The 382,576-nt window shown below is 33.2% G+C and carries 376 protein-coding genes, 2 tRNA genes, 22 pseudogenes, 1 riboswitch and 1 other annotated feature (1 of these 402 running past the window's edge); of the genes and pseudogenes, 200 read left to right on the top strand and 200 right to left on the bottom strand.

Features of this window, described 5'->3' with window-relative positions; genetic code table 11:
* The 3 genes from B8869_RS07655 to rplJ form a co-directional block, all read right to left on the bottom strand.
* Positions 1 to 554, bottom strand: a 554-nt coding sequence (locus tag B8869_RS07655; RefSeq protein ID WP_234989791.1) for a transposase family protein, incomplete at its 3' end; no start/stop codon positions are given.
* Positions 555 to 704: 150 nt separating this feature from the next.
* Positions 705 to 1,085 carry a 50S ribosomal protein L7/L12 gene (gene rplL / locus B8869_RS07650; protein ID WP_084231029.1) on the bottom strand — a complete coding sequence of 127 codons (381 nt, stop codon included), beginning with the start codon at positions 1,083 to 1,085 and terminating at the stop codon, positions 705 to 707.
* 36 nt (positions 1,086 to 1,121) lie between these two features.
* Complete coding sequence (gene rplJ / locus B8869_RS07645; protein WP_084231028.1) at positions 1,122 to 1,658, bottom strand: 50S ribosomal protein L10; 537 nt, start codon at positions 1,656 to 1,658, stop codon at positions 1,122 to 1,124.
* A gap of 8 nt (positions 1,659 to 1,666) precedes the next feature.
* Positions 1,667 to 1,791: a sequence feature (ribosomal protein L10 leader region), on the bottom strand.
* 178 nt (positions 1,792 to 1,969) lie between these two features.
* On the opposite strand from rplJ, the gene B8869_RS07640 reads away from it, so the two are divergent.
* From B8869_RS07640 to B8869_RS07630, 3 genes are read left to right on the top strand one after another with little or no spacing between them, the layout of a single operon-like run.
* Complete coding sequence (locus B8869_RS07640) at positions 1,970 to 2,671, top strand: ABC transporter ATP-binding protein (RefSeq protein ID WP_084231027.1); 702 nt, start codon at positions 1,970 to 1,972, stop codon at positions 2,669 to 2,671.
* 13 nt (positions 2,672 to 2,684) lie between these two features.
* Positions 2,685 to 4,778: a COG1361 S-layer family protein gene (locus tag B8869_RS07635; RefSeq protein WP_084231026.1), complete on the top strand. Its 2,094-nt coding sequence runs from the start codon at positions 2,685 to 2,687 to the stop codon at positions 4,776 to 4,778.
* Positions 4,778 to 6,118, top strand: a complete 1,341-nt coding sequence (locus tag B8869_RS07630) for an ABC transporter permease (protein WP_084231025.1) — start codon at positions 4,778 to 4,780, stop codon at positions 6,116 to 6,118. The genes B8869_RS07635 and B8869_RS07630 overlap by 1 nt, the downstream gene beginning before the upstream one ends.
* A 47-nt stretch (positions 6,119 to 6,165) precedes the next feature.
* Here B8869_RS07630 and B8869_RS07625 read toward each other — a convergent pair whose 3' ends face one another.
* The 16 genes from B8869_RS07625 to B8869_RS07550 form a co-directional block, all read right to left on the bottom strand.
* Entirely contained in the window at positions 6,166 to 6,816 is a 651-nt protein-coding gene (locus B8869_RS07625) for an MgtC/SapB family protein (RefSeq protein ID WP_084231024.1), read from the bottom strand.
* An 8-nt stretch (positions 6,817 to 6,824) separates the two neighbouring features.
* Entirely contained in the window at positions 6,825 to 7,184 is a 360-nt protein-coding gene (locus B8869_RS07620; RefSeq protein WP_084231023.1) for a DUF1667 domain-containing protein, read from the bottom strand.
* On the bottom strand, positions 7,181 to 8,428 hold the full coding sequence (locus tag B8869_RS07615; protein WP_084231022.1) for an NAD(P)/FAD-dependent oxidoreductase: 1,248 nt from the start codon (positions 8,426 to 8,428) through the stop codon (positions 7,181 to 7,183). The genes B8869_RS07620 and B8869_RS07615 overlap by 4 nt, the downstream gene beginning before the upstream one ends.
* Entirely contained in the window at positions 8,425 to 9,858 is a 1,434-nt protein-coding gene (locus B8869_RS07610) for an NAD(P)/FAD-dependent oxidoreductase (RefSeq protein WP_084231021.1), read from the bottom strand. Before B8869_RS07610 ends, B8869_RS07615 begins: the two co-directional genes overlap by 4 nt.
* 90 nt (positions 9,859 to 9,948) lie before the next feature.
* A complete protein-coding gene (locus B8869_RS07605) occupies positions 9,949 to 11,310 on the bottom strand; it encodes an alanine/glycine:cation symporter family protein (protein WP_084231020.1) in 1,362 nt (453 codons plus the stop codon).
* A 139-nt stretch (positions 11,311 to 11,449) separates the two neighbouring features.
* Positions 11,450 to 12,172 (bottom strand): glycerophosphodiester phosphodiesterase, encoded by a 723-nt coding sequence (locus B8869_RS07600; RefSeq protein ID WP_084231019.1) that lies wholly within the window; start codon positions 12,170 to 12,172, stop codon positions 11,450 to 11,452.
* A gap of 113 nt (positions 12,173 to 12,285) precedes the next feature.
* Entirely contained in the window at positions 12,286 to 12,855 is a 570-nt protein-coding gene (locus B8869_RS07595; RefSeq protein WP_084231018.1) for a glycerol-3-phosphate responsive antiterminator, read from the bottom strand.
* 67 nt (positions 12,856 to 12,922) lie between these two features.
* Entirely contained in the window at positions 12,923 to 13,621 is a 699-nt protein-coding gene (gene rplA / locus B8869_RS07590) for a 50S ribosomal protein L1 (RefSeq protein WP_084231017.1), read from the bottom strand.
* Positions 13,622 to 13,660: 39 nt separating this feature from the next.
* On the bottom strand, positions 13,661 to 14,086 hold the full coding sequence (gene rplK / locus B8869_RS07585; protein WP_084231016.1) for a 50S ribosomal protein L11: 426 nt from the start codon (positions 14,084 to 14,086) through the stop codon (positions 13,661 to 13,663).
* Positions 14,087 to 14,143: 57 nt separating this feature from the next.
* The gene (gene nusG / locus B8869_RS07580; RefSeq protein WP_084231079.1) at positions 14,144 to 14,692 is read right to left on the bottom strand and encodes a transcription termination/antitermination protein NusG; all 549 of its coding nucleotides are present in this window, start codon (positions 14,690 to 14,692) and stop codon (positions 14,144 to 14,146) included.
* A 35-nt stretch (positions 14,693 to 14,727) separates the two neighbouring features.
* Positions 14,728 to 14,946 carry a preprotein translocase subunit SecE gene (gene secE, locus B8869_RS07575; RefSeq protein ID WP_004820425.1) on the bottom strand — a complete coding sequence of 73 codons (219 nt, stop codon included), beginning with the start codon at positions 14,944 to 14,946 and terminating at the stop codon, positions 14,728 to 14,730.
* Between the two features lie 18 nt (positions 14,947 to 14,964).
* The gene (gene rpmG, locus B8869_RS07570) at positions 14,965 to 15,114 is read right to left on the bottom strand and encodes a 50S ribosomal protein L33 (protein WP_004820424.1); all 150 of its coding nucleotides are present in this window, start codon (positions 15,112 to 15,114) and stop codon (positions 14,965 to 14,967) included.
* A 172-nt stretch (positions 15,115 to 15,286) separates the two neighbouring features.
* Positions 15,287 to 16,141 (bottom strand): MerR family transcriptional regulator, encoded by an 855-nt coding sequence (locus B8869_RS07565; protein WP_084231015.1) that lies wholly within the window; start codon positions 16,139 to 16,141, stop codon positions 15,287 to 15,289.
* A gap of 65 nt (positions 16,142 to 16,206) precedes the next feature.
* A complete protein-coding gene (locus tag B8869_RS07560) occupies positions 16,207 to 16,560 on the bottom strand; it encodes a DUF6054 family protein (RefSeq protein ID WP_084231014.1) in 354 nt (117 codons plus the stop codon).
* Positions 16,561 to 16,578: 18 nt separating this feature from the next.
* The gene (gene mprF, locus B8869_RS07555) at positions 16,579 to 19,077 is read right to left on the bottom strand and encodes a bifunctional lysylphosphatidylglycerol flippase/synthetase MprF (RefSeq protein WP_084231013.1); all 2,499 of its coding nucleotides are present in this window, start codon (positions 19,075 to 19,077) and stop codon (positions 16,579 to 16,581) included.
* 111 nt (positions 19,078 to 19,188) lie between these two features.
* Complete coding sequence (locus B8869_RS07550) at positions 19,189 to 20,394, bottom strand: MFS transporter (RefSeq protein WP_084231012.1); 1,206 nt, start codon at positions 20,392 to 20,394, stop codon at positions 19,189 to 19,191.
* A gap of 200 nt (positions 20,395 to 20,594) precedes the next feature.
* Positions 20,595 to 20,692, top strand: a riboswitch (TPP riboswitch).
* Between the two features lie 42 nt (positions 20,693 to 20,734).
* Between B8869_RS07550 and thiM the strand changes: the two genes are divergently transcribed.
* From thiM to thiW, 3 genes are read left to right on the top strand one after another with little or no spacing between them, the layout of a single operon-like run.
* Entirely contained in the window at positions 20,735 to 21,532 is a 798-nt protein-coding gene (thiM, locus tag B8869_RS07545) for a hydroxyethylthiazole kinase (RefSeq protein ID WP_084231011.1), read from the top strand.
* Entirely contained in the window at positions 21,519 to 22,166 is a 648-nt protein-coding gene (thiE, locus tag B8869_RS07540) for a thiamine phosphate synthase (protein WP_084231010.1), read from the top strand. The genes thiM and thiE overlap by 14 nt, the downstream gene beginning before the upstream one ends.
* Positions 22,156 to 22,662 carry an energy coupling factor transporter S component ThiW gene (gene thiW, locus B8869_RS07535; protein WP_084231009.1) on the top strand — a complete coding sequence of 169 codons (507 nt, stop codon included), beginning with the start codon at positions 22,156 to 22,158 and terminating at the stop codon, positions 22,660 to 22,662. Before thiE ends, thiW begins: the two co-directional genes overlap by 11 nt.
* A 66-nt stretch (positions 22,663 to 22,728) precedes the next feature.
* Here the strand turns inward: thiW and B8869_RS07530 are convergent, their stop codons facing one another.
* The 3 genes and pseudogenes from B8869_RS07530 to B8869_RS07520 all read right to left on the bottom strand — a co-directional run bounded on the left by B8869_RS07530 (position 22,729) and on the right by B8869_RS07520 (position 26,957).
* Positions 22,729 to 23,877, bottom strand: a complete 1,149-nt coding sequence (locus B8869_RS07530; protein WP_084231008.1) for an iron-containing alcohol dehydrogenase — start codon at positions 23,875 to 23,877, stop codon at positions 22,729 to 22,731.
* Positions 23,878 to 24,143: 266 nt separating this feature from the next.
* Positions 24,144 to 25,132 (bottom strand): annotated as a pseudogene (locus B8869_RS07525) (IS30 family transposase).
* Positions 25,133 to 25,319: 187 nt separating this feature from the next.
* Positions 25,320 to 26,957 carry a tryptophanase gene (locus B8869_RS07520; RefSeq protein WP_084231007.1) on the bottom strand — a complete coding sequence of 546 codons (1,638 nt, stop codon included), beginning with the start codon at positions 26,955 to 26,957 and terminating at the stop codon, positions 25,320 to 25,322.
* Between the two features lie 573 nt (positions 26,958 to 27,530).
* Between B8869_RS07520 and B8869_RS07515 the strand changes: the two genes are divergently transcribed.
* Both B8869_RS07515 and B8869_RS07510 read left to right on the top strand, forming a co-directional pair.
* Positions 27,531 to 30,404: an insulinase family protein gene (locus tag B8869_RS07515; protein ID WP_084231006.1), complete on the top strand. Its 2,874-nt coding sequence runs from the start codon at positions 27,531 to 27,533 to the stop codon at positions 30,402 to 30,404.
* 105 nt (positions 30,405 to 30,509) lie between these two features.
* On the top strand, positions 30,510 to 31,670 hold the full coding sequence (locus B8869_RS07510; RefSeq protein ID WP_084231005.1) for a CapA family protein: 1,161 nt from the start codon (positions 30,510 to 30,512) through the stop codon (positions 31,668 to 31,670).
* A 66-nt stretch (positions 31,671 to 31,736) separates the two neighbouring features.
* On the opposite strand, the gene B8869_RS07505 is transcribed toward B8869_RS07510, so the two are convergent.
* From B8869_RS07505 to thiD, 8 genes are all read right to left on the bottom strand, one after another.
* Positions 31,737 to 32,957 carry an FprA family A-type flavoprotein gene (locus tag B8869_RS07505; protein WP_084231004.1) on the bottom strand — a complete coding sequence of 407 codons (1,221 nt, stop codon included), beginning with the start codon at positions 32,955 to 32,957 and terminating at the stop codon, positions 31,737 to 31,739.
* Between the two features lie 7 nt (positions 32,958 to 32,964).
* Positions 32,965 to 33,717: an exodeoxyribonuclease III gene (locus tag B8869_RS07500; RefSeq protein ID WP_084231003.1), complete on the bottom strand. Its 753-nt coding sequence runs from the start codon at positions 33,715 to 33,717 to the stop codon at positions 32,965 to 32,967.
* 9 nt (positions 33,718 to 33,726) lie between these two features.
* Positions 33,727 to 34,548 carry a tRNA 2-thiocytidine biosynthesis TtcA family protein gene (locus B8869_RS07495; protein ID WP_084231002.1) on the bottom strand — a complete coding sequence of 274 codons (822 nt, stop codon included), beginning with the start codon at positions 34,546 to 34,548 and terminating at the stop codon, positions 33,727 to 33,729.
* 475 nt (positions 34,549 to 35,023) lie between these two features.
* Complete coding sequence (yaaA, locus tag B8869_RS07490; RefSeq protein ID WP_084231001.1) at positions 35,024 to 35,743, bottom strand: peroxide stress protein YaaA; 720 nt, start codon at positions 35,741 to 35,743, stop codon at positions 35,024 to 35,026.
* Positions 35,743 to 36,195, bottom strand: coding sequence for a peroxiredoxin (locus B8869_RS07485; protein WP_084231000.1), 453 nt, complete (start codon positions 36,193 to 36,195; stop codon positions 35,743 to 35,745). The genes yaaA and B8869_RS07485 overlap by 1 nt, the downstream gene beginning before the upstream one ends.
* Before the next feature lie 98 nt (positions 36,196 to 36,293).
* A complete protein-coding gene (locus tag B8869_RS07480; protein ID WP_084230999.1) occupies positions 36,294 to 37,847 on the bottom strand; it encodes an ABC-F family ATP-binding cassette domain-containing protein in 1,554 nt (517 codons plus the stop codon).
* 252 nt (positions 37,848 to 38,099) lie between these two features.
* Positions 38,100 to 38,510: a hypothetical protein gene (locus B8869_RS07475; protein WP_084230998.1), complete on the bottom strand. Its 411-nt coding sequence runs from the start codon at positions 38,508 to 38,510 to the stop codon at positions 38,100 to 38,102.
* A gap of 132 nt (positions 38,511 to 38,642) precedes the next feature.
* The gene (thiD, locus tag B8869_RS07470; protein WP_084230997.1) at positions 38,643 to 39,434 is read right to left on the bottom strand and encodes a bifunctional hydroxymethylpyrimidine kinase/phosphomethylpyrimidine kinase; all 792 of its coding nucleotides are present in this window, start codon (positions 39,432 to 39,434) and stop codon (positions 38,643 to 38,645) included.
* Between the two features lie 187 nt (positions 39,435 to 39,621).
* Between thiD and B8869_RS07465 the strand changes: the two genes are divergently transcribed.
* Positions 39,622 to 40,059 (top strand): MaoC/PaaZ C-terminal domain-containing protein, encoded by a 438-nt coding sequence (locus B8869_RS07465; RefSeq protein ID WP_084230996.1) that lies wholly within the window; start codon positions 39,622 to 39,624, stop codon positions 40,057 to 40,059.
* A 63-nt stretch (positions 40,060 to 40,122) separates the two neighbouring features.
* Positions 40,123 to 40,602 carry an ECF transporter S component gene (locus B8869_RS07460; RefSeq protein WP_084230995.1) on the top strand — a complete coding sequence of 160 codons (480 nt, stop codon included), beginning with the start codon at positions 40,123 to 40,125 and terminating at the stop codon, positions 40,600 to 40,602.
* Between the two features lie 118 nt (positions 40,603 to 40,720).
* Here the strand turns inward: B8869_RS07460 and hisS are convergent, their stop codons facing one another.
* A complete protein-coding gene (gene hisS / locus B8869_RS07455; RefSeq protein ID WP_084230994.1) occupies positions 40,721 to 42,028 on the bottom strand; it encodes a histidine--tRNA ligase in 1,308 nt (435 codons plus the stop codon).
* Positions 42,029 to 42,037: 9 nt separating this feature from the next.
* A complete protein-coding gene (gene hutG, locus B8869_RS07450) occupies positions 42,038 to 43,036 on the bottom strand; it encodes a formimidoylglutamase (RefSeq protein WP_084230993.1) in 999 nt (332 codons plus the stop codon).
* A 311-nt stretch (positions 43,037 to 43,347) separates the two neighbouring features.
* On the opposite strand from hutG, the pseudogene B8869_RS07445 reads away from it, so the two are divergent.
* Positions 43,348 to 44,382: pseudogene (locus B8869_RS07445) on the top strand (IS30 family transposase).
* Positions 44,383 to 44,624: 242 nt separating this feature from the next.
* The gene (locus B8869_RS07440) at positions 44,625 to 44,993 is read left to right on the top strand and encodes a DUF5633 domain-containing protein (RefSeq protein WP_084230992.1); all 369 of its coding nucleotides are present in this window, start codon (positions 44,625 to 44,627) and stop codon (positions 44,991 to 44,993) included.
* 267 nt (positions 44,994 to 45,260) lie between these two features.
* On the opposite strand, the gene B8869_RS07435 is transcribed toward B8869_RS07440, so the two are convergent.
* Both B8869_RS07435 and B8869_RS07430 read right to left on the bottom strand, forming a co-directional pair.
* Positions 45,261 to 45,614, bottom strand: a complete 354-nt coding sequence (locus B8869_RS07435; protein ID WP_144017955.1) for a hypothetical protein — start codon at positions 45,612 to 45,614, stop codon at positions 45,261 to 45,263.
* Between the two features lie 248 nt (positions 45,615 to 45,862).
* The gene (locus tag B8869_RS07430) at positions 45,863 to 46,180 is read right to left on the bottom strand and encodes a hypothetical protein (protein WP_234989790.1); all 318 of its coding nucleotides are present in this window, start codon (positions 46,178 to 46,180) and stop codon (positions 45,863 to 45,865) included.
* A 156-nt stretch (positions 46,181 to 46,336) separates the two neighbouring features.
* Here B8869_RS07430 and B8869_RS12645 point away from each other — a divergent pair.
* Positions 46,337 to 47,367: pseudogene (locus B8869_RS12645) on the top strand (IS30 family transposase).
* 500 nt (positions 47,368 to 47,867) lie between these two features.
* Here the strand turns inward: B8869_RS12645 and B8869_RS07415 are convergent.
* From B8869_RS07415 to B8869_RS07370, 10 genes and pseudogenes are all read right to left on the bottom strand, one after another.
* Positions 47,868 to 48,855 (bottom strand): annotated as a pseudogene (locus tag B8869_RS07415) (IS30 family transposase).
* Between the two features lie 201 nt (positions 48,856 to 49,056).
* Positions 49,057 to 49,749, bottom strand: a complete 693-nt coding sequence (locus B8869_RS07410) for a V-type ATP synthase subunit D (RefSeq protein ID WP_084230988.1) — start codon at positions 49,747 to 49,749, stop codon at positions 49,057 to 49,059.
* 7 nt (positions 49,750 to 49,756) lie between these two features.
* Positions 49,757 to 51,289: a V-type ATP synthase subunit B gene (locus tag B8869_RS07405; RefSeq protein ID WP_084230987.1), complete on the bottom strand. Its 1,533-nt coding sequence runs from the start codon at positions 51,287 to 51,289 to the stop codon at positions 49,757 to 49,759.
* Entirely contained in the window at positions 51,282 to 53,063 is a 1,782-nt protein-coding gene (locus B8869_RS07400) for a V-type ATP synthase subunit A (RefSeq protein WP_084230986.1), read from the bottom strand. The genes B8869_RS07405 and B8869_RS07400 overlap by 8 nt, the downstream gene beginning before the upstream one ends.
* Positions 53,064 to 53,073: 10 nt before the next feature.
* Positions 53,074 to 53,382: a V-type ATP synthase subunit F gene (locus B8869_RS07395; protein ID WP_084231078.1), complete on the bottom strand. Its 309-nt coding sequence runs from the start codon at positions 53,380 to 53,382 to the stop codon at positions 53,074 to 53,076.
* Entirely contained in the window at positions 53,375 to 54,364 is a 990-nt protein-coding gene (locus tag B8869_RS07390) for a V-type ATP synthase subunit C (protein ID WP_084230985.1), read from the bottom strand. Before B8869_RS07390 ends, B8869_RS07395 begins: the two co-directional genes overlap by 8 nt.
* A 9-nt stretch (positions 54,365 to 54,373) precedes the next feature.
* On the bottom strand, positions 54,374 to 54,943 hold the full coding sequence (locus B8869_RS07385) for a V-type ATP synthase subunit E (protein ID WP_084230984.1): 570 nt from the start codon (positions 54,941 to 54,943) through the stop codon (positions 54,374 to 54,376).
* Positions 54,944 to 54,953: 10 nt separating this feature from the next.
* Positions 54,954 to 55,421: a V-type ATP synthase subunit K gene (locus B8869_RS07380; protein ID WP_084230983.1), complete on the bottom strand. Its 468-nt coding sequence runs from the start codon at positions 55,419 to 55,421 to the stop codon at positions 54,954 to 54,956.
* A 2-nt stretch (positions 55,422 to 55,423) separates the two neighbouring features.
* Positions 55,424 to 57,376, bottom strand: a complete 1,953-nt coding sequence (locus tag B8869_RS07375) for a V-type ATP synthase subunit I (RefSeq protein ID WP_084230982.1) — start codon at positions 57,374 to 57,376, stop codon at positions 55,424 to 55,426.
* Positions 57,363 to 57,683, bottom strand: coding sequence for a V-type ATPase subunit subunit G family protein (locus B8869_RS07370; RefSeq protein WP_084230981.1), 321 nt, complete (start codon positions 57,681 to 57,683; stop codon positions 57,363 to 57,365). The genes B8869_RS07375 and B8869_RS07370 overlap by 14 nt, the downstream gene beginning before the upstream one ends.
* Positions 57,684 to 58,019: 336 nt before the next feature.
* On the opposite strand from B8869_RS07370, the gene B8869_RS07365 reads away from it, so the two are divergent.
* Entirely contained in the window at positions 58,020 to 59,216 is a 1,197-nt protein-coding gene (locus tag B8869_RS07365; protein ID WP_234989787.1) for an ISL3 family transposase, read from the top strand.
* Positions 59,217 to 59,449: 233 nt separating this feature from the next.
* On the opposite strand, the pseudogene B8869_RS07360 reads toward B8869_RS07365, so the two are convergent.
* The 9 genes and pseudogenes from B8869_RS07360 to argF form a co-directional block, all read right to left on the bottom strand.
* Positions 59,450 to 60,437: pseudogene (locus tag B8869_RS07360) on the bottom strand (IS30 family transposase).
* Between the two features lie 182 nt (positions 60,438 to 60,619).
* Entirely contained in the window at positions 60,620 to 61,552 is a 933-nt protein-coding gene (arcC, locus tag B8869_RS07355) for a carbamate kinase (protein ID WP_084230979.1), read from the bottom strand.
* 17 nt (positions 61,553 to 61,569) lie between these two features.
* Positions 61,570 to 62,664 carry a putative NPN-dependent ornithine cyclodeaminase gene (locus tag B8869_RS07350; RefSeq protein ID WP_084230978.1) on the bottom strand — a complete coding sequence of 365 codons (1,095 nt, stop codon included), beginning with the start codon at positions 62,662 to 62,664 and terminating at the stop codon, positions 61,570 to 61,572.
* 1 nt (position 62,665) lies between these two features.
* Positions 62,666 to 63,838 carry an ornithine cyclodeaminase family domain gene (locus B8869_RS07345; protein ID WP_084230977.1) on the bottom strand — a complete coding sequence of 391 codons (1,173 nt, stop codon included), beginning with the start codon at positions 63,836 to 63,838 and terminating at the stop codon, positions 62,666 to 62,668.
* A gap of 9 nt (positions 63,839 to 63,847) precedes the next feature.
* On the bottom strand, positions 63,848 to 66,370 hold the full coding sequence (locus B8869_RS07340) for an ATP-dependent Clp protease ATP-binding subunit (RefSeq protein ID WP_084230976.1): 2,523 nt from the start codon (positions 66,368 to 66,370) through the stop codon (positions 63,848 to 63,850).
* Positions 66,370 to 67,515, bottom strand: coding sequence for a CD0519/CD1768 family membrane protein (locus B8869_RS07335; RefSeq protein WP_412458520.1), 1,146 nt, complete (start codon positions 67,513 to 67,515; stop codon positions 66,370 to 66,372). Before B8869_RS07335 ends, B8869_RS07340 begins: the two co-directional genes overlap by 1 nt.
* 14 nt (positions 67,516 to 67,529) lie before the next feature.
* Positions 67,530 to 68,516, bottom strand: coding sequence for an IS30 family transposase (locus B8869_RS07330; protein WP_084229742.1), 987 nt, complete (start codon positions 68,514 to 68,516; stop codon positions 67,530 to 67,532).
* 161 nt (positions 68,517 to 68,677) lie between these two features.
* Positions 68,678 to 70,045 carry an alanine/glycine:cation symporter family protein gene (locus tag B8869_RS07325; protein WP_084230974.1) on the bottom strand — a complete coding sequence of 456 codons (1,368 nt, stop codon included), beginning with the start codon at positions 70,043 to 70,045 and terminating at the stop codon, positions 68,678 to 68,680.
* Between the two features lie 100 nt (positions 70,046 to 70,145).
* Positions 70,146 to 71,138 carry an ornithine carbamoyltransferase gene (argF, locus tag B8869_RS07320; RefSeq protein ID WP_084230973.1) on the bottom strand — a complete coding sequence of 331 codons (993 nt, stop codon included), beginning with the start codon at positions 71,136 to 71,138 and terminating at the stop codon, positions 70,146 to 70,148.
* Between the two features lie 278 nt (positions 71,139 to 71,416).
* Between argF and B8869_RS07315 the strand changes: the two genes are divergently transcribed.
* Positions 71,417 to 72,637, top strand: coding sequence for an AraC family transcriptional regulator (locus B8869_RS07315; protein WP_084230972.1), 1,221 nt, complete (start codon positions 71,417 to 71,419; stop codon positions 72,635 to 72,637).
* 18 nt (positions 72,638 to 72,655) lie between these two features.
* Here the strand turns inward: B8869_RS07315 and B8869_RS07310 are convergent, their stop codons facing one another.
* The 13 genes from B8869_RS07310 to B8869_RS07250 all read right to left on the bottom strand — a co-directional run bounded on the left by B8869_RS07310 (position 72,656) and on the right by B8869_RS07250 (position 83,487).
* Positions 72,656 to 73,267 carry an ABC transporter ATP-binding protein gene (locus B8869_RS07310; protein WP_084230971.1) on the bottom strand — a complete coding sequence of 204 codons (612 nt, stop codon included), beginning with the start codon at positions 73,265 to 73,267 and terminating at the stop codon, positions 72,656 to 72,658.
* The gene (locus B8869_RS07305; protein ID WP_084230970.1) at positions 73,264 to 74,046 is read right to left on the bottom strand and encodes an ATP-binding cassette domain-containing protein; all 783 of its coding nucleotides are present in this window, start codon (positions 74,044 to 74,046) and stop codon (positions 73,264 to 73,266) included. The genes B8869_RS07310 and B8869_RS07305 overlap by 4 nt, the downstream gene beginning before the upstream one ends.
* A 4-nt stretch (positions 74,047 to 74,050) precedes the next feature.
* Positions 74,051 to 74,914, bottom strand: a complete 864-nt coding sequence (locus B8869_RS07300; RefSeq protein ID WP_234989786.1) for an ABC transporter permease — start codon at positions 74,912 to 74,914, stop codon at positions 74,051 to 74,053.
* Positions 74,904 to 75,878: an ABC transporter permease gene (locus B8869_RS07295; RefSeq protein ID WP_234989785.1), complete on the bottom strand. Its 975-nt coding sequence runs from the start codon at positions 75,876 to 75,878 to the stop codon at positions 74,904 to 74,906. Before B8869_RS07295 ends, B8869_RS07300 begins: the two co-directional genes overlap by 11 nt.
* Before the next feature lie 7 nt (positions 75,879 to 75,885).
* Positions 75,886 to 77,502 (bottom strand): ABC transporter substrate-binding protein, encoded by a 1,617-nt coding sequence (locus tag B8869_RS07290; protein ID WP_084230969.1) that lies wholly within the window; start codon positions 77,500 to 77,502, stop codon positions 75,886 to 75,888.
* 18 nt (positions 77,503 to 77,520) lie between these two features.
* Positions 77,521 to 78,111 carry a class I SAM-dependent methyltransferase gene (locus B8869_RS07285; protein WP_084230968.1) on the bottom strand — a complete coding sequence of 197 codons (591 nt, stop codon included), beginning with the start codon at positions 78,109 to 78,111 and terminating at the stop codon, positions 77,521 to 77,523.
* Positions 78,108 to 78,629 carry an ECF transporter S component gene (locus B8869_RS07280; protein ID WP_084230967.1) on the bottom strand — a complete coding sequence of 174 codons (522 nt, stop codon included), beginning with the start codon at positions 78,627 to 78,629 and terminating at the stop codon, positions 78,108 to 78,110. The genes B8869_RS07285 and B8869_RS07280 overlap by 4 nt, the downstream gene beginning before the upstream one ends.
* A gap of 17 nt (positions 78,630 to 78,646) precedes the next feature.
* Positions 78,647 to 79,909, bottom strand: a complete 1,263-nt coding sequence (gene larC / locus B8869_RS07275; RefSeq protein WP_084230966.1) for a nickel pincer cofactor biosynthesis protein LarC — start codon at positions 79,907 to 79,909, stop codon at positions 78,647 to 78,649.
* The gene (gene larB / locus B8869_RS07270; RefSeq protein ID WP_084230965.1) at positions 79,906 to 80,661 is read right to left on the bottom strand and encodes a nickel pincer cofactor biosynthesis protein LarB; all 756 of its coding nucleotides are present in this window, start codon (positions 80,659 to 80,661) and stop codon (positions 79,906 to 79,908) included. Before larB ends, larC begins: the two co-directional genes overlap by 4 nt.
* A complete protein-coding gene (larE, locus tag B8869_RS07265; protein ID WP_084230964.1) occupies positions 80,654 to 81,403 on the bottom strand; it encodes an ATP-dependent sacrificial sulfur transferase LarE in 750 nt (249 codons plus the stop codon). The genes larB and larE overlap by 8 nt, the downstream gene beginning before the upstream one ends.
* 143 nt (positions 81,404 to 81,546) lie before the next feature.
* Positions 81,547 to 81,951, bottom strand: coding sequence for a DUF3842 family protein (locus tag B8869_RS07260; protein ID WP_084230963.1), 405 nt, complete (start codon positions 81,949 to 81,951; stop codon positions 81,547 to 81,549).
* Between the two features lie 172 nt (positions 81,952 to 82,123).
* Positions 82,124 to 83,236 (bottom strand): LCP family protein, encoded by a 1,113-nt coding sequence (locus tag B8869_RS07255; RefSeq protein ID WP_234989783.1) that lies wholly within the window; start codon positions 83,234 to 83,236, stop codon positions 82,124 to 82,126.
* A gap of 8 nt (positions 83,237 to 83,244) precedes the next feature.
* Positions 83,245 to 83,487 (bottom strand): pro-sigmaK processing inhibitor BofA family protein, encoded by a 243-nt coding sequence (locus B8869_RS07250; protein ID WP_084230962.1) that lies wholly within the window; start codon positions 83,485 to 83,487, stop codon positions 83,245 to 83,247.
* Between the two features lie 63 nt (positions 83,488 to 83,550).
* On the opposite strand from B8869_RS07250, the gene B8869_RS07245 reads away from it, so the two are divergent.
* Both B8869_RS07245 and B8869_RS07240 read left to right on the top strand, forming a co-directional pair.
* Positions 83,551 to 83,991, top strand: coding sequence for a DUF188 domain-containing protein (locus B8869_RS07245; protein WP_084230961.1), 441 nt, complete (start codon positions 83,551 to 83,553; stop codon positions 83,989 to 83,991).
* A 10-nt stretch (positions 83,992 to 84,001) separates the two neighbouring features.
* Entirely contained in the window at positions 84,002 to 84,262 is a 261-nt protein-coding gene (locus B8869_RS07240) for a glutaredoxin domain-containing protein (RefSeq protein WP_084230960.1), read from the top strand.
* Positions 84,263 to 84,306: 44 nt separating this feature from the next.
* Here the strand turns inward: B8869_RS07240 and B8869_RS07235 are convergent, their stop codons facing one another.
* The 3 genes from B8869_RS07235 to B8869_RS07225 all read right to left on the bottom strand — a co-directional run bounded on the left by B8869_RS07235 (position 84,307) and on the right by B8869_RS07225 (position 86,852).
* On the bottom strand, positions 84,307 to 84,945 hold the full coding sequence (locus tag B8869_RS07235; protein ID WP_084230959.1) for a cytidylate kinase-like family protein: 639 nt from the start codon (positions 84,943 to 84,945) through the stop codon (positions 84,307 to 84,309).
* A gap of 94 nt (positions 84,946 to 85,039) precedes the next feature.
* Positions 85,040 to 85,966, bottom strand: coding sequence for a magnesium transporter CorA family protein (locus tag B8869_RS07230; protein ID WP_084230958.1), 927 nt, complete (start codon positions 85,964 to 85,966; stop codon positions 85,040 to 85,042).
* Positions 85,956 to 86,852 carry a DMT family transporter gene (locus B8869_RS07225; RefSeq protein WP_084230957.1) on the bottom strand — a complete coding sequence of 299 codons (897 nt, stop codon included), beginning with the start codon at positions 86,850 to 86,852 and terminating at the stop codon, positions 85,956 to 85,958. The genes B8869_RS07230 and B8869_RS07225 overlap by 11 nt, the downstream gene beginning before the upstream one ends.
* Positions 86,853 to 87,100: 248 nt before the next feature.
* Here B8869_RS07225 and B8869_RS07220 point away from each other — a divergent pair, with 248 nt between their 5' ends.
* Positions 87,101 to 88,087 (top strand): IS30 family transposase, encoded by a 987-nt coding sequence (locus B8869_RS07220; protein ID WP_084229742.1) that lies wholly within the window; start codon positions 87,101 to 87,103, stop codon positions 88,085 to 88,087.
* 71 nt (positions 88,088 to 88,158) lie between these two features.
* On the opposite strand, the gene B8869_RS07215 is transcribed toward B8869_RS07220, so the two are convergent.
* The 7 genes from B8869_RS07215 to B8869_RS07185 form a co-directional block, all read right to left on the bottom strand.
* The gene (locus tag B8869_RS07215; RefSeq protein ID WP_084230956.1) at positions 88,159 to 90,159 is read right to left on the bottom strand and encodes a sodium-translocating pyrophosphatase; all 2,001 of its coding nucleotides are present in this window, start codon (positions 90,157 to 90,159) and stop codon (positions 88,159 to 88,161) included.
* A gap of 15 nt (positions 90,160 to 90,174) precedes the next feature.
* Positions 90,175 to 90,399, bottom strand: coding sequence for a preprotein translocase subunit SecG (gene secG, locus B8869_RS07210; RefSeq protein WP_084230955.1), 225 nt, complete (start codon positions 90,397 to 90,399; stop codon positions 90,175 to 90,177).
* Between the two features lie 95 nt (positions 90,400 to 90,494).
* Positions 90,495 to 91,352 carry an undecaprenyl-diphosphate phosphatase gene (locus tag B8869_RS07205; protein WP_084230954.1) on the bottom strand — a complete coding sequence of 286 codons (858 nt, stop codon included), beginning with the start codon at positions 91,350 to 91,352 and terminating at the stop codon, positions 90,495 to 90,497.
* Between the two features lie 8 nt (positions 91,353 to 91,360).
* Positions 91,361 to 92,695, bottom strand: a complete 1,335-nt coding sequence (dnaB, locus tag B8869_RS07200) for a replicative DNA helicase (RefSeq protein WP_084230953.1) — start codon at positions 92,693 to 92,695, stop codon at positions 91,361 to 91,363.
* The gene (gene rplI, locus B8869_RS07195) at positions 92,695 to 93,141 is read right to left on the bottom strand and encodes a 50S ribosomal protein L9 (RefSeq protein ID WP_084230952.1); all 447 of its coding nucleotides are present in this window, start codon (positions 93,139 to 93,141) and stop codon (positions 92,695 to 92,697) included. Before rplI ends, dnaB begins: the two co-directional genes overlap by 1 nt.
* Positions 93,138 to 95,141 carry a DHH family phosphoesterase gene (locus B8869_RS07190; protein WP_084230951.1) on the bottom strand — a complete coding sequence of 668 codons (2,004 nt, stop codon included), beginning with the start codon at positions 95,139 to 95,141 and terminating at the stop codon, positions 93,138 to 93,140. Before B8869_RS07190 ends, rplI begins: the two co-directional genes overlap by 4 nt.
* A gap of 11 nt (positions 95,142 to 95,152) precedes the next feature.
* On the bottom strand, positions 95,153 to 96,043 hold the full coding sequence (locus tag B8869_RS07185) for a DUF2232 domain-containing protein (protein ID WP_084230950.1): 891 nt from the start codon (positions 96,041 to 96,043) through the stop codon (positions 95,153 to 95,155).
* A gap of 115 nt (positions 96,044 to 96,158) precedes the next feature.
* On the opposite strand from B8869_RS07185, the gene B8869_RS07180 reads away from it, so the two are divergent.
* A complete protein-coding gene (locus B8869_RS07180; RefSeq protein ID WP_084230949.1) occupies positions 96,159 to 96,911 on the top strand; it encodes an IclR family transcriptional regulator in 753 nt (250 codons plus the stop codon).
* Positions 96,904 to 97,347 (top strand): GAF domain-containing protein, encoded by a 444-nt coding sequence (locus B8869_RS07175; protein WP_084230948.1) that lies wholly within the window; start codon positions 96,904 to 96,906, stop codon positions 97,345 to 97,347. The genes B8869_RS07180 and B8869_RS07175 overlap by 8 nt, the downstream gene beginning before the upstream one ends.
* Positions 97,348 to 97,383: 36 nt before the next feature.
* On the opposite strand, the gene B8869_RS07170 is transcribed toward B8869_RS07175, so the two are convergent.
* The 4 genes from B8869_RS07170 to B8869_RS07155 are packed head-to-tail and all read right to left on the bottom strand — an operon-like array spanning position 97,384 to position 101,063.
* Positions 97,384 to 98,322: a 5-oxoprolinase subunit C family protein gene (locus B8869_RS07170; RefSeq protein ID WP_084230947.1), complete on the bottom strand. Its 939-nt coding sequence runs from the start codon at positions 98,320 to 98,322 to the stop codon at positions 97,384 to 97,386.
* Positions 98,315 to 99,058 carry a 5-oxoprolinase subunit PxpB gene (gene pxpB / locus B8869_RS07165; protein WP_084230946.1) on the bottom strand — a complete coding sequence of 248 codons (744 nt, stop codon included), beginning with the start codon at positions 99,056 to 99,058 and terminating at the stop codon, positions 98,315 to 98,317. Before pxpB ends, B8869_RS07170 begins: the two co-directional genes overlap by 8 nt.
* Positions 99,059 to 99,084: 26 nt before the next feature.
* Complete coding sequence (locus B8869_RS07160; protein ID WP_084230945.1) at positions 99,085 to 100,281, bottom strand: NRAMP family divalent metal transporter; 1,197 nt, start codon at positions 100,279 to 100,281, stop codon at positions 99,085 to 99,087.
* Positions 100,282 to 100,289: 8 nt separating this feature from the next.
* A complete protein-coding gene (locus tag B8869_RS07155) occupies positions 100,290 to 101,063 on the bottom strand; it encodes a LamB/YcsF family protein (RefSeq protein ID WP_084230944.1) in 774 nt (257 codons plus the stop codon).
* Between the two features lie 276 nt (positions 101,064 to 101,339).
* On the opposite strand from B8869_RS07155, the gene B8869_RS07150 reads away from it, so the two are divergent.
* The 4 genes and pseudogenes from B8869_RS07150 (at position 101,340) to B8869_RS07135 (ending at position 103,768) form a co-directional block, all read left to right on the top strand.
* Positions 101,340 to 101,816, top strand: coding sequence for a nucleoside 2-deoxyribosyltransferase (locus B8869_RS07150; protein ID WP_084230943.1), 477 nt, complete (start codon positions 101,340 to 101,342; stop codon positions 101,814 to 101,816).
* Positions 101,817 to 101,822: 6 nt separating this feature from the next.
* Positions 101,823 to 102,583 (top strand): annotated as a pseudogene (locus B8869_RS07145) (ACT domain-containing protein); the annotation flags it as partial.
* Between the two features lie 2 nt (positions 102,584 to 102,585).
* Positions 102,586 to 103,563: pseudogene (locus B8869_RS07140) on the top strand (aspartate-semialdehyde dehydrogenase).
* Position 103,564: 1 nt separating this feature from the next.
* The gene (locus B8869_RS07135; protein ID WP_084230942.1) at positions 103,565 to 103,768 is read left to right on the top strand and encodes a hypothetical protein; all 204 of its coding nucleotides are present in this window, start codon (positions 103,565 to 103,567) and stop codon (positions 103,766 to 103,768) included.
* 68 nt (positions 103,769 to 103,836) lie between these two features.
* Here B8869_RS07135 and B8869_RS07130 read toward each other — a convergent pair.
* Positions 103,837 to 104,822: pseudogene (locus tag B8869_RS07130) on the bottom strand (IS30 family transposase).
* 196 nt (positions 104,823 to 105,018) lie between these two features.
* Between B8869_RS07130 and B8869_RS07125 the strand changes: the two are divergent.
* The 7 genes and pseudogenes from B8869_RS07125 (at position 105,019) to thrB (ending at position 109,617) form a co-directional block, all read left to right on the top strand.
* Positions 105,019 to 105,999, top strand: a pseudogene (locus tag B8869_RS07125) (ISL3 family transposase).
* A 23-nt stretch (positions 106,000 to 106,022) separates the two neighbouring features.
* A pseudogene (locus B8869_RS12495) lies at positions 106,023 to 106,199 on the top strand (transposase); the annotation flags it as partial.
* Positions 106,200 to 106,470: 271 nt separating this feature from the next.
* Positions 106,471 to 107,364, top strand: a complete 894-nt coding sequence (locus B8869_RS07110) for a homoserine dehydrogenase (protein ID WP_234989781.1) — start codon at positions 106,471 to 106,473, stop codon at positions 107,362 to 107,364.
* A gap of 115 nt (positions 107,365 to 107,479) precedes the next feature.
* A complete protein-coding gene (locus B8869_RS12085) occupies positions 107,480 to 107,656 on the top strand; it encodes a hypothetical protein (RefSeq protein WP_234989780.1) in 177 nt (58 codons plus the stop codon).
* A 48-nt stretch (positions 107,657 to 107,704) separates the two neighbouring features.
* On the top strand, positions 107,705 to 108,139 hold the full coding sequence (locus B8869_RS12080; protein WP_234989779.1) for a PALP domain-containing protein: 435 nt from the start codon (positions 107,705 to 107,707) through the stop codon (positions 108,137 to 108,139).
* Between the two features lie 234 nt (positions 108,140 to 108,373).
* The gene (locus B8869_RS12075) at positions 108,374 to 108,709 is read left to right on the top strand and encodes a hypothetical protein (protein ID WP_234989778.1); all 336 of its coding nucleotides are present in this window, start codon (positions 108,374 to 108,376) and stop codon (positions 108,707 to 108,709) included.
* Positions 108,706 to 109,617, top strand: a complete 912-nt coding sequence (gene thrB, locus B8869_RS12070; protein WP_234989777.1) for a homoserine kinase — start codon at positions 108,706 to 108,708, stop codon at positions 109,615 to 109,617. Before B8869_RS12075 ends, thrB begins: the two co-directional genes overlap by 4 nt.
* Positions 109,618 to 109,899: 282 nt before the next feature.
* On the opposite strand, the gene B8869_RS07100 is transcribed toward thrB, so the two are convergent.
* The 16 genes from B8869_RS07100 to B8869_RS07025 form a co-directional block, all read right to left on the bottom strand.
* Positions 109,900 to 111,312: an aldehyde dehydrogenase family protein gene (locus tag B8869_RS07100; protein ID WP_084230939.1), complete on the bottom strand. Its 1,413-nt coding sequence runs from the start codon at positions 111,310 to 111,312 to the stop codon at positions 109,900 to 109,902.
* Positions 111,293 to 112,129 carry an ethanolamine utilization protein EutJ gene (gene eutJ, locus B8869_RS07095; protein ID WP_084230938.1) on the bottom strand — a complete coding sequence of 279 codons (837 nt, stop codon included), beginning with the start codon at positions 112,127 to 112,129 and terminating at the stop codon, positions 111,293 to 111,295. Before eutJ ends, B8869_RS07100 begins: the two co-directional genes overlap by 20 nt.
* A gap of 4 nt (positions 112,130 to 112,133) precedes the next feature.
* A complete protein-coding gene (gene pduL / locus B8869_RS07090; protein ID WP_144017954.1) occupies positions 112,134 to 112,781 on the bottom strand; it encodes a phosphate propanoyltransferase in 648 nt (215 codons plus the stop codon).
* 14 nt (positions 112,782 to 112,795) lie between these two features.
* Positions 112,796 to 113,659 (bottom strand): hypothetical protein, encoded by an 864-nt coding sequence (locus B8869_RS07085; protein ID WP_084230937.1) that lies wholly within the window; start codon positions 113,657 to 113,659, stop codon positions 112,796 to 112,798.
* 7 nt (positions 113,660 to 113,666) lie between these two features.
* Positions 113,667 to 114,806, bottom strand: coding sequence for a methionine adenosyltransferase (metK, locus tag B8869_RS07080; protein ID WP_084230936.1), 1,140 nt, complete (start codon positions 114,804 to 114,806; stop codon positions 113,667 to 113,669).
* A gap of 4 nt (positions 114,807 to 114,810) precedes the next feature.
* Positions 114,811 to 115,812 carry an AraC family transcriptional regulator gene (locus B8869_RS07075; RefSeq protein ID WP_084230935.1) on the bottom strand — a complete coding sequence of 334 codons (1,002 nt, stop codon included), beginning with the start codon at positions 115,810 to 115,812 and terminating at the stop codon, positions 114,811 to 114,813.
* Between the two features lie 9 nt (positions 115,813 to 115,821).
* Positions 115,822 to 117,108: a PocR ligand-binding domain-containing protein gene (locus B8869_RS07070; protein ID WP_084230934.1), complete on the bottom strand. Its 1,287-nt coding sequence runs from the start codon at positions 117,106 to 117,108 to the stop codon at positions 115,822 to 115,824.
* 44 nt (positions 117,109 to 117,152) lie between these two features.
* Positions 117,153 to 118,262 carry a 1-propanol dehydrogenase PduQ gene (locus B8869_RS07065; protein ID WP_084230933.1) on the bottom strand — a complete coding sequence of 370 codons (1,110 nt, stop codon included), beginning with the start codon at positions 118,260 to 118,262 and terminating at the stop codon, positions 117,153 to 117,155.
* Between the two features lie 7 nt (positions 118,263 to 118,269).
* Entirely contained in the window at positions 118,270 to 119,586 is a 1,317-nt protein-coding gene (locus tag B8869_RS07060; RefSeq protein WP_084230932.1) for an aldehyde dehydrogenase, read from the bottom strand.
* 8 nt (positions 119,587 to 119,594) lie between these two features.
* The gene (locus B8869_RS07055) at positions 119,595 to 119,858 is read right to left on the bottom strand and encodes a EutN/CcmL family microcompartment protein (protein WP_084230931.1); all 264 of its coding nucleotides are present in this window, start codon (positions 119,856 to 119,858) and stop codon (positions 119,595 to 119,597) included.
* 7 nt (positions 119,859 to 119,865) lie between these two features.
* Positions 119,866 to 120,399 (bottom strand): BMC domain-containing protein, encoded by a 534-nt coding sequence (locus tag B8869_RS07050; RefSeq protein WP_084230930.1) that lies wholly within the window; start codon positions 120,397 to 120,399, stop codon positions 119,866 to 119,868.
* A complete protein-coding gene (locus tag B8869_RS07045; protein WP_084230929.1) occupies positions 120,392 to 120,916 on the bottom strand; it encodes a hypothetical protein in 525 nt (174 codons plus the stop codon). The genes B8869_RS07050 and B8869_RS07045 overlap by 8 nt, the downstream gene beginning before the upstream one ends.
* An 85-nt stretch (positions 120,917 to 121,001) precedes the next feature.
* Complete coding sequence (pduA, locus tag B8869_RS07040; protein WP_005957821.1) at positions 121,002 to 121,283, bottom strand: propanediol utilization microcompartment protein PduA; 282 nt, start codon at positions 121,281 to 121,283, stop codon at positions 121,002 to 121,004.
* 24 nt (positions 121,284 to 121,307) lie between these two features.
* Positions 121,308 to 122,093, bottom strand: a complete 786-nt coding sequence (gene pduB, locus B8869_RS07035) for a propanediol utilization microcompartment protein PduB (protein ID WP_084230928.1) — start codon at positions 122,091 to 122,093, stop codon at positions 121,308 to 121,310.
* A gap of 10 nt (positions 122,094 to 122,103) precedes the next feature.
* Positions 122,104 to 123,021 carry a glycyl-radical enzyme activating protein gene (locus B8869_RS07030; RefSeq protein WP_084230927.1) on the bottom strand — a complete coding sequence of 306 codons (918 nt, stop codon included), beginning with the start codon at positions 123,019 to 123,021 and terminating at the stop codon, positions 122,104 to 122,106.
* Between the two features lie 13 nt (positions 123,022 to 123,034).
* Positions 123,035 to 125,608, bottom strand: coding sequence for a glycyl radical protein (locus B8869_RS07025; RefSeq protein ID WP_084230926.1), 2,574 nt, complete (start codon positions 125,606 to 125,608; stop codon positions 123,035 to 123,037).
* Positions 125,609 to 125,898: 290 nt separating this feature from the next.
* Here B8869_RS07025 and B8869_RS07020 point away from each other — a divergent pair, with 290 nt between their 5' ends.
* The 4 genes and pseudogenes from B8869_RS07020 to B8869_RS07005 all read left to right on the top strand — a co-directional run bounded on the left by B8869_RS07020 (position 125,899) and on the right by B8869_RS07005 (position 129,520).
* Positions 125,899 to 126,429, top strand: a complete 531-nt coding sequence (locus B8869_RS07020; protein ID WP_084230925.1) for a BMC domain-containing protein — start codon at positions 125,899 to 125,901, stop codon at positions 126,427 to 126,429.
* A complete protein-coding gene (locus B8869_RS07015) occupies positions 126,420 to 128,138 on the top strand; it encodes a DUF4037 domain-containing protein (protein ID WP_084230924.1) in 1,719 nt (572 codons plus the stop codon). The genes B8869_RS07020 and B8869_RS07015 overlap by 10 nt, the downstream gene beginning before the upstream one ends.
* Positions 128,139 to 128,145: 7 nt before the next feature.
* Positions 128,146 to 128,736, top strand: a complete 591-nt coding sequence (locus B8869_RS07010; protein WP_084230923.1) for a DUF4125 family protein — start codon at positions 128,146 to 128,148, stop codon at positions 128,734 to 128,736.
* A 277-nt stretch (positions 128,737 to 129,013) separates the two neighbouring features.
* Positions 129,014 to 129,520: pseudogene (locus tag B8869_RS07005) on the top strand (ECF transporter S component).
* A 114-nt stretch (positions 129,521 to 129,634) separates the two neighbouring features.
* Here the strand turns inward: B8869_RS07005 and B8869_RS12230 are convergent.
* From B8869_RS12230 to B8869_RS06985, 3 genes are all read right to left on the bottom strand, one after another.
* Positions 129,635 to 129,853 (bottom strand): transposase, encoded by a 219-nt coding sequence (locus B8869_RS12230; protein ID WP_268802069.1) that lies wholly within the window; start codon positions 129,851 to 129,853, stop codon positions 129,635 to 129,637.
* Positions 129,854 to 129,996: 143 nt separating this feature from the next.
* Positions 129,997 to 131,262, bottom strand: a complete 1,266-nt coding sequence (locus tag B8869_RS06990; protein WP_084230920.1) for a M18 family aminopeptidase — start codon at positions 131,260 to 131,262, stop codon at positions 129,997 to 129,999.
* Positions 131,255 to 131,791: a DUF3783 domain-containing protein gene (locus B8869_RS06985; RefSeq protein ID WP_084230919.1), complete on the bottom strand. Its 537-nt coding sequence runs from the start codon at positions 131,789 to 131,791 to the stop codon at positions 131,255 to 131,257. The genes B8869_RS06990 and B8869_RS06985 overlap by 8 nt, the downstream gene beginning before the upstream one ends.
* Before the next feature lie 52 nt (positions 131,792 to 131,843).
* Between B8869_RS06985 and B8869_RS06980 the strand changes: the two genes are divergently transcribed.
* On the top strand, positions 131,844 to 132,746 hold the full coding sequence (locus B8869_RS06980; RefSeq protein WP_084230918.1) for a DMT family transporter: 903 nt from the start codon (positions 131,844 to 131,846) through the stop codon (positions 132,744 to 132,746).
* 153 nt (positions 132,747 to 132,899) lie between these two features.
* Positions 132,900 to 133,526, top strand: coding sequence for a hypothetical protein (locus tag B8869_RS06975; protein WP_084230917.1), 627 nt, complete (start codon positions 132,900 to 132,902; stop codon positions 133,524 to 133,526).
* A gap of 48 nt (positions 133,527 to 133,574) precedes the next feature.
* Here the strand turns inward: B8869_RS06975 and B8869_RS06970 are convergent, their stop codons facing one another.
* The 9 genes from B8869_RS06970 to B8869_RS06930 form a co-directional block, all read right to left on the bottom strand.
* A complete protein-coding gene (locus tag B8869_RS06970) occupies positions 133,575 to 133,802 on the bottom strand; it encodes a M20/M25/M40 family metallo-hydrolase (protein ID WP_327083040.1) in 228 nt (75 codons plus the stop codon).
* A gap of 174 nt (positions 133,803 to 133,976) precedes the next feature.
* On the bottom strand, positions 133,977 to 134,942 hold the full coding sequence (folP, locus tag B8869_RS06965) for a dihydropteroate synthase (RefSeq protein WP_084230916.1): 966 nt from the start codon (positions 134,940 to 134,942) through the stop codon (positions 133,977 to 133,979).
* A gap of 106 nt (positions 134,943 to 135,048) precedes the next feature.
* Positions 135,049 to 135,882 carry a hypothetical protein gene (locus B8869_RS06960; RefSeq protein WP_084230915.1) on the bottom strand — a complete coding sequence of 278 codons (834 nt, stop codon included), beginning with the start codon at positions 135,880 to 135,882 and terminating at the stop codon, positions 135,049 to 135,051.
* A 51-nt stretch (positions 135,883 to 135,933) separates the two neighbouring features.
* Positions 135,934 to 136,944, bottom strand: coding sequence for a 3D domain-containing protein (locus tag B8869_RS06955; RefSeq protein ID WP_084230914.1), 1,011 nt, complete (start codon positions 136,942 to 136,944; stop codon positions 135,934 to 135,936).
* Positions 136,945 to 137,123: 179 nt separating this feature from the next.
* A complete protein-coding gene (locus B8869_RS06950) occupies positions 137,124 to 137,747 on the bottom strand; it encodes an NUDIX hydrolase (RefSeq protein ID WP_084230913.1) in 624 nt (207 codons plus the stop codon).
* A complete protein-coding gene (locus tag B8869_RS06945; protein ID WP_084230912.1) occupies positions 137,744 to 138,865 on the bottom strand; it encodes a patatin-like phospholipase family protein in 1,122 nt (373 codons plus the stop codon). Before B8869_RS06945 ends, B8869_RS06950 begins: the two co-directional genes overlap by 4 nt.
* 26 nt (positions 138,866 to 138,891) lie before the next feature.
* Positions 138,892 to 139,344, bottom strand: a complete 453-nt coding sequence (mscL, locus tag B8869_RS06940) for a large conductance mechanosensitive channel protein MscL (RefSeq protein WP_084230911.1) — start codon at positions 139,342 to 139,344, stop codon at positions 138,892 to 138,894.
* Positions 139,344 to 139,775 (bottom strand): deoxycytidylate deaminase, encoded by a 432-nt coding sequence (locus tag B8869_RS06935; protein ID WP_084230910.1) that lies wholly within the window; start codon positions 139,773 to 139,775, stop codon positions 139,344 to 139,346. The genes mscL and B8869_RS06935 overlap by 1 nt, the downstream gene beginning before the upstream one ends.
* The gene (locus tag B8869_RS06930; RefSeq protein ID WP_084230909.1) at positions 139,772 to 140,380 is read right to left on the bottom strand and encodes a ribonuclease H1 domain-containing protein; all 609 of its coding nucleotides are present in this window, start codon (positions 140,378 to 140,380) and stop codon (positions 139,772 to 139,774) included. Before B8869_RS06930 ends, B8869_RS06935 begins: the two co-directional genes overlap by 4 nt.
* A gap of 100 nt (positions 140,381 to 140,480) precedes the next feature.
* Between B8869_RS06930 and B8869_RS06925 the strand changes: the two genes are divergently transcribed.
* Complete coding sequence (locus tag B8869_RS06925) at positions 140,481 to 141,374, top strand: fructose bisphosphate aldolase (RefSeq protein ID WP_084230908.1); 894 nt, start codon at positions 140,481 to 140,483, stop codon at positions 141,372 to 141,374.
* Between the two features lie 34 nt (positions 141,375 to 141,408).
* Here B8869_RS06925 and B8869_RS06920 read toward each other — a convergent pair whose 3' ends face one another.
* Positions 141,409 to 142,386 carry an aromatic acid exporter family protein gene (locus B8869_RS06920; protein WP_084230907.1) on the bottom strand — a complete coding sequence of 326 codons (978 nt, stop codon included), beginning with the start codon at positions 142,384 to 142,386 and terminating at the stop codon, positions 141,409 to 141,411.
* Between the two features lie 122 nt (positions 142,387 to 142,508).
* On the opposite strand from B8869_RS06920, the gene B8869_RS06915 reads away from it, so the two are divergent.
* Positions 142,509 to 143,651: an MFS transporter gene (locus B8869_RS06915; RefSeq protein ID WP_084230906.1), complete on the top strand. Its 1,143-nt coding sequence runs from the start codon at positions 142,509 to 142,511 to the stop codon at positions 143,649 to 143,651.
* Between the two features lie 59 nt (positions 143,652 to 143,710).
* Here the strand turns inward: B8869_RS06915 and B8869_RS06910 are convergent, their stop codons facing one another.
* Entirely contained in the window at positions 143,711 to 144,352 is a 642-nt protein-coding gene (locus B8869_RS06910) for a DUF542 domain-containing protein (RefSeq protein WP_200805970.1), read from the bottom strand.
* A gap of 77 nt (positions 144,353 to 144,429) precedes the next feature.
* Complete coding sequence (locus B8869_RS06905; RefSeq protein WP_084230904.1) at positions 144,430 to 145,110, bottom strand: Crp/Fnr family transcriptional regulator; 681 nt, start codon at positions 145,108 to 145,110, stop codon at positions 144,430 to 144,432.
* Between the two features lie 168 nt (positions 145,111 to 145,278).
* Here B8869_RS06905 and B8869_RS06900 point away from each other — a divergent pair, with 168 nt between their 5' ends.
* From B8869_RS06900 to B8869_RS06890, 3 genes are read left to right on the top strand one after another with little or no spacing between them, the layout of a single operon-like run.
* On the top strand, positions 145,279 to 145,647 hold the full coding sequence (locus B8869_RS06900; protein WP_084230903.1) for a GntR family transcriptional regulator: 369 nt from the start codon (positions 145,279 to 145,281) through the stop codon (positions 145,645 to 145,647).
* Positions 145,647 to 146,516: an ATP-binding cassette domain-containing protein gene (locus B8869_RS06895; RefSeq protein WP_084230902.1), complete on the top strand. Its 870-nt coding sequence runs from the start codon at positions 145,647 to 145,649 to the stop codon at positions 146,514 to 146,516. Before B8869_RS06900 ends, B8869_RS06895 begins: the two co-directional genes overlap by 1 nt.
* A gap of 3 nt (positions 146,517 to 146,519) precedes the next feature.
* Positions 146,520 to 147,233, top strand: coding sequence for a hypothetical protein (locus B8869_RS06890; protein ID WP_084230901.1), 714 nt, complete (start codon positions 146,520 to 146,522; stop codon positions 147,231 to 147,233).
* A 248-nt stretch (positions 147,234 to 147,481) separates the two neighbouring features.
* Here the strand turns inward: B8869_RS06890 and B8869_RS06885 are convergent, their stop codons facing one another.
* Positions 147,482 to 147,808 carry a phage holin family protein gene (locus B8869_RS06885; protein WP_084230900.1) on the bottom strand — a complete coding sequence of 109 codons (327 nt, stop codon included), beginning with the start codon at positions 147,806 to 147,808 and terminating at the stop codon, positions 147,482 to 147,484.
* Between the two features lie 148 nt (positions 147,809 to 147,956).
* Here B8869_RS06885 and B8869_RS06880 point away from each other — a divergent pair, with 148 nt between their 5' ends.
* The gene (locus tag B8869_RS06880) at positions 147,957 to 148,307 is read left to right on the top strand and encodes a transposase (protein ID WP_234989776.1); all 351 of its coding nucleotides are present in this window, start codon (positions 147,957 to 147,959) and stop codon (positions 148,305 to 148,307) included.
* A 241-nt stretch (positions 148,308 to 148,548) separates the two neighbouring features.
* Here B8869_RS06880 and rbr read toward each other — a convergent pair whose 3' ends face one another.
* From rbr to yfcC, 7 genes are all read right to left on the bottom strand, one after another.
* On the bottom strand, positions 148,549 to 149,136 hold the full coding sequence (gene rbr / locus B8869_RS06875; RefSeq protein ID WP_084230899.1) for a rubrerythrin: 588 nt from the start codon (positions 149,134 to 149,136) through the stop codon (positions 148,549 to 148,551).
* Positions 149,137 to 149,253: 117 nt separating this feature from the next.
* Entirely contained in the window at positions 149,254 to 150,579 is a 1,326-nt protein-coding gene (locus B8869_RS06870; protein WP_084230898.1) for an MATE family efflux transporter, read from the bottom strand.
* A 148-nt stretch (positions 150,580 to 150,727) separates the two neighbouring features.
* Positions 150,728 to 150,988 carry a DUF2700 domain-containing protein gene (locus B8869_RS06865; RefSeq protein WP_084230897.1) on the bottom strand — a complete coding sequence of 87 codons (261 nt, stop codon included), beginning with the start codon at positions 150,986 to 150,988 and terminating at the stop codon, positions 150,728 to 150,730.
* Positions 150,989 to 151,409: 421 nt separating this feature from the next.
* Positions 151,410 to 151,706: a hypothetical protein gene (locus B8869_RS06860; protein WP_084230896.1), complete on the bottom strand. Its 297-nt coding sequence runs from the start codon at positions 151,704 to 151,706 to the stop codon at positions 151,410 to 151,412.
* 15 nt (positions 151,707 to 151,721) lie between these two features.
* Positions 151,722 to 152,174 (bottom strand): S41 family peptidase, encoded by a 453-nt coding sequence (locus B8869_RS11775; RefSeq protein ID WP_200805969.1) that lies wholly within the window; start codon positions 152,172 to 152,174, stop codon positions 151,722 to 151,724.
* Between the two features lie 6 nt (positions 152,175 to 152,180).
* The gene (locus tag B8869_RS11770; protein ID WP_200805968.1) at positions 152,181 to 152,516 is read right to left on the bottom strand and encodes a S41 family peptidase; all 336 of its coding nucleotides are present in this window, start codon (positions 152,514 to 152,516) and stop codon (positions 152,181 to 152,183) included.
* Positions 152,517 to 152,524: 8 nt separating this feature from the next.
* Positions 152,525 to 154,240, bottom strand: a complete 1,716-nt coding sequence (yfcC, locus tag B8869_RS06850) for a putative basic amino acid antiporter YfcC (protein ID WP_084230895.1) — start codon at positions 154,238 to 154,240, stop codon at positions 152,525 to 152,527.
* 415 nt (positions 154,241 to 154,655) lie between these two features.
* Here yfcC and B8869_RS06845 point away from each other — a divergent pair, with 415 nt between their 5' ends.
* Complete coding sequence (locus tag B8869_RS06845) at positions 154,656 to 155,570, top strand: DUF1002 domain-containing protein (RefSeq protein ID WP_084230894.1); 915 nt, start codon at positions 154,656 to 154,658, stop codon at positions 155,568 to 155,570.
* A 53-nt stretch (positions 155,571 to 155,623) separates the two neighbouring features.
* On the opposite strand, the gene B8869_RS06840 is transcribed toward B8869_RS06845, so the two are convergent.
* The 20 genes and pseudogenes from B8869_RS06840 to B8869_RS06745 form a co-directional block, all read right to left on the bottom strand.
* Positions 155,624 to 155,986, bottom strand: coding sequence for a hypothetical protein (locus B8869_RS06840; RefSeq protein WP_084230893.1), 363 nt, complete (start codon positions 155,984 to 155,986; stop codon positions 155,624 to 155,626).
* Positions 155,986 to 156,435 (bottom strand): hypothetical protein, encoded by a 450-nt coding sequence (locus tag B8869_RS06835; RefSeq protein ID WP_234989775.1) that lies wholly within the window; start codon positions 156,433 to 156,435, stop codon positions 155,986 to 155,988. The genes B8869_RS06840 and B8869_RS06835 overlap by 1 nt, the downstream gene beginning before the upstream one ends.
* A gap of 462 nt (positions 156,436 to 156,897) precedes the next feature.
* A complete protein-coding gene (locus tag B8869_RS06830) occupies positions 156,898 to 157,884 on the bottom strand; it encodes an IS30 family transposase (RefSeq protein WP_084229742.1) in 987 nt (328 codons plus the stop codon).
* Between the two features lie 103 nt (positions 157,885 to 157,987).
* Positions 157,988 to 158,359 (bottom strand): hypothetical protein, encoded by a 372-nt coding sequence (locus B8869_RS06825; RefSeq protein ID WP_084230891.1) that lies wholly within the window; start codon positions 158,357 to 158,359, stop codon positions 157,988 to 157,990.
* A 183-nt stretch (positions 158,360 to 158,542) separates the two neighbouring features.
* On the bottom strand, positions 158,543 to 158,965 hold the full coding sequence (locus B8869_RS06820; protein ID WP_084230890.1) for a hypothetical protein: 423 nt from the start codon (positions 158,963 to 158,965) through the stop codon (positions 158,543 to 158,545).
* Positions 158,966 to 158,976: 11 nt separating this feature from the next.
* Positions 158,977 to 159,843, bottom strand: a pseudogene (locus B8869_RS06815) (PhzF family phenazine biosynthesis protein).
* An 11-nt stretch (positions 159,844 to 159,854) separates the two neighbouring features.
* Positions 159,855 to 160,700, bottom strand: coding sequence for a ParB/RepB/Spo0J family partition protein (locus B8869_RS06810; RefSeq protein WP_084230889.1), 846 nt, complete (start codon positions 160,698 to 160,700; stop codon positions 159,855 to 159,857).
* Positions 160,701 to 160,705: 5 nt separating this feature from the next.
* Positions 160,706 to 161,458, bottom strand: a complete 753-nt coding sequence (locus tag B8869_RS06805; RefSeq protein WP_084230888.1) for a ParA family protein — start codon at positions 161,456 to 161,458, stop codon at positions 160,706 to 160,708.
* A 433-nt stretch (positions 161,459 to 161,891) separates the two neighbouring features.
* On the bottom strand, positions 161,892 to 162,581 hold the full coding sequence (gene rsmG, locus B8869_RS06800; RefSeq protein ID WP_084230887.1) for a 16S rRNA (guanine(527)-N(7))-methyltransferase RsmG: 690 nt from the start codon (positions 162,579 to 162,581) through the stop codon (positions 161,892 to 161,894).
* Entirely contained in the window at positions 162,559 to 164,469 is a 1,911-nt protein-coding gene (mnmG, locus tag B8869_RS06795) for a tRNA uridine-5-carboxymethylaminomethyl(34) synthesis enzyme MnmG (RefSeq protein ID WP_200805967.1), read from the bottom strand. Before mnmG ends, rsmG begins: the two co-directional genes overlap by 23 nt.
* A gap of 5 nt (positions 164,470 to 164,474) precedes the next feature.
* The gene (gene mnmE / locus B8869_RS06790) at positions 164,475 to 165,851 is read right to left on the bottom strand and encodes a tRNA uridine-5-carboxymethylaminomethyl(34) synthesis GTPase MnmE (RefSeq protein WP_084230885.1); all 1,377 of its coding nucleotides are present in this window, start codon (positions 165,849 to 165,851) and stop codon (positions 164,475 to 164,477) included.
* Between the two features lie 166 nt (positions 165,852 to 166,017).
* Positions 166,018 to 166,512: a hypothetical protein gene (locus tag B8869_RS06785; RefSeq protein WP_144017952.1), complete on the bottom strand. Its 495-nt coding sequence runs from the start codon at positions 166,510 to 166,512 to the stop codon at positions 166,018 to 166,020.
* A gap of 4 nt (positions 166,513 to 166,516) precedes the next feature.
* Positions 166,517 to 167,059 (bottom strand): hypothetical protein, encoded by a 543-nt coding sequence (locus tag B8869_RS06780; protein ID WP_084230883.1) that lies wholly within the window; start codon positions 167,057 to 167,059, stop codon positions 166,517 to 166,519.
* A gap of 8 nt (positions 167,060 to 167,067) precedes the next feature.
* Positions 167,068 to 167,931 (bottom strand): thioredoxin domain-containing protein, encoded by an 864-nt coding sequence (locus B8869_RS06775; protein ID WP_084230882.1) that lies wholly within the window; start codon positions 167,929 to 167,931, stop codon positions 167,068 to 167,070.
* Between the two features lie 494 nt (positions 167,932 to 168,425).
* Positions 168,426 to 169,190: a DUF6612 family protein gene (locus tag B8869_RS06770; protein ID WP_084230881.1), complete on the bottom strand. Its 765-nt coding sequence runs from the start codon at positions 169,188 to 169,190 to the stop codon at positions 168,426 to 168,428.
* 321 nt (positions 169,191 to 169,511) lie between these two features.
* Positions 169,512 to 170,594, bottom strand: a complete 1,083-nt coding sequence (locus tag B8869_RS06765) for a hypothetical protein (RefSeq protein WP_084230880.1) — start codon at positions 170,592 to 170,594, stop codon at positions 169,512 to 169,514.
* Positions 170,595 to 171,570: 976 nt separating this feature from the next.
* Entirely contained in the window at positions 171,571 to 172,557 is a 987-nt protein-coding gene (locus tag B8869_RS06760; RefSeq protein WP_084230879.1) for an IS30 family transposase, read from the bottom strand.
* Positions 172,558 to 172,644: 87 nt separating this feature from the next.
* The gene (locus B8869_RS06755) at positions 172,645 to 173,280 is read right to left on the bottom strand and encodes a hypothetical protein (RefSeq protein ID WP_084230878.1); all 636 of its coding nucleotides are present in this window, start codon (positions 173,278 to 173,280) and stop codon (positions 172,645 to 172,647) included.
* Between the two features lie 547 nt (positions 173,281 to 173,827).
* The gene (locus B8869_RS06750; RefSeq protein WP_084230877.1) at positions 173,828 to 174,940 is read right to left on the bottom strand and encodes a toxic anion resistance protein; all 1,113 of its coding nucleotides are present in this window, start codon (positions 174,938 to 174,940) and stop codon (positions 173,828 to 173,830) included.
* A gap of 8 nt (positions 174,941 to 174,948) precedes the next feature.
* The gene (locus B8869_RS06745; RefSeq protein ID WP_084230876.1) at positions 174,949 to 175,974 is read right to left on the bottom strand and encodes a 5-bromo-4-chloroindolyl phosphate hydrolysis family protein; all 1,026 of its coding nucleotides are present in this window, start codon (positions 175,972 to 175,974) and stop codon (positions 174,949 to 174,951) included.
* Between the two features lie 147 nt (positions 175,975 to 176,121).
* Between B8869_RS06745 and B8869_RS06740 the strand changes: the two genes are divergently transcribed.
* The 12 genes and pseudogenes from B8869_RS06740 to B8869_RS06700 all read left to right on the top strand — a co-directional run bounded on the left by B8869_RS06740 (position 176,122) and on the right by B8869_RS06700 (position 187,339).
* On the top strand, positions 176,122 to 176,757 hold the full coding sequence (locus tag B8869_RS06740) for a GntR family transcriptional regulator (RefSeq protein WP_159445250.1): 636 nt from the start codon (positions 176,122 to 176,124) through the stop codon (positions 176,755 to 176,757).
* Positions 176,758 to 176,906: 149 nt separating this feature from the next.
* Positions 176,907 to 177,371, top strand: a complete 465-nt coding sequence (locus tag B8869_RS06735; RefSeq protein WP_084230874.1) for a (2Fe-2S)-binding protein — start codon at positions 176,907 to 176,909, stop codon at positions 177,369 to 177,371.
* Positions 177,368 to 178,213 (top strand): FAD binding domain-containing protein, encoded by an 846-nt coding sequence (locus B8869_RS06730; protein WP_084230873.1) that lies wholly within the window; start codon positions 177,368 to 177,370, stop codon positions 178,211 to 178,213. The genes B8869_RS06735 and B8869_RS06730 overlap by 4 nt, the downstream gene beginning before the upstream one ends.
* Positions 178,203 to 180,458 (top strand): xanthine dehydrogenase family protein molybdopterin-binding subunit, encoded by a 2,256-nt coding sequence (locus B8869_RS06725; protein ID WP_084230872.1) that lies wholly within the window; start codon positions 178,203 to 178,205, stop codon positions 180,456 to 180,458. The genes B8869_RS06730 and B8869_RS06725 overlap by 11 nt, the downstream gene beginning before the upstream one ends.
* Before the next feature lie 3 nt (positions 180,459 to 180,461).
* Positions 180,462 to 181,961: an HAL/PAL/TAL family ammonia-lyase gene (locus B8869_RS06720; RefSeq protein WP_084230871.1), complete on the top strand. Its 1,500-nt coding sequence runs from the start codon at positions 180,462 to 180,464 to the stop codon at positions 181,959 to 181,961.
* 18 nt (positions 181,962 to 181,979) lie between these two features.
* The gene (locus tag B8869_RS06715) at positions 181,980 to 183,512 is read left to right on the top strand and encodes a BCCT family transporter (RefSeq protein ID WP_084230870.1); all 1,533 of its coding nucleotides are present in this window, start codon (positions 181,980 to 181,982) and stop codon (positions 183,510 to 183,512) included.
* A gap of 1,338 nt (positions 183,513 to 184,850) precedes the next feature.
* Positions 184,851 to 184,934 (top strand): annotated as a pseudogene (locus tag B8869_RS12490) (helix-turn-helix domain-containing protein); the annotation flags it as partial.
* Positions 184,935 to 185,054: 120 nt separating this feature from the next.
* Positions 185,055 to 185,354, top strand: a complete 300-nt coding sequence (locus tag B8869_RS12060) for a hypothetical protein (RefSeq protein ID WP_234989774.1) — start codon at positions 185,055 to 185,057, stop codon at positions 185,352 to 185,354.
* Positions 185,355 to 185,357: 3 nt separating this feature from the next.
* On the top strand, positions 185,358 to 185,723 hold the full coding sequence (locus B8869_RS11760) for an IS30 family transposase (RefSeq protein ID WP_200805986.1): 366 nt from the start codon (positions 185,358 to 185,360) through the stop codon (positions 185,721 to 185,723).
* A complete protein-coding gene (locus B8869_RS12225; protein WP_268802060.1) occupies positions 185,716 to 185,841 on the top strand; it encodes a hypothetical protein in 126 nt (41 codons plus the stop codon). Before B8869_RS11760 ends, B8869_RS12225 begins: the two co-directional genes overlap by 8 nt.
* A gap of 141 nt (positions 185,842 to 185,982) precedes the next feature.
* Positions 185,983 to 186,684 carry a hypothetical protein gene (locus B8869_RS06705; RefSeq protein WP_084230869.1) on the top strand — a complete coding sequence of 234 codons (702 nt, stop codon included), beginning with the start codon at positions 185,983 to 185,985 and terminating at the stop codon, positions 186,682 to 186,684.
* A 157-nt stretch (positions 186,685 to 186,841) separates the two neighbouring features.
* The gene (locus B8869_RS06700) at positions 186,842 to 187,339 is read left to right on the top strand and encodes a SprT-like domain-containing protein (RefSeq protein WP_084230868.1); all 498 of its coding nucleotides are present in this window, start codon (positions 186,842 to 186,844) and stop codon (positions 187,337 to 187,339) included.
* 88 nt (positions 187,340 to 187,427) lie between these two features.
* Here the strand turns inward: B8869_RS06700 and jag are convergent, their stop codons facing one another.
* The 9 genes from jag to modA all read right to left on the bottom strand — a co-directional run bounded on the left by jag (position 187,428) and on the right by modA (position 193,177).
* Positions 187,428 to 188,216 (bottom strand): RNA-binding cell elongation regulator Jag/EloR, encoded by a 789-nt coding sequence (jag, locus tag B8869_RS06695; protein ID WP_084230867.1) that lies wholly within the window; start codon positions 188,214 to 188,216, stop codon positions 187,428 to 187,430.
* Positions 188,213 to 188,938 (bottom strand): YidC/Oxa1 family membrane protein insertase, encoded by a 726-nt coding sequence (locus B8869_RS06690; RefSeq protein WP_084230866.1) that lies wholly within the window; start codon positions 188,936 to 188,938, stop codon positions 188,213 to 188,215. Before B8869_RS06690 ends, jag begins: the two co-directional genes overlap by 4 nt.
* A 9-nt stretch (positions 188,939 to 188,947) precedes the next feature.
* The gene (yidD, locus tag B8869_RS06685; RefSeq protein WP_084230865.1) at positions 188,948 to 189,163 is read right to left on the bottom strand and encodes a membrane protein insertion efficiency factor YidD; all 216 of its coding nucleotides are present in this window, start codon (positions 189,161 to 189,163) and stop codon (positions 188,948 to 188,950) included.
* On the bottom strand, positions 189,135 to 189,536 hold the full coding sequence (rnpA, locus tag B8869_RS06680; protein ID WP_084230864.1) for a ribonuclease P protein component: 402 nt from the start codon (positions 189,534 to 189,536) through the stop codon (positions 189,135 to 189,137). The genes yidD and rnpA overlap by 29 nt, the downstream gene beginning before the upstream one ends.
* Positions 189,496 to 189,630 (bottom strand): 50S ribosomal protein L34, encoded by a 135-nt coding sequence (gene rpmH / locus B8869_RS06675; protein WP_040552137.1) that lies wholly within the window; start codon positions 189,628 to 189,630, stop codon positions 189,496 to 189,498. Before rpmH ends, rnpA begins: the two co-directional genes overlap by 41 nt.
* 540 nt (positions 189,631 to 190,170) lie before the next feature.
* Complete coding sequence (locus B8869_RS06670) at positions 190,171 to 190,902, bottom strand: Rossmann-like domain-containing protein (RefSeq protein WP_084230863.1); 732 nt, start codon at positions 190,900 to 190,902, stop codon at positions 190,171 to 190,173.
* On the bottom strand, positions 190,889 to 191,578 hold the full coding sequence (locus B8869_RS06665) for an ATP-binding cassette domain-containing protein (protein WP_234989773.1): 690 nt from the start codon (positions 191,576 to 191,578) through the stop codon (positions 190,889 to 190,891). The genes B8869_RS06670 and B8869_RS06665 overlap by 14 nt, the downstream gene beginning before the upstream one ends.
* Positions 191,571 to 192,362, bottom strand: coding sequence for an ABC transporter permease (locus tag B8869_RS06660; protein ID WP_084230861.1), 792 nt, complete (start codon positions 192,360 to 192,362; stop codon positions 191,571 to 191,573). Before B8869_RS06660 ends, B8869_RS06665 begins: the two co-directional genes overlap by 8 nt.
* Entirely contained in the window at positions 192,362 to 193,177 is an 816-nt protein-coding gene (modA, locus tag B8869_RS06655; protein ID WP_084230860.1) for a molybdate ABC transporter substrate-binding protein, read from the bottom strand. Before modA ends, B8869_RS06660 begins: the two co-directional genes overlap by 1 nt.
* A 399-nt stretch (positions 193,178 to 193,576) precedes the next feature.
* Between modA and dnaA the strand changes: the two genes are divergently transcribed.
* From dnaA to B8869_RS06600, 11 genes are all read left to right on the top strand, one after another.
* On the top strand, positions 193,577 to 194,911 hold the full coding sequence (dnaA, locus tag B8869_RS06650; RefSeq protein ID WP_084230859.1) for a chromosomal replication initiator protein DnaA: 1,335 nt from the start codon (positions 193,577 to 193,579) through the stop codon (positions 194,909 to 194,911).
* Positions 194,912 to 195,069: 158 nt separating this feature from the next.
* On the top strand, positions 195,070 to 196,158 hold the full coding sequence (gene dnaN / locus B8869_RS06645; protein WP_084230858.1) for a DNA polymerase III subunit beta: 1,089 nt from the start codon (positions 195,070 to 195,072) through the stop codon (positions 196,156 to 196,158).
* 7 nt (positions 196,159 to 196,165) lie between these two features.
* On the top strand, positions 196,166 to 196,366 hold the full coding sequence (locus B8869_RS06640) for an RNA-binding S4 domain-containing protein (RefSeq protein ID WP_084230857.1): 201 nt from the start codon (positions 196,166 to 196,168) through the stop codon (positions 196,364 to 196,366).
* Positions 196,363 to 197,421 (top strand): DNA replication/repair protein RecF, encoded by a 1,059-nt coding sequence (gene recF / locus B8869_RS06635; protein ID WP_084230856.1) that lies wholly within the window; start codon positions 196,363 to 196,365, stop codon positions 197,419 to 197,421. Before B8869_RS06640 ends, recF begins: the two co-directional genes overlap by 4 nt.
* A gap of 22 nt (positions 197,422 to 197,443) precedes the next feature.
* Positions 197,444 to 199,366, top strand: coding sequence for a DNA topoisomerase (ATP-hydrolyzing) subunit B (gene gyrB, locus B8869_RS06630; protein ID WP_084230855.1), 1,923 nt, complete (start codon positions 197,444 to 197,446; stop codon positions 199,364 to 199,366).
* A gap of 12 nt (positions 199,367 to 199,378) precedes the next feature.
* Positions 199,379 to 201,796: a DNA gyrase subunit A gene (gene gyrA, locus B8869_RS06625; RefSeq protein WP_084230854.1), complete on the top strand. Its 2,418-nt coding sequence runs from the start codon at positions 199,379 to 199,381 to the stop codon at positions 201,794 to 201,796.
* A 3-nt stretch (positions 201,797 to 201,799) separates the two neighbouring features.
* Positions 201,800 to 202,108: an STAS domain-containing protein gene (locus B8869_RS06620; RefSeq protein WP_084230853.1), complete on the top strand. Its 309-nt coding sequence runs from the start codon at positions 201,800 to 201,802 to the stop codon at positions 202,106 to 202,108.
* The gene (locus B8869_RS06615) at positions 202,109 to 202,462 is read left to right on the top strand and encodes an ATP-binding protein (protein ID WP_084230852.1); all 354 of its coding nucleotides are present in this window, start codon (positions 202,109 to 202,111) and stop codon (positions 202,460 to 202,462) included.
* Between the two features lie 2 nt (positions 202,463 to 202,464).
* A complete protein-coding gene (locus tag B8869_RS06610) occupies positions 202,465 to 203,253 on the top strand; it encodes a SigB/SigF/SigG family RNA polymerase sigma factor (protein ID WP_084230851.1) in 789 nt (262 codons plus the stop codon).
* Positions 203,254 to 203,265: 12 nt separating this feature from the next.
* Positions 203,266 to 203,907 carry a transporter associated domain-containing protein gene (locus B8869_RS06605; RefSeq protein WP_084230850.1) on the top strand — a complete coding sequence of 214 codons (642 nt, stop codon included), beginning with the start codon at positions 203,266 to 203,268 and terminating at the stop codon, positions 203,905 to 203,907.
* 207 nt (positions 203,908 to 204,114) lie between these two features.
* Positions 204,115 to 204,771, top strand: a complete 657-nt coding sequence (locus B8869_RS06600) for a coiled-coil domain-containing protein (protein WP_084230849.1) — start codon at positions 204,115 to 204,117, stop codon at positions 204,769 to 204,771.
* Between the two features lie 149 nt (positions 204,772 to 204,920).
* Here the strand turns inward: B8869_RS06600 and B8869_RS06595 are convergent, their stop codons facing one another.
* Positions 204,921 to 205,598: a YoaK family protein gene (locus tag B8869_RS06595; protein WP_084230848.1), complete on the bottom strand. Its 678-nt coding sequence runs from the start codon at positions 205,596 to 205,598 to the stop codon at positions 204,921 to 204,923.
* 118 nt (positions 205,599 to 205,716) lie between these two features.
* On the opposite strand from B8869_RS06595, the gene B8869_RS06590 reads away from it, so the two are divergent.
* The 7 genes from B8869_RS06590 (at position 205,717) to B8869_RS06560 (ending at position 211,199) form a co-directional block, all read left to right on the top strand.
* A complete protein-coding gene (locus B8869_RS06590; RefSeq protein ID WP_084230847.1) occupies positions 205,717 to 206,184 on the top strand; it encodes a sigma-70 family RNA polymerase sigma factor in 468 nt (155 codons plus the stop codon).
* A 5-nt stretch (positions 206,185 to 206,189) separates the two neighbouring features.
* Positions 206,190 to 207,209: a DUF4179 domain-containing protein gene (locus tag B8869_RS06585; RefSeq protein ID WP_084230846.1), complete on the top strand. Its 1,020-nt coding sequence runs from the start codon at positions 206,190 to 206,192 to the stop codon at positions 207,207 to 207,209.
* Between the two features lie 148 nt (positions 207,210 to 207,357).
* Positions 207,358 to 208,344 carry an IS30 family transposase gene (locus tag B8869_RS06580; RefSeq protein WP_084229742.1) on the top strand — a complete coding sequence of 329 codons (987 nt, stop codon included), beginning with the start codon at positions 207,358 to 207,360 and terminating at the stop codon, positions 208,342 to 208,344.
* 166 nt (positions 208,345 to 208,510) lie between these two features.
* On the top strand, positions 208,511 to 210,205 hold the full coding sequence (ade, locus tag B8869_RS06575) for an adenine deaminase (protein ID WP_084230845.1): 1,695 nt from the start codon (positions 208,511 to 208,513) through the stop codon (positions 210,203 to 210,205).
* A 162-nt stretch (positions 210,206 to 210,367) separates the two neighbouring features.
* Positions 210,368 to 210,658 (top strand): DUF6442 family protein, encoded by a 291-nt coding sequence (locus B8869_RS06570; protein WP_084230844.1) that lies wholly within the window; start codon positions 210,368 to 210,370, stop codon positions 210,656 to 210,658.
* 11 nt (positions 210,659 to 210,669) lie between these two features.
* Positions 210,670 to 210,993, top strand: coding sequence for a DUF6442 family protein (locus B8869_RS06565; RefSeq protein ID WP_084230843.1), 324 nt, complete (start codon positions 210,670 to 210,672; stop codon positions 210,991 to 210,993).
* Positions 210,993 to 211,199: a helix-turn-helix transcriptional regulator gene (locus B8869_RS06560; protein WP_084230842.1), complete on the top strand. Its 207-nt coding sequence runs from the start codon at positions 210,993 to 210,995 to the stop codon at positions 211,197 to 211,199. Before B8869_RS06565 ends, B8869_RS06560 begins: the two co-directional genes overlap by 1 nt.
* Before the next feature lie 46 nt (positions 211,200 to 211,245).
* On the opposite strand, the gene B8869_RS06555 is transcribed toward B8869_RS06560, so the two are convergent.
* The 3 genes from B8869_RS06555 to B8869_RS06545 are packed head-to-tail and all read right to left on the bottom strand — an operon-like array spanning position 211,246 to position 213,225.
* A complete protein-coding gene (locus B8869_RS06555) occupies positions 211,246 to 212,088 on the bottom strand; it encodes a DUF975 family protein (protein WP_084230841.1) in 843 nt (280 codons plus the stop codon).
* A 34-nt stretch (positions 212,089 to 212,122) separates the two neighbouring features.
* Positions 212,123 to 212,674 (bottom strand): chromate transporter, encoded by a 552-nt coding sequence (locus tag B8869_RS06550; RefSeq protein WP_084230840.1) that lies wholly within the window; start codon positions 212,672 to 212,674, stop codon positions 212,123 to 212,125.
* Complete coding sequence (locus B8869_RS06545) at positions 212,671 to 213,225, bottom strand: chromate transporter (protein ID WP_200805966.1); 555 nt, start codon at positions 213,223 to 213,225, stop codon at positions 212,671 to 212,673. Before B8869_RS06545 ends, B8869_RS06550 begins: the two co-directional genes overlap by 4 nt.
* 95 nt (positions 213,226 to 213,320) lie before the next feature.
* Between B8869_RS06545 and proC the strand changes: the two genes are divergently transcribed.
* The 5 genes from proC to B8869_RS06520 are packed head-to-tail and all read left to right on the top strand — an operon-like array spanning position 213,321 to position 217,179.
* Positions 213,321 to 214,100: a pyrroline-5-carboxylate reductase gene (gene proC, locus B8869_RS06540; RefSeq protein WP_084230838.1), complete on the top strand. Its 780-nt coding sequence runs from the start codon at positions 213,321 to 213,323 to the stop codon at positions 214,098 to 214,100.
* Between the two features lie 3 nt (positions 214,101 to 214,103).
* Positions 214,104 to 214,682, top strand: coding sequence for a DJ-1 family glyoxalase III (locus tag B8869_RS06535; RefSeq protein ID WP_084230837.1), 579 nt, complete (start codon positions 214,104 to 214,106; stop codon positions 214,680 to 214,682).
* Positions 214,675 to 215,646, top strand: coding sequence for a P1 family peptidase (locus B8869_RS06530; RefSeq protein WP_234989772.1), 972 nt, complete (start codon positions 214,675 to 214,677; stop codon positions 215,644 to 215,646). Before B8869_RS06535 ends, B8869_RS06530 begins: the two co-directional genes overlap by 8 nt.
* Before the next feature lie 34 nt (positions 215,647 to 215,680).
* Complete coding sequence (locus B8869_RS06525) at positions 215,681 to 216,436, top strand: ECF transporter S component (protein WP_084230836.1); 756 nt, start codon at positions 215,681 to 215,683, stop codon at positions 216,434 to 216,436.
* A gap of 2 nt (positions 216,437 to 216,438) precedes the next feature.
* Positions 216,439 to 217,179: a type III pantothenate kinase gene (locus tag B8869_RS06520; protein ID WP_084230835.1), complete on the top strand. Its 741-nt coding sequence runs from the start codon at positions 216,439 to 216,441 to the stop codon at positions 217,177 to 217,179.
* A 67-nt stretch (positions 217,180 to 217,246) separates the two neighbouring features.
* Here the strand turns inward: B8869_RS06520 and B8869_RS06515 are convergent, their stop codons facing one another.
* From B8869_RS06515 to B8869_RS06505, 3 genes are all read right to left on the bottom strand, one after another.
* Entirely contained in the window at positions 217,247 to 218,233 is a 987-nt protein-coding gene (locus tag B8869_RS06515; protein ID WP_084229742.1) for an IS30 family transposase, read from the bottom strand.
* An 87-nt stretch (positions 218,234 to 218,320) separates the two neighbouring features.
* The gene (locus tag B8869_RS06510; protein ID WP_084230834.1) at positions 218,321 to 218,680 is read right to left on the bottom strand and encodes a hypothetical protein; all 360 of its coding nucleotides are present in this window, start codon (positions 218,678 to 218,680) and stop codon (positions 218,321 to 218,323) included.
* A complete protein-coding gene (locus B8869_RS06505) occupies positions 218,673 to 219,944 on the bottom strand; it encodes a DUF1576 domain-containing protein (RefSeq protein ID WP_084230833.1) in 1,272 nt (423 codons plus the stop codon). The genes B8869_RS06510 and B8869_RS06505 overlap by 8 nt, the downstream gene beginning before the upstream one ends.
* Positions 219,945 to 220,065: 121 nt before the next feature.
* Between B8869_RS06505 and B8869_RS06500 the strand changes: the two genes are divergently transcribed.
* The 16 genes from B8869_RS06500 (at position 220,066) to B8869_RS06425 (ending at position 233,969) form a co-directional block, all read left to right on the top strand.
* A tRNA-Thr gene (locus tag B8869_RS06500) sits at positions 220,066 to 220,141 on the top strand.
* A 186-nt stretch (positions 220,142 to 220,327) separates the two neighbouring features.
* Positions 220,328 to 221,698 carry an MATE family efflux transporter gene (locus tag B8869_RS06495; RefSeq protein ID WP_084230832.1) on the top strand — a complete coding sequence of 457 codons (1,371 nt, stop codon included), beginning with the start codon at positions 220,328 to 220,330 and terminating at the stop codon, positions 221,696 to 221,698.
* Entirely contained in the window at positions 221,685 to 222,962 is a 1,278-nt protein-coding gene (locus B8869_RS06490; protein WP_084230831.1) for a ClC family H(+)/Cl(-) exchange transporter, read from the top strand. Before B8869_RS06495 ends, B8869_RS06490 begins: the two co-directional genes overlap by 14 nt.
* Entirely contained in the window at positions 222,959 to 223,561 is a 603-nt protein-coding gene (locus tag B8869_RS06485; protein WP_084230830.1) for a GNAT family N-acetyltransferase, read from the top strand. The genes B8869_RS06490 and B8869_RS06485 overlap by 4 nt, the downstream gene beginning before the upstream one ends.
* Positions 223,537 to 224,538 carry a DnaD domain protein gene (locus B8869_RS06480; protein ID WP_084230829.1) on the top strand — a complete coding sequence of 334 codons (1,002 nt, stop codon included), beginning with the start codon at positions 223,537 to 223,539 and terminating at the stop codon, positions 224,536 to 224,538. Before B8869_RS06485 ends, B8869_RS06480 begins: the two co-directional genes overlap by 25 nt.
* Before the next feature lie 5 nt (positions 224,539 to 224,543).
* Positions 224,544 to 225,506 carry an ATP-binding protein gene (locus B8869_RS06475; protein ID WP_084230828.1) on the top strand — a complete coding sequence of 321 codons (963 nt, stop codon included), beginning with the start codon at positions 224,544 to 224,546 and terminating at the stop codon, positions 225,504 to 225,506.
* 16 nt (positions 225,507 to 225,522) lie between these two features.
* On the top strand, positions 225,523 to 226,722 hold the full coding sequence (locus B8869_RS06470; RefSeq protein WP_084230827.1) for a pyridoxal phosphate-dependent aminotransferase: 1,200 nt from the start codon (positions 225,523 to 225,525) through the stop codon (positions 226,720 to 226,722).
* Entirely contained in the window at positions 226,715 to 227,002 is a 288-nt protein-coding gene (locus B8869_RS06465; protein ID WP_084230826.1) for a hypothetical protein, read from the top strand. Before B8869_RS06470 ends, B8869_RS06465 begins: the two co-directional genes overlap by 8 nt.
* A gap of 106 nt (positions 227,003 to 227,108) precedes the next feature.
* Positions 227,109 to 227,774, top strand: coding sequence for a response regulator transcription factor (locus tag B8869_RS06460; RefSeq protein ID WP_084230825.1), 666 nt, complete (start codon positions 227,109 to 227,111; stop codon positions 227,772 to 227,774).
* Positions 227,764 to 228,699 (top strand): sensor histidine kinase, encoded by a 936-nt coding sequence (locus tag B8869_RS06455; protein WP_084230824.1) that lies wholly within the window; start codon positions 227,764 to 227,766, stop codon positions 228,697 to 228,699. The genes B8869_RS06460 and B8869_RS06455 overlap by 11 nt, the downstream gene beginning before the upstream one ends.
* A gap of 43 nt (positions 228,700 to 228,742) precedes the next feature.
* Positions 228,743 to 229,669, top strand: coding sequence for a DMT family transporter (locus B8869_RS06450; protein WP_084230823.1), 927 nt, complete (start codon positions 228,743 to 228,745; stop codon positions 229,667 to 229,669).
* 100 nt (positions 229,670 to 229,769) lie between these two features.
* Positions 229,770 to 230,525, top strand: a complete 756-nt coding sequence (locus tag B8869_RS06445; protein WP_084230822.1) for an ABC transporter ATP-binding protein — start codon at positions 229,770 to 229,772, stop codon at positions 230,523 to 230,525.
* On the top strand, positions 230,522 to 232,420 hold the full coding sequence (locus B8869_RS06440) for an ABC transporter permease (protein WP_084230821.1): 1,899 nt from the start codon (positions 230,522 to 230,524) through the stop codon (positions 232,418 to 232,420). The genes B8869_RS06445 and B8869_RS06440 overlap by 4 nt, the downstream gene beginning before the upstream one ends.
* A gap of 118 nt (positions 232,421 to 232,538) precedes the next feature.
* Entirely contained in the window at positions 232,539 to 232,649 is a 111-nt protein-coding gene (locus tag B8869_RS06435) for a helix-turn-helix transcriptional regulator (RefSeq protein WP_084230820.1), read from the top strand.
* Between the two features lie 98 nt (positions 232,650 to 232,747).
* Positions 232,748 to 233,041, top strand: a complete 294-nt coding sequence (locus tag B8869_RS06430) for a hypothetical protein (protein WP_234989771.1) — start codon at positions 232,748 to 232,750, stop codon at positions 233,039 to 233,041.
* An 88-nt stretch (positions 233,042 to 233,129) separates the two neighbouring features.
* A complete protein-coding gene (locus B8869_RS06425; RefSeq protein ID WP_084230819.1) occupies positions 233,130 to 233,969 on the top strand; it encodes an LD-carboxypeptidase in 840 nt (279 codons plus the stop codon).
* A 308-nt stretch (positions 233,970 to 234,277) separates the two neighbouring features.
* Here B8869_RS06425 and B8869_RS06415 read toward each other — a convergent pair whose 3' ends face one another.
* The 6 genes from B8869_RS06415 to B8869_RS06390 are packed head-to-tail and all read right to left on the bottom strand — an operon-like array spanning position 234,278 to position 239,401.
* Positions 234,278 to 235,201, bottom strand: coding sequence for a heterodisulfide reductase-related iron-sulfur binding cluster (locus tag B8869_RS06415; RefSeq protein WP_084230818.1), 924 nt, complete (start codon positions 235,199 to 235,201; stop codon positions 234,278 to 234,280).
* Positions 235,202 to 235,204: 3 nt separating this feature from the next.
* Positions 235,205 to 235,852, bottom strand: a complete 648-nt coding sequence (locus B8869_RS06410) for a TIGR04283 family arsenosugar biosynthesis glycosyltransferase (RefSeq protein ID WP_234989770.1) — start codon at positions 235,850 to 235,852, stop codon at positions 235,205 to 235,207.
* Positions 235,824 to 236,498, bottom strand: coding sequence for a TVP38/TMEM64 family protein (locus tag B8869_RS06405; protein WP_144017950.1), 675 nt, complete (start codon positions 236,496 to 236,498; stop codon positions 235,824 to 235,826). The genes B8869_RS06410 and B8869_RS06405 overlap by 29 nt, the downstream gene beginning before the upstream one ends.
* Positions 236,473 to 237,162 carry a TVP38/TMEM64 family protein gene (locus B8869_RS06400; protein WP_200805965.1) on the bottom strand — a complete coding sequence of 230 codons (690 nt, stop codon included), beginning with the start codon at positions 237,160 to 237,162 and terminating at the stop codon, positions 236,473 to 236,475. Before B8869_RS06400 ends, B8869_RS06405 begins: the two co-directional genes overlap by 26 nt.
* Positions 237,149 to 238,624, bottom strand: coding sequence for a TIGR04282 family arsenosugar biosynthesis glycosyltransferase (locus B8869_RS06395; RefSeq protein WP_084230814.1), 1,476 nt, complete (start codon positions 238,622 to 238,624; stop codon positions 237,149 to 237,151). Before B8869_RS06395 ends, B8869_RS06400 begins: the two co-directional genes overlap by 14 nt.
* Positions 238,625 to 238,669: 45 nt before the next feature.
* On the bottom strand, positions 238,670 to 239,401 hold the full coding sequence (locus B8869_RS06390; RefSeq protein WP_200805964.1) for a rhodanese-like domain-containing protein: 732 nt from the start codon (positions 239,399 to 239,401) through the stop codon (positions 238,670 to 238,672).
* A 220-nt stretch (positions 239,402 to 239,621) separates the two neighbouring features.
* On the opposite strand from B8869_RS06390, the gene B8869_RS06385 reads away from it, so the two are divergent.
* From B8869_RS06385 to B8869_RS06365, 5 genes are all read left to right on the top strand, one after another.
* The gene (locus B8869_RS06385) at positions 239,622 to 240,074 is read left to right on the top strand and encodes a TraX family protein (protein WP_327083039.1); all 453 of its coding nucleotides are present in this window, start codon (positions 239,622 to 239,624) and stop codon (positions 240,072 to 240,074) included.
* Positions 240,075 to 240,294: 220 nt separating this feature from the next.
* Positions 240,295 to 240,507 (top strand): helix-turn-helix domain-containing protein, encoded by a 213-nt coding sequence (locus B8869_RS06380; RefSeq protein ID WP_084230811.1) that lies wholly within the window; start codon positions 240,295 to 240,297, stop codon positions 240,505 to 240,507.
* A gap of 113 nt (positions 240,508 to 240,620) precedes the next feature.
* Positions 240,621 to 243,374 carry a type I restriction endonuclease subunit R gene (locus B8869_RS06375; RefSeq protein ID WP_084230810.1) on the top strand — a complete coding sequence of 918 codons (2,754 nt, stop codon included), beginning with the start codon at positions 240,621 to 240,623 and terminating at the stop codon, positions 243,372 to 243,374.
* A 4-nt stretch (positions 243,375 to 243,378) separates the two neighbouring features.
* Positions 243,379 to 244,803, top strand: a complete 1,425-nt coding sequence (locus B8869_RS06370) for a type I restriction-modification system subunit M (protein ID WP_084230809.1) — start codon at positions 243,379 to 243,381, stop codon at positions 244,801 to 244,803.
* Positions 244,800 to 246,377, top strand: coding sequence for a restriction endonuclease subunit S (locus B8869_RS06365; protein ID WP_084230808.1), 1,578 nt, complete (start codon positions 244,800 to 244,802; stop codon positions 246,375 to 246,377). The genes B8869_RS06370 and B8869_RS06365 overlap by 4 nt, the downstream gene beginning before the upstream one ends.
* 36 nt (positions 246,378 to 246,413) lie before the next feature.
* Here the strand turns inward: B8869_RS06365 and B8869_RS06360 are convergent, their stop codons facing one another.
* Positions 246,414 to 247,223 carry a tyrosine-type recombinase/integrase gene (locus B8869_RS06360; RefSeq protein ID WP_084230807.1) on the bottom strand — a complete coding sequence of 270 codons (810 nt, stop codon included), beginning with the start codon at positions 247,221 to 247,223 and terminating at the stop codon, positions 246,414 to 246,416.
* A gap of 87 nt (positions 247,224 to 247,310) precedes the next feature.
* Between B8869_RS06360 and B8869_RS12485 the strand changes: the two genes are divergently transcribed.
* Positions 247,311 to 247,820 (top strand): restriction endonuclease subunit S, encoded by a 510-nt coding sequence (locus B8869_RS12485; protein WP_200805985.1) that lies wholly within the window; start codon positions 247,311 to 247,313, stop codon positions 247,818 to 247,820.
* On the opposite strand, the gene B8869_RS06350 is transcribed toward B8869_RS12485, so the two are convergent.
* The 4 genes from B8869_RS06350 to B8869_RS06340 all read right to left on the bottom strand — a co-directional run bounded on the left by B8869_RS06350 (position 247,813) and on the right by B8869_RS06340 (position 251,428).
* Complete coding sequence (locus B8869_RS06350) at positions 247,813 to 249,102, bottom strand: restriction endonuclease subunit S (RefSeq protein ID WP_084230805.1); 1,290 nt, start codon at positions 249,100 to 249,102, stop codon at positions 247,813 to 247,815. The two genes, B8869_RS12485 and B8869_RS06350, sit on opposite strands and share 8 nt — an antisense overlap.
* A gap of 222 nt (positions 249,103 to 249,324) precedes the next feature.
* Entirely contained in the window at positions 249,325 to 249,498 is a 174-nt protein-coding gene (locus B8869_RS11485) for a hypothetical protein (RefSeq protein ID WP_234989769.1), read from the bottom strand.
* The gene (locus B8869_RS06345; RefSeq protein ID WP_234989768.1) at positions 249,495 to 249,974 is read right to left on the bottom strand and encodes a TnpV protein; all 480 of its coding nucleotides are present in this window, start codon (positions 249,972 to 249,974) and stop codon (positions 249,495 to 249,497) included. The genes B8869_RS11485 and B8869_RS06345 overlap by 4 nt, the downstream gene beginning before the upstream one ends.
* A 275-nt stretch (positions 249,975 to 250,249) precedes the next feature.
* A complete protein-coding gene (locus tag B8869_RS06340) occupies positions 250,250 to 251,428 on the bottom strand; it encodes a carboxylate--amine ligase (RefSeq protein WP_084230804.1) in 1,179 nt (392 codons plus the stop codon).
* A 108-nt stretch (positions 251,429 to 251,536) separates the two neighbouring features.
* Between B8869_RS06340 and tpx the strand changes: the two genes are divergently transcribed.
* The 11 genes from tpx (at position 251,537) to purH (ending at position 260,932) form a co-directional block, all read left to right on the top strand.
* Positions 251,537 to 252,040 carry a thiol peroxidase gene (gene tpx / locus B8869_RS06335; RefSeq protein WP_084230803.1) on the top strand — a complete coding sequence of 168 codons (504 nt, stop codon included), beginning with the start codon at positions 251,537 to 251,539 and terminating at the stop codon, positions 252,038 to 252,040.
* Positions 252,040 to 252,516 (top strand): 23S rRNA (pseudouridine(1915)-N(3))-methyltransferase RlmH, encoded by a 477-nt coding sequence (gene rlmH / locus B8869_RS06330; protein WP_084230802.1) that lies wholly within the window; start codon positions 252,040 to 252,042, stop codon positions 252,514 to 252,516. The genes tpx and rlmH overlap by 1 nt, the downstream gene beginning before the upstream one ends.
* Positions 252,517 to 252,532: 16 nt before the next feature.
* Positions 252,533 to 253,714, top strand: a complete 1,182-nt coding sequence (locus B8869_RS06325; protein WP_084230801.1) for a M20 metallopeptidase family protein — start codon at positions 252,533 to 252,535, stop codon at positions 253,712 to 253,714.
* Positions 253,715 to 253,728: 14 nt separating this feature from the next.
* The gene (locus tag B8869_RS06320) at positions 253,729 to 254,193 is read left to right on the top strand and encodes a ribonuclease domain-containing protein (RefSeq protein WP_200805963.1); all 465 of its coding nucleotides are present in this window, start codon (positions 253,729 to 253,731) and stop codon (positions 254,191 to 254,193) included.
* A gap of 11 nt (positions 254,194 to 254,204) precedes the next feature.
* Entirely contained in the window at positions 254,205 to 254,468 is a 264-nt protein-coding gene (locus tag B8869_RS06315; protein WP_084230800.1) for a barstar family protein, read from the top strand.
* 171 nt (positions 254,469 to 254,639) lie between these two features.
* A complete protein-coding gene (gene guaB, locus B8869_RS06310) occupies positions 254,640 to 256,091 on the top strand; it encodes an IMP dehydrogenase (protein WP_084230799.1) in 1,452 nt (483 codons plus the stop codon).
* Positions 256,092 to 256,245: 154 nt separating this feature from the next.
* A complete protein-coding gene (gene purE, locus B8869_RS06305; protein WP_084230798.1) occupies positions 256,246 to 256,695 on the top strand; it encodes a 5-(carboxyamino)imidazole ribonucleotide mutase in 450 nt (149 codons plus the stop codon).
* Positions 256,695 to 257,702 carry a phosphoribosylformylglycinamidine cyclo-ligase gene (gene purM / locus B8869_RS06300; protein WP_084230797.1) on the top strand — a complete coding sequence of 336 codons (1,008 nt, stop codon included), beginning with the start codon at positions 256,695 to 256,697 and terminating at the stop codon, positions 257,700 to 257,702. The genes purE and purM overlap by 1 nt, the downstream gene beginning before the upstream one ends.
* Positions 257,686 to 258,240 carry a phosphoribosylglycinamide formyltransferase gene (gene purN, locus B8869_RS06295; RefSeq protein WP_084230796.1) on the top strand — a complete coding sequence of 185 codons (555 nt, stop codon included), beginning with the start codon at positions 257,686 to 257,688 and terminating at the stop codon, positions 258,238 to 258,240. Before purM ends, purN begins: the two co-directional genes overlap by 17 nt.
* Positions 258,237 to 259,466 carry a phosphoribosylamine--glycine ligase gene (gene purD / locus B8869_RS06290; RefSeq protein WP_084230795.1) on the top strand — a complete coding sequence of 410 codons (1,230 nt, stop codon included), beginning with the start codon at positions 258,237 to 258,239 and terminating at the stop codon, positions 259,464 to 259,466. The genes purN and purD overlap by 4 nt, the downstream gene beginning before the upstream one ends.
* Entirely contained in the window at positions 259,463 to 260,932 is a 1,470-nt protein-coding gene (gene purH / locus B8869_RS06285; RefSeq protein WP_084230794.1) for a bifunctional phosphoribosylaminoimidazolecarboxamide formyltransferase/IMP cyclohydrolase, read from the top strand. Before purD ends, purH begins: the two co-directional genes overlap by 4 nt.
* Before the next feature lie 45 nt (positions 260,933 to 260,977).
* On the opposite strand, the gene B8869_RS06280 is transcribed toward purH, so the two are convergent.
* Positions 260,978 to 262,105, bottom strand: a complete 1,128-nt coding sequence (locus tag B8869_RS06280; RefSeq protein ID WP_084230793.1) for a pyridoxal-phosphate-dependent aminotransferase family protein — start codon at positions 262,103 to 262,105, stop codon at positions 260,978 to 260,980.
* Between the two features lie 149 nt (positions 262,106 to 262,254).
* Here B8869_RS06280 and B8869_RS06275 point away from each other — a divergent pair, with 149 nt between their 5' ends.
* A complete protein-coding gene (locus tag B8869_RS06275; protein WP_084230792.1) occupies positions 262,255 to 262,569 on the top strand; it encodes a YqfO family protein in 315 nt (104 codons plus the stop codon).
* A gap of 74 nt (positions 262,570 to 262,643) precedes the next feature.
* Here the strand turns inward: B8869_RS06275 and B8869_RS06270 are convergent, their stop codons facing one another.
* Positions 262,644 to 264,233, bottom strand: a complete 1,590-nt coding sequence (locus B8869_RS06270) for an SH3 domain-containing protein (protein ID WP_084230791.1) — start codon at positions 264,231 to 264,233, stop codon at positions 262,644 to 262,646.
* 109 nt (positions 264,234 to 264,342) lie between these two features.
* On the opposite strand from B8869_RS06270, the gene B8869_RS06265 reads away from it, so the two are divergent.
* From B8869_RS06265 to tnpA, 3 genes and pseudogenes are all read left to right on the top strand, one after another.
* Positions 264,343 to 265,203 carry an alpha/beta fold hydrolase gene (locus B8869_RS06265; RefSeq protein WP_084230790.1) on the top strand — a complete coding sequence of 287 codons (861 nt, stop codon included), beginning with the start codon at positions 264,343 to 264,345 and terminating at the stop codon, positions 265,201 to 265,203.
* 26 nt (positions 265,204 to 265,229) lie between these two features.
* Positions 265,230 to 266,642: a phospholipase D-like domain-containing protein gene (locus tag B8869_RS06260; RefSeq protein ID WP_084230789.1), complete on the top strand. Its 1,413-nt coding sequence runs from the start codon at positions 265,230 to 265,232 to the stop codon at positions 266,640 to 266,642.
* A 671-nt stretch (positions 266,643 to 267,313) separates the two neighbouring features.
* Positions 267,314 to 267,752: pseudogene (gene tnpA, locus B8869_RS06255) on the top strand (IS200/IS605 family transposase).
* A gap of 155 nt (positions 267,753 to 267,907) precedes the next feature.
* On the opposite strand, the gene B8869_RS06250 reads toward tnpA, so the two are convergent.
* The 4 genes from B8869_RS06250 to B8869_RS11755 all read right to left on the bottom strand — a co-directional run bounded on the left by B8869_RS06250 (position 267,908) and on the right by B8869_RS11755 (position 270,320).
* Complete coding sequence (locus tag B8869_RS06250; protein ID WP_084230788.1) at positions 267,908 to 268,711, bottom strand: CPBP family intramembrane glutamic endopeptidase; 804 nt, start codon at positions 268,709 to 268,711, stop codon at positions 267,908 to 267,910.
* Positions 268,712 to 269,290, bottom strand: a complete 579-nt coding sequence (locus tag B8869_RS06245) for a TlpA family protein disulfide reductase (protein ID WP_084230787.1) — start codon at positions 269,288 to 269,290, stop codon at positions 268,712 to 268,714. It abuts the gene before it with no gap.
* A gap of 15 nt (positions 269,291 to 269,305) precedes the next feature.
* A complete protein-coding gene (locus B8869_RS06240; protein ID WP_084231069.1) occupies positions 269,306 to 270,142 on the bottom strand; it encodes a 4Fe-4S binding protein in 837 nt (278 codons plus the stop codon).
* Positions 270,143 to 270,203: 61 nt separating this feature from the next.
* Complete coding sequence (locus tag B8869_RS11755) at positions 270,204 to 270,320, bottom strand: CD1871A family CXXC motif-containing protein (RefSeq protein WP_412458531.1); 117 nt, start codon at positions 270,318 to 270,320, stop codon at positions 270,204 to 270,206.
* A gap of 176 nt (positions 270,321 to 270,496) precedes the next feature.
* Here B8869_RS11755 and B8869_RS06235 point away from each other — a divergent pair, with 176 nt between their 5' ends.
* Complete coding sequence (locus B8869_RS06235; protein ID WP_327083033.1) at positions 270,497 to 271,213, top strand: response regulator transcription factor; 717 nt, start codon at positions 270,497 to 270,499, stop codon at positions 271,211 to 271,213.
* Entirely contained in the window at positions 271,200 to 272,375 is a 1,176-nt protein-coding gene (locus tag B8869_RS06230) for a sensor histidine kinase (RefSeq protein WP_084230786.1), read from the top strand. Before B8869_RS06235 ends, B8869_RS06230 begins: the two co-directional genes overlap by 14 nt.
* A 78-nt stretch (positions 272,376 to 272,453) precedes the next feature.
* Here B8869_RS06230 and B8869_RS06225 read toward each other — a convergent pair whose 3' ends face one another.
* Positions 272,454 to 273,533 carry a pyridoxal phosphate-dependent aminotransferase gene (locus B8869_RS06225; RefSeq protein WP_084230785.1) on the bottom strand — a complete coding sequence of 360 codons (1,080 nt, stop codon included), beginning with the start codon at positions 273,531 to 273,533 and terminating at the stop codon, positions 272,454 to 272,456.
* Between the two features lie 57 nt (positions 273,534 to 273,590).
* On the opposite strand from B8869_RS06225, the gene B8869_RS06220 reads away from it, so the two are divergent.
* The 4 genes from B8869_RS06220 (at position 273,591) to B8869_RS06205 (ending at position 277,594) form a co-directional block, all read left to right on the top strand.
* Positions 273,591 to 274,595, top strand: coding sequence for a threonine aldolase family protein (locus tag B8869_RS06220; protein WP_084230784.1), 1,005 nt, complete (start codon positions 273,591 to 273,593; stop codon positions 274,593 to 274,595).
* Positions 274,596 to 274,720: 125 nt separating this feature from the next.
* Positions 274,721 to 275,836, top strand: coding sequence for an ABC transporter substrate-binding protein (locus tag B8869_RS06215; RefSeq protein WP_200805961.1), 1,116 nt, complete (start codon positions 274,721 to 274,723; stop codon positions 275,834 to 275,836).
* Positions 275,836 to 276,837: a FecCD family ABC transporter permease gene (locus B8869_RS06210; RefSeq protein ID WP_084230783.1), complete on the top strand. Its 1,002-nt coding sequence runs from the start codon at positions 275,836 to 275,838 to the stop codon at positions 276,835 to 276,837. The genes B8869_RS06215 and B8869_RS06210 overlap by 1 nt, the downstream gene beginning before the upstream one ends.
* Positions 276,827 to 277,594, top strand: a complete 768-nt coding sequence (locus tag B8869_RS06205) for an ABC transporter ATP-binding protein (protein ID WP_159445247.1) — start codon at positions 276,827 to 276,829, stop codon at positions 277,592 to 277,594. The genes B8869_RS06210 and B8869_RS06205 overlap by 11 nt, the downstream gene beginning before the upstream one ends.
* 54 nt (positions 277,595 to 277,648) lie before the next feature.
* On the opposite strand, the gene B8869_RS06200 is transcribed toward B8869_RS06205, so the two are convergent.
* Positions 277,649 to 279,310 (bottom strand): heavy metal translocating P-type ATPase, encoded by a 1,662-nt coding sequence (locus tag B8869_RS06200; protein WP_084230781.1) that lies wholly within the window; start codon positions 279,308 to 279,310, stop codon positions 277,649 to 277,651.
* A 148-nt stretch (positions 279,311 to 279,458) separates the two neighbouring features.
* On the opposite strand from B8869_RS06200, the pseudogene B8869_RS06195 reads away from it, so the two are divergent.
* Positions 279,459 to 280,446: pseudogene (locus B8869_RS06195) on the top strand (IS30 family transposase).
* Here B8869_RS06195 and B8869_RS06190 read toward each other — a convergent pair.
* The 6 genes from B8869_RS06190 to B8869_RS06165 all read right to left on the bottom strand — a co-directional run bounded on the left by B8869_RS06190 (position 280,438) and on the right by B8869_RS06165 (position 285,408).
* On the bottom strand, positions 280,438 to 280,854 hold the full coding sequence (locus B8869_RS06190; RefSeq protein WP_084230780.1) for a hypothetical protein: 417 nt from the start codon (positions 280,852 to 280,854) through the stop codon (positions 280,438 to 280,440). The pseudogene B8869_RS06195 and the gene B8869_RS06190 overlap by 9 nt on opposite strands.
* Positions 280,855 to 280,862: 8 nt before the next feature.
* Entirely contained in the window at positions 280,863 to 281,108 is a 246-nt protein-coding gene (locus B8869_RS06185; RefSeq protein WP_084230779.1) for a hypothetical protein, read from the bottom strand.
* 305 nt (positions 281,109 to 281,413) lie between these two features.
* On the bottom strand, positions 281,414 to 282,862 hold the full coding sequence (locus tag B8869_RS06180; RefSeq protein ID WP_084230778.1) for a sodium:solute symporter family protein: 1,449 nt from the start codon (positions 282,860 to 282,862) through the stop codon (positions 281,414 to 281,416).
* 142 nt (positions 282,863 to 283,004) lie between these two features.
* A complete protein-coding gene (locus tag B8869_RS06175; protein WP_084230777.1) occupies positions 283,005 to 283,877 on the bottom strand; it encodes an alpha/beta fold hydrolase in 873 nt (290 codons plus the stop codon).
* Positions 283,874 to 284,617, bottom strand: a complete 744-nt coding sequence (gene surE / locus B8869_RS06170) for a 5'/3'-nucleotidase SurE (protein ID WP_084230776.1) — start codon at positions 284,615 to 284,617, stop codon at positions 283,874 to 283,876. Before surE ends, B8869_RS06175 begins: the two co-directional genes overlap by 4 nt.
* An 8-nt stretch (positions 284,618 to 284,625) precedes the next feature.
* Positions 284,626 to 285,408 (bottom strand): MBL fold metallo-hydrolase, encoded by a 783-nt coding sequence (locus B8869_RS06165; protein ID WP_084230775.1) that lies wholly within the window; start codon positions 285,406 to 285,408, stop codon positions 284,626 to 284,628.
* A gap of 167 nt (positions 285,409 to 285,575) precedes the next feature.
* Here B8869_RS06165 and B8869_RS06160 point away from each other — a divergent pair, with 167 nt between their 5' ends.
* The 3 genes and pseudogenes from B8869_RS06160 to B8869_RS06150 all read left to right on the top strand — a co-directional run bounded on the left by B8869_RS06160 (position 285,576) and on the right by B8869_RS06150 (position 287,689).
* Entirely contained in the window at positions 285,576 to 285,923 is a 348-nt protein-coding gene (locus B8869_RS06160; protein ID WP_144017948.1) for a CidA/LrgA family protein, read from the top strand.
* Complete coding sequence (locus B8869_RS06155; RefSeq protein ID WP_084230773.1) at positions 285,920 to 286,600, top strand: LrgB family protein; 681 nt, start codon at positions 285,920 to 285,922, stop codon at positions 286,598 to 286,600. The genes B8869_RS06160 and B8869_RS06155 overlap by 4 nt, the downstream gene beginning before the upstream one ends.
* A gap of 101 nt (positions 286,601 to 286,701) precedes the next feature.
* A pseudogene (locus B8869_RS06150) lies at positions 286,702 to 287,689 on the top strand (IS30 family transposase).
* A 59-nt stretch (positions 287,690 to 287,748) separates the two neighbouring features.
* Here B8869_RS06150 and B8869_RS06145 read toward each other — a convergent pair.
* From B8869_RS06145 to B8869_RS06130, 4 genes are all read right to left on the bottom strand, one after another.
* Entirely contained in the window at positions 287,749 to 288,399 is a 651-nt protein-coding gene (locus tag B8869_RS06145; protein ID WP_084230772.1) for a DUF1361 domain-containing protein, read from the bottom strand.
* Positions 288,400 to 288,407: 8 nt separating this feature from the next.
* Entirely contained in the window at positions 288,408 to 288,875 is a 468-nt protein-coding gene (gene lepB, locus B8869_RS06140) for a signal peptidase I (RefSeq protein WP_084230771.1), read from the bottom strand.
* Between the two features lie 170 nt (positions 288,876 to 289,045).
* A complete protein-coding gene (locus B8869_RS06135; protein ID WP_084230770.1) occupies positions 289,046 to 290,935 on the bottom strand; it encodes an ABC transporter ATP-binding protein in 1,890 nt (629 codons plus the stop codon).
* The gene (locus B8869_RS06130) at positions 290,928 to 292,658 is read right to left on the bottom strand and encodes an ABC transporter ATP-binding protein (protein WP_084230769.1); all 1,731 of its coding nucleotides are present in this window, start codon (positions 292,656 to 292,658) and stop codon (positions 290,928 to 290,930) included. The genes B8869_RS06135 and B8869_RS06130 overlap by 8 nt, the downstream gene beginning before the upstream one ends.
* A gap of 105 nt (positions 292,659 to 292,763) precedes the next feature.
* On the opposite strand from B8869_RS06130, the gene B8869_RS06125 reads away from it, so the two are divergent.
* On the top strand, positions 292,764 to 292,988 hold the full coding sequence (locus tag B8869_RS06125) for a CDIF630_02480 family spore surface protein (RefSeq protein ID WP_084230768.1): 225 nt from the start codon (positions 292,764 to 292,766) through the stop codon (positions 292,986 to 292,988).
* Positions 292,989 to 293,489 carry a phosphatase PAP2 family protein gene (locus tag B8869_RS06120; RefSeq protein ID WP_084230767.1) on the top strand — a complete coding sequence of 167 codons (501 nt, stop codon included), beginning with the start codon at positions 292,989 to 292,991 and terminating at the stop codon, positions 293,487 to 293,489. It abuts the gene before it with no gap.
* 46 nt (positions 293,490 to 293,535) lie between these two features.
* On the opposite strand, the gene B8869_RS06115 is transcribed toward B8869_RS06120, so the two are convergent.
* The 6 genes from B8869_RS06115 to sdaAB form a co-directional block, all read right to left on the bottom strand.
* On the bottom strand, positions 293,536 to 293,979 hold the full coding sequence (locus B8869_RS06115) for a nucleoside deaminase (protein WP_084230766.1): 444 nt from the start codon (positions 293,977 to 293,979) through the stop codon (positions 293,536 to 293,538).
* 563 nt (positions 293,980 to 294,542) lie between these two features.
* A complete protein-coding gene (locus B8869_RS06110; protein ID WP_084230765.1) occupies positions 294,543 to 295,454 on the bottom strand; it encodes a hypothetical protein in 912 nt (303 codons plus the stop codon).
* Positions 295,455 to 295,524: 70 nt separating this feature from the next.
* Positions 295,525 to 296,757, bottom strand: coding sequence for a sodium/glutamate symporter (gene gltS, locus B8869_RS06105; RefSeq protein WP_084230764.1), 1,233 nt, complete (start codon positions 296,755 to 296,757; stop codon positions 295,525 to 295,527).
* A 61-nt stretch (positions 296,758 to 296,818) separates the two neighbouring features.
* Positions 296,819 to 298,039: a dicarboxylate/amino acid:cation symporter gene (locus B8869_RS06100; protein WP_084230763.1), complete on the bottom strand. Its 1,221-nt coding sequence runs from the start codon at positions 298,037 to 298,039 to the stop codon at positions 296,819 to 296,821.
* Positions 298,040 to 298,041: 2 nt separating this feature from the next.
* Entirely contained in the window at positions 298,042 to 298,920 is an 879-nt protein-coding gene (gene sdaAA, locus B8869_RS06095; protein ID WP_084230762.1) for an L-serine ammonia-lyase, iron-sulfur-dependent, subunit alpha, read from the bottom strand.
* Positions 298,921 to 299,589, bottom strand: a complete 669-nt coding sequence (gene sdaAB / locus B8869_RS06090; protein WP_084230761.1) for an L-serine ammonia-lyase, iron-sulfur-dependent subunit beta — start codon at positions 299,587 to 299,589, stop codon at positions 298,921 to 298,923.
* Positions 299,590 to 299,871: 282 nt separating this feature from the next.
* On the opposite strand from sdaAB, the gene B8869_RS06085 reads away from it, so the two are divergent.
* The 3 genes from B8869_RS06085 (at position 299,872) to B8869_RS06075 (ending at position 303,260) form a co-directional block, all read left to right on the top strand.
* Entirely contained in the window at positions 299,872 to 301,416 is a 1,545-nt protein-coding gene (locus B8869_RS06085; RefSeq protein WP_084230760.1) for an AbgT family transporter, read from the top strand.
* Between the two features lie 141 nt (positions 301,417 to 301,557).
* Positions 301,558 to 302,808 (top strand): dihydroorotase, encoded by a 1,251-nt coding sequence (locus B8869_RS06080; protein WP_084230759.1) that lies wholly within the window; start codon positions 301,558 to 301,560, stop codon positions 302,806 to 302,808.
* A gap of 8 nt (positions 302,809 to 302,816) precedes the next feature.
* Positions 302,817 to 303,260, top strand: a complete 444-nt coding sequence (locus B8869_RS06075; protein WP_084230758.1) for a GNAT family N-acetyltransferase — start codon at positions 302,817 to 302,819, stop codon at positions 303,258 to 303,260.
* Positions 303,261 to 303,525: 265 nt separating this feature from the next.
* Here B8869_RS06075 and B8869_RS06070 read toward each other — a convergent pair.
* Positions 303,526 to 303,602: transfer RNA gene (locus B8869_RS06070), tRNA-Arg, on the bottom strand.
* Between the two features lie 128 nt (positions 303,603 to 303,730).
* Here B8869_RS06070 and rpoN point away from each other — a divergent pair.
* Positions 303,731 to 305,020: an RNA polymerase factor sigma-54 gene (gene rpoN / locus B8869_RS06065; RefSeq protein WP_084230757.1), complete on the top strand. Its 1,290-nt coding sequence runs from the start codon at positions 303,731 to 303,733 to the stop codon at positions 305,018 to 305,020.
* On the top strand, positions 305,004 to 305,561 hold the full coding sequence (locus B8869_RS06060; protein WP_234989767.1) for a glycoside hydrolase family 73 protein: 558 nt from the start codon (positions 305,004 to 305,006) through the stop codon (positions 305,559 to 305,561). The genes rpoN and B8869_RS06060 overlap by 17 nt, the downstream gene beginning before the upstream one ends.
* Here B8869_RS06060 and B8869_RS06055 read toward each other — a convergent pair.
* Positions 305,558 to 306,022, bottom strand: a complete 465-nt coding sequence (locus B8869_RS06055) for a hypothetical protein (protein ID WP_084230756.1) — start codon at positions 306,020 to 306,022, stop codon at positions 305,558 to 305,560. The genes B8869_RS06060 and B8869_RS06055 overlap by 4 nt on opposite strands.
* 81 nt (positions 306,023 to 306,103) lie before the next feature.
* Entirely contained in the window at positions 306,104 to 306,418 is a 315-nt protein-coding gene (locus tag B8869_RS06050) for a hypothetical protein (protein ID WP_084230755.1), read from the bottom strand.
* A 241-nt stretch (positions 306,419 to 306,659) separates the two neighbouring features.
* On the opposite strand from B8869_RS06050, the gene B8869_RS06045 reads away from it, so the two are divergent.
* Both B8869_RS06045 and B8869_RS06040 read left to right on the top strand, forming a co-directional pair.
* Positions 306,660 to 308,006, top strand: coding sequence for a Na+/H+ antiporter NhaC family protein (locus B8869_RS06045; RefSeq protein ID WP_084230754.1), 1,347 nt, complete (start codon positions 306,660 to 306,662; stop codon positions 308,004 to 308,006).
* Between the two features lie 15 nt (positions 308,007 to 308,021).
* Positions 308,022 to 308,666 (top strand): aspartate/glutamate racemase family protein, encoded by a 645-nt coding sequence (locus B8869_RS06040; RefSeq protein ID WP_084230753.1) that lies wholly within the window; start codon positions 308,022 to 308,024, stop codon positions 308,664 to 308,666.
* A 34-nt stretch (positions 308,667 to 308,700) separates the two neighbouring features.
* Here B8869_RS06040 and B8869_RS06035 read toward each other — a convergent pair whose 3' ends face one another.
* Together B8869_RS06035 and B8869_RS06030 are read right to left on the bottom strand one after the other, a co-directional pair.
* Positions 308,701 to 309,090: a hypothetical protein gene (locus B8869_RS06035; RefSeq protein ID WP_084230752.1), complete on the bottom strand. Its 390-nt coding sequence runs from the start codon at positions 309,088 to 309,090 to the stop codon at positions 308,701 to 308,703.
* 30 nt (positions 309,091 to 309,120) lie between these two features.
* Complete coding sequence (locus tag B8869_RS06030) at positions 309,121 to 309,954, bottom strand: polysaccharide deacetylase family protein (protein WP_084230751.1); 834 nt, start codon at positions 309,952 to 309,954, stop codon at positions 309,121 to 309,123.
* Positions 309,955 to 310,047: 93 nt separating this feature from the next.
* On the opposite strand from B8869_RS06030, the gene rlmD reads away from it, so the two are divergent.
* The 44 genes and pseudogenes from rlmD to B8869_RS05815 all read left to right on the top strand — a co-directional run bounded on the left by rlmD (position 310,048) and on the right by B8869_RS05815 (position 353,503).
* Positions 310,048 to 311,376 (top strand): 23S rRNA (uracil(1939)-C(5))-methyltransferase RlmD, encoded by a 1,329-nt coding sequence (gene rlmD / locus B8869_RS06025; RefSeq protein WP_084230750.1) that lies wholly within the window; start codon positions 310,048 to 310,050, stop codon positions 311,374 to 311,376.
* Positions 311,373 to 311,534 carry a hypothetical protein gene (locus B8869_RS11480; protein ID WP_001843395.1) on the top strand — a complete coding sequence of 54 codons (162 nt, stop codon included), beginning with the start codon at positions 311,373 to 311,375 and terminating at the stop codon, positions 311,532 to 311,534. Before rlmD ends, B8869_RS11480 begins: the two co-directional genes overlap by 4 nt.
* On the top strand, positions 311,535 to 311,819 hold the full coding sequence (locus B8869_RS06020; RefSeq protein WP_004830069.1) for a CD1845 family protein: 285 nt from the start codon (positions 311,535 to 311,537) through the stop codon (positions 311,817 to 311,819). It abuts the gene before it with no gap.
* Positions 311,820 to 311,908: 89 nt separating this feature from the next.
* Positions 311,909 to 312,679 (top strand): replication initiator protein A, encoded by a 771-nt coding sequence (locus tag B8869_RS06015; protein ID WP_084230749.1) that lies wholly within the window; start codon positions 311,909 to 311,911, stop codon positions 312,677 to 312,679.
* Positions 312,676 to 313,527, top strand: coding sequence for an ATP-binding protein (locus B8869_RS06010; RefSeq protein ID WP_084230748.1), 852 nt, complete (start codon positions 312,676 to 312,678; stop codon positions 313,525 to 313,527). Before B8869_RS06015 ends, B8869_RS06010 begins: the two co-directional genes overlap by 4 nt.
* The gene (locus B8869_RS06005; RefSeq protein WP_047199663.1) at positions 313,524 to 314,009 is read left to right on the top strand and encodes a PcfB family protein; all 486 of its coding nucleotides are present in this window, start codon (positions 313,524 to 313,526) and stop codon (positions 314,007 to 314,009) included. Before B8869_RS06010 ends, B8869_RS06005 begins: the two co-directional genes overlap by 4 nt.
* A pseudogene (locus tag B8869_RS06000) lies at positions 314,006 to 314,563 on the top strand (type IV secretory system conjugative DNA transfer family protein); the annotation flags it as partial. The gene B8869_RS06005 and the pseudogene B8869_RS06000, both read left to right, overlap by 4 nt.
* 54 nt (positions 314,564 to 314,617) lie before the next feature.
* Positions 314,618 to 316,276, top strand: coding sequence for a recombinase family protein (locus tag B8869_RS05995; protein ID WP_084230746.1), 1,659 nt, complete (start codon positions 314,618 to 314,620; stop codon positions 316,274 to 316,276).
* Positions 316,277 to 316,775: 499 nt separating this feature from the next.
* A complete protein-coding gene (locus B8869_RS05990) occupies positions 316,776 to 318,128 on the top strand; it encodes an MATE family efflux transporter (RefSeq protein ID WP_084230745.1) in 1,353 nt (450 codons plus the stop codon).
* A 288-nt stretch (positions 318,129 to 318,416) separates the two neighbouring features.
* Complete coding sequence (locus B8869_RS05985; protein WP_084230744.1) at positions 318,417 to 318,797, top strand: sigma-70 RNA polymerase sigma factor region 4 domain-containing protein; 381 nt, start codon at positions 318,417 to 318,419, stop codon at positions 318,795 to 318,797.
* 116 nt (positions 318,798 to 318,913) lie between these two features.
* Complete coding sequence (locus B8869_RS05980; protein WP_084230743.1) at positions 318,914 to 319,309, top strand: hypothetical protein; 396 nt, start codon at positions 318,914 to 318,916, stop codon at positions 319,307 to 319,309.
* A gap of 379 nt (positions 319,310 to 319,688) precedes the next feature.
* A complete protein-coding gene (gene mobQ, locus B8869_RS05975; protein ID WP_084230742.1) occupies positions 319,689 to 321,329 on the top strand; it encodes a MobQ family relaxase in 1,641 nt (546 codons plus the stop codon).
* 120 nt (positions 321,330 to 321,449) lie between these two features.
* Complete coding sequence (locus B8869_RS05970; RefSeq protein WP_084230741.1) at positions 321,450 to 321,935, top strand: GNAT family N-acetyltransferase; 486 nt, start codon at positions 321,450 to 321,452, stop codon at positions 321,933 to 321,935.
* Positions 321,936 to 322,041: 106 nt separating this feature from the next.
* Positions 322,042 to 322,206 carry a transposon-encoded TnpW family protein gene (locus B8869_RS05965; RefSeq protein WP_026460218.1) on the top strand — a complete coding sequence of 55 codons (165 nt, stop codon included), beginning with the start codon at positions 322,042 to 322,044 and terminating at the stop codon, positions 322,204 to 322,206.
* 41 nt (positions 322,207 to 322,247) lie between these two features.
* Positions 322,248 to 322,742: pseudogene (locus B8869_RS05960) on the top strand (type IV secretory system conjugative DNA transfer family protein); the annotation flags it as partial.
* A gap of 38 nt (positions 322,743 to 322,780) precedes the next feature.
* Positions 322,781 to 324,619 carry a recombinase family protein gene (locus tag B8869_RS05955; protein ID WP_084230739.1) on the top strand — a complete coding sequence of 613 codons (1,839 nt, stop codon included), beginning with the start codon at positions 322,781 to 322,783 and terminating at the stop codon, positions 324,617 to 324,619.
* A 106-nt stretch (positions 324,620 to 324,725) separates the two neighbouring features.
* Positions 324,726 to 325,151, top strand: coding sequence for a hypothetical protein (locus B8869_RS05950; RefSeq protein WP_084230738.1), 426 nt, complete (start codon positions 324,726 to 324,728; stop codon positions 325,149 to 325,151).
* An 11-nt stretch (positions 325,152 to 325,162) separates the two neighbouring features.
* Complete coding sequence (locus B8869_RS05945) at positions 325,163 to 325,672, top strand: DDE-type integrase/transposase/recombinase (RefSeq protein ID WP_200805960.1); 510 nt, start codon at positions 325,163 to 325,165, stop codon at positions 325,670 to 325,672.
* A gap of 100 nt (positions 325,673 to 325,772) precedes the next feature.
* On the top strand, positions 325,773 to 326,345 hold the full coding sequence (locus B8869_RS05940; protein WP_000079884.1) for a TetR/AcrR family transcriptional regulator: 573 nt from the start codon (positions 325,773 to 325,775) through the stop codon (positions 326,343 to 326,345).
* Positions 326,346 to 326,395: 50 nt separating this feature from the next.
* Entirely contained in the window at positions 326,396 to 326,914 is a 519-nt protein-coding gene (locus B8869_RS05935; protein WP_084230736.1) for a ClbS/DfsB family four-helix bundle protein, read from the top strand.
* A gap of 140 nt (positions 326,915 to 327,054) precedes the next feature.
* Positions 327,055 to 328,794 (top strand): ABC transporter ATP-binding protein, encoded by a 1,740-nt coding sequence (locus tag B8869_RS05930; protein ID WP_084230735.1) that lies wholly within the window; start codon positions 327,055 to 327,057, stop codon positions 328,792 to 328,794.
* A complete protein-coding gene (locus B8869_RS05925; RefSeq protein WP_084230734.1) occupies positions 328,787 to 330,496 on the top strand; it encodes an ABC transporter ATP-binding protein in 1,710 nt (569 codons plus the stop codon). Before B8869_RS05930 ends, B8869_RS05925 begins: the two co-directional genes overlap by 8 nt.
* Before the next feature lie 2 nt (positions 330,497 to 330,498).
* On the top strand, positions 330,499 to 332,016 hold the full coding sequence (locus B8869_RS05920) for an ABC transporter ATP-binding protein (protein ID WP_084230733.1): 1,518 nt from the start codon (positions 330,499 to 330,501) through the stop codon (positions 332,014 to 332,016).
* On the top strand, positions 332,006 to 332,710 hold the full coding sequence (locus B8869_RS05915) for an energy-coupling factor transporter transmembrane component T (RefSeq protein WP_000567178.1): 705 nt from the start codon (positions 332,006 to 332,008) through the stop codon (positions 332,708 to 332,710). The genes B8869_RS05920 and B8869_RS05915 overlap by 11 nt, the downstream gene beginning before the upstream one ends.
* Before the next feature lie 10 nt (positions 332,711 to 332,720).
* Positions 332,721 to 333,305: an MptD family putative ECF transporter S component gene (locus B8869_RS05910; RefSeq protein ID WP_000791750.1), complete on the top strand. Its 585-nt coding sequence runs from the start codon at positions 332,721 to 332,723 to the stop codon at positions 333,303 to 333,305.
* Between the two features lie 265 nt (positions 333,306 to 333,570).
* Positions 333,571 to 333,987, top strand: coding sequence for a sigma-70 RNA polymerase sigma factor region 4 domain-containing protein (locus B8869_RS05905; protein WP_084230732.1), 417 nt, complete (start codon positions 333,571 to 333,573; stop codon positions 333,985 to 333,987).
* A gap of 84 nt (positions 333,988 to 334,071) precedes the next feature.
* Positions 334,072 to 334,401 (top strand): DUF3847 domain-containing protein, encoded by a 330-nt coding sequence (locus tag B8869_RS05900; RefSeq protein ID WP_000712033.1) that lies wholly within the window; start codon positions 334,072 to 334,074, stop codon positions 334,399 to 334,401.
* 244 nt (positions 334,402 to 334,645) lie between these two features.
* Positions 334,646 to 336,280, top strand: a complete 1,635-nt coding sequence (gene mobQ / locus B8869_RS05895; protein WP_084230731.1) for a MobQ family relaxase — start codon at positions 334,646 to 334,648, stop codon at positions 336,278 to 336,280.
* A 269-nt stretch (positions 336,281 to 336,549) separates the two neighbouring features.
* On the top strand, positions 336,550 to 337,575 hold the full coding sequence (locus B8869_RS05890) for a PDDEXK nuclease domain-containing protein (protein ID WP_084230730.1): 1,026 nt from the start codon (positions 336,550 to 336,552) through the stop codon (positions 337,573 to 337,575).
* A 118-nt stretch (positions 337,576 to 337,693) separates the two neighbouring features.
* Entirely contained in the window at positions 337,694 to 338,449 is a 756-nt protein-coding gene (locus B8869_RS05885) for a phage replisome organizer N-terminal domain-containing protein (protein WP_084230729.1), read from the top strand.
* A gap of 120 nt (positions 338,450 to 338,569) precedes the next feature.
* Entirely contained in the window at positions 338,570 to 339,424 is an 855-nt protein-coding gene (locus B8869_RS05880; protein ID WP_084230728.1) for an ATP-binding protein, read from the top strand.
* 62 nt (positions 339,425 to 339,486) lie between these two features.
* Complete coding sequence (locus B8869_RS05875; protein WP_084230727.1) at positions 339,487 to 339,723, top strand: hypothetical protein; 237 nt, start codon at positions 339,487 to 339,489, stop codon at positions 339,721 to 339,723.
* 3 nt (positions 339,724 to 339,726) lie between these two features.
* Positions 339,727 to 341,373, top strand: a complete 1,647-nt coding sequence (locus B8869_RS05870; RefSeq protein ID WP_084230726.1) for a recombinase family protein — start codon at positions 339,727 to 339,729, stop codon at positions 341,371 to 341,373.
* Positions 341,374 to 341,460 carry a Maff2 family mobile element protein gene (locus tag B8869_RS05865; RefSeq protein ID WP_084230725.1) on the top strand — a complete coding sequence of 29 codons (87 nt, stop codon included), beginning with the start codon at positions 341,374 to 341,376 and terminating at the stop codon, positions 341,458 to 341,460. It begins immediately after the preceding gene.
* A gap of 19 nt (positions 341,461 to 341,479) precedes the next feature.
* A complete protein-coding gene (locus B8869_RS05860) occupies positions 341,480 to 342,343 on the top strand; it encodes a VirB6/TrbL-like conjugal transfer protein, CD1112 family (protein ID WP_084230724.1) in 864 nt (287 codons plus the stop codon).
* Between the two features lie 17 nt (positions 342,344 to 342,360).
* Positions 342,361 to 342,624: a hypothetical protein gene (locus tag B8869_RS05855; RefSeq protein WP_000595841.1), complete on the top strand. Its 264-nt coding sequence runs from the start codon at positions 342,361 to 342,363 to the stop codon at positions 342,622 to 342,624.
* 3 nt (positions 342,625 to 342,627) lie between these two features.
* Positions 342,628 to 343,017, top strand: coding sequence for a PrgI family protein (locus tag B8869_RS05850; protein WP_084230723.1), 390 nt, complete (start codon positions 342,628 to 342,630; stop codon positions 343,015 to 343,017).
* On the top strand, positions 342,929 to 345,358 hold the full coding sequence (locus B8869_RS05845) for a VirB4-like conjugal transfer ATPase, CD1110 family (protein ID WP_062404933.1): 2,430 nt from the start codon (positions 342,929 to 342,931) through the stop codon (positions 345,356 to 345,358). Before B8869_RS05850 ends, B8869_RS05845 begins: the two co-directional genes overlap by 89 nt.
* A 4-nt stretch (positions 345,359 to 345,362) precedes the next feature.
* Positions 345,363 to 347,495: a CHAP domain-containing protein gene (locus B8869_RS05840; RefSeq protein WP_084230722.1), complete on the top strand. Its 2,133-nt coding sequence runs from the start codon at positions 345,363 to 345,365 to the stop codon at positions 347,493 to 347,495.
* 12 nt (positions 347,496 to 347,507) lie between these two features.
* Positions 347,508 to 347,744, top strand: a complete 237-nt coding sequence (locus B8869_RS05835; protein ID WP_000711923.1) for a hypothetical protein — start codon at positions 347,508 to 347,510, stop codon at positions 347,742 to 347,744.
* The gene (locus B8869_RS05830; RefSeq protein ID WP_084230721.1) at positions 347,722 to 349,917 is read left to right on the top strand and encodes a CD1107 family mobile element protein; all 2,196 of its coding nucleotides are present in this window, start codon (positions 347,722 to 347,724) and stop codon (positions 349,915 to 349,917) included. Before B8869_RS05835 ends, B8869_RS05830 begins: the two co-directional genes overlap by 23 nt.
* Positions 349,918 to 350,014: 97 nt before the next feature.
* Entirely contained in the window at positions 350,015 to 351,721 is a 1,707-nt protein-coding gene (locus B8869_RS05825; protein ID WP_084230720.1) for a DNA topoisomerase 3, read from the top strand.
* An 83-nt stretch (positions 351,722 to 351,804) separates the two neighbouring features.
* A complete protein-coding gene (locus tag B8869_RS05820; protein ID WP_074435059.1) occupies positions 351,805 to 351,984 on the top strand; it encodes an AbrB/MazE/SpoVT family DNA-binding domain-containing protein in 180 nt (59 codons plus the stop codon).
* Complete coding sequence (locus B8869_RS05815) at positions 351,974 to 353,503, top strand: AlbA family DNA-binding domain-containing protein (RefSeq protein ID WP_234989766.1); 1,530 nt, start codon at positions 351,974 to 351,976, stop codon at positions 353,501 to 353,503. Before B8869_RS05820 ends, B8869_RS05815 begins: the two co-directional genes overlap by 11 nt.
* Positions 353,504 to 353,595: 92 nt before the next feature.
* Here the strand turns inward: B8869_RS05815 and B8869_RS05810 are convergent, their stop codons facing one another.
* Positions 353,596 to 354,582: an IS30 family transposase gene (locus B8869_RS05810; protein WP_084229742.1), complete on the bottom strand. Its 987-nt coding sequence runs from the start codon at positions 354,580 to 354,582 to the stop codon at positions 353,596 to 353,598.
* Between the two features lie 127 nt (positions 354,583 to 354,709).
* On the opposite strand from B8869_RS05810, the pseudogene B8869_RS05805 reads away from it, so the two are divergent.
* From B8869_RS05805 to B8869_RS05795, 3 genes and pseudogenes are all read left to right on the top strand, one after another.
* Positions 354,710 to 361,281 (top strand): annotated as a pseudogene (locus tag B8869_RS05805) (Eco57I restriction-modification methylase domain-containing protein); the annotation flags it as partial.
* A 68-nt stretch (positions 361,282 to 361,349) separates the two neighbouring features.
* Complete coding sequence (locus B8869_RS05800; protein ID WP_084230719.1) at positions 361,350 to 363,470, top strand: recombinase family protein; 2,121 nt, start codon at positions 361,350 to 361,352, stop codon at positions 363,468 to 363,470.
* On the top strand, positions 363,395 to 363,766 hold the full coding sequence (locus B8869_RS05795) for a TnpV protein (RefSeq protein WP_084230718.1): 372 nt from the start codon (positions 363,395 to 363,397) through the stop codon (positions 363,764 to 363,766). Before B8869_RS05800 ends, B8869_RS05795 begins: the two co-directional genes overlap by 76 nt.
* Before the next feature lie 132 nt (positions 363,767 to 363,898).
* Here the strand turns inward: B8869_RS05795 and B8869_RS05790 are convergent, their stop codons facing one another.
* Positions 363,899 to 364,717, bottom strand: coding sequence for a MerR family transcriptional regulator (locus B8869_RS05790; protein ID WP_084230717.1), 819 nt, complete (start codon positions 364,715 to 364,717; stop codon positions 363,899 to 363,901).
* Positions 364,718 to 364,800: 83 nt separating this feature from the next.
* Here B8869_RS05790 and B8869_RS11750 point away from each other — a divergent pair, with 83 nt between their 5' ends.
* Together B8869_RS11750 and B8869_RS12480 are read left to right on the top strand one after the other, a co-directional pair.
* Positions 364,801 to 365,244: a YitT family protein gene (locus tag B8869_RS11750; protein WP_200805959.1), complete on the top strand. Its 444-nt coding sequence runs from the start codon at positions 364,801 to 364,803 to the stop codon at positions 365,242 to 365,244.
* The gene (locus B8869_RS12480) at positions 365,210 to 365,443 is read left to right on the top strand and encodes a YitT family protein (protein WP_200805958.1); all 234 of its coding nucleotides are present in this window, start codon (positions 365,210 to 365,212) and stop codon (positions 365,441 to 365,443) included. The genes B8869_RS11750 and B8869_RS12480 overlap by 35 nt, the downstream gene beginning before the upstream one ends.
* Positions 365,444 to 365,667: 224 nt before the next feature.
* Here the strand turns inward: B8869_RS12480 and B8869_RS05780 are convergent, their stop codons facing one another.
* On the bottom strand, positions 365,668 to 366,654 hold the full coding sequence (locus tag B8869_RS05780; protein ID WP_084229742.1) for an IS30 family transposase: 987 nt from the start codon (positions 366,652 to 366,654) through the stop codon (positions 365,668 to 365,670).
* Between the two features lie 333 nt (positions 366,655 to 366,987).
* On the opposite strand from B8869_RS05780, the gene B8869_RS05775 reads away from it, so the two are divergent.
* From B8869_RS05775 to B8869_RS05755, 4 genes and pseudogenes are all read left to right on the top strand, one after another.
* Positions 366,988 to 368,133, top strand: a complete 1,146-nt coding sequence (locus B8869_RS05775) for an AAA family ATPase (protein WP_084230716.1) — start codon at positions 366,988 to 366,990, stop codon at positions 368,131 to 368,133.
* 173 nt (positions 368,134 to 368,306) lie between these two features.
* On the top strand, positions 368,307 to 369,572 hold the full coding sequence (locus B8869_RS05770; protein ID WP_084230715.1) for a plasmid recombination protein: 1,266 nt from the start codon (positions 368,307 to 368,309) through the stop codon (positions 369,570 to 369,572).
* Between the two features lie 308 nt (positions 369,573 to 369,880).
* A pseudogene (locus tag B8869_RS05760) lies at positions 369,881 to 370,573 on the top strand (hypothetical protein); the annotation flags it as partial.
* Positions 370,574 to 370,731: 158 nt separating this feature from the next.
* The gene (locus tag B8869_RS05755) at positions 370,732 to 370,941 is read left to right on the top strand and encodes a helix-turn-helix domain-containing protein (RefSeq protein WP_084230713.1); all 210 of its coding nucleotides are present in this window, start codon (positions 370,732 to 370,734) and stop codon (positions 370,939 to 370,941) included.
* A 37-nt stretch (positions 370,942 to 370,978) separates the two neighbouring features.
* Here B8869_RS05755 and B8869_RS05750 read toward each other — a convergent pair whose 3' ends face one another.
* A complete protein-coding gene (locus B8869_RS05750; RefSeq protein ID WP_084230712.1) occupies positions 370,979 to 371,788 on the bottom strand; it encodes a helix-turn-helix domain-containing protein in 810 nt (269 codons plus the stop codon).
* 394 nt (positions 371,789 to 372,182) lie between these two features.
* Here B8869_RS05750 and B8869_RS05745 point away from each other — a divergent pair, with 394 nt between their 5' ends.
* The 12 genes and pseudogenes from B8869_RS05745 to B8869_RS05695 form a co-directional block, all read left to right on the top strand.
* Positions 372,183 to 373,814, top strand: coding sequence for an ABC transporter substrate-binding protein (locus tag B8869_RS05745; protein WP_084230711.1), 1,632 nt, complete (start codon positions 372,183 to 372,185; stop codon positions 373,812 to 373,814).
* A complete protein-coding gene (locus tag B8869_RS05740; protein WP_200805956.1) occupies positions 373,799 to 374,863 on the top strand; it encodes an ABC transporter permease in 1,065 nt (354 codons plus the stop codon). The genes B8869_RS05745 and B8869_RS05740 overlap by 16 nt, the downstream gene beginning before the upstream one ends.
* Positions 374,864 to 374,865: 2 nt before the next feature.
* Positions 374,866 to 375,687 carry an ABC transporter permease gene (locus tag B8869_RS05735; RefSeq protein ID WP_084230710.1) on the top strand — a complete coding sequence of 274 codons (822 nt, stop codon included), beginning with the start codon at positions 374,866 to 374,868 and terminating at the stop codon, positions 375,685 to 375,687.
* Between the two features lie 12 nt (positions 375,688 to 375,699).
* On the top strand, positions 375,700 to 376,164 hold the full coding sequence (locus tag B8869_RS12475) for an ATP-binding cassette domain-containing protein (protein WP_200805955.1): 465 nt from the start codon (positions 375,700 to 375,702) through the stop codon (positions 376,162 to 376,164).
* The gene (locus tag B8869_RS12470; protein WP_200805954.1) at positions 376,158 to 376,493 is read left to right on the top strand and encodes a hypothetical protein; all 336 of its coding nucleotides are present in this window, start codon (positions 376,158 to 376,160) and stop codon (positions 376,491 to 376,493) included. The genes B8869_RS12475 and B8869_RS12470 overlap by 7 nt, the downstream gene beginning before the upstream one ends.
* Complete coding sequence (locus B8869_RS05725; RefSeq protein WP_084230709.1) at positions 376,494 to 377,117, top strand: ABC transporter ATP-binding protein; 624 nt, start codon at positions 376,494 to 376,496, stop codon at positions 377,115 to 377,117.
* A gap of 95 nt (positions 377,118 to 377,212) precedes the next feature.
* Positions 377,213 to 377,632: a hypothetical protein gene (locus B8869_RS05720; RefSeq protein WP_084230708.1), complete on the top strand. Its 420-nt coding sequence runs from the start codon at positions 377,213 to 377,215 to the stop codon at positions 377,630 to 377,632.
* 391 nt (positions 377,633 to 378,023) lie between these two features.
* Positions 378,024 to 379,743 (top strand): annotated as a pseudogene (mobQ, locus tag B8869_RS05715) (MobQ family relaxase).
* A 105-nt stretch (positions 379,744 to 379,848) separates the two neighbouring features.
* A complete protein-coding gene (locus B8869_RS05710; RefSeq protein WP_084230707.1) occupies positions 379,849 to 380,865 on the top strand; it encodes an ORF6N domain-containing protein in 1,017 nt (338 codons plus the stop codon).
* An 86-nt stretch (positions 380,866 to 380,951) separates the two neighbouring features.
* Positions 380,952 to 381,711: pseudogene (locus tag B8869_RS05705) on the top strand (phage replisome organizer N-terminal domain-containing protein).
* Positions 381,712 to 381,866: 155 nt separating this feature from the next.
* Positions 381,867 to 382,028 carry a hypothetical protein gene (locus B8869_RS05700; protein ID WP_019213949.1) on the top strand — a complete coding sequence of 54 codons (162 nt, stop codon included), beginning with the start codon at positions 381,867 to 381,869 and terminating at the stop codon, positions 382,026 to 382,028.
* Positions 382,029 to 382,100: 72 nt separating this feature from the next.
* Positions 382,101 to 382,576, top strand: partial view of a recombinase family protein gene (locus tag B8869_RS05695; RefSeq protein ID WP_234989762.1) — the 5' portion only. 1,150 nt of this gene lie beyond the right edge of the window; the window shows 476 of its 1,626 coding nt (coding positions 1-476); it begins with the start codon at positions 382,101 to 382,103; its stop codon lies beyond the right edge, outside the window.

The following is a 382,576-nucleotide window of genomic DNA, read 5'->3' as shown; positions in this document are numbered from 1 at the left end:
GTATTCTTATCTCTCGATGGTAAGATATCTATGATAGAGTGTTTAGATCCATCAAGAAGAGAAGTCTGATACCTGTTATTACCACTATCACCTTTAAATTCGTCTATACATAATACTTCTGATAGCCTATCTCTAGAAGCACTTAAACAATTTAAAATTCTTAATACTGTGTTTGAAGAAACATTATACCTATTAGCAATAGAAGATATAGAATACACCTCATCAAACTCAGAAACAATAGCAAAAACAAGTCTATTGGTCATAGTATGACCTTTGGCAATAAAATCAAGATTCCTCTCAAAACGAGAACCACAAGACTTACAATCATATCTAGTTTTCTTTAAGAAAATCAAAGATTTCTTACCTCGGATGTGAGTATCCCTAATCTTTTGAATTCTATGATCATGAACCCAAATCTTTTTAGAACCACAATGAGGACAAATAGACATCTTAGAAACAGAAGCGTGAACATTAACAAAATTATTACTCTCATCAACACTATCAAAAACTACATCTTTAAAACCAAACAAATTCATGATATTATTATTTTGCACTTATATGCACCTCCAAGCTTTGTTGTTGGTTACTTAAAGTTTAGGACTAAAAGCGTATAAGTGCAATTTTTTTGCATAAAAATATCTGTTAGGGATTTACTCCCCAACAGATATTATAGAGCCTTTATTTTAAATTAAAATTTAATTTAATTAAGCAAGTTCTACAGTTGCTCCTGCTTCTTCTAATTTAGCTTTTAATTCTTCAGCTTCTTCTTTGCTTGCGCCTTCTTTAACTGCTTTTGGAGCTCCGTCAACGATAGCTTTAGCGTCTTTTAGTCCAAGTCCTGTAGCATCTTTAACTACTTTGATAACTTTAACTTTTTCTGCACCTGCATCTTTGATAACTACATCAAATTCAGTTTTTTCTTCAGCTGCTGGAGCTGCTGCTCCTGCTACTGGAGCTGCTGCAACTGCCATAGGAGCTGCTGCTGATACTCCGAATTCTTCTTCTAATGCTTTAACTACTTCTGAAAGTTCTAATACTGTTAAACCTTTGATTTCTTCAATAAGTGATTGTACTTTATCTGACATTATAATATCCTCCTGTTTGTGCTATGCACTAAAATTTTATGCTGTTTCTTGTTCTTTCTTTTCTGCTATGGCTTTTAGTACCACTGCAAGTCCTCTAATATTTCCGTTAAGTACATTAACAAGACCTTGAATTGGGCTGTTCATGCTGCCAAGTAATTTAGCAACAAGTACTTCTTTAGATGGTAATTTAGCAAGACCTTCTACTTCTTCTTTAGAAATTAATTTTCCGTCTACAACACCGGATTTAATTTCTAATGCGTCATGTTCTTTAGCGAATTCAGCTGTTACTTTTGCTGCTGAAACCGGATCTTCTAGTGAAAATGCTATCGCGCTTGGTCCTACTAAGTATTCTGAAATTTCAGTTTGTCCAAGTTCTTCGAAAGCACGTCTCATCATAGTATTTTTGTAAACTTTGTATTCTACGTTTGCTTCTCTGTATTTACTTCTAAGTTCAGTAACTTCTTCTACAGTAAGACCTCTATAGTTAACAAGTACAATACTTTGTGCACTTTCAATCTTTGCTTTGATTTCATCTACTAATTGGACTTTTCCATTTAGCTTTTCTTCTTTCACTATTTCACCTCCAAATATAAAAAATCCCATCGCAGACTGATGAGATTAAGAAATTCGTATTTAAAACGATCTTACCTCGGTAGGCTTTTTAAGATTGCTCCCCTACTGTCTGCGGTTAATTAACATATGTATTTTATACTCTCTTATATCTTTTGTCAACACTATTCCATAATTATTTAAAAATAAATTCTGTAAATATATCTATTATCACTAACACTTTTTTGTTAACTAACCTTTGCCTTTTCTTAGTAAAACTAAAATTTACTATCAGTTAGCAAGTTTGTTATACTATATCTCATAAGGAGGTAAATATGGATTCTTTTATAGAAACTAAAAATCTCACAAAGATATATAAGATGGGAGACTCCTCTGTATATGCACTAAATGATGTCAATTTGAAAATTAACAAAGGTCAAATCGTATGTCTGCTAGGCACATCCGGTAGTGGAAAGTCTACTCTACTAAACATACTTGCAGGGTTGGATAAACCAACTTCAGGAGAAGTCCTCATTGGTGGAATTAATATTGTCAATTTAAACGAAGATCAAATCACAAAATTTAGGCAGTTGAATGTTGGATTCGTTTTTCAATCATACAATCTAATACCCACTTTGGATGCATCAGAAAATGTGAGTTTAGGTCTTACCTTTAAAGGCGTTTCAAAATCAAAAAGAAATGAATTTGCAAAGGATATACTAACTAAAGTTGGTTTGGGAGATCGTTTAAGGCATAAGCCAAATGAAATGAGCGGTGGTCAACAACAAAGAGTATCCATTGCCAGGGCATTTGTGGATAGTCCCCCTATTGTTTTTGCAGATGAGCCGACCGGTAACTTAGATAGTAAGACATCTGATGATATAATGCAGCTCATGTGCTCTATATCCAGAAAACATAATCAAACTTTGATTATTGTAACTCATGATGTTGAAACATCAGTTTATGCAGACGTGATAATACACATGAAAGATGGAAAAATTATAAACGTCGAAGACAATGAATCAATAATCTCTTAACTCGGAGGAAATAATGGAAAGATTTACTATTTATTTATTAGCACTTTTAATATTATTTAACTCAAATTTTGTAAGTGCAAGTACACCAGTAACACATGGCTTAAAACTAAATGTATCAGCTCCACAAACTATAAATTTAAACGATGGAGAAGCTGCAGCTGTAACTATAACAGTAAACAACAATTCTAGCGAAGAAAATATACGTGGAATTTCTGTTCAAGCCTTTATTGAAAATCCTGAAAAGGTATACATAGACGGCGATGGCTATGCAATAAACAACGGCGAAATAAACACAAATAGTTTTATAAATGGGACATTCTATTTGAGAACTGAAAGAGATTTCAAAACTAAATCTGTTCCTATAAAACTAAAACTAAGATACTACGTAAATGATACATTCACAGAGCAAGAAGAAACTATCTACGTTAGAGTAGTTGCTCCAGAAAAACCTGTCAATCCATCTCTTGAGGTATCTAAGAGTGCTCTTTGGACCGGTTCAGTACAACCCGGCAAGCCATTTGAAGTACCTTTTACAATTAAAAATACTGGAGATGCCACAGCTAAGAACATAAAAATTTCTCTTGAAGGCTTAGAGAGCGGAAAGCTAACTCTTGCAAAAGGACTTTCTACTATAGATATAACTTCACTTGAACCGGGTAATTCAACACCTATATACTTCGATTTAAAATCTGATAGTTCTACTCCAGCGGGAAGTTATATGCTGACTCTAAAATATTCTTTTGTTGGAGATGACTCTACAAAAGCTCCAAAAGAAGGTTCTTATAGTTTTTCAGTTGATGTTTTAAAAGCTCCTAAGAGTTCTACAAACTTGGAGTTTCAAAACTTAATTTTCCCTACAAAAGTGCTTAGCAGAAATCAAACTACTACAATAGGTTTTGACATAGCAAATACAGGAAAGAACATCGCTAAAAACATTACTGTAACTGCAGTATCACAAGATCAAAATGGTTTAGCTTCAAAATCTGTTTCTAAGGTCTTAACTAAATCCATTGCTCCAGGTAAATCAAATCACTACTCATTTGATTTCATTACCACACCGTCTGCAGAAACTAAAAACTATCCAGTAGATTTAAAGGTGACTTATAGCGATGGAGCTGATGGAACGCTTGAGACAACTCAAGTTGTGGGTGTGTTTATAAAAGCGCCTAAGCCAGTCGATCCAAATGCAAAAGATACTTCTCCTGTACCAAAATTGATATTAGAAGAATACTCATTTGACCCTGAAATAATAGAAGCCGGTACACCTTTTAAAATGCATTTAAAATTATTCAATACAAATGCAAAAAAATCAGTTAGAAATATAAAAATACTTTTGACATCTGATGCTCAAGAGTCCGTTTCTAACAACTCCGGCAATTCTCAATCAGGAAATAGCGGTTCATCTTCCACTCCAAGTACAGCATCTGTCTTTACACCTGTCGGAAGTTCCAATACATTCTACGTACCAGAAATAAAACCTGGTAAGAGAGTTGAGAAAGAAATAGTGTTTACAACAGTTCCAGATACAGCGGCTAAGACTTACACTGTGGTTGCAACTTTTGAGTATGAAGATTCTAAAGCTGAAAAATATCAAGCCACTGAACAAATCGGTATACCAGTTGTTCAAAAAGCCAAACTTGATATAGGTGATATAGTTCCTCAAGGCGAATTCATTGTAGGACAAGAAAACCCAGTGTCTGTGGACTACTTCAACACTGGAAAGGCTTCTCTTTATAATGTGTTGGTTAAAATAAACGGAAAGAATTTAAAATTTGATATTCCATCTAGTTACAAGGGCAATTTTTCTCCTGGTAGTTCAGAACAATTTACAGTTTCTGTAACTCCGGAAAAAGCCGGAAAAGGCAAATTTGAAATAGAATTTTCATACGAAGACTCTACCGGTAAAAAGGAAACTCTAAAACGTGACTACACCTTCGACGCACAAGATTTCTCAATGCCGGAGACAACAGATGATATCCCACAAGGCAGTTCATTCAACCCTCTTATGCTAATTATTCCACTTGTCATATTGGGCGCAGGAGCTGGTGGATTTGTCTTCTATAAAAAACATAAACAAAAGAAAAATGATGAGGATTTGAAATTGTAATGAGTATAAATGATTTAATTTCAATGGCTCTTAAAAATCTAAAGTCCAGAAAGCTGAGAACTTTTTTAACAGTGCTTGGAGTTATAATAGGTACGACTTCCATTATAGTCATGTTATCAATTGGTTTTGGATTTCAAAAAATAAATACGGCAATGTACTCTTCAATGGGTAACTTGACTATTTTAGATTTGCAAAAAGACTTCAGCGCAATGGACGGTGAGTCCACAATAAAAACCAAAGAAAAGAAATTAAATGATGCAGCCGTTACAGAAGCTTCACGTGTCGACCACGTAACTTCTGTAATGCCAATCTACAAGGCATCAGCCACTTTTAAAAGCGGTAGATATGTGAACGAATGGGCAAGCATTATAGCTATACCACCTAAAGTTATGGAAGACTTCGATTTCAAAATACAAGATGGAAGACTACTTGGCACCGGAGATACAAAACACATAGTATTTAGCGGTGGTATTTCCAAAAATTTTAATGACCCTAAGAGAATGAATATAGATGCCTCAACTAAAGTAGATCCTATGAAAAGTAAAATTGAAATTTCTAAAGTCAATATTGAGGGCGCAGAAATGTCCGGAAACTTTTCAGAAGGTGATGAAAATAAGCCTGTATATTCAGAAAAAGTTTCTGTAGTTGGTGTGCTCGTAGAAAACGAAAATGATTGGCAAAACTACAACACAGTATATATGCCAATAGACTACTTGAAAAAATTAGTAAAAGATTCTGCTCAATTTTCAAATACAGCACCACCTAAGCTAAATGAATACTCACTTATTAAAGTTAAAGTAGATGACATTAAAAATGTTAAATATGTACAAGAAACTTTGAAATCCATGGGCTACAATGCTTCAAATATATTTGCAGAAATTTTGGAAAACCAAAATAAAAATATTTTGATTATACAGGCAGTGTTTGGCGCAATATCCGCAATTTCATTTTTAGTAGCTGCAATTGGAATCACCAATACGATGATTATGTCAATTTATGAGAGAACTCGAGAAATAGGTGTAATGAAAGTTATCGGAGCTTCAATATCGGATATAAAAAAATTGTTTCTTATAGAGGCCGGATTCATAGGGCTTCTCGGAGGAATAATCGGAGTTATCCTCTCACTTATTTTATCAACCGTGTTCAATATTATAGCAAAAGGATTTCTACTATCTAAATTCTCTTCAATTGGAGACTTCGATCCTAAGATATCCTATATACCATTTTGGTTGATCTTGGTGGCTTTGTTCTTCTCTTGCTTAATCGGAATTTTAGCCGGATACTTCCCTGCAAAACGTGCTATGAAGTTATCCGCATTAGATGCAATAAGAAGTGAATAGTAAAAAAATCAATCCATTGTCTACTCAACGGATTGATTTTTTTATTTTTATAGAATATAAAATTTCTCGACCATTTCATTGTCAGTTAACATTTCAGATAATTTCGATATTTCTTCTTCATCATCCGATAAAAATCTTACATTTATTGTCAGCGTATTTTCACCATTGGTCTGTTTTACATTACTATACTTTATTTTTTTATATCCTATATTCTGTCTTATTTTTTCTATTATCATCAAGTCAGTAGCTTTTATTACAAGTGTGTGAGTTGAAGCTGCTGAAAAGAATACACCACCAACATACAACATACTCTGTACTATAGCCATAATTACGCAAACTACTATACCTACAAAATAAAGTCCTGCCCCGAAGCTCATACCTATAATGGCCATAGTCCATATTCCAGCAGAAGTTGTAAGACCACTTATTGTATCGTCTTTTACAAAAATTACACCCGTCCCTAAAAACCCTACTCCAGATATAATTTGAGCCGCCACTCTTGCAGCGTCATAGTTCGGAGTGTCTGCAAAGCCATATTTTGAAATTATCATTCCCAAACATGCTCCTAACGAAACTATTATATGAGTTCTTATTCCGGCAAATTTGTTTCTATTTTCACGCTCATGTCCTATTATAAAACCACATACTACAGATAGTGCCACTCTTAGTAATAATTCTAATTCAAAAGTAAAATCCATAATCTCAGCTAAACTTTTGCAACATCAGAAGTCGCCACAATGTCAACTCCTGTTCCAAAAATATCTTCTATTATCACATCACCTATATTAATAGGAGCCTCTATACTAACTTTTTTTATTTCATCTAATATTTCAAAAATCATATTTTTATCTACAGGCTCAGTTGTCTTTACAGATGCACATCTGTATTTCCCCTTTTCAACATTTATTATTGATGTAATCATTCTTTTTGGAGCTGTTACTTCAGCTTTAGCATACACCTCCCCTCTCTTACAATTATTTCCACTTACAAATATCTCGTCACCATCAACTTCTACTTCCAATTCACAACCAATTGGGCAAGTTATACAAATCATATTCTTTTTCATTGTTCCTCCACAGAAAAACTTAGTTCTTTCCCATTCACAATATCATCTCGTTTTAAATTTAATTTTTCCATTTCAGCCGGCAACATTAAATTTTTCTTTCTTCTAAATATTTCTCTTCCATCTAATCTGGCAACTAAGTATTTATTTTTAAATATCTCTTTTACTCTGAATCTAACTGTATAATCTTCTATATCTGTCACATCTATTTCCAGAGGAACTGTATAACTAATTCCATTTAGTGCACTTAGCTTGACTTTAGCTGCTATATTATCTCTTTCTCGCTTCACATACCTCGCCGCACTGCTGCCAGCTTGTTTTGCTTCTTCTGAAACATAGTCCACTAAATCATGTACATGTAAAACATTCCCGCATGCAAAAACGCCTTCTACATTAGTCATAAAATTACTCTTTACTTCCGGACCTTTAGTTCGCAAATCTAGAGAAACTCCTATCCCCTTAGACAATTCATTTTCAGGTATCAAGCCACATGATAAAAGAACTGTATCACACTCTATATATTCTTCTGTGCCCTTTATCGGTGTTAAATTCTCATCCACTTTGGCTATATCCACTCCCGTAACTCTGTCTTTGCCATGTATCTTTATAATGGTTTTAGACAGTTCAATTGGTATTGAATAGTCATTTAAACACTGAACTATATTTCTCTTCAAGCCATTTGAATGGGGCATTATCTCCAAAACTTTTTTTACATTTGCCCCTTCATACTTCATTCTCCTTGCCATTATCAAACCTATATCTCCGGAGCCAAGTATTACAACTTCTTTTCCCGGCATGATTCCATCGATATTTATAAGTTTTTGAGCTGTTCCGGCAGTGTATACTCCCGCCGGTCTTTCTCCCGCTATGTTAAGGGCGCCTCTCGGTCTTTCTCTACAGCCCATTGCCAATATAATAGATTTCGCTTTAATATATTCAATTTTTTTAGAGTTTATTACTTTTAAAATCTTTTCAGGAGTTATATCTATAACGGTGGTATTCAAATCGTACTGTATGTTAGTTTCTTTTATTTTTTCATAAAATCTATAAGCGTACTCCGGACCTGTCAACTCTTCTTTAAATGTATGTAATCCAAAGCCATTGTGTATACATTGATTTAAAATGCCACCAAGTCTATCATCTCTCTCTATTACAAGAATGTCTTCTATCCCCTCTTCATAAGCACCTAAAGCCGCTGCCATTCCCGCAGGGCCGCCACCTACTACAACTACACTATACTCTTTCATATATCTCCTCTTTTTCCAACTATCAAATTGGAGTTCTTACCACTTTTTAAAACTTCTGTTTCATCAATTTTTAATTCTCTTGCCAAAATCTCTATAATCTTAGGAGTACAAAATCCCCCTTGGCATCTTCCCGCAGTTGCTCTCAATCTGCGTTTTATACCATCTATTGTCTTCGCTCCAAGAATTCTATTAATACTGTCTACAATTTCTCCCTCTGTTACCTTTTCACATCTACAAACCATATTCCCATAACGTTCGTCCTGTTCTATAAGTTTTTGATGTTCTTCAAAGGATAAGTCTCTTGTGTATACAATAGGTTTTCTCTTCGCTATAAAATCTTCATTCTTTTCAAAATTATATTTTTCAGCTATCATCCGAGATACTTTCTCCCCTACAGCAGGAGCTGATGTAAGCCCCGGTGATTCCATGCCTGCAACATCATAAAATCCCTCTTTGCCATCGACTTCTCCAATTATAAATTCATGATTGTCTGTGGCAGCTCTCAAACCTGTAAAAGAAGTTATAACTGAGCCAAATGGAATATTCTCTATAAACTTTTGAGTATCTTTTCTAATATAATTTAATTCATCTGAGGTAGTTTGATTATTCTCTTTATCGTCTATAAAAGTCGAAGTCGGACCCAATAATACATTGCCATCTATAGTTGGAGTTGCCAAAATGCCCTTCCCCTTTTCAGTTGGCAATTGAAACATCACATGATTAACAATTCCGTTTGCTTCTTTGTCTAATAAAAAGTATTCTCCCTTTCTTGGACGAATTTCAATTTTATTATCACTTACCATATTGTGTATATCATCTGCAAATACCCCAGCTGCATTTACTACAGCCACGGATTGTATGGTTTCAACGTCAGTTACTATCTCGTAGCCACCATCTATACTTTTTATATTCTCCACTCTTTGGTTAAATCTAAATTCCACTCCATTTTGTGCAGCATTTTCAGCCATCGCGATATTTAATAAAAACGGATCAACTATTCCCGCCTCACTACAATACAAAGCAGCAAATGCTTCTTTAGAAATATTTGGTTCAAGTTCTCTCAACTTATCACGATTTATTATTTCTAATCCACAAACTCCATTCTTTAATCCACGCTCTTTTAATTTTACAAGCTTATCCATGTCTTCTTCTCTAAATGCTACAACCAATGAGCCTATCTTTTTAAAAGGAAATCCTAATTCTTTTGATAACTTCTCCATCATTTTATTTCCTTTAACATTTAGCTCTGCCATTAATGAATTTTCATTAGCATCATAGCCTCCATGGACAATTCCTGAATTGGCTTTTGATGTACCTACACATACATCACCGCCTTTTTCTAACACTAAAAAATTTCCTTTATACGCTGATAGTTCTCTAGCTATCGCCGTTCCAGAAACTCCCGCTCCTATAATTACTACATCATACATAAACTTTCTCCCTATTAAAAAAGAGCACGACAAATACATGTCATGCTCTTCTCAAAACTCATCGCACTACTTTTCAAAATCAATTGAATTTTATTTTCTATTTTCATTATCTAACTTGTTAAAATAATCTAATGTTTGTTCTCTAACCTTAGGCCATAAGATTAATAATGCAATCATATTCGGAATAATTACAAGTCCCATTGCAATATCTTGAACTGTCCAAACTAAGTTTATTTTACCAAGTGAACCCACCATACACAATAGTGGGAATATATATTTTACTACATCTGTAACTCCAGGGCCATATGCATAAGTAAATGATTTAGCTGCGTTAAACCATTGTCCCATAAGAGTTGTAAAACAGAAGATTAAAAGAGCTAATATAGCAACTAAAGATAGAGGTCCGTATACTGTTCCTATAGCAATAATAGCCATACTTGAAGCTTCAATTGACCCATCAATTGCAATACCTGATACTCCAACAGTTAAAGCTGTCATTGTACAAATTATTATTGTATCTAAGAAAACTTCTGTTACACCAGTTATTCCTTCTTCTACTGGATGATCTACAATTGCAGTACCGTGAGCGAAAGGTGCTGTACCTTCACCGGCTTCATTAGAGTACATACCTCTGGCAATACCATATTGCATTGCTCTTGCTATTACAAATCCACCTGTTCCTCCTGCTACAGCTTTGAATGAAAAAGCTTGTTCAAATATTTGTGCAAACACAGCTGGAACAGCTTTAATATTTAAAATAATTACTATAGTACAAAGAATACAATAAAGTATACTCATAATTGGCACTAATTTAGTAGCTACATTTGCAACTCTTTTTAATCCACCTAATGTGATAGCAAGTAATAATAAAACTAAAATTGCTCCTGTTATCTTTGTATCAACATTAAAGTTAGTCTTTAATATAGTTGCAATAGTATTTGATTGTACTAAATTTGCTCCCATCATTTTTATTGTCATTAGAATAGCAATTACTACTCCTAACCAAGGTGCTTTCAAACCATCTCTAATATAGTACATAGGTCCTGATAAAATTCTACCATCTTTATCTCTACCTCTGTATAATTGTGAAAGTACAATTTCTCCATATTTAAGCGCCATACCGAAGAATGCAGCAAGCCACATCCAGAAAATCGCTCCAAATCCACCTGAAACTATAGCTGTTGCAACCCCTACTACGTTACCTCCACCTATATTTCCTGCTAACGTTACCATCATGGCCTTGAATGTTGAAAGTGAACCTTCCTCTTTTTCTACATTTCTTTCTTTAAATGAGTTGATTAAAGTTTTATTCATTATGTATTTAAATCTTTTAATTTGAATAAAACCATTTGTGAAAGTATATAGTACACCTAATCCCAAAAGTACAAATACTAACCATCTTCCCCACAAGACTTTGTTAAAAGCCTCTAAAAATTGTTCTAAGTTTTCCATTTACTCCTCCTAACACAACAAAAAAAGAGTAGACGAAATCAATTAAAATAATTGAAAACTTCTACTCATCTCTCACTGTTTCACTATTTTCTACAATGGTAACATATTTTTTTGCTATTAGCAAATGTTATCCTAAATTTTATTTAATTAACTTTTTCTTTATTTCATCTATCTCATCCGGATAGTCTGTTATAATTGCATCTACTCCCATTTTAATTACATCTTCAAAATCCCATCTTTCAGAACCAAACCATACATTTACACAAAGTCCATTTTCGTGAATTCCTCTAATTAAATCCTCACTCATACCATATCCTGATGGATGGTAGTGCTTAACTTCAAGTGAATTCAAATAGTTCCACGGTTCGTGCATCCAACTATCTGTAAGCAATCCATATTGTAAATTTGGATTTATTTTCTTCATTCTCAATATTGAAAAATGGTTAAAAGAAGATATTATAACTTTGTCTTCTAATTCATATTTTTTTAATAAGTCATTTACTTTATCTTCTATCCCTAGATAGCTATATACGCCTGTTTTCAACTCGATATTTGTAACTATGTCTATATCTTTTACGTATTCTAGGTATTCTTCTAATAAAGGTATTTCTTCCTTATCTAACTCAAATCCTTTTGCCGCATTGAATTGTCTAAGTTCTTGATATGTATAATCCTGTACTCTTCCCTTACCATCTGTAGTCCTATCTATTCTCTCATCGTGAATTATTACTACTTCTCCATCTTTTGTCAAATGGACATCAAATTCAACTCCATCAGCTCCGGCTTCAAAAGCTTTTTTGAAAGCTATCATTGTATTTTCCGGATACTTTGACCTAAATCCTCTGTGCGCTATATTTAACATAACTTCCCCCTTAAAAAAATAAAAAGAGCCCTCAGTCTTATACCGAAAGCTCTTCTCTACACTCCATAATTTCAGCTAATATAAATATACACACTGATTGGTGTGTTGTCAAATTATAAGTTCCATACATCTGGGTTTGTTGAAGATATACACATTGCCCCTGCATTCAGTGCATCTATAATTTCGTGTTTATCTGATATAAGTCCACCCGCTATTATAGGTGTTTTTATTTTTTCATTAATCTTCTGTATAACTGGAGTTATAAGCCCTGGTAATATTTCAACCATATCAGGAGTACATTTCATAATGTTGGTCTCCAAGTTTTCAAGAGACATTGAATCAATAATAAAAATTCTAAATATAGTAAATAAGTTCAGTTCCTTCGCTCTTTTTATATTATTTATTCTAGTTGAAATTATTCCATCTGCACCTGTATACTTTTTAATAAACTCAACCGAAATCTCTCTAGCAGCTAGACCATCTATTAAATCCACGTGCACTATTGCATATTTATTATTCTGCTTAATCTTTTTTACGTAGTCTCCAATATTTACAATATTTCCAAATAGCAAAAATATTATTTTAGAATCGCCTTCTATTGCCATATCTAATTCTTCTTCATTTTTTACAGCCATTATTATTGGACTTTCTGATATATAGTCGAAAATCAATTCTTTATTCACTTGGGTTTGCCCCCTTATTATAAATATATTTAAAAAAAGAAGCGGAACCCCGCTTCTTAAGATGTTTTTATTCAGCTAATTTTTGTCCGTTTACTTTGATTCCAGGACCCATTGTAGTTGCAAGAGTTACAGATTTTAAATATCTTCCCTTTGCAGCAGCTGGTTTAGCTTTGATTATAGCTTGCATAATAGAGTTGAAGTTGTCAGTAAGTTTTTCTGTTCCGAAAGAAACTTTACCAATAGCAACGTTGATTATAGCAGCTTTGTCAACTCTATATTCTACCTTACCAGCTTTAGTTTCTTCTACAGCTTTTTGAACGTCAAATGTAACTGTTCCAGATTTAGGGTTTGGCATAAGACCCTTAGGTCCTAAAACTCTACCAATCTTACCAACTACACCCATCATGTCAGGTGTTGCTATCATTACATCGAATTCAAACCAGTTTTCTTGTTGAATTTTTTCAACAAGTTCTTCTCCACCTGCATAATCTGCTCCAGCAGCTTCTGCTTCTTTGATTTTGTCTCCCTTTGCAAGTACAAGAACTCTAACGCTCTTACCTGTTCCGTGAGGAAGTACTGTAGTACCTCTAACTTGTTGATCTGCGTGTCTAGGGTCTACACCAAGTCTTACTGCAAGTTCAACAGTTGAGTCAAATTTTGTAGTAGCAGTCTTTGTTACAAGTTCCATAGCATCAGCTACATCATAAAGTTTAGTTCTATCTACAAGTTTAGCACTTTCTAAATATTTTTTACCTCTTTTTGGCATTAATTCCCTCCTTGTGGTATTAACGGAATACTCCTCCCACTAATCTATTACTTCTACACCCATACTTCTTGCTGTACCAGCGATCATGCTCATAGCTGATTCAACATTTGCAGCGTTCAAGTCAGGTAATTTAGTTTCAGCTATTTCTCTGATTTGAGCTTTAGTGATCTTACCAACTTTTTTCTTATTTGGTTCTCCACTTCCTGAGTTTAAATTAATTGTTTTCTTAATTAAAACTGCAGCTGGTGGAGTCTTAGTTACGAATGTAAAAGATCTGTCTTGATATACTGTTAAAACTACCGGAATTATAAGTCCAGCTTGATCTGCAGTCTTTGCGTTAAATTCTTTTGTAAACTGCATAATGTTTACACCGTGAGGTCCTAATGCAGTACCTACTGGTGGTGCCGGTGTTGCCTTTCCGGCAGGAATTTGTAATTTTACAAGTGCGATTACTTTCTTTGCCATTTTATTTCCTCCTTGTGGTTAATGGGGATTACCCTCCCACTGCGTAGAATAACAATTCTACTTCTTAATAATTTGATTGAAATCTAGTTCTACTAAAGTATCTCGTCCAAACATTGATATAGAAACTTTAACTTTACCTTTTTCATAATTTAAAGAGTCTATCTTGCCCATGAAATCATTGAAAGGTCCGCTAATTACTTTAACTTCCTCTCCAACTTCATAATTTCCGAATAACTCTTTATCTTCAGCTACTCCAAGAACTCGTACTTCTTCATCAAGAAGAGGTACTGGTTTAGATCCCGGACCTACAAATCCAGTTACTCCTCTTGTGTTTCTTACAAGGTACCAAGATTCATCATTCATAATCATCTTAACTAAGACGTATGAAGGAAACATCTTTCTCTCTTTAACTTTTCTTTGTCCATCTTTACTTTCTACATATTCTTCAAGAGGAACTTGAATGTCTAAGATATAGTCCTGCATATTTCTATTTTGGACCATTGCTTCCATGTTATCTTTTACCTTGTTTTCGTGTCCTGAGTAAGTGTGGATTACATACCACTTTGCCTTATCTTCTTTTTGATATGATTGCTCTTCCTCGTTTATTTTGGGCTCGCGTATTTCTTGATCCAAAATATCACCTATCCTATGATTAGGTTTAATAAGAACATAACAATCTTATCGTATATTGTAAGAAGAATAGAAAAAGCTATAACTGCTGTTATTACAATCATAGATAAGTTAACTATTTCTTTTTTTGTAGGCCAAACAACTTTTTTGAATTCTGATTTCACGCCTCTGAAATATTTTCCTAGGCTCTTATCTTCTACTTTTTGAACAGACTCCTTGCTAGTTGCCATTTCGTCCTCCTATTAAAGTTACTTAGTTTCCTTATGAGTTGTATGCTCTTTACAGAACTTACAGTACTTCTTTAGTTCCAACCTTTCAGTGGTATTCTTCTTGTTCTTATAAGTGACATAATTTCTTTGTTTGCATTGTGTACACTCTAAAACCACTCTATCAGCCATAAAAACACCTCCTATAAAAAAGGGCCTCTGCGAGAGCCCTTGCTGGTCAATGACCTTCGTGTTAAATTTACCAATGTATATTATCACAAAGTTGTTACTTTGTAAAGATTATTACACGATTTTTTGCTATTTTCAGATGAATATATCTCTCTTTCACCTTTAAATTTATAGTTTAATTTTTAGCATTATTTTTCAAATCTATATACTTTTCATTAGCTATAAGTAAATTTTTATAATATTCATTATAACTTGGACTAATCTTTCTGAGTAGGTCAACAGGCACTGTATAATAGTTGTTGTCTTGCATATATCTTTTTAATTTATCATCAATTGATTTTAAATAGCTATTTTTATATTCTTCATTTGCTTTATACGCTTCATACTCATCGATTTTATTTTGATTATCCGCCAACCAATTTTCCACATTATTTATAGCTTCTACTTTATTTCGATTGACTTCGTCTAACATATCTACTGTTATTTCACTTGATACTTTCTCGATATACTCAATCTCTTCTTTAGATAAATCAAGTGTTGGCAAGCTATCCATAAATGAGATATATTCTTCAAAATATTTTGTATTTTCTTCATTTAAAGGCTCTTCTAAAAACGGTTTGTATGCACTAAAAAACACCTGACCTAAATAACCTGGAAATGCTCTCTCAAGTCTGTCGTAAACTGAATCATTGAGTTCTAATACAGATATCGCTTCTTCTATTTCTTCAATTCCAACTCCACTCGCCAATTTATTTAAGAGTTCGTTTTTCTTATTTTGATTTGTCAGTTTTATTTCTTTTTCTCTAACTAATGAACCAATTGAATGACCACTATCCAGACTTTTTATTTCAGAAATGCTAAGTCCCAATTTTCTATAGACAGATATCTTTTGCAGCTTCTCTACATCACTCTCTGAATACTCTCTATATCCATTTTCAGTCTTACTTGGGTTTATCAAACCCTTTTTCTCGTAATATTCTATAGCCTTTCTGGTAAGTCCTGTTATCTTTTCAACTTCATTTCTAAGCATACTACCACCCCTTAACAAGAGAATAGCATTGTCCCCAGAGGACAGGTCAACCTCGACTTAAAATTTTAGTTTTCTTCTACAAAATTAAATCCATACCTCGCAAATATGTCTGCTGATTTTAAGGCAAAGTTTGAGTTAGCTCCCCAACTAATATTAAAAACTCCTTCTCCGCCAGCAGATCCTATTATATCCACCTCTTGTATATCTTTTCGTTCAGTAAACAATATGGTTAAATTCGCATAGCTACTGGTTCTAAAGTAAAATTTTTCAAAAGTCGCCATTGTGACAGTTGAGTCATCAAAATTTTTTACAATTTTATATAGCTTTTCCGCTCCTAGCTCTTCTTCTAACACTGCACAAATTTCTTCGAAGTCAGCTCTGCTGCTCTTGTTAGTCATAGATACCAATTTTGAACTCATATTTCCTCCTGATAAACATCAATCTCTTGGCACGTGACAAAGTTTAAATAAGTCAATCAACACTTTTGTTATCACTTTATTATCCTTATATGCCAAGTACACATTTGACCAATTAGGTCTGAATTTTTCTTTGTATGAACGAAGTCCTTTAAAACTATATATTTTATTTCCAAATTTATACGCCAAATTTAGTAGCTTTTCATATCCATCAGAATATGGTTTCTCTCCCAAATTAGAAAGTGGTGAAATGCCTATGTCAAAATACTCATACCCTTCTTCTTTGGCCCAAATCATTATGCTTACAAACAAAATATCCATAATTCCATTTATGCTGTCTCTTTTGTGTCGCATTAAATCTATGGAAATTCCACCAGTGTTTAAAACTTCAATAAGGTTTGAAAAGGCGACTATCTCTCCATTTTTGTCTCTTATTACAAAAACCTTGCCTCTATTCAAATACTCTTCGTCATAAACTCCAATTGAAAATCCCATTTCTTTTCGCCCGTTTAGCCACTCATCTGACACTTGCTTTAAACTTTGCAAGGTCTCATTTGAAAACGGCGGTTCTAAAACCTCAAATGTACATTCTTCCGTTGCCATCTTATTTAATGTACTTCTATTATTTCTTCCCTTCTTACCCTCTGTTGTAAGTTCGCCGAGATCAATCTTTGCCTCTTCGCCCAACTTTAAAAGTCTAAATCCGTTGGCAATATATGACTCTAGATATTTATTGCTCACTTCATAAAAGCTCACTAGCATATCAATTGACGTTCCCCAAGCCACAAACTCATCTATGGCATGAACAAAATATTCCGAATCTCCAAGTGGGTCACCAAGTGCAAATAAATTATTACCATAAGGGGTGTAAATTATTGCCACATTCTTTTCTTGATTAAAGAATAGATATTTATCTCCTGAATATAAAATTTGTGAATACAATGTATTTGGATATTTCTTTTTTAAATCTTCATACAATTCTATCTGTTCTTCGGTCAACTCAAACATATTGCTATTGTCTCTGCTGATATAGATTACAATTAGAGAACTAATTGTAGTAATAAATAGAAAACATAGTAGCCAATACCAATTTCCCACAATAAAGCTTGCAGAGTACTTACCTGTTGAAGTGAAGAAGTTGATTTTGTGGAATATATTGTAGATCACTCCGTACACTACCATTCCAAAAATTGTTATAAATAGAGCATTCTTTAAATTTTCCACTTTGAATTTTATAAATTTATTTTCAAATGCTTTCTTGTTTAGCGCGAGAGACAGCGCTATCAACAATAGTACTGTGGACATCAACACACTATATCCCTCGATAAAATAATATATTCCCGTTGTTGTCATAATAGTGATGACTATATAGTATCCCTTTTTTATTCCGGTGAATATAGTCTTTGAAATAACAACTAATACCAAACCTATATAAAGTGAAATTATTGGCACATTTCTCTCTATCAAAACACCCGCAAAACTATATCTTAGAAACTCTAACCAAACTGGCAGATGTGCACTTAGCATCATTAAAATCCCTGAAATTAAAGTCAACGTTCCAAGTAAATTACGAGTCATCTTTAGATATAGCGCATAGTTTTTATTTTCTGTTTTGAATTTATATTCCGTCAATCCAAATAATACTATTCCTATCAACCAAGGCACTATATAATATCCCAACCTGAAAATTATTAACACAGGAAAGAACACATCCGTACTGACGCCATACAATCTTCCAAGCATTAAAACAGTTCCTTCAAAAGAACCAAATCCACCAGGTATCATTGAGATTATCCCCGCCATTGTTGAAACGGAATATATAAGCGCCAAGTCAACTATAGACAAATCACGTCCTAAAAGTTTAAACAGTATTGCAAAATAAAGTGCAGCAAAAATCCATTCTACAGCTGATATTAGAATAAGCGGTGATTTAGTTTTAAAATCTAAAAATTCAAAGCTTACAAGTTCTCGTTTAAAAAAGCGCTGCAACTTATCTATAAAGAGATATATCATTAAAAACAAAATATCTACCAAAATAAAAAGTGCTTTGTAATTGGTTCCTATCCCTTTAAAGTTTATTATAGAAAGCAAACTCAACACAAACAGTCCCGAAGCCGAATATATTATTACCGCTATAGAAACTTTGTCAGCTTTCTTAGAATCTTGCCCCTCTTGTGCATACAGTGATTTTCTGATAGAGAATCCAGCCATCCCTGCCATGCCAACTGTATAATTAAAAGACTGACATATCCAGCCTATATTTATGATATTTTTCAAACTCAATTTCATATCCAACTTTCGAGCCATAAAAATATCATATCCAATACTAAAACTAAACGAGAACACGCCCAATAAAATCATTATCACTAAATTGTCTACACCAATATTGTCTATTATATTTTTAATATCTGACCTTTGAATGTGACCAACTTCATTTTTCAATGTGATTATAGAAAAAATAAATATGGTGAGTATTAGTAAATTTTTTAAATTCTTTTTTATCTTATCATTAACAAACATCTTTCACCCTCCACTATATATTATATTATCTTTTTCTATAAATATTCTTAGTTTTAGGTTTAGTTTTTATAACAATTTGTCTAAGAAATGGCATTTATAATTCATCTTACCTTAAAAATCTTCTTTCCTAACAAATATACAAAGCCCATAGAAAACTATCGCCAATATTTGAACTGCTATCGAAACCACTACCAAGTAAGTTATATTTACATCGTAGAGGTACCCCAGTATCCAACTTTCCAAAAACCAAGCCACTCCAAATCCCGTTTCAAAAATCCCAAAACCCATACTCCTTGAAGATTTTGGAATTATCTTGCTGACCTCTGCTTTCATAATGCTTTCTTGAGCACCCATTCCAATCCCCCACAGAACAACACCTGTGATTATCATAGGCTTACTTGCTGTCAAAAATATAAATGCAGAGAAAAACGCACTCAAAAAAGTAGACGCTATAAGAGCCTTGAGACCAACCTTGTCAAATAGCCACCCAAAAAACAGAGCCACTATTGCATCCACTGCCATTGCCAGCGCATATAACAAACTCAAATTTGAAATATCAAACACGTTTACCCTTGCAACATGAAACGTTATAATTGTGAAGTCTGCAAATCCAAATGCAAATAGGCAAATTGCAACCATATATAATACAAATGACTTTTGAAAACTAAACTCCTTATGCTCCTCAACTTCCTTTTCAAATATTTCTGGATTATGGTATTTTAATTTTGCCAAGAGAACCAAACTTATAGTTATAACAGCCGGAGTTCCCAAAACTATAAAACACAATCTATAAGTTGACATCAAATCATCTGTTCCCTTTATAATATTTATTAAAAATAAAATCACAGGCCCTATAAAAGCGCCCAATTGATCTAAAAATTCTTGATATGCAAATCCCTTTCCAACTCCAATTTCACTTGCTGCAAAACTTACCAAAGTATTCTTAGCCGGTTTTTTAATTGCCTTTCCTATTCGTTCAAGCGCTATTAATACACAAGCTATTATCCATCCTTGCTCGGGAACAAATGCAAGAGCTGGTATAGCTAAAACTTGCAACGAATACCCAACTATGATTATCGTCCAATACTTTTTCGTCTTATCAGCAATAAAGCCCGAAACTATCCTAAGAGAATAACCTAATAGCTCTCCTATCCCAGATACAAAACCTATAGTGGTTGCAGACGCACCTGTTAAATTTAAAAATTCTCCCAATATACTTCTTGCACCTTCGTGTGTCATGTCCGAAAACAAACTGACTATTCCCATTAAGAAGATAAATGCCATTGCACTTGAAACAACTTTTTTATTACCTTTCATATACAACCCTCTTTTTGATATAAGTTTAAGTCCATCTTACCACTTATTTGTAAAAAGTCTGTAAATCCAACTACTTTATTATAAATATCGTAAAACAATTGAATTTCATTATTCCTGTTGAACAAAATTTCCCTTCTAATTATTTTTGTTTCACTCATTACTATTTTCATATTTCAATTTATAAAAATCTATGGTAGTATGGTGACATGCAGGGGGACTCTTTGAGTTGAGAAGGTTAAAACCTGACCCTTAGAACCTGTCGGTTAACACCGTGGAAGGAAGCATCTATCTATTTTTGTGCTTACTCCCACTGGGAGTATTTTTTATTTTAGGAGAATTTATGGAAAATATATTTAAAACAGAACTTAAAACCATAAGAGAAAATAGACCTCTAATTGAATGTCTGACTAATAATGTAACTATAAATGACGTGGCAAATGCCATACTTGCCATTGGCGCATCACCTATAATGGCACAATCAGTTTTAGAACTTGAAGATATTATTAAAAACTCAGGTGCTCTCTATGTCAATATAGGCGGAATATCAGAAGATTCTTTAAATGAAATAAGATTTGCTGCAAAAATGGCTGATAAATACAAAAAACCTATAGTGTTTGATGCCGTTGGAGCGGGAAGTTCAAAAATAAGAAATGAATTCACAGATGAATTTATTAAAAATAACTTGGCTATAATCCATGGCAACTATTCAGAAATATCTTACATAGTAAATAAATCGCTTAACTCAAAAGGCGTTGATGCCTCTATTGACGAATCTGTTTCCATGTCAGAGATTGCATTAAAAGCTAGTCAAATTACAAATTCTGTTATAGTAGCAACCGGAAAAGTAGACTATGTTACAGATGGCAAAGTCTGTTACTCAATTGAAAATGGTGTTGAAGAAATGCAATTAGTGACAGGATGCGGTTGTATGTTGACGGGTCTACTTGCTTCAGGCGCGGCAGTTACTGAAAATTATTTGGACTCCGCTCTCACAATCACAACTCTTATGTCAATTGCCGGAGAACTTGCAAAGAAAGGTATGAGAGGTTTAGGCGATTTTCACATAAACTTAATCAATCATCTTTCAACAATCAACTATATCGACTTAAAGGACGGTGCTAAAATTGAAAAATGTTGACTACTCAATCTATCTTGTCACAGATAGAAATTTAATTAATGGACACAGCTTATTAGATGCCGTTGAAGAATCTCTACTCGGTGGTGTAAGACTTGTTCAACTTCGTGAGAAAGATACCTCAACAAGAGATTTTTTAAATTTGGCTATTGATTTAAAAGCTCTTTGTCACAAATACAATGCCAAACTGTTAATCAACGACAGAGTTGATATAGCCCTTGCTATCGATGCAGATGGAGTACATCTCGGTCAAACAGATATGCCAGCTGATATAGCAAGAAAGCTACTTGGAGAAGATAAAATCATAGGAGTTAGCACTCAGACAATAGCTATGGCTAAAGAAGCAGAATTAATGGGCGCCGACTACATAGGAGTTGGAGCAGTGTTCTCTACCAACACTAAAAAGGTTACTCACGATATGAATACTCAAATTTTAAAATCAATTTCTGAGTCTGTAAATATACCCGTAGTAGCAATTGGCGGAATAAATAGAAGTACTATTGAATTTTTAAATGAAATTAATGTGGATGGCTATGCAATTGTAACTGGGATTCTAATGGCAGAGGATAAAAAATCAGAAACCGAATTTTTATTACAAAAATATAGAGAAAATACGAGGTCTTTTAATGAAATCTAAATCAGTAAAGAAAATGATATTAGCCGCGTTGTTTGCTTCAATCAACATAGCAATTTCAAGTGTTGCTTTTATAACCAACTTTGTTCCTTTTCAACACACTACAAATGTTATTGGTGCTGTATTTTTAGGACCAACCTACAATTTAGCACAGGCATTTATAAGTGCAACTATAAGAGTTTTTATCCTTGGCAGACCTTTCACTGCTTACACCGGAGCTGTGTTTGGAGCTGTTCTCTCTGCAGTAGTTTATAAAAAAACAAAGTCTCTTTTAGGAGCTGCTCTTGGAGAAGTTTTTGGCACTGGTGTTATAGGCGCTCTAATATCTTACTATCCAATGAAATACTTATTCATCTATCCAAGTATAAACTTGGAGCATGAACCATTTTGGTTCTTTATGCCAATGTGGATTCCGGCAACTATAACTGGAAGTATAGTCGTGTTAATAATATTAAAGATACTTTTGAGTTCAAAAGTTTTTAAAAATCTTCTCTCTTAAATGAAAATATAATATCTTCAATCAAAAAAGATAGTGCCGATTAAAGCACTATCTTCTTTTTTTATTTTAGAAATCTATTTTTTCTCCGTAGTATGCAGCTGTATAAATTTTCTTTATATCTTCTGGGCTTGTCTTTCTTGGATTTGTCAAAGTACAAGCATCTGCAAATGCATTAGCTGACATCTCATCTAATACTTCAAGGAATTTAGCTTCTTCAATAACAGTATTCTTTCCGTCTTTAATATTTAAAGTAAGTCCTACTGCTTCGTTAAGTTTTCTAACTTCTTCAGCTATATCATCTATTCTCAAAACATCTTCAAGCATAGAATATCTGTCGCTTTCTTTTCTGTTGTAATCGATTATATAAGGTAACATAATTGCATTGGCTTCTCCATGTGTTAAGTGGAAGATTCCGCCAATTTTATGTGCCATACTGTGTACTATTCCCAAAGAGCAATTTGAGAATGCCATACCTGCAAGAGTTGATGCGTCATGCATCTTAGTTCTTGCTTCCATGTCATCACCATTTTTAACTGCTCTTTCAAGATATCCTAAAACTAACTCAACCGCTCTTATTGCCAAAGGAGTTGTGTAATCATCAGCTGCAGTTGATGCTATAGCTTCTATAGCATGTGTCATAACGTCCATACCTGTTTGAGCTGTGATAAGTGGTGGCATTTTTTGTGGAAGTCTTGGATCTATAATTGCCATGTCTGGTACAAAGTCAGGATGTACTAATGGATATTTAATTTGTTTTACTGGGTCAGTTATTACTGAAAAAGCTGTAATTTCAGAAGCTGTTCCAGAAGTTGATGGAATACATACCATTCTTGCTTTTTGTTTTAGTGGTGGGTTGTCAAAAGAAACTAATTTTTCGAAATCATAGTTAGGGTGTTCATAGAATACCCACATAGCTTTTGCAGCATCCATTGCTGAACCACCGCCAATGGCAACTATCCAATCAGGTCCGAATTCTTCCATTTTCTTTCCGCCAGCTAAACATTCTTCTACTGTAGGATCAGGATTAACTCCATCTATAAGTTGAGTTTCAAAGCCAGCATCTTCTAATATCTTAGTAACTTCATCTAAAAATCCAAATCGTTTCATTGAACTTCCGCCAGTTACTAAAGTAGCTTTCTTACCTTTCAAAGTAGCTAATACTTCTAATGCATTTTCTCCGTGTACAATTTTATTAGGTACGCTAAACATTGCCATAATATTCCTCCTCATATATAAAACGTTTTCTAATATGTTAAAAGTTTAACATATTCCCCAACTATTTTAAAGTACTTTTTAATATATTTTTTTAGCTATGTCCATTGAGTAAACTATATATTATAAATTAAATTTACATTTATATAAAAAGGCCACTACATTTGCGTAGTGACCTTTTATTTTTATCTGGCTCTATAATATCTGTTGGGGAGTAAATCCCTAACAGATATTTTTATGCAGACGAATTGTCAAATCAAATGCAACACCTATGGTAAGAGACCAAAAAGTTCTTCTTTAGGTGTTTTATATTTTATACATTTTCTAGGTCTATTATTCATTAAACTTAAGTTATAATTTAATTCATCAATATTCACTTCTGATAAATCCATACCCTTAGGATAAAACTCCCTCAAAAGTCCGTTACTATTTTCATTTGTACCTTTTTGCCATGCACAATAGGGATCACAAAAATAAGTTTTGCATCCTAATTCTTTTTCTATTTTCTCAAATTCTGAAAATTCTTTACCTCTATCAAAGGTTATTGTTTTTACTAATTCTTTTGGATAATCTTTTAATGCATTTATTATTGCTGGTGTTACGCTTTCCGACTTTCTATTTTCAACTAGGATTGCTATATAATATCTAGATTTTCTTTCTGCTAAAGTTACGAAACAACATCTACTTTTCCTTTTATGATCTAATCTGCCTGATTCCACTGTATCTGCTTCCCAGTGGCCTAATTCTTGCCTTCTGTATATCTCTTTAGGTCTTTTCTTAATTGTTCTACCTTTATCATTGAATTTTCCTCTTTTTTCTGCTGGCCTTTTAAATTTAGCTTTTCTTCTCAAATTTTTCATACTAGTTTTTGGTCAGCTTTTTGGTCGTGTATCATTCTATATATCGTTGATGTAGATGGTAATTCATGAATCTCATTTGTGTTTCTATTTGATATTTGTTCAGGGGACCAATGTTCGTTAATCTTTACAGTTAAATAATCAATAACATCTTTAGAAAATTTACTTTTTCTATGGCAGTCTTTTCTTCTATCAATATATTTATCATTTGCCTTTATCGGAAAGTACTTAGTGTAACTTCCCCTACTAACTTTTATCTTAGATGAATTTCTTTTAATTTCTCTAGATATTGTACTAGGTGACCTTTTAAGTGCGTGTGCAATTTTCCTTATACTCATTCCTAAATTTAAAAATTGGTAAATACAAGATCTTTCTTCTATGGTAAGATGGTTATAGCTCATAGTTAATCACTCCTTTTAATATGTTTTGTTTGGTCACTTACATATTAACACAGCTGATTAGCTATGAGTTTATTTATGTTGCACTTGTTATGATAAATTATCTATTAAAATCTCATCCTCTGCATTACAGAAAAGATGAGATTTGAGGTTGGTTTTATTTGACAATTCGTCTTAATTAAAATTTATTCTATTTCTCTTCGTTTGGATATGGTTCCAAGAATGCGTGGAAATGACGCATTGGAAGAGTGTGACCTTTAGTTATTCTCATGTTTGGAATAGATTCACGGTCTTCATAAAGAGCCTTCACAGCAGCTATTACATAATCTAAGTGTTCTTTTGAGTAAACACTTCTATTGATTGCAAATCTTACTACGTTTGCAACTTCAGCTTGTTGTTCAGGAGTCTTTAGGTCATATTCCATAGAATAGTCTCCAAGTTCAGCAACTCTGATTCCGTAACGACGGATAAGTTCCAAACTGAAACCTTCTCCGGCAAATGTATCATGTCCTCTCTTGCCATCGAAGAATTCGTCCATGTTGATGTATACACCATGTCCACCTGCAGGAATTACAACACCTTTTACTCCAGCGTTGAAGAAACCTTCTGCAAGATAGTTACATTGGTCGATACGTTCTTCAAGATAGTTAACGTTTAGACATTCATATAAACCTGCTGCAAGAGCCATGATGTCACGTCCTGACATTCCACCGTAAGAGTCATTACCATAAGAAGAAATTTGTTTAACTTTTAGCAATATACCTACGTCTGTCTTAACTGTTCCGTCTTCGTTGAAATCTGAGAATTTCTTCCAGAAGTATCCTTTATCACGGAAAGCTAAGATACCACCCATGTTAGAGTGTCCGTCCTTCTTAAGTGAAGCTGTGAAACCATCACAATAAGAGAACATTTCTTTAGCTATTTCAGCAATTGATTTGTCTTCATAGCCATCTTCATTCATCTTGATGAAGTAGCAGTTTTCTGCCCATCTTGCAGCATCAAGCATAAATGGAATTTCATATTTATGAGCAAGTTCAGAAGTTTCTCTGATACTCTTCATAGAAACAGCTTGTCCACAGATAGTATTGTTTGTAATTGTAGTGTAAATCATTGGAATGTTTTCAATACCAACTGCATCTATAAGTTGTTGAAGTTTTTCAATGTCCATATCACCTTTGAAAGGATTCTTTTCATAACGTCCGTTTTCTGGAACTTCATATAATAATTCTTTGTTGTATAGGTTACGAGGAACTGAACCCATTTGTTTGATGTTTCCTTCAGTTGTATCGAAGTGTCCATTTGAAGGAATTGTGAATACTTTTCCTGGTTCACGTTGAGCTAATATCTTACGAACTATTTCAAATAAGATAGATTCTGCTGCACGGCCTTGTGGCATAAGGAATGCATTTGGACGTTCAAGTTGAGCTGCCCCACCGTTGAAAAGTCCACCTTCATATTCACATAAGTACATTTCGTCCATCATTTTTTCTATGTCTTGGCAGTCTGTTCTAACCAAGTCTATAATTTTCTTTTGATCGTCGCCACGTTCAAAACAGTCACGCATTGCATCTAAAAGTACATAGTAACCTTTGTTTCTTCCGTAAGATTCATCGCCTAAGAACAATGATGACCATTGTTGATCTGTCATGGCTGTTGTACCAGAGTCAGATAACATATCTACAGTTAGCATACCTGCTGGGAATGCAAATTCATTGTAGTGAGTTTCTTTCAAAGCTCTTTCACGTTGTTCAATAGTAACATTTGGGATATTACGCTTTACGTAAGAAAAAGAGCGTGGTGTTGGTACATTTAGTGGATATTCTTTCATTTTTATACTGACCTCCTAAAATTTTGACTTTCGTCTTTCTCAGAGGATACCCCGGTTGTCGAAATAATCGATTAGCGGACAGTATACTACTCTAACTAACTTTTGAATATCTAAAGCAAAACTACATTTTGCAAACGATACCTATTCGTTTGCATGTCCAATATATCGCTTAATTTAAACGATTTATCTATTTGGTTATTCTACTTTATAAACCGATTTTATCATCTAGTTTACTAACTTGTCAATAAATTAAAAATTTATCAAAGTTTGCCTTGTTGTGAAAATTTATGTATACAAATTGCCATTTTATTGACTTCTAGGCTTTCGGCTTTACAATAATTTAATTAATTCTCAATTTATTTTTTACTGTTTATTCATATAGATTAATTTTCATATTATACCACTATAGACAACAGACAAAATATTTTTGAGACTATACTTGCTTTTAATTTAACTTTGATTTTTAAATTTATTATATCTAAAGATATCTTATTTTTAATAATATTTCAATTCTCTAAACTCTTTGCCAACACACTCTTTTAATGGGTATAATATAGAAATTAGGAGGAATATATGTACAAACTTTTAAAAGAAGAAATGATCGATGAAGTGTCTTCTAAGGCACTATATTTTATACACGAAAAAACTAAAGCCCAAGTGCTTGTACTATCTAATGATGATGAAAATAAAGCTTTTGGAATTGGTTTTAAAACAATCCCCGAAGACTCAACTGGTGTAGCTCACATTGCAGAACACTCTGTGCTATCCGGTTCAAGAAAATATAGAACAAAAGAACCTTTTATGGATCTTATCAAGTCAAGTCAGCAAACTTTCTTAAATGCCATGACTTATCCAGATAAGACCATATACCCTGTCAGCTCAAGAAATGAAAAAGACTTCTACAACTTGATGGATGTGTACTTAGATGCGGTTTTCTATCCAAGAATGTATGAAGTTAAAGAAATTTTTGAACAAGAGGGTTGGCACTATGAAATGGAAAAAGACTCTCCGCTTTCAATCAACGGAGTTGTTTACAATGAAATGAAAGGTGTCTACTCAGATCCTCAATCCATTGTGTCCGACACGCTAACTTTCAACCTACATCCAAATTCAACTTATGGTGTTGACTCAGGTGGAGCTCCAAAAGAAATTCCAAACTTAACTTATGAAAACTTTTTAAATTTCCACAAGAAATTCTACCACCCATCAAATTCATATATATATCTCTACGGAAATATGGACTATGAAGAAGTTTTGAAGTTTATAGAGGATAACTATTTGAATTCTTTTGAGTTCTCAAATGTAGACTCAGAAATAAAATTAAACCAACCACTCGAAAAAACAGTTTTTGTAAAAGAAACTTATGCAGCCACTCAAGCGGAAGTTGAAAAGAAAAATGACTATGTTGGATTCGGCTGGTGCGTTGGAAAGAGTTTGAACCCTCAAGATTTATTTATGAGAAACTTCTTATCTGAATTGTTGGTAAATTCAGATTCAGCACCTATAAAACAAGATGTGTTGAGCTCTGGTTTCGCTGAAGATGTTTGGGCTGAAAATTCAACCTCACTCACTCTTGACCTATCAATCGTGGCTAAGAACACAGGCGGAAAAAGTGCAGAAGAATTTAGAGACTTCCTATACAACTCACTTGAAAATATAGTTTCAAATGGTATAGACAAAGACTTGCTACTTGCCACATTTAACAAATTTGAATTTGCATATCGTGAAGGTGGCGGAATTCAAAAGGCAATTATCTACTATATAAGATCTCTAAACACTTGGCTTTATGGAGAAAACCCTATTGATGGATTAAAAGCTCTTTCTGTAATAGAGAACTTGAGAAATAAAATAGATACAGATTTCTTTGAAGAATATATCAAAAAACATTTATTGGAAAATAAATACTCTGTCGGTGTTCAAGTTGTGGCAGATGCAGACAAAAATGAGATAGAAACAAATGAGTTAAAAGATAAACTTGAAACTATCAAGTCTTCTATGTCCGATGAAGAAGTGGATGAAATTATATCTAATCACAAAAATTTAGTTGAATACCAACTAAGAGAAGATACGGAAGAAGATAAAAACACAATACCATCTCTTGAAATTTCAGATATAAAAGAAGGCATTGAGCATCTTGAAAGCGAAAAATTTGAAGAAGAATATGGAACTCTTCTGTTCAATCCTCAACCTACAAACGGAATCTCATATTTGACAATTTCCTTCCCTGCTGAACACATAAGCATAGAAGATTTGCCAACTATGAACCTTCTTAGCGAGCTATTTGGAAAAGTTTCAACAGATAAGTACCACTATTCTAATCTAGATACTGAAATCTATAAAATCATGGGTGGTTTTGGAACAGGTCTTGCAACTTATAAAGACTATACTAAAGAAAATGAATTCAAATCCAGATTTGAAGCTTCAATAAAGACACTTGATTTAAACTTCGAAAAATCAATTGACCTTGCAAAAGAAATTCTGCTAAATTCAAAATTTGATGATAAGAAGAGAATTAAAGAATTAGTCCTACTTCAAAAATCATATATAGAAGCGGCAATTCTTCAAAGCGGCCATTCAATAGCAGCCGAAGTAGTTAAGAGTTATTTTTCAAAACTCTCTGCCTACAACCAAATTTCAGGCGGATTCAACTACTACTTCTACCTTGCTGATTTAGTAGACAACTTCGATTCTGAATGGGATAACTTAAGTGCCAAACTTAAAGAACTATCCATTAAACTTATTAACGCTTCAGACGTTGTGGTAAATCTAACTTCCGATGACAGCGCTAAAAAATCAAAAGTTGCTGAATTCTTAAACGTGCTACCTAAAGAAGAATATAGCCCCGTGGAATTTGAGTTCACTCCTTGTGCAAAGAACCAAGGCTTTACAACTTCCGCAAATGTAAATTATGTTTCTAAAGGATACAATCTAAAAGAGTTTGGCGTAAACTACTCCGGAATAATGCCAGTGCTTGGAAATATACTTTCAGCAGATTTCCTACACAACCAAATTCGTGCAAAAGGTGGAGCTTACGGAGCTGGAGTTAGATTCTCTATGTCAGATGATATAGTTACCTATTCATATAGAGACCCTAACTTAGAAAAAACTGTGGAAGTTTACGACAAGATGTCTGAATATATAGACTCACTTAACTTATCAGAAGAAGACCTTAAAAACTATATCATAGGAACTATGAATGCATTCGACCCACTACTTGGTGCAGCTGAAAAAGGAAGCGCAAACTTCAGTAGATTTATGACTAATCTAACAGAAGAAATGGTGGCTGAGTTCAAAGAGCAAGCTCTAAACACTAAACTATCCGATATAAAAGCTCTTAGCAGTGCAATCAAACAAGCAATGGATAAAAATTACGTTGCAGCCATAGGTTCAAAAGAGATGATAGAGGCAAGCGACCTATTCAAAGAAAAAATTGAACTTAAAAGATAAAATCTGACTAAGAACAAATTAGATAAAAGACAAGTCCAAATGGATTTGTCTTTTTTATTTAAATTATTGAGTTAAACTATATGCTATAATTGACTTGGTGATATTATGAAAAAAATTATTATAACTATTTTTGCAATAGTGTTTTTAAGTCTTGGAGTTCTCTTTCTGTATAACTACAAGCCGGAAAATTTGAACCTCAATACACAGACTACTAAAACCACTTCAGCTAAAAATGAAAGTCCCATTTACCGAACAAAAATATTTGCCACCGGCGACATAATGTACCACATGCCACTCTATAAAAATAACTATGATTCATCAACTAATACATATTCGTTTAATACGTACTACCAAAAGGTTGAAGAATATCTAAAAGGTGCTGACTTAGTATTAGGTAATTTTGAAAGCACAGTCAACCCAAACAGACCTGTTTCAGGACACCCAATGTTTAATACTCCGCCGGAGGCTCTAAGTTATCTAAAATCCGTTGGCTTTGACGCACTTGCCACTTCAAATAACCATTGTGTAGACACCGGCTATGATGGAGTTAAAACCACTCTCGACGAGATGGATAGAGTTGGTCTAAAGCACTTTGGAACACGCCGAGAAGGTGATAAACCACTCATAATTACATCTAACGGAATAGCAGTAGGGTTGCTTTCCTATTCTGAAATGTTTAATGGCTTAGAAGGTCTTGTGCCCTCTGACAAAAGATATGAACTCTCGCCACTGCAAGAAGATTTAATTTTGGGAGATATTCAAAATTTAAAGAGCCTTGGCGCAGATTATATAGTGGCCTATCCTCACTGGGGCGTTGAATATGCCAAAGAGCCATCCGAAACACAAAAGCACTTTGAAAAATTCTTGCTCGACAACGGAGTCGATACAGTGCTCGGCTCTCACCCACACGTTTTACAAAGGGCTGAATTTAAAGATGGTAAATTTACAATCTTCTCCATGGGAAACTCCATCTCAAACCAAAGACAACAATGGATTGGACACCAGGGAGTTGAGTCCGGTGTGTTCGTGGAATTGAATTTAGTAAAACAAAATAACGTAACTAAACTCGAAAGCTTTGTACTCCACCCAACTTATGTCAATAGATATCACGACGATAAAGGTAAAATCCAATCCGAAGTTATTCTGTATTCAGATATCTTAGAAGGTGGTAAGTATAGAGAATTGCTAAATAAGTCGACACAGAATTTTGTAGACTCAAGCTATGATTGGGTTTCAGAAAGACTTGGCATATTGCGAAGTGAATAAAGTCTAAAAATTAAATTTAAACGCTAAAAAACAGTTGAGATATTTCCCAACTGTTTCCTTTTTATATTAATCTTCTTTTTTATTTCTATCGTCTAAGATTCTCTTAGCCATTTCTTTTCCAAGGTCTTTTAACTCTTGGATTTGTTCGTCAGTTGCAGCACCTTTTATTTCAGGTTTGATTTCTAAAACATCACATTTCATTTCTTCTGCAAATTGGTCGAATCTCTTCATTGCTCCACCGCTCCATGAGAATGAACCAAAGAATCCCCAAACATTGTTCTTCATCTTTTGATGTTTCAATTCTTCTAATAAGAATGACATTGGAGGGAAGATGTTGTTGTTATAAGAGCAAGAACCTAAGATTACTCCCTTGTACTTCCATGTATCAGCTAAAAGATAAGATAAACTTGTCTTTGAAATATCTCTAATTCTAACGTCGCTTATTCCACCTTCAACCACACCTTTAGCAACAGCTTCTGCCATTCTTTCAGTGTTTCCATACATACTTCCGTATATAATCACAACACCATCAGTAACTTCTTGTTTAGAAAGTCTTGTGTATAAATCCAAAATCTTTGAAGGATCTTTTCTCCAAACAACTCCGTGCACAGGACAGATTGTCTTTATATCAAGAGTTTCCAATTTGTTAAGAGCTCTTAGAGCTTGTCCGGAGTATTTACCAACAATATTTATAAAGTATCTTGTTGTTTCAGATAAGTAATAATCGTCAAATTTTACTTCATCATCAAAAATAGCTCCGTTTAATGTACCAAATCCACCAAATATGTCTTGTGAAAATAAAGTCTTTGTAGCTTCTTCATAGCAAACCATAGACTCTGGCCAGTGAACCATTGGAGTCATATAGAAAGTAAGCTCTCTATCTCCAAGTTTTAAAACTTCTCCATCTTTTACTTCAATTATGTTTTCTGTAATTCCATAATAGCTTTCAAGTAGAGGAACAGTCTTTTTATTGCAGATTATCTTTACGTGTGGATATATTGAAAGAAGTTCTACAATGCCGCTTGAATGGTCAGGTTCAACGTGGTTGATTACAAGATAGTCAAGATCCTTGTCGCCAAGAATTTCATATAATTTTTCTAAAAATCCTTGAACCGTAGTATCCTTTACAACATCCATACAAATGCTAACTTCTCCTGTAAGTAAGTATGCATTATATGCTACTCCATCAGGTAGAGGCCACATTCCTTCAAAAAGCTGTGTTATTCTGTCATTAACACCAATGTAATATAAATTCTCTTGTATTTTTTCAGTTAATAAATTATTCATTCTTACCTCACTTTAAAATAAGTTCTACAGGACAATGGTCAGAACCCATCATACCTTGATGTATCTTGGCATCTTCAAGTCTATCTACAAATCTTTCAGAAACTACAAAATAGTCTATTCTCCAACCTATGTTCCTCTCACGAGCATTGTTGAAGTTACTCCACCAACTATATTCTTCCGCCTTATCCGGATAGAAATGTCTGAAAGTATCCACATAACCATTCTCTAAAAGTTCAGTGAACTTAGCTCTCTCTTCATCACTGAATCCTGCTGACTTATGGTTTGTATCTGGATTAGCTAAGTCGATTTCATTGTGCGCAACATTTAAGTCCCCACATAGAATAACCGGCTTAGACTTGTCTAACTCATTTAGATATTCTCTAAATGCATCTTCCCAAACTACTCTATAGTCTAAACGCTCTAACTTTCTCTTTGAGTTTGGAGTATAACAAGTTATAAAATAATAATCTTCAAATTCAAGAGTTATAACACGTCCTTCTGTGTCATGCTCTTCAATTCCTATGCCATAATTTACAGATAGTGGTTTTAACTTTGTAAAAACTGCCGTTCCCGAATACCCTTTTCTCTGTGCATAATTATAATATAATTCATATCCATCAAGTTCAAGTTCCAATTGTCCTTCTGAAAGCTTTATCTCTTGAAGTCCAATTATATCTGGATTCATCTGCGCAAGTTTCTCAACAAACCCCTTTTTTATCGCTGCTCTTAAGCCATTTACATTCCACGATATAAATTTCAATCTTCACCTCTAATATTCTTCCATAAAAGATATTTTCTTTCCGTCTTTATCTTTATATCCAATAATAGCTCCTAATTCAACATTTTCAGCCGATCTCAATATACTGATAGCCGCATTAGGATTTTTCTCTTCCACCTTTTGAATCAAGCTCTTAATATAACCTCTCATAGAGCCTTCTTCCTTTTTCTCCGCTACTTCACAAGCACAATCCAAAGCTCTTAGTCCAGTCGAATTCATAAACCTTTGAACAGACTCTTCTCTTACATAGTACATAGGCCTAATCAATTCTAAACCCTCAAAATTTTGAGAATGAAGCTTTGGCATCATAGTCTTATAATTCCCCGCAAAGAGTATATTTAACATTATAGTCTCTATGACATCATCAAAATGATGCCCCAAGGCCAACTTATTGCACCCAAGCTCTTGTGCCTTCGCATATAGATTTCCCCTACGCATCCTCGCACACATATAACAAGGATATCCATCAGACAGTCTTTGAGAAACCTCAAACACGTCCGAATCGTGCACCTTTACAGGAATACCCAACTTCTCACAATTATATTCAAGCATTTCCCTATTCACTTGATTATATCCTGGGTCCATTGCTATAAATTCTAAATCGAAATGCATCTTCCCATGTCTTTTTAGCTCTTGAAAGCATTTAGCCAAAGTTAGAGAGTCTTTTCCGCCTGAAATTGCAACGGCTATCTTATCTCCCTCTTGAATCATATCAAACTCATTAATTCCTTTGACAAAAGGCACCCATATATATTTCCTATAACTCTTTATTAAACTTCTTTCAATTTCTTTTATAGTCTTTATATTATTCAAATATCTCTCCCCTTAATACCTTATTATTATAACATGCTTTAAGTACATATTGGGTATATGTATATAGCTGATTATATGAAAAATAATACAAATGGGCCAGATTTTTCAGAAGCTTTGGCTCAATATTTCTAATATTTTTAGGAGTTATATGGAGCTACTTTTCAATTTCAAATAGACATAGTTTAATTCAAAGTGGAGTTGATCCATTTATTGTGATGGCAATACATATCTGCGGTTTCATATTAGTAGCCATCGGGATTTTTCTTTTAGTTTACAAATTAAAAATCAACATGAAAAAAGAGTTAATGTAACTTAACTCTTTTTTGAATTTTCTATTTAAGATTATATTATCAATCTTATATGCAAAAGACTGTCTTAAAATCCTTATAATTTCAATATTAATTATCAAAGGTATTTCTTGAATAATTTACTTTGATAATATTTATCTAACTTAACTCTTTTTAAAAGTTCTTAACTATCTATAAAAATTATATTCCGTTTCAGTAGAAGTCTCTGGATTAAAAATATATCCATTTCTATCAAAATTTTTTATCTCTTCTACAGTTTGAACTTTATTTTCTGCTAAATATCTGACCATTTCCCCTCTTGCCATTTTAGAATAGGTTGCTTTTTGCACTGGTTTGCCTGATACAATTTCATAGAAACTGCAAGTCACCATTTCTCCATTTTGAATATAGGGCTCAACGACCTTTGTATATTCTTTTGATGCTAAGTTTACAATTGGAGCCTTTAGCTCTTTATATATTGTATCTGCCCAGTATTCATACAAGTTTTTCTTATCTGCTATTGATATTTCTGCTTGCATTTCAAGTCTGTATGGAACTACTCCATCTAAAGGTTTTAATACTCCATAGAATCCTGACAATATTCTCAAATGGTCTGTTAGATAGTCTATCTCTTCTTTTTCCAGCGTCTCTGGAGCAATATTTTTAAATACTATTCCATCATACGCAAACAGCGCAGGAGTAGGTCTTTGTTCAAACATATTTTTTATTCTCTGATAGTTTTGTTCCGCCAACTTATCATTACATTTCCAAATATCTTTTAATTCTGTATATGATTTGTTTTGAAGCTCTTTTAAAATCTCTGTTGTCTTATCTATCAGTTTAGACTTACTCATTTCTTGGCCATCTACATATTTCATCTTCTTTGTTGGAGAGAGAATTATGTGCATTATATTTCCTCTAACATATTTTTAGGGTCGGCTTTAGCTTTTACTTTGCCATTTGCAAATATTATTGTTCCTTCTTCGTCTATCACATAAGTTGTTCTAACTATTCCTAAGGCTGTTTTTCCGAATATTGTCTTTTCTTTCCAAACATCATAGTCTTTAATTGTCTTTAGTTCTGGATCTGAAAGGATTGTTATTTTTAAATCTTTTTTGGTTTCAAAATTCTTATGTGATTTTACACTGTCTTTGCTAACTCCAAGAACAACTGCATTTTTATCTTCATATTCTGCTTTTAATTCTGAAAATCCAACTGCTTGCATTGAACAGCCCGGTGTATTATCTTTTGGATAAAAATATAGTATAACTTTTTTCCCTCTATAATCTTCTAATCTGTGTACTTTCCCATTTTGGTCTTCTAATTCAAATTCTGGTGCTTTTGCTCCGATTTCTAACATATTTATTCCTCCGATATTAACTTTATATTTTTATATTACCCATTTTTTAATTTATTACATAAAGAAGAGCAAATCACTTAGGATTTACTCTCTATATTTTATTCAGCTTCTTTAAAATCTTCCATGTTCCATATTTCTGTGGCAATGGATTCATAGAAATCTCTCTCATGGCTTATTAAAAATACTGCGCCATCAAATTCTTTAATTGCTCTTTTTAATTCGTCTTTTGCTTCTGGGTCTAAATGGTTTGTAGGCTCGTCAAGCATAAGCACATTTGCCGGTCTGTTAAGTATCTTACAAAGTCTTACTTTAGCTTGCTCCCCACCGCTCAAAACTTTAACTAATGATTCTATTTGTTCTGTCATAAGTCCACATTTAGCAAGTGCTGCTCTAACTTCAGCTTGATTCCAACTTGGATATTCCTCCCAAACTTCATCAATGGCTGTCTTTTTATCTTCATAAAACTCCTCTTGTTTGAAGTAGCCAACTTGGATGCTCTGTCCTTGATGAATATTTCCTGAAAGAGCCTTTACTTCTCCAAGAACTGTCTTAATCAATGTACTCTTTCCTGTACCGTTTGGCCCTACAAGAGCAATTCTGTCTCCTCTCTCCATTCTCAAGTTGAGTGGTTTCGTAAGAGGTTTATCATAGCCTATGACTAAATCCTTGGTTTCAAAAATCAACTTGGACATTTGTGATGTGGATAAGAATCTAAATTCCGGCTTTGGTTTTTCCTTCGCAAGTTCTATGATATCCATTTTATCCAATTTCTTTTGTCTTGACATAGCCATGTTTCTAGTGGCAATTCTCGCCTTATTTCTGGCAACAAAGTCTTCAAGCTCTTGAATTTCTTGTTGTTGTTTTTTATATGCTGCTTCTATTTGCTTTTTCTTTAGCTCTCTTAATCTCTCAAATTCTGAATAGTCTCCAACGTATCTGTTCAATTCCTTGTTTTCAACATGGTAAATTATATTTATTACAGAATTTAAAAAGTCTATGTCGTGTGATATCAATATGAATGCATTGTCGTAGTTTACAAGATAGTTTCTAAGCCAGTCGATGTGATTTTCATCAAGATAGTTTGTAGGCTCGTCAAGCATAAGTATATCTGGCTTTTCAAGTAACAACTTTGCAAGTAGTATCTTAGATCTCTGACCACCTGATAGGTCTTTAAAATTCTTTTCAAGTCCTATGTCGTGTAATTCAAATGCATTTGCAATTTCTTCTACTTTGGAATCTATCATGTAGAAATCGTGTTGCTCGAGTAGAGTTTGTAGAGTTCCCACTTCTTCCATCAACTCGTTTAACTCTTCTTCTCCAACTTCGCCCATCTTCATATATGCGTCATTTATCTCTTGTTCCCAATCGTATAGATGGGCAAATGCGCTCTTTAAAACATCTCTAACTGTGTAGCCTCCAACGAAAGTTGCGTGTTGGTCTAAATATCCAACTCTAACTCTCTTGGCCCAAGTTATTTCTCCCTCTTCTGGAATCAATTTTCCAGTTATGATATTCATAAATGAGCTCTTTCCCTCTCCGTTAGGCCCTACAAGACCAACGTGCTCACCTTGCAACAATCTGAAATTTACATCATTTAATATTTCTCTTCCGCCATACTGATGACTTAAATTTTTTACCGTTAAAATACTCATCTCTCACCTAACTTTTTAGCATATTACATTAATTTTGAAATGCCAATACTTTGGCCTTCAAATGGATAACTCATCCTATAACTTTCAAATTCTTTTTTTATTTTCTCCACTTTTTCATAGTCTCGTTCATACAGTGCAAAGGCATATTCTATATGAAATCTATTTATAAGCGCCTTTAAAACTCTTTTCCTAAATTTCTTAAATTCCTTGGTGTTATATTTTTCTATAGCTTCTTCATTTCTGTTTAGAAGTTTAAAAAAACAGAACTTCTCCTATTAAGACTTGTCTTTGCAATTCAGAAGATAACACAGGTTTTGAAACAGATTCTTCTGCTATCTCTTCCGCCTTTTTAAAATCCCCACGCTCTGAATAATAATCTACCATAAAAGCGCTAAATTCTAAATACTTCATGCTATCAGAATCGAATAAAACTTTTAATTCTTTCTCTGACCATATATTTCCGCTCACACCTTTTAAATACCTTTCACTCGCAACCAAACTCGCATGTATTAACACTCTATGAGATTTATTTTCATAGCTATCTAAAGCATTTCGTCCGTCATTATTTATAGAAGTGCTCACCGGCACACCATTTGTCACTGCCGCCACAATCCCTATTATCATCATGTGGTATGCAAATACTTTTATTACTCCTGTCGCCATAAATAGTACAATCAACCAAAAAAGTGTTATCCACTATAGTATTCTTTTCTGTATCTGTTAAAGCTTCCCAAAAATAAAATTTTGATTTTAATATATTCTCTATATCCATAAGCCCTCGCCATTTTAAAGTTTTTATTCAGCTATAAAGTATCCATGGTCTAAAGGTCCGCTCCCACTTCCCAAGTCCAACTTTCTCATCAATAGGTTATTTAAATATAATTTCGCCAAATATATAGAGTCTGCAAGCGAATGTCCCTTTGCCAAGTTAGAGGCTATGGCTGATGAAAGAGTACATCCAGTTCCGTGTGTGTTTTGGTTAGCTATCTTTTTGCCTCTAAACCAAGTTTCTTCCCCATCGTACAGCAAATCGTCGCAACTGTCGTCTAAATGCCCACCTTTTAAAAGCACAGCCACATTTGATTCTTCATAGATTAATTTTGCAGCTTCAACCATGTCTTCTATGCTATTTATTTCTTTTCCGGACAGAACTTCTGCTTCTTGAAAGTTCGGTGTTATCAAATCTGCAAGTGGAAATAATTTTTCTTTTAAAGCTTTGACTGCCTCAGTCTGAATTAAACTCGAGCCACTTGTCGCCACCATCACAGGATCAACTACAATATTTTTGGCAGAATATTTTTTCAAATTCTTAGCTATCACTTCTATCAACTCCGAACTTGAAACCATACCTATCTTGACTGCATCTGGAAATATATCTTCAAACACACTCTCTAATTGGCTGTCCAAAAATTCCGGACTTACTTCCATAATATTGCTAACTCCCGTTGTGTTTTGAGCTGTCAGCGCCGTTATACAACTCATTGCATAGACTCCATTTGTAAGCATTGTCTTTATATCTGCTTGAATGCCAGCTCCTCCGCTTGAATCACTTCCAGCTATTGTAAGTACTTTTTTTCTAATTAACATCTCTTCTCCTTAAATCTAAATTTTTATTCATTCGTATAAATCTTAATATGTTTTAGTTTTTAGAATTAAATTTAAATTATAAAATACCTCTATTTATAAATTATATACTACATACCCCTGTAAGTAACTTATTCTCCTAAAAAGTTATTTTAAATTCTTCAAGGGTATCTTTTATTAGAGGTGAATTATGTATTTAGAAGATTATTATGTGGGACAAAAGTTTGATGTAGCTCCTGTTAAGATTACTGAAGAACACATTATTAGACATGCCAAAGAATATGATCCACGTCCTTTTCATATAGATAAAGAAGCCGCAAGCAAAACTCGTTTTAGAAAATTATTTGCTTCCGGACTTATGACCTTAAATGTATGTTGGGGAGAATGGGTTAAAACCAAGACTGACGAACCCGGAGTGATAGCAGGAATAGGCATGGACAAAATCAGATGGTTAAGTCCGGTGTTTGTGGATGATGAACTCCACTCAACTATCACAGTTTCAGAAATCACGCCTTCACAAAAGCCACATGGTGTAGTCAAGTTTGACATGGTATCTATGAATCAAAATGATGATGTCGTGCTAACTCTCACCGCAATTGTGCTTATTGCTAAAAATCCGCTTTTATAGAATCTATTGTAAAAATAGTATCTCCTCCATATAATTATATTAGAACAATATGGAGGTTTTTTTATGAACATTAAGTTATTAACTCGTACAGCTCTTTTCATGGCAATCGTAACCGTGACAACCATGGTTATAAACATTCCCATTCCAGCTACAAAGGGATATGTAAATGCGTCTGAAATAGCTGTATTCTTAGCGGCTGCACTTTTACCTTTCGCATACAATACGGCTGCTGCGGGAATTGGATGTGCTCTTGCTGATATCTTACTTGGATACAGTCTTTATGCACCTGCAACTTTAATCATCAAAGCTATAGAAGCTCTTATAGCATTTAAACTTTTAAAGGGCTTTAAGCTAAATCCCTTCTTGGCTTTTGGAATAGCTTGTCTATTTATGCCAGTTGGATATTTTGTATACGAGTTCGGAATTTTGAGATATACTTCTGAAGCTGCTATAGCCGCCCTAATTCCAAATTTATTACAAGGACTTTTCGGCGCCATTGGAGCTGGAATTGTATATCCTTTCTTAAAAAAATTAGCTGACTAATTTTCGCAATTTTAAATTACTTATTAAATTTATTTTAGGAGGCCTATTTAGGTCTCTTTTATCTTTTGATTTTAAATTTGCATATAAAAAATCCGACGATTTTTCGCCGGACTCTCTTCTATTTTAATCTTGCTATTATCTGTTCTACTGTCAAACTTTCTTGTTCTTGCTTAACCATATCTTTTATAGCATATTCGCCAGTCTTAACTTCATTCTCTCCAACTACTATAGTGTATGGAATGTTTAAAGAGTCTGCATATTTAAATTTCTTACCTAACTTAGCTTTTTCTGTGTAAACAGTAGTAGCTATTCCTGCTTCTTGTAATTTTGCTGCAAGTTTTATACTATCCATTTCATAGTCGTCCATAGGTATAACCATTACATCAGTTAGACTTTCCTTCTTAGCTCCGATTATTTTAGCTTGGTTAAGTTGGTAGAAAAGTCTTGATAGACCTATTGATAGTCCAACTCCTGGAAGTTTTCTATCTGTGTAGTAGCTTGCAAGGTTTTCATATCTTCCGCCTGAGCAAACTGAACCTATTTCAGGATAGTCTACAAGTTCTGTTTCATACACTGTGCCAGTGTAGTAATCAAGTCCCCTCGCTATTTTTAAGTCAACTTTATAGTTGCTCTCTGGAACTCCATATCCACCAATGCATTCTATAACTGTCTTTAGCTCTGCAACTCCCTCTTTGAAAGTTTCATTTTCAATTTCAAAGCTTTCCAATTTAGCTATGACTTCAGCATTTGTTCCATCAATAGTTATAAAATCTAAAATCTTATCCGCATTTTCAGAAGAAACTCCTATCTCTAAAAGTTCTTCTTTAACTTTTGCAACTCCTATTTTATCCAATTTATCTACAGTTCTAAGCACAGAAACTGTATCTTCTATCTCCAATGCTCTGTAAAAACCATTTAATATTTTTCTGTTATTTATCTTTATAACAAATTTATCAAATCCAAGGTCTTTGAATGTGTGATAAATTACAACAGGGAACTCTGCATCGTTTAAAATGCTAAGTTTTTCATTTCCTATTGTGTCAATATCGCATTGGTAAAATTCTCTAAATCTTCCCTTTTGAGCTTTTTCTCCACGATACACCTTTCCTATTTGGTATCTTTTAAATGGAAAAGATAGATCGCTAAAGTGCTCTACTGTATATCTTGCCAAAGGCACTGTAAGATCAAATCTAAGAGACATATCTGTATCTCCCTTTTGGAATCTATAGATTTGTTTCTCTGTCTCTCCGCCACCCTTTGCAAGAAGTACTTCACTCTTTTCAATTACCGGAGTATCCAATGGCAAGAATCCATACTTCTCATAGTTTCTCTTTATAGTGTCCAACATCTCATTAAAAAGTATTTGTTCTCTCGGCAACAATTCCATAAACCCTGGAAGTGTTGAAGGCTTTACTATATCTGTCATTTCTTCCCCCTAGTTAAAATTTATTTCAACCATCTCGCTCACTACGCTGTATATCAACACTGCTGCAAGACTGGCTGTAGCATTGTCTTTGTCATATCTTGGTGATACTTCAGCTATATCAAAGCTCACCACTTTACCTGTTTGTAAAATATGCTTAAGTATTATAATTACCACTTCCGGATCCAATCCCAAAGGTTGTGGAGCACTTACACCTGGTGCGTAGGAACTTGAAAATACATCAGAACAAATTGTCACATATATAGAATCCATCTTCCTTGTGAATTTATCTATGCTGTCAAACAATTTATAAATTTGTCCGTTCACTATATCTTTAGCTAAAATGTATTCTACACCTGCATCCTTTGCAAAATTAAACAAACTCACTGTGTTGGAATGCTTTTGTATTCCTATTGGCAAATAATTAAAATCCAAACCTTTCTCTTTGTTCATGTCGTGAATTTGTCTAAACATAGTCCCAGATGATGGGCCGTTTTCTTCATAAGGTCTGCAATCAAAATGTGCGTCAAAGTTTATTATCCCCAACTTATTTGACTTTGCATACTTATCAAAAAGTCCTTGGTAGTGTCCAAATGCTGTTTCATGACCTCCACCTAAAAGAATAGGTTTTAAATTCAAATCCAACATTCTGTCCACTGCTTTAGCCAAACATTTTTGACCTTCGTCTAAACTAATACCTTGAACATATACATTTCCACAATCGAAAATTTTCACTTCTTTCGGAAAATCACATGGCAATTTAGAAAGTTCTTTTCTAATGCTCTTAGGTCCGTTGGCAGCTCCAACTCTTCCCTTGTTATATTCTATTCCCCAATCACATTCGAAACCTAAGATGCCAATTCCAAATTCACCCTCAAAAGGCTCTAAACTCTCATCGTTTAAATCTATTATCTCAACCCATTGATGCCATCTAAATGAGTCATAATCGTCTACTGAATCTATCCTTCCAGTCCAGTTGTATGGAAGTTCTTTGCTGTAATTCTCTATCATATAACCACTCCCTTAGTATTTTGATTTTATCACTAAATTAAAATATTGTCAGCTTTTTGCAACGATTTAATACTCTAATCATTTAAAAATTAAATCCATGCACTTTCACATGGATTTAGAAATCATTTTTCTGCTAAATATCTAAATGCTTTTTGTACTTTTCTGGAATAGCACTTAGGTATTCTTCTCTTGTAGTTCTCTTTCTGTCTGGATCTCTGAAGAAATGCTGAATTGTAAAATGAAGTGCAACAAAAAGACATAACTATCTGATATACTTAAGTCGACGAAAATAAAGCATAAGAGCGATAGTTATGTCTAAAGAAAATAGTACCACAAAATCATCTTATAATCATCTTTCAACTATTGAAAGGGGAAAAATCGAGGTACTTCATAAACAAGGAAAATCTAAATCAGAAATTGAACGAGAACTTGGTAGAAATCGTTCTACGATTAGTCGTGAATTAAAACGTGGAACTGTTACACAAATGAAAATCAAAAACGAAAAGGTTATTTATTATAAGGAATATTTCGCTGAAACAAGTCAAGAACATTATAAAAATAAACGAAAGAAATCGTATTTTCTAAAGCTAAAAAAGACTTCTAAACGATTTTTAACAAATTTTACAAAAGAAATGAAGGAAGAAGTTCGTATTCATAGTGTTGAATCATTTGTAAAAAGATATGAGAAAGAATGCGAAGATGAAGTGATTCTAAGCACTAAAACTCTTTATAACTATATTCATCAAGATTTTTTAGAAGTGAAACCAATAGATTTACCACGTGCTACTAGAATGAAACCAAGAACGAAAAAACGCCCATCAACTCATAAACGTCTAGCTGGTAAATCCATTGATGAACGTCCTAAAATTATTTAAAATCGAACAGAATTTGGTCATTGGGAAGTTGATTTGATGATTGGAAAGAAGTTTATTAACGAAACAGTTTTGCTTACGCTTGTTGAAAGAGTAAGTAGATTTGCGATTGCTAGAAAGTTACCGTTTAAGTCTGCAAGTCTTGTGAATCATGAAATTAATAAAGTCGTTAAAGAATTTCCAAATTTGGACTTTAAAACCATTACAGCTGATAATGGTGCAGAATTTTCTAAATTAGGAGAATTAAACTGCATAGAAGATGTGTTTTATGCACATCCTTATTCTTCTCACGAGAGAGGGACAAATGAGCATTTTAACGGGCTTATGCGAGAGTTTTTACCAAAAGGGCAATCGTTCAATTCGTTGACTGACGAAGAACTCCAACGATATGTAACTGCTATTAATAACCGTCCAAGAAAACTATTAGGCTTCTTAAGTGCAAATGAGCTGTTGGAACAATTACTGGCTGGGTAATGGGATTTTATGGAAAGTCAATTAAAAGAAAAAACGCGCCAAAAATTTGGTGCGAACCCCCTAGGGGGTTATTAGTATATTTGTTTGTTTTGAATCATAATACATTGTAAGTATAAAGTTAAATGAGGTGTATAGGATAAGTTAGCGTTTGTTGCACTTGACTTGACAATTCACGATTTTCTAATTATTATAATAATGTCATCAAGAGGTGATTATAAATTTAATCATAAATAGGAGAAAATATGAAGAATAATTTCAAGAAAAAAGCAGCAGTTTTAGCCTTATCAGGTGTACTATTTTTAGGTGGATCCTCATTTGGAAATGTATATGCCTATAATAATCTTAGACCAGAACACATCAAAAATGCTCAAACTCAAGAAAAAGCAGATGAAGAAAGAGTAAAAAATTTAAATAGAAAACAAGAAAATAACAAACCTGCACCAGAGAGATTAAAACCAGAATTAACAGCAGGGTACAATACAAAAATCTCTGCAATATTTGCAGCTTTAAATCATATCAGCGACTTTAACAAAGGATACGAAATAGTTAAGGGTAATGATGGACTATTCTACATTAGACTTTTAACAGAAGAAGTTGCTAAAATCAGATAATCATTAAAATAAAAAAATTCGATACCTTTTCTCTGAGATATTTGATAAGGGTATCGAATTTTTTATTATTTTATTGTAAATATTAGCCTTATAAATCAGCTAAGTCTATTATTATTTCTTATTTACTGATCAAACTTATTTTAAAAGTGGCTCTATGATATCTGTTAGAGATTTACTCCCCAACAGATATTATAGAGCCTTTAATTTTATACTTTAGTATTCTTTCATAACTAAAATCCGCCGAATTTCTCCGACGGACTTTAATTATTAAATATTAAACTTTACTTCTCTTATCAACCCAGTATCTTCATCCTTAAATGTCAATACTCCATCTAAAACACTAACTGTTTTAACATCTATATTCCCCTTTATACTTGCAACTATGCTTTGATTTTTATCAAAGACTATTAAATTGTCACCTTTATCAAAAGTTGCAAATACATAATTATTTACTTTTCTCAAACCTGTTAGAGAACCTTCTCTATTTAATTTCTTTCTATTTTGATTGAATAAGGCTCCATTTTCTATGGAAGTTTTATAGTAAATATTTCCATTAAGTGCTGTCATTAATATAGGGTCCCATTTATTAACATCAAACCTTAATATTTCTTTCTCTTCCATATCTATTAAATTTAAGCAATTAACAGTTTTTTGAGTCTCATAATCCACTGTAAAATATAAATTATTATTGTCTAAAACTAAATTGCTTCCATTTTTATTTACATCTTTTACTTCAATATCTTTACCGTTATCAACCTTAGAAATTATTATATTTGAATTCTTTCTATTTCTTCCTACTAAGTAGTTTATTCCTCCTATTTCTTTTGAAAAATAGTATTCTCTAAAATTAGTGTTGTATTCACTTATATTTAAAGTATCTCTTTTATAATTATTTTTTTAGAACTTATTCTCAAGCCTAAATCTTTATCAAAACTATACTCCCAATTAAATTCATCATTACAAAATCTCCATGTCAACGGAAAATATGTCACATCTCTATATACTAACAAAGGAAATTTTTCATTTTTATTATCTATATCCTTTCCATTGACAACTACATTGAAATCTGCTTGCTTAGCTACATCATAATTTTTATTTCTTCTTCCAATATATCTATAATAATCTCCTTTAGGCGCATCACTTTCTATTTTTAAAGTTCTTGTATCTTTATCCCAAAAAGTATTCACTCCTAAAAATCTTGAATTTTTATATGTCATTGGAAAGTAAGTTATATTTTTATAGATAATTTATCATAACAAGTGCAACATAAATAAACTCATAGCTAATCAGCTGTGTTAATATGTAAGTGACCAAACAAAACATATTAAAAGGAGTGATTAACTATGAGCTATAACCATCTTACCATAGAAGAAAGATCTTGTATTTACCAATTTTTAAATTTAGGAATGAGTATAAGGAAAATTGCACAAGCACTTAAAAGGTCACCTAGTACAATATCTAGAGAAATTAAAAGAAATTCATCTAAGATAAAAGTTAGTAGGGGAAGTTACACTAAGTACTTTCCGATAAAGGCAAATGATAAATATATTGATAGAAGAAAAGACTGCCATAAGAAAAAGTAAATTTTCTAAAGATGTTATTGATTATTTAACTGTAAAGATTAACGAACATTGGTCCCCTGAACAAATATCAAATAGAAACACAAATGAGATTCATGAATTACCATCTACATCAACGATATATAGAATGATACACGCCAAAAAAGCTGCCAAAAACTAGTATGAAAAATTTGAGAAGAAAAAGCTAAATTTAAAAGGCCAGCAGAAAAAAGAGGAAAATTCAATGATAAAGGTAGAACAATTAAGAAAAGACCTAAAGAGATATACAGAAGGCAAGAATTAGGCCACTGGGAAGCAGATACAGTGGAATCAGGCAGATTAGATCATAAAAGGAAAGTAGATGTTGTTTCGTAACTTTAGCAGAAAGAAAATCTAGATATTATATAGCAATCCTAGTTGAAAATAGAAAGTCGGAAAGCGTAACACCAGCAATAATAAATGCAATTAAAAGATTATCCAAAAAGAATTAAGTAAAAACAATAACCTTTGATAGAGGTAAAGAATTTTCAGAATTTGAAGAAAATAAGAAAAAGAATTAGGATGCAAAACTTATTTTTTGTGATCCCTATTGTGCATGGCAAAAAGGTACAAATGAAAATAGTAACGGACTTTTGAGGGAGTTTTATCCTAAGGGTATGGATTTATCAGAAGTGAATATTGATGAATTAAATTATAACTTAAGTTTAATGAATAATAGACCTAGAAAATGTATAAAATATAAAACACCTAAAGAAGAACTTTTTTGGTCTCTTACCATAGGTGTTGCATTTGATTTGACAATTCGTCATTCTTAAAACAACATTAGAAATATATTATAAAGCCTTAATTTCACTCAATTTAATTAGATGCTGAAAAAAATTAATAAAATATTGATGGTATATATTTTATTTACTATACTAAAATGAATAAGAGAAAACGATAGTATAGAGTATAAAATTTAAAAAATTTTAATGTTATTTAGTTAAAATAAGTGTGAATTAATTATTAAATAAAATTATAAGAAAAATTTGGATTTTATATAAAGCGAGAAATGAAGAAAATATAACTATAAGATTTAACTAATCAAAATAAGATATGATTTGATAAAGGAGAGAGAAAGTGAATAACAAAACTAAGTTTATAATATTGTGTTGCATATTGATGGTGACTAAACGGGTTCAGGCTATGGAAACACAAAAAGTAAATATTCAAATTCCAAATTTCAAGGTAAGTATTAATGATATTGAGATGGAAAAGAGAGAAAATAAATATCCTATTATTTTATATAGACGAATTGTCAAATCAAATGCAACACCTATGGTAAGAGACCAAAAAGTTCTTCTTTAGGTGTTTTATATTTTATACATTTTCTAGGTCTATTATTCATTAAACTTAAGTTATAATTTAATTCATCAATATTCACTTCTGATAAATCCATACCCTTAGGATAAAACTCCCTCAAAAGTCCGTTACTATTTTCATTTGTACCTTTTTGCCATGCACAATAGGGATCACAAAAATAAGTTTTGCATCCTAATTCTTTTTCTATTTTCTCAAATTCTGAAAATTCTTTACCTCTATCAAAGGTTATTGTTTTTACTAATTCTTTTGGATAATCTTTTTAATGCATTTATTATTGCTGGTGTTACGCTTTCCGACTTTCTATTTTCAACTAGGATTGCTATATAATATCTAGATTTTCTTTCTGCTAAAGTTACGAAACAACATCTACTTTTCCTTTTATGATCTAATCTGCCTGATTCCACTGTATCTGCTTCCCAGTGGCCTAATTCTTGCCTTCTGTATATCTCTTTAGGTCTTTTCTTAATTGTTCTACCTTTATCATTGAATTTTCCTCTTTTTCTGCTGGCCTTTTAAATTTAGCTTTTCTTCTCAAATTTTTCATACTAGTTTTTGGCAGCTTTTTGGCGTGTATCATTCTATATATCGTTGATGTAGATGGTAATTCATGAATCTCATTTGTGTTTCTATTTGATATTTGTTCAGGGGACCAATGTTCGTTAATCTTTACAGTTAAATAATCAATAACATCTTTAGAAAATTTACTTTTTCTATGGCAGTCTTTTTCTTCTATCAATATATTTATCATTTGCCTTTATCGGGAAGTACTTAGTGTAACTTCCCCTACTAACTTTTATCTTAGATGAATTTCTTTTAATTTCTCTAGATATTGTACTAGGTGACCTTTTAAGTGCTTGTGCAATTTTCCTTATACTCATTCCTAAATTTAAAAATTGGTAAATACAAGATCTTTCTTCTATGGTAAGATGGTTATAGCTCATAGTTAATCACTCCTTTTAATATGTTTTGTTTGGTCACTTACATATTAACACAGCTGATTAGCTATGAGTTTATTTATGTTGCACTTGTTATGATAAATTATCGAATAAAAAAGAGAATGTAATTTTTCTAACTTAAACTACTTATCATTGAAGCAAAAATATCTGTTGAGTATTTCTACTAACAGATATTTTAAAATTTATTTAATTTGCCAAATCAAAGCTATGGAAATCAGATTCTTTCTTTGGTTGCTTACTCTCTTCTTTTGAAATTATATCTTTTACTTTCATCAGGCGAGTGATGCTCGCTCTTTCATTTTCATCCAATTTACTTCTTATATAAGAAACTGTTTCGGATAAATCTGGGATGGTCTTGTACTCAAGTGCATTTACTCTACGTCTTGTCTTTTCTATTTCATCTGCCATCAATTGAGCTGACTTTTCCATTTGTGCAAGTTCAAGTAATCTTTCAAGCACTCTGTTTAAGCCGTCTATTGCTTCATCCAAATCCGATGTGGTTTGAGCATATCCGTATGGATAGATTGAACCCGCCTCTGTGAGTTTTTTGGTTTCAAATTTCATATTAGGAATAAACACACTCATTACATTTTCAATTTCTATATCTAATTCTATAGCTTGCGTCGGAAAAGAAACTGCCGCCTCTAACATCTTTGGATCAGTTGAAGATGATGCCAATAAAAAGTTAGCAAAGGCTCTGTGCAATTCTTCTTCGACTTCTTCTCTTAATTTTTTATTTTCTCTTATTAAGTCAATGAATCTTCTCATAAGTTCGTCTTGCTTATCTTTTAAGAGTTTGTGACCTCTCTTAGATGTGGTAAGCCTACCCTTTAGATTAGTCATATTCATTCTGGTAGGACTTACATTTAATCTTGCCATGCTATCCCTACTTTCTGTCTTGACTTACTGGATCATGTCCCTTTATATCATTTAAAGTAGCTTGTGCAGCTGCTTTTGATTGGTCAGCTCTAATCTTATCTATCTCTTCAATAGATTTGTTTACCACTCTCTTGTGTTCTTCTTTATTTTCAGAAGTTGCATTAGAATCTGTCTTTCCAAGATATTTATCAATGTATTTATCATCAATTCTCTTAAGTTCCGTTCTTGGAATTATCTTTAGTAAATCCCAACCGGTATTTAGAGTGTCTTCAATACTTCTATTTGAATAGTATCCTTGGCTGACATATTCTTTTTCAAACGCATCTGCAAATTTAGCAAAAGCTTTATCAGCTTCTGAAAGAGCAGATTCACCCAAAATTACAGAAAGTTCTTTTGCTTCTTTTCCAGATGTGTAAGCTGCGTAGATTTGGTTCATTGTACCTGAATGGTCTTCACGAGTTTTACCTGCTCCAATACCCTTGTCTTTCAAACGTGAAAGTGAAGGTATTACATTTATTGGAGGTTCAATTCCCTTTTTATACAATTCTTTTGAAAGAATTATCTGTCCTTCAGTAATATACCCTGTAAGGTCTGGGATTGGATGTGTTATATCGTCTTCCGGCATTGTCAAAATAGGAATTTGTGTGATTGAACCATTTCTTCCCTTTATCTTTCCAGCTCTTTCATATATTCCCGCAAGGTCTGTATATAGATATCCCGGATAACCTCTACGTCCTGGAACTTCCTTACGAGCCGCTGAAACCTCACGAAGAGCCTCTGCATAGTTAGTCATGTCTGTCATGATTACCAAGACATGCATTCCAAGTTCAAATGCCAAATACTCTGCACAAGTAAGTGCCATCTTTGGAGTTGCAAGTCTTTCTATTGCAGGGTCATCTGCCAAGTTCATAAACAATACAGCTCTATCTATCGCTCCGGTTTCTTTGAAGTCATCTATAAAGAATTGAGCTTCTTCAAAAGTGATTCCCATCGCAGTAAATACTACCGCAAATTTATCGTCTTTACCAAGTACCTTAGCTTGTCTAGCTATTTGAGCGGCAACATTGTTGTGAGGCAACCCGGCACCTGAGAATATAGGTAACTTTTGACCACGAACCAAAGTGTTAAGACCATCTATAGCTGATATCCCGGTTTGAATAAACTCTGATGGATAGTCACGAGATACTGGATTTATAGCAGTACCGTTTATATCTATCTTTGCTTCTGGTATTATCTTCGGACCATCATCTATAGGATTTCCAAGTCCATCAAATACACGACCAATCATGTCCGGACTAACTCCAAGTTCAAGAGGGTGTCCCAAAAATCTAACTTTAGTATCTTGTAAGTTTATACCTGTTGAACCTTCGAAGATTTGAACCATGGCCTTGTCTCTTTCGATTTCTATTACACGACCACGACGTCTCTCTCCAGTTTGTAGTTCAATATCTACAAGCTCTTCGTATTGAACTCCACTAACTCCCTCAACAACCATTAGAGGGCCTACTACCTCTGTAACAGACTTATATTCTTTAAGCATTTACAGTACCCCCTTTTTCTGCATTAGGAGAAAGTGATCTAATTTCACTTTCAATATCTTCTATGATTGTATCTAAAGAAGATATTTCTTCTTCTGGAACGTACTTCATTCTTGTTATACGTTCTCTTACTGCCATCTTTTCTATTTCTGACAAGTATACTCCATCTTCTATTCCTTCAAGTCCCTTGTCATAGAATGCCAAGATTACTCTCATCATCTTGTTTTGCTTTTCAAGTGAGCAGAATGTATCTACTTCATGGAAAGCATTTTGTTGTAAATAATCTTCACGAAGAGATTTTGCAACTTCAAGCTTTAATTGGTCTTGTTCTGATAGTGAATCACGACCTACTAAACGCACAATTTCTTGAAGTGATGACTCTTCTTGTAGTAAAGCCATTGCTCTTTTTCTATTTCTTGAAAATTCTGAATCTATTTCAGAATCAAAATACTTGTCCATCTTTGTTTGGTATAGAGAATAAGACTCTATCCAGTTGATTGCTGGGAAGTGACGTCTATATGATAGGTCATAGTCTAACTTCCAGAATATTTTTACTATTCTAAGTGTGGATTGAGTTACTGGCTCTGAAATATCTCCCCCTGGAGGAGAAACTGCTCCTATTACTGAAAGTGCTCCTTCTCTGTCGTCTGAACCCAAACAAGTTACACGACCAGCTCTTTCATAGAACTCAGCTACACGAGAAGCTAAGTATGCTGGATAACCTTCATCACCAGGCATTTCTTCCAAACGACCACTCATTTCACGAAGAGCTTCCGCCCAACGAGATGTTGAGTCCGCCATCATTGCAACAGAATAACCCATGTCTCTATAGTATTCTGAGATAGTTATACCTGTATAGATTGAGGCTTCACGCGCCGCTACCGGCATGTTTGAAGTGTTTGCTATAAGCACTGTACGTTTCATTATTGATTGCCCAGTCTTTTCATCGATTAGCTCTGGGAACTCCATAAGAACGTCTGTCATCTCGTTACCACGTTCTCCACAACCTACATAAACAACCACTTGAGCATCTGCCCATTTAGCAAGTTGATGTTGTACAACTGTCTTTCCTGAACCGAACGGCCCCGGTATAGCTGCTGTACCACCCTTAGTTATTGGGAAAAATGTATCTATTACTCTTTGTCCTGTTATAAGAGGAGTGTTAGGGTCTATTTTACCTTTTGTCTTTCTTCCCCTTCTAACTGGCCACTTTTGAATCATATTAAATTCTTTTTCGCCGTTTTCAGTTTCAAGTACATATACTGTATCGTCTACGTGAAAACTGCCACTTTTTATGTCTTTTATTTTTCCGGATACACCTATAGGCACCATTATCTTATGGTTTATTACTTCTGTTTCTTGAACAGTACCTACTATATCACCTTCAACTACTTCATCTCCAACTTTAGCAACCGGAACAAACTCCCATAGCTTTTCTCTATTTAAGTTTTTAACTTCTGCACCCTTTGTCAAGAAGTCTCCCGCTACATCTTGAAGTGATTGTAGTGGTCTTTGAATACCATCAAACATTTGCTCGATAAGTCCCGGTCCAAGTTCAACAGATAGTGGAGCTCCTGTTGTTACTACATCGTCTCCAGGCCCAATACCTGTAGTTTCTTCGTAAACCTGTATTGAGGCTTCGTCGCCTCTCATTTCGATGATTTCACCTATTAATCTATCTTTAGAAACTTCCACCACATCATAAACAGCGGCTTCTTCCATGCCACTCGCAACAACTAGCGGACCGGAAACTTTTATTACTTTTCCTGTTTTCAAAATTTCCTCCTTACAATATGTTACTTCCAACAGCTTTTTCTACGTTTTTATCAATATTCTTCATTCCTATTCCCAAAGAACCTTTGTTAGAAGGAATTAAAACTATTGCCGGAACCGTAACACTATTATATCTATCAATGGTCTCTTCAATTTGCTCCGCAAGTTGCTCTGTGATAAATATGAGTCCATAATTATCTTTTGCAAGACCATCTACTATTCTTCTCGTCTGTTCTGCATCGTAGCTGATTTTTACATCAACTCCCAACGCTTTGAATGCTAATACAGAATCTTTATCTCCTACAACTGCTATCTTATACATATATTTCACGCAGCCTTTCACGTATAGAACTTGGAGCTGTTGAATTCAATTTTGAAATTAAAACCATTCTTATATTTTTAATCTCTGTCTCTCTGGCATATAAGTAAGCGAATAAAACTTCTGGCCCATAAGTAACTTTCTTTACATCCTTTACCAATTCCATAAAGTAGTTATCTCTCTGTCTTTCAAACTCAGACATAGTTCCAGTTTTCTTATATTCTTCAATACCTAATTTCAAATATTTATAGAACTCTGTTCTTCTAAATACCGAAGCATTTTCATCAACTTCTAATCCGAATATACTTTCCAATTCGGAAATTTCTATACTTCCACCTTCAATTAAAACTTTTTTCAAAAAATCAATAGTTCTCTCTTGTCTCTTACATCTTAGAACAGTTGATATATTTGAGAAATCTATTAGATTTCTAACATATTTTTCAAAAAGTTCCACTTTAGATTTTTTCGCTATCTCTCTTAGCTTTTCGAAATATTTTTTATCGATAAGTATATCTGCATCTTGTGGATTCTTTTCTTTTTCATATTCTTCTTTAGCTTCTCTAACTAAATCCGAATATTTTACATCTGCTCCTGTGTCCAAGCTCTTTTTAAGTTCATCTTTTGGAAAATTTCCAAGTTCATAGTATAGATAACTTAAATCTTCACCCAAAATATATTCTTTCAACGTAACTTTTACATTGTGGTAATAATATTTAAGAGCCAATAAATCTACAACAGAATCCTCTCTTGTCATAATGTACATATCTTTATAGAATTCCACTAACATCTTGTCGAGAGCTTCTTCATAGTTTTGAGCTTTTACAAGCTTTGAGACTTCTTCTTTATATTTCGTTTCTTGTAGTGCTCTTATAGCATCTTCTATATCAGCACTTTCTATCAATCTTTCAAAATCAGACTTATTTAAAAGTGATTTTTCAAAAATTCTGGTAGTGACGGACGGCTGAACAAATTCGTTTCTATCCATACCTACCTCCTATTTGTTTAAATTTTCATCTGAAAATAATTGTTTGTAAATTAAATTTTCTATATCACTTCTGTTATTTTCTATAACTCCTGCAAAATCATTGTTATACAAAATGTTGCCATCTTGAACTGCAAATCCCGAATTTACACTTTCTTCACTTACTTTAATCCCTTTGAAATTTTCAAAAATATATTCTCTATATTTAGACATTACTTTTAACTCGGCATTTTCACTTAGTTTAACTTCGCCTACTTCTTTTTCTATATAATCTAAATAATCTTTATCAGACATATTATTTAATTTATCTACGGCTAATTCTATAACTTCTTCAAGTACGCCTTGTTTTCTCTTCAAAATTTCATCTCTTGCTTCTAATTCAGCTCTTCCTGTTGCTTTTTCAATTAAATTTTCAACTTCTAAATCTGTTTTTTTTAGAAGCAACTCAGCTTTCTCTTGAGATTCTATTTCAGCTTTTTTTACTATTTCTTCGGCTTTTTGTTTTGCAGCGTCAATGATACTTTGCTGTTCTCTCTTAGAATCAGCTTCTATTTTTTCAAGTAAAGTTTCTATATTTGACACTACATCCTCCTTAAATTGAGTTCATGTGAAGGAATGAGATTGCCAATGCTAAAATTGCATACATCTCAACCATTACTGCAAGTACTATCGCCTTAGTCATGTGTTCTTCTTTTTTAGCTAATATATTTATTCCACTTACAACAACCTTACCTTGGCTGATTGCTGAGAAAAGTCCAACAAGACCTATAGGTATAGCTGCTAAGAAAAGTGAAAATCCTGTTTGTAAATCCATCTCTGGTTTTAATCTAAATAACATAAGCATACCAATTACGAAACCATATAGACCTTGTGTACCTGGTAGTAGTTGTAGTACAAGAGCTTTACCAAACTTTTCAGGTTCTTCTATAATTACTCCCGCTGCAGCTTCACCGGCTATTCCTACACCCTTAGCTGAACCTATACCTGCTAATGCAACAGAAATCGCTACACCTAAACCTCCAAGTATCATTCCACCATAGTTTACAAAAAATTCTGCCATTTTTAATCCTCCTCAATTATAAAATAATCTGACTGCGCTACCATTTCCTTGAATGGAATTCCGCCGCCTTCATAAAATTTATTAAACATTTCTACAAAAGTAAGTCTTGCAGAATGAACATACGATGATAAGAACGATAGGAACATATTAAATATTTGGAATGCAACAAATATCAAGATTCCAAACACCATCCCTATAATTCCTTGAGCCATAAGCATTCTGACTATTATATTTACAGCTATTGCTATAAATGAGCCCGCCAATGCGAGTGCCATAAGTCTAAAATAACTTACGAAGTCTCCAAGATAAGAAGTTATACCATAAAGAGCATATACTCCCCATCCTATCTTTCCTCCTATAGACTCTTGATCACGACCTCCAGTTAGCAATATGCCAACCATGCCTATGCCCATAACTATCGGAGCAACTGTTGCTACAATACTTCCTAAATCAATTACTTTTGAACCTATGAACAGCATTGCACCTATTAATGCCATATACCAAAATCCAACATCAAATAATGCATCAGCTGCTTTATGGTCTCTTAAATTCATATAGGCTCTAATTCCCATTGCAAAGAATATATGGAATATACCAAACATCATGCACATAGATATCATTTTCATATAGTCTTCTGATGGGTTAAGATATGCTTTTATCTGTATCAAATCTCCAAAGAAAGAGCCGAATATAAATCCCCAGAATGCAGATGAGATACCCATATACATTACGAATTTTACTAATCTGGCCTTTACTTTGTCCGGCTTTAATATCTTTAAAATCAACAAACTAATCAATGTAACTAAAATTCCATATCCCATATCTCCTACCATTATTCCTGAGAAAACAAAATAAAATGGTGCGAATAAAGGAGTAGGGTCTATCTCCTGATACTTTGGAATAGAATACATTTCCGTTATCGACTCAAAAGGTTCTACCAATTTATTATTCTTTAGTTTTATTGGTACATTAATATCTTCTTGCTCTGCTGGAGATATTTCTAAATAATATTCTGTCCCCAGTACATCTTCCAAAAGACTTTCAAAATCTTTTACCTTATCAGTAGGAACATAACCTGTTATCAAGTCCACTTTTTTAGACTTCGCAAAGTTTTGTACTGATATTTGTCTAAGATTTTCATTTCTCAGATATTCATAGTAGTATTTGAGCTCATCTAAAACATCTTTTTCTGAGCTTATATCTAAGTCTATTTGGTTAATTCTATCTTTAAGTTCTTTTAACTTATTATTTTGATCTGTAATTTCATCACTTACTACTTTGTCAGTCTTAATTCTAATATTAGTAAATCCATTTGCTCTTAAAATATTTGATAGTTCAATTTCTTCGTTTAAGTCCACTGTCACTATTAAATATTTCATTCCATTCATAGTCTTATATTCTTCTACAGAATACAGTTTCAAATCTGATTCTTCCAAAGCTGTATTGAACTGAACTTCATTTCTTAAAGGTATGCTTCCCGGTATAACTTTAACGCGGTTTAGTTTTCTAAGTTCACTTAAACACACTTTCAATTCTGAAAATGGTTCTAACTCTTTTATAGTTTCATTTACTGTTGTTATTTTTTGGTTTAATTCGTTTTTTTCTAAATAAAGATGGTTTGTTTTTTCATAAAGAGTATTAAAGTTGAACTTTTCAGCTTTTTCTTTTAAATCATTTAACGAGACTTTTACTTTTTGTCCCTTAAACCCATCCACAGCTGACGCAGATGGCATATATGTTTCTAATAAATCAATTGTCCATTTAACTTTACTAATTTCACTTTCAATTTTTGAAACGGACTCTGGAACTTCGACTTTCTTTAAGTAATCTTGATCTTCTGTCAGCTTTAAATCACTCAAATGTACATCTTTGAATTTTTGTAAAGACTTCAACAACTCACTTTGATGAGTGGCAAATGTATACAGATCAAACTTATGCATCTTAACTATTGCCATGTTTCACGACCTTATCTACAATCATATCCGCCAATTGATTTAGCTTTTGTTTGTCAATTTGCGAAATTTTATTAGCTTTTTCCTTACCCTTTTCAAGAATCTGCGTCCTTAACGACTCAGCTTTTTGCGAAGCTTCTTGAATTTTTTGACTCCTCAAATTTTCACTTTTTTCTGATATTTCTTGTTTCAAATTTTCGGCTTTAGCTTTAGCTTCTTTCAATATCTTTTCAGATTCTTTTTTTGCATCAATCAATTGCTCGTCAGCCAATTTTTCTTTCTCAACAATGCGTTCAATTGCACTAGCCATTCTTCCACCTCCTATATCAGTTTTATAATTATCTATCTTAAAAATTATATCACTTTAATTATGATAAGTATATATTTTTACAAATAGTTTTTCTTGATAAATTTATCTTACTTTAATATCGTAGCGCATTACTTAATATATTTACCCTTTTAACATTTGACATTAACAAGTCATAGGTTATCAAATTTATATATTATTATTGTTATAATATAAGGCTCTATAATATCTGTTGGGGAGTAAATCTCTAACAGATATTTTTATGCAAAAAAATTGCACTTATACGCTTTTAGTCCTAAACTTTAAGTAACCAACAACAAAGCTTGGAGGTGCATATAAGTGCAAAATAATAATATCATGAATTTGTTTGGTTTTAAAGATGTAGTTTTTGATAGTGTTGATGAGAGTAATAATTTTGTTAATGTTCACGCTTCTGTTTCTAAGATGTCTATTTGTCCTCATTGTGGTTCTAAAAAGATTTGGGTTCATGATCATAGAATTCAAAAGATTAGGGATACTCACATCCGAGGTAAGAAATCTTTGATTTTCTTAAAGAAAACTAGATATGATTGTAAGTCTTGTGGTTCTCGTTTTGAGAGGAATCTTGATTTTATTGCCAAAGGTCATACTATGACCAATAGACTTGTTTTTGCTATTGTTTCTGAGTTTGATGAGATTTATTCTATATCTTCTATTGCTAATAGGTATAATGTTTCTTCAAACACAGTATTAAGAATTTTAAATTGTTTAAGTGCTTCTAGAGATAGGCTATCAGAAGTATTATGTATAGACGAATTTAAAGGTGATAGTGGTAATAACAGGTATCAGACTTCTCTTCTTGATGGATCTAAACACTCTATCATAGATATCTTACCATCAAGAGATAAGAATACATTGTATGGGTACTTTGAAAAGATACCAAACAAAGAAAGAAACGAAGTAAAATTTTTTGTAAGTGATATGTCTAAAACATTTAAATCAGTTAAGAAATCATTCTTTAAAAACGCAATACATATCATAGATAGGTACCACTTCATAAGACAAGTATCCTGGGCATTAGAAAATGTTAGAAAGAGAATACAAAAGGATGTATCATCAAAGCTTAGGAAATATTTTAAAAGAAGTAAGAGTTTAATTACAAAACCTGCCTCTAAGCTAACTTCAGAACAAGCTAATGAAGTATCACTTATGATTGAACTGAACAAGGAATTAAAAGAAGCATACAAGTTAAAAGAATTGTTCTACTGTGTGCCCTGTGGGTACCAGTATGTACTTAGTCAGCCAAACAAAACTAGAGCTAAAAAAGCTTTAAGAGAATGGATAAAAAGAGCAGATGAATCAAAATTAAAAGAATTTAAATCTTGTATCACTTCTTTTAATAACTGGTTTGAAGAAATATGTAATTCATTTGATTACTCTTGGTCAAATGGACCTCTTGAAGGAACTCATACAAAGATAAAAACATTAAAAAGAAATTGTTTTGGTATGAGAAATTTTGACTTGTTTAGAAAAAGAATTATGTTTTCATGTAAGTAGAGATTAGGAAAACGGGAAAATTTGCAAAACCCCTAGGGGTTTTATTTGCTATGCTTATTTTTAGTTGTTTTTTGCTATTTTAGTTTTGATATCTTTATTAGCGTCTATGTGCCCATTTTTACATAAAGAAAGAAACTCGAGTTAACGAGCCTCCCCAATATTTGACATAGAGCCTAATATAAGGATAAAGTTAATTTTTATGTAAAGACGAATTGTCAAATCAAATGCAACACCTATGGTAAGAGACCAAAAAGTTCTTCTTTAGGTGTTTTATATTTTATACATTTTCTAGGTCTATTATTCATTAAACTTAAGTTATAATTTAATTCATCAATATTCACTTCTGATAAATCCATACCCTTAGGATAAAACTCCCTCAAAAGTCCGTTACTATTTTCATTTGTACCTTTTTGCCATGCACAATAGGGATCACAAAAATAAGTTTTGCATCCTAATTCTTTTTCTTATTTTCTCAAATTCTGAAAATTCTTTACCTCTATCAAAGGTTATTGTTTTTACTAATTCTTTTGGATAATCTTTTAATGCATTTATTATTGCTGGTGTTACGCTTTCCGACTTTCTATTTTCAACTAGGATTGCTATATAATATCTAGATTTTCTTTCTGCTAAAGTTACGAAACAACATCTACTTTTCCTTTTATGATCTAATCTGCCTGATTCCACTGTATCTGCTTCCCAGTGGCCTAATTCTTGCCTTCTGTATATCTCTTTAGGTCTTTTCTTAATTGTTCTACCTTTATCATTGAATTTTCCTCTTTTTTCTGCTGGCCTTTTAAATTTAGCTTTTCTTCTCAAATTTTTCATACTAGTTTTTGGCAGCTTTTTGGCGTGTATCATTCTATATATCGTTGATGTAGATGGTAATTCATGAATCTCATTTGTGTTTCTATTTGATATTTGTTCAGGGGACCAATGTTCGTTAATCTTTACAGTTAAATAATCAATAACATCTTTAGAAAATTTACTTTTTCTATGGCAGTCTTTTCTTCTATCAATATATTTATCATTTGCCTTTATCGGAAAGTACTTAGTGTAACTTCCCCTACTAACTTTTATCTTAGATGAATTTCTTTTAATTTCTCTAGATATTGTACTAGGTGACCTTTTAAGTGCTTGTGCAATTTTCCTTATACTCATTCCTAAATTTAAAAATTGGTAAATACAAGATCTTTCTTCTATGGTAAGATGGTTATAGCTCATAGTTAATCACTCCTTTTAATATGTTTTGTTTGGTCACTTACATATTAACACAGCTGATTAGCTATGAGTTTATTTATGTTGCACTTGTTATGATAAATTATCTAAATAAAAAACCCAGGACTGCTCCCGGGCTTTATATATGTTCTAGAATTTATATATTTTTGCCATATAAATTTAGAATGTTAGCTTTGTTTAATCCACGTTCCTGTCTTTCCTTCTAATCCTTCAAGTGCTTTTTCAAGAGAAGTGATTATAGCTGTTCTATTCTCTTTAGATTTTACAAAGCCCAACGCAGCTTCAACTTTAGGTTTCATTGAACCTTCGGCAAATTCTTTTTGTTCTATATATTTTTCTGCTTGCTCAACAGTCATTTCGCCAAGCCATTCTTCTTCTGGTGTACCAAATTTAATCGCAACTTTTTCTACAGCTGTCAAGATTATCAAAGTGTCTGCATCAACAAGTTCAGCCAATTTGGCAGTTGTAAAATCTTTGTCTATAACCGCTGGAACGCCAACGTATACTCCAGCTTCATCTACTACTGGGATTCCGCCGCCGCCTGCAGCTACTACTATTGTTGAGTTGTTATAAAGAAGTTCCACTGAATTTTTTTCAACTATATCTATTGGCTTTGGTGATGGAACAACTCTACGGTATCCACGTCCTGCATCTTCTTTAAATACAAGTCCTGTTTCCATTAGTTTTTCAGCTTCTTCTTTTGAATAGAATGAACCTATTGGTTTAGTAGGATTTTCAAATGCAGGGTCATCTTTGTCTACTAAAACTTGAGTTACAAGAGAAACTACATCAACTTTCATATTTCTCTTATTTAATTCATTTTCAATTGAGTTTTGAAGATGATATCCTATATATCCTTGGCTCATAGCTCCACATTCTGGGAAAGGCATGCTTGGAGTGTTAGCTTCTGATTTTGAAGCTGTTTCCATAGCTAAGTTTATCATCCCAACTTGTGGTCCATTTCCGTGTGAAATTATTACTTTATTTCCTTGTTCAACTAAGTCTACTATTGACTTAGCAGTACCTTTTACGGCATCCTTTTGTTCTTGTGGTGAATTTCCTAAAGCATTACCACCTAATGCTAAAACTATCTTTTTTATAGTAATCCCTCCTAACTTTAACCGTTAAGTGCTCTATCTACATTTCGTATAAAGTCTTGTACGTTAGTTACCATTGAAACAGCCGTTACTGTTCCTCTGTCTGATAACTTGTTAACTGCGAATTCTTGTATATCTATTGTGTACATATAAACAGGTCTTACTTCTCCATCGAATACATTGTATGATGGTGTCATGTTTCCTGTTGCTATAGTAAACAATATTGCTGACATCATTATGATTGTTGAAGTCTTTCTTGCGTGTGATCTCATAGTGTTTTGTGCTTCGTATACGTTATTAATAGTTTCAGGTAATCCTAATCTATCACGAATAGTTCCCGCTATAACAAATGGCACATCCATTTCCACACATGCTTTTATGAAACCGTCTTTTACAAGTCCTGACTCTACAAGAGCTTTTGTAGAACCATATTTTCTTGCTAAGTTTAATGTTTCAAATAAGTTTCTAGTTGTGTTTTGTTCTTTTTCAAAGTGTTCTTGACCCCAAGAAGTGTTGAACAATCCTTTTTCAAGGTCAAATGCTGCTGTTTCTGTTCCGCAGAAAATTGCTTGAACGAATCCATTTCTTATAAGTCTTGCTAATGCATTTCTTGAATCTGTATCAAGAGAAAGTGCTGAACCTACTATTAGAGTTACGTATCCATTGTGTTCTTTTTCATATTTTAAAACTTCATATAGAGTATCGTAATCTATAGAGAATGCTGTTTCTCTTGAACGTCCTGAACGGAAGGCAAAAGTGTCTGTGTTTTCATCTGCTGCCAAGAAACCTTGTGTCCAAACGTAAATACCTTCAGATGCATCTTCAGTACGTCCTATTACTACTTTATCGCCTTTTTTCAAGTTACGGAATTCTACTATGTTTACACTTTCTTCACCTGGTGTGTCGATTGCAACGCATACAGTATCCATTCTTGATTGAGCTGCTAATACCCATTTTCCATTTATCTTGAAGTATTCAGGATAAACTGAAAGAGCATGGTAATTTCTTGGACTTATCCCATCAACTTGCACTTCTTCCAAGGTTACATTTGGAGCTTGCTTTAAAAATTCTTGTTCAAAATCTGGATGATGATATTTTGGCATTTCAAATTTCATTTCAAATCTCCTCCTTGCTTTCGCTCTTGTCTTGTCCAACTTCTACATATTCAGTTTCTGGAATTTTCATTTCATCCGCAAAAACTTTGTTAGCTGGAGTTATAAGAGCTTTTTCACAATTGACTACAAAGTCTTGTACATTAGTAACCATAGGAACGAATGCCATAAGTTCTCTAGCTGCTCCCACTTTATTTACAACATTTTCTGTAACGTCAATTGAATACATAAATACCGGTGTTATCTTTCCATTCTTTCTAATTGTATATCCTGATGCCATGTTTGCAACTGAAAGGCTGTGTAACATAGTTGCTATACAGATGATTAAAGTTGATTTATCAAGCGCTTTTTTAGTTTCAGTAAGAGCTGCTTCTGTATCTCCAATAACTTCTGGAAGTGGTCCGTCATCTCTTATTGATCCGCTTAATACGAATGGAATGTCCATATCTGATAGAGTTTTGATGATCCCATCTTTTACATTTCCACCAGCGATAAATTTCTTAATTGAACCTGTTGTTCTAACTTCGTTTAATAAGTCTAAATGGTTATAGTGTCCCATTGGAACATTTTCTTGAGTGTATATGTTTTGTCCTAGGGCTGTTTGTAAGAAACCACCTTCTAAGTCATGTGTACACATTGCGTTTCCACCAAGTAGACAATTGATGTATCCATTTTCCGCTAATTGGTTAAGTGCTTTTCTTGTATCGTAGTCAAATACAACACTTGGTCCTAAAACCCATGTTATATATCCATCTTCACTGTCTCTTTCATGTTGCATAAGTTCAAATAACTTTTCATAGTCTCTTGAGAATGAAGTTTCTACAGCTTTTCCTGGAGTTGAATAGATTGATTTAGGGAAACCATCTCTATAAACTAAAACTCCTGTGTCAAGCTCTCCTGTCAATGAAAGTACTACTTGTTCTCCTTCTTTAAGAGATCTAATTTCTCTTACAAAGATTTTTCCATCTTCAAACACTGCTACACAATTTAGTGAATTGTGATCTGGGAATAACCATTTTCCATCATACTTATAAAAAGTAGGGATGTGTGTTGTAAGGTAAAAATCATCTGGTGCCACTCCATCTCTTTCAACAGTACCAAGTTTTATGTTAGGTGCATTTTGATACTTTTCTTCTGAAAAATCTGGTGAAATAAATTCAGGTATTTGAAATCCCATATTTGCCTCCTATTTTTCTTCACTAGCTACAGACAAACGCATTTCATTATTTTCTATTGTCAGAATAATTCTCATGACTTCATCTGTTTCATATTCTAATTTCTTCTTGCATATTAAGAAATATATTTCATGTTCAATATATTTTTTAATTTCTCTTGCGCCCATATTCTCGCTGAGCACGTAGTTGTTTAAATTCTCTAAAAACTTTTCTGTAAAAATCAGTTCTATCTGATTATCTCTTAAATTCTTTTTAAGATTGTCTAAGTTATATTCTATAAGTTTACTAATTGTTTCCTTATCAAGTGGCTTTAGATAAAATACATAGTCTACATAATTTTCAATTGGAGTTTCAAGTTTTACCTTAAACTCTGATGTGGAATCATCTATAGTACTTGTCAAAACTATTATTGTGTTTTCAAAACTGATTAATCTACCCTTGTTGTCCTTTACTTTTCCGTCTTGAATAATCTGCATAATCAAGCTTTGAACTTCTCTATGAGCATTCTCTATATTCTTAAACACAATTACACTGTATGGCTTAGTTCTAAGAGCCTCGGTGAGTGCTCCTCCAAGTTCATATCCAACATATCCCGGAGGTGCTCCTATAAGTTTTGTTATAGATGCTTTTTCACTAAACTCACTCATATCAAATCTTATTAAACTATTTTCGCCATCAAATAAATTTTTAGATATTACTTCTGCTATATAACTCTTTCCAGAACCTGGTAGACCACATATCAAGAAACTACCAACAGGTTTATTTCTCGGTGCCAATCCACTTTCTGAAATCATATAGGTGTTTACTATCTTGTCTATAATTTCATTTCCGCCCACAAATTCTTCTTTCATGGTAGCTCTTATTTCATCAAGTTTACCAAGTTTATTTAGTTGTAGTTTGACTTTTGGCATTCCTGAAATCTTTGAAATTATCTCTTTGACTTCATTCACCGTTACTTTTGTGTGTATTGGATAATACTGCTCTGTTTCTGTAAGAGTTCTTAGCCTATCTTCAATTTTCTTTTTAACAACTATAAGTTCATCTAATTTTTCAAACTTATGTTGTTCTTTAGATGCTTCTATCTGTAAATTTATTTCTTCAATTTCTTTTTCATTTAATAAGATGTCTTCTTGTCTTTTCTTTTCTAAATTATATAGCTCTGTCTTTTGACTTAGTAAGCTCTCAAGCTCTTTAATTTCTCTTTCTTTTTCGCTTAACCTGTCTTTTGAAAGACTGTCCTTTTCATCTTTTAGAGCAATTTTTTCCATTTCCAACTTGACTATATTTCTGTGTAAATTGTCAAGTTCTTCAGGCTTTTGGTCTCTTGCCATTCTAACTAAAGCACAAGCTTCGTCGATTACATCAAGTGCCACGTCCGGCAATTTCTTTTCAGGTAAAAATCTCTTTGAAAGTTTTACCGCATCAATTAAAGCCCTGTCTGTTATCTTTACCATATGGTGATTTTCATATTTTTTCTTTAAACCACGCAGTATTGCAATAGAATTTTCAACAGATGGTTCTTCGACTAAAATCTTCTGAAATCTTCTATCTAATGCTCCATCCACTTCAATATATTTTCTATATTCTTCAATAGTAGTAGCTCCTATGGTGAGGATTTCTCCCCTTGCAAGCATCGGCTTTAGGATATTTGCAGTGTCCATCGTACCCGAAGTGCTTCCGCTACCTATGATATTGTGAATTTCGTCTATAAATAGAATTATCTTTCCTTCTGAGTCCTTAATTATCTCTAAAAGTTTTTTAAGTCGCTCTTCAAAGTCTCCTCTATATTTGGCTCCGGCTATTAACGCTGTCATGTCCAGAGAAAATATAATTCTCTCTTTTAAATTGTCAGGGACATCTCCCCTTACAATTCTTTGGACTATACCTTCGACAATTGCAGTTTTTCCGACTCCAGCTTCACCAATTAAAACAGGATTGTTTTTTATTCTTCTCGTTAGAACTCTAATTGCGCTTCGAGTCTCTTCTTCTCGACCTATTACAGGGTCTAATTTCCCCTCTAATACTTCTTTGGTTAGGTTTCGTCCATATTTTTCAAGATTTAAAATAGTCTCTTGCGATACGCCACTTAAAAAAGCTTCATTAAATTTTTTTGAAACGTATTTCATGAAACTTTCATAATCTACTTTAAATAACATTGCAAGCTTTGCACTTGCAATGTCATTTTCTCTTAACAGAGCTAAAAGTAGATGTTCTGTGGTTATCATCTCTTCGTATAAATTTCTGGAGATTTCTTCAGATATTAACAAAACTCTTTGATAAGATCTACTCACATATAAGTTAGAAACTCCTTTTAAGCTCTTTAGTTTACCAATTGCACTTTCTACATCTTCTTTTAAGTTTTGTAAAATTACTCCATTTTCTTTAAAGTAATCTTTTACTATTTTGCTAGGACTCAAAAGAATAGAGTAGAAAATATGTAAATCGGTAACTTCATAATTATTACTTCTTATGGCAACTTGATTTGCCGTATTAATTATATTAACAGCCGCTTGTGAGTATTTTGAAATATCCATTAGAATAATAGCCCCCAAATTAGATGTGATGCTACTCCGGCACATATTCCGCCCACTGTGTGAGATAGAATTGCATTTCCTGTCATCTCTTTTGTTCCAAGAGCATCCATCATAGCAATATGTGTTGAAAGATATCCACTCCAGCACATACAAATTGAAGTAAATACTGCTATATCGTTTCCGCCAATGATTTTTTTGCTTGCCATATCTGCAACCATTCCAATTGCAGCTCCACTACTTCCAAGTGCTGTAATAGGTATGGCAATTGCTTTAGGTGTACTAAATCCAAATAGTGGAGTTAATATAAAACTAAGTTTTTCGCCTATTATAGGTAAGATTCCGATACCTTGGTTTGCACTTCCGTCATATATTCCATTTGCTCCTGCTCCGTTAGTGAGCAAAATTACTATTGTACAAATCAAACATACGCCTGGGATAATTGCTATTCCCATATCAACACCTATCTTACCACCGTCTAAAAGTGATTGTATAAATCTTGAACCTACAGAGCCCTCTCTTATGCTTCTCTTTCCGCTAGGTAGATTTCCAACATTTTTACACTCAACCATTTCTTCTGTTCCGTAGTACTTCTTTGTCTTACGAATCATGAGTCTTACTGAAACAATACTTCCTACAATTGCCCCTAAAAGACCTACCAAAGCTCCCTTTATAGCTCCATCAATAGGTAGTGCCATCATTGATGTAACAGTTATAAGACCCATACCAAATGAAGTACCTAAGTTTGTTAGGGCCGGCATTTGATATTTTTTGAAATATTTTCTAAAGTTATCATCATGTGCAAGGGTTAAGATTGCTGGATTATCTGACATAAAACAATTTAGCATACCAATTGAACTCGCCCCTGGTAAGTCGTAAATTGGTTTCATGATAACTGATACTGCCTTGTTTATTAAGGCAATAACTCCAAATTCAGAGAATATTGATGAAATCCCCCCTGCTAAAACTGCAACTGCCATAAGATAAAAACATACGTTGATCAACAAGTCAAATGCTGTGTTCATCATTGTCTTTATCATATTGGTACCGCCCATAATTTGTCCCATATATACGAACAGTCCAAAAAATATTATTAAAAATATAGGAGCTTCTAATCCAATTTCTTTTTTAAATAGACGAATTGTCAAATCAAATGCAACACCTATGGTAAGAGACCAAAAAGTTCTTCTTTAGGTGTTTTATATTTTATACATTTTCTAGGTCTATTATTCATTAAACTTAAGTTATAATTTAATTCATCAATATTCACTTCTGATAAATCCATACCCTTAGGATAAAACTCCCTCAAAAGTCCGTTACTATTTTCATTTGTACCTTTTTGCCATGCACAATAGGGATCACAAAAATAAGTTTTGCATCCTAATTCTTTTTCTATTTTCTCAAATTCTGAAAATTCTTTACCTCTATCAAAGGTTATTGTTTTTACTAATTCTTTTGGATAATCTTTTAATGCATTTATTATTGCTGGTGTTACGCTTTCCGACTTTCTATTTTCAACTAGGATTGCTATATAATATCTAGATTTTCTTTCTGCTAAAGTTACGAAACAACATCTACTTTTCCTTTTATGATCTAATCTGCCTGATTCCACTGTATCTGCTTCCCAGTGGCCTAATTCTTGCCTTCTGTATATCTCTTTAGGTCTTTTCTTAATTGTTCTACCTTTATCATTGAATTTTCCTCTTTTTTCTGCTGGCCTTTTAAATTTAGCTTTTCTTCTCAAATTTTTCATACTAGTTTTTGGCAGCTTTTTGGCGTGTATCATTCTATATATCGTTGATGTAGATGGTAATTCATGAATCTCATTTGTGTTTCTATTTGATATTTGTTCAGGGGACCAATGTTCGTTAATCTTTACAGTTAAATAATCAATAACATCTTTAGAAAATTTACTTTTTCTATGGCAGTCTTTTCTTCTATCAATATATTTATCATTTGCCTTTATCGGAAAGTACTTAGTGTAACTTCCCCTACTAACTTTTATCTTAGATGAATTTCTTTTAATTTCTCTAGATATTGTACTAGGTGACCTTTTAAGTGCTTGTGCAATTTTCCTTATACTCATTCCTAAATTTAAAAATTGGTAAATACAAGATCTTTCTTCTATGGTAAGATGGTTATAGCTCATAGTTAATCACTCCTTTTAATATGTTTTGTTTGGTCACTTACATATTAACACAGCTGATTAGCTATGAGTTTATTTATGTTGCACTTGTTATGATAAATTATCAATAACTTATCATTCTTTAATTCTTCCATATATCGTCCTCTGTTATAAAAGATTTTTGATTATTTTTTAGCTCCTGGATAGTATTTAGGATCTTTGAAGAATTCATCTACAAGCTCTTTAAGTTCTCCACTCAACATTATCATACCAACCATGTTAGTAAATACTACAAGACCTAGAGTTGCATCTAAGAATACTCCGGCGTTATCAAATGATACGAAACCACCAAGTATAACCATACCACAAGCTATAAAACGTACTACTTTACCAATTGTTGTTCCAAATAAGTATTCACCTTGTTTTTCAGCATAGAATACTATAACAATGATTGTAGAAAGTACAAATAAGAATAAACTGATTGCAACAACTGCTGTTCCAACTTGTCCGAAAGCTGCGTTAAATGCTCTTTCAACTCCTATGTCTTTCATGTCAGGGTTTTGATAAAGTCCTGTTACAAGAACTACAAGTGCAGAAATTGTACATACTATCATTGTATCCGCTATTACTTCGAATATACCCCACATACCTTGTCTACAAGGGTGGTCAGTAACTGCTGTTGCGTGTGCATAAGGTGCTGAACCCATACCAGCTTCGTTTGAATAACATCCTCTCGCTGCACCAGCTCTGATAAGTTGAGCGATACCTGCTCCTGCTGCTCCACCTACAACTGCTTTAGGGTTGAATGCTCCGTAAATGATCATTCCAAAAGCTCCAGGAAGTTTGTCTATATGCATAATTATAACGATAAGACCTGCTATTATATATGTTGCTGCCATTATAGGAACCATTTTTTCAGTTACTTGAGCAATTCTCTTTATTCCGCCGTAAGCAACTAATATTACTAACACAGCGATAACTACAGCTGAAACTACACGAGATAGTCCAAGTTGTTCAAGTGGAGCTGCTGCTGAAATCGTTTGTAGTGTTATAGATGGTAATATCTCTATCATAAAGAAGAAAGATACTAAGAATCCCATTATCTTACCAAGAGTTCCGCCTATACCTTTTTTAAATGTATATGCTGGTCCACCAACGTATTCTCCGTCAACATTCTTTTCTCTGTATTTAATACCTAAGATGATTTCTCCGAATTTAGTTGCTTGTCCAATCAAACCTGCAATCCACATCCAGAATATCACTCCTGGTCCTGCAGTAAATATAATAGATGGAGCAACTACTATGTTTGCAGCACCTATTGATGATGCAAGAGCAGCTGTTGCCGCTTGGAAAGGACTGACTGAACCCTCTCCTCCAACGTTAGAAGAGAACATTTTTCCGAAAGTTTGTTTTAATATAAATGGTAAGTATCTAATTTGAACAAAACCAGTTCTTACACAAACTATAAGACCGCCACCTAATAGTACTATTAATATTGGCCATCCCCAAAAAGCATTAGTTACATCAGATATTAGTTTTATTAAGTTTTCCATAATAAACTCCTTTAATTTATCTTGACTTTAAGGGAAACCTCATCAGTTCCCCTTAAAATTTTATCAATAGCTTTTCTTTAACTAACTTTAAATCTTTTAACTAGCAAAGAGTTGCGTATATTACAGCTTTAATAGTATGCATTCTGTTTTCAGCTTGGTCGAATACTAGAGATTGTTTTGATTCGAATACTTCATCAGTAACTTCCATTTCTTCTAAGCCGAATTTTTCAAAGATTTCTTTACCAACTTTTGTCTTTGTATCGTGGAAAGATGGTAGGCAGTGTAAGAAAATGGCTTCTTCGTTAGCATTTTCCATAGCTGCTTTGTTGATTTGATAATCTTTTAGAAGAGATATTCTCTTTTCCCAGATTTCTGCTGGTTCGCCCATAGATACCCAGATGTCAGTGTAAAGAACGTCTGCATTAGCTGTTCCTTGTTTAACATCAGAAGTTAAAGTTACTGTACAGTGGTTTTCTTTAGCGATTTCTTTTGCCATTTCTACAAGGTTAGCTTCTGGGAATAATTCTTCAGGAGCACAAGCTACGAAATTAACACCTAGTTTTGCACAAACTATCATAAGAGAGTTAGCAACGTTGTTTCTAGCATCTCCCATGTATACGAATTTTAATCCTTTTAGGTATCCAAAATGTTCTTCAATTGTAAGCATGTCAGCTAACATTTGAGTTGGATGCCATTCATCAGTTAAACCATTCCATACAGGAACTCCTGCATATCTTCCTAATTCTTCAACAGTTTCTTGTGAGAATCCACGGTATTCAATACCATCGTACATTCTTCCAAGAACTCTTGCTGTATCAGCGATAGATTCTTTGTGTCCCATTTGAGAACCAGCTGGATCAAGGTAAGTAACGCCCATTCCTAAATCATTACCAGCAACTTCGAATGAACATCTTGTTCTAGTTGAAGTTTTTTCAAATAATAAAACTATGTTCTTTCCTTCAAGATATTTGTGAGGTTGTCCCGCTCTCTTCATTGATTTGAAGTTTTTAGCAAGTTCGATTAAATAACGAACCTCTTCTGAACTGAAATCAATTAACTTTAAAAAATTTTTACCTCTAAGATTTTGTGCCATATTATCACTCCTTTATGTATTTTGGCTTCTTCTACCTAAGACTAATTTATCACATTTGAAAACATTTCCACAGACAAAATAAGATAAATTTTCTGTAAATAATTTCAATTATTACGTATCAATGTGAAATCAGTCATTACAATAGTATTTAATTCGCTACAAATTTTATATTTGCACTGTATCGGAATAAACACTATAATAATTTTATCACATTTTATTAGGTTTAACATTACATAGTAAATACTCATTTAACGCTTATATTTTTACGGAGAGAAGTTATGAAAAAAATCAAGATACAAGATAACTATCAGGGAAGTATAGACGATAACTATATTTTTAGTTTTGATATACAAAGCGACTCGGTTCCTACGGAGCCTTTGCTACACAAGCACAGTCGGTTTATTTACATCCTCGAGGGAAGAGGTAAAATTAAAATTCAAAACAAAATCATAGATTTACTCCCTGGAGTTATTATCTCAATAGCCCCTTGGCAAATTTCGGAAATAGTAGAAGTTTCGCAAGAACTCATATACTACTTATTAGTTTACAATTTCAATCTTATAAATATTTATGTAAAAAAAGAATTTAATATCGATAGCGAAAACATTAACATAATAAACTCACTTTATATGTCAAATGCTGTTAGTCCATCCGCCAAAGACTCATTAAAAATCAAAGCAGTTTTTGAAGACATTAAAGATGAGTTCGGAATATGCTCTATAAATCTTCTATCAGAATCCAAGCAATATTCTACCCTGTATGGAATTTCTAAATTTGCAGAACTTTTAGTTTTGTATCTTAGAAACATCGATGAAGATTTCCAAAAAAATAATAATGATTTAAACCCAGACATGATTTTTATGTATATGTTTTTAAATTGTTGTAACAATTTGAATTTAGAGCTTATATCAAAAGCCTTCTTTATGAGCGAAAGTTCAATCTCCAAATATATAAAAGATTTAACCGGCGTAGGCTTTTATGACTTGCTAAACGAGATGAGACTTTTCAAAGCAAAATTTTTACTCGCTCATACCAACTTAACTGTAAAAGATATAGCCTATATTTTAAATTACTCTGATCCGGGTCAGCTTTCAAAAATTTTCCAAGAGAGATACCACCTCGGAACTAAGGACTTTAAAAAACTACAATGCCCTGAATCACTTGTAAATATAAGACTTGACTACAGAGGCTTAAAAATAATTGAATATATGTATGAAAATTATGACGAAGAACTCGATATAGTTTCTGTCTCAAATCAATTTAAGATACCACCTAAAAATATAAACCATATCTTAATATACTATATTGAAAAGAATTTCTATAATTTCTTAAATCAAATTAGAATTCACAAAGCTTGTGATTTGCTCACAGAAACTGATTTGTCCATAACTGATATTTCTGCAATGGTTGGATACAATTCAACTAAGACTTTCTCGAGAAATTTCACAAAAATTCTAAATCTCACTCCGTCTGAATTCAGATCTTCATATACAAAATAAAGGTAAGTCCACTTAGACTTACCTTTTATTTATCTCTCTTAAATCAATTATTCTATCTGAAATTTTTTCAATTAGGGCCTCATTGTGTGTTATGAAAAGCATGCCCATTTTTCTTTTTCTAATGTAGCTAATCAGCTCACTCAAAAGCTTAACTTGTGTTATTGTATCAAGCATTGTAGTTATTTCATCTGCTATCAAATACTTGGTATTCTCATGCATAATTCTCGCAATGCAAATCCTTTGAAGCTCTCCACCGGATAATTCCGCTGGGAAATTTTTAAGCCAAAAATCTTCTATTCCAAAACTCTTTATAACTTCGTCGCTGACCTGCCAACCTTCGTTCAAAATTTTTCCAACTTTCCAATTTGGATTCACACTCTTTTCAGGGTGTTGATGGATCATTTGAACTTTGCAAAAGCCTTTTAACTTTTCTATTTCCACGCCATCAACTAAGACAATTCCCGAATCAGCTTTTAAATAGCCACTCATAATTTGACCTAAAGTGCTCTTTCCATATCCTGACGGAGCAACCAATCCCAAAATTTCATTCTCATTTAAATTTAAATTCAAGTCTTTTATAATGGGAGTTTCTTTTTCATAAGAAAAGCATACATCTCTTAACTCTATCAAAACTTACCTCCCATATCTTCAACCTTAAACTCATTTTCCGGCAAAGCCTTTAATAACATCTTTATATAGTCATTTTTTAAATTAGCACCATTATTTTCAAATGCAGCTCTATCTTCGACACTTATAATAGTTCCATCTAAAAACACTGCTATCTTGTCGGCGAACTCCAAAGCCATTTTCAAATCGTGAGTTATTACAACAGCAGACTTTCCCTTTTCTTTTAATGAATTAAAAAAGTTTACAGTTTCTTCCACTCCCAAATCATCCATGCCGGGAGTTGGCTCATCAGCAATTATCAAATCCGCCTTACTCATCATGCATTCGCTTACCAAGATACGCCTTGCCATTCCACCTGACAGCTCAAAAGGATATTTTTCAAGCACACTCTCTTCAAGTCCAAATTGTTTTAAAATTTCTTTATACTTTGACTTTTCAGCATCTACAAACCTAAGTTGTTGTTTTATTTTTAAAAGAGGATTGAGTGAATTTATGGTCTGTGGAATCAGCCACATCTTTTCACCTCTCAAATCCTCAATAGATTTTTTATCCAACAACTTCTCTCTGTAATAAACCTCTCCATCTACCACAGAATTATATGGCAATAAATCTAAAATTGCATGCGCGAGTAAACTCTTCCCCGAGCCACTTGCTCCAACAATCGCAACCACTTCATTTTCTCCAACGCTTAGGTTTAAATCATGTACTATATTTAATTTTTTTACCTTCAAACCTTTTTCATACTGTAAAAATGAAATGCTTAAATTCTTTATCTCTAACATAAAATCACCTGTGATATGCGTATGGGCAAATTAAATTCTTCAAACTTTCTCCAAAGAAATTTATACACACTACAATTGCCACCAAAGCTATTCCTGGGAATATTGCCAAATGCCAATGGCCGTATATCAAATACTTCATCGACTCAGCCAAAATTATCCCTATAGCAGGAGTGGATGGATTGAATCCAAATCCCAAGAAAGTTATCCCCGCTTCGTGTAAAATTGCATGTGGAAAAAGTAAAATAGTCCCTACTAATATTTGTGGCATTACCTTTGGTATTACATGGTTAAAAGCTATATAAAAATTACTCTTTCCCATGGCTTTTGAAATCTTTATATAGTTTTCTTGCTTAATCTCTAAAATCTCAGCTCTTATAACCCTTGTAAGAGAAGTCCAATGGGTGAGGGCAATGCCGACAATAATTCCCTTGAACCCTCTGCCAAATGCCACAGACACCACAATTAAAAACACCATGTGTGGTATGGAGAGCGATACATCTATCAACCAGTTCACAAATGTATCCATCTTGCCACCAAATACTGTCAACAACACTGAGAAGATAAGAGAAATAAAAACACTGGCAACACTCGCCACCACTCCAACAAGAATGGAAGTGCAAAGTCCCTTTACAGTTCTAATATACATATCTCGCCCCACTGCATCTGTTCCAAAAATATGCTCTGCACTCGGCCCTAAAAACTTTTCTGCAAAATTTACCTTTAAATCCGTTTCAGTTATCATGTATCCACGCACAAAAATATACGTTATAAATAATATTGCCACACAAATTATAATCAGTGCTTTTTCTCTTTCAGAAGGCTTGCAGTGAAATTTTTTGTTTTTTACATTATAAATATTATTTTCCACTTTTCCTCCTAAGTCTTGGGTCTATAAATAAATACAATACATCACATATTCTATTTCCCGCATAAACAAAAACACTCGAAAACACTACCAATCCAAGTAGTAGTGGCATGTCTCCTCTAAGTCCTGCTTCAACTGTCAGATTTCCAAGTCCCGGATAGTTAAATACATTTTCTACTAACACTGTCCCTGAAAAAAGTTCGCTGAAATATGCAAATTGTAGCGTCAAACCTGGCAACAACATATTTTTCAATGCATATTTAGAGACTATTTCCTTTTTCTTTAACCCCTTAGCTCTTGCATAGAGTACGTAATCGGAGTTTAAAATATCTTCTACCTTGGTTCTCGTCTGCAAAATCAAATTGGACACTCCAACTACCACAAGGCTCATACAAGGTAAAATCATGTGTTTTAATTTTTGCAAAAAGCTTACATCTTCAGCTCTCACTCCTATTGGCGCACCCATAGAAGCCGGAAACCAATTTAGTTTTAAAGAGAAGATTACTATCAACATCAACCCTATCCAAAAAGCTGGTGTCGCCGCAAAGATTAGAGCATATAGTTTAATTAACTTATCTTTCAAACTTCCAATATTAGCTCCTGCTATTATTCCAAGTGTTATTCCAACTACCCCTTGTAAAACCCAAGCACAACTCATTAATAATAAAGATGCTGAAAAACCTCTTTTTATTATTTCCAAAACAGGACGATTGTATATGTTAGAAACTCCTAAATTACCTTTTAAAAGAAGTTTTAACCATATAAAATATCTTCCAAGTAAAGATTTATCAAGCCCCCATTTTAATATAAGGGCTTGTTTTTCTGCTGGAGTTAAGCCTATCGCCCTGCTTCTTGCAAATGAAGCAATAGGGTCAATAGGTGAAAAGTCAATTAATACAAAAGAAATAAAGGAAATGAATAGAATTAATGTAAAAAATAATAAAATTCTTCTTATAATCTTTTGCATTTTAGTTCTACTTCCAAGTCCAATTTGCTATTGTGTCAAGCATTGGCCATCCGCCACCGTGAGGTTGAATTTTTTGTCTTCCTATTTCAAGATTGTCACGAACTAAATAAAGATGATTTTCGTTTACAAGCCAAATCCAAGGGCAATCACCTTTCCAAGAAAGTCCTGTCTCTCCATCCCATTGTGCAAGCTTAAAGTTTTCGTATAGACCTTCTATACTGTCGCTTGAAAGTCCCTTTTCAAAATACTCATCAACTTTTTCATTGCCGTAGTAGTTTGCATTGTAGTATTCAAATCCTTTGAACTTACTTGAATAGTTATAATACATTTCTAAAGGATCGTATCCACCCCATCCAAATAAAACTGCATTGCTAAACATCTTTGGAGTTACAAAATCCCAATCTCCATATACAAGATTTACTTCAATACCTATTTGTTTTGCTTTATCAGCAAAATATAGTGCAATATTTTCTCTGTCTTTGTATGAATATAACAAGTCGAATTTTGCTTTCAATCCATCTTTTTCACGGATTCCATCAGCTCCAACTACCCAACCTGCATCATCTAATAATTTATTTGCTCCTTCTATATCCCCATCTGCTAGATCCTTAGTTTCAGCATTATACCAAGGCATTTCATCTGCTACAGAGTTTGCTTTTGTTCCCTCTCCATTTAAAACACTATTGATTAATTCTTCTCTATCCATAGCAATGTTAAGAGCTTTTCTGATTTCAATATTTGCTGTTACATCATTACCTATAGGGCTTCCCGGAGCCATTGTAGTATCATCTGTTACCTTTCCTTCGTTTTTAACTACTGGTAGAGAGATGCCTCTGTTGTCTATAGTCTTAATACTTTCTACATGGAAACCATCAACCTTTATATCCTTTGCTGTGTAAGGAATTCTCACAATATCACATTCTCCGGCTTTAGCAGTAGCTAAAACAGAATCATCATCTTTAAAGAATAAGAAAGTAATCTTTTTGAAAGGAACTTTATCTCCATAGTAGTATTCATTTGGTTCAACTATAAGTTGTTGTCCAACTTTCCATTCAACCAATTTAAAAGGTCCTGTACCAATTGGATTCTTACCATAGTCTTCACTATATGCGTGTTGTGGAACCATTGAAAGAGAACACATAGATGACATAAATGAAATGTCAGGTTCGTTTAATACTATTTGAACAGTATAGTCATCTACTTTTTTAGCCTCTACAAGTCTTGTCAAGTTTACACCAGGAGTAGATTCTTCTTTAGCTAAATTATATGTAAACACAACATCATCAGCAGTGAAAGCTTCTCCATCTGACCACTTAACATCATCTCTTAAAGTTATTTCATAAACTTTTTTATCGTCAGATAATTTATATTCTTTAGCAAGATCTGGCACTATATTTAAATCAATATCTCTTTTAAATAATGCAGTTTGGAAAATTGCTGTTCCATAGTGTCCTGATCCGTGTATTGGATCCCAACCTTGCTCCGGTTCACTGCCAAATCCAAGTACCAATTCATCTTTATTTTGAACTGGTTGCTCAGCAACATCATTTTTCTTTTCAGAACAGCCAACCACTACAAACATCATTAACGTGATTAACAAAATATTTCTAAATAATTTTTTCATAAGACCTCCTAATAATTTCTACTTCTTTTTAGCTATAACTACAAACATTTCATCAGTGTCTACTCTTTCTATCACCTCATATCCACTATCTATAAAATAACCCTCCAATATTTCTAATGTCGGTAAAACATCATTCTCTACCACATCAGAAGCATTCTTATGTAGATTATTTATTGCCTCTCTACTCTGTGAATGGCAAATAATTATCTTACCACCCACCTTTAAATACTCTTTCAACTTATCTATTGCATATCTCTTGTCTTGAAAATGCGGAAACATCGAGTAGCACACAGCATGGTCGTAATAATCTTTTTTTAAATCAAAACTAAGTGCATCTCCATTTACAAACTCTAAATTGCTTGCTTGAAGTTTTCTCTTTGCAACTTCTATCATCTTTTCAGAAATATCTATCGCAAGTATCTCTCCGCTCTCTTTTACCTTTTCAAGTAAGAACGGAACCAAAACTCCAGTGCCCGTTCCCACATCAAGAACTTTGTCGCCTGTTTCTATCTTTAAGAAACTCAAAATCTTTCTAATTTTTTCAGTGTCATGTTTGCAAAACACATCCCACTCTTGAGCAAGTGAGTTGAAATATTCTACCTGATTCATCTTGCAACAATTTTTTGTTTTTTAAGCATATAGACAATTGCCGGAATGAAAATCAATTGAATGATAATTCCAGGAATACCCTTTGCTATAGCCCCTGTGATAAACACTGTTGGCGCAGGTAATTTAGCCATAAAGAATGTCGCTAGTACCCAAACTACAATTCCAGCAGCAATTCTGCCCGCCACCATAGCACTTATTAAAGCCACAAATATATTTACTTTCATCTTTCTATACATGTAGCTTACAACTACTCCGTAAGTTAAAAGTTCAAATACCATAAAAGGTAGTACTGGGAACATAGGTGGCATGCCTGTAATCACAGAGCTAAGAATTGGAGTTAAAATACCTACCAAAGCTGCATAAGGCACACTTAAGAAAAATCCCGCTAATAAAACAGGAATATGCATAGGTAAAAATACCGGCCCTGCACCAATTGCATGGAATACCATGGGTAAAACAACTCCCAATGCAATAAATAAAGCTGATAAAACTAATTCTTTAGTAGCACTATTCTTCATACAATCTCCTCCTTAAATTATTTTTCTTTAATTTGCTCTTTCACTCCGAAAATACTCAAGTTATTTTCTTTTGCTACTCTTGATAAATCGTCGTATTCAAATTTCTCTCTGCTAACTCCATAGCCAAAAGATTTTTTACATCTTATTTTTCCAAGAGGAGTTTCAATTTCTTCGATTTCCCGATTTAAAATATATCTCTTTGTGGCACTCTCTCTGATGCCAATTGTAGTTGTATGCTTAAATATAAGCTCTATTAAGCTCTCTTTCTCCTTCTCTTTACACATCACTCGAATTAAAGTGCCAGGTCTAGACTTTTTCATTCCAACCGGAATAGTATAGACTTCATTTGCTCCACCATCGAAAAATCTATCCATTGCAAAACTTATTTCTTCAGCGCTCATATCGTCTACATTGCAAGACAGTTCATAAACTGTTTCTTCAACATCTTTAGTCTCACCCAAAAAAGATCTCACGCAGTTTATCCTTTCAAAATCTTTCTTCCCCATTCCATAACCTATCTTATTAATCTTTAATTGAGGCATATCTTCAAAGGCAGATGAAAAGTGTTTTAATAGAGCAGCTCCTGTTGGTGTGCAAAGCTCTCCCTTTATTTCTGAACCATACATTGGAATATCTTTTAAAATATAAGCTGTAGCTGGTGCTGGCACGGGTAAAACCCCATGCGCACAATGCACATGTCCACTACCCACATTTATAGGAGAGGCAACTATCTTTTCAACTCCCAATTCATCAATCAAAAAGCAAACAGCTGTTATATCTGCAATTGCATCCATGGTTCCAACTTCATGGAAGTGAATTTCAGAAACGTCCACATTGTGTGCCACACTTTCAGCCTCTGCTATATATCCATAGACTTCCATTACATCTCTCTTAACTTTTTCAGAAATCTTTATGTTGTTTACTATTTCTTCAATATCTCTCATGCTTCTATGCACGTGTGAATGTCCATGAGAATGTTCATGATGGTGCTCATGCTCATGGTGGTCATGTTCATGGTGCTCATGCTCATGGTGCTCATGGTGGTCATACTCATGACTATGGAAATGTTCGCCCTCTTCTTCACCATTTATCTTCACACTCATGTGAGTTCCCTTTATTCCGCACTTAATTGAGTCTTGTCTTTCAAAAACCACACCTTCAATTCCAAGACCATTTAATTTTTCTACCTGTTCTTCAGCATTAGGAAACAACTCCAACAACGCAGCCGTCAACATATCTCCAGCCGCACCCATTGAACAGTCTAAATATAAAGTTTTCATTTTTTAACCTCCATATGATTTATCATGCTCGCTGTATACCCAGCTCCAAATCCATTGTCTATATTCACAACACTAACTCCGCTCGCACAAGAATTAAGCATGGACAAAAGAGCCGCCACTCCGTTAAATGCCGCTCCATAACCTATGCTTGTAGGCACGGCAACCACAGGACAATCTGTAAGTCCACCTATCACACTTGCAAGTGCTCCCTCCATTCCCGCAATGGTTATAATTACACTTGCGCTCATTATTTCATCAAGATGTCCCAAAATTCTGTGTAGCCCCGCAACTCCAACGTCATATAGTCTAACTACATCATTGCCCAAGAATTCACAAGTTAGAGCCGCTTCTTCTGCCACAGGAATATCGCTTGTGCCTCCTGTCGCCACCACAATTTTTCCTATTCCATCAGGAGTTTTTAAATCTCCATAAATCCCTATCTTTGCATCTTCATAATATTTTATATTATGAACTTCTTTTATCTTCTCTGCCGATTCCTTAGAAAGCCTTGTGATTAAAATAGAATCTTGTCCATTTTCAAGCATGACTGATATGATTCCTATCATTTGCTCTGCTGTCTTACTCGCTCCGTAGATAACCTCTCCAACACCTTGCCTTACTTTTCTGTGGAAATCTATCTTTGCATAGTCTATATCTTTAAACGGCTCTGATTTTAGCTCAAGCATTGCATTCTCTACCGAAAGCTCTCCATTTTTTACAGCTTCTAAAATATTTTTTATCTCGCTATTCATCTCTCACCTCTAAGTCTAAAGTTACACTTTCATAATATTTCTTTAATTCAGTCATTATTTCATTTCTATTTACTATTACTTTTTCAAAATCCTCTGCTCGAACTTGAAGTTTTGCTGTATTTTCAATTTTTCTAACTCTAAAATCTTTAAATCCCAAACTCATTAAGAAATCTTCCGCTCTTTCAGTGGCTATCAAATCTTCTTTTTTTATCTCGGTATTAGTCTTTATTCGAGTTGCCAAACATGAATAAGATGGTTTATCCCAAGTTGGAAGTCCTTCTTCTCTTGAAAGTTTTCTTATATCTGACTTAGTAAGTCCACATTCACTAAGTGGAGAAATTACCTTTAATTCCTCCTTCGCTTTCATCCCAGGTCTATCTTCGTACTCGTCGGAGGCATTTGTGCCGTCTAAAAGAACTTCAAATCCGTCATTCTTTGCCGCTTTTAGAATAGTGCCGAAAATTTTTTGTTTACAAAAATAGCATCTATCTTTTAAATTATTTTTTACATTTGTGTCCTCCAATACATCAACTTCAATTACTTTTAAATCTGCGCCTAAGTCTTTTGCAAATCTAATTGCATCTTCAAATTCAAAAGTTGGTTGGAAATCTGACTTAACATAGTACGCTCTCGCCTGTACTTTGTACTTTAAAGCCTGCTGTAATAAAAATACCGAGTCAACTCCACCCGAAAATGCAATCGCCACTTTCCTATGCTCTTCAAAAAATTCCTTTAAATTCATCAACTTACTCCCATATATAAAAAAGTATGCACTTCTCTACAGAGATTGCATACTTTCATAGTATTATTAAAAAAACATTTGAATCTTTATCCGATTAGTTCTCTAATCATTTTTTACTTCCTGTAAAAAATCCGATTCAAAACTTATAAAATTTTTTCCACTTCACTTACTGCAAGTTCTATTAACTTTTTAATAGAATAGTCATTGATTCCCACAATAACGTTATCATCATGTAGAAATGGAATTAAAACTCTCTTCGCTCTACTCAAGCTCACTGCTTCTGCCATTCTCGCTGTTATCTCTCCGTAAAGGGAGTTTGTTAGCAGAATTCCTATTGGTCCAACTATAATGTCAGCTTTTGCACAGTTCACAACCACTGCATTTTCACCTGTCGCCCCAAAATCAGCTCCGGCTTTTAACATACTTGTAGTGGCAATGCTATTTGTTCCAACGGCTATTATTTCTAAATCTTCATGATTTTTTTTAAGAGCCTGTACCACTTGTTTGCCAAGGCCTCCGCCTTGAGCGTCAATTACTAATACCTTCACAACTACCTCTTTATAAAAATTTATTTACTCTAATTATATCATGCATTTTCAGTAAATTTTTGCTGATTGTCAAATTAGTATTAGATACTTTAAATTTTTCAATAATTGTCCTTTATAACCTCTCCTACATTGGCAATAAAATAAGCCCAGAAATCTCTGAGCTTATACTTAATTATTTTTTAGTTTTTATTTCTCTTTTATCTTTGTCGTTTTTATTTTCTTTAGAATTTTTGTCTGTCTTTTCTAAATTTCTTTCTTTATTAGAGTTTCTTGAGTTATTTTCATTCTCGATGTCTTCTTCATCTTCTTCAGGCTCTACTACTCCACCTCTCAAAACAACTTCTTTAGCATAGTTTTCATCTACTTTATAAACTGAAACTTTATCTCTTCCTATTTTTACTCCATTTACATTTGTACCTTCAAGGGTTGCTGTGCTTATATCCTCTCTGTCTACACCAAGTCCAAACCTTGCAAGAGTGACCATTTGTCCATAAGTTAAATCAGTTTCCACAAATTCATCTACTATATCAAGTAGCTCAGGTATCTTTAGTATCATACTTGGAGACTTTAGCTTATCGAAAAGCATCATCAAAAATCCTTGTTGAGCCCCTATTCTGTCTATATCTTGACCTTCATACGCCTTTCTTATTCTCAGATAATCAACGGCTTTTTTACCATCTAAGTGGTTTATACCTCTCTTCATACTTATTTCAAGAGGCGGAACTACCCAATCATCCTTATATGTATAGTCCGGTCTATCCCACTCTACATCCATACCGCCTACAGCATCCACTATTTGCGTAACAGCCTTATAGTCTATCAACGCATAATGATCTATCTTCACGTCCAACAAATCTTCAACTGTTGCTGCAACCAAATTCAATCCACCCTTTGGATATACAATATCACTAAATGCTGCATTTATTTTATTTTTATCATAGCCATGAATTCTAATGTATGAATCTCTTGGAACCGATAATAGTTGAACTCTATTATTTGCCGGATCTATAGAAAACAACATTATGGTATCACTTCTCATACCATTCTTTTCTTCTGAAAGCTGTTTTGTGGCAGTCTTATCAACGCCCAATACCAATACTCTCAAAACTTCATTGTCATTAAAAACTTCTGTGCCCTTAGTATCTAAGATAGAATCTTCTTTCTTACCAATTAAGCTATCTTTGCCCTTATTCTCATAGTCAGGTTTTATTCTGTATAGAAACATTACCATTCCAGCCAATGAACACAGCATCAAAACCGCTACTATTCTATAAAAATATTTCACTCTTCACCTCAAACAAACAATTTTAATATTATTAACGCTATCACAAAAGGAACTCCCAATAGTCCAGTCAAAAATGCAGTTATAGGTTTTATTATTATGTAAATTCCAAAAGGTCCTAAAAAAATGTTTGCAAAATATAGAATCAACGCTCCTATAATTGTATTTATTATAACCTTTACAACTGCTTTGATTGATTTGAACAACATAGTTGCTATTAAAAGTGCAACTATCGCTCCAATAATATACATCATACTTTCACTTCCTAATTTTTTATTATATCATGTAATCACACTATTTAAAACAAGAGGTGACTTATGAAAATTTATCTTGATGCTGATGGTTCACCCATAACCTCACAACTAATAAATATTGCCAAAGAATACCAAATTGAACTTATAATTGTCAAAAACTATCTGACAAATATTCAGAGCGACTACGCTACAATTGTGAGCGTAGATATCTCTTCAGACTCCGCAGACCTCTACATAGCAAACCATGTTTCTCATGGAGACTTAGCTATCACGGCAGATAGAGCTCTATCTGCTCTCATATTAGCAAAAGGCTGCAACGTTATAAACTTCTACGGAACTCATATAACTGACGACAATATTTTATTTCACTTAGACACTCGCCACACAAATAGAAACCTGCGTAAAAAGGGTATCTATTCAAAAAATACTTCTCGCAAGTCTTCAGATAATCAAATTTTTATTGACTCAGTCAAAAATTTCTTAGAAGCTTGCCTGAATAACTAAAGGAGATTTTATGATAACTTTATTTGTATCCAGTTTATGTCCTGATTGCCCACCTGCAATAGAGGCTTTTAACCACGCTAAAATCGATTTTCAAATAATAGATATAACTGAATCTATGGCAAATTTAAAAATCTTTTTAAAATACAGAGATTCCATTCCGTTCTTTGACTCTATAAAGGAAAAAGGACAAGTTGGAGTTCCTACAATTATGATTGGCAACGGCGAAAGATTTTATTCTTTTTCAGACGATTTAGATTTAAAAAATCTTTAACTTAAACTAAAAGGAGATTGTTCACTTAGCAATCTCCTTTATTATTAATATTTCTTCAATTCTGAAGCCCTTAAAATTATGTTCGCTATATCACTATTTGAAAATTTTGATACATCTATAGTTATATCGTATTCCGAAGCATAGCTCCATTGCCCTGGAGTATATTTTTGATAGTGATTTCTTCTTCGAGCATCTATCTTTTTAAGTTCATTCTTAGCCTTTTCTTCGTCATAGCTATATCTATCTTTTATTTTTTCCAACCTATAATCCTCAGGTGCTGTCAAAAATACATTGAACACTTTTTCAAAGCTCAGTACATAATTTGCACACTTACCCATCATCACACATGCGCCCTTCTTAGCCAAGTCTCTTATTGTCTTTGAATTTGCCAAGAATTGAGCGTCGTTGCTTGTTATGTCCTCTTGCGAATATGAATAGTTTTCTCTATACAAATCATAAACCGTCCCTTGTAAAAAGGTATCATCTTTCTTCACGTTGGACAGATCCACTCTACTCTCCAAAGTCTTTAGCTCAATTATATCTTCGTCATACACTTCTATATTTAGTTTTTTTGCAAGTATGGATGCTATTTCAAAAGCACCTGTTCCATGTTCTCTGTCTATTGTATAAATTACATCTGTTGATGCATTAGAATTACTAAATAATTTATTTAAAAAGTTCATTTATTCACTTCCTTATTAAATATATTATCTCATACAAAAAAGAAATTTTCGTTAAAAATACGATTATGATTTCTAAGATTAGGTTAAGTAATTTCTATAGATAGCCCCTTCTCTTTAACATCTTCACAATATACCAAGATATTACCGTACTCAGTAGTATTAAAATCCAAAATGCCGATGGATGATTTTCTATTGGTAACTTAACATTCATTCCCCAAAGCCCACCTATTATAGTTGGCACTGTCATAACTATGGTTATAGAAGTCAAAGTCTGCATGACTATATTCAATCTGTGTGAAATCAAATTTGAATAAAGATCAGATAGGTTCTCCATTATAGTTGTAGATTCCTCTATCATAACTCTGGCTTGTTTATTTTCGACTTGTAGGTCATGTAATAATTCATTAGCCATATCATTTTTTAATTTTGAATAAGATTCAAACATCTTTTCAATTACAGGTCCATTCTCTCTAGTTGCCATACTAAATTTTATTAACGACTTCTGTATGTCAATCATATCCGAAAACGCCTTGCCATCACTGTTGGATAAAACAGTATTTTCAATTTTATCTATACTATCGTTTAATTTTCTAACACTTCTCACAAATGAAGAACATATTGTCCACGCTATCTCTGCGGATAGTGTTTCACTATCCTGTCCTAAGTTCTTCTTCTCATAAGCCTCTTTGACTTCATGTACCAAAATTGAATCCCCTGATGAGACTGTAATCAAAATACCATCCACCATTATCATAGAAAGAGGTTTTGTGCTGTATTTACAATTGTTCACTTGCACCGGATAACTAAGCAAATATAGATTTGCCTTTTCATCTTCTCCCACTTCCACTCTCGGAACTTCTTCATCATCAAGTACAGAATATACATAGTCCTTAGGAAGACCATATCTATTTATTACTTCGTCTATCTCTTCTTTTGAGGGATTTACAAGCTCTATCCAAAAGAAATCCCCGTTATCTGTATGTTTGAATTTAGAATCTTCAATACAATATTTATTCTTCATTTTTTTCCGTTCCTAACTGAGCTGCCACAATCGCTATAAACATCAACAAACAACCTATCAACTCTCTTTTGCTCAATACTTCGCCTAAAATTAAATATCCGCCTAGAGCTGCAAAAATTGACTCCACTGAACTTATCAGAGATGACAGAGCAGCATCTATATGACGTAGCGCTATTATTTGTAGAGTAAACGCCACCGCACTGGACATAATTGATGCATATAAAATTGACCAAATTGCCATCCTTATAGCTTCAAATGTAACTTGTTCAAATGCAACTGCAAACACCATACTCAAAATCCCGCACACTATAAACTGATATGCATTTAATCTTAACCCATCAGTAATTGGAGAATAGTGAGCTATTACCAATATATGAATTGAGAAAAATATAGTTGATATAAATACTATCAAGTCTCCTCTATCTATAGTCAAATTTTCTTTAACTGATAATAAATAGACACCGTAAATAGCAAGTATAATACATGCCATCAATTTCTTAGTTAACTTATAACCCTTAAACATCATGAATATAGGCACTACTATTATATAAAGTGTAGTTATGAAACCAGCTTTTCCAACTGTGGTTTGACTAATGCCTATCTGTTGTATATTCATTGCAAAAAATAAAACTATACCTGTAACAAGACCCCCTCTTCGAGTTGCCGCCTCATCAACAATGAGCCCCTCTTCTTCAAGAACTCTCTTTTTTAAGAATGAATTCATACTCATAGCTAATGTAACCGCTCCACCAATTAAACATCTAATTGTAGAGAAAGTCATTGTACCTATATGCTCCATTCCCTTGCTCTGAGCCACAAATGTAAGTCCCCAAATCGCAGCTGCAAGAAGCAAATATATGGATGCTTTTAATTTATTCTTTGCCATATCATTTTCTCCTAACTAATAACTTATAAGAACAGTGTAACAGACAAATTTTAAACTTTAAAGGCTCTTTGAAAATTTACAATTCAATTTAATAATATTTTAATACTAATTTTTAAATATCTATTTCCAAAATTAATTTTAGGCATGATAATTTATCATAACAAGTGCAACATAAATAAACTCATAGCTAATCAGCTGTGTTAATATGTAAGTGACCAAACAAAACATATTAAAAGGAGTGATTAACTATGAGCTATAACCATCTTACCATAGAAGAAAGATCTTGTATTTACCAATTTTTAAATTTAGGAATGAGTATAAGGAAAATTGCACAAGCACTTAAAAGGTCACCTAGTACAATATCTAGAGAAATTAAAAGAAATTCATCTAAGATAAAAGTTAGTAGGGGAAGTTACACTAAGTACTTTCCGATAAAGGCAAATGATAAATATATTGATAGAAGAAAAGACTGCCATAGAAAAAGTAAATTTTCTAAAGATGTTATTGATTATTTAACTGTAAAGATTAACGAACATTGGTCCCCTGAACAAATATCAAATAGAAACACAAATGAGATTCATGAATTACCATCTACATCAACGATATATAGAATGATACACGCCAAAAAGCTGCCAAAAACTAGTATGAAAAATTTGAGAAGAAAAGCTAAATTTAAAAGGCCAGCAGAAAAAAGAGGAAAATTCAATGATAAAGGTAGAACAATTAAGAAAAGACCTAAAGAGATATACAGAAGGCAAGAATTAGGCCACTGGGAAGCAGATACAGTGGAATCAGGCAGATTAGATCATAAAAGGAAAAGTAGATGTTGTTTCGTAACTTTAGCAGAAAGAAAATCTAGATATTATATAGCAATCCTAGTTGAAAATAGAAAGTCGGAAAGCGTAACACCAGCAATAATAAATGCATTAAAAGATTATCCAAAAGAATTAGTAAAAACAATAACCTTTGATAGAGGTAAAGAATTTTCAGAATTTGAGAAAATAGAAAAAGAATTAGGATGCAAAACTTATTTTTGTGATCCCTATTGTGCATGGCAAAAAGGTACAAATGAAAATAGTAACGGACTTTTGAGGGAGTTTTATCCTAAGGGTATGGATTTATCAGAAGTGAATATTGATGAATTAAATTATAACTTAAGTTTAATGAATAATAGACCTAGAAAATGTATAAAATATAAAACACCTAAAGAAGAACTTTTTGGTCTCTTACCATAGGTGTTGCATTTGATTTGACAATTCGTCGCATAAAAAAACGCAAGTGAATTTTTCACCTGCGTTTAAATATCTTAGAATAATTTTCCACCAAATGCTACGAATAGTGGTGCAAATACTAATGATACTACTGTTATAAGTTTTACAAGAATGTTTAGTGATGGTCCTGAAGTATCTTTGAATGGGTCACCTACAGTATCTCCAGTTACAGCTGCTTTGTGAGCTTCTGAACCTTTTCCACCGTGTGCTCCACCTTCAATGTATTTCTTAGCGTTATCCCAAGCTCCACCTGAGTTAGACATAAAGATTGCCATTAATACACCAGTGATAAGAGCTCCGGCTTGTAGACCACCTAGAGCTTCTGCTCCTAGTAATAAACCAACTACTACTGGTACTACTACTGCGATTACTCCTGGAACAACCATTTCTTTAAGAGCTGCTCCTGTAGAAATATCTACACACTTAGCGTATTCAGGAGTTGCTTTACATTCCATGATTCCTGGAATTTCTCTAAATTGACGTCTTACTTCGTCAATCATTGAAGAAGCTGCGTTACCTACTGCTGACATTGTTAAAGCAGAGAATGCAAATGGAAGCATACCACCTATGAATGTACCAGCGATTACTTCTGGTTTAGATACGTCAATTCCTTCAAGTCCTGTTGCGTTTATATATGAAACAAATAATGCTAGGGCTGTAAGAGCTGCTGAACCGATAGCAAATCCCTTACCTATAGCTGCTGTTGTGTTACCTACTGCATCTAGTGAGTCAGTAATTTGTCTAACTTCTTCTGGAAGTTCACACATTTCTGCGATACCACCAGCGTTGTCAGCTATTGGACCGTAAGCATCAACTGCAATTGTCATACCTGTAGTTGAAAGCATACCTACCGCTGCAAGAGCGATACCAAATAGACCGTGTACTGATGATTCATTTCCACCAGCTCCGATGAATGCAACCATTATTCCTATAGCAATTACTATGATCGGTCCAACTGTTGACATCATACCAACTGAAAGTCCAGAAATAATGTTTGTTGATGAACCTGTTTCAGATTCAGCTGCAATTCTTTGTACTGGTGCATATTCGTCTGCTGTATAGTATTCAGTGATTTTAGATATTATAAGTCCAACACAGATACCTGCTATTACAGGAACGAATGGTTTAAAGTTTCCAAATATCATATTTGATAATACAGCTGCTGCAACTATACTTGCTGCTGCTGCAATGTACTCTCCAACATTAAGTGCCTTTTGAGGATCCTTGTCACCTTTTACAAAGAACACTGCTATGATTGAAGCTATGATACCTACTGCTGCGATTAATAATGCATATGTTATACCATTTTCTTGGTATGCTACAACACCAAGAGTGATAGCTGATAAAAGAGCTCCTACGTATGATTCGAATAAGTCAGCTCCCATACCTGCAACGTCCCCTACGTTATCTCCTACGTTATCAGCGATAACAGCTGGGTTTCTTGGGTCATCTTCAGGAATTCCTGCTTCAACTTTACCTACAAGGTCAGCTCCAACATCGGCAGCTTTAGTGTAGATACCACCACCAACTCTTGCAAAAAGAGCGATTGAAGAAGCTCCTAGTGAGAATCCTGTTACTATTGTTGTATCTTTAGTTAGCATGTAAGCTACTGTGATTCCTATGATTCCTAGACCTACAACGCACATTCCCATAACGGCTCCGCCTGAAAATGCAATGTCAAGTGCTTTTGAAAGACCTGATACATTAGCTGCGTTTGCAGTTCTAACGTTAGCACGTGTTGCAACTCTCATACCTACATAACCAGCTATTACTGAACAAATAGCTCCGGCTATGAAACATAAAGCTGTTGCCACACTGTGAAGTCCTACAGCTAAAATAGCTGCTAAAACTACTACAAATACTACAAGTGCTTTGTATTCTCTTGTCAAGAATGCCATTGCACCGTCTTGGATGTATGAAGAAATTTCCTTCATTCTTTCATTTCCCGGATCTTGCTTTGATACAAATGATGCTTTGTAGAAAGCAAAAAGTAAAGCTAATACTCCGGCTACGATAGCTAAAATATAAACGTTCATTCTTAAGTTTACCCCCTATATAGCTGCAAGCGCTATTACAGAAATTAAAAATACCACAGATGATACTGTTATTATACGATTTTCAATTTCTTTCTTACTTGTTCCTCTATGTTCTCCCCATAGATTAGATTGTTCTCCCTGTAATGTGCCAAGTCCAGCTTGTGCACTCTCAGTAACTACGACAGTGCCAATTAAAACGAGCGATGAAATGGCAATAATTACTGTTAAAAATACTTCCACTATAAAACCTCCTATTTTTTTGTACATAATGCATTAATTCTACCATAATAAATTTTCAAAATCAATTGAAACCGTTAATTTCAAGCCTTTTTATACTAAAATACTTTCAAAATTAAAATGACTAATAATCCAAGCACTATTCTATAAATTCCAAATACTTTAAAATCATGCTTTTGAATATAACTCATAAATTTTGTAATTACAGCATAAGCTACTATAAAAGAAATAACGAATCCAACTAATATATAAACCCATTCGATAATGCTAAAAGATGTACCCATCTTTAAAATCTTTAGAGCTGTTGCCCCAAGCATTGTTGGTATAGCTAAAAAGAATGAAAACTCTGCTGCTGTGGTTCTGTTGCAACCAAGTGTCATCCCGCCTATTATAGTAGCCGCACTTCTAGATGTCCCTGGAATCATTGCTAAGCATTGGAACACACCTATTTTAAATGCATCTTTAACGCTTAATTCATCAATGTCTTCATATTTAAAGTTAGATTTTTTCTTATCTTCCATAAATATGATTATTATTCCGTAAACTATAAGTGTAATTGCAACCACTATTGGATTAAATAAGTACTTATCTATTATATCGTCAAATAAAAATCCTAAAACCGCTGCCGGTAAAAATCCTATTATAACCTTGGCTATTAATCTCATAGTCTTTTTATCTCTAAGCTGCCATCTATCAGATATTGACAATTTTGTTTCATTCTCTATAAGTTGTGGAGATAGTTTTTTATTTGATAGGGGATTTAATTTATCCCAATACAATAAAACTACCGCAAGTATTGCACCTAACTGAATTATTACAGAAAATGCATTTTCAAAACTTTGAGAATGTAACTTTAAAACTTCACTCACTAATATCAAGTGACCTGTTGATGAAATTGGAAGGAACTCTGTAATACCTTCGACAATCCCAAGTATTATTATCTTAATTAATTCCATCTTTCCTCCTATGCCCCATATTCTTTATTTAAGAATTTAGTAAATTCTTTTCTGAATATCAATTCAACTGTACCCGTTGGACCGTTTCTATGTTTTGCTATTATTACCTCACCGATGTTAGGTTTTTCTGATTCTTCCTTAGTGTAGTATTCGTCTCTAAATAAGAACATTACTACATCGGCGTCTTGCTCTATGGCACCGGACTCTCTAAGGTCCGAAAGAATCGGTCGGTGGTCAGCTCTCATTTCAGGAGAACGAGACAATTGTGACAAAGCAAGGACTGGAACTTCAAGTTCTTTTGCTATCGCTTTTAAATTTCTTGAGATGGCTGAGATTTCTTGTGTTCTGGATTCTACTTTTTCACTCATCTGCATAAGTTGTAAGTAGTCGATTACCACTAAGTCCAATCCCTTTTCCATCTTCTGTCTTCTACATTTAGCCTTCAATTCAAGAGGAGAGATACCTGCTGTGTCATCTATTTCAATATCTAACTCCGATATTATAGGCATAGCGTTTACAACTCTCTCCCAGTCATCTGCTGTCAGATTGCCGGATATTATTTTTTGTAAATCCACATGTGCTATTGAGGCTATGATTCTATCTACCAGCTGAGTTTTACTCATTTCCAAAGAAAACATAGCTACTTTTGCCTTTGCCCTTAGAGCTGCATTTGTCGCTATGTTAACCATTAAAGCTGTCTTACCCATTGACGGTCTAGCAGCTAAGAGCACTAAATCCGATTTTTGTAATCCACTAAGTTGTCTATCTAAATCCTCAAAACCTGTAGTAACACCTGTCAACGCATTAGGATTTTGAGCTCTCTTTTCCATGGCTGCGAAAGATTCGAGCAATGTTTCTTTTATAGGCGAAAGCCCTATTCTATGAGATGCCTGAGTTATGTTAAATATACTCGACTCAGCTTTTTCTATAATCATATCCAAGTCTGCATCTTGTGCATAGGCACTGGACATAGTCTGGTCAGATGCAGCTATCAATTTTCTAAGAGTTGATTTTTCTTTAATGATTTCACAGTGGTACTTAGTGTTTGAAACAAGTCCCGCAGCCGAACTCAAGCTAACAATATAGCTCAAGCCCCCTACTTCTTCAAGACTATCTCTCTTTTTCAGTTCATCCACTATGGTCATTACATCCGCAGGAACATTTCTATTATATATAGAAGTTATTGCACTGTATATTTCTCCATGAATCTCCGAATAGAAATCTTCCGCTTTTAAAATTTCAACCGCTGATGTTATGGCATCTTTTGAAAGCATCATAGCTCCTAAAACCGACTGCTCGGTCTCAGTCACATGAGGAGGAACTTTGAGATTTAGTTCTTCCATTATTCTGCCTCAACTATTACCTTCAAGTTTGCAACTATTCCAGGATATAATCTAACAGGAACAGTCTTTGTTGCCTCCATCTTAATATTTTCGCTTAATTCAATTTTCTTCTTATCTAACTTTATCTTCATTTGAGATTCAAGAGCTTCTTTTATATTTTGAGAAGTAATGGCGCCAAATAATCTTCCGCCTTCTCCTGCTTTAGCTTTTATTACTACTTTTCCAGCTTCAATTTTCTTTTTAAGTTCAGTGAACTCTGCTCTGTTCTTCTTTTCTTCTTCAGCTTTTCTCTCGTTGTCTTCTTCCCATTTCTTTAGGTTTTCTTCATTAGCTTCGATAGCTACTTTTCTTGGTAACAAAAAGTTTCTTGCATAGCCGTCCTTTGCCTCAACAAGAGAACCGGCCTTTCCTAAATTTTTATCGTCTTTTAATAAAATTACTTTCATATATTTTCTCCCTTTTTCTGTTCGTCAATATATTCTTCAACAGCTTGCACTAAGATATTTTCTGCTTCGTCTAAAGACTCCACTTGTAATCTTGCACCAGCCATATTTAAATGACCTCCGCCACCTAACTTTTCAAGTATCAACTGTACTGAGAAGTCTCCAACAGATCTACCCGAGATGTGAACTTCATCATCTACAAGAGTTATTACAAAACTTGCCTTTACTCCATTTATATCCAACATTTCATCTGCTGCCTGCGCAGCTATTAAAATTGAATTGGCAGCCTTCTTATCCAATCTCGAAATTGCCACTTCATCACATATTACTTTAGTTGCATGTACAACTTGAGCTCTATTTTGAAGTGTATCTAAATCATCTTGGAAAAGATTTTTAACCTTAATCATATCCGCTCCAGCACGTTTTAAAATGGAAGCAGCTTCAAAAGTTCTAACTCCAGTTTGGAAGCTAAAGTTCTTTGTATCTACTACTATACCACTCATAAGTGCATCCGCTTCAAAGTGAGTTAAGTTTAATTCATCATTCATGTACGTCAACATTTCTGTTACAAGCTCACTTGTTGAAGAAGCATAAGGTTCAACATAAGTTAGAACAGGATTTTTTACAAATTCCTTTCCTCTTCTGTGGTGATCTATTACAACTATTTGAGTTGTTAAATCAAGCAACTCCGGACTTTCAGTAAAGTTCGGTTTATGATTATCTACCAATATTACTAAAGATCTCGGTGATATGCTGTTTTTAGCACTCTCTGCAGAAATTATCTTTTCATAGATCTCAGGTTCTTCTTCTTTCATTCTATCTAATAGATTTGAAATTGAAGGATTGCTCTTATTTAAAACAATATTCCCCTTTACATTTCTATTTATTACAGCTCTTAGTATCCCTATTGCAGAGCCTATAGCGTCCATGTCTGCGTTTTTATGTCCCATTATATAGACATCTTCCGCACCATCTATAAGTTGTTTTAATGCAACTCCTAACACTCTTGCCTTTACCTTGTTTCTTTTTTCAACAGCCTTAGATTTTCCTCCAAAGAACTCATAGTTGTCTTCAACTTTTATTACAGCTTGGTCTCCGCCACGTCCAAGAGCCAAATCTAAACAAGTATCCGCTTCATCAACCGACTCCTTGAAAGTAAGACCGAAAGATGAAACTCCTATTGAAAGAGTCATTGGAATTGAATTTCCCATATTGAGCTCTCTCAAATCATCTAATAAGTCAAATCTCTTTTCCTTAATACTCTTAAGCGCTCCGAAAGTCATTACCACAAGGTACATATCGTCGTCGTATTTTCTAACTAAGGCATCATAACTTTGAAAATATCCTCTAATTAAATAGTCTATCTCTGCTATGAGTTGAGGACGGTTAATTGCTGGCGCTGTATCCATTGCCTCATCATAGTTATCAACCTCTATCTTGGCAACTATCGGATACTCTTCAACATATTTATCTTTTAAAACATCATAATTTGTTCTATCTACAAAATATATCAAGATTAATTTATTTCTATCAGAGCCTGTCTTCTTTATATCTACAACATTTGTATAGACTCTATATGATTTAGGCCCTAACTTTGCAAGTATATCTTCATGCTTAGTATCTTCCAACAAACTATCTACATCTATTTCTGGAATCAATTCAGAGACATTCATCTCCATGATTTCCACATCTTCGAATATATTTAAAAAGATAGTGTTATACCATATTACATTTGCTTTTTCATCTGTTATTACCATTGGAAACGGCATTGAAAAAATTGCATGTTTTGTTATTGAGTCAAAATCTTTGCTTATAGTTTCAACCATTTCAATAGATTTTTGATTGTAATCTTCTATGGTTCTGCTTCCTGAATATATTAAATATACCAGTATCAAAAGTCCTAAAATCCCAAGCCAAGGCTTAAAATATAAGAGGCCTATACTCAATACGGCAACAGCCACTATAAATTCTTTAAAATCTTTTAAATCAAATTTATAATCCATTATTTTTCACCTCACGCCAATTTTCTAAAATTAAATATATTATCTAATACACCCATTGCTATAAATACAAATTGCGCTCCGGGAACTAAAAACCCCAGAAAAGCAATTAAAAACTTTATAAATCCTGATGCTTTAATCTTATTTAGCATGAACATTATAACACTTAATCCCAAGAAAAAGAGTATTGATGAGAATAATAGCATTAAGTTTTCTATTACTAAATTAGGTGATTCAAAGATTTGATCCCCAAAACTATAAACTGCAGCAATTGAAAATACTCCTGCGAATAAAACTCCCTTAGGTAGACTAAAATAGATAAATGGTTGATAGTTTACTTTTAACCCCTGAGTTGATATTAGTTTTTTAACTGACATGTGATATGTCATATAGCTCAACAAAAGCGATATTATGACCAACATCGCTGGCATTAATTGTAAAAATCTGTTATATATAATAGTCCATTCAGCTACAGATAACTTTTCAATATTTACATTGTTTTGTACCTGTATAAATTTTTCTATAACCTCTTTTGATTTCAACATATCCGAACTTATTCCATAAGAATATGCTGTTACGAATATGGAAATAAAAAACATAGCCGCTGCCATAAACACAGTGGAGTGTTGGTCATAGTTTTTACTTAACATCCAATGAAACACAAGTATCATAGGACCGAATAGAGTAAAAACTACTATTCCATAATCTAAAGAGACTATAGATAATAGCACACTTGCTGCGAAGAACATCAAGAAAGACTTTAAAACCCCTTCTGAAATAGCTTCAAAAACAAATATTGCCGGCAAGAATAAAAATGCTGGTGGAAAAATAGTCCCCACTATGGCAATAAATACTGCTCGTGTAACTAATATCATTTTATTTAATGTTGTTGTTATTTCAATCATCTCCTTATCTTTACTATTTTATCATAGTCAATAAAGATAAAATAGAATTTTTGTTAATATGCTATTTATACCTATATTATGGTATAATTTCACTAACGTTAGGAAAGGAGTTAATATGATTCAAAGTTTAATTAAAGCAGCAAATATACTTGAATATATGAAACAAGATAGCCGTGAATTTACTATTGCAGAAATTTCAGAAGCCATATCAATTCCGCCAAGTACTACTCACAGAATCTTATCCACGCTAATAGCTTGTGAGTTTGTTACAAAAGACAACAATACCTACTTATATAAACTTGGTCCTGGACTTATATCCATAGGCTTAGCCGCTTCTGGAAACATAAGTCTTCAAAGTGAGGCCGATGTTATTTTAAGACAACTTTCAGATAAGACCAATGAAGATTCTTTCATGGTTGTACGTTCTGAAAATACCGGAGTTGTCATAGGAAAGGCTGAGGGTTCTGAAACTTTAAAAATTGTCGAAAATTTTGGAAGGCAAATACCTCTACATAAAGGTGCTATAAGAAAAGTTGTGCTCGCATATCAATCAGAAGATTTTATTGATGCATACTTAAAGCTGAATTTAGAACCTTACTCTACAGGTCCTGTTGATAAAGAGGAATTAAAAGCAGAGCTTGAACAAATCAGAAATAATTCTCTTGCAATATCAGAAGGAGAATACATAAGAGATACTATAGGGCTTGGAGCACCTGTCTTTAACCATACTGGCGACTTCGTAGCTTCTATAGGTATAGTTACACCTGAATACAGATCCAAAGATAAAGTGGATGATATGATTAAATATGTAAAAGGAGCTGCCTTTGAACTATCTAAGTGCTTAGGCTATAAAGAAAAAAATGACTGATTATAGCGAATTATTATTTAAAATAAAATCTTTATGTTTCCAAACTGAAAATAAAATTTCTATACTTGCCAATGTTTCAGCGGTTCTATTTGAAATGGAAGATGTTTCTTGGGCTGGATTTTATATGTTAGAAGGCGACAAACTTTTGCTTGGGCCGTTCCAAGGTAGAGTTGCTTGTATTGAAATTGAAATTGGCAGTGGAGTTTGTGGTTCTTCGTTTAAAGAACAAAAGACTTTAATAGTGCCCGATGTTCATGCTTTCGATGGTCACATAGCTTGTGACTCAAGAAGCAATTCTGAAATAGTAGTGCCTATAATGAAAGACGGTTCACCCATTGGTGTAATAGATATAGACTCTACTTCATTTGATAGATTTTCAGAAGTTGAAAAAGATTTTTTGGAGAATGTCTCCATTTTAATTGCAGACAAATTTTAAAAGCAAGTCTAATTACAGACTTGCTTTTTCATGTTATTATACTAAATTTCTAATTTCTTCTATTTTTTCACGATATTTTCTATATATCTCTTGTGCTTCCTCAATAGAAACTTGTTGGAAGAGTATCTTACCATCCGGTGCCATTTGTGATAATTTGCAAATATCAGGAGTTACCACCGTTGCAATCTTTGTGTAGCCTCCAGTTGTTTGACGGTCTGCCATAAGTACAATTGGCTTTCCATCTGCTGGCACTTGCACTGAACCCTTCACAGTTCCATCAGATATGATGTCTGCACCCTTTTTAAATTCAAGTGGACTTCCATCAAGTCTAATTCCCATTCTGTCTGCGTTTTTAGTGATTGTATATCCGCCAGATTTAAAGAATTTTTTAATTCCCTTTTCAGTAAAGTAATCATCTTGTGGCCCTAAGACAGCTCTTAAAACTGCAAATTGACTCATAACCGGTCTATATTTCTCCGGAATAACTTTTTTGACAAATTCTCTCTTATTCAAAATTTCGAATTCATCTTTTGGTTTAAGTGCCCTACCTTGATAGCCACCAATTTTGCTCTTTATTAAAGTTGACTTACTTCCGTTCAGTTCATCTACTCCAATTTCTCCGGCAAAAGCTAAATAAGCTCTCATACCTGACTTCAATTTTCCAAAACTAAGTGTGCTACCAGCTTTCAACTCGTGAGTTTCATACATTGCCACTTCCACACCATCTATCTTTGGAGTCACATCAGCTCCTGTCACTGCGAAAGTTATATCCTCATCAGTTTTTAAAGTTGGCCCCAAGTAAGTTATTTCAAGTACTGCTTCTGTGCTCTTGTTTCCAACCAAGATGTTTGAGAGTTCATAGCTGTACTCGTCCATTACTCCGGCTTGTCCTATTCCAAACTTTTGATAACCTATTCTTCCAAAGTCTTGTACTGTAGTGAGTATTCCGCCCATTACTACTTCAATTTTAGCCATTCAACTCACCTACCTCTACACGTCTTATATTTACTTTGTAAACTCCATCTTCAACTTCTTTTTTTATTCTTTGGTATTCAGATTCATCTATGCTTATATATCTTATATAGTCTCCCGCTTGAATAAATACTGGTGGCTCTTCTTCAGGATTATATAGCTTAAGTGGAGTTCTTCCTATCAACTGCCATCCACCAGGCGATTCTGAAGGATACATCCCTGTTTGACTTCCTGCTATCCCAACAGAGCCGGCTTCAATTTTAAGCCTTGGCGATTTAAGTCTTGGAGTTGCAATTCGCTCATCCATTCCGCCCAAGTAAGTAAATCCTGGGGCAAACCCCAACATATATACTAAGTAGTCTGTTCCAGTGTGAATTTTTACAACTTCTTCTGCAGATAGTCCTGCATTTGATTTTACAAAATCCATATCCGGTCCATACTCTCCGCCGTATAGAGTTGGAATTTCTATAAGGTTCACTTTAGTCTCTTCCTCTGAAGAATTTGTATTTTCATATTGTCTTAATTTTTCTACCAAGTCTTTATAAGTCAATTTCATTGGATCATACACTATGGTTATTGACCTATAAGTTGGTGTCATCTCAACTATTCCATCTATGTTGCCGTCTATGGCATTCATTGTGCTTCTAATTCTTGCATTTATATCTTTTGCTATCTCATCGCCAAATTCCATTATTATGGCTCTATCTCCTGAGATAAGATATTTCACTTCACTATACATAGCCCCTCCTTAACTTCTTCCAATTATTAGAAGAAAGTTGATAATTTGCTAACCATTGTTGTAACTCCCAAATAGAATGAAAGCACTGTTACTACCCATCCTAAATAGAAAAGTACTGTAGGGTGTTGGTAATTTCCAACTATAGATTTCTTCTTACTTGCAATAAGCATAACTGCAAGAGTTATCGGTAAGATTAGACCGTTTAAAGCTCCAACTAATACAAGTAGAGTTTGTGGTTGTCCTATTCCTACATAAGCCAAAGTTGAAACAACTATGAATCCAATTGTAAATAAGTTTGCTTTTTCTTCAACAACTTTAAATAGTGTCTTTAAGAAAGATACTGAAGTAAATGCACAACCTACTATAGAAGTGATTGCTGCTGCAGTGAATACTAAACCAAAGATTTTGTATCCCACTTCCCCACTTGCTATTCTAAAAGCTGACGCTGCAATATTATCAGGGTCAAGTTGTCCACCTGATGTGATTACACCAAGAACTGCTAAGAATAGTAAAATTCTAACTATAAGTGCAACTCCTATTCCCATAGTAGCTGACTTTGTTACTTGTGGTAAATTTTCTTCACCAGTTATGCCCGCATCTATAAGTCTGTGTCCACCAGAAAAAACTATATATCCTCCAACAGTTCCACCTAAAAGTGTCAATACGGCTGGGACAGTTTTTTCTAAGTCAGTTGGTGCAACTGCTCTTACGGCTGCTTCTCCAACAGGAGGAGCTGTAGTCACGCATACATAACCGATTAAAAGAATCATACCTGCACCCAAAACTTGAGTTAACTTGTCCATTGCATTTCCAGCTGATTTAGATGTAAATATTACTATTCCAAGTAAAGCAGCTAATATAGCGCCTATTTTGGTATCAAATCCAAATATAACGTTTAATCCAAGTCCAGCTCCCCCAACATTACCAATGTTGAATGCAAATCCACCAAGAGCAACTAAGAATGCTATAAAGTATCCTAGTCCAGGCAACACTTTATTTGCTATATCTTGTCCTCTTAGTTTTGAAACAGCTATTACTCTCCACACATTCAATTGTGCTACATAACTCATTATTATTGATGCTAATATTACGAATGCAAAGTCAGCACGTAAGTCATTTGTAAACTTTGCAGTTTGTGTCATAAATCCAGGTCCTATTGCAGAAGTCGCCATCAAAAACGCTGCTCCTAAAAGGACTGACCAATTCGTTTTTTTCTTTTCCATAATTTACCTCACTTGATAAAATCTTCTATAGGTTTAATTTCTATTCCAGCTTCTATTAAACCGGCTCTTATTTTTTGTACAAATTCCATTGCCTTAGGATTATCTCCATGCACACAGATTGAATCAGCTTTAATATCTATATCTTGTCCGTCTACAGCAGTTACTTTGCCCTCTTTAATCATTCTTATTACTCTTGGAAGTGCTTCGTCTATGTCCTTTACAAATGCACCTGGTTTAGAACGGTTTACCAATGTTCCATCTGGATTATATCCTCTGTCGGCAAAAACCTCTTCGCTTACTCTAAGTCCTCTCTTCTTCGCCTCTTTTGCTATGTAACTTCCGCTTAGTACCATTAATATTATGTCTTTATCAAGAGCTTCTATTCCATCGATTACTCCGGCTGCAAGTTCAGGATCCACACAAGCTTTGTTATAAAATCCTCCGTGCAACTTCATATGTTGTAGGTTTATTCCATTTGCCTTTGTGAATGCCATAAGGGCTCCTGTTTGATACAACATGTAGTTTTTAGCTTCTTCTCTTGTTATAGTCATAGCTCTTCTTCCAAATCCTAAAAGGTCTGGATAGCCTGGATGAGCTCCAACATTCACCCCATGTTCAATTGCAAGCTTAACAGTCTTGTCCATAATCATAGGATCTCCAGCATGCCATCCGCAAGCTAAGTTGATACTGCTAACACACTTGATAATTTCTTCATCCATTCCAAGCTTGTAGCTTCCGTAACCTTCTCCTATATCGCTGTTTAAATCAACATAAAATTTCATACTTCTACACCCCTCGCCAAATATTAAGAATAAAATCACATCTTCAGAATACGTTTTCATATTTTATTCTTTACATTATTTTAATATCTTTACATCTGCATTGCAATACTATGTGTAAAAAATATTTCCAAACTTTACTTTGATAAACTTCCTATTTAACAATACTAATTTCTAAATTACTTTTATTATTTTTTCAATCCTATTTGAATTTAAAAGGCATGTTATAATATATTCCATAAGAAAATTTTAACTTTTAGTTTTGTGATAGGAGCTTGTATGAGAAAATTGTACTTTGCCTCTCCACTGTTCAGTGAAATGGAGAGAAATTTTAATAAAATGTTAGTAGATAAGATAAGAGAAAGTTTTACAGACTTAGAAGTCTATCTTCCACAAGAAGCTGCAAATATAAATGATAAAGAAGCTTATGCTGATTCAAAAATGATTGCAACTTTTGATTCAAACGAAGTTTTGAGTAGTGACATAGTATTTGCTGTATTAGATGGAGCTATAATAGATCCCGGAGTTGCGTCAGAAATCGGTATAGCATATCATGCCGGCATCCCAGTAGTTGGTCTCTATTCAGATTCAAGACAAAAAGGCGCTACAAACACTAAAAAAATTGAAGCTTTGCAAGAAATTGCCGAATCTCAATTCAGTTATATAAATCTATTTACAGTTGGACTTGTCAAACTAAACGGCGAAGTAATAGATAATTCAGAAAATGTGATTCCAACTCTAAAAAAATATTTATAAAACAAACGTGGTGGGTCTGATGTGACTGGTTCTGTCATCGCCTCTGCCCTTGATGCTGAGATGTATGAAAACTTTACTGATGTGTCTGGCTTCTTAGTTGCAGACCCAAAAATCGTCAAGGACTCCTGCCCTATTGGGACAATTACTTATAAAGAGTTGAGGGAGCTTTCCTACATGGGCGCCAAGGTCCTTCACGAAGAGGCAATCTTCCCCCTTAGGGACAAGAACATTCCAATCAATATAAAAAATACTAACGCACCACATGAAGAAGGGACTTTGATTCTTTCTCAATGTGACATAAAAAATAAAAATATTTTAACTGGTATCTCGGGCAAAAAAGATTTCACTGTTATAAATCTTGAAAAGGTAAATATGAATAGTGAGAAGGACTTTTTCGGAAAACTCACTACAGTTTTCGAGTCCAATGACATTTCCATTGAACATATGCCTTCAAGCATCGACTCAGTTTCTGTTCTTATGGCAGATTCTTATATAACACCTAAGCTCAACAAGGTTCTTGAAGAGCTTAAAACGTGGATAATATTTCTTGGGAAAGGGACATCTCCCTCATCGCCGTTGTTGGACGTGGCATGATTAATGAAAAGGGTGTGTCTTCTAGGACTTTCACTGCCCTTGCCAAATAAGGAATTAATATTAAGATGATTAGCCAGTGTTCCAGCAAAATCAATATTATTATTGGTGTTGAAACTCAGGATTTTGAAAAAGCAATTCGCGCAATTTATAGAGAATCTTATAAGGAGGACTAAAGATGAAGGTTAATGTAGCAGTTGTTGGTGCAACTGGACTTGTTGGAAGCATGATGCTAAAGGTTTTAAGTGAAGAAAATTTCCCAATAGACAATTTATACTTGTTTAGCTCCAAGAAATCAGCTGGCAAAAAAAATTGAATATTGTGGCAAGGAATACACTGTTGAGGAGTTAAAGGAAGATTCCTTTGAAGGAAGAAACATTAAGATTGCCCTCTTCTCTGCTGGCGGTGCTGTTAGTGAAAAGTTTGCTCCTATAGCTGCTAAGGCTGGAGTAACTGTTATTGACAACTCTTCTGCCTTTAGGATGGACCCAGAGGTTCCCCTAGTTGTTCCAGAAATCAATCCTGAAGATATTAAAATGAATAAGGGAATTATTGCAAACCCAATTGTTCAACTATCCAATCTGTACTTCCACTTAAACCAATTCATGACAAGTACAAGATTAAGAGGGTAATTTATTCTACTTACCAATCTGTTTCTGGATCAGGTCTTAATGGTATTTCTGACTTGGAAAAGGGCACTCAACTTACCTACAAGTATCCAATCAAGAACAACTGCATTCCACAAATTGATGTCTTCTTAGACAATGGCTATTCCAAGGAAGAAATGAAGATGATTAATGAAACTAAAAAAATTCTTCACGACGACTATATCCTTGTTACTGCCACAACAGTTCGTGTACCAGTTAAGTTCTCCCACTCAATTTCCATTAATGTTGAAGTGGAAAAGCCTTTTGAAATGGAAGATGTGAAGAAAATCATCAGCGACTACCCTGCCATGGTCCTTCAAGATGATCTTACCAATGAAGTTTACCCAATACCCCTAATGGCAGCCGACAAGAATGAAGTTTTTGTTGGCAGAATTAGACGTGACTTCACTGTAGAAAACGGTCTAAACCTATGGTCTTGTGCCGACAACATTAGGAAGGGAGCTGCAACTAACGCAGTACAAATTGCGGAAAAAGTCTTGGAGGTTTAAGTTGAAAATTGCCATAATGGTCTTTGGCACTGTGGGAACAGGTGTCGAAAAAATCTTATACAAGAAGAGAGAATCCCTCTTAAAAAATAATTTTGATATAAAAATTGAAAAAGTACTAATAAGAAATAAAAATAAAAAAAGATCTCCCCTGGATGGCGACCTTGCTTTCACAGATGATTTTGATGAAATTTTAAAGGCTCTATAATATCTGTTGGGGAGTAAATCCCTAACAGATATTTTTATGCAGACGAATTGTCAAATCAAATGCAACACCTATGGTAAGAGACCAAAAAGTTCTTCTTTAGGTGTTTTATATTTTATACATTTTCTAGGTCTATTATTCATTAAACTTAAGTTATAATTTAATTCATCAATATTCACTTCTGATAAATCCATACCCTTAGGATAAAACTCCCTCAAAAGTCCGTTACTATTTTCATTTGTACCTTTTTGCCATGCACAATAGGGATCACAAAAATAAGTTTTGCATCCTAATTCTTTTTCTATTTTCTCAAATTCTGAAAATTCTTTACCTCTATCAAAGGTTATTGTTTTTACTAATTCTTTTGGATAATCTTTTAATGCATTTATTATTGCTGGTGTTACGCTTTCCGACTTTCTATTTCAACTAGGATTGCTATATAATATCTAGATTTTCTTTCTGCTAAAGTTACGAAACAACATCTACTTTTCCTTTTATGATCTAATCTGCCTGATTCCACCGTATCTGCTTCCCAGTGGCCTAATTCTTGCCTTCTGTATATCTCTTTAGGTCTTTTCTTAATTGTTCTACCTTTATCATTGAATTTTCCTCTTTTTTCTGCTGGCCTTTTAAATTTAGCTTTTCTTCTCAAATTTTTCATACTAGTTTTTGGCAGCTTTTTGGCGTGTATCATTCTATATATCGTTGATGTAGATGGTAATTCATGAATCTCATTTGTGTTTCTATTTGATATTTGTTCAGGGGACCAATGTTCGTTAATCTTTACAGTTAAATAATCAATAACATCTTTAGAAAATTTACTTTTTCTATGGCAGTCTTTTCTTCTATCAATATATTTATCATTTGCCTTTATCGGAAAGTACTTAGTGTAACTTCCCCTACTAACTTTTATCTTAGATGAATTTCTTTTAATTTCTCTAGATATTGTACTAGGTGACCTTTTAAGTGCTTGTGCAATTTTCCTTATACTCATTCCTAAATTTAAAAATTGGTAAATACAAGATCTTTCTTCTATGGTAAGATGGTTATAGCTCATAGTTAATCACTCCTTTTAATATGTTTTGTTTGGTCACTTACATATTAACACAGCTGATTAGCTATGAGTTTATTTATGTTGCACTTGTTATGATAAATTATCTGCAAAAAAATTGCACTTATACGCTTTTAGTCCTAAACTTTAAGTAACCAAAAACAAAGCTTGGAGGTGCATATAAGTGCAAAATAATAATATCATGAATTTGTTTGGTTTTAAAGATGTAGTTTTTGATAGTGTTGATGAGAGTAATAATTTTGTTAATGTTCACGCTTCTGTTTCTAAGATGTCTATTTGTCCTCATTGTGGTTCTAAAAAGATTTGGGTTCATGATCATAGAATTCAAAAGATTAGGGATACTCACATCCGAGGTAAGAAATCTTTGATTTTCTTAAAGAAAACTAGATATGATTGTAAGTCTTGTGGTTCTCGTTTTGAGAGGAATCTTGATTTTATTGCCAAAGGTCATACTATGACCAATAGACTTGTTTTTGCTATTGTTTCTGAGTTTGATGAGATTTATTCTATATCTTCTATTGCTAATAGGTATAATGTTTCTTCAAACACAGTATTAAGAATTTTAAATTGTTTAAGTGCTTCTAGAGATAGGCTATCAGAAGTATTATGTATAGACGAATTTAAAGGTGATAGTGGTAATAACAGGTATCAGACTTCTCTTCTTGATGGATCTAAACACTCTATCATAGATATCTTACCATCAAGAGATAAGAATACATTGTATGGGTACTTTGAAAAGATACCAAACAAAGAAAGAAACGAAGTAAAATTTTTTGTAAGTGATATGTCTAAAACATTTAAATCAGTTAAGAAATCATTCTTTAAAAACGCAATACATATCATAGATAGGTACCACTTCATAAGACAAGTATCCTGGGCATTAGAAAATGTTAGAAAGAGAATATAAAAGGATGTATCATCAAAGCTTAGGAAATATTTTAAAAGAAGTAAGAGTTTAATTACAAAACCTGCCTCTAAGCTAACTTCAGAACAAGCTAATGAAGTATCACTTATGATTGAACTGAACAAGGAATTAAAAGAAGCATACAAGTTAAAAGAATTGTTCTACTGTGTGCCCTGTGGGTACCAGTATGTACTTAGTCAGCCAAACAAAACTAGAGCTAAAAAAAGCTTTAAGAGAATGGATAAAAAGAGCAGATGAATCAAAATTAAAAAGAATTTAAATCTTGTATCACTTCTTTTAATAACTGGTTTGAAGAAATATGTAATTCATTTGATTACTCTTGGTCAAATGGACCTCTTGAAGGAACTCATACAAAGATAAAAACATTAAAAAGAAATTGTTTTGGTATGAGAAATTTTGACTTGTTTAGAAAAAGAATTATGTTTTCATGTAAGTAGAGATTAGGAAAACGGGAAAATTCGCAAAACCCCTAGGGGTTTTATTTGCTATGCTTATTTTTAGTTGTTTTTTGCTATTTTAGTTTTGATATCTTTATTAGCGTCTATGTGCCCATTTTTACATAAAGAAAGAGACTCGAGTTAACGAGTCTCCCCAATATTTGACATAGAGCCATTTTAAATTCTGATGTAGACACAGTTATTGATGCGACATCAAGTCTTGAAGAAACTTATGAGAGAATTGTAGAGCTAATGAAGGCTGGCAAAAATATTGTCAAACAAGGCTGTAGTTTCAAAATATTTTGAAGAATTAAATGAACTTGCAAGAGAAAAAGATATTTATTTCTCCTACGAGGCTGCAGTTGCTGGTGCCATTCCAGTGATTCACCCCATCATGGAAGAGACCTTCTTCAGCGACATGCATAAGGTCCAAGGGATTTTAAATGGAACTTCCAACTACATCCTTTCAAAGATGGAAGTTGAAGGCTCATCCTATGACGAGGTCCTAAGAGAAGCCCAAGTGCTTGGCTATGCAGAGGCAAATCCTACTGCCGATGTTGGTGGCTTTGATGCCATGAGAAAGATAAGAATTTTATCTTCTCTTATCTACAATGCAAAAATAAATGAAGAAGAAATTTTTACTTTTGGAATTCAAAATGTGAAAAAGGCAGATTTTGATTTTGCAAGAGAAAGAGGCTATTCTATTAGACTTCTTGCCAAGTCAGAACTCGCTAATGAAAAAATAAATATTTCTGTAATTCCTACATTTATAAAAGATAATTTCTTAGCTAAAACTTTTGGTGGAACTAATGGAGTAAAGGTCTGGGGAGAAAATTTTTCAGCCTACGAGCTAAAGGGACCTGGTGCAGACAAGCTTGAAACTGCCGATGCAGTTATGCGTGACCTTTTAAGGACTCTTGCAAGAAGAGAAATTAAAACTTTTTATGATGCAGGAAAGACTTATGAAGTTGAAAATAATCTGAAAAATAAATTTTATGTTAGGACAAGTGGCCTTTCTTCTGAATTAAAAGAATTAATTGAAGAAGAAAAAGTTATAGATTATGACCACTTAATTATTACAAAGAAAGTTTCACTTGATGACTTGAGAGATGCCCTAGGCGACCTCTCAAAAGTTTTCTTGGCAGAAATTGAGGAGGACCTATGAAATTTTTATCAACAAGAAATTCAAATTTAAAAATTTCTGGCAGAGAAGCCATTGTAAAAGGAATATCTGAAGATGGGGCCTCTTTGTCCCAGAATCCTTCCCTAGCTTTGACATAATGGATAACTTGGACCTATCTTACACAGACTTGGCCCACAAGATTCTTTCATTATATTTGACAGACTTTGACAAGGATGACTTGTTAAAAATTATAGAAAAATCCTACGCATCCTTTGAAGATGAAATTGTAAACATTTCTTACCAAAAGGATTTTTACCTAGAACTTTATCATTGAAGGACTTCTGCCTTTAAGGACTTTGCCCTTTGCCTTCTTCCAAACCTCTTGGCTTATGCCAAAAAATCTCTTGGCATCAAGGACAAGACATTAATCTTAACTGCAACATCTGACGACACAGGTAAGGCTGCCCTAGAAGGTTTTTACAACACAGCGGACATTGACATCTTGGTTTTATATCCAACAGAAGGTGTAAGCTCCATCCAAAAGGCTCAAATGGATACAACAGGTTCTTTAAATTCAAAGGTTATTTCCATCGACGGCAACTTTGACGATGCTCAATCTGCTGTGAAGAAAATATTTAACGATGTAGCAATAAAGGACGAGCTAAAAAAAGAAAATATTTATCTTTCTTCTGCCAACTCCATTAACATTGGCAGGTTCCTTCCCCAAATTGTTTACTATTTTTATTCCTATGCAGATTTAGTTAAAAATAAAAAAATATCTGGCGGCGAAAAAATCTCCTACTGCGTTCCAACATGAAACTTTGGAGACATCTTAGCTGGCTACTATGCCAAGGAAATGGGTCTGCCTGTTGACAAGCTTGTCATTGCATCAAATGACAACAATGTTTTGACAGACTTCTTCACTACTGGGACTTACGATGCAAACAGGGACCTTGTAAAGACAATTTCCCCTTCCATGGACCTCTTAGTTTCATCAAATCTTGAGTGACTGATCTTCCACAAGTCCTCTGATGATATTGTTAAAGAAAAAATGGATTACCTAAGAGACAAGTGTCTCTTTGACTTTGAGGTAGACTTCAATGAATTCTTGTGTGGCTTTGCAAGTGAAGATGAGACAAGGGAGACTATTAGAAAGGTCTTTGAAGAGGAAAATTATTTAATTGACCCTCACACAGGTGTGGCAAAAAATATTGTAGACAAGCTTGGACTTGAAAAGACTGTGATTTTATCAACTGCAAGTCCCTACAAGTTTTCTTCAACAGTCCTTGAAGCCCTAGGCGAAAATCTTTCAGATGACGAGTTTGAAAACATGAATATTCTTCATGAAAAACTGGGGTTAAGATTCCATCTGAAATTAAAAAATTGAAAAATAAAAAAATTCTTCACAAGACAAAAATTCAAAAAAATGAAATTGAAGAAGAAGTTTTAAAATTTACAAAACGTGGCAAGAGAATTTCTGTCCCAGCAACTTCTGCAAACCTTGGACCCGGCTTTGACGTCCTTGGACTTGCTCTTGACCTTGCCAACACTTGTGAATTTAAAATCACTGGTAATAAAGATAAATTTGAAAATAATTTAAAAACTAATTTAATCTACAAGGCCTACAAGTATGCCCTTGACGTGGACACAAACATTCCCCTTTCACGTGGCCTTGGATCATCAGCTGCCTGCATTGTCATGGGTATAATGGCAGCCTTCGACATCACGAAGAGAGACTTTGATAAGAAGGAAATTTTAAAAATTACAACAAAGATGGAGGGTCATCCAGACAATGTGGCTCCAGCAATTTTTGGAAATGCTGTGGCATCAATCTTAAAAGAGGACCAAGTATATGTAGAAAAATTTGAAATTTCAAATAATTTTAAATTCTTAGCAATCATTCCTGACTTCAAACTTCCTACAAAGGAAGCAAGGGATGTCTTACCAAAAACTTACTCAAAGGAAGATGCTGTCTTTAACCTATCAAGGCTTTCCATGGTCATCTTGTCCCTAATCTCTGGCGACGAAGAAAACTTAAAAGTTGCCCTTGATGAAAAGATTCACGAACCTTACAGGTTAAAACTAATTCCAGAAATTCATGAGATTGAAAAAATTATTGATGGCAGCGAGGCCCTTGGTCACTACCTAAGTGGTGCTGGCTCAACTATAATACTGGTCTTAAAGGCTATGGACAAGACTTCAGAAGAAGAAATAAAAAACAACTTAGACAAACTTCCAAATTCCTATGAAGTCCTAAGACTTGACCTAGATAAAAAGAGAGCCTTCATAATTTAACATTTTGACTTAATTTAATTCAGGTTAATACAAGAATACACTAGAATTTAATAATTTAGACACTTCTTTGTTCTAATCTCAATTATTTTATATTCTATAAATGGGGAGTGTCTATAAAATAATTCGTTATTAAGAATCCTTCTATATTCAATTTTTTACTTAATATAGATAATTATTAAAAGCAAAACTTTATCAAATTTATTTCATATTTATATAGCAAACCCCTAAATCTCAAAAATTTAGGGGTTTGCTATATAAATATGAATTTTTTGTTTTTATTTTTTATCTAATGTTAAATGAATCTTTAATTACACATCTTCTTATTCTACAAAAACTCTTTGCACTTGTTATTCCTTCACCAGTAGGACCTGCAATTGTAAAAGTAGTAGAGCCTTCTCCACCAACACCAATCCCAGAATATGAAGGTGCGTTCTTTACAAAAATTGTACATTCTAAAAGTTTTGCCATTTTTGATAATTTGTCAACATTTTTTGAGTGCATTATTGCAGTATGTCTATTTCCATGTTCCGCCTTATGTGCGCACTCTATTGCCTCATCAACATTAGGAACAGGAACTATAGGTAATATTGGCATCATCATTTCTTCAGTTACTAAGTGATCCTCTTTGTTTGCTTTAAAAATAATAAGCCTTATATCATCTGAAACTTCAATTCCAATTTTACTTAAAATATATTTTGCATCTTTTCCTACGAATTCAGTCTTTGGTTTTCCATTTTCTTGACTAACAGTGTTATCAAGATTTCTTATATCATTTTCAGATGTCAATAAATATGCACCATTATTTTTCATATAATATATTAAATTATCAATTTGAGATTCAACTACAAAAACTTCCTTTTCTGCTATACAAGGTACATTGTTATCAAAACTTGCTCCGTTAACGATGTCTTTTGCAGCTTTTTCAATATCTGCAGTTTCATCGACAACAACAGGTGGATTACCAGCCCCTGCTCCTATTGCTTTTTTGCCAGATGAAAGAACTGTCTTAACAATTCCAGGACCACCTGTTGCTACAAGAAGTCTGACTTTAGGATGGTTCATCATAATATTAGTAGCCTCAATAGATGGTTCTCTCACCATTGTTATTAAATTAGCAGGTGCTCCTCCTGCAACTAGAGCTTGATTAAGCATTTGAATAAGAGTTATTGAAGTTTCTTTTGCACGAGGATGTGGTGAAAATACAACAGAATTGCCACCAACTATCATTGAAATTGAATTTGATATTATAGTCTCTGTTGGATTAGTAGTTGGAGTAATTGATCCTATAACTCCAAAAGGACAATATTCTTCAATCATAAGACCATTTGACCCAGTTAATGCATTTGTCCTCAAATCTTCTTTCCCTGGAGTTTTTATTGCAGCTACTTTATTCTTTATTACCTTGTCACTAACTCTTCCAATTTTAGTTTCTTCAACAGCCATATTTGAAAGAAGTTGTAAATTTTCTTCTTTTAATACTGTCTCTCTTATAATATCTGCAAATCTATCTCTTTCGTCAATCGAAAGATCATAAAGTTGTTTTTGGGCCTTATCTGCTGCTTCAATTGCTTCATCCATATTGTCAAAAACTCCATAATTTGTTTGACAACTTTCAGATGAATTATTTATACTTCCTTCTTTTTTTAATTCTTCAATTACTTGTTTTATGACTTCATCAATCATGTTGTTTTCCATATTTTCCTCCAATACAACTTTTTGAAATTCCTAAGGGTGTTACCAATAAAGCTTCTTCACTTCTATAAGTTTTTATGCCGGTTATTTTCTCAAATAAATCTTCTATTCCGTCAAAATTTGAAGCTCCTCCAACTAAATATAAGGCCTTTACATCTTTATTATCTAACACATTTTTTACTATGATCGCCATTTTTTCTAAAACTGGCTTTACTATAGTTAATATTTCTCTATTATTAGATCTTATCTTTAATTCTTCTGCCTCATCTATGCCTATATTATAGTATCCAGCTATTGTTAAGTTCATGTGATGACCACCTGTTGGTTCATCCCATGTTCCTATAACATTTCCATCTCTCATCAAACTTATCCCAGTTGTTCCTCCACCTAAATCAACTATTGCGCCATTTTTTATTCTCAATGTTTTCGCAGCTGCTGTTGGTTCATCAATTATATTTGTAACTATAAACCCCGCTGACTCAACAACGTTAGATATAGATTTTACACTCCTAGGATCAATTCCTGGTGGTATAGCACATGCCGCATATACAAGTTCTTTATTGATTAATCTTTCTAATTTTTCTTTAAGATCTCGAACAATCTTTATTGCACCCATATAATCAACAACTATTCCATCTCTTACAACCTTAGCATGTCTACTTAAACCAGCAACTGGGTTGTCATTCATATCTGTAACTACTAATACAATATTTGCAGTTCCAAGATCCACTCCAACTTTTAATTCACTTCCTTTAAAGTCAGCAAATTTGTTTTCTTTTATTAAGTTTGAAAGTTTTAACAAGTCCTTATTTTTTATCAATTTTTCACCTAGTAAATTTTTTCAAAACAACATAGTCATTGTTTTTTATACCTACAGCATTTGCTTCATCAGTATCTAAGTGCATTTCCAATTTGTACTTATCACTTACCCTAATGAGTACATTGCCCATTACTGCTTTTCTCTCACCAAAAAATTGTACATCAACAAAATCACCATCTTTTACATCCATAAACTTTGCATCTTCAGGAGTCATGTGAATATGTCTAAGAGCAATTATAGTCCCTTCAGGCATATTTATTCGTCCACATGGCCCAATTACTTGAATCCCCGGCGTTCCTTGTAATTTTCCAGATTCTTTTATAGGTGCCTTCACTCCAAGCTTGAATGAATCAGTAAGAGATATTTCCACTTGTGACTTCTTTCTTATAGGCCCTAAAATTCTTACATTGTTAAATTCACCTTTTGGACCTCGTATAGTTACACATTCTTCAGCTGCAAACTGACCAGGCTGTTTTAATGTTGATTTAACAGTAAGCTCATAATCTTTTCCAAATAAGCTTTCTAAATCTTCTTTTGATAGATGTATGTGCCTATTTGAAACACCTACAACAATCTTATGATTATTTATATCATTTAATCTTTGTAAAACTTCTTTTGAAATTTTTGCTATAAGTTCATTATTATTCAACATATTACTTCCTTTTTTTAGAAAATTAAATTTATTATAAACATACTAACTGCAATAGTAATTGCAGGTGGGTCAATATATGTATCGCAATGAGCATTAAATATTCTGCCTGCAATTACCCATAGTATTGCATTGATGAATCCTGTGATAGCAGCTAAAAATATATTTTGCGTCAAAATAAATACAGTTGCTGCAGGATATGTTACGTGATGAGTAATTGGAATAGAATAACCCATTTGTAGAAAAATAAGTGATAGGGCTGAGATTCCAAAAGCAAAAACAGGATAAATAGCCATTGCATCTTGGCTAACTCCAGCCTCAATAAGTTTTTGTCCAATAACTGCTACTCCTAATGCAAATAGAAGACCATTTACAGAATTTAATAATATTTCATCTCTTGGAAATATATCTCTTTTTTCTCCTTCTTTTAATGTGCCAATAATAGAAGTTTTGCCCATAATTATTCTATTTAAAAACAAAACTACACATACACAAAAAGCAGGATAATCAGTTACAAATACAGATTGTTTTGTTATAAGAGTAAAAGTAACTATACCTAAAACTCCATAAAGTCCGCCTACTAATAATGTTTTTATGTCATTAATGCCAAAAAGTGCTGCCAAAACATTTTGTGCACTATCTAACTTCTTGGCTTTATTAGCTGCATAAGCTGCTGCGGCGGCTCCAGCTGCAAAGGATACATGTGGGCCAAAGAATGGACCAAATGCCACATTACCAACAATATAGTCTGTAACTCCTGAAAGGGTCAAAATAGATCCTATTAAAGCAAACACTCCTGTCAAGATAAAAGCGGGTATCGAACCAAAAGCTGCTCCGAAAGCTCCTCCTGCAAAACCTGCAAGTATTGTTAAAATATCCATAGTACACCTACCTAATTAAGTTTTTTAGTTCATCTTTTTTGTCTGTTTTTTCCCATGTAAATTCATCTCTTCCAAAATGACCATAAGACGCTGTTTTTTTATAAACAGGTCTTTGTAACTTCAAGTTCTTTATTATGCCATCAATACTCAAATCAAAAACCTTCTCTGTTACCTTATAAATTTTTTCTAAATCATATTTTTCTGTTCCAAATGTATCTATATATACACTTTCTGGATTTTCTTTGCCAATGACATAGGCCAATTGTATTTCACACTTATCACATAATCCAGCTGCTACTAAATTCTTCGCAACATATCTTGCCATATAAGATGCTGATCTATCAGCTTTAGATGGATCTTTTCCAGAATATGCTCCACCACCGTGTCTTCCAATACCTCCATATGTATCAACAATAATTTTTCGTCCTGTTAATCCTACATCAGCCTTTGGTCCACCAATTGTAAATTTCCCAGTGGCATTTATGTGAATTGATGTATCCTTCCTTATTAATGAACTATCTATAACTTTCATTATTACTTCTTTAATAAGCTTATATCTCAAAGTCGCAATGTCTTTACTTTCTTTGTGATGTGCTGCAAGAACTACTGACTTGACATAACTCGGTATTCCATTTTCATATACCAAGCTAACTTGAGATTTCCCATCAGGATACAAACCTTGAACTATTCCCTTTTTCCTAACTTCAGAAAGTCTTCTTGTAAGAGCATGAGAAAGTTCAACTGCTAAAGGTAAATAGGATTTACTTTCGTTTGTTGCGTAACCAAAAACAAGTCCTTGATCTCCTGCACAAATTTTTTCTTGGTTTACCCCCATTGCTATATCCTTTGACTGCTCATCTATATTTGTAAGAATAATAGCTTTATCTACATCAAAACCTGATTCATTAGTTGAATATCCAATCTCTTTGATTGTATCTAAAGCAACCTTCTCCACATCTATCTTTACTTTCGATGTTACCTCTCCAGCTATAACAAGAAGATTGTTTGAAATCATATTTTCAATAGCAACTCTTGAATTGCTATCTTTTTTTAAATATTCATCTAAAATTGAATCTGATATTATGTCACAAACCTTATCAGGATGACCTTCTGTAACTGATTCTGATGTAATAATAAATTTATTCATTATATCACCTAGCTTTTTTAAACTGCTCAACTGTCATATTCTCGTATTTTTTAAATACTTTACTAAAATAACCATATTCGTTATATCCTAAATTAAATGCTATATCCAAAACACTGCTATCCTCTAATAATATGCATTCTTTTGCTAAATTTATTTTCTTTAAATGAATATAATTTACAACAGTAAGATTGTATTCATTTTTAAAAAGCCTACTTAAATAACCTTGGGATATATTACATTCCTTCACAACATCATTAAGAGAAATATTTTTGTTTAAATTATTTTCAATATATTTAAAGACGCCTTTTAATATTGGATAATTTGAAACACTTTTTTTCTTAAAATAATAATTAATAATTCTAAACATCCATATATTACAAAGTCTTTTATCTTTTACCGTTAAATCACTAATTGGGAAATCCTTGTATAGTAGATCTTTATCTTCTGCAAAACTGTTAAAATTAATTATTTTATTTCCTAAGTTTTTTAATTTGTCTTTTATCTCATCTTTGACTTTTACATCAGTACTATTAAAATCAAATTCATTTATTATCCCAATTAAATACTCATTAACTTCAATAAAGTCGTTCATATTAACTGTCTGCTCCATGTTAAAAAGAAAATCTTTTTCATAACTCTTTTGATTTGTAGCATCAAATTCTTCTAGCTTCTCATTAACTTTTTCATATGTTAAAGGCTTTAATATTATTTGGTTTAAATTTATATTTTCATTTCCTTCAAAAACTAGATCATGAGGAAATGCTACCAACAATACTTTTGTTTTATTATTTGCTTTTTCGATTTTATTTATAAAATCTACCCTTGTAATGTTAGGCATTATGAAATCAGAAAAAACTAAATTAATATTATTGTTTCTAACATAATCTATTGCGTTATTATAAGAATTTGTTTCTCCAAATATACTGAATTTCTCATTTTTTTCTATTATTTTTTTTAATGCATCTCTCATTAAGTTTTGATTACTTACTAATAGAACACTATACATATAATCACCCTAATTTTTCATAGGATATTTTATAGAAATAACTACCTTTTCCTTATCTTCAAAAATATTTATTTCTTGTTTTCCATTTGATATTTTCTTGAAATCATCTTCCAAATTCTTTATATATTCAAACATGTCTTTTACTTCTCCGCTTATGTTATATGTATCTTTTAACTTTTCAAATGCTTCTTTTGAAATTCCAACTCCATTATCATTAATTAAAATAATTATATTGTCTTCCTCTCTTTTTACATTTATTTCAATGTGGTACTCATCCTCTTTGAAATTAAGTCCTAGATAACACATAACTAGAGTATAAGGAATTAATATTTTTAAAGGCATCCTGCATTCTTTAACATCATCTTCGATATTAATGTCATATTTGAATCTATCTTTATATTGGATTTTTTTCATTTCGAAATAATTAATCAAAGTTTTATAAACATAATTTATGGAATCGGAATCAATTTCAATTAATTTAGTGAAATAGTTCCTCAAATACTCGCTATATTGACTGGTGTTTTTTGCTTCTTCTATTAAGGCAAGATTTGAAAGTGATTCCATCATATCATTTAAAAAAAGTTTGTTTAAATTATTATTAATTTTTAAGATCTTGTTCTTAAGCTCTAAGTTTTTACCTTCAAGCTTTTCTATCTTTTCTTCTAAATCCTTTATTCTCTTTTTGTTTTTATTTTCATGATAACTAGAAATTAATTCTTTCTTCACTATCTCTGAAATTATAAGTTCAACCAACTTTACTATTGACTCAAACTCTCTAAAAGTATATTTTTTTGAATTTATGTCTATTTCATTTAAATGTAGATTCTCAAAATCTATTTCATCAAGCAAAAGTTGATCTTGCATTCTAAGTACCCTATCAGGAGCATCTTCGCATATTACTTGTCCTCCTATAAAAGCACCTAGATATTTGTCATTAATTATTATTGGAATTGCAACCTCTAATAGATTAAAGGGACAAAAATATATGGAAGTCTTTTTTGCGACTGCTGCTCTTATGGCACCAGAGGCATCCGATAATTCACATATCTTTTTACACATATAGTTCTCTCTTATGTGACTACACCTCTTGGAAAAATTAGTCATCTCTGTTAAAGGTTCTCCCTTGTAATCTATTGTTACAAAAGCAAGCCCTGTTACGTCAGAAATAACTCTTTGTATCTCTTCTAAATACTCTTTCCCAAAGATTGAATATATATCAACATCAATTCTTCCATCAGTATATTTTTTATTGATTTTTATATTAGATACATGTTTATATTTTTTATTAATGTTCATAAATCCCTCCAAGACGATTTAATCTCATAATAATCTTATAAAAGCTAATATATATTTTCAATAATTTCTTTTATATCATCAATGCTTATACTATTTACAGAAGTTTGCATACAATTATCTTTTAAAGCATTCTCCGCAATTTGATTCTTCGTTTCTAATAGTTTTTCTTTTGACACATTACATTCTCTTAAGCTTTTTGGCATATCCATAATCGCTTGCAAGACTTCAATAAATTTATTTAAATTATTTACTGCTTCTGTATCATCTTTAGCTGTAGTCACCCCAATCTTTCTTGCATAATTAGCATATCTTTTTTTCATTGATTCAACTTTCGAATTAAATCCTATAACACTTGTTAAAAGAATACCATTGCAAAGACCATGAGGGATTTGCAATTTAGCTCCTATTTGATGTGCTATTGCATGATTTATTCCAAGCCCTGCCATTTCAAATGCCATCCCTGCCATCATGGATGCTAAATGCATCTCTTCTTTGGATTCAATATCGTTCATATTTCTATAACTTCTATAAAGATATTTAACAACCAATTCTCCAGCTTTTTCTGCTAAAGCATCGGAATATGAGCTTCTGTTTTTACCAACATAAGCCTCAATAGCATGAGTTAAAACATCTACGCCTGTATTTGCAATTATTTTTTTAGGAAGTTCTTTAACAAGACAAGTGTCCAAGATAGCCAAGTCTGGTAACATATCATAAGACTGTAGCAAGTGTTTTACTTGCGTATCATTATCCTTTATTACTGATACACTTGTAACTTCAGATCCAGTTCCACTTGTTGTTGGTATCGCTATAAAATAAACATCTTTATTTGTAACTTCCTTAGCAAAATATATTACACCTTTTGCAGAATCGATGGAGGAACCTCCGCCAAATCCTATTATTACATCTATATCTTCTTTTATATATAGAGATAAAGCTTGACCTATTATTTCAAGACTTGGATCAGGCAAAACTTTGTCATATATAACAACTTTATTTGATTCGTTTATGTTTCTTAAAACTTTATTCATAAGAACACTTTTTGCAATAAAAGAATCTGTTATTATTAAAATTCTTTTTTCTTCTATCTCTTTTAGTTTACTGAGAGCTTTTGCTTGAAATACTATTTCTGTTTTATTTATTAAATCTTTCATATCTTCATCACCTAATAGAAAAGGCATCAACTAAAGCACATCTTCTCATTCTTGCAAAATTTCTTGCACTTGTTGAACCCTCGCCTGTTTTATTTGCTATAGTAAAACTTACAGGATTGTTATCTGAAAACCCTATACCCTCTAAGGAGCATCCATTTTTTACAAATATTGATGTTTGCATTTGCTTAGCGGCAATATTAAGTCTTTCTATAATATTAGAATAAATCCCTGCTGTATGATGCAGCCCTTGTTCAAGATTTAATGATGTTTCTAATGCATCGTCAAAATTCTTTGCTTTAACTATTGCAACAACCGGCATCAATAACTCTTCCGTTGCAAAAGGATGAATTTTTGGAACATCTACAGCTATTATTTTGTAGATGCCATTAGATTCTATTCCCGCAAATTTTAATATTTCTTTTACATCTTTTCCGCCAAAAAATTTATTTGGCTTCAAGTCTTCTGTTAAAAGAACCTTAGAAAGTTTCAACATATCTTCAACTGTATCTACGTAAAAAACCCCCTCTTTTTCAAGAGCTGTTTTGAATTTATCGTAAACTGATTCCACAATTACTATATTCTTTTCTGTAACACATAAAATATTATTGTCAAAACTAGCACCCTTTACAATGCAACTGGCTGCTTTATCTAAGTCTGCTGTTTCATCTACAATAAAGGTAGGATTAGCTGACCCTGCCGATATTACTTTTTTGTCACATTTATTTGCAGCCCTCGCTATATCGCTTCCCCCAGTTACAACCAATAAATTTACATCAGGATGATGCATTATTTCTGATATATTTTTTATACTAACTTCAGATAAAGTAGTAACCAAATTATCAATCCCTGATGTTCTAAGTATTGTAGTCGATATTATATCGGTAAGGTATTTTGTTACTTCTATTGCCCTTGGGTGGGGACATAGAATAACGGCATTACCAGAAGCCAATAAACCTATTACATTATTTATTACCGTAGCTACAGGATTTGTGCTTGGCATAATAGCACATGCAATTCCAAAAGCAGAATATTCGTAAAGAGTCATAACTTTATCTTTCGTTAAAACTTCTGACACTAAATCTTCAGTTCCCGGTGTTCTCTCGATACTCAACTTTATTTTCTCAATTTTGGATACAACATTACCCATACAAGTTTCTTCATAACTTTTTTGTGCAAGTTCCTCTACATGATTTAAAAGATCTTTCCTAAGTTCTTGTATTATTTCCTCTCTATCTGAGATCCCAAGTTTTCTATATAATTGAAAAGATGATTTTACAGCATCTATTGCATCGCATACTGTATCAAATACTGCTCTTTTATTCATAATCTACCTCACACAATTAAATCATCAATAATTCCTATTATTGCCAAATCTATCACTGATGATTTCCTATCATCTTCTACACGAACTGATGAACCAGAACCTACTAGTACAAGCTCACCAATACCAGCTCCTACATAATCAGCCGCAACTGATTCGTTCCTAGCTTTTTCGCCATTGGCATTAATAGGCTGTATTATCATAAGCTTATATCCTACTAGGGTGTCATTTTTTCTTGTTGCAACAACATTCCCAACTACTCTTGCGATAAACATAATATCACTACTCACTTGTCTTAAGGTTCTTTGAATCTTTTTGAGCTTTCTTGCTTTGAGTTTTTTTGATTTCATTGCTTTCAACTTTTACAGTTTCAGCTATTTTAACTTCTTTTTCACGCAAATTGTTTTTAATTTCAGATTCCTTTTCAACCTTTTCTTCTTTTTTTTCATTTTCTACTTTATTTTTATCTTCAACTTCTTTTACTTTTTCTTTACTTAAAGTCTTTAACTCATCTTTTGCGTTAACTTCAAGCTTATCCTCTTTGTCTAAATGAAAAAAACCGTCAAGACTTTTAGCTGGTCTTGGTATAACTTTTGATGAAACAAATTTGTTAAATGAAACTGCCAAACTTTTTCCAGAATCGATGGCAGCTTTAACTGCTCCTACATCTCCAGATACTTTCACAGTAACAAAGCCCATCCCTTTAGTAATTTCGACATCTTCCATTTTTATATTTGAAGCTTTAAGCATTGTATCCGCTACTATAATAGCGTTTGTTAGACCTACTACCTCTATAAGTCCCAGTGCCCTATTCATAATTTCTCACTTCCTCTATATCAACTATATTTATTCCATAACTTAAAATTTCCTCATAATAACTTAATAGTTTCTTTATATATTTTTCAGGTTCTTTCCCTGTTACAGTTTTTACCGTTTCATTCCATAAATATATATTTTTGCCATTTTCAAAAAGTTTCATTGCAAGTGCAGATTCAATCTCATCTTCATTGAACATTGTTATATTAATAATATTTTTCATTTTTATATCAAGGAAGAAAGTATCGTTTTTTGAAATTAAATCGAGTTTATTTTCATCAAAATCTATAACTTTTTTCCAACAACATGAGTTTTTTATTGTAAGCTTATGACTTTCGTCCAATTCTCGGCTTATAACTGCATTTGCATTTAAATTTAGTTTTTTCAAACTATCAAGGGCAATATAATATTTGTTGTTCCATGGCTTTGAGAATATAAAATTAATGTTTCTATTTTCAGAAATTTGTTTCGCTATAAGCTTTATAATTTCTTCAAGCTCTTTTTTACTAATATTCATTTAATCACCCTACTTATATAAGTAATAGAAAAGTTAAAATACAAAAAGATATTTTAACTTTTCTCAATTCTATTATGCTTAAATATTATTTATCAAAGTGAGGAATAATTTTTTCAGTATCTGAATGTGGTCTTGGGATTACGTGAACTGATACTACTTCGCCAATAGCTCTTGCTGATGCAGCACCTGCATCTGTAGCAGCTTTAACTGCTCCTACATCTCCTCTTACCATTACAGTTACTAAACCAGAACCGATTTTTTCATATCCTACTAAATTTACATTTGCAGCCTTTACCATAGCATCTGCTGCTTCAATTGCACCTACTAAACCTTTTGTTTCAACCATTCCTAAAGCGTCTGAATTCATAATTTACCTCCCGATTATTTTCTATTAAATATATGGACTTGTTGTTGATTTAGGATCTTCTCCTAAAGCCCCTAGCAATTTTTTACCAACTTCAATAGCTGCTTTTACAGCTTGACGAACTGCACCTGAATCTCCAGTGAAGCTTAATATAACTTCGTTAGAGAAACTTGTGCCTTGCGCTGGAGAAGCATAGCCTACTACTTCGATGTTTGCGGCTTTAACAGCAACATCGGCAAGAACTGTACCAATTCCAGCTGGAGCTCCAATTACCATACCAAAGCTCTTTCCATTAGGTGTTCCAAATGCCTTTTCTAAACAATAACTAGCCCTAGCAGTGTATTGGAATTCCAAGTGTCCTGCGTCATTAGAATATACATCCCCGAAATATTTTGGAAGTACATCCAAAGCTATTTCTACAGCACGTCTTGCATCAGATACATCATCTGCTCCTATATATATTAAGCATCCGTGTCCTGCTCCACCCTTTGTATCTCTTGGGAGTTCAACGGTAATTACTTCTGTGTTAGTTGCTTTTACTGCATCATCAACAGCCATAATTTGTGGGCCTGCCCCAGTCCTTGAACCAATAATACCTATTGATTTGTATTTCCCAAGATTTAGCTTGTCTACTAACATTGGATCAACACTAGCTATAACTAAACCGATTGTATCTCCTATTGCTGTTCCAACAAATTCAGTAACGTCTACTTTTTTGCATCCATTTGAAGGGCAGCATTCAGTATCTTTTTGGTCTATTCCCAATTCATTAGATACTTGTCCCATTATTTTTTCTAATAAATCTTTATCCATCGTTTCCTCCTTAGCCTCCTACTTTACAAATTAATCCACTAGATTCCACTATTTCTTTTAATTTGTTTATATGATCTTCATCTAGTTTTTTTACATTAGATAGTTCATAATCTCTACCTAATAAATTATATTTTCCTTCACCAAAATTATGATAAGGCAATATGTGTAATTCTTTTACATTTGGCAATGTCTTTACAAAAGCAACTATATCACCAAATTCTTTTTCATCTGCATTAATACCAGGAATTGTTGGTACCCTTATTATCGTATTTGCAATTTCCTGTAAAATTCTTGCATTCTTTTTTATGAGCTCATTACTTACACCAGTTACTTTTTTGTGCAGTTCATCATTGTTTGCTTTTATATCAAGTAAAACTAAATCTATATGTGGTACAACATCTCTTATTACTTCTTCAGAAGCATACCCTTCTGTTTCTATTGCAGTATGCCATCCTCTTGATCGACATGCTTTAAAAATTTCTTTAGCAAATTCAGGTTGCATTAAAGTCTCTCCGCCAGAAAGTGTTATTCCTCCATTTGATCTGTAGTAAAAAGAATCATCTTTTTTTAGTTCAGTAATAACTTCTTCTACATTCATTACTTTACCCTTAACCTCTAATGCACTAGAAGGACATACATTCGCACATTCTTCACACATCACACATTTATCTCTATCGATAAAATTTGGGTTTTTAGGGTCTAATGCCTTTTGTTTGCATGCCTTAATGCACATGCCACAATGTATGCAAAGAATCTCTCTAAACATTAGCTCTTTTCCTTTTCTTTGTGATTCAGGATTTGAGCACCAAATACATCTCAAAGGGCATCCTTTTAAGAATACTATGGTTCTAATACCAGGACCATCGTTTATTGAATATCTTTGAATATCAAATACGACACCCTCTTCGTTATAATTTATAGAATCCATAGTCACCTCCAACTTACATAGTATGTTCTGTTCTATTTATAATATCGTCTTGTACCTCTTTGGCTAATGTTACAAAGTGAGCTGAATATCCTGCTACACGAACTAATAAATCTTTATGATCTTGAGGATTCTTTTGTGCTTCAATTAAGGTATTTCTATCTACTACATTGAATTGAACATGGGCTCCTTTGTGATCGAAATAACTTCTAACAATAGATACAAAGTTCTTTAATCCTTTTTCTCCTGAAACAGCTTGTGGTGAAAATTTTTGGTTATAAAGAGTACCGTTAGATGCTTGTCCATGTGGAAGCTTAGCTACAGAGTTTGCAGCAGCAGTAGGGCCAGTTGTATCCTTACCTTGTCTTGGTGATACACCGTCAGCAAGTGGTGCATGTGCAAGTCTACCATCAGGAAGTGCTCCTACATCTTTACCAAATAATACATTGGCAGATACTGGATAAATTCCTGCTTGGAATGCTCCTCCTCTTGGATTTGTATATTTATCAACTTCATCACAATAAATTTTTGCAGCTCTGATTGCAAATTCGTCACAAAGTTCATTATCATTACCAAAGCTATCAGTGTTATCAAGTATTTTTTGAATTGTTCTGAACTTTCCTGTTGTTTCTTGTGAACCACATCCACAATCACCAGATACTACATATTCTTCGTTTAATTTATTTTCAAGATCGTCAACATTGATTGATCCTGTTGAAGCTAAGATTTTCTTAACAGCTTCATAAATTTCACTTTCATTCATTTCTCCAACCTTAGCAGAAACAGTTTGAGTATTACATCCGCATCCAGGCATTAATGAGTCTGTGAATCCAAAGTTCTTTTCTAATGCTTCTTTTAAATCAGCAAGAGAAATTTTCTTATCTTCAAATACATTCTTGTAAATAGCGTATAGTGAGTCTCCAGAATCTGCTACACCGAACGCTTGAGGTCCTGTAAAGTTATAAATAGCTCCACCTGATTGAGCAGATTTACCTCTCTTAATACAATCATCAACCATAGCTGACATAAATGGAAGATTTCCTCTTTCCATATGTGCATAATCAACGCAGTTATCAGCTTCAGCTAAGTATTTTACGAAATGTTCCATTTGCTTTTGATATGCAACAAATATGTCATCAATAGACTTCATATCAGTAAGTTCGCCAGTCTTAGGTCCAAGTTGTTTTCCATTACATCTACCATTGTTTAATGTTATTTCAAGAACTTTTGCTATGTTAAAGAAAGCGGCATCGTGCCATCCTTCAGTTCTGTGACCTGCTTGAGGTTCAACACAACCTATAATTGAGTAGTCTCTTGCATCTTCTATCTTGACTCCTCTTGATACTAAGTTAAGTACAATAACTTCATCATTATAGAAAGCAGGAACACCGTATCCTAGTCTTGAAACTTCACAAGCTCTTAATAAGAATTCATAAGGAGAGTTTTGATGAACTCTTACTGAGAATGATGGTGCTGGTAAAGCAACATGGGCAACAGCTTCCATGCACATATAAGATACGTCATTTGTAGCATCAAATCCTTCAGAATCTTGTCCACCTACACATAGGTTTTGGAATACTGCATAACCAGCAAAGGCTTGAGCTGAAACTTCGTCACGAGTTTTATTTAAATCGTTTAACTTAACCCAGATACAATCTACTAGTTCTTGAGCAAATTCTTTTGTAATAGTTGTATCTGCCTTATAAGAAGGATACATATATTGGTCAAATCTTCCTGGTGAAATTGAGTGACCATTTGATTCAATTTGAACCATTATTTGAACAAACCAAAAAGCTTGACAAGCTTCCCAGAAATCTCTTGCACCATATTCAGGAACTCTCTTACAGTTTTCTGCAATTCTTAAAAGTTCTTGTTTTCTTTGAGGATTAGTTTCAACATTTGCTAATTCCTCAGCCTTCTTAGCATATCTGTGCGCAAAATTTATTGCAGCGTTATAAGAAATAATAACCGCTTTATAAAATTGCATCTTTTTAATTGCTTCAGGTTCTGATTCGTCCATTTCATTCATTGCTTTGACTGTTTCTTCAAGAACTCCTCTGAAACCTTTTTTAATTATTTTTTTATAATCTACATTAACGTGTCCTACACCGCCATAGAAATAATTTCCTACAGTAAAGATACCATTTGCAATACAGTCCTTTGCTTCTGTACTCATTAAAGAATCTGCAAATTCAGATGTAGTTTTTCCCTTCCAATATTTAAATACTTCATGTAGTTCTTTTTTTGTCTCTTCTGGAATCACAAAAGGATCTGCAAGTCTTGTTGCCATAGTATCGAACTCAGCTTCTACCCATTCGTAAGAAAATTCAGGGCATAGTCCTGTTGATCTTGGTGCCTTTGTAATGGAACCAACAATTAATTCATCATCTCTAATTGTTACTGGAAGCTCATTAAAAAGTTTTTCAACTGCTTTTGCTCTTCTTAATATGTTTGTAAGACCTTCTGTTTCTTTGTAAGACTCTGTAATTAATCTTGCTCTGTCAGACTCAACTTGTGGCACTGCATCGATAATAACTTGTCTTAGTCTTTTTACTCTCTCTGTAGGTTGTGAAAACCCTTTTTCTAACATGAAATACCTCCTAAATTTTATTTGTGCTTATGTATAATCAACAAGCTTATGGAGATTGTACACTTTATCTGAGTTAGATTTAAAATATTATGCAAACCTTTGTGATGTAAAATTAAAACTTTTAATATACACTCTTTTAATGTTTGTTTACTAACGTTTTACCAATTTCTCCTGAAAAAGCAACAATACAAACTTCCTATTGTACAATCAAAACATTTTCCTAGTCATGTCTTGAATTTGGTGTTCTCTTTAAATAAAATTATGTTTATATAAGATAAGGAAGTGATTTTATGGATTCTTCTTATTTACTTGTTGAATTCCAAAGTATAGCCTTTGGTTATAAAGAAGTAAATTGTATAATTTTAAATTATCCTGTGGAACTTTTTTTAGTAAAAAATATTTGCCCTGGAAGTATTCTTTTTATATTTAAGGGAAATGACCACGATATCCTAGGAATAAAAAGATATTTAAAAGAAAAAAACATATCTGCCCTACCTATTTTAAATATACATGAAGATGTTATAGGCAGAATTAATTCTCCTGACAAATCAATAAAAATATCTTCTTTAATGATTTGTGAGTTTAAAAATAGTATTTCCGCCATTAAGGCTTCTGACTTATGTTTAAAGACATCTGGTGTTTCTCTTATTAAAATTCATTTCCAAGTCGGACTTTTTGGGAAAGGTATTCTCATTTTAAGCGGTTTGTTATCAAGTCTTGAGAATTCAAAAGAAACTATTTTAAATAATTATTCAGATAAAGAAATTATAGCTTTAGAAATCATCGAAAATCCTGTAGAGGAGTTAATAAAATGTATTTAGATAAAATAGAAAATATTCAAAAAAAATACCACTCTCTTTTAAGAGATGGTAAAGAAGTTGAAATGCTACCTCTAATTGAAGAAGCTATTGAAATTGCTTTTTCCAATAAAGATTTTGCAAAGTTAGTTGAATTGCTTAATGATTATGGTGGCGCACTTAGAAATACCGGAGAGTATTCTAAGAGTATTCAAAGCCTACTCACTGCAAAAAAACTTATTGAAACTCATTTCAACAAAAACTCTGAAGCCTACGCAAATACCCTTATGAATTTGGCGAATGCTTATAGAATGAATTCTAATAGAAAAGAGGCCTTGAATTTATTTAATAAAGCTGATGAAATTTTTAAAAATTTAAATCTTTATAATTATTCATACGCATCAAACGCAAACAACTTGGCCCTTCTTTTCTTAGAAGATGGAAATCCTCAAAGGGCCTATGACCTTTTAAAATCTGCTGAAAAGATTTTGTCTGAGATTCCACACCATAGCATACAACTTGCTACTACATATAATAATTTATTTGATGTTTGCACTCTTATGAAAAAAGATAGCGAAGCCAAAGATTATATTTTTAAAGCAAAAGAATTTCTTGAAAGTAAGATTTCTCCTGCTAATCCACTTTATGCTAGTGTACTTAATAATCTTGCAAAATATTATTTTAATATAGGCGACATTGAAAAAAGTACATCGCTTTATAATATTTCGAAAAAAATTATTGAAAATACTTACGGCAAAGAAAGCGAGGCTTATAAAAATATAGTTAGCAACTTAAATTTCATTAAAAAAAATTTAGAACCAAAGTCAAAACATGATACTACCGAAAATAATTTAAAAAAAGGTCTAGAATTATCGGAAGATTTTTATTTCAACCAAGTAAAACCCTTCATATTAAAAAATTATCCAGATCTTGTTAGATACTCTGCCTTTGGACTAGTTGGTGAAGGTTCTGAATGTTACGGTTTTGATGATGAGATTTCTAAAGATCACGATTTTATAAAGAGATGTTCTTGGTTTTTACTTAAAGATATAATTTCCCAACTCCCTATCACCGAAATAAACTTAGGTGATGGGCTTGTAAAGATTATTGCAGTAGAAGATTTTTACAAGTATTATACTCTTTTTGAAAAAGGTCCTTTAACTTTGAAAGAATTTAGAAAAGTCCCTCAGGATTTTTTATCAGTCGCTACAAATGGAAAGATATTCGAAGATAATTACGGCAAATTTTCATATATAAGGCAAAGACTTCTAGCATATTATCCAAAAGATTTAGTTTTAAAAAAACTAGCTTACCTTTGTAATAAAATTGCCCAATCAGGTCAGTATAACTATCCAAGATGCTTAAAAAGAAATAATATTATGGGAGCTCAGATTGCACTTAGCGAATTTCTTCAATATTATTGTGAATTTATTCACCTAATAAATAAAAAGTATATGCCTTTCTATAAGTGGCAATATAGATCTCTAAAATCATTACATTTACTTGGAGAATATGCTTGTTCAAAGATGGATGCTCTATTGTCTTATAATGACGTTAGTGAATCACTACAAAAAATTGATATTATTGAAGAAATGTGCAAAAAGTTAGTGGAATACATGAATAAAGCTAACCTTTCGAATTTAAATACCAATTTTTTAAAATATCATTCTTCTGAAATCGTTAAAAAAATAAATAATGAAGAATTAAAAAATGAAGATACATGGATAAAGTAGGTTAAATATGAAATTCGATTCAACATCAAAAAAAAGAGATGAAACTCTAAAAAAAATTGTAATAGGTGAATGGAAGTTTTTTACTAATGTAAATAATTTAGGCAAAAGAGCTTATTGTCAAGATGATTCTTTTACCTTTATCTACTCTCGTCTTTGTTACTGGAGTATCTATAACGACATAATACTAACTTCTTATTTAAATGACTTAATCATCGCTAAAAAAGACAATAGAAACTTGATTACAGAAAAATATGCTTATATGATGCAATATACTGATCCTCAATATTTTACCAAAATAAAAAATAATCTGCCATATATCTCAAAGGATAAAGATATCCTCGTCAATACAATAATGGCTATTTATCTCGCTTGGGAAGAGGATATTAGAAAAAGCAATCCAGAAATCTTGGATAATAAAAGAGATTTATATAATTCAACAAATAGTACAGCTAATACTAGCATAGAATACTATTTCAAAGGTGAACTTTATAGTTATTCCGAAACAACTTTAAAACTTATATCCAAATATTATATAAGCGCATATCAAAAGGGGATAAATTTAGTTGAAAAAAACCTAAAATTTCTTAAAGATAAATAGTCTAATAACTTTTACAATCTTTTACAATAAGATTCCTTACTTTTAAAACTATTTTAATACTAAGTGAATTATCAAATCTTTACTCCAAAAATCACTTACAAGAGTATTCCTATAAATTCACAGTCGTAGTAATTTTTTAAAAATATTTCCTTTAATGATTCTCAATAAATTTTAAGAAAAAGGTCGAATTATCGACCTTTTTCTTTATTTATTTAACAATCCCCGGTAAAATAGTTTTAAATTATAAATTATTTTTTAAAACGTAAAAGGAGTCCACATGAAAAACTTTAAGGTCAAAGACCTTGTCATCACTTCACTATTTATTGCACTTGTATATGTATTCACTTGGATTGTAAAAATCCAACTTCCATTCTCACCCAACGGCGGCTTAATTCACTTGGGCAATGTACCCTTCTTCTTGGCAGCCATATTTTTTGATAAGAGAGTTGGCATGACGGCAGGAGCTCTCGGCATGGGACTCTTCGACCTCACAAGTGGATAGATTCTTTGGTCACCAATGACTGTGATCTCAGCACTTATTATGGGCTACATCTTAAACAAGATGAACTACAAGAAGTACACTCTTAAAAGTTTAATCTTGTCCTTTGTCCTTGTTGCCCTTGTAAAAGTTGTAGTTTATTACCTCAGAGAAATTTTTATCTTGTCTTCCTTTGTTGCACCCCTTGCATCAATACCAGGCAACCTAATTCAAATTGGAGTATCATCTGTCATAGTCCTTGTGATTTTAAAACCTATGGAAAAAGTTTTTAATAGCATTAGATAAAAAAAGATGGTGATGTTGCAGAATAGACAATTCTACTCTGTAACATCATTTTTTTCTTAAGCAGCTTTGTATTTTATGATCTTTAAATTCTTATTTTCTATTTTTGATGCTAATTTATTTAAATTTAGCTCTATTGATAAGAGACATATTTCCATCTAGGAGATATCTTATCCTTAAGTCATACTTGCATGATTTTTCTATTTCTCTTGATGTAAATATTGCTTCTAAATAGCAGTATATTATTATTTCTAGCATGGTTACCGGATTTACTGTGGGGTTTCTTCCAAATGATGAGTAGACTTTTTTTAGTTCTGTTAAGTTTAACCTTTCTATTATATTTTTTACAAGCCTTAGTTTTGCATCATGATGTATTTTTAAAGGTTTTCATAAATACATTTTATCAAAAAAAGACGAGGGTGTTTATGTTTGCTCGTCTTTTTTTCTATTATGGGACTTTTGCAACAGCCCCTTTATTCTTATTTATAAAATTCTAAAAATGCATTTATGAAATGCTCTACATCTGTTACACCTGTCAACTCTCTGGCTGAGTGCATACCCAATGTGCTCATTCCTATATCTACAGACTTAATAGCTATTTGAGATTGAGATATAGGTCCTATTGTAGAACCACCCTTTACATCACTTCTGTTGTGGTATGTTTGGAATGGAACTTTTGCTCTACTGCACATTTCTATAAATCTACCTGCACTATAAGAGTCTGATGTGTATGCTCTGCTTGCAGCATACTTGATTACAGGCCCACCACCTAAAACAGGTTGGTTTGTAGGGTCAGCTTTTTCAGAGAAATTAGGATGCACTGCATGTGCCGCATCTGCTGATATCAAGAAAGATCTTTCTAAAGCTCTTAAATATTCCTCTCTGCTTACTCCAAGAGCTATTGCAACTCTCTCAAGAATTCTATCAAGCACCGGTGAATCTGCTCCGGCATAAGAAGTTGAACCAACCTCTTCATTGTCAGTTGCCAAAAATACATTCACTCCACTTGCCTCTGATTCCAAAAGTGCAACTAAACTTGTATATGCCATAAATAGATTATCTTGTCTACCTTGAGAAATAAATTCCTCTTTAAGTCCAACTAACTCGCCCTTTGAAGTATCGTAGATGTATAAGTCATAGTCCAAAATATCTTTTGAATCTACCTCTTTAATCTTTACAAGTTCATTCAATAAGACATCTTCTTTCATCTCTTCGCTATCCAATGCCATAAGTGGTAATGTGTGTTTTTGTGCATTGAATTCAAATCCCTTGTTCACTTCTCTATTCATGTGAATTGCAAGAGATGGAATTGTGAAAATTGGCTTTTTAAAATCCACAAGTTCAGTAATAACCTTACCATCTCTTAAAAAGCTTATTCTTCCAGCTGCTGAAAGTGGTCTGTCCATCCAAGTATATAAAATTGGTCCGCCGTATATTTCTGTATTCAATATAACATTTCCGGCACTCTTCATTATAGGATTTCTCTTTATTCTAAAAGTTGGTGAATCAGTGTGAGAACCGATTATTTTAAAACCATCTTCTAACTTCTTATCACCTATATTTAGTGCAAGAAGTGCTGTATCATCTATCTTAACGTAGAATTTAGAGCCATCTAATTTAAACTCTTCTTTTATTTTCCATTCTTTATAACCATTTTTATCCAGTAGTTCCACCATGTTTTTCACTGCAAAGTGAGCAGTCATAGACTTGTCTATAAAACCTATAAGGTCTTTTACTCTATCCATTAAGAGCCTCCTTTAATCTATTGTATCTTGGCATTATATCCTCCATCTCAACTCCATTAATCTCTCTGATGGAAAGAGCATAATCAACTGCCTCTATCAACTCAACATCTTTCACTGTATCCAATTTCTTTTGAGCTATCTTTGTTAATTTACCCAATTCATTAAACATTTGAACCACTTTGTGTTCTTCTTGTATATGTTCTACTAAATAAGAAAATTTCCAATCTTTAGATGTCTCTGTAATAACCGCTTTATGAGGAACTATAACATCTTTTTCCTTTAATTCCATTAAATACGATTGTAATATCGTCCTATCAAACTCTCCAAACAATAGCATTTCTGTCTCGGGAACTTCAACATAGTCTACATCTTCTCTTTCATAACCTTCAAGGTTAAATAGTACGGCTACTTTTTGTTCTAAGTCTTCTCTCTTAACTTCTTTTGTCTTAATCCCAAATTTTTCAGCTACGTTAACTACTTTTTCACGACGTTCTTCGTTAAATCCATAATATAGAAGTTTTTTTTGCATGTTTTCCCCTTCCTTAGTCTATGTATAGTATAATACACTAAGGTGAATTAAAATGGAAATACAAGCAAAGAATAATTTAAAACTCGGATACTTTTTAACTATTTTAGGAGCGATAGCTTGGGGGTTCTCAGGAATATGTGGCGAATATCTAATACAGACCAGCCACATGGATACAGGTCTTATAGTCTACTTGCGTTTGACTATTGCCGGACTACTTCTATCTCTAATATCAATCTACAAATATAAAAAAGAATCCTTGTCAATTTTTAAAAATAAAAAAGATCTGTTGAACTTAGTAATATTTGGTGTTTTTGGCGTGCTGTTCTGTCAGTATTCCTACTTGTCCGCCATAAAATATACCAATGCTCCAACTGGAACTGTGCTTCAATTTTTGAGCAGTGGTATTATAGTTGTCTATGTATGTCTAGTGGAGAAGAGACTTCCAAAAATTATTGAAGTGTTGGCAATTGTTCTGTCGCTTCTTGGAGTGTTTGGACTCGCTACTCACTTCCATCTCAACGCTCTTGTAATAAGTCCTCTTGGACTCTTCTGGGGAGTCATGGCAGCCACAAGTGTAGTAATATATACATTAATACCAATTAACCTAATGCTAAAATATCCTAAGTTTGCAATCATAGGTTTTGGTATGCTGATTTCAGGTATTATGTTCACAGTATACTTACAACCTTGGAACTATTCTATACCTACTGACTTCATTTCGATTTTGGCGTTGCTTGGAATGATATTCATAGGTACAGTTTTTTCATTCTCCTCATTTCTAATCGGAGTCAGCATAGTAGGCCCTGTAATGGGCGGGCTTATAGCTGGTCTTGAAGCTGTGGCTTCACTACTATTCTCCATAGTTTTATTGGGACAGACTTTTACAATTCAAGACTTAGTGAGCATAGCGCTTGTAATGTCTTCCATAGTAATTTTAAGTTTTAAAAAAGATTGATGCCTAAAAACATCAATCTTCTTGCTTATTTTTTCAAAATATTTTCTAATTCAACATTTATTTCACTTTTATCCAGTGCTATCCCTAAACTTATATAGAAATCGTTTGCATCGATTTGCATTTAGAGTATCATTTTCTTACGGAGGTGTAAATATGAAAAAAACATTTTTTTATATTTTTTTATTATTAATTTTACTTAATTTAAGTGCTTGTACGAATAATAACCCAGAAGAAGATAATCAAATATCATTAGATTCTTTCTACGACGTAAAATATATTCCGACGTCTTTTGATAATGTTAAAGGTTTTAAGGAAATTCGCAATAATACTTATATATCTGACGAATATTCCGACTTACAAATGTTAGAAAATGACCTCAATCAAAAGTTCCTACACTCAAATTTAACAGACAACAATGATGTCGTATACGTATTAATGAGAGAAGAAACTATGAGCCAATTATTTATTCTGCCCAAAACATATGATAAAGATGCCGATGGTATGCCTGTAATAATTTCTCCTGCTAGTTCTCCTAATATCACAGTAAAATGGATTAGTGATAGTCAGCAAAATCCTGTTCCTAATGAACTTTTAGGTCTGTTTGAAAAAGCTGAGGAGTATTCACTAAAAGGTACCGATATACTTATCGTAAAAACCATTTCTAATAACCCTCGTTATTCAGCATTTTTTAAATATGAGAATAAAACTTATAGACTAGAATACTTTTCAGATTTAGACACAATTAAATCTTATATAAATAGTTTCTTTGAACAAATATAAATTAAAAAGCTAATGGACTCATTTACTAAATCCATTAGCTTTTGTTAGTTATTGTAAATATTTTAGAGCATATCTTACAAAGTATTCTATTCCAAGTTTCATTGCTCCCTCGTCTATTTCAAAACACTCATTGTGTTGAGGAAAATATCCCTTATCTCCCGCTCCGCATAACAATAGGAAACAACCTGATATATTCAAAAGATACTTTGCAAAATCTTCTCCGCCCATTAGTTTTGGATAGTTTTCAATATAATTTTCTCCAAACACTTCTCTTATAAATTTTTTGTCTTTAAAAATAATTTGAAATCAAAATATAAAACTCCGATTTCACCATTTATTTCATTATAACTATAAAGAGTTTTTATTTCTATACAACTTTAGTTTTATCCGTTAAGAACTCTATATTAAAATAGAGCCGACCTCAAAAGTCGGCTCTGTTTCTAAGATTTTTTATTTATTTTTATATGCACCAAAATTTATATTTTCCATCTCATCTGCCATTCTCACACTATCAGAAATGCAAGATGCCATCAAGTGAGGTTTTATAGTGTGCACTCTCAACACTTCAACACCTTTAAATGCAGCTATGGCTGTTAAAACAGCTGAACTTTGGTCTCTGTTTATACTTCCTTCTTCTGTTTCAAAGTCTGTCTCAAAACCATTTTCATCTAAGATGTTCATTATAAATCTTTTTCTTGATACTCCAAGGAATGTGAAATATCCCATTTCTCTTATTACATCAATTTTATTTATCAATTCTAAATTTTCTTTTTTAGTCAAGCCAAATCCTATACCTGGATCAAGCATAATTCTCTCATCTTCAATTCCATATTGTCTTGCAAGTTCTAAACTTTTTTCAAAGTACTTTCTCATCACATCCACAATATTCATATCTTCATAGGACTTTAATTCTGCTTCTGAGAAAACTCCATCTCCACCAAATTTAGGAAATACCTTTGAGCTTAGGTGTTCCGGCCTTGCTATTACGGGATTGAACATCACTATAGCGCCCGCATTAGATTCTCCAATGACCTTTGCCATATTCAAATCTCCCAAGAAACCTGTTATGTCGTTTATTATATCTGCTCCAGCTTCTATTGCGGCTTTTGCAACTTCACTCTTCCAAGTGTCTATTGAAATTGGAACATCTACCACTTCTTTAATCGCCTTGATAGCCGGTACAACTCTGTTTATCTCTTCTTCTATCTCAACATAAGTGCTGCCAGGTCTTGTGGATTCTCCACCAATATCCAACATAGTGGCTCCCTCTGCAACTAATTCCTTCGCTCTTTTAACTGCATTTTCAACTGCATAGTATTTTCCACCATCGGAGAAAGAATCCGGAGTAACATTTATTATCCCGCAAAGAATTGTACTTCCTCCACTTTGAATTTCCTTGTCTCTATACTTGAACATTTTATTAAAACTTCCTTTCACAATTGTAATAAAATCTAAACTCTTGGCTCTAATTTAATCTGTTTAAATATTTTATACCAGCTAAGTCTATAGAATATCAACAAATTTACTTTTTTAAAGCCTTATTAAGCTTTATAACAGTCCTCAACAAATCAAAAGATATTGTTAGAATTAAAAGATAATACACAACACTAAACTGCGTGTTGTAAAAATACATCTTTAATATTGTGCTGAGTAGCAACAGTGCTCCAACATCAGTGGTCACACTCAACATGGTTATAAACTTTCCGTAGTACATTTCAGATATTCGGCTCACATCTCTTAAAATTATCATAAAAAATATTATTTGCAGAGATTTTGTAAGTGGCTCTATCGAATTTATATCCGAATAGATTATGCTCAAAAATATAAACAAACTGAACACAAACATAAATACATATTCACTATTGTCTTGAACGTACTTATCTCTTGTGAAGTATAATTCATCTATAGAAAAATCTTTCACGAGTGAGCTCATTATCCTCACGTCTTTTATCTTCTCCGTTATAAAACTGGTGAGCACTCCCGTAACAAACACTGTGAGGAATAAAATTTTAACCACATTTACAATTTCAACTTTATTTCCAAATTTCCCCATAAATCCGTACAAGACAGTTGCTATGGCTATTTCTATGAGCATAATCTTTAAATATTTAAAAAATATCTCGTAGTTTTTGCCCGATATCAATATATTTTGCTTAACTTCATACTGCATAGAAAAGTTGTACGGGCTTCCTATGTTAAGTAAAAAATCTTCAAGCTCTTCATATGTATATTCTTTTCCAAGTTCACTTTCAACCATAGATTCTAAATCATCTGTGGCTCTTATTGAGTTTTCATAACTCATGTACTTTACCATCTGATTTATGTATCTATTTAGTAAGTCCGATTTATCTTTCATAACTCCCCCTTAAATCGGATTATAACACAAAAGGAGCCTTTCGGCTCCCATCTAATCTAATACATATACCTTAACATTTCTTCTGCCAAACTTATTTGCTTGGGCATTGGTATTGTAAAATAAATCTATTCTATTTCCTTTAATAGCTCCACCTGTATCTTCTGCAACAGCATATCCATAAGTTGGGAAGCCATCCATTGACTCTATATATAGTTTTGAACCTAGAGGTATAACTCTTGGGTCAACTGCCACTGCTCCAACTCTTGCTCTTGTTCCCATAGCAGTTTTTGATCCTGCTGTTGGGTCATAAGCTGTAGCCTGCATAACTATAACCTTTTTAACATTTCTTCCGTTTAGTGAAGCTGCTTTTTCTACTTGAGGTCTTTCTTTAGTTCCTCTTTCAACAATTGCATTCACTGGTGCTTGTGCCACAACAGAATTTAAAACATCTATTGAAACCATTTGGTTATTTACAAAAGTATGTTGTATTGTGTCTATCTTCTTACCAACTATACCTTGTTGAATAACTTTTTCTTCACCCTTGAACATTTCAGCATTTTCTCTGACTTCTGTTTCAAAAGGAATATCAGTCGAAACATCAAAAGACTCTCTGTAAACTCTCTCAATTACTATTAGAGTATCCGGATTTACAGGTGTCTTTAGTGCCGGTGTAACTACATCATCAGCATCTACTTCTATCTTTAAATCTTTAAGTATATCTCCAACATTATCTCCTATGGCTTTTACTTCTTTAACTTCTACGCCATCTTGAATTTTGTAATTTTTTGGTGCTTTTATTATTATGTCCATATCATCAACAAGCTTTGTGTCTAAACTTGGTTCTACTACTTCTTTTTCTTTTAACTTGATTCCTTCGTTTTCTAAGAAATCTCCAACTGTTGATGTATATGTTACTATTTTACTTTCTTTTCCATCTATAATAAGACTTACTTCCTTACTCATTATAGTATTAAAACCTAACGTGAAGGTTGAAGAAAGAATAATTGCTCCTATTGCAAAAGTTAGGACTTTCTTCTTCCAATCTCCATGACTCAAATTCATAAATCCTCCTACTCTAAAACGGTTACTGATTTGTAATCTTTGTAATCGTTTTGTAACTACTTTCCGACTTTGTTAGTATATAAGAGTTTTACAAATTTGTCAACTTTTTGTAACCTTTTAAAATTTTGTGATTAATCTTCCCACAAAACTCACTATATGTTACGATTTTTTATTCATTTTTAAGAGTTATTCCCACATTTTAAACTTTGTATGAAATTATATGTCAGTTTGGCGGTGAATCCCCATATAATTTTTCCTTTGTATTTATAAAAATGAACTCTATCCATTCCTCTTTTGAATTTATAATTCTTACCATTTGGAATCAACTCATAGGGAAAATCTTCCGAGCTGTTAACTTTCAAATCCAATTCATATATGTCCGGTTCATTTTCTAAAAAGTATTTTAAAGGAACGTAGAACACACTATCCACTTCATCTCTGCTCGCTTTTATCTCAGCTTCATCCACATTTAGTTTTCCAACTACAGAATAGATTATTGCATGGTATGGGTTTATTAAAAAGTCACCCTCTGCCACCACTTCAACCTTATCTTCAGGAATGCAAAGTTCTTCTGAAGTCTCTCTTATCGCCGCTTGAATGTAATCTTCTCCATCTTCTATTCGTCCGCCTGGAAAACTTATCTCCCCCGGTTGATTTCTAAGAGATTTACTTCTGATTTCATACAATAAATTTAATTCCCCATCAATTTCTATCAGAGGAATTAAAACGCTATATTTATTTTTTACACCTATTGGCCCAGGTGCGTGGTCTTTTAAAATCGACGATATGTCTTCTATTTTCATCGCAATACCTTATTCATCAAAACCTTTATATTAAAAGCATTCAACAACTCTTCAGGCAACTTTTCAAAATCGCCCTTGTCTTTTAATATTTCTATAAGTTCTTTCACATCATATATCTTTAAATATTCTAAGTTGTGCTTGTTTGCAAAATATTCAAATATACCCACCAAGACATCAGCATATTTATAGTTGTTCTCCAATTTTAAATTGGCAGCTATTGCCGGCAAAAATTCTTCATAAAATTTTCTGTATTCAGATTCAAATTGTAGTTTTGAATATTCCTTAACTTTATTAAAATATAGTTCTCTTAAGATTTTGTCCGCCTCATACTCTTCAAATGGTTTTACATAGTATTTTTTACCTAACAAACCCTTAAACTTTTTATATGTGTCAAAATATCCTATTCTCATCAGCTCATCAGATTTGTCCGGATTGAAGCTCATGGTGTCTACATATTTTTCACTCGGAGCTATTATTATTGAATCACTCGGCATCATCATATTTCTAAAATCATTTGGATTTGCTCTTAATATTACAGGTCTCATTCCAAGTCTCTCTACCATATTATACGGTATTTGATTTGCAAATCCCCCGTCTAAATATGACTTACCATTTATCAATTCTCTTTTAAAGATTGGAAGATAGCATGAGGCTATTATGTAGTCACATAGTTGCCCTTCTGGTATATCCTCAACAAACTTTTCTTCTACTATTCTGTCAGTTAAATTCACGGTGACTAATCCGAATTTCACCTTAGAATTTCTTACTTTTTCTTCGTCTATGTATGTATAGACAAGATTCTTTAATGGATCCAATGGAATTCTCTTGCTATTTAGATTGTCCACTAATTTTTTTAATCCATGAAACATATTGTTATCTTGTTTTTCTTCTGCTATTTGAGCTATCTGTCTGTTGTCATAGTAATCTGAAAGCCCTGTGTTTCTCCAAACTTCCATTGCAATTTTGGCATCTCCCATGGCTATCATGGCTCCATTTATTGCTCCTATGGATGTACCTACAACAGCATCAAACTCATAACCTATTTCCTTTAAAGCAAAATAGGAACCTATTTGATAGGCTCCTTTTGCTCCTCCACCTTCTAATACTAACCCAAGCATAATATCCCTCTCTTAAGTACCATAAATTAATTTAGTTCACTTGTACAGTGAGGACATCTTGTTGCATCAATAGCAATTTCAGTCTTGCAATGAGGACAAACTTTTGTTGTTGGTGCAGCTTCTTCCTCTTCTTTTTCAAATTTCTTTTTAATATTATTTATTTGCTTAACCATAGTAAAAATTACAAGTGCTATAATTAAAAAGTTTATTACATTTCCCACGAACGCTCCTATTCCCATAACTGGAGCTCCTGCTTCTTTAGCTGCTACAAGTGTTGCGTACTTTGAACCGTCAAGTGTTATAAACATATTATCAAAGTTTATTCCACCTGTTATATATGCGATTACCGGCATAATCACATCGTCTACTACAGAGGTAACAATTTTACCAAATGCTCCCCCAATTATAACTGCTACAGCAAGATCCATTACATTGCCACGAGCTATAAATTCCTTAAATTCCTTAACAAAATTACTCATTAGTTTCTCCTTTGTATTTGCTTTAATTCAACTTCGTTGTCTTTTATGAGCTTTAGTGCATAATCATCCACTCTATATGCGTCTCTGTAGTATATGGCTTTTATACCTGCTTGAATTAAGGCTTTTGTACAGTTTAAACATGGAAAGTGCGTTACATATGCAGTGCACCCTTTTACACTTATACCCTCTTTTGCACAATATAAAAGAGCATTCATTTCTGCATGTATTGTGGCAATGCAGTGTCCATCTCTCATAGTGTGACCTATTTCATCACACTGTGGGTTTCCAGATAGCGATCCATTATAGCCTGTAGAAACTATTCTGTGTTCACTATTTACTATTACACATCCTACAAATGCTCTATCACAAGTAGATCTTGTGGCAACCATCTCTGTTATCTCTAAAAAATATTCGTCCCAACTCTTTCTCATTTCGCACCCTTTGCAAGCTTATCTGCAAGTTCATTGAATTCAACTCCAGTGTGTGCTTGCACCTTTATAAATTCAACCTCTATTTTATCTTTAACTTTCGCATAAAAATCTCTATAGTTTTGAGTAGAGACTTTATTTGCCTTCCAACTTCCAACTGCCCAGCACTCTATTCCCATGTAGTCATAGTGGAGATATATTTTTTTATACCCAAGCTCCAAAGCTCTTTCTATTGCAACTTTAGAACCCATTATCTCTCCGGCAACATTTCTCATAGATGCATCTTCTGCGCCGAAAAACCTCTTGCTGTCAGTTTCTATTACATTCACTCCATCAGTCAGCACCATGCCGTATGAGTAGCTCTTTTCGTTTTTATCATAAGACCCATCTACGTAGGCTATTATCTCTCCGTCTTTTATAGAGCTTACTATTTTTTTATCTTCTGTTTTGTTTTCTTGAACTTTACCACCGATAAATGCCTCTGCTTCTTCTCTTGATGGAAATTTTTTGTACATTGCTCCGCCAAATCCCATCACTTGCTTTTTGCACTCGTCCCATGTGGTGAAGATACCAATTTCTCTTCCTTTTTTTACTGCGTAATAATTCATAATACTCCTAAATTTTATTTGTCTTATTGTATTATATCAACCTTTATTATACAACACTTAAGGTTTATGATATACTTAAAACAAATAAAAGGGGGATAAAATGAATCAAAATCAACTCGAACAAATGAAATCTAAAGATGGATTTATTGCAGCTCTTGACCAAAGCGGTGGATCCACTCCAAAAGCACTTAGACTATACGGTATTGAAGAAAGTAGCTATAACAGTGAAGAAGAAATGTTTGAACTTGTTCATGAAATGAGAACAAGGATTATAAAAAGTCCTGCTTTTAACGGCGAAAAAATCCTTGCTACAATACTTTTTAAAAGAACAATGAATTCAAAAATTGACGATATGTACACTGCTGACTATCTATGGAATGAACTTGGAATAGTTCCTATTCTAAAGATTGACGAAGGTCTTGCTGAAGAAAAAGACGGCGTTCAACTTATGAAAGAAATGAAGAGCCTTGATGAACTTCTTGAAAATGCAAAAGAACGTGCTATCTTTGGAACTAAGATGAGATCAGTTATAAAAGAATTTAACGTTGAAGGAATTAAAGCTGTTGTTGCTCAACAATTCGAATACGCTAAGAAAATAATGGCAGCAGGTTTTGTTCCAATTATCGAACCTGAAGTAGACATCCACTCTGAAAAGAAAGAAGAAATTGAACAAGTTCTTCACGATGAACTAAAAGCTCAACTTGAAGTATTAGATGCTGATGCAAGACTTATGTTCAAACTTACTCTTCCAGAAAAGAACGACCTTTACGAAGACCTTTACAACTTCGAACAAGTTGTTAGAATCGTTGTGCTTTCAGGCGGATATTCAAGAGAAGAATCAAACGCAAGATTAAAAGCTAACCACAGATTAATTGCTTCTTTCTCAAGAGCACTTTCTGAAGGTTTAAGAGCAGACCAAACTGAAGAAGAATTCGACACTATGCTACAAGCATCTATCGACTCAATCTTCGATGCATCTGTAAATAAAAACTAAAAATAATCTAAAAAAGAGAGGTTGTCCTCTCTTTTTAATTTGCACTTAATTCTTTAGCTTTCATAACATTATCATAAGCATTTCTAACGTCCACAAACTCTTTAAATTCCAAATAGGTTCTAAATAGAGTAGACCTCATTTCAAATTCATCTCTTGTCTCCGGCAACGGAAGATTCTTATAAAAGATATAGAGTTCTTCAAGTCTGTTGACTATATTGTCTGTAAGTTCAACCTCACTGTTTATTCCGTCTTCTAAAACCATAAGTTCTGCAAGCCCCTTGCCTTGTGTAAACTCCGGAGGCATATACTTTAAGTTTTCAAACATTCTTCTCAATATTCTTATCTGTTCAGTTCGCATTGTCAAATATATAGTTAAATCCGAACTCTCTTCATAGAACATATTTTCCCTTTCACTTTTTAAAAGTTTCTCTGCCAACTTCAAATCTCTATCTAAAATGCTAAATACAACCTCACCCTTCATAAGCGGCATATCTTTTGTAATGTAGTTTGAATAGTGCACTAATATGGCTCTTATTCTCTTATCTATTTTGTTTAGCACACTTTGAAGCTCTTTAGAAGCTGATGGGAAATACCAGTTAGATATCAGTGCAAATCCAGAGCCTATAACCACCAATATTATTTCATTTATCAAAAGCCCACTATCTATCGCATTCGACAACAACAAGTGCGTCACAAGTACACTCGAAGGCCCAAGCCCTATGTCTATTTTGAGCCTTATTGAAATCGGCACAAATAGTACCAAGTATACAACATAAGCTAAAAAATTGTATCCAAATATAATAAAACAAATGCTACCAATTAAAAGAGCCAACACTGCCGATGACATTCTCTTGCCAATCCCTTTTAATGTTGCTTTTTTAGTGTCCATAACACTTAGTATTGCTATTATTGCAGCAGCAGTAGGATATTTTAGCCCCAAAAATTCTGCGACCAATAGAGATAAACCAGCTGCAAAAGCTATCTTTATAGTTTTTAGTCCTGTTATCCGCATAACTCACCCCGCTTTTATTTACCCTAAGACTTAAAGTTTCAAAATCTATAACCCAAACAGTATTGTTCTAAAATAGTTTTGTTATAAGTTCTCTTTTACCTTATAATAACTATGAGGTGTTTATGAAAAATCTTAAATTAAAATATTTTTTAACTCAATCGATATTTTGGATGTTAATGGCTTGTTTAACATCTTATATAAATGTAACTTTGACAGGCCGTGGCATAAGTGTATCTAAGATCGGAATAATTGCTGCTATAGGAAGCATTATTGCCGCTTTTTTCGGCCCGTTTATTTCTCAAATGTGTGAAGTGTCTAAAACTAAAAAAGAACGTGAATACATGATATTTGTAATATTAATTTCTATATTATCTCTAATATCATCACTTATATTTCGCAGTCCAATAATTGCCGTTCTCATTTTAATTTTAATACCAAATATATTAATAATCTCACTCCAACCTCTACTAAATAGCCTTGGAATGACCTATATGCAACTCGACCATACAATAGACTTCTCCAAAGCTCGTGGCATAGGTGCTTTTTCTTATGCAGTGTGCTCATTAGTGCTCGGGAAAATGAGTGTTGGAAATTCAGATATGCCTATAATATTTTCAATAGTCCTATTCACAATACTCTTTGCGATAATGCTATCTCAACCACATATTGAAAAAGTTGAGATAGCAGAAATGCAAAATAATTTTGTTGAACAAGACACTCCTTTCACTAAGAGAGAAGCTTTTGCAGCAATAGTAGGTGTGATTTTACTATTTGTTTTCTATCAAATAAACCACTCCTTTATGCTTCAAATAATGGAGAGTTTGGGAGGTAATTCATCACACATGGGACTTGCATTTTCAATAGCTGCCTTTTCAGAGACCATAGCTATGTTCGCACTCCCTCTGTTCTTAAAGAAGTATAATCTAATCTCCCTATTTAAATTCTCAGCTTTGATGTTTATATTAAAAGGTATATTGACTTACTTCTCTCCATCTGTTGGCATACTCTTGGCAGTACAATTCTCTCAAGTAGTAGGATTTGGAATCTTCACTCCGGTTTCAGTTTATCTATTCAGTAGAAAATTCCCACCGTCTATGAGAATAAGAGCTCAAGGATACCTAACCAGTTCAATCACTCTTGGAGGAGTGTTCGGACTGTTAAGCGGTGGAATACTTGTTGAGAATTTGGGAATAGGAAACACAATTTTAGTTTCTATGGCATTTGCTGTAATAGGTACAATCTCAATATTTACAATTAAAAAATAAAATTAAAAGTAGCGGAACTCAACTAAACCGCTACTTTTTGTATGTCTAAAACTTTTTAATTATTCAAATAAAACAGAATTCTCTAAAAATATATGTCTGTGTAAATCTTTTTCAAATTCTCTCATAAGCTCAAATGTCGCTCTGTATGTGTTGCATCCATCTTCCGGGGCAGTATATGAATTAGTGGCAAAGTCTAATCTCTCCAACAACGCTCCAGCTTTTTCATGCTCTGCTATCAAACTTGTAAAGTCCGCCACTCCTGTATCTAAAAAATCTACAAAATCTTCTTTTTCTTCCTTTGCAAAATGCGGTATTAGTGCTGACTTCAAAGTTAAAAATATTTGATACACTTCCTCTAACTCTGCTCCGTGGTTTACATAGTGCACATTTATCAACTTTCTCAAATTAGAATCTATTCTATCTATCATCTCAAGCTCCGGCACATGATGATTTCTTACAATATAGTCTATTAACTCTGCTTTAGACAACTTTATTACATCTTCCAAAGACTCTTCTATTCTCTCTTCTTGTCTATTCAAAAGCTCAATGTATGAATCAATATCAAAGTTTATCTCCTCTATTGCCTCAGCTAAATTTTGATTGCCTCCACAGCAATAGTCCAGTCCTGTATCTTCAAAAACTCTTGCAACATTTGGATTTTCTTTTAAAGCTTCCGCTATGGTCATATTTTTATTTATCATAATTCTCCTCATCAAAGTTTATTCTCTTAACTTGACTTAAGTATATAAAGATTAAGAAACCAAAACGTTGATTCAAATCAACTTATGATATTTTTTAATCCATTTCTATCTAAAACTTTAATCTTGCTCTGTCCCTCTCGCTCGATTAAAGAAAGTTCAATTAAATCTTTTAATTTTCTCGACACAGTTTCCCTACGAAGATTTATGCTTGCAGCTATATTATCGATTGTAAGTTCAATATCTCCATGAGTTCTCTCGTCTATCTCCAACATAAAATTCACAAGTCTTATTAGAGCATCATTCTCTTGCAAAATTAAATTTTTTTCATTAGCTCTTTTTAATTTACCTAACAACGAACTAATCAAACTGATGCCAACTTCATAATTTTCACTCACAAGCTTTACAAAATTCTCTCTTGTCACCTCGCACAGTTTTACATCCGTCACACAAACTATATTGTATGGAAAAATTTCATCATTCATGAACAACTCTTCACCAATTGCATCTCCTCCAACTAATATGTCTTGGATATATTCTTTACCGTCAATTCCTATCTTTGAAATTTTAATTCTTCCCTCTCTAATTAGAAAAATTGAACTTATTTTATCCCCTTCATTTAAAATTACATCACCCTTTTTTCTGCTGGTATGTACCGCATCTTTTGCTATCTTTCTCTGCAGTTCATCATCCAACATAGAAAATAATTCAACTTCTCTTGCACACACATTGCATCCGCTACACGATTCTCTCTTTATCAAATCTACACCTCCATTGCGAACTATACCTTTATTAAATACTTACCTTTATTTTAAAATCATTACTCTCTATCTACAAAATTTTTTAATTTTTTATTGACACAGAAAAATTAAGGTGATACTATTCACTTAGTTAGTTAAGTAACTAACCAATCTGCTTGGAGGGTTAATATGGAATTTACACAAGATAAACCCATCTTTCAACAAGTTGCAGAATTTATAGAGAATCAAATTTTAGATGGACTTCTACTTCCAGAGGAGCAGACACCATCCACTAATGAGTTTCAAAAAATATATGAAATAAATCCGGCAACTGCTCGTAAAGGCTTAAACCTTTTAGTTGATGAAGGGATAATTTATAAAAAGAGAGGCATGGGTATGTACGTAAGCCAAAATGCTAGAGAGATAATACTTACTAAACGTCAAGAGGAATTCTTCAACACACATATTCCCCAAATAATAAAAGAACTTCAACGTTTAAATATAACACCAGCTCAATTAGTTAGTGAAATTGAGAAAAGACAAACAGGAGGTAAATAATGTTAAGTGTATATAATTTAAATAAAAAATATGGTTCTAATATCGTGCTTGATAATATAAATTTTGAAATAGAATCTGGGAAAATATACGGGCTCTTAGGTCGAAACGGTGTTGGTAAAACCACACTTCTAAAAATTATGTCGAATCAGATCATTTCTTACACAGGTGAAGTTAAATTAGATAGTGAAATTATAAAGGAGAATCAAGCAGCAACCGAACAAATTCTATTTGTTAGCGAATTTATGATTCCGGACTCAATGAAGTCTGAAAAAATAAAAAATGTACTATCTGCAGTTTCAGCTTTACTTCCAAACTGGAATGAAAAATATAAAGATGAACTGTTGGCTGATTTTAAATTAAATCCTAAAACCACTTTAAAGAAACTTTCAAAGGGAAATAGAAACCTTTTAAGTCTTATAATAGGTCTCGCATCAGGTGCTAAATATACTCTATACGATGAGCCATCAGTTGGTCTTGATGCAAACAATAGATATAAATTTTACCAACATCTTATGAAGAGCATGGAAGATAGTAAAAGAACTGCCATAATCTCAACTCACATAATTGATGAAGCTGAAAACATCTTTGAAGATGTAATTATCTTAGAGGATAGCAAGGTAATGCTAAACGATGACATCTCAAATATTCAAGAAAAAGCATTGTCTATAACTGGACCTAAGGGAGAAGTTTTAAGAATTTTAGATGGTAAAAATATAATTTCCGAAGAAAATATTGGAGCTTTGTGCATAATATCTGTATTTGACAACATATCTACTGACGAAAGACAGAGATTAAAAAATGCAGGTGCTGAAATCACAAATCTTCCTCTACAAAAATTATTTATACATTTAACAAATAAGGAGGCTTAATAAATGAATGCTTTAAAAAATACATTAAAATTTCAAACTTCAAGTTTCTTGAAAACTCTAATCACTTCAAATTTAACTGGTATAGCTGTGGTGACAGGTTTAATGATTTTGGGAATTGTAACCAATTCAGATACAACTATAGTATCATCAGACCCTGACTACCTACTTCCTAAATATTACGCAATTTTAGTTGTATACTTAACGGCTATAGCAATGGTTTCAGGTGTAGTTCTAATTTCTAAATGTTTTACAATCTTCTATAAAGATCTAAAACTCAGCTTACGCCTTGGTATAACACGTAAAAACTTTGTACTTTCAAATATAATATTCTTCACACTCACTATCTTGGTGTTCGCCGTTCTTGGAATGATAGCTTCAAGAATATTTGCCTTTTCATTGGCTCAAGCTCCAAGTGGTGCTGATATACAAATGTTGGAAGAAACTGTAAACTACTCTAAAATAGCTAATATTATATTTACAATTCTATTCTTTGTGGTTGGAACGTCTAATATAACTGCCGTTTTAGTTTTCTTGTTACGTTGGAAATCAGTTGCTGTATTTGTCCTACACAACATTCTTTACGCCACTGTGGTTAAATACCAAGAATTAATAGACTATACCTTCTACAATTTAAATTTAACTCGTGGAATAATATTCTATGTAGTATCTTTAATAATAATCTCAATAACTATTCTAATGCATAATGATGACAACTAAATCTTGGCATATAACTTTGACACACTTTCAATAAAAAAGATCGGTAGTTCCCTTTCATAAGAGAAACTACCGACCTTTTATTTTTTACTATCTTTAAAAGTTTCAACAATATAATTAAGCGATGCCACCAACATAGTTGCTAATATAAGTCTAAAAAATATATTCTTCTCATCGCTTAGTAAATTTGAAAAAATTACAAAAGCTATAAAATAGTAGCTTATTTTTAAGTGCTTTTTTATCTGCATGGATTATCTAAAAGTCTTTTCACCAGGTATTGCAGCACTCACAATTCCAAGCACAGCTGCGCCAATTAAAGAGCCAATTATTCCTGCTGAAAATCCAGAAACCAATTTGCCTGTTATATAGATTACCAAAGCTCCAACTAAGAAGCCTGAACCGCCTCTACCGGCTGGAGATTTTTTTAAATCAGTATAGTTTCCTATCAACCAATCTAATCCACCCATTACAATTGCTGCCATTATCGCTGCGGAAAAGTTTGAAACTCTCATCGGGCTTAACGCCGCTGCTATAGCTATTGCAAGAGCACTTACCAATATTTTAATTATTAATTTCATTTCTACCTCCGTTTGTTCTATCTTATACCACTTTTTATTTAATGTAAACTCAAATAAACCATAAAACGGGGCTGTTGCAAAAGTCCCATCATAGAAAAAAGACTAGCAAACATAAACATCCTCGTCTTTTTTTTGATAAAATGGATTTATGAAAACCTTTATAAATACATCATTATTAATTAACCATACACTAGTTAAAGATACAATTCAACTAAGATTAAACTTTAATACAGAAATATATATTCAAAATGATGTAAAACTAAGGCTTGTAAAAAATATAATAGAAAGGTTAAACTTAACAGAACTAAAAAAAGTCTACTCATCATTTAGAAGAAAACCCACAGTAAATCCATTAACCATGCTAGAAATAATAATATACTGCTATTCAGAAGGAATATTTACATCAAGAGAAATAGAAAAATCATGCAAGTATGATTTAAGAATAAGATACCTCCTAGATGGAAATATGTCTCTTATCAATAGAGCTAAATTTAAATAAATTAGCCTCAAAAATAGAAAATAAGAATTTAGAGATCATAAAATACAAAGCTGCTTAAGAAAAAAATATTAATTATAGCTAGCTTTATTAAGTGCACCCATTTTTATAGGAAACACTGTAAATTTATCTAAAAAATATTTTAAAAGCAAAAAACACGATGGCTAAACTTAAATACTTTATAAAAAATGATGTTACAGAGTAGAATTGTCTATTCTGCAACATCACCAATAATTTTATTTAATTAGTAAGTTTCTTTGAAAACTTCAAAGTGTGCACGTGGGTGAGCGCAAGCTGGACATACTTCAGGAGCTTCCATTCCTTCGTGAAGGTATCCACAGTTGTTACATTTCCAAATAACAACTTCGTCTTTTTTGAATACTCTATCATTCTTGATATTTTCAAGAAGTTTTCTATATCTTCTTTCGTGAGCTTCTTCTACCTCAGCCACTTCTCTGAACACTTTTGCTATTTCAGGGAATCCTTCTTTTTCTGCAATTTCTGCAAATTCAGGATACATTTCGCTAGCTTCTTCATGTTCACCATCTATTGCGCCTTGAAGATTGTCTTCAGTTTTTGAAAATACTACAGGGAAACTTCCTGTAATTTCAATAGTTTCACCTGGTTCAAAACTATTTTTTAAAAATTTATAAAATCTCTTTGCGTGTTCTTTTTCGTTTTTTGCTGTTTCTTCAAATATGTTTTGGATTTGTACATATCCATCTTTTTTAGCTTGTGATGCTGCATAAGTGTAACGCATATTTGCTTGAGACTCTCCTGCGAAAGATGCCATCAAATTTTTTGCTGTTTCTGTTCCTTTTAAACTTTTCATATTTTCCTCCTACTAAAAATAACTTTTCCTATTTATATTTATGCCCCATATCCATCATATTAAACGCTCAATTATCATTATTAAATAATTTTAATCTGCTCCAAATTTAAATCATTTTTAAAAGTAGTTGTAATTCTTTCTCAAAGCCACTATAAAAAATATTCCAGTAAGAATAGAACCTATCTCTGCAAAATTTGTCGCCCACCAAATTCCATCTAAACCATATAAACTTGGTAACAAGAGCACAAATACCACCTGTAGTATAAATGTCCTCATAAATGAATTTATTGCAGATACAACACCATTGTTAAGTGCCGTGAAAAAAGAGGATATAAAAGTATTAAATCCAACTATCATAAAAGATAGAGCAAATATCCTAAAGCCGCTCACCATCATATCTAACAAATCCAAATCATATCCCACAAAAATTTTACTTATACTAACGGCGCCTAACTGTGCGGAAACCATCAGCAAAACTCCGGAAATAGAAATTAATATAAAACTCTTTCTCAGCAAACTCTTTAGCTCATTGTGATTCTTCGCCCCGTAATTGTAGCCGATTAGAGGTGCTGTACCTATATCATAGCCAATATATGCCGAGATAAATATAAACTGCACATACATTATCGCTCCACCAGCCGCCACGCCATTCTCTCCGGCAAATTTTAAAAGTTGTATATTGTATAACATTCCCACAACTGAAGTTGAAACACTAGTTAGCATTTCCGACATACCATTTGAGCAAGATTTAGCTATCACATGCCATTCTATGCGTGTCCTTTTAAGATTTAAAATACCATCCTTGTTATACATAAAATATATTAGCGGAATAATTGTGCCCACAGATTGGCTTATTCCAGTGGCAATGGCAGCTCCTGCCACTCCCCGTTTAAAGATGGTAATAAATATAAAATCTAAAACCATATTTGTAACTCCCGCAAATACAGTAACCTTTAACCCAAGCCCTGGCTTTTCAGCTGTTACTAAAAAAGTTTGGAATATATTTTGTAGCATATAAGATATGTTAAATAGTAAGATAATTCTTCCATATACTATACAATCTTGTAACATACTCTCCGTAGCTCCAAGCATTAGAGATATATCTTTTAAAAATACAATTCCAACAATGCTAAGAACTATTCCAAGTGCTATAGAAAACCAAATTAACATAGAAAAATAATCATTAGCCAAGCTATTTTTCTTTTCGCCCAAAGTTTTAGATACGAGAGCACTTCCTCCTGTTCCTATCATAAATCCAAATCCGCCTACCATTAATAAAAAAGGAATTATAATATTTATTGCAGCAAATGAGGTCTTTCCCACAAAATTAGACACAAAAAGTCCATCTACCACCACATAAAATGAAGTGAATAGCATCATTACAATTGATGGCATACAAAATTTTATTAATTTTTTATATGTAAAATGCTCCGATAACTTCATGGCTCTCTCCAAAGATTAATAATTTATTATTGTATTATACCTTATAGGTTTTATTTGTACGTATTTTTAGAAAAAAGGCTCGGAACTCCAAACCTATTTTAATCGTTATATAGTTATAGAAATTGATTCATTCACTATTCAAGTTTTACTACTTCTTGTAATTCATCCCTATTATCATTCCTAGTAGCATGCCTATAGACATTCCAATTGCTAAATTTTCTTTTCCTAAAGCTATTCCAATTGCAGTTCCCAAACTCATGCCAATTGCCATACCTTCAGACATATGATTTTCTTCTTTTTGTTCATCTTCTTTTCTATTATTATTTTCTTTTTTCTTTACAAGATTTATTGTATAAATTACAAGAAGTCCTACTAATGCAACTGGTAACACAATTCTTATAATATCCAAACTATCAACTCCAAACATCCCAACTATAATTTCAAATAAAATTATCGAGACTTATAAAATCTTAACTAATTATGGTTGTTCTTATCTCTCTAAATTCTATTATTACATATAGAATTTAAACTTTCTCATAATCTTGAATCTACAACGTAACTATAATTAATCCTGCAATGCAAACAATCATTCCAAAAATTTGTTTTACTGTAATCACTTCTCCAAATGCAAAAAAACCTATAAATACGATAAGTTGTAAAATTAAATGCGCCACTAAATAAAAAGCAAAAACTCATACTAACTTCGTGTAAAATGTTAATAACCACAAAAACAGACACGGAGGTTAATATGAGCTATAAACATCTTACACTAAATGATAGAGATAAGATAGAGATATTAAAACAAAATGGATATTCTTCTTAGATATAACCTATTTTACTTCTCTATATAGCCTATATAGGTGCACTAAAATATATATCAAAATCAGAATAATTATTATGCCACTTACAAAACTTAAAGAGATTGTCAATTTTTCTATTAAATTAGAATATCTTGTTGCACCACTAACTGCATCGTGTTTATTAAATAAAATCTTATTCGCAATAGTCATAACAAAAGTAATGATTATTGGACTAGATACCTTTACTATTAAAGCTAAAACTCCACCTACAAATATTTTCACGACTTCTCTTATAATATTGTCTTTATTTAATGGTTTGTTTTCCATGTTGTCCTCCTAAATCTAATTAGACTCCAGCTTTAAGACTTCTTGTATACAAGGCTGGTCTATCAACGCACCTCTTGTATCAGGATTGCAAACTATGTGAGGTGTGGTCTGTTCTAATTCATTTATACTGCCACTTTCTGTTACACCTAAATCATAAGAATATCTCATTACATATCCAGTGTTAGGTAGGAGTACTTGCATAGGGTCAAAGCCTATACCGTCCCCGCCAGTTCTCTCTCCAATCAAAGTTGCAAATCCACTTTCTTTTGAAAAAGATGCCATCGCTTCGGCTAAACTGTATACTCCTCTATCTACTAACAAATAAATTTTCCCTTTAAATCTTATTGAATCCTTGTTTGGTTTTACTTCCTGTCCATACCATGTATAAAAATTAAAATCTCTTATAATCTCATTGCTTATTTCCGGAAATCCAAAAGATTTAATATCTTCTTCACTTAACTCTTTCATGTGTGTTTACTTTATTAATTTTTTATCTCTATCCGATTTAATAAAATCATACGCTTTTACACTATAAGGCTTGCTTGCTATGTAAGGATATAAGAAATTTATATAATAATTTGTATTTCCCCCTCCATTACCTCTAATATCAATTACCAACGCTTTATAGTCTTTGATTTTTTCCAAATATGGTAAAACTATCTTCTTATCTGCCTCCACTTCATGGTCTTGTCCCATTACACTTACCTTTATGTAAGCAATATCTTCTTTTATATCTCCAACTATTAATACATCTTTTAAGCCGAGCTTTTCAGGAGCATAGACACTTATGTTTTTTATTATCTTTAACATTTCTCACCCTATTGGAAATTCATCGCCACTGCTATAGACACTATTACAAAGCCCATAACCATGAAGAAAGCTTGCATTTTAATTTGGAATTTTGCCCACTTACTCCAATCAATTCCCGCTACTCCAAGCACACCTATCAAACTTGCTGAAACCGGTGTGAAAGCATCTACAAATCCCGCTCCAAGTTGGTAGCATAGAACTGCTATTTGTCTTGAAACTCCAACTATATCAGATAGCGGAGCCATTATAGGCATTGTCAAAGCTGCTTGTCCTGAGTTTGAAGTAACTACTAAGTTAAATAAACTTTGGAATATATACATTCCTATTGCAGCAACTGTCTTTGGCACTCCATTTAAAGCATTTCCAGCACTGTATAAGATTGTGTTTAAAGCTGATGGAGTGTTCGCATCTGAACCACCAAGCACCAAAAGTATACCCTTTGCCATACCAACTACTATTGCAGTTCCGGCAAGATCTGCTGCACCACTTTGGAAACTTGATGCCATTGAGTTTATAGTCATGTTGTTTAATTTAAAAATTATCGCTGTAATACCTGAAACAAATCCCATCACAAAGAATTGTGAAGCTATCTCAGGAATATAGTAAGCCTTTGAAGTAACTCCCCATATTATCCAGATCAAACCTAATAACATTTCAAGTAAAATCAATTTGTGTCCAAGTTTAAATTCTCTCTCTTCTTCGCTCACTTCAGTAACAGAATTTCTAAAATGAGCATCTGCTTCGTGCATAACTGATAACTTAGGATTTTTTCTAATCTTTTCTGCATATCTCATAAGATAAGCTGCTGATAGAGCAGTTACCACAAACCACATTATAAGTCTAAATTTAGCACCTGATAAAACTGGGATTCCCGCTATCCCTTGAGCCACTGCAACGCTGAACGGACTCATCCAAGAAACCGCATTTCCAACTTGAGATGCAACATAAGTTACAGTTACTGCAACAATTGAGTCATATCCCAAAGCTATTACAAAAGGCACCATTATCATTGAAAATGGAATAACCTCTTCTGCCATTCCAAAAGTCGCTCCACCAAGTGAGAATAAAAAGAAGAATAGCGGAATAGCCAATCTCTCCATACCCTTTGCTTTTGAAATAAAGGCATAAATTCCGGCGTCAATTGCTCCGGTGTTCATAATTATTCCGAAAGCTCCACCTACAACCAATATAAGGGCAACTATACCAACTGCTGAACCATATTTATCTCCACTAACCAAACCTTCAAATAAGTAGTTTAAAAATCCAAATCCACCAAAATCCTCAGTTCCCCAAAGCCTAGCTGTCTTGTGAAGTTTTGTGCTTGTGTCGTACATTGAGTCTCCATACATTGCATATAGCTCATCATCACTAAGCCCAACTTCGTCAAGCGCCGCTTGGTCTACACTCGACATATCGCCCGCCAAAAGAGCATTAAAAGCCTCTTTATCAACTTCTAACTCTTCAAGTTTTGCATCATCCGTTGACAATTTTGGCAACTCTTGTGATAAAAAATTATTATTTAGATTATAGCTATATCTAAAAGTTTCTGCCATTAAAACTGTCTTTGTCTTTGTCTCTCCACTTGAATCTAAATACTCCACGTCATGAGTTGTAAACTTTCCAGCTGGTACCAAAAAAGTTATCAGCCATGAGAAAAGCACTACACAAAATATGATCGCATAAGTATGCGGAGTTTTAAATTTTGTTAAATCTTTCTTATTCATAATAACCATCCTCCAATAGCTTGATTATACCACACTAAATTGATGTATATCACATCTTTAAAATATAAAATTTATACATTTAAAGGCGACTGTTTTTAATTTATATTTTAATATTCAGATAAACAACTGTTGTATTTTGGAGTTTTGTTTTTAAATAGTCCACAATTTTTAATAAGTTCGGTTAATTTGTGGATTATTTTTCTAAAATCGGCTCAAATTTTGTTAGTTTCATTCATATTTTTGTATTATCCACACACAAAAACTGTTTTTATGCTTAATTTTATCCACATTGGATAACTTTTTTAAACTTTTACCCTGTTGGTTAATTTAGTTAAGAATTTTCTAAGTTTTTAATTATTTCACCAAAAATTCAAATTCTTTTGATAAAATTTATGCTACTAAAAGGAGTGAAATTATGAACATAAAATTTTTAAAATCTAAAATAAATTACACTGGAGCCGTTGCTCTTATAGGACTTAGTTTACTACCCACTTTGGTATTTGCAGATGCTGCGGTTGGAGATAGTTTCGTAAGTCTTGGTGCTAATTTGGATAAAAATCAAAGAAATGCCATTTTAGACGAATTAGACGCCCCTGAAACTGCCGAAATCATCGAAGTTACAAATGCAGAAGAACACAAATACCTTGGCGAGAGTATTCCAAAATCTAAAATTGGCAAAAAAGCTCTTTCCAGCTCAATGATAACCTACCCCAAACCAGGCAGCGGTATAAAAGTTGACGTCTCTGACAATATAAACTACATCACAGAGTCAACTTATAGAAATGCACTAACAACAGCCGGAGTGACCGATGCAGAAGTCAAGATCACCGCTCCAACATCTGTAAGTGGAACGGCAGCTCTAACGGGCATCCTAAAAGCCTATGAAGTATCAAACGATATAAAGATAGATGAAAATTTAAAAAAAGTTGCCAATCAAGAAATGGTTGTGGCTCAAGATATCCAACAATCCGTCGGAGAAAATAAAACAGACGACTTAATCAATGCTATAAAAGTCCAAATGAGCCAAAATATGCCCGAAAATGAGGATCAAGTCCGCAATATTATCAACAATGTTTCGCAAGAATACAATATCAACATAAGCGACAATCAAGTTGATTCACTTGTAAATTTATTTGTTAAGATGAAAAATTCTAATGTGGATTGGGACAAAGTGGCTAAAGAAGCGAGTAAGTACTCAAAAGTTGCCAAAGATTTAGGTACTAAAGCAAGTGACTATCTAAGTTCAGAACAAGGCCAACAAACCCTTGAAAAATCTAAGGGTATATTCGCTAAAATTATAGATTTTATAAAAAGTTTCTTTGCAAACTAAATTAGATTTCTACACGAAAAAGCAGACATCTCTATAATGTCTGCTCTTTTTATCTATAAAACTAACCCCAAATATTGGAATAATACTACAATAAACACTAAAATAAGTAGTGTTTTGTAACTCTTCTTTCTATAAGCTATTATTCCAACGACTAAACACAATAAATCTACTGCCATGACCGTCTTTAGAAAACTTGTACTAGCTCCAGAACCAACTATTACAGGATATATTCTACTTGGAACTTCTAATCTGAATAGATTTAAAAGTGTCATAGCATATTTTACCAAAACAGCTGCTAAGAGTGTTACAATTAATGTACTATATTTTCTAGAGCTATATGCTCTTAATGAAATTACGATCAACGCTAAACTTACTAAAATTTCTACATCTATATTGTTATTTAAAAATCCTTGCATTATCTATATCCATCCCAATGAGTTGTCCCTATATATTCACCATTAGAATATATCTCAGCTGTATATTCACCTCTTACGTGACTACCTTCAAAGCGATATCTACCTGAATAATCTATATCAGCTGAAAAATAATACTTATTAGCTAGCTTTCCAGCTATATCGATAAATGTACCTACAGTACCTCCAACAACTATAGATAAAGCTGAAGCTATATTTGCAACTGAAGCTCCTTTTTGCCACTCAGCTCGTTTCCAATATCTAAAATATTGCCAATCATCACTTGTTACTCTGTATGACATCGGCTTAATACTTGTATAATCTTCTATTTTTGATTTAAATATACCCTCTTCTGCCCCACTCATCTCTATTATTCTATAACCATTTTCTTCCCTATGCACAAATGTATAGTTTTTACCTTCAATCGTTAAATTTTCCACATAGTGTGTCAAATTCCCCTCTTCATTTAATTTTATTGGTAAAATTTTACTCGAAAAATAATCCGTACTATTCGTTTCCACTTCTTCAGCAAAAACATCATTCGCATATACAAAACTCATGCATTGGATTAAAAAAGTCATTGCTAACAAAAAACTAAGTTTCTTTTTAATTTTTATCCTCCTTCATAAATATACATTTAATGCCTAATAATACCAATCTTCCATCATTTCGCGAAAATGACAATCAATTTATGAATTATATGTTAACGCTTTCTATAATTGCTATACCCCTTATTTTTTATCTTAAACACATTTTTGATAAATTGTAAAATATATCTGTTGAGATTTGTTTTTATTTATACACCAACAGATATTATAGAACATATTAAATATTAGATTTCTACACGAAAAAGCAGACATCTCTATAATGTCTGCTCTTTTTGTCTAGACGAATTGTCAAATCAAATGCAACACCTATGGTAAGAGACCAAAAAGTTCTTCTTTAGGTGTTTTATATTTTATACATTTTCTAGGTCTATTATTCATTAAACTTAAGTTATAATTTAATTCATCAATATTCACTTCTGATAAATCCATACCCTTAGGATAAAACTCCCTCAAAAGTCCGTTACTATTTTCATTTGTACCTTTTTGCCATGCACAATAGGGATCACAAAAATAAGTTTTGCATCCTAATTCTTTTTCTATTTTCTCAAATTCTGAAAATTCTTTACCTCTATCAAAGGTTATTGTTTTTACTAATTCTTTTGGATAATCTTTTAATGCATTTATTATTGCTGGTGTTACGCTTTCCGACTTTCTATTTTCAACTAGGATTGCTATATAATATCTAGATTTTCTTTCTGCTAAAGTTACGAAACAACATCTACTTTTCCTTTTATGATCTAATCTGCCTGATTCCACTGTATCTGCTTCCCAGTGGCCTAATTCTTGCCTTCTGTATATCTCTTTAGGTCTTTTCTTAATTGTTCTACCTTTATCATTGAATTTTCCTCTTTTTTCTGCTGGCCTTTTAAATTTAGCTTTTCTTCTCAAATTTTTCATACTAGTTTTTGGCAGCTTTTTGGCGTGTATCATTCTATATATCGTTGATGTAGATGGTAATTCATGAATCTCATTTGTGTTTCTATTTGATATTTGTTCAGGGGACCAATGTTCGTTAATCTTTACAGTTAAATAATCAATAACATCTTTAGAAAATTTACTTTTTCTATGGCAGTCTTTTCTTCTATCAATATATTTATCATTTGCCTTTATCGGAAAGTACTTAGTGTAACTTCCCCTACTAACTTTTATCTTAGATGAATTTCTTTTAATTTCTCTAGATATTGTACTAGGTGACCTTTTAAGTGCTTGTGCAATTTTCCTTATACTCATTCCTAAATTTAAAAATTGGTAAATACAAGATCTTTCTTCTATGGTAAGATGGTTATAGCTCATAGTTAATCACTCCTTTTAATATGTTTTGTTTGGTCACTTACATATTAACACAGCTGATTAGCTATGAGTTTATTTATGTTGCACTTGTTATGATAAATTATCTCTATAAAACTAACCCCAAATATTGAAATAATACTGCAATAAACACTAAAATAAGTAGTGTTTTGTAACTCTTCTTTCTATAAGCTATTATTCCACCTATAAAACATATCAAATCCACAAACGTAATAGCTTTTAAAAAACTTGTTTGTCCCAAATTATAAGTGAATGTAATAGGTTTAAAATCTATATGTAGCGACATGCTCATTAATGCTAAAATTACCAGTATATATTTAATACCAACTGCTAAAAATAAATTGAAAAAAACGTATTTATTTTTATTTTCTCTATATGACTTTACAGCTGAACTCAAAGTAATCAAACTATATACTAAAAGAAAACTATTAAGTGGTGTTTGAATTAATAGATTTTTCATTATGTATATCCCTCCCTTAATTTACGTTTACACATACATTTTAACGGGTGGCTTCGCTTTGCTCTTGCCGCCCCTACAAGCAATTCAATCTAATGAGTCTATTCATTGTATCATTATTTATATGCACTATACCCTTTTTTTTACTTTCAAACATCATAAAAAAATCCCTTTTTCAAGGGACTTTTAATTATATTTATCAAAAATTTTATCAAAACTATTTGCGCTTCTCTCGTCTAAAAGGTACCATTTGTTTTCTACCTTCATGTACTTTCCAGACTTTATAAGCATTGTCTTCTTATAATTTTTATCGTATACATTGATAAATTTTTCGCTAACCGGACTTGTGGTCATATCAATTTCTTTAGCGCCTAAATCATTTATCCTTAGCAGTATATCCCTAAGTATAATCCTGTCATTTATGGTCTTCATGCTTGAATCTTCATACTTAAGCAGCTCAATATACGATGTCTTTCCCAATTCTATATGGATAACTTTGTTTCTCTCAGCCAAAACATTGTACGAAATCAAGAGCAATCCTAGGAAAAATGCCACTATAAGCATCTGGCTAACTTTTTTGTTACTATTTTTCTTATTTCTTCTAGACATCCTATCCCTTTCTATATATGAAGGACTCCCTCCATAAATACAAATGCCTTTCCTCCAACTCTTACTCTGTCTTCATCTACCATCTCTGCACTCAATTTAGATTCTCTATTCAGACAAGCTCCTTGAGTTGATTTTATATCCTTTATGTTTAAATCTGTCTTTTTACTTAGATATAGAAGATTTGCCGCTGTTGAAGTGGCTGAACCTGCTTCTTCAGCTATTCCTATGCTTGGAGAAAAAGTTCTTTGAACTATTTTGTTGCCATCTACCACTGTGAAAATCTCTAAACTTACAGCTTCGTCAACTTCAGATATCTTCAAAATTTCTTCATAACTCGGATTTATCGAATAAAAAGTTTCTATATCCTTTATAGGCACCACTATATCTTGTAGTCCTGTTTTAACTTTTTCAGGTGGATAATACTTATCCCCAATGCCAAACTCATTTTCAGTTATCCCCAGTGCATAAGCTATTTGTTTTTCAGAAGTTATCCTATTGTTGATAACTCCGTCCAACAACATATACACATTTTGGATTTTCCCATCTTTATATTCTAAATCTACATATACTTTGCCTGATTTTGTATGTTGTACAACCTCTTGTATGCCTTCTTCTATAGGCTATATGTAATTGTGCTTACATAGCGCATAGAATGTGGCTATAGTTGCGTGTCCGCACAAAGATATTTCTTCGTGAGGTGTAAAAAATCTTGTCTTGTATACTCCTACATCAAGCTTATCTATAAAGACAGTTTCTGACATTCTCAAATCTCTTGCTATCTTCTGCATTTCATCATCATTTAGACTATTTGAGCCAACTACAACCGCTGTAGGATTTCCATCAAATGTTCTGTCTGTAAATGCATTGACAAGATACATGTTTAAATATCTCATTCTTCCTCACTTCCGAGTATTCTCTCACAGATTCTTTCAAGATCTTCTTCTGAATAATACTCTATAACTATCTTCTTATTTTTTCCCTTGCCTTTAAATTCAACTTTTGTCCCCAATGCATCTTCTAAATCTCTTCTGGCATTGTCTAAAAATATATTTTTAGTTTTTTCTACCGGTTTAGAAAATAACAATGTGGTTTCTTTTACAGTATTTCCAAGCTTAACTATTCTCTTGGCCTCTCTATACTGTTGTTTTGGGTCCTTTATTCCAAGTAAAAGCTTGCCATGAGATGTGGTAAGTAGGCCTTTTTGCAAAAACTCTATTACCCTTGGCTCAAGCTTTAATAGTCTGACAGTGTTTCCTATATACTGTCTACTCTTGCCTATAGCATCAGAAAGTTCTTCTTGAGTTATTCCATATTCTTTCATTACTGATTTATAACCCAAAGCTTCTTCAATAGGATTTAAATCCACTCTTTGAACATTTTCAATTAAAGATATCTTATCAGCTTCTTCTTCTGATATATTCTTTATAATCGCCGGAACTTCCTCTAAAGCTGCCATTTTAGCCGCTCTATATCTACGTTCCCCCGCAATAATTTGATATTCTTCTCCAATTTGTTTTAAAATTAAAGGCTGAATTACACCAAATTCTGCTATTGATTCTGAAAGTTCTTTAAGTTTTTCTTCATTAAATAATTTTCTTGCTTGCTTTTCATTTGGTTTAATCTTACTAATTTCTATCTTAGTAATTCCACTTGGTTCTTCATTCAAAATCTTAGCTACTTCATCAGTATCTTTTAAGAAATTATTTAACCCTCTACCTAATCCACCTTTTTTCATCTATACTACTCCTGATTATTTAAAAACTCTTTAGCTAATTTTCTATATGACCACGCACCCTTAGATAAGTTGTCATAGTCAAATATATGTGTTCCAAAACTTGGAGCCTCTGCTAACCTTATATTTCTTGGTATTGTAGTGTTATACACTTTTCCCTTGAAATATTTTTTAACTTCATCTTTTACCTGTGTAGAAAGTTTGGTTCTGCTGTCATACATGCACATTACTACGCCCTCTATAGTCAAATCAGGATTAAAATTATCCTTTACCATAGATATTGTATTCATAAGTTGACCAACGCCCTCTAAAGCATAGTATTCACTTTGAACAGGGATAAATATAGAGTCTGATGCTACCAACGAAATCATGGAAAGAACGCCCAGTGAAGGTGGAGAATCTATAAAGATATAGTCGTAATCTTCTTTTATTTTCTCAAGAGTTACCTTTAAAATATATTGCCAATTATCTCTTTTTGATATTTCCAGCTCCACACCTGCTAAATCAGGGCTTGAAGCTATTAAATCCAACCCTTTTGTTTGAGAATGAAGAATTTCAACCTCTCCTGAATCAAGAAGATCATATATGTTTTTCCCTTCATGTCCTCCAAGTCCTAAACCTGAAGTGGCATTAGCTTGAGGATCAACATCTATAACTAATACCTTATTCTTTTTTCTTGCTATTGCAGCGGAAAGATTTATTACTGTAGTTGTCTTTCCAACTCCACCTTTTTGATTAAAAACACTTATGACCTTAGCCATATTACCTCCATAATTTCAAAATCTTACAATTCATTTTGGAAATTCATTAAAAATTTATTTCCTATAATTAATTATATAGTCCTTTAAAAACTTTTCAAGTGATTAACTTTTATAAATCTCTTGTTGAATTTATTTTTATTTTTATAAACACAGTATTTGCAATGGTTTGGAGTAGAAATGCTCCACGTGGAGCATTTTAAAATTATTTTTAGTTTTATATTTTTTGCTCCACTAATTTATAACTCTTTTAATGTTTTTCAAATTGTAATTTGAAATCAAAATATTTTTTTAGTTTTTAAATTTCAAACCCAGTGTTTCCAATACTTTGAAGCGTAAATGCTCCACGTGGAGCATTTTTGTTTTCAATTTTATACCTTACACGTTTTAAAATTTTCTGCACACAAAAAGCACTGATCTCTCAGTGCTTAAACTTTTAAATTGGTTGTGACTTTGGTTTCCCACCAGCTCTTGGATATTTATTGCTTGTTGATTTTATCTTTTCTATAATCACTAAATAGTGAGTTATATCTCCAGGCAACTCAACCTCGATAATCTCTTTTAACTTTCCACCTAAGATTGAAATGGCCTTTTTAGCTTCTTTCAATTCTTCTTTGTGTTCAGGGCCCTTCATACATATTAAATACCCTCCCACTTTCACAAATGGTAAATCATATTCAAGTAGCGTTCTCATATTTGCAACTGCTCTTGAAGTTACAATGTCAAATGATTCTCTTAAATCTCCTCTTGCAGCTTCTTCAGCTCTTGCATGAATGGCATCTATCTCTTCTAACCCAAGTTCTTCTATAACTTCTCTTAAAAAGACTATTCTCTTGTTTAGTGAATCAAGAAGTGTAACCTTAACTTCAGGATTGTATATCTTTAATGCCAGTCCTGGGAACCCAGCTCCTGTTCCAACGTCTAACAAGGTCTTGTTGCCTTTTAAATAGTCTGTCTTTGCAATAGACAGTGAATCCAAAAAGTGTTTTACATCCACCTCGTCAGATTCTGTAATGGCAGTTAAATTCATAACCTTGTTTTTTTCCAAGAGCATCTCTTTATATTTTTCAAGCTGCTCAACTCTTGATGAATCGAGATTAAACTCAATTAGTCTTTCTTTCAGCATCTCTTCTCCTAAGTTCTAAATGAATCAACAACACATTTATATCCGCTGGAGAAACTCCAGTGATTCTTGAAGCTTGTCCGATTGATTCAGGCTTTATTCTGCCAAGTTTTTCCACTGCTTCAAGTCTCAAACCGCTAATTTGTGAATAGTCGAAGTCTTTTTCAAGTTTTTTGCTCTCCAATTTCTTAAATTGGTTGATTTGTTGTTGTTGCTTAGTTATATATCCCTCATACTTAGTTTCTATTTCAACTTGTTCTGTTATATCTTCTGTCAATTCAGGTCTTTCAGGATCAAATATTGCCAGTTTTTTATAGTCTAATTCAGGTCTTCTCAACAATTCCTTTAAAGATACTGTGTTTATAAGAGGAGTTGAACCCAATTCTTGAACTTTTCTATTGTTTTCTTCATTTGGATTTAACTTTATATTTTCTATTCTGACAAGTTCCTTTTCTATGGCTTCTTTACGAACCAAGAATCTTTGGTATCTGTCTTCCTTGATAAGTCCAACTTCATATCCTCTTGGAGTAAGTCTTAAATCAGCATTGTCCTGTCTTAGCGTCAGTCTGTATTCAGCTCTTGCAGTCATCATTCTGTAAGGCTCTCTAGTACCTTTTGTAACTATATCGTCTATTAGAACCCCTATATATGCCTCTGACCTATCCAAAATCATAGGTTCTCTTCCAGAGACTTTTAACGCTGCATTTATTCCCGCAACTATACCTTGTGCTGCCGCCTCTTCATATCCAGAAGAGCCGTTTATCTGACCTGCAAAGAATAGCCCCTCTATCTCCATGTGCTCAAGAGATCTCTTTAGCGCCATTGCATTTATGGCATCATATTCTATCGCATAAGCCGGTCTCATTATTTCGCAGTTTTCTAAGCCCAAAATCTCTTTGTAAAATTCGATTTGCACATCTTCAGGTAGTGATGATGACACCCCTTGAACATACATTTCATCAGTGGTTAAGCCTTCCGGCTCTATAAACACTTGGTGAGATGGCTTGTCTGAAAATCTTGTTACCTTGTCTTCTATTGAAGGACAATATCTTGGCCCAACACCTTCTATATTCCCAAGAGATAGCGCAGAACGTCCTATATTCTCTCTGATTATCTCGTGACATCTCTCTGTAGTATAAGTCAAATAGCAATCCTCTTGCTTTTTGCTAAAATCTTTTCCAAAATTTTCAAAAGAGAAAGGTACAACTTTTGCATCTCCTCTTTGCACTTGCATATTTGAAAAATCTATACTTCTTTTGTTAACTCTTGCAGGAGTTCCGGTTTTCAATCTTATGATTTCAAGACCATTTTGCTCTAGAGACGCTGTAAGTTCGTTTGCCGGCTTAAACCCTTGAGGGCCCGATGCGTAGTTTAGCTCTCCAATGTGGATTCTTCCGTGAAGATAAGTTCCCGTTGCAACAACAATTGCCTTTGTTCTGTAAATTGCACCTGTATGAGTGACAACCCCTGTCACTTTTCCATCTTCAATTAAAAGTTCTACAGCTTCATTCTCTTTTACTCTTAAATTTTCTTGATTTTCGATGACTCTCTTCATCTCATCGTGGTAAGCTCTCTTGTCCGCTTGTGCCCTTAGAGAGTGAACAGCCGGCCCCTTTGATGTGTTTAGCATTCTTGACTGTATATAAGTTGCGTCAATCACCTTAGCCATTTGTCCGCCAAGTGCATCGACTTCCCTTACTAAGTGCCCTTTACCTGTTCCACCGACGTTTGGATTACAACTCATAGCCGCAATTGAATCTAAGTTTAATACCAACATCAATGTGTTCTTACCAATTCTTGCGGAAGCAAGCGCAGCCTCACAGCCAGCGTGTCCTCCACCTATGACTACAACATCATAGCTTCCAGCTTCATATCTTTTAACTTTTTCCATAATACCTACTTTCCAATACAGAATTCACTAAATACTACATCAAGTACATCTTCTGTAGTAGTCTCTCCTGTAATATTAGATAGATTTGAAATGGCATCTTCTAAATCAACCTCAATCAAATCCATAAATACCTCGCCTCTAACGGCATTTAAAGCATCTTCCATAGATTTTTTAGCTGCTTTTAAAGACTCTATATGACGTACATTATTTACATATATATCCGATGTTTCCTTTATCTCTCCGTCAAAGAACATCTCTACTACTTTGTCTTCAAGCGCCTTGGCTCCGTCTCTTTCAACAGAAACCTCAATCGCCTCTCTATCCCCAAGGAAATCTTTTAATTCCCCTTCTGAAACCTTTCTGTCCAAGTCTATTTTATTTAGCAGAATTACGTGCTTTCTCTTGTCCACTAATTTTAAAATCTCATAGTCGTCGTTTTCAAGCTCTCTCGATAAATCAAAAATAGCTATTATCAAGTCGCTCTCTTCTATGCTCTTCTTAGCACGATCCACTCCAATTTTTTCAACCGCATCATCCGTTTCACGAATACCTGCAGTGTCAGTTATCTTTAAAAGCACTCCATCTAAATTTACATAGTCTGTGATTGTATCCCTTGTGGTTCCCGGAATGTCAGTAACTATCGCCCTTTCATCTTTTAACATGGCATTTAATAAAGATGACTTTCCAACATTTGGCTTTCCTAAAATTACGGTGTTGATTCCATCTCTTATAAGACGTCCTCTGTTTGAATTTGCAAGCAATCCATCAATATCACCTATAACATCTATTGCCTCTGCTTCAAGTCTTCTATAATTTGCCATATCTATTTCATCTTCAGGAAAATCAATGTTTGCAACTATAAGAGCTGTCATTCTCATTATCTTTTCCTTCATAGATTTTATGGCGCCACTCAAGTTCCCCTCAAGTTGCTTTATACTCATATCATAAGAGATTTCACTCTTAGAATTTATTACATCTATTACAGCCTCTGCTTGAGATAAATCAAGTCTTCCGTTTAAGAAAGCTCTCTTTGTGAACTCCCCTCTATCGGCAAGTCTCGCTCCCGCAGATAACAATAAATTTAAAATTTTTCTCACAGAAACTATACCACCGTGGCAATATATTTCTACTATATCTTCACGAGTGTAGCTATGAGGGCCTTGCATCTTACATACTAAGACTTCATCTACTAACTTCTCATCATCATAGATGTGTCCGTACATCATAGTTCTGTTCTTACTGTCTTCAATTGTCTTTTTAGAAATAGGTCTAAAAAATTTATCCGCTATTTGAATTGCTTCATCACCGCTCATTCTGACAATACCTATTCCGGCTTGCCCCGTAGCAGTTGAAATAGCAGCTATAGTATCTGTTAACATCATACACCCCACTAACTTTATATCATATAACAGAAATAAATACTTGACAACAAAAAAGAAACCTGTCAGTGGGGGAGATTTCCCACTAACAGGTTAATAGATTTAATAATTTATTATTTTAATCTGTCCACATTCTTCCATTTCCCACATATAAAGTTACTGAATATCCTTAATATGTACCTGTTGCATAGCCAGGTCCATAATAATCTTCTCTATATTTAGCATCAGATATTCTACCATTCCTAGTCATTCCATTTAAACTAACATCATAAGCATTATTAATTCTGCTTGACTTAGGTGTACAATTAGGATCTACCAAACTTACATCTGCAATAAAACTTATTCTTTTTCCCCCAAAATCCTTATATACTTTTACCCCTGTAACATTGCTATAACATGTTCCAGAATCCCAGTGTCCTCCACCATAACTAAACGTAGAAATTATAGGTTTAGTTTTTATAACTATTACTCCTGACTCTACCACTTCCCCACTACTTAAAGTATCCTGTCTGATATAAGCCTTGGAATCATCTTGTAAAACTTTTGAACTGACAACTACACTTTCTTTCTCGTATGCATAAACACTAGTGTTTAAAACTACTATTAACATTAACGCTACCATTGAAAAAATAAAATTTTTACCAGTTTTCATATTATCCCTCATATAATTAATATCCATACTTTGAACATCCGAACAATACTTTTGCAGCCATAGCATATGCTTTTTTTCTAGAACCATCTTGAGCAAACTTTATAACCCAGTCTAATTCTTTACAAAATTGAGTATTACATGCTGTATTATCGCCTCCCCAAACAAAGCATTTATCATGCCCTTTGCAAGCAGCATCTAAATCATCTATAGGATACTTATCCCATCCATTATTCCCTTTTCCACAAAAATTTCCGTAAGAACCTATAGGAAATAAACTTCTGAATTTAACCTCTCTATCTTGTCTAAATCCCCACTCGCTAGCCAAATCATTTACTAAGTTACCTAAATCTATTACTTCATCTCTAACATTATCTTTTTTAGCCTTTTCTAAGTCAAAGTACCTTTCTCCGTTTTCTTCTACCATGTACTTTGAAACATCCATCATAATTTTTTCATCACTGTTATAGTACTTAGCATAAGCTTTATTAAATCCTAAAGCAACCATCATTATAAATAATGCAATATAGACAATGGCTTTCTTCGATATACTTTTCTTCATATTACCTCCTAAATACCTTTAATAAACTTAACAACGTCGTTTCCACCTATGATTTTTTCTTTTATCACACCCTTTTCAATTTTAAATAATGTTGGCACATACTCTCCTTTAAAAGATTTAAATAAAGTTTCTTCCGAATCATTTAAACTTAAAAAGTATTTATTGAAAAACTCTTCTTTTCCTAAATTTACTAAAACTATTTTTTGATTTTTTAAATTTTGATTTTCCAAAGCTTTTGTTACACTTCCACATTTAGAACACCAGTCAGCCCAGAAAATAATTATATAATCTCCATCTACCTCTTTAAACTTTCCATCTTTTATATAGGCGAAATTTGGAACTAACCTTTCTTTATTCACAAAAATTATTTTGTTTTTTACTTTTTCATTCATATCTAAATCTAGGGCATCTAGAATTTCTATACTTGTGTAAGCTACATTATCCACTATTTTATATTGAGTATTAAATTTATTTTCATAAAATTTATATTTCAACTCTTCTTTAAAATATAATTCTATTTCTCTACTATCGTTTCTCCAAATAACTTTATATCCTAAATTTTCAAATATTTCTCTTATTGGATATTTCTTTATATCTATCGAGTTTATTCTTTTTGAGTCTTTATTATACCAATCTTTAGCCATTGAATTTATTAGATTTCCCATCTCTAATATATCATCTGATGCTTTTTCACTTTTAGCTTTATCTATATCAAAATATCTCTTCCCATCATTTGATTCAACCATATATTTTTCTAATTCTATTTCCATTTGCTTATTCTTATTTGCCTTGGCATATATACAAGAACTTCCAATAATAAACACAGCCATAGATACAACAAAAATATACTTTAATCTACTAAAAACTTTCATAAAACACCTCCATATTAACTACATACCAAATTAGGAATTCATTTTCCTTTGTTTTTAATCATATTCTATCATTCACTCACAAAAAATCAACTTTTATTTATATTGTTGTTGTTCCTAATAAAAATAACAATATAGTTACTTATATATTGGATACATATGCCAATTATTACCTTCTCCTCTTCCTTATAAATACACAATAAAACTAATTATGTTAACTATTATAAAATATTATTTATAATAAATTTTATTTATAAATATACGTTTAAATCGTTACCTTGTTTTAATCATTAAATTTTTTCTTTTATCTTTTTACTCTAAAAAATACCTACCAGATTTCTCCAGTAGATATTCTTAGATAATTAATTTCATTCCATCCATAAATATATTTTTAATGTTATTTTCTACTTTTCCTAGATTCTCTTCTTGCCTTCTGATTGGATGATTTTTACGTTATTTAGAGCTTCGATTAATTTTTCATTTGTATAATCGATCTCTTATAAATTTTTAATTTCTTCCGGAATTTCTATGCTTTCCAGTTGATTTACCTTTTCATAAGTTCCCTGTTTTCTTGTTTCTGTAACTTCATTTTCCTTATTTAATAAACTAATTTCCCAATCAAACGAAACAGGATTATATGTGTCTTTCTCAAAATAAAATTCAGCTTTTAATGATTTAAGATCTCCTAAAAATGAATTTCCTTCTGCTTTTCCAAAAAGAATATTCTTTATTTCAATGATATTATTTGAATTGGACTCAAGCTTTAATATATAAGTTCCCTTTGACTCTGTTATTTCATAAAAATCTTCAAGTTTATCTAAAATATCACTTGAATCAATTTTTGTTTTAGGAACAAAAGTAGTTTCCCCTTCACTTTTTGTATCCTCTATTAACTGCTTGCTCCATTCATTTTTATTGTCCCTATAAAATCTCTCTTTGCCTATTATGTACTCTTCACTTTCATTTTTTGCATTTTCATTCGTCTCTTCCCATTTCGCATGATAAAGGTTAGGTTCTTTTATCACTTCAACAATTCCATTTGAAACAGTTATTTCTTTTTCCTCATCAGATTGAGCATTGAATGTTACTTCGCTATGAGTCTTGACAACATAGCTCATTAAATCTTTTTCTCTTAACAGTTTGGAAAATATTTCTTTTTTATTCGTAGCTTCTAAAGTTGTATCAGAATTATTCTTTGTGTTTTGCGAACAACCTATCAATAACATAACAACAATTAACGGAACTATTAAATATCTTTTCATAACAACCTCCTTATTTTCATAATATCTGTGTGGCGAATGGAATGAGAACAACCGCTTAAATAACCAAAAACGAACAAATACTATTGTTGTAAAATCAATATAAAATCGTAGGGGCGGCACGATAGGCCCGCCCGTGTAGCCCAAGCCAAACGATATCCAAAATAATGATTAAAACATTAATCTGTTTAACAACCACTACATAAATATTTCAAAAACAAATTCTTTTTCATGCCTAAACTCCAAAACGGTACGGCTTCGCTCCGCTCTTGCGTACCCTACAAAATTTCAAATATCTTAGCCAATTGGAAACTGATTTTTAATTTATTTGAAATTTGAATACTCAATACAACCATTCTCAAAGTCCAGTCTAATTAAATCATATTCACCGCTCTTATCTAAAATAAAACCACTTTCTGAGACTATTCCATTGTCTTTTTCTGTAAATTTCTTTTCAATATACTCTACACTTCCATTTTTTCTAATACAATATATAGCTCTTTGAGACGTTATAAGTAATCTATCTTCTTTTTCATTGATTTCATAGAAGTAATTTGCACTATCTCCTAAAGTTATTGGTTTAATTTTATCTCCTATTTTTATATATGAACCCTGTTCAGACGGCTTATCTTTTAAATACTCATTATAAATTAACATATCTTTGAATACTAAAAATGAATTTACCCTTTTTGACAAATCAATTTTTTCTTCCTTTTTACTTTTTGTATCATATACAAAAGAACCTACAACATCTGCATCATTATCAACTAGGCTTTCGTTTTTTAGCTTTAAAATTTGAAAATATACTCTACCATTTACCGCAGTTACTCCAGAAAATACATTTCCAGATAAATTGTAAATACTACCATCACCAGAAATACTCTTTTCTTCTTTTATCTTAAAGTATTCTAAATCAGCTTTACTTATTAAACCAATTACATCAATCATTTCATTATTTTTTAAATAATTATAGTTTACAACTATGTAGTCATCCATGTCATATGTTGCTACAGAATTTATCGAATCAATTACTTTGGTCTGTTCATTCCCGAAATCATCAACAGTATATATATTTAATACGTCTCCTTCTGTATAAACCATAATATTATTATCCTTATACTTCCCATAATAATCTATGTATTGAGGCTCTCTTCTCTTTGACACAACTTCTAAATTATTATCTACAAGTTTTAAAAAATATAATTCTCTATCATCTTTTAATTTTTTTCCAATAAAAGAATTGTTTTGATAATTTACAAATGCATAATCACTTAAATTTTCAATTTTATTATTTGTCTTATAAAGATTTTCTTGTTTTATTTCAGTATCTTTTTGTTTTGAACACGACATTAAAAGCATAACTATAATAGTGAGCAACATGATTTTTAAAAATTTCTTATTTCTCATTTTTTCCTCCTAGTTATAAATAAAAGATAGTGTTGCAAAATGATTAAAAATCATTCTGTTATACTACCTTTTATTTTATATTATCAATGCAATGTGTGTTGGTGATATTGTTTGTGTTTACAAAATAATATTACTATCATCCGTAGGGGCGGCACGAATGGAATGAGGCCCGCCCGTGTAAACCTAACCAAACGATAGCCAAAATAATGATTAAAACATTAATCTGTTTAACAACCATTACATAAATATTTCAAAAACAAATTCTTTTCAATACTTAAACTCCAAAACGGTACGGCTTCGCTCCGCTCTTGCGTACCCTACAAAATTTCAAAAACTAGGTTGCTTAAACGATTAAATTTTAATTTATATAATCAATCGTCTCTACATCTTATAAATTTTTAATTTCTTCCGGAATTTCTATACTTTCCAGTTGATTTATCTTTTTATAAGTTCCCTGTCTTCTTGTTTTTACAACTTTATTTTCATTTTTTATTATCAATGCAATGTGTGTTGGTGATATTATCTGTATTTACAAAATAATATTCCTAATCATCCGTAGGGGCGGCACGAATAGAATGAGGCCCGCCCGTGTAAACCTAACCAAACGATAGCCAAAATAATGATTAAAACATTAATCTGTTTAACAACCATTACATAAATATTTCAAAAACAAATTCTTTTCAATACTTAAACTCCAAAACGGTACGGCTTCGCTCCGCTCTTGCGTACCCTACAAAATTTCAAATATCTTAGCCAATTTGAAACTAATTTTTAATTTATTTGAAATTTGAATGCTCAATACAACCATTCTCAAAGTCAAGTCTAATTAAATCATATTCACCGCTCTTATCTAAACTAAAACCACTTTCTGAGACTATTCCATTGTCTTTTTCTGTAAATTTCTTTTCACAATCTGTAGTGATTCATCTTAGATGCTTATATTTCTGATGACGAATTGTCAAATCAAATGCAACACCTATGGTAAGAGACCAAAAAGTTCTTCTTTAGGTGTTTTATATTTTATACATTTTCTAGGTCTATTATTCATTAAACTTAAGTTATAATTTAATTCATCAATATTCACTTCTGATAAATCCATACCCTTAGGATAAAACTCCCTCAAAAGTCCGTTACTATTTTCATTTGTACCTTTTTGCCATGCACAATAGAGATCACAAAAATAAGTTTTGCATCCTAATTCTTTTTCTATTTTCTCAAATTCTGAAAATTCTTTACCTCTATCAAAGGTTATTGTTTTTACTAATTCTTTTGGATAATCTTTTAATGCATTTATTATTGCTGGTGTTACGCTTTCCGACTTTCTATTTTCAACTAGGATTGCTATATAATATCTAGATTTTCTTTCTGCTAAAGTTACGAAACAACATCTACTTTTCCTTTTATGATCTAATCTGCCTGATTCCACTGTATCTGCTTCCCAGTGGCCTAATTCTTGCCTTCTGTATATCTCTTTAGGTCTTTTCTTAATTGTTCTACCTTTATCATTGAATTTTCCTCTTTTTTCTGCTGGCCTTTTAAATTTAGCTTTTCTTCTCAAATTTTTCATACTAGTTTTTGGCAGCTTTTTGGCGTGTATCATTCTATATATCGTTGATGTAGATGGTAATTCATGAATCTCATTTGTGTTTCTATTTGATATTTGTTCAGGGGACCAATGTTCGTTAATCTTTACAGTTAAATAATCAATAACATCTTTAGAAAATTTACTTTTTCTATGGCAGTCTTTTCTTCTATCAATATATTTATCATTTGCCTTTATCGGAAAGTACTTAGTGTAACTTCCCCTACTAACTTTTATCTTAGATGAATTTCTTTTAATTTCTCTAGATATTGTACTAGGTGACCTTTTAAGTGCTTGTGCAATTTTCCTTATACTCATTCCTAAATTTAAAAATTGGTAAATACAAGATCTTTCTTCTATGGTAAGATGGTTATAGCTCATAGTTAATCACTCCTTTTAATATGTTTTGTTTGGTCACTTACATATTAACACAGCTGATTAGCTATGAGTTTATTTATGTTGCACTTGTTATGATAAATTATCTGATAAAAACGATTCAAAAATTTTAATTGCCTCTTCTTTAGATGATATTCGATCCACTATATAAACGACGTTGTTATATTGAAAATCTAATGTATATCCAGCTTGAACTTCTGCTGTTGGTCCTAAAATATGTGCTGAAACTCCCTTTATGCTTACAGTTCCCTCATCAGTATAGTATCCACCATAAGTGTGCTCAAAATTTGCACTTCCTTCTCTTAAAAATTGCATAGTATAATATGTCACTGGTCTTCTACCTATCTGCTCTAGAATGTTATCATCTGTAAGTTCTTTTGAAGGATGAAAAACATCAATTCGTGTCATGTCTCTATTTGAATATGCAACTTTAGCACCTTCTGTTATATAAGAATGTAAAAATTTATAGTCTAATTTCTCTTCTACCTCTTCTAAAGAATTAAATACATTTAATAATTGATTTTCTGAAAAATAAATTTCTCCTTCATTTCTGCTGATTTCATTTGCCCCTATAGCTTTTAAATTTCTCTCAATATCAATAGTGTTAGTCCTGTATTTATCACCCATTAATGTAAATCCCACTAATACAAGTCCCAGTGTAGAAAGTAATAAAATCACAATCAAAGCCTTCGTCTTTTTATCTATCATAATCTTCCTCCTTAAATAAGATATATGCATTTTTTAATCATGTTATTCTTCTAAGGTTATTTTCTGCTTTTCCTAGAGTCTCTTCTTCCTTCTGATTGGATGGTTTTTATGTCGTTTAGAGCTTAGATTAATTTCTCATTTGTATACTTTATTGTTTATATCAACAATTCTATATCTTATAAATTTTTAATTTCTTCCGGAATTTCTATACTTTCCAGTTGATTTATCTTTTTATAAGTTCCCTGTTTTCTTGTTTTTACAACTTTATTTTCATTTTTTAATTATCAATGCAATGTGTATTAGTGATATTATCTGTATTTACAAAATAATATTCCTAATCATCCGTAGGGGCGGCACGAATGGAATGAGGCCCGCCCGTTGTAGACCTAACCAAACGATAGCCGAAATAGTTGTTCAAAATTAATCTGTTTAATAACCACTACATAAATATTTCAAAAAAACAAATTCTTTTTTATGCCTAAACTCCAAAACGGTACGGCTTCGCTCCGCTCTTGCGTACCCTACGTTTGCAATCAAATAACTTATTTTAATTTATTTTATTTCCATCCATAAGTGTCTTTTTAAGGTTGATTTCTATTTCTCCAAGGGCTTTTTCTGCCTCTGCTCTCTTCTTCTTACCTTCTGCTTGAATTGTTTTTACGTCGTTTAGTGCTTCGATTAATTTTTCATTTGTGTACTTGATTGTCTCTATATCCACAATTCCTCTTTCGGTTGCTCTTTGTGTCTCAACTGTTGCCATCTTAATATTTTCTGCATTTTTTCTAAGTAGCTCATTTGTATAGTCTGTCACTTCTTTTTGAGCTCTTGCCGCATCAAGTGAATGTCCGGCTGAAAGTGCAAGTACCATTTGGTTTTTCCAAAGTGGTATCGTATTTACAATAGTGGATTGTAATTTTTCAAGCATCACTGTGTTTGAAGACTGTATCATTCTAATTTGTGGTGCCATTTGAAGACTTACCATCTTTGTGAGTTCAAGGTCGTGAAGTTTCTTTTCAAACCTGTTTATCATGTTTATATGGTCTCTTACAAGTTGGGCGTCTACTGGAGAATTTGAGGCGTTTGCCTTGTCTTCTAATGCTCTTAGTTCTATATTTTGTGCATCTGCAAGCTTCTTCTTTCCTGCCACTATATACATCGAAAGTTCCTTGTAGTAGTCTGCGTTTAATTTATACATCTCGTCCAAATTTGCTATGTCTTTCATCAAAGTGATTTGATGTCCTTCAAGGGCTTTTTTAACATCATTTACATTGTGTTCTACATCTGTAAATTTAGTTTTAAAGGCTGTTACCTTATTTGCACTCTTCTTAAAAAATTTAAACAGACCTTTTTCTTCCTCTTCAATTTCAAAGCTCTTTAGTTGATTCACTACATTTGACAAAAGATTTCCAACTTCTTCTAAATCCTTTGTGTAAACTGATTCCAAAGTCTTTTCTGAAAAGCTGGCTATCTTATTTTGAGCGCCACTTCCATAGCTCAACACTTGGTTTGAGTTGGTTATATCAATCTTTTTAGCAAATTCTTCAACTTTCTTTTGTTCTTCTTCTGTGAGAACTATATCTGATTCTTGGCTCTTTAATATTTCGCTATTCTCTTCTTTTTTTGGTTCATTTGGCTCTAATGTAAGTTCAAAGTTATCCATAAACCCTCCTAAATTCTATCTAATAACCCTTCTTGGTGTAACATCGTCTTTAGTACTGATATATCGGTCTTTATGTCTATTACACTGCCCTCATACATATCTTCTAACAAGTTTTTAAATGCTTCGTTTATTATTTTTATTGAGCTCTCTATATCCTTTTTAAGTTCCAATATCTTTGGTGAATGAATATCCAAACTCTGTATTTTTTCATACTCTCCGAGTAATTTTACAACTGATGGAAGATAGTATTCTTTAAACTTTTCAAACTTCTCCATTTCTTGTGGATTCGCTTTAGCATTTGAATATATTTTTTCAACTATTAACAATAGTTCTTTAACATCAGACTTCACTGGCTCATCTATTGAATTATGATAATTTAAAAGCTTATTTAAGTAGTTATTATCTACCAATTTCTCTATCTTCTCTTCCGGCTTAGGTATTCTTCTGTATTCTTCGTATGTCTGGTTATTTAAAATGACTGCCCCGTCCACTATTCTCGTCTCTTTTAAATAGTCTTTTTGTATATAGTATGACAAATCTTCCAAGACAGTATCTTCATCTACATTTGCAAATATTGCGAGCTCCTTTAAATTGCAAATCGTCCCGTTGCCAAATGCTCTTAGATATTTATTGTACCTTTCCATTATGGTTGAAATGACTTTTTGTTTCTTGTGTTCTTTCATTAAAAAGAATGCTCCGGCAAAAAATGCAGCCCCCACAACCACTGTCTCAAGATCCACATCCATTATTCCTTCAAATGCAACTATTGCACCTATTACAAACGCTCCAAAAGACATAACTTTTGTGCTGGCAGCTTTGCTCTTTGAATCCTTTATCTCCCTTGGATTTTGAACTACTATTCTCTTATCCTTAGTCGGTATTATCTTTCTATCGTGGACGTTTTCATTATTTATCATTCCAACAACTTCTCTTACTGAATTTCCGAAACTATTCTTCAGCGTGTTTACAAGTTTTCCAAGCTCTTCTGGATTTAAAAAGAAATTGTTTATATTTTTGTCTTCTCTATCTCCCATATTCCCTCCTCAATCAAATCATGCTAAGTTGGAATTTATCTATTAAATTACATTATATCAAATTAAATACGTATTGTTTGATTATCAGTTTTAAAATTTTTTACTTTATTTATACTATGGTTTATAATCATTTTGTGGAGGTATGCATTGGAAATTAAAAAAGTTAATCTAAAGGAACAAACCTACAATTTAATAAAAGATAGAATCTTATCAAGACACTACAAACTTGGCGAAAGTTTAAAAATATCTAGGCTGAGCGAAGAGCTTAACATAAGCAATACTCCCATTAGAGAGTCTCTAAGCTATTTAGAGTCTGAGGGGCTTGTTGAATTTTTAGGTGGTAAATACTCTGTTATAAACCTCGGCGCAAAAGAAATTTTACAACTAAACCATGCTGTGTTGGTGAATATATTAGCTGCTCTTGACATTGTGGTAGCTGAAGATAAAATTGAGGATCTAATTGAGCTTGAAAAAATCTCTCTTGAAAATCAAAAAGAGTTAAAATCTAAAGATGCTACTATCAACTTTGAATTTATCAAAACTTATGTTGAATTCAACAGAAATATAGTCTTGGCTGCTGACAATAAATTTTTGTTAAAGACTTTTGACAACTTGTTTTCTATCTTGATACTTGCCACATCTTATAACAAAAAAGTCTATATGGATATTCACTACAATCTCCATCTTGAAATATACAATGCTCTACTTGAAAAAGACTACGAAAAAATAAGAACAACTCTAAAAGAATTGTTTAATAAAGACGAAACCTCATTTGAATTATAAAATAACTTTATTTTATAATTCTTATTTTTTTAATTACTCTTTTATCACATTAAAACATATTGACAAAATATGTATTATCTTGATATTATCTTGGTACAAAGTGTGCACAGTGCATATTGGGAATAGTGCGACGGGATGAAAGGTGAATTATGAAAATTAATTGTATTATTAACAAAAATGAAATCTCTGCTGAAGTCAATGAAAGAACTAGACTCATTGATTTTCTAAGAGATGACTTACATTTAACTGGAACTAAGGAAGGTTGTTCTGAAGGGGAATGTGGAGCTTGTACTGTTATAGTGAACGGGAAAGCGATTACTTCTTGTACAATGCTCGCATCTCAAGTTGATGGTTGCGAAGTAATTACAATAGAGGGTTTAAAACAAAATGGTGAGTTTGATATCTTACAAAAGAATTTTGTTGAGCATGATGCTGTTCAATGTGGTTTCTGCTCTCCGGGCTTTATAATGAGTGCCAAAGCTCTTATGATGAACAATCCAAATCCAACTCTTGAAGATATAAAGAGATCTATCGAAGGTAACTTATGCCGATGTACAGGATATATTAAGATAATCGAAGCTATTGAAGATGCTGTAAAGGAGGTAAATAAATGATATTTTCTCCAAAGAATATTGAAGAATTAAAAGAGTTATTAAGTTCCAAAGACTCAAATACATATTTTATTGCAGGTGGAACAGACCTCATAATTAAAATTAAAAATAAAAAGATTACAGATTATAACATCATTGACTTAACAAAGGTTGTTGAATTTAAAAATATAGTGGAAGACGAGTCCACTGTGTCTATCGGCTCTTTAGTTACAATGACCGAGTTAACTCAAAACAAAATTATAAGAGAACAGTTTAATTCTATATACAAGGCAGCTTACCATCTTGGTTCAGAGCAAATTAGAAACTTAGCTACCATCGGTGGAAACTTAGCTAATGCTTCTCAATCTGCTGACGTATTGCTTTCTCTATACAGTTTGGAAGCAGACATCAAGGTCTTAAGCGCTTCTGGAGAGATGAGAATTATACCTATTAGAGAACTTATAGTTGGCAAGGAAAAGACCTCTCTACAACACGACGAAGTTATTGCCGAAATTATACTAAAAAAAGATGCTCAAAGAATTACAGGCTTTTGCAAAATCGGTTCAAGAAAAGCCGTTACAATATCTAAGGTTAGCTGTGCAGCTAATTTGATTTTAGAGGACAATAAGATTTCAAGTGCTATTGTGTGCTTAGGAGCAGTTGGAACCACTCCTACTAAGGCAAAACTTATTGAAGACTACTTGACTGGGAAAGCTCTAAACGAGATTGAAAGTAGTGTCCTAAAAGATTTGGGAAGTGAAGAGATAGATTTAGCTATTCCTACAAGATCCTCAAGAAACTACAAACGTATGGCTGCTAAGGGACTTATGGAAGATTTATTACAGGATTTAAACTATGAATTATAAATTTATTGGAAAAAACATTAAAAAGTTTGATACGAAGGAAGCTGTAACAGGGGAACTTAAATACACCGGAGATTTCTATAACTCAGATATGTTATATGGAAAATTGCTATTGAGTGAAAAGCCTCATGCAACTGTTGAATTTGACTTTGAAGAAGCTTTAAAAGTCGAAGGAGTTTTTAAAATACTTACAGCAGAAGACCTACCTGATATTGGATACAACTCTATGGAGTGGTTCTCCGGAATAAACGGTACAAAAAATGAACACCTTCTAAATTCAGAACCAAAATGCGTAGGGGATAGAATTGCACTTGTGCTTGGAGAAAACAAAGACTGTGTTGAAGAAGCTCTTAAGAGAATCGTTGTAAAATACAATGAACTTCCTACAGTGCTTGGTCTTGAACAAGCTAAGTTGAACGAAATTTCTGTCCATGGAGATTCAAATGTAGCTTATGAAAAGGAAATTGCAAGAGGTGATTACAACTCTGTTGTAGACCAAGCTTATATGATAGTTGAGGACACTGGTACAACTCCTCGTACTCACCATTTAGCTATTGAACCTCACATTGCAGAGGCATATATGGACGGAAATGTGCTTACAGTATCAAGCCCTAGCCAAGTTGTATATGCGATACAAATGCAACTTTCAAGAGTTCTTTCTCTTCCTGTTTCCAATATAAGAGTTAAGAAAGCTACAATGGGTGGTTCATTCGGTGGAAAGCAAATGCCACTTTTAGAGTTAATTGCCGGAGCTGTGGCTCATAAGTTTAATAGACATGTCCAAATTTACATGGATAGAGAGCAAGCTATAATCGGTACATTCACTCGTAACGCCACTAAAATTAACGTTAAAACAGCAGTAGATAAAGATGGAAAAATACTTGGAAGATTTGTCGATCTATCAGTTGACGGGGGAGCTTATGATACTAACAACACAAGTATCACAAATGCCTTTGCCAAAAAGATATTTAGACTTTATGACATTCCAAACCAAAATTTCCACGGCACTGCTTACTATACAAACTCGGTTCCAGGAGGAGCTTGTAGAGCCTATGGTGGACCTCAAGCACATGCCATCACTGAAATCAACATTACAAACACAGCTGAAAAACTTGGCATGGACCCATGTGAATTCAGAATGAAAAACTTACTCGCTCCTCATTCAGAAGACGGAGTAGGCGGACCTAACATAGGAAATGCCGGCATAAAACAATGTATCGAAGTTGGTATGGAAAAATTCAACTGGTATGAAAAATATAAAAATATCCACTCAAAAGATACTGAGAGATATGCCTACGGAGTTGGAATGGCTTGTGCAACTCACGGAAATGGATATGTTGGAGCATTTCCAGACTTCACCAATGTAGAGTTGGTGCTTAACTTTGACGGAAGTGTACTAGCTAAAATAGCAATCCATGAACAAGGTTGCGGAACTATAACTACACTTACTCAAATGCTTGCAGAAGCTCTTGATATAGAAGTTGAAAAAATACACATGCCAGAAGCCGACACTTTCTTTACTCCTTACGATTCAGCTGGCACCCAAGCAAGTAGGGTAACTTTTGTAAACGGTGGAGCACTGAAGAAAGCTGGAGAAGCTTTAAAACTTAAGCTGATGGAAACAGTTAGCAAAATTGAAAATGTTGAAATGGATAGAATTTACTCTGACCTTGGAAAAATTAAGGTCAAAGATTCAGATATAGAGTACACATACGCTGAACTCGCTATTCTAAGAGAAAAAATGTATGCTGACCAAACGTCTGTATATGTGCATCATGCACCTGATAAAAACCCTGCCGCTTTTGCCGCTGCCTTTGTGGAAGTGAAAGTAGACAAATACACAGGGATTGTCGAAGTAGAAGACCTACTTGCAGTACACGACATTGGAAAAGCTGTAAATCCTGAATTAGTAGCAGGACAAATCCACGGAGGTTGTCAGTTCATTCTTGGTATGGCTCTTAATGAAGAGGTGGTTATAGATAAAAATGGATACGTTCCAAGCAAAACACTATCTAAATACCACATACTAAACTCTCAAGACATGCCTCATGTAAGAATTGAACTAATTGAAACAAATGACGAATTCTCACCTTACGGAGTTAAGAGTGTTGGGGAAGTGTCAGCTGTTGCTCCAGGCCCTGCAACTATAAATGCGATTAACAACGCTCTTGGAACTAACATTACCAACTATCCGGCAAATCCGGAAAGAATTATAAAAGCTTTAGAACTTAAAGCGAAAGGAGTGTAATAAATGGAAAAATTTGTGTTAACGGGAGAGCCTCTAAGTTTAAAAGAGCTTTATGATATTTCCTTCAACCATGTTGAGTTGGAAATATCACCCAAAGCGCAAGAAAGAGTTAAAGAAGCTAGAAGTATTTTATTTGAAATGTCTGCTGATGGTAAACCTGTTTATGGTTTAAACCGTGGTGTTGGTTGGAATAAAGATAAAGAATTTGACGAAGATTTCTTTGAAACATACAATAGAAATCTTCTAAACAGCCATTGTCTTGGTGTTCCACCTTACCACCCAGATGAACAAGTCAGACTTATCTTGCTAATAAGACTACATAAAGCCCTTCAAGGACACACAGGTATGTCACTTGAAATCGTCAATATGTATAAGGATTACTTAAACTACGGAATATATCCTCAAATTCCTATGCGTTCATCAATTGGTGAAGGAGATATCACTACTTTATCCCACATTGGATTGGCTTTTATAGGTGAAAATAATGTCTCTTACAAGGGAGAAATTATGAACTCAAAAGAAGCTATGGATAAAGTTGGAATGAAGCCAGCTAAACTTGGTCCTAAAGACGGACTTAGTATAGTTTCTTCAAACGCTCAAGGTGAGGCCATGGCTGCCATCATTATAAAAGAGGTTGAAGAAATAGTTAAGATGTCAAACATAATCTACTGTTTGAGTTTAGAAGGTTTGAACGGTGTAGTCGAATCTTTAAGAGAAGATGTAAACGAATTCAGAAACATTCCTGGACAAGTTAAAGTTGCAAGAGAATGCAGAGAATACTTAAAGGGAAGTTATCTAAACGAACCACACCCGGAACGTGCCCTACAAGATCCACTAAGCTTTAGAGGAGCACATTCAATAAACGGTACAGTATTAGATGCCCTTGATTTTGTAAAAATGCATCTATACAACACTGTAAACTCAGCAGATGACAACCCTTGTGTGCTAATAGACAAGAGAACTTCTTTCGTAAGTGCTAACTTTGAAGTAACAACTGTTGCAATCGGTGTAGAAATGGTAGCTACATCATTAGCCCACTTATCTAAGACATCTTGCTACAGAATGATTAAACTTGCCGACCCTGCATTTACAAAACTGTCAAGATTCTTAACACCTAAGGAAATTGATGTAATTGCTTTCGGTACAATTCAAAAAACTTACACTATGTTAGACACTCAAAACAGAGGTCTTGCAAACCCATCATCAATGGATTTCTACTCATTAGCCGGAACCATTGAAGACCATGCTTCAAACTTACCACTTGCTTGCTACAAGATTTTCCAAATGCTTGACAACATCAAGTACATACTTGGTATAGAAGCAATGCACGCAGCTCAAGCTATCGACCTAAGAGGCGATATCAAACTTGGCGAAGGAACAAAACAAGCTTACGATGTAATAAGAGAAGTTTTACCATTCTATGACAAAGATAGAAACCTAAGCAAAGACATCGAAACAGTTTATGAACTTATCAAGTCTAAAAAATTATTAGAAATAAAATAAAATTTATGAGGTGAAATTATGAAAAATAGAATGAGATGGCCAGTGTTCATTCCGGCATTTTTATTCGTACTATTAGTTGCAATAATAGGCGTTGTAAGTAACCAAACACTTAGTGATGTTTCAAACAAGTTCTTCGTTTGGTCACTTGAATCATTCGGTTGGCTTTACCAACTACTTTGTATGACAGTACTTATAGTTACATTAGTAATTATGTTCTCTAAAATCGGAAACGTTAGAATAGGTGGATTAGATGCAAAACCTAAATATTCTTTCGCTACTTACTTTGCAATGACTCTTACAGGTGGAGTTGCAACAGGTATCGTTACTTGGGGTGTAAATGAACCTATAATCTACTTAGGTAATATTTGGGGAGAACTTGACGGACTTGGAATCGCTGCTAACAGCCCAGAAGCCGTTAGATTTGCCCTTGCAAGAAGTTTCTACAACTGGACATTCGTTCCATACGCAATCTATGCATTAGCAGGCGTTATCGTAGCTTACGTATACTTCAACAAAAAAGAACAACTAAATGTAACAGCTACACTTACTCCACTATTTGGAAACAAAATCAAAGGCGGTATATTTTCAAACATCATCGATACACTATCAATGCTTGCGATCTCAATAGGTCTTTGTTCAGCACTTACAATGTGTATAACACTTGTTACAACAGGACTTAAAGCATCTTATGGCCTTGAAACAAACACTACACTATTCGTTGCACTAGGTGTATTCATAGTAGCTATGTTCACACTTTCTTCATACGTTGGACTTGATAAAGGACTTAAGAAATTAGCAGACATCAACGCTTACTTCTACTACGGAGTATTACTTTTACTATTAATTACAGGACCTACTCTATTCATCCTTAGAAACACAAGTGCAGGTATGGCAGAATGGCTACATAACTTCTGGTTATGGGGACTTGATCCAATAGACATCGGTGGAGCTCCACTAACACGTTCTTGGACACTATTTGACTTCGCATTCTGGGTAGGATACGCTCCAGTAACAGGTATCTTCTTAGGACAAATCTCTTACGGAAGAACTATCAGAGAATGCCTATTAGTAAACCTTGTACTACCATCAGTATTCGGTATTATCTGGTTTGGTGTTTGGGGAAATACAGCAATCAATATGCAACTTACAGGTCAAGCTGACCTTATCGGTATAATCCAAAATTCAAACGCTGTTATGGGACTATTCGAATTTATGAAACACCTACCATTTGCAGCTATCTTAGTGCCAGTAAACCTATTTATCATCCTAATATCTTTCATCACATCTGCAGATGCTACAGCAAACAACATCGCATCTATGTGTATTAAAGACATTCCAATAGGCTCAGAAGCTCCTGGAACTCTAAAGGTACTATGGGGTGCTACAATCGGTGTTATTGCAATTATTATGGCTGCATTTGGTGGAGGAGAACAAGGAGTTGCAGGTGTAAAAGCTCTTGCAGCAGCAGGTGGATTCGTAGTATTATTTATCTTCATACTTCAAGTTATATCTGCTATCAAAATGTTCTTTATCGACAAAATTGAAGAATAAAATCAATCTTAAAAGGTAGTATCACAGAATGACTAAAATTCATTCTGTGATACTACCTTTTTTACTTTTATGATGGTTGGCTAGATTATAGCATATGATTCTTTAGAGGTGATTTTTAATATACTCCCTTAAAAAAGAATAGACAAAAAATATCTTAGACATATTTTTATTTTTATCTAAACAACTTTTTTGTACTTAACAATTTATGTTTTAGTTTTTATTAGTTTTCTATGTAATTGATTTAAATTCATTCCTAGTACTATTAAATACATATCACAAATTTCTGCTCTTATACTTCTATATACACGTCTGTTGTATTGTAGTCTTTCTTTTAGTTCTAAAAACATACCTTATACTTAAATTATTCTATGACAATCTTTTTGTTTGCATATATGTAACAGTCACCGTCTTTAGCTTAATTCATAAAATCATTATATACTCTTTATTATGATTATGAATTTTATTAAATATTTAGATAAAATTGAAAATCCTTTAAAATAAAAAAAGAAAGTACCTATTTCTATGTACTATTAAAAAGTATACTGAAGAAGAAATTTTAAAATCTAAAATAAGTAGGAATATTACTAAAAAATCGATAGATAAAATTTAACAGTGCAATATTAAAACTATATCGATTAGTTTGATATGAATTTAATAAGACTATAAATTCTATACTATTTTAGTTTCTTAGTTCAAAATAATAGTCTTTCTGTATCTTAGTTTTTATATCAGCCAGAAGATTTGACGATATAAACTAATAATAAAAATTTAGATATTATATACAATATAGATGAAAAAATATAATGCTATTTAATTGGTTGAAGTAATATATAAACTTTTCAAATTAAATTTGTAAATGATAGTATAGCACAAATACAAACAAATATAGACAAAATCAAAGATAGAATTGACTCTTTTTTTCTCTTATTTGAATAAATAATTATAGCATTAATAAATTCTTTTAGTCCAATAACAAATAACAGAATTGCAAAAAAATTAACTGACATATATTTTACGCCCCCTTACTAATGAAGATAATAGTCTGTCAAATATATCATTACTTCTGTTTATATAAACTATATACTGTATATGGCTGATTTTATTACCAATAAACATTAATGTCAAGTGTAAAGTATATTTTACTTTAAATACTTTTAACATAAAATGTATTTGGTTAATGTAAAATGAAATTGAACTAAAAAAATTCCATAGTAAATCACATTTGGTATAATTGATTCACCAAAAACAAAAAACCAAAAGGTGATGACTATGGAATACAATAATACTACAACAAATTCAAGAAAAAATAAACATTAAAATGATTTAGAAAGAAGACAAATTCAGCTTTTACACAATAAAGGCTATTCTGCGTACAAGATAGCTAAAGAACTCAATAGATCTTCAAATACAATCAGAAATGAATTAAAACGAGGAAAAGTCCGCCAAATTAAAAACGATAAAGAAGTAGAAGTATATTATCCCGATACAAGAAAGAGAGTTTATGAGAAACATAGAAAAAATTCTAAAAAACCATATAAAGCTTTGGAATGTAGTAATTTTTTAGAATTTGTTCATACTAAATTTACCAAAGATGAATGGCCTTTAGATGCAATTTGTGGATATGCAAAGAGACATAAACTTTTTTCTGGTGAAATGCTCTGTACAAGAACCTTATATAACTATGTAGACCTAGGTCTTTTAAAAATAAAATCCATAGACTTGCCCCTGAAATTAAGAAGAAAAACATCTATTAAAAGAACTATAAAAAGTAAAAGAAAACTCGGAAAAAGCATAGAAGAAAGACCATTAGAAATAGAAGAAAGGTCAAGCTTTGGCAATTGAGAAATAGACACAGTAGTACCAAAGAAAAATAAAGAAGAACCGGCTTTAATTACTATAACAGAAAGAAAAACAAGGATGGAAATAATACTAAAAATTGCAACAAAAAATTCATCATCAGTTAATGAAAAATTAGAAAAATTACTATCAAAACTAGAAAACTCCACAGCAATATTCAAAAGCATAACAAGTGATAATGGATTAGAATTTGCTAACTTAACAAAACTAGAAAATAGCTTAGTTAGAGATGTATACTATTGCCATCCAAATAACCCACAAGAAAGAGGAAGTAACGAAAAACATAATAGCCTAATAAGAAGATTCCTCCCAAAAGGAAAATCACTATTTAAAAATAATGAACTGGATGAATAATTTACCAAGAAAAATCCTAAATTACCGAACGCCTATAGAAGTTTTTGTAGAAGAACTAAATAAATTAGGGTTAATGGATACTGTTGGAAAGATAGTTCAATTTGATATTGCAATTTAGGTTTTACAAAAAATTATTTTTAACATTATTTTTAACTAGACAAATTTTAAATAAAAGAATGAAATGTAAGTGTACAGAATTATTCTAAACTGTACGGTGATAAATAAAACGATTTCATGAAAACGAAAGGAGAAATACTTTATGAAAAAATTTGAGAAGATTAGTTCGTTAGTAATAGCTATTATTATGGTATTACAATTGTCTACTGTAACGTTCGCCAATGAAAACAATGTAAAAAATATTGAAAATGGCATTGAGTATTTAACTGTTTATAATAAAGCTAATCAAACAGTACAAGCCATACAACATTACATAGAGAAGGATGAATTTGTATATGGTCCTGTAATACAGGTGGATTCAATGTCTCCGAATAGTGTTCAACTAAAATCTAGTTTAAGATCTTGGGGTCCTAACGTTCATCAAGACACATTTTTGAATTTTGAATATGATATTTGGTATCGCTCAGGATCAAAAGATGAATGGTCACTTCAACGACCTTCTAGTGTGTTTAGTCAAAATTACTTTAAAGTTTATGAGAATAATTCAAATAGAGATTTATTGAATAATTGGAAAAGAGATGTTGATGCTTTAAATGCTCAAGAATGGGCAGTTATTGGAGGTGTAGGACTTTCTATTTTTAACATAGTTAAGGCAGCTATCATTTCTCATGCTGCTGTTGCCACTGGTGGAACCTTAACAGCCGCAGCAATAGACTCAATTAAAGATTCGGCAGTTGCTGCGGGAGGCACTGCAATAGGTATTGGATTTTTATGCACTACTTATAACAATTGTGCACGTTCGTATAGGGTAGTATATAACAATACTGATAACATTCATTATTAAATCTGATGATTAAATTTACTTACCTGTATATCAAAAAAACAGCTTATTTTTATAAAAATAAGCTGTTTTTTGATTTAATTCTATTTTACAACAGCCCATCACTTTCTTTAATTGACTTATTTCTGGTATAATTAAACAAAATATAAAGAGGTAATTTATGTACATTACTCAAAAAATTGCAGATGAAACTCTATTAAAAGTAAAATCTGAAATCGAGCAACTCGGCATACAAGTTGGCAAGATTAAACCAAGTGTAAAGTTGACATCAAATAAGACAACTCTTGGCACTTGTAATAAACTAAACAATTCTGATTTTGATTTTGAAATTAGAATTACAAAGTATATTGCAAATGAACAAGCTCTTAAAAATACCATTGCTCATGAAATTTTACACTCTGTAAAAGGTTGTTTTAACCATCAAAAAAAATGGAAAGCTATGGCTGAAAAAGTAAATTCAAAATATGGATACAATATCACAAGGCTTGGAGATATTTCTGAAGCCAATGTCAAACCTAAATACATCGTCGTATGTAAAAACTGTGGTCTTGAATACAAATATTTTAAAAAAGGAAAAGTTATAAAATATTTAGAGGCCAACTCTAAAAATATCAAATGCGGCAAGTGCCGTGGTGAATTAGAACTTATTAGAACTTAAAAAATAATTTCAAATCCCTAGACGTTGACAGCTTTTAAATTAAAACTAAATAAAAAAATCCCCTTAGCATAAGCTTTGGGGATTAATTTTAGTATTTTCTTTCTTTTTGAATTACTACTTTTCTGTAAGGGTCTTTACCTTCTGAATGTGTAATTACTCCTTCATACTCTTGTAGTGCTTCGTGGATGATTTTTCTTTCGTGTGCATTCATTGGTTCAAGTTTGACATTTCTACCTGTCTTTAAGACTTTAGATGCCATCTTTTGAGCTAAATCCTTAAGAGTGTCTTCTCTCTTTTGTCTATAGCCGCTTGAATCAAGTTGAACTCTCACGTATTCATCTGTATTTTTATTTACGATAAGACTTAGTAGATATTGTATTGAGTCAAGAGTTACACCTCTTTTACCGATTACTATACCTAATTTTTCTTCATCACCTTTTATTTCAACTTTTAAGACGTTGTTTTCAAAGTTTACGTCTAAATCTGTTTCAATGCCAAGTGAGTTAAGTACCTTATCTAAAAATTCTCGACTGATTTCTTCTATTTCTCCAGATGTTGCTGATTTTTTATCAGTAACTTCAACTTCTTCTACTTCTTGTGTTGAAACTGTAAATTCTTCAGTCGATACTGTATTTTCAAATTCATCTGTTGGTTGGCTCTTCTCTGATTCGGTGAATATTTCTTTTAAGATGTCTTCTGTGTCTTCTATCTTAGAAACTTTTACTGTCGCATTTTTAGAACCTATTAATCCAAAAAGACCTTTTGAAGATTCTTCAATTACTTCTATTTGAGCATCTTCTCTATTAATATTCAATTCTATTAGAGCCTGACTTACGGCTTCATCTACAGTTTTTGCTGTTTTGATTACATAATTCATTTAATTTCCTCCGCCACTTCATGCGCTATAACTTTATTTGTTATATATTGTTGTACTGCTGAAAATATATTACTTACAGTCCAATATAAAGTAAGTGCTGATTGGAAATTTCTTCCCATCATAAAAATCATTATAGGCATAACTACCATCATTGATGTATTCATTGATTGAGCTTGTGGATTATGAGCTGCTGCATTTGCAGGACTCTTGCTTGCTAAAAATGAAGTAAGGAAAGTTGTAAATGCTGCAATTAATGGCAATATCATAGTTGTATCTTTTGCAGATAATGTACTTAAATAAAAGAAATTTTTATTCATACTTTCAAACATAACTTTATCAGTGAAAGCAAATTTCTCTGGATACATAAACACTCTATAGAATGCCATTAAGATTACTAATTGAATAATCATAGGTAGACAACCTGAAAGTGCGTTATAATTTGCATCTTTATATAGTTGTTGTTGTTTTACAGCAAGTGTCTGTGGATCGTTCTTATATTTCTTTTGTAGCTTTTGTATTTCAGGTTGTAACTCAGCCATCTTCTTTTGACTTTTCATCATGTGAATATTAACTGGTAGTACAACTGTCTTGATAACTATTGTTGCAACAATTATCGCAAGTGCGTAAAAAGAAATACTCGCTGGTTCTTGCGGGAAGGCACCTGCTAATACGTCATATATAAGCTTTAGAAATCTTCCCAAGATACTACTAATGTAGGTCATCTTGCCTCCTTATAATAAAGGATCGTATCCTCCCTTATGAAATGGGTGACATTTTAAAATTCTTCTCACAGCTAAGTAAGTGCCCTTAAAAAATCCATATTTATCATAAGCTTGATAGGCATATTCAGAACATGTGGGCGTGAATCTACAATGATTCCCCACAAGTATATATTTAGAAATAAAGTTTTGATAAAATCTAATCAGCAATTTTGCTATTTTTACCATTTTTCTCAAACCTCTTTGCAAGATGTAAAAATGACTTTTCAAGATCTTTATACTCAAGCTCTGTAGCTTGATGTTTAACTACAAATACATAGTCGTATCCTTCTTTTAAAACATCAAAATTAGCTTTGTATATTTCTCTGAGTCTTCTCTTTATCTTATTTCTATAGACAGCTTTGGCAACTTTTTTAGTTATTACAAAACCTACTCGCTTATGGTCTAAACCATTTTTCTTGTAGAAAAGTGTAAAAGTCTTGTTTCCATCTGTCCTCTTCTTAGAATATACTCTCTGAAAATCTCTATTCTTTTTTAAATAACAATCCCTTAAATTCAACTTACGCTGAAAGTACTTTTCTACCTTTTCTTCTTCTTGCACTTAAAACTCTTCTTCCTGATTTAGTTCTCATTCTTGCTCTAAAACCATGTTCTCTTTTTCTTGCTCTGTTCTTTGGTTGGAAAGTTCTCTTCATGACTTCACCCCTTTCTTTTCAATCATTAAATTATATTTTAAATTAAGTGTTAAGTCAAGAAAAATAGCCTTAAACATGCTATTACAACACACATCAAATATACTTTAATTTTTTAGTATTAAAGTCTCATTTCTTGTAGATAATTATAAAATTCTCAAATATATTTAAGCAAATTAAAATCTTTAAAAATTTAATCAAAAAAGATATTAGCTTTTGATTTATCAATGGTTATATTAATGAATTAAGACTTTGTTAACGTATTTGAAATATGCTCCTTAAGACGATACATAAATGAGAATACAAAATCAAGATTTTACAACATTTATAGGTGATAGTATTAGAAAAAATATTTACTAATTATGTTACTATAACTTTAAATACTAAAAACAATGGTAAATTTAAAAATATACAATCATCAAAAACTTATTTTATTAAAAATAAATTTAACTATTATCTGACTAATGTCTATAAATTAATTCTTAAATATTTAAAAATAATTCAAACAACGTACAAAATTTATTATTATATACTTTGTATATTCTATTCAGAAAAATAACAAAGTCTTTTTAAATTTAGGATTTTAGCCGGTCCTGCTATTGTTGTTCCGTAGAAATAAACATATTTATCTTTTAAATCCATAAAGTTTAGTATGCTGCCATTTATTATTGTTGAGCCTGTACAAAGTATTATATCCGACCACTCTATAGCCTCTTTATAAATTTCTCCGCTCTCTATCTCTACACCATATTTTATTTCGCCAATATTATCCGGATTTAAATCCAATACTCTCAAATTATATTCGTAACTTGATAATTTGTCTATAAATGCCGGTTGATAACCTATTAATAAAAATTTCTTCGTTTTATTCTCACTTAAAAAATCAGCTATTTGTTTTGCACATAATTCAGGTTCTTCATTTTTACAATGTTTAGTTCCCGTTATTAATCCCAAGTATTTCATTACAGCATTTAATATTGATATAAAGATTGCTGTATCATATTCATTTTCTCCGATATTTAAATTTTTAACTTCAGAAAGCTTTATAGATAGAGCAGTTCTTGCACTCGTAAAAGCTTGTCCTAAACTCCCTCTAAAATTAGCCTCTACCAAAACTTCCTTTCCGTTTAAAAGAGGATAGTCCTTTCTCGTTGTTATTCCTATAGCCTCTTCTTCAGTCAATGTCTTTAATGAAACATCAATATTTTCAAATTCAATATTATTTTGCACAATCAAATTTTCATAATAATTAAGTAATTTATCATATATATTCATAAATTCTATTCTCCTCTACTATTTCATTTAGTTCAGCAGGTGAAATTTTATTTGATAAGCTTCCGTTTTTCATAAAATATATTTCATCTGCGAAATACTGACATTCTTCTATGTTATGTGTTACCAATATACTACTTATGTTCAGTTCTTCTACGATTGACTTTGTAAGATATTTGGCAGAATCCTTATTTATATAATCCAATGCGCTGAACGGCTCATCCAACAAAAGTAACTCAGGCTTTTTTAATAATGCCCTACATAATGAAACTCTTTGTTTTTCTCCTCCAGACAAGTTATTTACAGATTGGTCTTTTAGATGGTAAATATTTAGCTTTTTTAAAAAATTATTTGCCTCGTCAATGTACTCTTCTTTTCTCATATTCAAAATTTTGGGAGCAAAAATCAAATTTTCAAATACATTTAAGAATGGAAAGAGGTTATAGTTTTGATATACCAAAGATACATTTTTATTATATGACTCCACACAATTTAAATTTTTATTGTTTAGTATGACATCTCCTTGATAATTGTATTTGCCTGCTATTGTCTCTAAAAAAACTGTTTTACCACTTCCACTTTGACCTAGTATTACAATATTTTTAGCTTTTGAATTTATATTAACATTTTTTAAACTAAAATTTCCTAATCTAAGAGATAAGTTTTCTACTTTAAGCATTTTTATCACCTAGTCTATTTCTATTTAAAACTAGCTTTATAAATAAATTTATAAATAAGTTTATTCCCATCAAAATTATTGCAACTCCACAGGATACATCAAAATCTCCTGTTGTCATGTTTAAAAATATTGATGTTGCAAGAGTTTCAGTTCTCATTCTAGTAACTCCAACCAACATCATAACTGCTCCAAATTCACCCAAACATCTTGAAAATAACAATAAAACCATCGTATAGATATTATTTTTTAAAAGTGGTATCAATACATATAAAAAAACTTGATAATTATTTAATCCCAAATTATTTGCTGTAAATAAAATCTCCTTATTTATTGATTCCATTGCTGAGTTTAAAAAGACAATAGAATAAGGTAAATTTATAAAAATCAAAGCAAGGACTATTCCCTGTTGAGTATATACAAAGTCTACCCCTAAGAATTTTAAGTATTTTCCTAAGTTATTATGTCCGTATAGACTAATCAGTGCCAAACCGCTAACTAAATGTGGCATACTTAGCGGAAAACTATATATGTATTTTAAAATTTCCTTATATCTCTGTTGTTCGTACAATTTTCTTGTAATAATAAGAGAAATAATAGTAACTATTATTGTGGCAATTGTAGATGTTTTTAAAGATAATTTTAATGAAAATACAATTTCTTTTGTATATGGTGGATTCATTATAAATTCTAATCCTTCACCTATTATCAGTATAAAAGGAGCTATAATAAAAAGTATCGAAAATATTACCAATACTTTCGATACTTTTTCAAAGAAATAATCCATTATTTCACCGTTTTAAAACCAAATTTTTCAAATGCACTACTTGCTGTATCTGATTTCATATAATCAACTAACTTTTGAGCTAATTCTTCATTTTCTGAAATCTTCAAAGTACCTATAGAAATGACTTGATCTATTAAAAATTCAGGTTCAATTTCTACAATATCTAAATCATCTTTACCAAATGCTGAATCTTTAGTTACGATAGCTGCATCTACAGATCCTGTTTTTAACGCTTGATAAAGTTCATTTACTGTTGCAGTTTTAACTACTACATTTTTTTCATAATCATTTATACCAGCTTTTTCAAACATCTTTACAGATGTCTTTCCTATTGCATTTGCATCTGCATCTCCTAGAGCAAGTTTTATTCCATCTTTATTTAAGTCCTTTAGTCCCATAATACCTTTTTCATTACCTTTTTGTGTAATTATTATAGGAGTGTGGTGAGCTACAGGTACAGCTTCATTTGCAAGACCTTTTTTAATAGCCTCATCATATGTAGGTTTGGATCCAACTATAAATACATCTCCTTTTCCTGATTGTTCAAGTTGTGCTAAAAGTTGTCCTGAACCAGCATAAACTATTTCTAATTTTACACCCATTTTTGTTTCAAATTCTTGTTTTATTTCTTCTATAGGTTTTTTAAGACCTGCCCCTGCATATACTAATAATGCTTGTTTCTCTTCTGCATTTGTTTGCTCTACAATAGTTTTGTTTTCCTGTGGTTCTTCTGTTTTCTTTTCATTTGAACAAGCTGTCAAGAACAACATAGCTATCATTAAAAATACAAACTTATTCTTTAAAAATTTCTTCATAAATACATCTCCTATTATTTCGAAAGTTTTTTATAAACAATACGATAGCATAGAAGGTTTATACAGTCAATAATTTAACTTTTTTAATTGTCTAAATAAAGCATTGCGAGCTCTAAGCTTGTTGATAAGTAATAGTTTTTTTGTTAAAATATATGTGGATAAATTTTACAGCTTGTTTATAAAAAATAAATTGTTTATAACTAGAGTTATCCACATTTTGTTGATAGAATGTTGATAAACTCTATTTTTTAGACTTATTTTATTTAAATAGCTATATTCTAAGGATTATTTTTCCACAGGTAGCAATATTTATTTTAAATTAATTAATATATTATCTACAATTGTGTATAAATTTATACATATTTTTTTATCAACAAATACTTTTCAACAGGAGGAATTATGGACCCACTATCCAATTTGTGGAGTAGAGTTATGAGTGTTCTCGAACGTCAATCCATGAGCCAAGTTTCATTTGACACTTGGTTTAAAGATATGAAATTAAAGGACATCGACGAAGAAAGCAAAGTCTTCTATCTCCTAGTCACCTCAGACTTTATAAAACATAGAATTGAAAATAACCCATCCCAGCTTAGAACATTAAAAAAATGTATAAAGGACGTCATGGATCAAGATTATGATGTAAAGATATTGACTGGCAACGAATCGCCTGTTAAACAGCATTCAGACAATTTCTTACCTGAATCAAGACTTAATCCTAAATATGTCTTTGAAAATTTCGTGGTAGGTAAGAGCAATGAATTTGCTCATGCAGCAAGTTTATCTGTAGCTGAAAACTATAAAGATCCATCTATGGCTCATTCAAATCCTCTTTTCCTATATGGAGGAGTTGGACTTGGAAAAACACATCTTATGCAGGCTATAGGCCATTTCATAAATCAAATGGACCATTCTAAAAAAATTCTATACGTAACCAGCGAACAATTTACAAATGAGCTTATAAACTCAATTCAAACTAATAAGAACGAGCAATTTAGAAATAAATATAGAAAAGTTGACCTGCTACTAATAGATGATATTCAGTTTATAGCTGATAAAGATAGAACTCAGGAAGAATTTTTCCATACATTCAATGAATTACACGGCTCTAATAAGCAAATAGTCTTAACTTCAGATAAACCACCTAAAGAAATAAAAGCTTTAGAAGAGCGTCTTATCTCTAGATTCGCATGGGGTCTTGTAGTTGATATACAAGCTCCGGATTTGGAAACTAGAATAGCTATTTTAAGGTCTAAGGCAGATTCTGAGGGCTATGATGTGCCACCAAATGTAATAAACTTTATAGCTGAAAACGTTAAGAGTAACATCAGAGAATTGGAAGGTGCTCTTTCTAGGGTTATGGCATATTCTAAGCTTACAACAGGTGTAATAACTGAGCAGACAGCTACTATAGTCTTAAAAGACATCTACAACACTAAAAAAGAAAAAGTTATAGATGTAAATTTAATTAAAGAATTTGTAGGTAAGCACTACCACGTTACCATAGATGAGTTAAACTCTAAAAAGAGGACTAAGAATATAGCTTATCCAAGACAAATAGCTATGTTCATCACTAGAGAACTAACTGAACTTTCTCTTCCTAAGATAGGAGAGGAATTTGGTGGTCGTGACCATACCACTGTAATACATGCGTATAATAAAATCGAAAAAGATATGGAACAAGATACATCTTTTAAAATAAGGATCAATAATCTTATAAAAGAAATAAAAGAATAGCTGTTGATAATTTAAAATTCAAAACAAAGTTATCAACATGTTATTAATTTGATTTTTTTCGATGTTTTTAATAAAAAATCGACTTATTCACAAATTAACAAGCCCTACTACTATTATTATCTAACTTAACTATAATAGGGCTCATAAAAGGAGGCTTTATGAAACTCAAAGTAAGTAGAAAAGAATTTGTAAAAGCTATACAAATTGCTCAAAGAGCAATATCTCCAAGAAGTACAATTCAAATTTTAGAAGGAATACTTTTAAAAGCTATAGATAATCAAATAATACTAATTTCTTCTGATACTGAAATGACTATTAAAACTTCAATATCTGCAATAGTTATGGAAGAAGGAGAGATAGTTGTAAATTCAAGACTGTTTGGGGATATAATTAGAAAATTTCAAGGTGAGACAATTGATATTAATTTAGAAGGAACTTCTATGAACTTGAAATGTGAAAAATCAAATTTCAACATTCAATGTCAATTGCCAGATGAATATCCTATGTTACCAATAGTAGAAAAAAATAATACATTTAATATCTCATCACAAGAGCTAAGTGATGCTATTAAAAAGACATCTTTCGCTGTATCAATGGATGAAACAAGAATGGTATTCACAGGTGTTCTAATGGACTTAAGTCAATCTAAGATAAATTTTGTCGCGTTAGACGGTTTTAGAATGGCTCTTAAGAGTGTAAATAAACCGAATGAAAATATGACTTCTGCAATTATTCCAGCTAGAACTCTAAATGAACTTACAAAAGTTTTAGAGGATGAAGATGTGAGTGTAAATATTTCAAGAAATATGGCTCTATTTAAGACAACTACCACAGAAGTTTACACAACTTTATTAAGTGGTGAATTCTTCAAGTATCAAGGTCTTATAACTGAATCACATACTACAATTTGTACAGTTCAAAGGGCAAATTTACAATCTGCTCTTGAAAGAGCAAGCTTGCTTGCGAAAGAAGACAGAGCTAATCTTGTAAAATTTGAAATTGAAGATAGCTATATAAAAATCTCTTCTAATTCTGAAATCGGAAATGTTGAAGAAATTGTAGAGTCTAAGGTTGAAGGTGGGAGTTTGAAAATTGCCTTTAATTCTAAATATCTATTAGATGGAATAAAAATTATGGAGTCTGAAGAGATTAAGTTGTATTTTACAGACTCAGTTAACCCTTGCATAATAAGAGAAGATGATGAGGATTATATTTATTTAGTCCTTCCGGTAAGACTTGCAAAGTAGGTAAAAAATGGAAAATAACTATATAAAATTAGATTCATTTTTAAAATATAATAATTTAGTTGGAAGTGGCGGAGAAGCCAAAATGCTAATACAAGAAGGGCTTGTAAAAGTTAATTCTGAAGTTGAGACAAGACGTGGCAGAAAACTTTATAAGGGAGACCGTGTCGAGTTTGATTCAGAAGAATTTGTAGTAGATATGGTAGAATGAAGATAAACCGATTAGAGCTTAATAATTTTAGAAATTATGAGAGATTTGAAATTGAACCAAGTGATGGAATAAATTTGATACTTGGAAGAAATGCCATAGGTAAGACAAATCTCTTAGAAGCAATATATCTGTTGACAGTTGGAAAGAGTTTTAGAGCTTTAAAGACCAATGAAATGATAAAAATTGGAGAAGAATTTTCTAATATAAAGGCAACTGTTGAAAGTAATGGATATATTGATGAGCTTGAAATAATATTGAATGCAAATCAAAAAAATAAATATATTTTAAATTCTGACTCTGTAAATGTAAAAAATTACGCCGGGGATTTTTCGTGTGTTATATTTTCGCCAAATGACTTAAATATGATTAAATTATCACCAGGTGAAAGAAGAAAATATATTGATAATTTAATAGAAAAAGTAAGTCCTATCTATAAATACAATTTAGCAAAATATAAAAAAATAATATTTGAAAGAAATAAACTTTTAAAGAGACCGAATGAAGATCTTTTAAGAGTCTATGATTTTCAACTTGCAACTTATGGAGTAAAGATACTTTTTGAAAGGCTTAAGTTTATAAAGGAAATAGAGGAGTTTGCAAAGCAGCACTACTACAGACTCTCTCAAGATTCTGAATTAAAAATAACTTATCTTTCAACCATTAAATTTACCAAAGAAAAAATGGAAGAAGTATTTATGAATATTTTGTTAGAGCAGAGAGAAAAGGACTTTGAAAGTAGATTTACAACTCTAGGGCCACATAGAGATGATTTAGATTTTAAAATAAACTCTATGTCTGCAAAGAGTTTTGCTTCGCAAGGAGAAACTCGAAGTATTGTATTGGCTCTAAAATTGGCTGAAATGGATGTACTTGAAAAAAATAATAAAAATAGACCAATACTACTTTTAGATGATGTATTTTCAGAACTCGACAAGACAAGGGCTAAGTATCTTGCAAAGAGTTTAGATAATATGCAGACTTTTATAACAAGTACAAATTTGAATGAAGAGAATTTTTTGATTGATTCAAATAAAATTAATGTAGAACGACTTTAACTGTTACGGACAGGAGAATTAAATGGAAAAAAATAATCAGCATTATGGAGCTGAAAATATACAGGTTCTTACTGGTCTTGAACCGGTAAGAAAAAGACCTGGTATGTACATAGGCTCAACGGGGTCTAAGGGACTTCATCATTTAGTATATGAAATTGTAGACAACTCAATAGATGAGGCACTTGCTGGAAGATGTAGTGAAATAACTATAGAGATTGAAGAAGATGGAAGTGTTTCTGTAAGCGACGATGGAAGAGGTATACCTACAGACATTCACCCTCAAACAAAGAAGAGTACTGTTGAAACTGTACTTACAATACTACACGCAGGTGGTAAGTTCTCAAATGATGCCTACAAGGTATCAGGAGGTCTACATGGTGTAGGGGTGAGTGTAGTAAATGCTCTATCAACTAACCTTACAGCTACAATAAAGAGAGAAGGCAAAATACACCAACAAACTTTTTCAAGAGGTATACCAACTTCTGAATTAAAAATTGTTGGAGAAGTACCGGAAAATGAAACTGGAACTAAGATAACTTTTAGTCCTGACCCGGAAATATTTGATACTTTAATTTTTGAATGGGATATTTTGTCTAAGAGATTTAGAGAAATGGCATTCCTAAACAAAGGTGTCAGAATAAATTTCAAAGATTTCAGAGAAGAAAAAACAAGAGAAGAAGTTTACTACTATGAAGGTGGTATAAAATCTTTTGTTGAATATATAAACAGAAAGAAAACTCCTATTCATAAGGAAATAGTATATATAGACCAAGAAAAAGATAAGACATTGGTTGAAATAGCAATACAATACACCGATGCATATTCTGAAAATGTGATAAGTTTTGCAAATAATATAAACACAGAAGAGGGAGGAAGCCATTTAAGTGGTTTCAGATCAGCTCTTACAAGAACTATCAATGAATACGGAAGAAAGTACAACATAATTAAAGAAAAAGAAGAAAATCTATCTGGGGACGATGTAAGAGAAGGTTTGAGTGCTGTAATAAGCGTTAAGCTTCCTAATCCTCAATTTGAAGGACAAACTAAAGCTAAACTTGGAAATTCAGAGACAAGAGGAATTGTAGATTCAGTAGTTTCTGATGCACTGACAGATTTCTTAGAAGAAAATCCTAAAGTAGGAAAGTTAATTTTAGATAAAGCACTTTCAGCGAGAAGAGCAAGAGAAGCTGCAAGAAGGGCTAGAGATCTTTCAAGAAAGAAAAATATGTTAGATGCTATGCCACTTCCTGGTAAACTTTCAGACTGTCAACTTTCAGATAATGATGTCACAGAAATATTCTTAGTCGAAGGTAATTCTGCGGGAGGTTCTGCAGTAGATGCAAGAGATTCAGTGTTCCAAGCAATACTACCTCTACGTGGAAAAATAATGAATGTTGAAAAGGCAAGACTTGATAAGATGCTTGCTTCAGATGAAATTAAAGCTATGATAACAGCTTTTGGTACCGGAATAGGACAAGATTTCAACATAGAAAATCTAAGATACAATAAAATTGTAATCATGACCGATGCCGATGTAGACGGTGCACACATCATGACACTGCTACTAACTTTCTTCTTTAGATATATGAGACCATTAATAGAAGAAGGACATGTGTATGTAGCACAACCTCCTCTATTTGGAATTTTAAAAGGTTCAAAAGCTTTGAAATATGTATATGACGAAGCAGAGCTTAAAAAATCATTGGATGAACTTGGAAGAAACAAGAAATTTGATATTAAAAGATACAAGGGTCTTGGTGAAATGAATCCTGAAGACCTATGGGCTACAACAATGGATCCTGAAAGAAGAATACTTTTAAAAGTAGAGATTGAAGATGCGGTTGAAGCAGACGAAACATTCTCAATACTTATGGGTTCTGATGTAGAGCCAAGACGTGAATTTATAGAAGAAAATGCACTTTTTGCAGAAAATATAGATGCATAATAGGAGATATATATGACAGAAACAAAAAATGGAATTGTTGAAGTAGATTTAAATGAGAAGATGAGAAAATCATATCTCGACTATTCCATGAGTGTAATAGTGGCAAGAGCTTTACCAGATGTAAGAGACGGATTAAAGCCTGTTCACAGAAGAATTATACATGGAATGCAGGTGTTGGGACTTGTTCCAACAGGACAATTTAAAAAATCTGCAAGACTTGTCGGAGATGTAATGGGTAAGTTTCACCCTCATGGTGACAGCTCCATATATGATGCAACAGTAAGACTTGCTCAAACTTTTAGTACGAGATATCCATTAGTAGATGGTCAAGGTAACTTTGGTAATATAGACGGTTACGGCGCTGCGGCTATGCGTTATACCGAAGTTAGAATGTCAAAGCTTGCTCTTGAAATGCTAAGGGACATAAATAAAGAAACAGTTGATTTTGCTCCAAACTTCGATGAAGAAGAAATGGAACCAGTGGTTCTTCCATCAAGATTTCCAAATCTTCTTGTAAATGGTTCAAACGGTATAGCTGTAGGTATGGCTACTAATATGCCACCTCATAACTTAGCAGAAGTAATAAACGGTGTTGTAGAATATATAGACAATAACGATATAACTATTGATGAGCTTATGAAGACTATAAAGGGACCTGATTTTCCAACAGGAGCTCAAATTATGGGCCGTGATGGAATAAAGAGAGCTTATCAAACAGGAAGAGGAAAAATTCAAGTAAGGGCCGTTGCTGAGTTTGAAGAAGTAAAGAATAAGACTAGAATTGTAGTTACAGAAATTCCTTACCAAGTAAACAAATCAAACTTGATAATGAAAATAGCTCAACTTGCCAAAGAAAAGATTATAGACGGTATCACTGCAATTAGAGATGAATCTTCTCGTAAGGGAATTAGAATTGTAATAGACCTTAGAAGAGATGCAAACCCTAATGTAGTACTTAATAAATTGTATAAAAACACTCAAATGCAAACTACATTTGGTATTATAAACCTTGCGCTTGTAGGTGGAGTGCCTAAAGTTTTAAATCTAAAAGAATTGATAACTCACTATGTAGATCACCAAATAGAAGTGGTTTCAAGAAGATCTGAATTTGATTTAAACAAGGCAAAGGCAAGAGCACATATAGTTGAAGGATTAAAGATAGCATTAGACAATATCGAAAGAATTATTCAAATAGTAAGAGGCTCTAACAATGACCAAGAAGCTAAAGATAAATTCTTAGAAGAGTTCGGACTTTCAGATGCACAATCTCAAGCTATATTAGACATGAGAATAAGACGTTTAACAGGTCTTGAAAGAGATAAGTTGGATGAGGAGTACAAACAGCTATTAGAGACCATAGAATGGCTTACAAAGGTGCTTGAAAACCATGATGTACTTATGGGTGTAATAAAAGAAGAGCTTATCGAAATAAGAGATAAGCACTCAGACCTTAGACGTACAGTTATAAAAAATTCTGAAGGTGATATTGAAATTGAAGATATCATAAAAGAAGAAGATGTTATAATCACACTAACTCAAAGTGGATATATAAAGAGAATGCCTGAAGGAACTTACAAACCTCAAAAGAGAGGCGGAAGAGGAATTTCAGCTACAACTCCAAAAGATGGAGACTTTGTAAGTGATTTATTTATAACATCAAGCCACGAGTCTATACTGTTCTTCACTACAAGAGGAAGAGTATACAGATTAAAAGCTTATGAAATACCAGAGAGCTCAAGACAATCTAAGGGAACTCAAATAAGAAACCTACTTAACTTAGAGCAAGACGAGTCAGTTGAGTCAATAATCCACGTTAAAGATTTTGATTCAAACTTAAATATAGTAATGGCTACTAAGAGCGGTATAGTTAAGAGAACATCATTTGAAGAATTCCAAAATATCAGAAAATCAGGATTGATTGCAATAACTTTAAAAGATGGAGACTCTATAGTTTCAACAAGAATCACTACAGGCGAAGAAGACATTATGCTTGTTACCAAAGATGGTATGAGTATAAGATTTAAAGAAACAGACATAAGAAAAATGGCTAGAACTGCTATGGGAGTAAAGGGAATCTCACTAAATGATGATGATGAAGTTGTCAGCATGGAAATTGCAAGTGATGATAAACTTATGCTTGTAATATCTGAAAAAGGATATGGAAAACTTACTCCAATGTCAGAATATAAGGTACAAAATAGAGCGGGAAAAGGTATAATAACTTATAAAGTAAAAAGCAAGACAGGAAAGCTTGTATCTGCTAAAATAATGGAAAGTAATGATGATATTATGATGATTACTTCAAACGGAATAATTATTAGAATTCAAATAGACGGCATTTCTGTTATGGGCAGATCTACATCAGGAGTTAAATTGATGAATATTACAGATTCAGATGTAGTGGCAGTTGCTAAATATATAGGAGATTAAAATATGGCTTTTAATATAGAATTTGAAAAACAAGAAGATTTAAAAGTAATACCAGTTGGAGAGTTGGATATAACAACTACTTCTGAATTTAAAGAAGAAGTAATAAAAAAATATTTAGAAGATAAGTCCAATATAGTAATAGACGGTTCAAAACTTGAATATATTGATTCAACTGGATTAGGAGCTTTAATATATATTCTTAATCAAGTAAAAGAAGACGGATTTGGAATCAAAGTTGAAGAAGTAAAACCATCAATCAAGAAGTTGTTTACAATAACAAAACTTGATACAGTTTTTAATATGGGTGAATAAATGAAAGTTATAAAGTTAAATATTCCTAAGGAACCACAATTTTTTAGTTCTGTAAGACTTTTCACATCTGGGTTATTGATGAGTTATCAATTAGACTTTGATAAGATTGAAGATGTTAAAGCAGCTGTAAATGAAAGTCTTAATATAGTTATGAAACATCAATGTTCACTAGATATTGATTTAGAATATAGAATTTCAGAAGAAAAAGTAGAAATACAAATCTCAGGATTCTGTCCAAATGTAACTGACGAAACAAGTGAAGAAACAGAACTAGCTAAGACAATAATAAATTGTTTAGTTGATGAAAGTAGAATCGAAGAAGATAAACTACAACTTATTATAGATTTGGTTTGAAAATGAATAGAGAAGAATATTATAAATTAAACAGAAAACTTACAAAAGAAGAGAGAAGAGAACTTTTCAAAATCTATAAAGAAAATCAAGATCCTGAGCTAAGAGATATCTTGATAGAAGAACACCTTTATATAGCAGAAATTCTTTCTAAAAAATATGCTGGAAGAGGTATAGACTATGATGATATATATCAAGTAGCATCTATAGGATTAATCTATGCCATAGACAGATATGATTTGAGTAGAGGTTATGAATTTTCTTCTTTTGCAACTCCTACAATAATAGGAGAAATAAAAAAATATTTTAGAGATAAAGGCTGGACAATAAGAGTCCCTAGAAGAATTCAAGAGCTATCCAAGAAAATTAATCTTGCTAAGAACACATTAGCTCAAGAATATCAAAGAGTACCTACAGTCGAAGATATAGCAGAATATTTAAATTCAACTCCAGAAGAAATATTAGAATCTATAGAAGCCTCAAAAGTATACTCACCACAATCATTAGACGTAGTTTATGATTCAAATGGAGATGACAAGGAAGTAAATCTATCAGATTTAATTGGAGAAGATGAAAAATATTTCGACAAAATTGAAATAAATGACTTGTTGGAAAAAGCAATGGTCGATTTAAATGAAGTTGAAAGAACTATACTAATCGACAGATATATGAACAAAAAAACACAAGTTGCTATAGCTAAAAAATTAGATATTTCCCAGATGACAGTATCTAGAATAGAGAAAAAAGTATTGAAAAAAATGAAGGCGGAACTAAAGAAAACAATGCAAGTTTAAGAGGAGAATAAAATGAACAGAAGAAAAGTTTTACTCAAACTCAACAAAATCGTCTTTTTATTTGAAATAGTAATTTCAATATTACTTATGATAGGTATACTTATATCAGTGCCAGATATTTTTAAATACTATATAAATATCCTAGGTAGTGGAGCTGTAGAAAGTATAGAATTATTTAAAAAATTTCTATCACATGTATTTTTATTGGTAATAGCCATGGAGTTTGTACTATTGATGGTGGCGCATAATGACACTACAATAGTGCATCTTGTAACTCTTGTTATCGCTAGAAAGATGTTGATATATACAGAAACTCTACAAGATATATTAATTGGGGTAATATCACTTGCAGTACTATTCATAATTAGAAAGTATTTAATACAAAATCATACGGGTTCAGAATTAATATCTCTTGGAAACCATAAAGTATTTTCTGCATCATCGCCTGTAACTAAGATTAATGAAGTCTATAACTATGATATAGACTCAAGAGGAGCTGAAACTTTAGGCGGTTTAATATCAAAACTGATTGAAGAAAAAGGCGAAGACTTAGAAATAGGAAAGATGTTAGATGATGGAAAATATATTTATGAAATACAAAAGATTCATGACGAAGGACTTATAGAAGAAGTTTCTATACACATTTTAAAATAAAACAAAAAGCGTTTGAAATACCAATAGGTAAGACAAATGCTTTTTTAATTTAAAAGTAAAATTTTGCCATAGTTTTGCCACAAATAAACATGTAATTCATTCAAAGTTGAGGGGATTTCTCCTAGGTAAATTTTTTAGAATAATGACAGATAGAAAAACAAACTATCAAAAATAAAAATAAGAAAAGAGAACAAGGAGTGAACTACAATGAAAAAATTAGGTAAATTATTATTAACAGGAATAGTATTAGGCGGAACAATGATGACAAACATGATGCCGGTAAATGCATCAGAAATGAAGATGGAGACAAAAAAAGCAAATGAATGTGCTTATATATTAGACATTGAAAAACAAGAAGAAAGCTTCATAGACTATATAAAGAAATCAAAGAACATTACAGAAGCAGAGAAAGAACAACTAATTAAAACAGAAAAAGAATTAGAACCAACATGGAAAAAAATAGAAGACTTAGAAACAAAATCAAATGATATAAACGAAAAAATTATGGGTGATATCTATGAAAGATACGACGAGTTGTTCAATGCAAATGAAAAAATATGGGAAAAATTCTATGAAGAAATGAAAGAAGAAGATCTAACAGACGATATAATGTCAGATATAGAAAAATCAAAAACATTGACAGCAGAAGAAAAAGCGATACTGAAAGCAGATGAACAAAAGCTAAAAGAATTAGATAAAGAAATGGAAAAATTAGCAGATAAAGCAGATGAAGAAACAAAAGAAATAAATGCAGAATTAGACAAGCTATATAAAATAGTAGAACAAGCAACAGAAAAGAATCAAAAAATATACGACAAGTTATTTCCTGAAATGACACCTCTTCAAGAAACAATAAGTAAATAATCTACCTTAAAAGATGACCTGAAAGAGCTCAAGTGGCGCAAGTATTATATAATCTTGAAAAAAGTATAATCAAAAATTAATACGTAGTTTAAAATAAGTGTTCAAAAAAAACCCTTTTTACTTAGTAATTTGAGTAAAAAGGGTTTTTACTATTTAAAAAATTTATTTTCAGGCTCAATATCGACAAACATAAGTAGAAATACAATGCTAAGTATTATAGAGCTCATCAAAATAGTTTTGGCAGCAAATAGTTCGATAAATATATTGCCAAGAATAGCACCAATCACAAAGCAAAGTATGATTCCAAAGTATAGGCGAGTTTTTCTCAAACTCACTTCGTCTTTATTCATTAAGAAATTGTATAAATTTTCTGTACCACTTCTTAAATTGCCAATGCACATGGTTGTGGCAATAGAGTGAGAATATATTTTTCTAAAACTTTCAACTTGTATTCCACAAGAAAGAGATATTAAACTGTTTGCCAACAGATTGTAATCAGTTGGAATAAAAGCCACGATAGAAAAAATAAAAATTTCTACAAGCACAGAAAGTTGTCTCCAATGGAGTTTGTATCTATGCTCAAAGTATTTAAAGAAATCAGCCAATATTATACCCGCAGCAAAAGCAATTACAGGCCAAAAATATTTTATAGCTTCATGAATATTTCCCTCTGACAGATGAATTCCAAAAAGAATAATATTTCCAGTCTGAGCATTTGCAAATACATGGTCCCTAAAGATATAAGAATATGCATCCATAAATCCGCCTGAAATAGCAAGAAGAACTCCTAATAAAACTGTTTCTGACATTTGTATTTTTTTATCCATAACACCACTTCTAAAATTAATTTATAATAGAAGTATAACATAAGATATAAAATTATTTTAAATAAAATGGAACGATTTAAATTAGAGCACAGTCTAATAAGTAAACAAGGAGGGAGAAATGAAAAGAAATGAAGATTTTGAAAGTTTAATGGAAAACCGAGAATATAAACTTTATAAAATTGCATTTACTTATCTTAGAAATAGAGATGATTCTATGGATTGTGTTCAAGAAACACTTTTAAAAGGATTGAAAAGTTACCACAGATTAAAAAATATAGAATACTTCGACACATGGATTATACGAATTTTGATAAATACGTGCATAGATTATTTGAACAAGAATAGAAATACAGTTCAAATAAATGAAGAGATATCTAGCGAAGAAATAGAATCTGATTATGAACAGACCATAGATCTCTTAAATGCGATTAAAGATTTAGACCAGCAACAGAGAGAATTAATATTTTTAAAATACTTCAAAGGCTATTCAAATGTTGAGATAGCTGAAGAGATGGGAATTAAAGAGGGAACAGTTAAGAGCAGAGTTCACAGAATTTTAAAAAAACTTAGATTTTCAATGGAGTGAGAGATATGGATTTAAAGAATTTAGATAATATAAAAGTGCCGGAAAGAGAATTGGAAGATTTAAAAGAAAAACTATACAGAGAAAATAAAAAGAAATTTAGGAGCTTTAGATATTCATACGTGGCGGCGTCCTTGGCGTTTATATTCACACTTGGAATGGCATTTCCGAAATATACCAAAGACTTACCTGTCTACAGTAATATATTTAGTTTATTCGGAGACGAAGGATATCAAAATGCAAGTAAGAAAGTAGATGAAGAAGTATATTCAAACGGAGTTAGCATAAGACTTGTTGACGTGGTGTATTCAAATAATGAAGTGAGTTTAACTACGATTATAAAGACAGATAAATATTTGGGCGAAGAAGTATATTTACAATCAGATTTGAGTTTTAAAAATACTGTGGAAAAAGGTAGCACTGGTTCAGAAGCTGTAAAATATATGGGCAACAACACTTATATTTCAGAAACAAAATCAAATATAGATTTTCTAAAGAAAGTTGACCCATTAAAAATTAAATTTAAAGTTCGAAAAATAGCAAACTATAAAACTGGAGAAGAAATAAGTGGGAAATGGAATTTTGTAGCAGAAGTTGAAAATCTAAAAGCCGACACATATATATTAAACCAAAGACAAGAGATTGACGGAGTGGTTGTAAATATAGATAGAGTTGACATAGATGATGTGGGACCTAATTTTAAATTATCATGGTGGAATAATTTAGATTTGCCAGCTACTATACACAATATTTCTAATACATTTTTAATAGATGAAATGGGAAATGAAATTGAAATTGAATCAAAGGGTTTAATGGGTGACGAAAAAATCATGCATTCAGAATTCAAGAGCGGTAAAAATATAGACTTAAATAAAAATTATGTACTGAAATTTGAATTGAATAGTTCAGATGAAATTGGTTATAACGAAAAAGGAGAGATAGAGAGATATGAATTGAAGAACAGAGCAGCATTTGAAAAATTACCAAAGAAAATTGTTTTTGAAATGCCAATAGAATTGAATAAATAAAAGTGGAGGTAGCTTAGACTTTCTAAGTTACCTCTGCTTTTTAAATGATAATTTATCATAACAAGTGCAACATAAATAAACTCATAGCTAATCAGCTGTGTTAATATGTAAGTGACCAAACAAAACATATTAAAAGGAGTGATTAACTATGAGCTATAACCATCTTACCATAGAAGAAAGATCTTGTATTTACCAATTTTTAAATTTAGGAATGAGTATAAGGAAAATTGCACAAGCACTTAAAAGGTCACCTAGTACAATATCTAGAGAAATTAAAAGAAATTCATCTAAGATAAAAGTTAGTAGGGGAAGTTACACTAAGTACTTTCCGATAAAGGCAAATGATAAATATATTGATAGAAGAAAAGACTGCCATAGAAAAAGTAAATTTTCTAAAGATGTTATTGATTATTTAACTGTAAAGATTAACGAACATTGGTCCCCTGAACAAATATCAAATAGAAACACAAATGAGATTCATGAATTACCATCTACATCAACGATATATAGAATGATACACGCCAAAAAGCTGCCAAAAACTAGTATGAAAAATTTGAGAAGAAAAGCTAAATTTAAAAGGCCAGCAGAAAAAAGAGGAAAATTCAATGATAAAGGTAGAACAATTAAGAAAAGACCTAAAGAGATATACAGAAGGCAAGAATTAGGCCACTGGGAAGCAGATACAGTGGAATCAGGCAGATTAGATCATAAAAGGAAAAGTAGATGTTGTTTCGTAACTTTAGCAGAAAGAAAATCTAGATATTATATAGCAATCCTAGTTGAAAATAGAAAGTCGGAAAGCGTAACACCAGCAATAATAAATGCATTAAAAGATTATCCAAAAGAATTAGTAAAAACAATAACCTTTGATAGAGGTAAAGAATTTTCAGAATTTGAGAAAATAGAAAAAGAATTAGGATGCAAAACTTATTTTTGTGATCCCTATTGTGCATGGCAAAAAGGTACAAATGAAAATAGTAACGGACTTTTGAGGGAGTTTTATCCTAAGGGTATGGATTTATCAGAAGTGAATATTGATGAATTAAATTATAACTTAAGTTTAATGAATAATAGACCTAGAAAATGTATAAAATATAAAACACCTAAAGAAGAACTTTTTGGTCTCTTACCATAGGTGTTGCATTTGATTTGACAATTCGTCAAATAAAATAAAACAATATAGGAAATCGATTTTACAAGTTAGTAGAAAATAGTTATAATGAGAAAAAGATTAAAATTAATTGAAAAAATGTTATTAAATTATAAATTATTGTCTGATTAATAACAGAAGGAGGAGCAAGATGTTACATAGTGGGATGAAAGCAGATCTTTTAATCAAAGATGCAAAGATTATAGATGTATTTCAAAATGAAATTTATCAAGGTAATGTTGCTGTAAAAGATGGAAAAATCATTGGAGTAGGAGATTATACTGAAGCTGATGAAATAGTAGAAGCAAATGGAGCATATTTATCACCAACTATGACAGATGGACATGTGCACATTGAATCTTCAATGGTATCTCCTGCTGAATTTTTAAAGTGTCTAGTTGCAAGAGGTGTTTCAACCATAATAGCGGATCCTCATGAAATAGCAAATGTGTGTGGAATAGATGGAATAGAATATATAATAGACGAAACCAAAGACCTACCAGCTCATGTGTATGTTATGTTACCATCATGTGTGCCATGTACTCCTTTTGAAACAAGTGGAGCTATATTAAAGGCAAGTGATTACAGTGAGATGATAGACTATCCTCAAGTTTTGGGACTTGGTGAGATGATGGACTTCGTGGGCACTGTAAATCGGTCAAAAGATATTTTGGATAAAATTGACTTGGCAAAGAAAAGCAATAAGGTAGTTGACGGCCATGCTCCACTACTTGAGGGAAAGAGTTTGGACGATTACGTCTTGGCTGGGATTTTAACAGACCACGAGTGTTCAAATGTGGAAGAGATGAAAGAAAAAATCAGACGTGGAATGTACATCCAATTAAGAGAGGGAACTGCAGCTAAGAATTTAGAAGCACTTATAGACGGGGTCACTAAGGACAATATAAATAGATGTTTCTTCTGCACTGACGACAGACATCCGGCAGATTTATTAAAAGATGGTAATGTAGATAACAATGTTAGAAAAGCAATAAGGCTTGGCATGGAACCCTTAGATGCAATAAAAATGGCAACTCTAATTCCAACACAGTGTTATGGAATTAAAAACAGTGGTGCAATTGCGCCAGGATATGCAGCAGATTTCTTCCTATTTGAAAATTTAAACGACATCCATGCAAAGAGCGTGTATATTTCAGGCAAGAAAGTGGCTGAAGATGAAAAGATAATAGTTGATTTTCCACAAAAGCTTTCTCCAAAAGTTCTTTCTAAAATGAAAATTAGAAAATTTACACTGGATGATTTGAAGATAAAATTAAATTCAAATAGAGTTCATGTTATTAAAATGGAAAGAGAATCTCTACTCACTAAAAAATTGGAGTATGAGGTTGAAGTTGAAGATGGTTATTTTAAATTTTCAGATGATGGAATAAGAAAGATAGCTGTAATCGAAAGACACACCGGCGCTTCGACTATAGCTATAGGACTTATAAAAGGCTATGACATAAAGAATGCAGCAGTGGGAACTACAATAGCGCATGATAGCCATAATTTAATTGTAATAGGCGACAACGACCAAGATATGTTAAATGTAATAGAAAAGATAGACAAGATGAGCGGCGGAATGGCAATTTCTTCAAATGGAAAATTGGAAGAATCATTAAGGCTTGATATAGCTGGAATAATGAGTAGTAAGTCAATGCTTGAAGTGCACGAAGAAATAAATCGACTGTTGGATAAAGCAAAAGAACTTGGAGTGGGAGATGGAATAGATCCGTTTATGACTCTTGGGTTTATGGCACTACCTGTTATACCAGATATAAAGATGACGGATAAGGGACTATTCGATGTAAATGAGTTTAAACATATTCCATTGGAAGTTGAATAGAATTTGAAAATAATCTTAGAGAGTGTTGATTGAAAAGTCAGCACTTTTTTATTTCTATGTTGACAAGTACACTTGGCGGATATAGAATGTATTTGCAAAGTAAACTTGGCGAATAAGATGATGGTTAAATATGTTAAGGGAAGAAGTACTTAAAAAAGTAGAATGGAAAAATTTGATGAAGCTAAAGAAAGTTATGCTTTACGTGGTATTCAAATAGGTTTTGGTTTTGTATCTTTGCTTTTTGTACTATTTTATGTTTCTTGTGCAATAAAAGAGCATACATTAATTTGGAGAGAATCTCTTTTGGCGATGTATTTAACTTTTATGGGAAGTGAAGGGTATGCAATGTATAAGTTTAATAATAAAAAGTTTTATTTAGTACAGTTTATAATGGCTTCAATTTTAGCTGTTATACTTAGTTTGGCAACTCTTTATTGGATATGGTTGAGATAGTTGGTGAATAAATGAATAAAGATGAATTATTAGAAAAGTATAAAAAAGAAAATATATTTAATGACGAAAGACAAAAGAATCTTATTTCAAAAAGCTTTGAGATGGGAAGTATTTTTGTAAGTGTAGCTTTTATAGTTGTGTGGATAATAGGAAAATATAAAAAATTAGATATTTCTCAAGCAACTTTTATATTTGTGGCGATGTTAGTAGGAATATATACTTCAAAGTTGTACAATAGAGATTATGAAAATAATATTGAAAAAATAGCAAGTATTTCTATTATAGTTGGTGGTACAATTATAGGATTTGCAAATTTGGTAGAGTGGTTGAGATAATGGACGATAGTTTAAAATTAAAAAATAATTTAAAAGAGATAAGGACTGAAAATGGATTTTCACAGCAAAATTTGGCAGATATTATAGGAGTTTCGAGAAACACAATAAGTTCAATTGAAACGGGCCAATTCAATCCTACGGCAAAACTCGCTCTTATACTATGTATTGCACTAGACAAAAAATTTGAAGAGATGTTTTATTTCTAAATTAAAAAGCTCCTGATAGATTTATAATCTAAAGGAGCTTTGTTTTTTAATATTCATAATCTGAAAATTCAACTGGTTCATCAATTTCGTGTAGGTATAGAGCTGCTGAAGTACCTTCAATGTAAGGTGTTAGTATTAAAAATCCTAAACCAAAAGTTAGCACAGCTACCAAAATCCAAGGGATAAAAGATAAATCTAACATAAAGATATCAGATTTTTTACAATCACTCATCTCTCTTGATAGAGCCATGGCTTCTCTTGCAGAGTATTCGGGATGGTCTGATAGGATGTATGGAACGTAGTAGTATTGATAACCCTTAACTATTCCCGGAATTATAAGTAGTAGCGTCCACAAGAAAATTATAAATTCTACATAGAGTAGCTTTAGTGAATATCCCACCCAATGCCCATCTGTAAAAGTAGTGAACATATCGGAGACTCTTGCCTCATCTCTATAGCCATTTAAAAAGAATCTCTTCAATCCGATTTTCATAGGTTTTAAAATAAAGATGGAACCTAAAAATCCGGTTATAATTAGTGCTGCAAGTACAGTACCTGTTACAGAGATTGTTACAAACTTTTTCAACGGATTGTTTGGTGAAAATAGTTTATTGCTAAAGACATTGTCATTTACATTCTTGTTGTAGATAGTATAGTCATATTTTCCATCGCTATTTCCAAACTTATCAAATCTTTCAAATGGAAAATTATGTTGAATTTCATTTATCTCATGTTGGTTGTATGTATGGGTATTGCTGTCTCCAGAACTACTATGCCCCGAAAATAAACCTTCTACAAGAGAAAAGATTAGACATGCTAAGATTGCTTTTAGCATATATCTCTTTAGAAATTGTTTTGATTTGCTTTTTAATTCCTTTCTATTCCACATATGATTCTCCTTTATTATTTTAATACTAATTGTATTATAAGCTTGAAGTTAAAACAATATTAATTATTAATCCAATGCCACCACCGATTAGCAACAACCTATATAGGTTAACTTTTCTCAAATATAATACAAATCCAATTACAAAGGTTGCGAGGGCTGGTATGTTTATCGACTCAGTGAGTATTGAAGACTTTATAAGTGATATTGCGGTAATAAATATTAGAGATACAATGCAAGCTTTTATGCCAACGAGCATATAGTTTAAAATTTTAAAAGTCTTACGTTTTTTAAATAGAAAGTAGCCAAGTGACAACATCAATATAGATTGGATGGTTATAACTCCTGAAGTTGCTATAATAGATCCTAAAATTCCGCCGATTTTTTGTCCGACAAAAGTTGCACAGTTTATAGCTATTGGACCTGGTGTCATTTGAGATATGCTCACTATGTCTAAGAACTCAGACATATTCATCCATCCATTTTCTTCGACTACAAATTTTCTTATCAGTGGTATGGTCGCATAGCCGCCGCCAAATGAAAGAGCTCCTATTTTTAAAAAGGTGATGTATAGTTTAAAAAATATCATTTCACATCTCCTTTCCTAAAATAGAAAGTAAGTATTGCAATAATGGCACTTCCGAAGATTAGTTTTGCAGTGTCTACTTTAAAGATAAAACTTAATACAAACACTGAAATGATAATTATAGAAGAAAAGTATTTATATTTTTTTGTCGCATTCTTGCCCATCTCATAAACTGTTAAGAGCAATACTGCACAGATTATTCCACTTATCCCGTCTAAAATTGAACGTATAAAGAAATTATTTTTAAACTGAATGTAGAAGCTGGATATAATGCTAAGTATTATTAGGCAAGGTAGCACAGATGCCACTAAAGATACCACAGCACCCCAAAATCCTCTAAGCTTATAGCCGGTTAGAAGTGAGGTTGAGATTGCCATGGCGCCCGGGCCGCTTTGTGCAAGTGCAACTATGTCAAACATTTCATCTTCAGATAGAAGTTTTCTATTTTTTGAAAATTCATTTGAGATTACAGGGACAATCGTATATCCTCCGCCAAATGTTATTGAATTTATTTTAAAGAATATTTTGAATAATTCAAAAAGAGATATTTCCATTATTCCCTCCTACACTATATTGTATCATTAGTTTAGCGTTGTGGAAATTTAAAAACGTTTATGTGATAATAGCAGTAGAATAGGAGTGAGAAAATATGAAGATTGGAATAATTGGAGTAGGAAATATGGGCGGAGCAATCGCCCACGCACTTATTGAAAGAGGTTTTGAACTATATCTATCAAGTAAATCAAGCAGTTTGGAAGAATATAGGGGTGAAAATGTACATATAGTCAGTGCTAAAGAACTCACTCAAAAATCTGATTATATAATTTTGGCTGTGAAACCACATATATATCCATTGGTGGTGGAAGAGATAAGAGAAGATTTAAGAGAGGAAACCATAGTGATTTCCATAGCAGCTGGACAGACTATAGAGAGTTTAACTAATTTGCTTGGAGATAGAAAATTTATCTTGTCTATGCCAAACACACCTGCAATGGTTGGCGAGGGAATGAGTGCAATCTGTCCAAGTGAGAAAGTGACTGAAGAGGACCTTAGTGATGTAAAAGAAATCTTTAGTTTTTTTGGAAGAGTGAGCGTACTGGATAGCAATTTGTTCCATGGATTTTCAGCAGCATGTGGCTCATTGCCGGCTTATGTGTATATGTTTATAGAGTCTGTTGCAGATGCTGCTGTGTTGACAGGTTTAAAGAGAGAGGATGCTTACAATTTTGTAGCGCAGACAGTGCTAGGTTCAGCTAAGATGGTTCTGGAAACTAAGAAACATCCGGGAGAGCTAAAGGATATGGTAACTTCGCCTAGAGGTACAACTATCGAAGGTGTTAGGGTTCTTGAAGAGAGAGGCTTTAGAGGAACGATTATAGATGCTATACTTGCAGCTGAAAACAAATCTAAAGCCATGAGAAAGGAATAAGTTATGAAAGATTTAATTGTTCTGTTAGAAGATGGGTTTGAAGAAATTGAGGCTCTTACTGTAAGTGATTATCTAAGAAGAGCGGATATTAAAGTAGATCTTGTTTCGGTAAAAGATGTTAGAGAAGTTGAGTCAGCTCACGGAGTTAAGATAGTTGCAGATTATCTTTTAGATGATGTAAAAATTGAAGAGTATAAGGGGATATACATACCAGGAGGTCAACCTGGCTCTACTAATTTGAGTAATAACAGCAAAGTTAGAGAACTCGTTGGAATGTATAGCACAGAAGATAAATATGTAATAGCAATTTGTGCCGGACCTATGGTACTTGATGCTGCAAAAATTTTGAAAAATAGAAAGTTCACTTGCTATCCGGGCGTTGAGAATAGGCTTTCAGTACAAAACAGGATTGACAAACCGGTGGTTAGGGATGAAAATATAATAACAGCTATGGGACCTTCTATAGCTCAAATTTTGGCGTTTGAATTGATAACTTTGTTTAAGGACGAAGAAACTTCTGAAAACGTAAAAAGAGAAGTATTATTTAATGAATTGGAGAGAGATATAAGAAAAAATGTCTGAAAAAATTTATCCAGGGTATTTAAGTGATATTGAGGGCATAAAAGTAGGTCATGCTCAAAATTATGATGCTCTTACGGGAGTAACTGTAATTATTCCCGACAGACCAGTTAAGTGTGGAGTTGACGTAAGAGGTTCAGCTCCTGGTACAAGAGAGACTGATTTATTAAAGAGCGAAAACATGGTTGACGAGGTCAATGCAGTAGTCCTATCGGGAGGTTCTGCTTTTGGTCTTGAGGCATCAAGTGGAGTAATGGAATATTTTAGGGAGAGAGAGATTGGACTTGATACAGGTTTTGCAAAAGTTCCAATTGTGGTATCTGCTGTAATATTCGATTTATCTGTTGGAGATGCAAATATAAGACCGGATTTTAAAATGGGATATAATGCCTGTGAGAATGTTTCAAAGGATACCAATATGGGTTCTATTGGAGCTGGCACGGGAGCAAGTGTTGGAAAGATACTTGGCAATAAATATGCTATGAAATCAGGTTTAGGGCAAGCAAGTATGCAGTTTGGAGAACTTAAAATTGCAGCGCTTACAATTTTAAATGCATTTGGAGATGTATTTGACTCAGAGAGAAGAATCCAGATAGCTGGTTGTTATTCTCAAGAGGAAGAGAAGTTCTTAGATACATTAAAAGTCTATGAACATTTGAGTGACTACGATGCGTTTAAAGGTAGAAATACTACAATTTCAATAGTGGCTACAAATGGTAAACTATCAAAAGTACAATTGAACAAAGTGTCTCAAATGGCACATGATGGTTATGCAAGGTCAATCGAACCAGTGCACACAATGTTTGATGGAGATACCATCTTCTCAGTGGCAACTGGGGAAGTGGACTGTGATGTTACTTTTGTAGGTGCTATGGCAGCTAAGTGTATTTCAAGAAGTATAGCAAATGCAATTTATGAATCCAGCGATGGTGGAGATTTAAAATCTTATAAATCTCTAAAAATTTGAAGGGTATCTTAAAGAACCCTATCAGGAGGAAAAAATGGATAGAACAAGTAGTAGAACGAAGAACAGAAAGTTGATTATCATATCAATTTTGGGAGCAATAACAGCTGCGTTAGGATTTACACCTTTGGGATTTATTCCACTTGGTATTTTGAACGCAACAACTCTTCACATACCTGTAATAATAGGTGCAATAATTGAAGGACCTTTTGTAGGTGCAATAGTTGGATTGATATTTGGATTATCATCAATAATGAGATCTATAATGAACGCATCTCCACTAACACCATTTATAATGAATCCTTTGGTGTCTGTACTACCTAGAATTTTAATAGGTCTATTTGCAGGATATGCTTATATATGGGTTAAAAAGTTAGATGAAAAATTGCTTAAAAAATTATCTTATGTAGCTTGGACAATTTGTTCAGGATTTTTAGGATACGTTCTATACTCTAACATTACAAGTAGCGGCAGCACTATGACAATTGTACTAAGTACAATATTCTTAGGACTTAGTTTGTTTATGTTGTACTACACAAATAAGAAAATGAACTCAGACTTTGCAGTAGTGGCAAGTGCTTTTATAGGTTCTATGACAAATACAATATTCTTTTTAGGGATGATGTATATACTATATGCAGAACAATATATGATAGCAGTGGGACAACCTGTAGAGCTTGCTAGACAAGTTATTTTTGGAATTGCAATCACTTCAGGAATTCCAGAAGCAATACTTTCAGTTATAGTAACTACAGCAGTGGTTAAAGGAGTTTTACTTTCTTCTAAGAGGTAATTATGCTTTTAGCAATAAATATAGAAAATAAAAGTGTTCAAATAGGATTGTTTAAAGATAGCTTGTTATTACACAAGTTTAAAATAAAAACAGATTCTTCAGAAACTGTAGATGAAATAAGACTTAAAATTAAACAACTTATAGAACCTTATAGTTTAAATCAAGTTACAAACTCAATAATATCTTCTGTTGTACCTGACATGACAAAGAACTACAGAGAGATATTTCCTGAAGCAATGGTAGTTGGTGCGGGAATAAAGACAGGTCTTAATATAAAATGTGAAAATCCTAAAGACGTTGGCTCAGACAGAATTGTAAGAGCGGCGTATACAATAGGTGAGAAAGCTCTCATTTTAAATATAGATGAAGTCATAACTGTAGATTTCTTAAACGGCAACAACTTTATGGGTGGAATGATAATACCGGGCATGAATATGGCTTTGAATTCTCTAAAGGAAATGGCAAAGCTATCAAAAGTTGAACTCATAAAAATAGATACAATGCTTGGCAACTCAACCACAAAGGCGATACAGACAGGAATATATCACCACTATTTGAGTACAGTGGAGTATGTTATAAAAAATATGTCAAAAGAGCATTCTGATTTAAAAATCGTTGCTACGGGAGAACAAAGTAGATTAATACTTGAAAACTTAAACTATGAAGTAGAGATAATTGAAGATTTAGCACTGTATGGACTTGAAAAAATAAGTGTATTAAATCAAAAATTAAATACTATATAAAAAGTGTGTCAGAAAAAAATTCCGACACACTTTTTATATAGACGAATTGTCAAATCAAATGCAACACCTATGGTAAGAGACCAAAAAGTTCTTCTTTAGGTGTTTTATATTTTATACATTTTCTAGGTCTATTATTCATTAAACTTAAGTTATAATTTAATTCATCAATATTCACTTCTGATAAATCCATACCCTTAGGATAAAACTCCCTCAAAAGTCCGTTACTATTTTCATTTGTACCTTTTTGCCATGCACAATAGGGATCACAAAAATAAGTTTTGCATCCTAATTCTTTTTCTATTTTCTCAAATTCTGAAAATTCTTTACCTCTATCAAAGGTTATTGTTTTTACTAATTCTTTTGGATAATCTTTTAATGCATTTATTATTGCTGGTGTTACGCTTTCCGACTTTCTATTTTCAACTAGGATTGCTATATAATATCTAGATTTTCTTTCTGCTAAAGTTACGAAACAACATCTACTTTTCCTTTTATGATCTAATCTGCCTGATTCCACTGTATCTGCTTCCCAGTGGCCTAATTCTTGCCTTCTGTATATCTCTTTAGGTCTTTTCTTAATTGTTCTACCTTTATCATTGAATTTTCCTCTTTTTTCTGCTGGCCTTTTAAATTTAGCTTTTCTTCTCAAATTTTTCATACTAGTTTTTGGCAGCTTTTTGGCGTGTATCATTCTATATATCGTTGATGTAGATGGTAATTCATGAATCTCATTTGTGTTTCTATTTGATATTTGTTCAGGGGACCAATGTTCGTTAATCTTTACAGTTAAATAATCAATAACATCTTTAGAAAATTTACTTTTTCTATGGCAGTCTTTTCTTCTATCAATATATTTATCATTTGCCTTTATCGGAAAGTACTTAGTGTAACTTCCCCTACTAACTTTTATCTTAGATGAATTTCTTTTAATTTCTCTAGATATTGTACTAGGTGACCTTTTAAGTGCTTGTGCAATTTTCCTTATACTCATTCCTAAATTTAAAAATTGGTAAATACAAGATCTTTCTTCTATGGTAAGATGGTTATAGCTCATAGTTAATCACTCCTTTTAATATGTTTTGTTTGGTCACTTACATATTAACACAGCTGATTAGCTATGAGTTTATTTATGTTGCACTTGTTATGATAAATTATCTATATAAATTCTTTCTAAATGAAACGATAGAATACCACGTTCGTAAGTGGCACTTCCACTGTCAATTAAATCACTAACCAAATTGAACATAGAGCTATCACCATCAGAAAGGTCTAATAGTTCTGCATAGTATAGTTCAACATCATCATACCTTGGAAGATTAATCAGTTCGTTTATATGTTCAAGGTCATCCGGTTTTTTATCTATAGTACCTGAACAGTTGAGAACAAGTTTGTTATCTATAAACTTTATGTCCAACTGAATATTATTTCCTCCAATGTGAAAATAGTAGTCTAAAAGAGCAGAGCTAATCAGTTTTGATTTATGTTTTTGATCTTCAATCATGTTGTCTCCTTAAATTAAGCATTATTTTTTTGAATTCTTTTAAAATTGGAACTAGCATAGCGGCTACGAATCCTCCTGAAAATCCATTGTTGTATAGGTTTATACCTCCGTGAACAGCACCTATGTTAAAGACTAAAGCCATGTGTAAAAATCCTGCAATGATACCAGAGAAGAAACCAAATTCTCCAGTGATAGGAGCAAGAGTAGTGCCGAACAGTCCAGCCAAGATACTTGATGTGGCACTTATATCGTATTTATTTAACGTAGATGTCAAGTAAACACCAATCAAAATAGGAATTGAGTTCTTAGGATGTTTACCAAATGCACCAAAGGCAGTTACAGAAAGTATTCCGCCTATAACAGGTCCATTGAATTTACCACCGATTAAAATTACATAAGTTGTTGATATAAGCCCCATAACGCCCATGTTTATAATTGTTGGATAAAGACCGTTCAAAGCTATAAAATCACTTGGAAGACGTCCGGAGTGTTTCATAATATCAAATAAACTTTTAAGATTAAATTTATTTTTAAATAGGCCATATAAGACCATGGATATAAAAATTAAATAGAGTATAATTCTTATTCTAAAATCATTTTCTATATATACCACATTCACAGTTTCGATTTCAATATCAAACATTCTTAGTATACCAACTACAATCATACCAATTATACCAGCGGTGAAACCAGAGTTGTATAGATTATAACCTTGGTGGAATCTAAGACATGCAGATGCAACAGGAGTTATTACAAGTCCTATTAAGATACCGGATATATAGCTTAGAATGAAACCTTTTAAAAGGGGATAGCCAAAAGAAAAAGTTATCTCACTTACAAGTGGCCCTAAAGCAGTTCCAAAAAGAGCGGGCAAGATTACAGATTTTAAATCTGAACCTTCGAGCTTTGCGTATAGAAAAACTCCAACTGTTATGGGAATTGAATTGTAAATATTTTTACCAAAGAAAGCAAATCCTGTAACTAGTAGTATGGCGGCGACCTCGGAACCGTTAATATCATCTTTAAGTGATTTTGTAATTAAGATGGAAACTAACATTATAGTTGAAGCATTAAAAAAAGCTGCGCCTATGCCACCAACTAGCATATAGTCTGTTAAAAGATTTGAAGGGGTAACTAATATTTTTACAAATCCATTTAAAACCTCAGTTGGGGTGTCGAAAACAAACGATGAAAAAAATAAAATGGCTGCTAAAAAATATAATAGCTTATATATTTCTGCAGATTTTTTGTCTCTGAAATGCATATCTCACTTCCTTTCTAAAATATTATATTTTAACCAAAATACGAGTTCAACATTTTATTTAGATAAACTGTGAATGAACTTTAAAAAAACATTTAATAGTAGTACAATTAAGACAGATTTAGCTGATATGGCTCAGTTGGTAGAGCAATTGATTCGTAATCAATAGGTCGGGGGTTCAACTCCCCCTATCAGCTCCAAAATTTAGTTGATGTTCATTTTTAAGTCAAATTTGAAATGTAAAGTAATTCCACAAAAAATTTATAAATTTAATATTCCTATTGGTATGGTAAAGAACTTCAAATATAATGTAATATAGGGAAGATTTTAATTGCGGACGTTTGATATTTTAGCTTATGGTATAATAAAAAACAGGATGGTAAGTTATGAAATTAAGGCTTAATGAAAAGAGAAATATAAACTTAACAGAGGGTTCAATAGTTTCAGGAATAATATATTTTGCAATACCTCTTCTATTATCTAATTTTTTACAACAACTATATAACACTGCCGACTTGATGATTGTCGGACAGTTTGCCGGGAAAAATCCAATGGCAGCTGTAGGGGCAACAGCACCTATAGCAAATTTATTGATTGGGTTATTTGTAGGACTTACCACAGGAGCTTCAGTAGTTGTAAGTCAGTTCTACGGCTCGATGGATAGAAAAAATTTGAGATTTGCTATACACACGTCGTATGCAATAGCAATTGTAGGTGGGATATTACTATCTCTGATAGGATGTATATTTGCTCCTGTCATATTAAAGATGATGAGTACACCGGAAGAAATTATGTACGATGCAGTCTTGTATATGAGGATATTCTTTGTGGGTATGGTGCCGCTATTGGTCTATAACATGGGAGCAGCAATATTAAGGAGTGTTGGAGACTCGAGAAGACCGTTTAATTTTTTGTTGATATCTGCGATAGTGAATATAGTTTTGGACATATTGTTTGTGGCTGTATTTAAGATGTCAGTGATAGGTGCGGGGATTGCTACCATATCTTCTGAAATTGTATCAGCAATTTTAGTAACATATAACCTTGTGAAATCCGATAGAGTTTTCAAACTTGATATAAAGGATATTAAATTCTATAAGGGTTCGCTTGGAATAATTTTTAAAATAGGAATACCAACAGGGATAGCTTCAGCGGTAATATCTTTTTCAAATGTAATGATTCAGGGAATGCTAAATAAATTTGGACCGGATGCCATAGCGGGAGCTGCGGCAGAGGGTAGAATAGATGGATTTATATTTTTATCGTTAGATGCAATAGCTCTTGCAGCTACAACTTTTTCGGGTCAAAACTTTGGCGCTGGAAAGATTGATAGAATAAGAGAGGGAGTAAAAATTTCTATATACATGGTAGTAGGGGTTTGCTTTGTGCTTGGAGTACTAGCTTATGCATTTGCAGTTCCTTTGATAGCAATGTTTAATAGTGATCCAGGAGTAGTAAAATACGGCGTGGACTTTATGAGATACTTGATATGGGCGTATGTATTCTTGGGAATAAGCCAAGTATTGGGTGGCTTTATAAGAGGTTCAGGAAGTGCAATAGTGCCTATGTATATCTCTATTACATCTATGTGTATTTTGAGATTGATATTCTTATATACAGTTATGAGCTTTAGATATCAAATTGAAGTTATATATGTGTCATATCCTTTGACATGGATTTTATCGTTCATAATGATGGTTATTTATTACAAGTTTGGAAATTGGAGAAGTGGTGCTTTAAGTAATGTATCGGAGTAAGTTATTAAGACAATTTAATGAGAGTGAAGTTATAAAGCCGTTGTGCTATGGAATCTTTGTAGGTGCTGTGGCGGGGACAATAGCTATTTTATACAGATATTTAATTTCTTTAACTGATGGTGTGAGAAGATATGTATATGGCTTAGAGCCACTTTATCTGCTGTTTGCATTCTTAATATTTATTGTAATAGGAACTTTGGCGGCAAAGCTTTTAAAATGGGCTCCATTCTCAGGTGGATCTGGAATACCACAAATAAAAGCTGAATTAGAAGATAAACTCGAGATGAATCCTGAGCGAGTTATAGTTTCAAAGCTAGCTGGCGGAAGTCTTTTGAATATAGTAGGTCTTTCTCTTGGAAGAGAGGGTCCATCTATACAAACAGGCGGAATGGTAGGAAAGCTTTGCGGTAAGATTTTTAAATTAAAAGATGAAGATGTGAAGATGCTTATTTCAGCCGGAGCAGCGGCAGGTCTATCAGCAGCTTTCAATGCCCCTATAGCTGGTGTAATGTTCTGTGTGGAAGAGCTTCATAAAGAAGTTTCTCATAGAATATTAGTTCCGACAATAGCTGCAACTACAGTTGCAAATTCAGTTTCATATCTACTTATGGGCAATGCGAGATCTTTTTCTTTTAGAGTGGATGAGATTCTTCCATTAAAATACATTTGGGTAGCTGTATTAATAGGAGTGGCTACAGGTGTTATTGGAATGTTGTTTAATAGAGGAATTTTAAAAAGTCAAGATGTGTGGAATAGAGCCAATATTTCCATGGAAACAAAGATGAAGATTTTAGTTTCAATAGGTATGTTCATGGGGATTTTATTTTTCCCAGTAACTGGAGGCGGTCACAATTTAGTTGAAAGCTTTGCAAAGGGTGAGTATGGAATAAAGATATTATTGGCATTTTTAATATTAAAGTTGATATACACAGTTGTTGCCTATGGAAGTGGAGCTCAAGGTGGTATTTTCTTACCAGTTCTTGTGCTTGGTGCAATAGTTGGTTCTTGCATATACCACATCTTAGATCCAAATATCTTTAGCATATACTTGGTGAATTTTATAATTCTTGGCATGGTTGGAATTTTATCAGCCGTGGTTAGAGCGCCAATACTTGCTATAATATTGGTACTTGAAATGACAGGGAATTTTTCTGTAATGCTTATGCTTGCGGTGGTGAGTATAGTTGCACTAGTTACAGCAGAGTTGTTAAACTGTCCGCCAATATATGATAGTCTATATGACAGAATTGTGAGTAAATTATGATAAAGAGCGAGCATTTAGTTTTTAAAGAAATGCAATTAGAGGATGTCAAACAATTTAAAAATTGGGGCAGGCATTCGTCTAAGATGTATGACGATTACAATTTTACAGAACAGACTGATGAAGATATTAAAAATTGGTACAATTGGAAGGTCGGAGTAACAAGATCAACCTATTACACAATATTTTTAAAGGATATAGCAATCGGTTATATATCATTTAAAAATAAAAAGCCTGTTTTAAAAACTGCTGAGATTGGAATTGTATTCGATCCAAATTATATAGATAGAGGATTTGGATACGAAACTTTAATGAAAATGCTAAGCGTATATTTTATAGATTTAGAATATAATAAAATTTATTTAGATGTTGCGCAGTACAACAAAAGAGCGTATCATCTCTATAAAAAATTAGGATTTGAAAAATATAGTTCTATGATTATGAAGTATCCTAATGGTAGAATTGAAAAAGAAAGTAAAGATTACTTAGAGAATAAAGATGCTTTTGTAAATTTTTTAGGAATAGCATTTTTTAAAGCAGATAGATTATCACTCACAAAGGAAAGGTTTGAGGAGTTATGGGATTTAAACTTGAAAAAATGAATATGGACTTAGGAGATACACCTATAGAAAATATATTTATAAACGACTATCTTCCTCAAGCAGATGGAAACTTTGTCAAAGTATATCTGTTGGGTTTAAAACTGGCCCGTGAGCCCGAGGGGGTTGCCAGTTTTGACTTTGGAAGACTTGCAGATTTGCTCGGGCTTATAGAATCAGACATACGAAGAGCTTTTGAATATTGGGAAAGGGCAGGAGTTGTTAGAAAGGAAATCAAGCCGGATGGTAGCTTTGACATCATCTTTATAAATTTAAAACAACTCTATGTTGAAAATGTATATACAAGGCCTGAACCTAAAGAGACTACAAGAAGCAGTGTTTTAGATGACAATGAAATAGCTAGACTTTTATCTACTGCAGATTATTATATGAGGGGAATGCTTACGAACTCAAAGAAACTTGATATTGCGAGTTGGAGAGATATTTACAATATGCCGGTGGAGATGATAGAGGAAGCATTTTGGTATTCTACAGAAATAAAGAAAAAAGAGAGTATAGACTACGTTGAAGCAGTGGTTAGAAATTGGTCTAGAGACAATATACGAACTAAAGAAGATATAGAGAGAGCATCAAGAGAACATGATGAAAAATTCTATAGACTTATGAAAGTTAAGGCGAGGATAGGACTTGCCAACAAAGCTTACAAACAAGTTGATTTTGAAAAGGTAAATGCTTGGTTTGATAAGTACAATTTGAGCATGGAACTTGTTATGGCAGCTTGTGACAGGACTGTAAACACTTCAAATCCAAACATTGGTTATGTAGACAGGATTTTGATGAACTGGATAGAAAAGGGAATCACTGACGTTTCTGAAATTGCACAAAAAGATGCAAGGACAAGAGTTGCAAAGAAAACTAAGTTCCACAATTTCACACAAGCTACAGACAAGATGTCAGAGGCGGATTTAGAAGATTTGGCAAGAAAAAAACGTGAAGACTTTTATAAGAAATTAGGATGATTGTAATGGATGTTTTCAAAAAAATAGAAATAGAATATCAACAAATCAGAGATAAGAATCAAAGGGAAAATGAAAGAAGAATAAAAAAAATATATAGAGAAATACCAGAGATTGAAGAAGTTGATAGATATATAACTCAAATCGGAATAAGAGGTTCTAGAGAACAGCTTTTAAATCCATCGAGCGAAAGTCTTATAAAATTGAATGAAGAAATTTATTCTTTAAAGCAAGAAAAAGAAAGACTATTGATGAAAAATGGGTATACAAGTGACTACTTAGAGATACAACATGACTGTACACTTTGTAATGATACAGGAAAGATTGAAGATGGAAGCAGATGCACTTGTTTTAAAAATAAGATCTCACAAGAATTATATTATGCAAGTAATATAAATTACGCTCTTACAAAAGAGAATTTTACAAATTTTGACATAAATGTATTTTCAGACAGACCATTTGAAGATGAACAATTGTCGCCAAGAGAAAATATAAATGAAATACTTAATGTGAGTAGGAGATTTATAGATACCTTCCATAAGGATAATGATTTTAATATGCTTTTTTATGGAAGTACGGGACAAGGAAAAACTTTTATGTTAAACTGTATAGCTAAAGAACTTTTAGATAAAAACGTGAATGTTATATATCAAACAGCTTTTAACATACTTGATATAGTCGAAAATAAGAGATTTAGACATTCGGAAATGGCACAGATGAAATATGATATGCTTTTCGATGCGGAGCTTCTTATAATCGATGATTTGGGAATAGAGATGATTAATTCATTCAGTACATCAGAGATTTTTAACATAGTTAATACTAGATTAATATCAGCTAAAAAAACTTTGATATCTACAAATTTATCTCCAAAAGAACTTTCTGGAACTTATACAGACAGAGTTTTCTCTAGAGTATTTCAAAAATTCGTACCTTTGAAATTTTATGGGGAAGATTTAAGATTAAGATGACAAGGAGAATGGGAAGATGAAACTATCACAAAGAGTAAATGAAGTGCCTTTTTCAGCAATAAGAAAGTTAACACCAGTGGCTGAAAAAGCTAAAAAAGAAGGAAAAAAAGTTTATCATTTAAATATAGGAGCACCAGATACAAAGACACCAAATGAATTTTTAGATGCAATAAGAGCTATTGAATTAGATACAATAGATTATGCTCCATCTAAGGGTTTAAAACCAATTAGAGAAGCTACTTGCAAATACTATTCACAAAAAGGTAAACACTATGATCCTGAAACTGAAGTAGTTATAACAACAGGAGCAAGTGAATCACTTAAATTTGCGGCAGAAATAGTTGCAGACTTAGGAGAGAATATACTTACAACAAATCCTTTCTACTCAAACTACTACACAATGTTTAGAGAAATAGGAATCCACCTAAATGTTTTCGATACATTAGTAGAAGAAGGATATAGAATTCCATCAAAAGAAGTTATTGAAAAGGGGATTGATGAAAAGACAAGAGGAATTCTTATCTCAAACCCATCAAATCCAACAGGTGCAGTTTACACAAGAGAAGAACTACAAGCTATAGTAGAAGTGGCTATAGAAAACGACCTATATATCATAGCTGATGAAGTTTATTCAGAATTTGTATTTGATGGAGCAGCTTTCTGTTCATTTACAGAAATAGAAGGAATAGACGACAGACTTATACTACTTGACTCAATATCTAAGAGATTTGGAGCTTGTGGGGCAAGAATAGGAGCTCTATTGTCTAAGAATAAAGAAGTAATGGATGCAGCAATTAGACTTGCAACATCAAGACTTGCAGTTTCTACAGTGGATCAAATAGGTGCAGCAGCTCTTTATGAAGTAAGTGAAGAATACTTTAAAGATGTAAATGCAGAATATAACAGAAGAAGACTTGCAATATATGAAGAACTTTTAAAAATTGATGGAGTTAAAGTTGCAAAACCTGAAGGAGCTTTTTATGTAATGCCTGAACTTCCAGTTAAAGATTCAGACCACTTTGCAAAATGGCTTTTAGAAGAATTTGATGACAATGGAGAAACTGTAATGGTTGCTCCAGCATTTGGATTCTATCAAGGAACCGACATTGGTAAAAAACAAGTTAGACTTGCATACGTAATAAATGAAAAAGACATCAGAAGAAGTATACAAATTATCAAAAAAGCACTAGACGTATATAAAGAAAAATATGAATAAATTTGTACAAGCTCTTTTGATACTCTTTGTAACAGCTTTTGTTGTGGTACATTATGCGGCTACTAAGATGAGTGTAGTACCACCAGTTATGCAAATAGCTCAAATAGTGCTACTTATTGCAGTGGTTGCGACTAGTTTTGCATTTACAATTAGTTACGACAGAGCACCGAAAGATAAAAAAGATAAAGATGCACCAAAAAATTTAACAAAGAATTTAATAATACTCTATGTATTGTTAGCAGTTCTATATGCATTGTTTAAACTTAGAGGATTAGTATAGGAAACGGACAGGGATGTCCGTTTTTTTGTGTAGAATTTTAGAGAGATTGAAAGCAAGAAGAGTATTATATATACTGAGTATATTAATAAATAATTGAGGATGAGCTATGAAGATATTATTAGTTGAAGATGATAAAAATATAAGAGAGATTTTAAAGAGAGAACTATCCAAGTGGGACTATGAAGTTGAAAACGAACTCGATTTTAAAGATGTAATGAGTACATTTAAAACATTTGAACCAGACTTTGTAATTATGGATTTAAAACTTCCATACTACAATGGCTACCACTGGACAAGAGAGATAAGAAATGTTTCGGAAGTTCCAATTCTATTTCTGTCATCAGCTGATGATAATTTGAATATGATAATGGCGATGGATTTGGGTGCAGATGACTACGTAACCAAACCTTTTGATATGGACTTGTTGCTTGCAAAGATAAAGACTATTTTAAGAAGAACAGGACAAAAGATGCAAGAAGAGACCATAAAGCATGAGTTATTTACTTTAAATTTGAGAACCATGGAAATAGAAAAAGAAAATATGCAAAAGAGTCTAACAAAAAATGAACTCAAGATATTGGAAACACTTCTGCTACAAAGACCGGGAATCGTGTCGAGAGAGGAACTTATGTTAAAACTTTGGAAGTCTGATGAGTATGTAGACGACAATACGCTAACTGTAAACATCAATAGGCTTAGAAAGAAACTATCAGAAATAGGAGCGACAGATGTTGTAAAAACAAAAATAGGAATAGGATATTATGTTGAGTAAGTATTTAAAAAAACATAGAGATATATACCTAACAGCTGTGTTAGTGATGGCATTGTTTGGAATAGTTTTTTATGCGTTTAATATAGGATTTGAAATCTATCTATACTCATGTTTGATAATTGTTGTTTTCTTGGTAATAGCATTAAAATTAAAGATGAACAAAACCAAGAAAAATGTAGAAAAGATTAGAGCTTATATGCGAAATATAAATTCGAATTTGGATATTGACGATGTGGAGATAGAAGAAGCTGTGTCGGAGATGAAACGTATAAATAGAGAATATCTTACGCAGATGTCTGAACTGGATAAGAACAATGAGGAATTTAAACGATTTATAACTACGTGGATGCACCAAATAAAGACTCCTATTGCTGCAATCAATCTCCAATTGGAAGGAGATATAGATAAATTTGAATTGAAGAACAATATATTTTCTGTTGAAGAATATTTAAACTTGCTCTTAAACTATTTAAGATATAATTCAAAGACAACGGATTATGTGTTTAAGAAAGTGAATTTAGACAAGCTTATTAGAGAGGTTATACGAAAGTATGCCCCACTATTTATAAAAAAGGGAATAAGAATAGAGTACCAACCAAGAGAACTTGAAATAGTAACAGATTATAAGTGGCTCATGTTTGCAATAGAGCAGATACTCTCAAATTCTCTTAAGTATACGTCAGAGGGCAAAGTTACCATAGAGATTAGAGACGGTAGCATATCTATAAAAGATACAGGCATAGGAATTGCACCGGAGGATATAAAAAGAGTTACAGAGTTGGGATACACAGGTTACAACGGGAGAATATATTCAAAATCTACAGGCATAGGTCTTTATTTGACCAATGAGATTTTAAAGAATTTGAATTTAGATTTAAAAATAGAATCTGAATCTGGAACGGAAGTCAGCATTTGTTTTAAGTAGAGATTAAAAATATTTTGTCTGATTAATTAAAAATAGGTGTTTTATGTCTAATAAAAAAATGTTAATAGGTGTTATAAGTGCGCTGATATGTGAAACTCTTTTTGGATTTAGCTATATATTTACAAAGAATACTGTACAAGTTGCGGGTGAATTTGAGCTATTGGGTTGGAGATTTTTTATTGCGTTTGTTATCATGCTTGCACTTATAGTGCTTGGTGTTATTAAAATCAATTTAAAAGGGAAAAATATAAAGCCATTGCTTTCTGTTGCGATATTCAGTCCATGTATTTATTTTATAGGTGAGACACTTGGAATAAGTAGAACTACAGCTTCTGAAAGCGGAGTATTTTTAGCTTGTATTCCAGTGGCATCGCTTATCGCTTCTACTCTGATTTTGGATAAGAAGCCATCAAAAATTCAAGTGATGGGCATTACTATAACTTTGATAGGTGTAATAATAACGGTGGCGGCAGTGGGGATATCTTCTAGTTTGTCAGTTGTAGGTTATGGATTTTTATTGTTGGCTGTATTTGCGTATGCACTATACAGTGTGTTTGTAGAAAAAGCTATAGATTATACAGAAATAGAAATAACTTTTGTAATGTTAGCGGTAGGAGCTATAGTTTTTGTTTTTATAGCTATTGTTCAAGCAATTATAAATGGTAGCCTAATTAATCTAATAGCTTTGCCGTTTAAAGAGAGTTCATTTGCTGTTGCAATATTATATCAGGGTATAGGTTGTTCTATAATGGCTTTCTTTTTATCAAATGTTGCGATAGCCAATATCGGAGTGAATAAAACAGCTTCATTTATAGGAGTTGCAACTGTAGTTTCTATAATTGCAGGAGCGCTGATTTTGCACGAGACATTTAATATATACCAAATTTTTGGAGCTGTGATGATTATAGCCGGGGTCTATATTGCAAATTCAAAAGTAAAATCAATAGACAAAGAATTACTTGGGGAATAAATTTCATCTTACAAAAATGTAAGGCTCTGGGAGAAAATGTAAGTCCGACATAAAGGTGCATTTTCTCTTTTTTTATATAATATATCTATGAGGTGAGAAAATGGCGTTTATAGAAGTTGCTAATTTAAAAAAGATATATAGTTCAAAATTTAGTTTAAAAACAGTTGAGGCTTTAAAATCAGTGAATTTTGAAGTTGAAAAGGGAGAGTTTGTTGCGATAATGGGAGAGTCTGGGAGTGGTAAATCTACTCTACTAAACATCCTAGCTCTTTTAGATAAGGCTACAGATGGTTCTGTGGTAATAGATGGTAGAGATATTTCAAAAATATCTGAGAGTGAATCTGCGAAGTACAGAAGAACTCATCTTGGTTTTGTTTTCCAAGATTATAACTTACTGGACACTTTGACTATAAAGGAAAATATTATGCTTCCATTGGTACTTTCTGAAGAGAAACCAACTCTTATGGAACATAAATTAAAAGAAGTTGTAAAAATTTTAGGAATTGAAGATTTAATTGAAAAGTATCCGTATGAAGTGTCAGGAGGTCAAGCGCAAAGAGCTGCCATAGCGAGAAGTCTTATAACATCTCCGAATTTAATTTTAGCAGATGAACCTACAGGAGCTTTGGATTCAAATGCATCAAATACTCTTCTTGAATATTTTGATGAGATAAATAGGTCAGGACAAACTATTTTAATGGTTACACACTCTGTAAAGGCTGCTTCTTATGCAAGCAGAGTGCTATTTATAAAAGATGGTGAGATTTTCCACCAACTATATAGAGCGAACAGACAGCCAATGGAAATGTACCAAGATATTATGAACACTCTTACAAACTTAGGAGGTAAAAATTGAATCTTTATAGAAAACTGAGTTTAGAAGGAATAAATAAAAATAAAAGCGTCTACATTCCATATATATTAGCATTCAGTTTTTTGGTAATGAGTTTTTCAAGTTTGATATCTTTGGCAACTATGACAGGTTTGGAAAAAGAATATGGAATGCAAACCATTCAGTACTTATTAGAAATGGGTACATTTGTATTATTCGTCTTTACAGTACAGTTCCTATACTACTGTGATGGATTCTTGATGGAAAAGAGAAGTGAAGAATATGGTCTGTATGGTGTGCTTGGACTTGATAAAAAACAAATTTTAAAAATAGTTTGCTTGGATTCGCTAATAGTATATGCTGTAGGACTTTTGGCAGGAATTTTTGCATCGGTATTGTTCTATAAATTAGAGGAACAGTTGCTTTTAAAAACTATTAAGGTGAGCATTGAAACAGGATTCTTACCAACAGCATTTCCTATATTAGTAACCATAGCAGTGTTTACTTGTATAGAATTACTTATATTATTGGGAAGAGCATATAAGATTAAAAAGCTTGGAAACTTAGAGTTGATAAAAGCTAAGAGAATGCATAAAAAATCTTCTATCAAGATAGGAATAAGTGCTTTGATTAGTGTTGGACTTATAGGAACAGGTTATTATTTAGCTCTTAATACTAAGAATCCATTACAATCGTTACAGATATTTTTCATTGCCACACTTCTTGTAGTGCTTGGAACTTTCGTTGGCTTTGGTGCAATTACTGAAGTTGTCATAGGGGCTTTGAAGAAGAATAAGAAGTTTTATTATAGACCACAAAATTTCACGTCTATTTCCGGAATAGTTCATAGAATTAGACAGAATGCAAATGGACTTGCAAGTATAACCATAATGAGTTGTGCGGCGATAGTGCTGTTAGGTTCTGCATTTTCCATCTACTGGTCAGGAGATAAAATATTAAAGGGAATTTTCCCGAGAGATATAATATATTCAGTTAGCCACAAAGATTATTCTCAACAAGAAGTAAAAGAGATTAAAGAGCAAATTGAGAGAGGACTTGAAAAGGGAAGTTATAAAAAGCAAGATTATCAAAAAATAGAATATAAGATGAAGATGACAGAGATTAAAGGTGAAGACATTCTATTTGTAGATAGCTTTAACAGTGCAACTACAGCACTTTTAGTAGTTGAATCTGAAAATAAAAATTTAAAGCCGGATGAAGTTGTAGCTTACTCTAAAAAAGATACACCTGATACTTTAAATATAAGTGGGAAAAAATACAAGGTTGTAGAAAAGAAGAAACAGTATGAAAATGAAAAAGCTTTAAGCAATATGACCATACTTGGCGGATTGGTTTTAGAAGTCGGAGATTTAGACAGTTTTGACTTAGGAGATGCTAAACTTGTAGAGTTTGAAATGTTTAATGTGGATGGAGATCCAAGTTTAGCTATAAAAGATATTAAGAGTAGTTTAAGCCATGATATACAAATCACAGGCTATACCGATGCGAAGGCAGAATTTATGACAATATTTGGAGCGCTTATGTTTGTTGGAACCTTCTTAGGATTTGTGTTTATAGTTGGAACAGCGTTGATAATTTACTACAAACAACTTCAAGAAGGATATGAGTCAAAAGAAAACTTCAACATTATGAGAAGAGTCGGTATGACTGAAAATGAAATAAAGAAATCTATCAAATCTCAAGTTTGGATGGTGTTCCTATTGCCACCGGCTGTGGCATTGGTGCACATGATAGTTGCCTTCTTCCTTATAAATGATTTGTTCTTGATAATTGGAATGACTAACACAATGGATAAAGCCACATCATTTGGAATAGTTTTTGTTATGTATTTAATAATCTACTTTACAGTTTATAAAATTACTTCAAAGGCATACTACAAAATAATTTCAGAAAAATAAATAATCAGATAGAAATTTAGAGATACTTGAAAGAGTATCTCTTTTTATTTGACAAAGATAGTTTTCAAAAGCATAATAATGACAAAGATAGTTGTCATTTATAGAGTAGGAGAACAAAATGCCTTTATTAAACAAATTAAAAGAACTTCGTTCAGAAAAAGGTTTGAACCAGCAAGAGTTGGGTTCATTGGTAGGAGTTAGTAGGCAAACTATAAGCGTTTATATTTAGTAAATACAACAGAAGAGAAGAGTTTAGAATACAAACACCACATGAGAGGTTAGAGGGAGATTTTTTAGATTAAGTCAAATTTTAAACACATTGCTATTTTGGTACTAATTAAAATTCTGGCAGTTGCATATATAGTTACCATAGCTACAATCTTCACAATACATGGAGTTCCATTCTCAGATGTGGTTTCAACTCACACTGCAAATGTAGATTTCTTATCTCTATGCACACCAATTCTTGCTTATGCGGGAATTTACACAGGCAAGGATATAGATCAACTAAAGAAAACAGGGCCTAAGATAATTGTACTTGCAATATTTGTTATGCTTGGAACATACTTGGGTTCAGCAATAATAGCTCAATTGATTTTAAAACTATTGGGACAAATTTAAAAAATTAATCAAAACTTCCATGCTCTAGGGCGGGAAGTTTTTTTATTACAGAGATGAGTTTTGGTTATAATGTATAGAGAGGTAAAATATGAGTAGAAAAAATAAGGTAGCAATAGTCTCTTGTTCTAACGCTCAAAAAGTCGGGAGTGAAGAGTGTACTCAACTAAAAGAGATATTTGAAGGCTTTGGGATGGAGGCTATTTTCAGTAAATATATTTTTGAAAGATACAGCGTGTATGGTGGCAGTGCTGAAGAAAAGGCAGCAGAGTTAAATGAATTTTTTGGAGATGAAAATATAAAATCTATATTTGACATATCCGGGGGAGATATTGCGAATGAAGTCTTGCCGTATTTGGATTTTGAATTGGTATCAAAGAGCAAAGCAGAATTTTTTGGGCATTCAGATTTGTCCACTGTCATAAATGCAATCTATACTAAGTCTCATAAGTCATCAAGCTTATACCAAGTTAGAAACCTATTATATTATCCGCATAAGATAAGTGATTTTAAGGATAGTATTGTAGAAGATGGATATGATTTATATAATTTTAAATATGAATTTATCCAAGGTGGCAGGCTTGAGGGTGTAGTGGTTGGAGGAAATTTGAGATGTTTTCTAAAACTTGCGGGAACAGAATATTTCCCGGACACCAAGGGAAAGATATTGCTTATAGAATCATTTAGTGGTGGAGTTTCCAAGATTGCGACTTGTCTTGCTCAATTGAGTCAATTGGGAGTTTTTAAAAATATAAATGGAATCATACTTGGAACTTTTACCGAGATGGAGAAAAAAGATTATAGACCAAGTGTAATGGAAATACTTTCAAAATACGTGGGTTCGGATATGCCGATTTGTAAGACTATGGAAATAGGCCACGGTGATTCAAAGGCAATAAAAATTGGAGAGAAAATAATTTTAGGAGAATAGCATGAGAGATTTAAAAGATAGATGCAAGGTTGCGGTGGTTCAAGCTGCGCCTGTTATGTTTGACAAAAAAGCTTCCGTAGATTGTCTGCAGAGGTGGAAGTTGTGTAATAGATCCTTATGGTCATGAAATTAGCGAGAAAATTTGGGATAGAGAAGGAATAATCTATGTAGATTTAGATATGCAAAAAGTTCCTGAGAGCAGAATGGAATTTGACGCATGTGGACACTATTCAAGACCTGATGTATTAGAATTAAAAGTGAATGAATAAAAAAAGAACTCTCTCGTAGCTGAGAGAGTTTTTGTCTATCTATTTTCTATTTTTAAATTTAAATGCAAGGGTATTTCTCACTGACTTTGAAGATGGTTTTTCGTTTACGTCTAAAATTTCAGAGAGAATATTTTTTAAATTCTCAAGTCCATATTTGTGAAATGCATAAGAGCAAGAGGAGCAGTAGGTATAGATATTTTCCCTGTGCTGATTTAAGATTTGGTTTTTGATTTGTTTACCAACATCTGGATTTTTAGAGAGCACTCCGCCACCCAAACCACAACAGTTTATATCTTTAAATGTTTCGTATGAGGACAAGTATGGTTCTATATCTTTAAAGATTTCTCTTTTAAATTTATCAGAGCAAGGGAAAAATACATTGGCATTTTCTTTGACGGGGTGTCCGATGTTTTCAGATGATAAGAATTCGTAGATGCTGACTACTTCAATGGATAGTTTATGTTTGAGAGTGTGGTAGCAGTTTGGGCACACGCACACCAGTTTTTCAGTTTCCTTTGCACTTAGAAGATCTTCTAAAGAAGTAGAAGGCTCTATTCCATTTTCATAGAGAGGTTTTCTACAACACTCTACAGAGAAATCCATTCCCTTTTCAGAAAATATTGAAATCAATTTTTCACAGGTCTTAGGATAGTATTTAGGATAGTTACAACCTAAGAACAAAAGGGTTTTGCTTTTTTTAAGAGAGTTGTTGTTAAATAGGTAAGGGTCTTTTAAAATACGCAACACTTTATTTGGAGATTTAGATTTGAATTCTTTTGTAATTTCAGCTCCGGATAAGTCTTTTGGACAATAATGTTTACAAGAGTCGCACATAAAGCACTTGTCTTTTAAATCTTCTCTAAAAGTAAATTCTTTTAAATTGATTTCATATTCAGTTAAAAAACTACAGTGTTTAGTGCATAGGTTACACTCTATGCATTCTTTTCTAGTTTTTTCTATCATGGTCTAATATCTCCTGTAAATTTTATCTATATCCTCTGATTTTCTATATTGATGTTGGAGTAGTTGCATTTTAAATATTGTCTTCCAGATTCCGTTTTCTTCAAATCTCCTTGCTGATGTTATGATTGGCAAGTCGGAGAGATAAAATTTTTCTCCTGAGTTTTTTAAATCTATTGAGAGTTGGTAGTCTTCCATTATGGGAATGGGAGCAAAGCCACCAATTTTTTCAAACAGCTCTCTCTTTATAAAAATCCCTTGGTCTCCAAAGGCTATATTTCTAAATTTAACTCTTAGAGAACTGTTAAAGGCCACCATTTTCAATTGCCACTTTGGAGAGTCGAAGGCAAGTTTGAAACAACCAATATTTGATTTGGAATTTTTTATTTCAAGAATAGAGTTTTTATGTATGATTGAATCTGCGTGCAAAAACCAAAGATAGTCGCCTTTAGCATACTTTGCTGCAGAGTTCATTTGATTGCTTCTGAATTTAGTCTCTTGTATCTTAGGAAAATATATTTTTTCATAAGTGCCATCAGTGCTAAAACCGTCGGAAAAGATGACTTCAAAATCTCCTTTAAGATTCTCAAATTGTTTTTGAAAAGATTCAATTTTAACTATTTCATTATATGTTGGAATTATTATCGAAATCATCATTACCTCGGTTGATATATAGTTTGGCAAATATTGTAGACACTACTATCAGTGCCAAGAGCAAAACTATTGAGACTATAAATTCACTGCTCTTCACATCTAAAGATTTATCTCCGGTGTTTAAGAATACCAACATACCCGGAACTATGCCAAGCATTGTAGTAACGATGTAGTTGGAATATTTTATCTTTGTAAAGCCGGCTACATAATTTATTAGATTATAGGACACCAATGGAACTAATCTCAATATAAAAAATAAATAGAAGAGAGATTTTTGGTCGGAGTGCATAAGACGTTTTTTTAGATTAGGCTGCATTTTAGAAAGTAAGTTTTCAAAGAAATCTTGGCCTAAAAATCTTCCTAAATAGAACATAAGAGTGCTGTTTAGCAAGCATCCCACCATAGTGTATACAAACCCTCTCCAGATGCCAAATAAGATACCTGCCACCAGTACGAAGATTGGAACAGGGAAGAAGAAAACAGGGAGAATAGTATAGAGCAGAATATACATTAGCGGTGCCCAATTTCCAAAACTATTCACCCAGTTTCTCATGTATTCAAAAGATGCCATTCGCATAAAGAGTATGGAACATACCAATATGGATATGGCAATTAAAATTTTAGTTAGATTTTTTGTGTTTTTCATTATACATATTTTTTGCAATGAATATAGCTATACTAAAGGCAAACAACACCAAAAGTCCAATCATCATTGCTTTAGCTCCTCCAGTTAAAGTTCCGCCAACGTATGAATAAACTATTGTGGCTGGGAGTTGACCAAGTCCTGTTGCTATAAAAAACGGCCAGAATTTCATAGATGTAAGACCGGCTGCGTAGCTCACTATATCAAAAGACACAAAAGGTAGTAGTCTAGCAATTAAAATTACATATTTGTCATAACGTGCAAAGAAGTCGTCCACAGACTTAAGTGCTGTCTTGGTTGTAATTTTTTCAACCACATCTCTACCTAAGATCTTAGCTATATAAAAACATAGAGCAGCACCAACCATGGCAGAACTCCAAGACAACATAGCACCTTTAACCCAGCCAAATATAGCAGCATTTGAAAGGGTTATAAGAAAAGCGGGGATTGGACTTATTATAGATTGCAAAATCATTAGCATAAAAGAAACCAAGGCAGCATATTTGCCGTAGCCTCTAATATATTCTATAACACCGTCAACACCCATAGATGATAGTACCTTTATAGCATTGTTTATTCCGTAGTTTACAGAAGGCACAAAGGCATATATTGATGCCAGAAGTATAAGTATTGCAGCTAAGAATATTTTAGATTTATATTTTTTCATTATTGACCTCATAAAATCTTTTAAAGAGCATTTCTAAATACGGTTCACTTAAGAATAAATTTATTTTTTCATAAGTATCTTTGTTTGAAAGGGCTCTTTCGTTTTCGTATTCAACTTTCGCCATACTACACCAAGTTACGCCTCTTAGACAATTAAAAGCAAAATATTTTTTTAGTTTTTGCCTGTCTATAGGACGATATTTTTCGTATGCAGAGATAAAATTATTTATTTCATCTTCCGATAGAATTTTATTTGTTTTCCAATTGGTAGTTGTAGGGACTAAAAAATGTGCTATATCTTGTTCAGCTTCACCAATAATAGGTTTTTCCCAATCAATCACATATGAATTAGCTCCGTTGATTATGAAATTCCTATTGTTTAGTTCTGTGTTTATCACACATGGATTTGAAATTTCAGACTCAACCCCAAGGCTTTTTACAAAATCAAAGAAACTGTCTATATACTGACCAACTGATGGATTGTAAATTTCTGAATTCTTATATACAGAATACATTTGAGAACATTCTTCAAACATAGCTTTAAAAGGTTTATCTACACAGATTAAGTTGGAATTTGAAACTTTGAAGTTGTGGATTGTTGAAAGCAAATAAGCAGCTATATCCATATCAGTTTCGTAATCCAAAGCCATTCCCGGTAGATAGTCCATGACAAGAAAGTCTTTTTGAATATATTTTGAATCTTTTTTTAAATAATGTACTCGAGGTGTTACGCCTGATGGTTCGAGTAGTTTAAGAGCTTGATATTCATAAGAAAGTTGTTCGCTACCTAAGTTGAGTTGGCTTCCTAAATTTATTCTACATACAAAGTTCTGATTGAATTTGTAGTTCAAATTATATTCGCCGTTGCCAAGTAGTTCAACATCATCGGTTTGAAGTTCTTCTCGTATCAAGTCTATAGTTTCGTCGATATCTCTCACTTCATCAAGCCTCATAACAGATATATTAATTGAATTTGCCTTTTTTAATGTATTTTCAAGTACGTCAGATCGGCTGTATTCTATTTCAGAAAATAAGTCTATTGGTTTCTTAAATCCTATTAGACCATAGCCACCATCTTTTGCAGGGGATATAACACAGTCTGAATGTGCAAGTCCATTAAAAGCATCTTCAATTAGAGTAGTGGTTATTCCTCTAAGGTCAGAGCCCAACAGAATAACTTCGTCATTTTGTGTTAGTTCATCTTTTATAGCATTAAACATTTTATCCCCCAATGATTTGCCACGTTGAGGGATTTTTTCATAGTCTATAAAATTTAGATTTTCAATTGCTCCCGAATAATATATGACAAAATCATAACCAGATTGTTTAAGCACTTTCAAGTTGTCCTCTATTAAAAATTTAGATAGTTTGTATCTTTCCTCGGCAGAAAGAAAATTTTTTAATCTGGATTTGCCATAGTTAAGAGCAGGAGCTTTTGTAAAAAATATAATTTTTCTCTTCATAGTATAGAATTTAGAGCTTGTCTATATAATACAAGTTCTTCAAAATTATTTTTCGAAATTGAATTCAAATTCTTTAGTTCCATCAAGAGAGTTTTTAACATTAGTATATCCTTTTTCAACTAAAGTTTGTGCAACAACAGTTGATTTATTTCCGGAATAACAATAAGTTACTACTCCCTTGTCCATAGGGATGTTTGCTAAAGCTTCTTCTACATTGTCAACAGAAACGTTGATAGCACCCTTTAAGTGGCCTGCTTCGTAGTCTTTAGCGTCTCTAGCGTCGATGATTGTTAAACCTTCTTCATTTGCATCAGCTATTGCTTGAAGTTCAGAACCGAAGATGTTTTCGATTTGAGACATAGTAGTGTATTCAAAATCTTTTACGCCTTGAGCATTGTATACACTAGTGAATCCGTTAGCAACTAAGATATCAGCAGCTTTTGCACTCTTCTTACCAGTGTTACAAATAGTTACTACATTTTTATCTTTGAAATCTGCAATTCTATCAAGGTTATCTTCGAAAGTTTCGATATCCATATTGATAGCAAATTTAACGTGTCCAGCATCGTATTCATCTTTACTTCTCACGTCTATAACAAGATAGTTTTCTTTAGCTTTGTTATCCTCCATGATTTTGTTAAGTTCAGAACCTTCCATTGTTTGAACAGTGGCAGTTTCAGCAGGTGCTTCTTCAGTTTTAGGTTCATTTTTAGCACAACCAACTACAAAAAGTGTAAGTGTTGCAAGTATAGCAACAAGTGATAGATATTTTTTCAATGTTATTCCTCCAAAGTAAGGACAACGTCTTGAAAAGTGCTTTAATTAAAACTAACAACAAAAATATTATAGCATAATAAAATAAAAATTTAAAAAAAACACTTTATTTTAAAAATTTTTTCGTATTTAGGGCACTCTCAATAGAGTTAAGCAATTATTTAGGAGGACAACATGGAGAGAAGCTTAAAAAATAGGTATAAACGGATACTAACTAAAGTTAATAGGGATAGTTTTAATGGTTTGTGACCATATTCATAAAATGTTTTATTATGCGGGGAATTTGAGTTGGTTAAATATGCTTGGCAGACTTGTATTACCCATATTTTTATTTATGTGTGCAGAAGGATATAGTCACACTAGAAATAAGGGAAAGTATGCATTAAGGCTTTATATTTCAGGAACTATTATGGGGATAGTTTCTCTAATAATATCTAATAAGTTCCCTATAAATGATCCGCCGGTTGTATTGATGAATAATGTTTTTTACACAATGTTTTTATCGGTGGTTTTAATGTATGTGGTAGATTGTTTTAGACAAAAGAAAATTTTTAAGGGTATATTAATTTTAATCTTGCCAATATTACCTTATGTGTTCCTCATGAGTTTAATAGATAAAGTTGATATATCGGTATTTAGGATTTTGGTAGTGTTGCCATCATATTTTACAGTATAAGGCGAAATAATATCTCTAATTTTAGCGATATCATTCTATATCTTTAAAGACAGCAGAAAAAAACAATTAATTGCATTAGTTTTAATATCGCTGTTTATACTATTTGTTGTATCGCAACTACTAAACAAAATAATGGTATTGCTCGATTATCATTGGAATTTTTAGACTTTGTTATATAATATACTTGTGTAGTTATTATTAAATCTTTAAGAGGTAGATTATGACTGTGAGTTATAAAAAGTTGTGGAAGTTATTAATTGACCACGATATGAAGAAGAAGGACCTTGCTAAAGCTGCTGATATTAGCAATTACACAATTACAAAAATGAGCAAAGGCGAAAATGTGACAGTAGATATTTTAGGTAAAATTTGTTTGGCGTTAAATTGTAATATAGAGGACATCATGGAATTCATTCCTGATGACACAAAATAAAATTTAATTAAAATCAGAAAAGCCTACATAGAGTTTATAAAATTAGTATTTACTATTAACTTCCGATAATTTTAATTATCAGGAAGCAAGACTTTTACAGGAGGATAACAGATATGTTACCTGAAGAAAAAGCAAGAATAAAAATAGACAAGCAATTAACTGATGCAGGATGGGATATTGTCGCTCGTGACGAGTATACTCCATTTAATGCTTCTGCGGTTAAAGAAGCTTTAATGCAAGGAAATAAAGAAAGTGACTATCTTCTCTTTGTTGATGACAAAGCGATTGCTGTTGTTGAAGCAAAAGCTGAGGATAATTCTCTCGGAGATATTGTTGCACAACAAGCTGAATGGTATTCTAAAAATCCGCAAGGTTGGGTTGGTTTGTGGTTTCCAAATCAGATTCCCCTTGTATATCTCGCAAATGGTAATAAGATTTATTTTAAAAATATGCTTGAGTCCGACAGCGAATATGTTGAACTTTCGGAAATGCACTCACCGAAAAAGATGCTACAAATGCTTGGTAAAAAATCCGAATATGGTGCGTTGCCGAGAATTGAGAAAAAAGGACTTCGTGACTGCCAGTATGATGCTGAAGTAAAACTTGAAGCATCGTTGAAAGCCGACAGGAAAAAGGCTCTTGCTATTCTTGCAACAGGTTCAGGTAAAACATATCTTGCTTGTCTTGCGTCCTACCGTCTGTTGAACTATACGCCTACCAAGCGTGTACTTTTCCTTGTTGACAGAAATAATCTTGCTCGACAGACAGAAACAGAATTCAGTTTGTTCGACCGCACCGAAAAACAAAAACCGATGAACGAACTTTACCAAATTAATCGACTTACAAAACCCGAAAGTATTCAGGGCGATATCATTATATCTACAATACAAAAATTATTTGCGGTGCTTACGGGACAAACTATAACGGAAGATGACGAAGATAAAGAAGACGAAAAATTGGGCTTGAAAGATGTTATTAAAAACGAGCCTGATATAGTTCTTGGCGAGGATTTGAAATTACCTCCGGATTACTTCCAGTTTATCATTGTTGATGAATGTCATCGTTCAATTTACGGCAAATGGAAAGCGGTTCTTGATTACTTTAAGGACGCAAAAGTTCTTGGTTTAACTGCAACGCCTACTCCCGAAGCATATGCGTATTTTAATAAAAATATTGTTGAAGAATACACATACGAAGATTCCGTTGTTGACGGTGTTAATGTTCCTGCACGAGTTTACAGAATAATTACCGACGCAACGGTTCACGGTGGCACAATCAATCAAGGCGAAACAGTTACGGATGTTAATCGTTCCGGTGAAATGGTTGATGAATACAAGGCACAGCAACGCATTGACTATGCGCCAAACCAGCTTGAACGCTCTGTTATCAACCCTAATCAGATAGAGTCTGTCTTGAAATCCTATATGGAGTCAATTTATACCGACTTATATCCGGAAAGAGAAGAAAATTGGATCTATATTCCTAAAACGCTCATCTTTGCAAAAGATGATAATCACGCAACAAAAATCGTTGAGATTGCCAAAAAGGTGTTTGCCGAAAAATTTCCAAGTGGAAAAGTGCCGGACAACTTTGTGCAAAAAATTACATATTACGCAGGCGATTCCAATGCCCTTATTCGTGAATTGCGAACGGAAAAGGATTTTAGAATAGCAGTTACAGTTACACTTGTTGCAACAGGTACGGATGTAAAGCCTTTGGAAGTTGTTCTTTTTATGAACGATGTAAAATCGGATGTTTTATATACGCAGATGAAAGGAAGAGGTTGCAGAACACTTAATGAAGATAAATTAAGAGAAGTTACTCCGAATGCAGATAACAAAAATTGTTTCTACATTGTTGATGCAGTGGGTGTAACGGAATCTGATAAGCATACTCCGGGACATGGCAAAGGCGGAGAACCACGACCTAAAATACTTCGTTTAGACCAGCTTTTGGAAAGATTGTCACACGGCGAGGTTTCTGATGAAAATCTCGCTCTGCTTCGTGATTATTGTGCAACAATACAAAAACGATATGAGGACAATCCTCTTTTCGAAAGACATTTGAATATGTTTATTTCCGATTATGGCTTTTCACCAAGAGGATTAGCAAATAATATAAACCAATTGCTTTCGCAGAATTTGCTACCTCCTTATGAGAATATTTCGGATGAAAATTTTGCTCGTAAAAACTTGATTTTCTGTTTAATAAGTAATTTATCAGCACGAAAGAAACTTCTTGAAATGTTCCGGGGTTATTACGCTGTAACTCCAGAAAAAGAGGACAAGGTAATTTATAAAGGTTTCTCTAAAGAAACGGCAAAAAGCTTTATTTCTAACTTTGAGCAATATTTGAATGATAATGCAGATAAGATTGAAGCTCTCCGAATTATCTATAATTCTGAAGATACTGTAATTACATATTCAATGCTTACGGAGTTGCAGGACAAATTGATTGCTGAAAACGGACAATTCACGCCGTATTACATTTGGAAAAACTATAAAATCCTCGATAATGACGGTAATGTTGAAGAATTGGATACAAAGCAAAACATCAAGGCTCTTACTCATCTCATTCAGCTTGTTCGTTATGCATATAAGAAAAGAAATAAACTTGTAAGTCTTATTAAGGGCTATTCCCAAAAATTTAGCCTTTATTGTGGACAAGCTCAGCGTGAACTTACAGATGAGCAAAAAGAAATTATGAAACAGATAGCTGATTACATTATTGAGGAAGGTGCAATCAGCATAAAAGAATTGAATGCTTTTGATACAGACCTGTGGCGTAAAGGAATAAAAAACTTTGGCGCACCTGTTCTATCGGAGGAAATTATTACACTTGCAAAATTTATTTTAAAGGCGGCATAATACTATGGCAGATATTCAAAAAAGCGAAGCAACACTGGTAAAAAAAGTATGGGATATTGCAAATGTTCTTGCGGCTGCCGGTGTTGGATTTACAGACTATATCACTCAACTCACATACATTCTTTTTCTTAAAATGGATGCAGAAAAGGAAGAATTAGGTCTTGGCAGCTCTATCCCTGATGGATATAAGTGGAAAGATATTGTTGAACTTAATGGAGATGACCTTATTGACAAGTATGAAGAAGTATTGAAAGAGCTTTCAAAAGATGACGGACTTATCGGTACTATCTTTACGAAAGCATCTAACAAAATCAACAGCCCTGTTCATCTTGCAAAAGTGTTCCAAATGGTTGGCAATGAAAACTGGTATATGATGGAGGGCGATTTCAAGGGTGCAATTTATGAATCAATCCTTGAAAAGAATGGTCAGGATAAAAAAAGCGGTGCCGGACAATACTTTACTCCTCGTGCGCTCATCAAAGCAATGGTTGATGTAATTGACCCTAAAATCACCGAAACGGTTGCTGACCCGGCTTGCGGAACTGGTGGATTCCTTCTTGCTGCCTTTGACCATATGAAACCCCAAAGCAGGGATTTGTCAAAGCAGAACTTTTTAAAAAACAATGCATTGTTTGGTGCAGATAATACAGCACTTGTTGTTACCCTTGCATCAATGAATTTATATTTACACGATATTGGAACAGAAAAGAGTCCTATCGTTTGTCAGGATTCATTGCTTGATACATCGGACAGAATGTTTGATGTAATTCTTGCAAATCCACCTTTCGGCACAAGACCACAAGGCAGCGTAGCAGTTGACAGTGCAAGACCGGAATTTATAAAAACGTCGGATAATCAGGTTAACTTCTTGCAGCATATAATGTCCATCGTTAAAACCGGCGGACGAGTTGCTGTGGTTCTTCCCGATAATGTACTTACTGACGGAAATGCTACTGCAAAGGTTCGTGAAAAATTATTAGCAGACTTTAATCTTCACACCATTCTCAGATTGCCGACAGGTATTTTCTACGCTGGAGGTGTTAAGACAAACGTGCTTTTCTTTGAAAAGGGAGAAAAAACAAGAGATATTTGGGTTTATGATTATAGAACCGGTATAAAACACACAATGGCAACAAAGCCTATGACTCGTGCAAACCTTGACGATTTTGTGAATTGCTATTGTTCGGGTCATTTGGAAGACAGAAAAGAAACTTATTCAGAAGAAAACCCCAATGGTAGATGGAGAAAATTCAGAGAAGAAGAAGTTTACTCCCGTGACCAATTAAAACTTGATTTCAAATGGATAGATTTAACCGAAAAAGATGACCGCACGATTACAGAGCTTCTCTCTGAAATGCAGGAAAAAGCAACTGCAATCGGTGATGCCGTATCAAAACTCCAAGAAATTCTCGGAGGCATCGACTTATGATTGATACAAAAGCGTTAAGAGAAAAAGTGCTTGACCTTGCAATTCGTGGTAAACTTGTGCCTCAAGACCCGAATGATGAGCCAGCAACCGTTTTGCTTGAAAGAATTCGTGAGCAAAAGAAGCAAATGGTTAAAGATGGCAAACTCAAAGCAAAGGACATTAAGAATGATACCATAATCTTTAAGGGTGATGATAATTTACATTATGAGCAGTTTGCGGACGGAACTGTAAAATGTATCGAAGATGAGATACCGTTTGAAGTGCCAGACAAATGGGTTTGGGTGAGATTAGGGAACTTAGCTCAATATAAAAAAGGTCCCTTTGGAAGTAGTATTACAAAAGCTATGTTTATTCCAGATTCGCCAACTGCTATAAAGGTTTATGAACAAAAAAACGCCATTAACAAGAACGTATCTTTAGGCAATTATTTTGTATCATCAGAAAAATACGAAACCCTTAAAGGCTTTGAAGTTTTCCCAAATGACATAATTGTTAGTTGCGCTGGGACAATTGGTGAAACATATGTAATGCCGAAAAATATGAGAAAAGGTATTATCAATCAAGCGTTGATGAAAATATCCCTTTATGATTTGGAAATTTCTGAGTTTTACTTAATGTACTTTGATTTTCAACTTAAAAATGAAGCAAAAGAGCAGGGATATGGCGTAGCTCTGAAGAACATACCTCCATTTGATGTTTTGAAAAAATATTTAGTTCCTTTGCCCCCATTACAAGAGCAGGCAAGAATAATGCAACAGGTAAAGGCATTATTAACTGTAATTAATGACATAGATTCAAATGCAAATGAACTTTCCAAAAAGATTATTAGCATTAAATCCAAAATTCTCGACCTTGCCATTCGTGGCGAACTCGTTCCGCAAGACCCAAATGATGAGCCTGCTTCTGTTCTTCTTGAACGCATTAGAACAGAGAAAGAAGAACTTATTAAAGCCGGTAAAATCAAGCGTGATAAAAAGGAATCTGTCATCTTCAAAGGTGAGGATAACTCTTATTATCAAAATGTACCTAACAATTGGTCAATTGCATCGTTATCAGAAATAACTACATCACAACTTTTGAATGATGGCGATTGGATTTTATCCGATAATATGGATTCTGCAGGAGAAGTAAAACTTATTCAACTTGGCTCTGTTGGATTTTTAGAATATATTGACAAAGGATTTAAGTATTTGACCAATGAAATGTTTGAGTATCTAAATTGTACTGAAATTCATTCGGGATATATGCTTATTAACAGAATAGTCAGCGATAAAATGACTGTTTGTATATTGCCGGAAATTAGTGGTAAAAAAATAACAACTGTAGATACCTGTTGGGTTGCACCAAAAGAAAATTGGTATAATTTAAAATTTATTCTTTATTCACTTGCTTCACCACAATACCAATCATCAGTTTTATTTTATAGCTCTGGCACAACAAGAAAGCGAATTAGCAAGACTAATTTGATTGCTTTACATCTTGCCATTCCGCCCCTTGCCGAGCAAAAGCGAATTGTTGAAGCTATTGAAATAATCTTTGCACAGCTCGATGAAATAACCAATTCCATAGCGTAAGATCAGCCGTCCTCGAAAACGAGGGCGGCTGTGCTTTTACCAAGTGACTATTTTATCGACAAGTGCTTGTTGTTCACTTGCTGTGCGTCGAAGATATATTCTTGTTGTTTCAATACTTTCGTGTCCCATAAGGTCAGCAAGTAAAGCAATATCATTATATTTCTCAAGAAAATTCTTTGCATAACGATGGCGGAAAGAGTGTGGGTAAACAACTTTTTTATCAAGACCATATTTATCAGCGTAATTTTTTAGCTGCTGTGAAACACCTCTTGTAGTAATTCTTTCACCATAACGATTAAGAAAAAGATAGCCGGAGGAACGATGCGTTTCCTCCAGCCAATCCAAAGTTTCATTTCTCAATTTTTTCGGTATGTATAATCTTCGTAATTTACCACCTTTCGAATACAAATCAAAATAGCCAAGCTCCACGTGTTCAATTTTAATCTGAATCAATTCGCTTACACGGGCACCGGTTGCGGCAAGATACCACACAACAAAGTACCATTCCATATTTCCGTCTTTCTTTAACTGCTTTTTTAGAAATTTGTAATCTGCATTGCTGATTACATTCTCTAAGAAATTTTTCTGTTGAACCTTAACGGCTTTAAGTTGCAATCGTTCTTTGCCCAAATACTCCAAATACTTATTGATTGCCTGTATTCGCAGATTGACCGTTTTCGGCTTAAAAAATTCCATCAAATAGCCTTTATAAGCAAGCAGATTTTCCTTGCTTACGCTGTCGTAATGTGAATGATAAAAGTTTACCGTCCACACATACGATGTGATGGTGTTTTCCGAAAGATTGCTCTTTCTTAGGTGTTCTTCAAATGTTGTTTGTCCTTTCATAATAAAAGACCTCCGTATATATATTCACGACAAAAAGCCGCAAATATATTATACTTCCCATAAGTCTATGGCTCTTATTATGAGAAGATAGGCGAAAACACTGTTGACATTTCAGATGAAGTACCTTTTGAAATTCCCAAAAGTTGGACATTCGTAAGATTAGAAGATGTACTTGATTATGAGCAACCTACACCATATATCGTTAAGTCAACCGATTATAAAGATGATTATCAAACGCCGGTATTAACAGCAGGAAAATCTTTTATAATTGGCTATACAAATGAAACTTACGGAATTAAAACAGAATTGCCTGTAATCATATTTGACGATTTTACAACTGACAGCAAGTATGTTGATTTTACGTTTAAAGTTAAATCCTCGGCTATGAAAATCCTTGCAGCGAAAGAAAAACTTATCAATACTAAATTTGCTTACTATGCTATGCAAGTAGTAGAGTGTGATAATTACAATCATAAGCGTTATTGGATTTCTGAGTTCTCTAAAAAGTTGATTCCCTTACCACCAAAAAACGAACAAGTTAAAATTGTTAATGCTATAGAAGAATTATACAAATACATAGAACAGAGTCTCAATTGAGGCTCTGTTCTATTATATCAAGCACAACAAAAATTTTGTCTATCACTTCGGATATACGGTTTTGTTCTTCAATCGGTGGCAAAGGAATTTTACAATCATAAATGTTTTCTAAGGACAGATTTGGAATAGCCATTGCAACTTCCTGATGTAACAAATCCTTTTTAATTTTACTCGAATTTATAGCGTAAATTAGATATTTAATATTTACAAATTTCGTAGTTACAAGTCTTACAAGTGCAACTGCCTGATTAGTGTTAAGCGGCAACGCACTTTCAGTAACAATAGCCGTTCTGCCAAGAGTACCTGCAATAGTAATTAAGATATCGTTGCTTTCTAGAATTGAGCGCTTCAGAAAACCAGTATGGGTTTTATCATCAACATACTTTAAGTTATCAAGATTAAGTTTGTCGTATCCTAAAATATTTTCTGCTCTTAAAAATCCAATACCCGATGATGTGTACGAAACATTTCCGCCTCTCGGTGTCGTTCCTTTTGTAATAACTTTCGAAATCATTCCGAGCGATGTCAAAGCCCAATTTGAGGGCAAGTTCTCATAATAAGAGTTATCCTCACCTTTGAAGATGACAGATTCCTTTTTATCACGCTTGATTTTACCTGATTTTATAAGTTCTTCTTTTTCGGCTCTTATGCGTTCAAGCAAAACAGAAGCAGGCTCATCATTTGGGTCTTGCGGAACAAGTTTGCCACGAATGGCAAGGTCTAGAATTTTTGATTTTACAAGATCAACTAACGAAATAAAATCATCTTTTTGAATATCCAAATCAGATATACAATCGAAAATGTAATCTAATTTATCAACGATATTCTGTTGTTCATTTATCGTAGGTAAAGGTACTAAAATTTTATGTAATGCTTTTGAAGATAACCCTTGCAACCCTATACCTTGACCGCCTATGCGTTCTTGTATTTTCCATAAATAAAGAACATAGTAATAGAATCGATTTGACAAAGAAATGTAACTTCTCAAACGATGTATATGATTTTGGATTCGTATTTCATTATCATAACACCAAATAGCAGAACGCCCAATATCACCACCTTCGCAAACTAAAAGGTCGCCTTTTTTTACCGTACATTTCTCAATCTCAGCATCAGTAAAGGGCATCTCTTTTATTGAATCAAATTCAAACCTATCCCAATATAAATTTGATGTAGTGATATATGTTAGCATCACACCTTCAGTATTAGAAGAATTCAATGCTTTTCCGGTATTATGTTCAAATATTGTTCCAAGTCTAACCCATTGCCACGAATTTGGCACATCAAATGGTATCTCATCTTCGATACATTTTACCGTTCCGTCCGCAAACTGCTCATAATGTAAATTACATCAACCATATTTGGGTCTCAGGGTGCAACACTAACGATAAAAACCTATCCACAAATGGTCTGCTCGCTAAGATTAAGCAGAAAACTTCGGTTCATACAAAACAAGGCACAACCAACGAATTCTTTTTTTCTAAGGAGGTGCCTTTTCGTTATGTTATGTATAAATTACTTTGACTTTTTTCTTCTTAGCTTGCAGAATTTTAAGCAGAACATCATCAACACAGTCCGTATATTTGCCTGTCGAGATAAGAGTGTTTTTCTCTGAAATAAGGCTTTCAATTATTAGTTTTCTTTCTTCTGATGTAAGATAAATATGATACTTTTTCATACAAATATCACTTCCGTGTTAAAGATTTCACTTGTTCGATTTCGGATGTTATTCATCTTCTGAACCCATAACATCATATCTTTGTCTTTCAGACTTTCTGTAACATTTTCTTTCTTGGCAAGTGATTTTACAAGCTGCTGAAACATTTCTTCAGCTCGTGTATCTATCTCTTTGAGGTGTTTGTTGAGGGTACCTTTGGTCAAATAGTTGTAGTAAATAATGCGATGATTTTCTTTCAGATATCTGCGGTATCGCTGTCCCCACATACCAATTTCAAACTGTTCTTCTTTTGGTAGTGCCAGTGTGGGAAGCCTGTAATCACCGTTCGCTTTATAAGTTCCGCCAAGATTTTCATAAATAGATTTTATTGAAAAATCTTCCTTTGTTTTTGTGTAATTACATTTTACAAAAGATAAAAAAATGTGCCGATTGCAGAAAAATAGACACCAACCAATTTGGTCAGTGCCTATTTTCACCCTTGCAATACCGATTTTACTGTGTTTTTAGAATACTTCCTTATAAACACTCAGCATTAGGTCGGTATTTTTTATTTTAATTTATAGCGCCAATATATTGATTTATGAATTTTTTATTTGGTCTTACTAGTTTCATATGAATTCTTTTTAATAACTCCTATAATTTGACTTTGATATAAAGATCTTGTTTCTCTAGTAGAGAGTTTGAAATCAAGTTTACATAGTTAATATATGACGTTGTCATAATCATGACACAGCATCATGATGTGTCATTTTTATTTAAACATTCTTTTTAATTTACTGCTTATTGCCCATTTAAAGAAGCTCCAGCCAGGACCTATATCGTCACTTGCCCAAGTTGAGCTAACTTTTTTGAATCTGTAATCTGAAATGATTTTGCCCCAAGTCATCTGTCCTGTGCTCAAATATCTTTTGATAGCAGGGATGTCTTCATATTTATATTTCCAATAAGTTTCCGTATTTGTTCTTATTTGAGCGCCGGAAACTTTTTCTCCAGTGGAGTCTAAGAAATACATCATAGGAGAGTTGAATCCAAGTTGGCATAACATTTCAGTAAAGTTTATAAATCTTACATTCACTTCTACTAAGTATATTTTGTTATTTCTCTCGTCTCTTTTAAGTTCAACTTCGGCAAAGCCTTTGTAGTTTACACTTTTGAAAAGGGGTGAGCATAGGTCGTATAATTCAGGAATGTACTCTTGCTTAGCGTATGTGCTGGCACCGAAATTTATTGGCCACTGTCTGATTTTAGATGTGGTTAAAAATGCCTTAACTTCGTTGTCTTGCATATACATATCAAAAGAGTAACAGTTGCTTTCAGGGCCTTTGACTATACGTTGCACAAAGACATCTTGATTATCTCTTTTACAGATTTCCATTTTTTCTCTAAGTTCTTCTTCTGAATTGATAAAGAACATTTTTTCTCTATAGAGATTTACAAATGGCATTGAGTCACGAGGTTTTAATACACAAGGGTAGCCAAGTTCTTCAGTTGCTCTTTCATATAAATTTGGTTCATCCATTGGAATTATTTCAGGTGTTGGGATATTTAAAGGCTTAGTATATTTTAAAAGACTTTCTTTATCCATCAATTCTGCAAGGAGACCTTTTTGGTCGTTTGGCCATAGATAGTATTTTTTAAGTTCATCAAAATTATTTTCCATAAACTCAACATACAAGTCTGCAGTTGGGAATAGGACTGGTTTAGCAATTTGTTTTTTTGAATAATCTATTAAAAACTTTACAAGTTCTTTTTCTTCATTTTTGTAGTGAGGAGCAATAAGTCTTTCGTTTACATATTTAGATACTCCGTAGTGGGATGGTTCATAATCAATGGTTGTAACGTGCACTCCATTTCTACCAAGATTTCTTACCGCAGCAAGACCTATGTAATAGTTAGTTCCTAAAACTACTGCTTTGTGTTTATATTTCATAAGATACCTCCGATAATTAAAAATAATTATACCATAATTAATTTAGATAATATGAGTATCTATGTTATAAAATGGATATAAATATAAAAAAATGAGGAGGAATTGAAATTGAACATAAAATTTGGCGGAAATCCATTAACATTAGTGGGAAAAGAAATTAAAGTTGGAGACAGAGCACCTGAATTTAAGGCGGTAAATCCGGACCTTTCAGAATTTAATTCAGAAGATTTAAAGGGAAAGATAGTAATCTATTCAGTAGCTCCATCTATTGATACAGGAGTTTGTGCAATTCAAGCGAGAACATTTAACGAAAAGGCAACTCAACTTTCAGATGATGTTGTAATTTATACAGTTACAGTTGACCTTCCATTTGCACAAGGTAGATTCTGTGCAGCTGAAGGAATTGAAAATGCAAAGATTATTTCAGACTATAAAGACCGTGAATTTGGAGAAAAATTTGGATTCTTAATAGACGAATTAAAACTTCTATCAAGAGGTGTTGTGGTAATTGACAGAGAAGGCATTGTAAAATATGTTGAGTTTGTTGAAGAAGTTACTAACGAAGTAAATTTTGATGCAGCTCTTAAGGCAGTGGAAGAGTTAAACGCATAATGAATATAAATATCTTAGCTGTCGGAAAAGTTAAGGAAAAATATATATTGATGGGAATAGAGGAGTTCGCCAAGAGGTTGACTCCTCATTGTAATATCAAAATTGTAGAAGTACCTGACGAACCAGCACCGGAAAAATTATCAGAAAGTGAAGAGCTAAAAGTTAAGCAGAGAGAAGGAGAAAAACTTTTAAAGTACGTTTCCAATTCGGATTACAGTATTGCACTTGATTTAAAAGGAAAGACTCTAACTTCAGAAGAGTTTGCGTCCAAAATCTCTGACATAACAATGGAAGCCTCAACTATAAATTTTATAATAGGTGGTTCTCTAGGATTGTCACAAGAGGTGTTGAATGCATGTCAGTATAAATTATCTTTTTCTAAGATGACATTTCCACACCAACTCATGAGACTTATATTGATTGAGCAAATATACAGAGGTTTTAGAATAATAAACGGATTTCCATACCATAAATAAATAGAGGGGGGAGAATATGGATTTTGAATTGATCAAAGATGAAATTGCGGAAAAATTACCTGAATTTATTTCGAGTAGAAGAAAAATTCATATGAATCCTGAAACTGGAATGGAAGAATTTAAAACAACAGATTTAATAATAGATACTTTAAAAGATTTTGGAATTTACGAGATAGAAAAAGTTAAAGATACAGGTGTTGTTGCAATTATAAGGGGTAATTACGAGAAGTGTGTTGCGATAAGGGCTGATATAGATGCCTTACATATTGAAGAGCGTACAAATCTTGAATATGCTTCTAAAATAGATGGAATTATGCACGCGTGTGGACATGATATTCACACTATATCTCTCTTGGGGAGTGCATATATATTAAATAAGCATAGAAATGAATTAAATGGGACTGTAAAATTGATATTCCAGCCAGCTGAAGAAAAGGGGATTGGAGCAAAGTATATGATTGAAAATGGTGCTTTGGAAAATCCTAAGCCAGTTGCAATATTTGGTTTACACTCTTGGCCTCATATAGAAGCTGGTAAAATTTTTCATAGACATGGAAAGATGGGAGCTTCTTCGGACAGGTTTGATATAAGGGTAATTGGAAGAGGTGGGCATGCGGCTCATCCTGAAAAAACGATAGACCCAATAGTGATTGCGGGCAATATAATAGTTGCTATACAAAGTATTGTGGCTCGTGAATTGTCTGCTTTGGACTCAGCAGTCATTAGCTTTGCAGTTATAAATGGTGGAGATGTATCAAATAAAATACCGTCAGAAGTTGAGTTAAAGGGCTCAATAAGGACATTGTCAGAAGAGACTAGAGAGTATGTTCACAAGAGAATAGAAGAAGTTGTAGAAAATGTTTCTAAGTCTATGAGAGGGAGTTCAGAAGTTAAAATACACAAGGGAGTTCCTGTTTCATACAATGATAGAAGTGTTTCGGTGCTTATTGAGAGAGCATGTCGTGAAGTTTTAGGAGATGAGAATTATATAGAAAATCCTGAACCGACAATGGGTTCAGAAGATTTTGCATATTATTCTGCCTACGTTCCTTCGGCTATGTATAGACTTGGCGTTGGATTTAAAGATAGGGATAATGCTCCACTGCATTCTGATAAGTTTATTGCAAATGAAGAAGCTATATTTACAGGGGTTTTGAGTATGGTTGCAGTGGCTGAAAAATTATTAAATGAACTATAAATAGAGGGTTTTTATTGAAAAAGTTTTTAAGAAATATAACTTTGTATTTTACACTACTTATAATGTTGTTTGCAGTTGGTTGTGGCATAGAGTCCAATCAGACAGATGTAAACACTCAGAGTAGTGCAACGCAAAAAGGCGAAGAGAGAGTTTTATACGAAGATGAATATTATTATGAAAAAGAAGATGTGGCAGAGTATATTCATCAATATGGAAAATTGCCATCAAATTATATAACCAAAAGAGAAGCCAAAGATATGAACTGGTCAGTAAAAGATAACCAAGGTTTGGTAATTGGTGGAGATAAATTTGGAAATAGAGAGGGAAAACTTCCTGAAGTACCAGGGAGAAAATACTACGAGGCAGATCTAATAGAAGGTTATTCTCAAAACAGAGGTCCGGTTAGAATTATATACTCTGACGATGGTTTTATATATTATACGAAAGACCATTATGAGACTTTTAAAAGGGTATATTAGAGGTGGAAATTATGAATATATATATAGTAGATGGCGCTAAATTTGAAACAGTTGAGAAGGCTTATGAGTATCTTAGAGATGAGTTTAAGTTTTCTGAATATTTTGGAAATAATTTAGATGCACTTTGGGATGAACTCACAGATTTGGATAATGTCGCAATAATAATCAAGAATGCAAGAGAAATTCCAAGAAAACTCGGTGAATATGGATTAAAAATTTTGGATATTTTTGGAGATTTATCTGAGTACGATGTAGAAGTAAAAATAAGTTGGTAAGGCACTTTTAAAGTGTCTTTTTTATTTTCAAAGCAATAAAAAATTATTAAAAAGTTATAAAAAAACTAATTTATTTTAAAACAACGGCAATAAACTGATAATTTAATCTAAATAACTTGACAAGGGTTAAAGGTTATTGTAAATTTGAGTTGAAGAAGAAAGGGGTGTAGTATGTTTAAATTAAAAGAAGGTTTAACGTTTGATGATGTGCTTTTAGTGCCAGGAGAGTCTAATGTACTTCCTAATGAAGTTGATTTAAGTACTAAGCTAACTAAAAATATAAAATTAAATATTCCTCTTATGAGTGCGGGCATGGATACAGTAACTGAGAGTAGGATGGCTATAGCTATAGCACGTGAAGGTGGTATAGGTATAATACACAAGAATATGTCAATTGAAGAACAAGCGCTTGAAGTGGATCGAGTTAAGAGATCTGAGCATGGTATAATTTCAGATCCTTTTTATTTATCAAGAGATCATAAGATTTCAGATGCTCTTGGAATTATGTCAAGATACAAGATTTCAGGTGTTCCAATAGTGGACAAAGATATGAAACTTGTGGGTATCTTAACAAATCGTGACGTTAGATTTGAAATGGATGAAGATAGAAGTATAGATGAAGTCATGACTAAGGAAAATTTAGTCACAGGTAGACCTCATATTTCTATGGAAGATGCCCTTTATAGAATGAAAGAAAAGAAAATCGAAAAGCTTCCAATTGTAAAAGAAGATGGAACTTTAGATGGACTTATAACAATAAAAGATATAGAAAAATTAAAACAATATCCTAATTCAGCAAGGGATGCTAAGGGAAGACTTTTAGCAGGAGCTGCAGTTGGAATTACAGTGGATATGATGGACAGAATCAAGGCTTTGGTTGATGCTAAAGTAGACGTGATTACAGTTGATACTGCACATGGTCATTCGCTAAATGTTTTAAAGGCAATTTCAAGCATAAAGGAAAGATATCCTGACATTGAATTGATAGTGGGTAATGTTGCCACTGGAGAAGGCACAGAAGCTCTTATAAAGGCTGGAGCTGATTGTGTTAAGGTTGGTATAGGACCTGGTTCAATTTGTACAACAAGAGTTGTAACAGGGGTTGGTGTTCCACAAATTACTGCTATAATGGATGCAGTGGAAGTTGCTGACAAATATGGTATTCCAATCATAGCTGATGGGGGTATAAAGTATTCAGGAGATATAACTAAAGCTTTGGCTTGTGGAGCGAGCGTAGTAATGGCAGGTTCATTATTTGCTGGTTGTGACGAGAGCCCTGGAGAAGAAGTTATATTCGAAGGTAGAAGATATAAAGAATATAGAGGAATGGGTTCACTTGCAGCTATGAAATCTGGCTCAAGCGACAGATATTTCCAAAACAATACAAAAAAATTGGTTCCTGAAGGAGTTGAAGGTAGAGTACCTTTCAAGGGCGGAGTTTCAGATGTAATTTATCAATTACTTGGCGGTCTAAGATCAGGTATGGGATATATAGGTAGTGCAAATATAGATGAAATTCATAAGAAAGCACAATTTGTAAAGATAACTTCAGCAAGTTTGGTTGAAAACCACCCTCACGACATAACAATCACTAAGGAATCACCAAATTATACTAAAATGTAAAACTGGAAGCATATCTAGGGATCCGAGCTAATGCTAAGGACCTAGCGATATGGATATCGATAGATATTACACCTAAGGGATAAAAGCCCAGGAGGGGAGGTTCGACCTTCTCTTCTTGGGCTTATTTTTTTGAAAAAAAGAAATGAGGTATATAATGAGAGTAGCAGTTATAATGGGAAGTTCATCAGATCAAAAGATAGCAGACAAGGTTACTGAAAAATTAAATTACTTTGGTATTGAACATGAAGTTAGAGTAATATCAGCACACAGAGCTCATAATGCATTGGTAGAATATGTAACAAACACAGAAGCAGAAATATTCATTGCCATAGCAGGTAAGGCGGCACATCTTGCAGGTGTTATAGCAGGACTTTCTATTAAGCCTGTAATAGGAATCCCGGCTAAGAGTTCTACAATGGATGGACTTGACTCACTACTTTCAACAGTACAAATGCCAAAGGGAGTGCCTGTAGCCACTGTTGCAATTGACGGCGGAGAAAATGCCGCAATATTAGCAACTCAAATGCTTGCAATTTATGATGATGAGTTAAAAGCAAAACTTCAAGAGTTTAAATTGGAACAAGAGAAGGAGTCAGTAAGATAATGAAATACAGTGACGCAGGTGTGGATGTAGAGAGAGGCTATGAAGAAGTTTCTCTAATCAAAAAAATGTGTGAAAAGACTTACAGCAGAGATGTTTTATCTGGTGTAGGTGGATTTGGAGCTATGTTCAACTTAGATACAGAAAGATATAAAAATCCTGTATTGGTAAGTGGCTCTGATGGAGTTGGAACAAAACTTTTAATTGCACAAAAGGCAGGTATTCACAATTCTTGTGGTATAGACCTTGTTGCAATGTGTGTTAATGACGTTATATGTCAAGGGGCAAAGCCTTTATTTTTCTTAGACTATATTGCAACAGGAAGACTTGAACCATCTAAGATGGCAAATATAGTTGAGGGAATTGCAAAGGGATGTGAGATATCAGATTGTTCTTTAATTGGTGGAGAAACTGCTGAGATGCCTGATATGTATGGTGAAGAAGATTATGACTTGGCTGGATTTGTGGTTGGAGTTGTAGATAGAGAAGATATAATCAATGGAAGTACTATAAAAGGTGGAGACATTGTAATAGGTCTTGAGTCTTCAGGAGTTCATTCAAACGGATTTTCACTTGTCAGAAAAATTGTATTTGAAAAAGCCGGATTGGACATTGAAGATGAGTTATATGATGGAGTTAGTGTAAAAGAAGGTCTTTTAGCACCGACAAGAATATATGTAAGAGATGTACTTGATCTATTAGAGAAAGTTAAAGTTAAGGCGATAGCTAATATAACTGGTGGAGGACTTTACGAAAATATTCCAAGAGCTCTAAACGGACACGGAGCAGAAATTGATTTGACAAACTACAAGATGCCTAGGTTATTTGAAAGACTACAAGAGCTTGGCGGAGTTGAAACTGAAGAGATGTTAAGAGCTTTTAACTGTGGAATAGGCATGGTGCTTGTGGTTGATAGCGAAGATGAAGAAAAAGTGATTGAACATTTTAAAGATTATAAAGCTTTTAAAATTGGAGAGATAAGAGGTACTAAACTTGAAATCAAATTCTAAACTTGCAGTTTTTATTTCTGGAAGGGGTTCAAACTACTTAGCTGTGAAAAATGCTATTGAAGAGGGAAAGATAGATGCTGAAATATCAATAGTAATTTCAAATTGTAATGCAGAAGGGCTTGAATTTGCAGACAGAAAATTAGTTTCAAATGATTTTGATGAGATTTTAAATACTTTAAAGAGAGAAGAAGTAGATTATATACTTCTTCTTGGTTACTTAAAAATTTTACCTAAGAAAGTTATAGAAGCCTATCCAAATAGAATTATAAATATCCATCCATCTCTAATACCATCTTTTTGTGGAAAGGGAATGCATGGAGAAAAAGTGCATCAAGCAGTTTTGGATAGAGGATGTAAAGTGACGGGAGTTACCACTCATTTTGTAAACGAAGAGGCTGATGCAGGTCCGATAATACTTCAAGAGTGTGTTAAGGTTGAAGATAAAGACACAGCTAAGAGTTTGGCGAAGAGAGTGTTGGAAGTGGAACATGAATTGATTGTAAAGACTGTTCAAAAGGTTTTGGAGGAGAGCAAATGAAAGTACTTGTTATAGGAAATGGCGGAAGAGAGTACAGTATATTAAAAAAATTGTCTAAAGATGGAGTAGAACTCTTTGCAGCTAAGGGAAACGGTGGTACAAGTGCATTTGCTACAAATGTAGATATCGATCCAGAGAATATAGATGCCCTAGTTGAATTTACAAAGGAAAAGGCTATAGATTTGACTATTGTAGGGCCTGAAAATCCTCTTTGCTTAGGAATAGTTGATAAATTTGAAGAAGATGGACTAAAAATATTTGGTGTAAAAAAAATGGGGGCTCAATTTGAAGCGAGCAAAGATTTCACTAAAGAGTTTTTAGTAAGACACGATATATCTACTGCAAAGTATGCAACTTTCTTTGAGTATGAAAAGGCGATGGAATACTTAGACCAAGTAAACTACCCTATAGTTATAAAAGCAGATGGACTATGTCTTGGAAAGGGAGTAACAATAGCGGAGGATAAAAAAAGTGCTGAAGATGCTCTAAAAGATATTTTTGTAGAAGAGAAGATGAATTCTGACAGAGTTGTAATTGAAGAATTCTTAGATGGAAACGAAATATCTGCTATATGTATGGTTTCTCACAACAAAATTTATCCTTTTGAATATGCCAGAGACTATAAGAAGATAGGCGAAGGAAACACAGGAGCAAATACAGGTGGAGTTGGAAACATAATACCGGTTGAAGATATGTCAAGTGAGTTGAAAGATCAAATTAGAGAAATCTTGGATGAGATTTCAGCGGGACTTGAAAAAGATAATTTCAACTACACAGGAATACTTTTCGTTGGGTTTATGGTGGTTGAAAAACCTTATGTCTTAGAGTTCAACGTGAGATTTGGAGATCCTGAAGCAGAAGTCATAATGGAGAAGCTTGATTCAAGTTTGCTTGAGCTTGTAGAAAAAGCAATCGACGGAACTCTTAAAGAAGAAGATTTTAAATATAATGAAGAGTATTATACAGGGGTTATGATGGTTTCTGGAGGATACCCAGCTGACTACGTAAAAGGATATGAAATTACTGGAATAGAAGATGTCAAAAATTCTACAGTAGTTCACTCAGGCACAGCTCTTAAAGATGGCAAATTTTACACATCAGGTGGACGTGTGCTAATGGTTATAGGACATGGTAAGACAAGAGAAGAAGCTACAAAGATGGCTTATGAAGATGTTGAGAAGATACATTTTAAAGGTGCTTATTACAGAAGGGATGTGGGCATTTGAGAGCGTTGATATCAGTTTTTGACAAGACTGGGATAAAAGAGTTCGCACAAGAACTTGAAAAGAGAAACTGGGAGATAATATCTACCGGCGGCACCTATAAATTGTTAGAAGAGAGCGGAATAAAAGTTATCTCTGTGGAAGAAGTAACTGGACAGAGAGAAATATTAGACGGAAGAGTTAAGACACTACATCCAAAAGTTCATGGGGCAATCTTAAACATAAGAGACAATGAAGCTCACCAAGCCACAATCAAAGAAGAGGGAATAACTTCAATTGATATGGTGGTCAACACTCTATATCCATTTGAAGACACTGTTGTAAAGACAGATGACTTTGATGAAATAATAGAGATGATTGATATAGGTGGACCATCTATGATAAGAGCCGCAGCTAAGAATTTTAGAGATGTTTTGATAGTAACAGACCCTAGCGACTACAATGATGTCTTAGAAAACTTAGATTCTCTTACAGAAGATTATAGAAAGAAAATGGCTATAAAGGCATTTGAGACTACTGCAAAATATGATAGGGCAATTTCAGATTATCTAAGCGGTGAAAACTTTAATCTTAATTTAAAATTGAATGAAATTTTGAGATATGGCGAAAACCCACATCAAAAAGCAGCATACTATACAGGTGAAGAAGTTGCAGATATGAAAGTGCTACACGGAAAGCAACTATCATACAACAATTTGAACGACTTATACGCAGCGGTAAAAGCCGTAAAGGGATTTGAAGAGCCTACAGCGGTTGCTGTTAAGCATACAAACCCTTGTGGCATAGGTACTGGTGAAAATCTAAGAGAAGCTTATCTAAAGGCTTATGAGTGCGATACAGAATCTATCTTTGGTGGAATTATAGCACTGAACAGAGAGGTTGACTTAGAAGTTGCACAAGAGCTTTCAAAAATTTTCTTGGAGATAATTATAGCTCCTAAATTTAGCTCTGAAGCTTTTGAGTTGTTGAGTAGTAAGAAGAATTTAAGATTGGTTGAAATTTCAAACCTTATAGAATTTGAAGTTGGAAAACAATTTAAGCAAACTCTAAATGGACTAATAGTTCAAGACTTTGATGAGGTTGAGTTTGAAAAATTTGAAGTAGTTAGCAATAGAAAACCTACAGAAAAAGAATTGAAAGATTTAGAATTTGCTTTTAAAGCTGTGAAATACGTTGCATCAAATGGAGTTGTGCTTGCAAAAGACGGAGCAACTTATGCCATAGGTCAAGGACAGACTAAGAGAGCTTGGGCAGTTGAAGAAGTTCTTCAAAGAGCCAGAGAGCTTGATGGGGTTGTCTTAGCATCAGACGGATTCTTCTTTGCAGACACTGTTGAACTATTAAAAGAACACGGAATAAAAGCCGCAGTTTCTCCAGGGGGTTCAGTAAAAGATGAAGAGGTTATAGAAGCAGCTAACAGAGCAGATATAACTCTTATCTTCACTGGCACAAGACATTTTAGACACTAAATAAAAATCCACAAATTCGGATAGCCGTTTTTGTGGATTTATTTATTATTTCACAGAAGATATTTTTTCACAAAACATATCGTATAGTGAAGCGTTTAGTTTAATCCCAAGTTCTGCGAAACATTCATCAAGAGACTTGAAGAGAGATTTAAAATTATCTTCAGATATATTTTGACCCATGTGTCCAATTCTAAATAGTTTTTCTCTCATATAGCCAACGCCTTTTGAGATGGCTATATTTTTTTTGCGCATCAACTCAAGTAGAGTTTCAGCTTCAATCCCTTCGGGCATTAAAACAGCCGTAACAGTGTTTGACGGGCAAGTCTTGGCATAGAGTTCAAGACCTGAAGCTTCTATTATCTCACGTGTTATTTCAGCATAAGTGCGGTGAAGCTCTATTGAATTTCTTGAAAGCAATTGATCCAAAGCCACGTCCATAGCATAGATTAAGTTTTCGTTCATTGTGTAACAGAAAGGTGCGCCTTGAAAATCGTAGTAGTTTTTAAAGTTCATATAGTACGAATTGACAGGTGTTTTTCTGTTAGCTATTGCAGTTTTAGCTTTTTCGGAAATCGTGACAATAGTTATTCCAACTGGAGCCGATATACATTTTTGGCTCCCTCCAAGTAAGATATCTAATCCGCTCTTATCAAAGTCAATTTCTTCTCCACCTAAAGAGGAAACACAGTCGGCAACGGTCATTATATTATATTTCTTAAACACATCAGTAATTGCATTTAAGTCATTTGTTATACCTGAAGGAGTTTCGCAGTGGACAAAAGTTGCCAGTTTAAAGTTTGAATCTTGTTCTAAAAAACTTTCCAATTTACCAATGTCTATACCATTTCTGAAGTCGAATTCCAATAAAGTAGGCTCTCCACCGGCAAATTTGACATAGTCGGCGAAACCGGCTCCAAAAAATCCATTGGATAGGACTAAAACTCTATCGTTAGGTTCTACAAGAGAAATTATTGAAGCTTCAAGGCCCATAATTCCTTCACCCAACATAAAGAAAGAAGTGGCTTGTGTATTTAAAAGTTGTGAAATTTTTTTCTCAACACTTCTATGGAAAATTTGATAATTAGGGTCTAAATCAGGATTTGTTTTTGAAACGGAAAGAGCGTTTAAAACTTCTGGAGAAATTGAAGTAGGTCCAGCGCAAAGAATTTTCATTTAATCACCTCAAATACATTATAATATAGTTTATTCATATTACAATTTTAAAATTTTAATAAAATATTAGAGTTTTCTTAATCCTTTACGGGTTGAGGTAAAATTTATTAGGCTATATAATTTATAATATAGATATAAGGGGTGATTATGTGAAAGAATATATAAAGGTAGAAGTGTTTATACCTGAAGAAAATTTAGTAGAGTTGGTAAATGCTCTTAACGAAAAAAGTATACTTCGTGATGGACATTATGATTATGTATTTGCAACTTCACACGTCACAGGTCACTTCAGACCTATTGAGGGAGCAAACCCACATATTGGAGAAGTGGGCGTTGTGAGTGAAGTAAAAGAAGTTAAAGTGGAGTTTAGAATAAGAGCGACTGATATGGAAAGTGTAAAAGATATTATAGTAAAACACCATCCATACGAAGAGCCTGTTGTGAACTATATAGAATTGTTATAAAATTTAATCTTTAAAAGTTGTACTAAAAAGACTTCACAGCTAAGTTAACTGTGAAGTCTAAAGAGTACGGCTTTTTAAATTCTGGAAGTATTTACAGAATCTTTATTGTCTTTTGTTTTATTCATAACTTTGTTTGATATCCAACCTTGATATTTTTCTCCAGTTGAAGCGTCAAGAGCTTCTACTTCGCACCAGATACGTTCTATTCCCTCAATCTTGGTATTTTTTACATATACATCTGAATCTATAGGAAGGGTGGTTATGATTTCTGACTCAATAGATGGAGAAGTTCTCAAATTGGCTTTATCTGTCTGAATTTTTTGGTAAGTGTGCAGTAGATTGTTTGCAATGTTAGACATCTCGGCACGGCTTTTTTTGTATTCAGGAGATTCTTCTGTATCATCATGCTTATCATTTACATAGTCAGAAGATGACTTTATAGATGTTAAGAGAGAAGATGCCTCAGCTGACTCAGGAAGAATTTCTTGGAGCTCGACCAATATGTTAGCTGCTTCATAAGGGTCTCCGTTATCGATATGGTTTTTAGCTCTGTTTATAATTATTTCTTCTATCTCGCTAATTTTATCTTGTGCTTCTTGAAAGTGGAGATCTTCAGGGAGAACTTTTTTGTAGCTTATAAGAGCTGAAATATAATCCTTTTCAGTCATATAAATTTTAGCCTTCTCATATATATTGTTGGACTCCATAAGTTTTTCAGCTTTATCAATCACCGGTTGCGTTTCAAATTTATCAGATGATTTAATTTTTTCGAGCAAGTCCAAAGCTTCTTGGTATTGCCCTTTGACTAGATATTTTTTGGCCTTGTCAAAGTTGTTAGCTTGGTTAAAATCACTTATAAAGTGAAAAGCTAATACAAGCACAGCCAAGAAGATTACACCCAAGATGGAGTTGGTGATGATTTTGTTTTTATTTCTTACACCATTTCCCTCGTCATTTACTCTTATGCTGGCAAGTATGTCAGTTGAAGGAGCAACTTTTGTGAGGTGTGTCTTGGTTAAATTTTCTGTTAGAGCTTTTTTACCAGCTTCAGAATAATTTATAGTTTGAGATAACATATTTAAAATTTTCATATTGATAAGAGACTCAGTCAAATTATTCAGTACGAAATATTTATTTCTATGGCAATGGCGACATTCCTGTACATCGGATGGGTTGACTGCACCGCATACGCATTTCCAAGCAGTTCTCAAATTTTCACCATAGGCAATTATGTCATCTCCAAGCAGATTATTTATTTTTAGTTGTTTGTTTTGAGGTATAACGGCCAAACTATATGAGGTTTCGTCAGATACATCGTATACGTGGTTTTTACCGCCTATATGAGTTACCTCTCTGATTCTAACTTCTATACCTCGAGCATCTATAAATCTCTGGTCTATTTTAAATGGCTCAACATAGTAAATTTTTTCCGGTAACACTTCTATTGATTTAGATGTGTAGAAAAATTCACTTGAGTTGAATAGAAAATTTCCATCTATATCTTTATATTTAACAGAAAAAGTTATATCTGAAACTATTAAATCATCTAAGTTTAATACGTCTAAGGCGATGCTTAAATCGTTAGTTAGTTCAGCACGAATTATCTGCAAATTCTGCTTTGGATTGGTGCTGACCACTGTGGGTAATGTTTTAAAATCTTCCATGTTACCCTCCTTTGTAAAAATTATATATTAGGCAGTTTATAATTTCAATCGGCACGATTGTAATGGTTTGGAGATTTTGATAAAATCAAGAAAGATTTGGAGGTTAGTTTTGGAGTGTAAATTTATCAATATAAACGGAGAAGAAATCTTTTATAGAGAAATGGGTTCTGGGCCTGTGTTGTTGTTGATACATGGAAACATATCATCTTCAATATTTTTCACAGAGGCAATGGAAGAGTTGTCCAAGGAGTATAGAGTAATAGCTCCAGACTTAAGAGGATATGGCAACAGTTCATATAATAAAAAAATACATAGTATATTTGAATTTGCAGAAGACTTAAAACAATTTGTGCTCGAAATGGACTTACGTGAGTTCTATGTCTTGGGGTGGTCTCTTGGCGGCGGGATTGTAATGGAATTCTTAGCTGATAGGGAATTGAAGTTTAGAGTTAAAAAAGCTGTTCTAATGGCATCAATTGGAATATATGGTGCAGAATTACCAGTCACTACGGGTATGAATGGAATTAGAACTCAAATGTTTAATATAAATTTCACGCTAACTCAAAATTTGGTTAAATACAATCCGGTTACAGCATTTTTAGAACATTCCAACGAAGAAATAAAATATTGTGGAATGGATGGAGTGTTGAAGAATTTAGTTTATACTAACAAGCTGCCTGAGCCGGAAATATATGAGAGAAATTTAAAAGATGTTGTAAAACAAAGATGTCTATCAGAGGCTGGAAACACAGTTGCAAGTTTTAGGTTTAACAAGGAAATCAGAGAGAATGTTCCAATTTTAATCATCCATGGCACTTCAGACAAGGTAATAGACTCTCTTATAGCAAGAGTAAACAAAAATTATTTTTCAACTCAAGCGGAGCTTGTAATGTTCGAAGATTGTGGACACGCTGTAATGACAGATAAATATGAAGAACTTATAAAAGAAATTAGATGGTTTTGTAAGTAGCTAGGCTTAAAGTGGAGGATTTTAAGATGAAGATGTATTTAAAGGCTGTATTAATTTTGATATTAGTAGTGGTGCCTATAGGAGCTTTTTTAATAGAGTCTTTTAGGGAAATACCTCACAATATTTCGTATAAGAGTGAGAGACGGAAGGGTAAGTTTGAATTTCTGTACGACTTAACTTATTCTGATGAAAATGGAAATAAGAAAGTTGAGCAAGAAATTTTTAAGAATGTATATGAACTTATAGATTCAGCAGAAGATTTTTTATTAGTGGATTTTTTCCTGTTCAATGACGATTATGATAGAGAAGAAAATACTTTTCCAACTCTTTCAAATGACTTGACAGAAGTGCTATTGAAAAAGAGAAGTAGCAATCCACGAATGCCTATGGTGGTAATAGTTGATCCGATAAATACTTTTTATGGCGGATATGTCCCGGAAAATTTACAGAAATTGCAACAAGCCAACATAGAGGTTGTGGTAACGGACTTAGATTATATAAAAGATTCAAACCCGCTATTCACCAACTACTATAGAGCTTATTTCAAAAACCTTCCAGTGGCTAAGGGAAATTTTCTTCCGAACGTATTTAGAAAAGGAGAGAAAGTGTCATTAGCGGAGTACACAAAGCTTTTGAATTTTAAAGCTAATCATAGAAAAGTGGTGGTCAGTGAGAAAGAAGCTATAGTTGCTTCTGCCAACCCTCATGATGGGAGTGCACTACATTCTAATATAGCTTTTAAAGTGAGTGGGCCAATATTAAATGATATTTTAGAATCTGAAAAAGCCATTATAAGTTTTTCTGCTAAGAATTCAGAAGCTATGAATTTCTTGGCTAAGAACATAGAGATAGGTGAATTCGACATACAAAATGTGACAGAGGGAAAGATAAAAGAATCCATATTAGACACGATAAAGAGTGCGCAAGAGGGAGATAAGCTTTACTTGGGGCTATTCTACTTGGCACATAGAGAAGTAGTTGAGGTTTTAAAAGAAGCTGCTCACAGAAATGTAGAAATAAAATTGGTTTTGGATTTAAATAAGGATGCATTTGGACAAAAGAAAATAGGCATACCTAATAAACAAGTTGCAGAAGAACTTTCTGATGAAAAAAATATAAAAATAAAATGGTACAAGACTTCGGGAGAGCAATTCCATTCCAAGATGTTGGTGTTGGAATCAAAGGACGAAGTTACTGCTATAGGAGGTTCAGCAAACTTTACAAGGAGAAATTTGGACGATTTGAATTTGGAATCGGACTTAGTTGTAAGAGGAAATAGAAACACTCCACAAATGCAAAAACTTTTAAAATATATTGATAGAATTTGGAACAATGAAGGTGGAGTTTACACCATGGACTATGAGGTTGAGGCCGAAGATATATGGTGGAAGAATATAATATATAGAGTACAAGAGTTCAGTGGACTCTCAACATTTTAAAAATTATATGATTACAAGTCGTGCTATTATAGTATGAATAAATCATAGTAATTTGTAAAATTAAATATTAATACTATGCTAACATCTAAAGTAAGTAATCAAAAGGTTCTTATTTAGATGTTTTATATTTTATACATTTTATTGAAGTATTGTTTATTATGAGTCACTATTATAATAATTAAGAAATAGTTGTTTATAAACAGTTATAGTAGATTAGAATTTTATAATTTAAATAACCTACTAAGAAGAATAAAAGAAGTATATTTCTATATCGAAGGAACTTTTCAAAGCTAGGTATTAATGAGAGAGGTCGTGAATTGATGAGTATACTTAAAAGTTATTAACATATTATGATTATTATAAATAATGAACTGGATAAATAAAATACAAAGAAAAATCCTAAATTGATAAACTCTCTTAGAATATTTTATTAGAGAGTTTAGTAATTTAGGATTAAGTTGATGATTTAGATAATATGATTAAATTTATAGTTGCAAATTAAAAAAATTATACTGGTTTATTATTTACGACTTTAATCTATTTCGCTCGGATTACGAGCAGAACAAAAAACTACCCGCTATGTGGGCAGGAAACAAAAGATTATACCAAAAAATCACCATAATATTATAATAAGGGTGTTCAGACCTAAAATATAATAAGAGTTGATTAATATGGCACAAAAGGCAAACTCACTATCACACATAGAATGGATGTATAAATATAATATTGTCTTTACTACAAAATATAGACGAAAAATAATATATAATCAATACCGAGAAAGCTTAGGAGAAATACTTAGAACATTAAGCAAATACAAAAGATAGATAATAGAAGGACATCTTATGCCAGACCATGCACATATGTTAGTAAGCATACCATCCAAAATAGCAATACCAAATTACATGGGGTATTTAAAAGTTAAAAGAACACTGATGATGTTTGATAAACATACAAATTTAGAAATAGGCATTTTTGAGCAGAAAAATATTATGTAAGCACAGTAGGATTGAACGAAAAAACAATAGCAACATATAAGAGAACAAAAACAGCGATATAGCTATTGATAAATTAAGTGTAAAAGAATATGAAGATCCATTCAAAAAAATATAGTAAAAAGAATTTAAAGCCTTTCAAAGGCTAGCTAAAGAGGTAAAAACAATAAGGTTTGAACAAAAGTGAAAACCAGTGCCTTGAGACGCCGGTTGGTACTACTTGGGCTTATAGCCTGCGAATAAACCACCCGTAAAACGGGTGGTCATGATTTTTTAAATGGTTTGTTTTTGCTTGCCTAACTTTAGTAAAAAATATATTGTTGGGATAATCATCACTAATGTTACAATATTAAATGTTTTCTCTATTATTGGATTTGGTAACAATCCTGTGATAGCGCTTAAAAGGTTATTAACTATGTGTATTATTATAGGGTATATTAAATTTCTTGTTTTGCTATAAACTATCGCAACAACTATTCCCATAAAAAATGTATACACGATTTGCACTGAAATCATATGGCATAATCCAAATAAAATGGATGAAATAATTATAGGAGCTATTCCTTTTTTTAGTTTTTCTATTGAATTAAAAATTATACCTCTAAATAGAATTTCTTCAATAATTGGTCCAAATACGGCTACAGTCAGTATAGCTATTAAGGGATTTCCAGAAACTATATCTTGTGATGACTTCTCTAAAAATTTTAATGCTTCTGAAAATTGAGGAATATATTTAGCTATGGTGAGCCATATTAATGATATTCCCGGAACACCTACACCAATTATAATAGATTTACCTAGCTTACATAAATTTACATCTTCTAATTTTTCAGTTATATTTTTACCAAATATTAGTTTATACATAATAAGATAAAAAACAGACAGTATTACTTCACTTACTAGTTCTATTAGTTTATATTGATTCATTAGAATTTTTAAATCTGCATTTATCAAAAATTTGAGTGAATGCATAAGTGCTACTGATAGTAAATTTAAAGCAAATGGTGCAGATAGTGTAAAGATAACTATAACTAGTAGATACTTAATTATTTTTTTTACATTATTCTTTCCTTCCATTTATTTTCCTCCTTGTTGTTTGTCTTTTGCAATGATGTCATCAATTTTTTTGTTTAAATCTGCTATTTTTTCTTTTGTATCTATAGCACCAATTATTGGATCTCCTACTACATTTCCTTCGCGATCGATTAATAATGTTGTAGGGAAAGCCATTACTGAATTTATAAATTTGTCTATTGCTTCTCCTTTGTTCATTACAAGGTTAGTGTACATTGCATTATTTTTTTCTAATATTTTTCTGGCTTCATTATCAGATTCTGTAGTTCCTCCATCTGTACAAATACCTATTAATTTAACATTTTTTGCACTCCACTCTTTATCCAACTTAGCTAGTGTTGGCATTTCTTGAACACATGCTCCACAGCCTGTAAACCATAAATTTGCTACTGTTACTGCATTTTCTTTAAATAGAGAATCTGAATATTCTTTTCCGTCTAGTCCTTTTGCTGTGAAGGTAGGGAATTTTCCGTTTTCAATACCTGCAATATCTTCTTTAGACCCGCTACCACAAGCTACTAATGATAATAACATAATTGAGCTAACTGCTATAAAAACTACTTTCTTTAAAATCTTATTCATTTTTTCACCTTTCTTTTATTCATTTATTAATCTTCTGTTTTTGATACAACTTCCACATTTTGATAATGATGTTGAAATTGCACCGGTTGGACAAACATCTATACACTTTCCACATCGTATACATTCTAATGCAGTTTGATTTTTAGACATATCAACATCCATCTTACAAGTTCTCTTACATTTTCCACAATTTATACATAATTCATTGTCCAAATGGTATTGATAAAAGGATATTTTATTAAATAGTGAATAAAATGCCCCTAATGGACAAATCCATTTACAAAATGGTCTATAAACTATTATTGATAGTATTATGGTTACTATTAATATAGCAAATTTCCAAGCGAAGAGTTTACCTAGTGTTGCTCTTATTGATGCATTTGCCAATGATAGAGGTATTCCACCTTCTAATATTCCTTGAGGACATATATATTTGCAAAAGTGTGGTGCTGATAATCCTGTTTTATCAGTTATGAACACTCCCATCAACCAAACAACACCTATTAGCATTATGTATTTTATATAACATAAAGGTTTTAGTTTTTCTGTGCTAAATTTTTTTAATGGAATTTTATGAAGTAAATCTTGAAACCATCCAAAAGGACATAAAAATCCACATATTAATCTGCCAAATGTAACTCCAAATAGAATTAACATTCCTGTTATATAATATGAAAATTTATATTTTGGATTTCCAACAACTGCTTGAAAAGAACCTATAGGACAGGCACCGGTTGCTCCGGGACAGGAATAACAATTTAGCCCGGGGACACAAGCCTGTTTACATTTACCAGTATATATAGTTCCCTTTAGAAAATTTGGCAGGTGTAAGTTTGTTAAAAAAGTTGCCATAAATTGAACTATGCCACGATTTTTTCTTAACTTAGATATATAATTTTTTTCTTCTATCTTCTTAACCAATTCCTATACACTCCAAACAAATTCTAATAGCTTTTGAGAATACTGTGTCAATTTCTCCTCTGTGCACTCCATACATAATACATATTACTCCTAATAATGAAGCTGATATTCTTAATATCTTTCTTAATTTTATACTCACAGCTAACCTCCTAGTTTATCTAAAACTTTAAGCTTAGAATTTTATCTTTTATTTTCCACCACCTTTTATCTTTATCTTTTATATCTAAATAATAACAGTTAGGGTATAAAGTTTCTGTTAAGAAATATATTTATTTCAAATGTTGTATGATAAAATATATTCAAAATTTATCTATAAGAGGTGATTGTATTAAAATTTTAGTTGTAGAAGACGAAAAAGAACTGCTTGAAAATATTTGCAAGGGGCTAAAAATGGCAGGATATATTGTTGATTCTGCTCAAGATAGTGAAACTGCTGAGGAACTTTGTTTTGTTGAAAATTATGACTTGATAGTTCTAGATATTAATTTGCCTAAAATGAATGGATTTGATGTTTTAAAAAAGGTTAGATCTTATAATAAAACTATTAATATTATTTTACTTACTGCACGTTCAAATGTAGAAGATAGAGTTAAAGGGTTGGATCTTGGTGCCAATGATTATATGGTTAAACCTTTCTATTTTGCAGAATTGGAGGCTCGTATTCGTTCTTTGTTAAGACGTACCTTTGTACAATCAGAGTCGGTTATATATCATGGGGAGCTTTCTTTTGATACGTCTAAGAGAATTGCATTTATACATGGAAAAGAATTATCACTTACTAAAAAAGAACTTGGCATTTTAGAATATTTACTTTTTAATAGAGGGCGTTATATTACAGCTTATGAGATTATTGAACATGTTTGGGATAATGAATTAGATATTTTTAGTAATACTGTACGCGTACATATGGCATCATTAAGAAATAAGATAAAAAATGCACTTGGAGAAAATATAATAAGAAATGTTATAGGTAAAGGATATATTATTGATGAAAAAAAATAAATTTATTAATCTATTTAAAGGTAGGTCTATTATTTCTATATTAGTCATTGCTATTGTTCTAATATTTTTGTTTATGATTATAATTTTAAATTTTTCTTTTAATATTTATCAAGAATACCTTTCATATAAAATTGGGGAAAAGCTTATTTCTGAAATACAGAGTGCATATACTCAGAACAATGATGGAATATTATTTCTTTTAGAAGATGCACAGATTCGTTCTACTATGGAATTTAGAATTTATTCTATTCTTATTTCTTTATTAGTTACTTTTTTGGGGGCATCTATATTTTATGTTGTAATTATAAAAGTTTTAAAGCCTCTTAAACAACTCTCTAATACAGTTTCTAAAATTGACCTTGAAAGTTTAAGTTCTTCTAATAATGAAATTTCTATATACTCATCAAGTTTAGAAATTCAAGAATTGTCTTTAGCTATTAATAATTCATTTAAGAAAATATTTGATAGTTACGAACAGCAAAGAGATTTCAGTATAAACATAGCTCATGAATTAAGAACTCCTCTCGCTATTTTATTGATGAAAATAGATGTCTTTGAACGCCAAAATATTTATCTTTCAGATGAGATGTTAGATTTTATATCTACTGTGAAGAGCAATGTGCTTCGACTTTCTGAAATGGTGGATAGCATAATGCTTTTGAAGCGTAATCAGGTTGTTAATTTACAACATTTTAATTTGAACGATGTAATTAATGAGGTTATTTTTGATTTGGATGAGGTAGCAAGTTCTAAAAATATAACTTTAAATTTTAATGGGCCAGATGTTTTTATATATTCTGACGATCAATTATTGGAAAGAGTTATATTTAATTTAATTGAAAATGCTATTAAATATAATATTACAGATGGTAAGATTGACATATCCATACAAGATACAATTGAAAAAATAATTATAACAATTTCAGATACTGGAATTGGTATTTCAGATAATGAAAAAAAACATATTTTTGATTTATTCTATAGGGTTGATGATTCAAGAAGTCGTGACTTTGGAGGATATGGAATTGGACTGGCCCTGGTTAAAAATATATTAGATTACTTAGGTGGCACTATAGAAGTAAAAGATAATTACCCTAAAGGGACTACATTTAATTTATACATAAATAAAAAGTCTAAGTTTATTAATGCTGGATTACAATAATTATTGTAACCCAGCATTAATAAAAGTAGATTTAACTAAATAGAAAATTCTAAATTAAGATTATTATATTTTTATATTCTACAAAGAACTTTTAAAATATCTTTTTAATTCTTGAATCAGCTTTTGATTATCTTCTTTAGATAGTATGCAAAATCTAAAGTGTTTAGAACTAAGATTTTTAAAGCTTGAACAATCTCTTATTACAAGAGCTTTTTTTAGTAGGTGCTCACGCAGTTCAGCAGCTGTATGCTGGTTTAAAATCTTGCACAGGATGAAGTTTCCATAAGATGGGAAATATTTTATATCTGATAAGGTAGAAATTTCTCCGAAGAAATATTCTCTCTGTTCATTCATAAAATTAAATACTTCAGATTGGTAAGCTTTGTCTTGGAACATTTTTTGTCCGAGTATATCCGCAAAGATATTTACATTCCAGAGCATGCTGTTGCACTCAAAAGTATCTAAAAATTCTCTGTTTGAAGTGATTCCATATCCAAGGCGTATTCCCGGTGAAGCGAAGAATTTGCTCACACCTCGAGCGACAAATAGGTTTGAGTAATAATTAGTCAGCTCTACTGAAGAAAATTTGTCTTTATCTGTGAATTCAACGTATGTTTCATCTACAAGTACATTGATTCCCGTGTCTAAAATAGAACCAATTTCTTTACGAGTGAGTATTGTGCCGGTTGGATTATTTGGGTTTGCAAATATAAGCATTTCAATCGCATTAGATTTTATAGTGTTTATAATATTGTTTAAATCAATTTTATATTCGTTTTCTTCAAGGAGATTTTCATAAAATATCTCAGCGCCAACACTTCGCAGTTCATTTTCATATTCTGAGTAGCAAGGCGATAGCAACAATGCTCTCTTTGGAGAAATCAGTTCGACATATTGTTTAAATAACTCTGTAGTACCAGCTCCGAGCACTATATTTTTAGGTTTTGCACCGGAATAAATAGAGATACTCTCTCTTAGAGAAACATATTCAGGATCTGGATATGTTGTGATTAAATTTAAATTATCTTTTAAAAAGTCCATAGCAAATTTGGATGGACCCATTGGATTTATATTTGAAGAGAAATCTGCAATTTCATTTTCTTCAAAACCATATTCTCTTGAAAGTTCAAAAATATTTGCACCATGTTTATCTTTCATAATACACCTCGCCAACATTATATCATGAGTAGTATAATTGTAACAAAGAGGTGAAGTATGAATATTTTTGTAAATGATTATAACGATTTATGCCACGAAAGAGTTTTTAAAAAACTTAGCGAAATAGAAAAGAATGGACACTTAGGTTATGGTTCTGATGCCTACACTAAAAAAGCAAAAGAATATATTAAGAGAGATTTAAAAGACGAAGGTGTTGAAATTGAATTCGTTGGTGGAGGAACAATAGCTAATATAGTGGCTGTGAGTGCAAACTTGATGCCTTACGAAGGAATTATAGCTGCCGACACAGGACATATAACAGCACACGAAACAGGTTCAATAGAGGCCACAGGACATAAACTTGAAACTATAGAAGTGCCTGATGGAAAGCTTACTGCAGATCTTATAGAACAGAGAGTATTGAGCTTAGGAGAAGAATATCATATAGAACCTAAAATGGTTTATATTTCACAGACTACAGAACTTGGAACAGTATACTCACTTGAAGAGTTGAGAGAGATATACAGAGTTTGTGTAATGCATGGGCTATATCTTTATATAGACGGAGCAAGAATGGCAACAGGGCTTGCTGCAAGCGGGATAGATGTATCAGAACTTCCTAAGGTTTGCGACATCTTTACACTTGGTGGAACTAAGAATGGTGCAATGTATGGTGAAGCTATAGTTATAGTGGATGATGATTTAAAGACAAACATCAGAAAGTTTATGAAACAACGTGGAGCTGTTATGGCAAAGGGATTTGCTTTGGGCGCTCAATTTGCAGCTCTGTTTGAAGAAGGGCTTTATTACGAGTTAGGTAAGAAATCTTTTGAAGCATCTAAAAAGTTAGAAACTAAACTTAGAGAAGCAGGAGTTAAATTCTATCAAGAACCTGTTTCAAATCAAATATTTATAGAATATCCAGTTGAAAAAATAGATGATCTTGCAAGAGAGAATATGTTTGAAGTAATGCCTTTAGATGAGGATAATAGAGTTTTAAGATTCGTTACAACATACATGACAACTGATGAAGAAATAGAAAATTTAGTTAAATTAATATGAGAATAAAAATAGTCCTTTTTTAGAGGGCTATTTTTATTTAAAAGAAATTTGATTCTTATTTACTAATAATATAGAAAGTGATACCATAATGATGGTATATTTTTTGAAAAAGACACGGAGGGAATATGAAAAAATTTAGTAGAAAAATAGTTTTATTTTATTTGTTACTATTTATGCTAGTATTTAGCGTTGGATGTTCTAATTTAGATAGTAAAGCAGAAGATAAAATTACAAAGACAGAGTCTGTTCAAACTAAAGAAAATATTGAAATTATGGACCAGGCAGATCATAAAGTTAGCTTACAGGTACCAGTGGATAGAATAGTTTGTTTACAACACCATTCGTTAGATATATTGGGTCAACTTGGAGCACAAGAAAAAGTTGTTGCAGTAGAAGCTAAATGGCAAAAAAATTTAGGAGATTACATAAAACAAGTATATCCAAATATTGAAGCACTGCCAACTCCTGGAGAGTTAAAGACTATGAACGTTGAAGCAGTGGCAGAGTTAAAGCCAGATGTTGTAATAGTTGCTTCACAAGCTAATCCTGAAGACTTAAAGAAGTTAGATGAACTAGGTATACCATATATAACCGTTAGTCTAAGGGGTGAAGGAAAACAAGAAGAGGCTCAAAATCCAAGACTTGCAAATTCTGATAAAGCTTATACTGATGGATTGGAATGGGCAGTTAAAACACTTGGCAAGATTACAGGTACTTCAGAAAGAGCGGATAAAATATGGGATTTTTGCATGGAATCAAGAGCATATGTAGAAAAGCAAATTGGAGACATAGCGGAAGAAAATAGAGCTAAGGTATTTGTAGCGAATGAAGGAGAGCAGACATATGGAAATGATAAATATGTTGGTGCGCAACTTTTGAGAGCAGGAGCAATCAATGTTGCAGATAAAGATATCCAAGGATATAAACCTTATAACTTCGAACAAGTAGCGGTTTGGGACCCAGACTATATTGTAGTTCAAGATAGATATCCTGAAGTGTATAAAGAAGTTACAACAGGAGAAAAATGGCAGAGCATAAGAGCTGTTAAAGAAGGAAATGTTTTATTAGCACCTTTCTGGACAAAACCATGGGGAAATCCGGATACCGATTCAGTGGCTTTAGGTGAAGCTTGGCTGGCAAGTAAATTTTATCCAGAAAAAGTTACAACAGATTATGTAAGAGAAAGGGCCGAAAAGTTCTATAAAGAATTTTATGGAATAGAGTTTAAAGGCGAGATTTAATGGAAAAATTAAAAAAAGCAGGATTGATTATTTTACCAACAGTATTAATAATTGCATCTATAATGATAGGATCCTATAAAATGGATCCTATTCTTGTAATTAAATCGCTTGTTAAGATTTTTGTCAGCTCAATAGAAGTAGATAATAATCAAGCATATGAATTGATTAAATTAGTTAGAGGACCTAGAGTATTAGCGGGTATCTTGGTTGGAGCCGGCCTTTCAACTTCAGGAGCAGTATTCCAATGTATCTTCAAAAATCCTCTATCTGATTCATATACGCTGGGGGTTTCTAGTGGAGCAGGATGTGGAGCTTCAATTGGTATTTTAATCGGACTTAGTAGTGTTGGAATTCAGCTAACAGCAATTTTATTTTCGATAATTGCAATACTTGTAACGTTTATAATTTCAAGAGGACAAAAGAATAGTAAATCCACATTGATTCTTTCAGGATTATTAGTGAGTTCATTTTTTTCGTCAATGGTTAGTTTTATAAAATTTATAGCCGACCCATTTGACAAACTACCACAGATTATATATTGGTTAATGGGAAGTATAGCGTCAATTGATATAGATAAGATTATATACATAATGCCAATATTTTTGTTGTGTATGTTTGGAATTTACTTATATAGATGGAAAATAAATGTAATAAGTTTGGATGAAGAATTGGCTGAATCATTTGGAATAGATATAAAGAGAGAAAAACGAATAATATTGTTATTTGCAAGTATATTATCAGCTGTAGTGGTTAGCATTTCTGGAATTATTGGATGGGTTGGTATAGTAGTGCCGCATTTTGCAAGAATGTTGGTGGGTAGTGATTTTAGAAAATTGTTACCGACAAGTATATCCTTGGGCATAACATATATGCTTTTAACGGACATAATTGCAAGGTCTATAATTCCAACAGAAATTCCTATTGGAGTAATAACAGGGTTAGTTGGATTGCCGTTATTTGTATATTTTATATATAAAAAGAAGGTGTATTTTGACAATTGAAATAAAAAATTTAAATTTTTCATATTCAAAAAAAGAGATTTTGAAAAATATAAATCTTAAATTTTCTAATGGAAGTATAACTTCTATTTTGGGACCTAATGGAATAGGGAAAAGTACTTTGCTAAAACTTATATCAGGAAAAGAAAAACCTATAGTAGGCGAGGTTCTAATAGATGGAACAAATGTACTAAGTATCAAGAAAAAGGATTTGGCAAAAAAAATTGCATATATAGGACAGCTAAATAGTTCGACATTTGAATTTTTGGTACTAGATGTAGTATTGATGGGAAGAACTAGCAGTATGGGATATTTTGGAACACCTAAAATAAAAGATAAAGAAATAGCGTTAAAGTATTTAGAAGAGATGAATATTTTGCATTTAAAAGATAAATATTATAATCATCTTTCAGGAGGAGAACAACAATTAGTACTTATAACGGCAGCCCTTTGTCAGGAGAGTGAATTTATAATATTAGATGAACCTACCAGTCATTTAGATTTTGGAAAAGGATATAAATTTATTGAAAAGTTAAAAGATTTGAGTACGGAAAGAAAAAAGGGAATAATTTTTACAACACATTATCCTGACCATGTTTTACAAGTGGGAGGGAATTGTGTTATTTTAAGCGATAAAAATATAGAAGTGAGTGGAAATACACAGGATGTATTAAATGATGAGATACTTTCCAAAATATATAATATACCAATAAGGAAAGTGAACTTAGGATATACAGAGACTTGTGTAGTAGTGGAATAGTTAAAACATAAAAAACAGTGGTCTTATTTTATATAACAGGACCACTGTTTAATTTTATTCTAAAGGCAAAATATTTCTCGTTGAGTTTGCACCGATAAGTGCCGTTGAGATATTGTGTAATAGAGCTGTGGTAGTAGGTTGTAAAGTTCCTATTGCACCAAAGATAAGAAGCATTGTGTTGAATGCAAATATCTTAGTGAAATTGGATTCTATACGTTCTGTCATACCACGGCTGAGTTTTCTAAGTTCTATTAGAGCATCTAAATTGCTATCCAATAGAGTTATATCAGAAACTTCTCTTGCAAGGTCTGTTGCATCCCTTAGAGAAATAGATACATCAGCTTTTGCAAGTGCCGGAGTATCGTTTATACCATCGCCAACCATTATTACACGATGACCTTTGTTTTGAAGTTCTTCAATTTTTGCAGCCTTATCTTCTGGCAACACGCCTGAGAACACATTGTCTATGCTCAACTCTTCAGCTATTTTTTCAGCAGCTTGTGAGCTGTCTCCAGTCAACATAAATACATTTTCTATTCCAAGAGATTTTAATTCGGATATAATCCTTGGAGCTTCAGGTCTCGGTGGATCCTGTACGCAAATCACACCTGCAAGTCTATCATCTACAGAAAGATATACGCATGAATATCCCAAACCTTCAGTATCTATGATTTTTTCTTCTTCTGGAGAGAAGTAAACACCATTGTCGTCTTTTAAGAAATGTGCACTACCTATTAAGACTTTGTGATCTCTCCAAGTCGAGTGAACACCATGAGATACAATGTATTGTACTTCAGCATGCTCTTCCCTATGTTTTAAATTTTCCTCTTCAGCTTTCTTTACAATAGCACGAGCCAAACTATGAGGGAAGTGTTCTTCGAGGCAAGCTGCCAAACGAAGAGCTTCATCTCTTGTAAACTCACCAAAAGGTAGAACTTTCATAACTTTTGGTGTTGCCATTGTGAGAGTGCCGGTCTTGTCAAAAACTATAGTATCTGCTTCGCTTACAGTTTCAAGATATTTTCCACCCTTTACCATAATTCTTCTGTTAGATGCTTCACTGATAGCAGATATAACAGAAAGTGGAGTAGCCAATTTAATTGCGCAAGAGTAGTCCACAGTAAGAGCGGAGAGAGCTTTTTCGGTACTGCCTGTTAGGGCAAATACAATTCCTGAAAATAAAAAGCTATACGGAACAATTCTATCTGCCAAATGAGTTGCTTTTGAAGATATTGTAGATTTTAATTCCTCTGACTCTTCTACAAGTGTTAGTATACTTTGTATACGAGACTCGCTGTGTAAAGACTTCACAGAGACTACTATTTCTCCGTCTACAAGCACAGTTCCGGCGAACACAGAGTCACCTATGGTCTTTTGAACCGGTAGACTTTCTCCGGTCATGCTAGCTTCGTTTACTTCAGCTTCACCGGTTACTACGTCGCCATCAACTGGAATCATTGAACCTGTACGAACAATTATTTTTTCGTCTATTTGAACATCGACAAGTGATTTTTGATATTCTTCTCCGTTTTCACCTTGCACCCAAACTTTATCCACTTGGAATATAAGGGCACTGGATAGAGTGTTTCTACTCTTTTCTCTAGTATATTCTTCCAAAATATCAGAGATACCAAGCAAGAACATTATAGAAGAGGCATTTTTATAGTGACCCTTCATCAGAGAAAGAGCAATAACAGAGCCGTCTAAGACATCCACATTGATTTCGCCCTTTGATAGAGATTTGAAACCTTGATTTATATATGATAATTTATCATAACAAGTGCAACATAAATAAACTCATAGCTAATCAGCTGTGTTAATATGTAAGTGACCAAACAAAACATATTAAAAGGAGTGATTAACTATGAGCTATAACCATCTTACCATAGAAGAAAGATCTTGTATTTACCAATTTTTAAATTTAGGAATGAGTATAAGGAAAATTGCACAAGCACTTAAAAGGTCACCTAGTACAATATCTAGAGAAATTAAAAGAAATTCATCTAAGATAAAAGTTAGTAGGGGAAGTTACACTAAGTACTTTCCGATAAAGGCAAATGATAAATATATTGATAGAAGAAAAGACTGCCATAGAAAAAGTAAATTTTCTAAAGATGTTATTGATTATTTAACTGTAAAGATTAACGAACATTGGTCCCCTGAACAAATATCAAATAGAAACACAAATGAGATTCATGAATTACCATCTACATCAACGATATATAGAATGATACACGCCAAAAAGCTGCCAAAAACTAGTATGAAAAATTTGAGAAGAAAAGCTAAATTTAAAAGGCCAGCAGAAAAAAGAGGAAAATTCAATGATAAAGGTAGAACAATTAAGAAAAGACCTAAAGAGATATACAGAAGGCAAGAATTAGGCCACTGGGAAGCAGATACAGTGGAATCAGGCAGATTAGATCATAAAAAGGAAAAGTAGATGTTGTTTCGTAACTTTAGCAGAAAGAAAATCTAGATATTATATAGCAATCCTAGTTGAAAATAGAAAGTCGGAAAGCGTAACACCAGCAATAATAAATGCATTAAAAGATTATCCAAAAGAATTAGTAAAAACAATAACCTTTGATAGAGGTAAAGAATTTTCAGAATTTGAGAAAATAGAAAAAGAATTAGGATGCAAAACTTATTTTTGTGATCCCTATTGTGCATGGCAAAAAGGTACAAATGAAAATAGTAACGGACTTTTGAGGGAGTTTTATCCTAAGGGTATGGATTTATCAGAAGTGAATATTGATGAATTAAATTATAACTTAAGTTTAATGAATAATAGACCTAGAAAATGTATAAAATATAAAACACCTAAAGAAGAACTTTTTGGTCTCTTACCATAGGTGTTGCATTTGATTTGACAATTCGTCATATCCAAAAGACTTTTTCAATACCACTATTTTTCTAAGTGGACTAGGGAAAAGATTTTTGCCGACAAATCTCATCAAAAATTTCTTTAAGATTTTTTGTCTGAATTTTATAGCTAAGGCAGTGCTTTCATCTCTCTCATAAGATGGAACTTTTTCAAGCTCATCCAATTTTATAGCTCTAATTCTGTCGAGAAGATCTTCAACATCTGTGTCGTGTTCTATGAGCATAGAACCGGTTATGTGATTTATCTCAACATTATAGACGCCACGATATTTTTTTATTTCATGAGCAAGAGAGTAAGTATCCTCTTCTTCAAAAGCATATCTACCAAACTTTAAGCGCAGATAACCATTTAAATTACATGCGATTTTAAATTTCATAGTTTCACTTATTCGCAATCACATTCAGCTTTAGCAGCATCTTCTTGCTGTCTTACTAAATCTTCAGCATCTTCTTTTATAGATTCAAGTTGGTATCCAGCTTCTTTTTGAATTTTCATTCCACTAGCTACAGCATTAACAGCCATCTTATGAACAGCATCGCTTTTTAAAATCTTCTTAGCAATAAAAGCAGCAGCAACGCCACCTGCAAAAAAAGTGCCTTTGTCAGAACATAAGTATTTTAAGTATTTCATAGTACCCTCCTAAGATTATTATAATTTTATATTATTAAGCATATCATTAAATATTTAAAAAGACAATAAAAAATGAATTAAATATAGATAAGATAAGGTTTTAGAGAGATAAATATAAGCTATATAAATAATAAAAAATTATTAAATTATATAATTGAAGTTTGAAAAAGATTAATGAGAATAAAGTGGAAGTGATTTTGATAATTAGAAATTAGTAAATAAGGAAATGAAACGAGAAAAAATTTCTAAAAAAAATAATAGATAATTATTAAAATAAAAAAAGCAGTTTATAAACTGCTTTTTTATTAAAAATCTTCTGTGAGATTAGTGGTTTCAATTTTAGGTGGAAATAGTTTACTAAATACTACAAAAAATATAATTGATATAAACAGAGCTGGGATTATTGAATTTAGTTTGTAATTTTTTGCAAATTCAGAAAGTACTGGAATATATTGGAAGCCAAGTACTACTGCTGAACCTGTGATAAGAGATGCAATAGTTCCTGCTTCAGAAGACTTTGACCAATATAACCCAAAAATATAAGGGAAGAAAGAACCAGCAGCTCTAAGGGTAAATGAAAACATTAGAATTGAAATTATAGATTTAGTATTTGTAAATGCTATAAACCAACCAAATATTCCTACTATAACCATGGTTATTTGTGTAGTTCTCATAACTTTGTCAGAAGACGCATCTTTATTTAAATATATTTTATAAATATCATTTGCAAAGATACTACCAGCACCTAACAAATCTGAATCAGCTGAAGACATTGTGGCAGATATAATACCTGCGAAGAGTAGTCCGACTATTATAGCTGGCATAGTGGTCATAGCCAAATGTGGGAGAGCATAGTAAGCTCCATTTTTTAAAATTAGAGATTCATCTAGTTTACCCATATTAATTAAAGATAAGGTAATTATACCTAGTATAGTTGGTATAAAAGCGTATACAAAATTTATTATTGCAGATATTATAGAACCTTGTACAGCAGCTTTGGGATCTCTAGCAGCATAATATCTTGAAACAGCTTCTTGTCCAACAGTAAAAGAAGCAATATACATAATTATTAAAGAAATAATTTCAACAGGGCCAACACCTTTGAATAACTGGAATGTTTCAGCAGGCACATTTGCTTGAACCATTTCAAAACCACCAGCTGTATTTAAAGCAAATGGTACTGCAATGATCATACCTACGACAATTAAAAAGACTTGAACAAAGTCTGTCATAGTTACGGACCAAAGTCCACCTAAGACAGAGTACACAGTAACTACTAAAGCTACTATAGTTACAGCTACTTTATAATCCCAACCAAGCATTACGGAAACTATTGTAGAAGATGCTATAAATTGAGATGCAGTAAGCCCGATTAGAGGTAAGAGCATTATTATAGATGTTATAAAGCCGGATTTTCTGCCGTATCTTCTTCTAAAATATTCAGGGACAGTTTTTACTTCAGACTGTCTAAACTTTGGAGCTAAAAAAGATAATATTATAAAAGCAATTCCCATAGTAGTTACGTACCAATTAGCATCTATACCCCAATCTCCAAAAGATTTTTCAACAACACCAAGGGAAGAACCTCCACCAATTTCAGTAGCAGCAAGAGTTCCTGCCATAAGTAACGGTCCAAGTCTACGGCCTGCTAACATAAAGTCTTCGTTTGAACTGATTTTTTTAGAAGAGTACCAGCCAATAAATAGCATTATTAACATATATACAACAACTATTGAGATAACGATTACTCTCATATAAAAACCTCCTTTTATTTAAAATTTTATCACATTACTATAAAGCTTTACAAATAGTTTATAATTTTTATAATTTAAGTTTTAAATATATGTTGATTTGCAATAATTATTAAAATAAAAAAGCTCCTTCTAAGGAGCTAAATTAATTTTCTAAAAATTTTAATACATATTCGTATACTTTTTGATTTTCTTTTTCGTTTAGTATTTCATGGCGCATATCTTCAAAAAGTTTCATTTCGACATTAGGTAGATATTTTAAATATCTATTAAATACTTTTTCAACACCATGATGTGCTCCGACGACATCGTCTTTTCCAGAAATCAAAAGTATTTTGTCAACATTAGCATTTTTAAAAGTATCTTCTCTTTGAATTAGCGATAAAATTCTTCCTAAGAATTTAAAACCACTCGGATAAAACTTAAAGCCACAAAGAGGATCTTTTTTGTAATGCTCTGCATTTTCTAAATTGTAAGAAATCCAATTCCCACCATCGGCACTTTTTACGAAACTACCTGTGGTAAGAGCGCTCAGAAATTCACTTCTGTGCTCTTTTCCAAATATTTTTTCGTCAATGCTAGCAAGAGCGTAGAGTAAGTTTGCAAGAAATGCTGGTGTGTTTCCAGTACCCATTATAACGGCTTTTTCAGTCTTGTATTTGTAAATATAGTAGCGAGTTATAAATGAACCCATTGAATGACCAAGTATATACACTGGCACATTGTAGGTCTTTGACAAGTGTTCATTTAGGTAGTGAACATCTTTTATAACGTGAGATATTGTATCTCCATCGCCAAAGTCACCAAGTGTTTTTGAAGTTTTACCATGTCCTAAGTGGTTTTCACCAGCCACCAAAACATTGTGAGCATTTAGAAATTTGGCAAAGTCTGCATATCTTCCAATATGTTCTTGCATTCCGTGCACTATTTGTAAAGCGAATCTTGGCTTTTCGCATTCCCATATTATAGATTCGACATTGTCAATTCCGTTTGATGAAGGGTAGTAGAATTCTTTCATAGCATTTTACGAATATTGTCCATTAATTTTTCGTCAGTAAGCTCATATAGAAGAGGTGTTACTGTGGCATATCCATCTGCAAGTAGACATCTATCTGTGTTTTCTGGGCATTGGTATTCATTTCTTCCACAAAGTGAAAGTGTATATCCATTGTCAGTTTGAACTTTGACATATTTATCCATTACATTTCCGCCTATTTTGGCAACTTTTATTCCCTTTAATTCTGAATAGTCAAGTGATGGAACGTTGATGTTGATTACTTGAACGCTATCAAGTGATTTATGAATTTTGTCAAATATTTCTATAGCAACTTTGGCTGCTGTTTCATAGTTTGTATGACCTTTTAAAAATTCTGCTGATACTGCAAAGGAATTAATTCCATACACATTGGCTTCGATTGCAGCTGAAACTGTTCCTGAGTATAGTATATCCATTCCGGCATTATATCCGAAGTTGCAACCTGAGAAACAGAAATCAAATTTTGTGTCTAGAATGTTTATAGCAGCTCTTACACAATCAGCTGGAGTGCCTGTAACAGAGTAGCAAGGTATATCTAATCCATCTATAGTAACTGGTGATATGATAAGTTCTTTTTGGAGTGTTATAGAGTGGCTCTTTCCTGAATTTTCTTGAGTTGGGGCAACAATTGTAACATCATGTCCTGCTGCTATAAGTTGTCTGGCAAGTTCTTTTATACCCGGAGCAAAGAAACCATCGTCGTTAGTTAGTAATATATTCATTTTTCCTCCTAAATTTCATGTAGAGAAACCTCATCACGAGGGGAAACCTCTAATTTGTAATCTACTCCGTCAATTATTGAATTTTGACTTAGTAAATCTCGTACTGTATTTGAAGCAATTGTATGAGTGTTGTTATCTTGTGAAAGATGGGACAACATTACAATTTCATTTTTCTTTTTGATAAGTCTATTTAAAATCTCTGCTGCATTGTCATTTGAAAGGTGACCTCTGGTTGAAGAAATTCTGCTCTTCAAACTCCAAGGGTAAGTTCCATTCATGAGCATATCGTAGTCGTGATTAGATTCTAAATAGTATATATCTGAGTTCTCCATTGAACTTAAAAGTTCAGGGTTCACATGGCCTGTATCTGTAACCACGCTGATTTTTTTGTTTCCATTTACTATAAAACAAGTCCCATTAGTGCAATCGTGGAACGACTGCATCGGCTGGATATACAAGTCTTTAAATTGGAATGGTTGACCGTTTACAAATGTGTATGCATTTTCAGCTGCAATTTCTTTTGTAACCGGCTGCATAGAACGCATGGTTTCGATGGTTGAGAATACTTTTATGTTGTGCTTACGAGATAGAACCCCAACGCCTTTGGCATGGTCTATATGCTCATGAGTCACAAAGATTGCATCCACGTCTTCAACTTTTTTATCTATGCTTTTTAACAACTCAGTAATCTTTTTACCCGAATGTCCGGCATCTATTAATATTTTTGTGTTTTTATATTCTATATATTGGCAGTTCCCTGATGAACCGCTCGAAAGTGAGCAAAATAACATTTTAACCTCCGTAGTTAATTCTAACATATAGGGTAGGACTTAAAAAGTGAGAAAGCTACTCAATAGCTAAATTTAATCTAATAAATATGAGAAGAGTTTGATTATGTACTTTAAAATAAAAGACAATGGAAATAAAATATTATATAATAAAGAAAGAGGTGAGATGATTGAATTATCTAAAGGAATTTTCAATCTTGCTCGTATGTCTTCTTATGGGCGTGGTTGTGAATTATTTTTTTAGTACTCCTATACCTATGGTAGTTTGGGGTATGATTTTTTTATTTTTAGGGCTTATTTTTAAAGTTGTAAAAGTAAAAGACGTTGAAGAAACTTCGAAAGGATTGTTGAAGTATTTTGCTTTCTTCTTTTTACCGGCTGGAGTGGAGATAATGAAGGAGTACAAGAGTATGGATGGGAAGGCTCTTGAACTTGTCATAGTAGTGAGTATATCTACGATAATAACTTTGGCTGTCACAGCTCTTGTAGTGGAGTTTGTAATAAGGAGGTTGAAATGACAAATAATCCGTATTTTGGAATTTTACTTTCGTATGGATGTTACTTAGTTGGGGTGAAAATAAATCAAAAATTTAAGACGCCTGTTTTAAATCCACTTTTGATTGGAATAGTTCTGACTATTGCAGTGTTAGTTGGATTCGGGATTGATTTTGAAACTTATAACATGGGTGCGAAATACATTACATTTTTAATTGCTCCTACCACAGTTGCATTGATGGTGGAGTTGTATAAGAATTTGGACATATTAAAAAAAGACATTGTTCCAATTATTGTTGGGATAGTAGTTGGCTCAATTGTGGCGGTGTCAAGCACATTGATACTTTGTAAGGTGTTTGGTCTTAGCGAGAAACTTACAACATCTTTTATACCTCACGCAGTGACTACAGCTATAGGGATGCCGTTGTCTGAGCAAAATGGAGGAAATCCTACGCTCACTATAATAACCATTATGCTAAGTGGGATATTGGGAGCGACAATAGGGCCAGTTATCTTAAAAGTATTGGGAATAAAGAGCCCTGTTGCTAAAGGAATTGCAATAGGAACAGCATCACACGCAGTTGGAACTTCTAAAGCAAATGAGATGGGAGAAATTGAAGGTGCTATGTCTGGGCTTTCAATAGGCTTAGCAGGTCTTGTAACAGTGGTGCTAATGCCAATAGTATTAAAATTTTTATAGATAATTTATCATAACAAGTGCAACATAAATAAACTCATAGCTAATCAGCTGTGTTAATATGTAAGTGACCAAACAAAACATATTAAAAGGAGTGATTAACTATGAGCTATAACCATCTTACCATAGAAGAAAGATCTTGTATTTACCAATTTTTAAATTTAGGAATGAGTATAAGGAAAATTGCACAAGCACTTAAAAGGTCACCTAGTACAATATCTAGAGAAATTAAAAGAAATTCATCTAAGATAAAAAGTTAGTAGGGGAAGTTACACTAAGTACTTTCCGATAAAGGCAAATGATAAATATATTGATAGAAGAAAAGACTGCCATAGAAAAAGTAAATTTTCTAAAGATGTTATTGATTATTTAACTGTAAAGATTAACGAACATTGGTCCCCTGAACAAATATCAAATAGAAACACAAATGAGATTCATGAATTACCATCTACATCAACGATATATAGAATGATACACGCCAAAAAGCTGCCAAAAACTAGTATGAAAAATTTGAGAAGAAAAGCTAAATTTAAAAGGCCAGCAGAAAAAAGAGGAAAATTCAATGATAAAGGTAGAACAATTAAGAAAAGACCTAAAGAGATATACAGAAGGCAAGAATTAGGCCACTGGGAAGCAGATACAGTGGAATCAGGCAGATTAGATCATAAAAGGAAAAGTAGATGTTGTTTCGTAACTTTAGCAGAAAGAAAATCTAGATATTATATAGCAATCCTAGTTGAAAATAGAAAGTCGGAAAGCGTAACACCAGCAATAATAAATGCATTAAAAGATTATCCAAAAGAATTAGTAAAAACAATAACCTTTGATAGAGGTAAAGAATTTTCAGAATTTGAGAAAATAGAAAAAGAATTAGGATGCAAAACTTATTTTTGTGATCCCTATTGTGCATGGCAAAAAGGTACAAATGAAAATAGTAACGGACTTTTGAGGGAGTTTTATCCTAAGGGTATGGATTTATCAGAAGTGAATATTGATGAATTAAATTATAACTTAAGTTTAATGAATAATAGACCTAGAAAATGTATAAAATATAAAACACCTAAAGAAGAACTTTTTGGTCTCTTACCATAGGTGTTGCATTTGATTTGACAATTCGTCTATAAGAAAAGGTGTAGGTTTTGGCCTACACCTTAATTTTGTTTCATATTGTATAGAGTTAGCATTATTATAAAATGAATTAAGGCAAAAGCTCCAAGGAGATAGTAGTCGTTGGTGCTTATGTCTTTTAGAATATTTGATACAATGGTATGAATTTTTAAGACATCCCAAGAATTAAATCTTAAAAATCTTCCGATGTATACCGCAATAGAAGTGCCGGCAGAAGCGATTACCAACATAATAAGCTCTGCAATTTTATGTCCGTGGCATCTGATAAGCTTTAAAATATTTACAAAGGTTTCAAAGCTCAAAACCATGGAAAGTGTTATAAGACACACTTCAGTTCCAAGTTTTATCCAGTTTATAGCTTCCATAACATACACTACTTCTCCGCCAATTATTTTGTAGTAGTCTGAAGTTCTTATGTGTATGAAGTCGGTGAACATGTATATTGCATTTGGATAGAAGATCACAGATACAAAAAGTCCAATTAGCACAAACAATGCACTATCTTTTTTAGAAAGTGTAAATCCACTTACAACATAAGGTATGAATGAAAGACCGGCGTTGAAAATTAAATATCTTTTATTGATGTTGAAGTAAATGATGACTGATGATATTGCTATGTAAATCAAAATATAGATCATAAGTTTTTTTAAAGTTGAAGTTGTTTCTTTATTCATTTTAGCTCCTAAAATATTTTAAATCTCACTTTAGCTACAATATCTTTTTGGGTAATTGCTCCAAAGTGTCTTGAATCACAACTGTTATTGCGATTGTCTCCAAGCACAAAGTATTCATTTTCTAAATGGATGGAGTTTTTATAGTAAATAGGTTTTTCTTTTATGTATGGCTCTTCTAATATTTTTTCATTGAGAAATATATTGTCATAGTCTATCTCAATTCTATCACCGGGTAGTCCGATAACTCGTTTTACGTAGAGCCTATCTTCTTCAGGAGGTCTTAAGACGATTATATCTGAGTGTTTTAATTTTGTTTTATCAAATATGGTGCAGAACAGTATATTTCTGTGGTGCAACGTATCTTCCATGCTCTTGCCACTCACAAATGATATATGAAATATAAATTTGCGTATTAAAAGGGCTAGTATAAAAGCAACTAAGTAGGCTTTATAGTCCGATGAAAAATTTGTAAACAAAGTAAAACCTCCTTTTGCATATTATATCTAATTATAAAATAGTGAACAACTTTAAAAAAAGCAAAAAGCCTTGGCTTCCATACTGGAAAAGTCCAAGACTTGTTTGTAGGTTACCTAATAAGTTTACCACACAACATTAAATTAATGAAGAGTGGATTTTAATTTGTAAATTATTTTTCTAATTCTTCAAGGCCACCTGTGTAGAGTTTGTAGTAAGAGCCTTTTAAAGCCATCAACTCTTCGTGGTTACCTCTTTCAATTATTTTACCGTGAGACAGAACAATTATAGCATCAGCATTTTTTACAGTTGAGAGCCTGTGTGCTATGACGAAAGTTGTTCTGCCTTTCATTATTTCGTCCATAGATTCTTGAACAAGACGCTCTGTACGAGTGTCTATTGATGAAGTGGCTTCGTCCAATATCAAAACAGGTGGGTTATATATCTCTGCACGACCTATCGAGAGAAGTTGTGCTTGACCTTGGGACAAATCATTTGTACCGGAGATTACGGTGTCATATCTATCTTCAAGTTTTTCAATAAAGTCATCGGATTGAGTTTTCTTTGAAGCCTCTATAACTTCTTGGTCAGATGTTTCGGGTCTGCCGTATTTTAAATTGTAATTCACGGTTCCGGTGAATAGATGAGTGTCTTGCAGTACCATACCCAAAGCGCTTCTTAGGTGAGGTTTTTTAATTTCTCTAATATCTATTCCATCGAAAGTTATTTTACCAGAGTCTATTTCATAGAATCTATTTATTAAATTTGTGATTGTAGTTTTTCCGGCTCCAGTTTCTCCAACGAATGCAATTTTTTGTCCGGGCTTAGCATAGAGAGATATATCTTCTAATATTTTGTTTTCACCATCATAAGAAAAATCAACATTGTAAAATCTGATGTCTCCCTTAACTTCAATAAATGGAGAATTATCTTCACAATTTTTCCAAGCCCAACGTCCTGTTCTCTCCGAACACATTTTAAGTCCGTTTTCTCCTTCACAAACTCTAACCAGTTCGTAAATTCCATCATCTGTTTCTATTTCTTGATCGAGCAGATCGAATATTCTCTTAGCCCCTGCCAAAGCAAGAATAACTTGGTTCATCTGTTGAGAGATATTGTTTATTGGTCCTGAAAAAGATCTTGATAGTTGCAAAAATCCAACCAGACCACCAATTGTGAGACCATAGTTTCCGCTAAGAGTCATTAGCCCACCAACCGTTGCTATAAATGCGAATTGTAAGTTACCTATATTAAAAATTATAGGGAGCAAGTATAGAGAGTATCTATTGGCGAGCATTGTATTTTCAGTTAGTTCTTCATTTAAAATTTTAAAATCTTCTATAACTTTATCTTCACGAGAAAATACTTTTACAACTTTTTGACCCTCAATCAATTCTTCTATATATCCATTTGCCTTGCCAATTGAGTCCTGTTGTCTTGTAAAGAACACAGAACTCTTTCCTCCGACGAAATTCATAGATAGGAATAATAGTACTATACATACCGCTACTACTAAGAACAGCATTGCTGAGGAGAGTATCATAGCTGTTATGATAACTATAAGCGTGAGCAGTGATGAAAAGAAGTTTGGCAATGCGTTGGTAAGCATCTGTTCCAAAACTTGAGTATCACTTGTGTATCTACTCATTAGGTTGCCGTGTGAGTTTTGGTCGAAGAATGATATAGGCAATTTTTCCATGTGTTCAAACATACTGTTTCTAAGATCTCTTATAATCTTCTCGGCTATATTTATCATAAGTCGAGAAGCTGATAGAGTTGAGAAAGTTCCCATGAGGAATATAAATGCATATAGAAGTATCAATCTAATAAGCGGTGAGTAGTCAGGTGCTCTAGTATTTAACATAGGAGTTATATAGTCATCAACTAAAGTCTTTATGAATATAGATTGTGCAACAGAAACTACAGAGCCGATGGACACAAGCAATATGATAGCTACAAATTTAATCTTAGATTCATTAAATAGTATCTTCATAAGCCTTAAGAAGGCCGCTTTGTTTTCAGGGGTGTTAATCTTTCCATGAGATTGTCTATTCCTATGCATCAAAGTCACCTCCTATTTGAGTTTTGGCTATATCTTGGTATACCTCATTTGCATCTAAGAGTTCTTGATGAGTTCCAATTTGATTTATTCGCCGCTTGTCAACCACTATGATATAGTCTGCATTTTTTAAAGAATTAATTCTTTGGCTGATTATTATCTTGGTAAGGTCAGGTCTGAATTTGTTCAATCCATCTATTATTTTCTTTTCAGTTTCATTATCCAGAGCAGAAGTTGAATCGTCTAAAATTAATATCTTAGGATTTTTTAGAAGCGCTCTTGCAATGCTAAGACGTTGTCTTTGACCACCTGAGAAATTTGCCCCGCCACGTTCAACTTTTGTGTCATAACCATTTTCTGTATCCATAATAAAATTATGAGCTTGAGCGAGCTTTGCAGCTTCTTGAACTTGGTCTAAGGTGGCATTTACATCTCCCCACTTCAAATTGTCCAAGATAGAACCTGAAAACAGAGTGTTTTTTTGTAACACGACTGACACAGCATCTCGCAAATTTTTTAAATTATAATCTTTTACGTTTATCCCTCCGACGGACACAACACCGCAATCAGCATCATAAAGTCTAGGGATTAAACTTATTAAAGTAGATTTTGAAGAGCCTGTTGGGCCTATTATCCCCACGCTATCGCCAGAAGAGATTGAAAAATTAATATCTTTTAGAACGTATTTTGAGTTGTCGTGCAAGTATGAAAAACAAACATCATTAAATTCTATACTGCCGTCTTTTACTTCGGTTAACCCACCAATATTTTTATCAAGGCTGGTCTTGGTGTTTAGAACTTCAACCACTCTTTCTGCAGAATTTCTCGAAATGATGAATTGAACTACTACAAAAGATAACATCATAAGAGAAATTTGAATTTGAACTGCATAATTAATAAGACTTACAAGCTGTCCTGTAGTGAGAGTGCCCTCCAAAATATGTCCAGTTCCGAAGTATGCAATTAAAAGAGAGGCAACATAAGTTGAAAGCATCATTATAGGCATTACATAAGCCATCAATTTAGAAACTTTTGTATACAGTTTGAATAATTTTTTTGAAAGGCTATGGAATTTTTCAATTTCGTGGTCTTCTTTAACAAAACTCTTAACCACTCTAATTCCCAAAAGATTTTCTGAAACCATTGTGTTTAAATCGTCATAGGTTTTGAAAATTTTCACAAAAAGAGGGTGGGCATGGCTGATGATATATGCCAATCCAAGAATTAAAACGGGAAAGGTGAACATAAATGTAAGAGATAGAGAAAGATGTATATTAAAACTCATAATCATGGCAAAGATAAGTAGAAGCGGTGCTCTTAGAGCGAGTCTGTTTGTCATTTGATAAGAAGCTTGAATATTTTGCACATCGGTTGTCATTCTTGTTATAAGAGAACCAGTAGAAAATGACTCTATATCTTCAAATGCAAAGTCTTGAATGTTTTTAAATATTGCAAATCTTAAGTTCTTAGCGAGACCGGCAGATGCCTTAGTTGCCAAGTAGCCTGAAATCATTCCGCTTATAAACGCTATTACAACGGTGATAATTAAATATATTCCATATTTTATAATGTCATCTTTTGAACTCAAACGGATGCCTTTGTCAATTATTAAACTCATTAAATAAGGTATTAGAACATCCATTGTAATTTCTATGACAACAAAAATAGGACAAAGTAAGGAATATATTTTATATTCTTTAACGTATGAGACAATTGTCTTTATCATAAAATTCCTCCTGTCTTGTCGATTAATATATTATACCCAATTATTTTTTGCACAAGTGGGTATACATGATAAAGTAAGAAAGTAAAAGTAAAGTAGGAGGATATTATGTCAGAAAATAAATTTGAAGAAATGAGCACATTGTCAGAACAAAGAAAAAAGGAAGTCTTAGCAGACTTAGAACAATCAAAAGCAATTCACAATGAAAACAGACCTGCAACAGATGTGTATGCAAAGTCTAAGCACAAAGATGGAGAAACAGGTGTAGAAACACCAACAGAAGCATCTGTAGAAGAAGCTAAGAGATGGGTAGACGAGGAAAATCAAAGATAAGTGGAGCTTAATATTTTAAAAGCAATAGAAACTTTACAAAATCCGATTTTTGATAAAATTTCAATATTTATGGCTCAACTTGGAACGGGTGGAGCCATATTTATTTTAATTGGATTGTTGTTTCTGATGTTTAAACAGACTAGAAAATTAGGAGCAAATATCCTGATAAGTTTAGTCTTGTCAGGATTGCTTGGAAATTTGTTTTTAAAACCTCTTATAAACAGAGTGCGACCATACAACGCAGTTGGTAGAGCAATTTTAGTTAAGCCATTAAAAGATGGTTCTTTTCCATCTGGACATACATACTCAGCATTTGCAACAGCATTTTCAGCCCTCTACTATAATAAGAAATTGGGAGTAGGATTGCTTGGGTTTGCTGCATTGATGGGATTTACAAGACTTTATTTATTTGTGCACTATCCGACAGACGTGCTCGGAGGAGTGGCACTGGGATATGTGTGTGCAATAATGGCAAAGAAGATATCTGATAAATTTATATAAAAGTTTAAAGCATATTAAAAAGGGTTCTACTAAGTAGAACCTTAAATTATTTATTATTTTCTTTTCGAATTGTTTTAAAAAAATCTGAAATTATTTCAGAACACATTGGGTCATCTAAAAACTCAACTTCAGTGGTGTGATTCAAACCAGTAAGCAGATTTATATTACTCCCACAACATCCAAATCTTTGGTTGCGTGTACCGATGTATAATTTTTTTATTCTAAAATTAATTATAGCTCCAGCGCACATACAACAAGGCTCTAAAGTTGAATACATTATACAGTCTTCAAGATGGTAAGTGCCAAGAGTTTTGGCAGCATTTTTGAGTGCAAGCATCTCTGCATGAGCAGAAGCATCTAAGGTTTTTTCCTTTTGATTGTATCCACGGCCCACTATTTGATTGTCTTTTATAACTACAGCACCTATTGGCACATCACCAAATTCAATAGATTTAGCCGCAAGATTTAGCGCCTCTTTCAAAAAATTCATATAATCACCAAAGTTATTTTACACAATAAAAAAATATTTTTCAAAAAAATAAAAAAGTTTTTAAATTGTGTTTAATAATAAATTTAGGGGGTATATTAGAAGTACATCGGAAGATAAAATACTTTATACCGAGCCGATGCTGAACCTTTACAATTCCATCCAACTTGAGAAAAAAATCGCGAGAAGCGTTTATATAGATTGAACGCAGAAGGTGTGTTGAACAGTAAAACTTTATTCTTTACAAGAACTTAAGAGTCGGGTTTTTGTTAACAAAAAGAATTTAGAATTATTATTTGACCTTGAGTTAAAAAATTTTAAGTAGACTGTAGAATATTTAAAAATTAGGTGAAAAGTTAAGGACGCAGAAAGGGAGTTGGTAAACAGTGATAGAACCAAAAATAATTAGTTGGATGGATTTAGAAGGTTAGAAAAGATAGTTGTTGAAATTATTTGATGACTATCTTTTTTTGCAGATAATTTATGTAGACCGGAGTTAGTCATACAATAATTAAGAAGTACATCTTTTAGTAGAAGATTTTTAGAGATGTACTTCTTTTTTTATTTTATTTAAATTTATTATCCCTTACAATTCCAGAGAGCATATCTCTGCCTGCAAGCATCTTTTTAATATTTTTTACATCCAAAATTATAACTTCGTGTTGTAATAATTCATCTTTGGACTCTTCAAGTAGAAAAGAAGAGTTGATTACTAACACTGTTTTTAAATCTCTAAACATCCCTTCGAATCTTTCGATCATATTCAAAACATCTTGGTGATGAATTTTTTCTTGTGAATTATATGGATGTAGTTCAATAGCATATTGGTTAGAACCTTTTCTGGCATATAAATCAAATCTTTCGCTGGTTTCAAAATTTTCTTCGTATTTTGCAACATGATAGCCATTGTTTTTAAGCGCTAATGTAACCAATTGTTTTGAGGTCAGTTCATTATCTAAACTCTTAAGAGCCATTAGCAAGTTGGTTGGATTTATTTTAAAAAATGCAGTGCACTTCTCTTCGTGTTTAGTTACTGGCTTGTAATCAAAGCCAACAATCAAATCTTCTACAATATTAAAATACCCATGGGCAATTGCGTTTCGTATGTGCCTTAAGACGGCGCTGGTTTTGGTTTCATTTTCACCCTTAGTCATTACAATTTTTTGGGAGTTGGTGCATACGCTATGGAGATATACTTTTTCTATTTCTTTTGGAATTTCTTCGGCAAACCAAACATCTTCATCTCTTAGTTTCATATACTTCATAATTTCAAGAAAAGTAAAATCATCGTATAAAATATTTGAAACTAATTCATTTTCACGAGACTGAATTGAGGCGATATCTGGCACATACCAAAGTAAGTATTTAATAGCATCAATTAAATCAGGAGACATTTTTAACGGTATGTCATCATGAATTATGTTATATGAAATTTTATTTTTACAATTATCTATTTCAAATTTTTCAGTAAGTTCCATAAAATCACCTCTTCTTATTATAACCTAAATATAAAAAAACCCACAATTAAGTGGGTTTTAAAAATAAATTTTAGTGTAGCGCATGTACGAAAGTTTTAATAAACCAAATTGTTTGTGGTTGGTAGATAATGTCTACAAGGAAAGCACCTACTATAGGAACTATCATCATAGCTTTTCTTGACATACCATATCTTTCGTTAACAGCTGTCATGTTTACTATTGCAGATGGTGTAGCACCTAAGCCGTGTCCACAAAGTCCTGAGCACATAACTGCTGCATCGTAATTTGAACCAAGTATTCTAAAGATGATAAAGTAAGCTACAAACATCATAAATACTACTTGAGCTATTACTACAAGAAGAACTCCACCTATCAAGTCTGAAAGTTCCCAAAGTTTTAGAGTCATCATAGCTAATGTAAGGTAAAGATTTAACATTACATTTCCTATTTCATCAACTACAGGGAAACTAAATTTGTATAGAGAGAATTTTTCGTTTAGGTTTCTTGCGATAACGGCAACAAACATAGCACCTACATATTTAGGGAAAGACATTCCTATAAGTTGTCCGATTTTTGCTGAGATTATGCTTCCGATAGCCATACATACTATTATAACTACTACATTTTTCATAACGTCAAGGCTTGAAAGTTCAACGTGTGTAGAATTGATAGATGTAACTGACTCGTCAAAGTCTTCGTCAACAGGTTTTAAGTTGTTCTTTTCAATAAGTCTTCTTCCAAGTGGACCACCAATAAGCACGGCAGAGATAAGACCGAAAGTCGCAGCTGCAGCACCTACAAGTGGAGCTATGTCATAACCCATTTCAGCAAATGTTGAACCATAAGATAGAGCGGCACCGTGTCCACCAATCATAGATATAGAACTTGCAAGAAGTGCATAAGGCGCTTCAAGTCCAACTAATTTTGAAATAGTTATACCTATTGTGTTTTGGAAAATAGAGATTATTCCACAACACAACCAATAAATAAGTAAAAGTTTTCCTCCAGATTTAAGTAATTTGAAACTTGCTCCAAGACCAACAGTTGTAAAGAAAGCTAACATAAATGTATCTTGGAATAAGTTTTCGAAATTAAAGACAAAACCTTGAGTTGTATGTCCTATCCAAGTTATTAACATGAATAGAAATCCACCTATAACAGGAGCTGGGATACAGTATTTTTCTAAGAAGTAGATTCTGTTTTTCAAGCCATAACCTATTAACAAAAGGATTGATGCCAAGGCTAAAGTTAAAATGCTGTCAAGATTGATGTTTAAAATACCTTCTAATGTTTCAAAAGTCATAGTAACCTCCTAAATTTTATTGGAAAGAGGTTTTACCCTCTTCCCAGTATGAAATTTTTTATTAGTCCTCATCTGTTGGGGTAGGACGCTTAACAATGTGGTTGTAGTAGAATTTTTCAACCATCATTGATATAGCATTATCTCCTGTAACGTTAGCTGCTGTACCAAAAGAGTCTTGAGTTAAATAAAGAGAAATCAAGATTGATGCAAGTGGTGATTCAGAAGCTATACCCACTACAGGTAGGAATGGAAGAGCACTCATAACTGCTCCACCTGGAGCTCCTGGTGCTGCGACCATTGCTATTCCAAGAATAGCGATGAATTTGAAGATAAGCCCATAAGAATGAGGCATATCATACATGTGTAGTAGTGTGAATACACATGCAGTAAGTGTAATCATAGAACCTGGAAGGTGAACAGTTGCAGATAGAGGAATTACGAATTCTCTAATTTGTTTTGTAACACCGATTTTTCTATTACATTCAACATTGACAGGAATAGTTGCTGCTGAAGATTGAGTACCTACTGCTGTCAAATAAGCTGGGATAGCTTTCTTTATTGAAGCAAAAGGATTTTTCTTGCTATAAGTACCGGCGATAATAAACATAGCACAGATATATAATATGTGTAGAACTATGATACAACCGAAGATTCTTATAAATACTGAAAGTATAGCAAATACTGATCCAGAGTAAGCCATATTTGCAAAGTTACCAAATATAAAGAATGGTAGAAGTGGTATGATTGCCTTTTCAAGTACTAAGTTGATCATAGCATTGAATTCATTTATAAGTTTATAAAAGCCTTCTCCATCTCCACGTTGACGAATTATTGATACACAAAGACCTATCATAAATGCAAGTACAAGAGCACCTGTAACATCTATAGCAGGTTTTAATGGGATTTCAAATAAAGGAGCGAGAGTTTTTTCACTAGCTGATTGAATTTTATCAACCATTTCAGGTGAAATAAAACTTGGGAATATATTACTAGCCATAGTGTAAGAAAGTGTACCAGCAACAAGAGTTGAAGCATAAGCAAGTCCTACAGTGGCAAGAAGTAATTTTCCAGCACCTTCAGTTAAATCCGCAATACCTTTTGACACAAAGGCAATAATCATTAATGGAATTATAAATCCTAAGAATTTACCGAAGTTTGATGAAAAAGTAACTGCTATTTGAGTTACAACTTCAGGTAAATATAGGCCCACTAATGTACCTAAAACTATAGCTATAATTAGTTTAGGAATTAGACCTAATGTAAATTTTTTTTGTTCTGTCATAATTAATCTCCCTCTTTTAAGAAATCTCTTCTTATTTTTTGTCCGGTTTTGCTTCCAGCAAGCCCGCCAAGTCCTGTCTCTCTTAAGGCTTCAATCATGGAATTTCCAACTTCACCCATTGCTATTACCACTTCATCAAATGGCACTAGACTTTCAACACCTGCAAGAGCCAAGTCTGCAGATATAAATGCATTTATAACTCCGGATGCATTTCTGAAAGTACAAGGGTATTGAACTAATCCGGCTATTGGATCGCATACAAGTCCAAGCACATTTATAATTGTGATGCTTGCTGCGTGAAGAGCTTGTTCAACAGTTCCACCTAACATTTCTACAAGCGCAGCTGCTGCCATTGCAGAAGCGGAACCACATTCAGCTTGACAACCACCCTCCGCTCCGGCAAAGGTAGCGTACTTTGTGATGACTTGACCAATTCCTATTGAAGTCAAGAAACCATTTTGGATAGTCGTTCTGTCAAAATTATATTTTTCAGTGGCAGCTACTAACATTGCCGGCATGATTCCGGATGAACCGGCAGTAGGGGCTGCGACTATTTTACCCATAGAAGCATTCACTTCACTAGTTGAAAAAGCCATTGCCATAGCTTTGGCAAGAAAATCTCCAACTATGGATTTGCCTGAATTTGCATATTCATAAGTTCTCTTTGCAAATCCATCAATCATTTTGTATTCAGTAACATCAGATTGAGTCAAATTTTTCGTTGCAGAGGCATGCATAACATCAATGACCGCATCAAGTTTTTTTCTTATTTCTTCCTCTGTGGTGTGAGAGTTTTTAATTTCTTCTTCTAATACTAAGTCGTATATTTTAATTCCTCTCTCATTGCACACATCTATTATTTCACGAGCTGTATTTAGCATCTATACCTCCACATATTTAGCCGTTGTAAATCTTTCAACACCAAGTATTGCAGATTTTAAACTCTCAGTGAGTGGCTTATCTATCTCCACGGTCAAGGTTACAATATTGGTCAATTTATTCTTCTTTGTATTAAGGGACTCAATATTGTATTCACTTCCTGTTAATAGAGAAGATACATAGGATATTACGCCACGTTGTTCGGGATATTCAAGTAAGATAGTTGAATACTCACCTCTAAATTCAATGGCAATACCATTTATGTTTACAATCTTCATAGCTCCACCACCAATTGACGAGCCGATAACATATTCTTCTTCACCATTTGGGTATGAGAAAACTATCTTAACGGAATTGGGATGATAATTATCTCCAAGGTTAGTAGTAGTAAAGATATAATTTAAACCAGCTTGCTTAGCCAATTCAAAAGAAGTTTTTATTCTATCATCATCTGGTTCAAAACCAAGTATTCCACCAACTAAAGCTCGATCAGTTCCATGTCCTTTAAAAGTGTGGGCAAAAGACCCATGAAGTTGAAATTCAACTTGGTTATAATTGTTACTCACAATGCTCGTTGCAACGTTTGCAATTTTACATGCTCCAGCAGTGTGTGAACTTGATGGACCGACCATAATAGGCCCCATGACTTCAAATGCACTATAATCTGTCATATAACACCTCCACTTTCATTATAGCAGAAAATTTAGCTATTGGAATATTATGGAGGAAATTTTGCTCTCATACGGTAAAGTATAGAAATAAAGTGAGCAAAATAAAAATTGTATAATTATAAAACTATAAAAACAACTAATAACAGATTATAAAAAACTTAAATAATCGATTATTTAAGCACTATAAAAAATAGAATTTTACAACAAATTTAATATAAAAGCTATGAATATGATAGGATATAATATATAATTTTATTATTAAATATAAAGAGGAGGTAGAACATGAAATCTACAAACAACAAACAAGAAGTAAAAGGATTTCTCAAAGGTGTTGAAGTAATAGGCAATAGGCTACCACACCCAGCAATGATATTTGTTATTTTATCAGTGGTTGTAATAATTGCTTCTCATTTTGTTGCGAAGTACGGAACACCGATAACTTATTTCGATGCTAAAGCAGGCGAAGAAGTTACCAAGAGCGCAGTATCGCTTTTAAATGCAGAAGGTGTTAGATATATTTTTAACTCAGCAACTAAAAACTTTACAGGATTTGCTCCACTTGGAACAGTACTTGTTGCAATGCTAGGAGTTGGTGTATGTGAATGGACAGGTTTATTTAATACTGGACTTAAAAAAGCCCTTTTAAATGCAAACCCTAAAATACTTACACCTATAGTAGTATTTGCAGGTATTATGTCAAACGTTGCATCAGATGCAGGATATGTAGTTGTAGTTCCAATCGGAGCATTAATTTTTGGTCTTGCAGGACGTCACCCACTAGCTGGACTTGCAGCAGCATTTGCCGGAATAAGTGGTGGTTTCTCAGCAAACTTAATCTTAGGTACAACTGACCCACTTTTGACAAACATAACTAACGAAGCTTTAAAGGCAGCTCAAATTGACACGTCAATACCTGTAACATCAAATATGTATTTCTTAGCTGCGTCTGCTATCTTCCTTACAATTGTTGGTACAGTTGTAACTGATAAGATAGTTGAACCTAACTTAGGAAAATACACTGGTTCTATAAGTGAAGCTGAAGCAGCTGATGATGTTACCGATCTTGAAGTAAAAGGCATTAGAAATGCATTGATAGCACTTGCTGGATATGTAGTTATAATGGTTATATTGATGTTCCCTAAGGGAGCGCTTTTCCAAGAGCTTAATGAAAAGACAGGTTTAGTAGATTTAAACGCATTCTTACATGATGGATTAATTCCAGCGATGATGCTTTTATTCTTAATACCAGGTCTTGTATATGGTAGAACAGTAGGAAAGATAAAAAATTCTAACGACTTAGTTGCTGCTATGACATCAGCTATGAAATCAATGGGCGGTTACTTAGTGCTTGCTTTCTTCGCAGCTCAATTTATCGCATACTTTGGAAAGACAAACTTAGGAGTTATCATTTCTTATAACGGTGCGGAATTCTTAAAATCAGCAGGCTTATCAGGATTGCCACTAATAATTTTATTCATATTATTATCAGCATTCATAAACTTGTTTATGGGTTCAGCATCAGCAAAATGGGCTATCATGGCTCCAATCTTTGTACCAATGTTACTTGAAATGGGATTCTCTCCAGCGCTTACACAAGTTGCTTACAGAATCGGGGACTCTTCAACAAACATAATCTCACCACTTATGAGCTACTTTGCAATGATAGTGGTATTTATGCAAAAATACGATAAAGAGTCTGGTCTTGGAACTCTAATTTCAATGATGCTTCCATACTCAATAGCATTCTTAGTATTCTGGACATTACTAATGGCAGTATTCTTTATGTTTAACTTGCCAATCGGTATTGGTGGAACTATTTATATGTAAAATTAAACTCCCTTTAATGGGAGTTTTTTTATGCCATTAATTATATTGTGGTATAGCTTACAAATTTGATGCAGTTGTGTCAAAATAAAAAAAGAAAATAATTTATTAGAATAGTTTTATTGTATAGAGGTGAAAAATAAAATGTTAATTAAAAATATAAGGCTTATTGACCCTAAAAACTGTAGGGATGAAATTACAGATGTATTGATAGAAGATAATAAAATAAAAAAAATAGGTAGCTTAGAGGGTAATGCAGACATAGACGGAACTGATTTAGTTTTAGCTCCGGGACTCATAGATATCCACGTTCATTTCAGAGACCCTGGCTTTACGCATAAAGAAGATTTGCACACAGGAGTGAAAGCCGCTGCTGCAGGAGGATATACTACAGTGGTATGTATGGCAAACACAAAACCTATTATGGACAACGTGGAGACTGTAGCTGATTTTAATGCGAGGGCAAAGGCGGAAGATATAAATGTGCTTACTATATCGGCGCTAACTAAAAACTTTAATGGCAATGACCTTGTAGATATGAAAGCTATGATAGAAAATGGAGCAGTTGGCTTTACAGACGATGGAATTCCAAACACAAATAACGCCATGATACTTGAAGCTATGAGAATGGCAAAAGAGTTAGATGTGCCAATATCATTCCATGAAGAAGATCCAAAATTAAATATTGAAAATGGTATAAACCATGGAAAAGTTTCAGATGAGATGGGACTTTTTGGAGCACCTTATTATTCAGAGGATGTAATGGTGGCAAGAGAGGGTGTGTTTGCGCTTGAAACAGGTTGTAAAGTAAACATACAACACATCTCATCTGCAGGAGCAGTTGAATTAGTTAGATATTTTAAATCAAGAGGAGCGAATATATTTGCAGAGGCAACTCCGCACCATTTTACAAGCACAGAAGATTTGGTTAGAGAAAAAGGAACTCTTGCAAAGATGAATCCGCCTCTTAGAACTGAAGCGGATAGAGATGCGATAATCGAAGGTCTAAGGGATGGAACGATAGATATAATCGCAACAGACCACGCACCTCATACAGAAGCTGAAAAATCTGTAGAGTTTACTAAGGCGCCAAGTGGGATAATAGGTCTTGAAACAGCTTTTGGATTGGGCTTTACGAACTTGGTTAAGACTGGAAAGTTGAGTTTGATGGAACTTATTAGAAAGATGACCATAAATCCATCTGACCTATATAAGTTGGAAAGAGGTTCAGTAGAGGTAGGAGCAGTTGCAGATTTGGTAATCGTGGATACAGAAGAAGAATTTACAGTGGATAAATTCAATTCAAAATCAAGTAACTCGCCTTATGTAGGGGAGAAGTTGTTTGGAAAAATTAAATATACAATTTGTGACGGGAAAATAGTTTATAGAGACTAGGTGAATGTATGCAGTGGGAATTAAAAAAATTTGATGATTTGACAGGAAGGGAAGTGTATGAAATTCTTAGACTTCGTTCAGAGGTTTTTGTGCTTGAACAAGAGTGTGCCTACCAAGATGTAGACGGGAAAGATTTAGTATCTTACCATCTATTTGCGAAAGATGGGGATGAAGTTATAGCGAATGCAAGATTACTACCAAAGGGAGTGTCTTATGAAGAACCGTCCATAGGCAGAGTTGTAGTCAAAAAAGAATATAGAGGCACAGGTTTAGCGCAGGAGATACTAAAAAGAGCAATAGAAGAAACAGGAAATCTGTTCGGAGAAACTGAAATAAGAATATCAGCACAAGCATATTTGCTAAACTACTATAGTTCAGCTGGGTTTGAAACAGTATCTGAAATCTATTTGGAAGATGGGATAGAGCACAGAGAGATGTTATACAAAAAATAAATTTAATAAGAATATAAAATAGGGCGGTAACGCCCTATAATTTTTATGATAGATTGTAAATTAAAACTGTGGGGTGAAATGTATGCTAAACACTTCAATAGTTTTTAGTTTGTTTAAAATTACATTTAAACCTCAAGTGAAATATTTATCAATAATTGGATCATACTAGTAGGAAAAATCTATTTCAACAAATTGGAGCAGAGATGGTATAAATTAACAAATATAAACAAAAAAGGTGCGAACTAATTAGTTCAACACCTTTGCTTGGTGCACACAAGAGGAGTCGAACCTCCGACCTACGCTTTAGGAGAGCGTCGCTCTATCCTACTGAGCTATGTGTGCACAATTTATATAATGTGATAATTTTAATGTAAATATTGGAAAAAGTCAAATAGCTAAACTTAAACAAAAGATAAGAATATCTTAGAAGTTTAGAAATATGGCTATGATATAATTTGATTGGTGATAAGATGTTAAATTTAGATTTGAAGTTACAACAAAAACTAAATATTTTTACAGGACTGATCCAATCGCTTGAAGTGCTTTCTATGAATTCGTATGAACTGGAGGAATTTTTAAAAGAAGAGAGCCAAGAGAATGTAATGTTGGATTTCAAATCAAGGCTTGAAGATGAAAGATATCTAAGTCATCTAAAAGCAAGCGGAGGAATTAAAAGCTCAAATAATTTTGTAGAGGATTTAGTGAAGTCAAAAGACCTTACAGAGCATTTGACTGAACAGTTAAGAGAGCTTGAATTAGAAAGAGATATAGAAAAAATAATTCACTATTTAATTTTAAACCTAAATGAGTCTGGATATTTGACTATGAGTTTGGAAGAGGTTTCTAAAAAGTTAGCTCAAAATATAGAAAAGGTCAAGACAGCACATAGCACTTTGTTGAAATTTGAACCAAAAGGTGTAGGAGCAAGAAACTTAGTAGAGTGTCTTTTAAGTCAGACGAGAGAAGAAGACACATTGCTAAAGAAGATAATAGAAAATTATCTAGAGGAGATTGCTAAAAATAAACTTTCTATGATGGCTGAAGAGCTTGGGGTTTCAACTGAAGAAGTGAAACAGTTAGTCAATAGAATAAGAAAATTAAATCCAAAGCCGGGGCAATCATATCAAGCAAGTAAAAAGGTGGAGTATGTATTTGCGGATGTATTCTTGGAAATAGAGAATAGAGAAATCCACTTACAAATGGATTTGGTAAATAATATTTATCTAAATCAAGCCTATTTGAGTATGCTCTCAAAGGATATAGATGAACAGACTAGGGAATATTTGAATAGTAAACTCAACAGAACTCTCTTGATTAAAAAAGCAGTTGGGAAAAGAAACACTACTTTAAACGAAATTGTGAAATTTATAGTGGAATACCAAAAAGATTATTTTATATATAATTCGCCGCTTAGACCTCTAAGGCAAAAAGACGTTGCAGAGGAAATTGGAATCTCTATTTCAACAGTATCAAGGGCGGTTAGTGGAAAGTGTTTGGAGTACAACAAGGGCGTTGTAGCACTAAATGATTTGTTTGTTGGCTCTACAGCTGGCAACGAGGTATCAAGAGACTATATAAAGAAGAGAATCAAAGAAATAATATCTCAAGAAGACAAATCAAAGCCCTTATCTGATAATAAGATAGTTTCTATTCTTGAAAGAGAAGAGATAAATATAAAGAGAAGGACAGTTCAAAAATATAGAGATGAACTTAAAATAGCTTCATCACAAATGAGGAGGGAGTATGGCAAAAAGACGTAAGAAGAGAAGTTTGGGATTTTTCTTTTTTAGCGGGTTTTTATTTATACTTATAATGTTTATGGTAATTTCAAAAGAAAACGAAAGAGAAGTTGTAGACAGAAAAAGAGAGTATTTAGACAATACGACTTACCTTGCTGTGCAAACCGCTAATAATTTTGGATTGTTTCCATCGGTGGTGCTTGCTCAATCAGCGCTTGAATCTAACTTTGGAAATAGTGAACTTTCAAATGTAAATAACAACTATTTTGGAATTAAAAGAGGAAGTAGTAAAAATTATGTAGACTATAATACAACGGAGTATATTGAGGGACAGGCAAAGACACTTAGTGCGTCATTTAGAAGTTACAAGACAAAGAGCGAGAGCTTTGAAGACTACGCACGCCTTATAACAGGTGCGAAAAGATATAAAAGTGTAAAAAAGGCCAGAAGCTATCAAGAAGCCTGTAATGCACTGCAGAGTTCTGGATATGCAACTGACCCAAGATATGCAGAAAAAATAATCTCTATAATAGAGAGATATGAGTTATATAACTTAGATTAAAATAGAAATTTCTTTATTATGAAAAGTAATAACTTAAATAAAAGAATATAAAATAATACTTCTAAAGTATTAGATGGACCAGCATTTACAATTGAAATTTCTTCGTGAGATATATGAACTAATTTATGAAAAAATTGTTCCTCAACAACAGTATCAATTGAGGGATTATCTGTAGTTATAAATTGAGAGTTTAATTTATAACTATTAAAGATATTACTTTTTAAGTAGGCTAAAAATAGCACTTTATTGTCTTTATTAAAAACATAAATAATTGTGTTCCCAGATTGATTAGTTAATTTACTTTCGTATGAATTAAAATTATTTTGATAAATAAGTTTTGAGTTATTTTCTTCAATATTTTTTATTGGATAAAAGTGTACCCCATCAATAAAAAGATAAAGAATAAATATTGTGCACAGAAATAAAATTACTGATTTGAAAGAATAAGTATTCTTTTTCAAACTAATCATCCTCTCTAAAATACAACTTATTTATATACTAAGTTAACCTGTGTTAGATTGAAGTATAAATTGAGAGATTAGTTAATCTCTTTTCCACATCATAAGACGTTCTAACAATTCTTCATTTTCAGATATTCCATAATCATCTAAGAGTTCATTAGATGAAAAATCTAACTCTTTATGAGGAATATCATTTGTAGAATATTTCATATTTTTTTCAGAGACAGGAGCAGGATTTTTAAAATCAGGTTTCTGTTCGATTTTTGGTGCCACGGGCACTTCTGTTTCATATTCATAAGATTCATCAAGTCTTTTAACAAGTGAATAGACCAAGTTTAAATCCTCTTCATCAAAGTTTTTAATCATTTTATTTATAGTAAGTCTTAAATCTTCCAAAAAATCACCTCAAAAAATTTTAAAGAATATTAATATAGGCAATTTGTAGTATAATATTGTATACGGTTTAAATTGCTATTTATATTGAAACACTTTTTAAAATACAAGTATTCTGTTAGTATAGTTAAAGCTTATATAAAACTATACTATTGTTAAAACAACTGCGCAATAAATTTTAATGCAAGTTTTAGTGTATAACAATCAATGTAAAATCAAATCAAAAAACTTATTAGGAGGAAGTATGCAAGAGAGGAAACCGAGTTTTATCGCCTTAGTGCCATTTATATTGTTTATAGTATCATACCTTGCGATAGGCTCAAGTTTAGTTTTTAGCGGAGAATCAATGGGATTTTATCAATTCAAAGCTCCGATTGCTGTAATTATTGGTATAATAGCAGCTTTTTTTATGATAAAGGGAAATGTAACTGAAAAGTTCGATGTATTCATTAAAGGTTGTGGAGACGAAAACATAATCATAATGTGTATCATCTATATATTAGCTGGTGCGTTCTCAACTGTTTCAAAGCAAATGGGCGGGGTTGATGCAACAGTAAATTTAGGGCTTTCAATTATTCCACCAGGGTTAATTACAGTAGGGCTATTTGTAATAGCTTGCTTTATTTCAATCTCAACAGGTACATCAGTTGGAACTATAGTTGCACTTGGACCTATAGCGGTTGGATTTGCTGAAAAAACTACTATATCAATGCCACTTATAATAGCGACACTGATAGGTGGAGCGATGTTTGGAGATAATTTATCTGTAATTTCAGACACGACTATAGCCGCAACTAGAACGCAGGGTGTAGAGATGAAAGATAAGTTCAGAGCTAATATTGCAATGGCAGTGCCGGCTATGATTGTAACTATAATTTTATTAATCATATTTGGAAGACCGGAAGTGGCTCCAATAAAAGAAGTTTATGAATTTGATTTTATAAAAGTGTTACCTTATATATTTGTGTTGGTGGCTTCTGTTGTGGGAGTGAATGTGTTTGTAGTTTTAGTTTTGGGGACTATGCTATCTGGTGCTATAGGAATAGCTACAGGCGCCTTTGGATTTTTGGAATATTCTAATTTAATCTATGATGGATTCGTTGGGATGTTTGAAATATTTATCCTATCAATGTTGACTGGAGGTTTAGCTGGTCTTGTAGGATACGGCGGAGGATTGGATTGGCTTTTAAATACAATTAAGAGATTTATAAAGAGCAGACGTTCAGCTGAAATCGGAATCGGACTTATAACATCTCTTACAGACATGGCAACAGCTAACAACACGGTCGCTATGATAATAGATGGTCCGATAGTTAGAAACATAGTTGAAGAATATGAGGTAGATCCAAGAAGATCTGCTGCATTGATGGATACATTTGGAGCAATTATGCAAGGGTTGATACCTTACGGGGCACAAGTTTTGATGGCGGTTAAGTTCACAGAAGGACAAGTATCTCCATTTGAAATAATGCCACTACTATGGTACCAATTTGCACTTGCATTCTTTGTAATAGTGTCCATGTTCATACCATTTGCAGATGGATTTATAAAGAGAAATCCATGGGATTTTCAAAAATGGGAGCCTAAATAATATAGGAGGAGTGTTATGAGAGTAGCTGTTTTTGCAGGAACAATAGGAGATACAAAACAAGGTGTAGCTTTACTTAGAAAGTTTGATATTGATACTATGGAATATCCTTTCTCAAATACTCCAGAAGAACAGACTAAGATGCAATATTTTTCAAAGCAAGAATTAAATGAATTGTTTGAGAAAAATACAAGAGAAGCTAAGAGTTTGGGAGCGGAAAAGATATTTGTCTACTGCAACTCTCTAAGTCTTTCGGTTGATTATAAAGAGATAGGAGAGCGAGTTGGAATTGAAATCATAACTCCACTTGAAACCTATAAAAATTTGGATAGAGTGCATAACTTGGCGATTATAGCAGCGAATGGATTCTCAGCGTATTCTCTCGACAAGCTTGTGGCTGAAAATAATAATATAAACTCTTCGATTTGTATGGGGAATATGCCATTTGTTAGAAAAGTAGAAGAAGGTTCTGAAGATGCTTTGGATGTGCTAAACATAAGAGGATTTGTGAACTACTTAGAGGGAATACAGGCGGAGTACAAAATAGACAGCTTATTGATAGGCTGTACTCATTTTTCAAAATGGACAAGCGAAATAAAAAAGGTTACCAAGCTTAACGTAATAGATCCAACAGAAGATATGTTAGAAAAAGTTAAGAATTAAAGGAACTCCTCGGTGTTAGCCGGGGAGTTTTTAATTAACTCCAAGAGAGAGTGTACTTTCCTGAAGCTTTTTTAAAATGAACTTTAAAAAAATATTTTGTGTGGGATTCCACTGGATAATCTTTAGTGGGAGAAGATTCCTTCAATGTAAATAAAATATTTTTGCTGCAATCCATAACTTCAACATATAACTCACCTTTTGAAAGTTCAGTTTCTAAATTGAAAGTATAAATCCTACTCTGTTCGAATTTAAAAACATTTCTTGTATAACCACTACAATACTTAAAACTTGCATAATGGTTATTATTTGAGTTTCCAAATTTTTCATAAAACATTAGAGCTGATTTACAAGAAAACGACGCAAACCCATTATCATATAGAATATAAATTAAAGATAAGATAAAAAGAAATATAATAAAATTCAATTTTTATTCTCCTCTACATTTGATGAGGGGTTAGTTGTTTGATTGTAAAAATCTAACTAAATTTTTCACACTCGTAGATGGGTTGATGTGGAATCTGTGTATTTCAAGTAAACTTTCAGGATTGTTAGGGTCAAGGTCTTTTAGTTTTGTTGCAGTTTTGTTTGCGCCAATAAAGCCATATTTTAGTCCTGCATCCATAACAGCTTGCTTTGCAATATCATTGACCATTGCTCCTGGATAAGCTATTGCATTTGGGAAAGTTGAAGACATATTGTAGACAACATCATTATTCCAAACTAAATCATTTTTTATTTTGGTGTAGAATTCTTCGTCAGTTTCTCCTTCGAGCTTTGAAGACAAGAAAGTTTTGCCCTTATTCGCACCATCTAAAAATGTACCATCCAAACTATAAGTGTGGCTACCAAATGCAAACACTCCAGACTCAGCCATCTCAATTATTTGAGAGCGAGTTAAGAAATTAGGTCTTTCAAGTTGAGAGCCAACCATAAATAAAGATGCCTTAGCACCATATTTTTTTAAAATAGGATATGCATTTTCATAGTTATTCCTATAGCCATCGTCAAAAGTTATAAAAACAGGATTTTTAGGAAGCTCCATTTCTCCGCTGATAAGTTTATCTAAATCGTATAGAGTTAGGAAAGTGAAATCAGCATCTTTTAAAGCCTTTATAGTCTCTTCAAATTTTTCGTTTGAAATTATATATTCGCTATGGTCGGGGTCTTGGTCGCTTATTCCGTGGTAAGTTATCACAGGGAGAGTTCCCTTGCCAACAGTTCTTATTCCAAACCAATATATCAACCCGAAACTCAAAACTATGATAAATAGAAACATATATTTTTTCATAAAGTCCTCCGTTAAAAATAATATAAGTTATAATCATTCTATCATAAACCTAAGAAACAATCTTCTATGGTATAATTCAAATGAGGAGTGAATATGAAAAAAATACTTACAGGAAAGATAACAGAATCAAAGTTCCCAAACAAGTCAGTGGTTTGCGGAGAAGACTTTGAACTTAAAATAAAGGGCGGAATTAAAGGACAAGTTGTAGAAATTACTAAAGCTGGTCATAGAAAAGGAAAACTTATAAATGTAATAGAGCCATCACCACTTGAAACAGAACATAATTGTGAGCATCTTGAAGTGTGCGGAGGATGTACATACCAAAGATTTTCCTATGAAAATGAAATTGAATACAAAAGAGAACTACTAAATAAATTATATAGAGATGAAGGGTTTGATTTTGATATAGAGATGGTTCCATCACCAGTGTACAGAGAGTATAGAAATAAAATGGAATACACATTTTCCGATGAATACAAAGATGGCCCACTTGCGCTAGGACTTCATATGAAGAATAGATTTTATGAAGTTGTAAATACCACAGACTGCAACATAGTCAGCAGAGACTTCAATACAATAAGAGCTTTTACAAGAGATTATTTTGATGGATTATTGAAGCCGTATCACAAGATGAGACACACAGGAAACTTAAGACATCTTCTTATAAGAAAATCAAGTCTTGGAGAGATATTGGTAAACTTGGTTACAACTAGTGAAGAATTTGACTATGTGCCATATTTTGAAGAGCTACTGAAATTAGAATTAGATGGAAATATCGTAGGTATAATTCATACAAAAAACGATGCTTTATCAGATGCAATAGTACCGGAAGTGGTGGAAGTATATTATGGAAGAGATTATTTAAACGAAGAAGTTTTAGGACTTAAATTCAAAGTGAGCCTATACTCCTTCTTCCAAACGAACACAAAATCAGCAGAAGTACTATACAGCATGGCAAAAGAAATGCTTGGAAATATAGACGACCAAATTCTTCTTGATTTGTACTGTGGAACTGGAACCATAACTCAAATAATGGGGCAGGGAGCAAAAGAAGCTTTGGGAATAGAAATAGTCGAAGAGGCAGTTGAGGCGGCAATAGAAAATGTAAAGTTAAACGGATTGGAAAATATCAAATTTATTGCAGATGACGTTATGAATGCAGTTAAAGGTCTTGAATACATTCCGGATGTGATAGTTCTTGATCCGCCAAGAGAGGGAATAAATCCAAAGGCAATAGACGATATTATAGATTTTTCTCCGAAGAAATTTTTATATATATCTTGTAACCCTGTAACACACGCAAGAGATTTAAAAAGATTTGTTGAAAGAGGATATGAGATAATAGCCATGAAAGCACTTGACCAATTCCCTAAAACTTCCCATGTAGAGTGCATAGCGTTGATACAAAGAGTGAAATCGTGAAAATACTGCATTTTAAGCAGTTTTACAAGCATTATGTATTTGTAGAAGACGGAGAGGGAGGACGAAAAAAAGTCTTAAAAAATTATATTGATGTGAATGTTTGCATTGATATGGTGTGTGGAGATACAAAGAATGCTTTAGAAAGTGAGGACTACTAAATGATGAGATGGATAATAAAAATAATTTTGTTTCCAATTAGCTTGGCATTAAGTATCCTCACAGCATTTCTGACATTTCTACTTGGTATTGGAACAGCCCTACTATATTTGCTGATGATGTTTTGCATATTTGGAGCAATTGCCTCTTTTCTGCAAAAAGAAGTTACCATCGGAATAGAAGCATTGATATTAGGTTTCTTGTTAAGTCCATACGGAATACCGATGGTTGGAGCAACTGTTATAGCTTTTTTACAAGGTATCAATGAAGCAATAAAATCAACCTAAAAAATTTCATAAAAATGGTTACCAAAGGCGATAGAGAAAAAACTATCGTCTTTTTCTTTGCAAATTTTTAAGAGAGGAGGTGATCCTGCATGAACTTTGACTATTTCTATAACAGAGAAGCGGAAAGATTTAACTTTCTAAAAGTGCCTGAAATATTGGTAGACGGAGAAGAATTTAAGGGACTGTCTGCTGAAGCCATTATCCTATACTCCATGCTTTTGAAACGCACAGGAATGTCATTTAAGAATAACTGGGTGGACAAGGAAGGCAGAGTTTTTATCTATTTTACTGTTGAAGAAATTATGAGAAGAAGAAATATCTCAAAGCCTACTGCCATAAAAACATTAGACGAGTTAGACAGCAAAAAAGGAATAGGACTGATTGAAAGAGTAAGGCTTGGACTTGGTAAGCCGAATGTCATTTATGTAAAAGACTTTATGAGCATAATAGCGGTAAAAGAAAATGACTTTCAGAAATCAAAAAACTTAACTTCAGAAGTAAAAGATTTTAACCTCAGAAGTAAAGAAAATGAACTTCAGGAAGTTCAAAATGTTGACTCTAACTATATAGAGAATAATAAGAGTAAGTATAGTAAGAGAGAATATAGTTTTGGGGAAAACGGACTTGGAACATTTCAAAATGTCTTTTTAAAGGACGAAGATATAGGTGAATTACAAATAAAAATGGCAGGAGAGCTTGATAACTACATTGAGAGATTATCAACCTATCTTCAAAGTACCGGAAAAACATATAGAGACCATAAAGCAACAATCCTTTCTTGGTTTTATAAAGATCAGGGAAGTAAGAAAAAAACCAATATCCCTACATGGGAGGAATATAACAAGGGAGTACATTTATGATTAAAGAATTAGAAAAAGTGATGATAGAAGATGTGGAATACAGCTTCAATCATGAAAAAGAATACATCAAAGACGGACACGCCTACTGTAAAGTGTGCCATGAAAGAAAAGATGGAAAAGCATTAGAATTTTTCGGAAAGCAGATGATATTTAAGACAGCTTGTAAATGCGATAGAGATAGAGAAGCAAAAGAAAAAGAAAGACAAAAGCAGCTTGAAATCGAGAGATTAAAAAGTATCTGCTTCACATCCATGATTCAGTGGTTATATACCTTTGAAAACTATCAGGGAAAAGAAAATCAGAGCCTTATCATCGCAAAGAATTTTGTAAAAGATTATGAATTGATGAAAAAGGAAAATATCGGACTTCTGTTCTATGGAACAGTTGGAAGCGGAAAGACCTATCTTGCCTGCTCTATTGCCAATGCACTGATTGAACAGTATCAGATAAGCGTTAAGATTAGAAACTTTGCACAGATAATCAACGAACTGCAAAAAGGCGGATTTGACCTTGATAAAAACGCATATATCGAATCCCTTGTAAACACTTCCGTTCTCATCTTAGATGATTTAGGAATTGAAAGAGATACAAGCTATGCCAAAGAGCAGGTATATAACATTGTGAATAACAGGTACTTAAAGCATAAGCCAACAATCTTTACCACAAATCTTTCATACAGCCAAATTGAAAACTGTACGGAGAGTGTGGAATACCAAAGAATTTACTCAAGAATTATTGAGATGTGTATTCCTGTGATGGTACTTGGAGAAGATTACAGGAAAGTTATTCAGGAAGAAAAATTAAAGAGAAATAAAGAAAGATTACTGACTGGAGGTGAGAGAACTTGATCAATGAAGAAATCGCAAGAAAAACGCTTAACATGGAAGTGAAAGCTGCTAAAGTAACAGGAAAGCTAATTCTGAACTTATTAAAGAAACTGATGAAAGAGGCTGAAAAACTTGGAGGACTGGAAAAGCTGGTTAATGCTAACGGAAATGAAGTAAAGCTAAAAGATATGGTTAAAAAGGGACAGCTTGAAGAAATTCCGGTAGAAGAAGCTGAGCTGAAAGAGTTAAAAAAGGAACTGAACAGATACGGAGTCAAGTTTTCGGTGATGAAAGATAAAGAAAGCGGTAAATACTCCGTATTCTTTCAGGCAAAAGACATGAAAGTCATGGATAAAGCCTTTAAACACGCTCTTTCGGAATCAGAAAAGAAAACGGAAAGAAAAGAATCTATCCACAAGAATATTGAGAAGTTCAAGGAGATGGCAAAGAACTCTCTTTCTAAAGATAAAGTCAAGAATAAACAAAAGGAGCAGAGCCTATGATAGATAAAATACTAAAAGACATCAAAGGCTTATTTAAAGTGCAAGATAAGGCAAAGTTGCTAAAGCAGAACATTCCCTACCTTGCATTTTTCTATGTTGGCAATATCTTTTCTCATCATGTACGAGCCTATACTGGTGGCGATGTGATAGACAAAATCTTCCAAGGAATATTAGAGCTTAATACCATGAGATTTATTCCGAGTATTCATCCAACGGATATTTTAATGGGCGTTGGAGTAGCTGCTTTAATTAAGTTTGTTGTCTATACCAAAGGTAAAAACGCAAAAAAGTTCAGACAGGGAAAAGAGTATGGTTCAGCAAGATGGGGAACGAGAAAAGATATAGAACCGTATATGGATGAAAAGTTCCAGAACAATATCTTGCTTACACAAACTGAACGATTAACTATGAACGGCAGACCAGCTAATCCAAAGTACGCAAGAAATAAAAATGTTTTGGTTATAGGTGGTTCAGGCTCCGGAAAGACAAGATTTTATGTAAAACCGAACTTAATGCAAATGCACTCGTCATATTGCGTGACCGATCCTAAAGGATTAACCTCTTAGGGACAGAGAAAATAATAAAAACTTGGAAAGGAGGTAATTCTCATGTCAAATATGAAAAGAACAGGACAAACAGCCCTTTATGAGCGTTTAAGTCGTGATGATGAAATGCAAGGAGAAAGCAATTCCATCACCAATCAGAAGCAGCTACTTGAAAGTTATGCTAAAAGAAACGGCTTTGTAAATATCTATCACTATACCGATGATGGAGTAAGCGGAACAACCTTTGATAGAGAGGGATTTCAAAAGATGATAAAAGCAGTAGAAGAAAACAAAGTATCTACTGTGATAGTAAAAGATATGAGTAGGTTTGGCAGAGATTACCTCAAAGTAGGCTTTTACACCGAAATACTTTTCAAAGAAAAGGGAGTAAGATTTATTGCTATCAACAACGGAATAGACAGTGAAAAACAAGCAGAAAGCGACTTTACACCATTTCTAAACATTATGAACGAATGGTATGCAAGAGATACCTCAAGAAAAATACAATCCATCTTTAGAGCAAGAATGGAAGAAGGCAAAAGAGTATCACCAAGCGTTCCATACGGCTATTATAGAAACCCTAAGGACAAACAGGAGCTACTTGTCGATAAAGAGAGTGCAAAGGTCGTAAAACGCATTTACAGGCTTGTTATAGAGGGATTTGGAGTAACACAGATAGCAGAGATACTAACCAAAGATAAAGTCCTTATACCGTCTGCCTATGCAGAAATACACTATCCTGAAAATAACCACAGTTCCAAGAAAAGAGGAATAGACGACCCATATTTTTGGACACCGACCACAATAGGCTATATCTTAGAAAAAAGAGAATACATGGGACACACTGTTCTTGGTAAAACAATATGTGTTGATTACAAAACCAAGAAAAGAAGAAAAGCAAGAGAAGATGAACTCATTATCTTTAAGAACACTCATGAAGCCATCATTGATGAAGAAACATGGAAAAACGCCCAAAGGCTAAGAAAAACAGTGAGAAGAAGTCCTAAGTATGGCAAAACATCAAATCCACTTACAGGACTATTAATATGTGCAGATTGTGGCGGTAAATTAAGTTACAGAGAGCCGGCAGAACACAAAGCAAAGAAATATGATTGTGATTATTGCTTTGTATGTCAACATTACAGACACAGAAAAGGAACTTGCAGTATTCACTATATCAAACTAAAAACAGTGAATGAAATTCTATTAAAATCAATCAAAGAAATCACCGACTTTGCAAAAGAAGAAAAGCAAGAATTTCTAAAAGTGATGAACGAGTTATCCGATGAAAAAAGAGAAGAAAAGTATCAAGGAGATAAAGAGAAGTTAGAAAAGCTATCGTCAAGAAATGCAGAACTAACAACCCTTATTACAAAACTGTATGAAGACCATGCACTTGGGAAAATTCCTATAAAACACTTTGATAGATTATTTAATGTTTATGATACTGAGCAACAAGATTTAGAAAAACAAATACAGTATTTTGAGCAAGAAATAGAAAGCTATCATCAGAGAAAAATTGACACAGATAAATTCCTTAAAATGATAGAGAAATATACAGATATTGAGGAACTGACAGTACCAATGATAAATGAGTATATAGAAAAAGTTGTAGTCCATGAAGCCACAGGGGGAAGAAAAGAGAAAGACAGAAAACAACAAGTTGATGTGTACTTTAATTTTATAGGTAAGTTTGAAGTGTCACAAGAAGAATCTAAATAACTTATACAGGAAGAATTTGATGAAATAGATGGGCAACGAAAAAAGAAACACGAATACAATTATATATAATTGGAAGAGGTAAAAGAAAAGACGAAAATTGGTAGTATGTAATGATGGTTTTTTGACGATTTTTGAAGAATATGATAAAATATTATAATATATGGAAAGGGAATTGTTATGAGAATTTATTTAAGAAACCATCCTAAGAACAAACTTAACTCTGTACAAATGAAACCGATGAAACATTGTACAGAGTATAGCAAATAGATTACATTTAAGATTTCATCGGGAAATACAAAAAATTAGGTCATTTAGTTGGCTTTATTTTTGTGTGCATTTCTCGATATACAAATAAAATGTAAAAGGCTATGGGCAATGTTTTGTCTGTAGCCTTTTGTTTTATAAATTATTAAGCAAAAGGCAGATACTATTTTGTATTTATGCCTTTTTTGTTGCATAAATACAGAAAATAAAATATTGAGAAGTGGAGAAATTTTAAATGAACGAAAGTAGAATAAAAATTTTGAAAGAAGAAAATATTGATAAGGCACTTTTTAAGTTAGGTATGCCTATGGTTATCAGTTTGTTGGTAGCTGCTTTATACAATGTTGTGGATACCTATTTTGTGTCTGGACTTGGGAAAGAGGCAGTAGCTGCCGTTTCAGTTGCATTTCCAATTCAACTTATCTTTTTAGGGATAGGATTAACATTTGGTGCAGGGGCAGGCTCTTATATATCAAGGCTACTTGGAGGAAACAATAAAAAAGAAGCAAGTATTGTAGCAACAGTTGCTCTAATATCAAGTGCAATTTTAGGGATAATTATAGCTATTTTATTGTTTTGCTATTTAGATGGTGTTTTGAAATTTATGGGAGCCATCCCCTCTATTATTGAAATTTCTAAGTCGTATACAGGAATATTCATAGTAGGCGGTATTTTGGGAACGATAAATGTAACACTTGGGAATTTAGCCGTTGCACAAGGAGCTGCTAAAATTTCCTTAAAGGCTATGATTGTAGGCTCTATATCAAATATGATTTTAGATCCGATATTCATATTCGGACTTAATTTAGGAGTGAGAGGTGCAGCTATTGCGACACTCATAGCCAGAGTGATAACCAGTCTAATGTATCTCATTTACTTTGTAGGAGATAAAAATTTAATTGAGATAAAGTTACCTAACTTTAAACCAACAGTTGCAATTTATAAGGAGATATTAAAGATAGGTATCTCCATGTTAATACTTCAAATTCTACAAACAATATCTATCAGCAAAATATCTTATGCAGCGTCCTTTTATGGAGAAGAAGCAATAGCTGCAATGGGTATTGTTCTTAGAATTGTAACATTAGGAACAAATGTTGTATTTGGATATATGAAAGGATTGCAACCATTAGCTGGATTTAATTACGGAGCTAAGAATTATGAAAGAGTGAGAGAAGCTATAAAGGCAAGTATTAAATGGACAAATGTATTTTGTGTAGCGTGGACTGTGATAGTTTATATATTTGCACCAAGTATATTATCTATATTTGGGACTGATGAAAATGTATTAAATATAGCAGTACCGGCATTACGAGCAGCTGTAATTATGTTTATAACATTTGGATTTCAGTTTACTTACTCTACCTTGTATTTGTCTACAGGAAAGGCATTAGGGGGAGTATTTCTAAATTCATTGCGACAAGGGATTGTGCTTATCCCTATCATTTTATTGTTGCCTAAATTTATGGGATTAAATGGTGTTATATATGCTCAAACAATTTCAGATTTAATAACAACAATCATCACAATTCCTTTTGCTATTAGTATTCATAAAAAATTGAGATTAGCAATAAAAAACAATTTGTAATTAGGAATTACATCTGCTGATTAAAAAATAAGGAGGCATCTAAGTGTAGAAATAGCTAAGGAGGTAATGTGAATGAGCGTATATTCATATTTTGTAAATAGATTATGGTTTATAATGCCTTTTTGGTTCATTTTTATATGAATATTTTCTTGAACAATTAAATAATCTAATAACAATAAGAGTTAATTTAATTGTTATTTTCGGAGGACTTTTTACGCCAAATTGTAGAAGTCCTCCTTTTTTATTCTCAAAAAACAAAACAGAGAGCAGGAAAAGGAGGATAACTAAGTGGCTAAAGAATATTACCTTTATGTAAAAGGAAAATCCGTACCCGTAAGCGAAGAAGTATATAAAGCCTACTGGAAGATAACAGAGCATGAAAAGTATCTCCAAAGAAAAGATTGGAAGCATAATGTTATATCATTTTCAGCATTGGATCACGACGGACATTTTGTAGATAACATTATAGATGAAAAAATAGACTTAGAAAAAATTGTAGAAGTAAAAATGCAAATTGAAGAACTTCATAGAGCATTAAATACTCTAACAAAAGAAGAACAAGAGTTAATGGAAGCCATCTTCTACAGAGAAGAAAGTCTAAGGTCAATCGGTAAAAAAGAAAAAGTAAGCTATCAAGCAATTGGAAAAAGGAGGGATAAGATTTTATAAAAACTAAGAGAGATATTAAAAGATAAAATTTAAGAGTAGAAAGAGAAAGGCTATTTACCTATAAAAAGGTATTTAGCCTTTTTCAATATAAAAATATTAAAACGGAGGGAATTACCATGAAAGAATTAGATAATGTAATCAGCCAATTAGAAAAAGAAACTAAGAAAAAAGAACAGGCAGAAAACAAAATCAAGCAATTAAGACAGAAGAAATCTCATCTTAAAAGAAAGGCAGATACAAAAAGAAAAGTAGAAAAAGGTGGAGTATTTGAAAAGTTTGAAAGACAAATAACAGGTGCAGAAGAAAATACAGATAATGATTTAATCTATGCCTTTTTAGACTATGTATTTTCAGATAACAGATATAGAGAAAAATTAAAGGAACTAACTGAAAAGCATTTAAGCGAAAAGGGGATATCTTTAGAAGAAACTTCAAATACTGAAAATGAAAACAATGGGATAGACGATGAAGAAACTGAAAAGGACTTGGAAGAATTTGAAGATGAGATATAAGCAATCGGAAAAATTAAATAAGAAAATTAGAGCATAGCAGAGTGAAATCATTTTAACACTTTGCTTTTTTGTTGATTTGAAAAATCTACAAAAAACAAAGTCCACAGGGATTAAGGGGGAGTAGCCCCCTTGAACAAATAAAAATGCTTTAGCGTTTTTGTTTCCTTAGCGGAGTGTATAGCTTTCTGCAAGAACGCAAAGCACCGAATGTAGTCGGTGTATCTTTGCGCCCTTTGAAAAAGGGAGCGAAGATACTTCCGACATATAGAGATAAGAAAACAGTTAAATAGAATATCGAAAGAAAGCAAATGAGCAGATGAAAGTAAGATAACCTATCTGCTAATTCTAAAAATATTAAAGCAGAAAGGAGCATACCATAATGGAAGCAAAAAGTTTGCATACCCATGTAGATATAGTTACAAGGTCAAAAGGAGCAAGCGTAATTGCGAAAGCGGCATATAACGCAAGAGATAAATTGAATGATGAACACTATGGAAAAGTTCATGACTATTCTAAAAAAGAAGACCTTGTATTTTCAAAAATATTTCTGCCGGAACATATCCCAAAAGAGTTTTCTGATAGAGAATACCTATGGAATAGTGTAGAGAAAATAGAGAAAAGTAAAAACTCACAACTTGCAAGAAATTTACTTTTTACACTTCCAAGAGAATTAAATGAAGAAGATAGGATAAAGCTAATCAGTGAGTTTATAGAAGAAAATTTTACTTCTAAAGGAATGATAGCAGACTGTAATATCCATAATCCTTTAGCAAGCGATAATGGAGAGCAACCGCATGCCCATATCTTACTTACCCTTAGAGAAATTGACGAACATGGAAAATGGAAACCCAAATGCAGAAAAGAATATATCCTTGATGAAAACGGAGAAAAGATAAAACTAAAAAGTGGAAACTATAAATCAAGAAAAGTAAATCTAAACGATTGGAACGAACCTGACAAAGCAAAAGAATGGAGAGAAAACTTTTCTAAAAAGGCAAATGAATATTTAGAGAAAAATGGTATCGACAAAAGAATAGATCCACGCACCTTTGAAGAACAAGGAAGAGAAGAACTGCCACAAGTTCATTTAGGCACAGCAAGCTACCAGATGGAGAAGAAAGGTATAGCCACAGGAAGAGGAAATCACAACCGAAAAATCATAGCCTTTAATTTAGAGTTTAAGAAATTAAAAGAAGAACTATCAAAACTGACTTCTTGGATAGACTCCTTAGTTGGAAAACTTCAAACAAAGTATGATGAATATAAGCAAGAGAAAAAAGACGAACTGGAGAACAAAGCAGAACTCTTTAACCTTTATGAATACATTTCTATTTATCACGACTTACAGGGAGAAAAAGCAAGAGCATTAAAGCCTTATGCAAGCAACAAAAATATGGCTGCTGACTTTAGACGATTTTCAAAAGCAATCTATTACCTTAGAGATAATAAGCTACAAACCATAGCAGACTTACAAGAAAAAATAAGTAATCTACAAGCAGAAAATAAGAACATCAATCAACAAGTTAAGGTTAAAAGTAAAAGAATAGAAAACTTAAATAAGTGTTTTACTTATGCGGACATTATCAAGGACAACAAAGCAACTTATGAGGAATGGAACAATAAAACTCTATTCAAAGATAGCTTTTACAATTCCCATAAAGATGAAATAGACAAATACAAAAGAGCAAGAAAAATGATTGAACAGTTTACAGGTTCATCAGCGATTAAGAGTAAGGATTGGCAAAAAGAAATAAAAAGCCTTGAAGTTGAAATTACTAAGCTAAATAAACACTCTCAAGCTATCAAAGAAGAATACGAAAATATTGACCATATCAAATATGCAGTAAAGATAGTCAATGATAATTATGGAATAGACCTATCCATTGAGATAGACAAGGCAATCAAGCGAGGAGAAAAGCCAAGTGTAATTGCACAGATTAAAAAGTACCAAGAGCAACAGGAGAAATACGAAAAGAAAAAAGAGAAAACAAAAGATTATTATAGAAATGAGGAAAGGTAGTATATTTTAACTTTATAGATAACTGTCAAGTGGCATATAAAGCCAATATAGAAAAAAGGCGTAAAAATGGTATAATATTAGTTAATGTTAACAAATAAATTGCAGTTATGGAGGTAAGTAATGTTGAGATTAAGACCTTATAATATAAATGATGCAGATACAATTCTTTCTTGGAGTAAAGATGAAATGTCTTTTTACAAATGGTCTGCTGGTGTTTTGGGAGAATATCCAATAACAAAAGAAAAATTTGATTTTGTTAATAATCTAATGGCTTTTACAGCTATTGAAGATGATAATATAATAGGTTTTTTTACAATGAGAAGACCTTTAGAAAACTTTGATGAATTGAGGTTTGGTTTCATAGTTGTTGACCCTTCACATCGTGGCAAAGGATATGGGAAGGTAATGCTTCAGTTAGGTTTAAAGTTTGCATTTGAAATCTATGGAGCAAAAAAGGTTTCATTAAGCGTTTTTGAAAATAATGAACCAGCATATTTATGTTATAAAGCAGTTGGTTTTGATGATGTAATTCTTGATAAAACAGAAAAATATAATGTTTTGGGAAAAGAATGGGAATGTAAAGAATTGATGATTGAAAATAGGTAAATCCAATTTTGTAAATTGAATAATTTAATAATAACTAACACAGGAACAGTAAATCAAAAAAAGGTTTACTGTTTTTTCTTCGCCTAAAAAACGGAAAGGAGGACTTATGGAAGAAGAAAAAAGAGAAATAAAAGCGCCACCTAATAAACAGTTAATTATGGATATTGGAAAGACAAAATACACTGTAAACCTACATTTCAAGCAAGGAACAGGCGAAACATACAAGGATAAAATACTAAAGCTAATCAAGAGAGAAACAGAGAAGATATAAATTTGTCAAAGAAATTTTGTTTATGTCCTTGACAAATCTTCCCAAAAGGAACAATAGTCCTTGAGTGTGGCAAGATGCTTGAAGATAATGGCTATGAGATTAAAATTCTAAATACCATAAACTTCAAAAAATCCATGAAATACAATCCTTTTGCATATATTCGTTCTGAAAAAGATATTCTAAAGCTTGTTCAGACAATTATCGCAAACACGAAGGGCGAGGGAGAAAAAGCAGGTGAGGACTTTTGGGTGAAAGCTGAGAAACTCTACTATACGGCACTTATCGGCTACATCTGGTATGAGGCTCCAAGAGAAGAAAAGAACTTTGCAACACTACTTGATATGATAGACGCTTCAGAGGTAAGAGAAGATGATGAAACCTACATGAATCCGATTGATAGACTCTTTGAAGCATTGGAAAAGAAAGAACTGACACACTTTGCGGTGAAGCAATATAAAAAGTACAAATTGGCTGCTGGAGTAATAGAATTAAGGAGAACACTTAATCACTATTTTAGTGAAATATGTACTTCTTAATTCTTTTTTATTGAAAAATTAAGAGAAAGGGGGTAAAAATGAGGAATTTTGAAAAGATAACAGCACTCTATGAGAGATTAAGTCGTGATGATGAACTGCAAGGAGAGAGTAACTCTATCATCAATCAGAAAAAAATATTGGAAGAATACGCAAGCAAAAATAATTTGTCAAACATCATTCACTTTACAGATGATGGAATCAGTGGAACGCAGTTTGACAGACCGGGATTTATGGCAATGATGAACGGAGTCAATCAAGGAAATATTGGTTGTATCATTGTAAAAGATATGAGCAGACTTGGCAGAGATTATCTCAAAGTCGGTCAATGTATGGAGATACTAAGACAAAAGGGCGTAAGACTAATCGCTATCAATGACAATGTAGATAGTTTTTACAGAGAAGATGATTTTACCCCTTTTAGAAATATCATGAACGAATGGTATGCAAGAGATACATCAAGAAAAATCCAATCGACTTTCAGGTCAAAAGGCGAAAGTGGGAAACATACTGCAAGTACACCGCCTTATGGCTATATCAAAGATGAAAAAGATAAAAACAAGTGGATAGTAGATGAAAAAGCAGCAGAGATAGTAAGGCGAATATTTAACCTGACCATGCAAGGCAATGGTCCGTATCGAATAGCAAAGATATTGGAGAGTGAAAAAGTAGATATACCAGCCTATCATCAACAGAAATTAGGCTATGGACTATATCAAAGCAAAAACTTTGAACATCCCTATCGTTGGTGCAGCTCAACCATAGCAAGCATTTTAAAGAAACAGGAATACTTGGGACATACAGTCAATTTCAAAACAAGAAAACACTTCAAGGACAAGAAAAGCAAATATGTATCCGAGGATAACTGGCTTATTTTTGAAAATACACACGAGCCAATTATAGATCGAGAAACCTTTGACAATGTGCAAAGGATAAGAGGAAATGTAAAAAGGTATCCTGACGGTTGGGGAGAATATCACCCACTCACAGGACTGATGTATTGTGCAGATTGTGGAAGTAAAATGTATGTTCATAGAACAAGCAATTACAAAAATATACCCTATTACACTTGCAGTGCCTATACTAAAACACCTTGTGGCATGCTTTGTCCATCAGCACACAGAATAAAAGCGGAAGTAGTCTTAAATTTAATACAAGACACACTAAAAGATATTAAAAAATACCTTGATGAAGATAATGAAGCCTTTATCTGTTCCATTCAAAATGAAATGGAAGAAAAAGAAAAAATAGAGATAGAAAAGAAAAAGGTAAGATTAACGGAAAGCCAAAACAGACTTAGGGAACTCGAACGACTTATGTGCAGAATTTACGAAGATATGATCCTTAACAAAATACCAAATAGCAGATATGAGATACTAAACAATCAATATGAAACAGAGCAGATAACTTTAAGCAAAGAGATCAAAGATTTAGAGCAGCAGGTATCAAGATATGAAAAAGAAACAGACAGAGCAAGAAAATTTATATCTCTTATCAGTCGTTATGAAAACTTTGATGAACTTACAACTACAATGATAAATGAGTTTGTAGAAAAGATTATCGTACATGAAAGAGATAGAAAAGGAAGTCAGACATCAAAGCAAAAGATAGAAATTTACTTTAATTTCATAGGTAATTACGAACTACCACAGGCGGAGTTAAGCGAAGAAAAAAAACAAAAACTTGAGGAAGAAGAAAGAAAAATCGAAGAAAGAAAAGACAAGCTACATCAAAATTACCTAAAGCGTAAAGCGAGTGGAAAACAGAAAGAGTATGAAGATAAATATAAGGCAAGAAGAGAACAGAAGAAACAGGAGAAAATAAAGGTTTTGAAAAGAGTGGGGATACCGGTGAGTGAGTATATAAAAACAAATATTTAAATCTGTAATGTGATAAGACATATGTTACAGAAATAAATAAAAAAAGAGAGATACTTTGATATAATAGTTTTTAACGACAGAAACAATATCAAAAGGAGTATCTCTCATGAAAAGTATAACAGAAGAAATGAGATTTCGCCAGCGTTTATGTGAATATGCTTTAAAACATGGTGTAACAAGTGCAGCCAGACGATATCAAACCAATAGACAGTTTGTATATCGTCAATTAAAAAAATATGATGGAGATGTACGAAGCCTTGCTTTAAAATCAAGAAAACCGCACAATAACCCAAATGCCCATAATGAGGAGGAACTTGGCTTAATTCGGCGTATGCTTAAGCGTAATGGTATATATGGGCTTGCAGAAGTATATGTAAGATGCAAGAGAAAAGGATACACAAGAAGTTTTGGAAGTATGTGTAAACAAATACGAAAGAGGGGCTATATAAAGCCGAAAATACATCGTAAAAGCTATACAAAGTATGAAGGAATGGATGGTATATACCCTGGGGATAAAGTAAAGTACAGGTAGATATCAAATATGTGCCGGAAGAATGCGTAAGATTTCCAAGCTATGGAGATAGATATTATCAAATAACTGCAATAGATGAATATAGCAGAAAAAGGGTGCTAAAAATAGTCAAAGAAAAAAGTACATATGAAACTAGCAGATATTTGCTTGAATTAGAAAAGAATATGGGATTTAAAATAAATACAATACAAGTAGACAATGGATATGAATTCGTAAATGATGCAGAAAAGACCAATAGAAAAACAAGATTTCAATTAGTTGCTGATTATTTGGGAATGAAGATAAAAAGAACAAGACCATATTCACCATGGCAAAATGGAAAAGTAGAACGAAGTCATAGAGAAGATGGAAAAATACTCTATGGTAGAAAGATATTTAGAAGTGAAAAAGAACTGAAAACGGCTGTAAGAAAACATATGCAAAGATATAACAGCACAGCTAAGACCAGTCTTAATTTCAAAAGTCCTAATGAAATAGTATCCGAGTATTTCTCAAAGTGTAACATATGTCTTGACAACTAAGAAGTATATAAAAACAAATATTTAAATCTATCTTGACAAATATTGAATTTTAATTTATTATTAAATATAGATTCAGTATTGGAATAGAAAGAGGTGTGCTATGGCACAAGTATTAAAAGAAGAAGTTAGAAATAGAATACTCGAAGCAGCAGAAAAAGTATTTTATAAAAAGGATTATAGAGGTGCCAAATTAACAGAAATTGCAAAAGAAGCAGATATTCCTGTGGCACTAATTTATACCTATTTCAAAAATAAGGCAGTTTTGTTTGATGCAGTAGTAAGTTCTGTTTATATAAACTTCGAGTCAGCTTTTAATGAGGAAGAATCTTTGGAAAAAGGTTCTGCTTCTGAAAGGTTTGATGAAGTTGGAGAAAATTATATTCATGAACTTTTAAAAGATCGTAAGAAGTTAATTATTTTAATGGATAAAAGCTCAGGTACAAAGCATACAGAAGCAAAACAAAAACTCATATCGCAAATGCAGGTTCATATTGAAGTAAGTTTAAAAAGACAATCGAAACAGGAATATGATCCAATGCTTGCCCATATTTTAGCCAGTAACTTTACAGAGGGACTTCTTGAAATAGCAAGGCATTATCAAAGTGAAAAGTGGGCAAAAGATATGCTAAAACTTATTGCAAAGTGTTATTACAAGGGAGTGGAATCATTGTAAGTTGATTTGATATTTAAATGCGATAAATTTAAATTTTTGGAGGAGATATTTTGAAGATATATAAAGATAAAGAAGAACTGAAATCTGAGATAAATAAAAGTTTTGAAAAGTATATTTCTGAATTTGATATTATTCCTGAATCTCTCAAAGATAAGAGAGTCCCTGAAGTTGACAGAACACCAGCAGAAAATCTTGCTTATCAACTCGGATGGACAACATTAGTTTTGAAATGGGAAAAAGATGAGAAAAACGGTTTTGAAGTAAAGACACCGTCGGATATGTTTAAATGGAATCAACTTGGAGAATTATATCAGTGGTTTACCGATACTTATGCTCATTTATCGATAGAAGAATTAAAGAAACGATTGAAAGAAAATATTATATCTATCTATACAATGATTGATACACTAAGTGAAGAAGAATTATTTCAACCGCATATGAGAAAATGGGCTGATGAAGCTACTAAAACAGCGACATGGGAAGTTTATAATTTTATTCATGTTAATACGGTTGCCCCTTTTGGAACGTTTAGAACTAAGATTAGAAAATGGAAAAAGATTGTGCTATAATTTTTGATTTGCTGATACAGTAATTTAAAAAAATATAGTGATCGGATAAAATAGACTTTGCGTAATCAGCAAAGTCTTACTTTAAACCTTAATACTGAATTAAAATTCAATATTATTCAATTTTGAAAGGAGAGTTGTTCATGCCGGAAAAAGAATTAAGAAAAAAAGTGATTGGGAAAAACGGCTTATCCAATTCACTTCTTGCTTTAAAAATAGTATTTGATTTGATACCACAAATCTTACTCGTATATTTGATTAGTTCTTTAATCACAAACAATATTAGCGAAGATAATTTGAAATATATTTTCTTAGGAATCTTTACTTCATTTGTATTAAAAGGAGTGTTTTATTATTTTGCAACAAAGGTTGCCCATGAGAAAGCATACGAAAAATTAACAGAACTTAGGTTAGATATTATAGGTCATCTGAAAAAACTGAGTTTGGGATTTTTTAAAGAACATAATACTGGGGAGCTTACCAACATTGTTCAACATGATGTAGAACAAGTGGAAGTATATCTTGCTCATGGTCTTCCTGAAATAATGTCAGTTACACTTCTGCCTACCATTATTTTTGTAGCTATGATTTTTGTGGACCTACGTCTTGCTCTTGGAATGATTGCCGGAGTTCCACTCATGTATTTGGTAAAAGTTCTTTCACAGAAAACAATGGATAAAAACTTTGCTATTTACTTTAACCATGAAAACAAGATGAGAGAAGAGCTAATGGAATATGTAAAAAATATTTCTGTGATTAAGGCTTTTGCTAAAGAAGAGGAAATTAGTGAAAGAACATTAAAAACGGCAAGAGAATATATTTACTGGGTTAAAAAGAGCATGGGGATGGTTACAATTCCAATGGGACTTATTGACATATTTATGGAAATTGGAGTAGTTATTGTCATGATTTTGGGAAGTATATTTCTTTACTATGGAAATATTACAACACCTAATTTTATACTTGCCATTATTTTATCGTCTGCTTTTACTGCATCTATAAGTAAGACGGCTACATTGCAACATTTTTCTATTGTGTTTAAGGAAGCTCTAAAGGCAATTGGAAAAGTTTTAACAGTTCCGCTTCCAAAGAAAAAAACAGAACAAGGTTTAGAATTTGGAAACATAGAATTTAAAGATGTGAATTTTGCATACGGAAAAGATAGCTTTGAGCTTAAAAATATCAATTTGAATTTTAAGAAAAATAGTTTGAATGCCTTTGTAGGAGCAAGCGGTTGTGGAAAGAGTACGGTATCTAATTTGCTTATGGGATTTTGGGATGCAGATGAAGGACAAATACTGATAAATGGAAAAGATATAAAAGAATATAGCCAAGAAAATATCTCAATGTTGATTGGTAGTGTGCAACAAGAAGTTATCCTTTTTGATTTAAGTATTTTTGAAAATATAGCAATCGGAAAACTAAATGCAACAAAAGAAGAAGTTATAGAGGCAGCTAAAAAAGCAAGATGCCATGATTTTATTTCAGCATTACCGAATGGATATGAAACACGAGTAGGTGAAATGGGAGTTAAGTTATCCGGTGGAGAAAAACAAAGAATCTCCATAGCAAGAATGATACTGAAAAATGCACCGATTTTAATATTAGATGAAGCAATGGCAGCTGTTGATAGTGAAAATGAAAGACTAATCAGTGAGGCGATTGATGATTTAAGCAAGGATAAAACTATCATTACAATTGCTCATCATCTAAATACGATTAGAGATTCAGACCAGATTATAGTTATGGATAAGGGCGTTGTTCTTGATGCAGGAAGCCATGAAGAACTGATGAAAAGATGTGATTTTTATAAGGATATGGTTGAAGCACAGAACAAGGTAGATAGATGGAATTTGAAAGAGGTGGTAACAGAAAATGTTTAGAGAAATGTTAAAGCTGCTTACAAAAACCGGCAAGAGAGATTTGATTATATCAAGTGTATTCTTTGCCCTTTATGGACTAAGCTCCATAGCCATGATTGTTATCGTATTTTCTATACTGTTTCAGATATTTGATGGGACGAGTTTAGCAAGTTTATATAAAGATTTTATTGCAATTGGGTTACTTGTAGTGTTCAAAGGTATTTGTAATATGGTCGCAGATATGAAAAAGCATAGTGCAGGTTTTGATATTGTTCAGCAAATCAGAGAACGCATGATTATTAAATTGAAAAAATTCAGTTTGGGATTTTATACCAATGAAAGACTGGGAGAGATCAATACAATTTTACACAAAGATGTTGATAATATGTCTCTTGTTGTAGGACACATGTGGTCGAGAATGTTTGGCGATTTTTTGATAGGTGCAGTCGTATTTATCGGTCTTGCAAGTATTGATTTCAAACTTGCTATTCTAATGGCTGTATCTGTTCCGATTGCACTTGTCTTTCTATATCTGACAATTAAGCAATCTGAAAGAATAGAGAATCAGAATAATTCAGCACTTCTTGATATGGTTAGCTTATTTGTTGAATATGTTAGAGGAATACCTGTACTAAAGAGTTTTTCAAACAATAAAAGCTTGGATAATGAGCTTATGAACAAGACAAAAAAGTTTGGAGAAACAAGCAAAGTAGCTTCAAGATTCAAGGCAAAACAGCTATCTATATTTGGGTTTTTACTGGATATTGGATATTTAGTTCTTTTAATTGCAGGAGCAATACTTGTTATAAAGGGAAGTCTTGATGTACTTAATTTTATTATCTTTGCAGTAATTTCAAAAGAGTTTTATAAGCCGTTCGCTTCTATGGAACAACACTATATGAACTATGTTTCGGCGGTAGATAGTTACGAAAGACTTTCAAGAATTTTATATGCAGATGTAATCCCAGATAAAGTGAATGGAATTGTTCCGAAAGATAATGATATAGCTTTTGATAACATTGGATTTTCCTATGAAAAAGATGAATTTAAAATGGAAAAATTGAGCTTTTCTATTGCTGAAAAAACAATGACAGCCTTAGTTGGAGAATCAGGTAGTGGAAAGACCACTATAACCAACTTACTTCTAAGATTTTATGATGTGCATAAAGGAAAAATTACACTCGGAGGAATTGATATAAGGGATATTCCTTATGATGAGCTTTTAGACCGTATTAGCATTGTCATGCAGAATGTTCAATTGTTTGATAACACGATTGAAGAAAATATCAGAGTAGGTAAAAAAGGAGCTACAAAAGAGGAAATCATTGAAGCTGCAAAGAAAGCAAGAATACATGATTTCATTATGAGTTTACCAAAAGGTTATGAAACTGATATTGGCGAAAATGGAGGAATTTTATCAGGTGGACAAAGACAAAGAATATCTATTGCAAGAGCTTTTCTAAAAGATGCACCGATTTTAATTCTTGATGAAATGACAAGTAATGTTGATCCTGTAAATGAATCTTTGATACAGGATGCTATTACAGAACTTGCAAAGAATAGAACTGTACTTGTAGTGGCTCATCATTTAAAAACAATTCAAAAAGCTGACCAAATTCTCGTATTTCAAAAAGGAAATTTACTTGAAAAAGGAAAGCATGGTGAACTTCTTGCGAAAAATGGTTACTACACAAAATTATGGAAAGCTCAGTATGGGGTATAACCATGATTTTGCTAAAAGATGTTTCTTATGAATGGGAAGATGGACGAACTGCTTTAAAAAATGTCAATCTTGAAATTAAAAAAGGTGAATTTGTTTTAATTTCAGGGAAAAGTGGAAGTGGTAAAAGCACTCTTGGAAGTGTAATGAATGGTCTTATTCCACATTATTACAAAGGCAAAATGCAAGGGGAAGCCTTTGCGTCCGGAAAAGATATAAGCAAGTTATCGCTTCATGAAATAGGGCATATTGTAGGGACTGTATTTCAAGATCCAAGAAGTCAGTTTTTTACGACAACGACAGATGAAGAAATAGCTTTTGGGCTTCAAACCATCTGCAAATCAAGAGATGAAATAAAACAGAGAGTAGCAGAAGTATATGCAGAACTGGATATTGAGGAACTGGAAGGAAAATCTGTTTTTGAATTATCAAGCGGGCAGAAACAAAAGATAGCTATTGCAAGCATCTATGCAATGAATCCGAAAGTTTTAATTTTAGATGAGCCTTCAGCAAATTTGGATATGAAAGCAACATTTGACCTGTTTTTAATTTTGGAAAAATTAAAGAAAAAAGGAACAACAGTTGTTCTAATTGAACATCGTTTGTACTATGTAAAATCTTTATTTGACCGTTTTCTTTTGGTGAAAGATGGAGAAATTGCACTGGACTTGAGTCGGGAAGAAGTTATTCATCTTGAAGGGGAGTTTTGGGATGAGAATGGATTAAGAACTCTTGAATTAGAAGAATACAGGATAAGTGAGAAGAAAGGCTCATATCAATTAAATGATGAAAGTATCAGCGGGAAAGGCTTGAGATTTTGCTATCCGAATGTAGCTAAGGATGGAAAGAAGCAAAAACAGTACATTTTAAATCATCTTGATTTTAATATGGAGTGCGGAATAGCCATTGGTCTTATCGGTTTAAATGGTACCGGGAAAACTACCTTTGCAAGAGTGCTTTCAGGACTTGAGAAGATAAAAGAGGGGAAGATATGGGCGGGAAAAGATAAGTCGCTTAATCACAAAGATTTAATGGATATGTCATATTTTGTCTTTCAAGATTCAGACTATCAGTTGTTTTCGGAAAGTGTACTTGATGAAATGCTACTTGGTATTTCAAGTAAAACTAAAAAAGAAAATACCCAAAAGGCAAAGTTTATTTTGAATGTACTTGGCTTAGATAAATATATAGACAAGCATCCGTTTGCTTTATCAAGAGGAGAAAAACAAAGATTGACAATAGCTTGTGGAATGATGAAACAGGCAAAAGTTTTCATCTATGATGAACCAACATCAGGTTGTGATAAAGACTCAATGCTTTCAGTCGCAAAACTGATTGAAGAACAATTAAAAAATGGGACAACAGTTTTGGTGATAAGTCATGATTTTGAGTTTTTAGCAAACACAGTGAGTGAGCTATGGGTAATGGGAGATGGAAAAATAGAAAAGGTTCTGAATATGAGTGAAAGTAATAAATTTCTCATATTAGACAAGATGAGAGGAGGTAGAGAACTTGATAGATAGAAAAACAGTCGATCCGAGAATAAAACTTATTCTACTTCCAATTGCCTCCTTTACCAGCTTTTTTATAAGCGATACAATCCTACTTTTCGGACTGATTGTCTTTGCCTTTTTTCTGTATGTATACAGTAGTATGTGGAAAAGAGCATTACGCTTTATTTTGTTTTTTGTGCTTTTATACTGCATAGAGTTAGGGCTTGGAAAGTTTCGTGAAGCAAGTATCGTATTTGCAATATATATGTTTATTTACTTTGCATCAAGGATGACCTTAATTGCTATGTTTGGTGGATATATAACAAAGACTACAAGTGTAAGTGAAATGCTTGAAGCATTAAATAGAATGAAAGTACCAAGAAGCATTGGTATACCTTTTAGTGTTTTGCTTAGGTTTGTACCAACTATAAGAATAGAACTCAAGGCATTAAAAGAGAATATGAAGATTCGAGGAATCGTAACAAGTAGATTTTTCCCGTTGCTACATCCATTTAAATATATTGAATATACGCTTGTTCCACTTTTAATGAGGATGATTAAGATTTCAGATGAACTGTCAGCTTCAGCACTCATTAGAGGACTTGATAGTGATGAGAACAGGGTTACATTGACAAAATTGAGGTTTAGATGGGCGGATTTGTTGATTGGACTATTAGGAGCTTTGATGATTGCTCTTGTGATAGTAATACAGAAAATTTATTAGGAGGACTTTTATGAAAAACAAATTAAATGGTCGTGATTTTATTACAATCGGAATCTTTAATGCAATTGGAATTGTCATATACATGGTGGTTGCATTTGCTATGGCAACAACAGTGATTGGAGGATTTATTGCTTCAGGAGTTAGCTTTATGGTAGCTGCTACCGTTTATATACTTATGGCTTTGAAAGTTAAAAAGAAGGGCGTATTTACAATATCAGGAACGCTTCTTGGTTTAATTGCATTGTCAGGAGGACATTTGCCTCATGCAGTCTTTGCTGTAATCGGTGGAATTATATGTGATTTGATTATAGGAAATTATGAGAGCAAGGGACGAATGATTATTGGATATGGGATATTTGCATTAGCAGATTTTTTAGGAACAGTAATTCCTGTGATTTTATTCGGGACAGCTTCTTTTGTGGAAAGAGCATCAAAATGGAAAATGAGCGAAGCACAAATAAATGAAGCATTATCTTATTTCAAAGTTTCGTGGGCAGTAGGATTTGGCTTGATAACTTTTGTTCTTGCTTGCATAGGAGCATTCGTTGCAACAAAGATACTCAAAAAGCATTTTGAAAAAGCAGGAGTGATTTAATAATAAATTTACTTAGGAGGGAAAATAATGGAGGGATAATTATGTCAAAACTTATAGTTTCGGTTTTCACAGAACGATATAATTATCCTTTTTTATTCTTGGAATTGCTTACACATAGCAATAATACTTTACCAGAAACAACAAAATAGAAAATTATATAAAACATTAGTTTTTAAGCCGAGAGGACTTTTTACGTCAAAGTGTAGAAGTCCTCCTTTTTTATTCTCAAAACCAAAACAGAGAACTTAAAAAGGAGGATGACTAAGTGGCAAAGAAAGAATATTACCTTTATGTAAAAGGCAAAGCCGTACCTGTAAGTGAAGAAGTCTACAAAGCCTATTGGAAGATAACAGAGCATGAAAAGTATCTCCAAAGAAAAGATTGGAAGCATAATGTAATACCATTTTCGGCACTGGATCATGATGGACACTTTGTAGATAACATCATAGATGAAAAGATAGACTTAGAAAAAATTGTAGAAGTAAAAATGCGAATTGAAGAACTTCATAGAGCATTAAATACTCTTTTAAAAGAAGAACGAGAGTTGATGGAAGCCATCTTCTACAAAGAAGAAAGTCTAAGGTCAATCAGCAGAAGAGAGAAAGTTACACATCAAGCAATCAGTGGGAGGAGGGATAGGATTTTAGAAAAACTGAGAAAGATTTTAGAAGATAAAATCTAAAAACTTGGAAAGGTTAAGTGTCAAAAAAAGGTGCTTAACCTTTCTTTATGGAAACAAGCAGATACCAAAACGGAGGAATGAAAAATGAAGAAAGAAAACACATTACAGGAAGTACAGGAACAAATTTCTGAACTTCAGCAAGAAAGAGAAAAGTGCGATGTGAAGCTGAAACAATTACAAAATCAAGGCAAGAAATTAGAAAAACTTGCAAACGAAAAGGAACGAAAAAGAAGAAATCATAGGCTCATACAAAGAGGCTTGATAGTAGAAAGAGTCATTAAAAATCCTATCATGTTTACTAACGATGAGATAGAAGAATTACTTAAAGTTGCTACTCACACAAAAGAATACAGACAAGCCTATGAAGAAATGATAAACGGAAAAGATATGGAAGATGAAACAGAGATAGAGTAGATAAAATAAAAAACCATAGTTTTTTCAGAAGCTCCCTGCAAGGGCAAAAAGCTTCGCAGAACGCAAAGCACCCTTTAGGGTGTATAATTGCGCCCTTAGAAAAACTAAGGGATTTTAGCAAGTCTTTAAAAATCCAAAACTTAATAAAAACATACGGATAAAGTAGATAGGAAAAGATACAAAAAATAACCTGTCTGCTTTTTCCTTTACCTGAAAACAAACAAAAAATGAAAGGAGCTTAAAAGTGGCAGAAACATTTCACTTTAATATTTCTATGATAAGCAGAGGAAAAAGTAAATCGGCAGTTGCAAGTGCAGCATATATCTCTTGTGAGAAAATCAAAAATGAATGGGACGGAGAAGTTCACGATTACCATAATAAAAAGGGACTTTTACATTCAGAAATCTTCTTGCCGGAGAATGTTCCCATAGCATTAAAAGATAGAACTACATTATGGAACAGCGTTGAACTAAATGAGAAAGCAAGCAATGCACAGCTTGCAAGAAACTTCATTATCGCCTTACCGAAAGAATTATCCTTTGAAGAAAACAAAAACCTCATTACCGAATTCATACAAAAAAATTTTGTGTCAAAAGGAATGATAGCAGACCTTGCAATCCATGATGAAAGTGATGAAGAAAATAACAATATCCATGCTCATATTATGACTACCCTTAGACCAATCAATGAAAAAGGAGAGTGGCTGGCAAAAAGCAAAAAGGAATATGTACTTGATGAAAAGGGAGAAAAGATAAAACTAAAAAGCGGAAACTACAAAACAAGAAAAGTAGAGCTGACAGACTGGAACGATAAAGGAAACGCAGAGAAATGGAGAGAGAATTTTGCAAGCCTTTGTAATCAGTATTTAGAAAAAAATCATCAGGAAAAGAGAGTAGATCATCGTTCCTACAAAAGACAAGGGATAGAAGAAATCCCAACCATTCACATGGGAGCAAGTGCCAGTGCCTTAGAGAAAAAAGGAATCGAAACCGACAAAGGAAATATCAATAGAGAAATTAAAAAGCATAACTCTTTAGTAAAAGCCATCAAGAACAAGATAAAAGAAATCACCTCTTGGATAGACTCTTTACTTGGAAATCTGCAAGCAAAATACGATGAGTATAAACAGACCAAGAAAGATGAACTGGAGAACAAAGCGGAACTCTTTAACCTCTATGAGTATATTTCTATCTACAACGAGATACAGGGAGAAAAAACAAAAGATTTATCCTACTACGGACAGATAAAAAAGGGAAATGCAGACCTAAAGAGATTTGTAAAAGCAATCTACTATTTGAAAGATAATCATCTTCAAACCATAGCAGACCTACAAGGAAAAGTCTTTGAACTGGCAAAGCAAAGTAAAAAGATAAGTGGTGATATTCAAGATAAAACACAAAGAATAAAAGACCTAAATCAATGTGTAAGCTGCATAGACGCTATCAGAGAAAACAAAGAAGTCTATCAGGAATACAAAAGCAAGACACTATTCAAAGACAGTTTTTACAATTCCCATAAAAAAGAAATAGACAGATACCAAAGAGCAAGAAAGATCATAGAAAAATTTACTGGAACATCAGCTATAAAGTCGAGTGATTGGCAGAAAGAAATATCAAGCCTTGAAAATCAGATACAAGAGCTAACCAAAGATAAAGCTAAAGTTCAAGACGAATTTAAGCAGATAGACCATATCAAATATGCAGTAAAGATTGTCAATGAAGAGTATGGAATAGACCTAAGCATAGAGATAGACAAGGCAATTAAGAGAGGAGATAAACCAAGTGTTATTGCACAGCTGAAAAAATTCCAAGAGCAAGAGGAAAGAAAGGAGCAGTACAAACAAAAAGCAAAAGAAAAATATACGGAACAAGAAAGATGAAATCCTAAAATAGGACAACATTTAGTAGGGAGTGAGCAAATTATTTAGTACTACAAACTGACGCACTATTTTGGTGCATAAGGCTGTGTACCCATTTTGGGAATGCAGATATAAACATAAAGGGTGTCGTAAAGTGCGACTTCCTTAAAAACTAAGAGGTGGTAACGATTTGTTACTTCCTTTAGGCATACAAATAACAGAATATTGAATATACTCAATATTTATGGTATAATAATTAAAATCTTAGCAGATAAAGAGGTGGTATCTACATGAATAACGAAATAGATAAAATTCATAAAGATGTATATAGCAGCATTAAAGAATTGATGGACAACGCACGAAATAATGTTGCAAGAGAAGTTAATAATATCCTTATTCAAACTTACTGGGAGATTGGGCGAATTATCGTAGAAGATGAACAGGGAAATTCTGATAGAGCTGAATACGGGAAACAATTAGTAACAGACTTATCAAAAAGGCTTACAAAAGAATATGGCAAGGGATTTTCAAAATCCAACTTGTTTAATATGAGAAATTTCTATTTGAGTTTTCCGATTTTCCAGACGGTGTCTGGAAAATTAAGTTGGTCGCACTATTGCGAACTTCTTTCCATAAGCGATGAGAAGAAAAGAAGCTTTTATGAAAAAGAAGCGGTAAGTGCAAATTGGTCTGTAAGAGAGCTAAAAAGACAAATAAAAACATCACTTTTTGAAAGACTTTTACTTTCATCAGGAGATGAAAATAAAGAAAAGGTATTGGAGTTAGCCATGAAGGGAAATGAAATAAATAAGGCAAGTGATGTTGTAAAAGATCCTTACGTATTTGAATTTTTAGGACTGCCCGAAGAAAAAGTGGTTATGGAAAGTGATTTAGAAAAAGCCTTAATAACTCATATTGAAAAATTTTTGCTTGAACTTGGAAAGGGCTTTATGTATGTTGGTTCTCAGCAAAGGGTAACACTTGGAAATACCCATTATTATGTTGATATGGTATTTTACAATAAAATCCTAAGAAGTTATGTGCTTATTGAACTTAAAACAGGTAAGCTAATGCCGGAAGCAGTGGGACAAATCAATATGTATCTTAACTACTACAAGACGGAAGTTAATGACGATACGGATAATGAGCCGATTGGAATTATCCTTTGTACAGATAAGGATAGTATACAGGCAGAATATGCACTTGGCAGTTTGTCCAATAAGATATTTGCTTCTAAATACACTTTATATATTCCTGATAGAGAGCAATTAGAAGAACAGGTAGAAAGAGTTTTAAGGAATTACAAGAAAAAATAAAGTTAATTGAAAATCGTGCAATTCCCGTTGCACAATTTATAGAAACCAAAATAATTTATTATTGATTAGAGAAGTGGAAAAATAATCTGCTTCTCTTTTTTATTACAAGGAGAAGAAAATGAGTGATAACAAAAAATACTATTATCTCAAGCTAAAGGAAGATTTCTTTACAAGCGAAACCATAACCTTACTTGAGAGTATGAAAGATGGAATTATGTATTCCAACATTTTACTAAAGCTGTATCTGATGAGCCTTAAAAATAACGGTAAGTTGATTTTCAGAGATAATATGCCATATACAACAGAAATGATTGCCACCATAACTCGCCATCAAGTTGGTACTGTAGAAAGGGCAATAAAAATCTTTTTGGAGTTGGAACTGATAGAACAATTGCCGGATAACATTTTGTATATGGCAGATATAGAGCTATTCATTGGGAAATCATCAACAGAGGGCGAAAGAAAGCGAAAAGCAAGGCTTGAAAATCAAGAAAAAATACGACTTTTAGAGGACACTTGCCTAAATGATGGTGGACAAATGTCCGCCGTTTGTCCACCAGAGAATAGAGATAAGAGAATAGAGGGGAAAGAAGAAACCCAAATGTCTACCCCAATCCTTTATGGAGAATATAAAAATATTTCTTTAACGGATGAGGAATACGGGAAACTCAAGGAACAGCTAAAAGAATATACAGACACAATGATAGACAAGTTATCAAGATATATTGAAAGCAGTGGAAAAAACTATAAAAATCACTATGTTACCATTCTTAACTGGTACGAGCAGGATAAAGAAAAACTAACACAGAAAAATATTCACAATGGAGGTTCTAAAACCTACTCAACTAACTATGAGGATAGCGACACTCTATAAAGTGGGGGAAAAGTGTTTTTAGAGCGTTAAAGCTAAAAGAGGTATCAAACTATGGCTAAGATAAAAATAAGCCTTAAAACGCATTCCACTATCTTAATATAGAAAAGGAGAATTAAAACTATGAATAATAAAGAAAATCAAAATATGGTAACTACACAAATTCAGGGTACAGACTTTACCTACAACAAAGAAAAACACTACGAAAAAGATGGACATATCTATTGCAAGACTTGTAATGAGCGAATAGATGGCAAACCTATTCCGTTTTTTAACAATACATTATTTATTCCTAGATCAGCTTGTAAATGTGATAGGGACAGAAAAGAACAGGAAGAAATTAGAGAAAAACTTATGAAACAAGATGGACTTAGAAGAAACTGTTTTATCTCAAGAAATCAAATAGCTTATACCTTTGAAAATGCCGATGAATATACCGATAAGGACATCATCAGAAAAGCAAAGAACTATGTAAAATACTTTGATGAAATGAGAAAAGATAATACAGGCTTATTACTTTATGGAAATGTAGGCAGTGGAAAGACTTATATAGCTTGTTCAATAGCTAATGCCATCATTAGTGAATATAGCTATTCTGTAAAAATGAGAAACTTTGCCCAGATATTAAACGATTTACAAAAAGGTGGCTTTAACCTAGATAGAAATGAGTATATCGAAAGTATAACAAGTCCGACACTTTTAATACTTGATGATTTTGGAATAGAGAGAAATACAGAATATGCATTAGAGCAGATATACAATGTAATCAATGCAAGATACCTAAAGGAAAGACCAACCATTATAACCACAAACCTTAATTTCAAGGATATTGAAGCTGAACAAGATGATGTAATGCTAAATAGAATTTACTCAAGGATAATAGAAATGTGTTTACCTTTAAGGGTAACAGGGCAAGACAGACGAAAATCACAGAGTAAAGAGAAAATGAAAAAAGCACAAAATTTAATAGACGAGTAAGCAGCGATTAGAAAAGTTAAAAAATCTAATCGCTTTTTTTATTGCAATGAAAGGAGAACTTTATGGACAAACAGCCTACAAGATACATTGTAAAGAGAAGTTATGCAACATCAAGAACAGGAACGGAAGCGTTTGTGAAATTGATAAAAAAAGATAAAAGCAGAAGTGAATATAGCGATGATGAAAATATAAATATTGAACATACTAAATATAATATTGAAAAAGATGGCAGCATGTGCTATACTAAAGACAGTTTTAGAGAAAGTTGTGTCATTCCTAAAAATCCAAAGGAGGAATAGGAAATGATACAAAGCAATTCAAATCACTTTTCATATAGGACTGCAATTTATTGCAGACTGTCTAAAGATGATGAGCAGAAAGGAGAGAGTGCCAGCATACAAAATCAAAGGGATATGCTTGAACATTATGTAAAGTCCAAAGGTTGGAATATAGTTGATGTCTATGTAGATGACGGATATACAGGCTTAAATACCAACCGTCCTTCATTTCAAAGACTGATAAGAGATGTTGAAAATAAAAAGATTGATATAGTCATAACTAAAGACTTATCAAGACTTGGAAGAAACTATCTTCAAACAGGATATTATACAGAAAATTTCTTTCCTAAAAATGGCGTTCGATATATCGCAGTCAATGACGGAGTGGATACCTTACAAGATAATAATGAGATAGTACCCTTTAAGAATGTATTAAACGAGTTTTATTCAAGAGATGTTTCAAAAAAGATGAAGTCTGCTTATCTAACAAGAGCAAGGCAAGGAAAATTTACAGGTTGCCTTGCACCATTTGGATATATGAAAAATCCGGATGATACGCACACACTGATGATAGATGAAGAAACTTCGTGGATAGTTGAGAAAATCTATGACCTTGCCATCAGTGGATATGGCGTACAAGCTATCAGGAGAATACTTTTTGACGAGAAAATTCCAACACCTACTTGGTGGAACAGGAAAAAGGGACTTAGAAACAAGACCACAAAGTTAGAGCAGACTGTAAAAGATGGAGAGTATTGGTGGGACTGTACCACAATCAAAGAAATTATAGAAAATCCTGCGTATTTAGGTCATACGGCAAGTCAGAAAGCAAACTATCAATTTAAGATTGGTTGGTTATCTGATAAGCCTAAGAATGATTGGATCGTGGTTGAAAACACACATGAAGCCATCATTTCAGAAGATACCTATAAAATGGCGAATGAAAAACTGCAAAGTAGGAAAAGACCATTTAAGACCGGAGAAGAAAGTATTTTTGCAGGACTTGTTAGATGCCCTGACTGTGGGAAAGCCTTAAATCTTGGAAGAAACAACTCAAAGAACAAAGAAAAGATACTTACTTGTAACACCTATCGCAGATACGGAAAGAACCTATGCAGTCAGCACAGAATATACTTTGATACTCTTTATGAAATTGTACTTGCGGATATTAGAAAAAATGCAGACTTTGCACTGAATGATGAAAAAGCAGTTGTAAAGGCTCTTGAAAAATCAAGAGATAGTGAAGCTGAAGAAGAACAAATCTATATCGCAAAGAAGATTGAAGAAGACAGTAAAAGAGTAGTTGAGCTAAGCAATAAGATTGAAAAGCTCTATGATGACTGGATGGATAAGAGAATAAGCGAAATCAATTTCCAAAGAATACTTGAAAAATCACAAGCAGAGCAAGACCTCTTAACAAAAAGAATAGAGGAAATGGAAAAAAAGGTTGTTACAAGTAAAGTGGATGAAGTCAATATCTACAAATGGATAAAACTCATAAAAAAACACAAGAACATTAAAAAGCTGGACAAAGAAACCCTTAATGAACTCATCTCAAAAATCTATGTTCACGAAAAAGAAGTAGTGGACGGAGAAATCACCCAAATAATAGAAATACATTACAATTTCATAGGAAATACGGACAATCTACAAGTCAGCTACAATCTCTAATTGGGAATAAAGCAGCTTATGGCAGGAGGCGGTATTGTCATTATCGGACTTAAGCTGATTCCACTTCTTGCCAATGTACTCAAGTAAGAAGAAAAGGAGAGCTTAGATGTTTGGAATATTCGACAAGATAGAAGAATTTTTTAAGGAACTTCTACTGGGCGGTATCCAAGCAAACTTAGAGTCCATGTTTCTTGACATCAACGATAAAGTTGGTGCAGTTGCAACAGATGTAGGAAAAACTCCCATGGGGTGGAATGGAGATGTATTTACCTTTATCAAAAGCATTAACGATTCCGTCATTATTCCCATAGCGGGACTAATCATCACAGCAGTCCTTTGTATCGAACTTATCAATATGGTAATGCAGAAAAACAATATGCACGATACAGATACCTTTGAATTTTTTAAGTACATCATCAAGATGTGGATTGCTGTATGGTTAGTATCTCATGCTTTTGAGTTTTCAATGGCAGTCTTTGATGTGGCACAACATATGGTAAATAAGGCGGCAGGGGTGATAAATACCTCTGCCACCGTTTCCGGAGATCAGATAGTGGCAATGATGGATACCTTAAAAGAAAAGGGGCTTGGAGAGCTTGTCATGATTCTCTTTGAAACCTCACTCATAAAGGTTGCCATAGAGGTAATTTCTATTGTAATCATGCTTGTGGTTTACGGAAGAATGTTTGAGATTTATATTTACTCATCGGTTTCAGCCATTCCATTTGCCACAATGGGAAACAAAGAGTGGGGACAAATCGGAACAAACTATATCAAAGGACTATTTGCACTTGGGCTACAAGGACTCTTTTTAATGGTTTGTCTTGGAATATACGCAGTATTAGTTAAGACAATACAGATAACAGATATACACACAAGTACCATGACGATACTTGGATATGCGGTTTTGCTGGGACTAATGATGCTAAAGAGCGGAACTCTGGCCAAAAGCGTATTAAATGCACACTAACAGAAAGGAAGGATAGGATGATCAAAAGAAAAACAGTATTTACATCAGTAGTAATCGGAGCAGGTGTTATAGCGGTGATTGATAGAATCAAACTTTTTAGCAAGATTAATGACTTGGAAGAAAGAACAAAAGACATCGGTCGCTGCCATAATGACTTTTGTATTTTGCAGGAAAGATATAACAAAAATACAGATAAACAGATAGAAAGCATTCAGGAAGAAATCGGCTCTGTTTATGAACACATGGCAGAGCTTTCAAAGGAAAAAGAAGATGGGAGGTAAGTTATGGCGTATGTACCAATCCCAAAAGACCTAAAGAAGGTAAAAACAAAGGTAGCTTTTAACTTAACCAAAAGGCAGATGATAGGTTTCACACTCGCAGGACTGGTAGGACTACCAGTCTATTTATTTATGCGAAAGATCGTTCCAAATGATATTGCCGTCATATTTCTCATTGTGTCCACACTCCCTATATTTTTCATCACTCTTTTTGAAAAGGACGGACTTAGCTTTGAGAAATATTTTAAGTATATTTACCTTCATAAATTTTATCAGCCACAAAAAAGAGTGAGAAAGGAGGTTTATCTTGAAAGACAAAAGAAAGATTCAGCAGCTAAAGTTAGAACAAAACCAAAAGAAGTTAAGAAGTCAAAAACAGGACTTAAAGCAAAATAAGGGAAAGTCTAAAAAAGATAGGGGCGGATTACTTGACCTTATCTTTAGGAAAGAACCGAAAAGATACACTGTTGAAGATACCATTCCCTACCTTAGACTTTTAAAAAGCGGGATATGTCAGATTGATGAAAAGCATTTTAATAAGAGTATCGCTTTTGAGGATATAAACTATCAGCTTGCCTTAGAAGAAGATAGAGATTTGATTTTTAATCAGTTTGCAAATTTTCTTAATTCCTTTGATCCAAGTGTCAGCATAGAGTTTTCATATATTAATCAGCTTGGCAGAAATGAAGAAATGAAATCAGCTATTCAAATACCGGATAAAAAGGACGGGTTTGACGATATTCGCCTTGAGTTTAGAGAAATGCTGAAAAGTCAGATTGTAAAGGGAAATAACGGACTGAAAAAATCAAAGTATGTAACCTTTACGGTGGAAGCGGATAATTTAGAGCAGGCAACATCAAAACTGGAAAGACTGGAGATAGATATATTATCGAGTCTTAAAAGTATGGGAGTAAGAGCAGAAAGCCTTAACGGAGAGGAAAGGCTAAAGATACTTCATGATGTTTTAAATCCGAATAAGACCTTTGAATTTTCATATAAGGACTTAAAGAAGAAAGAAAGCACAAAGACATACATTGCTCCTGATGAATTTAACTTTACACCGTCAAGGTATTTTAAGTTTGGAAAATTTATCGGAGCAGCAAGTCATTTTCAAATCCTTGCAAGTGAGCTTTCAGACCGTATGCTTGCCGAGTTTTTGGATATAGATGATAACATCAATATTTCTTTTCACATCAAGGCAATCGAACAGTCAGAAGCCATCAAGATGGTAAAAAGGAAAAATACCGATATTGACAAGATGAAGATTGAGGAAAACAAAAAGGCTGTAAGGTCGGGATATGATATGGACATTCTTCCAAGTGATTTAATCACCTATGGGGAAGATGTAAAAAGCCTCTTAAAAGATCTTCAGACAAGAGATGAAAGAATGTTTGTTGTAACCATTATCTTTATGAACTTTGCAAGGACAATTCAAAAGCTGGACAATACCATTTCTCAAATCAGCTCTATTGCCAATAAGCATAATTGCAAGTTAAAAAGGCTTGACCATTCCCAAGAGCAGGGCTTAATCAGTGTACTTCCACTTGGGGTAAATAAGATTGAAATTGACAGAGGACTAACCTCATCATCTACGGCAGTATTTATGCCTTTTACCACAGAGGAGCTTTTCATAAATTCGGCGAACAGTTTGTACTATGGACTAAATGCCCTAAGTCATAACCTGATTATGGCAGATCGAAAGAAACTGAAAAATCCAAACGGTCTAATTCTCGGAACTCCGGGAAGCGGTAAGTCCTTTAGTGCAAAAAGAGAAATGGCAAATGCCATTCTTACAACCGATGACGATGTTATTATCTGCGATCCGGAGGGCGAGTATGGAAACCTTGTGCGTCAGTTTAAAGGAGAAGTCATAAAGGTCAGCAGTAAGTCAAAAGACTATCTCAATCCTTTAGATATAAATATGAACTATGGCGATGGGGACGCACCGCTGAAAGATAAGGCAAACTTCATTATGTCAATGCTTGAGCTTGTAGTAGGTGGTAGCGGTCTTACGGCAGAAGAAAAGTCGGTTATAGATAGATGCCTACCTAAGATTTATGAAAAGTATTTTGAAAATCCAAAGCCTTGGAATATGCCTATTCTTCAAAACCTGTATGATATGTTAAAAAATCAGGAAGAAAAAGTCGGCAAAAAACTGGCAACGGAAATGGAGATTTATGTAACAGGCTCTCTTAATGTATTTAACCATCAGTCCAATGTGGACTTAAATAAGCAGCTTCTTTGTTTTGATATTAAGGAACTTGGAAGTCAGCTTAAAAAAATCGGAATGCTTGTTATTCAGGATCAGGTGTGGAATAAGGTATCGCAAAACAGAGGAAATAAGGCTACAAGGTACTATATCGACGAGTTTCACTTGCTTTTAAAAGACGAGCAGACAGCTTCCTATTCCGTAGAGATTTGGAAAAGATTTCGTAAGTGGGGAGGAATCCCGACAGGCATTACACAGAATGTCAAAGACCTACTGATGAGTAAGGAGATAGAAAATATCTTTGACAATACGGACTTTGTCTTAATGCTTAATCAAGCAAGCGGCGATAGAGAAATTTTAGCAAGGAAACTTAAAATATCACAGCCACAGCTAAAATATGTAACCAATTCCAATGCAGGGGAAGGACTTTTGTTCTTTGGAAATACCATTGTTCCTTTCCTTGATAAGTTCCCGAAAGACACAATCCTTTATCAGAAGATGACAACCAAGCCTGAAGAAGTGAGGTAGGCTTATGGGAAAAAAGCTGAAAAAGGACTTTAAGGAAAGGCAAAGGGCAAGGATTGAAAAGGAAAGGCTGCAAAGTAATGGCAGCATAGAGCCTGAAGAAAGTAAGTTAAAGCATAACGATGATTACAGAGGGAAAATCGTCCATGACAAAGACAGATTTCAAGATAAGGTTTATGAAAAGGTCAGTAAGAGAAGTTCAGAAACTGAATTAAACAGGAAAACTTCTAAAAGCAATGCAAGGTATAGAAGTCCTGAAACAGGAAGTGTAAGTCAGGAAGAAATTGGAAAAGCTGATTATATTACTGAGGTTAAAGATGGAAAAATCTATGATCCTTTAGGAAAAGACCTCGACAATGATGGGATTATAGACAGATATGACAATGACTTTAGGGATAGCGACTATTTTGAGTCAACCTATGATGTAGAGGATAATCTTCAGCATAAAGTAGAAGATACAAAAGGCTTTTCAAAAAGCCAAAAGGCTCAAAAGAAAAATTATAAGAGAAAAAACTATTCCGATAAGCTCTATACCAGAAAAAAGGACAAAGAAGCCAAAGAGGAAAAGGCGGACAGTAAAAAAAGGGGAAAAGAAGCCATTCTGGATAGAGAAAAGAAAAACAGGCTTTCTAAAGAACAGGAAAGAACTTTTAGGGATAAGGCTTCTAAGGTGTCCGCTTTATCAGGACTTGCTAAAGGAAGTGAAACCGTAAGAGATTACTTATCACATGGAAGTGATGAAAATCAAGGTGTAGAGGCAGGAGAAAAAACAGCCGACACAAGCTCAAAACTCATTCATGGCATTAAGAACTATTCAGATAAGAAAAGAGCAAAAAAAGGATATGACCTTACGAATAAGGACTATAAAATTAGAAAGCGAAAATCCAAGTTAGAGTTTCGAGATGCCAAAGAAGAACTGAAAAAGACACAGGAGTATCAAAAAGCAAATAACTTTAAGCGATTTCAAAAGCGAAAGCAGATGAAAGATTCCATTAAAAGGCAGAATAAGTCAAGGCTTAGAGATCGCATTAAGGAAGGGCTTATAGGAAGTCTTAAAAGTTCAAAGGAAGTTATATTAAGAAAAGCGAAGGGACTTATGATTATTTTCATAGGTCTTATTATTTTGGGAACTTTCTTTATCAACTTTGCAGGAACGGGAATGACAGGCTTTATGAACTCCACAAGTTCTGTTCTTACAACAAGCTATTTGTCAAAGCCAAATGTCCTAAATGAAATCAATCAGAACTTTTCCGCTATGGAAAGTGAGCTTCAAAACGAGGTTGATCATGTCAAAGAGAATTATCCCGGATATGACGAGTACATCCTAAATAACACAGAGTACATCGGGCATAATGTACATGAGCTTTTATCCTACATTACATCAAGGTGCGGAGAAGTAAAGAATGTATCGGAAGTAAGCTCTGTATTAAATGAGCTTTTTAAGTCCATGTATGACCTTGAGTATAAGGAAGAAGTAGAAATCAGATACAGGACAGTTACAGAAACCTATACCGATGAAGATGGAAATGAATATACCGAAAGCCATGAAGAACCTTACGAGTACAAGAAACTCATTGTAACCCTTCATAAAAGGGAAATGGACAGCATTATAAAGGAAGTCTTTGCAAACTATCCTGACAATCTGAAACACTATGAAGCTTTATTCCTTGCTCAAGGCAATATGGGAGAAGCCTTTGGTAATAGCGACCTTATTGCTTCCAATGGAGGTATCGGAGGTGGAAAAGAATATGAGGCTTCTACGGAAGTTCAAAAGAAGATTGTAAATGCTGCATACATTACGCCATCTCCGGGTGCAGGCTGGTGTGCTATGTGGGTATCGCAGGTTTATCAAAATGCAGGACTTGGATATATCGGAGGAAATGCCTGTGATATGTACCGAAACCACACCTTTACATCAGATAAATCAAAACTCAAGGTAGGAATGCTTATTGCAGTTGAAAGCAGTAGTAGTGGAAGCAGTGCAGGACTTACCTATGGTCATGTAGGCATTTATATAGGCGATGGCAAGGTAATAGATAATATCGGTCGAATCAGAGTAACAACTTTAGATGATTGGATAGCGTCTTTCTGCAAGCACCATCCAGTAGGCTTCGGCTTTCCGCCAAATGTAAACAGATAAGGAGGACACAATTTGAAAAAAGAACTGACAGCAGTAAAAAACAGAATAAAGAAGTTAAAAGATAAAAAGGCTCTAATTGATGAAGAATTGGAGCCTTTGTTCATTCGTGAGGAAGAACTTGAAAACGAAGAAATTATTGCCATTTGCAGAAAGAACAACATTACAATCAGTGATTTAATGGCAAAAGTAAACAGAGAAAAAGCAGAAGTGAAAAAGGAGAAAACAAATGAAAACCAGTTTGAAAAATAAAAGAATTACAGCCATTGTTGTAGCTTTTACCCTGTTAATGGGTGGAGTTTTAGGGGTGTTAAAAGTTGGTGCAAAGACAGTGTTTGCGTCAAATGAACCGCCTGAAAAATATGAAACATATTATGAACTGAAATTTGAGGATCATACTTCAGATGACACCTTTAGAGGATTTTATCATCTCGGAAAAGGAAATAAGGAAGGTCAGCCATTGAACTTTAAATTTTCCTTATCAAAATCCTTTGAAGAAAAGGGCGGTGTAGTTCTCGATAAGTATAATGAAACCTTTACCAATGAGAATATGGACAAGGTAAATCAGTTAGATGATCTAAGATATATGACAAAGAAAACTTATCCATATTATCGAATTCATAATGTAGGGACAGGTGCTTTTACAAGTATCGTTTCTCCAAGAGATAAAGATAATTACTATATTGGAGATATTACAGAAAATGCAGAAGAACGAACTGTAAAAGGAAAGAAAGCAAATGTCATTGTCTATACCTGCCCTGTTCTACAGTTAAATAGAAATATTGAGAAAGTAACGGTTGATTATGAGGGAGAGCTTAAAGAGGAAACAAAGAACGCTATTATTGGCAGAGTAAAGGAAGCAAATCCCAATATCAACAATGTAAAAGAAATTAAGATTGTTAAAGACAAGCTGATTATTGAAACATGGAACAGATTTCATACCGGTGTACCCTACCTTGAATTACCTTTAGAGGATTTATATAAGAGAGTATCGAATGCGTCAACTCAAACAGACAATAAGGATACAAAGGATCAGGAAAGTCAGACAAAAAGTGAAGTAAAGGTCAAATATCAATATCAGGATGGAAAGGTATATAAGGAGTATTCAGCTTCCTTTGACAAAAATCAGGTGATTGACGCTTCTGATCTTGAAATGCTTCCTGATAACATGAGCTTTAATGACGATTTTGTAAACTACACAGTAAAAGGTGATGGAAGCGATAGTATTATCCGAATTGTAAAAAAGTTAGAAAGTAATGCTCAGACGCAGACAGAAAAGTCAAAAACAGAAGATAAGGGAACTCAAACAGAGCTTAGCAAAGATGATATTTCAAAAATGGAAAAGGAATCTAAGGAACTTCAGGAAAAACTTGATAAGCTAAGTCAGGAGATTAAGGACAAGGATAAATTAAGCGACAAGCAAAAGGAGAAAATCAAAGACCTTGAGGAAAAAATAGATAAGCTGAAGGAAAAACTTGAAAAGAGCAAAGACGATAAGGACTTATCGGCGGATATGAAAAAGGAGATTGAGAAGCTAACTGAGAAAATTAAGGAGCTTGAGAAAAAGACGAATGAGGTTGGCAAGGCTACAGTTACGCATAATCCTACTGTAACTCCAATCAGCCCTATCTCTGGAATGAAAACAGGAACAGGAAACTTCCCTCAAGCATCGGTAAGTGATACGGGTAAAGGCTCATCATCACAGGATAATACAGGAAAGATTACAAAGGACACAAATGTTGACAAGACCGATGGAAAAGAAAAAGAAGTTCGTTATCCCAATAAGCTGACACCGAAACAACCTGCCAATAACAGCAGTCAGGATTCCTCTATGGATGGTTCAAGTAAGACAGTAAATACCAATAAAGGAGTTGCTTCTGCTCCATCAAAGGCACGAGGAACTGTTACGGAAAATAAGGATAATGCGAACAAGGATTATCCGATTCATCATGGAGATAGCAGTGATAAGAGAGAAACGGATATGTATTCAGCGGATGCAAGACAGTTTGTTACCTTTACTACTAAGAATGGCAAGACCTTCCATTTAATCATCAATCACGATGAGGATAGCGAGAATGTTATGCTCCTAACAGAAGCATCCGAAGATGATCTTCTTAATATGGTTGAAAAGAAAGAAGATCCAAAACAGGAAATTAAAAAGGAAGAACCTGAAAAAGAAGAACCTGAAAAAGAAGAACCTGAAAAAGAAGAACCTAAGCCAGTAAAAAAGGAAGAAAGCAGCAATATGGGAACCTACTTAATTCTCATTCTTGTAGTAGCAGGAGCATTAGGTGCAGGATATTATTTTAAGGTCGTTAAGAAAAAGGAAGATAAGGAGCTTGAAGGATTTGAGGAGGAAGATGATGATTTCTTTTCAGAGGCAGAAGAAAGTGAAAAAGAAACAGAAGATAATGAGTTAGAGTAAATTTGCACCTAAAACTATATAATATTTGGTGCAAAACACAGGGCGAGAGAGTAAAATCTTTCGCCCTTTTATATTGAAAAACAGGAGGAAAAAATAGATGAATTTAGTAATTGCTGAAAAGCCAAGTGTTGCAATCTCTATTGCAAAAGTGATTGGAGCTACAAAAAAGAAAGACGGATATTATGAAGGAAACGGATACAAGGTAAGCTGGTGTGTTGGACATTTAATTCAAATGGCAAATCCTGATAGTTATGATGAAAAATATGCGAAGTGGAATATGGCTGATTTACCGATTATCCCAAAAGAATATAAGTATGAGATTGCAAAGTCCACAAAGAAACAATTTACGATTCTTAAAAAGCTGATGAATGATAAGGATATAGACATCGTGATAAATGCCTGCGATGCAGGGCGTGAAGGAGAAGCCATCTTCAGACTTGTCTACAATCAGGCAAATTGTAAAAAGCAGATGAAACGCCTTTGGATTTCATCAATGGAAGATAGTGCAATTAAAGAGGGCTTTGATAACCTAAAAGATGGAAGTTTTTACGATAATCTATTTGAATCATCACAAGCAAGGGCAATAGCAGATTGGCTTGTGGGAATGAATTTAAGCAGACTGTATTCGTGCCTATATAAACAGAGTTATTCTGTTGGGAGGGTACAAACACCAACTCTTGCAATGATTGTAAATAGAGATGATGAGATAGCAAATTTTAAGAAAGAAAAATATTATACAGTGGAATTAAGCCTTAATGGCTTTACACTATCAACAGATAGAATTGATGATGAAATAACAGCGGAACAGCTCTTAAATTTAGTAGGCGATAAGATAGAAATTACCGATGTTATTCAAAAGGAAAAGATAACAAAGCCTGAGCTGCCATTTGACCTGACAACGCTTCAAAGAGAGTGCAATAAATATTTTGGATACTCAGCTAAGCAGACACTTGATTATGCTCAAAGTCTTTACGAAAAGAAACTGATTACCTATCCAAGAACAGACAGCAGATGCTTAACGGAAGATATGATTGTAAGTACGGTTAATAACATTTTAGGAAAGAATGATTTTGATACAGGGCGTATCAAGACGGTATTTAACTCTAAAAAGGTTACGGATCATCATGCTATTATCCCGACAATCAGTTCCTTAAAAGAAGATGTTTCAGAACTTCCTTTAAGTGAAGCTAAAGTTTACTTCCTTATATCCGATAAATTCCACGCAAGTGTGGGCTATCCTTTAGTGGAAAGCACAACGAAGATTGTAGCTGAATTTGATAGCTTTACTTTTACAAGCTCAGGCAAGACAATTAAAGATGAAGGTTTTACAAAATATCTTAAAGAATATAAGTCTAAGAAAAATGAAGATATGGCACTTCCTGATGTGAACATTGGTGATGTATTGAGCATTGAAAACAAGGAAATAAAAGAAAAGTATACAACATCACCTAAACACTTTACTGAAGATACTCTTCTTAAATCTATGGAGCTTGCAGGAAATGATGCACTTGAAAAAGGAGTAGAGGTTGAGCGAAAAGGACTTGGAACATCTGCAACAAGAGCAGGGATTATTGAAAATCTGATTTTCAAGGGATTTGTAGAAAGAGATAAAAAGAACCTTATTGCTACACATAAGGGAATCAGCCTTGTAACGATTGTAGCTGATACTTTTAAATCAGCAGAAACAACAGCAAAGTGGGAAATGGAGTTATCGGATATTGCACAGGGAAAATCATCAAAGAAAAATTTTTTAGAGGCAATTGAAACTGAGATAAAAGAAGTGGTTTCAACTTATATCAAGTAAGATGGCACTAATTTCAAGGTGGAAAAAATGCCCTAAAAATGCTATAATCTTTTGTAGGAAAAGTAGGGAGAAAGGAAACGAGTATGAAAGATACATTTATGGATACTGCAAAAGTTATGTCAAAGGGGCAAGTTACCATTCCGAAAAGGATAAGAGAACTTTTGGACTTACAAAATGGAGATTATGTTACTTTTGTAGTTCATAAAGATAAGGTGCAAATTCAAAACTCCAAGACTTTTATTGAAGAAAATATTGATAAATAAAGGTGGTGAAATAACAAAGATGACGATAGATGAAATAAAAAAGTTAATTCAAAACGGAGAAAAGATAGATGTTGAATTTAAAGAATCAAGGAATGCTTTAACCAAAGATGTCTTTGATACAGTATGCTCTTTCAACAATAGAAATGGAGGACATATTTTACTTGGTGTAAATGATAAAAGAGATATTGTTGGTGTTAGTGAAGATAAAGTGGATAAGGTTATTAAAGAATTTACAACATCTATCAACAATTCGCAGAAGATGTACCCACCACTTTATTTATTACCGGAAGTCTTTGAAATTGACAGTAAAAAAGTCATTTATATCCGAGTGCCTGAAGGTTATCAGGTATGCAGGCATAATGGAAGAATATGGGACAGGTCTTATGAAGGAGACATCAATATCACAGACCATGCAGAACTTGTCTATAAGTTATATGCAAGAAAACAAGGAAGTTATTTTGTAAATAAGGTATATCCAAATCTTGATATTGATTTTCTTGATGCCTCTGTTATCGCTAAAGCCAAGAGAATGGCAGTTGCAAGAAATAAAAATCATGTTTGGGAAAATATGAGCGATGAGGAGCTATTACGAAGTGCAAATCTCATTCTGACAGATCCTGAAACAAAGCTTGAAGGCATTACATTAGCAGCGATTTTGCTATTTGGAAAAGACAACTCTATTATGTCTGTTCTTCCACAGCATAAAACTGATGCAATATTTAGAGTTGAAAACAAGGATAGGTATGACGATAGAGATGTTGTCATAACAAATCTGATTGATAGCTACGATAGGCTTATTGCGTTTGGACAGAAGCATTTGAATGACTTATTTGTCTTAGACGGAATTGTAAATGTCAATGCAAGGGATAGAATACTTAGAGAAATTGTTTCTAATACATTGGCTCACAGAGATTATTCAAGTGGTTTCCCAGCCAAAATGATTATTGATGATGAGAAGATTACTATTGAAAACAGTAACTTAGCTCATGGCATGGGAGCATTGGATTTACAAAAGTTTGAACCTTTTCCTAAAAATCCGGCTATTTCAAAAGTATTTAGAGAAATAGGACTTGCTGATGAGCTTGGTTCAGGTATGAGAAACACCTATAAATATACAAGGCTATATTCAGGTGTTGATCCTCTGTTTGAGGAGGGAGATATATTTAGAACGATTATTCCTTTGAAGAAAATAGCGACTCAAAAAGTTGGAGGAAGCGGTGTCGCTCAGGATGTCGCTCACAGTGTCGCTCAGGATGTCGCTCACAGTGTCGCTCAGGATGTCGCTCACAGTGTCGCTCAGGATGTCGCTCACAGTGTCGCTCAGGATGTCGCTCACGATAAGATAGCTCTTGCAGAGTTTATAAAAGAAAAAATAAGAGGAAACAACAAGATTACAAGAAAAGCAATTGCAGATGAAGCTGGAGTTAGTGTAAAGACTATAGAAAGAACCATTAAAGAAATGGATAATCTACAATATGTAGGAAGTGGAAGTAATGGTCATTGGGAACTGAATGAATAGCAGTAAGTTGCAGCACACAGAATTTAAAGGTGATTAGAGTAAAATCTAACCGCCTTTTTTGTTTGGACGAATTGTCAAATCAAATGCAACACCTATGGTAAGAGACCAAAAAGTTCTTCTTTAGGTGTTTTATATTTTATACATTTTCTAGGTCTATTATTCATTAAACTTAAGTTATAATTTAATTCATCAATATTCACTTCTGATAAATCCATACCCTTAGGATAAAACTCCCTCAAAAGTCCGTTACTATTTTCATTTGTACCTTTTTGCCATGCACAATAGGGATCACAAAAATAAGTTTTGCATCCTAATTCTTTTTCTATTTTCTCAAATTCTGAAAATTCTTTACCTCTATCAAAGGTTATTGTTTTTACTAATTCTTTTGGATAATCTTTTAATGCATTTATTATTGCTGGTGTTACGCTTTCCGACTTTCTATTTTCAACTAGGATTGCTATATAATATCTAGATTTTCTTTCTGCTAAAGTTACGAAACAACATCTACTTTTCCTTTTATGATCTAATCTGCCTGATTCCACTGTATCTGCTTCCCAGTGGCCTAATTCTTGCCTTCTGTATATCTCTTTAGGTCTTTTCTTAATTGTTCTACCTTTATCATTGAATTTTCCTCTTTTTTCTGCTGGCCTTTTAAATTTAGCTTTTCTTCTCAAATTTTTCATACTAGTTTTTGGCAGCTTTTTGGCGTGTATCATTCTATATATCGTTGATGTAGATGGTAATTCATGAATCTCATTTGTGTTTCTATTTGATATTTGTTCAGGGGACCAATGTTCGTTAATCTTTACAGTTAAATAATCAATAACATCTTTAGAAAATTTACTTTTTCTATGGCAGTCTTTTCTTCTATCAATATATTTATCATTTGCCTTTATCGGAAAGTACTTAGTGTAACTTCCCCTACTAACTTTTATCTTAGATGAATTTCTTTTAATTTCTCTAGATATTGTACTAGGTGACCTTTTAAGTGCTTGTGCAATTTTCCTTATACTCATTCCTAAATTTAAAAATTGGTAAATACAAGATCTTTCTTCTATGGTAAGATGGTTATAGCTCATAGTTAATCACTCCTTTTAATATGTTTTGTTTGGTCACTTACATATTAACACAGCTGATTAGCTATGAGTTTATTTATGTTGCACTTGTTATGATAAATTATCTTTGTAAAAAAAGAAGGAGGTAAACATGCGAATAAATGATTTTCATAACATTTTGGAGCTGATAAAACAAGATGTTCTGCAGAGTGAAGCAGAGTATCTGAAGCTCTTAAAAGTTGTCGGGAACAATCAGAAGTACGATTTTAGAAGTCAGTTAAGTATTTATGATAAAAATCCTGAAGCGACAGCTTGTGCCAAGTTTGACTACTGGAGAGAACACTTTAACCGAACTGTCATGCGAGGTCAAAAGGGTATTCCCATTTTAGAGGATTATGGCACATACAAAAAAGTGGACTATATCTTTGATATAAGTCAGACTGTTTCAAGAAACCGAGATGTCAATGAGGTAAATCTTTGGAGATTTGATAAAGAAGCTCATAGAGATGTATTAAAAGAAATGATAAAAGCTGAGGGCTATGAAGAAAGCGAAAGCACCTTAGAAAATATCTTTTCTTTAAGCAGGTTCTACGGAGATGAAAAAATAGATAGCTTGATAAATGAGCTTAGAATATCCGATGAGGACAGAATATCTTTTACTAAATTTGTTAGGGATTCAGTAAGCTATGCGGTAGCGTCAAGATTTAAGTTAGATTATTCGATAGATTATGAGCTTTTAAGAGAGAATTTTCAAAGACTTGACAGCATATCTCTAATGAGTCTTGGTGAAAGCGTATCGGACATTAGCGGAACAGTCATTGATGCAACCATTCAAAAAAGCAAAGAGATAGATCTTCAAAAAGAAGTTTTAAGAGGTAAAGAAGCAGGATATAATAAAATAAAAGAAGAATTAGAGGAGGTAGAAGAAAATGTACTTCGACGAGATGATCAGGAAAGAATTAGTGAAAACGAGCGAATTTTCCGAAATGGAGAGTACGGACGAGATAATAGAGAAAATCAAAGAGAATACACTGAACAGCTTGGAGGAAGAGACGGACTTCATAAGGAAGTATCCAAATCCGACCTACGCAGTGATGAGGCTGGAGTTTCTTTCACAGAGCGAGGAGCAGAGCAACTTCGAGATGTTAGTAGATCTATACAAGGAGAAGAAGTTGACAGGACACCTGATGGACATTCAGAAACAGGCGATAGAATTTATGAGAACAGAGAAACCGAAACTGATGGCAGCTTGGAAGATAGAGGACGAGAACAATCCGCAGTATGGGGCGATGATTTCAGCTCTCAAAGAAATGACCATCAAGGAAGTAGTGGAAATCTAAAAGAAAATACTGAGGCAGAGACAAGAGAAGCTGAAAAGGCTTCTTTTTCTTTACCAGAAAATTCCTATGGACAGATACGCCTTACGATTCCGCTAACTGAGAAAGATATAGATACCGTCCTTATTAACGGAGGAAATCACGATGGCGGCAGACTTCCTGTTATTGCTGAGTTTTCCAAAGAAAAAACAGTAGAAGAATTGGGAGAATACCTCAAAGATACCTTTAAAGGCGGAAACGGGTTTTACATTGATGAAAGAGAAGTATCTTCCTGGTATTCGGATAAAGGCATTCATTTAGCTTATGGAACTTCTGCAAGAGAAGATATGACGCAAATTTTAAGCTGGAGTAATGCTGCAAGAAGAATCAGTGAGCTTTTAGAAACAGGAGAGTTTGCTGCAAATATAGAGCTTTTGGAAGCACAGGACTATGAAAGAGATAGAGTTTCAGAATCGCTATGGTATCTATACCACGATTTAAGTGAAGAAGGAAAAGCACAGGGTTATTTTGACTTTATAGAAAGAGGTGGAGGCTTTCCGAAAGAAACAGGAGTGCTATCCGAAAAACTTAAAAATCCCGACTACCTAAAAAATGTTATTTCTGAATATGGTCGTTTCTTGAGAGCATATAGAGAGGATAGGGGCATACTAAGGTTTCATTATCACAAGGTAGATAGCCTTTATCAGAAATTACAGGAGCTTGCACTTCCAAGAAAGGAATATATCTCTAACCTAACTGAACTTCCAAAAGTACATGGCTTTATTACAGAAGATGAAGTCCTTGCTACGATTTCAAGGGGAAGTGGAGTCGATAAGGGAAAAGAGCGAATTACTAAGTTTTTCAAAGAAAATCATACCTTGCAGGAAAAAGCAAATTTCTTAAAAGATGAGTATGGAATCGGAGGTCATTCTCATGCTGTTTCAGGAGCAAAGGGAAGTGATGAATGGCACGATGCAAAGGGACTTAAATTACAGAAGAATCATTGTAACGATGTATTTCTTACATGGTCAAATGTAGCAAAGTATATAGATGAGCTGCTTTCTAAAAATCTTTATCTTGAAGAAAAAAATATTGAAAGCAAGGTAGAGATAGAAGAACAACAAGAATCAAGTTATTATTCTAAAGATGATCCAAATAATCTAATGACTGAAGAAATGCTTGAGAGAGTGCCCGAGCTTTATGCACAGGAAGATGTAGCCTTAGCAGACAAACAGGTTCATGCAGCATACATCATTCCATTTAGAAGCAACTGGACTTGGTATATGACGGAGTACGATAGAGAAAGCAAAGACGCTTTTGGACTTGTTTTAGGTATAGAACCGGAATGGGGATATTTTAATCTTGATGAGCTAAAGGAATTAAACGCCCAAAGACTTGTTTTAGAGGATTTTCCAAAGACCTTTAGAGAACTTAAAGACAGTGAACTTAAAAAGCAGATGGATGAGCAGGAGCTTCAGTCTGCCTTTAATGGAGAACTTAGCTTTGAAGATAAAGTAGAGCTTGAAGCACCTGAAGAAGCAGAAGAAAGCATACAAGCAGAACATTTTCAGGCTACCTTATTTGATTATCTAAAGGGAAGAGAAGAAGTAGAGCTTAACGAAAAAGAGGAAAGTTTTTCAGATGAGTTTGCAGTTAAAGAAGGTGATACCGTCTATTTTAATCATGAGGAGTACAAAGTAAGGGAGATCTCTAAAAATCAAATCACTGGAAGAAATGATTTGTGGCTTGATCCTACAAGACAAGGTAATCATCAAATACCGATTATATCCTTTACAGATGATGAGGATTTATTAAGACAAGTAAGTCTCGAAAGACCTGAATTTATCATCGGTGATGAAGTGAAGTACAAGGGGAAAGACTATACCATCACAAGATTTGATGATATGGGAAATAACCTAAAGACAGTAACGGTTAAGGATAATACAGAGTATCTTGGAGGCATGATTACAGGCTCCGATGTAATTGCTTATCGTAAGGAAAGTGAGCTTGATAAAATCTTTGAAAATCTTACCAATGCAAAGTCCGAAAAGACTTCTAATGAAGTAGGGATAAAGAAGATTGAGGCTCATAATTTCAAAATTACAGAAGAAACGATCCCTCAAAAGTTATCTCCAAGCGAGAGATTAAACAATAACCTTGAAGCAATTTCTATGCTTAACAGAGTGGAAAGCGGAGAACGCGAGCTTGATATTACAGCTCAAGAAGTTTTAGCAAAATATGTAGGCTGGGGTGGATTATCTGAAGTCTTTGATGAAAGCAGAGAAGGTCAGTGGAAAGAGGCAAGGAGCTTCTTAAAAGAAAACTTATCACAATCTGAATATGAAGCTGTTAAGGAATCGACCTTAACGGCTTTTTATACGCCTAAAACAGTCATTGACAGTATTTATTCTACCCTGTCAGGTATGGGATTTAAGAGTGGAAATATCCTTGAGCCAAGTATGGGCATTGGAAACTTTATCGGAAATCTTCCTGATGAAATGAACAAGTCAAAGTTTTATGGTGTTGAGCTTGACTCGGTAAGTGGTCGCATAGGAAAGCTGCTATACCCTGAAAGTGATATACAGGTTAAGGGACTTGAAGAAACGGGATTCTCCAATAACTTCTTTGATGCGGTTATCGGTAATGTTCCATTTGGAGAATATAAGGTAAATGACAGGGAGTATAACAAAAATAACTTCCTTATCCATGATTATTTCTTTGCCAAGTCCATTGATAAAGTCAGAAACGGCGGCATTATCGCCTTTATCACATCAAGTGGAACAATGGATAAAAAGGACGAAAGTGTAAGACGCTATCTTGCAGCAAGAGCAGAGTTTTAGGGGCAATCAGACTTCCAAATGATACCTTTAAGGGAGTTGCCGGAACGGAAGTAACATCGGACATTATTTTCCTAAAGAAAAGAGATAGTATCAGAGAAAGGGATGAGGACTGGATACACCTTGCTGAAGATGAAAATGGTCTTACCTATAACAAATATTTTGTAGATCATCCTGAACAGGTACTCGGCACAATGCGTGAAGTTTCAGGAAGATTTGGAAACACACTTGCGTGCTTGCCGAAAGAAAATGCCGACTTAAAAGAGCTTCTGACAAAAGCAAGTGAAGAAATATCCAAAGGATCAACTTATGAAGAAATAGAGCTTTTAGATGATGAAATCACTTCAATTCCTGCAAAGGATGATGTCAAAAACTTTTCCTATACCGTTATTGATGGTGAAGTCTATTACAGAGAAAACTCACTTTTCGTAAAGAAAGAAGTAACGGAGAAAAATAAGGAAAAGATTAAGGACTATCTTGAACTGAATACTGCCCTTAAAGATGTTATCTATAAGCAGAAAGAGGATTTTTCTGATGATGAGGTAAAGAAAGCTCAAGAAAAGCTCAATGAAGTCTATGACAACTTTTCAAAGAAGCATGGCTTTATAAATAATTTAAGCAATACCAGAGCCTTAAAAGAGGATAGCAACTTCCCGCTTGTTTCTTCCATTGAAATCCTTGATGAAGAAGAAAACTTCAAAGCAAAGGGAGATATTTTCTCCAAGCGAACAATCACAAAGGCGAAGGTTATCGACCATGTAGACACTTCCCTTGAAGCTCTTGTTTTATCGGTATCAGAAAAAGGATATATGGATTTTGAGTATATGGGAAGCCTTACAGATAAAGACAGACCGACTTTGATAGAAGAACTTAGAGGGGAAATCTATCTAAACATCAGAGAAGAACAAAACTTTTATAGACCATTATCTTTTAACCTTGAAGATGGAGATCTACCTTTTGCCTGTGCAAACGGCAGTAATTCATATAAGTACGGCTATGTAACAAAGGATGAGTATCTAAGCGGAAATATCAGGGACAAAATTGCCATAGTAGACAGTTACCTTGCAAAGTTAAGACAAACCGAAAGAGAGTTACCTCATCTTGGCTATGCGGAAGATGGCAAAGAAAAAGAGCTGATAAGCTATGAGATGAACCGTTTGGAATATCAAAAGGCAGAGCTTACAAAAGTTCTTCCAAAGGAACTTGAAGCAAGTGAAATCAATGTAAGACTCGGAGCTACTTGGATACCGAATAAGGATATTGAAAAATTCATCTTTGAAACGCTGAAAACTCCGGGATATGCCAAATGGGATATTAAGGTTAAATTTTCAAATCTGACAAGTGAATGGAATGTTGAAGGAAAGAGCAGGGACAGAGGAAATGACCTTGCAGAGATGACATACGGCACCTCAAGGGTAAATGCCTATAAACTGATTGAAGATGCTCTAAATTTAAAAGAAACAAAGGTATTTGACCAGATTGTAAATCCGGACGGCTCGAAAACTTCTGTATTAAATAAAAAGGAAACGCTTCTTGCAGGACAGAAACAGGAGCTTATAAAAGAAGAATTTAAGAACTGGATATTTAGCGACCAAGAACGTAGAAACAGGCTTGTAAAGTTATATAACGAGCGTTTTAACTCTATCCGCAACAGAGAATATGATGGAAGCAACCTTTCTTTTGAGGGAATGACCACAGAAATTGATTTAAGACCTCATCAAAGAAATGCCATAGCAAGAAGCCTTTATGGAGGAAATACCCTTCTTGCTCATGTAGTAGGAAGCGGTAAGACCTTTGAAATGGTGGCATCTGCGATGGAAAGTAAAAGGCTTGGAATGTGCAGTAAGTCCTTGTTTGTTGTCCCCAATCACTTAACGGGTCAAATCGGTCGTGAGTTTATGCAGCTATATCCGTCAGCTAACATTATGGTTGCAGATAAGAAAGACTTTGAGCCGAAAAACAGAAAAAGATTTATCGGCAAAATTGCAACAGGAGAGTATGATGCCGTTGTAATCGGGCATACGCAGTTTGAAAAGATCCCGATGAGTAAGGAATATCAGGAAAAGCATATTCAAGATCAGATTGATGAAATTATAAACTATGTGGAGGAATATAAGCATGACAGAAATCAGAATTTTACCGTAAAGCAACTTGAAAAAACAAAAAAGAAGCTGGAAACAAGGCTTGAAAAGTTAAACGATGATTTTAAAAAAGACGATGTCATTACCTTTGAAGAATTAGGTGTAGATAAGCTCTTTATTGACGAGGCACATAATTACAAAAATCTCTACCTTTATACAAAAATGAGGAATGTAGCAGGTATTGGACAGTCTGAAGCCTTTAAGTCCTCCGATATGTTTATGAAGTGCAGATACATGGATGAAATGACAGGTGGAAAAGGTATTGTCTTTGCCACAGGAACGCCTGTCAGTAACTCGATGACAGAGCTTTATACTATGCAGCGTTATCTTCAGTATGAAAGCCTTAAAAAGAATAATTTGGAGCATTTTGATAGCTGGGCTTCTACCTTTGGTGAAACGCAGTCAGCTTTTGAATTATCTCCGGAGGGCTATACTTTAATAGGACGATAAAATTAACTGTCCTAAATTGAAAATACATAAGGAAGGAGGTTAAGAGAATGTCAAGGACTTCAAAGATTACAGCACTTTATGAGAGATTATCAAGAGATGATGACCTGAATGGCGAGAGTAATTCCATTACTAATCAGAAAAAATACCTCGAAGATTATGCCCGTAGGAATGGCTTTGAGAATATCCGCCATTTTACTGACGATGGTTTTTCGGGTGTAAATTTCAATCGCCCCGGCTTTCAAGCGTTGATTAAGGAAATTGAAGCAGGCAATGTCGGAACATTGATTGTTAAGGATATGAGCCGATTAGGGCGAAACTATCTGCAAGTCGGCTTTTATACGGAAATTCTGTTTCCGCAGAAAGATGTCCGTTTTCTTGCAATCAATAACAGCATTGACAGCAACAATGCTTCGGATAATGATTTTGCTCCGTTTTTGAATATTATGAACGAATTCTATGCCAAAGACACGAGCAATAAAATCAAGGCTATGTTTGACGCACGAATGAAAGACGGAAAGCGTTGCAGTGGTTCTATTCCTTATGGGTATAACCGATTGCCAAGCGATAAGCAGACGCTTGTCGTTGACCCTGTGGCTTCTGAGGTGGTAAAGCGTATCTTTCTGCTTGCCAATGAGGGCAAAAGCCCACGAGCCATAGCGGAAATACTGACCGAAGAAAGGGTTTTAATTCCTGCCGCATATGCAAAGGAATATCATCCAGAACAGTACAACGGAATTAAGTTTGCAGACCCTTATATTTGGGGCATATCTGCCATTAGAACGATTTTAAGCAGGCAGGAATATCTTGGGCATACTGTTTTGAGAAAGTCGGTCAGCACCAATTTCAAACTGCATAAGAGAAAGACTACCGATGAAGATGAGCAGTATGTGTTTTATAACACCCACGAGCCTATCATATCGCAGGAACTTTGGGACAGCGTTCAGAAGCGAAAGAAACGAGTGAGCAGAGCTGCGGCAAGAGGTACACATATAAACCGATTAAGCGGCTATCTATATTGTGCCGACTGTGGCAGGAGAATGACTTTGCAAACGCATTACAGCAAGAAAGATGGTTCTACTCAGTATTCTTACCGTTGCGGCGGGTATGCAAGCAGGGTTAATTCCTGTACTTCCCATACGATTAGTGCTGATAATGTTGAAGCCTTGATATTATCGGCGGTTAAACGCTTTTCAAAATTCGTTCTGAATGACGAAAAAGCATTTGCTTTGGAACTGCAATCCCTTTGGAAAGACAAGCAAGAGGAAAAGCCGAAGCACAATCAATCGGAGTTGAAACGCTGTCAGAAACGCTATGACGAACTCTCTACGCTCATTCGTGGCTTGTATGAAAATCTTATATCGGGATTACTGCCCGAAAGACAGTACAAGCAACTGATGAAGCAGTATGATGATGAACAGGCTGAATTGGAAGCAAAAATGGAAACGATGAAAAAGGAACTTTCCGAAGAAAAAGACAGCACTATGGGTATTCAGCATTTTATATCGCTGATAAGCAAGTATAAAAATCCTACGGAAGTTTCTGATTTGATGTTTACCGAACTTGTTGACAAGATTGTGGTGTATGAAGCCGAGGGTTTGGGAAAAGCAAGGACACAAAAGGTTGATATTTACTTCAATTATGTCGGACAGGTCGATATTGCCTACACCGAGGAAGAACTTGCCGAGATAAAAGAGCAAGAAGAACAGGAAGAAAAGAAGCGATTGGAGAAACAGCGTCAGCGTGAAAAAGCCTATCGAGAGAAGCAAAAGGCGAAAAAACTTGCTGAAAACGGTGGCGAAATCGTCAAAACAAAGGTGTGTCCGCATTGTCAGAAAGAATTTATCCCTACAAGCAACCGACAGATTTTCTGCTCAAAGGATTGTTGCTATCAGGCAAGGCAGGATAAGACGAAAGCCGACAGAGAAGCGGAAAAAGGCAATCATTATTATCGTCAGCGTGTATGTGCTGTGTGTGGCAGTACCTACTGGCCTACACACAGTCAGCAGAAATTCTGCTCAGCGGAATGTAAAAAGGTAAACCACAATAAGAAAACCTTGGAGTTTTACTACAAGAAGCAAAAGGAGAAAGAACTATGCAAAGATTTATTACAGACGAAAAAACAGATATCCAATACGAACTCATCAGAGATTACTATTATCCCTGTTTGACAGTAGAAGAAAGTCCCCCTCTTTCAAAATACGGGCGGTTGCGGCAACGATATTTGAGGGAACATAAGCGTGTGCTATATTTTACTCTGCTGACAAGCGGAAAGCTATATGAACATCTTGCTGAAATTGATGCTTCGGCTTGTAATATGGCTGAATATCTGATAAAGGAAATGGCAAAAAAGCAAGGCGTAACAGAGGAACTGAAAGCAACGGATATGATGCGATGGGTCGGGCTTATGAATAACATTCGAGCCTGCGTTGATGAGATTGTATTGAATGATATTGTGTACTCGTAATTTAATACCAGCCGAAGAAGAACTGCTGTCTGCTTGATGGCAGTTTTTCTTTTTCGGCAAGTATTCAAGAAGTCATTAAGTTGCGAGTATAGTCGAAGTGGGTATAAAATATGTGGTAAATACATTTGATGATTACTCAACATAAAACATAATTTTCGTTATATATTCGTTTTCATCGCTCGTAGAAAGATAGTCGTTAATTGCAAATTCATATGAGTCTGAAATAATATTCAACTGATTCTTTTGACAGTATTGCAAAATGCGTTCATAAGTTTTACCAATGGAAGGATAATCTCCCGTGTGATAAGTAAACACACACATTCCTTTGGGGAGTTCCAGAACACCCTCAATATTATCCGACTTTTCGATAGGGAGAAAAGCAAAAGAAGCTTCCGTATATCTTTTCTGTAAAATATGTTCATAGGGCATAATTGCACCACTTTGAAAGAAAATTGGAAGTTGCTCTTTGAATGAACGAACAAAACATTCCTTGGTGGCGATACTGACCATTTCCAAAGTATAAGGTTTAGCAACCTCTTGCAGTAAAATGTATTGAGGGTTTACTTCTTCCACAGAAATAACATCACTGCAATCACGAATGGAGGCGGAATGTTCCAACTGTAAGCAACGATGTTCGACACGAGTTTTAATCATTTGCAGTTCATTAATTTGACGATTGATGATAGTAAGTTGTTTTCGAAGAGCGATAATGGAATTATCAACCGTAAAATTCTTCATATGTACTTTAATTTCATCGAGAGAAAAGCCGATTTTTTTCATTATGCAAATCGTATCTAAATAGTCGAGTTGACTGGAACTGTAATAACGATAGCCATTGTTAGAATCCGTATATGCAGGACAAAAAAGACCGATTTTATCATAAAAAATCAGAGTTTGACGAGATATATTTTGAAGTTTGGACATTTCACCAATGGAAAACAAATTTTTCATACAACCCCCCCTTGACCTTATAGTTACTATACAGTTTATAATTATAACATAGGAATATGAACATATCAAGGAGGATACTCAAATTGAAACACTGTATGACATCCATTTGCAAAGAATTTATGGATGGATTGACTTTTAAGAAAATACTGCTGATATTGCTCGGAGCAATGATTTGTACCTTTGGTATTCACAACATTCATCAGCGAACAAACATAACAGAAGGTGGGGTCATTGGGTTAATGCTTCTCGTTGAACATTGGCTAAAAATTTCTCCAGCCTACATTACACCTATCTTGGATATAACTTGTTATTTGCTCGCATTTAAATTTTTGGGTGGAAGCTTTATAAAAATATCAATTATTTCAACTATGTTTGTTTCTGGTTTTTATAAAATATGGGAGTTGTTTCCGCCAATGCTTCCTGATTTATCTGCACATCCTTTGGTTGCCTCTGTATTAGGCGGTATTTTTGTTGGTGTAGGTGTTGGTCTAATTGTTCGACAGGGGGGGATCCAGTGGTGGAGATGATGCACTGGCGTTAACAATTTCTCATATTTCGCACTGGAAGTTATCTCGTTCCTATTTGTTTACGGATGTTGTAGTTCTATTTTTATCACTTACCTACATTCCAGTAATGCGTATTGTATTTTCATTGATTACAGTTACCATCTCGTCTTATCTGATTGATTGGATAAAGGAATATGAAAGCGTCAATAGCGTTAAGTAATAGCAGCAATTCTAATATTTGTTGATTTGCTAATGTATAACGAAGCAATAACTTGGAATAAAATAGTCGGCCATTATAATACGCCTTATCGGACTTGCTTTTACCAATCTAAAAAATAAGAAAATTCAGTTTAGCACTATCACAAAACAAAATATATCTGACAGAAAGCACTGTAGAAATACGGTGTTTTTTGTTACGACGAATTGTCAAATCAAATGCAACACCTATGGTAAGAGACCAAAAAGTTCTTCTTTAGGTGTTTTATATTTTATACATTTTCTAGGTCTATTATTCATTAAACTTAAGTTATAATTTAATTCATCAATATTCACTTCTGATAAATCCATACCCTTAGGATAAAACTCCCTCAAAAGTCCGTTACTATTTTCATTTGTACCTTTTTGCCATGCACAATAGGGATCACAAAAATAAGTTTTGCATCCTAATTCTTTTTCTATTTTCTCAAATTCTGAAAATTCTTTACCTCTATCAAAGGTTATTGTTTTTACTAATTCTTTTGGATAATCTTTTAATGCATTTATTATTGCTGGTGTTACGCTTTCCGACTTTCTATTTTCAACTAGGATTGCTATATAATATCTAGATTTTCTTTCTGCTAAAGTTACGAAACAACATCTACTTTTCCTTTTATGATCTAATCTGCCTGATTCCACTGTATCTGCTTCCCAGTGGCCTAATTCTTGCCTTCTGTATATCTCTTTAGGTCTTTTCTTAATTGTTCTACCTTTATCATTGAATTTTCCTCTTTTTTCTGCTGGCCTTTTAAATTTAGCTTTTCTTCTCAAATTTTTCATACTAGTTTTTGGCAGCTTTTTGGCGTGTATCATTCTATATATCGTTGATGTAGATGGTAATTCATGAATCTCATTTGTGTTTCTATTTGATATTTGTTCAGGGGACCAATGTTCGTTAATCTTTACAGTTAAATAATCAATAACATCTTTAGAAAATTTACTTTTTCTATGGCAGTCTTTTCTTCTATCAATATATTTATCATTTGCCTTTATCGGAAAGTACTTAGTGTAACTTCCCCTACTAACTTTTATCTTAGATGAATTTCTTTTAATTTCTCTAGATATTGTACTAGGTGACCTTTTAAGTGCTTGTGCAATTTTCCTTATACTCATTCCTAAATTTAAAAATTGGTAAATACAAGATCTTTCTTCTATGGTAAGATGGTTATAGCTCATAGTTAATCACTCCTTTTAATATGTTTTGTTTGGTCACTTACATATTAACACAGCTGATTAGCTATGAGTTTATTTATGTTGCACTTGTTATGATAAATTATCTTACCCAAAACCCACAATTCAATACATAACCACAGGTTAGTACAAATACCTTATGTGATTTTTTAAAAGGCTTAGAAAGGGATATTTACCCCGATTTTCGCCCCGAGAAATGACACAAACAAGGCTTAATGTATCTTCTCTGTGGTTTTTATATTTTCGGCAGGAAAGGAGGATTGATTGCTATGCCGAGAATGAGCAAGAAACGGAAACAAGAGTGGGCATTGTTTCTGAATGAAAGAAATCGCATTACCTACAACGAACTTTGCAGAAAATGCAGGAATGACTGTAAGCAGAGTTTCCGCTGTATCGTGGTGCTTTGCCCGAAATATTTATCGAAAAGGAGAACAAAGAAAAATGATTGAAAATGAAATGACTGTCAGCGTACCTCTTGAAGTTGTCAAGGCAAGCGAAATCGAGCCGAAAGAAGTGAAATGGCTGTGGTATCCGTATATTCCGTTTGGCAAGGTTACGCTGTTGCAGGGCGATCCCGGCGATGGAAAAAGCAAGCTAATGCTTTCCATTGCCGCCCTGCTCTCAAAGGGCGAACCTCTGCCCTTTACCGAAACGGAAGAAAACGAGCCTATGACTATCATCTATCAGACAACGGAAGATGACGCAGACGATACGGTAGTACCTCGATTTAATTCTGCCGGTGGCAACGGTGAGAACCTTATCTTTATCAAGGAAGATGAAAAGTCTTTATCCTTTGGGGATAACCGTATTCGTGAAGCGATTGAGATGTACCACGCAAAACTTTTAATTCTTGACCCGATGAGTTCTTATATCGGAGAAAGCTGTTCAATGAACAATGCCAACGAAACTCGAGCCGAGTTTAATCATTTGATAGCGGTTGCGAAAGATACAGGTTGTGCGATTGTGATTATCGCTCATATGAACAAGATGAGGGATACCAATCCCCTTTACCGCACCAACGGTTCGATTGACATTGCGGGTGCTGCAAGAAGTATTCTTGCAATCACACGCACACCGAACAAAGAAGCACCAACGGAAAGATATTTGGTGCAGGTAAAATCAAACCTTGCTCCGACAGGCTCTGCCATTCTGTTTGAGGTGTCGGAGAAAGGTGTGGACTTCATTTCCGAAATGGAAATGACAGCAGAAGAAGCGTTCCACTCCCTTGCCCCGAAAATTGGCAGACCGAACGACAAGGAAGTCAAGGTGAAAGCATTTCTGATTGAAATGCTGAAAGACGGAGAAATGCTTTCTTCGGATTGTGAAGAAAAACTTGAAGCCGCAGGGTTCAGGAAATCGACCATTAAAAAGGCAAAGAAGAACGCAGGAGTTATCTCCCGAAAGAAAGGTTTTCTGTGGTACTGGTCTTTGCCGATGGGCGATATACCGAGAGAATATAAATAGGCTGTCTGTTGATAGGACAGTCTGTTTTTATGATTGAGGTATCAAAGAAGGTCAAGGGGGAACACCCTTGCCCACGACATCTTTGCAGACAAAGTCTGAAAGTGTCATAGTGGGTTACACACATTCAAAGAATGTTGTGTAATGGCTTCACCCTGCCGAGAAAGGAGAACGAAATGGCGAAAAGCAACAAGGCGGATATGAGTTGTGCAAGGGTAAAAAAGTACACCGCTTCTGATGTGAGCAAGGCGGAAAGGCACAACGAACGCAAGAATGAAACCTATGAAAATATGAATGTGATTGAGGAACGCATACCCTATAATGTGCATTTCAAAAAGCCTTTTGCCCCAACCTATATGGAGCAGTTAAAGCAGATGGAAACTGATGGTATGGTGTCGCTTCGTGGGTTGAGAAAAGACGCAACGCTGTTCAATGAGATTGTGATTGATGTGAACACAATGTACTTTGAGCATAACGGTGGCTACGAATATGCAAAGCAGTTTTATGAAGAAGCGTTTCATTTTATCGAGGAAAAATTCGGTGCTGATAATGTCATATCGGCTGTTATGCACGCTGATGAAATCAATGTAGCGGCAACTGAGGAACTGGGAAAAGAGGTTTACCACTATCATCTTCACGCTATGGTTTTGCCTGTGGTGGAGAAAGAAATCCTATGGAGCAAGCGTTGCAAAGATGAAAAACTGCTAGGAACAGTTAAGGAAGTTGTTCATCAAATTAGCCATTCAAAGAAATGGAAATCGGATATTCCGCTGACCGATGAAAAAGGCAATCTGCTTCTCAGAAAGAACGGAAAACCTATGTTTCGAGCTTCGTACAGCATACTGCAAGACGAATTGTTTAATTATATGACAGAGCGAGGATTCAAAGGCTTTCAGCGTGGCGAATACGGAAGTACCGCAGAGCATTTGACTTCCTTGCAATATCAAATCAAGCAGGACAAGGAGCGATTGGAGAAGTTGCAGAAGCGTATTCAGCGTGAACAGATAAAGTATGAGCCTGCCCGTAATGTTTCCAAAACCTATAACGAGATTGACAGTATGGGGCAGAAAACAATCACGGGTAAAATGGCAATCTCAAAAGAGGATTATTCCCAACTGACTGCCCTTGCCAAAGAGGGCATTACAAGTCGTGCGGAAATCAGCGAATTAGAACAGAGTGCCAACTATTACCGACAGAAATATTTTGACTGTGCAAACGCACTCGAAAGAATGAAAACTAAATACAACGAACTGAAAGAAAAGTGCAGACCTTTTCTTCAAGCGTTGGAGCATTTCCCCGAAGTTGCTAAACTTTTTACCGAGAAAGTGAAGCAGCTTTTTTCTTTTAAGGAAGCACAGGAACGAACCGAAAAAGAAGCAAGGGAAAAAGAACGACAGGAGCGTATCAAGGCTCGAAGAAACAAGCGTGGTATGGAAAGATAACCATTTCCATTATACTCACGACTTAATGACTTCTTGACATATTGAAAATCTGCGGTTGCTGGGTGTTCTAATGTGAATGCCCAGCAATCAAATTTTATGAAAGAGAGGAACGGACTATATGAAAGAACAGAAATATTCTTATTCACAGCGAATTGGAAAGACAACATTCAACGTAAATGTAAAGCAGTCCGAAAGTGCCAAAAAGCCTTTGAATACAGTGTTTCAGGACATCTGCAAGCACGAGGTTTTGGGTGGCTTCTTTACGGACAAATCGTTTAATTTAGAAAATCCACAAAAAGTGTCTTGACAAACTCGACCCCGAGGGAACAGGGTACAGAGTAAAGACAAGATTTTCCAAGTTCTATAACCTTCCTGAACTAATGTCTATGTTTAAAGAAGTTGCGGATATTCAGACAGCAGATATGCTAAATCTTCCAACGCCTGAAGCACACTATGAAGTTATTAAAACTTTGCCAAGTGAGGAACAAAAGGAAATCCTAAAGAGCCTTTCTGAAAGAGCAGACGATGTAAGAAACAGGATAGTAGAGCCTGACGAAGATAATATGCTTAAAATTACTAATGACGGTAAGAAACTTGCCTTAGATCAGCGTTTAATCAATCCACTGCTTCCTGACAATCCTGACAGCAAGGTCAATGTGTGCGTGAAAAATGTATTTGCCATTTGGGATAAGACAAAAGAAAATAAGTCCACACAGCTTCTTTTCTCCGACATGTCAACTCCAAAAGGAAATGGAGAGTTTAATATTTATGATGATATTAGAGAAAAACTTGTGGCAATGGGAATACCGAAAGAAGAAATAGCCTTTATCCATGAAGCAAATTCCGATAAGCAAAAGGATGAACTCTTTGCAAAGGTAAGAAAAGGCGAAATTCGTATCTTAATGGGTTCAACGCAGAAGATGGGAGCCGGAACGAATGTGCAAAACAAGCTGATTGCTTTGCATGACCTTGATGGCCCATGGCGTCCTGCCGATTTGGACAGTTCGGAGTGGTAAGACGAAAAGCATTGAAAATAGGACTATCTCAAAATTACTAACGCAAACACAATAAAGAAATGTATATGGATGATTTTTAGATTCGCTTATGATATAATAAAATAGGTAAATGACTAAATTTATTGTAAAGGTGGTGGCGAAGTATGGCACTTAGTTATAAACCATTATGGCACTTGCTTGTTGAAAAGAATATGAAGAAGGAAGATTTAAAGAGAGCAGCTCATATAACCAGTAATGTTATATCAAGAATGAGTAAAGACACCTATGTAAATCTTGATTCTTTAGAAAAAATATGTTTAGCGTTAGACTGTACCCTTAATGATGTTGTTGAAATCATTAAAGATACAGAATAACAGTTGTAAAACCACTCGATTATATAATTAGGTGGTTTTATTTTTTTCGCCTAAAGTTGATACTGGCGTTTTTTATGAGTGGAGATTTCTTAAATAACTTTCTTAGGTGATTTTTATCATCTTCCGATAGTTTTTTATATTTAATTTGAAACGAATTGCAGAAAATCTCAATAAAGGTATCTATGCTGTTATTGGAAGAACGCATAATTTGCGATAGTTCACTGACAAGTTTAGAATTGTTATCGCTATCTGGGGTATTTTCTATATCATGTTCGTGATTTTTACGAATATCTTTTAGAATAGTATCCCAAGTCTTGTGAGTGATATGGCAAAAGAAATCTTCCTCTTTTATTTGGGAAGCTACAAGAGTTCTTAATACATGGTCTGTATCTACATCAGGATTTTGACTGATGATTTCTGCTCTTACAGATTCTAAAGAGTTATTCAGATCATTAAAACGCATAGTAGCAATACCATCAACAAAGATTTCCGCATCAGCCATAAGTTCCTTAAACTTATCGTGTGTAGCAATTTCACAAAGCAGGCGATTATTGATGACCTCACTTTTTAACAAATCAACCATAGCATCACTCAAATGTAGATCAGTAAGTTCTGTATTTGGGTGATTTTTGTTTTCTGTAAGACAAAGCAGATAGTCCGTAGAAACATTATAAAACTTAGCAAAAACAACTAAATTACCATGGTTAATTTCTTTGTAATCATCATTTTCATAATTACCTAGTGCAGATTTAGAAATACCAGTAAGACTAGATAGTTCCTCTAAATTTAGATTATGTGCAACTCTTAAATCTTTTAAGAGTTCTTGTAAGGTTATTTTACACCTCATAATATATAACCTTCTTGATAAAAAATATTCTCAATAAATATTATATCATACCATTTCCACAATCGTGGAAAAGTGGGAACAAAATGAACTATTCCAAGATTAAGGCCATACGGGAATAGGCACAAAAATACAATATCCTATTTACAGATGTTCTTTGAAAACTAAATGAGCGGTTTGTAAGGATATGTATCTATGGGGAAGTAGGCGATGATATGAGCTTACCAAGTAGAACGAAACATCGCTGTGAGATTCAGGAGTAGGAACTATATCATGTGAAACCGACAAAAATGCAACTGATAAAATAGTGATAGGGATTGATATATAGATATGTGTGTGGTAAAATTAAATGAAATCGATAATCAGTACTAATTGAGAATATGAATGGAGGTCTTTTATGAAAAAAATAAAAAGAATTTTAACAGCATTAATGATGCTATGCTTATCAGTACAGTTGGTTGCTTGTCAAAATAATTCTGGGCAAAAGTCAGAAGAAATTAGAAATAGACAAGGAAGAGCTAATGACGAGATTGTTGTTTCTATGGGTGCAAGAATACCTCACGAATTTGATCCTAAGGATAGATATGGGATGTATAACGAGGCACATATTACTCATAGTACTTTATTAAGAAGAACTGCAGATTTAGAAATCATTGGAGATTTTGCGAAAGAGTATAAGATTTCTGATGATGGCTTGATTTGGACATTTGATTTACATGATGATTTTAAATTTTCAAATGGAGAACCTGTCACTGCCGCGGATGTAAAGTTTTCGTATGAAATGTTAAAAGAAGACGGCAAACATTGGGATTTAGATTTTATCGAAAAAATTGAAGTTCCAGACAAGAATAAGGTTGTGTTCACGTTAAAAGAGCCAAGATCTACTTTTGCAATGTCTCAATTGGTGGAAGTCCCAATCGTTCCTAAAGCTCATTACAATGAAAATTATAAATCAAATCCGATAGGTTCGGGACCGTACAAAGTTGTTGAATATAAACCTGGAGAGCAAGCGATCTTTGAGGTAAATCCATATTGGCATGGTAAAAAACCTTATTTTAAGAAATGGACTTGGGTTTTACTTGACGAGAATACAGCACTTGCAGCCTTGGAATCAGGAGAAGTTGATATTATTTATGCAACTCCTGAATTGGCAGATAAAAAAATTGGTGGTTGCAAATTATTTGACATAGAATCGAATGATGTAAGAGGGCTGTCTATGCCATATGTAAAAAAAGGACTTATTAAAGATTCTCCTGATGGGTATCCAGTGGGGAATGATGTAACAAGTGATCCAATTATAAGGAAAGCATTAAACATTGGAATGAACAGGCAAAAGGTGGTTGACACAGTTTTGAATGGGCATGGGAAACCGGCATATTCTGTAATTGATGGAACTTCATTCTGGAATTCAGAAGCTGTAATTGAAGATAATAAACCTGATGAAGCTAAAAAAATATTAGATGAAAATGGTTGGATTGTTGGAAAAGATGGAATTCGAGAAAAGAATGGTACCAAGGCTGAATTTGAGCTATATTATCCAACGCAGGATCAAATAAGAACAAATGTAGCAATAGAAGCGGCAAATCAAGCAAAAGAACTGGGAATAAATATCAAACTTGTAGGTAGTAATTGGGACGAAATGATAACGAAGTCACACGAAGTCGCTCTATTATATGCTGGAGGAAGACATAATCCAAATCAATTTTTTGAATCACATCATCCTTCGGCAGCTGGTAAAGGATGGACAAATATAACTTTTTATAATAATCCTAAGGTAACGGAATATTTAGAAAAGGCTATGAAATCATCAGACCTTGAAGAAGCAAATAAGTATTGGAAGTTAGCACAATGGGATGGTAGTGTAGGAGCTTCAGTTAAAGGTGATTTAGCAAATGTGTGGCTTGCTAGAATGAATCACACATATATTGGAGATGGAAGAATTAATGTTGGTAAACAAGGATTGCATAGTCATGGACATGATTGGGCATTAATAGCCAATATTGCAGAGTGGACTTGGGAGGAAAAATAAAAATATATATTTGGAATACTTTAAAGAGAGGCGATTCTTTACTTGAATCACCTCTCTTTATGGAAGGAGAACAAACTAATATGAATAATAAGCAAAAATTTGTAATGAAAATAATGAGATTTATCCTTCTTGTATTAGGGGTATCACTACTCTCTTTTTTTCTTCTGAAAAACTCTCCAGTAGATCCAATTATGGCAAGTGTGAATTATGATTCTAGTCTGACTCCTGAGCAATATCAAAAAATAGCAGAGTATTATGGACTTAATAAACCTATTGGAACGCAATATTTGACATGGTTAAAGAATTTTATGTCTGGTGATTTTGGTAATTCTTTGATTTATAGGAAACCAGTTATAGAAATAATTAAAGCAAGGGCGGGAGCATCAGCGGCACTTATGAGTGTGTCTTGGATTTTATCAGGACTATTAGGATTTTGTTTAGGAACAATATCGGCTTTCAAACGAGGAAAGCCATTTGATAGATTTATTAAGTGGTTTTCTTATTTACAAGTAACAGTTCCAACTTTTTGGATTGGATTAATATTTTTATTAGTATTTTCAGTTCAATTAAAATGGTTTCCAATAGGAATATCCACACCTATTGGGAAATTAAGCACAGATGTAACGTTGTTTGATAAAATAAGACATTTGATTCTTCCGTCAATTACGCTTAGTGTGTTAGGAATTGCAAATGTAACTTTGCATACTAGAGAAAAGATGATTGATGTATTAAACAGCGAATATGTTACCTTTGCAAAGTCTAGGGGAGAAAATAATTTTCAGATTTTTAAAAATCATTGTTTGAGAAATGCCTTGATTCCAGCTATTACCATTCATTTTTCATATTTTGGAGAACTATTTGGAGGATCTGTGTTAGCGGAGCAGGTGTTTTCTTATCCAGGTCTTGGGTCAACATTAACTGAGGCGGGATTAAAAGGAGATACACCATTACTTTTGGCAATTGTAGTTATAGGATCGTTTTTTGTATTTGTAGGAAATACACTTGCAGACTTGTTAAACGAACTTTTGAATCCGAACTTGAGGAGGTAGGTATGAAATTAGATGCTAGAATAAAAGTTATATTATCACTCTTCTTTTCTGTAATAATTATAGGGGCTGTTTTACTTTTGAGCATAAGTTTAAGCAATAGCGGATTAGCAACAAATAATAATTTAAAAAACCTGCAACCTTCTGCGACTTTTATTTTTGGAACAGATTCATTAGGAAGAGATATGTTTGTAAGAACTATAAAAGGACTTAGATTTTCATTATATGTGGGAGTAATAGGAGCTGCAATAGGTGTGATAATAGCTGTTGTATTTGGAATTTTATCAGCACTTGGGAGCAAAAAAATTGATAAAATAATTATGTTTATTGTTGATATGTTTATTGGTATGCCACATATGATTTTTATGATTTTGATTTCATTTGCATTGGGTAAAGGATCTACAGGAGTAATTGTTGCGACTGCAATTACACACTGGCCGGCTCTTACGAGAGTTATTAGAAATGAAGTTTACAATATAAAAAATGCAGAATATATAATTTTATCTAAAAATATGGGGAAAAACAGATGGTTTATCGTTAGAAAACATATTTTACCAATAATCTTTCCACAAATATTTATAGGATTTGTATTGCTGTTTCCTCATGTCATCTTGCATGAAGCTTCAATGACTTTCTTGGGATTTGGATTATCAGCTGAAAAACCGTCTATAGGGATTATACTTTCCGAAGCAGCTAAACATATTTCTTTAGGAAATTGGTGGCTAGTAGTTTTACCGGGTTTAGCACTAATTATATTAGTGAAATGTTTTGATAATATTGGAGAGTCATTAAGAATTTTAAATAATCCTAAAACAAGATATTTATAGTGGAGGTTTAGTATGAGTGAAACAATATTAGAAGTGGAAAATTTATCTATTTCATTTGAACAATATGGTCGAGGACTAAAAAAGTTTTTTAGTACTCCTATAGAATCTTTAAATGTTAAGATTAATAAAGGGGAAATACTTGCCATAGTAGGGGCAAGTGGATCAGGTAAAAGTCTTTTAGCTCATGCCATTATGCATATACTACCGCCTAATGCTATAGTAAGTGGGGCATTACACTATCATAATGAGGTATTAAATAAAAAAACAATAAATAAATATCGTGGCAGTAAAATAGCCTTTATACCACAATCTGTAAATTATTTAGATCCAACAATGAAAGTTAAAAATCAGGTAAAAATAGGATTACCTTATAATTCATTGCAACGAAAAGAAGTTCAGGAAAGATTATTTGAAAAATTTGGACTAAAAAAAATGACGGTGAATTATATCCTTATCAATTATCAGGAGGTATGCTAAGAAGAATTTTATTTGCTACTTGTATAAGAGAACAAACTGAACTTATTATTGCAGATGAACCAACTCCGGGAATTCATCAATCAGCTTTAGATACAGTTTTAAAACAATTGAGAGAGTTTGCCGATGATGGAATAGGTGTCATGTTTATAACGCATGATATTATTTCAGCAGTAAAAATTGCAGATTATATAACTGTTTTTAAAGATGGAAAAACAATTGAAACAGCACCAAGTAGTTATTTTTCAGGAGATGGAGAGAGTCTTAGAGAAGAATATTCAAGACGATTATGGTGTTCTTTACCTCAAAACAGTTTTTTGGAGGTGAAATAGATGTCAATTATAGTAAAAGACTTAGGATTTTATTATGAAAAAGGTAGGTGGATATTTCAAAATATAAATTTTGAAGTTGCTTCAGAAGAAATATTGGGGATTTTTGGTTACAGTGGATGTGGGAAAACAAGTTTATCAAAGATATTAGCGGATTTTTACCAACCTATTACAGGGGAAATACTTATTGATGGGAAACAACACAAATACAATGAGTTTAGAGAGATACAACTTATATATCAACATCCTGAAAAAATAATGAATCCTCTATGGAGAATGAAAGATATACTTGAAGAAAGCTACAAACCTGAAAAAGATATTTTGGATGCTTTCGGCATCAAAAATGAATGGTTGGAAAGATACCCTATAGAGTTATCTGGAGGGGAATTACAAAGATTTTCAATTGTTAGAGCCTTGAATCCAAAAACTAAATATATCATTGCTGATGAAATGACAACGATGCTTGATGGAATTACTCAAGCATTCATCTGGAAAAATCTAATAAAAATTTGTAAAGAAAGAAATATAGGATTAATAATAATAAGTCATGAAAAAACACTGATTGAAAAATTATGTGATAAATGTTTGTATATGGAAACAAATGAATTGGTAAATTTAAAGAAGTAAATTGAATATAGAGTGAGTTATTATGAAAGGCTATTTATCCGAAAAAGGTATTTAGCCTTTTTCAATGTAAAAAAATAGAAATGGAGGGAACTACAATGAAAGAATTAGAAAAAGCAATTGAACAACTGGAAAAAGAAAATAATAAAATTGAGAAGGCACAAAATAGAGCCAAGCAACTGAATCAGAAGATAAGCAAACTTAAAAGAAGTGCAGATACACAAAGAAAAGTGAAAAAAGGTGGAGTGTTTGAAGCCTTTGAAAGAGAAATTACAGGAAGGCAAGAAGATACAGATAATGATCTAATTTATGCCTTTTTAGACTATGTATTATCGGATAACAGGAATAGAGAAAAATTAAAAGAGCTTACAGAAATTCATTTGAGGGAACAGGAAATCGACAATACAGAAGTTGAGAAAACAGAAAATCCAAATGATGAAAATGCCGGCTTAGAGTATGCAGAAGCTAAAACTACCGATACCAATATCGAAGATAAGTTTTTAGAAAGCGAAGATTAAAAAAGATAAAAATATAAAATTGGAGTAGTCTCTTTATGAAAATGGAATACGAAAATTGATTATGCAAAGTGTAGAAAAGAGAAACACTTTGCTTTTTTATTGATTTCTAATCAGTAAGAAACAAAGTTTACAGAGGGTTAAGGGGGAGTAGTCCCCTTGAACAAATAAAAATGCTTTAGCGTTTTTATTTCCTTGAGCTGTGCGACAAGCTTTCGGCAGAACGCAAAGCACCGAATGTAGTCGGTGTATCTTTGCGCCCTTTGAAAAAGGGAGCGAAGATACCTACAATCATAAAGATATTAAAAATAACAATTCAATATTAGATAAAGAGTAGCAGATAGAAAGATATTAAGAAAAATCTATCTGCTTTTCTTATGCACAAATATAAGCAATGAAAGGAGTGATGATATTGGAAATAAAAAATCTGCATACCCATGTAGATATAGTCACAAGGTCAAAAGGAGCAAGCGTAATTGCAAAAGCTGCATATAATGCAAGAGATAAATTAAACGATGAACACTATGGAAAAGTTCATGACTATTCTAAAAAAGAAGACCTTGTATTTTCAAAAATATTTCTGCCTGAACATATTCCTAAAAATTTCAAACAGGGAATATTTATGGAATGAAGTAGAAAAAATAAGAGAAAAGACAAAAACTACACAGCTTGCAAGAAATTTACTTTTTACACTTCCAAGAGAATTAAATCAAGAAGATAGGATAAAACTCATCAGTGAATTTATTGAAGAAAATTTTACTTCTAAAAGAATGATAGCAGATTGTAATATCCATAATCCTTTAGCAAGCGATAATGAAGAACAACCTCATGCCCATATCTTACTTACACTTAGAGAAATTGATGAACATGGAAAATGGAAACCCAAATGCAGAAAAGAATATATCCTTGATGAAAACGGAGAAAAGATAAAATTAAAAAGTGGAAACTATAAATCAAGAAAAGTAAATCTAAATGATTGGAATGAACCTGATAAGGCAAAAAAGTGGAGAGAAAACTTTTCTAAAAAGGCAAATGAATATTTAGAGAAAAATCATATAGATAAAAGAATAGATCCACGCACCTTTGAAGAACAAGGAAGAGAAGAACTGCCACAAATACATTTAGGAACAGCAAGCTATCAAATGGAGAAAAAAGGAATAAAAACCGAAAGAGGAAATAGAAACAGACTTATCATAGCCATCAATAAAGAATTTAAAAAATTAAAGGCAGAACTAAAAGAAGCAGAAGAGTTTTTCATCAGCCTATGGGGGAAAGTAAAAAGTGCTATGGGGAAATATTCTATTGAAAAACAGGAAGAATATAATCTATCCCATGACCTTTTTGATGTTTATTCCTATATTGAAACCTATTATAGAATACAAAAGGAACTGTCTAAGAATTTAAGCTACAACAATAGAGAAAGAAAAGAACACTTTGATAGTAATAAACATATGCACGCCTTAGCCTTTATGAGAAATAACAACTTGAAAACCATCTTGGATATACAGTTAAAGAAAGATGAGGTCGCTATAAAGCTAAAAAATAACAAAGATAAAATTTCTGATTGCAATAAAGCCATTAAGAATATTGATACCTTAATGAAACAGGCAAAAATCATAAAAGAAAACAAAATGGTCTATGATAAATACAAAGGAGCTGATAATTCAATCTTCAGTAAAATAGCCGGAGCGAGTAAAGAAGAATACTATCATTCTCATAAAGAGGAAATAGATGAATATAAAAGAGCAAAAGCCATTGTGAAAAAACTTACCGGAAGTGAAACGATTGAAATAAAGAAATGGGAAAAAATTAAATCAGACTTACAAACAGAAATATCCCACCTGAGCTTTTATCAGAAAGATATTAAAAAAGAAGTAGACCAGATTAACCATATTAAATATCTTGTAGGAGAAGTAAACAAAGAATTTGATATAGACATCAATATTGAAATAGAGATAGCCTACCAAAAGGCAATCGTAAGAGGAGAAAAGCCAAGTGTTAAGATGGTGTTAGAAAAATTCCAAAAGCAGATTGAAAAAGAAGATAGACAAAAGGCATGGGCAAAAGAGCATTATAAAAAGAAAGACCATAGCCATAAGGAAACTGAGAGATAGAAAAAAGCATATATTTTTGGTATAATTGTATCAATTAGTCTGTGGTTATTATGATAAAAAAGGTCAACAGGCTGTTGACTTAAAAATATATTGGCGGTGCATTTTGTGGCTGAACAAAATAGAGAAATTGTAGTGATAGATGAAACTACAATGAAAAATAAGATTTACTATATAAGAAATCAAAAGGTCATGCTAGATTTTGAACTTGCTGAAATATATGGGTATACGACTACAAGATTTAACGAACAAGTAAAAAATAATGCTGAAAAATTTGATGAAGACTTTATGTTCCAATTGACTAAGGCAGAGTTTGAAAACTTGATGTCGAAAAAATCGACATCAAGTTGGGGCGGTCGTAGAAAATTGCCTTATGCCTTTACGGAACAAGGAATCTATATGCTTATGACTGTATTAAGGGGAGAACTTGCTGTTAAGCAAAGCAAGGCTTTAATACGAATGTTTAAGCAGATGAAAGACTTTATTATTGAAAACCAAGATTTTATTGGCTCAAAAGAATTAGTACAAATTGCAGTACAGACTAATCAGAACACAAATGATATTATGGAACATTCAAAGGAAATAGCAAAGTTAGGGGATAAGATCAATACTTTAGCAACAAAAGAAGATTTGAAAAAGGTTATGGATAATTTTATAGATCCGGACACATACAAGCACTTTCTGTTGATGAATGGAGATAAAATTGAAGCTGACCTTGCCTATACTAAGATATATAAGTCTGCAAAGAAAAGTATTTATGTTATAGATAACTATATCGGACTGAAAACATTAGAACTTCTTAGGGCTGCAAAAGCTAGTGTAGAAATAATAGTTTTTAGCGATAATGTGAAAAATAAGGATATGCTTACTAAAAATATCCTAAATGATTTTAGAAAAGATTATCCTAATATCAATCTTAAGATGAAAGTTGCAGGGAAAAAATATCACGATAGGTATATTGCCATTGACTATGGAACAGACAATGAAGCCTTTTATCTTTGTGGAGCTTCATCAAAAGACGCAGGAAATAAAATATCAAGTATTACCAAAATAGAAGAAATATCAAAAGATATGTATCACACAATGTTTAGTATAATGCTAAACAATAAAGAATTGAAAATTTAATATGTACGTTTAAAAACATAAAATTTGCACAAGGCGGTAGAAGTAAAAATCTATCGTCTTTTTTATTTGAAGAAAGGCAGGAATAAATGGCAGAAAATAGAAGATATTTTTGGTTAAAACTAAAAGAAGATTTCTTTACAGACAAGAGAATAAAAAAATTAAGGAGAATATCCGGAGGAGATACTTATACAATTATCTATCTCAAACTCTTGCTGTTAAGCTTAAAAGACAAAGGAAAGCTATATTATGATGGAGTGGAAACCGACTTTGTAAAGGAACTTGCACTAACCATTGATGAAACGGAAGATGATGTAATGGTTACAGTAAACTATCTTGTAGCTCAGAACTTAATGGAAGTGGTTGCTGAAAATGATAAATATTTCCTAACGGAAATACCAAACCTTATAGGCTCAGAAACAGCTTCTACAAGGCGTTCAAGAAAGTCTAGAGAATTAAAAATGTTGCAATGCAACACCAATGCAACATACAAGCAACAAAAGTGCAACGGAGAGATAGAGATAGAGAAAGATATAGATATAGATAAAGATATAGATATAGATAAAGAGAGAGGGAGAGATAGAAAAAGATAAAAAGTCCACCCCCATTTTTTACGGAGAATACAAAAATGTAAGACTAAGCAAAGAAGAATATAAAAATCTAAAAGAAAAATTAAACTCACACACAGAAATAATGATAAATAAACTATCAAGATACATGAAAAGCAGTGGAAAGATCTACCAAAACCACTATGCAACAATCTTAAATTGGTATGAAGAAGATAAAGATAAACTAAGACATCAAGGAGGAAATAAAAAAATGAACTATGATGTAGGAGAATCTTTATAGATAAAAGAGGTGGAAAGCCACTATTAAAGACTTTAAGTCTAAAAAGGTATCAAAGTATGCCAGAGATAAAAAAATATAAATATGACACTTAAAAGGCGATTAGAAAATTAAAAATCTAATCGTCTTTTTTTATTGCAACAAAAGGGAGGAATTATATGGAATTAAAAAAGAAAAAACGAAGTGGAAAAATCAACTATGAAATAAAGCGAGTATATGTAGGGAAAAAGCCGATTGAAGAAGTATTTGAAGATATTATCGAGCATGTAGTTGAAAGAAACTTAGAAAAAGATAGAGAAAACAAACAAACGCAAGCGTAAGTAATGATTGATTAAACGGGAGTATTTTAGTGTAATTAAATTATTGAGATAGTCCTGTTTAGGGAAAGGAGATTGAAATTGGGCAGGACTAAAAAATATGTAGCAGGACTTTATTGTAGACTATCAAAAGACGATGGAAACTCAGTTGAGAGTATGAGTATATGGTCACAAAAAGTAATGTTAAAACAATATGCAGAAAGTAACAGTATCGCTATTTATGATTATTATGTAGATGATGGTTATTCGGGTACAAACTTTGAAAGACCATCATTTAAAAAGATGATTACTGATATTGAAAACAGAAAAATAAATTGTGTTATAACAAAAGACTTATCAAGGTTAGGAAGAAACTATCTTCAAAGTGGAGCATATATCGAAATGTACTTTCCACAAAAGAATATAAGATATATTGCAATAACTGATGGTATAGACACATTAAATAGCAATCAAAATGATATTATGCCATTTAAAAACATTCTAAATGAAATGTACGCAAAGGATACTTCCAAGAAAGTTAAAAGTGCAATTCAAAGCAGAATGAGAGAGGG

The sequence above is a fragment of the Peptoniphilus asaccharolyticus DSM 20463 genome (genome assembly GCF_900176115.1).
GTDB classification, from domain to species: Bacteria; Bacillota; Clostridia; order Tissierellales; family Peptoniphilaceae; genus Peptoniphilus; species Peptoniphilus asaccharolyticus.
The sequence above is the reverse complement of the archived record's forward strand: the minus strand, read 5'-3'. Positions and strand labels throughout refer to the sequence as shown.

Coding starts and splice junctions, on each gene's coding strand:
- rplL (WP_084231029.1), bottom strand. CDS start 1,085: ATGTCAGATAAAGTACAATCACTTATTGAAGAAATCAAAGGTTTAACA.
- B8869_RS07640 (WP_084231027.1), top strand. CDS start 1,970: ATGGATTCTTTTATAGAAACTAAAAATCTCACAAAGATATATAAGATG.
- B8869_RS07635 (WP_084231026.1), top strand. CDS start 2,685: ATGGAAAGATTTACTATTTATTTATTAGCACTTTTAATATTATTTAAC.
- B8869_RS07630 (WP_084231025.1), top strand. CDS start 4,778: ATGAGTATAAATGATTTAATTTCAATGGCTCTTAAAAATCTAAAGTCC.
- B8869_RS07625 (WP_084231024.1), bottom strand. CDS start 6,816: ATGGATTTTACTTTTGAATTAGAATTATTACTAAGAGTGGCACTATCT.
- B8869_RS07620 (WP_084231023.1), bottom strand. CDS start 7,184: ATGAAAAAGAATATGATTTGTATAACTTGCCCAATTGGTTGTGAATTG.
- B8869_RS07615 (WP_084231022.1), bottom strand. CDS start 8,428: ATGAAAGAGTATAGTGTAGTTGTAGTAGGTGGCGGCCCTGCGGGAATG.
- B8869_RS07610 (WP_084231021.1), bottom strand. CDS start 9,858: ATGTATGATGTAGTAATTATAGGAGCGGGAGTTTCTGGAACGGCGATA.
- B8869_RS07605 (WP_084231020.1), bottom strand. CDS start 11,310: ATGGAAAACTTAGAACAATTTTTAGAGGCTTTTAACAAAGTCTTGTGG.
- B8869_RS07600 (WP_084231019.1), bottom strand. CDS start 12,172: ATGTTAAATATAGCGCACAGAGGATTTAGGTCAAAGTATCCGGAAAAT.
- rplA (WP_084231017.1), bottom strand. CDS start 13,621: ATGCCAAAAAGAGGTAAAAAATATTTAGAAAGTGCTAAACTTGTAGAT.
- rplK (WP_084231016.1), bottom strand. CDS start 14,086: ATGGCAAAGAAAGTAATCGCACTTGTAAAATTACAAATTCCTGCCGGA.
- secE (WP_004820425.1), bottom strand. CDS start 14,946: ATGGCAACTAGCAAGGAGTCTGTTCAAAAAGTAGAAGATAAGAGCCTA.
- rpmG (WP_004820424.1), bottom strand. CDS start 15,114: ATGGCTGATAGAGTGGTTTTAGAGTGTACACAATGCAAACAAAGAAAT.
- B8869_RS07565 (WP_084231015.1), bottom strand. CDS start 16,141: ATGCTTAGAAATGAAGTTGAAAAGATAACAGGACTTACCAGAAAGGCT.
- B8869_RS07560 (WP_084231014.1), bottom strand. CDS start 16,560: ATGAGTTCAAAATTGGTATCTATGACTAACAAGAGCAGCAGAGCTGAC.
- mprF (WP_084231013.1), bottom strand. CDS start 19,077: ATGTTTGTTAATGATAAGATAAAAAAGAATTTAAAAAATTTACTAATA.
- B8869_RS07550 (WP_084231012.1), bottom strand. CDS start 20,394: ATGAAAGGTAATAAAAAAGTTGTTTCAAGTGCAATGGCATTTATCTTC.
- thiM (WP_084231011.1), top strand. CDS start 20,735: ATGGAAAATATATTTAAAACAGAACTTAAAACCATAAGAGAAAATAGA.
- thiW (WP_084231009.1), top strand. CDS start 22,156: ATGAAATCTAAATCAGTAAAGAAAATGATATTAGCCGCGTTGTTTGCT.
- B8869_RS07530 (WP_084231008.1), bottom strand. CDS start 23,877: ATGGCAATGTTTAGCGTACCTAATAAAATTGTACACGGAGAAAATGCA.
- B8869_RS07520 (WP_084231007.1), bottom strand. CDS start 26,957: ATGAAAGAATATCCACTAAATGTACCAACACCACGCTCTTTTTCTTAC.
- B8869_RS07515 (WP_084231006.1), top strand. CDS start 27,531: ATGTACAAACTTTTAAAAGAAGAAATGATCGATGAAGTGTCTTCTAAG.
- B8869_RS07510 (WP_084231005.1), top strand. CDS start 30,510: ATGAAAAAAATTATTATAACTATTTTTGCAATAGTGTTTTTAAGTCTT.
- B8869_RS07505 (WP_084231004.1), bottom strand. CDS start 32,957: ATGAATAATTTATTAACTGAAAAAATACAAGAGAATTTATATTACATT.
- yaaA (WP_084231001.1), bottom strand. CDS start 35,743: ATGCACATAATTCTCTCTCCAACAAAGAAGATGAAATATGTAGATGGC.
- B8869_RS07485 (WP_084231000.1), bottom strand. CDS start 36,195: ATGTTAGAAATCGGAGCAAAAGCACCAGAATTTGAATTAGAAGACCAA.
- B8869_RS07480 (WP_084230999.1), bottom strand. CDS start 37,847: ATGAGTATTTTAACGGTAAAAAATTTAAGTCATCAGTATGGCGGAAGA.
- B8869_RS07475 (WP_084230998.1), bottom strand. CDS start 38,510: ATGGCGACAGGAGTAATAAAAGTATTTGCATACCACATGATGATAATA.
- thiD (WP_084230997.1), bottom strand. CDS start 39,434: ATGTTAATTAGAAAAAAAGTACTTACAATAGCTGGAAGTGATTCAAGC.
- B8869_RS07465 (WP_084230996.1), top strand. CDS start 39,622: ATGTATTTAGAAGATTATTATGTGGGACAAAAGTTTGATGTAGCTCCT.
- B8869_RS07460 (WP_084230995.1), top strand. CDS start 40,123: ATGAACATTAAGTTATTAACTCGTACAGCTCTTTTCATGGCAATCGTA.
- hisS (WP_084230994.1), bottom strand. CDS start 42,028: ATGACAGATATAGTAAAGCCTTCAACACTTCCAGGGTTTATGGAATTG.
- hutG (WP_084230993.1), bottom strand. CDS start 43,036: ATGATAGAGAATTACAGCAAAGAACTTCCATACAACTGGACTGGAAGG.
- B8869_RS07440 (WP_084230992.1), top strand. CDS start 44,625: ATGAAGAATAATTTCAAGAAAAAAGCAGCAGTTTTAGCCTTATCAGGT.
- B8869_RS07435 (WP_144017955.1), bottom strand. CDS start 45,614: ATGGAAGAGAAAGAAATATTAAGGTTTGATGTTAATAAATGGGACCCT.
- B8869_RS07410 (WP_084230988.1), bottom strand. CDS start 49,749: ATGGCAAGATTAAATGTAAGTCCTACCAGAATGAATATGACTAATCTA.
- B8869_RS07405 (WP_084230987.1), bottom strand. CDS start 51,289: ATGCTTAAAGAATATAAGTCTGTTACAGAGGTAGTAGGCCCTCTAATG.
- B8869_RS07395 (WP_084231078.1), bottom strand. CDS start 53,382: ATGTATAAGATAGCAGTTGTAGGAGATAAAGATTCTGTATTAGCATTC.
- B8869_RS07390 (WP_084230985.1), bottom strand. CDS start 54,364: ATGGATAGAAACGAATTTGTTCAGCCGTCCGTCACTACCAGAATTTTT.
- B8869_RS07380 (WP_084230983.1), bottom strand. CDS start 55,421: ATGGCAGAATTTTTTGTAAACTATGGTGGAATGATACTTGGAGGTTTA.
- B8869_RS07375 (WP_084230982.1), bottom strand. CDS start 57,376: ATGGCAATAGTTAAGATGCATAAGTTTGATCTGTATACATTTGCCACT.
- B8869_RS07370 (WP_084230981.1), bottom strand. CDS start 57,683: ATGGCTAGTGCAATTGAACGCATTGTTGAGAAAGAAAAATTGGCTGAC.
- B8869_RS07350 (WP_084230978.1), bottom strand. CDS start 62,664: ATGAAATTTGAAATGCCAAAATATCATCATCCAGATTTTGAACAAGAA.
- B8869_RS07345 (WP_084230977.1), bottom strand. CDS start 63,838: ATGGGATTTCAAATACCTGAATTTATTTCACCAGATTTTTCAGAAGAA.
- B8869_RS07340 (WP_084230976.1), bottom strand. CDS start 66,370: ATGGATATTTCAAAATACTCACAAGCGGCTGTTAATATAATTAATACG.
- B8869_RS07330 (WP_084229742.1), bottom strand. CDS start 68,516: ATGAGCTATAACCATCTTACCATAGAAGAAAGATCTTGTATTTACCAA.
- B8869_RS07325 (WP_084230974.1), bottom strand. CDS start 70,045: ATGGAAAACTTAATAAAACTAATATCTGATGTAACTAATGCTTTTTGG.
- argF (WP_084230973.1), bottom strand. CDS start 71,138: ATGGCACAAAATCTTAGAGGTAAAAATTTTTTAAAGTTAATTGATTTC.
- B8869_RS07315 (WP_084230972.1), top strand. CDS start 71,417: ATGAAAAAAATCAAGATACAAGATAACTATCAGGGAAGTATAGACGAT.
- B8869_RS07305 (WP_084230970.1), bottom strand. CDS start 74,046: ATGTTAGAGATAAAGAATTTAAGCATTTCATTTTTACAGTATGAAAAA.
- B8869_RS07295 (WP_234989785.1), bottom strand. CDS start 75,878: ATGCAAAAGATTATAAGAAGAATTTTATTATTTTTTACATTAATTCTA.
- B8869_RS07290 (WP_084230969.1), bottom strand. CDS start 77,502: ATGAAAAAATTATTTAGAAATATTTTGTTAATCACGTTAATGATGTTT.
- B8869_RS07285 (WP_084230968.1), bottom strand. CDS start 78,111: ATGAATCAGGTAGAATATTTCAACTCACTTGCTCAAGAGTGGGATGTG.
- B8869_RS07280 (WP_084230967.1), bottom strand. CDS start 78,629: ATGAAGAATAGTGCTACTAAAGAATTAGTTTTATCAGCTTTATTTATT.
- larC (WP_084230966.1), bottom strand. CDS start 79,909: ATGAAAACTTTATATTTAGACTGTTCAATGGGTGCGGCTGGAGATATG.
- larB (WP_084230965.1), bottom strand. CDS start 80,661: ATGAATAGCGAGATAAAAAATATTTTAGAAGCTGTAAAAAATGGAGAG.
- larE (WP_084230964.1), bottom strand. CDS start 81,403: ATGAATTTAAAGGAATTTTTTGAAGAGCATAGGAAAGTGGCGATTGCA.
- B8869_RS07250 (WP_084230962.1), bottom strand. CDS start 83,487: ATGATGTATATTATTGGAGCGATAGTTGCACTTTTAATAGCAACTATG.
- B8869_RS07245 (WP_084230961.1), top strand. CDS start 83,551: ATGAAAATTTATCTTGATGCTGATGGTTCACCCATAACCTCACAACTA.
- B8869_RS07240 (WP_084230960.1), top strand. CDS start 84,002: ATGATAACTTTATTTGTATCCAGTTTATGTCCTGATTGCCCACCTGCA.
- B8869_RS07235 (WP_084230959.1), bottom strand. CDS start 84,945: ATGAACTTTTTAAATAAATTATTTAGTAATTCTAATGCATCAACAGAT.
- B8869_RS07230 (WP_084230958.1), bottom strand. CDS start 85,966: ATGAAGAATAAATATTGTATTGAAGATTCTAAATTCAAACATACAGAT.
- B8869_RS07225 (WP_084230957.1), bottom strand. CDS start 86,852: ATGGCAAAGAATAAATTAAAAGCATCCATATATTTGCTTCTTGCAGCT.
- B8869_RS07220 (WP_084229742.1), top strand. CDS start 87,101: ATGAGCTATAACCATCTTACCATAGAAGAAAGATCTTGTATTTACCAA.
- B8869_RS07215 (WP_084230956.1), bottom strand. CDS start 90,159: ATGAACGTTTATATTTTAGCTATCGTAGCCGGAGTATTAGCTTTACTT.
- B8869_RS07205 (WP_084230954.1), bottom strand. CDS start 91,352: ATGGAATTAATTAAGATAATAATACTTGGGATTGTCGAAGGTATTACA.
- dnaB (WP_084230953.1), bottom strand. CDS start 92,695: ATGGAAGAACTAAATCTCAAAGTTCCTCCTCATGTGACTGAGACCGAG.
- rplI (WP_084230952.1), bottom strand. CDS start 93,141: ATGAAAGTAATTTTATTAAAAGACGATAAAAATTTAGGAAAGGCCGGT.
- B8869_RS07190 (WP_084230951.1), bottom strand. CDS start 95,141: ATGGATTATAAATTTGATTTAAAAGATTTTAAAGAATTTATAGTGGCT.
- B8869_RS07185 (WP_084230950.1), bottom strand. CDS start 96,043: ATGATTGAAATAACAACAACATTAAATAAAATGATATTAGTTACACGA.
- B8869_RS07180 (WP_084230949.1), top strand. CDS start 96,159: ATGATTCAAAGTTTAATTAAAGCAGCAAATATACTTGAATATATGAAA.
- B8869_RS07175 (WP_084230948.1), top strand. CDS start 96,904: ATGACTGATTATAGCGAATTATTATTTAAAATAAAATCTTTATGTTTC.
- B8869_RS07170 (WP_084230947.1), bottom strand. CDS start 98,322: ATGGCTAAAATTGAAGTAGTAATGGGCGGAATACTCACTACAGTACAA.
- pxpB (WP_084230946.1), bottom strand. CDS start 99,058: ATGTATAGTGAAGTGAAATATCTTATCTCAGGAGATAGAGCCATAATA.
- B8869_RS07160 (WP_084230945.1), bottom strand. CDS start 100,281: ATGGAAAAGAAAAAAACGAATTGGTCAGTCCTTTTAGGAGCAGCGTTT.
- B8869_RS07155 (WP_084230944.1), bottom strand. CDS start 101,063: ATGAAATTTTATGTTGATTTAAACAGCGATATAGGAGAAGGTTACGGA.
- B8869_RS07150 (WP_084230943.1), top strand. CDS start 101,340: ATGAGAAAATTGTACTTTGCCTCTCCACTGTTCAGTGAAATGGAGAGA.
- B8869_RS12085 (WP_234989780.1), top strand. CDS start 107,480: ATGGATAACTTGGACCTATCTTACACAGACTTGGCCCACAAGATTCTT.
- B8869_RS12075 (WP_234989778.1), top strand. CDS start 108,374: ATGGATTACCTAAGAGACAAGTGTCTCTTTGACTTTGAGGTAGACTTC.
- B8869_RS07100 (WP_084230939.1), bottom strand. CDS start 111,312: ATGGAAAACAACATGATTGATGAAGTCATAAAACAAGTAATTGAAGAA.
- pduL (WP_144017954.1), bottom strand. CDS start 112,781: ATGTTGAATAATAATGAACTTATAGCAAAAATTTCAAAAGAAGTTTTA.
- B8869_RS07085 (WP_084230937.1), bottom strand. CDS start 113,659: ATGGATATTTTAACAATACTTGCAGGTTTTGCAGGAGGAGCTTTCGGA.
- metK (WP_084230936.1), bottom strand. CDS start 114,806: ATGAATAAATTTATTATTACATCAGAATCAGTTACAGAAGGTCATCCT.
- B8869_RS07075 (WP_084230935.1), bottom strand. CDS start 115,812: ATGTATAGTGTTCTATTAGTAAGTAATCAAAACTTAATGAGAGATGCA.
- B8869_RS07070 (WP_084230934.1), bottom strand. CDS start 117,108: ATGAACATTAATAAAAAATATAAACATGTATCTAATATAAAAATCAAT.
- B8869_RS07065 (WP_084230933.1), bottom strand. CDS start 118,262: ATGAAAGATTTAATAAATAAAACAGAAATAGTATTTCAAGCAAAAGCT.
- B8869_RS07060 (WP_084230932.1), bottom strand. CDS start 119,586: ATGAATAAAAGAGCAGTATTTGATACAGTATGCGATGCAATAGATGCT.
- B8869_RS07055 (WP_084230931.1), bottom strand. CDS start 119,858: ATGTTTATCGCAAGAGTAGTTGGGAATGTTGTTGCAACAAGAAAAAAT.
- B8869_RS07050 (WP_084230930.1), bottom strand. CDS start 120,399: ATGAATAGGGCACTGGGACTTATAGAGGTAGTAGGTCTAACAAACGCT.
- B8869_RS07045 (WP_084230929.1), bottom strand. CDS start 120,916: ATGAATATTAGTAAAAAAGAGCTTGAAGAAATTATAAAGCTTATAGCG.
- pduA (WP_005957821.1), bottom strand. CDS start 121,283: ATGAATTCAGACGCTTTAGGAATGGTTGAAACAAAAGGTTTAGTAGGT.
- pduB (WP_084230928.1), bottom strand. CDS start 122,093: ATGGATAAAGATTTATTAGAAAAAATAATGGGACAAGTATCTAATGAA.
- B8869_RS07030 (WP_084230927.1), bottom strand. CDS start 123,021: ATGGATTCTATAAATTATAACGAAGAGGGTGTCGTATTTGATATTCAA.
- B8869_RS07025 (WP_084230926.1), bottom strand. CDS start 125,608: ATGTTAGAAAAAGGGTTTTCACAACCTACAGAGAGAGTAAAAAGACTA.
- B8869_RS07020 (WP_084230925.1), top strand. CDS start 125,899: ATGGATTCTTCTTATTTACTTGTTGAATTCCAAAGTATAGCCTTTGGT.
- B8869_RS07015 (WP_084230924.1), top strand. CDS start 126,420: ATGTATTTAGATAAAATAGAAAATATTCAAAAAAAATACCACTCTCTT.
- B8869_RS07010 (WP_084230923.1), top strand. CDS start 128,146: ATGAAATTCGATTCAACATCAAAAAAAAGAGATGAAACTCTAAAAAAA.
- B8869_RS06990 (WP_084230920.1), bottom strand. CDS start 131,262: ATGGATAGAGTAAAAGACCTTATAGGTTTTATAGACAAGTCTATGACT.
- B8869_RS06985 (WP_084230919.1), bottom strand. CDS start 131,791: ATGCAAAAAAAACTTCTATATTATGGATTTAACGAAGAACGTCGTGAA.
- B8869_RS06980 (WP_084230918.1), top strand. CDS start 131,844: ATGGAAATACAAGCAAAGAATAATTTAAAACTCGGATACTTTTTAACT.
- B8869_RS06975 (WP_084230917.1), top strand. CDS start 132,900: ATGAAAAAAACATTTTTTTATATTTTTTTATTATTAATTTTACTTAAT.
- folP (WP_084230916.1), bottom strand. CDS start 134,942: ATGTTCAAGTATAGAGACAAGGAAATTCAAAGTGGAGGAAGTACAATT.
- B8869_RS06960 (WP_084230915.1), bottom strand. CDS start 135,882: ATGAAAGATAAATCGGACTTACTAAATAGATACATAAATCAGATGGTA.
- B8869_RS06955 (WP_084230914.1), bottom strand. CDS start 136,944: ATGAATTTGAGTCATGGAGATTGGAAGAAGAAAGTCCTAACTTTTGCA.
- B8869_RS06950 (WP_084230913.1), bottom strand. CDS start 137,747: ATGAAAATAGAAGACATATCGTCGATTTTAAAAGACCACGCACCTGGG.
- B8869_RS06945 (WP_084230912.1), bottom strand. CDS start 138,865: ATGCTTGGGTTAGTATTAGAAGGTGGAGGAGCAAAAGGAGCCTATCAA.
- mscL (WP_084230911.1), bottom strand. CDS start 139,344: ATGAGTAATTTTGTTAAGGAATTTAAGGAATTTATAGCTCGTGGCAAT.
- B8869_RS06935 (WP_084230910.1), bottom strand. CDS start 139,775: ATGAGAAAGAGTTGGGACGAATATTTTTTAGAGATAACAGAGATGGTT.
- B8869_RS06930 (WP_084230909.1), bottom strand. CDS start 140,380: ATGAATTATTACGCAGTAAAAAAAGGAAGAGAAATTGGTATCTTCACC.
- B8869_RS06925 (WP_084230908.1), top strand. CDS start 140,481: ATGAATCAAAATCAACTCGAACAAATGAAATCTAAAGATGGATTTATT.
- B8869_RS06920 (WP_084230907.1), bottom strand. CDS start 142,386: ATGCGGATAACAGGACTAAAAACTATAAAGATAGCTTTTGCAGCTGGT.
- B8869_RS06915 (WP_084230906.1), top strand. CDS start 142,509: ATGAAAAATCTTAAATTAAAATATTTTTTAACTCAATCGATATTTTGG.
- B8869_RS06910 (WP_200805970.1), bottom strand. CDS start 144,352: ATGATAAATAAAAATATGACCATAGCGGAAGCTTTAAAAGAAAATCCA.
- B8869_RS06900 (WP_084230903.1), top strand. CDS start 145,279: ATGGAATTTACACAAGATAAACCCATCTTTCAACAAGTTGCAGAATTT.
- B8869_RS06895 (WP_084230902.1), top strand. CDS start 145,647: ATGTTAAGTGTATATAATTTAAATAAAAAATATGGTTCTAATATCGTG.
- B8869_RS06890 (WP_084230901.1), top strand. CDS start 146,520: ATGAATGCTTTAAAAAATACATTAAAATTTCAAACTTCAAGTTTCTTG.
- B8869_RS06885 (WP_084230900.1), bottom strand. CDS start 147,808: ATGAAATTAATAATTAAAATATTGGTAAGTGCTCTTGCAATAGCTATA.
- B8869_RS06880 (WP_234989776.1), top strand. CDS start 147,957: ATGAAAACCTTTATAAATACATCATTATTAATTAACCATACACTAGTT.
- rbr (WP_084230899.1), bottom strand. CDS start 149,136: ATGAAAAGTTTAAAAGGAACAGAAACAGCAAAAAATTTGATGGCATCT.
- B8869_RS06870 (WP_084230898.1), bottom strand. CDS start 150,579: ATGAAGTTATCGGAGCATTTTACATATAAAAAATTAATAAAATTTTGT.
- B8869_RS06860 (WP_084230896.1), bottom strand. CDS start 151,706: ATGGAAAACAAACCATTAAATAAAGACAATATTATAAGAGAAGTCGTG.
- B8869_RS11775 (WP_200805969.1), bottom strand. CDS start 152,174: ATGAAAGAGTTAAGTGAAGAAGATATTAAATCTTTTGGATTTCCGGAA.
- B8869_RS11770 (WP_200805968.1), bottom strand. CDS start 152,516: ATGTTAAAGATAATAAAAAACATAAGTGTCTATGCTCCTGAAAAGCTC.
- yfcC (WP_084230895.1), bottom strand. CDS start 154,240: ATGAATAAGAAAGATTTAACAAAATTTAAAACTCCGCATACTTATGCG.
- B8869_RS06845 (WP_084230894.1), top strand. CDS start 154,656: ATGAACATAAAATTTTTAAAATCTAAAATAAATTACACTGGAGCCGTT.
- B8869_RS06840 (WP_084230893.1), bottom strand. CDS start 155,986: ATGCAAGGATTTTTAAATAACAATATAGATGTAGAAATTTTAGTAAGT.
- B8869_RS06830 (WP_084229742.1), bottom strand. CDS start 157,884: ATGAGCTATAACCATCTTACCATAGAAGAAAGATCTTGTATTTACCAA.
- B8869_RS06825 (WP_084230891.1), bottom strand. CDS start 158,359: ATGAAAAATCTATTAATTCAAACACCACTTAATAGTTTTCTTTTAGTA.
- B8869_RS06820 (WP_084230890.1), bottom strand. CDS start 158,965: ATGTCTAGAAGAAATAAGAAAAATAGTAACAAAAAAGTTAGCCAGATG.
- B8869_RS06810 (WP_084230889.1), bottom strand. CDS start 160,700: ATGAAAAAAGGTGGATTAGGTAGAGGGTTAAATAATTTCTTAAAAGAT.
- B8869_RS06805 (WP_084230888.1), bottom strand. CDS start 161,458: ATGGCTAAGGTCATAAGTGTTTTTAATCAAAAAGGTGGAGTTGGAAAG.
- rsmG (WP_084230887.1), bottom strand. CDS start 162,581: ATGCTGAAAGAAAGACTAATTGAGTTTAATCTCGATTCATCAAGAGTT.
- mnmG (WP_200805967.1), bottom strand. CDS start 164,469: ATGGAAAAAGTTAAAAGATATGAAGCTGGAAGCTATGATGTTGTAGTC.
- mnmE (WP_084230885.1), bottom strand. CDS start 165,851: ATGATGTTAACAGATACTATAGCTGCTATTTCAACTGCTACGGGGCAA.
- B8869_RS06785 (WP_144017952.1), bottom strand. CDS start 166,512: ATGAGGGATAATATGAAAACTGGTAAAAATTTTATTTTTTCAATGGTA.
- B8869_RS06780 (WP_084230883.1), bottom strand. CDS start 167,059: ATGAAGAAAAGTATATCGAAGAAAGCCATTGTCTATATTGCATTATTT.
- B8869_RS06775 (WP_084230882.1), bottom strand. CDS start 167,931: ATGAAAGTTTTTAGTAGATTAAAGTATATTTTTGTTGTATCTATGGCT.
- B8869_RS06770 (WP_084230881.1), bottom strand. CDS start 169,190: ATGAAAAGATATTTAATAGTTCCGTTAATTGTTGTTATGTTATTGATA.
- B8869_RS06765 (WP_084230880.1), bottom strand. CDS start 170,594: ATGAGAAATAAGAAATTTTTAAAAATCATGTTGCTCACTATTATAGTT.
- B8869_RS06760 (WP_084230879.1), bottom strand. CDS start 172,557: ATGAGCTATAACCATCTTACCATAGAAGAAAGATCTTGTATTTACCAA.
- B8869_RS06755 (WP_084230878.1), bottom strand. CDS start 173,280: ATGATAGATAAAAAGACGAAGGCTTTGATTGTGATTTTATTACTTTCT.
- B8869_RS06750 (WP_084230877.1), bottom strand. CDS start 174,940: ATGGATAACTTTGAACTTACATTAGAGCCAAATGAACCAAAAAAAGAA.
- B8869_RS06745 (WP_084230876.1), bottom strand. CDS start 175,974: ATGGGAGATAGAGAAGACAAAAATATAAACAATTTCTTTTTAAATCCA.
- B8869_RS06735 (WP_084230874.1), top strand. CDS start 176,907: ATGAAAATTAATTGTATTATTAACAAAAATGAAATCTCTGCTGAAGTC.
- B8869_RS06730 (WP_084230873.1), top strand. CDS start 177,368: ATGATATTTTCTCCAAAGAATATTGAAGAATTAAAAGAGTTATTAAGT.
- B8869_RS06725 (WP_084230872.1), top strand. CDS start 178,203: ATGAATTATAAATTTATTGGAAAAAACATTAAAAAGTTTGATACGAAG.
- B8869_RS06720 (WP_084230871.1), top strand. CDS start 180,462: ATGGAAAAATTTGTGTTAACGGGAGAGCCTCTAAGTTTAAAAGAGCTT.
- B8869_RS06715 (WP_084230870.1), top strand. CDS start 181,980: ATGAAAAATAGAATGAGATGGCCAGTGTTCATTCCGGCATTTTTATTC.
- B8869_RS12225 (WP_268802060.1), top strand. CDS start 185,716: ATGAATAATTTACCAAGAAAAATCCTAAATTACCGAACGCCTATAGAA.
- B8869_RS06705 (WP_084230869.1), top strand. CDS start 185,983: ATGAAAAAATTTGAGAAGATTAGTTCGTTAGTAATAGCTATTATTATG.
- B8869_RS06700 (WP_084230868.1), top strand. CDS start 186,842: ATGTACATTACTCAAAAAATTGCAGATGAAACTCTATTAAAAGTAAAA.
- jag (WP_084230867.1), bottom strand. CDS start 188,216: ATGAATTATGTAATCAAAACAGCAAAAACTGTAGATGAAGCCGTAAGT.
- B8869_RS06690 (WP_084230866.1), bottom strand. CDS start 188,938: ATGACCTACATTAGTAGTATCTTGGGAAGATTTCTAAAGCTTATATAT.
- yidD (WP_084230865.1), bottom strand. CDS start 189,163: ATGGTAAAAATAGCAAAATTGCTGATTAGATTTTATCAAAACTTTATT.
- rpmH (WP_040552137.1), bottom strand. CDS start 189,630: ATGAAGAGAACTTTCCAACCAAAGAACAGAGCAAGAAAAAGAGAACAT.
- B8869_RS06670 (WP_084230863.1), bottom strand. CDS start 190,902: ATGAATATATATGATAAATTACTTAATTATTATGAAAATTTGATTGTG.
- B8869_RS06665 (WP_234989773.1), bottom strand. CDS start 191,578: ATGCTTAAAGTAGAAAACTTATCTCTTAGATTAGGAAATTTTAGTTTA.
- B8869_RS06660 (WP_084230861.1), bottom strand. CDS start 192,362: ATGGATTATTTCTTTGAAAAAGTATCGAAAGTATTGGTAATATTTTCG.
- modA (WP_084230860.1), bottom strand. CDS start 193,177: ATGAAGAAATTTTTAAAGAATAAGTTTGTATTTTTAATGATAGCTATG.
- dnaA (WP_084230859.1), top strand. CDS start 193,577: ATGGACCCACTATCCAATTTGTGGAGTAGAGTTATGAGTGTTCTCGAA.
- dnaN (WP_084230858.1), top strand. CDS start 195,070: ATGAAACTCAAAGTAAGTAGAAAAGAATTTGTAAAAGCTATACAAATT.
- B8869_RS06640 (WP_084230857.1), top strand. CDS start 196,166: ATGGAAAATAACTATATAAAATTAGATTCATTTTTAAAATATAATAAT.
- recF (WP_084230856.1), top strand. CDS start 196,363: ATGAAGATAAACCGATTAGAGCTTAATAATTTTAGAAATTATGAGAGA.
- gyrB (WP_084230855.1), top strand. CDS start 197,444: ATGGAAAAAAATAATCAGCATTATGGAGCTGAAAATATACAGGTTCTT.
- gyrA (WP_084230854.1), top strand. CDS start 199,379: ATGACAGAAACAAAAAATGGAATTGTTGAAGTAGATTTAAATGAGAAG.
- B8869_RS06620 (WP_084230853.1), top strand. CDS start 201,800: ATGGCTTTTAATATAGAATTTGAAAAACAAGAAGATTTAAAAGTAATA.
- B8869_RS06615 (WP_084230852.1), top strand. CDS start 202,109: ATGAAAGTTATAAAGTTAAATATTCCTAAGGAACCACAATTTTTTAGT.
- B8869_RS06610 (WP_084230851.1), top strand. CDS start 202,465: ATGAATAGAGAAGAATATTATAAATTAAACAGAAAACTTACAAAAGAA.
- B8869_RS06605 (WP_084230850.1), top strand. CDS start 203,266: ATGAACAGAAGAAAAGTTTTACTCAAACTCAACAAAATCGTCTTTTTA.
- B8869_RS06600 (WP_084230849.1), top strand. CDS start 204,115: ATGAAAAAATTAGGTAAATTATTATTAACAGGAATAGTATTAGGCGGA.
- B8869_RS06595 (WP_084230848.1), bottom strand. CDS start 205,598: ATGGATAAAAAAATACAAATGTCAGAAACAGTTTTATTAGGAGTTCTT.
- B8869_RS06590 (WP_084230847.1), top strand. CDS start 205,717: ATGAAAAGAAATGAAGATTTTGAAAGTTTAATGGAAAACCGAGAATAT.
- B8869_RS06585 (WP_084230846.1), top strand. CDS start 206,190: ATGGATTTAAAGAATTTAGATAATATAAAAGTGCCGGAAAGAGAATTG.
- B8869_RS06580 (WP_084229742.1), top strand. CDS start 207,358: ATGAGCTATAACCATCTTACCATAGAAGAAAGATCTTGTATTTACCAA.
- ade (WP_084230845.1), top strand. CDS start 208,511: ATGTTACATAGTGGGATGAAAGCAGATCTTTTAATCAAAGATGCAAAG.
- B8869_RS06570 (WP_084230844.1), top strand. CDS start 210,368: ATGGAAAAATTTGATGAAGCTAAAGAAAGTTATGCTTTACGTGGTATT.
- B8869_RS06565 (WP_084230843.1), top strand. CDS start 210,670: ATGAATAAAGATGAATTATTAGAAAAGTATAAAAAAGAAAATATATTT.
- B8869_RS06560 (WP_084230842.1), top strand. CDS start 210,993: ATGGACGATAGTTTAAAATTAAAAAATAATTTAAAAGAGATAAGGACT.
- B8869_RS06555 (WP_084230841.1), bottom strand. CDS start 212,088: ATGTGGAATAGAAAGGAATTAAAAAGCAAATCAAAACAATTTCTAAAG.
- B8869_RS06550 (WP_084230840.1), bottom strand. CDS start 212,674: ATGATATTTTTTAAACTATACATCACCTTTTTAAAAATAGGAGCTCTT.
- B8869_RS06545 (WP_200805966.1), bottom strand. CDS start 213,225: ATGGAAATATCTCTTTTTGAATTATTCAAAATATTCTTTAAAATAAAT.
- proC (WP_084230838.1), top strand. CDS start 213,321: ATGAAGATTGGAATAATTGGAGTAGGAAATATGGGCGGAGCAATCGCC.
- B8869_RS06535 (WP_084230837.1), top strand. CDS start 214,104: ATGAAAGATTTAATTGTTCTGTTAGAAGATGGGTTTGAAGAAATTGAG.
- B8869_RS06530 (WP_234989772.1), top strand. CDS start 214,675: ATGTCTGAAAAAATTTATCCAGGGTATTTAAGTGATATTGAGGGCATA.
- B8869_RS06525 (WP_084230836.1), top strand. CDS start 215,681: ATGGATAGAACAAGTAGTAGAACGAAGAACAGAAAGTTGATTATCATA.
- B8869_RS06520 (WP_084230835.1), top strand. CDS start 216,439: ATGCTTTTAGCAATAAATATAGAAAATAAAAGTGTTCAAATAGGATTG.
- B8869_RS06515 (WP_084229742.1), bottom strand. CDS start 218,233: ATGAGCTATAACCATCTTACCATAGAAGAAAGATCTTGTATTTACCAA.
- B8869_RS06510 (WP_084230834.1), bottom strand. CDS start 218,680: ATGATTGAAGATCAAAAACATAAATCAAAACTGATTAGCTCTGCTCTT.
- B8869_RS06505 (WP_084230833.1), bottom strand. CDS start 219,944: ATGCATTTCAGAGACAAAAAATCTGCAGAAATATATAAGCTATTATAT.
- B8869_RS06495 (WP_084230832.1), top strand. CDS start 220,328: ATGAAATTAAGGCTTAATGAAAAGAGAAATATAAACTTAACAGAGGGT.
- B8869_RS06490 (WP_084230831.1), top strand. CDS start 221,685: ATGTATCGGAGTAAGTTATTAAGACAATTTAATGAGAGTGAAGTTATA.
- B8869_RS06485 (WP_084230830.1), top strand. CDS start 222,959: ATGATAAAGAGCGAGCATTTAGTTTTTAAAGAAATGCAATTAGAGGAT.
- B8869_RS06480 (WP_084230829.1), top strand. CDS start 223,537: ATGGGATTTAAACTTGAAAAAATGAATATGGACTTAGGAGATACACCT.
- B8869_RS06475 (WP_084230828.1), top strand. CDS start 224,544: ATGGATGTTTTCAAAAAAATAGAAATAGAATATCAACAAATCAGAGAT.
- B8869_RS06470 (WP_084230827.1), top strand. CDS start 225,523: ATGAAACTATCACAAAGAGTAAATGAAGTGCCTTTTTCAGCAATAAGA.
- B8869_RS06465 (WP_084230826.1), top strand. CDS start 226,715: ATGAATAAATTTGTACAAGCTCTTTTGATACTCTTTGTAACAGCTTTT.
- B8869_RS06460 (WP_084230825.1), top strand. CDS start 227,109: ATGAAGATATTATTAGTTGAAGATGATAAAAATATAAGAGAGATTTTA.
- B8869_RS06455 (WP_084230824.1), top strand. CDS start 227,764: ATGTTGAGTAAGTATTTAAAAAAACATAGAGATATATACCTAACAGCT.
- B8869_RS06450 (WP_084230823.1), top strand. CDS start 228,743: ATGTCTAATAAAAAAATGTTAATAGGTGTTATAAGTGCGCTGATATGT.
- B8869_RS06445 (WP_084230822.1), top strand. CDS start 229,770: ATGGCGTTTATAGAAGTTGCTAATTTAAAAAAGATATATAGTTCAAAA.
- B8869_RS06435 (WP_084230820.1), top strand. CDS start 232,539: ATGCCTTTATTAAACAAATTAAAAGAACTTCGTTCAGAAAAAGGTTTG.
- B8869_RS06425 (WP_084230819.1), top strand. CDS start 233,130: ATGAGTAGAAAAAATAAGGTAGCAATAGTCTCTTGTTCTAACGCTCAA.
- B8869_RS06415 (WP_084230818.1), bottom strand. CDS start 235,201: ATGATAGAAAAAACTAGAAAAGAATGCATAGAGTGTAACCTATGCACT.
- B8869_RS06410 (WP_234989770.1), bottom strand. CDS start 235,852: ATGATTTCGATAATAATTCCAACATATAATGAAATAGTTAAAATTGAA.
- B8869_RS06405 (WP_144017950.1), bottom strand. CDS start 236,498: ATGAAAAACACAAAAAATCTAACTAAAATTTTAATTGCCATATCCATA.
- B8869_RS06400 (WP_200805965.1), bottom strand. CDS start 237,162: ATGAAAAAATATAAATCTAAAATATTCTTAGCTGCAATACTTATACTT.
- B8869_RS06395 (WP_084230814.1), bottom strand. CDS start 238,624: ATGAAGAGAAAAATTATATTTTTTACAAAAGCTCCTGCTCTTAACTAT.
- B8869_RS06380 (WP_084230811.1), top strand. CDS start 240,295: ATGACTGTGAGTTATAAAAAGTTGTGGAAGTTATTAATTGACCACGAT.
- B8869_RS06375 (WP_084230810.1), top strand. CDS start 240,621: ATGTTACCTGAAGAAAAAGCAAGAATAAAAATAGACAAGCAATTAACT.
- B8869_RS06370 (WP_084230809.1), top strand. CDS start 243,379: ATGGCAGATATTCAAAAAAGCGAAGCAACACTGGTAAAAAAAGTATGG.
- B8869_RS06365 (WP_084230808.1), top strand. CDS start 244,800: ATGATTGATACAAAAGCGTTAAGAGAAAAAGTGCTTGACCTTGCAATT.
- B8869_RS06360 (WP_084230807.1), bottom strand. CDS start 247,223: ATGAAAGGACAAACAACATTTGAAGAACACCTAAGAAAGAGCAATCTT.
- B8869_RS11485 (WP_234989769.1), bottom strand. CDS start 249,498: ATGAAAAAGTATCATATTTATCTTACATCAGAAGAAAGAAAACTAATA.
- B8869_RS06340 (WP_084230804.1), bottom strand. CDS start 251,428: ATGAAATATAAACACAAAGCAGTAGTTTTAGGAACTAACTATTACATA.
- rlmH (WP_084230802.1), top strand. CDS start 252,040: ATGAATATAAATATCTTAGCTGTCGGAAAAGTTAAGGAAAAATATATA.
- B8869_RS06325 (WP_084230801.1), top strand. CDS start 252,533: ATGGATTTTGAATTGATCAAAGATGAAATTGCGGAAAAATTACCTGAA.
- B8869_RS06315 (WP_084230800.1), top strand. CDS start 254,205: ATGAATATATATATAGTAGATGGCGCTAAATTTGAAACAGTTGAGAAG.
- guaB (WP_084230799.1), top strand. CDS start 254,640: ATGTTTAAATTAAAAGAAGGTTTAACGTTTGATGATGTGCTTTTAGTG.
- purE (WP_084230798.1), top strand. CDS start 256,246: ATGAGAGTAGCAGTTATAATGGGAAGTTCATCAGATCAAAAGATAGCA.
- purM (WP_084230797.1), top strand. CDS start 256,695: ATGAAATACAGTGACGCAGGTGTGGATGTAGAGAGAGGCTATGAAGAA.
- purD (WP_084230795.1), top strand. CDS start 258,237: ATGAAAGTACTTGTTATAGGAAATGGCGGAAGAGAGTACAGTATATTA.
- B8869_RS06280 (WP_084230793.1), bottom strand. CDS start 262,105: ATGAAAATTCTTTGCGCTGGACCTACTTCAATTTCTCCAGAAGTTTTA.
- B8869_RS06270 (WP_084230791.1), bottom strand. CDS start 264,233: ATGGAAGATTTTAAAACATTACCCACAGTGGTCAGCACCAATCCAAAG.
- B8869_RS06260 (WP_084230789.1), top strand. CDS start 265,230: ATGAAGATGTATTTAAAGGCTGTATTAATTTTGATATTAGTAGTGGTG.
- B8869_RS06250 (WP_084230788.1), bottom strand. CDS start 268,711: ATGGAAGGAAAGAATAATGTAAAAAAAATAATTAAGTATCTACTAGTT.
- B8869_RS06245 (WP_084230787.1), bottom strand. CDS start 269,290: ATGAATAAGATTTTAAAGAAAGTAGTTTTTATAGCAGTTAGCTCAATT.
- B8869_RS06240 (WP_084231069.1), bottom strand. CDS start 270,142: ATGGCAACTTTTTTAACAAACTTACACCTGCCAAATTTTCTAAAGGGA.
- B8869_RS06235 (WP_327083033.1), top strand. CDS start 270,497: ATGATAAAATATATTCAAAATTTATCTATAAGAGGTGATTGTATTAAA.
- B8869_RS06230 (WP_084230786.1), top strand. CDS start 271,200: ATGAAAAAAAATAAATTTATTAATCTATTTAAAGGTAGGTCTATTATT.
- B8869_RS06225 (WP_084230785.1), bottom strand. CDS start 273,533: ATGAAAGATAAACATGGTGCAAATATTTTTGAACTTTCAAGAGAATAT.
- B8869_RS06220 (WP_084230784.1), top strand. CDS start 273,591: ATGAATATTTTTGTAAATGATTATAACGATTTATGCCACGAAAGAGTT.
- B8869_RS06215 (WP_200805961.1), top strand. CDS start 274,721: ATGAAAAAATTTAGTAGAAAAATAGTTTTATTTTATTTGTTACTATTT.
- B8869_RS06210 (WP_084230783.1), top strand. CDS start 275,836: ATGGAAAAATTAAAAAAAGCAGGATTGATTATTTTACCAACAGTATTA.
- B8869_RS06190 (WP_084230780.1), bottom strand. CDS start 280,854: ATGAAATTTAAAATCGCATGTAATTTAAATGGTTATCTGCGCTTAAAG.
- B8869_RS06185 (WP_084230779.1), bottom strand. CDS start 281,108: ATGAAATACTTAAAATACTTATGTTCTGACAAAGGCACTTTTTTTGCA.
- B8869_RS06180 (WP_084230778.1), bottom strand. CDS start 282,862: ATGAGAGTAATCGTTATCTCAATAGTTGTTGTATATATGTTAATAATG.
- B8869_RS06175 (WP_084230777.1), bottom strand. CDS start 283,877: ATGAAAGAATTCTACTACCCTTCATCAAACGGAATTGACAATGTCGAA.
- surE (WP_084230776.1), bottom strand. CDS start 284,617: ATGAATATATTACTAACTAACGACGATGGTTTCTTTGCTCCGGGTATA.
- B8869_RS06165 (WP_084230775.1), bottom strand. CDS start 285,408: ATGTTATTTTGCTCACTTTCGAGCGGTTCATCAGGGAACTGCCAATAT.
- B8869_RS06155 (WP_084230773.1), top strand. CDS start 285,920: ATGACAAATAATCCGTATTTTGGAATTTTACTTTCGTATGGATGTTAC.
- B8869_RS06145 (WP_084230772.1), bottom strand. CDS start 288,399: ATGAATAAAGAAACAACTTCAACTTTAAAAAAACTTATGATCTATATT.
- B8869_RS06135 (WP_084230770.1), bottom strand. CDS start 290,935: ATGCATAGGAATAGACAATCTCATGGAAAGATTAACACCCCTGAAAAC.
- B8869_RS06130 (WP_084230769.1), bottom strand. CDS start 292,658: ATGATAAAGACAATTGTCTCATACGTTAAAGAATATAAAATATATTCC.
- B8869_RS06125 (WP_084230768.1), top strand. CDS start 292,764: ATGTCAGAAAATAAATTTGAAGAAATGAGCACATTGTCAGAACAAAGA.
- B8869_RS06115 (WP_084230766.1), bottom strand. CDS start 293,979: ATGAATTTTTTGAAAGAGGCGCTAAATCTTGCGGCTAAATCTATTGAA.
- B8869_RS06110 (WP_084230765.1), bottom strand. CDS start 295,454: ATGGAACTTACTGAAAAATTTGAAATAGATAATTGTAAAAATAAAATT.
- gltS (WP_084230764.1), bottom strand. CDS start 296,757: ATGACTTTTGAAACATTAGAAGGTATTTTAAACATCAATCTTGACAGC.
- B8869_RS06100 (WP_084230763.1), bottom strand. CDS start 298,039: ATGACAGAACAAAAAAAATTTACATTAGGTCTAATTCCTAAACTAATT.
- sdaAA (WP_084230762.1), bottom strand. CDS start 298,920: ATGCTAAATACAGCTCGTGAAATAATAGATGTGTGCAATGAGAGAGGA.
- sdaAB (WP_084230761.1), bottom strand. CDS start 299,589: ATGACAGATTATAGTGCATTTGAAGTCATGGGGCCTATTATGGTCGGT.
- B8869_RS06085 (WP_084230760.1), top strand. CDS start 299,872: ATGAAATCTACAAACAACAAACAAGAAGTAAAAGGATTTCTCAAAGGT.
- B8869_RS06080 (WP_084230759.1), top strand. CDS start 301,558: ATGTTAATTAAAAATATAAGGCTTATTGACCCTAAAAACTGTAGGGAT.
- B8869_RS06075 (WP_084230758.1), top strand. CDS start 302,817: ATGCAGTGGGAATTAAAAAAATTTGATGATTTGACAGGAAGGGAAGTG.
- rpoN (WP_084230757.1), top strand. CDS start 303,731: ATGTTAAATTTAGATTTGAAGTTACAACAAAAACTAAATATTTTTACA.
- B8869_RS06060 (WP_234989767.1), top strand. CDS start 305,004: ATGGCAAAAAGACGTAAGAAGAGAAGTTTGGGATTTTTCTTTTTTAGC.
- B8869_RS06045 (WP_084230754.1), top strand. CDS start 306,660: ATGCAAGAGAGGAAACCGAGTTTTATCGCCTTAGTGCCATTTATATTG.
- B8869_RS06040 (WP_084230753.1), top strand. CDS start 308,022: ATGAGAGTAGCTGTTTTTGCAGGAACAATAGGAGATACAAAACAAGGT.
- B8869_RS06030 (WP_084230751.1), bottom strand. CDS start 309,954: ATGAAAAAATATATGTTTCTATTTATCATAGTTTTGAGTTTCGGGTTG.
- rlmD (WP_084230750.1), top strand. CDS start 310,048: ATGAAAAAAATACTTACAGGAAAGATAACAGAATCAAAGTTCCCAAAC.
- B8869_RS06020 (WP_004830069.1), top strand. CDS start 311,535: ATGATGAGATGGATAATAAAAATAATTTTGTTTCCAATTAGCTTGGCA.
- B8869_RS06015 (WP_084230749.1), top strand. CDS start 311,909: ATGAACTTTGACTATTTCTATAACAGAGAAGCGGAAAGATTTAACTTT.
- B8869_RS06010 (WP_084230748.1), top strand. CDS start 312,676: ATGATTAAAGAATTAGAAAAAGTGATGATAGAAGATGTGGAATACAGC.
- B8869_RS05995 (WP_084230746.1), top strand. CDS start 314,618: ATGTCAAATATGAAAAGAACAGGACAAACAGCCCTTTATGAGCGTTTA.
- B8869_RS05990 (WP_084230745.1), top strand. CDS start 316,776: ATGAACGAAAGTAGAATAAAAATTTTGAAAGAAGAAAATATTGATAAG.
- B8869_RS05980 (WP_084230743.1), top strand. CDS start 318,914: ATGAAAGAATTAGATAATGTAATCAGCCAATTAGAAAAAGAAACTAAG.
- mobQ (WP_084230742.1), top strand. CDS start 319,689: ATGGAAGCAAAAAGTTTGCATACCCATGTAGATATAGTTACAAGGTCA.
- B8869_RS05970 (WP_084230741.1), top strand. CDS start 321,450: ATGTTGAGATTAAGACCTTATAATATAAATGATGCAGATACAATTCTT.
- B8869_RS05965 (WP_026460218.1), top strand. CDS start 322,042: ATGGAAGAAGAAAAAAGAGAAATAAAAGCGCCACCTAATAAACAGTTA.
- B8869_RS05955 (WP_084230739.1), top strand. CDS start 322,781: ATGAGGAATTTTGAAAAGATAACAGCACTCTATGAGAGATTAAGTCGT.
- B8869_RS05950 (WP_084230738.1), top strand. CDS start 324,726: ATGAAAAGTATAACAGAAGAAATGAGATTTCGCCAGCGTTTATGTGAA.
- B8869_RS05940 (WP_000079884.1), top strand. CDS start 325,773: ATGGCACAAGTATTAAAAGAAGAAGTTAGAAATAGAATACTCGAAGCA.
- B8869_RS05930 (WP_084230735.1), top strand. CDS start 327,055: ATGCCGGAAAAAGAATTAAGAAAAAAAGTGATTGGGAAAAACGGCTTA.
- B8869_RS05925 (WP_084230734.1), top strand. CDS start 328,787: ATGTTTAGAGAAATGTTAAAGCTGCTTACAAAAACCGGCAAGAGAGAT.
- B8869_RS05920 (WP_084230733.1), top strand. CDS start 330,499: ATGATTTTGCTAAAAGATGTTTCTTATGAATGGGAAGATGGACGAACT.
- B8869_RS05910 (WP_000791750.1), top strand. CDS start 332,721: ATGAAAAACAAATTAAATGGTCGTGATTTTATTACAATCGGAATCTTT.
- B8869_RS05900 (WP_000712033.1), top strand. CDS start 334,072: ATGAAGAAAGAAAACACATTACAGGAAGTACAGGAACAAATTTCTGAA.
- B8869_RS05890 (WP_084230730.1), top strand. CDS start 336,550: ATGAATAACGAAATAGATAAAATTCATAAAGATGTATATAGCAGCATT.
- B8869_RS05885 (WP_084230729.1), top strand. CDS start 337,694: ATGAGTGATAACAAAAAATACTATTATCTCAAGCTAAAGGAAGATTTC.
- B8869_RS05880 (WP_084230728.1), top strand. CDS start 338,570: ATGAATAATAAAGAAAATCAAAATATGGTAACTACACAAATTCAGGGT.
- B8869_RS05875 (WP_084230727.1), top strand. CDS start 339,487: ATGGACAAACAGCCTACAAGATACATTGTAAAGAGAAGTTATGCAACA.
- B8869_RS05870 (WP_084230726.1), top strand. CDS start 339,727: ATGATACAAAGCAATTCAAATCACTTTTCATATAGGACTGCAATTTAT.
- B8869_RS05860 (WP_084230724.1), top strand. CDS start 341,480: ATGTTTGGAATATTCGACAAGATAGAAGAATTTTTTAAGGAACTTCTA.
- B8869_RS05855 (WP_000595841.1), top strand. CDS start 342,361: ATGATCAAAAGAAAAACAGTATTTACATCAGTAGTAATCGGAGCAGGT.
- B8869_RS05850 (WP_084230723.1), top strand. CDS start 342,628: ATGGCGTATGTACCAATCCCAAAAGACCTAAAGAAGGTAAAAACAAAG.
- B8869_RS05840 (WP_084230722.1), top strand. CDS start 345,363: ATGGGAAAAAAGCTGAAAAAGGACTTTAAGGAAAGGCAAAGGGCAAGG.
- B8869_RS05830 (WP_084230721.1), top strand. CDS start 347,722: ATGAAAACCAGTTTGAAAAATAAAAGAATTACAGCCATTGTTGTAGCT.
- B8869_RS05825 (WP_084230720.1), top strand. CDS start 350,015: ATGAATTTAGTAATTGCTGAAAAGCCAAGTGTTGCAATCTCTATTGCA.
- B8869_RS05820 (WP_074435059.1), top strand. CDS start 351,805: ATGAAAGATACATTTATGGATACTGCAAAAGTTATGTCAAAGGGGCAA.
- B8869_RS05810 (WP_084229742.1), bottom strand. CDS start 354,582: ATGAGCTATAACCATCTTACCATAGAAGAAAGATCTTGTATTTACCAA.
- B8869_RS05800 (WP_084230719.1), top strand. CDS start 361,350: ATGTCAAGGACTTCAAAGATTACAGCACTTTATGAGAGATTATCAAGA.
- B8869_RS05795 (WP_084230718.1), top strand. CDS start 363,395: ATGCAAAGATTTATTACAGACGAAAAAACAGATATCCAATACGAACTC.
- B8869_RS05790 (WP_084230717.1), bottom strand. CDS start 364,717: ATGAAAAATTTGTTTTCCATTGGTGAAATGTCCAAACTTCAAAATATA.
- B8869_RS05780 (WP_084229742.1), bottom strand. CDS start 366,654: ATGAGCTATAACCATCTTACCATAGAAGAAAGATCTTGTATTTACCAA.
- B8869_RS05775 (WP_084230716.1), top strand. CDS start 366,988: ATGAAAGAAATCGCATTACCTACAACGAACTTTGCAGAAAATGCAGGA.
- B8869_RS05770 (WP_084230715.1), top strand. CDS start 368,307: ATGGCGAAAAGCAACAAGGCGGATATGAGTTGTGCAAGGGTAAAAAAG.
- B8869_RS05755 (WP_084230713.1), top strand. CDS start 370,732: ATGGCACTTAGTTATAAACCATTATGGCACTTGCTTGTTGAAAAGAAT.
- B8869_RS05750 (WP_084230712.1), bottom strand. CDS start 371,788: ATGAGGTGTAAAATAACCTTACAAGAACTCTTAAAAGATTTAAGAGTT.
- B8869_RS05745 (WP_084230711.1), top strand. CDS start 372,183: ATGAAAAAAATAAAAAGAATTTTAACAGCATTAATGATGCTATGCTTA.
- B8869_RS05735 (WP_084230710.1), top strand. CDS start 374,866: ATGAAATTAGATGCTAGAATAAAAGTTATATTATCACTCTTCTTTTCT.
- B8869_RS12475 (WP_200805955.1), top strand. CDS start 375,700: ATGAGTGAAACAATATTAGAAGTGGAAAATTTATCTATTTCATTTGAA.
- B8869_RS12470 (WP_200805954.1), top strand. CDS start 376,158: ATGCTAAGAAGAATTTTATTTGCTACTTGTATAAGAGAACAAACTGAA.
- B8869_RS05725 (WP_084230709.1), top strand. CDS start 376,494: ATGTCAATTATAGTAAAAGACTTAGGATTTTATTATGAAAAAGGTAGG.
- B8869_RS05720 (WP_084230708.1), top strand. CDS start 377,213: ATGAAAGAATTAGAAAAAGCAATTGAACAACTGGAAAAAGAAAATAAT.
- B8869_RS05700 (WP_019213949.1), top strand. CDS start 381,867: ATGGAATTAAAAAAGAAAAAACGAAGTGGAAAAATCAACTATGAAATA.